The sequence below is a fragment of the Pseudomonas glycinis genome, from assembly GCF_054871425.1.
Window position 1 is genome coordinate 57,672 of sequence record NZ_JBTYHF010000001.1, and the last position, 455,655, is coordinate 513,326.

General features: G+C 59.9%; 409 protein-coding genes, 10 tRNA genes, 4 pseudogenes and 2 riboswitches (2 of these 425 running past the window's edge). Of the genes and pseudogenes, 179 read left to right on the forward strand and 244 right to left on the reverse strand.

Annotated features, from left to right (window positions below):
• The 8 genes from ACYSTU_RS00240 to cobA all read left to right on the forward strand — a co-directional run.
• On the forward strand, positions 1–1,046 hold the 3' portion of the coding sequence (locus tag ACYSTU_RS00240; protein WP_476313416.1) for a CmpA/NrtA family ABC transporter substrate-binding protein. The gene continues 166 nt to the left of window position 1, outside the view; only the last 1,046 of its 1,212 coding nucleotides appear in the window; its start codon lies beyond the left edge, outside the window; the stop codon is at positions 1,044–1,046.
• A gap of 15 nt (positions 1,047–1,061) precedes the next feature.
• Positions 1,062–1,637, forward strand: coding sequence for an ANTAR domain-containing response regulator (locus ACYSTU_RS00245; RefSeq protein ID WP_007916390.1), 576 nt, complete (start codon positions 1,062–1,064; stop codon positions 1,635–1,637).
• 431 nt (positions 1,638–2,068) lie between these two features.
• Complete coding sequence (locus ACYSTU_RS00250; protein ID WP_498994905.1) at positions 2,069–3,280, forward strand: nitrate/nitrite transporter; 1,212 nt, start codon at positions 2,069–2,071, stop codon at positions 3,278–3,280.
• A 7-nt stretch (positions 3,281–3,287) separates the two neighbouring features.
• Entirely contained in the window at positions 3,288–4,958 is a 1,671-nt protein-coding gene (locus ACYSTU_RS00255; protein ID WP_498994907.1) for a bifunctional protein-serine/threonine kinase/phosphatase, read from the forward strand.
• Between the two features lie 416 nt (positions 4,959–5,374).
• A complete protein-coding gene (gene nirB / locus ACYSTU_RS00260) occupies positions 5,375–7,828 on the forward strand; it encodes a nitrite reductase large subunit NirB (protein ID WP_498994909.1) in 2,454 nt (817 codons plus the stop codon).
• Positions 7,825–8,142 carry a nitrite reductase small subunit NirD gene (gene nirD / locus ACYSTU_RS00265; RefSeq protein ID WP_016773836.1) on the forward strand — a complete coding sequence of 106 codons (318 nt, stop codon included), beginning with the start codon at positions 7,825–7,827 and terminating at the stop codon, positions 8,140–8,142. The genes nirB and nirD overlap by 4 nt, the downstream gene beginning before the upstream one ends.
• Positions 8,142–10,853: a nitrate reductase gene (locus ACYSTU_RS00270; RefSeq protein WP_498994912.1), complete on the forward strand. Its 2,712-nt coding sequence runs from the start codon at positions 8,142–8,144 to the stop codon at positions 10,851–10,853. Before nirD ends, ACYSTU_RS00270 begins: the two co-directional genes overlap by 1 nt.
• A gap of 13 nt (positions 10,854–10,866) precedes the next feature.
• Entirely contained in the window at positions 10,867–11,628 is a 762-nt protein-coding gene (cobA, locus tag ACYSTU_RS00275; protein WP_498994915.1) for a uroporphyrinogen-III C-methyltransferase, read from the forward strand.
• A 102-nt stretch (positions 11,629–11,730) separates the two neighbouring features.
• Here cobA and ACYSTU_RS00280 read toward each other — a convergent pair whose 3' ends face one another.
• From ACYSTU_RS00280 to ppsA, 8 genes are all read right to left on the reverse strand, one after another.
• Positions 11,731–12,765: an OmpA family protein gene (locus ACYSTU_RS00280; protein ID WP_016773833.1), complete on the reverse strand. Its 1,035-nt coding sequence runs from the start codon at positions 12,763–12,765 to the stop codon at positions 11,731–11,733.
• Positions 12,766–12,872: 107 nt separating this feature from the next.
• A complete protein-coding gene (gene sigX, locus ACYSTU_RS00285; protein ID WP_016773832.1) occupies positions 12,873–13,463 on the reverse strand; it encodes an RNA polymerase sigma factor SigX in 591 nt (196 codons plus the stop codon).
• A 90-nt stretch (positions 13,464–13,553) separates the two neighbouring features.
• Positions 13,554–14,378: a mechanosensitive ion channel family protein gene (locus ACYSTU_RS00290; RefSeq protein ID WP_016773831.1), complete on the reverse strand. Its 825-nt coding sequence runs from the start codon at positions 14,376–14,378 to the stop codon at positions 13,554–13,556.
• 2 nt (positions 14,379–14,380) lie between these two features.
• On the reverse strand, positions 14,381–14,629 hold the full coding sequence (locus tag ACYSTU_RS00295) for a hypothetical protein (protein WP_003223293.1): 249 nt from the start codon (positions 14,627–14,629) through the stop codon (positions 14,381–14,383).
• Between the two features lie 63 nt (positions 14,630–14,692).
• Positions 14,693–15,688: a divalent cation transporter CmaX gene (gene cmaX / locus ACYSTU_RS00300; protein ID WP_151551273.1), complete on the reverse strand. Its 996-nt coding sequence runs from the start codon at positions 15,686–15,688 to the stop codon at positions 14,693–14,695.
• 21 nt (positions 15,689–15,709) lie between these two features.
• Entirely contained in the window at positions 15,710–16,201 is a 492-nt protein-coding gene (gene rraA / locus ACYSTU_RS00305; RefSeq protein ID WP_039762996.1) for a ribonuclease E activity regulator RraA, read from the reverse strand.
• A 210-nt stretch (positions 16,202–16,411) separates the two neighbouring features.
• Positions 16,412–17,401 (reverse strand): alpha/beta fold hydrolase, encoded by a 990-nt coding sequence (locus tag ACYSTU_RS00310; RefSeq protein WP_498994921.1) that lies wholly within the window; start codon positions 17,399–17,401, stop codon positions 16,412–16,414.
• Between the two features lie 185 nt (positions 17,402–17,586).
• The gene (ppsA, locus tag ACYSTU_RS00315) at positions 17,587–19,956 is read right to left on the reverse strand and encodes a phosphoenolpyruvate synthase (protein ID WP_051600403.1); all 2,370 of its coding nucleotides are present in this window, start codon (positions 19,954–19,956) and stop codon (positions 17,587–17,589) included.
• Between the two features lie 174 nt (positions 19,957–20,130).
• Between ppsA and ppsR the strand changes: the two genes are divergently transcribed.
• Entirely contained in the window at positions 20,131–20,949 is an 819-nt protein-coding gene (gene ppsR / locus ACYSTU_RS00320; RefSeq protein ID WP_016773826.1) for a posphoenolpyruvate synthetase regulatory kinase/phosphorylase PpsR, read from the forward strand.
• A gap of 133 nt (positions 20,950–21,082) precedes the next feature.
• Here ppsR and prpD read toward each other — a convergent pair whose 3' ends face one another.
• The 6 genes from prpD to ACYSTU_RS00350 form a co-directional block, all read right to left on the reverse strand.
• Positions 21,083–22,567 carry a 2-methylcitrate dehydratase gene (prpD, locus tag ACYSTU_RS00325; protein ID WP_498994925.1) on the reverse strand — a complete coding sequence of 495 codons (1,485 nt, stop codon included), beginning with the start codon at positions 22,565–22,567 and terminating at the stop codon, positions 21,083–21,085.
• A 292-nt stretch (positions 22,568–22,859) separates the two neighbouring features.
• Positions 22,860–24,050: a 2-methylaconitate cis-trans isomerase PrpF gene (prpF, locus tag ACYSTU_RS00330; protein ID WP_125927622.1), complete on the reverse strand. Its 1,191-nt coding sequence runs from the start codon at positions 24,048–24,050 to the stop codon at positions 22,860–22,862.
• A gap of 52 nt (positions 24,051–24,102) precedes the next feature.
• Positions 24,103–26,697 (reverse strand): Fe/S-dependent 2-methylisocitrate dehydratase AcnD, encoded by a 2,595-nt coding sequence (gene acnD / locus ACYSTU_RS00335; protein WP_498994929.1) that lies wholly within the window; start codon positions 26,695–26,697, stop codon positions 24,103–24,105.
• 197 nt (positions 26,698–26,894) lie between these two features.
• A complete protein-coding gene (gene prpC, locus ACYSTU_RS00340) occupies positions 26,895–28,022 on the reverse strand; it encodes a bifunctional 2-methylcitrate synthase/citrate synthase (protein WP_264364811.1) in 1,128 nt (375 codons plus the stop codon).
• Positions 28,023–28,159: 137 nt separating this feature from the next.
• Positions 28,160–29,053: a methylisocitrate lyase gene (gene prpB / locus ACYSTU_RS00345; protein WP_016773821.1), complete on the reverse strand. Its 894-nt coding sequence runs from the start codon at positions 29,051–29,053 to the stop codon at positions 28,160–28,162.
• Positions 29,050–29,772: a GntR family transcriptional regulator gene (locus ACYSTU_RS00350; RefSeq protein WP_177180867.1), complete on the reverse strand. Its 723-nt coding sequence runs from the start codon at positions 29,770–29,772 to the stop codon at positions 29,050–29,052. Before ACYSTU_RS00350 ends, prpB begins: the two co-directional genes overlap by 4 nt.
• A gap of 404 nt (positions 29,773–30,176) precedes the next feature.
• Here ACYSTU_RS00350 and rloA point away from each other — a divergent pair, with 404 nt between their 5' ends.
• The 4 genes from rloA to pabB all read left to right on the forward strand — a co-directional run bounded on the left by rloA (position 30,177) and on the right by pabB (position 34,832).
• On the forward strand, positions 30,177–30,713 hold the full coding sequence (gene rloA, locus ACYSTU_RS00355; RefSeq protein WP_016773819.1) for a retropepsin-like aspartic peptidase RloA: 537 nt from the start codon (positions 30,177–30,179) through the stop codon (positions 30,711–30,713).
• 5 nt (positions 30,714–30,718) lie between these two features.
• Entirely contained in the window at positions 30,719–32,254 is a 1,536-nt protein-coding gene (gene rloB / locus ACYSTU_RS00360) for an osmotic stress tolerance membrane protein RloB (protein WP_024012295.1), read from the forward strand.
• A complete protein-coding gene (locus ACYSTU_RS00365; protein ID WP_016773817.1) occupies positions 32,254–33,240 on the forward strand; it encodes an alpha-L-glutamate ligase-like protein in 987 nt (328 codons plus the stop codon). Before rloB ends, ACYSTU_RS00365 begins: the two co-directional genes overlap by 1 nt.
• 248 nt (positions 33,241–33,488) lie before the next feature.
• A complete protein-coding gene (gene pabB / locus ACYSTU_RS00370) occupies positions 33,489–34,832 on the forward strand; it encodes an aminodeoxychorismate synthase component I (protein ID WP_498994942.1) in 1,344 nt (447 codons plus the stop codon).
• Between the two features lie 183 nt (positions 34,833–35,015).
• Here pabB and thrH read toward each other — a convergent pair whose 3' ends face one another.
• On the reverse strand, positions 35,016–35,633 hold the full coding sequence (thrH, locus tag ACYSTU_RS00375; RefSeq protein ID WP_336354207.1) for a bifunctional phosphoserine phosphatase/homoserine phosphotransferase ThrH: 618 nt from the start codon (positions 35,631–35,633) through the stop codon (positions 35,016–35,018).
• Between the two features lie 165 nt (positions 35,634–35,798).
• On the opposite strand from thrH, the gene ACYSTU_RS00380 reads away from it, so the two are divergent.
• The 3 genes from ACYSTU_RS00380 (at position 35,799) to ACYSTU_RS00390 (ending at position 39,435) form a co-directional block, all read left to right on the forward strand.
• A complete protein-coding gene (locus tag ACYSTU_RS00380) occupies positions 35,799–36,539 on the forward strand; it encodes a phosphoadenylyl-sulfate reductase (RefSeq protein WP_122611940.1) in 741 nt (246 codons plus the stop codon).
• A 574-nt stretch (positions 36,540–37,113) separates the two neighbouring features.
• Positions 37,114–38,652 carry an NCS1 family nucleobase:cation symporter-1 gene (locus ACYSTU_RS00385; RefSeq protein ID WP_122881612.1) on the forward strand — a complete coding sequence of 513 codons (1,539 nt, stop codon included), beginning with the start codon at positions 37,114–37,116 and terminating at the stop codon, positions 38,650–38,652.
• Positions 38,653–38,706: 54 nt separating this feature from the next.
• Complete coding sequence (locus tag ACYSTU_RS00390) at positions 38,707–39,435, forward strand: aspartate/glutamate racemase family protein (protein ID WP_212615714.1); 729 nt, start codon at positions 38,707–38,709, stop codon at positions 39,433–39,435.
• 131 nt (positions 39,436–39,566) lie between these two features.
• Here ACYSTU_RS00390 and ACYSTU_RS00395 read toward each other — a convergent pair whose 3' ends face one another.
• Positions 39,567–40,490 (reverse strand): LysR family transcriptional regulator, encoded by a 924-nt coding sequence (locus ACYSTU_RS00395; RefSeq protein ID WP_498994952.1) that lies wholly within the window; start codon positions 40,488–40,490, stop codon positions 39,567–39,569.
• A 125-nt stretch (positions 40,491–40,615) separates the two neighbouring features.
• Here ACYSTU_RS00395 and ACYSTU_RS00400 point away from each other — a divergent pair, with 125 nt between their 5' ends.
• Complete coding sequence (locus ACYSTU_RS00400) at positions 40,616–41,362, forward strand: 3-oxoacyl-ACP reductase family protein (protein ID WP_498994955.1); 747 nt, start codon at positions 40,616–40,618, stop codon at positions 41,360–41,362.
• 60 nt (positions 41,363–41,422) lie between these two features.
• Here ACYSTU_RS00400 and ACYSTU_RS00405 read toward each other — a convergent pair whose 3' ends face one another.
• Positions 41,423–42,118 carry an HAD-IA family hydrolase gene (locus ACYSTU_RS00405; RefSeq protein ID WP_038861408.1) on the reverse strand — a complete coding sequence of 232 codons (696 nt, stop codon included), beginning with the start codon at positions 42,116–42,118 and terminating at the stop codon, positions 41,423–41,425.
• A 239-nt stretch (positions 42,119–42,357) separates the two neighbouring features.
• Here ACYSTU_RS00405 and ACYSTU_RS00410 point away from each other — a divergent pair, with 239 nt between their 5' ends.
• Together ACYSTU_RS00410 and ACYSTU_RS00415 are read left to right on the forward strand one after the other, a co-directional pair.
• The gene (locus ACYSTU_RS00410) at positions 42,358–47,136 is read left to right on the forward strand and encodes an RHS repeat-associated core domain-containing protein (protein ID WP_498994961.1); all 4,779 of its coding nucleotides are present in this window, start codon (positions 42,358–42,360) and stop codon (positions 47,134–47,136) included.
• Complete coding sequence (locus tag ACYSTU_RS00415) at positions 47,133–47,561, forward strand: DUF6896 domain-containing protein (protein WP_498994964.1); 429 nt, start codon at positions 47,133–47,135, stop codon at positions 47,559–47,561. The genes ACYSTU_RS00410 and ACYSTU_RS00415 overlap by 4 nt, the downstream gene beginning before the upstream one ends.
• Before the next feature lie 76 nt (positions 47,562–47,637).
• Here the strand turns inward: ACYSTU_RS00415 and ACYSTU_RS00420 are convergent, their stop codons facing one another.
• From ACYSTU_RS00420 to ACYSTU_RS00435, 4 genes are all read right to left on the reverse strand, one after another.
• Complete coding sequence (locus ACYSTU_RS00420; RefSeq protein ID WP_016773805.1) at positions 47,638–47,805, reverse strand: hypothetical protein; 168 nt, start codon at positions 47,803–47,805, stop codon at positions 47,638–47,640.
• Between the two features lie 118 nt (positions 47,806–47,923).
• Positions 47,924–48,343, reverse strand: a complete 420-nt coding sequence (locus ACYSTU_RS00425; protein WP_024012287.1) for a glycine zipper domain-containing protein — start codon at positions 48,341–48,343, stop codon at positions 47,924–47,926.
• A gap of 135 nt (positions 48,344–48,478) precedes the next feature.
• The gene (locus tag ACYSTU_RS00430; protein WP_016773803.1) at positions 48,479–48,850 is read right to left on the reverse strand and encodes a hypothetical protein; all 372 of its coding nucleotides are present in this window, start codon (positions 48,848–48,850) and stop codon (positions 48,479–48,481) included.
• 300 nt (positions 48,851–49,150) lie between these two features.
• On the reverse strand, positions 49,151–49,339 hold the full coding sequence (locus ACYSTU_RS00435; protein ID WP_137216214.1) for a hypothetical protein: 189 nt from the start codon (positions 49,337–49,339) through the stop codon (positions 49,151–49,153).
• A gap of 221 nt (positions 49,340–49,560) precedes the next feature.
• On the opposite strand from ACYSTU_RS00435, the gene ACYSTU_RS00440 reads away from it, so the two are divergent.
• The gene (locus ACYSTU_RS00440; protein WP_016773802.1) at positions 49,561–49,839 is read left to right on the forward strand and encodes a hypothetical protein; all 279 of its coding nucleotides are present in this window, start codon (positions 49,561–49,563) and stop codon (positions 49,837–49,839) included.
• Between the two features lie 57 nt (positions 49,840–49,896).
• Here the strand turns inward: ACYSTU_RS00440 and ACYSTU_RS00445 are convergent, their stop codons facing one another.
• The 6 genes from ACYSTU_RS00445 to ACYSTU_RS00470 form a co-directional block, all read right to left on the reverse strand.
• On the reverse strand, positions 49,897–50,217 hold the full coding sequence (locus ACYSTU_RS00445) for a YbjQ family protein (RefSeq protein ID WP_498994977.1): 321 nt from the start codon (positions 50,215–50,217) through the stop codon (positions 49,897–49,899).
• 68 nt (positions 50,218–50,285) lie between these two features.
• Positions 50,286–51,566, reverse strand: coding sequence for a Y-family DNA polymerase (locus ACYSTU_RS00450; protein WP_217879594.1), 1,281 nt, complete (start codon positions 51,564–51,566; stop codon positions 50,286–50,288).
• Complete coding sequence (locus ACYSTU_RS00455; RefSeq protein ID WP_130901345.1) at positions 51,553–51,984, reverse strand: LexA family protein; 432 nt, start codon at positions 51,982–51,984, stop codon at positions 51,553–51,555. Before ACYSTU_RS00455 ends, ACYSTU_RS00450 begins: the two co-directional genes overlap by 14 nt.
• A gap of 137 nt (positions 51,985–52,121) precedes the next feature.
• On the reverse strand, positions 52,122–52,454 hold the full coding sequence (locus tag ACYSTU_RS00460; RefSeq protein ID WP_071171560.1) for a type II toxin-antitoxin system HicB family antitoxin: 333 nt from the start codon (positions 52,452–52,454) through the stop codon (positions 52,122–52,124).
• Positions 52,451–52,705: a type II toxin-antitoxin system HicA family toxin gene (locus ACYSTU_RS00465; protein ID WP_071171559.1), complete on the reverse strand. Its 255-nt coding sequence runs from the start codon at positions 52,703–52,705 to the stop codon at positions 52,451–52,453. The genes ACYSTU_RS00460 and ACYSTU_RS00465 overlap by 4 nt, the downstream gene beginning before the upstream one ends.
• Positions 52,706–53,125: 420 nt before the next feature.
• Positions 53,126–53,215: transfer RNA gene (locus tag ACYSTU_RS00470), tRNA-Ser, on the reverse strand.
• Positions 53,216–53,511: 296 nt separating this feature from the next.
• Here ACYSTU_RS00470 and ACYSTU_RS00475 point away from each other — a divergent pair.
• The 3 genes from ACYSTU_RS00475 (at position 53,512) to ACYSTU_RS00485 (ending at position 56,249) form a co-directional block, all read left to right on the forward strand.
• A complete protein-coding gene (locus ACYSTU_RS00475) occupies positions 53,512–54,201 on the forward strand; it encodes a crotonase/enoyl-CoA hydratase family protein (protein ID WP_016773796.1) in 690 nt (229 codons plus the stop codon).
• Positions 54,202–54,422: 221 nt separating this feature from the next.
• Positions 54,423–55,145, forward strand: coding sequence for a lysophospholipid acyltransferase family protein (locus ACYSTU_RS00480; protein WP_122747083.1), 723 nt, complete (start codon positions 54,423–54,425; stop codon positions 55,143–55,145).
• A gap of 132 nt (positions 55,146–55,277) precedes the next feature.
• Positions 55,278–56,249, forward strand: coding sequence for a magnesium and cobalt transport protein CorA (locus ACYSTU_RS00485; protein ID WP_016773794.1), 972 nt, complete (start codon positions 55,278–55,280; stop codon positions 56,247–56,249).
• A gap of 69 nt (positions 56,250–56,318) precedes the next feature.
• Here ACYSTU_RS00485 and ACYSTU_RS00490 read toward each other — a convergent pair whose 3' ends face one another.
• From ACYSTU_RS00490 to ACYSTU_RS00500, 3 genes are all read right to left on the reverse strand, one after another.
• Positions 56,319–57,047: an amidotransferase gene (locus tag ACYSTU_RS00490; RefSeq protein ID WP_130926308.1), complete on the reverse strand. Its 729-nt coding sequence runs from the start codon at positions 57,045–57,047 to the stop codon at positions 56,319–56,321.
• Positions 57,048–57,139: 92 nt separating this feature from the next.
• Entirely contained in the window at positions 57,140–59,284 is a 2,145-nt protein-coding gene (locus ACYSTU_RS00495) for a 3-hydroxyacyl-CoA dehydrogenase NAD-binding domain-containing protein (protein ID WP_498994990.1), read from the reverse strand.
• Between the two features lie 24 nt (positions 59,285–59,308).
• The gene (locus ACYSTU_RS00500) at positions 59,309–60,514 is read right to left on the reverse strand and encodes an acetyl-CoA C-acetyltransferase (protein WP_130926306.1); all 1,206 of its coding nucleotides are present in this window, start codon (positions 60,512–60,514) and stop codon (positions 59,309–59,311) included.
• 577 nt (positions 60,515–61,091) lie between these two features.
• Here ACYSTU_RS00500 and ACYSTU_RS00505 point away from each other — a divergent pair.
• The gene (locus ACYSTU_RS00505; RefSeq protein ID WP_264364826.1) at positions 61,092–61,913 is read left to right on the forward strand and encodes a c-type cytochrome; all 822 of its coding nucleotides are present in this window, start codon (positions 61,092–61,094) and stop codon (positions 61,911–61,913) included.
• Between the two features lie 121 nt (positions 61,914–62,034).
• Here the strand turns inward: ACYSTU_RS00505 and ACYSTU_RS00510 are convergent, their stop codons facing one another.
• From ACYSTU_RS00510 to ACYSTU_RS00555, 10 genes are all read right to left on the reverse strand, one after another.
• Complete coding sequence (locus ACYSTU_RS00510) at positions 62,035–62,838, reverse strand: transglutaminase family protein (protein ID WP_016773789.1); 804 nt, start codon at positions 62,836–62,838, stop codon at positions 62,035–62,037.
• Positions 62,835–63,785 (reverse strand): alpha-E domain-containing protein, encoded by a 951-nt coding sequence (locus ACYSTU_RS00515; RefSeq protein WP_016773788.1) that lies wholly within the window; start codon positions 63,783–63,785, stop codon positions 62,835–62,837. The genes ACYSTU_RS00510 and ACYSTU_RS00515 overlap by 4 nt, the downstream gene beginning before the upstream one ends.
• Positions 63,786–63,797: 12 nt before the next feature.
• Complete coding sequence (locus ACYSTU_RS00520; RefSeq protein ID WP_051600399.1) at positions 63,798–65,207, reverse strand: circularly permuted type 2 ATP-grasp protein; 1,410 nt, start codon at positions 65,205–65,207, stop codon at positions 63,798–63,800.
• A 476-nt stretch (positions 65,208–65,683) separates the two neighbouring features.
• Positions 65,684–66,031 (reverse strand): ribonuclease E inhibitor RraB, encoded by a 348-nt coding sequence (locus ACYSTU_RS00525; RefSeq protein WP_003223226.1) that lies wholly within the window; start codon positions 66,029–66,031, stop codon positions 65,684–65,686.
• A 209-nt stretch (positions 66,032–66,240) separates the two neighbouring features.
• Positions 66,241–66,474, reverse strand: coding sequence for a hypothetical protein (locus ACYSTU_RS00530; RefSeq protein ID WP_024012230.1), 234 nt, complete (start codon positions 66,472–66,474; stop codon positions 66,241–66,243).
• 186 nt (positions 66,475–66,660) lie between these two features.
• Positions 66,661–67,536, reverse strand: coding sequence for a polyamine aminopropyltransferase (gene speE / locus ACYSTU_RS00535; protein ID WP_016773785.1), 876 nt, complete (start codon positions 67,534–67,536; stop codon positions 66,661–66,663).
• A 241-nt stretch (positions 67,537–67,777) separates the two neighbouring features.
• The gene (locus ACYSTU_RS00540) at positions 67,778–67,969 is read right to left on the reverse strand and encodes a PLDc N-terminal domain-containing protein (protein WP_016773784.1); all 192 of its coding nucleotides are present in this window, start codon (positions 67,967–67,969) and stop codon (positions 67,778–67,780) included.
• Positions 67,970–68,040: 71 nt separating this feature from the next.
• The gene (locus ACYSTU_RS00545; protein WP_262137406.1) at positions 68,041–68,571 is read right to left on the reverse strand and encodes a hypothetical protein; all 531 of its coding nucleotides are present in this window, start codon (positions 68,569–68,571) and stop codon (positions 68,041–68,043) included.
• Positions 68,572–68,651: 80 nt separating this feature from the next.
• On the reverse strand, positions 68,652–69,170 hold the full coding sequence (locus ACYSTU_RS00550) for an ankyrin repeat domain-containing protein (protein ID WP_039763836.1): 519 nt from the start codon (positions 69,168–69,170) through the stop codon (positions 68,652–68,654).
• A gap of 95 nt (positions 69,171–69,265) precedes the next feature.
• The gene (locus ACYSTU_RS00555; protein ID WP_024012228.1) at positions 69,266–71,104 is read right to left on the reverse strand and encodes a long-chain-acyl-CoA synthetase; all 1,839 of its coding nucleotides are present in this window, start codon (positions 71,102–71,104) and stop codon (positions 69,266–69,268) included.
• A 385-nt stretch (positions 71,105–71,489) separates the two neighbouring features.
• On the opposite strand from ACYSTU_RS00555, the gene ACYSTU_RS00560 reads away from it, so the two are divergent.
• Positions 71,490–71,768: a DUF3509 domain-containing protein gene (locus ACYSTU_RS00560; protein WP_016773780.1), complete on the forward strand. Its 279-nt coding sequence runs from the start codon at positions 71,490–71,492 to the stop codon at positions 71,766–71,768.
• A 177-nt stretch (positions 71,769–71,945) separates the two neighbouring features.
• Here ACYSTU_RS00560 and mtnC read toward each other — a convergent pair whose 3' ends face one another.
• From mtnC to aroC, 5 genes are all read right to left on the reverse strand, one after another.
• Positions 71,946–72,629, reverse strand: coding sequence for an acireductone synthase (gene mtnC, locus ACYSTU_RS00565; RefSeq protein ID WP_125918578.1), 684 nt, complete (start codon positions 72,627–72,629; stop codon positions 71,946–71,948).
• Positions 72,630–72,633: 4 nt separating this feature from the next.
• The gene (locus tag ACYSTU_RS00570; RefSeq protein ID WP_038861971.1) at positions 72,634–73,179 is read right to left on the reverse strand and encodes a 1,2-dihydroxy-3-keto-5-methylthiopentene dioxygenase; all 546 of its coding nucleotides are present in this window, start codon (positions 73,177–73,179) and stop codon (positions 72,634–72,636) included.
• Positions 73,180–73,271: 92 nt separating this feature from the next.
• Complete coding sequence (locus ACYSTU_RS00575; protein WP_498995012.1) at positions 73,272–73,898, reverse strand: methylthioribulose 1-phosphate dehydratase; 627 nt, start codon at positions 73,896–73,898, stop codon at positions 73,272–73,274.
• A complete protein-coding gene (locus tag ACYSTU_RS00580) occupies positions 73,895–75,040 on the reverse strand; it encodes an MFS transporter (protein ID WP_281878307.1) in 1,146 nt (381 codons plus the stop codon). The genes ACYSTU_RS00575 and ACYSTU_RS00580 overlap by 4 nt, the downstream gene beginning before the upstream one ends.
• Positions 75,041–75,074: 34 nt before the next feature.
• Entirely contained in the window at positions 75,075–76,166 is a 1,092-nt protein-coding gene (gene aroC / locus ACYSTU_RS00585) for a chorismate synthase (RefSeq protein WP_498995017.1), read from the reverse strand.
• Positions 76,167–76,296: 130 nt separating this feature from the next.
• Between aroC and ACYSTU_RS00590 the strand changes: the two genes are divergently transcribed.
• Both ACYSTU_RS00590 and ACYSTU_RS00595 read left to right on the forward strand, forming a co-directional pair.
• Entirely contained in the window at positions 76,297–77,250 is a 954-nt protein-coding gene (locus tag ACYSTU_RS00590) for an alpha/beta hydrolase (RefSeq protein WP_110645197.1), read from the forward strand.
• Between the two features lie 99 nt (positions 77,251–77,349).
• Positions 77,350–78,141: a hypothetical protein gene (locus tag ACYSTU_RS00595; RefSeq protein WP_071171526.1), complete on the forward strand. Its 792-nt coding sequence runs from the start codon at positions 77,350–77,352 to the stop codon at positions 78,139–78,141.
• 58 nt (positions 78,142–78,199) lie between these two features.
• Here the strand turns inward: ACYSTU_RS00595 and prmB are convergent, their stop codons facing one another.
• Positions 78,200–79,108 (reverse strand): 50S ribosomal protein L3 N(5)-glutamine methyltransferase, encoded by a 909-nt coding sequence (gene prmB / locus ACYSTU_RS00600; RefSeq protein WP_016773773.1) that lies wholly within the window; start codon positions 79,106–79,108, stop codon positions 78,200–78,202.
• Positions 79,109–79,347: 239 nt separating this feature from the next.
• Here prmB and ACYSTU_RS00605 point away from each other — a divergent pair, with 239 nt between their 5' ends.
• From ACYSTU_RS00605 to ACYSTU_RS00625, 5 genes are all read left to right on the forward strand, one after another.
• Entirely contained in the window at positions 79,348–79,938 is a 591-nt protein-coding gene (locus tag ACYSTU_RS00605; RefSeq protein WP_016773772.1) for a cysteine hydrolase family protein, read from the forward strand.
• A 131-nt stretch (positions 79,939–80,069) separates the two neighbouring features.
• A complete protein-coding gene (locus tag ACYSTU_RS00610) occupies positions 80,070–80,390 on the forward strand; it encodes a hypothetical protein (protein ID WP_041479344.1) in 321 nt (106 codons plus the stop codon).
• A 74-nt stretch (positions 80,391–80,464) separates the two neighbouring features.
• On the forward strand, positions 80,465–81,022 hold the full coding sequence (locus tag ACYSTU_RS00615; protein WP_016773770.1) for a Smr/MutS family protein: 558 nt from the start codon (positions 80,465–80,467) through the stop codon (positions 81,020–81,022).
• A gap of 77 nt (positions 81,023–81,099) precedes the next feature.
• Positions 81,100–81,645 carry a GTP cyclohydrolase I FolE gene (folE, locus tag ACYSTU_RS00620; RefSeq protein ID WP_016773769.1) on the forward strand — a complete coding sequence of 182 codons (546 nt, stop codon included), beginning with the start codon at positions 81,100–81,102 and terminating at the stop codon, positions 81,643–81,645.
• Between the two features lie 103 nt (positions 81,646–81,748).
• The gene (locus ACYSTU_RS00625; RefSeq protein ID WP_498996158.1) at positions 81,749–82,141 is read left to right on the forward strand and encodes a glutaredoxin family protein; all 393 of its coding nucleotides are present in this window, start codon (positions 81,749–81,751) and stop codon (positions 82,139–82,141) included.
• A 115-nt stretch (positions 82,142–82,256) separates the two neighbouring features.
• Here ACYSTU_RS00625 and ACYSTU_RS00630 read toward each other — a convergent pair whose 3' ends face one another.
• Positions 82,257–83,423, reverse strand: a complete 1,167-nt coding sequence (locus ACYSTU_RS00630; protein ID WP_498995034.1) for an aminotransferase-like domain-containing protein — start codon at positions 83,421–83,423, stop codon at positions 82,257–82,259.
• Positions 83,424–83,504: 81 nt separating this feature from the next.
• Between ACYSTU_RS00630 and ACYSTU_RS00635 the strand changes: the two genes are divergently transcribed.
• The 5 genes from ACYSTU_RS00635 (at position 83,505) to ACYSTU_RS00655 (ending at position 91,973) form a co-directional block, all read left to right on the forward strand.
• The gene (locus ACYSTU_RS00635) at positions 83,505–83,951 is read left to right on the forward strand and encodes a MarR family winged helix-turn-helix transcriptional regulator (RefSeq protein WP_071171571.1); all 447 of its coding nucleotides are present in this window, start codon (positions 83,505–83,507) and stop codon (positions 83,949–83,951) included.
• 291 nt (positions 83,952–84,242) lie between these two features.
• Positions 84,243–85,592, forward strand: a complete 1,350-nt coding sequence (locus ACYSTU_RS00640; RefSeq protein WP_024012217.1) for an NCS2 family permease — start codon at positions 84,243–84,245, stop codon at positions 85,590–85,592.
• 85 nt (positions 85,593–85,677) lie between these two features.
• Positions 85,678–86,307, forward strand: a complete 630-nt coding sequence (locus tag ACYSTU_RS00645) for a LysE family translocator (RefSeq protein ID WP_016773765.1) — start codon at positions 85,678–85,680, stop codon at positions 86,305–86,307.
• A gap of 192 nt (positions 86,308–86,499) precedes the next feature.
• Positions 86,500–90,024 carry a calcium-binding protein gene (locus ACYSTU_RS00650; protein ID WP_136492260.1) on the forward strand — a complete coding sequence of 1,175 codons (3,525 nt, stop codon included), beginning with the start codon at positions 86,500–86,502 and terminating at the stop codon, positions 90,022–90,024.
• A 95-nt stretch (positions 90,025–90,119) separates the two neighbouring features.
• Positions 90,120–91,973 (forward strand): hypothetical protein, encoded by a 1,854-nt coding sequence (locus ACYSTU_RS00655; RefSeq protein WP_498995048.1) that lies wholly within the window; start codon positions 90,120–90,122, stop codon positions 91,971–91,973.
• 127 nt (positions 91,974–92,100) lie between these two features.
• On the opposite strand, the gene uraH is transcribed toward ACYSTU_RS00655, so the two are convergent.
• The gene (gene uraH / locus ACYSTU_RS00660) at positions 92,101–92,454 is read right to left on the reverse strand and encodes a hydroxyisourate hydrolase (protein ID WP_498995052.1); all 354 of its coding nucleotides are present in this window, start codon (positions 92,452–92,454) and stop codon (positions 92,101–92,103) included.
• 420 nt (positions 92,455–92,874) lie between these two features.
• Between uraH and puuE the strand changes: the two genes are divergently transcribed.
• The 8 genes from puuE to ACYSTU_RS00700 all read left to right on the forward strand — a co-directional run bounded on the left by puuE (position 92,875) and on the right by ACYSTU_RS00700 (position 101,010).
• Positions 92,875–93,801 carry an allantoinase PuuE gene (gene puuE, locus ACYSTU_RS00665; protein ID WP_024012213.1) on the forward strand — a complete coding sequence of 309 codons (927 nt, stop codon included), beginning with the start codon at positions 92,875–92,877 and terminating at the stop codon, positions 93,799–93,801.
• On the forward strand, positions 93,798–94,313 hold the full coding sequence (uraD, locus tag ACYSTU_RS00670) for a 2-oxo-4-hydroxy-4-carboxy-5-ureidoimidazoline decarboxylase (RefSeq protein ID WP_264364794.1): 516 nt from the start codon (positions 93,798–93,800) through the stop codon (positions 94,311–94,313). Before puuE ends, uraD begins: the two co-directional genes overlap by 4 nt.
• Before the next feature lie 87 nt (positions 94,314–94,400).
• Positions 94,401–95,402, forward strand: coding sequence for an allantoicase (gene alc / locus ACYSTU_RS00675; protein WP_024012212.1), 1,002 nt, complete (start codon positions 94,401–94,403; stop codon positions 95,400–95,402).
• A 120-nt stretch (positions 95,403–95,522) separates the two neighbouring features.
• On the forward strand, positions 95,523–96,026 hold the full coding sequence (locus ACYSTU_RS00680) for an ureidoglycolate lyase (protein ID WP_024012211.1): 504 nt from the start codon (positions 95,523–95,525) through the stop codon (positions 96,024–96,026).
• A gap of 51 nt (positions 96,027–96,077) precedes the next feature.
• Positions 96,078–97,391 carry a urate hydroxylase PuuD gene (locus tag ACYSTU_RS00685; protein ID WP_016773757.1) on the forward strand — a complete coding sequence of 438 codons (1,314 nt, stop codon included), beginning with the start codon at positions 96,078–96,080 and terminating at the stop codon, positions 97,389–97,391.
• Positions 97,392–97,552: 161 nt separating this feature from the next.
• Positions 97,553–98,905 (forward strand): nucleobase:cation symporter-2 family protein, encoded by a 1,353-nt coding sequence (locus ACYSTU_RS00690; RefSeq protein ID WP_042608508.1) that lies wholly within the window; start codon positions 97,553–97,555, stop codon positions 98,903–98,905.
• Between the two features lie 162 nt (positions 98,906–99,067).
• On the forward strand, positions 99,068–99,853 hold the full coding sequence (locus tag ACYSTU_RS00695) for an outer membrane protein OmpK (RefSeq protein WP_498995071.1): 786 nt from the start codon (positions 99,068–99,070) through the stop codon (positions 99,851–99,853).
• 371 nt (positions 99,854–100,224) lie between these two features.
• Entirely contained in the window at positions 100,225–101,010 is a 786-nt protein-coding gene (locus ACYSTU_RS00700) for an outer membrane protein OmpK (protein WP_056784020.1), read from the forward strand.
• Positions 101,011–101,101: 91 nt separating this feature from the next.
• Here ACYSTU_RS00700 and ACYSTU_RS00705 read toward each other — a convergent pair whose 3' ends face one another.
• Complete coding sequence (locus ACYSTU_RS00705) at positions 101,102–102,274, reverse strand: patatin-like phospholipase family protein (protein ID WP_498995075.1); 1,173 nt, start codon at positions 102,272–102,274, stop codon at positions 101,102–101,104.
• A gap of 34 nt (positions 102,275–102,308) precedes the next feature.
• On the reverse strand, positions 102,309–103,241 hold the full coding sequence (locus ACYSTU_RS00710) for a lipid A biosynthesis lauroyl acyltransferase (protein WP_016773752.1): 933 nt from the start codon (positions 103,239–103,241) through the stop codon (positions 102,309–102,311).
• 117 nt (positions 103,242–103,358) lie between these two features.
• On the opposite strand from ACYSTU_RS00710, the gene minC reads away from it, so the two are divergent.
• The 9 genes from minC (at position 103,359) to ACYSTU_RS00755 (ending at position 112,210) form a co-directional block, all read left to right on the forward strand.
• Complete coding sequence (minC, locus tag ACYSTU_RS00715; RefSeq protein WP_041479318.1) at positions 103,359–104,096, forward strand: septum site-determining protein MinC; 738 nt, start codon at positions 103,359–103,361, stop codon at positions 104,094–104,096.
• Between the two features lie 169 nt (positions 104,097–104,265).
• The gene (minD, locus tag ACYSTU_RS00720; protein WP_007913953.1) at positions 104,266–105,078 is read left to right on the forward strand and encodes a septum site-determining protein MinD; all 813 of its coding nucleotides are present in this window, start codon (positions 104,266–104,268) and stop codon (positions 105,076–105,078) included.
• A complete protein-coding gene (gene minE, locus ACYSTU_RS00725) occupies positions 105,078–105,332 on the forward strand; it encodes a cell division topological specificity factor MinE (RefSeq protein WP_003223146.1) in 255 nt (84 codons plus the stop codon). Before minD ends, minE begins: the two co-directional genes overlap by 1 nt.
• A 90-nt stretch (positions 105,333–105,422) precedes the next feature.
• Positions 105,423–106,058 carry an RluA family pseudouridine synthase gene (locus tag ACYSTU_RS00730; RefSeq protein ID WP_024012204.1) on the forward strand — a complete coding sequence of 212 codons (636 nt, stop codon included), beginning with the start codon at positions 105,423–105,425 and terminating at the stop codon, positions 106,056–106,058.
• Between the two features lie 152 nt (positions 106,059–106,210).
• Complete coding sequence (locus ACYSTU_RS00735) at positions 106,211–107,053, forward strand: protein kinase family protein (protein ID WP_136492255.1); 843 nt, start codon at positions 106,211–106,213, stop codon at positions 107,051–107,053.
• Positions 107,054–107,147: 94 nt separating this feature from the next.
• Entirely contained in the window at positions 107,148–108,242 is a 1,095-nt protein-coding gene (locus ACYSTU_RS00740; protein WP_136492254.1) for a hypothetical protein, read from the forward strand.
• A 78-nt stretch (positions 108,243–108,320) separates the two neighbouring features.
• Positions 108,321–109,610: a M18 family aminopeptidase gene (locus tag ACYSTU_RS00745; protein ID WP_016773748.1), complete on the forward strand. Its 1,290-nt coding sequence runs from the start codon at positions 108,321–108,323 to the stop codon at positions 109,608–109,610.
• 192 nt (positions 109,611–109,802) lie between these two features.
• Positions 109,803–109,979: a hypothetical protein gene (locus ACYSTU_RS00750; protein WP_016773747.1), complete on the forward strand. Its 177-nt coding sequence runs from the start codon at positions 109,803–109,805 to the stop codon at positions 109,977–109,979.
• A gap of 74 nt (positions 109,980–110,053) precedes the next feature.
• The gene (locus ACYSTU_RS00755) at positions 110,054–112,210 is read left to right on the forward strand and encodes a mechanosensitive ion channel family protein (protein ID WP_498995092.1); all 2,157 of its coding nucleotides are present in this window, start codon (positions 110,054–110,056) and stop codon (positions 112,208–112,210) included.
• Between the two features lie 47 nt (positions 112,211–112,257).
• On the opposite strand, the gene ACYSTU_RS00760 is transcribed toward ACYSTU_RS00755, so the two are convergent.
• From ACYSTU_RS00760 to ACYSTU_RS00770, 3 genes are read right to left on the reverse strand one after another with little or no spacing between them, the layout of a single operon-like run.
• Positions 112,258–112,506, reverse strand: coding sequence for a bacteriocin immunity protein (locus ACYSTU_RS00760; RefSeq protein ID WP_123443435.1), 249 nt, complete (start codon positions 112,504–112,506; stop codon positions 112,258–112,260).
• A 1-nt stretch (position 112,507) separates the two neighbouring features.
• A complete protein-coding gene (locus ACYSTU_RS00765; RefSeq protein WP_498995097.1) occupies positions 112,508–113,425 on the reverse strand; it encodes a pyocin-S2/colicin E7-DNase domain-containing protein in 918 nt (305 codons plus the stop codon).
• Complete coding sequence (locus ACYSTU_RS00770; protein ID WP_197047826.1) at positions 113,422–114,411, reverse strand: KIAA2012 family protein; 990 nt, start codon at positions 114,409–114,411, stop codon at positions 113,422–113,424. Before ACYSTU_RS00770 ends, ACYSTU_RS00765 begins: the two co-directional genes overlap by 4 nt.
• A 304-nt stretch (positions 114,412–114,715) precedes the next feature.
• On the opposite strand from ACYSTU_RS00770, the gene ACYSTU_RS00775 reads away from it, so the two are divergent.
• A complete protein-coding gene (locus ACYSTU_RS00775) occupies positions 114,716–116,050 on the forward strand; it encodes an amidohydrolase (protein WP_122691578.1) in 1,335 nt (444 codons plus the stop codon).
• 36 nt (positions 116,051–116,086) lie between these two features.
• On the opposite strand, the gene phnR is transcribed toward ACYSTU_RS00775, so the two are convergent.
• Positions 116,087–116,800: a phosphonate utilization transcriptional regulator PhnR gene (gene phnR / locus ACYSTU_RS00780; RefSeq protein ID WP_264364786.1), complete on the reverse strand. Its 714-nt coding sequence runs from the start codon at positions 116,798–116,800 to the stop codon at positions 116,087–116,089.
• A gap of 351 nt (positions 116,801–117,151) precedes the next feature.
• Here phnR and ACYSTU_RS00785 point away from each other — a divergent pair, with 351 nt between their 5' ends.
• From ACYSTU_RS00785 to ACYSTU_RS00810, 6 genes are all read left to right on the forward strand, one after another.
• Positions 117,152–118,219: an ABC transporter substrate-binding protein gene (locus ACYSTU_RS00785; RefSeq protein ID WP_042608517.1), complete on the forward strand. Its 1,068-nt coding sequence runs from the start codon at positions 117,152–117,154 to the stop codon at positions 118,217–118,219.
• 176 nt (positions 118,220–118,395) lie between these two features.
• A complete protein-coding gene (locus ACYSTU_RS00790) occupies positions 118,396–119,202 on the forward strand; it encodes an alkaline phosphatase family protein (RefSeq protein ID WP_264364785.1) in 807 nt (268 codons plus the stop codon).
• 5 nt (positions 119,203–119,207) lie between these two features.
• A complete protein-coding gene (locus ACYSTU_RS00795; RefSeq protein ID WP_161984092.1) occupies positions 119,208–120,044 on the forward strand; it encodes an ABC transporter permease in 837 nt (278 codons plus the stop codon).
• On the forward strand, positions 120,031–120,831 hold the full coding sequence (locus ACYSTU_RS00800; protein WP_016773742.1) for an ABC transporter permease: 801 nt from the start codon (positions 120,031–120,033) through the stop codon (positions 120,829–120,831). The genes ACYSTU_RS00795 and ACYSTU_RS00800 overlap by 14 nt, the downstream gene beginning before the upstream one ends.
• Entirely contained in the window at positions 120,828–121,817 is a 990-nt protein-coding gene (locus ACYSTU_RS00805) for an ABC transporter ATP-binding protein (protein ID WP_130888606.1), read from the forward strand. Before ACYSTU_RS00800 ends, ACYSTU_RS00805 begins: the two co-directional genes overlap by 4 nt.
• Positions 121,818–121,928: 111 nt before the next feature.
• Entirely contained in the window at positions 121,929–122,582 is a 654-nt protein-coding gene (locus tag ACYSTU_RS00810) for an HAD family hydrolase (protein ID WP_264364784.1), read from the forward strand.
• Between the two features lie 96 nt (positions 122,583–122,678).
• Here the strand turns inward: ACYSTU_RS00810 and ACYSTU_RS00815 are convergent, their stop codons facing one another.
• Entirely contained in the window at positions 122,679–123,641 is a 963-nt protein-coding gene (locus ACYSTU_RS00815) for a zinc-binding dehydrogenase (RefSeq protein ID WP_498995106.1), read from the reverse strand.
• A gap of 138 nt (positions 123,642–123,779) precedes the next feature.
• On the opposite strand from ACYSTU_RS00815, the gene ACYSTU_RS00820 reads away from it, so the two are divergent.
• Together ACYSTU_RS00820 and ACYSTU_RS00825 are read left to right on the forward strand one after the other, a co-directional pair.
• The gene (locus ACYSTU_RS00820; protein WP_163018905.1) at positions 123,780–125,864 is read left to right on the forward strand and encodes a carboxy terminal-processing peptidase; all 2,085 of its coding nucleotides are present in this window, start codon (positions 123,780–123,782) and stop codon (positions 125,862–125,864) included.
• A 118-nt stretch (positions 125,865–125,982) separates the two neighbouring features.
• Entirely contained in the window at positions 125,983–127,770 is a 1,788-nt protein-coding gene (locus tag ACYSTU_RS00825; RefSeq protein WP_264364782.1) for a bifunctional diguanylate cyclase/phosphodiesterase, read from the forward strand.
• 461 nt (positions 127,771–128,231) lie between these two features.
• Here the strand turns inward: ACYSTU_RS00825 and ACYSTU_RS00830 are convergent, their stop codons facing one another.
• The 6 genes from ACYSTU_RS00830 to bamJ form a co-directional block, all read right to left on the reverse strand.
• Complete coding sequence (locus ACYSTU_RS00830) at positions 128,232–132,995, reverse strand: RHS repeat-associated core domain-containing protein (protein WP_498995111.1); 4,764 nt, start codon at positions 132,993–132,995, stop codon at positions 128,232–128,234.
• A gap of 239 nt (positions 132,996–133,234) precedes the next feature.
• Complete coding sequence (locus tag ACYSTU_RS00835) at positions 133,235–133,642, reverse strand: SEL1-like repeat protein (RefSeq protein ID WP_264364780.1); 408 nt, start codon at positions 133,640–133,642, stop codon at positions 133,235–133,237.
• Positions 133,643–134,014 (reverse strand): hypothetical protein, encoded by a 372-nt coding sequence (locus tag ACYSTU_RS00840; protein ID WP_003223109.1) that lies wholly within the window; start codon positions 134,012–134,014, stop codon positions 133,643–133,645.
• Positions 134,011–134,352: a helix-turn-helix domain-containing protein gene (locus ACYSTU_RS00845; RefSeq protein WP_076566752.1), complete on the reverse strand. Its 342-nt coding sequence runs from the start codon at positions 134,350–134,352 to the stop codon at positions 134,011–134,013. The genes ACYSTU_RS00840 and ACYSTU_RS00845 overlap by 4 nt, the downstream gene beginning before the upstream one ends.
• Positions 134,353–134,464: 112 nt before the next feature.
• On the reverse strand, positions 134,465–134,920 hold the full coding sequence (locus ACYSTU_RS00850; protein WP_016773733.1) for a YkvA family protein: 456 nt from the start codon (positions 134,918–134,920) through the stop codon (positions 134,465–134,467).
• Positions 134,921–135,212: 292 nt separating this feature from the next.
• Complete coding sequence (bamJ, locus tag ACYSTU_RS00855; protein WP_016773732.1) at positions 135,213–135,929, reverse strand: BamJ family beta-barrel-assembly machinery protein; 717 nt, start codon at positions 135,927–135,929, stop codon at positions 135,213–135,215.
• A gap of 269 nt (positions 135,930–136,198) precedes the next feature.
• Between bamJ and ACYSTU_RS00860 the strand changes: the two genes are divergently transcribed.
• Positions 136,199–138,010 carry a di-heme-cytochrome C peroxidase gene (locus ACYSTU_RS00860; protein ID WP_498995119.1) on the forward strand — a complete coding sequence of 604 codons (1,812 nt, stop codon included), beginning with the start codon at positions 136,199–136,201 and terminating at the stop codon, positions 138,008–138,010.
• Positions 138,007–139,176, forward strand: a complete 1,170-nt coding sequence (locus tag ACYSTU_RS00865) for a catalase family protein (RefSeq protein WP_498995122.1) — start codon at positions 138,007–138,009, stop codon at positions 139,174–139,176. Before ACYSTU_RS00860 ends, ACYSTU_RS00865 begins: the two co-directional genes overlap by 4 nt.
• 89 nt (positions 139,177–139,265) lie before the next feature.
• On the opposite strand, the gene ACYSTU_RS00870 is transcribed toward ACYSTU_RS00865, so the two are convergent.
• The 4 genes from ACYSTU_RS00870 to ACYSTU_RS00885 form a co-directional block, all read right to left on the reverse strand.
• A tRNA-Asp gene (locus ACYSTU_RS00870) sits at positions 139,266–139,342 on the reverse strand.
• A gap of 19 nt (positions 139,343–139,361) precedes the next feature.
• Positions 139,362–139,437: transfer RNA gene (locus ACYSTU_RS00875), tRNA-Val, on the reverse strand.
• A 190-nt stretch (positions 139,438–139,627) separates the two neighbouring features.
• Positions 139,628–139,704: transfer RNA gene (locus tag ACYSTU_RS00880), tRNA-Asp, on the reverse strand.
• A gap of 19 nt (positions 139,705–139,723) precedes the next feature.
• Positions 139,724–139,799 (reverse strand) — tRNA-Val (locus tag ACYSTU_RS00885).
• A 159-nt stretch (positions 139,800–139,958) separates the two neighbouring features.
• Here ACYSTU_RS00885 and rdgC point away from each other — a divergent pair.
• The 3 genes from rdgC (at position 139,959) to sugE (ending at position 142,431) form a co-directional block, all read left to right on the forward strand.
• Entirely contained in the window at positions 139,959–140,879 is a 921-nt protein-coding gene (gene rdgC, locus ACYSTU_RS00890) for a recombination-associated protein RdgC (RefSeq protein WP_024012190.1), read from the forward strand.
• A 151-nt stretch (positions 140,880–141,030) separates the two neighbouring features.
• Positions 141,031–141,996 carry a bile acid:sodium symporter family protein gene (locus ACYSTU_RS00895; protein WP_041479525.1) on the forward strand — a complete coding sequence of 322 codons (966 nt, stop codon included), beginning with the start codon at positions 141,031–141,033 and terminating at the stop codon, positions 141,994–141,996.
• Between the two features lie 120 nt (positions 141,997–142,116).
• Complete coding sequence (gene sugE / locus ACYSTU_RS00900) at positions 142,117–142,431, forward strand: quaternary ammonium compound efflux SMR transporter SugE (RefSeq protein WP_024012188.1); 315 nt, start codon at positions 142,117–142,119, stop codon at positions 142,429–142,431.
• A 103-nt stretch (positions 142,432–142,534) separates the two neighbouring features.
• Here the strand turns inward: sugE and ACYSTU_RS00905 are convergent, their stop codons facing one another.
• The 3 genes from ACYSTU_RS00905 to ACYSTU_RS00915 form a co-directional block, all read right to left on the reverse strand.
• Positions 142,535–144,406, reverse strand: a complete 1,872-nt coding sequence (locus ACYSTU_RS00905) for an MFS transporter (protein WP_498995130.1) — start codon at positions 144,404–144,406, stop codon at positions 142,535–142,537.
• A 96-nt stretch (positions 144,407–144,502) separates the two neighbouring features.
• Positions 144,503–145,654, reverse strand: coding sequence for a TDT family transporter (locus tag ACYSTU_RS00910; RefSeq protein WP_071171501.1), 1,152 nt, complete (start codon positions 145,652–145,654; stop codon positions 144,503–144,505).
• A gap of 114 nt (positions 145,655–145,768) precedes the next feature.
• Positions 145,769–146,956 carry an MFS transporter gene (locus ACYSTU_RS00915; RefSeq protein ID WP_498996161.1) on the reverse strand — a complete coding sequence of 396 codons (1,188 nt, stop codon included), beginning with the start codon at positions 146,954–146,956 and terminating at the stop codon, positions 145,769–145,771.
• A gap of 103 nt (positions 146,957–147,059) precedes the next feature.
• Between ACYSTU_RS00915 and ACYSTU_RS00920 the strand changes: the two genes are divergently transcribed.
• Together ACYSTU_RS00920 and ACYSTU_RS00925 are read left to right on the forward strand one after the other, a co-directional pair.
• Positions 147,060–147,602 carry a TetR/AcrR family transcriptional regulator gene (locus ACYSTU_RS00920; RefSeq protein WP_498995135.1) on the forward strand — a complete coding sequence of 181 codons (543 nt, stop codon included), beginning with the start codon at positions 147,060–147,062 and terminating at the stop codon, positions 147,600–147,602.
• A gap of 210 nt (positions 147,603–147,812) precedes the next feature.
• Positions 147,813–151,283: a hybrid sensor histidine kinase/response regulator gene (locus ACYSTU_RS00925; RefSeq protein ID WP_498995138.1), complete on the forward strand. Its 3,471-nt coding sequence runs from the start codon at positions 147,813–147,815 to the stop codon at positions 151,281–151,283.
• 443 nt (positions 151,284–151,726) lie between these two features.
• Here ACYSTU_RS00925 and ACYSTU_RS00930 read toward each other — a convergent pair whose 3' ends face one another.
• Both ACYSTU_RS00930 and ACYSTU_RS00935 read right to left on the reverse strand, forming a co-directional pair.
• A complete protein-coding gene (locus ACYSTU_RS00930; RefSeq protein WP_498996164.1) occupies positions 151,727–153,091 on the reverse strand; it encodes a DNA recombination protein RmuC in 1,365 nt (454 codons plus the stop codon).
• Between the two features lie 175 nt (positions 153,092–153,266).
• On the reverse strand, positions 153,267–153,590 hold the full coding sequence (locus ACYSTU_RS00935) for an SEL1-like repeat protein (RefSeq protein ID WP_024012181.1): 324 nt from the start codon (positions 153,588–153,590) through the stop codon (positions 153,267–153,269).
• 911 nt (positions 153,591–154,501) lie between these two features.
• Between ACYSTU_RS00935 and ACYSTU_RS00940 the strand changes: the two genes are divergently transcribed.
• From ACYSTU_RS00940 to ACYSTU_RS00950, 3 genes are all read left to right on the forward strand, one after another.
• Positions 154,502–154,726 carry a hypothetical protein gene (locus tag ACYSTU_RS00940; RefSeq protein ID WP_016773719.1) on the forward strand — a complete coding sequence of 75 codons (225 nt, stop codon included), beginning with the start codon at positions 154,502–154,504 and terminating at the stop codon, positions 154,724–154,726.
• Positions 154,727–154,997: 271 nt separating this feature from the next.
• Positions 154,998–155,480 carry a hypothetical protein gene (locus tag ACYSTU_RS00945; protein WP_024012180.1) on the forward strand — a complete coding sequence of 161 codons (483 nt, stop codon included), beginning with the start codon at positions 154,998–155,000 and terminating at the stop codon, positions 155,478–155,480.
• A 146-nt stretch (positions 155,481–155,626) separates the two neighbouring features.
• Positions 155,627–156,898 (forward strand): OmpP1/FadL family transporter, encoded by a 1,272-nt coding sequence (locus tag ACYSTU_RS00950; RefSeq protein WP_498995142.1) that lies wholly within the window; start codon positions 155,627–155,629, stop codon positions 156,896–156,898.
• A 210-nt stretch (positions 156,899–157,108) separates the two neighbouring features.
• On the opposite strand, the gene ACYSTU_RS00955 is transcribed toward ACYSTU_RS00950, so the two are convergent.
• The 14 genes from ACYSTU_RS00955 to cobO form a co-directional block, all read right to left on the reverse strand.
• Positions 157,109–157,669: a glutathione peroxidase gene (locus tag ACYSTU_RS00955; protein WP_071171497.1), complete on the reverse strand. Its 561-nt coding sequence runs from the start codon at positions 157,667–157,669 to the stop codon at positions 157,109–157,111.
• A 54-nt stretch (positions 157,670–157,723) separates the two neighbouring features.
• The gene (locus ACYSTU_RS00960) at positions 157,724–157,846 is read right to left on the reverse strand and encodes a hypothetical protein (RefSeq protein WP_016773715.1); all 123 of its coding nucleotides are present in this window, start codon (positions 157,844–157,846) and stop codon (positions 157,724–157,726) included.
• Entirely contained in the window at positions 157,843–159,051 is a 1,209-nt protein-coding gene (locus ACYSTU_RS00965) for an MFS transporter (protein WP_498995147.1), read from the reverse strand. The genes ACYSTU_RS00960 and ACYSTU_RS00965 overlap by 4 nt, the downstream gene beginning before the upstream one ends.
• A 52-nt stretch (positions 159,052–159,103) precedes the next feature.
• Positions 159,104–159,508, reverse strand: coding sequence for a MarR family winged helix-turn-helix transcriptional regulator (locus tag ACYSTU_RS00970; RefSeq protein WP_064365418.1), 405 nt, complete (start codon positions 159,506–159,508; stop codon positions 159,104–159,106).
• 175 nt (positions 159,509–159,683) lie between these two features.
• The gene (locus tag ACYSTU_RS00975; RefSeq protein ID WP_264364771.1) at positions 159,684–160,406 is read right to left on the reverse strand and encodes an adenosylcobinamide-GDP ribazoletransferase; all 723 of its coding nucleotides are present in this window, start codon (positions 160,404–160,406) and stop codon (positions 159,684–159,686) included.
• Position 160,407: 1 nt separating this feature from the next.
• Positions 160,408–160,983 carry an alpha-ribazole phosphatase family protein gene (gene cobC / locus ACYSTU_RS00980; protein ID WP_264364770.1) on the reverse strand — a complete coding sequence of 192 codons (576 nt, stop codon included), beginning with the start codon at positions 160,981–160,983 and terminating at the stop codon, positions 160,408–160,410.
• The gene (gene cobT, locus ACYSTU_RS00985) at positions 160,980–162,035 is read right to left on the reverse strand and encodes a nicotinate-nucleotide--dimethylbenzimidazole phosphoribosyltransferase (RefSeq protein WP_498995154.1); all 1,056 of its coding nucleotides are present in this window, start codon (positions 162,033–162,035) and stop codon (positions 160,980–160,982) included. The genes cobC and cobT overlap by 4 nt, the downstream gene beginning before the upstream one ends.
• A complete protein-coding gene (gene cobU, locus ACYSTU_RS00990) occupies positions 162,032–162,553 on the reverse strand; it encodes a bifunctional adenosylcobinamide kinase/adenosylcobinamide-phosphate guanylyltransferase (protein ID WP_122747459.1) in 522 nt (173 codons plus the stop codon). The genes cobT and cobU overlap by 4 nt, the downstream gene beginning before the upstream one ends.
• A gap of 84 nt (positions 162,554–162,637) precedes the next feature.
• A complete protein-coding gene (locus ACYSTU_RS00995) occupies positions 162,638–164,089 on the reverse strand; it encodes a cobyric acid synthase (protein WP_498995159.1) in 1,452 nt (483 codons plus the stop codon).
• A complete protein-coding gene (cobD, locus tag ACYSTU_RS01000) occupies positions 164,086–165,078 on the reverse strand; it encodes a threonine-phosphate decarboxylase CobD (RefSeq protein ID WP_498995164.1) in 993 nt (330 codons plus the stop codon). The genes ACYSTU_RS00995 and cobD overlap by 4 nt, the downstream gene beginning before the upstream one ends.
• Entirely contained in the window at positions 165,071–165,979 is a 909-nt protein-coding gene (gene cbiB / locus ACYSTU_RS01005; RefSeq protein ID WP_498995169.1) for an adenosylcobinamide-phosphate synthase CbiB, read from the reverse strand. Before cbiB ends, cobD begins: the two co-directional genes overlap by 8 nt.
• Positions 165,976–166,626, reverse strand: coding sequence for a 5,6-dimethylbenzimidazole synthase (bluB, locus tag ACYSTU_RS01010; protein WP_125926989.1), 651 nt, complete (start codon positions 166,624–166,626; stop codon positions 165,976–165,978). Before bluB ends, cbiB begins: the two co-directional genes overlap by 4 nt.
• Entirely contained in the window at positions 166,623–168,023 is a 1,401-nt protein-coding gene (locus ACYSTU_RS01015) for a cobyrinic acid a,c-diamide synthase CobB (RefSeq protein ID WP_498995174.1), read from the reverse strand. The genes bluB and ACYSTU_RS01015 overlap by 4 nt, the downstream gene beginning before the upstream one ends.
• Positions 168,020–168,631, reverse strand: coding sequence for a cob(I)yrinic acid a,c-diamide adenosyltransferase (gene cobO, locus ACYSTU_RS01020; RefSeq protein ID WP_498995177.1), 612 nt, complete (start codon positions 168,629–168,631; stop codon positions 168,020–168,022). Before cobO ends, ACYSTU_RS01015 begins: the two co-directional genes overlap by 4 nt.
• A gap of 82 nt (positions 168,632–168,713) precedes the next feature.
• A riboswitch (cobalamin riboswitch) is annotated at positions 168,714–168,943 on the reverse strand.
• 163 nt (positions 168,944–169,106) lie between these two features.
• Between cobO and ACYSTU_RS01025 the strand changes: the two genes are divergently transcribed.
• Positions 169,107–169,691: a hypothetical protein gene (locus ACYSTU_RS01025; protein WP_125926991.1), complete on the forward strand. Its 585-nt coding sequence runs from the start codon at positions 169,107–169,109 to the stop codon at positions 169,689–169,691.
• A 66-nt stretch (positions 169,692–169,757) separates the two neighbouring features.
• Positions 169,758–171,071 carry a PQQ-dependent sugar dehydrogenase gene (locus ACYSTU_RS01030; protein WP_498995182.1) on the forward strand — a complete coding sequence of 438 codons (1,314 nt, stop codon included), beginning with the start codon at positions 169,758–169,760 and terminating at the stop codon, positions 171,069–171,071.
• Between the two features lie 127 nt (positions 171,072–171,198).
• Here the strand turns inward: ACYSTU_RS01030 and ACYSTU_RS01035 are convergent, their stop codons facing one another.
• From ACYSTU_RS01035 to ACYSTU_RS01055, 5 genes are all read right to left on the reverse strand, one after another.
• On the reverse strand, positions 171,199–171,735 hold the full coding sequence (locus ACYSTU_RS01035; RefSeq protein WP_041479547.1) for a C40 family peptidase: 537 nt from the start codon (positions 171,733–171,735) through the stop codon (positions 171,199–171,201).
• A gap of 215 nt (positions 171,736–171,950) precedes the next feature.
• A complete protein-coding gene (locus ACYSTU_RS01040; protein ID WP_016773699.1) occupies positions 171,951–172,568 on the reverse strand; it encodes a C40 family peptidase in 618 nt (205 codons plus the stop codon).
• Between the two features lie 191 nt (positions 172,569–172,759).
• Positions 172,760–173,464, reverse strand: coding sequence for a DnaA regulatory inactivator Hda (gene hda / locus ACYSTU_RS01045; protein ID WP_007919828.1), 705 nt, complete (start codon positions 173,462–173,464; stop codon positions 172,760–172,762).
• Positions 173,465–173,670: 206 nt separating this feature from the next.
• Positions 173,671–174,744, reverse strand: a complete 1,074-nt coding sequence (locus tag ACYSTU_RS01050; protein WP_016773697.1) for an AI-2E family transporter — start codon at positions 174,742–174,744, stop codon at positions 173,671–173,673.
• A gap of 34 nt (positions 174,745–174,778) precedes the next feature.
• Positions 174,779–175,837, reverse strand: a complete 1,059-nt coding sequence (locus tag ACYSTU_RS01055; RefSeq protein ID WP_016773696.1) for a DUF2066 domain-containing protein — start codon at positions 175,835–175,837, stop codon at positions 174,779–174,781.
• A 373-nt stretch (positions 175,838–176,210) separates the two neighbouring features.
• On the opposite strand from ACYSTU_RS01055, the gene purM reads away from it, so the two are divergent.
• The 3 genes from purM to ACYSTU_RS01070 are packed head-to-tail and all read left to right on the forward strand — an operon-like array spanning position 176,211 to position 178,641.
• On the forward strand, positions 176,211–177,269 hold the full coding sequence (gene purM, locus ACYSTU_RS01060) for a phosphoribosylformylglycinamidine cyclo-ligase (protein WP_128613558.1): 1,059 nt from the start codon (positions 176,211–176,213) through the stop codon (positions 177,267–177,269).
• Complete coding sequence (gene purN, locus ACYSTU_RS01065; RefSeq protein ID WP_400503351.1) at positions 177,269–177,919, forward strand: phosphoribosylglycinamide formyltransferase; 651 nt, start codon at positions 177,269–177,271, stop codon at positions 177,917–177,919. Before purM ends, purN begins: the two co-directional genes overlap by 1 nt.
• 8 nt (positions 177,920–177,927) lie before the next feature.
• Positions 177,928–178,641, forward strand: coding sequence for a DUF3108 domain-containing protein (locus tag ACYSTU_RS01070; RefSeq protein WP_056783915.1), 714 nt, complete (start codon positions 177,928–177,930; stop codon positions 178,639–178,641).
• Between the two features lie 240 nt (positions 178,642–178,881).
• On the opposite strand, the gene ACYSTU_RS01075 is transcribed toward ACYSTU_RS01070, so the two are convergent.
• The 3 genes and pseudogenes from ACYSTU_RS01075 to ACYSTU_RS01085 form a co-directional block, all read right to left on the reverse strand.
• Positions 178,882–179,745 (reverse strand): methyl-accepting chemotaxis protein, encoded by an 864-nt coding sequence (locus ACYSTU_RS01075; protein ID WP_371699267.1) that lies wholly within the window; start codon positions 179,743–179,745, stop codon positions 178,882–178,884.
• Positions 179,737–180,507 (reverse strand): annotated as a pseudogene (locus ACYSTU_RS01080) (MCP four helix bundle domain-containing protein); the annotation flags it as partial. The gene ACYSTU_RS01075 and the pseudogene ACYSTU_RS01080, both read right to left, overlap by 9 nt.
• 122 nt (positions 180,508–180,629) lie before the next feature.
• Positions 180,630–181,691, reverse strand: a complete 1,062-nt coding sequence (locus ACYSTU_RS01085; RefSeq protein ID WP_422492687.1) for an amidohydrolase family protein — start codon at positions 181,689–181,691, stop codon at positions 180,630–180,632.
• Between the two features lie 129 nt (positions 181,692–181,820).
• Here ACYSTU_RS01085 and ACYSTU_RS01090 point away from each other — a divergent pair, with 129 nt between their 5' ends.
• On the forward strand, positions 181,821–182,237 hold the full coding sequence (locus ACYSTU_RS01090) for an OsmC family protein (protein ID WP_498995190.1): 417 nt from the start codon (positions 181,821–181,823) through the stop codon (positions 182,235–182,237).
• A gap of 61 nt (positions 182,238–182,298) precedes the next feature.
• Positions 182,299–183,165: a pirin family protein gene (locus ACYSTU_RS01095; RefSeq protein WP_136492225.1), complete on the forward strand. Its 867-nt coding sequence runs from the start codon at positions 182,299–182,301 to the stop codon at positions 183,163–183,165.
• A 193-nt stretch (positions 183,166–183,358) separates the two neighbouring features.
• Here the strand turns inward: ACYSTU_RS01095 and ACYSTU_RS01100 are convergent, their stop codons facing one another.
• The 4 genes from ACYSTU_RS01100 to ACYSTU_RS01115 form a co-directional block, all read right to left on the reverse strand.
• Entirely contained in the window at positions 183,359–184,087 is a 729-nt protein-coding gene (locus ACYSTU_RS01100; RefSeq protein WP_498995196.1) for a dienelactone hydrolase family protein, read from the reverse strand.
• Positions 184,088–184,156: 69 nt separating this feature from the next.
• Positions 184,157–186,061: a molecular chaperone HtpG gene (gene htpG, locus ACYSTU_RS01105; protein WP_498995199.1), complete on the reverse strand. Its 1,905-nt coding sequence runs from the start codon at positions 186,059–186,061 to the stop codon at positions 184,157–184,159.
• 82 nt (positions 186,062–186,143) lie between these two features.
• The gene (locus tag ACYSTU_RS01110) at positions 186,144–186,596 is read right to left on the reverse strand and encodes a PaaI family thioesterase (RefSeq protein WP_016773686.1); all 453 of its coding nucleotides are present in this window, start codon (positions 186,594–186,596) and stop codon (positions 186,144–186,146) included.
• Positions 186,593–187,069 carry a PaaI family thioesterase gene (locus ACYSTU_RS01115; RefSeq protein WP_498995202.1) on the reverse strand — a complete coding sequence of 159 codons (477 nt, stop codon included), beginning with the start codon at positions 187,067–187,069 and terminating at the stop codon, positions 186,593–186,595. Before ACYSTU_RS01115 ends, ACYSTU_RS01110 begins: the two co-directional genes overlap by 4 nt.
• Positions 187,070–187,227: 158 nt before the next feature.
• Between ACYSTU_RS01115 and ACYSTU_RS01120 the strand changes: the two genes are divergently transcribed.
• Positions 187,228–187,464: a hypothetical protein gene (locus ACYSTU_RS01120; RefSeq protein ID WP_007959016.1), complete on the forward strand. Its 237-nt coding sequence runs from the start codon at positions 187,228–187,230 to the stop codon at positions 187,462–187,464.
• A 61-nt stretch (positions 187,465–187,525) separates the two neighbouring features.
• On the opposite strand, the gene ACYSTU_RS01125 is transcribed toward ACYSTU_RS01120, so the two are convergent.
• The 12 genes from ACYSTU_RS01125 to sdhC all read right to left on the reverse strand — a co-directional run bounded on the left by ACYSTU_RS01125 (position 187,526) and on the right by sdhC (position 202,077).
• Entirely contained in the window at positions 187,526–187,927 is a 402-nt protein-coding gene (locus ACYSTU_RS01125; protein ID WP_016773683.1) for an MAPEG family protein, read from the reverse strand.
• A complete protein-coding gene (locus ACYSTU_RS01130) occupies positions 187,927–188,664 on the reverse strand; it encodes a DUF599 domain-containing protein (protein ID WP_016773682.1) in 738 nt (245 codons plus the stop codon). The genes ACYSTU_RS01125 and ACYSTU_RS01130 overlap by 1 nt, the downstream gene beginning before the upstream one ends.
• A 267-nt stretch (positions 188,665–188,931) precedes the next feature.
• Entirely contained in the window at positions 188,932–190,245 is a 1,314-nt protein-coding gene (brnQ, locus tag ACYSTU_RS01135; RefSeq protein WP_498995209.1) for a branched-chain amino acid transport system II carrier protein, read from the reverse strand.
• 471 nt (positions 190,246–190,716) lie between these two features.
• A complete protein-coding gene (sucD, locus tag ACYSTU_RS01140) occupies positions 190,717–191,601 on the reverse strand; it encodes a succinate--CoA ligase subunit alpha (RefSeq protein ID WP_016773680.1) in 885 nt (294 codons plus the stop codon).
• Positions 191,601–192,767: an ADP-forming succinate--CoA ligase subunit beta gene (gene sucC / locus ACYSTU_RS01145; protein WP_016773679.1), complete on the reverse strand. Its 1,167-nt coding sequence runs from the start codon at positions 192,765–192,767 to the stop codon at positions 191,601–191,603. The genes sucD and sucC overlap by 1 nt, the downstream gene beginning before the upstream one ends.
• 182 nt (positions 192,768–192,949) lie before the next feature.
• Entirely contained in the window at positions 192,950–194,386 is a 1,437-nt protein-coding gene (gene lpdA / locus ACYSTU_RS01150; protein ID WP_016773678.1) for a dihydrolipoyl dehydrogenase, read from the reverse strand.
• A 108-nt stretch (positions 194,387–194,494) separates the two neighbouring features.
• On the reverse strand, positions 194,495–195,721 hold the full coding sequence (gene odhB, locus ACYSTU_RS01155) for a 2-oxoglutarate dehydrogenase complex dihydrolipoyllysine-residue succinyltransferase (protein ID WP_024012151.1): 1,227 nt from the start codon (positions 195,719–195,721) through the stop codon (positions 194,495–194,497).
• Between the two features lie 44 nt (positions 195,722–195,765).
• A complete protein-coding gene (locus tag ACYSTU_RS01160; protein WP_076566671.1) occupies positions 195,766–198,597 on the reverse strand; it encodes a 2-oxoglutarate dehydrogenase E1 component in 2,832 nt (943 codons plus the stop codon).
• Positions 198,598–198,848: 251 nt separating this feature from the next.
• The gene (locus tag ACYSTU_RS01165) at positions 198,849–199,553 is read right to left on the reverse strand and encodes a succinate dehydrogenase iron-sulfur subunit (protein WP_016773675.1); all 705 of its coding nucleotides are present in this window, start codon (positions 199,551–199,553) and stop codon (positions 198,849–198,851) included.
• Positions 199,554–199,564: 11 nt separating this feature from the next.
• On the reverse strand, positions 199,565–201,337 hold the full coding sequence (gene sdhA / locus ACYSTU_RS01170) for a succinate dehydrogenase flavoprotein subunit (protein WP_024012149.1): 1,773 nt from the start codon (positions 201,335–201,337) through the stop codon (positions 199,565–199,567).
• A gap of 3 nt (positions 201,338–201,340) precedes the next feature.
• Positions 201,341–201,709 carry a succinate dehydrogenase, hydrophobic membrane anchor protein gene (sdhD, locus tag ACYSTU_RS01175; RefSeq protein ID WP_008049683.1) on the reverse strand — a complete coding sequence of 123 codons (369 nt, stop codon included), beginning with the start codon at positions 201,707–201,709 and terminating at the stop codon, positions 201,341–201,343.
• Positions 201,703–202,077: a succinate dehydrogenase, cytochrome b556 subunit gene (gene sdhC / locus ACYSTU_RS01180; RefSeq protein ID WP_016773673.1), complete on the reverse strand. Its 375-nt coding sequence runs from the start codon at positions 202,075–202,077 to the stop codon at positions 201,703–201,705. The genes sdhD and sdhC overlap by 7 nt, the downstream gene beginning before the upstream one ends.
• A 363-nt stretch (positions 202,078–202,440) precedes the next feature.
• On the opposite strand from sdhC, the gene gltA reads away from it, so the two are divergent.
• Positions 202,441–203,730: a citrate synthase gene (gene gltA / locus ACYSTU_RS01185; RefSeq protein ID WP_003222994.1), complete on the forward strand. Its 1,290-nt coding sequence runs from the start codon at positions 202,441–202,443 to the stop codon at positions 203,728–203,730.
• 926 nt (positions 203,731–204,656) lie between these two features.
• On the opposite strand, the gene ACYSTU_RS01190 is transcribed toward gltA, so the two are convergent.
• From ACYSTU_RS01190 to ACYSTU_RS01205, 4 genes are all read right to left on the reverse strand, one after another.
• Complete coding sequence (locus ACYSTU_RS01190; RefSeq protein ID WP_016773659.1) at positions 204,657–205,697, reverse strand: AI-2E family transporter; 1,041 nt, start codon at positions 205,695–205,697, stop codon at positions 204,657–204,659.
• 69 nt (positions 205,698–205,766) lie between these two features.
• On the reverse strand, positions 205,767–206,573 hold the full coding sequence (locus ACYSTU_RS01195; protein WP_122603212.1) for a DUF4892 domain-containing protein: 807 nt from the start codon (positions 206,571–206,573) through the stop codon (positions 205,767–205,769).
• 115 nt (positions 206,574–206,688) lie between these two features.
• Positions 206,689–207,543: an alpha/beta hydrolase gene (locus ACYSTU_RS01200; protein ID WP_498995224.1), complete on the reverse strand. Its 855-nt coding sequence runs from the start codon at positions 207,541–207,543 to the stop codon at positions 206,689–206,691.
• The gene (locus tag ACYSTU_RS01205; RefSeq protein WP_122700221.1) at positions 207,540–208,346 is read right to left on the reverse strand and encodes an alpha/beta fold hydrolase; all 807 of its coding nucleotides are present in this window, start codon (positions 208,344–208,346) and stop codon (positions 207,540–207,542) included. Before ACYSTU_RS01205 ends, ACYSTU_RS01200 begins: the two co-directional genes overlap by 4 nt.
• A gap of 216 nt (positions 208,347–208,562) precedes the next feature.
• Between ACYSTU_RS01205 and ACYSTU_RS01210 the strand changes: the two genes are divergently transcribed.
• On the forward strand, positions 208,563–211,541 hold the full coding sequence (locus ACYSTU_RS01210) for an RHS repeat domain-containing protein (protein WP_498995227.1): 2,979 nt from the start codon (positions 208,563–208,565) through the stop codon (positions 211,539–211,541).
• 31 nt (positions 211,542–211,572) lie between these two features.
• Here the strand turns inward: ACYSTU_RS01210 and ACYSTU_RS01215 are convergent, their stop codons facing one another.
• The 5 genes from ACYSTU_RS01215 to ACYSTU_RS01235 all read right to left on the reverse strand — a co-directional run bounded on the left by ACYSTU_RS01215 (position 211,573) and on the right by ACYSTU_RS01235 (position 215,759).
• Entirely contained in the window at positions 211,573–212,016 is a 444-nt protein-coding gene (locus ACYSTU_RS01215) for a hotdog fold thioesterase (protein ID WP_016773655.1), read from the reverse strand.
• A gap of 31 nt (positions 212,017–212,047) precedes the next feature.
• On the reverse strand, positions 212,048–213,703 hold the full coding sequence (locus ACYSTU_RS01220) for an AMP-binding protein (RefSeq protein ID WP_263217624.1): 1,656 nt from the start codon (positions 213,701–213,703) through the stop codon (positions 212,048–212,050).
• 203 nt (positions 213,704–213,906) lie between these two features.
• Positions 213,907–214,359, reverse strand: coding sequence for a phosphohistidine phosphatase SixA (sixA, locus tag ACYSTU_RS01225; protein WP_024013956.1), 453 nt, complete (start codon positions 214,357–214,359; stop codon positions 213,907–213,909).
• A complete protein-coding gene (locus ACYSTU_RS01230) occupies positions 214,356–214,703 on the reverse strand; it encodes a DUF4389 domain-containing protein (protein ID WP_498995236.1) in 348 nt (115 codons plus the stop codon). The genes sixA and ACYSTU_RS01230 overlap by 4 nt, the downstream gene beginning before the upstream one ends.
• Positions 214,704–214,733: 30 nt before the next feature.
• Positions 214,734–215,759: an NAD(P)H-dependent glycerol-3-phosphate dehydrogenase gene (locus ACYSTU_RS01235; protein ID WP_024013958.1), complete on the reverse strand. Its 1,026-nt coding sequence runs from the start codon at positions 215,757–215,759 to the stop codon at positions 214,734–214,736.
• Between the two features lie 197 nt (positions 215,760–215,956).
• On the opposite strand from ACYSTU_RS01235, the gene ACYSTU_RS01240 reads away from it, so the two are divergent.
• From ACYSTU_RS01240 to ACYSTU_RS01265, 6 genes are all read left to right on the forward strand, one after another.
• Positions 215,957–218,080: a TonB-dependent receptor plug domain-containing protein gene (locus ACYSTU_RS01240; RefSeq protein ID WP_498995239.1), complete on the forward strand. Its 2,124-nt coding sequence runs from the start codon at positions 215,957–215,959 to the stop codon at positions 218,078–218,080.
• A 1-nt stretch (position 218,081) separates the two neighbouring features.
• Complete coding sequence (locus tag ACYSTU_RS01245) at positions 218,082–219,014, forward strand: ABC transporter substrate-binding protein (RefSeq protein WP_122691439.1); 933 nt, start codon at positions 218,082–218,084, stop codon at positions 219,012–219,014.
• The gene (locus ACYSTU_RS01250; RefSeq protein WP_122603205.1) at positions 219,011–220,915 is read left to right on the forward strand and encodes an ATP-binding protein; all 1,905 of its coding nucleotides are present in this window, start codon (positions 219,011–219,013) and stop codon (positions 220,913–220,915) included. The genes ACYSTU_RS01245 and ACYSTU_RS01250 overlap by 4 nt, the downstream gene beginning before the upstream one ends.
• A gap of 247 nt (positions 220,916–221,162) precedes the next feature.
• Entirely contained in the window at positions 221,163–221,678 is a 516-nt protein-coding gene (gene fabA, locus ACYSTU_RS01255) for a 3-hydroxyacyl-[acyl-carrier-protein] dehydratase FabA (RefSeq protein ID WP_024013962.1), read from the forward strand.
• 11 nt (positions 221,679–221,689) lie between these two features.
• Complete coding sequence (fabB, locus tag ACYSTU_RS01260) at positions 221,690–222,910, forward strand: beta-ketoacyl-ACP synthase I (RefSeq protein WP_016773647.1); 1,221 nt, start codon at positions 221,690–221,692, stop codon at positions 222,908–222,910.
• A 442-nt stretch (positions 222,911–223,352) separates the two neighbouring features.
• Positions 223,353–223,541: a hypothetical protein gene (locus ACYSTU_RS01265; protein ID WP_016773646.1), complete on the forward strand. Its 189-nt coding sequence runs from the start codon at positions 223,353–223,355 to the stop codon at positions 223,539–223,541.
• 68 nt (positions 223,542–223,609) lie between these two features.
• Here ACYSTU_RS01265 and ACYSTU_RS01270 read toward each other — a convergent pair whose 3' ends face one another.
• From ACYSTU_RS01270 to ACYSTU_RS01300, 7 genes are all read right to left on the reverse strand, one after another.
• A complete protein-coding gene (locus ACYSTU_RS01270; RefSeq protein ID WP_016773645.1) occupies positions 223,610–224,152 on the reverse strand; it encodes a DUF2058 domain-containing protein in 543 nt (180 codons plus the stop codon).
• Between the two features lie 26 nt (positions 224,153–224,178).
• Complete coding sequence (mazG, locus tag ACYSTU_RS01275; protein ID WP_136492911.1) at positions 224,179–225,012, reverse strand: nucleoside triphosphate pyrophosphohydrolase; 834 nt, start codon at positions 225,010–225,012, stop codon at positions 224,179–224,181.
• A gap of 133 nt (positions 225,013–225,145) precedes the next feature.
• On the reverse strand, positions 225,146–227,389 hold the full coding sequence (gene relA, locus ACYSTU_RS01280; RefSeq protein ID WP_041479585.1) for a GTP diphosphokinase: 2,244 nt from the start codon (positions 227,387–227,389) through the stop codon (positions 225,146–225,148).
• Positions 227,390–227,490: 101 nt separating this feature from the next.
• Entirely contained in the window at positions 227,491–228,867 is a 1,377-nt protein-coding gene (gene rlmD / locus ACYSTU_RS01285; RefSeq protein ID WP_217878683.1) for a 23S rRNA (uracil(1939)-C(5))-methyltransferase RlmD, read from the reverse strand.
• Complete coding sequence (gene cysM, locus ACYSTU_RS01290) at positions 228,867–229,769, reverse strand: cysteine synthase CysM (RefSeq protein ID WP_498996169.1); 903 nt, start codon at positions 229,767–229,769, stop codon at positions 228,867–228,869. Before cysM ends, rlmD begins: the two co-directional genes overlap by 1 nt.
• A 209-nt stretch (positions 229,770–229,978) precedes the next feature.
• A complete protein-coding gene (locus tag ACYSTU_RS01295; protein ID WP_217878684.1) occupies positions 229,979–231,403 on the reverse strand; it encodes a sensor histidine kinase in 1,425 nt (474 codons plus the stop codon).
• Complete coding sequence (locus tag ACYSTU_RS01300; RefSeq protein WP_016773641.1) at positions 231,390–232,112, reverse strand: response regulator transcription factor; 723 nt, start codon at positions 232,110–232,112, stop codon at positions 231,390–231,392. Before ACYSTU_RS01300 ends, ACYSTU_RS01295 begins: the two co-directional genes overlap by 14 nt.
• 206 nt (positions 232,113–232,318) lie before the next feature.
• Between ACYSTU_RS01300 and ACYSTU_RS01305 the strand changes: the two genes are divergently transcribed.
• Positions 232,319–235,072, forward strand: a complete 2,754-nt coding sequence (locus ACYSTU_RS01305) for a response regulator (RefSeq protein WP_073472548.1) — start codon at positions 232,319–232,321, stop codon at positions 235,070–235,072.
• 81 nt (positions 235,073–235,153) lie between these two features.
• Positions 235,154–236,143 (forward strand): 2-hydroxyacid dehydrogenase, encoded by a 990-nt coding sequence (locus ACYSTU_RS01310; RefSeq protein WP_498995261.1) that lies wholly within the window; start codon positions 235,154–235,156, stop codon positions 236,141–236,143.
• 6 nt (positions 236,144–236,149) lie between these two features.
• On the opposite strand, the gene ACYSTU_RS01315 is transcribed toward ACYSTU_RS01310, so the two are convergent.
• Positions 236,150–236,608 carry a hypothetical protein gene (locus ACYSTU_RS01315; RefSeq protein ID WP_110646685.1) on the reverse strand — a complete coding sequence of 153 codons (459 nt, stop codon included), beginning with the start codon at positions 236,606–236,608 and terminating at the stop codon, positions 236,150–236,152.
• 134 nt (positions 236,609–236,742) lie between these two features.
• Here ACYSTU_RS01315 and ACYSTU_RS01320 point away from each other — a divergent pair, with 134 nt between their 5' ends.
• The gene (locus ACYSTU_RS01320; protein WP_016773638.1) at positions 236,743–237,177 is read left to right on the forward strand and encodes a hypothetical protein; all 435 of its coding nucleotides are present in this window, start codon (positions 236,743–236,745) and stop codon (positions 237,175–237,177) included.
• Positions 237,177–237,581: an META domain-containing protein gene (locus ACYSTU_RS01325; RefSeq protein ID WP_123443634.1), complete on the forward strand. Its 405-nt coding sequence runs from the start codon at positions 237,177–237,179 to the stop codon at positions 237,579–237,581. Before ACYSTU_RS01320 ends, ACYSTU_RS01325 begins: the two co-directional genes overlap by 1 nt.
• 144 nt (positions 237,582–237,725) lie before the next feature.
• Here the strand turns inward: ACYSTU_RS01325 and ACYSTU_RS01330 are convergent, their stop codons facing one another.
• Complete coding sequence (locus ACYSTU_RS01330; protein WP_073472190.1) at positions 237,726–238,190, reverse strand: TlpA disulfide reductase family protein; 465 nt, start codon at positions 238,188–238,190, stop codon at positions 237,726–237,728.
• A 113-nt stretch (positions 238,191–238,303) separates the two neighbouring features.
• On the opposite strand from ACYSTU_RS01330, the gene arsC reads away from it, so the two are divergent.
• The 3 genes from arsC to ACYSTU_RS01345 are packed head-to-tail and all read left to right on the forward strand — an operon-like array spanning position 238,304 to position 239,675.
• Entirely contained in the window at positions 238,304–238,657 is a 354-nt protein-coding gene (arsC, locus tag ACYSTU_RS01335) for an arsenate reductase (glutaredoxin) (protein WP_130911305.1), read from the forward strand.
• Positions 238,654–239,250: an NAD(P)H:quinone oxidoreductase gene (gene wrbA, locus ACYSTU_RS01340; protein ID WP_016773634.1), complete on the forward strand. Its 597-nt coding sequence runs from the start codon at positions 238,654–238,656 to the stop codon at positions 239,248–239,250. Before arsC ends, wrbA begins: the two co-directional genes overlap by 4 nt.
• On the forward strand, positions 239,250–239,675 hold the full coding sequence (locus tag ACYSTU_RS01345) for a DUF2069 domain-containing protein (RefSeq protein WP_498995269.1): 426 nt from the start codon (positions 239,250–239,252) through the stop codon (positions 239,673–239,675). The genes wrbA and ACYSTU_RS01345 overlap by 1 nt, the downstream gene beginning before the upstream one ends.
• Positions 239,676–239,810: 135 nt before the next feature.
• Here ACYSTU_RS01345 and ACYSTU_RS01350 read toward each other — a convergent pair whose 3' ends face one another.
• Entirely contained in the window at positions 239,811–240,485 is a 675-nt protein-coding gene (locus ACYSTU_RS01350) for a DNA-3-methyladenine glycosylase I (RefSeq protein WP_016773632.1), read from the reverse strand.
• Between the two features lie 167 nt (positions 240,486–240,652).
• Positions 240,653–241,477, reverse strand: a complete 825-nt coding sequence (gene ttcA / locus ACYSTU_RS01355; RefSeq protein WP_024013975.1) for a tRNA 2-thiocytidine(32) synthetase TtcA — start codon at positions 241,475–241,477, stop codon at positions 240,653–240,655.
• Positions 241,478–241,902: 425 nt separating this feature from the next.
• On the opposite strand from ttcA, the gene ACYSTU_RS01360 reads away from it, so the two are divergent.
• Positions 241,903–242,505 (forward strand): Yip1 family protein, encoded by a 603-nt coding sequence (locus ACYSTU_RS01360; protein WP_016773629.1) that lies wholly within the window; start codon positions 241,903–241,905, stop codon positions 242,503–242,505.
• 147 nt (positions 242,506–242,652) lie between these two features.
• Entirely contained in the window at positions 242,653–243,147 is a 495-nt protein-coding gene (locus ACYSTU_RS01365; protein ID WP_024013976.1) for a SprT family zinc-dependent metalloprotease, read from the forward strand.
• Positions 243,148–243,256: 109 nt separating this feature from the next.
• Here ACYSTU_RS01365 and ACYSTU_RS01370 read toward each other — a convergent pair whose 3' ends face one another.
• Both ACYSTU_RS01370 and ACYSTU_RS01375 read right to left on the reverse strand, forming a co-directional pair.
• A complete protein-coding gene (locus tag ACYSTU_RS01370) occupies positions 243,257–244,438 on the reverse strand; it encodes a CaiB/BaiF CoA transferase family protein (protein ID WP_498995278.1) in 1,182 nt (393 codons plus the stop codon).
• Between the two features lie 267 nt (positions 244,439–244,705).
• The gene (locus ACYSTU_RS01375) at positions 244,706–246,040 is read right to left on the reverse strand and encodes a dicarboxylate/amino acid:cation symporter (protein ID WP_024013978.1); all 1,335 of its coding nucleotides are present in this window, start codon (positions 246,038–246,040) and stop codon (positions 244,706–244,708) included.
• A 346-nt stretch (positions 246,041–246,386) separates the two neighbouring features.
• On the opposite strand from ACYSTU_RS01375, the gene ACYSTU_RS01380 reads away from it, so the two are divergent.
• Positions 246,387–247,385, forward strand: a complete 999-nt coding sequence (locus ACYSTU_RS01380; protein WP_498995282.1) for an AraC family transcriptional regulator — start codon at positions 246,387–246,389, stop codon at positions 247,383–247,385.
• A gap of 95 nt (positions 247,386–247,480) precedes the next feature.
• On the opposite strand, the gene ACYSTU_RS01385 is transcribed toward ACYSTU_RS01380, so the two are convergent.
• The 3 genes from ACYSTU_RS01385 to ACYSTU_RS01395 form a co-directional block, all read right to left on the reverse strand.
• On the reverse strand, positions 247,481–248,827 hold the full coding sequence (locus ACYSTU_RS01385) for an ATP-binding protein (protein WP_498995285.1): 1,347 nt from the start codon (positions 248,825–248,827) through the stop codon (positions 247,481–247,483).
• Entirely contained in the window at positions 248,824–249,501 is a 678-nt protein-coding gene (locus ACYSTU_RS01390) for a response regulator (protein ID WP_498995290.1), read from the reverse strand. The genes ACYSTU_RS01385 and ACYSTU_RS01390 overlap by 4 nt, the downstream gene beginning before the upstream one ends.
• 146 nt (positions 249,502–249,647) lie before the next feature.
• Positions 249,648–250,253: a hypothetical protein gene (locus ACYSTU_RS01395; protein WP_122707481.1), complete on the reverse strand. Its 606-nt coding sequence runs from the start codon at positions 250,251–250,253 to the stop codon at positions 249,648–249,650.
• Positions 250,254–250,396: 143 nt separating this feature from the next.
• Here ACYSTU_RS01395 and ACYSTU_RS01400 point away from each other — a divergent pair, with 143 nt between their 5' ends.
• Both ACYSTU_RS01400 and ACYSTU_RS01405 read left to right on the forward strand, forming a co-directional pair.
• Positions 250,397–251,188 (forward strand): dienelactone hydrolase family protein, encoded by a 792-nt coding sequence (locus ACYSTU_RS01400; RefSeq protein ID WP_498995297.1) that lies wholly within the window; start codon positions 250,397–250,399, stop codon positions 251,186–251,188.
• A 152-nt stretch (positions 251,189–251,340) separates the two neighbouring features.
• The gene (locus ACYSTU_RS01405) at positions 251,341–252,066 is read left to right on the forward strand and encodes a 4'-phosphopantetheinyl transferase family protein (protein ID WP_136492900.1); all 726 of its coding nucleotides are present in this window, start codon (positions 251,341–251,343) and stop codon (positions 252,064–252,066) included.
• Positions 252,067–252,172: 106 nt separating this feature from the next.
• Here the strand turns inward: ACYSTU_RS01405 and ACYSTU_RS01410 are convergent, their stop codons facing one another.
• Both ACYSTU_RS01410 and ACYSTU_RS01415 read right to left on the reverse strand, forming a co-directional pair.
• On the reverse strand, positions 252,173–253,783 hold the full coding sequence (locus tag ACYSTU_RS01410; protein ID WP_130902445.1) for an ATP-binding protein: 1,611 nt from the start codon (positions 253,781–253,783) through the stop codon (positions 252,173–252,175).
• Positions 253,780–254,502 (reverse strand): response regulator, encoded by a 723-nt coding sequence (locus tag ACYSTU_RS01415; RefSeq protein ID WP_056788095.1) that lies wholly within the window; start codon positions 254,500–254,502, stop codon positions 253,780–253,782. The genes ACYSTU_RS01410 and ACYSTU_RS01415 overlap by 4 nt, the downstream gene beginning before the upstream one ends.
• A gap of 858 nt (positions 254,503–255,360) precedes the next feature.
• On the opposite strand from ACYSTU_RS01415, the gene ACYSTU_RS01420 reads away from it, so the two are divergent.
• Positions 255,361–258,255 (forward strand): ribonucleoside-diphosphate reductase subunit alpha, encoded by a 2,895-nt coding sequence (locus tag ACYSTU_RS01420; protein ID WP_024013986.1) that lies wholly within the window; start codon positions 255,361–255,363, stop codon positions 258,253–258,255.
• Positions 258,256–259,167: 912 nt separating this feature from the next.
• Here the strand turns inward: ACYSTU_RS01420 and flgE are convergent.
• The 6 genes from flgE to ACYSTU_RS01450 all read right to left on the reverse strand — a co-directional run bounded on the left by flgE (position 259,168) and on the right by ACYSTU_RS01450 (position 264,299).
• Positions 259,168–260,496, reverse strand: coding sequence for a flagellar hook protein FlgE (gene flgE / locus ACYSTU_RS01425; RefSeq protein WP_016773616.1), 1,329 nt, complete (start codon positions 260,494–260,496; stop codon positions 259,168–259,170).
• Positions 260,497–260,527: 31 nt separating this feature from the next.
• On the reverse strand, positions 260,528–261,256 hold the full coding sequence (flgD, locus tag ACYSTU_RS01430) for a flagellar hook assembly protein FlgD (protein ID WP_016773615.1): 729 nt from the start codon (positions 261,254–261,256) through the stop codon (positions 260,528–260,530).
• A 15-nt stretch (positions 261,257–261,271) separates the two neighbouring features.
• Positions 261,272–261,715, reverse strand: a complete 444-nt coding sequence (gene flgC / locus ACYSTU_RS01435; RefSeq protein WP_016773614.1) for a flagellar basal body rod protein FlgC — start codon at positions 261,713–261,715, stop codon at positions 261,272–261,274.
• 3 nt (positions 261,716–261,718) lie between these two features.
• A complete protein-coding gene (gene flgB / locus ACYSTU_RS01440) occupies positions 261,719–262,129 on the reverse strand; it encodes a flagellar basal body rod protein FlgB (protein WP_016773613.1) in 411 nt (136 codons plus the stop codon).
• A gap of 363 nt (positions 262,130–262,492) precedes the next feature.
• Positions 262,493–263,320 (reverse strand): protein-glutamate O-methyltransferase CheR, encoded by an 828-nt coding sequence (cheR, locus tag ACYSTU_RS01445; protein WP_016773612.1) that lies wholly within the window; start codon positions 263,318–263,320, stop codon positions 262,493–262,495.
• A gap of 46 nt (positions 263,321–263,366) precedes the next feature.
• Complete coding sequence (locus ACYSTU_RS01450) at positions 263,367–264,299, reverse strand: chemotaxis protein CheV (RefSeq protein WP_016773611.1); 933 nt, start codon at positions 264,297–264,299, stop codon at positions 263,367–263,369.
• Between the two features lie 82 nt (positions 264,300–264,381).
• Between ACYSTU_RS01450 and flgA the strand changes: the two genes are divergently transcribed.
• From flgA to ACYSTU_RS01470, 4 genes are all read left to right on the forward strand, one after another.
• A complete protein-coding gene (gene flgA, locus ACYSTU_RS01455; protein ID WP_073472167.1) occupies positions 264,382–265,143 on the forward strand; it encodes a flagellar basal body P-ring formation chaperone FlgA in 762 nt (253 codons plus the stop codon).
• 162 nt (positions 265,144–265,305) lie between these two features.
• Positions 265,306–265,632 carry a flagellar biosynthesis anti-sigma factor FlgM gene (flgM, locus tag ACYSTU_RS01460; protein WP_016773609.1) on the forward strand — a complete coding sequence of 109 codons (327 nt, stop codon included), beginning with the start codon at positions 265,306–265,308 and terminating at the stop codon, positions 265,630–265,632.
• A 48-nt stretch (positions 265,633–265,680) separates the two neighbouring features.
• Entirely contained in the window at positions 265,681–266,148 is a 468-nt protein-coding gene (locus ACYSTU_RS01465; protein ID WP_016773608.1) for a flagella synthesis protein FlgN, read from the forward strand.
• Positions 266,149–266,240: 92 nt separating this feature from the next.
• Complete coding sequence (locus ACYSTU_RS01470) at positions 266,241–266,987, forward strand: flagellar brake protein (RefSeq protein WP_016773607.1); 747 nt, start codon at positions 266,241–266,243, stop codon at positions 266,985–266,987.
• Between the two features lie 73 nt (positions 266,988–267,060).
• Here ACYSTU_RS01470 and ACYSTU_RS01475 read toward each other — a convergent pair whose 3' ends face one another.
• From ACYSTU_RS01475 to ACYSTU_RS01490, 4 genes are all read right to left on the reverse strand, one after another.
• Positions 267,061–268,449: an MFS transporter gene (locus ACYSTU_RS01475; RefSeq protein WP_095181571.1), complete on the reverse strand. Its 1,389-nt coding sequence runs from the start codon at positions 268,447–268,449 to the stop codon at positions 267,061–267,063.
• A 69-nt stretch (positions 268,450–268,518) separates the two neighbouring features.
• A complete protein-coding gene (locus ACYSTU_RS01480; RefSeq protein ID WP_498996172.1) occupies positions 268,519–269,760 on the reverse strand; it encodes a glutamine synthetase family protein in 1,242 nt (413 codons plus the stop codon).
• A gap of 306 nt (positions 269,761–270,066) precedes the next feature.
• Complete coding sequence (locus ACYSTU_RS01485; RefSeq protein ID WP_016773604.1) at positions 270,067–270,759, reverse strand: sensor histidine kinase; 693 nt, start codon at positions 270,757–270,759, stop codon at positions 270,067–270,069.
• Positions 270,756–272,360 (reverse strand): tetratricopeptide repeat-containing response regulator, encoded by a 1,605-nt coding sequence (locus tag ACYSTU_RS01490; RefSeq protein WP_125926492.1) that lies wholly within the window; start codon positions 272,358–272,360, stop codon positions 270,756–270,758. The genes ACYSTU_RS01485 and ACYSTU_RS01490 overlap by 4 nt, the downstream gene beginning before the upstream one ends.
• Before the next feature lie 253 nt (positions 272,361–272,613).
• On the opposite strand from ACYSTU_RS01490, the gene ACYSTU_RS01495 reads away from it, so the two are divergent.
• Both ACYSTU_RS01495 and ACYSTU_RS01500 read left to right on the forward strand, forming a co-directional pair.
• A complete protein-coding gene (locus tag ACYSTU_RS01495) occupies positions 272,614–273,930 on the forward strand; it encodes a lysozyme inhibitor LprI family protein (RefSeq protein WP_498995322.1) in 1,317 nt (438 codons plus the stop codon).
• 184 nt (positions 273,931–274,114) lie between these two features.
• Positions 274,115–278,251: a CheR family methyltransferase gene (locus ACYSTU_RS01500; RefSeq protein ID WP_498995324.1), complete on the forward strand. Its 4,137-nt coding sequence runs from the start codon at positions 274,115–274,117 to the stop codon at positions 278,249–278,251.
• 74 nt (positions 278,252–278,325) lie between these two features.
• On the opposite strand, the gene ACYSTU_RS01505 is transcribed toward ACYSTU_RS01500, so the two are convergent.
• Positions 278,326–278,402: transfer RNA gene (locus ACYSTU_RS01505), tRNA-Arg, on the reverse strand.
• 297 nt (positions 278,403–278,699) lie between these two features.
• Between ACYSTU_RS01505 and ACYSTU_RS01510 the strand changes: the two genes are divergently transcribed.
• Both ACYSTU_RS01510 and ACYSTU_RS01515 read left to right on the forward strand, forming a co-directional pair.
• Entirely contained in the window at positions 278,700–278,933 is a 234-nt protein-coding gene (locus ACYSTU_RS01510; RefSeq protein ID WP_122612073.1) for a hypothetical protein, read from the forward strand.
• 20 nt (positions 278,934–278,953) lie between these two features.
• The gene (locus ACYSTU_RS01515) at positions 278,954–279,133 is read left to right on the forward strand and encodes a PA3371 family protein (RefSeq protein ID WP_016773599.1); all 180 of its coding nucleotides are present in this window, start codon (positions 278,954–278,956) and stop codon (positions 279,131–279,133) included.
• Here ACYSTU_RS01515 and phnN read toward each other — a convergent pair.
• On the reverse strand, positions 279,108–279,677 hold the full coding sequence (phnN, locus tag ACYSTU_RS01520) for a phosphonate metabolism protein/1,5-bisphosphokinase (PRPP-forming) PhnN (RefSeq protein ID WP_498995330.1): 570 nt from the start codon (positions 279,675–279,677) through the stop codon (positions 279,108–279,110). The genes ACYSTU_RS01515 and phnN overlap by 26 nt on opposite strands.
• A gap of 388 nt (positions 279,678–280,065) precedes the next feature.
• On the opposite strand from phnN, the gene ACYSTU_RS01525 reads away from it, so the two are divergent.
• Positions 280,066–280,392 (forward strand): Arc family DNA-binding protein, encoded by a 327-nt coding sequence (locus ACYSTU_RS01525; protein WP_003178899.1) that lies wholly within the window; start codon positions 280,066–280,068, stop codon positions 280,390–280,392.
• Between the two features lie 254 nt (positions 280,393–280,646).
• Here the strand turns inward: ACYSTU_RS01525 and mgtE are convergent, their stop codons facing one another.
• Positions 280,647–282,089 (reverse strand): magnesium transporter, encoded by a 1,443-nt coding sequence (gene mgtE / locus ACYSTU_RS01530; protein WP_016773597.1) that lies wholly within the window; start codon positions 282,087–282,089, stop codon positions 280,647–280,649.
• A gap of 321 nt (positions 282,090–282,410) precedes the next feature.
• Between mgtE and ACYSTU_RS01535 the strand changes: the two genes are divergently transcribed.
• Complete coding sequence (locus ACYSTU_RS01535; protein WP_264365644.1) at positions 282,411–282,923, forward strand: cell envelope protein SmpA; 513 nt, start codon at positions 282,411–282,413, stop codon at positions 282,921–282,923.
• Between the two features lie 19 nt (positions 282,924–282,942).
• Here the strand turns inward: ACYSTU_RS01535 and ACYSTU_RS01540 are convergent.
• The 7 genes from ACYSTU_RS01540 to ltaE form a co-directional block, all read right to left on the reverse strand.
• Positions 282,943–283,019: transfer RNA gene (locus ACYSTU_RS01540), tRNA-Arg, on the reverse strand.
• Positions 283,020–283,091: 72 nt separating this feature from the next.
• Positions 283,092–283,168 (reverse strand) — tRNA-Arg (locus tag ACYSTU_RS01545).
• A gap of 107 nt (positions 283,169–283,275) precedes the next feature.
• Positions 283,276–283,366 (reverse strand) — tRNA-Ser (locus ACYSTU_RS01550).
• 62 nt (positions 283,367–283,428) lie between these two features.
• Complete coding sequence (gene csrA / locus ACYSTU_RS01555) at positions 283,429–283,617, reverse strand: carbon storage regulator CsrA (RefSeq protein WP_002554426.1); 189 nt, start codon at positions 283,615–283,617, stop codon at positions 283,429–283,431.
• 187 nt (positions 283,618–283,804) lie between these two features.
• Positions 283,805–285,046 carry an aspartate kinase gene (locus ACYSTU_RS01560; protein ID WP_016773595.1) on the reverse strand — a complete coding sequence of 414 codons (1,242 nt, stop codon included), beginning with the start codon at positions 285,044–285,046 and terminating at the stop codon, positions 283,805–283,807.
• Between the two features lie 90 nt (positions 285,047–285,136).
• Positions 285,137–287,752, reverse strand: coding sequence for an alanine--tRNA ligase (gene alaS / locus ACYSTU_RS01565; protein WP_498995341.1), 2,616 nt, complete (start codon positions 287,750–287,752; stop codon positions 285,137–285,139).
• A 146-nt stretch (positions 287,753–287,898) separates the two neighbouring features.
• On the reverse strand, positions 287,899–288,903 hold the full coding sequence (ltaE, locus tag ACYSTU_RS01570) for a low-specificity L-threonine aldolase (protein WP_217878692.1): 1,005 nt from the start codon (positions 288,901–288,903) through the stop codon (positions 287,899–287,901).
• A 277-nt stretch (positions 288,904–289,180) separates the two neighbouring features.
• Positions 289,181–289,352: riboswitch (FMN riboswitch) on the forward strand.
• Between the two features lie 103 nt (positions 289,353–289,455).
• On the opposite strand from ltaE, the gene ACYSTU_RS01575 reads away from it, so the two are divergent.
• A complete protein-coding gene (locus ACYSTU_RS01575; RefSeq protein ID WP_122746819.1) occupies positions 289,456–289,965 on the forward strand; it encodes a 6,7-dimethyl-8-ribityllumazine synthase in 510 nt (169 codons plus the stop codon).
• Between the two features lie 161 nt (positions 289,966–290,126).
• On the opposite strand, the gene astE is transcribed toward ACYSTU_RS01575, so the two are convergent.
• From astE to ACYSTU_RS01610, 7 genes are all read right to left on the reverse strand, one after another.
• Positions 290,127–291,134, reverse strand: a complete 1,008-nt coding sequence (gene astE / locus ACYSTU_RS01580; protein WP_016773592.1) for a succinylglutamate desuccinylase — start codon at positions 291,132–291,134, stop codon at positions 290,127–290,129.
• Between the two features lie 12 nt (positions 291,135–291,146).
• Positions 291,147–291,437, reverse strand: coding sequence for a hypothetical protein (locus ACYSTU_RS01585; RefSeq protein ID WP_016773591.1), 291 nt, complete (start codon positions 291,435–291,437; stop codon positions 291,147–291,149).
• Positions 291,438–291,493: 56 nt separating this feature from the next.
• Positions 291,494–292,840: an N-succinylarginine dihydrolase gene (astB, locus tag ACYSTU_RS01590; RefSeq protein WP_498995346.1), complete on the reverse strand. Its 1,347-nt coding sequence runs from the start codon at positions 292,838–292,840 to the stop codon at positions 291,494–291,496.
• A gap of 138 nt (positions 292,841–292,978) precedes the next feature.
• Positions 292,979–294,448 (reverse strand): succinylglutamate-semialdehyde dehydrogenase, encoded by a 1,470-nt coding sequence (astD, locus tag ACYSTU_RS01595; RefSeq protein WP_164558284.1) that lies wholly within the window; start codon positions 294,446–294,448, stop codon positions 292,979–292,981.
• Positions 294,445–295,470: an arginine N-succinyltransferase gene (gene astA, locus ACYSTU_RS01600; RefSeq protein ID WP_024014014.1), complete on the reverse strand. Its 1,026-nt coding sequence runs from the start codon at positions 295,468–295,470 to the stop codon at positions 294,445–294,447. The genes astD and astA overlap by 4 nt, the downstream gene beginning before the upstream one ends.
• Positions 295,471–295,521: 51 nt before the next feature.
• Positions 295,522–296,541 (reverse strand): arginine/ornithine succinyltransferase subunit alpha, encoded by a 1,020-nt coding sequence (gene aruF / locus ACYSTU_RS01605; protein WP_024014015.1) that lies wholly within the window; start codon positions 296,539–296,541, stop codon positions 295,522–295,524.
• Between the two features lie 246 nt (positions 296,542–296,787).
• Positions 296,788–298,008, reverse strand: coding sequence for an aspartate aminotransferase family protein (locus ACYSTU_RS01610; RefSeq protein WP_016773586.1), 1,221 nt, complete (start codon positions 298,006–298,008; stop codon positions 296,788–296,790).
• A gap of 304 nt (positions 298,009–298,312) precedes the next feature.
• On the opposite strand from ACYSTU_RS01610, the gene ACYSTU_RS01615 reads away from it, so the two are divergent.
• A complete protein-coding gene (locus ACYSTU_RS01615) occupies positions 298,313–306,076 on the forward strand; it encodes a dermonecrotic toxin domain-containing protein (protein WP_498995352.1) in 7,764 nt (2,587 codons plus the stop codon).
• A gap of 13 nt (positions 306,077–306,089) precedes the next feature.
• Here ACYSTU_RS01615 and argR read toward each other — a convergent pair whose 3' ends face one another.
• The 7 genes from argR to acs all read right to left on the reverse strand — a co-directional run bounded on the left by argR (position 306,090) and on the right by acs (position 314,171).
• Positions 306,090–307,070, reverse strand: a complete 981-nt coding sequence (gene argR / locus ACYSTU_RS01620) for a transcriptional regulator ArgR (protein WP_024014018.1) — start codon at positions 307,068–307,070, stop codon at positions 306,090–306,092.
• 250 nt (positions 307,071–307,320) lie between these two features.
• Positions 307,321–308,085 (reverse strand): ABC transporter ATP-binding protein, encoded by a 765-nt coding sequence (locus ACYSTU_RS01625; RefSeq protein ID WP_007912705.1) that lies wholly within the window; start codon positions 308,083–308,085, stop codon positions 307,321–307,323.
• A gap of 27 nt (positions 308,086–308,112) precedes the next feature.
• Positions 308,113–309,225, reverse strand: coding sequence for a succinylglutamate desuccinylase/aspartoacylase family protein (locus tag ACYSTU_RS01630; RefSeq protein ID WP_476312931.1), 1,113 nt, complete (start codon positions 309,223–309,225; stop codon positions 308,113–308,115).
• 1 nt (position 309,226) lies between these two features.
• Entirely contained in the window at positions 309,227–309,925 is a 699-nt protein-coding gene (locus tag ACYSTU_RS01635) for an ABC transporter permease (protein WP_024014019.1), read from the reverse strand.
• On the reverse strand, positions 309,922–310,611 hold the full coding sequence (locus ACYSTU_RS01640) for an ABC transporter permease (protein WP_016773583.1): 690 nt from the start codon (positions 310,609–310,611) through the stop codon (positions 309,922–309,924). Before ACYSTU_RS01640 ends, ACYSTU_RS01635 begins: the two co-directional genes overlap by 4 nt.
• Positions 310,612–310,702: 91 nt before the next feature.
• Complete coding sequence (locus ACYSTU_RS01645; protein ID WP_024014020.1) at positions 310,703–311,476, reverse strand: ABC transporter substrate-binding protein; 774 nt, start codon at positions 311,474–311,476, stop codon at positions 310,703–310,705.
• 739 nt (positions 311,477–312,215) lie between these two features.
• Positions 312,216–314,171: an acetate--CoA ligase gene (acs, locus tag ACYSTU_RS01650; RefSeq protein ID WP_016773581.1), complete on the reverse strand. Its 1,956-nt coding sequence runs from the start codon at positions 314,169–314,171 to the stop codon at positions 312,216–312,218.
• Positions 314,172–314,594: 423 nt separating this feature from the next.
• Here acs and ACYSTU_RS01655 point away from each other — a divergent pair, with 423 nt between their 5' ends.
• From ACYSTU_RS01655 to ACYSTU_RS01665, 3 genes are all read left to right on the forward strand, one after another.
• Positions 314,595–314,855 carry a DUF2790 domain-containing protein gene (locus ACYSTU_RS01655; RefSeq protein WP_016773580.1) on the forward strand — a complete coding sequence of 87 codons (261 nt, stop codon included), beginning with the start codon at positions 314,595–314,597 and terminating at the stop codon, positions 314,853–314,855.
• Positions 314,856–315,405: 550 nt separating this feature from the next.
• On the forward strand, positions 315,406–316,656 hold the full coding sequence (locus tag ACYSTU_RS01660; protein WP_016773579.1) for a ribonucleotide-diphosphate reductase subunit beta: 1,251 nt from the start codon (positions 315,406–315,408) through the stop codon (positions 316,654–316,656).
• Between the two features lie 186 nt (positions 316,657–316,842).
• Entirely contained in the window at positions 316,843–317,880 is a 1,038-nt protein-coding gene (locus ACYSTU_RS01665; RefSeq protein ID WP_310405375.1) for a hypothetical protein, read from the forward strand.
• A 55-nt stretch (positions 317,881–317,935) separates the two neighbouring features.
• Here the strand turns inward: ACYSTU_RS01665 and ACYSTU_RS01670 are convergent, their stop codons facing one another.
• Positions 317,936–318,322, reverse strand: a complete 387-nt coding sequence (locus ACYSTU_RS01670) for a hypothetical protein (protein ID WP_498995362.1) — start codon at positions 318,320–318,322, stop codon at positions 317,936–317,938.
• A gap of 573 nt (positions 318,323–318,895) precedes the next feature.
• Between ACYSTU_RS01670 and ACYSTU_RS01675 the strand changes: the two genes are divergently transcribed.
• The 3 genes from ACYSTU_RS01675 to ACYSTU_RS01685 all read left to right on the forward strand — a co-directional run bounded on the left by ACYSTU_RS01675 (position 318,896) and on the right by ACYSTU_RS01685 (position 321,429).
• Entirely contained in the window at positions 318,896–319,429 is a 534-nt protein-coding gene (locus ACYSTU_RS01675; protein ID WP_498995364.1) for a BRO-N domain-containing protein, read from the forward strand.
• A gap of 114 nt (positions 319,430–319,543) precedes the next feature.
• The gene (locus ACYSTU_RS01680; RefSeq protein ID WP_498995367.1) at positions 319,544–320,278 is read left to right on the forward strand and encodes an HNH endonuclease; all 735 of its coding nucleotides are present in this window, start codon (positions 319,544–319,546) and stop codon (positions 320,276–320,278) included.
• A 164-nt stretch (positions 320,279–320,442) separates the two neighbouring features.
• A complete protein-coding gene (locus tag ACYSTU_RS01685; RefSeq protein WP_498995371.1) occupies positions 320,443–321,429 on the forward strand; it encodes a hypothetical protein in 987 nt (328 codons plus the stop codon).
• Positions 321,430–321,432: 3 nt separating this feature from the next.
• On the opposite strand, the gene ACYSTU_RS01690 is transcribed toward ACYSTU_RS01685, so the two are convergent.
• The 4 genes from ACYSTU_RS01690 to ACYSTU_RS01705 form a co-directional block, all read right to left on the reverse strand.
• Positions 321,433–322,572 carry a hypothetical protein gene (locus ACYSTU_RS01690; RefSeq protein ID WP_498995374.1) on the reverse strand — a complete coding sequence of 380 codons (1,140 nt, stop codon included), beginning with the start codon at positions 322,570–322,572 and terminating at the stop codon, positions 321,433–321,435.
• Positions 322,573–322,638: 66 nt separating this feature from the next.
• Positions 322,639–323,358 (reverse strand): DUF6933 domain-containing protein, encoded by a 720-nt coding sequence (locus ACYSTU_RS01695; RefSeq protein ID WP_498995377.1) that lies wholly within the window; start codon positions 323,356–323,358, stop codon positions 322,639–322,641.
• A gap of 33 nt (positions 323,359–323,391) precedes the next feature.
• A complete protein-coding gene (locus tag ACYSTU_RS01700) occupies positions 323,392–323,754 on the reverse strand; it encodes a hypothetical protein (protein ID WP_137213959.1) in 363 nt (120 codons plus the stop codon).
• 60 nt (positions 323,755–323,814) lie between these two features.
• On the reverse strand, positions 323,815–324,630 hold the full coding sequence (locus ACYSTU_RS01705) for a sulfite exporter TauE/SafE family protein (protein ID WP_498995381.1): 816 nt from the start codon (positions 324,628–324,630) through the stop codon (positions 323,815–323,817).
• Between the two features lie 112 nt (positions 324,631–324,742).
• On the opposite strand from ACYSTU_RS01705, the gene ACYSTU_RS01710 reads away from it, so the two are divergent.
• From ACYSTU_RS01710 to ACYSTU_RS01720, 3 genes are all read left to right on the forward strand, one after another.
• Positions 324,743–325,510 carry an AraC family transcriptional regulator gene (locus ACYSTU_RS01710; RefSeq protein WP_498995383.1) on the forward strand — a complete coding sequence of 256 codons (768 nt, stop codon included), beginning with the start codon at positions 324,743–324,745 and terminating at the stop codon, positions 325,508–325,510.
• 92 nt (positions 325,511–325,602) lie between these two features.
• Entirely contained in the window at positions 325,603–325,920 is a 318-nt protein-coding gene (locus ACYSTU_RS01715; protein ID WP_039758012.1) for a helix-turn-helix domain-containing protein, read from the forward strand.
• A 12-nt stretch (positions 325,921–325,932) separates the two neighbouring features.
• Positions 325,933–326,190 (forward strand): helix-turn-helix domain-containing protein, encoded by a 258-nt coding sequence (locus ACYSTU_RS01720; protein ID WP_498995386.1) that lies wholly within the window; start codon positions 325,933–325,935, stop codon positions 326,188–326,190.
• 38 nt (positions 326,191–326,228) lie between these two features.
• On the opposite strand, the gene ACYSTU_RS01725 is transcribed toward ACYSTU_RS01720, so the two are convergent.
• Positions 326,229–327,284, reverse strand: coding sequence for an MBL fold metallo-hydrolase (locus ACYSTU_RS01725; RefSeq protein ID WP_125917208.1), 1,056 nt, complete (start codon positions 327,282–327,284; stop codon positions 326,229–326,231).
• A gap of 211 nt (positions 327,285–327,495) precedes the next feature.
• Here ACYSTU_RS01725 and ACYSTU_RS01730 point away from each other — a divergent pair, with 211 nt between their 5' ends.
• From ACYSTU_RS01730 to ACYSTU_RS01740, 3 genes are all read left to right on the forward strand, one after another.
• Entirely contained in the window at positions 327,496–328,104 is a 609-nt protein-coding gene (locus ACYSTU_RS01730) for a TetR/AcrR family transcriptional regulator (RefSeq protein ID WP_016773570.1), read from the forward strand.
• Between the two features lie 232 nt (positions 328,105–328,336).
• Positions 328,337–329,656: a methyl-accepting chemotaxis protein gene (locus tag ACYSTU_RS01735; protein WP_110602425.1), complete on the forward strand. Its 1,320-nt coding sequence runs from the start codon at positions 328,337–328,339 to the stop codon at positions 329,654–329,656.
• A gap of 99 nt (positions 329,657–329,755) precedes the next feature.
• Complete coding sequence (locus ACYSTU_RS01740) at positions 329,756–330,460, forward strand: CTP synthase C-terminal region-related (seleno)protein (RefSeq protein WP_217878699.1); 705 nt, start codon at positions 329,756–329,758, stop codon at positions 330,458–330,460.
• Between the two features lie 148 nt (positions 330,461–330,608).
• Here the strand turns inward: ACYSTU_RS01740 and ACYSTU_RS01745 are convergent, their stop codons facing one another.
• Positions 330,609–330,935, reverse strand: coding sequence for a DUF2025 family protein (locus tag ACYSTU_RS01745; protein WP_073472085.1), 327 nt, complete (start codon positions 330,933–330,935; stop codon positions 330,609–330,611).
• Positions 330,936–331,155: 220 nt separating this feature from the next.
• Here ACYSTU_RS01745 and ACYSTU_RS01750 point away from each other — a divergent pair, with 220 nt between their 5' ends.
• Both ACYSTU_RS01750 and ACYSTU_RS01755 read left to right on the forward strand, forming a co-directional pair.
• Entirely contained in the window at positions 331,156–332,283 is a 1,128-nt protein-coding gene (locus tag ACYSTU_RS01750; protein WP_498995404.1) for a glycerophosphodiester phosphodiesterase, read from the forward strand.
• Between the two features lie 156 nt (positions 332,284–332,439).
• Positions 332,440–332,745: a PepSY domain-containing protein gene (locus tag ACYSTU_RS01755; RefSeq protein ID WP_016773566.1), complete on the forward strand. Its 306-nt coding sequence runs from the start codon at positions 332,440–332,442 to the stop codon at positions 332,743–332,745.
• 267 nt (positions 332,746–333,012) lie between these two features.
• Here the strand turns inward: ACYSTU_RS01755 and ACYSTU_RS01760 are convergent, their stop codons facing one another.
• Positions 333,013–334,635, reverse strand: a complete 1,623-nt coding sequence (locus ACYSTU_RS01760; RefSeq protein ID WP_498995412.1) for a methyl-accepting chemotaxis protein — start codon at positions 334,633–334,635, stop codon at positions 333,013–333,015.
• A 276-nt stretch (positions 334,636–334,911) separates the two neighbouring features.
• Between ACYSTU_RS01760 and ACYSTU_RS01765 the strand changes: the two genes are divergently transcribed.
• Positions 334,912–335,934: a transporter gene (locus tag ACYSTU_RS01765; protein WP_016773564.1), complete on the forward strand. Its 1,023-nt coding sequence runs from the start codon at positions 334,912–334,914 to the stop codon at positions 335,932–335,934.
• 140 nt (positions 335,935–336,074) lie between these two features.
• Here ACYSTU_RS01765 and ACYSTU_RS01770 read toward each other — a convergent pair whose 3' ends face one another.
• Complete coding sequence (locus tag ACYSTU_RS01770; protein ID WP_498995418.1) at positions 336,075–336,971, reverse strand: LysR family transcriptional regulator; 897 nt, start codon at positions 336,969–336,971, stop codon at positions 336,075–336,077.
• A gap of 120 nt (positions 336,972–337,091) precedes the next feature.
• Between ACYSTU_RS01770 and ACYSTU_RS01775 the strand changes: the two genes are divergently transcribed.
• Positions 337,092–337,850, forward strand: coding sequence for an SDR family NAD(P)-dependent oxidoreductase (locus ACYSTU_RS01775; protein WP_498995422.1), 759 nt, complete (start codon positions 337,092–337,094; stop codon positions 337,848–337,850).
• Between the two features lie 119 nt (positions 337,851–337,969).
• Here ACYSTU_RS01775 and ACYSTU_RS01780 read toward each other — a convergent pair whose 3' ends face one another.
• Complete coding sequence (locus ACYSTU_RS01780) at positions 337,970–338,407, reverse strand: multidrug/biocide efflux PACE transporter (protein ID WP_498995425.1); 438 nt, start codon at positions 338,405–338,407, stop codon at positions 337,970–337,972.
• An 89-nt stretch (positions 338,408–338,496) separates the two neighbouring features.
• Between ACYSTU_RS01780 and ACYSTU_RS01785 the strand changes: the two genes are divergently transcribed.
• Entirely contained in the window at positions 338,497–339,351 is an 855-nt protein-coding gene (locus tag ACYSTU_RS01785) for a LysR family transcriptional regulator (protein WP_217878704.1), read from the forward strand.
• Between the two features lie 362 nt (positions 339,352–339,713).
• On the opposite strand, the gene ACYSTU_RS01790 is transcribed toward ACYSTU_RS01785, so the two are convergent.
• The 3 genes from ACYSTU_RS01790 to ACYSTU_RS01800 are packed head-to-tail and all read right to left on the reverse strand — an operon-like array spanning position 339,714 to position 341,752.
• Complete coding sequence (locus ACYSTU_RS01790) at positions 339,714–340,949, reverse strand: RNA polymerase sigma factor (RefSeq protein ID WP_498995430.1); 1,236 nt, start codon at positions 340,947–340,949, stop codon at positions 339,714–339,716.
• Complete coding sequence (locus ACYSTU_RS01795) at positions 340,942–341,286, reverse strand: YciI family protein (protein ID WP_498995433.1); 345 nt, start codon at positions 341,284–341,286, stop codon at positions 340,942–340,944. Before ACYSTU_RS01795 ends, ACYSTU_RS01790 begins: the two co-directional genes overlap by 8 nt.
• 40 nt (positions 341,287–341,326) lie before the next feature.
• On the reverse strand, positions 341,327–341,752 hold the full coding sequence (locus ACYSTU_RS01800; RefSeq protein ID WP_024014040.1) for a YybH family protein: 426 nt from the start codon (positions 341,750–341,752) through the stop codon (positions 341,327–341,329).
• A 142-nt stretch (positions 341,753–341,894) separates the two neighbouring features.
• On the opposite strand from ACYSTU_RS01800, the gene ACYSTU_RS01805 reads away from it, so the two are divergent.
• On the forward strand, positions 341,895–342,380 hold the full coding sequence (locus tag ACYSTU_RS01805; RefSeq protein ID WP_264365659.1) for a GNAT family N-acetyltransferase: 486 nt from the start codon (positions 341,895–341,897) through the stop codon (positions 342,378–342,380).
• Between the two features lie 18 nt (positions 342,381–342,398).
• Complete coding sequence (locus ACYSTU_RS01810) at positions 342,399–343,004, forward strand: pyridoxamine 5'-phosphate oxidase family protein (protein ID WP_110602454.1); 606 nt, start codon at positions 342,399–342,401, stop codon at positions 343,002–343,004.
• A gap of 131 nt (positions 343,005–343,135) precedes the next feature.
• Here the strand turns inward: ACYSTU_RS01810 and ACYSTU_RS01815 are convergent, their stop codons facing one another.
• The 3 genes from ACYSTU_RS01815 to ACYSTU_RS01825 form a co-directional block, all read right to left on the reverse strand.
• A complete protein-coding gene (locus tag ACYSTU_RS01815) occupies positions 343,136–343,624 on the reverse strand; it encodes a GNAT family N-acetyltransferase (protein ID WP_016773555.1) in 489 nt (162 codons plus the stop codon).
• 88 nt (positions 343,625–343,712) lie between these two features.
• The gene (locus ACYSTU_RS01820) at positions 343,713–344,198 is read right to left on the reverse strand and encodes a GyrI-like domain-containing protein (RefSeq protein ID WP_498995446.1); all 486 of its coding nucleotides are present in this window, start codon (positions 344,196–344,198) and stop codon (positions 343,713–343,715) included.
• Between the two features lie 69 nt (positions 344,199–344,267).
• Positions 344,268–344,930: a LysE family translocator gene (locus ACYSTU_RS01825; protein WP_016773553.1), complete on the reverse strand. Its 663-nt coding sequence runs from the start codon at positions 344,928–344,930 to the stop codon at positions 344,268–344,270.
• A gap of 138 nt (positions 344,931–345,068) precedes the next feature.
• Between ACYSTU_RS01825 and alaC the strand changes: the two genes are divergently transcribed.
• Positions 345,069–346,277, forward strand: a complete 1,209-nt coding sequence (alaC, locus tag ACYSTU_RS01830; RefSeq protein WP_498995452.1) for an alanine transaminase — start codon at positions 345,069–345,071, stop codon at positions 346,275–346,277.
• Positions 346,278–346,463: 186 nt separating this feature from the next.
• On the opposite strand, the gene ACYSTU_RS01835 is transcribed toward alaC, so the two are convergent.
• Both ACYSTU_RS01835 and ACYSTU_RS01840 read right to left on the reverse strand, forming a co-directional pair.
• Positions 346,464–347,816: a GntP family permease gene (locus ACYSTU_RS01835; protein WP_016773551.1), complete on the reverse strand. Its 1,353-nt coding sequence runs from the start codon at positions 347,814–347,816 to the stop codon at positions 346,464–346,466.
• A gap of 82 nt (positions 347,817–347,898) precedes the next feature.
• Complete coding sequence (locus ACYSTU_RS01840; RefSeq protein WP_016773550.1) at positions 347,899–348,432, reverse strand: gluconokinase; 534 nt, start codon at positions 348,430–348,432, stop codon at positions 347,899–347,901.
• Between the two features lie 216 nt (positions 348,433–348,648).
• On the opposite strand from ACYSTU_RS01840, the gene gntR reads away from it, so the two are divergent.
• Positions 348,649–349,680, forward strand: coding sequence for an HTH-type transcriptional regulator GntR (gntR, locus tag ACYSTU_RS01845; RefSeq protein ID WP_498995461.1), 1,032 nt, complete (start codon positions 348,649–348,651; stop codon positions 349,678–349,680).
• A gap of 139 nt (positions 349,681–349,819) precedes the next feature.
• On the opposite strand, the gene ACYSTU_RS01850 is transcribed toward gntR, so the two are convergent.
• Complete coding sequence (locus ACYSTU_RS01850; protein WP_125917186.1) at positions 349,820–350,692, reverse strand: LysR family transcriptional regulator; 873 nt, start codon at positions 350,690–350,692, stop codon at positions 349,820–349,822.
• Between the two features lie 122 nt (positions 350,693–350,814).
• On the opposite strand from ACYSTU_RS01850, the gene ACYSTU_RS01855 reads away from it, so the two are divergent.
• On the forward strand, positions 350,815–351,255 hold the full coding sequence (locus tag ACYSTU_RS01855) for a PACE efflux transporter (RefSeq protein WP_041479195.1): 441 nt from the start codon (positions 350,815–350,817) through the stop codon (positions 351,253–351,255).
• 125 nt (positions 351,256–351,380) lie between these two features.
• The gene (locus ACYSTU_RS01860) at positions 351,381–352,805 is read left to right on the forward strand and encodes an MFS transporter (RefSeq protein ID WP_498995466.1); all 1,425 of its coding nucleotides are present in this window, start codon (positions 351,381–351,383) and stop codon (positions 352,803–352,805) included.
• 134 nt (positions 352,806–352,939) lie between these two features.
• Here the strand turns inward: ACYSTU_RS01860 and ACYSTU_RS01865 are convergent, their stop codons facing one another.
• Both ACYSTU_RS01865 and ACYSTU_RS01870 read right to left on the reverse strand, forming a co-directional pair.
• Positions 352,940–353,479 carry a methyl-accepting chemotaxis protein gene (locus ACYSTU_RS01865; protein ID WP_223259141.1) on the reverse strand — a complete coding sequence of 180 codons (540 nt, stop codon included), beginning with the start codon at positions 353,477–353,479 and terminating at the stop codon, positions 352,940–352,942.
• A gap of 6 nt (positions 353,480–353,485) precedes the next feature.
• Positions 353,486–354,259, reverse strand: a pseudogene (locus ACYSTU_RS01870) (PAS domain-containing protein); the annotation flags it as partial.
• A gap of 721 nt (positions 354,260–354,980) precedes the next feature.
• Between ACYSTU_RS01870 and ACYSTU_RS01875 the strand changes: the two are divergent.
• Positions 354,981–355,403, forward strand: coding sequence for a GNAT family N-acetyltransferase (locus tag ACYSTU_RS01875; protein ID WP_498995470.1), 423 nt, complete (start codon positions 354,981–354,983; stop codon positions 355,401–355,403).
• Between the two features lie 115 nt (positions 355,404–355,518).
• Here the strand turns inward: ACYSTU_RS01875 and def are convergent, their stop codons facing one another.
• The 3 genes from def to ACYSTU_RS01890 all read right to left on the reverse strand — a co-directional run bounded on the left by def (position 355,519) and on the right by ACYSTU_RS01890 (position 357,366).
• Positions 355,519–356,058, reverse strand: a complete 540-nt coding sequence (def, locus tag ACYSTU_RS01880; protein WP_476313446.1) for a peptide deformylase — start codon at positions 356,056–356,058, stop codon at positions 355,519–355,521.
• Positions 356,055–357,011: a YihY/virulence factor BrkB family protein gene (locus ACYSTU_RS01885; RefSeq protein WP_498995473.1), complete on the reverse strand. Its 957-nt coding sequence runs from the start codon at positions 357,009–357,011 to the stop codon at positions 356,055–356,057. Before ACYSTU_RS01885 ends, def begins: the two co-directional genes overlap by 4 nt.
• 163 nt (positions 357,012–357,174) lie before the next feature.
• Positions 357,175–357,366, reverse strand: a complete 192-nt coding sequence (locus ACYSTU_RS01890) for a CsbD family protein (RefSeq protein ID WP_016775518.1) — start codon at positions 357,364–357,366, stop codon at positions 357,175–357,177.
• Positions 357,367–357,560: 194 nt separating this feature from the next.
• Between ACYSTU_RS01890 and ACYSTU_RS01895 the strand changes: the two genes are divergently transcribed.
• A complete protein-coding gene (locus tag ACYSTU_RS01895; protein WP_016775519.1) occupies positions 357,561–357,938 on the forward strand; it encodes a hypothetical protein in 378 nt (125 codons plus the stop codon).
• 238 nt (positions 357,939–358,176) lie between these two features.
• On the opposite strand, the gene fadD1 is transcribed toward ACYSTU_RS01895, so the two are convergent.
• Complete coding sequence (gene fadD1 / locus ACYSTU_RS01900; RefSeq protein WP_024014053.1) at positions 358,177–359,874, reverse strand: long-chain-fatty-acid--CoA ligase FadD1; 1,698 nt, start codon at positions 359,872–359,874, stop codon at positions 358,177–358,179.
• Positions 359,875–360,221: 347 nt separating this feature from the next.
• Complete coding sequence (gene fadD2, locus ACYSTU_RS01905) at positions 360,222–361,910, reverse strand: long-chain-fatty-acid--CoA ligase FadD2 (protein ID WP_024014054.1); 1,689 nt, start codon at positions 361,908–361,910, stop codon at positions 360,222–360,224.
• Between the two features lie 225 nt (positions 361,911–362,135).
• On the opposite strand from fadD2, the gene ACYSTU_RS01910 reads away from it, so the two are divergent.
• On the forward strand, positions 362,136–363,080 hold the full coding sequence (locus tag ACYSTU_RS01910; RefSeq protein ID WP_217878713.1) for an alpha/beta hydrolase: 945 nt from the start codon (positions 362,136–362,138) through the stop codon (positions 363,078–363,080).
• Between the two features lie 43 nt (positions 363,081–363,123).
• A complete protein-coding gene (locus ACYSTU_RS01915) occupies positions 363,124–363,594 on the forward strand; it encodes a MaoC family dehydratase (RefSeq protein ID WP_003227420.1) in 471 nt (156 codons plus the stop codon).
• Between the two features lie 292 nt (positions 363,595–363,886).
• Here the strand turns inward: ACYSTU_RS01915 and ACYSTU_RS01920 are convergent, their stop codons facing one another.
• Positions 363,887–364,354: a ferritin-like domain-containing protein gene (locus ACYSTU_RS01920; RefSeq protein ID WP_016773542.1), complete on the reverse strand. Its 468-nt coding sequence runs from the start codon at positions 364,352–364,354 to the stop codon at positions 363,887–363,889.
• Positions 364,355–364,560: 206 nt separating this feature from the next.
• Here ACYSTU_RS01920 and ACYSTU_RS01925 point away from each other — a divergent pair, with 206 nt between their 5' ends.
• Positions 364,561–364,797, forward strand: coding sequence for a DUF3820 family protein (locus tag ACYSTU_RS01925; protein WP_003227425.1), 237 nt, complete (start codon positions 364,561–364,563; stop codon positions 364,795–364,797).
• Positions 364,798–364,827: 30 nt separating this feature from the next.
• Positions 364,828–366,009, forward strand: a complete 1,182-nt coding sequence (locus ACYSTU_RS01930) for an aminotransferase class V-fold PLP-dependent enzyme (protein ID WP_498995488.1) — start codon at positions 364,828–364,830, stop codon at positions 366,007–366,009.
• Here the strand turns inward: ACYSTU_RS01930 and ACYSTU_RS01935 are convergent.
• The 4 genes from ACYSTU_RS01935 to zwf all read right to left on the reverse strand — a co-directional run bounded on the left by ACYSTU_RS01935 (position 366,006) and on the right by zwf (position 369,600).
• Positions 366,006–366,578 carry a hypothetical protein gene (locus tag ACYSTU_RS01935; RefSeq protein WP_498995491.1) on the reverse strand — a complete coding sequence of 191 codons (573 nt, stop codon included), beginning with the start codon at positions 366,576–366,578 and terminating at the stop codon, positions 366,006–366,008. The two genes, ACYSTU_RS01930 and ACYSTU_RS01935, sit on opposite strands and share 4 nt — an antisense overlap.
• Positions 366,579–366,750: 172 nt before the next feature.
• Positions 366,751–367,416 carry a bifunctional 4-hydroxy-2-oxoglutarate aldolase/2-dehydro-3-deoxy-phosphogluconate aldolase gene (locus ACYSTU_RS01940; protein ID WP_016773539.1) on the reverse strand — a complete coding sequence of 222 codons (666 nt, stop codon included), beginning with the start codon at positions 367,414–367,416 and terminating at the stop codon, positions 366,751–366,753.
• A gap of 17 nt (positions 367,417–367,433) precedes the next feature.
• Positions 367,434–368,147 carry a 6-phosphogluconolactonase gene (gene pgl, locus ACYSTU_RS01945; protein ID WP_498995496.1) on the reverse strand — a complete coding sequence of 238 codons (714 nt, stop codon included), beginning with the start codon at positions 368,145–368,147 and terminating at the stop codon, positions 367,434–367,436.
• Positions 368,134–369,600 (reverse strand): glucose-6-phosphate dehydrogenase, encoded by a 1,467-nt coding sequence (zwf, locus tag ACYSTU_RS01950; protein ID WP_016773537.1) that lies wholly within the window; start codon positions 369,598–369,600, stop codon positions 368,134–368,136. The genes pgl and zwf overlap by 14 nt, the downstream gene beginning before the upstream one ends.
• 226 nt (positions 369,601–369,826) lie before the next feature.
• On the opposite strand from zwf, the gene ACYSTU_RS01955 reads away from it, so the two are divergent.
• Positions 369,827–370,687, forward strand: a complete 861-nt coding sequence (locus ACYSTU_RS01955; protein WP_169842436.1) for a MurR/RpiR family transcriptional regulator — start codon at positions 369,827–369,829, stop codon at positions 370,685–370,687.
• A gap of 207 nt (positions 370,688–370,894) precedes the next feature.
• On the opposite strand, the gene ACYSTU_RS01960 is transcribed toward ACYSTU_RS01955, so the two are convergent.
• The 11 genes from ACYSTU_RS01960 to edd all read right to left on the reverse strand — a co-directional run bounded on the left by ACYSTU_RS01960 (position 370,895) and on the right by edd (position 384,878).
• Positions 370,895–371,749 (reverse strand): D-hexose-6-phosphate mutarotase, encoded by an 855-nt coding sequence (locus tag ACYSTU_RS01960; RefSeq protein ID WP_039758108.1) that lies wholly within the window; start codon positions 371,747–371,749, stop codon positions 370,895–370,897.
• Positions 371,750–372,061: 312 nt separating this feature from the next.
• Positions 372,062–373,411, reverse strand: a complete 1,350-nt coding sequence (locus ACYSTU_RS01965; RefSeq protein ID WP_016773536.1) for a carbohydrate porin — start codon at positions 373,409–373,411, stop codon at positions 372,062–372,064.
• A gap of 194 nt (positions 373,412–373,605) precedes the next feature.
• A complete protein-coding gene (locus ACYSTU_RS01970) occupies positions 373,606–374,766 on the reverse strand; it encodes an ABC transporter ATP-binding protein (protein WP_073472036.1) in 1,161 nt (386 codons plus the stop codon).
• A 2-nt stretch (positions 374,767–374,768) separates the two neighbouring features.
• Positions 374,769–375,614, reverse strand: a complete 846-nt coding sequence (locus ACYSTU_RS01975; RefSeq protein ID WP_039758116.1) for a carbohydrate ABC transporter permease — start codon at positions 375,612–375,614, stop codon at positions 374,769–374,771.
• The gene (locus ACYSTU_RS01980) at positions 375,607–376,515 is read right to left on the reverse strand and encodes a carbohydrate ABC transporter permease (protein ID WP_016773533.1); all 909 of its coding nucleotides are present in this window, start codon (positions 376,513–376,515) and stop codon (positions 375,607–375,609) included. The genes ACYSTU_RS01975 and ACYSTU_RS01980 overlap by 8 nt, the downstream gene beginning before the upstream one ends.
• A gap of 214 nt (positions 376,516–376,729) precedes the next feature.
• Complete coding sequence (locus ACYSTU_RS01985; RefSeq protein WP_024014061.1) at positions 376,730–378,031, reverse strand: ABC transporter substrate-binding protein; 1,302 nt, start codon at positions 378,029–378,031, stop codon at positions 376,730–376,732.
• Positions 378,032–378,149: 118 nt separating this feature from the next.
• Positions 378,150–379,409, reverse strand: a complete 1,260-nt coding sequence (locus ACYSTU_RS01990) for a D-mannose isomerase (RefSeq protein WP_498995515.1) — start codon at positions 379,407–379,409, stop codon at positions 378,150–378,152.
• 321 nt (positions 379,410–379,730) lie between these two features.
• Positions 379,731–381,200, reverse strand: a complete 1,470-nt coding sequence (locus ACYSTU_RS01995; protein ID WP_071173345.1) for an ATP-binding protein — start codon at positions 381,198–381,200, stop codon at positions 379,731–379,733.
• Positions 381,190–381,921: a response regulator gene (locus ACYSTU_RS02000; RefSeq protein ID WP_016773529.1), complete on the reverse strand. Its 732-nt coding sequence runs from the start codon at positions 381,919–381,921 to the stop codon at positions 381,190–381,192. Before ACYSTU_RS02000 ends, ACYSTU_RS01995 begins: the two co-directional genes overlap by 11 nt.
• Positions 381,922–382,095: 174 nt before the next feature.
• A complete protein-coding gene (locus ACYSTU_RS02005; protein ID WP_336342207.1) occupies positions 382,096–383,055 on the reverse strand; it encodes a glucokinase in 960 nt (319 codons plus the stop codon).
• Positions 383,052–384,878, reverse strand: coding sequence for a phosphogluconate dehydratase (gene edd, locus ACYSTU_RS02010; RefSeq protein ID WP_498995525.1), 1,827 nt, complete (start codon positions 384,876–384,878; stop codon positions 383,052–383,054). Before edd ends, ACYSTU_RS02005 begins: the two co-directional genes overlap by 4 nt.
• A gap of 220 nt (positions 384,879–385,098) precedes the next feature.
• Between edd and gap the strand changes: the two genes are divergently transcribed.
• From gap to ACYSTU_RS02055, 9 genes and pseudogenes are all read left to right on the forward strand, one after another.
• Positions 385,099–386,100: a type I glyceraldehyde-3-phosphate dehydrogenase gene (gene gap / locus ACYSTU_RS02015; protein ID WP_016773526.1), complete on the forward strand. Its 1,002-nt coding sequence runs from the start codon at positions 385,099–385,101 to the stop codon at positions 386,098–386,100.
• Between the two features lie 198 nt (positions 386,101–386,298).
• Positions 386,299–386,826, forward strand: coding sequence for an RNA polymerase sigma factor (locus ACYSTU_RS02020; protein WP_016773525.1), 528 nt, complete (start codon positions 386,299–386,301; stop codon positions 386,824–386,826).
• Positions 386,827–386,927: 101 nt separating this feature from the next.
• A complete protein-coding gene (locus ACYSTU_RS02025; RefSeq protein WP_122611770.1) occupies positions 386,928–387,893 on the forward strand; it encodes a FecR family protein in 966 nt (321 codons plus the stop codon).
• Positions 387,894–388,015: 122 nt separating this feature from the next.
• The gene (locus tag ACYSTU_RS02030; RefSeq protein WP_498995532.1) at positions 388,016–390,601 is read left to right on the forward strand and encodes a TonB-dependent receptor; all 2,586 of its coding nucleotides are present in this window, start codon (positions 388,016–388,018) and stop codon (positions 390,599–390,601) included.
• A gap of 109 nt (positions 390,602–390,710) precedes the next feature.
• Positions 390,711–391,307, forward strand: coding sequence for a biliverdin-producing heme oxygenase (locus ACYSTU_RS02035; protein WP_136492860.1), 597 nt, complete (start codon positions 390,711–390,713; stop codon positions 391,305–391,307).
• 161 nt (positions 391,308–391,468) lie between these two features.
• On the forward strand, positions 391,469–391,879 hold the full coding sequence (locus tag ACYSTU_RS02040; protein ID WP_498995536.1) for a YbaN family protein: 411 nt from the start codon (positions 391,469–391,471) through the stop codon (positions 391,877–391,879).
• Positions 391,880–392,320: 441 nt separating this feature from the next.
• A pseudogene (locus ACYSTU_RS02045) lies at positions 392,321–393,328 on the forward strand (methyl-accepting chemotaxis protein); the annotation flags it as partial.
• 102 nt (positions 393,329–393,430) lie between these two features.
• The gene (locus ACYSTU_RS02050) at positions 393,431–394,186 is read left to right on the forward strand and encodes a methyl-accepting chemotaxis protein (protein WP_371699605.1); all 756 of its coding nucleotides are present in this window, start codon (positions 393,431–393,433) and stop codon (positions 394,184–394,186) included.
• 185 nt (positions 394,187–394,371) lie between these two features.
• The gene (locus tag ACYSTU_RS02055; protein WP_498995541.1) at positions 394,372–395,721 is read left to right on the forward strand and encodes a CoA transferase; all 1,350 of its coding nucleotides are present in this window, start codon (positions 394,372–394,374) and stop codon (positions 395,719–395,721) included.
• 194 nt (positions 395,722–395,915) lie between these two features.
• Here ACYSTU_RS02055 and arcD (ACYSTU_RS02060) read toward each other — a convergent pair whose 3' ends face one another.
• Positions 395,916–397,343: an arginine-ornithine antiporter gene (gene arcD, locus ACYSTU_RS02060; RefSeq protein ID WP_366300521.1), complete on the reverse strand. Its 1,428-nt coding sequence runs from the start codon at positions 397,341–397,343 to the stop codon at positions 395,916–395,918.
• A 437-nt stretch (positions 397,344–397,780) separates the two neighbouring features.
• On the opposite strand from arcD (ACYSTU_RS02060), the gene arcD (ACYSTU_RS02065) reads away from it, so the two are divergent.
• The 12 genes from arcD (ACYSTU_RS02065) (at position 397,781) to ACYSTU_RS02120 (ending at position 412,516) form a co-directional block, all read left to right on the forward strand.
• On the forward strand, positions 397,781–399,208 hold the full coding sequence (gene arcD / locus ACYSTU_RS02065) for an arginine-ornithine antiporter (RefSeq protein ID WP_016773517.1): 1,428 nt from the start codon (positions 397,781–397,783) through the stop codon (positions 399,206–399,208).
• A 35-nt stretch (positions 399,209–399,243) separates the two neighbouring features.
• Entirely contained in the window at positions 399,244–400,500 is a 1,257-nt protein-coding gene (gene arcA, locus ACYSTU_RS02070; RefSeq protein ID WP_016773516.1) for an arginine deiminase, read from the forward strand.
• Positions 400,501–400,568: 68 nt separating this feature from the next.
• Positions 400,569–401,579 carry an ornithine carbamoyltransferase gene (locus ACYSTU_RS02075; protein WP_024014074.1) on the forward strand — a complete coding sequence of 337 codons (1,011 nt, stop codon included), beginning with the start codon at positions 400,569–400,571 and terminating at the stop codon, positions 401,577–401,579.
• Between the two features lie 139 nt (positions 401,580–401,718).
• Complete coding sequence (gene arcC / locus ACYSTU_RS02080) at positions 401,719–402,648, forward strand: carbamate kinase (RefSeq protein ID WP_498995553.1); 930 nt, start codon at positions 401,719–401,721, stop codon at positions 402,646–402,648.
• A 62-nt stretch (positions 402,649–402,710) separates the two neighbouring features.
• On the forward strand, positions 402,711–403,073 hold the full coding sequence (locus ACYSTU_RS02085; protein ID WP_498995557.1) for a DUF5064 family protein: 363 nt from the start codon (positions 402,711–402,713) through the stop codon (positions 403,071–403,073).
• A gap of 246 nt (positions 403,074–403,319) precedes the next feature.
• Positions 403,320–404,828 (forward strand): transcriptional regulator GcsR, encoded by a 1,509-nt coding sequence (gene gcsR / locus ACYSTU_RS02090; RefSeq protein WP_110646607.1) that lies wholly within the window; start codon positions 403,320–403,322, stop codon positions 404,826–404,828.
• 450 nt (positions 404,829–405,278) lie between these two features.
• Complete coding sequence (gene gcvH, locus ACYSTU_RS02095) at positions 405,279–405,662, forward strand: glycine cleavage system protein GcvH (protein ID WP_039758162.1); 384 nt, start codon at positions 405,279–405,281, stop codon at positions 405,660–405,662.
• A gap of 11 nt (positions 405,663–405,673) precedes the next feature.
• The gene (gene gcvP / locus ACYSTU_RS02100) at positions 405,674–408,526 is read left to right on the forward strand and encodes an aminomethyl-transferring glycine dehydrogenase (protein ID WP_498995563.1); all 2,853 of its coding nucleotides are present in this window, start codon (positions 405,674–405,676) and stop codon (positions 408,524–408,526) included.
• A 176-nt stretch (positions 408,527–408,702) separates the two neighbouring features.
• Positions 408,703–410,079: an L-serine ammonia-lyase gene (locus ACYSTU_RS02105; protein ID WP_498995566.1), complete on the forward strand. Its 1,377-nt coding sequence runs from the start codon at positions 408,703–408,705 to the stop codon at positions 410,077–410,079.
• A gap of 110 nt (positions 410,080–410,189) precedes the next feature.
• On the forward strand, positions 410,190–411,314 hold the full coding sequence (gene gcvT, locus ACYSTU_RS02110) for a glycine cleavage system aminomethyltransferase GcvT (protein WP_264365676.1): 1,125 nt from the start codon (positions 410,190–410,192) through the stop codon (positions 411,312–411,314).
• 403 nt (positions 411,315–411,717) lie between these two features.
• Positions 411,718–411,930 carry a cold-shock protein gene (locus ACYSTU_RS02115; RefSeq protein WP_003227496.1) on the forward strand — a complete coding sequence of 71 codons (213 nt, stop codon included), beginning with the start codon at positions 411,718–411,720 and terminating at the stop codon, positions 411,928–411,930.
• Positions 411,931–412,027: 97 nt separating this feature from the next.
• Positions 412,028–412,516, forward strand: coding sequence for an RDD family protein (locus ACYSTU_RS02120; RefSeq protein ID WP_016773510.1), 489 nt, complete (start codon positions 412,028–412,030; stop codon positions 412,514–412,516).
• A 177-nt stretch (positions 412,517–412,693) separates the two neighbouring features.
• On the opposite strand, the gene nadA is transcribed toward ACYSTU_RS02120, so the two are convergent.
• The 19 genes from nadA to ACYSTU_RS02215 form a co-directional block, all read right to left on the reverse strand.
• A complete protein-coding gene (gene nadA, locus ACYSTU_RS02125) occupies positions 412,694–413,752 on the reverse strand; it encodes a quinolinate synthase NadA (protein WP_024014083.1) in 1,059 nt (352 codons plus the stop codon).
• A gap of 272 nt (positions 413,753–414,024) precedes the next feature.
• Positions 414,025–414,100, reverse strand: a tRNA-Lys gene (locus tag ACYSTU_RS02130).
• A 63-nt stretch (positions 414,101–414,163) separates the two neighbouring features.
• Positions 414,164–414,856 carry a 7-cyano-7-deazaguanine synthase QueC gene (queC, locus tag ACYSTU_RS02135; protein ID WP_217878729.1) on the reverse strand — a complete coding sequence of 231 codons (693 nt, stop codon included), beginning with the start codon at positions 414,854–414,856 and terminating at the stop codon, positions 414,164–414,166.
• 1 nt (position 414,857) lies between these two features.
• On the reverse strand, positions 414,858–415,505 hold the full coding sequence (gene queE, locus ACYSTU_RS02140; protein ID WP_016770671.1) for a 7-carboxy-7-deazaguanine synthase QueE: 648 nt from the start codon (positions 415,503–415,505) through the stop codon (positions 414,858–414,860).
• A 167-nt stretch (positions 415,506–415,672) separates the two neighbouring features.
• Positions 415,673–416,512 carry a tol-pal system protein YbgF gene (gene ybgF, locus ACYSTU_RS02145; protein ID WP_024014085.1) on the reverse strand — a complete coding sequence of 280 codons (840 nt, stop codon included), beginning with the start codon at positions 416,510–416,512 and terminating at the stop codon, positions 415,673–415,675.
• Positions 416,513–416,518: 6 nt separating this feature from the next.
• On the reverse strand, positions 416,519–417,016 hold the full coding sequence (gene pal, locus ACYSTU_RS02150; protein WP_003178634.1) for a peptidoglycan-associated lipoprotein Pal: 498 nt from the start codon (positions 417,014–417,016) through the stop codon (positions 416,519–416,521).
• A gap of 52 nt (positions 417,017–417,068) precedes the next feature.
• Complete coding sequence (tolB, locus tag ACYSTU_RS02155; protein ID WP_016773506.1) at positions 417,069–418,349, reverse strand: Tol-Pal system beta propeller repeat protein TolB; 1,281 nt, start codon at positions 418,347–418,349, stop codon at positions 417,069–417,071.
• A 17-nt stretch (positions 418,350–418,366) separates the two neighbouring features.
• Positions 418,367–419,443: a cell envelope integrity protein TolA gene (gene tolA, locus ACYSTU_RS02160; protein WP_016773505.1), complete on the reverse strand. Its 1,077-nt coding sequence runs from the start codon at positions 419,441–419,443 to the stop codon at positions 418,367–418,369.
• Positions 419,443–419,895: a protein TolR gene (gene tolR / locus ACYSTU_RS02165; RefSeq protein WP_160767866.1), complete on the reverse strand. Its 453-nt coding sequence runs from the start codon at positions 419,893–419,895 to the stop codon at positions 419,443–419,445. The genes tolA and tolR overlap by 1 nt, the downstream gene beginning before the upstream one ends.
• Before the next feature lie 23 nt (positions 419,896–419,918).
• Positions 419,919–420,614 carry a protein TolQ gene (tolQ, locus tag ACYSTU_RS02170; RefSeq protein WP_008080223.1) on the reverse strand — a complete coding sequence of 232 codons (696 nt, stop codon included), beginning with the start codon at positions 420,612–420,614 and terminating at the stop codon, positions 419,919–419,921.
• Positions 420,604–421,071: a tol-pal system-associated acyl-CoA thioesterase gene (ybgC, locus tag ACYSTU_RS02175; RefSeq protein ID WP_016773503.1), complete on the reverse strand. Its 468-nt coding sequence runs from the start codon at positions 421,069–421,071 to the stop codon at positions 420,604–420,606. The genes tolQ and ybgC overlap by 11 nt, the downstream gene beginning before the upstream one ends.
• A 127-nt stretch (positions 421,072–421,198) precedes the next feature.
• A complete protein-coding gene (gene ruvB, locus ACYSTU_RS02180) occupies positions 421,199–422,260 on the reverse strand; it encodes a Holliday junction branch migration DNA helicase RuvB (protein ID WP_024014087.1) in 1,062 nt (353 codons plus the stop codon).
• Positions 422,261–422,869 carry a Holliday junction branch migration protein RuvA gene (gene ruvA / locus ACYSTU_RS02185; protein WP_024014088.1) on the reverse strand — a complete coding sequence of 203 codons (609 nt, stop codon included), beginning with the start codon at positions 422,867–422,869 and terminating at the stop codon, positions 422,261–422,263. It lies immediately after the preceding gene.
• A gap of 114 nt (positions 422,870–422,983) precedes the next feature.
• On the reverse strand, positions 422,984–423,511 hold the full coding sequence (gene ruvC, locus ACYSTU_RS02190; protein ID WP_016773501.1) for a crossover junction endodeoxyribonuclease RuvC: 528 nt from the start codon (positions 423,509–423,511) through the stop codon (positions 422,984–422,986).
• A gap of 155 nt (positions 423,512–423,666) precedes the next feature.
• A complete protein-coding gene (locus ACYSTU_RS02195; RefSeq protein WP_076563942.1) occupies positions 423,667–424,413 on the reverse strand; it encodes a YebC/PmpR family DNA-binding transcriptional regulator in 747 nt (248 codons plus the stop codon).
• A gap of 119 nt (positions 424,414–424,532) precedes the next feature.
• The gene (gene aspS / locus ACYSTU_RS02200) at positions 424,533–426,308 is read right to left on the reverse strand and encodes an aspartate--tRNA ligase (protein WP_039758189.1); all 1,776 of its coding nucleotides are present in this window, start codon (positions 426,306–426,308) and stop codon (positions 424,533–424,535) included.
• 98 nt (positions 426,309–426,406) lie between these two features.
• Positions 426,407–426,628, reverse strand: coding sequence for an FmdB family zinc ribbon protein (locus ACYSTU_RS02205; protein WP_016773499.1), 222 nt, complete (start codon positions 426,626–426,628; stop codon positions 426,407–426,409).
• 130 nt (positions 426,629–426,758) lie between these two features.
• On the reverse strand, positions 426,759–427,097 hold the full coding sequence (locus ACYSTU_RS02210) for a ribbon-helix-helix domain-containing protein (RefSeq protein WP_038861040.1): 339 nt from the start codon (positions 427,095–427,097) through the stop codon (positions 426,759–426,761).
• Positions 427,098–427,278: 181 nt separating this feature from the next.
• Positions 427,279–427,749, reverse strand: coding sequence for a Dps family protein (locus ACYSTU_RS02215; RefSeq protein ID WP_016773497.1), 471 nt, complete (start codon positions 427,747–427,749; stop codon positions 427,279–427,281).
• Positions 427,750–428,060: 311 nt separating this feature from the next.
• On the opposite strand from ACYSTU_RS02215, the gene ACYSTU_RS02220 reads away from it, so the two are divergent.
• Complete coding sequence (locus tag ACYSTU_RS02220) at positions 428,061–428,663, forward strand: cold-shock protein (RefSeq protein WP_016773496.1); 603 nt, start codon at positions 428,061–428,063, stop codon at positions 428,661–428,663.
• Between the two features lie 64 nt (positions 428,664–428,727).
• Here the strand turns inward: ACYSTU_RS02220 and ACYSTU_RS02225 are convergent, their stop codons facing one another.
• From ACYSTU_RS02225 to ACYSTU_RS02235, 3 genes are all read right to left on the reverse strand, one after another.
• Positions 428,728–428,934, reverse strand: coding sequence for a SlyX family protein (locus ACYSTU_RS02225; protein WP_016773495.1), 207 nt, complete (start codon positions 428,932–428,934; stop codon positions 428,728–428,730).
• A 3-nt stretch (positions 428,935–428,937) separates the two neighbouring features.
• A complete protein-coding gene (locus tag ACYSTU_RS02230) occupies positions 428,938–429,363 on the reverse strand; it encodes an HIT family protein (RefSeq protein WP_498995607.1) in 426 nt (141 codons plus the stop codon).
• Positions 429,364–429,814: 451 nt separating this feature from the next.
• Positions 429,815–430,177: a hypothetical protein gene (locus tag ACYSTU_RS02235; RefSeq protein ID WP_185757830.1), complete on the reverse strand. Its 363-nt coding sequence runs from the start codon at positions 430,175–430,177 to the stop codon at positions 429,815–429,817.
• Between the two features lie 76 nt (positions 430,178–430,253).
• Here ACYSTU_RS02235 and ACYSTU_RS02240 point away from each other — a divergent pair, with 76 nt between their 5' ends.
• On the forward strand, positions 430,254–431,606 hold the full coding sequence (locus ACYSTU_RS02240) for an OprD family porin (RefSeq protein WP_056787902.1): 1,353 nt from the start codon (positions 430,254–430,256) through the stop codon (positions 431,604–431,606).
• A 224-nt stretch (positions 431,607–431,830) separates the two neighbouring features.
• On the opposite strand, the gene ACYSTU_RS02245 is transcribed toward ACYSTU_RS02240, so the two are convergent.
• Complete coding sequence (locus tag ACYSTU_RS02245; protein WP_016773492.1) at positions 431,831–432,673, reverse strand: mechanosensitive ion channel family protein; 843 nt, start codon at positions 432,671–432,673, stop codon at positions 431,831–431,833.
• 152 nt (positions 432,674–432,825) lie between these two features.
• On the reverse strand, positions 432,826–433,311 hold the full coding sequence (locus ACYSTU_RS02250) for a YajQ family cyclic di-GMP-binding protein (protein ID WP_110646614.1): 486 nt from the start codon (positions 433,309–433,311) through the stop codon (positions 432,826–432,828).
• A gap of 140 nt (positions 433,312–433,451) precedes the next feature.
• Here ACYSTU_RS02250 and ACYSTU_RS02255 point away from each other — a divergent pair, with 140 nt between their 5' ends.
• The 3 genes from ACYSTU_RS02255 to ACYSTU_RS02265 are packed head-to-tail and all read left to right on the forward strand — an operon-like array spanning position 433,452 to position 437,039.
• Positions 433,452–434,369, forward strand: coding sequence for a putative 2-dehydropantoate 2-reductase (locus ACYSTU_RS02255; protein WP_125917125.1), 918 nt, complete (start codon positions 433,452–433,454; stop codon positions 434,367–434,369).
• Positions 434,370–434,414: 45 nt separating this feature from the next.
• On the forward strand, positions 434,415–436,451 hold the full coding sequence (locus ACYSTU_RS02260; RefSeq protein WP_016773489.1) for a sensor histidine kinase: 2,037 nt from the start codon (positions 434,415–434,417) through the stop codon (positions 436,449–436,451).
• Between the two features lie 3 nt (positions 436,452–436,454).
• Positions 436,455–437,039: a cob(I)yrinic acid a,c-diamide adenosyltransferase gene (locus ACYSTU_RS02265; RefSeq protein WP_016773488.1), complete on the forward strand. Its 585-nt coding sequence runs from the start codon at positions 436,455–436,457 to the stop codon at positions 437,037–437,039.
• 123 nt (positions 437,040–437,162) lie between these two features.
• Here ACYSTU_RS02265 and ACYSTU_RS02270 read toward each other — a convergent pair whose 3' ends face one another.
• From ACYSTU_RS02270 to secA, 4 genes are all read right to left on the reverse strand, one after another.
• Positions 437,163–438,107 carry a Nudix family hydrolase gene (locus tag ACYSTU_RS02270; protein WP_498995617.1) on the reverse strand — a complete coding sequence of 315 codons (945 nt, stop codon included), beginning with the start codon at positions 438,105–438,107 and terminating at the stop codon, positions 437,163–437,165.
• Entirely contained in the window at positions 438,104–438,736 is a 633-nt protein-coding gene (locus ACYSTU_RS02275) for a glutathione S-transferase family protein (RefSeq protein ID WP_024014096.1), read from the reverse strand. Before ACYSTU_RS02275 ends, ACYSTU_RS02270 begins: the two co-directional genes overlap by 4 nt.
• A gap of 159 nt (positions 438,737–438,895) precedes the next feature.
• Positions 438,896–440,113, reverse strand: a complete 1,218-nt coding sequence (gene argJ / locus ACYSTU_RS02280) for a bifunctional glutamate N-acetyltransferase/amino-acid acetyltransferase ArgJ (protein WP_136492847.1) — start codon at positions 440,111–440,113, stop codon at positions 438,896–438,898.
• Positions 440,114–440,234: 121 nt separating this feature from the next.
• Entirely contained in the window at positions 440,235–442,976 is a 2,742-nt protein-coding gene (gene secA / locus ACYSTU_RS02285) for a preprotein translocase subunit SecA (protein ID WP_038861039.1), read from the reverse strand.
• A 308-nt stretch (positions 442,977–443,284) separates the two neighbouring features.
• Here secA and ACYSTU_RS02290 point away from each other — a divergent pair, with 308 nt between their 5' ends.
• A complete protein-coding gene (locus ACYSTU_RS02290) occupies positions 443,285–443,740 on the forward strand; it encodes a DUF721 domain-containing protein (RefSeq protein WP_041479804.1) in 456 nt (151 codons plus the stop codon).
• 133 nt (positions 443,741–443,873) lie between these two features.
• On the opposite strand, the gene ACYSTU_RS02295 is transcribed toward ACYSTU_RS02290, so the two are convergent.
• Complete coding sequence (locus ACYSTU_RS02295) at positions 443,874–445,361, reverse strand: helicase HerA-like domain-containing protein (RefSeq protein ID WP_041480025.1); 1,488 nt, start codon at positions 445,359–445,361, stop codon at positions 443,874–443,876.
• Positions 445,362–445,547: 186 nt separating this feature from the next.
• On the opposite strand from ACYSTU_RS02295, the pseudogene ACYSTU_RS02300 reads away from it, so the two are divergent.
• The 5 genes and pseudogenes from ACYSTU_RS02300 to gpgF all read left to right on the forward strand — a co-directional run.
• Positions 445,548–446,579, forward strand: a pseudogene (locus tag ACYSTU_RS02300) (HAMP domain-containing protein); the annotation flags it as partial.
• A gap of 93 nt (positions 446,580–446,672) precedes the next feature.
• A complete protein-coding gene (locus tag ACYSTU_RS02305) occupies positions 446,673–447,437 on the forward strand; it encodes a methyl-accepting chemotaxis protein (RefSeq protein WP_425375757.1) in 765 nt (254 codons plus the stop codon).
• A 195-nt stretch (positions 447,438–447,632) separates the two neighbouring features.
• A complete protein-coding gene (gene gpgS, locus ACYSTU_RS02310; RefSeq protein ID WP_130927198.1) occupies positions 447,633–448,745 on the forward strand; it encodes an N-acetylglucosaminyl phosphatidylglycerol synthase in 1,113 nt (370 codons plus the stop codon).
• Positions 448,738–449,508, forward strand: coding sequence for an N-acetylglucosaminyl phosphatidylglycerol deacetylase (gpgD, locus tag ACYSTU_RS02315; protein WP_498995626.1), 771 nt, complete (start codon positions 448,738–448,740; stop codon positions 449,506–449,508). The genes gpgS and gpgD overlap by 8 nt, the downstream gene beginning before the upstream one ends.
• The gene (gene gpgF, locus ACYSTU_RS02320; RefSeq protein ID WP_024014104.1) at positions 449,505–450,503 is read left to right on the forward strand and encodes a glucosaminyl phosphatidylglycerol flippase; all 999 of its coding nucleotides are present in this window, start codon (positions 449,505–449,507) and stop codon (positions 450,501–450,503) included. The genes gpgD and gpgF overlap by 4 nt, the downstream gene beginning before the upstream one ends.
• On the opposite strand, the gene ACYSTU_RS02325 is transcribed toward gpgF, so the two are convergent.
• Both ACYSTU_RS02325 and purU read right to left on the reverse strand, forming a co-directional pair.
• Positions 450,487–450,663 (reverse strand): hypothetical protein, encoded by a 177-nt coding sequence (locus ACYSTU_RS02325; RefSeq protein ID WP_016773478.1) that lies wholly within the window; start codon positions 450,661–450,663, stop codon positions 450,487–450,489. The two genes, gpgF and ACYSTU_RS02325, sit on opposite strands and share 17 nt — an antisense overlap.
• Before the next feature lie 82 nt (positions 450,664–450,745).
• Positions 450,746–451,594 carry a formyltetrahydrofolate deformylase gene (purU, locus tag ACYSTU_RS02330; protein ID WP_041479808.1) on the reverse strand — a complete coding sequence of 283 codons (849 nt, stop codon included), beginning with the start codon at positions 451,592–451,594 and terminating at the stop codon, positions 450,746–450,748.
• A 337-nt stretch (positions 451,595–451,931) separates the two neighbouring features.
• Here purU and mvaT point away from each other — a divergent pair, with 337 nt between their 5' ends.
• Positions 451,932–452,309, forward strand: coding sequence for a histone-like nucleoid-structuring protein MvaT (gene mvaT / locus ACYSTU_RS02335; protein ID WP_016773476.1), 378 nt, complete (start codon positions 451,932–451,934; stop codon positions 452,307–452,309).
• Positions 452,310–452,407: 98 nt separating this feature from the next.
• On the opposite strand, the gene sbcB is transcribed toward mvaT, so the two are convergent.
• Entirely contained in the window at positions 452,408–453,838 is a 1,431-nt protein-coding gene (sbcB, locus tag ACYSTU_RS02340; RefSeq protein WP_498995633.1) for an exodeoxyribonuclease I, read from the reverse strand.
• 333 nt (positions 453,839–454,171) lie between these two features.
• On the opposite strand from sbcB, the gene ACYSTU_RS02345 reads away from it, so the two are divergent.
• Positions 454,172–454,888, forward strand: a complete 717-nt coding sequence (locus ACYSTU_RS02345) for an RDD family protein (RefSeq protein ID WP_498995635.1) — start codon at positions 454,172–454,174, stop codon at positions 454,886–454,888.
• A protein-coding gene (locus ACYSTU_RS02350) for a stage II sporulation protein M (protein ID WP_281895996.1) crosses the window boundary here: on the forward strand, positions 454,885–455,655 show its 5' portion. Its footprint extends 207 nt past the window's final position; only the first 771 of its 978 coding nucleotides appear in the window; it begins with the start codon at positions 454,885–454,887; the stop codon falls past the right edge of the window. Before ACYSTU_RS02345 ends, ACYSTU_RS02350 begins: the two co-directional genes overlap by 4 nt.

Sequence of the window (455,655 nt, forward strand, 5' to 3'; positions counted from 1 at the left end):
GTCAGGCGTCATGGGCCAACCTGCGCGACAAACTGGTCAGCGGCGAACTGGATGCCGCGCACAGCCTGTACGGACTGATTTACGCGGTGCACCTAGGCATCGGCGGCGTCGCCCCGACCGACATGGCAGTGCTGATGGGTCTGAATCAGAATGGCCAGAGCCTGAACCTGTCCCATGGTTTGCAACAGGCTGGCGTGAACAGTCCTGAAGCGCTCGATCGGCATGTGCACCAAAGCCGCGCAAAACTGACCTTCGCCCAGACCTTTCCCACCGGCACCCATGCGATGTGGCTTTATTACTGGCTGGCAAGCCAGGGCATTCATCCGTTGCAGGACGTCGACAGCGTGGTGGTGCCGCCGCCGCAAATGGTCGCGCACCTGCAAGCCGGGCGCATCGACGGCTTTTGCGTCGGCGAACCGTGGGCGGCCAGCGCCGTGCAGCAGAATCTCGGCTTCACCCTGGCGACCAGCCAGAGCATCTGGCCCGACCACCCGGAAAAAGTCCTCGGCTGCACCCGCGAATTCGTCGAGCAATATCCCAACACCGCGCGGGCGCTGGTCATGGCCATTCTTGAGGCCAGCCGCTTCATCGAAGAAAGCCCGGAAAACCGCCGCAGCACCGCGCAATTGCTCAGCGCTGCGGAGTACCTCGACACCCCCGCCGCGTGCATCGAGCCGCGTTTTATGGGTGACTACGCCGATGGCCTCGGTAATCGCTGGCAGGACCCGCATGCGCTGCGTTTTCATGGCGATGGCGAGGTCAATCTGCCCTACCTTTCCGACGGCATGTGGTTCATGACCCAGTTCCGTCGCTGGGGTCTGTTGCGCGAGGATCCGGATTATCTGGCCGTCGCCCGCCAGGTTCAGCGTCTGGATCTGTACCGCGAGGCAGCGAGCGCTGTCGGTATTGCGGCTTCGCACGCCGACCTGCGCAGCAGCCAGTTGCTCGACGGCAAGGTCTGGGACGGCAGCGATCCGGCGGGCTATGCGCGCAGTTTCAAACTGCACGCGTTGAACGACGATGCACCCCTTCTCGCCCGCCGCTGACAGGAGACCGCGAACATGTTGCGCATTCTGCTGATCAACGACACCGCGAAAAAAGTCGGACGCCTGAAAGCGGCGCTGACCGAGGCCGGCTTCGAGGTAATCGACGAGTCAGGCCTGACCATCGACCTGCCGGCGCGCGTCGAAACGGTGCGCCCGGACGTGATCCTGATCGATACCGAGTCACCGAGCCGCGATGTCATGGAGCAAGTGGTGCTGGTCAGCCGCGACCAGCCCCGGCCGATCGTGATGTTTACCGACGAACATGACCCGGGGGTGATGCGTCAGGCGATCAAATCCGGGGTCAGTGCCTACATCGTCGAAGGCATTCACGCACAACGGTTGCAGCCGATTCTCGACGTGGCGATGGCGCGCTTCGAGAGTGACCAGGCCCTGCGCGCGCAGTTGCAGGCCCGTGACCAGCAACTGGCCGAGCGCAAGCGCATTGAACTGGCCAAGGGTTTATTGATGAAGATGAAGGATTGCAACGAGGAAGAGGCCTATACGCTGATGCGCCGCCAGGCCATGAGCCGCCAGCAGAAGCTGATTCAGGTGGCGGAGCAGATCATTGCGATGAGTGAGTTGCTGGGCTGAAATTTTCGCTGCAAATCAAGAGCCCCTCACCCTAGCCCTCTCCCGGAGGGAGAGGGGACCGACCGCGTTGTCTTGCGCTGTCCGCCGATTTGAACGACCGAGTCGATTATGGATTCACTCGAAATCGTTCAGATCGGCAAATGATTCGGCCATCCCCCACTCGGTTCCCTCTCCCTCTGGGAGAGGGCTAGGGTGAGGGGCTTTTGCTTTTCAGCTGTTGGCACAAATCTCGCTAAGTAAACCGCACAGGTAACCAACGGCGGTTGCCCCACCTACGACAAAGACGTCGCTCACCCCGTTCGCCCCTCGGCGAACCAGGTAGCGGCGTTTTTGCGTTTTGGCCCCACAGAGCGGGGCCGGTGGTGCGGCCGTGAGGCGCTCCACCTGCTGTGCATGACTCCTTTCGAGACTCTTTTCAGCCGAGGTGCGCGATGAATTCAAGCTTCTGGAAATCCGGCCATACCCCGACCCTGTTCGCGGCCTTCCTGTATTTCGACCTGAGCTTCATGGTCTGGTACCTGCTCGGCCCGCTGGCGGTGCAGATTGCCGCCGACCTGCACCTGACCACCCAGCAACGCGGCCTTGTGGTCGCCACGCCGATTCTGGCCGGCGCGGTGTTGCGCTTCGCCATGGGCATGCTCGCTGATCGCTTGTCGCCGAAGACCGCCGGGCTGATCGGCCAGGTCATCGTCATCTGCGCGCTGTTCGGCGCCTGGAAACTGGGTATCCACAGTTATGAACAGGCGCTGATCCTCGGCCTGTTCCTCGGCATGGCCGGCGCGTCGTTCGCCGTAGCTCTGCCGCTGGCCTCGCAATGGTATCCACCAGAACATCAGGGCAAAGCCATGGGCATCGCCGGCGCGGGCAACTCCGGCACCGTGTTCGCCGCGCTGCTGGCGCCAGTGATTGCCGCCGCGTTCGGCTGGAGCAATGTCTTCGGTTTCGCCCTGATCCCGCTGGTTTTGACCTTGGTGCTGTTCGCCCTGTTGGCAAAAAACGCCCCGCAGCGGCCAAAACCGAAAGCCATGGCCGACTACTTCAAGGCCCTCGGTGATCGCGACAGTTGGTGGTTCATGTTTTTCTACAGCGTCACCTTCGGCGGTTTCATCGGCCTGGCCAGCGCCCTGCCCGGTTACTTCAACGATCAATACGGTCTGAGCCCGGTAACCGCCGGCTACTACACCGCTGCCTGCGTGTTCGGCGGCAGCCTGATGCGGCCATTGGGTGGCGCGCTGGCCGATCGCTTCGGCGGCATCCGCACCTTGCTGGCGATGTACACCGTCGCTGCCATCTGCATCGCAGCGGTGGGCTTCAATCTGCCAAGTTCCTACGCGGCGCTGGCGCTTTTCGTCTGCACCATGCTCGGCTTGGGCGCCGGCAACGGTGCGGTTTTCCAACTGGTGCCGCAGCGTTTTCGGCTGGAGATCGGCGTGATGACCGGGCTGATCGGCATGGCCGGCGGTATCGGTGGCTTCGCCCTCGCGGCCGGTATGGGCGCGATCAAGCAAAGCACCGGCAGCTATCAACTGGCACTGTGGTTGTTCGCCAGCCTCGGCGTGCTGGCATGGTTTGGCCTGCACAGCGTCAAGCGTCGCTGGAGAACCACCTGGGGTTCGGCGGCGGTGACGGCGGCGCGGGTCTGAGGCTCGAATGGCCCTGCAACTGAGCTTCGCCGAAGCCAGCGCCACCGGCCCGCGTGCGGAGAATCAGGACGCCCTGCGCTCGGTGACACCGGCGCCGGCACTGGCGGTGAGCAAGGGTTATCTGTTCGCCATCGCCGACGGCGTCAGCCAGTGCGCCGATGGCGGCCTCGCCGCGCGTTCGACCTTGCAGGCGCTGGCGCTGGACTACTACGCGACGCCGGAAACCTGGAGCGTGGCCCAAGCGCTGGATCGCCTGCTGCTTGCGCAAAATCGCTGGCTGCAGGCCAACGGCGGCGGGCAACCGCTGCTGACCACGGTCAGCGCGCTGGTGATGCGCGGTCGGCGCTTCACCCTCGCCCACGTCGGCGATTGCCGGGTCTATCGCTGGCACGCCGAGCGCTTGCAGCGCATCAGCGAGGATCACGTCTGGGAGCAACCGGGCATGCAGCATGTGCTCAAACGTGCGCTCGGGCTCGATCAGCATCTGGTCATGGATTTCCTCGACGGCGAACTGCGTGAGGGCGAAAGCTTCGTTTTGCTCAGCGACGGCGTCTGGTCGACCCTGGGCGATACCGCAATCGCGGCGATTCTGCGTGATCAAGCGGATCTGCCCAGCGCGGCGCAAACCTTGGTCAACGCCGCGCATCTGGCCGGCAGTCAGGACAACGCCAGTGCCCTGCTGGTGCGCGTCGATGCGCTGGGCGAAGCGAGCATTGGCGATGCGCTGGTGCAATTGCAGCAATGGCCACTGCCGCCAACGCTGAAACCCGGGCAAGCGTTTGAAGGCTGGCAGGTGCAAGGCGGCATCGGCCAGAGCCAGCAATCATTGCTGTATCGCGTGCTCGATAGTCAGGGCCAGCCTTGGCTGTTGAAGACCTTGCCGACGCGCCTGGCCGACGATCCGCAAGCCGGGCAGGCGCTGCTGTCGGAAGAATGGTTCCTAAAGCGCGTGGCCGGCCGGCATTTTCCGCAAATCCATGCCTGCACTCAGCGTCAGCATTTGTACTACGTGATGCGCGAATACGCCGGGACGACGCTGGCCGACGTGTTTCAACACAGCGGCCCGTTACCTTTGGCGCAGTGGCAGGACATCGCCGAGCGGCTATTGCGCGCGGTCGGGCTGCTGCATCGGCGGCAGATTCTGCACCGCGACATCAAACCGGAAAACCTGTTGCTGGGGGATGATGGCGAGCTGCGCCTGCTGGATTTCGGTCTGGCTTACTGCCACGGGCTGTCGGAGGACGCGCCGGCGACCCTGCCGGGAACGCCTAGTTTCATCGCCCCGGAAGCGTTTCGCGGCGAACCACCGAGTGCACAACAGGATTTGTATTCTGTCGGTGTCACTCTCTATTACCTGCTCACCGGGCATTTCCCCTATGGCGAGATCGAAGCGTTTCAGCGGCCCCGATTCGGCGTGCCGGTGAGTGCCAGTCGCTATCGCCCGGACTTGCCGGAATGGCTGGCGCAAAGTCTGGAACGCGGCGTCGCCGCCGACCCGCAGCAACGCTTTGAAACCGCTGAAGAGTGGCTGCTGGTGCTGGAACAGGGTGAGCGGCAAAGTTTGAGTGTGCGGCCCCGGCCTTTGTTGGAGCGGGAGCCGTTGAAGGTCTGGCGGACCATGGCGTTGCTGGCGTTGCTGGGGAATGTGGTGCTGCTGGTTTTGTTGTTTCACAGTTGAACCGCGCCGCGCCATTCGCGAGCAAGCTCGCTCCCACAGGGCATTTGTGAACACCACAGCCCCCTGTGGGAGCGAGCTTGCTCGCGAAGGCGTCAGCCCAATCACCACAACTCTATGTGCCTGAACGCTCCACGAACGGGCAACCCGCTTCGATTCGGTGCAAAAAATCAACGCTATAACCGCGCCTAACCAATAAAACCGCGCTTCGCGTAGTTGGCACAACCACTGCATTACCCTTTTCACCATACATAAAGCCCAACCTTCAACGACGAAGGCTGCGCTTCCCGAGAGAACGGGACCAGGACAAAGGCGTCCTCGCTAGGCAACTAGCGGGACGCCTTTTTTTGTTTGCGCAAAATTTGTCGAGCAAGGCCCGACGGCCCACCAGAGGCCAGCCGCAGCTCCCGGAGAACCTGATGAAAAAATTCAAACTGGTGATGATCGGCAATGGCATGGCCGGGGTGCGTACCTTGGAAGAACTGCTCAAGCTGAGCGACGAGCTCTACGACATCACCGTCTTCGGCGCCGAACCGCACACCAACTACAACCGCATCCTGCTGTCGCCGGTGCTGGCCGGTGAGCAGACCTTCGAGGAGATCGTCCTCAACGACCTCGACTGGTACCTGGAAAACAACATCAAGTTGCTGCTCAACCGCAAAGTGGTGGAGATCGACCGGGTCAAACGCCGAGTGATTGCCGAGGACGGCACCGAAGCCGAGTACGATCGCCTGCTGATCGCCACCGGCTCGACCCCGTTCATCCTGCCAATCCCCGGCAACACTTTGCAGGGCGTGATCGGCTATCGCGACATCGCCGACACCCAGGCCATGATCGACACCGCCAGGACCCACAAGCACGCCGTAGTCATCGGCGGCGGCCTGCTCGGCCTCGAAGCGGCCAATGGCCTGATGCTGCGCGGCATGCACGTGACCGTGGTGCACCTCGGCGAATGGCTGCTGGAGCGGCAACTGGACAAGACCAGCGGCCAGCTTCTGCAATCGGCGCTGGAATCCCGTGGCCTGCATTTTCGCCTGTGCGAACAGACCCAAGCCTTGCACGATGCCGGCAATGGCCGGGTCGGTTCGGTGCAGTTCAAGAACGGCGACATCATTCCTGCCGATCTGGTGGTGATGGCCGCCGGCATCCGCCCCAACACCGAACTGGCAGAAAAGGCCGGCATCCCGTGCAATCGCGGGATTCTGGTCAACGACACCCTGCAAACCTACGACCCGCGCATCTATGCGATCGGCGAATGCGCCAGCCATCGCGGCATTGCCTACGGCCTCGTTGCGCCGCTGTTCGAACAAGCCAAGGTCTGCGCCAATCACCTCGCGCAACTGGGTTTCGCTCGCTATCAGGGCTCGGTGACTTCGACCAAATTGAAAGTCACCGGCATCGACCTGTTCTCCGCCGGCGATTTCATGGGCGGCGAAGGCACCGAGACCATCACCCTCTCCGACCCGATCGGCGGCGTGTACAAAAAACTGGTGATCAAGGATGACGTGCTGGTCGGCGCCTGTCTGTACGGCGATACGGCAGATGGCGGTTGGTATTTCCGGCAGATTCGTGAGAATCACGCCATCGGCGAGATCCGCGATCACCTCATGTTCGGCGAAAACGCTTTAGGCGACGTAGGACATCAGGGCCAGGACAAAGCCATGGTCATGGCCGACAGCGCCGAAGTGTGTGGCTGCAACGGTGTGTGCAAGGGCACCATCGTCAAGGCGATTCAGGAACACGGCCTGTTCAGCGTCGATGAAGTGAAGAAACACACCAAGGCTGCCAGCTCCTGCGGTTCCTGCGCCGGCCTTGTTGAACAGATCCTGATCAATACGGTGGGTGGCGCGGCCGACGTCAAACCGAAAAGCGAAAAAGCCATCTGCGGTTGCAGCGACCTCAACCACGGGCAGATTCGTCAGGCGATCCGCCAGGAACACCTGCTGACCATCGCCGAGACCATGAGTTACCTGAACTGGCGCACGCCCAATGGCTGCGCGACCTGTCGCCCGGCGCTCAACTACTACCTGATTTCCACCTGGCCGGGCGAGGCCAAGGACGACCCGCAATCGCGTCTGATCAACGAACGCGCCCACGCCAACATTCAGAAGGACGGCACCTATTCGGTGGTGCCGCGCATGTGGGGCGGCGTGACCAATCCGTCGGAACTGCGGCGTATCGCCGATGTGGCCGACAAGTACAACGTGCCGATGGTCAAGGTCACTGGCGGTCAGCGCATCGACTTGCTGGGGATCAAGAAACAGGATCTGCCCGGCGTCTGGAAAGACCTCGACATGCCGTCCGGCCACGCCTACGGCAAATCCATCCGCACGGTGAAAACCTGTGTCGGCAGCGAGTTCTGCCGCTTCGGCACACAGAACTCGACGCAACTGGGCATCGAACTCGAGCACGACCTGTTCAACATGTGGTCGCCGCACAAAGTGAAGCTGGCCGTGTCCGGTTGCCCACGCAACTGCTCGGAAGCGGGCATCAAGGACGTAGGAATTATCGGCGTCGACTCCGGCTGGGAGATGTACATCGGTGGCAACGGCGGGATCAAGACCGAAGTCGCCGAGTTCTTCGTCAAGCTCAAGACTGCCGAAGAAGTCCGTGAATACAACGGCGCGTTTCTGCAGCTCTACCGCGAAGAAGCCTTCTACCTCGAACGCACCGTGCATTACCTGCAACGGGTCGGCATGGAGCACATCAAGAAGAACGTGCTCGAAGACGCCGAGCGGCGCAAGGCCCTGAATGAGCGCCTGCAATTCTCCCTGTCGTTCGAACAGGATCCATGGAAAGAACGCCTGGCGCAGCCGCAACTGAAGAAAGAATTCGACGTGATCCCCGTGAAAAACCTGGAGGTGCCGGCATGAACTGGCTCGATATCTGTGCGCTGGAAGAGATCAACGCCCTCGGTTCGCGGATCATTGCCGGGCCGAAAGGAGACATCGCGATTTTTCGCACAAGCGACGATGAGGTTTTCGCCCTCGATGACCGCTGCCCGCACAAGGGCGGGCCGCTGTCGCAAGGCCTGATCTATGGCAAGCGCGTGGCCTGCCCGCTGCATAACTGGCAGATCGACCTGGAAACCGGCGAAGCTCAGGCGCCAGACATCGGCTGTGCCCATCACCATCCGGCGCGGGTCGAGAATGGCCGGGTGCAACTGGCCCTGCGGGACGCCATCTGATGAACCGCCAGACGACCGCCTCGACCTGCTGTTACTGCGGGGTCGGCTGCGGCGTACTGATCGAGCATGACGGCGAGCGCATCCTCGGCGTCAGCGGCGATCCGGCGCACCCGGCCAACTTCGGCAAACTGTGCAGCAAAGGCTCGACGCTGCACCTGACCGGCGACCTCGCCGCCCGCGCCTTGTACCCGGAACTGCGCCTGGGCAAAGGCCTTGCGCGCAGCCGTACTGACTGGGATACCGCCCTCGACCACGCGACCAACGTGTTTGCCGAAACCATCGCGGAACACGGCCCGGACAGCGTGGCGTTCTACATCTCCGGGCAGTTGCTCACCGAGGACTACTACGCCTTCAACAAACTGGCGCGGGCGCTGGTCGGCACCAACAACATCGACAGCAATTCGCGGCTGTGCATGTCCTCGGCGGTGGTCGGCTACAAACGCAGCCTCGGCGCCGACGCGCCGCCGTGCAGTTACGAAGACCTGGAGCTGAGCGACTGCGTGATGATCGTCGGCAGTAACATGGCCTACGCCCATCCGGTACTTTTCCGTCGACTTGAAGAAGCCAAATCCCGTCGCCCGCAGATGAAAGTCATCGTGATAGACCCGCGTCGTACCGACACCTGCGATTTGGCTGACCTGCACCTGGCGATTCTTCCGGGTACCGATGTCGCCTTGTTCCATGGGATTTTGCATCTGCTGTTGTGGGAAGACTGGATCGATCGCGATTTCATCAAGGCGCACACCGAAGGCCTCGCCGAACTCAAGACGCTGGTCCGCGATTACACCCCGCAAATGGTTTCGCAGCTGTGCGGCATCAGCATCGAGCAACTGCAGCAATGCGCAGAATGGGTCGGCACTGCGCCGAGCTTCCTGTCGCTGTGGTGCATGGGCCTGAATCAGTCCACCGCCGGCAGCGCAAAAAACAGTGCGCTGATCAATCTGCACCTGGCCACCGGGCAAATTGGCCGGCCCGGTGCAGGACCTTTCTCCCTCACCGGCCAGCCAAACGCCATGGGCGGACGGGAAACCGGCAGTCTGTCCAATCTGCTGCCGGGCCATCGCGATGCCTCCAACCCGGAACATCGCGCCGAGGTGGCGGCGTACTGGGGTGTGGAGAGCTTGCCCGAGGCGCCGGGCCTGAGCGCCATCGAACTGTTCGAAAACCTGCGCAGCGGCAAAATCAAAGCACTGTGGATTGCCTGTACCAACCCGGCGCAATCGATGCCTGATCAGAGCGCAGTCCGCGCAGCGCTTGAGGCCTGCCCGTTTGTGGTGTTGCAGGAAGCCTTTCGCACCACCGAAACCGCTGCGTTTGCCGACCTGCTGTTACCCGCCGCCAGTTGGGGCGAGAAAGAAGGTTCGGTGACCAACTCCGAGCGGCGCATTTCCCACGTGCGCAAAGCGGTTGTCGCACCGGGCGAAGCGCGACCGGACTGGGCCATCACGGTGGATTTCGCACAGCGTCTGGAGAAACGTCTGCGCCCCAGGCAGCCGAGCCTGTTCGCTTTCGATCAACCTTCGCAGTTGTTTGATGAATTCAAAGCGCTGACCCGTGGGCGAGACCTGGATCTGTCCGGGATCAGTCATGCCTTGATCGACGAGATCGGTCCGCAGCAATGGCCCTTCCCTGCCGGCGCCCGCCAAGGCACACCACGCTTGTACGGCGACGGCATTTTTCCTACAGCCAATGGTCGCGCGCAGTTGATTGCTGATCCGTATCGCGCCGCCAAGGAGCAACGCGACGCGCGCTTCCCGCTGACCTTGATCACCGGTCGCCTGCGTGACCAGTGGCACGGTATGAGCCGCACCGGCACCGCCGCGCAATTGTTCGGCCACGTCAGCGAAGCCGTGCTGAGCCTGCACCCGGACGAGATGCGCCGGCACCGCTTGCAGCCCGGCGATCTGGTCAGTTTGAAAAGCCGCCGTGGCGCAGTGATTGTTGCGGTCGGCAGCGACGACAGCGTGCGTCCGGGCCAGGCGTTTCTGCCGATGCACTGGGGCGATCGCTATCTCAAGGGCGGTGTTAACCAGCTGACCTTGCCGGCGTTTGATCCGCTGTCCAAACAACCGGAGCTCAAGCACAGCGGCGTGCGTCTGGAGGCAGTCAACCTGCCGTGGCAGCTGTTCGCCTTGATCGAGGGTGATGTTCAACGGCATTTCGAGACGCTACGACCGATGTGCGAGGCGTTTTCCTACGTCAGCCTCAGCCTTGTCGGGCGTGAGCGGCCAGCGCTGCTGATACGCGCTGCACACGGCCAGGCGCCGGATCCACAGCTGCTGGGCGAGATCGACCAGTGCCTGTCCCTGCTGGATGGCCCGGTTCTGGCCTATGACGACCCGCGTCGCGCCATTGGCAAGCGGGTGCGCATCGAAAACGGCCGTATCACCGCCATTCGCCTGGCCGGCGAAACCCTTGCGCAACACTGGTTGCAGAGCCTGTGGCTGGAGGGCCGCGCCGACCAACAACTGCGGCGCTGGCTGCTCGCGCCGATGAGCGCGCCGCCAGGCGCTGTCGGAGCGATCGCCACCGACAAGACCTTGTGCAATTGCGAAAACGTCAGCCTCAACGCAGTCTGCGCCGGCATTCGCCAGGGCCTGGATCTGCAAGGCCTGAAAAACAATCTCCGATGCGGTACGCAATGCGGTTCCTGCGTGCCGGAAATCAAGCGTCTGCTGGCTGCCGAAGCGCAGCCGGTCGCGGTCATTTAACGAGGACAACACCATGAATGCGAAAGTCTGGCTGGTGGGTGCAGGCCCTGGCGATCCGGAGCTGCTGACGCTCAAAGCGGTGCGCGCATTGCGCGAGGCCGATGTGGTGATGATCGATGATCTGGTAAACGACGCGGTGCTGGAGCACTGCCCGGCTGCGCGGGTGATCCCGGTGGGCAAACGCGGCGGCTGCCGTTCGACGCCGCAGGCATTCATTCATCGCCTGATGCTGCGTTACGCACGCCAGGGCAAATGCGTGGTGCGCCTCAAGGGCGGCGATCCGTGCATTTTCGGCCGCGGTGGCGAAGAAGCGCAGTGGTTGCGCGAGCGCGGGGTTGAAGTGGAACTGGTCAATGGCATCACCGCCGGTCTGGCCGGGGCGACCCAGTGCGATATTCCGCTGACGTTGCGGGGCGTGGCGCGCGGAGTAACGTTGGTGACTGCGCACACCCAGGATGACAGCCAGTTGAACTGGCAGGCGCTGGCGCAAGGCGGGACGACGCTGGTGGTTTACATGGGCGTGGCCAAGCTGGGCGAGATTCGTGATCAACTGCTGGCCGGAGGGATGGCGGCGGATACGCCGGTGGCGATGATCGAAAACGCCTCTTTGGCGCATCAGCGTGAATGTCGCAGTGATTTGACTGCGATGGCTGAGGATGCCTCGGCGTTTGAATTGAAAAGCCCGGCGATTCTGGTGATTGGTGCGGTGGCTGCTGTCGTGGAAGAGCAAAAGATCGCAGCCTTCGGCAGCTCCTACAGGACACATATGATCTGAATGTAGGAGCTGCCGCAGGCTGCGATCTTTTAAGATCCAAAGCCAAATCGCAGACAAAGAAAAGCCCGGCCTGAGCCGGGCTTTTCCATCAGCGGCAGCTAATTACTTAGCTTGAGCTTCAACCTGCGCTTCTACGCGACGGTTTACAGCGCGGCCAGCGTCAGTTTTGTTGTCGGCAACTGGGCGGGATTCGCCGTAGCCAACAGACTGAACGCGGGACGATTCAACACCGTACTGGTTGGTCAGAACTTGCTTAACGGCGTTTGCACGACGCTCGGACAGTTTCTGGTTGTAAGCGTCAGGACCGACGGAGTCAGTGTGACCTTCAACAGTAGTGGTGGTGGATGGGTACTGCTTCATGAAGTCAGCCAGGTTCTTGATGTCGCCGTAGCTGTTTGGCTTGACTACCGACTTGTCGAAGTCGAATTTCACGTCCAGCTCAACACGAACAACTTCAGCAACTGCTGGGCAGCCATCAGCGTCAACGGTTACGTTGGCTGGGGTGTCCGGGCACTTGTCAACGTTGTCGCAAACGCCATCGTTGTCGCTGTCGGAGCAGACTTCAGCAGGTGCTGGAACTGGAGCAGCAGCTGGCTTGGAGCCGCCACCGAAGTTCACACCGATACCGACGCTAGGAGCCCACTCGGTGTCGCCCTGGTCGATGTTGTACTGAGCTTCAACGCCGGCACGGGCGTAGAAGTTCTCGGTGAAGTACAGCTTGGCACCGCCGCCAACGTTGGCGAAGGTGGAACGGTTACGACCGTTCGAACCGTTCTGGTCGATGCTCTGGTCAGAGAAACCGGCCGAAACGTATGGACGAATCATGTCGCCTGGGTTGTTGAAGTGGTACAGAGCGTCCAGAGCGGTGTTAGCGCCTTTGACGTTCTTGCCATCGTCGGCACGTACGTTGTGCACTTCGTCGTAGCCCAGACGCAGTTCAACGTCGTCGGTCAGGAAGTAACCGATCGAACCGCCGAACAGGTTGCCGTTGTTCTTGAAGTTACGAGCGCTGTCGAATTGTTCTTTCTTAGCGAAGCCTTCGATTTCAACTGCGCCTTGGCCTTGTGCCAGAGCGCCGAACGAAGTGGCGGCAATCAGAGAACCAATGGCCAAGCCCAAGGTGTTTTTCAGTTTCATCCGTTAAATCCCCATCTGGTGATTGTGAAGCAGTCCCGCAAACCGGGGGACAACTCGGCGGCAAGTCTATCAGAACTTGCCTACACGTAAGAGATATTTGCGCTGAACTAAGTTTCAGCAATGCCTGCAAATTTCTCACGCAATTTATCTAGAGCGCGTTTGTAACGCATTTTTGTCGCACTCAAACCCATGTGCATGATGTCTGCGATCTCCTGAAACTCCAGCTCTGCGACAAATCGTAGCACCAGAATTTCGCGGTCAATCGGATTCACATACACCAGCCAGCGATCAAGCCCACCCTTCTCCTCCGGCTTCGGCGCCTTTTCTTCAGACGCTTCTTCAAGAGGGTCCAGACTGAGAGCGTCCATCAAGCGACGCTTACGCCGTTCCTTCCGATACTGCGTGATGCATTCGTTGTAAGTGATGCTGTAAAGCCAGGTTTTGAACTTCGATTTCCCCTCGAAGTTCTTCAGGCCGTACAGCACCTTCAGCATCACTTCCTGACAGACATCGTCTGCGTCGCGATCGTTCCCAAGATATCTCGCGCAGACGTTAAATAATGTTCGCTGGTAACGCCGCATCAACTCTTCGTAGGCGCGCGTTACGTGAAACAGCTCGGTATGCGAGCGCGCGACCAACTCCTCATCAGAGAGCTCGCGGGGGTCGTAGCGCGTGGATAGCGGTTGGGCTTTATTCAAAACAAGTCGTGCCGACAGTCAGGTCAATGTCCGCCACAACCAGCCTCGGCTGGCATTTTGCGGCGGCATACATTAGCAGGGTTTGCCGGTTTAGCGGCTACTCACATGCTGTTCCAGCAGGATCCGATTGGAGAGAGAGACTAGCTCACCCTCATCGGTCAGCAATGTGGTTTTAACCGTGCCGATCTCTTCGATCTGGCCTTCGACCTCGCCAACACGCACTTGTTGCCCAACCTCGTACAGCTCACGCACATAGATTCCCGCAAGAATCTGACCGGCAATTTCCCGGCTTCCCAAACCCATGGCCAGCGCAACTGCCAGACCAACGGTAATCAATACGATAACAATCACATGGTTCAGCAGGTCAGTCTTGACCTCGAGCTGGCTGATCGCAACCGAGATGCTGATGATGATCACCAGCCCCTGCGCGATCCGCCCCAACCCCGAAGCGTAGTCCAGGCCTACGCCTTCTGCTGCGCCGCGCACCAGCCCGTTGGCCAGTTGCGCCAACAGGACCCCGACCAGCAACACCAGCGCGGCGCCGAATACTTTCGGCAGATACAACGCCAGCATGTCCAGCGTAGCTGAAACTCGCTCGAGGCCAAGGGATTCTGCCGCAGAAACCAGAAAAATCAGCAGAACGAACCAGTAGACGATTTTACCGATCAGCGTCGAGATCGGCACCTGCAGCCCGGCACGCGACATCAGCTTGGTCAGCCCGGTGCCGCCCATCAGGCGATCGAGGCCCAGTTTTGCGAGCAATTTGGAGAGCAAGGTGTCGAGCAGCTTGGCCACGACGAAACCCAACAGCAGCACAACCAGTGCGCCGAACAGGTTCGGAATGAAGTTAGCGACTTTGGTCCACAACGCAGTCATTGCAGTGACGAGGCTCTGAGTCCAGAGATCAAGTTCCATATTCAATCAGCCTTATCAGCAGTGCGAGCGGTAGTTTTACGAAGACGGGAAACCGGCGAGACATGCGCCGAGCCATTGTTCAGGGCGATCATCAGCGCGGGCAGCCAGCGGCCCAGCAGGCTGAACAGATCACCGGCGCCGACCTGGCGGTTGGCGGTTTTGAGTACGCGGCCCAGGCACGCATCGTCGTCGCGGCTGGACGGCGAAGCGTTGAGCATGTCGCGCAAAGACTGTTCAAACGGATCGTGCATACGCACCTCTCGTGATGTCTGTGAAAGACGCGGGCAGATTTGCTCGGGTCACATGCGCCATGTTCACACCCAGCGCAATCGACGGAACAACCACCACTGGCCGCATGCCAGGGCGAGCACCGTCAGACAGGCGATCAGGAAGCCATACGGGCTTTCGGCGAACGGAATACCGCCGACATTTATCCCGAGCAGACCGGTGATGAAACTCATCGGCAAAAAGATGCAGGTAATGATGCCGAAGCGATACATGGTGCGGTTCATGTGCACGCTCAAACGCCGGTCTTCGGCCTCCAGCACAAGCCCCACGCGCTCTCGAGTCAATTCCAGCTCTTCCAGATAACGGGTCAGGCTGTTGTTCAATTCGTTCCAGTAGTCGGCGTCGTCTTCGACGAACCACGGCAGTTTGATCCGCGTCAGCTGTCCGAAAATATCCCGCTGTGGGGCGAGAAAACGCTTCAGCCCAGCGGCTCTGCGGCGGATGTGCAAAATGGCCCCGTGCTCGGGGGTATACCGTTCGTCGGCGTCGAGTTTTTCTTCCTCTTCATCGACCACTTCCGACAGGCACGCAACCAGATCCTGCACTTTATTGGTGAGGAACTGCGCCAGATACAGCATCAATTCAGAGGAAGTTTTCGGCCCTTTGCCCTCAACCAGCAGCGCCAGCAACTCATCCGTAGCCCGCAACGGACGCAAGCGCAGGGAAATCACCCGCTGAGCCGAGGCGAAAATCCGCACCGAGACCATGTCTTCCGGCTCGGCGCCGGGATTGAGATTGACCCCGCGCAGAAACAGCAACAGCTCGGAGTCGGGCAATGGCAACAGACGCGGGCGGGTATTCTCTTCCAGCAACAGATCGCAGGTGAATTCATTGAGCCCGCTGGATTTGCGCAGCCAGGTACGGGTCTGCGGATGGCTGCGATCCCAGTGCAGCCACAGGCTTTCATGGGCCTGCAGCTGCAAATCGTCGAGCTCAGTCCGGGCTATCGAACGCGCACCGCCCTTGCCGTCCAGCACCAGGGCATGCACCAGCCCCCATTGCGCGTTTTCTTCCTCGAACATCCGCATCCCTTGTCGAAAATCTTATTCAGGCATTTTCAGCGGAGTCGGCGAAACGATCACGCCGTTGTTGTCCGCATAAATGTACTGGCCTGGGTGGAACGTCACGCCGGCGAAAGTCACCGGGACGTTGAGGTCGCCAATGCCGCGCTTGTCGGTTTTCATCGGATGGCTGGCCAGCGCCTGCACGCCGAGATCGGTCTGCGCAATGACGTCGACGTCACGGATGCAACCGTAGATCACCAGCCCTTCCCAACCGTTCTGCGCGGCCTTGGCGGCGATCATGTCGCCCAGCAGGGCGCGGCGCAGCGAACCGCCGCCATCGACCACCAGCACTTTGCCTTTGCCATTGAGTTCGGCCTGCTCCTTGACCAGCGAATTGTCTTCGAAGCATTTGATGGTCACGATTTCGCCGCCGAAGGAATCCCGGCCGCCGAAATTGCTGAACATCGGTTCCAGCACCTGCACCAGCTCCGGGTAGGCGTCGCACAGGTCAGGCGTAAGGTAATGTTCCATCGAAAAACTCCTGTAACAAGGAAGACGATCAAGGATGCCGCATTCTGATGAGACGAGTTCCGGCGGTCGCTGTTTACCTTAGTCCATGCCATGGTCGCTGAGCGAACCTGAACCGCGGCTGAAACGTTATCGCTAAACAGTCACGAAATATGACCGGAACCGCACAATGCGTCATATCTTAGCCGCAAGCCAGGCTGAACGGAACGCCCCTCACACTGCAGCGGCCAGATCCGTCGTCTGCGCCAGCAACGGCGTCTGCTGATCGTTCAACCAGCGCGCCACCAGCGGCCATACCTCAGCCTGCGCTGCTTTGCTCACCAGCATTTCGACATGACCGAAATTGTCCGAAAAGCCCTGCTCGCGGCCCAGATTGATGAACTGCTTGCGTTCAGAGCCGATCTGCTCGAACAGCTTGCGGCAGGCCCAAGCCGGATCCTGATGATCGCCCGCCGCCGTCACAGCCAACACCGGCACCTGCACCTCGGCAAGCCCGGCCCACCAATCCTTGTCCTTGTCGCCGAAGCGGCCGAACAAGCCGTACCAGCGCATGCTTTCGATGGCCAGGCCGATCGGCTCGTCTTCCGGGCCGCGTTTGAGACGTGAGCCGGACAACTGCGCGAAACGCTTGAGAATAAAGCGCCCGCCCCACTCCACCGGTGGGATTTTCAACGGCCAGTAGGTGCGGCTGACCTGCGTGCCGAAAAACGCCGCCGAGGCCACGGCCGGTTCGCCGAGATATTCGCCACCGAGCGCCGCCGCCAGGGTGATGCCGCCCAGCGAATGGCCGATCCAGTGCGGGATCTGTCCGCTCTGCTCACGCACGAACGCGGCAATCGCCGGCAGATCGTAGCGGGCGTAGTCGGCCACGCGGTTGCGCCGATAGTCTTCGTTGCGCTGAGACAGGCCGTGACCGCGCATTTCCGGCATCCACACGTCGAAGCCCAGCCGCGTCAGATACGCGCCGAGCCCGAGGCCTTTGGGGGAAAACCAGAAGCGCCGATTGGAAAAGCTGCCGTGCAACAGAATCACCGGCACGCCGCGTGGCGCCGTGTCATCGGCCATGCCCAGGCGGGTGACGGCGATCTCCACGGACCAGTCCGGGCTGTTGCCGGGTTTCAATCGATAGACGTCTTCGCTCAGATCGCCGCGCCGCTCGGCGCTGATCAGCGCGACAGGAAACAGGTTGCTGCTGCTTTGCATAATGCTCTTGCACAAAAAAGGGCGGCATCCGATGGAGCCCGCCCTACTTCAATCTCAAGGCCCGGCCCCTGTGGGAGCGAGCCTGCTCGCGAAAGCGGTATGTCAATCAACATCCATGGTGAATGTTGCTGCGTCTTCGCTAGCAGGCTCGCTCCCACATGGGGCGCGGGCCAATTACATACTGATCAAGCCTGGCCTTCGGCGAGGAAGAACCAGGTTTCCAGCACGGTGTCCGGGTTCAGCGACACGCTTTCGATGCCCTGTTCCATCAGCCACTTGGCCAGATCCGGGTGGTCAGAAGGACCCTGACCGCAGATGCCGATGTACTTGCCGGCCTTGTTGCAGGCCTGAATGGCATTGGCCAACAGCTTCTTCACCGCCGGATTACGCTCGTCGAACAGGTGCGCGATGATCCCCGAATCGCGGTCCAGACCCAAAGTCAGTTGGGTCAGGTCGTTGGAGCCGATCGAGAAACCGTCGAAGAATTCGAGGAATTCCTCGGCCAGAATCGCGTTCGATGGCAGTTCGCACATCATGATCACGCGCAGACCGTTCTCGCCGCGCTTCAAGCCGTTCTCGGCGAGCAGATCGACCACCTGGCTGGCTTCGCCGAGCGTACGGACGAACGGCACCATGATTTCAACGTTGGTCAGGCCCATCTCGTTGCGCACGCGTTTCAATGCGCGGCATTCGAGCTCGAAGCAATCGCGGAACGATTCGCTGATGTAACGCGAAGCACCACGGAAACCCAGCATCGGGTTCTCTTCTTCCGGCTCGTAGAGCTTGCCGCCGATCAGGTTGGCGTATTCGTTGGACTTGAAGTCCGACAGACGCACGATGACTTTTTTCGGCGTGAACGCTGCAGCCAGGGTGCTGATGCCTTCCACCAGTTTGTCGACGTAGAAGTCGACCGGGTCGCTGTAACCGGCAATACGCTTGTCGACGCTGTCCTTGATTTCCTGGGGCAGGCCGTCGTAGTTCAACAGCGCTTTCGGGTGCACGCCGATCATGCGGTTGATGATGAATTCCAGACGCGCCAGACCGACGCCGGCGTTCGGCAATTGGGCGAAGTCGAAGGCGCGATCCGGATTGCCGACGTTCATCATGATCTTGAACGGCAGCTCCGGCATGGCGTCTACGGAGTTCTTCTTGATGTCGAAGCCCAGTTCGCCTTCGAAAATGTAGCCGGTGTCGCCTTCGGCGCAGGATACGGTCACGCCCTGGCCATCCTTCAGCAGCTGGGTGGCGTTGCCGCAACCTACCACTGCCGGGATGCCCAGCTCACGGGCGATGATCGCCGCGTGGCAGGTACGCCCGCCACGGTTGGTGACGATGGCGCTGGCGCGCTTCATCACTGGTTCCCAGTCCGGGTCGGTCATGTCGGATACCAGAACGTCGCCCGGCTGGACTTTGTCCATCTCCGAGACGTCTTTGATGATGCGTACTTTGCCGGCGCCGATGCGCTGGCCGATCGCCCGACCTTCCACCAGCACGGTGCCGGTTTCCTTGAGCAGGTAACGTTCCATGACGTTGGCCTGGGTGCGGCTTTTCACGGTTTCCGGACGCGCTTGCACGATGTACAGCTTGCCGTCGTCACCGTCCTTGGCCCACTCGATGTCCATCGGGCAGCCGTAGTGCTTCTCGATGATCATCGCCTGCTTGGCCAGCTCACTGACTTCGGCGTCGGTCAGGCAGAAACGCGCGCGCTCGGCCTTGTCGACATCGACGGTCTTGACCGAACGACCGGCCTTGGCCTCGTCGCCGTAGATCATCTTGATGGCTTTGCTGCCCAGGTTGCGGCGCAGGATCGCCGGACGACCAGCCTCCAGCGTGCCTTTGTGTACGTAGAACTCATCCGGGTTGACCGCGCCTTGCACGACGGTTTCGCCCAGGCCGTAAGCGCCGGTGATGAAAACCACGTCACGGAAACCGGATTCGGTATCGAGGGTGAACATCACGCCGGCGGTGCCGGTTTCCGAACGCACCATGCGCTGCACGCCAGCCGACAGGGCGACCAGTTTGTGGTCGAAGCCCTGGTGCACGCGGTAGGAAATCGCACGGTCGTTGAACAGCGAAGCGAACACCTCTTTGGCGGCGCGGATAACGTTTTCCACACCACGGATGTTCAGGAAGGTTTCCTGCTGACCGGCGAAGGACGCGTCCGGCAGGTCTTCGGCGGTGGCGGAAGAACGCACGGCCACGGCCACATCAGGATTGCCGGCCGACAGCGCGGCGAACGCGGTGCGGATCTCGGTGTTGAGCTTTTCCGGGAATTCGGCGTCCATGATCCATTGGCGGATCTGCGCGCCGGTCTTGGCCAGGGCATTGACGTCGTCGACGTCGAGCGCGTCGAGGGCCTTGTGGATCTGATCGTTCAGGCCGCTCAGTTCGAGGAAGTCACGATAGGCCTGAGCCGTCGTGGCGAAGCCGCCGGGGACCGAAACACCGGCGCCTGCCAGGTTACTGATCATCTCGCCCAGGGATGCGTTCTTGCCCCCCACATGCTCAACATCGTGTTTGCCGAGCTTATCGAGGGAAACTACGTACTCTACCAAGGTGATCTCTCCACTAACTGTGTTGGAAAAGCTCAGAAACCGGCGGCCCGGGGGAGCCTTGGCCGGTTGTATGGCCTGGACCTGGAAAATAAGTGAGAATGCGGGCCAATGGCGGCCGGCAAATCGCGCCTATCATATCCAAGATTCGTTACTAGCTTAAGGCCCAAGGTGCAAATGAAACGATCTGCTTTCTTCATCTCCGATGGCACCGGCATTACCGCCGAAACCCTGGGTCAAAGCCTGTTGGCGCAGTTCGAAAACATTACCTTCAGCAAATTCACGCGGCCCTACATCGACAGCGTGGAAAAAGCGCGGGCCATGGTACAACAAATCAACAAAGCCGCTGAAACCGACGGCTTTCGCCCGATCATCTTCGACACCATCGTCAATCAGGACATTCGTGAGATTCTCGCAACGTCCAATGGTTTCATGATCGACATTTTCTCGACCTTCCTCGCGCCGCTCGAACAGGAGCTCACCGAGCATTCTTCCTACACCGTCGGCAAATCCCATTCGATCGGACACAACTCCAATTACATGGAGCGCATCGAGGCGGTGAACTTCGCCCTCGACAACGATGACGGCGCGCGCACCCACTATTACGACAAAGCCGATCTGATACTAGTGGGCGTGTCGCGATGCGGCAAAACGCCGACGTGTCTGTACATGGCCATGCAGTTCGGTATCCGCGCGGCCAACTACCCGCTGACCGAAGACGACATGGAACGCCTGACCCTGCCCACCGCCCTGCGCGCCCATCAGCACAAGCTGTTCGGCCTGACCATCGACCCCGACCGCCTCACTGCGATCCGCAATGAGCGCAAGCCCAACAGCCGTTATTCGAGCTACGCCCAGTGCGAATTCGAAGTGCGCGAAGTGGAGAACCTGTTCCGCCGCGAGAACATTCCGCACATCAATTCCACGCATTTCTCGGTGGAAGAGATTTCGGCGAAGATTCTCGTGGAAAAAGGCGTTGAGCGGCGGTTCAAGTAGGTTTGCGGTGCCTGATCTGACGCTATCGCGGGCAAGCCCGCTCCCACAGGTTCTGAAGGCGTTCACAATTTCTGTGTTCATCACAAATCCCTGTGGGAGCGGGCTTGCCCGCGAAGAACGATAACGCGGTCTGTCAGATCACAAACAGGTCGATGAATCGATTCACCGCTGTGGCTTCCAGCCGCGCCTGATCCTCACAGAGCGCAAATATCTCAGCGCAACGCTGCCCGGCAAACCGCGTGGCCAGGTTGGCCTTGAACTTGTCCTCCAGCAACGGAATGCCCTCGGCGCGGCGGCGGCGATGGCCGATCGGGTACTCCACCACGACGTTGTCGGTGCTGCTGCCGTCCTTGAAAAACACCTGCACGGCGTTGGCAATCGAGCGTTTGTCGGGCTCAAGGTATTCGCGGGTAAAGCGCGGTTCTTCAACGATGAGCATTTTTTCGCGCAGCACATCGATGATCGGATGCGCCTTGTGGAAGTCGTCTTCGTAGTGCTCAGCCACCAGATTGCCGAATGCCAGCGGCACGGCGGTCATGTATTGCAGGCAATGATCGCGGTCGGCGGCGTTGGCGAGCGGGCCGACCTTGGAAATGATGCGGATCGCCGATTCATGGGTGGTGATGACGATGCGGTCGATCTCATGCAGGCGGTTGCGAACCAGCGGATGCAAGGTCACCGCCGCCTCGCACGCCGTCTGCGCATGGAATTCGGCGGGGAAACTGATCTTGAACAGCACGTTTTCCATCACGTAACTGCCGAACGGCCGGGAGAAGCTGAAAGCGCGCTTGTCCTCGGGCTTCAGCGCCAGATCGTTGTTGGTGTGGCTGAACGATACGTCATAGAAGCCCCACTGCTTCGCGCTCAACACACCGGGAATGCCCATCTCACCGCGCATGGCGATGTCGGCCAGACGCACGCCGCGACTCGCCGCATCCCCCGCCGCCCAGGATTTGCGTGAGCCGGCGTTTGGCGCATGGCGATAGGTGCGCAGCGCCTGACCGTCGGCGAAGGCGTGGGACAGCGCCGACAGCAGCTGCTCGCGATTGGCGCCCATCAGTCGGGCGCTGACGGCGGTCGAGGCGACTTTCACCAGAATGACGTGATCCAGTCCTACCCGGTTAAAGGAGTTTTCCAGAGCGATCACGCCTTGAATCTCGTGGGCAATGATCATCGCTTCCAGCAGATCGCGGACCGTCAGCGGCGCCTCACCGTTGGCGATGCGTTTCTGTGACAGGTGATCAGCAACGGCGAGGATGGCACCGAGGTTGTCCGATGGATGGCCCCATTCGGCGGCAAGCCAGGTGTCGTTGTAGTCCAGCCAGCGGACTATGCAGCCGATGTCCCAGGCGGCTTTGACCGGGTCGAGACGATAACTGGTGCCGGGCACGCGCGCACCGAACGGTACAACCGTGCCTTCGACGATCGGGCCGAGGTGTTTCGTGCATTCGGGGAAACGCAGGGCCAGCAGACCGCAGCCAAGCGTGTCGATCAGGCAATTGCGCGCGGTGTTCAGCGCCTCGGCGGATTCGGGCTTGAAGGTGAGGACGTAGTCGGCGATGTCCTGCAGGACTGCGTCGTAATCGGGGCGGTTGTTCAGGTCGACGTTGGCGCTCACGGTGGTTCTCCTGTTCGGGGAAATGAGTGGTTGGGTCTTCCTCAGGGGCTTGGCTGGTTTATGGTTCGTGGTGTCTGGTTTCTTTGTGTTGTGTCAGAGGGTAGCCCCTCACCCTAGCCCTCTCCCGAGGGAGAGGGGACCGATTGGGGGATGCCGTGGAGGTTCACCGACCTGGAAGTCCATCGCTGAATCCATAATCGTCTCGATCTCTCAGGTCGATGTACCTCGCAAGACACCTCGGTCAGCCCCCTCTCCCTCAGGGAGAGGGCTGGGGTGAGGGTAAAATGTCGAGTCAGAACGAGTCAGCAGGCACGCGGACGTAACCTTCCATGAGCACCCGCGCACTGCGGCTCATGATGGCTTTCTTCACCACCCATTCGCCGTTCTCCAGCGTCGCCTCAGCGCCCACGCGCAAAGTCCCGGACGGATGGCCGAAACGCACGGCATTGCGTTCAACGCCACCAGCAGCAAGATTGACCAACGTGCCGGAAATCGCCGCCGCCGTGCCGATCGCCACTGCCGCCGTGCCCATCATGGCGTGGTGCAGCTTGCCCATCGACAACGCGCGCACCAGCAGATCGACGTCACCCGCGGCAATCGCTTTACCACTCGACGCTACGTAATCCGCAGGCTTGGCGACGAACGCAACTTTCGGCGTGTGTTGCCGCTTGGCGGCTTCTTCCAGATTGGCGATCAGCCCCATGCGCAACGCACCGTAGGCACGAATCGTCTCGAACATCAGCAGCGCTTTTGGATCGCCGTTGATCGCGCCCTGCAGTTCGGTGCCGGTGTAACCGATGTCTTCGGCGTTGACGAAAATCGTCGGGATCCCGGCGTTGATCATGGTCGCCTTGAACGTGCCGACACCCGGAACCTCAAGCTCATCGACCAGATTGCCGGTGGGGAACATCGAGCCACCGCCGCCCTCTTCTTCCGCCGCCGGATCCATGAATTCGACCTGCACTTCGGCCGCCGGAAAGGTCACGCCGTCGAGTTCGAAATCACCGGTTTCCTGCACTTCGCCGTTGGTGATCGGCACGTGGGCGATGATGGTCTTACCGATGTTGGCCTGCCACACGCGCACCACCGCTACGCCGTTGTGCGGAATGCGGCTGGCGTCGACCAGACCGTTGCTGATGGCGAACGAACCGACCGCCGCCGAGAGGTTGCCGCAGTTGCCGCTCCAGTCGACGAACGGCTTGTCGATCGACACCTGGCCGAACAGGTAATCGACGTCGTGATCGGCGCGGGTACTTTTCGACAGGATCACGGTTTTGCTGGTGCTCGACGTCGCGCCGCCCATGCCGTCGATCTGCTTGTCGTAGGGATCGGGGCTGCCGATCACCCGCAGCAACAAAGCGTCGCGCGCCGGGCCTGGAACCTGCGCTGCTTCGGGCAGATCCTTGAGGCTGAAAAACACGCCTTTGCTGGTGCCGCCGCGCATGTAGGTGGCAGCGATTCTGATTTGTGGTGCGTGAGCCATGGTGCTCCTTACCGAAGGCATGGGACTTGAAATCCCATGCCCACACGTTGATTTAAACGGCTACCGCCGATCCTTCGAGGAAATCCTGTGCGAAGCGCTGCAACACGCCGCCGGCCTCGTAGATCGACACTTCTTCAGCGGTATCGAGACGGCAGGTCATCGGCACTTCGACGCGCTCGCCGTTCTTGCGATTGATCACCAGCGTCAGATCCGCACGCGGCTTGCGCTCGCCGATCACGTCGTAGGTTTCGCTGCCATCGATGGCCAGGGTGTGGCGGTTGGTGCCGGGTTTGAATTCCAGCGGCAACACGCCCATGCCCACCAGGTTGGTGCGGTGAATGCGCTCGAAACCTTCAGCGGCAATCGCCTCGACACCGGCCAGGCGCACGCCTTTCGCCGCCCAGTCACGGGACGAACCCTGACCGTAGTCAGCGCCAGCGATGATGATCAGCGGCTGCTTGCGCTGCATGTAGGTTTCGATGGCTTCCCACATACGCATGACCTGGCCTTCCGGCTCGACGCGCGCCAGCGAACCCTGTTTGACCTTGCCGTTTTCCACGACCATTTCGTTGAACAGTTTCGGGTTGGCGAACGTCGCGCGCTGGGCCGTCAGGTGGTCGCCACGGTGGGTGGCGTAGGAGTTGAAGTCCTCTTCCGGCAGGCCCATTTTCGCCAGGTATTCGCCGGCGGCGCTGTCGAGCATGATCGCGTTCGATGGCGACAGGTGATCAGTGGTGATGTTGTCCGGCAGCACCGCCAGCGGGCGCATGCCCTTCAGCGGACGGGCGCCGGCCAGCGCGCCTTCCCAGTACGGCGGACGGCGGATGTAGGTGCTCATCTCGCGCCAGTCGTACAGCGGCGCGACTTTCGGCCCGGTGTCTTCATGCACGGCAAACATCGGAATGTAGACCTGACGGAACTGCTCAGGCTTGACCGAAGACTTCACCACCGCATCGATTTCTTCATCGCTCGGCCAGATGTCTTTCAGGCGGATGTCCCGGCCATCGACCACGCCCAGCACGTCTTTCTCGATATCGAAACGGATGGTCCCGGCGATCGCGTAGGCAACCACCAGCGGCGGCGAGGCGAGGAATGCCTGTTTGGCGTACGGGTGAATGCGGCCGTCGAAGTTGCGGTTGCCGGAAAGCACCGCGGTCGCGTACAGATCGCGGTCGATGATCTCTTGCTGGATCAGCGGATCGAGGGCGCCGGACATGCCGTTGCAAGTGGTGCAGGCAAACGCCACGACGCCGAAACCGAGCTGTTCCAGCTCAGTGGTCAGCCCCGCTTCATCGAGGTACAGCGCCACGGTTTTCGAACCGGGCGCCAGCGAGGATTTGACCCACGGCTTGCGCGTCAGGCCGAGCTTGTTGGCATTGCGCGCCAACAGGCCGGCGGCAATGACGTTGCGCGGGTTGCTGGTGTTGGTGCAACTGGTGATGGCGGCGATGATCACCGCGCCGTCGGGCATTTGCCCCGGCACGTCATCCCACTGGCCGGAGATGCCTTTGGCCGCCAGATCCGATACCGCAACGCGGGCGTGCGGGTTGCTCGGGCCGGCCATGTTGCGCACCACCGAGGACAAATCGAAGGTCAGGCCACGCTCGTATTGCGCACCTTTGAGGCTGTCAGCCCACAGGCCGGTGAGCTTGGCGTATTGCTCGACCAATTGAACCTGCTGGTCTTCACGACCGGTCAGTTTCAGGTAATCGATGGTCTGCTGGTCGATGTAGAACATCGCCGCCGTGGCGCCGTATTCCGGGGCCATGTTGGAGATGGTCGCGCGGTCACCGAGGGTCAGCGCTGCCGCGCCTTCGCCGAAGAACTCGAGCCAGGCGCCAACGACTTTCTGCTTGCGCAGGTATTCGGTCAGGGCCAGGACCATGTCGGTAGCGGTGATGCCCGGTTGCAGCTTGCCGGTCAGTTCGACGCCAACGCTTTCCGGCAGACGCATCCACGACGCACGGCCGAGCATCACGCTCTCGGCTTCAAGGCCGCCGACGCCGATGGCAATCACACCCAGCGCATCGACGTGCGGGGTGTGGCTGTCGGTGCCGACGCAAGTGTCGGGAAACGCCACGCCTTCGCGCACCTGAATCACCGGCGACATTTTCTCCAGGTTGATCTGGTGCATGATGCCGTTGCCCGGCGGGATCACATCGACGTTCTTGAAGGCCTTTTTGGTCCAGTTGATGAAGTGGAAACGGTCTTCGTTGCGGCGATCTTCGATGGCGCGGTTCTTCTCGAAGGCCTGGGCATCGAAACCGCCCGCCTCGACGGCCAGCGAGTGGTCGACGATCAATTGCGTCGGCACCACCGGGTTGACCTGCGCCGGGTCGCCGCCCTGCAAAGCGATGGCATCGCGCAGGCCAGCGAGGTCGACCAGCGCGGTCTGGCCGAGGATGTCATGGCAGACCACCCGCGCCGGGAACCACGGGAAATCGAGATCGCGTTTGCGTTCGATCAGTTGCTTGAGGGAATCGGTGAGCGTGGCCGGGTCGCAGCGACGCACGAGGTTTTCCGCGAGCACGCGGGAGGTGTACGGCAAGGTGTCGTAGCTGCCAGGCGCAATCGCCTCGACCGCCGCGCGGGTGTCGAAGTAATCCAGCGGCGTGCCGGGCAGGTTCTTGCGGAATTCTGTGTTCATCGGGTCAGGACTCGGGTCACGGTGGTTGCAAAGGGTGGGCCAGAAACCTGAGTTACACACCGTCCACTGTGGGAGCGAGCCTGCTCGCGAAAGCGGTAGATCAGTCGACATCCTTGTTGGATGCCAGTCCGTCTTCGCGAGCAGGCTCGCTCCCACAGGGTCTAGCGGGGTTCTCTGGTTCCGGGTCAGCTCACCATTCAGCGACGTTCGATTGGCACGAACTTGCGCTGTTCGACGCCGGTGTATTCGGCGCTTGGGCGGATGATGCGGTTGTTGGCGCGTTGTTCGAACACGTGCGCGGCCCAGCCGGTCAGGCGCGAGCAGACGAAGATCGGCGTGAACAGCTTGGTCGGGATGCCCATGAAGTGGTAAGCCGAGGCGTGATAGAAGTCGGCATTCGGAAACAGTTTCTTCTGCTCCCACATGGTCTTGTCGATGGCCTCGGAAACCGGGAACAACACCTTGTCGCCGACCTCGTCCGCGAGTTTTTTCGACCAGCCCTTGATCACCTCGTTGCGCGGGTCGCTGTCCTTATAGATCGCGTGGCCGAAACCCATGATCTTGTCCTTGCGCTCGAGCATGCCGAGGGTGCCTTTGATCGCCTCTTCCGGCGAACCGAAGCGCTCGATCATTTCCATCGCCGCTTCGTTGGCGCCACCGTGCAACGGGCCACGCAGCGAACCGATGGCCGCCGTCACGCACGAGTACAGATCCGACAAGGTCGAAGCGCATACGCGCGCGGTGAAGGTTGAGGCATTGAATTCGTGTTCGGCGTAGAGGATCAGCGACACGTTCATGACTTTGACGTGCAGTTCGCTTGGCTTCTTGCCGTGCAGCAAGTGCAGGAAGTGGCCGCCGATGGTCGGTTCGTCGCTGACGCAGTCGATGCGCTTGCCGTCGTGGCTGAAGCGATACCAGTAGCACATGATCGCCGGGAACGCGGCGAGCAGACGGTCGGTCTTGTCGCGCTGTTCGGAGAAGTCTTTCTCCGGTTCGATGTTGCCGAGGAACGAGCAACCGGTACGCATGACGTCCATCGGGTGGGCGTCGGCGGGAATTCGTTCAAGCACTTCCTTGAGTGCCTGCGGCAGGTCGCGCAGCTTGCTCAGTTTGCTTTGATAGTCGGCCAGTTGCGCTGTTGTCGGCAGTTCGCTGTACAGCAGCAGATAGGCGACTTCTTCAAATTGCGCGTCGGCGGCCAGTTCACGCACGTCGTAGCCGCGATAGGTCAGCCCGGCACCGGCCTGGCCCACGGTGGACAGTGCGGTTTGCCCGGCTACCTGGCCACGGAGCCCGGCGCCACTGAGTACTTTTGCTTCGGCCATTGTGTTCTCCAATCTTCTTGAATTTGTATGGGGAAACTTGTGGGAGCGAGCCTGCTCGCGAAAGCGCTGGATCAGTCGACATCAATCTTGGATGTCAGTCCGTCTTCGCGAGCAGGCTCGCTCCCACAGGGTTTTGTTCAGCCTTTCTTCTGTGCAAACAACGCATCGAGCTTCTGCTCGAACGTGTGGTAATCGATACGATCGTAGAGCTCCATGCGAGTCTGCATGGTGTCGATGACATTCTGTTGCGTGCCATCGCGGCGGATCGCGGTGTAGACGTTTTCCGCTGCCTTGTTCATCGCACGGAACGCCGACAGCGGGTAAAGCACCAGCGAGACGTCAGCGCCGGCCAGTTGTTCGGTGGTGTACAGCGGCGTTGCGCCGAACTCGGTGATGTTGGCCAGGATCGGTGCTTTCACACGGTTGGCGAACAGCTTGTACATGTCCAGTTCGGTAATCGCTTCCGGGAAGATCATGTCGGCGCCCGCCTCGATGCACGCTGCCGCGCGATCAAGCGCCGATTCCAGACCTTCCACTGCCAGTGCGTCGGTACGCGCCATGATCACGAAGCTGCCATCGGTACGGGCATCGACGGCGGCTTTGATGCGATCGACCATTTCCTGCTGGCTGACGATTTCTTTATTGGGGCGATGGCCGCAGCGCTTGGCGCCAACCTGGTCCTCGATGTGAATCGCCGCCGCGCCGAACTTGATCATCGACTTGACCGTGCGCGCGACATTGAAGGCCGACGAGCCAAAACCGGTGTCAACATCCACCAGCAGCGGCAGGTCGCAAACGTCGGTGATACGGCGCACGTCGGTCAGCACATCATCCAGCCCGGTGATGCCCAGGTCCGGCACGCCCAGCGAGCCTGCGGCCACGCCGCCGCCGGACAGGTAGATCGCCTTGAAACCGGCGCGCTTGGCCAGCAGCGCGTGGTTGGCGTTGATCGCGCCGACCACTTGCAAAGGATGCTCGCTGGCGACCGCATCGCGGAAGCGCTGGCCCGGCGTGTTCAGGTTGGAAGTCATGCATCACCTCGTTCAGTGGCTGTCTTGTTGTGGGCGCCGTCCTCGTAGTGACGGGCGATGTTGCGTTTCGAGGCGCCGATGTGGCGGCGCATCAACAATTCCGCGAGTTCGCCGTCACGGTCGGCGATGGCATCGAGAATGCGGTGGTGTTCGGCGAAGGCCTGGTGCGGGCGGTTCGGCGTGGTGGAAAACTGGATGCGGTACATGCGCACCAGTTGATACAGCTCGCCGCAGAGCATCTGCGTCAGCGTGCGATTGCCGCTGCCCTGGATGATCCGGTAATGAAAGTCGAAATCGCCTTCCTGCTGGTAGTAACCGACGCCGGCCTGAAACGCCGCATCGCGCTCGTGGGTTTCCAGCACCCGGCGCAGTTCGTCGATTTCCTCGACGCTCATGCGCTCGGCGGCGAGGCGGCAGGCCATGCCTTCGAGGGATTCACGGATTTCGTAGAGTTCGATCAATTCGGCATGGCTGAGCGAAACCACCCGCGCACCGACGTGCGGCACACGCACCAGCAGGCGCTGGCCTTCCAGACGATGGATCGCCTCACGCAGCGGCCCCCGACTGATGCCATAAGTACGCGCCAGTTCCGGCTCGGAGATCTTGCTGCCCGGGGCGATCTCGCCTTTGACGATGGCGGCCTGAATGCGCCGGAAGACGTTTTCCGACAGCGTCTCGGAATCGTCACCGCTGATGACCGGGGGATCAAGTTGATCCAGCATGATTGTCGACACCTTTAAATCCAATGCGGCAAAAACTAGCCAATAAGACCGCATCAGTCAAAGGATAAATAGGTATTGTCGACAATCGTCTAATAACCGCAGCCAATCGATCGTCTATTAATGTGGGAGCGAGCCTGCTCGCGAAGGCGGCGGGTCAGTCGGCTTCTGCATCGAATGACACAGCGCATTCGCGAGCAGGCTCGCTCCCACAAGGGTGGCACCCTTTGCAGCTCATGGGTCGGCGCAAGCGCTGGCGCCATAAAACCACCGTGCTAGAATGCCGCCCGCATTTGCGGGTCTTTAGTACGGCTTGCCATAAAAAGCTGCCAGGCACACGCGGGGGCTTGCGCACGGTTGCGCGGGCACCTGAACCGATAACGGAACGCTGCGCACCAGGATTTATGAGACTCAAGCCTTTCCCCACCTTTTTTGCTCTGTTTTGCCTGCCGGGCCTCGCCGCCGCGGGGGAAAAAACCGTGTACGGCCTCAACGAATACGCTTCGCTTGACGGCATCAATCTCGAAGTTGCGGCCAAACTCGACACCGGGGCGAAAACCGCCTCGCTGAGCGCCCGCGACATCAAACGTTTCAAACGCAACGGTGAATCCTGGGTACGTTTCTACCTGGCCATCGACACCGCGCATTCACACCCCATCGAACGGCCGCTGGCGCGGGTCAGCAAGATCAAGCGCCGCGCCGGCGACTACGATCCGGAAGAAGGCAAGCAGTACACCGCCCGTCCGGTGATCGAGCTGGATATCTGCATGGGTTCGGCAATGCGCAGCATCGAAGTGAACCTCACCGACCGAAGTGCGTTCCAATACCCGCTTTTGATCGGCTCCGAGGCGCTGAAACGCTTCGACGCGCTGGTCGACCCCAGTCTTAAATACGCTGCCGGCAAACCTGCCTGCACCATCGCCGCTCACACCGCCGAGTAATTTCCATGCGTTCTCTAACCTTCCACCTGAAAATCCTGATCGCCGTGCTGGTGCTGCTGGGCGTTTCGGTTACGGCCTATCAGATTTTCGTGCTCGGCATCCCGGTGACCGAAGACGCCACCGACGACCTGTGGAACATCGACGCCAAGGTCGAGTTCGTCGCCAGCACCAAGGATCCGGTGAAGATCCAGATGTTCGTGCCGCCGTTGAGCCGCGATTACGTGAGCCTCAACGAAAGCTTCATCTCCAATAACTACGGCGTCGCGGTCAACCGCATCGACGGCAACCGCAAGGTGACCTGGTCGGCCCGTCGCGCCAAGGGCAACCAGACGCTGTATTACCGTCTGGTGCTGACCAAGCGCTACACCGCGGAAAAATCCAAGGTCAAAGGCCCGACCTTCCGTGACAGCATGGTCATCGAAGGCCCGGAAAAAATCGCCGCCGAAGCCCTGCTCGCGCCGATCCGCCAACATTCGGCCGACGTCGAAACCTTTATTGGCGAGGCGATCAAGCGCGTTAACAATGTCAACGACGACAACGTCAAATTGCTGCTGGCTGGCGATCCGTCGACTTCGCACAAAGCCAAGATCGTCGAACTGCTGCTGTCGATTGCCCACGTTCCGGTAGAAAAAGTCCACACCATCCGCCTCGTCGCCGATCAGCCACAGACACCCGAACTGTGGCTGCGCAGCTTCAACGGCAACGACTGGCTGTACTTCAACCCGGAAACCGGTGAGCAAGGCCTGCCAACCGACCGCCTGCTGTGGTGGACCGGTGACGAAAACCTGATCACCGTCGACGGCGGCAAGAAAGCCAACGTGACCTTCAGCCTGAACAACAGCGAGATGAACGCGATTCGTCTGGCCAAACTGACCGACGAAAACACTGACGCCAACTTCCTCGATTACTCGCTGTACGGCCTGCCGCTGCAGACTCAGCAGACTTTCATGATCATGGTGATGATCCCGATCGGCGTACTGGTAATCCTGATCCTGCGCAACCTCGTCGGCCTGCAGACCCTGGGCACATTCACCCCGGTGCTGATCGCGCTGGCCTTCCGCGAAACGCAGCTGGGCTTCGGCATTCTGCTGTTCACGGTGATCACCGCGCTGGGCCTGTCGCTGCGCTCGTATCTCGAACATCTGAAACTGCAAATGCTGCCGCGCCTGTCGGTGGTGCTGACGTTCGTGGTGGTGTTGATCGCGGCGATCAGTCTGTTCAGCCACAAGCTGGGGCTTGAGCGTGGCTTGTCGGTGGCGCTGTTCCCGATGGTGATTCTGACCATGACCATCGAACGTCTGTCGATCACCTGGGAAGAACGCGGCGCCAACCATGCGCTGAAAGTGGCGATCGGCACGCTGTTCGCCGCCTCCCTGGCGCACCTGATCATGACCGTGCCGGAGCTGGTGTACTTCGTGTTTACCTTCCCGGCGATCCTGCTGATTCTGGTCGGTTTCATGCTGGCGATGGGTCGCTATCGCGGCTACCGCCTGACCGAACTGGTGCGTTTCAAGGCCTTCCTGAAGAAGGCTGACGCCTGATGTTCGGTTTCTGGAAGACCTGGAAGGCCCTCGAGGCGCGCGGCATCATGGGCATCAACCGCCGCAACGCGGACTACGTGCTCAAGTACAACAAGCGCAGCCTGTACCCGATCGTCGATGACAAGATCCTCACCAAGGAACGCGCCATCGCCGCCGGCATTCACGTGCCGGAGCTGTACGGGGTGATCTCCACCGAGAAGGAAATCGACAAGCTCGACGAGATCATCGGCGGGCGCAGCGACTTCGTGATCAAACCGGCGCAGGGCGCGGGTGGCGACGGCATCATCGTCATCGCCGACCGCTTCGAAGGCCGTTATCGCACGGTGTCGGGCAAGATCCTCGCCCACGAAGAGCTCGAACATCACATCTCCAGCATCCTCACCGGCCTGTACTCGCTGGGCGGCCACCGCGACCGCGCACTGATCGAATACCGTGTGACCCCGGACCAGATCTTCAAGAGCATCAGCTACGAAGGCGTGCCGGACATCCGCATCATCGTGCTGATGGGTTACCCGGTGATGGCGATGTTGCGTCTGCCGACCCGCCAGTCCGGCGGCAAGGCCAACCTGCACCAGGGCGCCATTGGCGTTGGTGTGGATCTGGCCACCGGTTTGACCCTGCGCGGCACCTGGCTGAACAACATCATCACCAAACACCCCGACACCACCAACGCGGTGGACGGCGTGCAACTGCCCTACTGGGACGGTTTCATGAAACTCGCCGCCGGCTGCTATGAGCTGTGCGGGCTGGGCTATATCGGTGTGGACATGGTGCTCGATCAGGAAAAGGGTCCGTTGATTCTCGAACTGAATGCGCGGCCGGGGCTGAACATTCAGATCGCCAACGATTGCGGCCTGACCTTGCGCACTCACGCGGTTGAAGCGCGGCTGGAAGAGCTGAAGGCGCGGGGCGTTAAGGAATCGGTAGAAGAGCGGGTGGCGTTTACCCAGGAGATGTTTGGGCATATTCCTGCGGTCGAGGGCTAAAAGCTGAAAAGCCCCTCACCCTAGCCCTCTCCCGGAGGGAGAGGGGACTGACCGTGGTGGATGCGAGAGCTGCGCCGACCTGAAATACCCGGTCGAACTCCGGCCTTGAAAAGCATGAAGATCGGCTCCCTTTCCCCCTCGCCCCCTTGGGGGAGAGGGCTGGGGTGAGGGGGAGGCTTTTGACTTTGATCTGGCAGCGCAGAGGACTACAATCCCTACCCCGCCTCAACGGCCGATCTGCCCCGCCCATGTTGACCTGCTCCGTACACCCACTGCCCTACCGCGCCAACCCCGCCGACTATTTCGCGGCCATTCGCAACGCACCCGGCGCCGTGCTGCTCGACAGCGGCCGGCCGAGCGCTGAACGCGGCCGTTATGACTTGCTCAGCGCCTGGCCGCTGGAACAATTGGCAGTATTGCCGGACGAGAACGGTGCGCACTTTGTGCAGCGCCTGCGCGACAACCTCAGCCGCTTGGGCGAAGCTCAGTTGCCTGCCGGGTATGAATTACCGTTCGCCGGCGGGCTGATCGGCTATCTGAGCTACGACTTCGGCCGCCATCTGGAAAACCTGCCGAGTCAGGCGCTGGATGACCTGCAACTGCCCGATGCGCGTTTTGGCCTGTACGACTGGGCGCTGATCAGCGATCACCACGGGCAAACCAGCCAATTGGTCTTTCATCCAACGCTTGTCGACAGTGAACGGCAGCGATTGGTCGCGCTGTTCACGCAGCCTCAAGTTGACGCGCTGGCGCCCTTCAAACTGAACGCCCCGATGGCCGCTGATCTCTCGGCCGACGATTACCGTCAGGCCTTCGATCGCATTCAGGACTACATCCAGGCCGGCGACTGCTATCAGGTCAACTTCGCGCAACGCTTTCGTGCTGAATGCCAGGGCGATCCGTGGCTGGCTTACTGCGCTTTGCGTCAGGCCTGCCCGACGCCGTTCTCCGGCTTCCAGAGCCTGCCCGACGGTGGCGCAGTGCTGAGCCTGTCACCGGAACGTTTCGTCAGAGTCAGCCAGCGCCAAGTCGAAACCCGTCCGATCAAGGGCACCCGCCCCCGTGGCGTCACCCCAGCCGAGGACGCCGCCAACGCCGCCGAACTGCTGGCCAGCCCCAAGGATCGCGCGGAAAACCTGATGATCGTCGACCTGCTGCGCAACGACCTCGGGCGCACCTGCCGCATCGGCTCGGTGCGGGTGCCGGAGTTGTTCAGTCTGGAGAGCTATCCGAACGTGCATCACCTGGTCAGCAGCGTGACCGGTGAACTGGCGACGGATCGTGATGCGCTGGACCTGATCGCCGGCAGTTTCCCCGGCGGCTCGATCACCGGCGCACCGAAGATTCGGGCGATGCAGATCATCGACGAGCTGGAGCCGACCCGACGCGGTCTGTATTGCGGCTCGTTGCTGTATCTGGACGTGCGCGGCGAGATGGACAGCTCCATCGCCATCCGCAGTCTGCTGGTCAAGGATGGCCAGGTGTGCTGCTGGGGCGGCGGCGGGATCGTCGCCGATTCGGACTGGCAGGCGGAGTATCAGGAGTCGATGACCAAAGTGCGGATCCTGCTCGATACCCTGCAGAACCTCTGAAGCATCGCGAGCAGCCTCCCACACCGATCGTTCCCACGCTCCTGCGTGGGAATGCAGCCCGGGACGCTCGGCGTCCCTTTCAGAAGCCGAACGCGGAGCGTCCGATGAGGCATTCCCACGCAGAGCGTGGGAGCGATCATCGTGTGGGAGCGAGCCTGCTCGCGAAGACGCCCTTCCAGACGTCTACAAACTCAACTCTCTATTAGAGGCCTTGAGAAATTCCTGCTTGAGCTCTTCAAACGTATGCACCGCCGGGAACTGCGGAAACTCGCGAATTACGTTGTCCGGCGCATGGAACAGAATCCCCGCATCCGCCTCGCCGAGCATGGTCGTGTCGTTGTACGAATCACCCGCCGCGATCACCTGGTAGTACAGACTCTTGAACGCCAGCACCGACTGACGCTTGGGATCTTTCTGGCGCAGTTGATAGCCCGTCACCCGACCGCTTTCGTCAGTGATCAAGCGGTGGCAGAGCAAGGTCGGGAAGCCCAGCTGGCGCATCAGCGGCTGCGAGAATTCATAAAAAGTGTCCGAGAGAATCACCACTTGGAAACGCTCGCGCAGCCAGTTGACGAACTCCACCGCACCGTCCAGCGGTTTCAGCGTGGCGATGACTTCCTGAATATCCGAGAGTTTGAGGCCGTGCTCATCGAGGATGCGCAAACGCTGCTTCATCAATACGTCGTAATCGGGAATGTCCCGGGTGGTGGCCTTGAGGGAGTCGATTCCGGTTTTTTCGGCGAAGGCGATCCAGATTTCCGGTACCAGTACCCCTTCAAGATCCAGGCAAGCAATTTCCACAAGACACTCCCGTTTGTAGTGATTATTTGAGTCAAGCGAGGCCGAACTCTAGCGTTTGCACCCGAGGCGCGCAACGCAGAGGACGCCCCGGGCGCGGCAGCTTTTTGTTACCATCGGCCCCCTATAGAGCGCCCGAGCGCCATTGACCTGTAGGAAGCCGCCCTGATGAGCCCATCGTTCGACGTCGTGGAACTCGCCACGACCTATGCCAACAAATCCGCCCAGGACATCCTCAAGCTCGCCTTCGCCGAGTTCGGCGATGACTTGTGGATATCCTTCAGCGGCGCCGAGGACGTGGTGCTGGTGGACATGGCGTGGAAGCTGAACAAGAACGTCAAAGTGTTCAGCCTCGACACCGGCCGCCTGCACCCGGAGACCTACCGTTTCATCGAGCAGGTGCGCGAGCATTACCAGATCGATATTGAAATTGTCTCGCCGGACTACACGAAACTCGAACCGTTCGTGAAGGAAAAAGGCCTGTTCAGTTTCTACAAGGACGGCCACGGCGAATGCTGCGGCATCCGCAAGATCGAACCGCTGCGGCGTAAGCTGTCCGACGTCAAAGCTTGGGCCACCGGCCAGCGCCGCGATCAGAGCCCGGGCACCCGCAGCGCTGTGGCGGTGCTGGAAATCGACACAGCTTTCTCGACACCGGAACGCACCCTGTACAAGTTCAACCCGCTGGCGCAGATGACCAGCGAGGAGATCTGGGGTTACATCCGCATGCTCGAACTGCCCTATAACAGCTTGCACGAGCGCGGTTTCATTAGTATCGGCTGCGAACCCTGCACCCGCCCAGTGCTGCCGAACCAGCACGAGCGCGAAGGCCGCTGGTGGTGGGAAGAAGCCACGCAGAAAGAATGCGGGCTGCATGCCGGGAATATCATCAGCAAGAGCAAGGTTTGATCCCCCATTTTTAGAAGGACCTGTGGGAGCGAGCCTGCTCGCGAAAGCGCCGTTCCAGTCAACGTTTCAGTTGCCTGATCCACCGCATTCGCGAGCAGGCTCGCTCCCACATTGATATGTGCCAGGCATATAAAAGGTGTACACAAGGTTGTCACCATCGGTGCCATTTATGTGTGCACTTTCAGTTCTGACGCCCTGAAAAGTTACACTCCCCGGCAGAATCCCCGTCTGCTTGCCTCTCTGCAAACTCCCTCCCCTGAAAAAAATTCCTGCCCGATCGATCAATTTATATCGCCTGTTTTTCAGCCACTTATGCCGCATTGATAACTATTCGAAATGAGCCCTGCCGCTTATAGATTCGCAACTGGCACAAATCTGGCTTTATCGCATACATGTTTTGTATACAAAACTGCAAAACATGCACACTTTCGATCCGCAAGCCTGAAGCGCCCTATCCCGTACAGGCTGCAGATGCCCCGTAACCAGTGATGTTTTCACCGCCGCGACGAAGATTTGTCGAGCCTGAGCGCTCATGCACAGTCATCGCGGTGGCGAACGTCAGGAGCCTGCCGGAATGCGTACAAGTCTTTCGAATAACATCGCGCTGAATCTGCCCTCCGCCACGCTCGATCAACCGTTGCCCGATGACGGACTGAGCGAGCCGCTGCAACTGAGCCCGCGTCTGCACAACAGCGATCTGGCGCCGACCAAAGCCGAAGGCCGGCGCTGGGGCCAGTACAGCATCTTCGCCCTGTGGACGAATGATGTGCACAACATCGCCAACTACTCGTTCGCCATCGGCCTGTATGCGTTGGGCCTGGGCGGCTGGCAGATTCTGTTGTCGCTGGGGATTGGCGCGGCGCTGGTGTACTTCTTCATGAACCTGTCCGGGTACATGGGGCAGAAAACCGGGGTGCCGTTTCCGGTGATCAGCCGGATCAGTTTCGGCATCCACGGTGCGCAAATCCCTGCATTGATCAGGGCGGTGATCGCCATCGCCTGGTTCGGTATTCAGACGTACCTCGCCTCAGTGGTATTCCGCGTCTTGCTGACTGCCGTGCATCCGGGCTTTGCCGAATACGATCACAACTCGATTCTCGGCCTGTCGACTCTTGGCTGGGTGTGCTTCGTTGCCATCTGGCTGGTGCAACTGGCGATCCTTGCCTACGGCATGGAGATGGTGCGCCGTTACGAGGCATTTGCCGGGCCGGTGATTCTGCTGACCGTTGCTGCACTCGCCGGGTGGATGTACTTCCAGGCCAACGCGACCATTGCCTGGTCGATCCGCGAGCCGCTGACCGGTGGCGAGATGTGGCGCAACATCTTCGCCGGCGGCGCGTTGTGGCTGGCAATCTACGGCACGCTGATCCTCAACTTCTGCGATTTCGCCCGTTCTTCGCCGTGCCGCAAAACCATCAAGGTGGGAAATTTCTGGGGTTTGCCGGTGAACATTCTGGTATTCGCCGCGATTACCGTGCTGCTGTGTGGCGCGCAGTTCCAGATCAACGGGCGAATCATCGAAAGCCCGACCGAGATCATCGCCTCGATCCCCAACACATTCTTTCTGGTGCTCGGCTGCCTGGCTTTTCTGATCGTCACCGTCGCGGTGAACATCATGGCCAACTTCGTCGCCCCGGCGTTCGTCCTCAGCAACCTGGCGCCGAAGTACCTGACCTTCCGCCGCGCCGGGCTGATCAGCGCGACCATTGCCGTGCTGATCCTGCCGTGGAACCTCTACAACAGCCCGCTGGTGATCGTGTATTTCCTGTCGGGCCTAGGCGCCCTGCTCGGCCCGCTGTACGGGGTGATCATGGTCGACTACTGGCTGATCCGCAAAGGCCGGATCAATGTGCCGCAGCTCTACAGCGAAGACCCCAACGGCGCTTATTACTACAGCCGTGGCATCAATTTCCGCGCGGTGGCGGCGTTTATTCCTGCAGCGCTGATCGCCATCGTCCTGGCCCTGGTACCTGGTTTCCACAGCGTTTCGCCGTTCTCCTGGCTGATCGGTGCCGGTATCGCCGGCATGCTTTACCTGATCATCGCCAAACGCCAGACGCATTACGCCGAAGTCAGCGGCGAATGCATCGCTGTGGATAACGTCAGCCACTGATCCCTTCGCGGCCCGGTTTTCGGGCCGCACCACTGCCCGCAATAAGGATTTTCCATGCGTATTCTCGTGGTCAACGTCAACACCACCGAATCCATCACCGACGCCATCGCCCGCTCGGCGCAGGCCGTCGCTTCACCCGGCACCGAAATCGTCGGCCTGACCCCGTACTTCGGCGCCGAATCGATTGAAGGCAATTTCGAAAGTTACCTGGCCGCCATCGCCGTGATGGACCGAGTGATGGCCTATGACCAACCCTTCGATGCGGTGATCCAGGCCGGCTACGGCGAACATGGCCGCGAAGGCTTGCAGGAATTGCTCAACGTGCCAGTGGTAGATATCACTGATGCGGCGGCCAGCACCGCGATGTTCCTCGGCCATGCCTACTCGGTGGTGACCACGCTGGATCGCACCGTGCCGCTGATCGAGGATCGACTGAAATTGTCCGGCCTGTGGGATCGCTGTGCCTCGGTGCGCGCCAGTGGTCTGGCGGTTCTGGAGCTGGAACATGAACCGCAGCGCGCACTGGAAGCGATTGTGCAGCAGGCCGAACTGGCGGTGACCCAGGACAAGGCCGAGGTGATTTGCCTGGGCTGCGGCGGCATGGCCGGACTGGACGAGCAGATCCGCCGGCGCACCGGCGTGCCGGTGGTGGATGGCGTGACAGCGGCGGTGACGATTGCCGAGTCGCTGGTGCGTTTGAAGTTGTCGACGTCGAAGGTGCGGACTTATGCGACGCCACGGCCGAAGAATATTGTTGGCTGGGCGCAGCGCTTTGCTCGATAGACCGAGTTATCGTTCATCGCGGGCAAGCCCGCTCCCACAGGGTTTTGTGTTCTTTGCAAGATGTGTGAGCAACTCAAAACTTGTGGGAGCGGGCTTGCCCGCGATAGCCGCAACTCGGTTTGGTGCCTGGCTCAGATAGCACTAAACCGCCGCCCCAGTCCCTGCTCAGCAAACTGTTCAATCACGAAATCCACAAACGCCCGGGTCTTGCCCGGCAACAATTTGTGCTCGGCGTAATAGATCGAAATGTTGCCGTCATCGACAAACCATTCCGGCAGCACTCGCCGTAACGTCCCTGCCTGAAGATACGCGACCGCAAACGGCATGCTCACCAGCGCAATGCCCAAACCTTGCATCGCCGTTGCACAGGCAGCCTCGGAATCACTCATGGTCATCCGCGCCCGCAACGTCAGCGGGCTGTGTTGCTGATCGCGGTGAGTCAGTTGCCAGGAACGCAGGCGCCCGGTCTGCGGTGAGCGAATCAGAATGCCGTCGTGTTGCCTGAGGTCATCGGGATGGCTGATCGGCGCATGTTTTTGCAGATAGTCCTCAGATGCCACCAACACCCGATGCGCCGGTGTCAGCCTGCGCGCAACCACGCCTTGCGGCAGTTCAAAGCCGCCACCAATCGCCGCGTCGAAGCCCTGCCCGATCAGGTCGACTTGGCGGTTATCGAAATGCCAGTCCGGGTTGATCGCGGGATAGCGCCGCAGAAACTCACCGAGCAGCGGCACGATATACAGACGGCCGAACACCGTGCCCATGCTGACTTTCAGCGTGCCGGCCGGTTGCCCGCCGGCACTGGCCAGATTGGCCACGGCATTCTGGATGGTGGTCAGGCTGGCGCTGACTTCACTCAAAAACAGCTGCCCCGCTTCGGTCAGGGTCAGGCTGCGTGTACTACGCTGGAACAGCCGCACGCCAAGCCGCGCCTCCAATTTCGCCACGCTCTTGCCGACCGCCGCCGGGGTCAGGCTCAAGCGTCGCGCGGCTTCGGCGAAGCTGCCGACTTCGGCGCTGCGCACAAAGCATTCGATACTGCTGAACGTTTCCATGATCGCCACTATAAACTTTTGGTTTACACAGACTATAGCAATCATGGTCTACCCGGTTGTCGATGCCACGCCGATACTCGGCACCAACACCAAGGCATTCCGCCTTGAACACTTGGAGATCGAACATGACCACTCAACACCTCAGCGGCAAAGTCGCTCTGATTCAAGGCGGTTCGCGCGGCATCGGCGCAGCCATCGTCAAACGCCTGGCCGCTGAAGGCGCCGCCGTCGCTTTCACTTACGTCAGCTCCGCCGCCAAAGCCGAAGAACTGCAGAACAGCATCACCGGCAACGGCGGCAAAGCCTTGGCGATCAAGGCTGACAGCGCCGATGCCGGCGCGATTCGCCACGCCGTCAGCGCCACCGTCGAAGCGTTTGGGCGCCTGGACATTCTGATCAACAACGCCGGCGTGCTGGCCATCGCGCCGCTGGAAGATTTCAAACTCGAAGATTTCGATCAGACTTTGGCCATCAACGTGCGCAGCGTGTTCATTGCTTCGCAGGAAGCGGCGAAACACATGGGCGAAGGCTCGCGGATCATCAACATCGGCAGCACCAACGCCGACCGCATGCCCTTCGGCGGTGGCGGCGTGTACGCGATGAGCAAATCGGCACTGGTCGGCCTGACCAAAGGCCTGGCCCGCGATCTCGGCCCACGGGGCATCACCATCAACAACGTGCAACCTGGCCCGGTCGACACCGACATGAACCCGGCCCACGGCGAATTCGCCGACAGCCTGATCCCGCTGATGGCCGTCGGTCGTTACGGCACCGCCGATGAAATCGCCAGCTTCGTCGCCTACCTGGCCGGACCGGAAGCCGGTTACATCACCGGTGCCAGCCTGACCATCGACGGTGGTTTCGGCGCCTGACAGACCGGCAAAAAAAACGCCGCCCTTCTTTATAGAAGGGCGGCGTTTATGTTTAAGCGGTCAAGCCAGTTCCAGCATCGGCAGGCCAAATACGCTGGGCGTGAAATCTTTCAGCGAGCGGATAATGCCGTCAGCGTGAGCATATTTCTCGTCTGCCATTGCTGCGTCGGGGATGGCGATTGCGGTCATGCCTGCCGCTTTCGCTGCGGTGACGCCAAACGGCGAATCCTCGAACACCAGACAATCCTTGGGCGCAACGCCCAAACGCCGGGCGGCGGTGAGGAAAATATCCGGCGCCGGTTTGGCCGCGCCTACTTCCGGATCGTCCGCCGTGACGATGAAATCGAACAGCGCAAACCACTCACGGTGCAAGGTGGTTTTCTGCCCGAACGACTGGCGCGACGAACTGGTGCCGACTGCGATCGGGATGTTGTGCGCCTTGAGGTGACGCACCAGCGCTTCGGCCCCCGGCATCGCTTGCGCCTTGGGGAAACGCTCGCGCATCAGCGGCTCGCGGATCTGCAGAAATTCTTCCGGAGTGATCGGTAGTTCCAGCGCCTGCACCACGTAATTGGCCAGGTCATTGGCACCGCGACCAATGATGTTTTGTTTGACGCTCCAGTCGAAGGTTTTCCCGTAGCGCCCGGCAATCAGCGAGGTGACCTCGGTGTAAATGCCCTCGGTGTCGAGCAGCAAACCGTCCATATCGAAAATCACGGCCTTGATCGGGCCGAACGTCTTCAGCGGTGCATTCATCATCGGATCCGTTAACAAAGACATCCCGGGCGACAGGCAACGTGCCGCAACGCGGATCTGATTAATGGGTTCAGCAGCATAGCGAGGCCGATGGACATTGAGCAACGGGCAATGCCATCGACGCCTTTTCGCATTTAGCGAAAACTCCTACAGACACTGCCTACTTCCCCGACTTCTTTCCTTTTTGATCCCCCGCAAAGTCCGCGCCCCCGTTTCTTCATATGCGCGAGCGACTGCGAATGTTTCAACCCGATCAGCTCCTGGCCCTGAACAACAGCATCGGACTGCTGGTGGTGGCCGCCCTGAATCCGAAGCAGCCAGATTTCGAAGCGCTGATCGATGAGTTCCGCCTGTGCCTGAACAACTACGATGCCTGGGCCGAGCAGTTCTGGACCGGGACGGCGCTGGACATCGAGCAGGTGTTCAAGGTTGGCAATGACGTACAACTGAGCGCGCCGATCACCTCGCGCGCACCTGTCAGCTCATCGGTAGTCATGTGCCCGGCCAACGGGCCACTGACCCTGGTGCATTTGTTCGAAACCGCGCGCTTCGTGCCGATCGGCGAAACCCCGGTGACCCTCGAACCGCTGCTCAGCGACGTCGACGGTGTGCTGACCTTCGGCGAACCACTGCGCTACACCATCGGCCCGAGCGGGATCCTCGAGGTGACCGATTGCGTGCGGAGCCAGCGCTACCGCGTCACCTTCTTTCCCGATGTTTCTACCGACCATGTCCGCGCCCTGTATGCCTCATATGAAGGCGTGATTGCCGGTCTTGAAGGTTGGCTGCGCGGCGAGTGGACAGGCTTTCAGCCGCAATGGACGGAGTTTTCCAGCGCCGGTTTTCTTGATCGTTACGGGCAGTTGCAACGGGCCGATTGGCGCGGTCTGGAAAAAGCTTTGAATGGCGTCTGGGATGACATTCAACAACTGTTCGCCCTACTTGCCGATCTGCAGGAGCACAGCGCAAAGCTTCTGGAATACCTCAGCGAGGTCGAACTTGAGGCGCTGCTGGCGGCGTCCAGCGAGGCGATTGCCAACGCCTTGTTGATGCTCAGCGACGAGCCGTTGCTGTTCATTCATCTGGCTGCGTTTACCAGTTGGCTGAAGATGCTGCCGCCGCAATACCTCGCCGAGGTGGTGGCCGAAGTTCGCACCGAGTTGCTCATCAGTTTCCTGTTGATGCGCGTGGCGGGCGGTGCCGGCGTATCGCTGCGTTTGAGCAGCAAGGTCCTGGCGAAAGTCAAGTCGCCACGGGCGCGAGAGTGGCTGGCCGCCTCAGCCTTGCGTCTGGCTGAGCTGACTTCTACGCCGGAGCTCAAGCAGCACGCGAGCACGCTGAAGCCGCTGATGTTTCATGCGCGCGAGGTGGAGCTGAAGCCGACACCGTCGATTCCGCTGAACATTCGTCAGGCCGACGCGGTGGTGCTCCGCGTGCCGAATCCGGCGCCACTCGCGCGGGAAAAATCCCAAGGCATGGCGCGTCTTGAGCGCCACGAGCCCCACGACGACGTCCCCGTCCAGGCGAAAAACCCCAACGGCGATGCCGCCGACTGCGTCCCCAATACCTGCAAAAACGGCTGCCCGGTGTCGATGGTCACCGGCGAAGAACTGCTGACCCTGACCGACGCCGTGCTCGACGGCGTGTTGCCCTTCGAGTTCACCCGTTTGTACCGCAGCAGCGCGGTCGAGATCGACATCGGCCTGGGTTTCGGCTGGAGCCATACGCTCGCGCATCGCCTGTCCTTCGACGGCGATGGCGTGATCTGGATCGACCACGAGAACCGCCGCACTCGGTTTCCCCTGCCCAATGTCGCGCGCCCGGCGATTCACAACAGCCTGTCGCGGGCGGCGATCTTTCTCGGCGATGAGCCGGAAGAACTGATCCTCGCCCTGGCCGGGGAAACCGCGCGGTTCTATCACTTTCGCGCCGGCCGGCTGACCGCAATCAGCGATGTCTACGGCAATCGTCTGACCCTGCAACGCGATCGCTCCGACCGCATTCAGCGTCTGGACAACGGCGCCGGGCGCGCGCTGCTGTTGCGGTATGACCGCGCGCAACTGGTGGCGGTCGATTATCAGGTGTTCGTCCAGTGCGAGTGGACCACCGAACAAAACCTTGCCACCTACAGCTTCGATGCGCGGCAACGCCTGCTGGTCGCGACCAACGCGGTCGGCGACAGCGAGCGCTACGACTACGACGATCACCACGTCATCCTCCAGCGCCAGCTGACCGGCGGCGCGAGCTTCTTCTGGGAGTGGCAGCGTGAGGGCAAAGCCGCCCGCTGCGTGAGGCACTGGGCTTCGTTCTCGCAGATGAACACCCGTTACGTCTGGAACGATGACGACGCCAGCGTGACCGTGCATTACGTCGACGGCACCGAAGAAGTCTACGTCCACGACGAGCGCGCGCGGCTGGTGCGCCAGGTTGCGGCCGATGGTGGTGAACAGCTCAAGGCCTATGACCAGCAGGGGCGTTTGATCGCCGAGCAGGATGCGTTGGGCGCGGTTACCGAATACCGCTACGACGAAGTCGGACGGCTGATCGCGCTGATTCCACCGGACGATGCACCAACGTCCTACGAGTACCGCAACGGTTTTCTCTACAAGCGTTGTCGTGGTGATGCGGTGTGGATTTACCGGCGCAACGCTGAAGGTGCCGTTACCGAAGCGGTCGATCCCGACGGCCAGGTCACGCATTACTACTACAACCTGCGCGGGCAATTGCTGTCGCTGCGTTATCCGGACAGCAGCCGCCATCGCTGGGTGTGGAACGAGCTGGGTCAGCTCATCGAAGAAACCCTGCCCGATGGCGGCGTGCGGCGCTTTTCCTACGATGCGCTGGGCCGGCGGATTACCACTCAGGACGAATTTGGTGTCGTCAGCCGTCAGGAGTGGGACGCCGCCGGCCGACTGATCCTGACGACTTCTCCTACGGGCAGCACGCGCGCCTACAGCTACGGCGCCTACGGCCAGATCACCGCCGAACGCGATGAACTCGGGCGCATCACCCGCTATGAATATGACGATGATTTGCACCTGGTCTCGCGGCGGGTCAATCCTGACGGCACCCGCGTGCAGTACCGCTATGACCATGCGCGGCTGTTGCTGACCGAGATTGAAAACGAATCGGGCGAAAAGTACCGACTGGATTACACGCCGACCGGATTGATCCGACAGGAAATCGGGTTTGATGGGCGGCGTACGGCTTACGTCTACGACCTCAACGGGCACCTGCTGGAGAAGACCGAGTTTGGCGAGCAGGGTTTATCGCTGGTCACCCGGTACGAGCGCGACGCGGCTGGAAGGTTGCGAGTCAAAACCCTGCCCGATGGGATCAAGGTCCACTACGACTACGACCGCCTCGGCCGATTGATCGGTGTCGATGACGGCCAGAACCATCCGCTGGCCTTCGAGTATGACCGTCAGGACCGGCTGATCACCGAGCATCAGGGCTGGGGCACCTTGCGCTACGCCTATGACGCCTGCGGCCAGCTCAAACGCCTGCGTCTGCCGGATAACAGCAAGCTCGATTATCACTACGCCAAGGGCGGTGCGCTGTCAGCCATCGACCTCAATGGCACGCCGCTCACGCGCCACGTCTACCAGTCCGGTCGCGAACAGCAACGCCAGCAAGGCTTGCTGCTCAGCGAATACTCCTACGACGATCAGGGCCGTTTGCTCGCCCACGCTGTAGGTCATCGCCACGCTTCGCTGTACCGCCGGGATTATGCCTACAGCGCCAACGGCAATCTCGAGCACATCGCCGACAGCCGCCACGGCCAGCGCACCTATGGCTACGACGCCCTCGACCGGTTGATCCGCGTACGCCACTCGCGCGACGAACTGCCCGAATCCTTCGCCCACGACCCGGCCGGCAACCTGCTGATGCAGGACCGCCCCGGCCCTGCGCAGATCAAGGGCAATCGCCTGTTGATGCAGGGCGATCGTCATTACGACTACGACGCCTTCGGCAACCTGGTCCGCGAACGCCGTGGCCACGGCCAGACCCTGGTCACCGAATACCGCTACGACTGCCAGCACCGCCTGATCGGCCTGACCCGCCCCGACGGCCAGACCGCCACTTATCACTACGACGCCTTCGGCCGGCGCATCCGCAAAACCGTCGACAGCGCCGTCACCGAATTCTTCTGGCAAGGCGAACACCTCGTCGCCGAAAGCAGCGGCACGCAATACCGCAGCTTCCTCTACGAACCCGGCACCTTCCGCCCACTCGCGATGCTCGACGGCAAAGGCCCGAAAAAGGCCTGCCCGTTCTACTACCAACTCGACCACCTCGGCACCCCGCAGGAACTCACCGACTACAGCGGCGAAATCGTCTGGTCCGCGCAATACGACGCCTACGGCAAAGTTGCCGCCGTCACCTTGGCCGGCGAAGACTATCTGGATCAACCGCTGCGCTTTCAGGGGCAGTATTTCGATGTTGAAAGTGGGCTGCACTACAACCGCCATCGGTATTACGACCCGAGATTGGGACGGTACCTGACGCCGGATCCGGTGAAGCTCGCGGGTGGGTTGAATCAGTACCAGTACGTGCCGAATCCGACGGGGTGGGTGGATCCGTTGGGGTTGACGTCCAACTGCCCGCCGCCGAAGAAGCCTGGGTGTGAGGTTCCGGGTGGGATTGGCGCGGCTAAAGTTGATGAGGGGGAGCCGGATGTACCGGCCATCGCTCACGATATAGATCCAAACACTCTGAAACGAGTACATGCAATCGCGGGTAAGACCTCAACTAGGACAGTAGATGGGTATAAGGACAAAATGCGTGACGGATTCAATTCAGTACGCCCCATTGACGTTCTAGAACATAACGGCAGTTTATATATTCTGGATGGACACCACCGCGCAGCAGCTGCACGACAAACTTCGACCAATGTGACGATTAAACTCATAACAAATCTGAAAGCGTACGAAGGATCTCTAAGAAGCATTGAAGATATATTAGAGTCAGCAAATAATGTAGGCTTCGACAGATTGGAGCACCGGAGAAGAAGATGAGCGATCAAAGTGAAACTTTGGAAACCCTGATAAATGATTTTATCTCCATGGTAGATTCCAGTACGTCGATACTTGAAAGAAAATTTGGCACTCGAGATATTCGAAAGCTCTGGTATACCAAGGCGATCAAGCGATGCGGGAGAGTCACTCGAGGCGTTAAATATGAATTGCACGGCATTGGCTGCCGCATCAATCTATCGACAGGAACCGTAGATTTTGACTATGGACCTAATGGTGAAATCAATGGATTCGACACTTGGCGCTTATACAACTTTGCTCGTGAACGACCATCTAAGCATAAAAAGTATTGCAACGAAGAAACTATCGAAAAAGAATTCGCCGAATACATCAATCTAAAAAAGATCAAAAAAATTTCAGCCATAAGTAATCTATATATCTGGGCCGACTCGAAAGAAACGACCTAAACACGACCACAAAGAGGGCCTGTTGACTCAGGCCCTTTAAACCAATATTCAAAATCTCCATTCACCACGAACACTCTCACTGCTCATCCCCATCCTCCTCATACTCCATATCCGCCTCATCCGCATCATTCAACGGCACCGTCGCATCATCCATCAGCGAGCCGGGATCTTCATTCCCCGGATCATTGATAAACGGCAATCCACTCGGGCCCTTCTCTTCTTTGCCTTCGGTTTCAGGAGTCATGGCGCACCTCTTGAGCGTGTGGGATGTATCACTTTCGAAAAGCCCTATCGCCAATCGTTCCTCTGCCTGACGGCCACACACGAAAAACCCGGCGCCAGGCCGGGTTTTCGTTGATCAATCAGCGATGTTTATTTTTGTGTTTGTTCTTGTGCTTGTGGCCGCCGGAATGAGATCCGCCGTCGTCGTCGCCAAGATTGTTACCTACCGCGCCGCCTGCTGCGCCGCCCAGGCCCGCGCCGATGGCGGAGCCGGTGGAGCCGCCGAGGCTGTTGCCGACGACCGAGCCGCCTGCTGCGCCAAGACCGCCGCCGATCGCGGCTTCGGTGCGGTTGCGTTTGTTCGCGCCGACGGCACTGCCCGCCGCGCCGCCAACACCAGCGCCGACCGCTGCGCCCGTGCTGCCGCCGAGTTGTCCGCCAACCACATTACCCAGCGCACCGCCGAGACCACCGCCTACGGCAGCGGTGCCGTCTCCGGCCGCCATCGCGCCCTGCGCCACGACCAAGCCAAAAAACAGTGCAGATAATGACAATCGCATATGAACCTCGCAGTTCCCGAATCGGGACAGTCCGCCCAAGCGGGGCGTATGCAGATTGGAGATGATTTCGCACGAAACGTTCAGCCATGAAAAAGCCCGACATCGAGTCGGGCTTCTTCTGACAGGCCATCAGTCTCAGTGGCGCTTGTGACCTTTGCCCAGGTTGCTGCCGACGGCACCGCCGGCCGCGCCGCCCAGACCTGCACCGATGGTGGCGCCGTTGCGGCCGCCCAGGCTGTTGCCGATCACCGAACCACCGGCTGCACCGACACCGCCGCCGATCGCCGCTTTGGTGCGGCTGCCCTTGCGTGCGGCGACTGCGCTGCCCGCTGCGCCCGCGACGCCAGCACCAATGGCGGCACCGGTGCTGCCGCCCATTTTCTGACCGACCACGTTACCCAGCGCGCCACCCAGGCCACCGCCCAGCGCTGCGGTGCCGTCACCGGCAGCCATTGCACCTTGAGCAACCAGAAGGCCAAGAACCAGAGCAGGCAGTGTTAAACGCATGACGAAAACCTCAAATAAACGGGATGACGAGAAGGAGCGGGATTTAATGCGCTCGGCGCAGGAAAGTCCAGACGCCGGCGACAGCGTCGATTGGACCGCGATCAGGGAAAAGGTTTTATGCCGGGCAAAAAAAAGCCCGCTGGGGAGACGGGCTGGAGACTTGCTTTCTAACGGATGGCTTCACACTACGTTGGCCAACGTGAAAAGTTTGTGAAAAAAAACCGACATTAATGTCAACGCCCGCCCCCTCATTCTTGCGCACATAAAAAACCCCGTTCAGTGACGGGGTACGGGATGAAATCACTTTCTGGTCCTTGCCGTGACCTTCGGCAGGAATTTCGCTTTCGGCCCTTTGGGGGCCGTGGATTTGATTTTGCCGATGCTGACCGGATCCTCGCCAAACCCCGACTGATAATCCGACTGACCGCAGCGCACACAGTTGTTGAATGAAAACTCAGCGCCATCATCTTCGATAAATGGACCTGACATAGACTCTCCCCTACGCAACCGGGCCGACACCGGCAAAACAGTTTTGCCTGGAAAATATCGTCCCTCAGCGCTTTTGAGACTAGCCGGTCACTACTGGACTTGCTGTTCAGAAAGGCTGATCACCGACGAATGGAAAAAAGCGTCGCGAGCGATCACTCGCTAAAGATTTCCATCGAACGGCCGCTGCCCTTATTCCTACCAATGAATCTCAAGGAGAGATCATGCAGATCAATGGATTCCCGAACATGCCAGTCGTAAAACTCACGGACGAGCAGATCGCTGCCGGCAAGGCCGGTGCGGAAAAACTCAAGGAAAAGATCGCCTCGGGTGAAATCACCATCAAATACCCGGACAAACCGCTTCTGCAGCCGGGCGTCGTCTACCATCCCAGCGAGCCCGCACCATCGGCGCAGCCTGACGGGACACCGCCCCTCGTTGCCATCGATACACCGCTGACCTATGACGCAAGAGGCGCTGTGTTGCTCAAGCCTCAGGGCTGATTGACGCGGAAAAAAGCCCATTCCTCGTGCGAGTGGGCTTTGTCTTCATAGCAATGATCAGCGCAGCTTCACCGCCGTTCCGTTGACAAACACCACGACCATGCCACCCTTGCCTACCGGCATGCTGATCTCAAAATCCACGCCAACCACAGCATCAGCCTGCAATGCCCGCGCCCGATCCTTCAGTTCGTCGGTGGCCTGAATGCGTGCTTCTTTAAGAGCCCGCTCCAATGTCTGCGACCGCCCGCCAAAGAAGTCGCGCATGCCGGCGAACATATCGCGGATCACGTTGACGCCCTGCACAGACTCGGCGCTGACAATGTCCAGATAGGCCGTGATCTGCCGCCCCTCGACGGAATGAGTGGTGGAAATGATCATGAAAGTCGTCCCTTTACTGCATAAGTGAAGGCAGCGATTGTAACGCGGCACCAGATCTGGCCCGTGCCTCAATTGGATTTAACGACCCACAATTGATCCAGCTTCGTCGTAAAACTCGAACTCATCATCTCCCGCCGCATGCCCCAGGCCGGATCCGCCGGCACACTTCCCGCTCGCAACGTTCCATGCCCCCAGCGCTGATTGATCTGGTCGAGCACCCCCATCACCTTCTCCGCCGTCTGCGGTTGCGACTGGGCAAACAAGTCTTCGGTAAAATCTCCGGGCTGCCGAAGATCCATCAATAACACTTCAGCCTTACTGTACTTGAAGCCCGGCCGGAACAATCGATCAACCGCCTCGCTCGCCACCTTGCTCAGCAATCGCACATCATTGGTCGGATAAGGCAACTCGATCAGCGCGCCATTGGCGTACTTCGCCTCTTCCGGATTGAACATGCCGGTGCGGATACTCACGCGGATCTTCTTGCACAGCGAATTCTGCGCACGCAGCTTTTCCGCCGCTCGATGCACATAAGTCGCCACGGCTTCCTTGATCGGTTCGATGGTAGTCAAACGGTTGCCAAACATGCGGCTGCTGCAAATTTCCTGCTTCGGCGGTTCTGTTTCCGACAGTTCCAGACAGGATGTGCCACCCAGTTCGCGCGCGGTCTTCTCGATCACCACGCTGAACTTGCGCCGCAGCGTCCACGGATCGGCCTTCGCCAGCTCCATCGCACTTCTGATCTGCATGCTTTCCAGATGAGCTTTCATCCGCCGCCCGACGCCCCACACTTCACCGACATCGGTATTGCGCAGCACCCAGTCGCGTTTGGACGGATCGCAGATGTCGACCACGCCGCCGGTATGCGCTTGCAAGCGTTTGGCAGTGTGGTTGGCGAGCTTGGCCAGCGTTTTCGTGGGGGCGATGCCGACGCCGACCGGGATGCCGGTGCGCTTATAAACAGCAGAGCGGATGGTGCGGCCAAACGCGGTCAGGTCCCCAGGGATGCCGCTGAGATCGGCGAACGCCTCATCAATGCTGTACACCTCGACCGCCGGCACCATGGATTCGATGATCGTCATCACCCGCTCGCTCATGTCGCCGTACAAGGCGTAATTACTGCTGAACACCTGAATGCCATGGCGGCGCAAATCATCGCGAATCTGGAAATACGGCGCGCCCATTTTCACAAAGGGCTTGGCGTCATAACTGCGCGCAATCACGCAGCCATCGTTATTGCTCAGCACGACAATCGGCGTCTTCGCCAGATCGGGCCGGAACACTCGCTCGCAGCTGGCATAGAAGCTGTTGCAATCGATCAGCGCGAAGACCTGCTCACGATTTGCCATGGTCGCGCACGCTGTAAGTCACCACACCCCAGATCACCAGCTCATCCCCTTCCATCACATAGCGAGGCGGGTATTTGCTGTTGGCCGAAAGAAGGATGACGGTGTTGTCGCGCATATGCAGACGCTTGCAGACAGGTTCGGAGTTGAGACCGGCGATGACGATATCGCCGTGCTCGGCATTCAGGCTGCGATCGACGATCACCAGATCACCGCAAAATATCCCGGCGTCCTGCATGCTCTCGCCTTCGATCTTCGCCAGATAAACGTGCGGCGCACGAATATCAAAAACCTCGTCCAGAGAGATGTGCTTTTCAATGTGATCAGCCGCAGGCGAAGGAAAACCGGCGGGAATCCGAAACGAATACAGCGCAAGCTTTTCGCCCGCGCCTGACAAAGGGCCGAGGATGGTGACGCTCATGATACGAACCTGATAGTGAATTTACTGTATGCGTATACAGTAAACTCGGGACGGTTCGGGGGGTCAATGAGGCGTGTAGGAGATTTCGACGGGTGACAGGGTTTTGTACAACTTCTACTGAGAGTCAGATTTCGCCACTACGCGTGGACCTCACGATCGAGCACGTCTGCAACCCACTGATTGATGCTCTTATGGGCTAGCTGAGCCTTTACAGCGACCGTCGCATGCAGCGCTGGCGCCAAGCGCAGGCTGAGATTCCCCGAATAGGGTTTCTGCGGTGCGCGACCGAGCCTGGCGCAGGTATCGAGATAATCAGTCACGGCCTCCTGGAACGCGTTCCGCAGCTCTGCGACCGACTCACCATGGAATCCGACGACGTCCTTGATACCGGCAATATGGCCGACGAAGAGGCCGTCTTCGTCACTGTATTCAATACGGGCGGCATAGCCGTTGTAGTTCATTACGTTCACGGGATGACTCCTGCTTGCTCAAGAAAAGCCCGAGCGTCGCGCACCTGATAGGGCTTTGCTTCTTTGTCTGGGTGGGGCCGGTGAAAAGTCACCACCACACCGTTCAATTCAAAGCGCACTCTTGAACCATTGCCTTCAATGGTCTGGGCGCCCACTGCGCCGAAGAGCGATTCCATACGCACCCACTCCAAGTTATTCGGGACCGGCCTTGAAAAAATAGCTTTGAGCGTGCCGCGCTGTTTGTTGTTCATGGTATTAGATCATGATACCGCGCTGGTAGGGCAACTGGGGCAAACCACAATTACGAGGAGAAAGTCTGCTTTCTGCGGGAAACGTATTTCCTGATGAAGTCGCTGCAGACTGGTACGGCATCAGGATAACGAGAGACTCAATGCGCGGTTGTAGGCAAATTCTCGGAGTTGTGTGAGGAAGAGCGACTTTTCCGTTTCCGACAGGCAGAGTTCTTTTCCGAGTACCAGAATTGGGGAACCGCGATATAGCACAGATATTTTGGCGAGAAAAAGGTGAGGGAGCTGTGCTCTTGGCGCACCATCCAAGACACAAAAAAACCGACACTGAGTCGGGTTCGTTTTATTAGTCGTTTTTTGGCTTCCAGAAACACAAAACCCCTGAAAACTTTAACGTTTTCAGGGGTTTTGTCGTTTCAAATTTGGCGGTGAAGGAGAGATTCGAACTCTCGATACAGTTTCCTGTATACACACTTTCCAGGCGTGCTCCTTAAGCCACTCGGACACTTCACCGTATCTCTGCAGACATGTTCTGTCTGTCGAGGCGCGCTAATGTAGTCGAAAGCTTTTCCGATGGCAAACTTTTTTTCAGAATTTTCATGCGCTTAAGAGAGCGCGATGCTTTCATCCGAGAGGAGCGATGGCAAACCCGCCAATCTCAGGTTATCGACGCGCTTCCTTTATAGGGGGCAACACGCGTGGCGCGCTGGCCGAAGCGCAAAACGGTGACTGGCAGGTCAGTCACGGCGCTTTACCTGGCCTGCGGCGGTGGGTAACGTCTGCCCATCTTTCTAATAAGGAATAGCGTCATGAGCGAGTTGATTGCCTACCACCTCGAAGACGGTATCGCGACCCTGACCCTGAACAATGGCAAGGTCAACGCGATTTCTCCGGATGTGATTGCAGCGTTTAACGCGGCGCTGGATCAGGCGGTGGCGGATCGCGCCGTGGTGATCATTACCGGGCAGCCGGGGATTCTCTCCGGTGGTTATGACCTGAAGGTGATGACCGCCGGCCCGAAGGAGGCCGTTGCGCTGGTGACAGCCGGTTCGACATTGGCGCGCCGCCTACTCTCTCACCCGTTCCCGGTGATCGTTGCTTGCCCGGGGCACGCTGTGGCCAAGGGCGCTTTCCTGCTGTTGTCCGCCGATTACCGCATCGGTGTCGACGGCCCGTTCAGCATCGGCCTGAACGAAGTGCAGATCGGCATGACCATGCACCACGCCGGTATCGAGCTGGCGCGTGATCGCTTGCGGCGTTCGGCTTTCCATCGCTCCGTGATCAATGGCGAGATGTTCGATCCGCAAAGCGCGGTGGACGCGGGCTTCCTCGACAAAGTCGTTGCTGCCGAAGAATTGCAGGGCGCCGCGCTGGCTGCCGCGCGGCAGTTGAAGAAGATCAACATGCTCGCGCACAAGAACACCAAGCTGAAAGTGCGCAAGCAACTGCTGGAAACTCTTGACGACGCCATCCTGCAGGATCAGCAACATCTGGGCTGACTCGTCCAGGATCTGCCGGTAAGTGAATAGCCCGACCCTCGTGTCGGGCTTTTTCTTACGTCACACGTCGAAGATTCGCGGAAAGCTCTAGGACGCGCCTGACAGGCAAGACTGAAACATGCGCTTAAACATCGGCCATCTCCGGACTCTATAGCGGCAATTGCCGAAAACAGTGCACATCCGTACACTGCGCCACCTTTTGTCCCGATGGGCCTGCAAAAATGCTGTTTGCGTTTCGTATGTTGTTGATGGGCCTGCACTTTATTCTAGCCGGCGTGCTCGGCGTGATCCTTGGACTGTGCCGCCCGTTCAACCCGGACAACAGCCGACTCTGCGCCCGCCTCTACGCTTTGCCGGCGATGTGTATCTTGCGTTTGCGGGTCAGGTCCGAGGTCAACGGCTTGATGAACAAGCCCGACAGTTGCGTGATCATCGCCAACCATCAGTCCAACTACGATCTGTTCGTGTTCGGCAATGTCGTCCCCCGCCGTACCGTGTGTATCGGCAAGAAAAGCCTGAAGTGGGTGCCGTTGTTCGGCCAGTTGTTCTGGCTGGCCGGCAATGTGTTGATCGACCGTGGCAATGCGCACAAGGCGCGGCAGTCGATGCTGACGACCACCCACACCTTGCAGAATGAAGACACCTCGATCTGGGTGTTTCCGGAAGGCACCCGCAACCTCGGTGAAGATTTGTTGCCGTTCAAGAAAGGCGCGTTCCAGATGGCAATTGCCGCCGGCGTGCCGATCGTTCCGGTGTGCGTGAGCAGCTATATAAAGCACATGCGCCTGAATCGCTGGCGCAGCGGCAACGTTCTCATACGTTCCTTGCCGGCGATTCCTACAGTCGGATTGACCATGGACGACATGCCCATGCTGATCGAGCGATGCCGCGAGCAGATGCGCGAGTGCATCGAATCGATGGATCGGCAACTGCAAGCCGCGTGAAACAAGACCCGCCCTGTGCGGGTTTTCTTTTGCCGGCTGAACTGTAGAAGTTTCACTGACTCTCAAGCAGCGACACGGCTAAGCTGAAGCCTTGTTCCCCTGCCATCTGCCAAGAAGAAGTGAATCACCACCATGGGTCGAGTTGTTGCTGCTGCGGTGTACAGCGAGGGTAAGAAAGTCACCAATATTGCGCTGGACGAAGGTGCTGCCTGGGCGGCAAAACCCGGCCACTTCGTGTGGATCGGCCTGGAAGAACCGGACGCACAGGAGTTATCCAACCTGCAACGCCAATTTAATCTGCATGAATTGGCCATCGAAGATGCGCTGGAAAAACACAGCCGACCGAAACTGGAAACCTTTGGTGACGCTCTGTTTATCGTCACCTACTCACCGGTTCGCGAAAACGGCGTCTTGCAATTTATCGAAACGCACATCTTCGCCGGCAGGGGTTACATCATCACTGCACGAAACGGCCATTCCGCGTCGTACGCCTATGTGCGGCAACGCTGTGAAGCGCGCCCTTTGTTGCTCGAGCACGGGGAGGATTTCGTCCTGTATGCGCTGCTCGATTTCGTTATCGAGAACTATCAGCCGGTGGGCGAAGCGATCCACGCCGAGATCGATGAGCTGGAGCGCAACGTCTTGTGTAGCGCCCTCAACGAGCGTGACATCCAGAAGCTGCACGGTTTGCGCCGTGATGTGGTGCGCTTGCGTCGATATGCGGCGCCGATGGTGGAAATCGGCGAAGAGCTGCAAAAGCTCAGTTTCCCGTTCATCGACAAGAACATGCGTCCGTACTTTCGCGATGTGCAGATTCACGTGACGCGGCAAATGGAAGATCTGAGCACGCTGGCCGACATTGCCAGCCAGACCATCGAGATTGGCGTGTTGCTCGAGGCATCACGGCAGAGCGTGGTGCAGCGCAAGTTTGCAGCGTGGGCGGCGATTCTGGCGTTCCCGACAGCGGTGGCGGGAATTTACGGGATGAATTTCCAGAACATGCCGGAATTGACCTGGCATTACGGTTATTTTGCAGTGCTGGGGTTTATTGCGGTGGGGTGTGTGAGTTTGTGGGCGAGTTTCAAGCGGTCCGGGTGGCTGTAGCCGGGACCGCGTTGCCCCGGATATTCGCGAGCAGGCTCGCTCCCACAGGGATTGTGGAAGCAGACCCTTTTAGCGTTGAGCCGCTTCCGGTTTGTGCGCCACGAAGCGCATCATCCACTCCGCAACCGTAGCGCCATGATGCTCCTGCTCTAGGCTCGCCATGCCTTTGCTGTAAATCTGCGAGCCCAGCGCTTCCTGGCGCAGATCGAGCAGCGCGCGGGAGTAATCGTGAATGAATTCCGGATGGCCTTGGAAGCACAGCACTTGATCGTTGATGTGATAAGCCGCGAACGGGCAGAAATCGCTGGAGGCGATCACAGTCGCGTTTTCCGGTAGTTCGGTGACCTGATCCTGGTGGCTGATCAGCAGTGTCAGCTCTTCGCGCACCGGGCTCATCCACGGCGCCTTGGCTGCCAGCTGATAGCTGTGAGTGCCGACTCCCCAACCCTGGGAGGCCCGCTCGCTCTTGCCACCAAGCAGCAGCGCCAGCAATTGATGGCCAAAGCACACGCCGAGCAATTTGTCGCCGCGTTCGTAGCGATTCAGAAGATAGGTCTTGAGGGTCTGGATCCACGGATCCGTACCGAACGAATCGGCTTTGCTGCCGGTGACCAGGTACGCATCGAAAATCTCGTCGTCGCTTGGATACTCACCCTTCACCACGTTATAGACAGTGAACTCAGCGGCGATCGGTTGCTGCGAGAACAGGCGCTGGAACATCTGCCCATAGCCCTGATATTGGTCAATCAATTCGGGCCGCAGGATGTCGGTTTCGAGAATGCAGATGCGCAGCGACATAAAAAATACCTGACACGTGATGGGAATAATGAACACCCCAGAGCCTGCCTTGAAACACGTGGCCAAGGCAAGCCCCGAAATGCTCGCTGGCCCTAGAACATTTCACCTTTCGCCGCTTTGTCCAGCAGCAGCGCTGGCGGGGTAAAGCGCTCGCCGTATTGTTCCGCCAGATACTGCGCGCGGGCGATGAAGTCCTTCAGGCCATACTGGTTGATGAACTGCAGCGCCCCGCCGGTCCATGCGGCGAAACCGATGCCGAAGATCGAGCCGACGTTGGCATCCGCCGTCGAGGTCAGCACGCCCTCCTCCACACAGCGCACGGTTTCGATGGCCTGCACAAACAACAGCCGATCACGCACATCCTTCGCAGAGATCTGTCCGTCGGCCTTCTCGAAGCGCGTTTTCAGCTCCGGCCATAAATGCTTCTGGGCACCGGCTGGATACTCATAAAAACCGCCTCCGGCAGCTTTGCCCGGTCGCTTGAATTCATTGAGCATCAAGTCAATCACGGCAAAGGCCGGGTGCTCAATCAGCGGTTTCCCTTCAGCCTGTAGGTCCTTGGCCGTCTGTTGACGGATATGGCTCATCAGGCTGAGGGAAACTTCGTCGGAGATTGCCAGAGGCCCGACCGGCATCCCGGCCTTGCGCGCTTCGGTCTCGATCATCGGCGCACTGACGCCCTCGCCAAGCATGGCAATGCCCTCGTTGGTGAACGTGCCGAACACCCGCGAGGTAAAGAAGCCGCGACTGTCGTTGACCACGATCGGGGTTTTCTTGATTTGCAGCACGAAATCGAAACCGCGAGCGAGAGTTTCGGCGCTGGTCTGCGCACCTTTGATGATTTCCACCAGCGGCATTTTTTCTACCGGACTGAAGAAATGCAGGCCGATGAATTTGCTTTGATCGGCCACCGCCGTCGCCAGACCGGTGATCGGCAGCGTCGACGTATTGGAAGCAATCACCGCTTCGCCGCCCACCACCTGTTGCGCGGCGGCGGACACCCTGGCTTTGAGTTGGCGATCCTCGAACACCGCTTCGATGATCAGATCGCAACCGGCCAGATCGGCATCACTTTCGCTCGCAACGATTCGCGCCAGCACCGCTTCACGCTGTTCGGCAGTCATTTGGCCACGGGCAACTTTCTTGTCCAGTAGCGCTGCGGAATGCGCTTTGCCCTTCTCGGCAGCGGCAAGGTTGATGTCCTTGAGGACGACCTCGATACCGGCCGAGGCGCTGACGAACGCGATGCCTGCGCCCATCATTCCGGCGCCGAGCACACCGACTTTGCGGGTTTTATAGGGCGCAAAACCTTGCGGTCTTGAACCGCCGGCGTTGATCTCGTTCAACTGGAACCAGAACGTACCGATCAGGTTTTTCGAGATTTGCCCGGTCGTCAGCTCGGTGAAGTAGCGGGTTTCGATCAGGTGCGCGGTGTCGAAATCGACCTGAGCGCCCTCCACCGCCGCGCACAGAATCTTCTCCGGCGCCGGCAGAGTGCCTTGGGTTTTCGCGCGCAGGATCGACGGCGCAATCGCCAGCATCTGCGCCACTTTCGGGTTCGATGGCGTACCGCCGGGAATCTGGTAACCCTTGACGTCCCAGCGCTGCACTGCCGCCGGATTGGCGAGAATCCAGGCGCGCGCCTTGGCCAGCAGCTCATCGCGATCCGCTGCCAATTCATCAATCAGCCCGGCCTGCAACGCCTGTTGCGGGCGCACTTTTTTGCCTTCAAGCAAGTACGGCAGGGCTTTTTCGATGCCGAGCATGCGCACCATGCGCACCACCCCGCCGCCGCCCGGCAAAAGACCCAAGGTCACTTCCGGTAGACCGAGTTGCACCGAGGCGTCATCAACACCAATGCGGTGGTGACAGGCCAGACAGATCTCCCAGCCGCCGCCCAGCGCAGCGCCGTTGATCGCCGCGACCACCGGTTTGCCGAGGGTTTCCAGGCTGCGCAATTGCGCCTTGAGGGTCAGCACCATGTCGTAGAAAGCTTTGGCTTCGGGCTTGCCGACCTTGATCAGTTCATTGAGGTCGCCGCCGGCAAAAAAGGTTTTCTTCGCCGAGGTGATGATCACTCCGGCAATGCTGTCTTTCTCGGCCAGCAAGCGGGCAACGCAAGCGGCCATGGCCTCGCGGTACACGGCGTTCATGGTGTTGGCGCTCTGGCCCGGCATATCCATGGTCAGCACGACGATACCGTCCTGGCCTTTTTCGTAACGAATGGCTTCGCTCATAACAGGGTTCCTTGAAGTCGGGGCTCAGAGGCGTTCGATGATGGTGGCAATGCCCATGCCGCCGCCGACACACAGCGTCGCCAGGCCGTAGCGCAGATGCCGCGCTTCCAGTTCATCAAGCAGGGTGCCGAGGATCGCGCAACCGGTGGCGCCCAGCGGGTGGCCCATGGCGATCGAGCCGCCGTTGACGTTGACCTTGCCGGGATCGACGGCCATGTCCTTGATGAATTTCAACACCACCGAAGCAAACGCTTCGTTGACCTCGAACAGATCGATGTCCTGCACGCGCAGTCCGGCCTTGGCCAGCGCTTTGCGAGTCGCCGGCGCCGGGCCGGTGAGCATGATGGTCGGATCTGTGCTGGTGACGGCCGTGGCGACGATACGCGCGCGTGGCTGCAGCCCCAGCGCGCGGCCCTTGGCTTCGGAGCCGATGAGCATCAGCGCCGCACCGTCGACAATGCCGGAACTGTTGCCCGGCGTGTGCACATGGTTGATCCGCTCGACATGGCTGTAGACCCGCAGCGCCGTGGCGTCAAAGCCCATCTGCCCGATCATTTCGAAACTTGGCTTGAGCTTGCCCAGGCCTTCGAGGGTCGATTCGGCGCGGATGAACTCATCGTGATCAAGCAGGATGATGCCGTTCTGATCCTGCACTGGCACCAGCGACTTGTTGAAGGAGCCGTCGGCCCGCGCTCGTGCGGCTTTTTGCTGCGAGTGCAGCGCGTAGGCATCGACGTCCTGCCGGCTGAAGCCTTCGAGGGTAGCGATGAGATCGGCGCCAACACCTTGCGGGGTGAAATGGCTGTGCAGGTTGGTCTGCGGGTCTAGCGCCCAGGCGCCGCCATCGCTGCCCATTGGCACCCGCGACATCGACTCGACGCCGCCAACCACCACCAGATCCTCGAAGCCCGAGCGCACTTTCATCGCGCCAAGATTGACGGCTTCCAGACCGGAAGCGCAGAAACGGTTGATCTGCACACCGGCGACGCAGACGTCCCAGTCGGCCACTTGCACCGCCGTCTTGGCGATGTCCGAGCCTTGATCGCCGATCGGCGTGACGCAGCCGAGGACGACATCATCGACCTGACTGGTGTCCAGCGCGGTGCGCGCCTGCAAGGCGCTCAGCAAACCGGCCACCAGGTTGACCGGCTTCACGCTGTGCAGCGCGCCATCGGCCTTGCCTTTGCCACGCGGGGTGCGCAACGCATCGAAAATCAAAGCTTCAGTCATGACGTCCTCGAACCTGATTTATTGTCACTTCACTTTCGCCCTGCGCCGACTGGCAAGCAATGACCACATTGCTCAAAGCGCTTGACGCACACGCTCAGACGGACGGTCATCCGACATCAGGTGAACCGGTTCAGGTCACCGAGTTGTCTAGCCAGCGGGCGGCAAAGAAGCTGGCAATACGCCTCATGCCGTTTTAAGAGCTTTTGCAAAGAACTCCATATGAAATGGATCTAAGCGAAGGCAGACGCGGGCTCTAAGGTGAAGATGTACGCCATCGTCGTCGGGTTTTGCCGAGACGGGCGTCCTCCAACAGGAAGTGCAACGCGTGCCGTCAGGGATATGCAGTCAGGCATGCATCAGGAAATAACAATAAAGGCGGTCAAGCCATGTTCAAACAACCGAAAGTACGTCAAGCAGGACTCATTCTTTTCGCCACGACGCTGTTGTTGATCTTGCCGAATCTGACCAAGGTCATCGGCTGATTCAAACGTCGCGTGCTGTATATCGCCACTGAAAATGTGACTGGCCCGCTACCCGGGCCAGCGCGGTTGTGCCAACCTTTGCGCACTCCCACGACATGGACGGCGATCATTTGAAAACGCTCATTGCGCTCGGTGCCTTGCTGCTGAGCTTGCCCTTGTCTGCCGCACAACTGGATCTGCAGTTGGGCGCAAACAGCCGCACCTGGCAGACCGAAGAGCTGCTCAAGCATCCTCAGCTGCAAACGCTCGCGATCAACAATGATGTTTCCTACAAGAAGGACATGACCTATCAGGCGGTGCCGCTGGCCGCATTGCTGACGGGGGTCAAGCCGGAGGATCACTTGCAAGCGGTGGCGCTGGATGGCTTTGCCGCAGAGTTGGCCGCCGCGCCCTTGCTGAACAAGGACGGCGCACGCGCATGGCTGGCAATCGAGGACCCGGCGCGGCCGTGGCCACCGCTGTCTGCCGGCAAGCACAGCGCCGGGCCGTTCTATCTGGTCTGGACCGATCCGCAGGCAGGTAATATCAGCCCCGAACAGTGGCCGTTCGAAGTCGCCAGCATCAAGCTGATGGCTCCGGTGGCCCAACGCTTTCCTGCCCTGCTGCCCGATCCTGCCTTGAAGGCCGATGATCCGGTGAACAAGGGTTTTGCCCTGTTTCAGAAAAACTGTCTGGCCTGTCACCGGTTGAATGGTGCCGGAGACGCGCAGTTCGGTCCGGATCTGAATATTCCGTATAGCCCGACCGAGTATTTTGGGGCGGATTTCTTGAAGCGCTACATCCGCGATCCGCAGAGTTTGCGTCAGTGGCCGCAGGCGAAGATGCCGGGGTTTTCCGCGCAGGTGTTGCCGGATGGAGACCTGGAAATGCTGGTGGGCTATCTCAAGCACATGGCCGGGCGCAAAGCCAAGCCGTAAGCCTTAGGGTGTTATTACTGGCCTCTTCGCTGGCAAGCCAGCTCCCACAGGGTATGCGCAGAGTTCGAATCACCGGTCATCCTGTGGGAGCTGGCTTGCCAGCGATAGCGGTATCCCGAATCTATTGTTGCTGGACGGATATAACCGGCGTCGGCGAGACGAACACCTTCGCATGCATCTGCTCACAGCCGCCGCCCCGGCGCATGCCACGGACCGGGCAGGCATCGAGATAATCCAGGCCGACCGCCAGCTTCAGGTGTCGCTCCGGGCGCGCCAGTTGGTTGGTCACGTCGAAGCTGTACCACGCGTCGTCCAGCCACGCTTCTGCCCAGGCATGACTGGCCAGATGCTCGCAATCTTCGCTGTACAGATAACCCGACACGTAACGCGACGGCACGCCGAGGCTGCGGGCGCAGGCGAGAAACGCATGGGTATGATCCTGACAAACACCGGCGCGACCGGCGAAAGCTTCGGCGGCGCTGGTGTCGACTTCGGTTGAGCCCGGCGTGTAGGTCATGTGCTGATTCAAACCATGCATCAAGTCGATCAGCGCGGTGCGATCACGCCGTTGCTTGCAGTTCTTCGCGGCAAATTCGCGCAAGGCTTCATCGGCTTCGGTCAGGCGCGTGAAGCGCAGGAACGGCAGCGCCGACTGGCTCTCATGTTCGGCCTCGCGCAATTCATCGATATCGACCTGACCACGGGCGCCGATGATGATCGCTTCGTGCGGCTCGTCCATGGTCAGCACATGCAGGATGTTGCCGAACGGATCGAGCTGCGCACGCACCGGACGCGGCAGGTCGAGTTGCCAACTGAGGACATGCTGGCGCTCGCTGTCGTGGGGCGTAAGGCGCAGGTACTGGATGCTCGCGCGCACCTGATCTTCGTAGTGATAGGTGGTCTCGTGGCTTATGGAAAGTCTCATGCAGCCTCCAGGTAGGAACTGTGAATGGCGTTGCCCAACTGGCGCACCAGCGGGATGAATTCGGTCAGCCAGGCGTGCAGGCCTTCTTCGAGGATTTCGTTGATGCCGGTGTAGCGCAGGCGCGCGTCCATTTCCGCCGCCAGGCGTTGTGCCGGTCGGCCGTTGGCGCCTGGCAGTTGCGCGAGGATCTGGTCGATTTCTTCGGTACAGGCACGCAGCGAACGCGGCACGTCGGCGCGCAACAGCAGCAGTTCGGCGACATGCCGGGCGCCGGGCGCGTCGCGGTAGATTTCGGTGTAGGCCTCGAATGAGGACAAGGCGCGCAGCAGCGCACTCCATTGGTAATAGGCGTGCGCCGTGCCGTCGCTGACTGCTTCGGCCTGATCGCCGGCCATTTCGTAACGGGCATCGAGCAGGCGCAGCGTGTTGTCCGCGCGCTCGATAAACGTGCCCAGACGAATAAAGCGAAACGCGTCGTTGCGCATGATCGTGCCGTATGAGGCGCCACGAAACAGGTGCGAACGTTCCTTGATCCATTCGCAAAACCGGCTCATGCCATAACGACTCAGTCCCTGTTCGGCGATGCCGCGAATTTCCAGCCAGGTCGCGTTGATGTTTTCCCACATGTCCGCAGTGATTCGCCCGCGTACCGCATGAGCACTGGCTCGCGCTGCACCAAGGCAGCTGTAGATACTGGCCGGGTTGGCCGCATCCAGTGCGAAGAAATGCAGCAGGCGCTCTGCGTGCAGGTCGCCGTGGCGTTCAAGGTAATCGTCCAGGGTGCCGGTGATCAGCAACGGCATGGCGAGTTCGTGCAGACCGTCGCCGCGCCCGTCCTGCGGCATCAGCGACAGCGAATAACTGATGTCGAGCATGCGCGCGAGATTCTCCGCACGCTCCAGGTAACGCGACATCCAGTACAGATCCGAGGCAGTTCTACTTAACATGGCAAGCTTCCTTCAATCCTCGACTACCCAGGTGTCCTTGGTGCCGCCGCCCTGGGAGGAATTCACCACCAGGGAGCCTTCACGCAACGCGACACGGGTCAAACCGCCAGGCACCACACGGGTTTCGCGACCGGACAAGACAAACGGACGCAAATCGATATGGCGCGGTGCAATGCCGTTTTCGACAAAGGTCGGACAGGTCGACAGCGATAGCGTCGGCTGCGCGATGTAGGCATGGGGTTTGGCTTTGATGCGCTCACGAAAGGCATCGATTTCCGCCGTCGTCGCGGCCGGCCCGACCAGCATCCCGTAACCGCCGGAGCCTTGGGTTTCCTTGACCACCAGTTCCGGAAGATTGGCCAGCACGTGGGACAGCTCGGACGGGTTGCGGCACTGCCAGGTCGGCACGTTTTTCAGAATCGGTTCTTCGTCAAGGTAGAAGCGGATCATGTCGGTGACAAACGGATACACCGATTTATCGTCCGCCACGCCGGTGCCGATGGCGTTGGCCAGCACCACGTTGCCGGAACGATAGGACGACAGCAGCCCCGGCACGCCGAGCATCGAGTCCGGGTTGAATGCCAGCGGATCGAGGAAGGCATCGTCGAGGCGGCGATAGATCACGTCGACCGCTTTCGGGCCGTCAGTGGTGCGCATGAAGACTTTGTCGTCACGCACGAACAGATCTGCACCTTCGACCAGTTCCACGCCCATTTCCCGCGCCAGAAAGGCATGTTCGAAGAACGCACTGTTGAAGCGTCCCGGCGTCAGCACCACCACGCTGGGATTGTCGATCGGGCTTGAGCTCTTGAGAGTGTCGAGCAGCAGATTGGGGTAGTGATCGATCGGGGCGATGCGCTGGGCGGCGAACAGTTCGGGAAACAGGCGCATCATCATTTTGCGGTCTTCGAGCATGTAGCTGACGCCGCTGGGTGTGCGCAGGTTGTCTTCGAGAACGTAATAAGTGCCATCGCCATCGCGCACCAAATCGACGCCGGAGATATGCGAATAGATGTCGCGGTGCAGATCCAGGCCCTGCATTGCCAACTGGTATTGCTCGTTGGCCAGCACCTGTTCGGCGGGAATGATCCCGGCCTTGATGATGCGCTGCTCGTGGTAGAGGTCGGCGAGAAACATGTTCAACGCCTTGACCCGCTGAATGCAGCCGCGCTCGACAATCCGCCATTCACTGGCCGGAATGCTGCGAGGAATGGTGTCGAACGGAATCAGGCGCTCGGTGCCCTGCTCGTCGCCATAGAGCGTGAAGGTGATCCCGGCACGGTGGAACAGCAGATCGGCCTCGCGGCGGCGCTGCGCGAGCAGCTCGTCGGGCGTCTCGGCCAGCCAGCGGGCAAATTCCCGGTAATGCGGGCGAACCAGGCCGCCGGCATCGTACATCTCGTCAAAATAGGTGCGGATCATGCCGTACTCCTTGTCACTCCGGACATACAGGCCTTCGCAAGGCCCGTGCCATCGGCATAAACGCTTTGATTTCAATCGGTTGTAGATCCACGCCGAAGGCTGCGCACCATTCCTGTGCGGCAAATGCCCCGGCCCGATTGCCCCCGCTTCATTGCGACGCACTGCATCGCCTATCACCAGCATAGTCAGAGTTGATTTCACTGCCCGGCCACGACTACGGATAATCCGCGCATTCGCTGCAAAACTTCCCCGGCACGCCGCCGCGAAGTAGACAGCTCAACTGATCTGAACTGCCTTGGCAGCCCCGTCCCGACAGGACTTTATTGCATACCCGTCTTCCCTTTTAGCCACCCTCTCCGGTGGCTTTTTTTTGTCCTGGATTCTTGTTTCAGGGTTTTGCCACTGCGATGTGCAGAGCCAGAAACGACAACGGCCGACCCGAAGGTCAGCCGTTGCCCGACAGACAATGCGCAATATCAATTCAACCGGTAACGATTGCGCACCTCCTGCTTCACGCCCCAACCCTCGATAATGCCGCCCAGCGGTTCGACCACGGCTGAAAAGCCTTGCTCGAAATCGCCGATGTCGTCATAGGTTGCGTACATCACTTTGCTCAATTCCAGCGACCAGGCGCCGTCGTCGCGCGCACTGACCTGGGCATTGATGGACTCACCGCGAAATTTGCCTGCTGCCCTGCGCGCCCGCTCCTCGTCCGGGAAAATCGCGTAGAACTCGATGGGATGGAACCGGGAAAAATCGAAACCGCCTTCTTTCATGCGGCGCAGAACGTTGCTGCTGATGTCTTCTTGATAGGCTGTGCTCATGAATCGTCCCCCTCGATTGATGGATAGACTTTCCGTATTCCCGCCCCGGGCCTTTTGGCCTAAGTACTACGGCAACGTGGTTGCGCGCGGGAAACAAGCATGAAGCTGACAAGACCAGACCTTAGCGATCCATTCGCTGATCTCGCTTGCAGAGTAGCCCCAAGAGAGCGCCGCTGCCAAGGCCTGGTTTACGAGATGACAGGAAGTGTTCAGACAGGGGTGATGCTGCGGATTTCGATGCCGTTCTGGGTCTTGAGGTTTTTCACTCCGGCATCGGCGGTGCGCCCTTCCAGATCGTTGAGATCCAGCTTGGCGGCGACCGGAAGAAGCCGCTCTTTGACGAGCCGTGCGGCTTCATCATCGGACGGGCATTCCTCACGTTCGAAGACTTCATCGACAATTTCACCGTGATCATCCACGAAAGTGACTTTCCACTTTTGCATCAGTGCCTCCTCGATCAACCCGTAAATGGGCTTACCTCTATCTCGACTTTTTTCCGCGATAGTTGGTTCAAAAGGATTACAGCCGACAACGGTGAAAATAACCATCCGATCGATAGGGCGGACTCTGTGGCGAGGGGATTTATCCCCTCACCACAAAAGCTCCCTTGCAGAGCGACGTCAGCGTGATCAGTCGTTGCTCGGCTTGTTGACCGCTTGCAGCACGTATTGCGGCAAGGCGAACGCGCCGATGTGGATTTCCGGGTTGTAGTAGCGGGTGACGATGCCGCTGCCGATGAAGCGCTGTTGCAGGGTTTCACGGCTGAGCTTGCGGTAGGCCGGGTTGGTCGAGCCCCAGGCGAAGGTCATCGAACCGCCGATGTAGGTCGGCACGGCGGCCTGATAGAAATGCCAGTCCGGGAACAGGCTGCGCAGGCGACCGGCGGTGGTTTTGACTTCGTCGATCTGCATGAACGGCGTGCCGTTCTGAGTGACGAGAATGCCGCCTTCGTTCAGGCAGCGGTGGCATGCCTGGTAGAAGTTCTCGGAGAACAGCACTTCGCCCGGGCCGATCGGGTCGGTGGAGTCGGAGATGATCACGTCGAATTTTTCAGTAGTGGTGGCGACGAAACGCATGCCGTCATCGATCACCAGGTTCAGGCGCGGATCGTCGTAGGCTCCGGCGGAATGGTTCGGCAGGAATTCCTTGCACATGTCGACCACGGTGCCGTCGATTTCAACCATGGTGATGTGCTCGACGCCGGCGTGTTTGGTCACTTCGCGCAGCATGCCGCCGTCACCACCGCCGATGATCAGCACGCGCTTGGCAGTGCCATGGGCGAGGATTGGCACGTGAGTGAGCATCTCGTGGTAGATGAATTCGTCGGCTTCGGTGGTCTGGATCACGCCGTCCAGCGCCATGACCCGGCCCATGCGCGGGTTCTGGAAGATCACCAGGTGCTGGTGTTCGGTGCGCACTTCGTGCAGCAGTTTTTCCATGCGAAAACGCTGGCCGTAGCCTTCGTAGAGGGTTTCCAGGTACTCGCTGGTCTTGGTGACGGTCATGGTCAAGTGCTCCGATAAATGCGCGGGCGCCATCGTGGGGACGATTGCCCGGGAAAGGCGCGCATTCTACGTTGCCGAAGATGACAGGTCGAACCTCCGGTTGTTTTTTACCAGCGCAAACCACTGTGGGAGCGAGCCTGCTCGCGAAAGCGCAGCATCAGTTGCCGGTGATGGCGACTGACCCAACGTCTTCGCGAGCAGGCTCGCTCCCACAGGGATGACCGTGTGATCGAAAATCAGATCAGATCCGGACGTTGCCCCGTGGCCCGGCAATCGCCCAGATGATCAGGCCCAGCACCGGCAGGAGGATGATCAGCAACACCCAGACGATTTTCATTCCGGTGGAGGCGCCGCTTTTCAGTACGTTGATGATGGCCCAGATGTCGAGGGCAAGGATGATCAGGCCAATCAGACCGTTGAACGTGGAACCCATGGTGTCGCTCCAGAATAGTGGCATGCACTTTTAGGATAGACGGTCGCGCGCAGGGTTCCCTTTTATTGCGTTCAGACGTGAACGGCGACCTTCAAGGCTTCCAGCGCTGGCGCAGCGGCGATGCCAACCTCGGTGCATAACTCGAGCACGCGGGGCACATCGTTGCCGTAGACCAGGACCATTTGCAGCTCATCGTCGAGCAACTGGCTGAAGTTCATCAACGTGTAACCGCCGTTTTCCTTGTTCAGGCTGCTCATCTGCACCTGGATGCGGTTGAGTGCGGTCAGTGCTTCGGTCTTGGCCAGTTGCTTGGGCTTGAGATTGAAATCCACGCCCGGACCAAACGAGGCAACGATTTGTGCGAACAGATCGACGTAGGTATCGGCCTGAAACAGCACGGTTTCCGGCAGGCTGCCGACCACTACCCACTCACCCAGCGGGATCGGGAAAGTATCGTCGTAGTTGATGTCCGGATTGGCGGCCAGAAAAGCCTCGGCATCGGCGTAGGCCTGAGCGGCTTCGTCGGCCACTTTCAGAATCTCATCCTCGCCCATGCAGCCGGAGCTGATTTTGCTGATGAGTTCGACGAGTGCGGCTTTCATGAGGGCGGATCCTGTGGCGGAGGTGAATTTTCAGGGCGCGAAGGATAGCGCATTCTGCCCTTCGCCACAGTCCGTGGACTTTACGCCAGCAACTTTTCCAGCTGCGCGGTGGTGTCGACCGCGCCCATGGTCCGCGCCGCATCCAGCGCGGTCACGCCATTGGCGTCCTTGGCTTTCGGGTCTGCGCCCTGGCCGATCAGGTAGTCGACGATTTCAACGCGGTTGAACATTGCCGCCATCATCAGCGCGGTACGGCCGTCGAAGGAAGAACCTTCAATCTCGGCGCCCGCCTCGACCAGCGCCTTGACCACCGCCAGATCGCCCTTGAACGCAGCGCCGGCAATCGGGCTCTGGCCGTTGCCATTGCGCATTTCCGGATCGGCCTTGTGTTTAAGCAGGACCTTCACCGCATCGACATGGCCGTAGTAGCTGGCGAGCATCAACAAGGTGTCGCCCTTGCTGTTTTTCAGGTTCACCGGCAGCCCGGCGGTGACCAGGCGATCAAGCATCTCGGCATCACCGTCGCGCGCCTTGTTGAAAACCTGCTCGGTGAATTCGGCAGCTTCTTCAGGGGTCATCTGGCGGCTTTGGTCGGACATGGGGCACTCCATTTCGGTCTATCGGAAAGCCGACAGTTTCCCGAGCGCGACGGTGGCTGTCACTCGGTTTTTTCCGAGCGTCCCGATAGCCACACTCAATATCGATGTTTGCCCTGTTGAATTTCAGCGAGGATTTGCTCACTGACATGCACGTAAGTTTCGCTGCCGGGCAACCAGGCGAAGATCGGGTCATCGCCCGTAAGCCCGGGGTCAAAGCCTTCTGTTTTCAAGCGTGTCTTCTGATATTTGAAGGTCCCGGTGGTTTCCATTTTCACTTTCACCCGCAAGAACAACGGCACGGCATAAGCCGGCATGCGTTGCCGGACGAAGCTCAGCAGTTCAGCGAAATCCAGCGTGGCCAAGGATTCGGCGGGAGTAATTGCAGCCATCCCCGCACGCCCGTTGGTGTTGGGGATTTCCACACCGTAGGCCACGGCTTCAGCGATCAGCGGATGTTGCAGCAACAAATTCTCGACTTCGGTGGTCGACACGTTTTCACCCTTCCAGCGATAGGTATCGCCGAGGCGATCAACGAACTGCGCATGGCCGAAACCGATATTGCGCAGCAGGTCGCCGGTGTTGAAAAAGCGATCGCCCTTGTTGAACACATCGTGGAGGACGACGCGGGCGGTTTTCTGCGGGTCGGTGTAACCGTCCAGCGGTGCCTTGTCGTCGATCCGCGCCAGCAGCAGGCCCTGCTCGCCCTTGCCGACCTTGCGCATGAAACCATCATCGCCGCGCAATGGCTCGCCACTGTCATGGTCGTAAGCGACCAGTTCCCACGCCATCAGCGAAAACCCGACGGTGTTGTCGAAATTGAGGATGTTGGTGAAACCGATGTTGCCGTCGCTCGCTGCGTACAGCTCACAAATGTGCTCGACGGCAAAACGCGTCTTGAACTCGGCCCAGGCACCAGGACGCAAACCATTGCCGATCATCTTGCGCACGTCGTGCCGGCTGTCATCGGCGCTGAGCGGTTGCTCGACCAGGTAGCGACACAGCTCACCGACATAGCCGATGGTGGTTGCGCGATAGCGGCGCACGTCACCCCAGAACTGGCTGGCGCTGAACTTGCGGCGGATGGCGAAACCCGAGGCGCCATTGATCGCCGATCCCCAGCACACGCACAGACCCGTGGCGTGATACAGCGGCAAGGTGCAGTAGACGACGTCATCCGGGCGCATATCGAGGGCGATCATGCCGAAGCTCGCCGAACTGCGCATCCAGCGTCCATGCTTGAACACCCCGGCCTTGGGCAGGCCGGTGGTACCGGAGGTGTAGATGTAGAAACACGGATCGTCGAAGAAAATCTGCGCGCTGCTCGGCGGGTTATCGCTACTGGCGTCAGCACTGGCGCTGATCAGATTGACGTAGCCCTCAGGCGCGATGCCCGGATGGCTGTGGGTGTCCTGATCGGCGACGAACCAGGTGCGCGGCGCTGCGATCGCAACCTGATCACGCACGCCGGCATAGGCAGCGGTCAGTTCTTCGCCAACCACAATAGCCACCGGCGCAACCAGATTGATGCTGTGAACAAGCGTGTCGCGCATCAACGAGGTATTGAGCAGCGCACTCACCGCGCCGAGCTTGGCCAGCGCCAGGATGGTCACCAGCAATTCCGCACGGTTCTCGATGAACACCGCGACCACGTCGCCCTTGCCGATGCCTTGCTCGCTCAGGTAATGCGCAATGCGATTGGCCCACTGATTGACCTGTGTATAGGTCAACGCCACGTCGCCCTGCAACAACGCCACACCATCGGGATTGCGCAGCGTCGCCTGCTCGAACGTCCAGCCCAGGCCGCACGTTTGGGTCGGATCCGTGACGTTGGCCACCTTCATGCCTTTGACCACCCGGGGGATGGCCTTGGCGATCATCGGCAGTTTGCGGAGCATCATGCCCCAGGTAATCGTGTCGCTTGGTGCGTGACGCATGAAAGCTCCCCGTTCGATCTTGACGTGCAGACCGCTGTTCTTGTTATCGGGTAATGACTGCGACCGACGCGTTTACGCCGTGGGTCGAGAAGGAAAGTACGTCAGTGCTCGCGGGGCTGTACACGCGGTTTTTGCAATGATTTGTATCCCGTCGCGCCTTCGGGGAAGAGCGGATTCTGGTACGGACGTTTGGTTCCGTTGTACGGAGAAAAATCACGCAAAATGCAGGATGCACGATGGCCATTCATGCAGATTGCACGACGCCTGCAAAATGCAATGCCTTCAACTTATTGATTTTAAAGGGATTTTATTCGAATCAATACTGGCACAAACGCTGCAACTACCTCCGCATGCTTGCCATTCAAGTACATACGGAGCTGATGACATGAGCCTGATTCAAGAAAAATTTACATCGCTGTTCTCCAACTACGAAGTCAGCACTGCCCCACGTCCTGACGGTGGCATCCTGCTCACTCTGCGTAGCAGCGACGGCAAAGTCTTCAAACGCGCCCTCTCGTATCAGCAACTGCATGCCGGTGACCAACTGTCGTGGGCGATCAGCGCGATCCGCCGCGACCTGGCCGAACAAGCCAGCGAGCTGCCGCAAATTGCAATGCTGCAGAGCCAGCAGCGTTTTGCTCTGCCGACGTATCACTCGCTGTAATTTGCTTTAAACAAAAACAGGCCGTGGAGCATGCGCTTCACGGCCTGTTTTTTTATGTCTGCCACATATTTACTGTGGGAGCGAGCCTGCTCGCGAATACGGTGTTGTCCGATACAAATTGTTTTACTGACACACCGCTTTCGCGAGCAGGCGCGCTCCCACATTTTCACTCTAGGGTCAGAACGCTTCCGGTTCGATTCCAGTAAAGCTGTCAACCGTCACGTGCCCTGCCAACTCCCCGCCTTCACGCGCCAGGCCACAAGTCTTCATGCCGGCCGACTGGGCAGCGTCGAGCTCTTCGACGATGTCCGACAGGAACAGGATTTCATCGGCTTCAACACCCACCGCCTGCTGAATGTTGCGGTAGGACTGCGCCTCACGCTTCGGCCCCGATGTGGTGTCGAAATAGCCGCTGAACAGCGGTGTCAGATCCCCCGCTTCCGAGCAACCGAAGATCAGCTTCTGCGCCTGGATCGAGCCGGACGAGTAAACAAACAGTTGATAACCGGCCGCATGCCAACGTTGCAGCGCTTCAACAGCATCAGGATAGACATGCCCCTTCAACTGCCCGGCCTGATAGCCCTGCGCCCAGACCATGCCCTGCAATGCCTTGAGCGGCGTGGCTTTGCGGTCTTCGGCGATCCAGCTCAAAAGAATTTCAACAACCCGTTCAACATCGGCCTGCGCCTCGTTGCTGTCGCGACGCACGGCGTCGAGCTGTTCGGCGACATCAGCACGCGAAGCGTTCTGCCGCACAAAGTCGGGCAAATGTTTGGCGGCGTAGGGAAACAGCACGTCGAAGACGAAACTCACCGCGCTGGTGGTGCCTTCGATGTCGGTGAGGATGGCTTTGATCGACACGGTTTCAGTCCTCCAGACGCGGGAAGCGGCCGGCGATGTCTTCGCCGGTGAAATTGGCAACCCAGCCTTCCGGGTTGTTGAACAGACGGATCGCCACGAAGTGCGGATGTTCGCCCATGTCGAACCAGTGCTTGGTGCCGGCCGGAACCGAGATCAGGTCGTTCTTCTCACAGAGAACGGCATAGACGTAATCGTCGATGTGCAGGGTAAACAAGCCACGACCGGCAACGAAAAATCGCACTTCGTCTTCGCCATGGCGGTGCTCTTCGAGGAACTTGGCGCGCAGTTCGGCTTTTTGCGGATGGTCGCTGTTGAGGCTGATCACGTCGACGGTGATGTAGCCGCGCTCGGTCATCAGCTTGTCGATCTGCTCTTTATAAGCACTGATGACCTCTTCCTGACTGGCGCCAGGCTGAATCTTCGCGGCGGCCTGCCAGCGGTCGAAACGCACGCCCTGCTCGGCCAGCGTCGAGGCGATGTCTTCGAAATGGGTCAGCACCTTGTTGGGAATCTCAGGGCTGGAAACGTGGTAAACGGACAGGCTGCTCATGGGCAATTCCTCGGTGGCGGCGGCGCCGTCCGGCTCTTGCAGACCGGTCGGGCGCCGCGTGGCATCAGGCAAACGGGCTGTTTCTGGTGAACTCAGCCTTGGCGGTTCATGACGCTGCGGGTTTTCAACTCGCATTCAAACAGGAATTCAAAGGCCTCGATCTGCCGCAGCGCGTCGCTCATCTGCGCGCCCCAGGTGTAGAGACCATGGCCGCGAATCAGATAACCGACGCAATCGGGATGGGCGTCGAGCCAAGGCTGCACCTTGGCGGCGAGGCGCGCAATGTCCTGATCGTTGTCAAAAATCGGCACACGCACTCGCGATTCATGAGTCGAGATGCCGCTGAAGGCTTTCTGCAATTCGTAGTCTTCGAACTCGATGAAGTCTTGCGGAGTCAGACGCGACAGCACCGTGGCATTCACCGAATGGGTGTGCAGCACCGCACCGATCTCCGCGCGCCAGCTATAGAGCTGGGTGTGCAGCAAGGTTTCGGCGGAGGGTTTCTTGCCTGGTTCCAGGCTATTGCCGGACAGATCGGTAGCGAGTACGTCATCCACACCCAACTGGCCCTTGTGCTTGCCCGATAAGGTCAACAGCGCTTCGCTCGGCGACAGGCGCGTCGAATAGTTGCTGCTGGTGGCTGGCGACCAGCCACGGCCATATAGAAAACGCCCGGCGTCAACGATCTGCTGGGCGAGCTGTTCACGACTAAGGCTCATGGCCTGTCCTCTTGCATACATGTGGCAATGATAACGGCAGCGGCAAGCGCTGCGAGACTGGCAATACTAAAGGTCAATGTCGCGCCAAGGGCGTTCCAGCTGTAACCGGAATACAGCGCACCGAGCGCCCCGCCGGTGCCGGCCAGTGCCGCATACAGCGCCTGGCCCTGGCCTTGCTGGCGGGCGCCGAAACTACGTTGCACGAAAGCGATGGCAGCCGCATGAAAGCTGCCGAAAGTCGCTGCGTGCAGCACTTGGGCGAACAACAGCACCCAGAGAAACTCCGCAAACGAACCGAGCAGCACCCAACGCAACGCCGCCAGCAGGAAACTCGCCAGCAGCACCCGGCGCAGGGAAAAGCGCACCAGAATGCGGCTCATGGCCATGAACATCAGCACTTCCGCCACCACACCCACGGCCCAGAGCATGCCGATGACGCCACGGCTGTAACCGAGGCGTTCAAGGTGCAGAGTCAGAAAGGTGTAATACGGCCCGTGGCTCACCTGCATCAGCGCGACGCAGGCATAAAACGCCAACACGCCGGGATGGCGCAATTGCTTGAGAAAGCCCTCGCCCGCCGGCCGATTGCCTTGCGCCGGCTGCGCATTCGGCACCCACAAACTGCTGAGGACGATACCCGCCATGATCAGCACCAGCGCCGCCGGATAAATGTCCAGACTGAGCCATTCGAACAGCCGACCCAGCACTACCACAGTGATGATGAAACCGATCGAGCCCCACAGGCGAATCTGGCTGTAGCGCGATGTTTGCCCCTGCAGATGCGCGAGGGTGATGACTTCGAACTGCGGCAGCACCGCGTGCCAGAAGAACGCATGCAGGGCCATGACCATCGCCAGCCAGGCGTAGGTCTGGCTGACGAAAATCAGCGAAAAGGTCAGCAACGTGCACACAGCACCGAAGCGCACGATGGCCAGACGCCTGCCGGTGTAATCGCCGAGCCAGCCCCAGATGTTCGGCGCCACGCAGCGCATCAGCATCGGAATCGCCACCAGCTCGCCGATGCGTGCGGCGCTGAAGCCGAGGTGATCGAAGTACAGCGCCAGAAACGGCGCTGTCGAACCGAGCAAGGCGAAATAGAACAGATAGAAACTGGACAGCCGCCAGTAAGGAAGCGCCGCCACGCCGGTTATGCCGCGACGGCTTTGAGCGCAGCCATCAGAGCTGGCCCAGCACCGGCGTGCTCACGCGCACATCGGCGTTCTGCCCACGGTGGCGCAGCAGGTGATCCATCAGCACGATGGCCATCATCGCTTCGGCGATCGGCGTCGCGCGGATGCCGACGCAGGGGTCGTGACGACCCTTGGTGATCACGTCGACCGGATTGCCATCCACGTCGATCGAGCGGCCCGGGGTGGTGATGCTCGAGGTCGGTTTCAACGCCAGGTGCGCAACGATCGGCTGGCCGGACGAGATGCCGCCGAGGATGCCGCCGGCGTTGTTGCTGAGGAAACCCTCCGGCGTCAGTTCATCGCGGTGTTCGGTACCACGCTGGGCGACACAGGCGAAACCGGCGCCGATCTCCACGCCTTTGACCGCGTTGATGCTCATCAGCGCGTGGGCCAGTTCGGCGTCGAGGCGATCGAAAATCGGCTCGCCAAGACCCGGCACCACGCCTTCGGCGACCACGGTGATCTTCGCCCCGACCGAGTCCTGATCGCGGCGCAACTGGTCCATGTACGCTTCCAGCTCCGGGACCTTGTCCGGGTCAGGGCTGAAAAAGGCGTTTTCTTCGACCGAATCCCAGGTCTTGAACGGAATTTCGATCGGGCCGAGCTGGCTCATGTAACCGCGAATGACGATGCCCTGACTGGCCAGATACTTCTTGGCGATCGCACCGGCCGCTACGCGCATGGCGGTTTCCCGCGCGGAACTGCGGCCACCGCCGCGATAATCGCGCTCGCCGTATTTGTGGTGATAGGTGTAGTCGGCGTGAGCCGGGCGGAACAGGTCCTTGATCGCCGAGTAGTCCTTGGACTTCTGGTCGGTGTTGCGAATCAGCAGGCCGATCGAGCAACCGGTGGTGCGGCCCTCGAACACGCCGGAGAGGATTTCGACTTCATCGGCTTCCTGGCGCTGGGTGGTGTGGCGGCTGGTGCCAGGCTTGCGGCGATCGAGGTCGCGCTGCAGATCTTCCAGGGAAATCTCCAGACCCGGCGGGCAGCCGTCGACAATGGCGACCAACGCCGGACCATGGCTTTCGCCAGCGGTGGTGACAGTGAACAACTTGCCGTAGGTATTGCCGGACATGCAGGACGCTCCGTGAAATCAAACCCGAATTCTTGATGCGCGCCAGTATACGCAGGCTAACCGAGTAGTTCATCCTCGAACCTTAGTGGTGCTGGCGAGTCCAACCGGCACCTTGACCAATGATGGCGTGATGATGCTGCGAGTTCTGATCTTGAGTCTTACCCTCTTTACCGGCTTTGCCCAAGCGACAGTCCTACAGCGCCCGGTCACTCTGGACACCGGCAGCGGCGAACTTTTCGGCTCGCTGTTGCTGCCCAAGTCCGACAGCCCGGTGCCGATTGTTCTGATGATTTCTGGCTCGGGTCCTACAGATCGCGACGGAAATAACCCCGATGGCGGGCGCAATGACAGCCTCAAGCGCTTGGCCTGGGTGCTGGCCAAACACAACATCGCCAGCGTGCGCTACGACAAGCGTGGCGTTGCGGCAAGCCTGGCGGCCGCTCCCGATGAACGTGATTTGTCTGTAGAAGGCTATGCGGCGGACGCGGTGGCGTGGGGGCAGAAGCTCAAGGCCGATCCGCGTTTCGGCAAACTGATTCTGCTCGGCCACAGCGAAGGCGCTTTGATTGCCAGTCTGGCTGCGCCGAAGCTGGACGCAGCGGCGGTGATCTCGCTGTCCGGCAGCGCGCGGCCGGTCGATCAGGTAATCCGCGAACAGTTGGCGCGAAGCCTGCCGCCGCCACTGATGCTGCGCAGCAACGAACTGCTCGACAGCCTCAAGGCCGGCCACACCGATGACAACGTGCCGCAGCCGTTGCAGGTGATCTTTCGCCCGAGCGTGCAGCCGTACCTGATTTCGCTGTTCCGTCAGGACCCGGCGCAAGCCTTTGCCCAGCTGAAAATGCCGGCACTGATCGTTCAAGGCAGCAACGACATTCAGGTTGGCACCGAGGACGCGAAGCTGCTCAAGGCGGCGAAACCGGACGCGCAACTGACGGTGATCGAAGGCATGAATCATGTGCTGCGCATCGTCCACAACGACATGAAGCGGCAATTGGCCTCCTACAAGGACCCGAATTTGCCCCTGGCCGCCGAACTGGGCGCCGCCGTCATCGAATTTATTGACGGAATTCGTGCAAGTTAACTGCGTTTTACCCTCCAGCCTCACAGAAAACGGCCGATAAGCCTTTGTCGCCAGCGCAACGTCTGGCGGCAAGCAGGGCTTGGACAGGATCTCGCCGTTATGACTGAAACCCAGACTTCAACTGACACCAGCGCTGAAAAAGACGCACCGCCAGCGGTCGAACTGCCGTGGGCGGACGTTCAGGCCGAGCACCACAAGATGCTCCGCCTGGCGCCGCTACAGACCGACCGCAACACCGGCGGCCGGCCGTTGCGCTTTGTCGAATTCGGTTACGCCGAGCGCAACAGCAAAGAACGCAGCCTGATGCGCATGGCGATCAAACTGCCCAACCAGCGCGTGCGCAAAGAACAAAATCATCTCGATGTGTGGGTCGACCACGCGAGCAAACGTGTGAGTTTCGGTCCCGACAGTGGCTTGCAGGTCGAACCGCTGAATCGCGGTATCGGCCGCTTCATGGCCGCGCAAGGCATCAACTGGGCAAAAAAGCGCTGGCCCGGCTACACCGTCGACGGCATCGACCTGAACAACAAGGATGCGCTCAACGAAGACACTCGCTTGCGCCGCGACCATTTCCTGCGCGTGCACGGTTTCGATGTGGCTTACGCCGATGCCCAGCATTTGAAAGGCAGCATCAAGGCTGTGCAGGTCGGTGACCTGCTGGGTGACTGGAACAGCGAAAAACTGCAGATCGTCGAGATTCTTGAAGCCGCGCAGATGCTGCAGCAGGCCGAACAGAATCTCGCCGAGCAGGAAGTGAAACTGAAGAAGCAGGAAGAGAAAGTCAGCAAGTTCAAGCGTGAAGACGCCGGGTTGCGCTTCACCATTACGTGTCTGGTGGCGTTTGCGGTGTTTCAGGCGGGGTTGTTGATCTGGATTGCTACGCACCGCTGAGGGCTTGAGCGCGTACTGATCGTTCCCATGCTCTGCATGGGAACGATCTGTCACAACCTTAGACGCGGGACGCGAACAGGGCCTGATGCGCGCGACACTGCTCGGCTGTCAGCATGAACACGCCATGCCCACCGCGCTGGAACTCCAGCCAAGCGAAATCGACTTCCGGGTACAACGCCTCGACGTGCACCTGGCTGTTGCCCACCTCGACAATCAACAAACCTTTCTCGGTCAGGTGATCCGCCGCTTCGGCGAGCATGCGCCGGACCAGATTCAGACCATCATCACCGCAGGCCAGGCCCAGTTCCGGCTCGTGCTGATATTCGTCCGGCATGTCGGCGAAATCTTCGGCGTCGACGTAGGGCGGGTTCGACACGATCAGATCGAAACGCTGACCCGGCAAGCCATCGAAACCATCACCCTGCACGGTATAGACGCGCTCATCGACGCCATGGCGCTCGATGTTCTGGTTGGCCACTTCCAGCGCTTCGAACGACAGATCCGCGAGCACCACTTCGGCATTCTGGAATTCGTAAGCGCAAGCAATGCCGATGCAGCCGGAGCCAGTGCACAGGTCGAGAATCCGCGCCGGTTCGTTGCCGATCCACGGCGCAAAGCGGTTTTCGATCAGCTCACCAATCGGCGAACGCGGGATCAGCACGCGCGGGTCGACGATGAACGACATGCCGCAGAACCACGCCTCGCCGAGCAGATAGGCGGTGGGAACGCGATCTTCGATGCGGCGCTTGAGCAAGCGCTGCAGATTGACCAGTTCGTCATCTTCCAGCGCGCAATCAAGATAGCTGTCGGCGATTTCCCAAGGCAGGTGCAAAGCGCCCAGCACCAACTGGCGCGCCTCGTCCCAGGCGTTGTCGGTGCCATGACCGAAAAACAGATCCTCCCCATGGAAGCGGCTGACGGCCCAACGGATGTGGTCGCGCAGGGTACGAAGTCGGGAAGTGATCACGGCGTAGAACTCCAGAAAAAACGACTGGCGATTCTAGCAGCCAAAACGCGCGACGACGACGCAGGAAAAACCACGCGGTTCCGGTAGGAGTTTTCTTTTTTTTGCATCAGGCATTGAACGGAACGTGTAACTTGACAAGGCTGCAGGCCAAGAACGACGGCGCCTACGATGGTAGCGATTCACAGAACCGCTCAGCCAGAGGACAATGTCGCAAAAGCCCCACCCCGAGGAGCCCCAGAATGTCCGTTCCAAAAACGATGTTTCAACTCAGCGGTCGCGGTTACGCAGCGGCCACCCTGAGCCATGCCACCGTGGTCATCATCGATGCCCAGAAGGAATACCTCAGTGGCCCGCTGGCCCTGAGCGGCATGGACGCGGCCGTCGCGAACATCAAACAAGTGGTTGCCGCAGCCCGTGCCGCCGGTCGGCCGATCGTGCACGTGCGTCATCTCGGCACCGTTGGTGGCCTGTTCGACCCGCAGGGCGAACGTGGCGAATTCATCCCCGGTCTCGAACCGCAAGGCGATGAAACCATTATCGGCAAACTGCTGCCGAGCGCGTTCCATGGCACCGAACTGCTCGAGCGTCTGCAGAACCTCGGCTCGCTGGACCTGATCGTTTGCGGTTTCATGAGTCACTCCAGCGTCAGCACCACCGTGCGCGCGGCGAAGAACCTCGGTTTCCGCTGCACCCTGGTCGAAGACGCCTGCGCGACCCGCGATCTGCCATTCAAGGGCGGCGTGCTCAGCGCCGAACGCGTGCAGGAAGCGGAAATGGCGATCATGGCTGACAACTTCGCCACGCTGGCCAAGACTCAGGACCTGATCTGATCCTGCCCTTGTGAGCGGTGCATTGGCGCCGCTCATCCGCTATATCCGCTGATTTGCCGCAAATGCCATAGCCTCAGGAACAACCCGGTCAACTCCCGGTCGAAGGGCCGATACCATTGAGGAAGGTCGGAATGAAGTTATCCGATGGATTTGACGCACGCCGTTTGCGGCCCAAAGGCCAAAGCAACTGGCGTTTTCGATTTGGCGCGGCGATCTCGGCCATTCTGGCGACGTTCGGCGTGCTGCTGGCGATGGCTGGGGCAGCCAGCCTGCTCGGCCGTCCGCCGGCGCTGGGTGACCTGAACGCATCACCGCTGGGCTCGGCAATCATGCTTGCCGTCGGCTTGCTGTTTCTGTATTTCGGCGTTGCCCTGTGGCGCCGCTGCCGCCGTCGCGCACGGCAATCGCGGGAACTGAACATGGCTCCGCATCTGATGAAAAAACACGACTGACCCAACGGCCTGGCTTTTTGCCGGGCCGTTTTCTGTCGACTTGGGTAAACTGGCCGCCCTTCGCGGAGGCTGACATGCAAGACGACGATTTTTCTCTGTTCAAAAGTGCGATCCAGGGCGTCAAGCCGATCAAGCACGACCGCGCCGACACCGGCAAACCCAAGGCTGACCGCGCGCAGATCGCCAAGCTGCGTCAGTCCGCCACCGTGCGCAGCGACACCACCATCATTGACGGCCTCTCCGACCAGTTCGTGATCGACGTCGGCCCGGAAGACGAGCTGATGTGGTCCCGCGACGGCGTGCAGGAAAGCCAGATGCGCAAGCTCAAGGTCGGGCAGATCCCGTTCGAAGGCAGCCTCGACCTGCACGGCATGAGCGTGGAAAAGGCCCGGGAGACGCTTTGGGCCTTTCTCGCCGAAGCAACCAAATTCGAAATCCGCTGCGTGCGCGTGACGCACGGCAAGGCTGTGCGCCTGGATGGCAAGCGGCCGATGATCAAAAGCCACGTCAACACCTGGCTGCGCCAGCATGCGCAAGTGCTCGGTTTCTGCTCCTGCCAGGCCCGCCACGGCGGCGCCGGCGCGGTTTATGTGATGCTGAAACGGACGATGATGGAAGGCCGCGACGAATAAAGCCGTCACACCGAACTTGCAGGGTTGTGTCCGCCACCGTACCCTTGCCCTTTGCGAAAATCCCCACAGGTAGTTTCATGTCCCTGGAACAGAATTACACCGCGATTCTCGGCCAATTGGGCGAGGACGTGTCCCGCGAGGGCCTGCTCGACACGCCAAAGCGTGCCGCCAAAGCCATGCAGTACCTCTGCCGCGGTTATGCACAGACGCTCGAAGAGGTCACCAACGGTGCCCTGTTCAGCTCCGACAACAGCGAGATGGTGCTGGTCAAGGACATCGAGCTGTATTCGTTGTGCGAACACCACCTGCTGCCGTTCATCGGCAAGGCGCATGTCGCCTATATCCCGAGCGGCAAAGTGCTGGGCCTGTCGAAGGTTGCGCGGATCGTCGATATGTACGCCCGCCGCCTGCAGATTCAGGAAAACCTCAGCCGCCAGATCGCCGACGCGGTAATGCAAGTCACCGGCGCGCTGGGCGTGGCCGTGGTGATCGAAGCCAAGCACATGTGCATGATGATGCGCGGCGTCGAAAAGCAGAATTCGTCGATGATCACTTCGGTGATGCTCGGTGAATTCCGTGAAAACGCGGCAACCCGTAGCGAATTCCTCAGCCTCATCAAGTAATTCGCAACAGAAAAGAACCGGCGTTGATCGCCGGTTTTTTTTCGCCTGTGAAAAATCGGGTAAGCTGCGCGCCTTTCTTCATTTGCACCGTGAGGCTTTCAACGTGTTCGTCAAAGCGCTTCGTGTCGGCCTCGGCCAACTGGTTATCTTCATCGACTTCATCACCCGTCCAGGCAAGAAAAAGCGCCCCGCTGCTGCTCAGGCGCAAGTCGACGCTGCCGCGAAAGATCTGACGCTGTATCAGTTTCACGCCTGCCCGTTCTGCGTGAAAACCCGCCGCGCCCTGCATCGTCTGAATGTGCCGGTGGCACTGAAAGACGCGAAGAACAACGAGCAGGATCGCCAGACTCTGCTGGAACAGGGTGGCCGAATCAAAGTGCCTTGTCTGCGTATCGAAGAGAATGGGCAAACCATCTGGATGTATGAATCCAAGGTGATTATCGATTATCTGGATAAGCGGTTTGCGCGGTCTGATGTTAATGGGTTGGAGCGTTAGCCGCCTTCGCGAGCAGGCTCGCTCCCACCCTTGAAACGCATCCCGCCCTGTGGGAGCGAGCCTGCTCGCGATGAGGCCCACACTGACAACGCCGGCCCTTGAGCCGGCGTTTTTGCTAGGCCGCCCTTTCCATCTGCGCCCGCCGCACCACCGCCGCCAACCGCTTCAACCCCTCATCCAGCCGCGCCGGATCAATGTGGCTGAAGTTCAAGCGCAAATGCCCATGATGCTTGTCCGGCTCAGGAAAGAACGGCTCACCGGGCATGAATGCCACATCATTGGCCAACGCCTCATTGAGCAATGACCGGGTATCCAGCGGTTGCTTCAGCGTCAGCCAGAAAAACAGCCCGCCCTGGGGCATGTTCCACTCAGCCAGATCGGTAAAATGCAGTTCCAGCGCCAACTGAAACGCGTCGCGCCGCTGCCGATAGAAATCCCGCAACTCGCTCAAATGCTGTTGATACTTCTGCGAGCCGATCCATTGCAGCGCCTGCCACTGGCCGATGCGATTGGTGTGCAGGTCCGCCGATTGCTTGAGTTTGAGCAGGTGCAGGAACAGATCCGGACTGGCGATCAAGTAACCGACACGCAAACCCGGGAGCAAGGTTTTCGAGACGGTGCCGGTGTAGATCCAGCTGGCTTTTCTCAGACGCGCGGCAATCGGCTTCGCGCTGCCACCATCGAAAGTCAGTTCGCGGTATGGCTCATCTTCAATCAGCGTGACGCCAAATTCATCGAGCAATGCCGCGACCGCTGCGCGCTTGGCCTCGCTGTAGCGCACGGCGGAAGGATTCTGGAAAGTCGGGATCAGGTAGATAAACGCCGGGCGATGCTGCTCTAAACGATTACGCAATTGCGCCAGATTTGGGCCGTCGGCTTCCTGCGCCACAGTCAGGCAGTCGGCGCCGAACAGCTGGAAGATTTGCAGCGCGGCCAGATAAGTCGGCGCCTCCAACAGAATTTCCGTGCCCTTGTCGATGTACAGCTTGGCCGCCAGATCCAGGGTTTGCTGCGAGCCGCTGACCACCAGCACCTGACTCGCCTCGCATTCAAGGCCCAGCGCCCTCGCCTCTGCCGCCAGCGCCTCGCGCAAGGCCGGCTCGCCTTCGCTCATGCCGTACTGACCAAGGGATATCGGCATCTCGTCCCAATTCACCTTCGGCAACATCGCTTCAGCAGGCAGGCCGCCGGCGAATGACATCACCTCTGGACGCTGGGCGGCGGCGAGGATTTCTCGGATCAAAGAACTTTTCAGGCGCGAGACACGTTCGGAAAAAGCCATGGTGGTCACCGTAGCGAGGCAGGTAAAAAATGAGTCAAACTGGTTGACTGAAACTACGACAGCTTGAGCGAGTACGTCAACATGCTTGACCTTAAAAACCCCGCAAGTCAGCAACAGGCCATGGAAGCGTTTTTCTTCGGCTATCAGGCGTTCACGGCCAAGGCTGATGAAATGCTCGAGCGCCGCGGCCTCTCGCGAGTGCATCAACGCATCGTGTTTTTCATCGCGCGCTATCCGAACCTGAGTGTGAAAGAGTTGCTGGCCCTGCTGGGCGTGAGCAAACAGGCGCTAAACATGCCCCTGCGCCAGTTGCAGGAAATGCATCTGGTCGACAGCGTCGCTTCACAGACGGACAAGCGTAAGCGCCTGCTTGAGCTGACCGCGGAAGGCGCGAAGTTCGAGCAGGCGTTGCGCCGTGAGCAGGTGAAATTGCTTGAGCGGGTGTTTGCCGAGGCTGGGGAAGCGGCGGTAAATGGGTGGTTGGCGGTGAATCTGGCGCTTGGAGGCAGTCAGACGCATCTCGAGTGACAGGACCGTCCTCTCCGCGAGCAGGCTCGCTCCCACATGGGAACGCTTTTCAAAGGTGGGAGCGAGCCTGCTCGCGAAGCCAGCCTGGATGGCCATATATCCCTATCAGCAAAAAAATCGGCGACAAAAACCAAAACAATATTTGCTTTATTTGTACACAAAAGCATAATCCACTGCGTGCGAGTTCCTGACTACACGGTCAACAAATTCGCGTATGCCTCAAAGGGCCGCTGCCACCCCTCATGGGTCCGGCCCTGGAAATAACAATAAAACTCTTGAGGAGTACTCGCTGTGGAAAGCCGCAAATCCGAAGCACCGCCGCTCGAGCTCACGCCGCCATTACGCAATGGCCTGCTGGAGCGTCTGTTCAAACTCAGCTTGCATGGCACCACGGTGAAGACCGAGCTGATTGCCGGTCTGACAACCTTCATCACCATGGCTTACATCATTTTCGTCAACCCGAACATCATGGCCGATGCCGGGATCGATCACGGTGCAGCCTTCGTCGCCACCTGCATCGCCGCCGCGCTCGGCTGCCTGTTGATGGGGCTCTACGCCAACTGGCCGGTCGGCCTGGCGCCGGGCATGGGCCTCAATGCTTTCTTCACTTACACCGTGGTCGGCACCATGGGCTACAACTGGGAAACCGCGCTCGGCGCAGTGTTCGTCTCGGGCGTGCTGTTCATGTTCCTGACCTTTTCGCGGATTCGCGAGTGGCTGCTCAACAGCATCCCGGTCAGCCTGCGGTTTGCCATGGGCGCCGGTGTCGGTCTGTTCCTGGGCCTGATCGGGCTGAAGACTGCCGGTATCGTCGTCGACAGCCCGGCCACACTGATCAAACTTGGCTCGCTGCGCGAACCCGGCCCACTGCTCGCCGCGATCTGCTTCCTCATGATCGCGATCCTCAGTTACCACCGCGTGTTCGGTGCGATTCTGATCAGCATCATCACCGTCACCCTCGCCGGTTGGGGCCTGGGTCTGGTCCACTACGAGGGCATCATGTCCGCGCCGCCGAGCCTGGCGCCGACCTGGATGGCAATGAACGTCGCCGGCGTGTTCAACGTCAGCATGATCAGCGTAGTGCTGGCGTTCCTCTTCGTGCACATGTTCGACACCGCCGGCACGCTGATGGGCGTGGCCCAGCGCGCCAACCTTGTCGCCGCTGACGGTCGCATCGAGAACCTTTCCCGAGCCATGAAGGCCGACAGCGCATCCAGCGTATTCGGCGCCGTGGTTGGCGTGCCCCCAGTGACAAGTTACGTGGAAAGTGCCGCCGGCGTAGCCGCTGGTGGTCGGACTGGTCTTACCGCCGTCACCGTGGGTGTGCTATTTATAGCGGCCATGTTTTTCGCACCGCTGGCTGGCATGATTCCCGCTTATGCCACGGCAGGTGCACTGATTTACGTGGCGATGCTGATGATGGGCGGCATGGCCCACATCGAATGGGACGAGGCGACCGACGCCATTCCGGCGATTGTCACGGCGATCATGATGCCGCTGACCTTCTCCGTCGCCGACGGCATCGCGCTGGGCTTTATTACCTACGTCGCGTTGAAGGCCGGCACCGGCAAGTACAAGGAAATTTCCGTCAGCCTGTGGGTGCTCTGCGCGATCTTCATCGCCAAGTTCATTTTCCTGTAAACGCTGCGCGGTTCAGGCTTCAAACCAGCCTCACCCTCACCGGTGGGGCTTTTGTACATCTCGATAACAACAAAGGAGCAAAACGATGAGTCTGGAAACCTGGCTGCTGTTCAGTGGCGCTGCACTGGTGGTGATCCTGATCCCGGGGCCACTGTCATTGCTGATGATCAGCAACAGTCTGAATTACGGTTTACGCAGGTCGTACCCCGCGTTCCTGGGTGGCGTGATCGCCTCGATCTGCCTGCTCAGCGCTTCGGCACTGGGGCTTGGCGCTCTGTTGCTGGCCTCGGAACAGTTGTTCAGCGCGCTGAAAATCATCGGTGCGCTGTACCTTTTTTATCTCGCCTGGCAGAGCTGGCAGCAGTCGCGTCAGCCATCGACGGGGGCCGAAGTACCCGAAGCCGCACCGGTGCCGCGTTTTCGCACATTGTTCGGACGCGCTTTTGTCCTGGGTGCGAGCAACCCTAAGGACATCCTGTTTTTCGCCGCGTTTCTGCCACAGTTCCTCCGCGCAGACCAACCGTTTCTGCCGCAATTACTGATCATGATTGCGACCTGGGTAGTGCTCGATCTGTGCTGCAAACTGGCTTACGGTCTGGGTGCCAATGGTGCCGCACGTTATTTGCGCAGCGGCAAAGGCCAGAGTTGGTTCAATCGGGTGAGTGCCGGACTGTTTGGTGGTGCTGGCGCGGCGTCGTTGCTTGGCAGCCACTGACTGAAAAGCGCCACTATTGATTATCCTGCCGGAATGGATCTCGGGCAGGATCATGTTGTTCATGAATCAATTAAGTGCAACATCCAATCCCTGATATGCAATAGATAGCAACAACCCATCGATATACAGGTCTCGAAAGGCCAACGTAATATCCTTGGCCTTAACAACAATTGCCGGAACAAGGAAGTTCTAATGGCCACACTTATACGCGAAGCAACAGCACAAACCGACCCTGCAATACTTGCGGACACGCAACCTGTTTCCGATACCGTCATAATTATGGATTTGGGCTATGAATCCAACGAATACAAGCCTTCAACCATCGACCATGGCCAAACCAATGGAAAATCGAGTCAATTGCAAATGGTGGACGAAGTGTTCGGCCCTTTGGAAATTGGCGATATTTCGATTACCCGTACCGCACTCGACGGACTAGGCGCAACGATTGACGGTCAGCCATTGAATGGCCAGAACAGCTTCTTTCGCCGCCCCAAACTTTCTTTTATCAATAGCCTGCAGTTCGACGCCAATAAAGTTGAACACTTTCTGAAAACTTCAACGGGCAGCGATAGCTACTTGTTACCCACGCTCCTGTTTGAAATGGCCAGCCAGCGCCCGCTTGGCGCCCCTCAGCTCTTGAGGGAAAACAATGCCAATGAAAAGGTAGCCGGCAATTACCGCGACAAACTGGTAAAACTTCTGAGCGCAGCACAGTCGCTCGATCTACAACATGTGCACGTCCCCAGACATCATCCCCGCTGGGCGGCATTGACCAAAAGCTACGCGACGCTGGGCTCCAGCCTGGGCATCCAGGGTTTCGGCATTTTCATGGGGATTCGTGGCGTAATCGATGCGATCAAAGCTGATAACCGTGCTGAAGTAGCGATAAACAGCGCGGGCATTGCATCGGAGCTGGCCTCCATCGCGGCCGATGTCACGGTCAGTAAAATAGCCACGCAGATGCTCACAGCCGGACAGAATGCTTACCGGGACTTCGCCAGAACACGTTTCGCACTCAGACTGGGTCGATCAGGCGGACTGGTCGGCGGCATGCTGACGCTGCCCTTCGACATCTTTACCGCCGTGAGATCCATGAACGCCGCTGAGAATGCCACCGGCAAAGAGGCTATGGATCATTACGTCAGCGCTGGCCTGAGCATTACCAGTGCAGCCATGACCGTCATTCTCGGCACTGCCGCGATGGCCGGTTTCTCGTTTGCCGGCCCCGTCGGGCTTGCAGCCGGCGCGATTCTCGCCATTGGCTCGCAGGTCTACGGTGCGGTACGTATCGTTGACGACATAGATGACTACATCGAATTAACCGTTGACGAGCGGTGGCGTAGCGGATGGTTTTCGTTCTGCATGATGGACGTCGACGAAAGCGTTCAAAACCGCTATATCAAGGCCAAAACACTACTTCAACACTCATTGCAGTTAAAAAAGACCGCGAGAACGCTACTCGATGGCCCCTTGAAAGAGAGCACCGAAGCCATCGTCAATGGCAAGTTTGATGTACGCCTGAAACCGACGCGGGTCTGGAAACGAAACTGGTGGACCAAACAGGATGCGTGGGAGTCGGTCAATGTCCCTGAAGTGGTAGGCACCGATGACATCATTGATGCAAGCGCAGGGGTTACAAAAGATACACCCGGCGCGGAACTGGGAGTTGCGGCAGAGGGCAAAAACATTCTGTGGTTTCTCAGCGAGGGTAACGACTCGATCAAAGGTGTAGAAAAAAAACCCAACACGTTCTATTACAAGTCAGGAAAAAAACAACTGTCGGGCGGTGAAGGCAATGACCAGTTCCTGTTTGAGAACGCAGCCGCTTTCCTCGAAAAGGACAGTCATGTCGCAGAATATTCAACGCTCAGCGGCGGCGCAGGAAATGACACACTGGTACTTGGCGGCAATTACTCCTCTCGTGATACGAACAGAACTGGCTATGACATAGATTTGCTGGCCGGAACATTGCAGATCATCACCAGCGATGTCGATACCGAGAATAACAAGATATCCATCCTGCACAGTTTGCTGGACAGTATCGAAAATATTGAAACAGTCCATCGCGCAGCAAGCGTAGTAACCGGCACTGCGCAAAACAACGTCATCAAATCACGGGGCAGCGACATCATTGAAGCTGGCGCCGGAGACGATCAGATATTCCTCTCCCACGAAAAAGCAAAAGCGTCGGGAGGCGCCGGTGCGGATCAATATTACATTGCGCATGTGGCTGGTCGTTTTTCCATTATCGATGATGGTGAACAGACCAGTTATACCGTCATGAATTGGCGCAAGGACCTGATTGAGTCCTGGGCTATCGAGGGCAATGACCTGGTCATCCGCTCAGGCTTCGAAATTCAAGACAATCCCAAAAACGTATTGACCATTCATGACGTTTACAAGAAATACGAAGGCACGAGAAAGCTGAGCAACAAAAATCTGATTTTCATAACCAGTGATGATTGGCATTTCAGGCTTGACCTGCCTGAAACAATCCCGGATGCCCACACCGCTGATATACCGGAAATTTTCGTCAAACGTGGCAAACCGGTAACACCGATCATTATTTATGCGCCGGAATGCTGGATCCGACACCGCAAGGAAGCGAGCTATTACGTACCGAGAACCGGCAAGGCCAACACTTTCTACGCGGTTTTACGCCCGGATGTCATAACCCGGATATATCTGGACTTCACCAGTGATGAGCTGACAAAAGCCGAGGCGCATTTTTTCTCCGAGAAACCCAAGTCATACCGACTGACTGTCGGTTGCCATCTCGTCTATCACTTCGGCGCGAAGACCATCAAGCTGAATTATTACTCGGCGGCGCGTAGCGAAGACGATCACGACAATATCACGAAGATTTTGCGAACCATGGCCGTTCGACCGTTCGGCCGTTATGTGTTGATTTTCAAGGACGGTGTCGTTGCAAACGCTGGTCTTACAGCGGAAACCGACATCCCGCCAGCCTTTACTGACTTCTCGGTCTCGAGGCATTGGGTAACCCAGATGAAAGTGCCACTCACGGGTCGTTCTCGACAGTGCTTTTATGCGCTGCCTGAGAAAGCGGGTTACTCGCTTGGCACTACAAGGAGTTGCGCAATGCCGATACCACTGGCCGTGCAAACCAGCATGGACGCCTATGAAGGAGTGGGTGCGAGTTATCTCATTCACGTACTGCCTGACATGACTATCAGACTCTCGACTCCTGGCGCGCTCGCCAATGCCAAAGAGCGGCTTCCCTACTCATCCACTTGGGAACTTGATGCAACGCAGCTCGGCGAGGTCGATATAAAACTCGAAGAAAACCGGCTTTCCATCGGCACTACCACTTTTTATCTGCCTGTCTATGAAAGCGAGGACTTGATAGACCAGATCCGCGTTATTACCACCGGTGGAGTTGTACATACGGTCGATCTGGTCTTTGACCGTGTCTATCTGGATGGTCTCGATGCTCGTTTTTTCGAAGAGCCCGACGCCTCAAAAGCACTCCCGCAAGCTCTTGCCGCATTGGCCAATGACGAAGTCAAAGTCTGGAACATTATCTGCCTTAACGACCAGACCGCGCGCGTGGGCTACAACTTTGCCGCGCATGGCTGGGTATTGCGTGCCGACAAATCCCGCATCGAAAAGTCTGCTTTAAGGGTGGTGAATCGCTGCAACCACCAAACCAACATTTTCGGCCCCGTTTCTGTGATGAAAGTGCCTCCCGCGTAATTCGCCGGTCGTTCGTCAATAAACCCATTTTTTCGAGCGTTGCTGTCTACGCGGCACTTGCACGCGTCTGCGCGCTCTTTTACCGAGCATTCCCCATGGCCAAGTCACCCAAGAAAGTCCCTGCAGTAAAACCACCCAATGCCCCCGATGCTGGACATTCCGGCTCACCGCCTCTCGTCAGCCGTATGGGCCTGGACATGCCTGACGCCCTGCTTCTGGGCATCGATTCACCGGCCGTCAGTCAAGCGGCAAGCACATCTGCCGCAGCCAGCACACTGCCCACGGTTACTGTTCACGCCTTGCCGGATGCAACGGAGAACTTCAGCGCCACTCGTAACGCAATCGCCTGGCCGCAAGAGCGTTTCCACGAACTGGTACCCGTAGCGCAGAACGAAGGTTTGTTCACCGGACCGGATCAGCGCACGTACGCTCAGATCGCTAATGAAGGCCAGTTCGTCGTCGAGCAGGACGGGCAAGGCAATTATCATGTGCCTCTGACCTTCGCACCCGGTGTGCCCGGCCTGCCCCTGACGCGCCTCGAGGGTCAGACGACTTGGCAGATCCGGCGGCCCGAGAGGCTATCCAACCGGCCTGCATCCGCCACCCCCAACCTGCCCTCATACATCTCGCCTGCCGACGCCATGACGCTGAGCAAGCCTGAGCTGGCAACGGAGGGCCTTCGATACAACAGACTCAGGCAGACCTTCGTAACGACGGTGGACGGCACGGTCATGGTGCGCAAAAACAAGGATGGCGAATACCAACAAGCGTTTGCCTCGACGAGCAATGCACCCGACGTTTTCTTCGAGCAAATCCCCGGCACTGTTTTCTGGCGACAAAAACCGCCAGGGGCGAAGCCATCGCAAACGCCAGCCCAATCCAGCCAGTCAGGCGAACAGACCGACCAGGCAACACCTGGCCCGAGCAAGCGTCCCCGACTTGCCGAAGCCGCAGAAACGCTAACCGCGGCGACAGCCAAGCCGTCCTCTGACAACGACCAGACGCCGTATTTCTGGCTTCCCTGGGGGCATCTGAACAAACCTGCGCACACCGAATCGGTACAGCTTGGCTGGCTGCATTATCCAATCGTTCCGGTTGGCTCGAATACGGCGCCCACAGTGTATTTCGTATGTCATCCCGAGTTTTTCCCGAGCGGTTTCGACGCTTTCGAGAACATGCTGAAAAACGCCCCCGAGCAACAGCCGGTGGCGACGTTTCGAATCGGCAGCGATCCAGGTGAAGTCCATCCGGGCAAACGCTTTTTCGAAGAGCCGATAACAACGTCCGTCGCTCGCGCGTTCCCTGATTTTTCGCAAGCGACAACGACAGCCGTTGCCCGCAGGTTATTCGAACTCGCCGATCATTCCCCGACGATTACCGGCACCGGCCTGATCAACGTTCAGGCCGTCTTGCATCAATGGAAGCAACTGCCGTTTTCCACAGCACCTGACTTTGCCGACCCGCTGAATATGCTCGCCATAGCGCCAGACATCGACCTGGGAGCCAAGCGGCTTATCCCGATGCCTTCCCAGACCGACAGCGAATTGCAACGCCTGACCTTTGATCCACAGCACTTCTCCTCCGCCTGGAATCATTACAAGACCTATCCATCAGATCTGAATCTGCGGCGATTGCTCGGCGCGTTGCTGGTCGGCTGTGGTTACGAGCTGTTTCCACTGACCTATGAACACAGAATGCCGACGCTGGTATTCAAACGCGCCGGTCACGATCAAATCTTCTTTTTGAAACTGGGAGCAATCAGTCAAGCCGGCCTGACTCACGTTCCTGGCAACGAACTGACAGAACCGAGCTTGCCCGCCAGAATCGGTCAGGACGCCTTCACCGCACTGACCGATGCAGCGACGCGGAACCAAGTGGTATGGCTGATAGGAGGCGTATTGAAGGTCGCGTCCACGCCAGACTCGGTGTTCATTATTCGCGAGCGCTGACCCGAGACTCGACTGCGCCGGCAGTTGCGCCGTAAACACGCATAAAAAAAGCCCGCAGTGTGAGCGGGCGAAAGACCAAAGAAGCTATATGCGCAGTCGCTTCCCGGTGGGGGCAGCTGCTTGGGGGTCAGCTGCCCCGATACGTGGAATAGCTGTAAGGCGAAATCAGCAGGGGCACGTGGTAGTGCTCCTGCTCGGCGGAAATGCCGAAACGCAGTACGACGACATCGAGAAACGCCGGCTCGGGCAGTTGTACGCCACGGGCCCGGTAGTAATCGCCGGCATGGAACTGCACCTGATAAACCCCGGTGCGATAATTGTCGCCTTGCAGCAACGGCGCATCGACCCGGCCATCACTGTTGGTTGTCGCACTGGCGACCAATTCCAGCTGCGATCCTTCAACGCGGTACAGCTCGACCTTGATCGAGCTGCCCGGGCAACCGTGTGCAGCGTCCAAAACGTGTGTTGTCAAACGTCCCATTGATTCTGCGCGCCTGGCCGCAACAAGCGGTCAGACTTCGCGCCTCCCGAAGCCAGTTGAAAAGGAGACCGCACCGTTTCAGAGCACGAAACGCTGCGGCGAGTGAATGATTAAGACACTTTTCAAAAAAATTGTACACAATAAAAACGACATTTTTCGCTTCACCCCCGCCATGCGGGTTTTTATCACCAATTCGCAGGCAAAGCGCCTGATCATTGAACCTTCTATTCATTAGCTGACTGGTCAGGCAGGTTTCTTGCAGGCTGGAACCATTAACAGCAAAAGATGACGGCCGGTGAAAAATGCGAAAATTCAGGCTTACAAAATGTAAATAAAGTTGTATACAATCAGCCCATCGCTGTGACGCCAGCCTGCCAGGCCGCCACACCAATCTGTCAACGTACAAGAAGGAAGACTGCAGTGAGCGCTGACTACCCACGCGACCTGATCGGTTACGGCAGTAACCCTCCTCACCCACACTGGCCGGGCAATGCCCGGATCGCCCTGTCCTTCGTACTCAATTACGAAGAAGGTGGCGAGCGCAACATTCTGCACGGCGACAAGGAATCCGAAGCCTTCCTCTCCGAAATGGTCGCCGCTCAGCCGCTGCAGGGCGCGCGCAACATGAGCATGGAATCGCTTTACGAGTATGGCAGCCGCGCCGGCGTCTGGCGGATTCTGAAGCTGTTCAAGGAATTCGACATTCCGTTGACCATCTTCGCCGTGGCCATGGCCGCCCAGCGTCACCCGGACGTGATCCGTGCGATGGTCGAGGCCGGTCACGAAATCTGCAGCCATGGCTACCGCTGGATCGACTACCAGTACATGGATGAAGCGCAGGAACGTGAGCACATGCTCGAAGCGATCCGCATCCTCACCGAACTGACAGGCGAACGTCCGCTGGGCTGGTACACCGGCCGCACCGGGCCGAACACCCGTCGCCTGGTCATGGAAGAAGGCGGTTTCCTCTACGACTGCGACACCTACGACGACGACCTGCCCTACTGGGAGCCGAACAACCCGACCGGCAAGCCGCATCTGGTGATCCCCTACACCCTCGACACCAACGACATGCGCTTCACGCAAGTGCAGGGTTTCAACAAGGGTGACGATTTCTTCGAATACCTCAAAGACGCCTTCGACGTGCTTTACGCCGAAGGTGCCGAAGCGCCGAAAATGCTTTCGATCGGTCTGCACTGTCGCCTGATCGGCCGTCCTGGTCGCCTCGCTTCGCTCAAGCGCTTTATCGAATACGCCAAAAGTCATGAACAGGTGTGGTTCAGCCGTCGCGTCGACATCGCGCGCCACTGGCAAGAAACCCACCCGTACCAAGGGACTGCAAAATGAGCCGCTTTCAAACCCTGCAACCGTCGACCCTGAGCCGCGACGCTTTCGTCAAAGCCTTCGCCGACATCTACGAACATTCGCCATGGGTGGCCGAAAAGGCCTACGACCTCGGTGCGGACGCTTCGATCGACGAGATCGAAACCCTGCACCAGCGCATGAGCGATATCCTGTTGAGCGCCGATCATGCCAGCCAGCTGGCCCTGATCAACGCTCACCCGGACCTGGCCGGCAAAGCTGCCGTCCAGGGCCAACTGACCGAAGCCAGCACCAATGAACAGGCTGGCGCCGGTATTCACCAATGCACGGCCGAAGAGTTCCAGCGCTTCACCGAGCTGAACGAAGCCTACAAAGCCAAGTTCAAGTTTCCCTTCATCATGGCGGTAAAAGGCAGCAACCGGCATCAGATCCTCGCGGCGTTCGAAACGCGCATCAACAATTCGGTGGAAGCCGAGTTCAAATGCGCGCTGGCGGAGATCAACAAGATTGCCCTGTTCCGTTTACTGACTCTTTAGCAAGCCTGGCCCGAGTGCATCAAACGCGGAGAGCACCCAGGGCCCTGCGAGCATCCCCAGCCAACTTATCAAAGGCAGACAAGAAGAATGAAAGCTTACGCCGTACCTTTCGAAAAATACGTCAACCTGGCCGACGCCCGTCTGGGCACCAAGATCATTTCGGTCACCGATGACTGGTTCGCAGACGCCAATCGTCTGTTCCAACCGACCCCGGCCGTATGGAAGGAGGGCGTGTTCGACGACAACGGCAAGTGGATGGACGGCTGGGAGTCGCGCCGCAAGCGCTTCGAAGGTTTCGACAGCGCGGTGATCCGTCTGGGCGTACCGGGCTCGATCAAAGGCGTGGACATCGACACTTCATTCTTCACCGGCAACTACCCGCCATCGGCCTCGCTGGAAGCGTGCTTCCTGGCCTCGGGCGAGCCGGATGAAAACACCCAGTGGACCGAAGTGCTGTCGGCCGTCGAGCTGCAGGGCAACAGCCACCACTACCACGAAATCAGCAACGACAAAGCGTTCAGCCACCTGCGCTTCAACATCTACCCGGACGGTGGTGTTGCCCGTCTGCGCGTATACGGCATTCCGTTCCGCGACTGGTCCGCTGTGGGCGACAACGAGCAAGTGGACCTGGCAGCAGCCCTCAACGGTGGCCGCGCCCTCGCCTGCTCCGACGAACACTTCGGCCGCATGAGCAATATCCTCAACCCGGGCCGTGGCATCAACATGGGCGACGGCTGGGAAACCGCGCGTCGTCGCACGCCGGGCAATGACTGGGTAATCGTCGCGCTGGGTCATCCGGGCGAGATCGAGAAGATCGTCGTCGACACCCTGCACTTCAAAGGTAACTACCCGGACACTTGCTCGATCCAGGGCGCGTTCGTGAAAGGCGGCACCGACAGCCAGATCGAAACCCAGTCACTGTTCTGGCGCGAACTGCTGCCAAGCCAGAAGCTGGAAATGCACGCCGAACACACCTTCGTCGAGCAGATCAAGGCACTCGGCCCGATCACCCACATCCGCCTGAACGTGTTCCCGGATGGTGGTGTGAGTCGTCTGCGTGTATTGGGCAAGGTCGCTAAACAAGGTTGAACCCAATCGCTGGCAAGCCAGCTCCCACAGGTTTTGTGAACGCCACAGTCCACTGTGGGAGCGGGCTTGCCCGCGATGGCGATAGATCTAACAACACAGAATCCGGATAAGAAGAACAGCATGCGCACACTGACGATTGAACCGCTGACCAAAGAAGCCTTCGCCCCTTTCGGTGACGTGATCGAAACCGACGGCAGCGATCACTTCATGATCAACAACGGTTCGACCATGCGCTTCCACAAACTGGCGACGGTCGAAACCGCTCAGCCTGAGGACAACGCAATCATCAGCATTTTCCGCGCCGACGCGCAGGACATGCCGCTGACCGTTTGCATGCTGGAACGCCATCCGCTGGGCAGCCAGGCTTTCATTCCGCTGCTCGGCAACCCCTTTCTGATCGTGGTCGCGCCAGTTGGCGATGAACCTGTATCAGGCTTGGTCCGCGCCTTCGTCACCAACGGCAGGCAGGGCATCAATTACCATCGCGGCGTCTGGCACCACCCGGTGCTGACGATCGAAAAGCGGGATGACTTCCTGGTGGTTGATCGCAGTGGCACAGGCAATAACTGCGATGAGCATTTTTTCAAAGAGGATGAGCGGTTGATCCTCGCCCCCCACCAATAAGAGAAGGTCTGATCACTCGACAATAAGAGTGACAGGCGAGAGGTAAAGACTGTGGAAGCACATCTGTTGGAATGGCTGAACCTGAGCGTGCGCTGGGTTCACATGATCACTGGCGTGGCCTGGATCGGCGCGTCGTTCTACTTCGTCTGGCTGGAGAACAACCTCAACCGCGTCAACCCGAAAACCGGTCTGGCCGGTGATCTGTGGGCGATCCACGGCGGCGGCATCTACCACCTGGAAAAATACAAACTGGCCCCACCGTCCATGCCGGACAACCTGCACTGGTTCAAGTGGGAAGCCTACTTCACCTGGATGTCGGGGATCGCGCTGCTGTGCGTGGTGTTCTACTCCAATCCGGTGCTCTACCTCGTGGCACCCGGCAGCGGCCTCAGCGGTCCTGAAGGCGTGGCCATCGGTATCGGCTCGCTGATCGTCGGCTGGTTCGTCTACGACTTCCTCTGCGATTCGGCCCTGGGCAAGAAACCCGCCCTGCTCGGCTTCATCCTGTTCGTGCTGATCATTGCCGCGGCCTATGGCTTCAGCAAAGTGTTCAGCGGGCGTGGTGCCTACCTGCACGTCGGCGCGATCATCGGCACCATCATGGTCGGCAACGTGTTCCGCATCATCATGCCGGCGCAACGCGCACTGGTCGCGGCGATCGCCGAGAACCGTACGCCGGATCCGGCCCTGCCGGCCAAGGGTCTGCTGCGTTCGCGACACAACAACTACTTCACCCTGCCAGTGCTGTTCATCATGATCAGCAACCACTTCCCGAGCACTTACGGCAGCCAGTACAACTGGTTGATCCTGGCCGGGATCGCGGTATTGGCGGTATTGGTGCGTCACTACTTCAACACCCGTCACGACAGCCACAAGTTTGCCTGGACCCTGCCGGTGGCAGCGGTGGGCATGATCTGCCTGGCCTACGTCACCGGCCCGACGCCGATGTCGACTGCACCTGAAGTGGCCAAGGCACCGGCGAAAATCGAGTACCAACCGCTGCCGGAGACGGCACTGGGCGGTGGCGCGAAACCGGCCGAAGCGGCGCAACCTGCGGCACCCGCAGCCCCTGCGGCGGCACCCGCGCAAGCCTCGAATGCCGGCCCCGGTTTCGACAAAGTACACAACGTGATTCAAGAGCGTTGCACGGTGTGCCACTCGTCCAAGCCGACCAGCCCGTTGTTCAGCGCAGCCCCGGCCGGTGTGATGTTCGACACTCCCGAGCAGATCCGCCAGAACGCCGCGCGCATTCAGGCGCAAGCCATCACTACGCAGATCATGCCACTGGGCAACATCACCCAGATGACCCAGCAGGAACGTGACCTGATCGGTGCCTGGATTGCCCAGGGAGCGCAGACCAATTAATCGTTGAAAGCATCGCGAGCAGGCTCACGCCTACAGAGATCCTGTGGGAGCGAGCCTGCTCGCGAATAGCCGCCGCAACGCGGTCCCCCTGATGCAAAGAAACAGCTGCAAGCAACCCGGCAGCTGTTAATCACAAGAATAAAAAAGATCCGAGGTGTTGCATGTCCGAGCTGTCCAAAGCGCGCATCCCCGACGCACCCGCCATTCAGCGTTTGCCCCTTTTGCAACTGATCCTGGTCGGTCTGCAACATGTTCTGCTGATGTACGGCGGTGCCATCGCGGTGCCGCTGATCATTGGACAGGCCGCTGGCCTGAGTCGTGAAGAAATCGCCTTCCTGATCAACGCCGACCTGCTGGTCGCCGGCATCGCCACCATCGTGCAGTCGCTCGGCATCGGTCCGATGGGCATTCGCATGCCGGTGATGATGGGCGCCAGTTTCGCTGCGGTCGGCAGCATGGTGGCCATGGCCGGCATGCCCGGCATCGGTCTGCAAGGCATCTTCGGTGCGACGATAGCTGCCGGTTTCTTCGGCATGCTGATCGCGCCGTTCATGTCCAAGGTCGTGCGTTTCTTCCCGCCACTGGTGACCGGCACGGTCATCACCTCGATCGGTTTATCGCTGTTCCCCGTGGCCGTGAACTGGGCCGGTGGCGGTGTCGACGCCGCGCAATTCGGTTCGCCGATTTACCTGGCCATCGCTGCGCTGGTGCTGGCCACCATCCTGTTGGTTCATCGCTTCATGCGCGGATTCTGGGTCAATATTTCGGTACTGATCGGCATGTGCCTGGGCTACGTACTGTGCGGCGTGATCGGCATGGTCGACCTCAGCGGCATGGCCAGCGCACCGTGGATTCAGTTCGTCACCCCGCTGCATTTCGGCATGCCGAAATTCGAGCTGGCGCCGATTCTGTCGATGTGTCTGGTGGTGGTGATCATCTTCGTCGAGTCCACCGGGATGTTCCTCGCGCTGGGCAAAATCACCGGCCAGGAAGTCTGCCCGCGCATGCTCCGTCGTGGCTTGTTGTGCGATGCCGGCGCATCGTTCTTCGCCGGTTTCTTCAACACCTTCACCCACTCCTCGTTCGCGCAGAACATCGGCCTGGTGCAGATGACCGGCGTGCGCTGCCGTTCGGTGACCATCGTTGCCGGTGGTCTGCTGATCGTCCTCAGCCTGTTGCCGAAAGCGGCGTTTCTGGTGGCATCGATTCCACCGGCGGTGCTGGGCGGCGCGGCGATTGCGATGTTCGGCATGGTCGCCGCCACTGGCATCAAGATCCTGCAAGAGGCCGACATCGGTGACCGCCGCAATCAGCTGCTGGTCGCGGTGAGCATCGGCATGGGCCTGATCCCGGTGGTGCGTCCGGAATTCTTCGCCCACCTGCCGATGTGGATGAGCCCGATCACCCACAGCGGCATCGCCATGGCCACCCTCAGCGCGCTGACGCTGAACCTGCTGTTCAACATCCTCGGCGGCAAGGAGCGTGCGGCGATCAATGATTGCCATGCGCACTGATTTAAACCACCACGCCACCTGTGGGAGCGAGCCTGTTCGCGAAAGCGCTGTGTCATTCAACATTGATGGCGACTGACACAACCGCTTCGCGAGCAGGCTCGCTCCCACAGGGACTACGCAACTGCTTGTGCCTCAAACAATAAAAACAAGAGGGAGCAACAGATGATCCGCACGCAAAGCAACGTTCTGTTGAGTGGCGGCCTGCTGGCCGCGAGTCAGGCCATGGCCGGCGACCTGCTGCTGTGGCAGAGCAACAGCCTCAGCTATCTGTACGGCAAGAATTTCGCGATCAACCCGTCCTATCAGCAGACGGTCACCTTCGAGCACGCCGACAAGTGGAAGTACGGCGACAACTTTCTGTTCGTCGACAAGATCTTCTACAACGGCAAGGAGGACCCGAACAAAGGTCCGCACACCTTCTACGGCGAGTTCACCCCGCGCTTTTCCTTCGGCAAGATCCTCGACCGCAAGATCGAGTTCGGCCCGATCAAGGATGTGCTGCTGGCAATGACCTACGAGTACGGCGAAGGCGAAAGCGAGGCCTACCTGATCGGTCCCGGCTTCGACCTGAAAGTACCTGGCTTCAACTACGTCACCCTGAACATTTTCCGCCGCCAGACCGAAGGCCCGCGCCCCGGCGATGGTGTCTGGCAGATCACCCCCGCGTGGTCCTACAGCTTTGCACTGGGCAATTCCGATGTGCTGATCGACGGCTACCTCGACTGGGTCGTCGACAATGACGAAAACTCGCGCGGCACCTACCACGCCAACCTGCACATCAATCCGCAGATCAAATACGACCTCGGCAAAGCCTTGGGCTGGAGCCAGAAACAGGTATACGTCGGCACCGAGTACAGCTACTGGAAGAACAAATACGGCATCGAAAACAGCCACTCGTTCGATACCAACCAGAACACTGCCAGCCTGCTGCTGAAGGTGCACTTCTGAAATGGCCCGCAACCGTGCGCCATGCCTGTCGTCGGTGCTCTGTTGCGGGGCACTTGAGCCTTGGCCGAGGAGTCAGTATTCTCCGCGGCCTTCCGAATTCGCTCTAAAAAAAAGCCCGAATTCAATTTCTGACCGAAAAGCCAACTTATCCCGGCTGCGGTCAGTCCTGAGGTATCCCGAAAACACGCTCGTCGACTGTTTTTCAACAGCCGAACGGGCGTTTTTTGGTTTTTCGAAAGCCTTGGCGCAGCTTTTGCTACCAGCATTCAAAGCTGACCGATCGGATGAAATTTGCGGTACGAAAAAAGGCGCCACATCAGAGCGCCGAACTTAAAAAAATAACGTGGAACACCTACTTTGGGAGCAACCGAATGAAACGTATGTGCACCAGCCTGATGCTGGCCGGATCGATGTTCGCCGGCGGCCAGGCCATGGCCGAGGGCCTGCTGCAGTGGCAGAACAACAGCCTGACCTATCTGTATGGCAAGGACTTCCAGGTCAACCCGCGCATCCAGCAGACCGTCACCTTCGAGCACGCCGATGCCTGGAAGTATGGGGACAACTTCCTGTTCATCGACAAGATCTTCTACAACGGCAAGGATGATGGCGGCGTCGGCTCCAACACCTACTACGGCGAGCTCAGCCCGCGCCTGTCGTTCGGCAAGATCTTCGATCAGAAACTGGCCTTCGGCCCGGTGACTGACGTGTTGCTGGCCATGACCTACGAGTTCGGTGAAGGCGATACCGAGTCGTACCTGATCGGTCCGGGCTTCGACCTGGCGATTCCAGGCTTCGACTACTTCCAGCTGAACTTCTACCAGCGTCACACCCAGGGCGCACGCGCCGGTGACAATGTCTGGCAGATCACCCCGGTCTGGTCCTACACCATCCCGGTGGGCAAATCGAACATCCTCATCGACGGCTTCATGGACTGGGTGGTCGACAACGACTCCAACTCCAAAGGCGATTACCACGCCAACCTGCACTTCAACCCGCAGGTTAAATACGACTTGGGCAAGGCGCTGAATTTCGGCGAGAAGCAGTTGTATGTCGGTGTTGAGTACGACTATTGGTCGGACAAGTATGGGATCAAGGACAGCCAGTACTTCAAGACCGATCAGAGCACCACGAGCTTCCTGGTCAAGTTCCACTTCTGACCCTAAAAGCTTCGCGAGCAGGCTCGCTCCCACATTCAGACCGAGTTCCAATGTGGGAGCGAGCTTGCTCGCGAACAGGCTCACCGCAATTTCAGGCCGGAGCCACCGCTTCAGATATCCGCAAAAACCGGCAAAGCTCTTCACGCTTGGCCAACGCATCCCGCCGCCCCAACTCGATCAACTCGCTGCAATACCCCGCCTCGAACAGCAGATAACTGAGCACCCCCGCCCCGCTCGTCTTCGTCGCGCCCGGCCCGCGCAGAAACAGGCGCAACGCCGCTGGCAGCTCCTGGCGATGCCGCGCGGCGATTTCGTCGATTGGCTGACTCGGCGCAATCACCAGCACCTCCACCGGCGCCACACCCAGCGCACGGGTCGGCGTGCCGGCCGGGAGCAAATGACTGAACTGATTCAGACGCTGCAGCAGCTCGATATCGCTCTCCAGACTGTCGATGAACGTGCTGTTGAGCATGTGCCCGCCAATCTGCGCCAGCGTCGGTTGCTGGCCGCTGTAGGCGCGCTCCAGCGGCTGCTGCGGATCAACGCCGCGCGGGTTGCCGCTAACGCCCACCACCAACACGCGACTGGCACCCAGATGCAGCGCCGGGCTGATCGGCGCCGACTGGCGCACTGCGCCGTCACCGAAATATTCCTCGCCGATTTTCACCGGCGCGAACAACAGCGGAATCGCTGAACTGGCCAACAGATGATCAACCGACAATTGCGTCGGCACGCCAATGCGGCGGTGCCGCAGCCAGGCGTCGATGGTACCGCCGCCCTGATAGAACGTCACCGCTTGCCCCGATTCGTAGCCGAACGCGGTCACCGCCACCGCATGCAATTGCTTGCGCGCGATGGATTCGGCGATGCCGGGCAGGTGCAGTTTTTCCTCGAGCAGTTCGCGCAGCGGCGAACTGTTGAGCAGCGCCACCGGCATCTGCCGACCGAGGCCGAGCAGGCTGTGGCTGACGAAGCGGCTGGCTTGATGGATCACGCCCGGCCAGTCGCTGCGCAGCACGCGGTGGCTGCGAAAGCCCTGCCAGAACTGGGTCAGGCGTTCGATGGCGGCGCGAAAGTCCGTAGCGCCACTGGCCAGGCTGACCGCATTGATCGCCCCGGCCGAGGTGCCGACGATAACCGGAAACGGATTGTCCGCGCCGACCGGCAGCAACTCGGCAATCGCCGCCAGCACCCCGACCTGATAAGCCGCCCGAGCCCCGCCGCCGAAAAGAATCAAACCTGTAACCGGTTCAGCAGGACTCATCGCAACACTCCACGGTGCTTGTCAGATCGGCTAATCAACGACGCTTGGGATAAAGCTTCGGCTCACCCGGCGGGCGACTCTTGAAGCGCCGATGCGCCCACAGGTATTGCTCGGGGCAGGCACGCAAAGCGCTCTCGACCCACTGATTGATGCGGATGCAATCGGCCTCCTCGCTTTCGCCGGGGAAGTCTTCCAGCGGCGGATGGATCACCAGGCGATAACCACTGCCGTCGGCCAGACGTTCCTGCGTGAACGGCACCACCAGCGCTTTGCCCAGCCGTGCAAACTTGGTCGTCGCAGTGACGGTGGCGGCCTGAATGCCGAACAGCGGCACGAAGACGCTCTGCTTGGCGCCGTAATCCTGATCCGGCGCATACCAGATCGCCCGTCCCGAGCGCAGCAGTTTGAGCATGCCGCGCACGTCATCGCGCTCCACCGCCAGCGAATCGAGATTGTGCCGCTCGCGGCCACGGCGCTGGACGAAGTCGAACAAGGGGTTTTTGTGTTCGCGGTACATGCCGTCGATGGTGTGCTGCTGGCCGAGCAGCGCCGCGCCGATTTCCAGCGTGGTGAAATGCGCGGCCATGAGGATCACGCCTTTGCCTTCGCGCTGGGCCTTCTGCAGATGTTCAAGGCCTTCGACGTGGGCCAGTTTCGCCAGACGCTCGCGCGACCACCACCAGCTCATCGCCATTTCGAAGAAGGCGATGCCGGTGGAGGCGAAGTTTTCCTTGAGCAGGCGTTTGCGCTCGGCGGCGGATTTTTCCGGGAAGCACAATTCCAGATTGCGCCGGGCGATGGTTCGCCGGTCGCTGGCGACGCGATACATCAACGCGCCCAAAACTCGACCGATGGTCAGCAGCGCCGGATACGGCAGCTGCACGATCAGCCACAAAAGCCCCAGGCCGCACCAGAGCGGCCAGAAGCGCGGAGCAAGATATGCTTTTCGAAAACGCGGGCGATCCATTAAAGCTTCCGTAAATACAGTGGCCGCGCATTCTACATCGTTCGACCCGGCTTGCGGCTCGCGGGCGTTCTCGTTATAAGTCTCGGCACTTTTAGTGACAAGCCGTTGTATGCCGACATGAGCCAAACCGACCCGTTAGACCAAGATCCCGTATTCCAGCTCAAGGGCAGCATGCTGGCCATCACTGTGCTGGAACTGGCCCGTAACGACCTCGAAAGCCTCGATCGGCAATTGGCCGCCAAAGTCGCCCAGGCGCCGAATTTTTTCAGCAATGCACCGCTGGTCCTGGCGCTGGACAAACTGCCGCCGAACCAAGGCGCGGTTGACCTGCCGGGGCTGATGCGCGTCTGCCGTCAGCACGGTCTGCGTACCCTGGCCATTCGCGCCAGCCGCATCGAAGACATCGCCGCCGCCATCGCCATCGACATCCCCGTGCTACCGCCCTCCGGCGCCCGCGAGCGCCCGCTGGAGACGCCGGAAGCCGAAGTCAAAAAGAAGCCGGAAAAGCCACCTGAGCCGACGGTCAAACCGACCCGCGTAATCACCACGCCAGTACGTGGTGGCCAACAGATATATGCCCAGGGTGGCGATCTGGTCGTGGTCTCTTCGGTCAGTCCGGGGGCGGAACTTCTTGCCGATGGCAACATCCATGTATACGGCCCGATGCGCGGCCGTGCGCTGGCCGGCGTCAAAGGTGACACCAAGGCACGGATTTTCTGTCAGCAATTGAGCGCTGAACTGATCTCCATCGCCGGTCATTACAAGGTCTCCGAGGATTTGCGTCGCGATCCGATGTGGGGCTCGGGCGTCCAGGTCAGCCTGTCAGGCGACGTGTTGAACATCATTCGGCTTTAACGGATACTGCCGCATTTTCCAAGCATCTCTAAAACGTAGCGAAAACGGCTCAAACGAAGTAGGAAAAAGGCCTAAAGCCAAATTCCAGCCAAGGCTGTCCGACTGCAGTAGTTTTCAAGAGATGTTTTTCAGGGGCTGAACAGTCCTTCTTCCTTAGGGGTGAAACACCTTGGCCAAGATTCTCGTGGTTACATCCGGCAAGGGTGGTGTGGGTAAGACCACCACCAGCGCCGCTATCGGTACCGGTCTCGCTCTGCGCGGCCACAAAACAGTGATCGTCGACTTCGACGTGGGCTTGCGTAACCTCGACCTGATCATGGGTTGCGAGCGCCGCGTGGTGTATGACTTCGTCAACGTGGTAAACGGCGAAGCCAACCTGCAACAGGCACTGATCAAAGACAAGCGCCTGGAAAACCTCTACGTACTGGCGGCCAGCCAGACCCGCGACAAAGACGCGCTGACCGTCGAAGGCGTGGAAAAAGTCCTGATGGAGCTCAAGGAACAATTCGAGTTCGTCGTCTGCGACTCCCCGGCGGGCATCGAGAAAGGTGCGCACCTGGCCATGTATTTCGCCGATGAAGCGATCGTCGTGACCAACCCGGAAGTCTCCTCGGTACGTGACTCGGACCGCATGCTCGGCCTGCTGGCGAGCAAATCGCGCCGCGCCGAACGTGGCGAAGACCCGATCAAGGAACACCTGCTGATCACCCGCTACCACCCGGAGCGTGTCGAGAAGGGCGAGATGCTCGGCGTTGAAGACGTCAAGGAAATCCTCTCGGTGACCCTGCTCGGCGTCATCCCGGAATCCCAGGCAGTGCTCAAGGCTTCCAACCAGGGCGTGCCGGTGATTCTCGACGACCAGAGCGATGCCGGTCAGGCTTACAGCGATACCGTCGACCGCCTGCTGGGCAAAGAAAAAGCCCACCGATTCCTCGATGTCGAGAAGAAGGGATTCTTCGAGCGCCTGTTTGGAGGTAGGTAATGAACCTTTTTGACTTCTTTCGTGCCAACAAAAAGCCAAGTACCGCCTCGGTAGCGAAAGAGCGTCTACAGATCATCGTGGCGCATGAGCGCGGCCAGCGCAGCACGCCGGATTACCTGCCAGCCTTGCAGAAGGAACTGGTCGACGTGATCCGCAAGTACGTCAACATCGGCAACGACGACGTACATGTTGCACTGGAAAGCCAGGGCAGTTGCTCGATTCTGGAACTCAACATCACCCTGCCCGATCGCTGAGTCGATCCGGCAGGTATGACGGCGGTTCAGGGCCATTCCCCAGTGGAATGGTCCTGAACCGCCGTTGGCATTTGTTACGAGGCTGTTTTAATGCCGCTGTCCAACATCCGCATCATCCATGAGGACGCCGCCGTACTGGTGGTCGACAAACCGACCCTGCTGCTCTCGGTGCCCGGGCGCGCTGACGACAACAAGGACTGCCTGATTACCCGCTTGCAGGAAAACGGCTACCCGGAAGCGCGCATCGTCCATCGTCTGGACTGGGAAACCTCCGGTATCATCCTGCTGGCCCGGGATGCCGACACCCATCGCGAGCTGTCGCGGCAGTTTCATGATCGCGAAACCGAAAAGGCCTACACCGCTTTGGCCTGGGGTCAGCCGGAGCTGGACAGCGGCAGCATCGACCTGCCCCTGCGCTACGACCCACCGACCAAACCACGGCATGTGGTCGATCACGAATTCGGCAAACATGCGCTGACGTTCTGGAAGGTGCTGGAGCGTTGCGGCGATTGGTGCCGGGTCGAATTGACACCGATCACCGGGCGCTCGCATCAACTGCGCGTGCACATGTTGTCGATCGGCCATCCGCTGCTCGGTGACGGGCTCTACGCCCACGAGCAAGCGCTGGCGGCCTGGCCACGTCTGTGCCTGCACGCGAGCATGCTCAGCTTCACTCATCCGCAAACCGGCGAACGCCTGCGTTTCGAGTGCCCGGCGCCATTCTGAAATGCGTAAATACTTTGAAAGCCCTTCCTTGCGAAGGGCTTTTTTTGTCCTGCCAGAATTCCACCGGCAATAGATTGACGTAAAGAACTGTCATAAAATTGTAATCAAATATAAAATCATGGCACTTCGATATCAGGCAGGAGGCCTCTTCCGTGTTCTGCAGCAAAACACTTCAATCCGAATACCCCATCGTGTGCGCATTCGGTAACACGACCCTGCACCTGAGCGAAGCACCCAGCATCCAGGCACGCCAAGCCCTGGAGCAGCTGATAAAAAAACGTCGCGCGCGCAAACTGACCCGGGCCAGCGCACCGTTGTCGTCCTGTGAAACACCACTTTTTGCCAAGGTCCAGCCATTGGACACGTTCAAGGCAAAGGTGCGGGTGAGCCTGAACAAACCGCAACGCAACGGGCGCTTCGACTGGCCTCTCGAAGAGCTGATGAATTCCCTCGAAGCTCAGCGCCGGGGCGTGGAGATGCCTCCACTGAAGGGCTATGGCTATACGCGCAGCAGACTCGGCCTGACCGAGGAGTTCTTCCTGCTGACTCATCTGCTTGAAGGCCATATTGATGGGGCCGAGTGCATCAGACGCAATCCCGAAAACATCGAAGCCTTTATCCTCGACGCGTTTCAACTGCTCAACTCGCTCGCCAGCAAGAACATCACTCACATGGATTTCTGGGTGGGCAACATCATGGTGCCCGAGCAAACGCAAAGGCCACTCAAAGCCATCGACTTTGAAAACTGCTTCGCCGGCCCGACCGCGCACGCAAGTGAAACACTCGGTTTTCAACTCGGCTTCTTCTATCGTCGGGATATCTACAAGTTCATTACCGAAGCCGCCTACGATCGCCTGGTCGATCAATATCTCAGCGCGCTGTCCGGTCTATCGAGAGACAGGTTCGAGGCGGTCTATCAGTTGAGCAAACATGAATACGTCGGTCGCAAGCAGCGCCGAGAAGTCTTCCTCAGTGGCAGACTGATCACCGGTTGACGCCCACCCCGGCAACACTTTGAAGCAAGTGCCCGGCCTGCAAATCAGCGGAGCAATACGGTAAACTCGCGCCCCCCGCCGTATGGAGCCGCTTATGCGCGAAGCCTTCCCCCCCATGGAAAAAGTACCGCACCAGTTGCTCTACCTGATCTATGGTGACAAAGACGTTTATCGGCGCGAGGCGAAATTCAGCATCCTCACCGCCCTGGCACAGCTGCAGCCAAGTGAATCATTGTGCATCCGAGTGCTGACCGATCGTCCGCAGGACTATGCCGGCTGGCCGGTCGATACCGTCACTTTGAGCGAGCAGACCCTGATCCAGTGGCAGGGCGACAACGGCTACCACCACCGCCGCAAGGCGTGCGCCATTGCGCTGGGCCTGACACTCGCCGAAAAAACCCTGTTCGTCGATACCGACACGCTGTTTCTTGATTCGCCGCACCGGCTGTTCAGCATGATCAGGCCCGGGCGTTACGTGATGGACCGCTTCGAATACGACTGGAGTTACGTCTGTAACCGGGCGGACTACGAAAAACTCGCGCGCTGCCTGCAAGTCCACGGGATTTCGTCGGCGAACAGCTTCAAGCTCTACAACAGTGGCTTGTGCGGCGTCACCGATGGCGATGCAGCGCTGCTGGACAAGTCGATCCGGCTGATCGATGAGTGGACGCAGGACCCGTTCGACATCCATACGATCGAACAGATTGCACTGTCTTTCGCCATGCGCGACCAACCGATCCAGGAAGCGAAGAAATTCGTCTATCACTACTTCGCCGACAAAAACTTCTTCCACGCCATGCAGAGACACTTTTTCGCCCGCCATGGCGAGGCCTTCCACCCCGAACTGCCAGCGCTGTGCACCGAGGTTCCGCGCAGCAAGCCCGTGCCCTCGACCTGGGAGCGCCTGCGCATCAAGTGGAAGCTTCGCAAAAAGCGCGGCGGCATGAAGAAAGTCGGCCGGGCATTGCTGTTCGGCAGTGCTGCACCTGCCCACCCGTATTACGAGATCTGCCGTCACGAATGGTGGGAGTCGGCGTCGCGGGAAATCCTGCGTTGGGACAGCGTTGCGCAGAAGGCCTTCTTCGGCAGCGGCAAGGGCTGGCCGAAGCACCTGCCGAAACCCGCCAGAAAGGATGATCAACAAGCCATCATCGCCTACCTGCGCAAGCGCATCGATCAGCACTCCTGAGCGTGCTTGCGCAAACCACTTGCCCAATGGCGCCGAGTGATGCGTTAAACTGCCGCCCATTGCTGTCTGGAGTTTCTTATGCGCGCAGAGTTGAACCAGGGCCTGATCGACTTTCTCAAGGCCTCCCCTACCCCGTTCCACGCCACCGCCAGCCTCGTTCAGCGTCTGGAGGCCGCCGGTTATGTGCGCCTCGACGAGCGCGAGCCATGGTCCACCGAGGCCAACGGCCGCTATTACGTCACCCGTAACGACTCCTCGATCGTCGCGATCAAAATGGGCCGCAACTCGCCATTGCACGACGGTATCCGTCTGGTCGGCGCCCATACCGACAGCCCGTGCCTGCGGGTCAAGCCGCAACCGGAACTGCAGCGTCAGGGTTTCTGGCAGCTGGGCGTCGAAGTCTACGGCGGTGCGCTGCTGGCGCCGTGGTTTGACCGCGATCTGTCGCTCGCCGGCCGCGTGACCTTCCGCCGTGACGGCAAGGTCGAGAGCCAGTTGATCGACTTCAAGGCACCGATCGCGATCATTCCCAACCTGGCCATTCACCTCAACCGTGAAGCCAACCAGGGCTGGGCGATCAACGCGCAGACCGAACTGCCGCCGATCCTGGCGCAATTCGCCGGTGACGAGCGCGTCGATTTCCGCGCCGTGCTCACTGATCAATTGGCCCGCGAACACGGCCTGAACGCCGACGTGGTGCTGGATTACGAGCTGAGTTTCTACGACACGCAAAGCGCGGCGGTGATCGGCCTGAACGGCGATTTCATTGCCGGTGCGCGTCTGGACAACCTGCTGTCGTGCTACGCCGGCCTGCAAGCGTTGCTCACCGCCGAGACCGACGAAACCTGCGTGCTCGTCTGTAATGACCACGAAGAAGTCGGCTCGTGCTCGGCGTGCGGCGCCGACGGCCCGATGCTCGAACAGACCCTGCGCCGCCTGTTGCCGGAAGGTGACGAGTTCGTCCGCACCATTCAGAAATCCCTGCTGGTGTCGGCCGACAACGCCCACGGCGTGCATCCCAACTACGCGGACAAGCACGATGCCAACCACGGTCCAAAACTCAACGCTGGCCCGGTAATCAAGGTCAACAGCAACCAGCGCTACGCCACCAATAGCGAAACCGCCGGCTTCTTCCGCCATCTGTGCATGGCCGAAGAAGTCCCGGTGCAAAGCTTCGTGGTGCGCAGCGACATGGGCTGCGGTTCGACCATTGGCCCGATCACCGCCAGCCATCTGGGTGTGCGCACCGTCGACATTGGCCTGCCGACCTTTGCCATGCACTCGATTCGCGAACTGTGCGGCAGCCATGACCTGGCGCATCTGGTCAAAGTGCTCAGCGCGTTTTATGCCAGCCGTGAATTGCCGTAACGGCTGACAAGCTTCGCAAGCAGGCTCGCTCCCACAATGGAATGCCATTCACCTGTGGGAGCGAGCCTGCTCGCGAAAGCGCCTGTGCAGACAGCAGAATCCTCTCGGCCTGATGCATTCCTGAGCCACATCACACCCTGCCTCGAAAACCCGCCTAGACTGCAAGAATCCTCTACAGACAAGGCAGTCTCCATGATCTCGATGTCCTCCTTCCACGCCATGCTCATTCCCATCCTCAGCGGAATGATCCTGCTGGCCATCGGCTTCAACTTCCGCGACAAGAATGCCGGGGTGTTCGCCATGTGGATCGGCATGCTGATGATCCTCGCCACGGTGGTCTACAAGATCCTCGCCAAGCTCAACGAATGACCGCGCCCGGCTCGCATTGCGCCAAGGGGCCTCGTACACTCCAGCGCATCCGCCTATCGCGAGGTTGTCTTCTGGTGTTTGCTCGTCTTTTTGCTTTGCCCGGTCTGCTGCTTGTCTGCCTGATGACGCTGCTGCCGCTGGCGCCCGCCCAGGCAGTCGGTCTGCCCGGCCTGCTCAACACTTCCAAACCGCAGCCTGAAGCCGTGGAACCCCTCGGCCAGTCGCTGGACGAAGTGATCAAGTCGCTGGAAAACGACAAGCAACGCGCGCAGCTGCTCAGTGATCTGAAGAAGCTGCGCGACGCCACGAAGAAAGCTCAGACCACCCCCGAAGAAGGCGTGCTGGGCCTGATCGGCGGCACCCTCGCCAGCTTCGAAAAACAGTTTTCCGGCGCCGACAGCCCGATTACCCGCTGGTCCAACGAATTCGATCTGGCCAAGGACGAACTGACCAGCAAGCTGCTGCCGGCCAATGAATGGCTGCCGATCATCTTCGGTTTCGCGGTGATCCTGATGGTCTGGAGCCTGCTCGCCGCCGCGCTGATCTGGCTTGGCCACCGCGTGCGTCTGCGCTTCGGCCTCACCGAAGAACTGCCGCAACATCCCAAGGCCCTCGACATGCTGCGTTTTGCCCTGCGCAAGCTCGGGCCGTGGCTGATCGCGTTGGTGATCACGGTGTACATGAGCTACGTGCTGCCGTCTTCGCTGGGCAAAAGCCTGGCGATGGTGCTGGCCTATGCCTTGGTGGTCGGCACCTGTTTCTCGGCGATCTGCGTGATCGCCTTCTCCCTGCTGGACGGCCCGCACCGTCATCGCGCGCTGTACATCCTGCGCCATCAGGCGTTTCGGCCGCTGTGGCTGATCGGCAGCTTCGCCGCGTTCGGCGAAGCGTTGAGCGATCCGCGCTTGGTCGAAAGTCTCGGCGTGCATCTGGCGCACACCGCCGCGACCACGGCCAATGTGCTGGCGGCACTGTCGACCGGCCTGTTTATCCTGCGTTTCCGTCGGCCGATCGCGCACCTGATCCGCAACCAACCACTGTCACGCCGCCTGACACGCCGCGCCCTCAGCGACACCATCGAAATTCTCGGCACCTTCTGGTACGTGCCGGCACTGGTGCTGGTCGGCATCTCGCTGTTCGCCACCTTTGTCTCCGCCGGCGACACCAGCACTGCGCTGCGGCAGTCGCTGATCTGCACGGTGCTGCTGGTGTTGTGCATGGTCATCAACGGCCTGGTGCGCCGCCATTCGCTGAAACCGCAACGCGGGCCGAAACGCCATGCGTTGTACTCGGAGCGCCTGAAAAACTTCTTCTATACCCTGACGCATTTGCTGGTGTGGCTGATCTTCATCGAACTGGGCCTGCGCGTCTGGGGCCATTCGCTGATCGCGTTCGCCGAAGGCGATGGCCATGACATCAGCGTCAAACTGTTCAGCCTGATCGGCACGCTGATTTTCTCCTGGCTGATCTGGATCCTCGCCGACACCGCCGTGCATCACGCCCTCACCCGCTCGCGCAAAGGCCTGGCGAATGCGCGGGCGCAGACGATGATGCCGCTGATCCGCAACGTGCTGTTCGTGGCGATATTTATCATTGCGCTGATCGTCGCCCTGGCGAACATGGGCATGAACGTCACGCCGCTGCTGGCCGGTGCCGGCGTGATCGGTCTGGCCATCGGCTTCGGTGCGCAGTCGCTCGTCGCTGACCTGATCACCGGCCTGTTCATCATCATCGAAGACTCCCTGGCCATCGACGACTACGTCGACGTCGGTGGCCACCTCGGCACCGTCGAAGGCCTGACCATCCGCACCGTGCGCCTGCGCGACATCGACGGCATCGTCCACACGATCCCGTTCAGCGAAATCAAAAGCATCAAGAACTACTCGCGGGAATTCGGCTACGCCATCTTCCGCGTCGCCGTGCCGTACAACATGGAAATCGACGACGCGATCAAACTGATGCGCGACGTCGGCCAGAAGATGCGCAGCGATCCGCTGCAACGCCGCAACATCTGGTCGCCGCTGGAGATTCAGGGTGTGGAAAGTTTCGAGTCCGGCAGCGCGATTTTGCGCGCACGGTTCAAGACTGCGCCGATCAAGCAGTGGGAGGTTTCCCGGGCGTTCAATTTATCGCTAAAAAGGCAACTGGATGAGGCGGGGCTGGATCTGGCGACACCGCGGATGAGTGTGCAGGTGATTACGCCTGGGGGGGAAATCAAAAAGGAAAGCTGAACAGAGATGGCCCCCTATTGGCAGGTAATACCAATAGGGGGCTAGCTTTATCTGGCTTTGAAACCAGGTTTGCCATTAGCGGAACGCCAGTTTTTTACCTCCAAGACAACATTTTCAGGCCCATCCTTACCTTCCTCTGGGTAGTAAATCAAATCGTAACCAGATGGATGTTCAACTAGCCGGGAGAACTCAAGAATGGCAGCAATTTGCTGCTTTTCTGTAGTAAACCCGGAATCATGTATTTTCCTGACAAACTCGAGAAAATCTTCCTCTCTCATATCCTGTATCGATCTCATATCAAAGTCCTTTATGAATTTCAACATGCGCCTTCGGGGTAACGATATTTATGTTGTCAGCATTATATAAATCCCCTCCCTCGGCCAAGCCGACCTTATGATGCAGTTCGTATTTCACTCTTGCTCCTGCTGAATCGTTCATTCTAACTATTGGGGCTTTGCCCTTTTTCATTTCGTTCAAACTTGTTTCATTAAATAAGTCAGCCAGTTTTTCGTCGTTGAAAACAGCTTTCCAGAATGTTTCTCTGAATGCTCTGAAACTGTTGAACTGACGACCCCGTAACTGATCAGCAATGTGCGATGGGATTGGCGCCCCATCACCCTGCGCAGCAGCCCCCAGCCATCCACCCGCAACCGGCGCTCCATGACCACTCGCCACCCCTGGATCATTGCGCGGATCCCGGAACATGACGTACTGCGGTGGCACACCCGACTCCGACGGGAAGACCAGAATGAAGTCGTCGAAACGAATGTTGCCCCGCCCTGGGTAAGCGTCGATCCGTCCTTCAATCGGCACGAGGTTGCCGCCGATATATCGCGGTGGGGACGGATTCTCGATTGGGAATAGCGTTGAACTGTCTGCCGGCGTTACTGAGGGCGTCCAGACCGCGGTTGTCGGCGGGATGTCAGTGAGCGTCGCGCTGTAAGTGTTGTTCCCTGCGTTAAAACCAGCTGCAACCACGCGAACGCCGGAAGGCCGTTTTGTCCCCGCGACCGGAACGACAAGCAGTTCGGCGAGAGATCCCGTCAGCGGCCGGGCGCTCAAACGTACCGGCAGATTCAGTCGTGCTCTTTCGCTTGCCAGCCTGTCCAGATCAGGCAGTTGACCGGGCAGCAGATCTGCCAGTGGGAGGCTGAGCAAAAAGCGTTCAGGCAACTCTCCATTGCCCAACACCGGGGAATAGACAAACGCACTCACCCCACCATCAGCCCGGACGCCGCGCCGGTAGCCACCTCCGATAAACCGGCCATCGCCGCGCGAATCGAAGCGGCAAAACCCGCCATCAGGTTGTCGGCAATCGCGACCGCACCAGCGGACGTCGCAAATACCAGTTGGGCGTGGCTGGTATTGCCCTGCAAGCGCAGCAGGCTACTGTGCCCACCGGAGGTGTCCTGCCGGCGCTTTTCCTCAGCAACCCTGCGTGCTTCGGCCTCAGCCTCAAGCGCTGCCTGTTCCTCGGCACGCTTGCGCTCTAGTGCCTCAGCCAAACGGGCCTGTTCCTCTTCGAGCCGCCTGATTTCATCGGCCGCGGCCTGCCGCGCCAGCTCCTCCGCCTGCCGCCGCGCCTGCTCCTGAGCGACGCGGGCCTGTTCCTGTGCAACCTGCCTGGCGTATTCCGCCGCCAACCGCGCCTGCCCCTGAGCGATCCGCTCGGCTTCCTGCGCTTGCACCACGGCAATCATGCCCTTGACCGTGGCCGATTGGCTGTTCAACACGCCAATGCCTTCAACCAGTAACTTGGCGTTGAACAGAGCGCTATAAGCCTGCCGTACGCTGACGCTGGCGCTTCGCCGATTGACTTGCGGTAAGCGGCCTACGTTGAAAAAGGTTTCAACCTGGGCGTGGCCGAAACGTTCGATGGCCACGTCCTTGGCCACCAAAAGCGCACCAAACTTCCTGGCGATCAGGGAATCCCTGAATTGCATCTCCCGCGCCAGCGCATCCAAAGGAGGCAAGACACTTTTATCACCTGCTGCCCGCGCTTCTGCCAGTTCATTTTCAATGACCTGAGCAATATTCCTGGAAGTATCCTTGTAGATACTTTCCATATCGAGTATTTCACCCAACGGCGCAAAATTAATGCCTGGCCCCGAGCCGTCCCCTGCACCTAAATAATGTAAATATTCATCTTGTTTATCCGGACGCACAACAATCGGCGGAAGCGTTATTCCATTACGCTGCATTTATAAGTCCTCCATGGACAATAGTTTTGTCGAACTGACCCGTCACCCTCAAACAGCCAATAACGTGACCGGTACCTGGAGAAATTTATGGAAATAGATGTTGTGCGGTGCGGTACATGGTTATCGCCCGCGTTTTATCTGTCACGCCGGACGGAACTGATAAAGCGGTAGGAGTTTTCGCTGATAACTTATGCTCAAACGTAAATCTGTCGGAGCGCATAGCGTTTTCCGGACCCGATCGCACTTGCGTGCAAAGCCTTTGTCACAGGCAAGGAAGCCAACAACAATAATCAAGGAGAAGCCCATGCAACTGACGCGCATTGCCCAGACCCTATTGCTCACCCTGGTCGCCAGCCACGCCAGTGCCGCGACGATGGACAGCGCCCGCACGCGCATCGCCGAGCAGGCGCAGAAGCTCGAGCCGGAGCTGCTGGAAACCCGCCGCGACCTTCACGCTCATCCAGAACTTGGCAACACCGAAAAACGCACCGCTGAACTGGTCGCCAGACAGCTGCAAGCCATGGGCCTGGAAGTGAAAACCGGCGTCGCCCGCACCGGCGTTGTCGCCATTCTCAAAGGCGCCCTGCCCGGCCCGACTGTGGCGCTGCGCGCCGACATGGATGCACTGCCAGTCAAGGAAGTCTCCGACTTGCCGTTCGCTTCGAAAGCCAAAGGCACGTATCTCGACAAGGAAGTCGACGTCATGCACGCCTGCGGCCACGACGCCCACACCGCGATCCTGCTCAGCGCAGCGAAAATTCTGACGGGCATGCGCGACACCCTGCCCGGCACCGTGGTGTTCTACTTCCAGCCCGCCGAGGAAGGTCCGAGCGATTTTATTCCCGACGGCAAAAATACCTGGGGCGCGAAGATGATGGTCGAGGAAGGCGTGATGAAATCGCCGAAACCCGACGCGGTGTTCGGCCTGCACGTCTGGGCGGGCGTCCCCGCCGGCCAGATCGCCTACCGCCCCGGCCCGACCCTGGCCAGCTCCGACGACCTGCGCATCAAGATCCACGGCAAACAAACCCACGCCGGCCGCCCCTGGGATGGCATCGACCCAATCACCGTCGGCGCACAAACCATCGTCGGCCTGCAAACCGTGGTCAGCCGCCGCACCGACATTTCCTCTTACCCGTCAGTGGTCAGCATCGGCACCATCAACGGCGGCACCCGCTACAACATCATCCCCGAATCACTCGACATGACCGGCACCATCCGCTCTTACGACTACGGCATCCGCCAGAAACTGCACAGCGACGTACGCCAGACAGTCGAGAAAATCGCCGAAAGCGGCGGCGCCAAAGCCGACGTCACCATCATCGAAAAATACGACCCGACCATCAACAACCCGGCACTGACCGAGAAAATGCTGCCGACATTGAAGTGGGCGACCAAGGATGACGTGGTGCAGGGACCGCTGGTGGGCGGCGCGGAAGATTTCTCGTTCTTCGCCAAAGAAGCGCCGGGGTTGTTTGTGTTTCTTGGCGTGACGCCACGGGATCAGGACATGAGCAAGGCCGCGCCGAATCACAATCCGGGGTTCTTTGTCGATGAATCGGCGTTGGTGGTTGGAGTGAGGACATTGGCGTCGTTGGCGACGGATTATTTGTATGGGAATGCGGCGGTGGGCAAGTAGAGAGGGGGTGACTGTGGGAGCGCAGCGACCAGAAGATCAAACCACATCAACCCCTACGTGAATCGCATCATGCCGCCAAAACTCCAGATCACAATCGATCAACCGCCCATGCTGATCATAATTGACCCGAGCAATCCTCAGTCCCGGACTACCCACCGACACCCGTAGAGCCGCCGCCGCATCGACAGATAAAGACGTAGGCACGATCTCAAACCGCACCCGCCCATAGTGCAAATCGAAATGCCGCGCATACAACTCGGTGATCGACTGATTCAAATCGAAATCAAGAATCCCCGGAAAAAACTGCGGATTCAGATAGTGCTCCACATACAACACCAGTCGCCCATCAATGCGCCGCGAGCGGCAAATCTGAATCACGCTCGACAACGCCGGCAACTGCAACCACGCACACACCGCCGCCGAAGCCGGTTGCAACCGCGCCGAAATCACCTCGGTCGAAGGTTCGCGCCCCTGCGCACTGACCATGGCGTGAAAGTGACTGCGCTGCATCAGGTTGTACGCCAGACGCGGCGGCGACACGAACCAGCCGCGCCGCTCCTCACGGTAAATCTGCCCCTGCGCCTCAAGCTGCAACAGCGCTTCACGCACAGTGATCCGCGTCGTCCCGAACAACTCGCTCAGCTTGCGTTCAGCGGGCAACTTGCTCCCGGCCGCCAGCAAACCGTGACCGATCTGCTCCTGCAGCACCTGGCCAATCGCTGTCACCGCTTTCGTTGCCTCATCGCGCATCAACGTTACCTATCTGGACTAGACCAGCACTGTTTCGGGGCAGATCCGAACGCCGATCAAAGCGCCTTCGTATGTTGCAAGCCTAGGCAGTGCAGATGACCGCCAGATGACAAAACTACCGAACGGTCGCTTTCACGGCTTGCAATACATCGGCCAAGTTCCCTGCTCCACGGGCTTTTGAGCATGGTCTACGCTGATCTGGCACCTTCCTGATAATGGCTGATGGAAGATCAGCCACGAGGCCATCGACATCAAAATGTCATCCAGCCGGCCTAAATTGGCTCAGGTATTGCTGACCTAGACCAACACCAACCGCAATCGCAGCGTTGAACACGACCAAGGAGCTTCGGAATGAAACAGCTTTTCCTGGCAACACTGTTAGGCTCGACCATCGCTATGTGCACCGCCGCCATGGCGGCCGACACCGATCTGAAAACCCTCGAAGCCGCTGCGAAGGCGGAAGGCGCCGTGAACAGCGTCGGCATGCCCGATGACTGGGCCAACTGGAAAGGCACCTGGGAAGATCTGGCCAAGAAATACGGCCTGAAACACATCGACACCGACATGAGCTCGGCCCAGGAAATCGCCAAGTTCGCTGCTGAAAAAGACAACGCCACCGCTGATATCGGCGACGTCGGTGCCGCCTTCGGCCCGATCGCGGTCAAGCAAGGCGTGGTGCAACCCTACAAGCCAAGCACCTGGGATCAAGTTCCGGACTGGGCCAAGGACAAGGACGGCAACTGGGCACTGGCATACACCGGCACCATCGCCTTCATCGTCAACAAGAAGCTGCTGCACGGCTCCGACGTACCGACCAAATGGGCTGACCTGAAAACCGGTAAATACAAAGTCTCCATCGGCGATGTAAGCACCGCCGCCCAGGCCGCCAACGGTGTCCTCGCTGCGGCACTGGCCAATGGCGGTGACGAGAAAAACATCAAGCCTGCCCTGCTGCTGTTCGCCGACCTTGCCAAACAGGGTCGTCTGTCGATGGCCAACCCGACCATCGCCACCATGGAAAAAGGCGAGATCGAAGTCGGCGTGGTATGGGACTTCAATGGTCTGAGCTACAAGGCCAAGATGGCCAACCCGGATGATTACGTAGTGCTGATTCCATCCGACGGCTCGGTGATTTCCGGCTACACCACGATCATCAACAAGTACGCGAAAAACCCCAACGCCGCCAAGCTGACCCGCGAATACATCTTCAGCGACGCCGGCCAGACCAACCTCGCCCGCGGCAACGCCCGGCCGATCCGCGCCGAACACCTGCAACTGCCGGAAGACGTGAAAGCCAAACTGCTGCCAAACGAGCAGTACAAGAAGGTCACGCCGGTCAAGGACGCCGACGCGTGGGAAAAGACCTCCAAAGCCCTGCCACAGCAGTGGAACGAAGAAGTCATCGTAGAAATGAAGTGATGGCTTGACCCATTGCTTGATCCGACAAAGATCCCTGTGGGAGCGAGCTTGCTCGCGAATGCGGTTATTCATTCAACATTGATGTTGGCTGATCTGACGCCTTCGCGAGCAAGCTCGCTCCCACAAGGGATTGAGTTGATTTCGGAATATCTGAATTTCGCGGAGTTCTCGCCCCTATGAAGCACAACGTCATCCTTGTCGTGCTCGACGGCCTCAACTACGAGGTTGCGTGTCACGCCATGGGGCATCTGCAGGCTTATGTTGGCGCAGGACGCGCGGCGCTCTATCAACTGGAGTGCGAACTGCCGGCCCTGTCCCGACCGCTTTACGAATGTATTCTCACCGGCGTGCCGCCGATCGACAGCGGCATCGTCCACAACAATGTCTCGCGCTTGTCCAACCAGCGCAGCATCTATCACTACGCCCGCGATGCCGGGCTGAAAACCGCCGCTGCGGCGTATCACTGGGTCAGCGAGTTGTATAACCGCTCACCGTTCGTGGCCGCGCGCGACCGCCACACCAACGATCCGACGCTGCCGATCCAGTACGGTCACTTCTACTGGAACGATCATTATCCGGATTCGCACCTGTTCGCCGACGCCGAGAACCTGCGCCTGCGTCACGCGCCGGATTTCCTCCTGATCCACCCGATGAACATCGACGACGCCGGGCACAAGCACGGCCTCGACAGCTCGCAATACCGCAACAGCGCGCGCTCGGCTGACGTCATCCTCGCCGACTATCTGCAGAGCTGGCTCGACGCTGGTTATCAGGTATTGGTAACCGCCGACCACGGCATGAACAACGATCGTTCGCACAACGGCCTGCTGGCGGAAGAACGTCAGGTGCCGCTGTTCGTTCTCGGCAATGCGTTCAGCCTCAACCCTGACGCCACGCCGACGCAGACCGAGCTCTGCGGCACAATTTGCGAACTGCTCAGCGTACCCCACGACAAACCTGTGTGCCGGGAGCTGCTCAAGTGAATGCCATGAATCGCGGCAAATGGCTCGCGGCGCTGTGTCTGGTGCCCTTCGCGCTGTTCTTTATCGTCTTCGAAATCGCCCCGCTGGTCTGGGTGATGATCAACAGCCTGCAATCGGAAGAGTCCGGCTGGGGCCTGGCCAACTTCAGCAAGATCTTCGGTTCGAAGTTCTATCGGCAGGCGATCCAGTACAGCCTGGAGATCAGTTTCTGGTCGAGCGTATTCGGCATCATCATCGCCGTGCTGGGTGCGTATTCACTACGCCGCGTCGATTCGAAGCTGCGCAACTTCGTGAATGCCTTCGCCAACATGACCAGCAATTTTGCCGGCGTGCCGCTGGCGTTCGCCTTCATCATCCTCCTCGGTTTCAACGGCAGCATCACCATCATGCTCAAGCAGTCGGGGATCATTCAGGACTTCAACCTGTATTCGAAAACCGGCCTGATCATCCTCTACACCTACTTCCAGATCCCGCTCGGCGTGTTGCTGCTCTACCCGGCTTTCGACGCCCTGCGTGAAGACTGGCGCGAGTCCGCCGCACTGCTCGGCGCCAACGGCTGGCAGTTCTGGCGGCACATCGGCCTGCCGGTGTTGACGCCGGCGTTGCTTGGCACGTTCGTGATCCTGCTGGCCAACGCCCTCGGCGCCTACGCCACGGTTTATGCGCTGACCACCGGCAACTTCAACGTTCTGCCGATCCGTATTGCGGCGATGGTCTCCGGCGACATTTCCCTTGATCCGAACCTGGCCAGCGCCCTGGCCGTGGTGCTCGTGGCGCTGATGACCATCGTCACCGTCGTGCATCAACTGCTGTTGAAGAGGAGCTACCATGTCTCGCGCTGAATCCGGCCCGGCCGGCCTCTACCACCGCGTCGTGGTCTATCTGCTGTTCGCCATTCTGCTGTTGCCGCTGCTGGGCACGCTGGTCTATTCGATCGCCAGCAGTTGGTCGGCAACGATTCTGCCCAGCGGTTTCACCTTCAAGTGGTACATCCAGCTGTGGAGCGATCCGCGCTTTCTGCATGCATTCGGTCAGTCGCTGATTGTCTGTGTCGGCGCGCTGGTGCTGTCGGTGGTGCTGATCCTGCCGTTGCTGTTCGTCGTGCATTACTACTTCCCGAAACTCGATGCGCTGATGAACATCCTCATCCTGCTGCCCTTCGCGGTACCGCCGGTGGTGTCCTCGGTGGGGCTGTTGCAGCTCTACGGTTCCGGGCCGATGGCGATGGTCGGCACACCGTGGATTCTGATCGGCTGCTACTTCACCGTGGCGCTGCCGTTCATGTACCGCGCGATCACCAACAACCTGCAAGCGATCAACCTGCGCGACCTGATGGACGCCGCGCAACTGCTTGGCGCCAGCACTTTTCAAGCGGCGTTTCTGGTGGTGCTGCCGAATCTGCGCAAAGGCCTGATGGTGGCGCTGCTACTGTCGTTCTCGTTCCTCTTCGGTGAATTCGTGTTCGCCAACATCCTCGTCGGCACCCGCTACGAAACCCTGCAGGTGTACCTGAACAACATGCGCAACAGCAGCGGCCACTTCACCAGTGCGCTGGTCATTTCGTATTTCTTTTTCGTGCTGGTCCTGACCTGGATCGCCAACATCTTGAACAAGGACAAAAGCGAATGAGCTACGTCAGCGTCCAACACCTGCAGAAAAGTTACGCCGGCACCACGGTGTTCAGCGACATCGATTGCGAAATCAACAAAGGCGAGTTCGTCACCCTGCTCGGCCCGTCCGGGTGCGGCAAGTCGACTTTGCTGCGTTGCATCGCCGGGCTGACCCCGGTGGATGGCGGCAAGATTTTGCTCGATGGCGTCGACATCGTGCCGTTGAGCCCACAGAAACGTGGCATCGGTATGGTCTTTCAAAGCTATGCGCTATTCCCCAACATGACCGTCGAACAGAACGTCGCCTTCGGCCTGCGCATGCAAAAGGTCAACGCCGATGACAGCCACAAGCGCGTGGCAGAAGTGTTGAAACTGGTTGAACTGCACGACTTCGCCAGCCGCTATCCGCATCAACTGTCCGGTGGTCAGTGCCAGCGCGTCGCCCTCGCCCGCTCACTGGTAACCCGCCCGCGCTTGTTGCTGCTGGATGAGCCGCTGTCGGCGCTCGACGCACGGATTCGCAAACACCTGCGCGAACAGATTCGTCAGATCCAGCGCGAACTCGGCCTGACCACGATCTTCGTCACCCACGATCAGGAAGAAGCGCTGACCATGTCGGACCGGATTTTCCTGATGAATCAGGGAAAGATCGTCCAGAGCGGCGACGCCGAAACCCTCTACACCGCGCCGGTCGATGTATTCGCCGCCGGCTTCATCGGCAACTACAACCTGCTCGATGCCGATGCCGCCTCGAAGCTGTTGCAACGGCCGGTCAACCACCGCATCGCCATCCGCCCGGAAGCCATCGAACTGAGCCTCGACGGCGAACTCGACGCGCAGATCCGCAGTCACAGCCTGCTCGGCAACGTCATTCGCTATCGCGTCGAAGCGCGCGGCGTGGAACTGGTGGTCGATGTGCTCAACCGCTCCGCCGCCGATCTGCATCCCGACGGACAGCGCCTGGCACTTTCCATCGATCCAACGGCCTTGTGCGAAGTAGCATAAAAGCAGCTGCAAGCTTCGAGCTACCAGCTTCAAGTTGTAGACTGCGGTGCACCTGATTTTAATTCTTGCAGCTATTAGCTCGTAGCTTGCAGCTGTTCTCGGAGAGAACCGATGGCTTTGGCAATTTTTGATCTGGACGAAACGTTGATCCACGGCGACTGCTCCTCGCTATGGAGTGAGCAGATGGTCCGCCTCGGCTGGGTCGATGGCGAGTCGTTCATGCAGCGCGACAAGGAACTGATGGATGCCTACGGCCGCGGACATCTGGCGATGGAAGACTATATGGCCTTCAGTCTCGAACCATTGATTGGCCGTACCCCTGAGGAAATCGAGCACTTGGTTGGCCCGTGGGTGGAAGATTTCATTGAACCGATCATCTTCAGCGACGCGACCAAAACCATCGCCGCCCACCGCAAGGCCGGCGACCGGATTCTGGTGATCTCGGCGTCGGGTATCCATCTGGTCAAGCCGATCGCCGAACGATTAGGTATTGATGAGGTTCTCGCCATCGAACTGGAAGTAGCCCACGGCGCATACAGCGGTAAAACCGTCGGCACCCTGACTTACCGCGAAGGCAAAATCACCCGTTTGCTGGAATGGCTGGACGCCGAAGAAGAAAACCTCGAAGGCGCGAGTTTCTATTCCGACTCACGCAATGATCTGCCGCTGCTGCTGAAAGTGGATTTTCCGCACGTGGTCAATCCGGATCCGGTGCTGCTTGAGCACGCCGAAAAGGCCGGCTGGCCGATCCATCTCTGGAAATAAAAGCAAAAGATCGCAGCCTTCGGCAGCTCCTACTTTTGGAATGCGTGCCTCTGTAGGAGCTGCCGAAGGCTGCGATCTTTTGACCTTGTTTTGCTGTCAGCTCAAACCTTCATTGATTACCAACACCAACTTGCCCGCCACCGTATTGCTCGCCAGTTCGGCAAACGCTGCTTCGGCATCCTTCACCGCAAACGCTTTGGCCAATTGCGGACGCAAGCGGCCCTCGGCAAACAGCGGCCAGACATGCTGGCCCAGGTCACTGAGCAGATCCGCCTTGAACTGATCGCCACGACTGCGCAACGTTGAACCGAGCAGTTGCACACGCTTGGCCAACACCTGCGCCAGATCCAGTTTCGCCTCGCGCCCGCCCATCAAACCGATCAGCACCCAACGCCCGTCCAGCGCCATCAGCTTGAGGTTCAATGCTGAATAATTGCCGCCCACCGGATCGAGAATCACGTCGAACGGCCCGAAGTCGCGCAGGCTCTCCAGATCATCGGTGCGCACCACGCCGCCCTGCGCACCCAGCGCTTCACAGTAAGCCAGGCGCTCGGCGGAACCGACGCTGACCCAGCACGGGTTGCCGAAGGCTTTGCACAGCTGAATGGCGGCTGAACCGATTCCACTTGCGCCGGCGTGCAGGAGAATTTTCTCACCGGGCTTCAACGCTGCAAGTTGAAACACATTCAGCCAGACGGTGGCGTACACCTCGGGCAATACCGCCGCCTCGATCAGCGAAACACCTTCGGGCACCGGCAGCACGTGCCGTCCGTCGACGACCACCTCTTCGGCCATGCCGCCCCCGGCCAGCAAGGCGCAAACCCGATCGCCGACCTGCCAGGACGAGCCCGCACCGACTTCGCTGATCACCCCGGAGCACTCAAGACCGAGCACGTGGCTGGCTCCCGGCGGGGGCGGATAAAGGCCTGCTTTCTGTAATAAATCGGCGCGATTGAGGCCGGCTGCCGCCACCCGGATGCGGACTTGTCCTACATCGCAGGTAGGACTCGGCTCTTCAACCCATGCCACTTGACCTTCAACGCCTTGCAATGCCTTCACACTGCCTCCATAGTGAGTCTGGACTGAGCCCGAAGCTGTAGCGCCGGGCTTTTTGCATTATGCGACCGGCTCTCAAAGAACCGGCGACTTCAAAGACGGCCTAATATGCGTTATCAATTGTCCCCGCGTCGAATCAGCATGAAGCATCTGCTCCCCAGCACCGCCCTCGCTCTTTTCATCGGTATCGGCCTGTTGCCGGTGTCGGGCACCACATTCGCAGCCAACAGCTGGGACAAGTTGCAGCCTGATCGCGATGAAGTCATCGCCAGTCTGAACGTCGTCGAGTTGCTCAAGCGTCACCACTACAGCAAGCCGCCGCTCGACGATGCGCGCTCGGTGATCATCTACGACAGTTACATCAAGCTGCTCGACCCGTCGCGCAGCTATTTCATGGCCAGCGATATCGCCGAATTCGACAAGTGGAAGACGCAGTTCGACGACTTCCTCAAAAGCGGCGACCTCAACGCCGGGTTCACCATCTACAAGCGCTATCTGGACCGCGTCAAGGCGCGTCTGGACTTCGCCCTTGCCGAGCTGAACAAAGGCGTCGACAAGATGGACTTCAACACCAAGGAGACCTTGCTGATCGATCGCAAGGACGCGCCTTGGCTCAAGTCCACCGCAGAACTCGACGACCTGTGGCGCAAACGCGTCAAGGACGAAGTGCTGCGCCAGAAGATCGCCGGCAAAGACCCGAAGCAGATCCAGGAAACCCTGACCAAGCGCTACAAGAATCAACTGGCGCGTCTCGATCAGACCCGTGCCGAGGACATCTTCCAGGCGTACATCAACACCTTCGCCATGTCCTACGACCCCCATACCAACTATCTGTCGCCGGATAACGCGGAAAACTTCGACATCAACATGAGCCTGTCCCTCGAGGGCATCGGTGCCGTGTTGCAGAGCGACAACGATCAAGTGAAGGTCGTGCGTCTGGTGCCGGCAGGCCCGGCGGACAAGACCAAGCAGGTCGCTCCCGCCGACAAGATCATCGGCGTTGCCCAGGGCAACAAGGAAATGGTCGACGTGGTCGGCTGGCGTCTGGACGAAGTGGTCAAACTGATTCGCGGTCCGAAAGGCACCGTGGTGCGCCTGGAAGTGATCCCGGCGAGCAATGCGCCGAACGACCAGACCACCAAGATCGTGCCGATCACCCGTGAAGCGGTGAAGCTCGAAGACCAGGCCGTGAAGAAGTCGATTCTCAGCCTGAAACAGGACGGCAAGGACTACAAACTTGGCGTGATCGAGATCCCGGCCTTCTACCTCGACTTCAAGGCGTTCCGTGCCGGCGATCCGGACTACAAGAGCACCACTCGCGACGTCAAGAAGCTGCTGACCGAGCTGCAAAAGGAAAAAGTCGACGGCGTGGTCATCGACCTGCGCAACAACGGCGGCGGCTCCCTTCAGGAAGCCACCGAACTGACCAGCCTGTTTATCGACAAAGGTCCGACCGTGCTGGTGCGTAATGCCGATGGCCGTGTCGACGTCCTCGAGGACGAAAACCCGGGCGCGTTCTACAAAGGCCCGATGGCGCTGCTGGTGAACCGCCTGTCCGCCTCGGCTTCGGAGATCTTCGCCGGCGCCATGCAGGACTACCACCGCGCGCTTATCATCGGTGGTCAGACCTTCGGCAAAGGCACCGTGCAGACCATTCAGCCGCTGAACCATGGCGAACTGAAACTGACCCTGGCCAAGTTCTACCGTGTCTCCGGGCAGAGCACCCAGCATCAGGGCGTGCTGCCGGACATCGACTACCCGTCGCTGATCGACACCAAGGAAATCGGCGAAAGCGCCCTGCCGGAAGCCATGCCGTGGGACACCATCCGCGCGGCGATCAAACCAGCGGCCGATCCGTTCAAGCCGTTCCTCGCCCAGCTGAAGTCCGAACATGACGCGCGCACCAACAAGGATGCCGAGTTCGTGTTCATCCGCGACAAGCTGGCCCTGGCGCAGAAACTGATGGAAGAAAAAACCGTCAGCCTCAACGAAGCCGATCGTCGCGCCCAGCACGCCGACATCGACGCCAAGCAGCTGGCGATGGAGAACATCCGTCGCAAGGCCAAAGGCGAAGAACCGCTCAAAGAGCTGAAGAAAGAAGACGAAGATGCACTGGCCGCTGCCGAGCCGGACAAGGTCAAACCGGAAGACGATGCCTACCTGAGCGAAACCGGGCGCGTGCTGCTGGATTACCTGAAACTGAGCAATCAGGTGGCCAAGAAGTAAGTGATGGCAATTTAGTGCTGACGATCCCCGGATCGTCATCAAACAGTCATCATTCTGTCGTGCAATAAAGGACCGGGAGCAAGCGCTCCCGGTCCTTTTTTTATCGCCAGAGACTGCCATGACCACGACCGAACAGCTGAGCGCGTTGAGCTCGATCCTGACTCAAAGCGGTTTACACAGCCTGTTCCAGCCGATCATCTGTCTTTCCGAACGCCGCATTCTCGGTTACGAAGCCCTCACCCGTGGCCCGTCCAACAGCCCTCTTCACTCGCCGATTGCCCTGTTCGCCGTGGCGCGACAGGCTGGCCGATTGAGCGAACTGGAGATCGCCTGCCGGCAAAGCGCCTGTCGCCGGTTCAATGAGCAGCAACTGCCGGGCAAGCTGTTCCTTAACGTGTCTCCAGAATCCTTGCTCGAAGCCGCGCACCAACCCGGGCGTACGTTGCAACTGCTGCAGGACTTGGGCATTGCGCCGAGCCAAGTGGTCATCGAGCTCACCGAGCAGACGCCAATCGATGACTTTCAGTTGCTGCAAACCGCTCTGCATCATTATCGGGCGATGGGTTTTTCCATTGCGCTGGACGACTTGGGCGCAGGCTATTCGAGCCTGCGCCTGTGGTCGGAATTGCGTCCGGATTACGTGAAGATCGACCGGCACTTCATCGACGGTATTCATCAGGATGCATTGAAAAGAGAGTTTGTCGGTTCGATTCTGCAAATCGCCAAAGCGTCCCGCGCGCAGGTGATTGCCGAGGGCATCGAGTTGCCGGAAGAACTCGCGGTGCTGACTGAAATGGGAGTCGACCTGGTGCAGGGCTACCTGCTCGGCCGCCCTCAGGAACATCCATCCCGGGACGCTCGCGCGATGATGCCCAAACACGACAGCAGCGCCGTCGCGCTGAATGACGAAGGCAGCGACCTCAGCGCCCTGCTCAACGACCAGCCCGCCGTGCAACGCGATACGCCCACCGCGACGGTACTGGAAGCCTTCCGCCGCCAGGCCAATCTCAATTCACTCGCTGTGCTCGACGAACAAGGCCAGCCCTGCGGCATCGTCCATCGCCACTCGCTGTCGGACGCACTGCTCAAACCGTTTGCCACCGATCTGTTCGCGCGCAAACCGATCAGCCGCCTGATGAACGATGACTTCCTCGCCGTGGAAATCAGCCAGTCGCTGCAGCAAGTCAGCCGACTGATCACCAGCCGCGCCCGCCAGCGCATCGAAGAAGACTTCATCATCACCCTCAACGGCAGTTACCTCGGCCTCGGCCGGGTGATCGACGTGCTCAAACTGATCACCGAACTGAAAATCCAGCAGGCGCGCTACGCCAATCCCCTCACCCTGCTACCCGGCAACGTACCGATCCAGCAATGCCTCACGCGCCTGCTGCAACAGGCCCGCGAGTCGATCATCTGCTACGTCGACATCGACAGCTTCAAACCCTTCAACGACATCTACGGCTACGGCCGTGGCGACGAAGTCCTGCTCTGTCTCGCACAATGCCTCAACGAACGCATCGACCCCACCCGCGACTTCGTCGGTCACATCGGCGGCGACGACTTCCTCCTCGTCCTCGGCCCCGAAGACTGGCGCAAACGCCTCAACCAACTGCTCGACGACTTCCAAAGCCAATGCCGCCGGTTCTATCGGCCCGAGCACCTTGAGGCAGGATGTTTTATTGCGCCAAATCGTCAGGGTGTGCGGCAGGAATTTGCATTGTTGTCGTTATCGATTGGGGTGGTGCATCTGCGGCCTGAGGCTTGTGCAGCGCTTGATGCCAGCCAGCTTGCGGAGATGGCTTCGCAGGCTAAGCATCATGCGAAGGGGGTTGTGGGGTTTAGTGTGCACCTGATTGATAGTTTCGCCTTGGGCGATCAAGAACTGCAGTTAGTGGAGCAATGTTAATCTGTTCAAATTTACGAAACGACGAGACAACTCAACGTCACCATTGACTCTGATCCTCAAGGCTCGCCCGAACCAGATCATCCTTCCACGACTCACTCGCGATCTCGAATACATGTTCAAAAAAACCACGAGCATCCATTATTTCCGTCTCATCCCATGCCAGTGTTCTGGGATCTTCATAGTCGCTCTCAAATTCTTTAGAAAAATCAAAATCAGCATCATGCAAATGGCTTTCAAGAAGTTTAAAAATCACAAACCTATGGCGATAGGTTAAATAATCAAAATCGGGAATAATGAAGTCATTAATTATTTTTTTTGGTCTTCATAACTATTAGGATTGTAAATCCACAACGCCTCACCAAGCGTTTCTTCTCGATCGTAGATCGATATTCCACCCAAAACATGAGAGAGTTTTGGCTCATATGGAAAGTTTGTGAATGGCTGCATCAACATAATTCCACCTATCTCGGAAAGCCAGTAAACGGCCGCTTAACATCTCGTTTATCAAATTTTACTTCCGCTCCATCCAAGCTTTCTACGTAACGAGGATTACTTGGATTTCTTTCATTGGGCTTGTACCCACGACCCGCTCCTGGCAGTTTCATCCTAACAATAGGGTTTCCGTCTGCATCATATCCTGTCGGCTCAGGTATTTTTTTATGCATTCTGGATAAAGCGAAATGCAACGCTCTAAATTGCATCATCCAACTACTGAATTGCGAACTCGGGCCCACTGGGCCTCTAACGCCTTTTTTTGTTGGATGTGAGCCGTCTATTGATCTTTGCTTTAAAGCTGAATCATCGATCTCTGGGCCATGTTTTTCTACTGAGTGCATTCTGTATTGTCTGTTCCAAGCTAATACCCGGCGCTTAGCTTCAGCTTCATTTTGCGGTCCATCTTTGCCAACATCCGGAACGGTCGGTAACCCTTGATTTACATTCGGCCTGTTAGCTAGAGTCGGTGCTTGGCACCTCTCGGGCCTATTAGTTTTCGGCGGCGGGCAGTTGGACGTCAACCCCAACGGATCCACCCACCCCGTCGGATTCGGCACGTACTGGTACTGATTCAACCCGCCCGCGAGCTTCACCGGGTCCGGGGTCAGATACCGCCCTAGCCTCGGGTCGTAATACCGATGCCGGTTGTAATGCAGCCCACTTTCAACATCGAAATACTGCCCCTGAAAACGCAGCGGTTGATCCAGATAATCTTCGCCGGCCAAGGTCACAGCGGCGACTTTGCCGTAGGCGTCGTATTGCGCGGACCAGACGATTTCGCCGCTGTAGTCGGTGAGTTCCTGCGGGGTGCCGAGGTGGTCGAGTTGGTAGTAGAAGGGGCAGGCCTTTTTCGGGCCTTTGCCGTCGAGCATCGCGAGTGGGCGGAAGGTGCCGGGTTCGTAAAGGAAGCTGCGGTATTGCGTGGCGCTGCTTTCGGCGACGAGGTGCTCGCCTTGCCAGAAAAATTCGGTGACGGCGCCGTCGACGGTTTTGCGGATACGGCGGTCGAAGGCGTCGTATTGATAAGTGGCGGTCTGGCCGTCGGGGCGGGTCAGGCCGATGAGGCGGTGCTGGCAGTCGTAGCGGTATTCAGTGACCAGGGTCTGGCCGTGGCCACGGCGTTCGCGGATCAGGTTGCCGAAGGCGTCGTAGTCGTAATGACGATCGCCCTGCATCAACAGGCGATTGCCCTTCATCTGCGCAGGGCCGGGGCGGTCCTGCATCAGCAGGTTGCCGGCCGGGTCATGGGCGAAGGATTCGGGCAGTTCGTCGCGCGAATGACGTACGCGGATCAACCGGTCGAGGGCGTCGTAGCCGTAGGTGCGCTGGCCGTGGCGGCTGTCGGCGATGTGCTCGAGATTGCCGTTGGCGCTGTAGGCATAATCGCGGCGGTACAGCGAGGCGTGGCGATGACCTACAGCGTGGGCAAGCAAGCGGCCCTGATCGTCGTAGGAGTATTCGCTGAGCAGCAGACCTTGCTGGCGTTGCTGTTCGCGACCGGACTGATACACATGCCGGGTCAGCGGCGTGCCGTTGAGGTCGATGGCTGACAGCGCACCGCCCTTGGCATATTGATAGTCGAGCTTGCTGTTGTCCGGCAGGCGCATCCGCTTGAGCTGGCCGCAGGCGTCATAGGCGTAGCGCAAGGTGCCCCAGCCCTGATGCTCGGTGATCAAGCGATCCTGACGGTCATACTCGAAGGCCAGCGGATGGTTCTGGTCGTCATCGACGGCAACCAAGCGCCCGAGGCGGTCGTAGTCGTAGCGGATCTTGGCGCCATCGGGCAGGGTTTTGACCAGCAAGCGCCCGGCCTTGTCGCGCTCGTAGTGGGTGACCAGACTTGGACCGAAATCACCAAACTCGGTCTTTTCCAGCAGATGCCCATTGAGATCGTAGGCATACGCCGTACGCCGCCCATCAAACCCGGTTTCCTGTCGGATCAATCCGGTCGGCGTGTAATCCAGTCGGTATTTTTCCCCGGACTCGTTTTCGATCTCTGTCAGCAGCAACCGCGCATGGTCATAGCGATACTGCACGCGGGTGCCGTCGGGGTTGATGCGCCGCGAGACCAGGTGCAAATCATCGTCATATTCATAGCGGGTGATGCGCCCCAGTTCATCGCGCTCAGCGGTGATCTGCCCGTAGGCGCCATAGCTGTAGGCGTGCGTGCTGCCCGTAGGAGAAGTCGTCAGGATCAGTCGGCCGGCCGCGTCCCACTGCTGACGGCTGACAACACCAAATTCGTCCTGGGTGGTAATCCGCCGTCCCAGCGCGTCGTAGGAAAAGCGCCGCACGCCGCCATCGGGCAGGGTTTCTTCGATGAGCTGGCCAAGCTCGTTCCACACCCAGCGATGGCGGCTGCTGTCCGGATAACGCAGCGACAGCAATTGCCCGCGCAAGTTGTAGTAGTAATGGGTGACCTGGCCGTCGGGATCGACCGCTTCGGTAACGGCACCTTCAGCGTTGCGCCGGTAAATCCACACCGCATCACCACGGCAACGCTTGTAGAGAAAACCGTTGCGGTACTCGTAGGACGTTGGTGCATCGTCCGGCGGAATCAGCGCGATCAGCCGTCCGATTTCGTCATAGCGGTATTCGGTGACCGCGCCCAACGCATCCTGCTCGGCGATCAAGCGCCCCTGCTGGTCATAGGCCTTGAGCTGTTCACCACCATCGGCGGCAACCTGGCGCACCAGCCGTGCGCGCTCGTCGTGGACGTAGACTTCTTCGGTGCCGTCGACGTAATGCACGGTCACGCTGGCGTCGTCATCGTTCCAGACGTAACGGGTGTTCATCTGCGAGAACGACGCCCAGTGGCGCACGCAGCGGGCGGCTTTGCCCTCGCGCTGCCACTCCCAGAAGAAGCTCGCGCCGCCGGTCAACTGGCGCTGGAGGATGACGTGGTGGTCGTCGTAGTCGTAGCGTTCGCTGTCGCCCACCGCGTTGGTCGCAACCAGCAGGCGTTGCCGGGCATCGAAGCTGTAGGTGGCGAGGTTTTGCTCGGTGATCCACTCGCCCTGAACGAACACCTGATACTCGACCGCCACCAGTTGCGCGCGGTCATAACGCAACAGCAATGAGCGGCCGGCGCCGTTGTCCAGACGCTGTATGCGATCGGAGCGATCGCGTTGCAGGGTCAGACGATTGCCGTAGACATCGCTGATTGCGGTCAGTCGTCCGGCGCGAAAGTGATAGAACCGCGCGCTGTCGCCGGCCAGAGCCAGAATCAGTTCTTCGGGTTCCTCGCCGAGAAAGATCGCCGCCCGCGACAGGCTGTTGTGGATCGCCGGGCGCGCGACGTTGGGCAGGGGAAAACGAGTGCGGCGGTTTTCGTGGTCGATCCAGATCACGCCATCGCCGTCGAAGGCCAGCCGATGCGCGAGCGTATGGCTCCAGCCGAAACCCAGGCCGATGTCGATCTCGACCGCGCTGCTGCGGTACAAGCGGGTGAACTCGAAGGGCAGCACGCCATCGAGCACCGCGTCGGTCAGGGTCAGCAGTTCTTCGCCGGTGACCATCGACACCGGGCAGCCGTTTTTGCAGGTATTGGGGACGCAGTCGGCGGCATCGCCGTTGGGGTTTTTCGCCTGGTCGGGCGCGTCGTCGTGTGGCTCGTCCTTCTTCAACATGGCGTTGCGCTTGGCATCCCAGCGCAATTGCATCCGGCCCTTTTTCACCCCGGCGGCGATGCCCCGCGCGGCAACGGCTTTGTAGCGGTCGACGTATTCAATAAAGGCGTTGACGATGCTGAACAGCGCCTTGACCAGACGCTTGGCGACGTTGAACAGCTGCGTTGCGCGGTCAGCCAGACGCAGCGTCAGATAAGCGATCCCCGCCCCCGCTCCGACAAACGTCAGCACCACGCTGATCAAGACATCGATGATCAGTTGCACGATCATCATCGACGCCACTTCAGCAGACTTGCCGGCAACCTCGCTGGGCGGCAGCATGTCCAGCCACAGACTCGCCGACCGTAGCAGCAAGCACATCGCCGCTTCGTCACTGACCAGCAACTGCAGCTTTTCCATGAGATCCGGAGCGGTCTGTGCCAGCTCGATCAGATCAGCCGCGCCGCTGCCTAGACGCTCGGCAAACTTGCCGGGGTCCTGGAGGATTTCCGAGAGCAGACCGAGGCTGTCCCATACCCCCTCGATGGCCGCCCAACTGCCGGCGAGCATGCCGTTGCTGGCTGCGGTCGCCACCGAGTATGACCACTGCGGCTTGAAACCTTGCCACTCGCTACGCAGCCAGCGCTCAAGTTCGCCGGTCAAACCGTCGTAGGATTTGAACAGCTCGTCGACTTGACTGGAGGTGACAGCGCTGTGGACCAGAACGCGGTAGAACTTGCCCTCGTCGCCTCTGAACTCGCCCTTGCCCTGCTGATCAAGGGTGACCGGCGCGGTTTTGCCGCTATCCACGTCGACCACATCGACGGAAATGTTGCCCAGCGGGATGTCGTAGACCGATTCGAACTTGCTCTCGATTTGCATCAGCCCGCCGTGCGGGCACTGGACGACGCTGGAGGAAAATTCGTCGTCGCTGCTGCTGACCGCCGTACTGCTATCGCCGAAGCGGATGATCCGCTCCATACCCACCAGCGATGGCAGGTCTGCTGCCTCGCTGATCTGGTCTGCCCTGCGACTGAGCCAGTGATCAAGCTGTTTGCGGTAGAGGCTGAGCGTTTGCGGAAAGCTGTCGAGTTCCTGCTCGATGCGCGCGATGGCTTCCATCAACACACGCGAGCAAACAAGGTGGACTGAAAAACGGGCTGAAGCATGAGCGGTCCCTCGCGCAAGAAATTAGTCGCGGGAACTGTGCGGGGGATCAAAGAGGAAAGAAGTCAGGCGAGTAGGCAAAGGATGTAGGACTAATCTGCAATCCAACATCAAGCGAAAAACGTGCAGGCAGAAACGTAAACGCGGCGTGAGGAAAACCTCACGCCGCGTTTACTTAGAAGACATACATGGAATTACTGCGTTGAATCACCAGCCTTCAGCTGTTGCAGCTTCAGCTCGGCCAACGGGTGGCCGGCCTTGGCGGCCATGCTCCACCAACGAGCGGCCTCAACGGGATCCGGCGCCTTGCTCGGCGTACCGGCGAGGCTGATCACGCCGACTTGATAAGCGGCTTTACCGTCGCCGGCCAACGCCGCCAGACGCAGCAGACGCACGCCTTCTTCACGCGCGCCTAGCCCGACGCCGCGAAAAGTCAGAATGTACCCATAAAAGCTTTGAGCATCGACATTGCCGAGGTTGGCCATGCGCGCAAACTGGCCTTCGAGCCAGCGCCAGCCACGCGGCTGGCGAACGAACCACGACCAATGAAACAGCCGGCGGGCCAGCCAATAACCGGCCCGCGCCTTGAGCCGCAGAAACACTCAGGCCTCCGCCGATTCCGGGTATTCGTATTCGAAGACCCGCACCACTTCCGAAGCATGCCAGGACGCCGCTGCAACGCCATCTGACGGCCCGGAAAAGCGCCCCAGACGCTCGACACATTCAAAGAACCCGGTACGCGGCAAACGACTCGCGCCCTGACTGATGACCAGCGAACTGCGCAACGGCTGCTCGGCTTTGGCATCCAGTGCGGCCAGATGCTCCAGCGCAGCCGTCAGCGTCTGCATCGCCGGCGTCGGCAGCTGCAAACGCTCAAGCAAGGCTCGATAGGTCAGAAGATGGCGCTGACGGCGCGCCTGGTCCAGTTCCCCCAGCAATCCGTCCCAATGTTGACGGCTGATGCGTACGCTCACGATTCGTCCCTCCAACCCGGCACCGTCAGTTCCCAGGCCAGGCTGCGGCGAATCGCGGCGTCGGGCTGACGCTCACCACTTTCGATCATGGCCAGGTAAGACGGGCTGATGCCTACCGTGCGGGCCAGCGCCTCGATGGCGATGCCCTTCCCTTCGCGCAAACTGCGTAATTGATCCAGACCCGGAAGAATCGGCTCCGGCGAGGTGGCGAGCGGCGCTGCTGGCTGCTGCGCCGGTGTTGCGTTGATCCCTGCTGCTTTCAGTAAAGCCTGATATTGAGCCCACGGCAGAACCGCGTATTCGGGTTCGCCATCGCGTGCAATTATCTGAATATCCATGACTACCCCGTAGGACAACACCACTTAGCGAGTCGGCACTTTTCCCTAGAAGTGTAATCCTAACAGCGGCTAAGGTCGCGAGTGGTATCTATCTGTAGGCAGACTTGGTCAGTCAGGGTTTTTTCGGGCCTTGCAGCTGCAATTGTTCAGGGGTATCAGGGAGGCGTTCAACCACCGCCAGCTTTTCGGGCTGCTGGCGTTTGCGCCACAGGCGAAAGGCGTTGAGCTCGTCATCGAGGGTTTTCATCAGCCAGGCGAGGACAGCGATGTCATCGAGCATGCCGAACATGGGAATGAAATCCGGAATGGCATCGACCGGGCTGAGGAAATACATCAGGCCCGCCACCACCGAAATCAGCGACTTGGCACTGATCGCGCGATACTCGCCACGCCAGTAGGCCAGGCACAGCGACTGCAGCAAGCGCAGATCATCCTTGAGTTTGCCCAAGCGATTGCCTTGCGCGGCGCCTTTGCTGGCCACGGCAAACAATAGGGTCGGCAGGCGTCCACGGGCCAGCAGGCGACCGGCCAACGGCAGGAATCGAGCGAAATTCCACGGAGCTTTCATCTATTCTTCCCGTTGAAATGTTATCCACACAAATTGTGGATAACCTTGTGAACAGAGCTGCATTTCAGCGCTGAGAGCCCCGTTTCATAAGGGCTGCGCTCAGATCGGGCGTTTTTTACTCACATAAAAAAGCCCAATATTTCATTGACTTGGCAGCTCAGGGCGTCTAGCGCGGGCAGCCTCAAAGCTATGACTGTGCTGATCGCCGTCAGTTCGCTCTGTTTACCTTCCCTGACCTGCAGATGCAACAACGCCCCGCATAAGCGAGGCGTTGTTTTCGAGCCGTTGCGTGTTACTTGGCAGCGGCGTCTTCTTTGGCTGGATCCTTGATGGCCAGCAGTTCCAGGTCGAAAACCAGAACCGAGTTGGCCGGGATTGCCGGGCTTGGCGACTGAGCGCCGTAAGCCAGATCGCTAGGGATGTACAGTTTGTACTTCTCGCCAACGTGCATCAGTTGCAGACCTTCAACCCAACCCGGGATCACGCCACTGACTGGCAGATCGATCGGGCTGCCGCGCTCGACGGAGCTGTCGAACACGGTACCGTTGGTCAGCTTGCCGGTGTAGTGAACAGTGACGACGTCGGTCGGCTTAGGCTGTGGGCCATCGGCTTTCTTCACTACTTCGTACTGCAGGCCCGAAGCGGTGGTGGTGACACCGGCCTTCTTGCCGTTTTCTTCGAGGAATTTCTTGCCGGCGGCTGCCGACTCTTCGCTCATCTTGGCCATGCGCTCTTCAGCACGCTTTTGCAGCGAGGCGAAGGCTTCGACCAGTTCTTCATCTTTCAGCTTCTGTTCTTTCTTGCCAACGGCATCTTCGATGCCCTGGGCTACCGCTTTGGAGTCCAGATCATCCATGCCTTCCTGGGCAAGGCTTTTGCCCATGTTCAGGCCGATGCCGTAGGAAGCTTTTTGCGCCGGGGTTTTCAGCTCTACGCTGGTCTGCGAGTCACAACCCGCGAGTACCAGGCTAACCAGGGCTACCGCCGCCGCCAACCGATGCTGTTTCATGCTATTTCCTTGTTCATGCGCCGAATGGGCAATCGAGTAAAGCCGCGAGCTTATCAGGCCGCCACGACCAATGGCTACCGGCATGAGAGCAGGAATCTTCCGATAAGTTCAGGGATTAAAACGCATTTGGACGATGGCTGGATGAAGCTTCTGTCATCCGTGAACGACAAGGCTTGTCGGCTCACGGCTCAACATCTGGCGTAATGGCCACTTGCCCAGCCAGCGCCGCTCAGGCATAACAGCGCAACAATTCGACAAGGATGTTCAACTTGCGCCTCTTATTCCGCGTTATCAGTCTGGTGATCGTGCTGGCGTTAATCGCCGTGGCGGTGATTACCTATTACGTCGCCAATCCGAAATTGCCCTTCCACACCCCGCCGCAACAGGTACGTTACCTGGATCAATGGAGCGAAGAGCAACGGCAGACCTACTACTTCACGCCCCAAGGTACGCAAGTCAAAGGCCTGCGTTACGAGTGGTTCCAGGCATTGGAATTGCCCTTCTCCGAGCAGCGCTTCGCCTCCCCTGAATATCTCGCCCGTTTCGGCTTCCTGGTCGACCCGCAGCAGAAAGCTAGCGCGAACAACCCCGGCAACCTCCCCGTCGGTTTTGCCCGGCACCAGAATCCCGGCAACGCCTCCGAGCATTATCTGGACATCACCTGCGCCGCTTGCCACACCGGCGAGTTGCGCTTCAAAGACCAGGCCGTGCGCATCGATGGTGGCACCGCACAGCACGTGTTGCCTTCCAGCGTTCCTACTTTGCGCGGTGGCAGTTTCGGACAGGCCCTGGTCGCCAGTCTCGCCTCGACTTACTACAACCCATGGAAGTTTGAGCGCTTCGCCCGCCAGGTGCTCGGAGATGATTACGAAGCGCGCCGCGAACAATTGCGCAGCGAGTTCAAGACATCGCTGAACACCTTCGTCAAAGTGGCCTGGAACGACACTCATCGCGGCCTGTACCCGACCGAGGAAGGCCCGGGGCGCACCGATGCGTTCGGCCGGATTGCCAACGCGACGTTTGGCGATGCGATTTCCCCTGCCAACTACCGCGTGGCCGATGCCCCGGTGGATTATCCGCAGCTGTGGGACATGTGGACGTTCGATTGGGTGCAGTGGAATGGCTCGGCCCAGCAGCCGATGGCGCGCAATATCGGCGAAGCGCTCGGCGTCGGTGCCACGCTGAATTTCTTCGACGCCAACGGTCAGCCGCTGCAAGGCGCTGAGCGCTATCCCTCCAGCGTGCGCGTGCGCGATCTGCACGCCATCGAAGAAACCTTGCAGCAGTTGAAGCCGCCAACCTGGCCGGAAGATCTGTTCGGTGCGATCGACAAGCCGCTGGCCGCCAGAGGCCGCGCGCTGTTCGCGGAAAACTGCGCCGGCTGCCATGTCCCGCGCCAATCCCAAGAAGGCGAACGCTGGGTGCAGCACTTGCACATGATTCCCGTGGAGGTGATCGGCACCGATCCGAATGCGGCCAACAACATTGCCAGTCACCGTTTCGACCTGAGCGCACTGCAATGGGATGTCAATGAGCTGGAAAAGATGGACGTCAAACTGCACCCCGAACCCAAGGAGCCGCTTGATCTGAGCCAATTGTCGGTGGCCAAGGGCCTGGCTTACGTCACCGCGTTCGTGGAAAACCGTGCCTATCGCGACGCGCAGATCACGCCGGAAGAAAAGCCGCGCATGGATGGTTTCGGCCTGCCGATCGGCGTGCGCGAGAAAGTGGCTTACAAGGCCCGACCGCTGGCTGGCGTGTGGGCGACTGCGCCGTTTCTGCACAACGGTTCGGTGCCGAGCATCTATCAGTTGCTGTCACCGCAGGATGAGCGCGCCACTACTTTCTATAAAGGCACGCTCGAATACGATCCGCGCCACCTCGGCTATCGCACCGAGCCTTTCACCAACGGTTTTCTGTTCGACACGCGCATCAGCGGCAACCGCAACAGCGGCCACGAATTCCGCGCCGGCGCTCGCGGCAACGGAGTGATCGGCCGACTCCTGCAACCCGAGGAGCGCTGGGCGCTGCTCGAATACCTGAAAGTACTGGGCGGACCATTGGAGGCGCAGTTGCCATGATCATGCCGACATTCAAAAAAGAACTGCCGCCACTCGCGCGTTTCTGGCTGTGGTTGGGGCGTTTGCTTGGCAAGACGCTGCTGATCCTGCTGGTCATCGCCCTGCTCGGCTGGGCCATCGCCGCCGCGTGGTTCGCTTGGCAGCATCGTGGGCCGGTGTCGGCGCAGGAACAGATTCCAGCAGGCGAAGCGGCGATGACCCAGGACGTCATCCAAACCGCAGTGCGCATCGTCGACCAGCACCGCGAACCCACGCGTTATCTGCGCGATGCTCACGCCAAGGCGCATGGCTGCGTGAAGGCGCAAGTGCAGGTGTTACCAAAACTGGAGCAGTCGCTGCGACAGGGGGTGTTCAGCGAGCCGGGCAAGACCTGGCAGGCGCTGATCCGGTTGTCCAACGGCAATGCCTATCCGCTATTCGACAGCATTCGCGACGCGCGCGGGATGGCAATCAAGCTGTTCGAGGTTCCTGGCACGCAACTGCTCGGCAATCGCCAGGACCAGCATGAACAGGATTTCGTGATGTTCAGCCATCCGAATTTCTTTGTCAGCAATGTCGCAGAGTATCGTCAGAATGTGGCGGCGCAGGCTGACGGCAAGAAGGTCATGGCGTTTTTTCCGACATGGGATCCGCGCACCTGGCAGGTCCGCCATCTGTTTATCGCCTTGGCCACTCTGTCAGCGCCGCCGGACAGTCCGACCGAGACCACATATTTCTCGGTATCGCCCTACAAGTTCGGTGAGGCCAATGCGAAATTCCGCGTCGTGCCGGATCCGGAGCGTTGCCCCGCGTATACGCTGCCCAAACAGAATCACGACCTGCCGAATTTTCTGCGCAGCGCACTGAATCAGCAGTTGTCGACGGATCGGGTGCCGGCGTGCTTCGCCTTGCAGATCCAGCGCCAGGACGCGAATAAGTACATGCCGATCGAGGACACGAGCATTGAGTGGCGTGAGCAGGATGCGCCTTTTGCAACGGTGGCGCGGATCACCCTGCCCGCGCAGGACTTCGACACGCCGGCGCTGAATCTGCAATGCGACAACCTGTCGTTCAATCCGTGGTTCGGCATCGAGGCGCATCGGCCGATTGGCGGGATCAATCGCTTGCGCAAGGCAGTGTACGAGGCGGTGAGCGATTATCGGCATGCCCGCAATGCGGCGCAGTAGCGCGGCGATTTTATAAATCGCAGACAGCAAAAAGCCCGCACAAGGCGGGCTTTTTGTGGTGTCTGGCGTTCAGTTCCAGATACCGAATATGGCGCAGCGGACGGGACTCGAACCCGCGACCCCCGGCGTGACAGGCCGGTATTCTAACCGACTGAACTACCGCTGCGCGAAACGCTTGAAACGAATGGTGGGTGATGACGGGATCGAACCGCCGACATTCTGCTTGTAAGGCAGACGCTCTCCCAGCTGAGCTAATCACCCTTCGCTTCGTTACGGGGCGCATTATGCCACAGGTTTTCGTAAAGTGTTGATTTAATTGAATATTTTTCAAAAAAATCTGAAAACCGGTGAAACGATACATCCCGCGGGTACAACCTTGAGACAGAAAAAAACCCGCTTCAGCGGGTTTTTCCGTGGCGACCTGGCGTTCAGTGGTCCAGGTTACCGAATATGGCGCAGCGGACGGGACTCGAACCCGCGACCCCCGGCGTGACAGGCCGGTATTCTAACCGACTGAACTACCGCTGCGCTAAACACTTGAAACGAATGGTGGGTGATGACGGGATCGAACCGCCGACATTCTGCTTGTAAGGCAGACGCTCTCCCAGCTGAGCTAATCACCCTTCGCTTCGGTGTGGCGCGCATTCTACGGAGCACCCCAACCTCTGGCAAGCACTTTTTTAAATAATTTTCCGAGGCCTTCCAAAGGCTTAGAGAAGGGTTGGCCTATGCCCCGGCGAAGACAATAATGCCCCCCTTTGTATAAAGGAGTGACTCGCCCCATGTGGTTCAAGAACCTGCTGATCTATCGCCTGACCCAAGACCTGCCTGTCGACGCCGAGGCGCTGGAAACTGCACTGGCGACCAAACTGGCGCGGCCGTGTGCAAGCCAGGAGCTGACCACTTACGGTTTCGTTGCGCCGTTCGGCAAGGGCGAAGATGCGCCGCTGGTACACGTCAGCGGCGATTTCCTGCTGATCTCTGCGCGCAAGGAAGAACGTATTCTGCCGGGCAGCGTCGTGCGTGACGCGGTCAAGGAAAAGGTCGAGGAGATCGAAGCCGAGCAGATGCGCAAGGTCTATAAGAAGGAACGCGATCAGATCAAGGATGAAATCATCCAGGCGTTTCTGCCGCGCGCGTTCATTCGTCGTTCGTCGACCTTTGCCGCGATCGCGCCGAAACAGGGCCTGATCCTGGTCAACTCGGCCAGCCCGAAACGCGCCGAAGACCTGCTTTCGACCCTGCGCGAAGTGATCGGCACCCTGCCCGTGCGTCCGCTCACCGTGAAAATGGCACCGACTGCGGTGATGACCGAGTGGGTCACCACGCAGAAAGCCGCCGACGATTTCTATGTGCTGGACGAGTGCGAACTGCGCGACACCCACGAAGACGGCGGCATCGTCCGTTGCAAACGCCAAGACCTGACCAGCGAAGAAATCCAGCTGCACCTGAGCACCGGCAAAGTCGTCACTCAGCTGTCGCTGGCCTGGCAGGACAAACTGTCGTTCATGCTCGACGACAAGATGACCGTCAAACGCCTGAAATTCGAGGATCTGTTGCAGGATCAGGCGGAACAGGACGGTGGCGACGAAGCCCTGGGCCAACTGGATGCCAGCTTCACTCTGATGATGCTGACCTTCGGCGACTTCCTGCCGGCACTGGTTGAAGCGTTGGGTGGGGAAGAGATGCCGCAGGGGATCTGACCCGTTATTCGTGTGAAAGCTTAAAAGATCGCAGCCTTCGGCAGCTCCTACATGAGACGAGTTTTCCTGTAGGAGCTGCCGAAGGCTGCGATCTTTTTGTTGGCGACGTATGCTTAGCTTCCTAACGCTTTCACATAACAAGGATCAAGCCATGCGCGCACTGGCTGCACTCAGCCGCTTTGTCGGCAATACCTTCGCTTACTGGGTTCTGATTTTTGCCGTCGTGGCCTTCCTGCAACCGGCGTGGTTCATCGGCCTGAAAAGCGCGATCGTACCGCTGCTGGGTCTGGTGATGTTCGGCATGGGCCTGACCCTCAAACTCGACGACTTCGCCGCCGTCGCTCGCCATCCGTGGCGGGTGGCGCTGGGCGTGGTTGCGCATTTCGTGATCATGCCCGGTGTGGCGTGGTTGCTCTGCCAGGTGTTTCACCTGCCGCCAGAAATCGCCGTCGGGGTGATTCTGGTCGGTTGCTGCCCGAGCGGCACCTCTTCGAACGTGATGACCTGGCTGGCGCGCGGTGATCTGGCGCTTTCCGTGGCGATTGCCGCGGTCACTACCCTGCTCGCCCCACTGTTGACCCCGGCGCTGATCTGGCTGCTGGCCTCGGCGTGGCTGCCGGTATCGTTCATGGAGCTGTTCTGGTCGATCCTGCAAGTGGTGCTGTTGCCGATCGTTCTCGGCGTGGTCGCGCAGCGGCTGCTCGGCGACAAGGTGCGGCATGCGGTGGATGTGTTGCCGCTGGTGTCGGTGGTCAGCATCGTGATTATTGTCACCGCCGTGGTCGCGGCGAGTCAGGCGAAAATCGCCGAGTCCGGCCTGCTGATCATGGCCGTGGTCATGCTGCACAACAGCTTCGGTTATCTGCTCGGCTACTTCACCGGGCGCCTGTTCGGCCTGCCGCTGGCTCAGCGCAAGTCGCTGGCACTGGAAGTCGGCATGCAGAATTCGGGACTGGGCGCGGCATTGGCCAGTGCGCACTTCTCGCCACTGGCGGCGGTGCCGAGCGCGCTGTTCAGCGTTTGGCACAATATTTCCGGAGCACTGCTGTCGACGTACTTCCGGCGCATGAGCGAGAAGGAAGACCGCGACAACCTCGCGCAACGGGCTGCCGATTGAGGCTGAAAACTTGATCCCCGGGTTAATGCTCGTCACTATATTGCGCAACGCGGGGACGACCCTGCGGCTCGATCGAGTCATTCATCTGGGGACGACCCCGTCAATCGATGGAGGTCCTGCATGTCCTGGATCATTCTGTTTTGCGCCGGCCTGTTCGAAGTCGGCTGGGCCGTCGGCCTGAAATACACCGACGGCTTCACCCGCCCGCTCCCCACCGCCCTCACCGTTGCCGCCATGGCCATCAGCCTTGGTTTGCTCGGTCTGGCGATGAAGGAATTGCCGTTGGGTACGGCCTATGCGATCTGGACCGGCGTAGGTGCGGTGGGCACGGTGATCGCCGGGATCATTCTGTTTGGTGAATCGATGGCATTGATTCGGCTGGTCAGTGTGGCGTTGATCGTTACCGGGTTGATCGGACTCAAGGTCAGCGCTTAGGCCACCGGCCCCATCGCTGGCAAGCCAGCTCCAACAAGATTGGTGTACACCATCGAACCTGTGGGAGCTGGCTTGCCAGCGATGAGGGCCGTCCAGTCAACGACTATCTGACAGATCCGCGCAACTCCCCCACCAACACCTGCAACTTCGCCGGCTCCGTCCCTTCGGTAATTGCCGGCCCCGCCACCAGCGTCACCCGCGACCACAAGCGATGGAACAAGCCCTTGCTCGGATCGCGACTGAAGAAACTCCCCCACAATCCTTGCAACGCCAGCGGAATCACCGGCACCGGGGTCTCTTCCAGAATGCGCGTCACGCCGCCGCGAAACTCGTTGATCTCGCCATCGGCGGTCAATTTGCCTTCCGGGAAAATGCACACCAGCTCACCGTCCTTCAAATACTGGGCAATACGCGTGAAGGCTTTTTCGTAGATCTGGATATCTTCCTGGCGTCCGGCGATAGGAATCGCGCCCGCCGTGCGAAAGATGAAGTTCAGCACCGGCAGGTTGTAGATCTTGTAGTACATGACAAAGCGAATCGGCCTACGCACGGCACCGCCGATGAGCAAGGCGTCAACGAACGACACGTGGTTGCACACCAACAGCGCCGCGCCCTCGTCCGGGATCGCTTCAAGGTTGCGGTGCTCGACGCGGTACATGGAATGGCTGAGCAGCCAGATCATGAAGCGCATGCTGAATTCCGGAACGATCTTGAAGATGTAGGCATTGACGCCGATGTTCAGCAGCGACACCACCAGGAACAGTTGCGGGATCGACAGTTTGGCGACGCTCAACAACACGATCGAAACAATCGCCGACACCACCATAAACAGCGCGTTGAGAATGTTGTTGGCGGCAATCACCCGCGCCCGTTCGTTTTCAGCCGTGCGCGACTGGATCAGCGCGTACAGCGGCACAATATAGAAACCACCGAAAATGCCCAGGCCAAGGATGTCGATCAACACCGCCCAGGTGTGCACGAAGCCCAGCACGGCAATCCAGCTATGGCCGGTGACGCTGTCCGGGATCCCACCGGAATGCCACCACAGCAACAGGCCGAACACGGTCAGGCCAAACGAGCCAAAGGGCACCAGTCCGATCTCGACTTTGCGCCCCGAGAGCTTCTCGCAGAGCATCGAACCCAGCGCGATGCCCACCGAGAACACGGTCAGGATCAGCGTGACCACGGTTTCGTCACCGTGCATCCATTCCTTGGCGTAGGCCGGGATCTGCGTCAGGTAAATCGCCCCGACAAACCAGAACCACGAGTTACCGACAATCGAGCGCGACACCGCAGGTGTCTGGCCCAGACCGAGTTTCAGCGTCGCCCAGGACTGGCTGAAGATATTCCAGTTCAGGCGCATTTCCGGCGACGAGGCCGCCGCGCGCGGAATGCTGCGGCTGGCCACATAACCCAGCACGGCAATGCCGACGATCGCTGCGGAGACTACCGGCGCGTAGTGCTCGGACGACATCATGATCCCGGCGCCGATGGTGCCGGCGAGAATCGCCAGAAACGTGCCCATCTCCACCAGACCGTTGCCGCCGACCAGTTCATCGTCGCGCAAGGCCTGCGGCAGGATCGAATACTTCACCGGGCCGAACAACGCCGAGTGAGTGCCCATGGCGAACAGTGCCACCAGCATCAGCGACAGATGATCGAAGAGGAAGCCGATCGATCCTACGGCCATGATGGCGATTTCCGCGAGTTTGATCAGACGGATCAGCGCGTCCTTGGCGAATTTTTCCCCGAACTGCCCGGCCAGCGCCGAGAACAGGAAAAACGGCAGGATAAACAGCAGCGCGCAGAGGTTGACCCAGATCGAGCGATCGCCCTCGATGGTCAGCCGATAGAGGATGGCGAGGATCAACGACTGCTTGAAGACGTTGTCGTTGAACGCGCCGAGCGACTGGGTAATAAAGAAGGGCAAAAAGCGCCGGGTGCGCAACAGGTTGAACTGTGAGGGGTGACTCATCTTCCGTGTTTCCTGATGTTAGGTAGTGAGGCCTGGGTGCTTGTTATTGGAATCCCGCACCACGATCCAGGCCACACCTTACCTAAACTTTTCGGATTATTTCTTCAAACCTGCAATACACGGCGAGACAAACAGCTCGCCTCGCCACGCGCCCTGCACGGTGCGCTTGCCGACGATCAGCCACATTGCCGCCAACAAAATCACCAGCGCGGTACCGAATACACTGAAAAACGTCAGGTTGAGGATGCTTGCCAGTTTCAGCGTCGCCAGCGAATACACGCCCAACGGGAACGTAAAACCCCACCAGCCGAGGTTGAACGGAATGCCGTCACGCAGATAACGCACGGTGATCAGCAGCGCCATCAACATCCACCACAGACCAAAACCCCACAGCGTGATCCCAGCGACCAGACCCAGGCCTGAAGCAATTTCACCGACGCCGGGCAGACCATTCGCGGCAAAAATCGCTGGTGCCTCACCGCCCAACAGCAACATGCCCAGCGCACCGGTACCGATCGGACCCAGCGCCAGCCAGCTCGACGCGGCCATGTTTTCGTGGGGCAGTTTGTGCAAGGCCATGCGCAGCAACAGAATGGTGAGAATGCTGAACGCCACTGGCAGGGAGAATGCCCAAAGCACATAGCTGGTAGTCAGTACGATCAGTTGCCCATGGGCGTCGGTCAGATGCGGGGCGAGCAAGCCGCCGCTGGCCGCTGCCACTTCCGCCGCCACTACCGGCAGCAACCAGACCGCGGTCATCTGATCGATGCTGTGTTCCTGGCGGGTAAACATCATGTACGGAATCAGCACACCGCAGGCCAGCGACATCGCCACATCGATCCACCACAACACTTCAACAAGTTGAATAACACCGTCGCCCCAGCGCGGCAGGCCGAACAACAGAAAGCCGTTAATGATCGTCGCCAGGCCCATGGGAATGGTGCCGAAGAACATCGACACGGTGGAATGACCGAAAATCCGCCGGGCCTCGTCAAAGAACAAAATCCAGCGCGCGGCGTAGGCAGCGGTAAACAGGCTGAACAAGAGAATGTTGAACAGCCACAGCCCCTCGGCCACGGCGCGCAATCCGGGAATGGCCAGCGGCAACTGAGCAAGTGCCAATGCCAGCACACCGGTGCCCATGGTTGCAGCGAACCAGTTCGGCGTGAATTGGCGAATCACTTCACGAGGATGTTGAAGCTGACTGAAAGGTTTGTAGCCGGGGGTGACGCTGTTGCGGCAAATCATCATGAACTCCTGTCCTCTGGTGAGGTTGAATCCATGGTAGATCCGAATCGAATATCGATATAACGGGTAATATCTCTAACTGTTATCTGTTTTACAGATAAGCGTCTACACGCGCTAAGGAGCGCTGCAAACTCTGCCCGTCTGCGGACGCAGACTGAGCAGCAGCGCAGCAACGGCCAGCACGATCAACACAACGCCGTAACCGTCGGTGGTCGCCAGCAGTCCAAAGTTGCGCGCCAGATACCCGGCCAGCAGCGCCGGCAGACAGAACGCCAGATAACTGAGCACGTAATACGCTGACATCAAGCCGGCTCGTTCATGCGGCAAAGCCAGCGGCACCAGGCTGCGCACCGCTCCGAGAAAGCCCGAACCAAAGCCGCAACCGGCGACCAGTGTGCCAAAGAAAAACAGCGGCAGACTGGCGCCATGCACGCCGAGCAAAATCAGAATCAGCCCGACCGGCAGCAGGCTCGCGCCCAGCCGCAGCGCCTGAGCGGCCGGCCGATTGCGCATCGTAAAAATCATCAACGCACCGGTCGCGGTGAGCGCCGCGACCGTCGCACCGCCGATCAGATTGGAGGTAGAGCCAGTGGCCGTGCGCACCAACGACGGTGCCAGCGAGGCATAAAAACCTCCGAGCGCCCAGGTCGCGGTGTTCAGTGGCAGCACGCGCCACAACGTTGAACGCGCTTGCACCGGCACGTGCAGGGTCGGTCGCAACGACGCCAGCGCCCCACCTTGCCGCGAGACACTTTCCGGCAGGCGCCAGACATACATGCCTTGCAACACGAACAACGCCAACAGCAACCAATAGGTCAGCTGCAACGGCGCCGGTGCAAATTCTGCCAGCAAGCCACAGCCCAAACCGCCCAGAGCCATCCCGAGTAACGGTGCGACACTGTTGATCAGCGGCCCCTGCTGCCGGTCGGTGTCGAGCAGCGTTGCGCTCAATACGGCAGTGGCCATGCCGGTGGCGAAACCTTGCAACACCCGTGCGCTGATCAACCAAGCCACGCTATCGGCATAGATGAACAGCAACATTGCCAGCGCATTGAGCAACACGGCGGTGAAGATCACCGGTTTGCGTCCGAGATGGTCGGAAAGCGAACCGACCGTCAGCAACGCTGCCAACAGACTGAAAGCGTAAACGGCGAAGATCAGCGTCAATATCGCTGCCGAGAAATGCAGTTGATCCTGATACAAGTGATACAACGGCGTCGGCGCGGTGGAAGCGGCGAGAAAACTGAGTAAGGTGATCGCCAGAAACCACAAGCTGGACCGGTGGGAAGCGACACTATTCAAGGGGCTGGTCATGGGCACACTCCGCAAAAGCTAATTGTTTGCTTTTGCGCAGTGTGCTACCGCCCAGCGCTTAAAGCAAATTCTTTGTGTTAAGGTCTGCCGCATGGCTATTAAAGAAGGTTTACGCCCCGGTGGCCGCAGTGCCCGGGTGCAGGAGTCGATTCATTCGGCGGTCAATGCGCTGCTGCAAGAGCAGGAACGTTCCACCGTGACCGTCCCGCAAATCGCCGCCCGCGCGGGGGTAACGCCGTCGACGATTTATCGACGCTGGGGTGATCTGGCGGCGTTGCTGGCGGACGTCGCCCTCGCCCGCATGCGCCCGGACAGCGAGCCGGCGAACACTGGCAGCCTGCGCGGCGATATCCGTGCGTGGGCCGAGCAGTATCTTGACGAGATGAGTTCAGAGGTCGGGCGCAACATGATGCGCGACGTGCAGGCCAGCGCTACGCCGGGCTATTGCGTGGCGATCATTGGTGCGCAGTTGCAGACCATTGTCGATCGCTATCGGCATGAGAAGGCGCCGAGTGTCGATCGCTTGATCAATCTGGTGGTGGCGCCGGTGGTGTTCCGGATCCTGTTTTCGGCGGCGGCGCTGGAGGTGGATGAGTTGCATCGGTTGGTCGATATTGCGCTGCGTCTTGACTGACGCGCTCACTCCCACAAGGAAATGCATTCCAATTGTGGGAACGAGCCTGCTCGCGAAGAGGTCCGCCCGGTCACCACAAAAACCACCCGGTACCCCGCCTGCGACACCCCGCCACGCCACGACCTTGGTCGACACTGACTAACCGCCGCGCGCGTGCGAGACTGTCCGCCCGGGCAGGAGTGCCGGGGAGTCTTTTGTCGGGAGTGCTGCATGTCGTTGTCCACCGGGCTGATCGCCGTCGTTGCCCTGGCCTACATGGCCATCATGTTCGCCATCGCCTTCTACGGCGACCGTCGCAGCACGCCGTTGCCGCCACGGGTGCGCGCCTGGGTGTACAGCCTGTCACTGGCGGTTTACTGCACCAGTTGGACGTTCTTTGGCGCGGTCGGTCAGGCGGCGGAACAACTGTGGTCATTCCTGCCGATCTACCTCGGGCCGATCCTGCTGCTGGTCGGCGCGCCGTGGGTCCTGCAGAAAATGGTGATGATCAGCAAACAGGAGAACATCACCTCCATCGCCGACTTCATCGCCGCGCGCTACGGCAAGTCACAATCGCTGGCGGTGGTGGTGGCACTGATCTGTCTGGTCGGCGTGCTGCCCTATATTGCCCTGCAACTCAAAGGCATCGTCCTTGGCGTGAACCTGTTGATCGGCGCCGGCGCCGATGCCATGGGCACCCGCGCTCAAGACACGGCGCTGATCGTGTCGCTGGTGCTGGCGTTGTTCACCATCGTTTTCGGTACGCGCAACCTCGACGCCACCGAACACCACCGTGGCATGGTGCTGGCGATCGCGTTCGAGTCGCTGGTCAAGCTGTTCGCCTTTCTCGCCGTCGGCGCCTTCGTCACGTACGGCCTGTATGACGGTTTCGACGACCTGTTCAATCAGGCGATGCTCGCCCCGCGCCTTGAGGCGTACTGGAAGGAAACCATCAACTGGCCATCGATGGTGGTGCAGACCGGCGTGGCGATGATGGCGATCATTTGCCTGCCCCGGCAATTTCACGTCACCGTGGTGGAGAACATCGACCCGCAGGATCTGCGTCTGGCGAAGTGGGTCTTCCCCGCCTATCTGGCTTTGGCCGCATTGTTTGTAGTACCGATCGCCCTTGCCGGTCAGATGATGCTGCCCAGCCACGTGCTGCCCGACTCGTTTGTGATCAGCCTGCCGCTGGCCCAGGCCCATCCGGCGCTGGCGATGCTGGCGTTTATCGGTGGTGCATCGGCAGCGACCGGCATGGTGATTGTCGCCAGCGTCGCACTGTCGACCATGGTCTCCAACGACATGCTGTTGCCGTGGCTGTTGCGCCGCAACAACGCCGAGCGCCCGTTCGAAGTGTTCCGCCAGTGGATGCTCTCGGTGCGCCGAGTGAGCATCGTGGTGATTCTGCTGCTGGCCTATGTCAGTTATCGCTTGCTTGGCTCGACCGCGAGCCTGGCGACCATCGGCCAGATCGCCTTCGCCGCGGTGACGCAACTGGCGCCGGCGATGCTCGGCGCGCTGTATTGGAAACAGGCCAACCGTCGCGGCGTGTTCGCCGGCCTCGCCACCGGCACCTTTCTGTGGTTCTACACGCTAGTACTGCCGATTGCCGCGCACAGTCTCGGCTGGTCGCTGGCGAGTTTCCCCGGGTTGGCGTGGCTGCACAGCAATCCACTGAACCTGCCGATCACCCCGCTGACTCAAGGCGTAGTGCTGTCGCTGGCCGGTAATTTCACCCTGTTCGCCTGGGTCTCGGTGCTCTCGCGCACGCGGGTTTCCGAGCACTGGCAGGCTGGGCGTTTCATCGGCCAGGAAATCAGCGCACGACCTAATGCTCGTTCGATGCTGGCGGTACAGATCGACGATCTGCTGCAACTGGCGGCGCGTTTTGTCGGCGAAGAACGCGCGCGGCAGAGCTTCATTCGCTTCGCCTACCGCCAGGGCAAGGGCTTCAACCCCAACCAGAACGCCGACAGCGAATGGATTGCCCACACCGAACGCTTGCTGGCTGGTGTCCTCGGCGCTTCTTCGACGCGCGCCGTAGTAAAGGCCGCCATCGAAGGTCGGGAAATGCAGTTGGAGGACGTAGTCCGAATCGCTGACGAAGCCTCGGAAGTGCTGCAATTCAACCGCGCGCTGCTGCAAGGCGCGATCGAGAACATCACCCAGGGCATCAGCGTGGTCGACCAGTCGCTGAAACTGGTGGCGTGGAACCGGCGTTATCTGAAGCTGTTCAACTACCCCGACGGCCTGATCAGCGTCGGCCGGCCGATTGCCGACATCATTCGCTACAACGCCGAACGCGGTTTGTGCGGCCCCGGCGAAGCGGAAGTGCACGTTGCGAGGCGTCTGCACTGGATGCGCCAGGGCCGCGCGCACACTTCCGAACGGCTGTTCCCCAATGGCCGGGTGATCGAGCTGATCGGCAACCCGATGCCCGGCGGCGGATTTGTCATGAGCTTCACCGACATTACCGCGTTCCGTGAAGCCGAACAGGCGCTGACCGAGGCCAACGAAGGGCTGGAACAACGGGTCAGCGAGCGTACCCAGGAACTGTCGCAACTCAATGTCGCGCTCACCGAAGCCAAGGGCAACGCCGAGGCGGCCAACCAGTCGAAAACCCGCTTCCTCGCCGCCGTCAGCCACGACTTGATGCAACCGCTGAACGCCGCGCGACTGTTCTCCGCCGCCCTCTCCCACCAGAACGAAGGCTTGAGCGCAGAGGCGCAGCAGCTGGTGCAACACCTCGACAGCTCTCTGCGTTCGGCGGAAGACCTGATCAGCGATCTGCTCGACATCTCGCGCCTGGAAAACGGCAAGATCAACCCGGACCGCAAAGCGTTCGTCGTCAATGAACTGTTCGACACCCTCGGCGCGGAGTTCAAGGCGCTGGCCCAAGAGCAAAAGCTCACGTTCCGGGTGCGCGGCAGTCAATTGCGCATCGACAGCGACATCAAACTGCTGCGGCGAATCCTGCAAAACTTCCTCACCAACGCTTTCCGCTATGCCAAAGGCCCGGTGCTGCTGGGCGTGCGTCGGCGCGGTGGTGAGTTATGCCTGGAAGTCTGGGATCGCGGCCCGGGCATTCCGGAAGACAAGCAGCAAGTGATTTTCGAAGAATTCAAACGCCTCGACAGCCACCAGACCCGCGCCGAAAAAGGCCTGGGCCTGGGACTGGCGATCGCCGATGGCTTATGCCGCGTGCTCGGGCACACCCTGCGCGTTCGCTCTTGGCCGGGGCGCGGCAGTGTGTTCAGCGTGACGGTGCCGATCGCCCGCACGCAAACGCCTCCAGTCAGCGCCACGGTGGAACTGAACGGGAAGCTGCTCAGCGGCGCGCAGGTACTGTGCATCGATAACGAAGACAGCATCCTGATCGGCATGAACAGCCTGCTGAGCCGCTGGGGCTGCCAAGTGTGGACGGCGCGCAACCGCGAAGAATGCGCAGCGATATTGAATGAAGGTGTGCGGCCGCAACTGGCGCTGGTCGACTATCACCTCGACCACGGCGACACCGGCACAGAGCTGATGGCCTGGTTGCGCACGCGCCTGGGCGAGCCCGTGCCCGGCGTGGTCATCAGCGCGGATGGACGCCCGGAGACCGTGGCGCAAGTGCATGCGGCGGGCCTGGATTATCTGGCCAAACCGGTGAAGCCGGCGGCGTTGCGGGCACTGCTGAGTCGGTATTTGCCGTTGTAAAAGGTGACCTTGCAGACGCCTTCGCGAGCAGGCTCGCTCCCACAGAAAAGCAAAGCAGCGAAGCTGCCCGCGGCGCAGCCGCCCCACTCAACAATGAGCGCAAGCTCGAGTGCTCTTGATCTTGCTTTTGATCCACCGGCGACGTCGGAAGGCTGAGCGGAGGGATTGATCCGGGCGTGGGAGCGCAGCGACCGTCTGGCGCAGCCAGACACAGCGCAAGGAGGTGCAGCGAAGCAAACCGGAGCCGCTGCGCCCGGATCGATCCCGGAGCGAAGGGACCCGAGCTTGCGAGGGCCGAACGCAGGAGCAAGCCTTTTGGGTTACCTTTTTGCTGGGCCGGCACTCCGGCGTTTGAAAAAGGTGACTCGCCGTAAGGGCGAAACCGCCAGCCGCCACGACCGCAGCAACGGATATGCCCCCAAAATCAGCCCAATAAACGACGCCTACTCAGGCAACTCAACCAACCCATCAACATCCGTCATCGCCCGCTCGAGCAAATCCGCCGGCAAGCTCTTGCTCGCCCGCGCACCGAGCAACTTCAACTGCTCACTGCGGCTGACCAGATTACCGCGCCCCTCTGTCAGCTTGTTGCGCGCCGAGCTGTAAGCCTTGTCCAGCTGCTGCAGACGATTGCCCACTTCGTCCAGATCCTGAATAAACAACACGAACTTGTCGTACAGCCAACCCGCGCGCTCGGCGATTTCCCGGGCGTTCTGGCTCTGCCGCTCCTGCTTCCACAGACTGTCAATCACCCGCAGCGTGGCCAGCAGCGTAGTCGGGCTGACGATCACGATATTGCGGTCGAAAGCGTCCTGAAACAGCGACGGCTCAGCCTGCAATGCCGCAGAAAATGCCGCTTCAATCGGTACGAACAGCAAAACGAAATCGAGGCTGTGCAAGCCTTCCAGACGCTTGTAATCCTTGCCGGCCAGACCTTTCACATGATTGCGCAGCGACAACACGTGCTGCTTGATCGCGACCTGCCCCAACGTGTCGTTATCAGCCGCAACATATTGTTGATAGGCCGTGAGGCTGACTTTCGAGTCGACCACCACCTGCTTGTCGCCGGGCAGATAAATGATCACATCGGGCTGGAAGCGCTCACCGTCCGGGCCTTTGAGATTGACCTGAGTCTGATACTCGCGGCCCTTCTCCAGACCCGCGTGCTCAAGAACCCGCTCGAGGATCAGTTCGCCCCAATTGCCCTGGGTTTTCTGGCCCTTGAGCGCGCGAGTCAGATTGGTCGCTTCGTCGCTCAGACGCAGGTTCAACGCCTGCAAACGCTCCAGCTCCTTGGCCAGCGAGAAGCGCTCGCGGGCTTCGGCCTGATAGCTTTCTTCAACGCGTTTTTCAAAGGACTGGATGCGCTCTTTCAACGGATCAAGCAACTGCCCGAGCCGCTGCTGGCTGGTTTCGGCAAAGCGCTGCTCACGCTCATCGAAGATCTTGCCGGCCAGCTCGGCGAATTGCGCGCGCAGTTCATCGCGTGAGCCTTGCAGGTCGTTGAGACGTTGTTGATGGCTTTCCTGTTGCTCTCGCAGTTCGGCGCTCAGCGAGGCAGCGTGGGCGTCCAGGCGGCGTAACTCAGCATCCTTGTTGGCGCGTTCGAGGTTCCAGGCGTGGGAGGCATCGCGGGCGTCGTCGCGCTCGATCTGCAGCAATTCGACTTCGCGGCGCAGGGCGGCGAGGTCTGCCTGTTTGGCGGCGTTGGCCTGGCCGAGGTCGGCGATTTCATCGCGGCTCGCTTCAAGCTGCGCGGTGAGGCCGTCCTGGGCCAGTTGCGCCATGGCCAGGCGCTCTTCGAGCAAGGCCAGATCGGCCTGGGCATTGCTGGCCCGGCGTTGCAGTTGCCAGGCCAGCGCCAGCAGCGGCACCCCTGCTGCCGCAAGACCAAGCAATATGCTGGTCAAGTCCATAGCCATAGCGACTCCTGCCAATCGGATAAAGCCTGAAGGTTAACCAAGGTGTCTGGGCTTGGACAGCTCAGTCTTCGATCAGACCGAGTTCCTGCTGCGCGCGACGGTCACCGGCACGGGCGGCCTGACGCAGCAACTCCTGACCGATACGCCGGTCACGGGCATTGCCGCACTCCCGGCAAATCAATTGGCCGAGACGGCTCTGTGCAGCGACCACGCCTTCTCGGGCCGGTTGCTTGAGCAGACGGCCGGCCAGGTGCTTGGCGCTGGGACTGTCGCTCAGGCGCGGCGCATCGAGCAGCCATTCGGCAACACGCACGGAAAAACGCTTGGGAGCGGTAACAGAGGTCGGATTGGAGGTAACAGAGTCTGATACTGAGCGAAACTTCATAAAGCACTGCGGGACAGATCGGAAGGCGCGCCACTTTACTCTCTTTTTCTTACAGGTAAAGTCGAAAAAAACCCGGCACGCCCGTGCTAGAGCAAGCGCTAGGGACAATCCACAGAAGCTGTGGATAAGTCAGTGGACAACCGCTCTACGATCCCCGCAAAGCCTTATGGAATGGGGCTCGCAGTCAAACTGACGATTTTTTCACCAACAAAAAAAGACGATATTTTTCATTGACTTAAACTTTTGATACAGGCAGCGACTGGCGTCAGGATCGATGTGACAGTTGCGTTACGCTCTGCGCAACTAATGTGCACAAGTACCTGTGAGCCGGTTATATGCGTGCGCTTTTTCGGGTCATTTTGCGCAGCTGCGAGCGACCGAAAGGCTCTGCGAAAAGCACGCACGCCGACGGACGGTGCGACACGACCTTTCCCGGTGATCCTTTTTTTGGTCATGGGGTTTGCTTCGCCCGAACGGATCCGTTACTATCCGCGGCGTTAGTACCAAGCTGAAAGTCAATTCCGGTCGAACATCTCCCCACGGTCAACTTCCAACAGGAAGACATTGCCGAAAAAAGCGGGAACGACCCCTCGATGGTTTCCAGGTAAATCTTGCGACGACGCTGCCTTTGAACGAAAACAAAGGGCGTTGCGAAGAACACTTACTCTGACCGAACCAACCTGCAAATTGATCAGGATCTTCACCCCGGGCCCAGAACCTTTGCCCTCGCTGTGATGCCTGTCCTCCTAAGTACCTACCTGCCAGCCCAAGCGCGCACATTTATCAGCGCTTCAAACTGGCTGCTTTGTTCCAGTCGGGTTCTTCGTTCGATCAATGGTGATCAACGTTACTGGAACGTTTTAACGTTGCACGGTTCTTATCCGTGTCATTTGTAGGAACACCTAATAACTATGTCTACTCAAATCCAGACTCAGGATGCCATTCGCACCCTAACCAACGCTTTTGCTCCAATGAACTGCCTGATCATGGCCGCTCGCAAAGGCTGCTTCAGCTTCACCGTGGTCAATGAACACGGCATCGCTCGTCACAGCGAGCGTTTGTACCCCGATCAATACTCCAGCGCCGAACCGCTGCAGGCCGTGATCGAGCGTACCCGTCAGGCACTGGTTGCCTGAAAGCCGGACAGGCTGCAAAAGCAAAGCCCTGCTGAAAAGCGGGGCTTTTTATTGCCTGATATTTCACTTTTAGCGCTGCGCTTCTAAGCATGTTCCGATCTAACGCCCGGGATGCGATGGCGGAAATATTTTAAAAACAGGCCTTTACACGCTGAATATGACACTACACTTCAACTCAAGCGGCTTGACCCGCTTGCGGCGAGCCTGAGTCGATCCACTGCTGCCAAGGCCCCTTCAGGACTCGCCCTCAACAACAAGAACCGAGGGTGTTATGGGTATCGCTGCCAGCGAACTGTGCCGCTATGTGATCCGTCCCACACTGATTTATCTGGGACGCCACTGCGCAACTGCCGAATCCCTGCTGCTGGGTATCGCCGCCAGCCAGTCCGCCCTCGGGTCTGCCCTGCATGACCGCCGTGGCCACGGCCTCTACCGGATTGCCGAGCATCGCCATCAGGCCCTCTGGGATGATTATCTGGCGCTCGATCCGGAGCGCGCCAGCCTGGTACGCGGCCTGGCCAGTCAGCATGCGTTCCTCAGCGGCCCGCATCTGGAACTGACCGTCAACCTGCGTTACGCCACGGCCATCGCCTGGCTGCTGGTAGAAGAACAAAACCCCACCCTCCCCGCTCCGACCGACCTGCTCGGCATGGCGCGTATCTGGCGCCAGACCTTTCAACCGCAAGGCCGTTTGCGCGACTTCACCTATGCCTGGCAAACCTGTGTTTCACCGCTGAATCAGGTCGCTTGCTGACCGGGCGGTTTCACAAGTTCTCCCATCAGGTCGCCATTTTGGTCGGATTGTCCTACAAAACCGCTCTAACTCAAGGCATACAGGCTATAGCGCTGGGACGAAAATGTTGGTAATTTTCGCCCCGGTGATCACCAGGAGTTCTAATAATGAAAAAAGTCATGCTCAAAACCACCCTTAGCCTCGCCGTTACCCTTGCCTCCACACAAATCTTCGCGGCAGGTTTTGCCCTCAACGAACAAAGCATCAGTGGGATGGGGACTGGTTTTGCCGGGCGATCTTCTTCTGCCGACGACGCAAGCACTGTTTATGGCAACCCGGCCGGCATGGCGCGCATCAAGCGCGAACAAGTCACCGGTGGTGTCGCCGTTGTCGATGCACACACCGATATCAGCAACGCCAGCTCCAGCCCTAACGGCGGCAGCAACAAAGGCGACATGGTGCCCTTCACCGCTGTACCTATGGGCTTCTATGTAAAACCGATCGATGACCACTGGGCATTCGGTCTCGGTGTGTACGTACCGTTCGGTCTGATCACGGATTACGAAAACGGCTTCGCCGGTCGTTACTTCGGCAGCAAGTCCGAAGTACAAGTCATCACTTTCCAGCCAACCGTCAGCTACGCCTTCAACGACAAGGTGTCGATCGGTTTCGGCCCGACCATCAACCGCATCGACGGCTCGCTGGAATCCAACCTGTCGATCACCCAGGCACTGCCGGACGGCAAGGTCAAGATCAAGGGTGACGACACCGCGCTGGGTTACAACGTCGGCTTGCTGGTCCAGGCCACCGACACCACCCGTGTCGGCCTGACCTACCACTCCAAGGTCGACTACAAGCTCGAAGGCGACACCAAGGTCAACTACAACGCTCTGGCGCTGGTGGGCGTTGGCGCCAACCAGAAGTACGACGCTTCGTTGAAGATCACCACGCCGGAATCCGTGGACCTGTCGGTCACCCAGGCGATCAACGAACGCTGGAACGTCTACGCCGGCACCACCTGGACCCGCTGGAGCCAGCTGGACAAGATCACCGTGAAGAACTCCGGCGTGCAGCCTCTGCTGGCCGGTCAGTTCGGTTCGATCAACGAAGACCAGAACTGGCATGACTCCTGGGCGTACGCCGTGGGTACCTCGTACCAGTTGAACAAGGAATGGGTACTGCGTACCGGTCTGACCTTCGACCAGTCGCCAACCAATAACGAAGACCGCTCGCCGCGTATCCCGACTGGCGACCGCACCATCTTCAGTATCGGTGCCGGCTGGAGCCCGACGGACGACCTGACCATCGACGTCGCGTACTCGTACCTCAAAGAAGAGTCGGTCAACATCCGCAACGAAAACGCGCGTGGCCAGACCTACGATGCCAAGTATGAAAACTCGGCAAACGGCTTCGGTGTCGGCGCGACTTACCGCTTCTGATGCACCGTGGCGAGGCTAACCCCTCGCCCACCAAAAAGCCCCGCTCTCTTTACAGAGGCGGGGCTTTTTCTTGCCTGCAACTTTTCACTGGAACGACAAAATCACCCTTGTGGGAGCGAGCCTGCTCGCGAAGGCGGTATGTTAGATGTTGATGTGCTAACTGACACATCGCTTCGCGAGCAGGCCCGCTCCCACAGAGAACAGCATTAATCAGGGCTTCAGCGGTTTGGAGGCAATGGCCTTTTCGATCGCCGCAATAAATTCCGGATCATCCGGTTTGGTCAAACTGGAAAAACTCGCCACCACCTTGCCCTGCCGGTCGACCACATACTTGTAGAAATTCCACTTCGGCGCATTGCTCTGCGCGGCCAATACCTGAAACAGGTGTGTGGCGTCATCGCCGCGAACCTTCTGCGGCTCGGTCATGTTGAACGTCACGCCATAGTTGGCGTAGCAGACCTTGGCGGTTTCCGCGCTGTCCTTGGACTCCTGCTTGAAGTCATTCGACGGCACGCCAAGCATCTCCAGCCCTTGCGCCTTGTAGCGCTTGTTCAGCGCCTCGAGGCCTTCGAACTGCGGGGCGAAACCGCAGAAGCTGGCGGTATTGACCACCACCAGCGGCTTGTCGGCGTACTGCTTGCACAGATCGATGGATTCCTTGGCGCGCAGCTTGGGCAGCGAGCCTTGCAGCAGCTCAGGACAATCGGCGGCCTGGGCCAGGCCAGTCAACGCCATCAGCAACGCGGGAACAGCACACCAGCGCATCAACATGTCGAATTTCCTTGGGCAGTCATCAGGCTTCGACGTTACTCGCCACGCTGCCATCTAGCAAATACTCATGCCCAACTGCATCAGCGCCAGACCACCGCGCTGCCAGCCCCACCACACCAGCGCCAACAGCGCCGCAGCCAGTGCGGCAACAACGACCCGCGCGCAGATCCGGCTCATGCTGCACTCGCCGCAGCTTGCAGGCGCGCCACCGGACGCTCGCGCACCGGCCAGTTCAGGGCCGCTGCCAGCAGGCTCAAGAGAACCGCCACTTGCCAGATCAAGTCATAACTCCCGGTACGGTCGTACACCACCCCGCCCAGCCAGCCACCAAGGAACGAGCCGAGCTGATGGAACAGAAAGACAATGCCACCGAGCATGGACAAATTGCGCACGCCGAACAAGGTCGCGACCGTACCGTTGGTCAACGGCACCGTCGACAGCCACAGGAAGCCCATGGCCATGCCGAACAGATATGCCGACGTGGTCGTCACCGGCAACCACAGGAACAGCACGATCACCACTGCGCGCAACAGATACAGCGCAGTCAACAGCCGCGGTTTGGACATACGGCCACCGAGCCAACCAGCGGTGTAAGTGCCGAAGATATTAAACAGCCCGATCAATGCCAGCACCGTGGTGCCGACACTGGCGGGCAGATGCTGATCGACCAGATAGGCTGGCAAGTGCACACCGATGAACACCACTTGAAAACCGCAGACAAAAAAGCCGAACGCCAGCAGCCAGAAACCGGAGTGCGAGCAGGCCTCACGCAGCGCTTCGCAAAGAGTCTGTTCATGGCCAAGCACCGGCAGCGGTTTGTCCTTGAGCATGCTCACCAGCGGCACAATCATCGCCACCAGCAGGCCCAGCACTAACAGCGCGGCCGACCAGCCGAGCCAGCCGATCAACCCGAGCGTGCCCGGCAACATGGCGAACTGGCCGAACGAACCGGCAGCACTGGCAATACCCATGCCCATGCTGCGTTTCTCTGGCGGCACAGCACGACCCACAACACCAAGAATGACTGAAAACGAAGTGCCCGAAAGACCGATACCGATCAGCAGACCGGCACTGAGTGACAGAGTCACTGCCGAATCAGACAGGCCCATGCACACCAGGCCGGCCGCGTAGAGGATCCCACCGACCAGCACCACTTTCGCCGCGCCGAAGCGGTCAGCCAGCGCGCCGGTGAACGGCTGCGCCAGGCCCCAGATCAGGTTCTGCAGGGCGATGGCGAAGGCAAACACCTCGCGCCCCCAGCCGAATTGCGCGCTCATCGGCGACAGGAACAGACCAAAACCGTGGCGCACGCCCAATGACAACGCCAGGATCAGCGCACTCCCCAGCAACACCCAACCGCACGTACGCCACATCGATGTCATTGTTATTCTCCAGTCGCGGGTATATACCCGCTTGAGCGCGAAAAAACCGGCGTCAGGCCAGTTCGTCGAGCAGTTTGAGCAAGGTTTCGCGCTTCTCGGCACCGAGACGGTCGATCAGCCGCTGTTGCGCCGCTTCCCACGCCGGCAATGCTGCTGCCAGGCGCTGCACGCCGGTTTCGGTGAGGCGCACGATACGGTTGCGCATGTCCTCGCCTTCGGCCAGCGTCACCAGACCTTCGCCCTCGAGCACGCGCAAGTTGCGCCCCAAGGTGCTGCGATCCAGGCCCATGGCCTCTGCCAGTTCGGAAATGCTCGGTTGCTCCAGCCGCTGCAGATTGCACAGCAGAGAATACTGGGCAACGTTGATCCCGAAGCCGTCGAGAGCGCCGTCGTAATGCCTGCTGACGCCACGCGCGGCGCGACGCAGGTTGGTGCACAAACACTGAGAAGGAAGCATGATGCGTGTATATACCCGCGAGTGTGTTAAATCAAGTTACAGATGAGTTTACTCTGCACATCATTGTTGCCGGTGAGGCCGCCATCGCGAGCAGGCTCGCTCCCTCAGGGGATTGCATTTCGAAGGTGGGAGCGAGCCTGCTCGCGAAGGGGCCGGCATCATCTACGCAAATCCTTCAGACCAAAGCGAGCCCCACCAACACCCCCATCTCCAGCAATTCCAGCAACGCCCCCGCCGTGTCCCCGGTAGTCCCACCCAACCGCCGCATCATCAATCGCCGCAGCCAGACAAACCCAACCAGCGAAATCAGCACCGCGCCGATACCCGCGATCAACACGCAGCCCAGCGCACTCCCCCCCAGCACCCACCACCCCGCTCTGCGCGGCAGATGGTCGGCCAGTGCCTGACCCAAGCCACCCGCACGCACATACGGCGTAGTCAGAAACAACCCCAACAGCGCCGCTCGCCCAAGCAACGGCACGATGATCAGCGCCAGGGTATGCCCTTGTTCGATCAGTGCCAGCAGCGCGGCAAATTTGAGCAACAACACCAGCACCAGCGTGACCACCGCAATCGGCCCGCTGCGCGGATCTTTCATGATCGTCAGCGTGCGCTCGCGATCACCAAAACCGCCGAGCCAGGCATCGGCGCTGTCGGCCAGGCCATCGAGATGCAGCGCGCCGCTGAGCAATACCCACACGGTCAGCAACAGCGCCGCATGCAGCAACATCGGCGCGCTGGCCAACAACAGATTCAACGCGAAGAGGATCAGCCCGAACAGAAATCCCACCAGCGGATAAAACAGCAGCGAACGGCCGAGCTGTTGCGGCTCGGGCATGCCCGGGAGGCGAATCGGCAGGCTGCTGAGAAACTGCAAGGCGATCCACAGCGGCAACATCTCAGTGACCTTCCTTGAGCGCGCCGTCCGCAGCGACCGTTAGCGCAAACAGCGCGCCGTGGCCGACCTCGACATTGAGCAGTTGATCGCGGGGCAAACTTCGGGCCTGCGCCAACAACAAACGCATCACGCCGCCGTGGCTGACCAGCAGAATCCGTTCACCGGCGTAAGCCGCATGCAACCGCGCAACTGCCGCCAAAACCCGTGCGGAAAACGCGCTGACCGGCTCCCCCTGCGGTGGCGTGAAGCCATAGGGATCAGCCCAGAACAGCCCCAGCGCTTCGGCATCCGTCTCCATCAATGCCGCCGCGCTCTGCCCTTCCCAAGCGCCGAAATGCAGTTCCTGCAGATCCTTGTCCAGATGCACGGACAGATTCAGTTGCTCGCCGAGTTCAGCTGCGAAGCGCGCGCAGCGCTGCAATGGCGAACTGACGATACGATCCCACGGCCCGCCGTCGACCACCGCTGCACGCATCTGCGTCCAGCCGTTTGCGGTCAGCGCATCGTCGAGGCTGCCGCGCAAGCCGCCGCCGAGTTCCGTTTCGCCATGGCGCAGCAGATCCAGGCGCAGGCTCATGCCGGGCGATCCGCCACGGCTGCTTCGGCGAACGTCGCCATTTGCCCGTGCAGGTCACAGGCCAGACGCAACAACGGCACTGCCAACGCCGCGCCACTGCCCTCGCCCAGGCGGAGGCCGAGCTCGAGCAGCGGCTCGGCGCTCAAGGTTTCCAGCACATGGCGATGGCCCGGCTCGGCACCGCGATGGCCGAACAACAGCCACTGGCGACAGGCGGGATTCAAGCGCACCGCGACCAGTGCCGCGACCGTGCAGATGAAGCCGTCGACCAGCACCGCGATGCCTTCCTGCGCGCAGGCCAGATAGGCACCAACCAACGCGGCAATCTCGAACCCGCCGAGATTGAACAGCGTCTGCAAGGCATCGCCACGCTGCGCGGCATGCAGCGCCAGCGCGCGTTCAATCACCTGTGCCTTGTGGCTGACGCCAGCGGCATTCAGCCCGGTGCCGGGACCGGTCAGGTGCGCCACCGGGCAATCGAGCAAGGCACAGGCCAGCGCACTGGCAGCCGTGGTATTGCCAATGCCCATCTCGCCGCCGATGTACAACTGGGTGCCGGCGGCTTTCGCGCGCAAGACGCTGTCGCGACCGGCCTGTAAAGCCGATTCGCCCTGCGCCTGAGTCATCGCTGCGCCCTGTGCGAAGTTCGCCGTTCCCGCGCCGATGTTCAGATGGCGCACGCCGGGCAGATTCAGCGCCGGATTCACCGTGCCCAGATCGAGCACTTCCAGTTGCGCACCGAGCTGACGCGCCAGCACGCTGATCGCCGCGCCGCCGCTGACAAAGTTGAGCAGCATCTGCCCGGTAACTTCCTGCGGATAAGCCGATACGCCTTCGGCTACCACGCCATGGTCGCCAGCGAAAATCGCGATCCAGACTTGCTCCAGCGTTGGCTTGAGCTGACCTTGCAGACCGGCCAGTTGCACGGCCACCGATTCAAGGCGCCCCAGCGAACCGGCCGGTTTGGTCAGTTGCTGCTGGCGCTCGGTCGCTTGCGCGATGATGTCCGGGTTCACGGTTTTGCACGGGTTCAGCCACCAGGTCGGGCTCATAACGCAGGTCCTTTCAAAGTCAGGGGCAGGCCGGCAACGGTCAGGACAACTCGCTGACAGCGCTCGGCCAGAGCTTGATGCAGCCAACCGGCTTCATCGACATAGCGGCGAGTCAATTCGCCCAGCGGCACGACACCCATTCCGGTCTCGTTGCTGACAAAAATGATTTCACCCGGCAACGACGCCAGGCAGTCGAGCAAGGCTTCACGCTCGGCGGTGAGACGTTTGGCGTCGTCGAGCATCAGCAGATTGGTCAGCCACAGGGTCAGGCAATCGACCAGCAGGCAGCGCTCGGCGCCGGCGGATTCGCGCAGTACGCGGGCCAGTTCCAGCGGTTCTTCGATCAACGCCCATTCAGCCGGGCGGCGTGCGCGGTGATGGGCGACGCGCTGGTTCATTTCGCCGTCCAGCGGTTGGCTGGTGGCGATGTAGGTGACCGCCAGATGGCTGTCGCTGGCGAGTTTTTCCGCCAGACGACTCTTGCCGGAGCGGGCGCCGCCGAGGATCAGTTGGAGCATGGGTTCATCCAAAAATGTGTGGTGAGACAACCGGCCCCTTCGCGAGCAGGCGAGCCTGCTCGCGAAGGGGCCAGCCCGGACAACTCAAATCCCGCAGAGCTGACGCAACAGCCCGGTATCCAGATGCTTCTCCACCAGATCCGCCAGCCGCTCGATGTCGCGTTCGCGCAAGCCGTGGTAATCAACCTCTTGCACATCACTCAAGCCCGCCCAGCGCAGCAACGCCGCGCTCGCCTCGGGGGATTCGAACAAGCCGTGCAGATAGGTGCCGTACACCTGGCCATCGGCACTCTGCGCACCATCGCAACGACCGTCGTCCAGATGCACCGCCGGACTTTCCAGCGCCGGCCCGGTGGTTACGCCAGCATGAATTTCGTAACCGCTGACTGCGGCGTTTTCCAACGCCAGCCGCCCGCGCACGTTGCGCAATTGCTTGTCGGCTTCGAGCTGCGTATCGAACGCCAGCAGCCCCAACCCCGCGCTGGAGCCGGCAGCGCCTTCCAGCCCGAGGGGGTCGTGCACCTGCTCGCCGAGCATCTGCAGACCGCCGCAAATCCCCAGCACCTTGCCGCCGTAGCGCAGATGCCGATTGATCGCCGCGTCCCAACCGTTGGCGCGCAGATAAGCCAGATCACTGCGCACGCTTTTCGAGCCCGGCAGGATGATCAGGTCGGCGGCGGGAATCGCCTGGCCCGGGCCGACAAATTGCAGATCCACCTGCGGATGCAGACGCAGCGGGTCGAAGTCGGTGTGATTGCTGATGCGCGGCAGAACCGGCACCACCACTTTCAACACCTGCTCGGCCTTGTCGGTCTGGCGTTGGTCGATGCCGTCCTCGGCCTCGAGGTGCAGGTCCATCACGTAGGGCAACACGCCGACCACCGGTTTGCCGGTGCGTTGTTCCAGCCAGTCGAGGCCCGGTTGCAACAAGGCGATATCGCCGCGAAAGCGGTTGATGATGAAGCCTTTGACCCGCGCCTGTTCACTCGGCGAAAGCAATTCCAGGGTACCGACCAGATGCGCAAACACGCCGCCGCGATTGATGTCGGCGATCAGCAGCACCGGGCAATCCACCGCTTCGGCAAAGCCCATGTTGGCAATGTCGCCGGCGCGCAGATTGATCTCCGCCGGCGAACCGGCGCCTTCGACCATTACCAGCGGATACGCAGCGCTGAGTCGCTCGTGCGAGGCGAGCACCGCTTGCATCGCGATGGCCTTGTAATCGTGATAGGCGACGGCGTTCATCGTCGTCACCGCGCGGCCATGAATGATCACCTGGGCGCCGGTGTCGCTGTTGGGCTTGAGCAGCACCGGGTTCATGTCGGTGTGGGGTTCGAGAAAGGCCGCTTGCGCCTGCACTGCCTGCGCGCGGCCGATCTCGCCGCCGTCAGCGGTGACTGCGCTGTTGAGCGCCATGTTCTGCGGTTTGAACGGCACCACCGCCACGCCCTGGCGAGTGGCCCAGCGGCACAACGCGGTCACCAATGTGCTTTTGCCGGCATCGGACGTGGTGCCTTGCACCATCAGAGTGGTCATGGATGGTCCTTGGTGAAAGCTTGCAAAGCCTGTTCGAGGCGCAACTCTTGCGCGGCATCGGCCGGCAGGCCGAAACGCACACTGCTGTTGTGGCTGAACAGGCGCAGGAGGATGCCGCGCCGGGCGAGGAATTCGTGCAGCGCTTCGGCGTGCTCGGTGATCAGCCACTGAAACAGCGCGCAGCCGCCCTGCGGTGCAAAACCGCAACGGGTCAGCAACGCCGCCAGCCGTTCGCTCGCTTCATCGCTGCGAATCCGCTGACGGGTATGGCCCTCGGTGTCTTGCAGGCACGCCGTACCGAGCACACGCGTCGGCCCGCTCACCGCCCACGGCCCGACCTGTTCGGCGAGCAGTTTGAGCAACTTGCGCTCGCCCAGAACGAAACCGAGGCGCACCCCGGCCAGACCGAAAAACTTGCCGAACGAACGCAACACCACCAGCCCGACCTGATGCGCATAAGGCGCCAGGCTCAGTTGCGGCGTGTTGTCCATGAACGCTTCGTCGACCACCAGCCAGCCGCCGCGTTGCGCCAGCCGCGCATGCCAGTCGAGCAGGCGTGCCGGGGTCAGGCTGAGGCCGGTCGGATTATTCGGATTGACCACCACCAGCACATCAAGACTGTCGAGAAAGAATTCGACTTCCTGCTCGAGCACTTCACGGACAATGTAACCGCTGCGCCGCCACGCTTCGGCATGCTCGGCATAGCACGGCGACAACACGCCGACCTTGCCGGCCCGGCGCAGACGCGGCAGCAACTGGATGGCCATTTGCGAGCCGGCGACCGGTAGCACCTGCGCGGCGCCGTAATAATCGCAGGCGGCCTGTTCCAGACCGTCATCGGTTTCCGGCAAGCGCGCCCAGGCGCGTAGCGGGATTTCCGGGATCGGGAACGGCCATGGCGCGAGGCCGCTGGACAGGTCAAGCCAGTCGGCCTCGGCAATCCCGTGATCGAGTGCAGCCTTGCGCAACCGGCCACCGTGCTCAAGCATAAAATTCCGCCCCCAGGCAAAGCATCAGCAGCCATAACCATACGCCGCGCTGGACCAATTGCCAGCCACGGTCAATGGAATCGGCATCGGCCGGCGCACCTTCGCCCAGTTGCGGGCGCTCATGCAGTTCGCCGTGATAGATCGCCGGGCCACCCAACTCGACGCCCAGCGCACCGGCACCGGCCGCCATCACCGGGCCGGCGTTGGGGCTGTCCCACTGCGGCGCCTGGGTGCGCCAGCATTTGAGCGCGAGGCGGGTTTTGCCGAGCAGCGCATAGGTCAATGCCACCAGACGCGCAGGAATGTAGTTCAACACGTCGTCGATTTTCGCCGCCGCCCAGCCGAAACGCTCGAAGCGTTCGTTGCGATAACCCCACATCGCATCGAGGGTATTGCTCAAGCGATACAGGACCACGCCCGGAGCGCCGGCGACGACAAACCAGAACAGCGCAGCGAACACTGCATCGCTGCCGTTCTCCAGCACCGACTCGGTGGCGGCACGGGCCACGGCGTTGCTGTCCAGTTCATCGGTCTGGCGGCTGACCAGATAACCGACACGCTTGCGCGCCTCGTCCAGATCATCGGCGCGCAACGCCGCCGCAACCGGCGCAATATGTTCGCCGAGGCTGCGCATGCCGAGGGCGCAATACAACGCGAGAATCTCGACAATCCAGCCGACATAAGGCGCCCAGGAAAATGCCGTGGCGAGCAAGGTCAGCGGCAGTACCGCGATAACCCACGCGGTCACGCCATGGCTGCGCCAGCCACGGCCGCCGGCGTTGAAGCGTTGCTCAATGCGCCCGGCAAAATTGCCGAACGCCACCAGCGGATGCCAGCGTTTCGGTTCACCGAGCAGCGCATCCAGCGCTACCGCAGCGACACTCAGCAACGCCACACTCATTGACTCACTCCCCAATAATTTTCGTACAGCAGCTCGTTGAGCGGCCGCGCCTGCGCCCAGCCTTCAAGTACCAGCATCGGCGCCGGATAGAATTCCCTGACCGGGCCCAGACACAACACCGCCAGCGGCTTGGCACCGACCGGCAACTTGAGCAAATCCGCCAAGGCTTGCGGTTCGAACAGCGAGACCCAGCCCATGCCCAGGCCTTCAGCGCGGGAGGCCAGCCACAGATTCTGGATCGCGCAGGACAGCGAAGCCATGTCCATTTCCGGCAACGTGCGCCGACCGAAAATGTGTTTTTCGCGATCGTCCATCAGCGCCGCGACCAGCACCTCAGCGCAGTCGTTGATGCCTTCGACCTTGAGCTGCATGAACTCATCGCTGCGCTCGCCAAGGGCTTCGGCGGTGCGGATGCGCTCTTCTTCCACCAGATCGCGGATCTGCCCGCGCAGAGCGCGATCGCTGATGCGGATGAAGCGCCACGGCTGCATAAGGCCAACGCTCGGCGCTTGATGAGCGGCCTCGAGCAGACGGCGCAGCAGCTGCGGCTCGACGCTGCCGCCGGTGAAGTGGCGCATGTCGCGGCGTTCGGCGATGGCCTTGTAGACCGCTGCGCGTTCGGCTTCGGAGAATGTGTTGTCGGTCATGGCCCCATCGCTGGCAAGCCAGCTCCCACAGTGGGCGGTGCAATACCTGACGAAACGCAATCCCCTGTGGGAGCTGGCTTGCCAGCGATGGCGGTCTCAAGGCCGGGCGCAAACAGCGCAGCGACAGCCACAGGATTCGACGGGAAATAAAAGTGCACATAGGAAGCCGTCATCCGCCCCTCGCGATAAACCGCCTCAGCGCCGCGCCCGCCATTGGGACTCAGCCCACGGGCAATCGGCGTCAGCTCGGTGGTGGTCAGCGAATGGTGATAGGTATGCCCCCGCAAGGAACCTTCCGGCAGCTCAACCGCCTGCAACGCCAACGCCGCGAGACGCTTCTGCATCACCGCCTCGCCCTTGAGCAAACCGACCAGCTCAGCACGGGTGCCTTCCACGTCGGTCAGCGAATCCAGTAGATAAAGCATGCCGCCACATTCGGCGAGCAACGGCTTGCCCGCCGCATGGTGCGCGCGGATCGCCGCCAGCATTGAGGCGTTTTGCGCCAGCGCGACGTGATGCAGTTCCGGATAACCGCCCGGCAGATACAGGCTGTCCGCCTCGGGCAATCGGGTGTCGCGAATCGGCGAGAAAAACTGCAGTTCGGCGCCCATCGCCCGCAGCAGATCGAGACTGGCGCCATAGGTGAAGGCAAAGGCTTCATCGCGGGCAACGGCGATGCGCACACCTTTTAATAGAGGCTCTGCGGCGATGAGGTCAGGCGCGGCGAATTCAACGGCGGGGGGCAGCGCAACTTGGCAACTGCTGGCCAGCGCATCGGCAGCCGCGTCGAGACGCAGATCCAGATCATTCAATTCGCTGGCCTGGACCAGACCGAGGTGGCGGCTCGGCAATTCGATGCCGGTCTCGCGGGACAGCGCACCGTACCAGCGCAAACCTTCGGTGAGGCTGCCTTCGAGCAATTGCGCATGGCGCAAGGTGCCGACGCGGTTGGCCAGCACGCCAGCGAATGGCAAGTCCGGCTGATACTTCGCCAGGCCCAGCGCCAAGGCGCCAAAGGTCTGCGCCATGGCGGTGCCGTCGATCACGCCGAGCACCGGCACACCGAAGTGGCGCGCCAGATCAGCGCTGGATGGCGTGCCGTCGAACAGGCCCATCACGCCCTCGATCAGAATCAGGTCGGCTTCGGCGGCGGCTTCCCACAACAGGCGGCGACTTTCCTGCTCGCCGACCATCCACATGTCCAGTTGATACACCGGCGCACCGCTGGCGCGCTCGAGGATCATCGGGTCGAGAAAGTCCGGCCCGCATTTGAATACGCGCACCTTGCGCCCCTGATTGCGATGCAAACGGGCGAGTGCAGCGGTGACGGTGGTCTTGCCCTGACCGGAGGCCGGCGCGGCGATCAACACCGCCGGGCAGTGACGTGGTTGCTTCAAAGTTCGACGCCTTTCTGCGCTTTGATCCCGGCCTGGAAGGCGTGCTTGAGCATGCCCATCTCGGTGACCGTGTCGCCCATCTCGATCAATTCCGGCTTGGCGCCGCGACCGGTGACCACCACGTGTTGCATCGGCGGACGCGCCTGCAAATCGCTGAGCACCTGATCGAGATCGAGGTAGCCGTGCTTGAGGGCGATGTTCAATTCATCGAGCACCACCAGACCGATCGAAGGGTCGCGCAACAATTCGCGCGAGACTTCCCAAGCGGCGGTCGCCGCAGCGATGTCGCGCTGACGATCCTGGGTTTCCCAAGTGAAGCCTTCGCCCATGACGTGGAAACGCACCTGCTCGGGAAAGCGGCGGAAAAACAATTCTTCGCCAGTGCTGTTGCGGCCCTTGATGAACTGCACCACGCCGCACTGCATGCCGTGGCCCATCGCGCGGGCGAGCATGCCGAACGCCGAGCTGCTCTTGCCTTTGCCGTTGCCGGTCAGCACCAGCACCAGGCCACATTCGTCGGGCGAGTTGGCAATGCGTTCGTCGATCACGGCTTTCTTGCGCTGCATGCGCGCCAGATGGCGTTCGTCACGCTCGGGGGAATCAGTCATGGGGGAGCTCTCCGTTGAGGCTGGATAACGGCGGGCAGGCACAAGAATAGACGGCAAAAAGCCTGGCATCGCCCACCGTGATGCCGCTGAGATGGATCAGGCCGGTCTCCGGGCTCATGAGCGGCGTTTCGCCAGACTGCGCGCCTTCCCGCTTCTTTCGAGGCAGTGGCTCAAGGCGCAGTTTTCACTCATTTACCGTTGCGGGGGCAGCGCCGGGATCGTCGTGGCTTCGCTTGAAGACCACACTCACCGGCTTCCCTGTTTCACTCTGTCGACGCGGGGCCACAGAGCACCTGAAACAAGCGGCGAAGGTTAGAGGGTTGGGGGTGGAGCGTCAATTGAAGAGGCGCTTTGCGCGCGAATAACTGCCGCTGATCAAATGTGCAGCGGCAATCTTGTGCCAGACTGTGACAAGTGATATCAAAGAGCCATGCTTTTTCCAAAAAAGCCCACTACAACAATAAGGATGACGACGATGCAAGGCATGATCATCAGCAACCCGCGCCTGGAATTCCTGCGCCCGGTGCTGGAACGCTGGTTTGACTGTATCGATCGCTACAACACCGCTCGCGGCGACAACGACACGCCGTACTGGCACGACGAAAAAGCCAATCTGGGCCTGCTCGCAGCAGCCGCGTGGATGGCGGAAATGGTCACGCTGAACGACACGGCCACGCGCAAACAGAACGAAGAAGGCGAACGCAATGCCCGCGCCGACCTGCTGATTGCCGGCGCCGAAGACCGCGCGTTCATTCAAGCCACGCAACGCTGGCCACGGGTCAACAACCTCAACCTGACCCAGGCCCTGCTCGACATCACCGCTGACGCCAAGCGCATCAGCTACGCCAGCGATCTCAAGCTCGGCTGCCTCTTCGTCGCCCCGCAAAAGGTCCAGCACAGCGCCAGCCCCGAGGAACTGCAGGACATGGTCGACGACCTGCAAAAGGAACACACCTGCGCAGTGGCCTGGTATTTCCCCTACGCCTATCGCAAATTGCACAGCGACGCTGGCAACTATCATCCGGGCATCGCCGTGCTGTTCAAGGAAGCCCGCGGTTGAGCAGTTGAACCATCGGGCCTGCGCCCTCCTCTATGTTTAGGAATGCATTCATAGGGAAGATCAGCAATGCGCAAGGCCCCACTCGCTCTCATCATCGCCGTCGCTGGCGGGCTCGCTGCCTGCGGTGAAACCTCCAGCCTGCAAGTCTCCGACGGCACCGGCCCGTCGCCGAAACTGCCCGAACCGAACAAGACGCTGATCCCGACAGTCAACATCGCCCCGGCGGTGGGCTGGCCGGACGGTGCGAAACCGACCGCTGCGGCCGGCACCCAGGTCGCAGCGTTTGCCGAAGGCCTCGATCACCCGCGCTGGCTCTATGTGCTGCCCAACGGCGATGTGCTGGTGGCGGAAACCAACGCGCCGCCCAAGCCCGATGACAGCAAAGGCATTCGTGGCTGGGTGATGAAGAAAGTCATGGGCAAGGCCGGCGCCGGCGTGCCCAGCCCGAACCGCATCACCCTGCTGCGTGACGCCGACCACGATGGCGTCGCGGAAACTCGCACGGTGTTCCTGCAGAACCTCAACTCGCCGTTTGGCATGACGCTCGTCGGCAATGATTTGTACGTTGCCGACACCGACCGCCTGCTGCGCTTCAACTACGAGCCGGGCGCCACCGAGATCAAGACCCAACCGATCAAAGTCGTCGACTTGCCCGGCGGCACGCTGAATCACCACTGGACCAAGAACGTCATCGCCAGCAAGGACGGCAACAAGCTCTACGTCACCGTCGGCTCGAACAGTAACGTCGGCGAAAACGGTCTGGATCAGGAAGAAGGCCGCGCGGCGATCTGGGAAGTCGATCGCGCGACCGGCAATCACCGGATCTTCGCCTCGGGCATCCGCAACCCCAACGGCCTCGCCTGGGAACCTACCAGCGGCGCATTGTGGACAGCGGTCAACGAGCGTGACGAAATCGGCAGCGATCTGGTGCCGGACTACATCACCTCGGTCAAGGACGGCGGCTTCTATGGCTGGCCGTTCAGCTACTACGGGCAACACGTCGATGTGCGGGTCAAACCGCAGAATCCTGATCTGGTGGCCAAGGCCATCGCGCCGGATTACGCTGTCGGCCCACACACCGCATCCTTGGGTCTGACTTTCGCCGAGGGCAACAGCCTGCCGGCGCAATTCAAGGAAGGCGCGTTCATTGGCCAGCACGGCTCGTGGAACCGCAAACCGCACAGCGGCTACAAGGTGATTTTCGTGCCGTTCACTGGCGGCAAACCGACCGGGCAACCGGTAGATGTGCTGACCGGTTTCCTCGACAAGGACGAGAACGCGCTGGGCCGCCCAGTGGGCGTGGTCATCGATCAGCAAGGTGGCTTGCTGGTGGCGGATGATGTCGGGAATAAGGTGTGGCGCGTGTCGGCCAGCAAATAAGCTAAGCGCAACGCAAAAAAAATGGGAGCGAGCCTGCTCGCGAGAGCGGTGTATCAGTCAAATCATTGTCGACTGACACTCCGCCTTCGCGAGCAGGCTCGCTCCCACAATTAGTTATGCATACGCGCTAGGGGTTATGCGCCAACTGCCCCGGCTGCAACACCCGCTTGGCGCTCAGATACGCCTTCTGCCAATACGCTTTCGACAGACTGTCGAGCTTGACCGTGCCGCCAGTGGCCGGTGCATGCACGAAGCGCCCCTCACCGACGTAAATCCCCGCATGACTGACCTGCGAGCCGCCATTGGTGGCGAAGAAAATCAGGTCGCCGGTCTGCAAGCCTTCCTTGCCGACATTCGGCGCCTGCATGACGATCATTTCGCGGGTCGAGCGTGGCAGCGAAATTCCCGCCGCGTCGCGGTAGACGAAACCGATCAGACCACTGCAATCGAAACCGGAATCTGGCGTGTTGCCGCCCCAGCGATACGGCGTGCCGACCAGGCCGAGGGCGCGGAACAGCACGTCTTCAGCAACGGGGGAAAAAGCCTGGGAAGGAGCGAACACGATCGGCGCGCGAACCACGGGGGCTGGCGGCGGTGTGCGGCTGGCGCAGGCGCTGAGCAGCGCGGCGCAAAGGATCAAGGTGAGGCGGGCCGACATCGTCATAAGCAGAACATCCTGATCTGGCTGCGGCTTTCTCTGCCGAATGGACAGAAACAAAACCGCCTGCGTCATCACGCAGGCGGTTTGCCATCAATATAGATTCAGGATTCTAGCGGCTACGCGGCAAACTTCAAGTAAGACTTTAACTTCACCTTGTAAAGTTTAGGTCTACTCCATTGCCGTGCCGTTTTGTCGCCGCGAACGCAGCGACATGCAGTTTACTTGCGAGCGGTGACCACGGTCGGCGCCATGGCGAGTGCGCGCTTGGCTTCGATGAAAGTCTTGCTCCAGTAGCTGTCACCCAGGCTGTCGATGCGAACACCGCCGCTGCGACGACTGCTGGAGTGGATGAACTGATTGTCACCCAGGTAGATCCCGGCGTGACTGACACGACCGCGACGACCATTGGTGGCGAAGAACAGCAGATCACCCGGCTCAAGGTTGCTGCGCGAAACCAGCGGCGCATCAACGTTGATCATTTCGCGAGTGGAGCGTGGCAGGTTCATGCCCGCCTCTTCGCGGAACAGGTAACCGATGAAACCGCTGCAATCGAAGCCGGCTTCAGAGGTACCGCCGAAACGGTAACGGGTACCGATCAGGGACATGCCGCGTTCGAGGATGCTGTCAGCCAGAACAGGAAGCTGATAAGGCTTGCTGCCGTTGAACTGATTGAGTTCTTTTTCAGTGTCCAGCTCTTCCTGGTAAATAACGGAAGACTGGGCAGTAGCAGAATTCTTGACCTGTTGCGGCGGCTCTTGAACCGGAGAATGAGCAGCACAACCGAATAACAGGGTAACGAGTGCGAGAGGCACGAGGGGTGCGAAGCGCTTTAGCATGGGCACGACCGTGGCTGATAGTTGTAAAGAAGCCGAGACTATGCCCGCTATCGTCCTCATTTGCAAATTCAATCGAACTTTATGTGACTTCCCGGTTTCGCGTTTACATCTAAGCGCGTAACTCGTCTGGCCGGGGAATCGGCGCAGGGACGCGGGTTTTCTGGCGCCTGAAAGCTGGCAAAAGCCCACTACTACCAGCCCAGAGTTTCCTTGAGGAAGGGAATGGTCAGCTTGCGTTGCGCTTGCAGGGACGCCTGATCAAGCTGCTCGAGGAGATCGAACAGCGCGCTCATGCTCCGCGTGCCGCGAGTGAGAATAAAGTGCCCAACCTCATCGGTCAGGTGCAGACCGCGACGGGATGCGCGCAATTGCAACGCACGCAGTTTGTCTTCATCGGAGAGCGGGCGCATCTGGAAGATCAGCGCCAGGGTCAGACGGGATTTCAGGTCAGCCAGCTTCACAGGCAGTTCGCGCGGTGAAGTGGACGCGGCGATCAGCAGGCGCCGACCGCTGTCACGCAGACGATTGAACAGATGAAACATCGCCTCTTCCCAGTCCGCCTTGCCGGCAATCACCTGCAAGTCATCCAGGCAGACCAGTTCGTACTGTTCAAGGTTGTCGAGGATTTCCACGCCGCGGTCCATCAACTCGGCCAGCGGCAGATACACCGCCGGTTCGCCCATCTGCTCGAAGCGCAGGCACGCGGCCTGCAACAGATGCGTGCGCCCGACGCCGTGCTTGCCCCACAGGTAGATCAGGCTCTCCGTCCACCCGGCGTCGGCTTCGCAGAGACGCTCGACATAGCCGAGTGCAGCGGCATTGGCGCCTGGGTAGTAGTTGATGAAGGTGGCGTCGTCACGCAGACGCACACCTAGGGGCAGCTGAATCGGTTTCATGCTGACTGAACAGTTCTCAAAGGAACCGTTAGTGGCCTCTGTGTAAAGTTGGCGAAGTTTATACCCGTGAGGCTGAGCGCACAATGCGACAGACCCCAAGCAAAATCAAAGGTTTGCGTTGACGCAGCGGTTTGATGGCAGATTCTCTGGCGCCCTCGCTCGAACGAAACGGGGCAGCCCGGCCAAGCGCCGGGCCGCCCGCGCCATCACAGCTCAGGTTCGTCAACGCCGCTGTAGATCCCGGAATCCTTATACAAGTCGTGGACATGACGCACCAGCACCATGATCACCGCCGCCACCGGCAACGCCAGCAGAACGCCGGTGAAACCGAACAGCTCGCCGCCAGCAAGGATCGCGAAGATCACCGCCACCGGGTGCAGGCCGATGCGGTCCCCGACCAGTAGAGGCGTCAGCACCATGCCTTCCAGTGCCTGACCGACCATGAACACCGCGACAATCCCGACCATCGGGTACAGATCGCCACCGAACTGGAACAACCCGGCGATCAATGCCGCGCCGATGCCGATGACAAAACCCATGTACGGCACGATCGCCGCGAGACCGGCAATCAGGCCGATCAACAGCCCCAGCTCCAGACCGACGATCATCAGGCCAGCCGCGTAGATCACCCCCAACGCAACCATCACCAGCAACTGCCCGCGCACAAACGCGCCGAGCACTTCGTGGCACTCACCCGCCAGCGCAACCACGCGCTCTTCGCGATCACGGGGCAGCAGGCTGCGGATCTTGCCCATCATCACGTCCCAGTCGCGCAACAGATAGAAGCTCACCACCGGAATCAGCACCAGGTTTGCCAGCCAGCCGATCAGCGCCAGGCTCGAGGCCGTCGCCTGACTCAGCACCACGCCGACGATGTCGGTGGTCTGGCCCATGTGCTCGCTGATCGCAGCTTTGACCTTATCGAATTTCCAGAAGCCGTCCGACAGCCCCAGTTTCGCTTGCGCCCACGGCACAGCGGTGTGCTGCAACCAGTCGAGCATCTGCGGCGCCAGCTCGTACAGACGCAGCAACTGCTTGGCGAGCATTGGTACCAGCACCAGCAGCAACGCGGTGACGATCAAGGTGAACAAGGCAAACACGGCAATCACGCCCCAGGTTCGCGACAGCCCGAGCCGCTCCAGACGATCCACCAGCGGATCGAACAGATAAGCCAGTAACAACGCGACCAGAAACGGCGTGAGGATCGGGTGCAGCAACCATACAAACGCGCAAAGCAGGACTACCCCACCGAGCCAGAACCAACGCCGCGTATCGGCCATTTACCACTCCTGATGCTTCTATATAAGGAAAGACTTACCAGCGAAACCGCAACGACGGTGCCGCCGCTGCCGGGGTTGGCGCTGCCACCGCAGGCGTACCATCCGCCGCTGGCTGGGCAGGCGCCACCGGGGCCGGCGCTTCGGCCGGCAGTTCCTGCAACTTCGCCAGCGACAATTGCGCGCGCAATTGATCGACGCTGCCATTGACCCGGTAGACGATCCGATCGCCCTGCACGCTTTGCAGACGCACGCCGAACGGTTCGAGTAACCGCAGCAGCGCCGCATAATGCTCCAGATTCATACCCTGCACTTCCAGGGTCTGCTGACCCGACGCGCCGGGCTTGGCGACAAATCGCGGCGCCAGACGCTCGGCTACCGCCAGCATCACCGCATCGGCAACAGCTGCCTGATCGGCGCCCTGAACGCTGCCTGCTTCTTTCTGATCACCGAGCCACAAGCGCCATTTTGCCTGCCACTGCCCGCCCTCTTCGCGCGCGTGCACCGCCAGCAAGGCGTCAGCGTTGTAGCGTTCCGAAGCACTGCGCAGGGGCGCGGGATCAGCGCTTTCCAGCGCCGGTGCGGTGGCAACCAATTGCTCACTGAGATCAGCCAGTGGCAAACGCAGGGGCAAACCGCGATGTTGTGCGGCCGTGCGCAACGTTGCGGCTGCGGCCTGACCATCACCGACCAGGCTCGCACCTTCAGTTGAATCGTTCAGCCACCAGCCGAGGATCGACGGTCGACTGGCGCCCCACACCGGCAACCCGGCCCGGCGCAAGGCCTGCTCGGTGGTTGCCGGATCGAAATCGACTTTCAGCACTTCCGGTGGCCCGGCGTCGAAACCGAACTGGCTGATGATCTGCTGCGGATCCTTGCGAATCGGTGCCAGCCCCGGGTTCTGCGCGGCTTTCGGGTCGCCGGTCAGGCGCAGCACCAGGGTATCGAGCGCCGCCTGCGTGGCGCGATCGCGCTCTTCCGGCGCCTGGCCGTTGACCGGTTGACGCACCTGATACAGGCCTTTGAGGTTTTCGGCATGGCTCGCCAGGCTGACCAGCGTCAGGCAGCCTACAAACAATAATTTACAAAAACGCATGGAAAATTCCCGTCGACAGGAGCGGCTGGAACACGCCGCGTGAACCGTTTGAGCAAGGCTGTGACCCCCTCCCCTGGCAAAACATTCACACGGTGGCGGTAAGTTTTTGCACAGTCCTAACGATAGACGGTTAATCGCCACACCTTATACAGGCAGTCATACCCTGCGATTGCAAAAAATTTCCGCCGATATGGCCCTGCCCGTCGGTGCGAGGATGGCCGCTGCCCCTCAAGCCTGATAAAATCGCGCGCCTTCGCAGACCGGCAACAGCCGGGCCCCTCGAAACTCGCGTGAGGCGATCGCCCATCGAGTTCGATGTTCCCGCTGAACTCGGTCGTTACCCCCTGAATCCCCTCCCCTAAAGGCCTGGATCATGAGCAAGCAACCCTCCCTGAGCTACAAGGACGCCGGTGTAGACATCGACGCCGGTGAAGCATTGGTCGAACGCATCAAGAGCGTCGCCAAGCGCACTGCGCGCCCGGAAGTCATGGGCGGCCTGGGCGGTTTCGGCGCCCTCTGCGAAATCCCGGCCGGCTACAAGCAGCCAGTGCTGGTGTCCGGCACCGACGGCGTCGGCACCAAGCTGCGCCTGGCGCTGAACCTGAACAAGCACGACAGCATCGGCATCGACCTGGTCGCCATGTGCGTCAACGATCTGGTGGTGTGCGGCGCCGAGCCGCTGTTCTTCCTCGACTACTACGCCACCGGCAAACTGAATGTCGACACCGCTGCCCAAGTGGTTACCGGCATCGGCGCTGGCTGCGAACTGTCGGGTTGCTCGCTGGTTGGCGGCGAAACCGCTGAAATGCCAGGCATGTACGAAGGCGAAGACTATGACCTGGCCGGTTTCTGCGTCGGCGTCGTGGAAAAGTCGGAAATCATCGACGGCTCGAAAGTCGCCACCGGTGACGCCCTGATCGCCCTGCCATCGTCCGGCCCGCACTCCAACGGCTATTCGCTGATCCGCAAGATCATCGAAGTCTCCGGCGCCGATATCGAAAACATTCAGCTCGACGGCAAACCGCTGACCGACCTGCTGATGGCCCCGACCCGCATCTACGTCAAGCCACTGCTCAAGCTTATCAAGGACACTGGCGCTGTGAAGGCCATGGCCCACATCACCGGTGGCGGCCTGCTCGACAACATCCCACGCGTATTGCCAAAAGGCGCGCAAGCAGTGGTTGACGTGGCCAGCTGGACTCGCCCGGCCGTGTTCGACTGGCTGCAAGAGAAAGGCAACGTTGATGAAACCGAGATGCACCGCGTATTGAACTGCGGCGTCGGCATGGTCATCTGTGTAGCTCAGGAGCACGTTGAAGTTGCCCTGAACACCCTGCGTGACGCTGGCGAGCAGCCTTGGGTCATCGGTCAGATCGCCGTGGCCGCCGAGGGCGCTGCGCAGGTCGAGCTGAAGAACCTCAAGGCTCACTGATGCCAAAGTCCTGTGATGTCGTGGTGCTGTTGTCCGGCACCGGCAGTAACTTGCAGGCTCTGATCGACAGCACGCGGACCGGCGACAGCCCGGTCCGCATCGCTGCGGTGATTTCCAACCGCGCCGACGCCTACGGCCTGCAACGCGCCCGCGACGCGGGTATCGCCACCCGCTCGCTGGATCACAAAGCATTCGATGGCCGCGAGGCCTTCGATGCCGCGTTGATCGAACTGATCGACCAATTCAACCCCAAACTCGTGGTACTGGCCGGCTTCATGCGCATTCTCAGCGCTGATTTCGTGCGCCACTACCAGGGTCGCCTGCTCAACATCCACCCGTCGCTGCTGCCCAAATACAAAGGGTTACACACTCATCAGCGCGCGCTGGAGGCCGGCGACACGGAACATGGCTGCTCCGTGCACTTCGTCACCGAGGAACTCGATGGCGGACCACTGGTCGTACAAGCAGTATTACCGGTAGAGTTGCACGACACGCCGCAGAGTCTGGCGCAACGAGTCCACGCTCAGGAACACCTGATCTACCCGATGGCAGTACGCTGGTTTGCCGAAGGCAGGCTGACACTCGGTGACCAGGGTGCTTTACTCGACGGCCAGTTACTCGCCGCCAGCGGCCACTTGATTCGACACTAGGAGATATTATGCGTCGCGCCCTGCTCTTCGCTTGCGCTCTGCTCGCCCTGCCCTTCGCGCAGGCAGCGGACCTTCAACCGTTCTCCGCCAGCTACACCGCCGACTGGAAGCAGCTGCCCATGAGCGGCACCGCCGAACGCAGCCTGACCAAGGAAGCCGACGGCGTCTGGAAGCTCAGCTTCAAGGCCTCGATGATGATCGCCAGCCTGACTGAAGAAAGCACCCTGAAGCTGGACAAGGACACGCTGCTGCCGCAGTCCTACCACTTTGAACGTGGTGGTCTGGGCAAAGCGAAAAAAGCTGATCTGGACTTCGACTGGGCCAATAAACTGGTGACCGGCACCGACCGTGGCGACGCGGTGAAAATCCCGCTGAACCGTGGCATGGTCGACAAGTCGACCTACCAACTGGCGCTGCAGCACGACGTTGCCGCCGGCAAGAAAAGCATGAGCTATCAGGTGGTTGATGATGGCGAAGTCGATACCTACGACTTCCGCGTGCTGGGTTCGGAAAAGGTCGACACCAAGGCCGGGCAGATCGACGCGATCAAGGTCGAACGCGTGCGCGATCCGACACAAAGCAAGCGCATCACCGTGCTGTGGTTCGCCAAGGACTGGGATTACCTGCTGGTGCGTCTGCAACAGGTCGAGACTGACGGCAAGGAGTACAACATCATGCTCCAGGACGGTACGGTCAACGGTAAGACTGTCAAAGGCAGCTGATCGACCGCAACAACAAAGAGCCCCGCGAATGCGGGGCTTTTGTTTATCTGTTCGATGATACTGCGCGGCGGCCCTACCCCTCACCCCAGCCCTCTCCCAAGGGAGAGGGAGCCGACCGAGGTGTCTGCCGCTAACCATCGAGCTGAGAAACCGAGTCGAATATGGATTCCAAAGCATCGCAGGATTAGTCCCCTCTCCCTCCGGGAGAGGGTTAGGGTGAGGGGCTTTTGAAGGTCAAACTCACACCGAAAACCGCGCCACCATCCCGTTCAGATCCACCGCCAACTTCGACAATTCCTGACTGGCCGCACTGGTCTGATTGGCCCCTGCCGATGTCTGCATTGCCAGATCACGAATATTCATCAGATTGCGATCCACCTCGCGCGCCACCGCTGCCTGCTCTTCCGAGGCACTGGCGATGACCAGGTTGCGCTCATTGATCAAGGTAAACGCCGAGGCGATTTCCTCCAGGGCCGAGCCTGCGCTCTTCGCCAGCTCGAGGGTCGAGCGCGCCCTTGAGTTGCTCTGCTGCATCGAACTAACCGCCGAATCGGTGCCCTGCTGGATCCCGCCGATCATCTGCTCGATTTCCTGGGTCGACTGCTGGGTGCGATGCGCCAGCGCGCGCACTTCATCCGCCACCACTGCAAAGCCACGCCCGGCATCGCCGGCGCGCGCGGCTTCGATCGCGGCGTTGAGGGCGAGCAGATTGGTCTGTTCGGCGATCGAGCGAATCACGTCCAGCACTTTGCTGATGCCATGAACCTTTTGCGCCAGCGCCTCGACCTGCGCGGCATTGTTGGTGACGTCGCCGGCGAGAAACTCGATCGACGTCACCGTCTGCTGCACTTGCTCGCGCCCTTGCCGGGCGATGCGGTCGGATTCGCGGGAAGCTTCGGACGTGGCCACGGCGTTGTTCGCCACCTCTTCCACCGCTGCTGTCATCTGGTTGACCGCAGTGGCGGCCTGTTCGATTTCCTGACTTTGCTGATGCAAGCCGCGAGTGGCATCTTCGGTGACGCTGCTGAGTTCTTCGGCGGCCGAGGCCAACTGGGTCGACGACTCGGAAATGCGCCGGATCGTGTCGCGCAGATTGTGCTGCATGCTTTTCAGCGCTTGCAGCAGGCGCGCCGGCTCGTCTTTGCCAACGATGTGAATGTCGCCGGTCAAATCCCCACCGGCCACCACTTCGGCGACGCTGAGCGATTGCGACAACGGCACGACAATGCTGCGCGTCAGCAGCAACGCCAGGCCGACGGTAATCAGCGCAGCCATGGCGATCATTACTGCGACCCACACCCGCGATTGTTTGAAGACCAAGCGCGCTGCCTCAGTGGCGAGACCGGCATTTTGCTTGTTCAACTCGACCAGATCGCGCAGAGTCAAAGCAATCTCATCGGCCAGCGGACTCATCTGATCATTGAGAATCGCCGAAGCGTCTGCCACCCGATTCTGCGCTGACAGCTGCAGGACTTGCGCCTGCAGTTCCAGGTATTTGTGCTCGGCAACCTTGAAGCGATCAAACAGCGCGCGCTCTTCCGGCAAAACGATCAACGCGTCATAACGCTGCTGCGCTTCGCTCAAGCCACTGCGCAGCTCGTCGAGCTTGGCGACATTCTGCTCCAGTGCCTTGGGGTCACGGTTGAGCAACAGGCGCATGGTCAGTGCGCGCAGGCGCAGCATGTCCTGACTCATCTCACCGACCGCCATCACGCTTGGCAGCCAGTTGTTGTCGACTTCATCGGACTGCGCACGCATGTTCGACATTTGCAGCAAGGCGAACGCCCCGAGGGCGAACACCATCAGGGCCAGCAGGCCGAAACCGAGACCGGCGCGCGGGGCAATATTGAGACTACGGATATTCATCACTCTGGCTCCTTCCAAAAGCGCTGCATCAGCCTGCAGCGGGTTGCTTTAGAAGGTATCGGCATTGCCCTGAAATTGCGTAAGACGAAAAAGCGATAGGCAGACGAGTGGCTAGTCCGAACTCATGGCTTTGACGTTTCAGCGCGGACCGGCGGGTTTACAGTGTTGCGCGGCAATATCGCCAGGAAGTTATCCCGCGCGACTTTGCGCGCCACCGCCTCCGGCAGCGCATCGAGAAACGGCTTGTAGCTGTGCATTTCCTGACCGAGCTTGTTGAACCGTCCTACCACGTCAGAGCCGAGCATGAAGCGCTCGGGATACTTTTCCACCAACGCCAGCCATTCGGCGCGCGGCTTGCCCTGCTCGTCCAGCAAGTACGGCGTGAGCATGCTCCACGACAGGTCGATAAACAGATTCGGATAAGCCTCGAGCATGCGCGTCAGGGTTGGCAGGAGAAACGGCAACTGGGTCTGATGCCGATGGATCTCGGCGCTGGTGCCGGCATGCGCCCAGATGAATCGCGTGTGCGGATGATTGCGCAGCGGCTCTTCGACCTCCTTCAGGTACAGCGGATTTTTCTCACGCTTGGAAGTGATGTTGGAATGCAGCATCACCGGCAGATCATTTTCCGCGGCGAGGTGATAGATCTTGGTCATCGCCTCGTTGTTGGCCCGGGGTGTGTCGCCGGAGGTCAGCGCGGTCAGGTCATCGTGCCGGGTGAACACTTCGCCAATGCCCTGCCAAAGTCCCGGGTACAGGTCGAGCATGCGCTGAATGTGCGCGGCGGAATTCTTGTCATTGGGATTGAAGCCGGACAGGAATGGATGAAAGTACTGGCGCTGCTCCGGCGCCAGTTTCTGCACCGCATCGGCAATGATCACATCGGTGGCGCTGTACCAATAGGCATCGGCGTCATCGCCGGCGTAATAACGCGGGCGCTTGGGTTCGTCTTCATGCCATTTCTTCGCCACGGGAATACCGGAAATCATGACGTGCTCGATGGAATTGTCCTTCATGGCCGTGAGCAGTTTCTGCATGCCGGCGCTTTCCTGGAAAAAATCCACGTAATGCAGGTGCGCATCGCTGTAGGTGTATTCGCGGGCACTGGCGCTGCCAGCAAACAGCAGCAGACAGGCAAGACTCAGACGAGACAAGGACACAAGTAATCTCCGGCAGATGGGCATAGCCTAGACCGCGCCCGAACGACAAGGGTTCATCCCTGCCGAAAAGCGGAACGCCCACTGCCGGGAATGCTCTATAACTGCAAGGTCTGCTTTGATCGAACGATTTTTCCTGCCGCCTGTGAGGTTTCCATGACTGTTACCGTCAATACCGTCTCTGCCGAAGGTTTTCGTCACACCGTCCAGATCGACGACCACGAATTGTTTGCCGATGTACCGAAAACCGCCGGAGGTGAAGGCACCGCGCCAGAGCCACACGATTACTTCGACGCTGCGCTGGGCGCCTGCAAAGCGCTGACCGTGAAGATGTATGCGAAGAAAAAAGACATCCCGCTGACCGGCGTGGGAGTCGAGGTAAAGCGCGAAAACAGTCAGGAGCAGAAAGGCAAATACGCCCTGCATGTCACCCTTACGCTCAAAGGCGTACTCACCGACGCCCAGCGCGAGGAGCTGCTGCGCGTGGCCGATCGCTGCCCGATTCACAAATTGATGACCACCAGCGAAGTCAGCATCGAAACGCACGCACCACAAGGCTTCGACAGCCAATAATCCTCCTGATGCCAGCGGCGGGTTATGCTTCTGGCATCACCCGCTCAGCCTGGAATGCACCATGGACACGCCACTCCTGATCATCCGCCCGCGCGCCGAAGACGTCGAAGGCCAGCCGATTCTGCGCCCGCTGCCGTCAGCCAAATGCCGCAACGTCGGGCCTTTCGTGTTTTTCGACCACATGCTCGAAACGATTTATCCGACGGGCAAAGGTATGGACATCCGACAGCATCCGCACATTGGCCTGTCGACACTTACCTATCTGTTCGAAGGGCAATTGCAGCACAAGGACAGTCTGGGCTCCGATCAAGTGGTCGGCGCCGGCGATGTCAGCTGGATGACCGCTGGCAGCGCCATCGCCCACGTCGAGCGCACGCCTGCGCCACTGCTCGCCGAGACCTTCACCCTGCACGGCCTGCAAGTCTGGCTGGCCTCGCCCAAGGCGCACGAACAGGGCCCGGGGCATTACAGCCATCACCCGGCAGCGACGTTGCCGCTCAGCGATAACCTTGGCGTGCAGATTCGCATGATTGCCGGGTCAGGCTTTTGCCTGGAATCGCCGGTGCCGGTGCTTTCTCCTACGTTGTATGCGGAAGTGAAGATGCAGACCGCGACCACATTGCTGATTCCGACCGAGCATGAAGAACGCGCGGTGTATGTGTTGAGCGGTGATGCGCAGTTGAATGGCGAGGCGATCGAGCCGCATGCGCTGGTGGTGTTGCCAGCCGGCGAAGAGATGAGCCTGTTTGCCGAAAGCGATGTGCACGCAGTGGTGTTCGGCGGCGCAGCGCTGGACGGTCCGAGGCGGATCAACTGGAATTTTGTTGCAAGCGATCCGGCGGCGATTGATGAGGCACGGCGCAAGTGGGCGGCCAAGGATTGGCCGACGGTGCCGGGGGAAGTCGAGCGGATAGAACTACCGCGCTAGGCCGCTTACCCTCACCCCAGCCCTCTCCCAGAGGGAGAGGGCTGGGGTGAGGTGTCTTGCGTTATACATCGACCTGAAAAATCTCGGCGATTATGGATTCGCCTATTCACGTTCAGGTCGACGCCACTCCCGAGCCCCCCCAATCAGTCCCCTCTCCCTCCGGGAGAGGGCTAGGGTGAGGGGCTTTTCGCTTTTAATCGTTGAACACTTCATCCAACAGATCATGCATCGACTTGAACGCGCGCTTGGCGGTCTTTTCGTCGTACATCATCTTGCCCGGTACGTTGGCATGCGGATCGGTAAACGAGTGCACCGCACCGCCGTAGCTGAGCAGTTGCCAGTCGACCTTAGCCGCGTTCATTTCCTCTTCGAACGCTGGCAGTTGCTCCTTCGGCACCAACGGATCGGATGCGCCATGCAGCACCAGCACCGAGCCCTTGATGTTCTGCGCATCCGCCGGGTTCGGCGAATCCAGCGTGCCGTGGAACGACACCGCCGCTTTTACCGGCGCGCCGGTGCGGGCCAGGTCCAGCGCACAGCAACCACCGAAGCAGAAACCGAACACCGCCAGTTTCGAAGTATCCACCGTGGCTTCGCCCTGGCTCTGCAATTGCTCGAAAGCCACTTGCAGACGTTTGCGCAACAGCGCGCGGTCGTCCTTGAGCGGCATCATTGCTGCCAGCGCCTCATCAGCGTTCTGCGGACGCACGCTCTGGCCGTAGACATCCGCGATCAGCAGCACGTAACCCTTGGCCGCTACCGCTTTGGCGATGTCTTCGGCACCGGCGCTGACGCCCATCCAGTTCGGCGCCATCAGCAAACCCGGGCGCGCAGCCTTGTGCTCGGCGTCGAACGCCAGGCGACCTTCATAGGCCTGGCCGTCAATCTGATAGACCACGGAACGTACAGTGACTTGGCTCATTTCTGACTCCTGATTGAGTAAACACCAGAACGAAAAAACCCGCCGAAGCGGGTTTTTCCTACAACATGATCAAACCGACAGTTCAACCAGCAGCTTGTTCAGCCGGCGCACGTAAGCGGCCGGGTCCTTCAAGCTGTCGCCAGCCGCCAGGGCGGCCTGATCGAAGAGGATGTGCGACAGGTCGCCAAAACGCTCTTCGCTCTGCTCGCCATCGAGTTTCTCGATCAGCGGGTGGCTCGGGTTGAATTCGAAAATCGGCTTCGAATCCGGGACTTTCTGCCCGCTGGCTTCGAGGATCTGGCGCATTTGCAGGCCCAGGTCCTGTTCGCCGATGGCCAGAATGGCCGGCGAATCGGTCAGACGATGGGATACGCGGACTTCAGCCACGGAATCACCCAGAGCAGTTTTCAGACGCTCGACCAGGCCTTCTTTGGACTTGGCGACTTCTTCTGCGGCTTTCTTGTCCTCTTCCGAGTCCAGGTTGCCCAGATCGAGGTCACCGCGCGCCACGTCGACAAACGTCTTGCCGTCGAATTCGCTGAGGTAGCTCATCAGCCACTCGTCGATGCGATCGGTCAGCAGCAGCACTTCGATGCCTTTCTTGCGGAAGACTTCCAGGTGCGGGCTGTTCTTGACCTGCGCGTAGGTTTCACCTGTGAGGTAGTAGATCTTGTCCTGACCTTCCTTGGCGCGGGCCAGGTAGTCAGCCAGACCGACAACCTGCTCGCCGTCGTCGCCCTGGGTCGATGCGAAACGCAGCAGACCGGCAATTTTCTCTTTGTTGGCGAAGTCTTCTGCCGGGCCTTCTTTCATGACCTGTCCGAAGTTTTTCCAGAAGCCTTTGTATTGCTCAGGCTCGTTCTTCGCCAGTTTTTCCAGCATGTCGAGCACACGCTTGGTCAGCGCGGTTTTCATCGAATCAATGATCGGGTCTTTCTGCAGGATCTCACGCGACACGTTCAGCGACAGGTCGTTGGAATCGACCACGCCTTTGATGAAGCGCAGGTACAGCGGCAGGAACGACTCGGCCTGATCCATCACAAACACACGCTGCACGTACAGCTTCAGGCCTTTCGGCGCTTCACGCTGGTACAGGTCGAACGGCGCGCGGGCCGGCACGTACAGCAGCGAGCTGTACTCAAGCTTGCCTTCAACCTTGTTGTGGCTCCACGACAGCGGATTTTCGAAGTCGTGAGCGATGTGTTTGTAGAACTCCTGGTATTCCTCGTCTTTGACTTCAGTGCGCGGACGGGTCCACAGGGCGCTGGCACGGTTGACGGTTTCCCATTCAACGGCTGGAGCCTCTTCGCCCTCGGCCGGAGTGACTTCCTTCGGCAGTTCGATCGGCAAAGCGATGTGGTCGGAGTACTTCTTGATAATGTTGCGCAGACGCCAGCCATCCGCGAATTCGTCTTCGCCGGATTTCAGGTACAGGACGATGCGGGTGCCGCGCTCTGGCTTGTCGATGGTGGCGACTTCGAACTCGCCCTCGCCTTTCGACGACCAGTGCACGCCTTCGCTGGCATCGGTGCCGGCGCGACGGCTGTAAACATCAACCTTGTCGGCAACGATGAAGGCCGAATAGAAGCCGACACCGAACTGGCCGATCAAGTGCGAATCTTTCTTCTGATCGCCGGACAGGTTTTTCATGAAATCGGCGGTGCCGGATTTGGCGATGGTCCCCAGGTGGGTGATCACATCGTCACGGTTCATGCCGATACCGTTGTCTTCGAGGGTGACGGTCTTGGCGTCCTTGTCGAAGCTCACACGGATTTTCAGGTCAGCGCCACCTTCGAGCAACTCAGGCTTGGCCAGGGCTTCGAAGCGCAGCTTGTCGACAGCGTCAGAGGCGTTCGAGATCAATTCGCGAAGGAAAATTTCCTTATTCGAATACAGCGAATGGATCATGAGGTGCAGCAGCTGCTTTACCTCGGTCTGGAAGCCCAGGGTTTCCTTTTGAGTTTCCACACTCATGGTCATCAAACTCCAATCAGATGGCAGTGGCCGCGACCCGAAATGGTCTGCGGCGGGTTGTCATCTGAGTTGGGGGCGCTGTTCAGGATTTCAAGGGCTCATCAATTTTGAAGTGCGCGCGGGCGGTGGCGATCGGTTCGGCCTCGGTACTCTGCCAGGCAGTGACCGCTACGTTAGCGACGCGACGGCCTTGACGGCAGACCTGACACCTGGCCCAAGTGTCGCGAAACTGCCCGGCGCGCAGGTAATCGAGGGAAAAATCGATGATCTTCGGCACACCCGGCGTGCCGGTGAAAATCAGCAGATGCAGGGCTGCGGCCAGCTCCATGAAGCCGGCAATCACTCCGCCATGGATCGCCGGCAATAAAGGGTTACCAATGTTGTCCTTGTTCGCCGGCAGCTTGAACAAGAGCTCATCGCCGACCCGCGAACATTCGATACCGATCAGCCCGGCATAAGGAATCAACGCCAGCAGCGGCGCGTAATCGCCCTGCGCGTGAGCCTGTTGCAGCTGCTCCCTGAGATCGTTGCTCATTGGCTCGCTCCCTTGATCGCGCCCGCGAAACCCTTGCTGCCCTTCAGACCGATGCCCATGCGCATGAATGTGCCGACGACGTGGGCAATCGGTTGCTCGGGATCGTCCTGGTAAGCAAAACCACGGGCAAAGATCACGTCGGTGGTGACGCGATAGCACTGGGCAAAGCCGTAAACCGCTTTGTTCGGTTCAGCGGCGTGCATGTAGTCGATGCGCAGATCGAGGGTCGGACAGACTTCGAACTCTGGCAGCACGCACAGGGTCGACATGCCGCATACAGTGTCCATCAATGAAGTGATGGCACCGCCGTGGATGACTCCGGTTTCGGGATTGCCGACGATTTTTTCGCTGTACGGCAGGATCACCGTCAGCCCTTCGCTGGAAGCACTGTGCACTTGCAGACCCAAGACCTGACAGTGTCGCAATGCCGATAAAAAGCGCGTCGCGCGCTCAAAAACGGGGTTTTCGGCCATGTGATAATTACTCGCGTTTGGGCCTTGTGCCAGTAGTGAGAAAAGCGGCAAAAGTTCCGTGATAAAACAAACTTCTATATCTGAAACAATTGAGGAACTTAACCCGTAGCGCCGAGTTCTTAAGGCCAGTAGTTATTTTCCATAAGGAGATACACCCCATGCGTAAGACTTTAGCTATTGCCTTGATGTTGACCGCTTCCCTCGGTCTCGCTGCCTGCGATAAAAAATCCGAGGACAAAGCTCAAGATGCCAACCAACATGCTGAGCAAGCTCAGCAAGACATGAACAAAGCTCAGGATAAAGTGAACGACGCAGCAAAAGAAAACGCCGAAGCTGCCAAAGCTCAGGCTGAATCGAACGCCGCTGCTCAAGAAGAAGCCGCCAAAAAGCAATAAGCTTTCTGGTGTGAAAGAAAACCCGCCAAGTGCGGGTTTTCTTTTGCCTGCGATTTACCGATTAGAGCAACACGGTTCTAAAAGTCGGACTAATCATCAGCAACAGCGAACAGATGAAGCCAACTAGCCACATCAGGCTGCGCAACTTCGCCAGATCGGCCAGATAGAACCACAGATAGAACACTCGCGAGATCACGAAGATGATCGCCAGCGCATCGATCAGCCAACCCGCGGTTTGCGTGGTGTGCGCCATCAGCACACCGACCGCGAACAGAATGAAGGCTTCGATGCTGTTCTGATGGGCCGCCAGCGCCCTCGCACCGAAGCCGGTCAACTGCGCCTGCTGCTGGCGCGGCAAGTGATTGTCATACCCGCCCTGCTCTTTCATGGCCTTGGCCACCGGCATGCGCGCCACGTAGATCAATAAAGCACTGATAAACACACACCAGAACGGAATACTCATCAAACAGCCTCTTTGTTCGCCTCAGGGACGGGCGCCTCTGTAGGGGTATAGACCATGACATCGAGAACGTCGGAATGAAACTCGCGGCGATACAACACCACCACCACACCCGCGCTCATGATCATGAACAGCCACGGGCTGACGAACCACGCCAGCATGCTCATGCCGAAGTAATAAGAGCGCAGGCCGAAGTTGAACTGGTTGGCCGCCATCGAAATCACCCGAGCCGCCCGCGAAGCGAAGGCCTTGCGTTCCTGCTCGGTCACTTGGCGCTCGCCGATCATCGGCGCTGAACCGACCAGAATCGCCGCGAAGTTGTATTGGCGCATGCACCAGCTGAAAGTAAAGAACGCATAGACGAACACCAGTGCCAGGCACAGCAACTTGATCTCCGACATGCCTTGCGAGGCCTGTTGCACCATCGGAATATCCGCCAACAACGACACAGCTCGGTCGGACGCACCGAGCACGGTTAGAATACCGGCGAGGATGATCAGCGTGCTGGACGCGAAGAACGAGGCGTTGCGCTCCAGATTGCCGATCACGCTGGCATCGGCGATGCGGTTGTCACGCAGCAGCATGCGGCGCATCCAGTCTTCGCGGTAAAGGTGCAACACGCTGGCCAGACACGCCGTATCACGGGCCTTCCAGGTGGCATAACGGGTGTAACCGCCCCAGCAGACGACAAACCAGACGGCGGCGAGCAGGTGGATCAGATTGGCTTGGATGAACGACATGCAATTCCTTGTGAAATGTGATCACGGTATGAATGACCTTTGGGAGCGAGCCTGCTCGCGAAAGCGACGTACCACCCAACACTCATGGCGGCTGACACAACGCTTTCGCGAGCGGGCTCGCTCCCACATAACGATTTCGGCAACCCTTCGACGTTAGCTCAGCAAAAAAGACACTGCCTCCCGCGCATAAAAAATGCCCCGTATCGATTGATACGGGGCATTTCCGTTTAACCGTGCTCGACCCGCTTGTGGCGGGTCCAAACTACGTCAGGCAGTGACTTCGCTGCGTTTGCCCAGCAGGCGATCACAGACCACGGCGACTACCAGGGTCATCACGCACGGGACCAGCCACGCCAGACCCTGCTCGCTCAGCGGCAGATGGGTCAGCTGAGTTGGCATCCAGTCGGCCAGACCAGCGCCTTTCAGGGCGTCGATGGTGCCGAAAACGAAGGAAACCAGCATCACCGGGCCAAGAATGCGCCCGTGCTCATGCCAGAAATCCTTGCAGAAGCTCAGCGCGACCAGAACGATGCACGGCGGGTAGATCGCGGTGAGTACTGGAATCGAGAAAGCAATCAGCTTGGTCAGACCAAGGTTGGAGACCAGCAGCGAGAACGCCGCGAGGATAATCACCAGCGTCTTGTAGGACAGTGGCAGCACACGGCTGAAGTATTCAGCGCAGGCACAGGTCAGACCAACCGCCGTGACCAGACACGCCAGCGAGATCAGCACCGCAAGGAAACCGCTGCCCAGCGAACCGAAGGTGTGCTGCACGTAAGCATGCAACACCGCCGCGCCGTTGGTGGCGCCGACCGCGACTTCATGGCTGCCGGACCCGAGGCGGAACAGGCTGACGTAGACCAGTGCCAGACCCACGCCGGCAATCAGCCCGGCAATGATCGCGTAACGGGTGATCAGCGCTGGCGACTCGACGCCACGAGAGCGGATCGCGTTGACGATAACGATGCCGAATACCAGTGCGCCAAGGGTATCCATGGTCAGGTAACCATTGATGAAGCCTTGGGAAAACGGTGCCGCCACATACTCTGGAGTGCCTTGACCGATGTCACCCGCCGGCAAGGCGAATGCGGCAATGCCCAGTACTGCCAGTGCAATGATTTTCAGCGGTGCGAGGAAGCGGCCCACGGTATCCAGCAAACGCCCAGGGTAGAGCGAAATGAAGAACACCAAGAGGAAGTACACCGAGCTGTAGAGGAACAGCGCCAGCGGGCTCTCGCCGGTCAATGGCGCCAGACCCACTTCGAAGGAAACGGTCGCGGTACGCGGAGTGGCGAACAGCGGACCCACAGCCAGATAGCATGCCGCCGCGAGGATACCGCCGGCGATCTTGCCGATCGGGCTGCTCAGCGCATCCATCGCGCCGCCGACCTTGGCCAGCGCCACGACGGTGACCACCGGCAAACCGACGGCGGTAATCAGAAAGCCCAGCGCGGCCATCCAGACATGAGGCCCGGCCTGCAAGCCGACGATCGGCGGGAAAATGATGTTACCGGCCCCGACAAACAGGGCAAACGTCATAAAACCAAGTGCCAGGATGTCCTGACCTTTCAAAACTTTCATTAAGGAAATACCACACTACTGAAATCGGAATTTAGAGGGGGATTGCCCTGTTGGATTAGGGAAATGCTGTCGATCCGTATGGGACTGACCCTTAAAGCGCGCGGCTGCCTTGTGGGCGGCGGACGCAAAAATGGCGGCCAGCCTAACGAATTTGGCGGACAAACGCACTGTTGGAGGGCGAACTATCCGATACGCGACGTTTCCGTGTCGCGTTTACATATCTATTTTTCATACAGAGAACACAGCAAACCTGTGGCGAGGGGATTTATCCCCGTTGGACTGCGCAGCAGTCCCAAAGAATCCGAGCTGGAACTGCCTGACTGATCATGGACGCTTGCATGGGGGCCGCTTCGCAGCCCAGCGGGGATAAATCCCCTCGCCACAACAGCTCTCAAAATTCTCATACGCAAGAAACGACAAAGGCCACCCGAAGGTGGCCTTTGCTGCTGGAGCTAAAAAGTCAGCCGAAGCTTACTTCTTCACTTCCCAGCCAGTCAGCTCGGCCAGGGCCTTGCCGATGTCTGCCAGCGAACGCACGGTTTTAACACCTGCGTCTTGCAGCGCAGCGAATTTCTCGTCTGCAGTGCCTTTGCCGCCAGAGATGATTGCGCCAGCATGGCCCATGCGCTTGCCCGGAGGAGCAGTCACACCAGCGATGTAGGAAACAACCGGCTTGGTCACGTTAGCCTTGATGTAGGCAGCCGCTTCTTCTTCAGCCGAACCGCCGATCTCGCCGATCATCACGATCGCCTCGGTCTTCGGGTCTTCCTGGAACAGCTTCAGGATGTCGATGAAGTTCGAACCCGGGATCGGGTCACCGCCGATGCCGACGCAAGTCGACTGACCGAAACCGGCGTCAGTGGTCTGCTTCACAGCTTCGTAGGTCAGGGTGCCGGAACGCGAAACGATACCGACCTTGCCTGGCAAGTGAATGTGACCTGGCATGATGCCGATCTTGCATTCGCCTGGGGTGATCACGCCTGGGCAGTTAGGGCCGATCAGGACTACGCCCAGCTCGTCGCACTTAACTTTAGCGTCCAGCATGTCCAGGGTAGGAATGCCTTCGGTGATGCAGACGATCAGCTTGATGCCGCCGAATGCCGCTTCCAGGATCGAGTCCTTGCAGAACGGAGCCGGAACGTAGATCACGCTGGCGGTAGCGCCAGTGGCAGCTACTGCGTCTTTAACGGTGTTGAACACTGGCAGACCCAGGTGCTCGGTGCCGCCCTTGCCTGGAGTTACGCCACCAACCATCTTGGTGCCGTATTCGATGGCTTGCTGGGTGTGGAAACTACCTTGCGAACCGGTAATACCCTGGCAGATAACTTTGGTGTCTTTATTGATCAGGACGCTCATTATTTGCCCTCCGCAGCTTTGACAACTTGTTGAGCAGCGTCGGTCAGGCTGGTAGCAGCGATGATGTTCAAACCGCTTTCTGCCAGTACTTTAGCGCCCAGCTCAGCGTTGTTGCCTTCAAGGCGAACAACAACCGGGATTTTCACGCCGACTTCTTTCACAGCGCCGATGATGCCTTCGGCAATCATGTCGCAGCGAACGATGCCGCCGAAGATGTTGACCAGTACTGCCGCGACGTTCTGGTCGGACAGGATGATCTTGAACGCTTCAGTAACGCGTTCCTTGGTAGCGCCACCACCTACGTCGAGGAAGTTGGCTGGCTTGCCGCCATGCAGGTTGACGATGTCCATGGTACCCATGGCCAGACCGGCACCGTTGACCATGCAGCCGATGTTGCCTTCCAGGGCTACGTAGTTCAGTTCGAACTTGGCAGCGTGCGCTTCGCGCGGATCGTCCTGCGACGGATCGTGGAAAGCCTTCAGCTTAGGCTGACGGTACATGGCGTTGGCGTCGATGTTGATCTTCGCGTCGAGGCAGTGCAGATCGCCGTCAGCCTTGATCACCAGCGGGTTCACTTCCAGCAGAGCCAGGTCGTGATCTTTGAACAGCTTGGCCAGACCTACGAAGATCTTGGCGAACTGAGTGACCTGCTTGCCTTCCAGACCCAGCTGGAATGCCAGCTCGCGACCCTGGGATGGCTGAGCGCCAACCAGTGGATCGATAGTGGCCTTGAGAATTTTTTCTGGAGTGTCGTGAGCGATTTTCTCGATGTCCACGCCACCTTCGGTGGAAGCCATGAACACGATGCGACGGCTCGAACGGTCAACGACAGCGCCCAGGTACAGCTCTTTAGCGATATCAGTGCACGATTCAACCAGGATCTTGGTGACTGGCTGGCCATTGGCGTCAGTCTGGTAAGTCACCAGACGCTTGCCCAGCCACTGCTGTGCGAAGGCTTTGGCGTCTTCTTTGCTGCGAACCAGCTTTACGCCGCCCGCTTTACCGCGACCACCGGCGTGAACCTGGGCTTTGACGACCCACTCGTTGCCGCCGATCTTGTCGCAAGCTTCTGCTGCTGCTTCCGGGGTGTCTACTGCGTAACCAGTGGAAACTGGCAGGCCGTATTCAGCGAACAGCTGCTTACCCTGATACTCGTGAAGATTCATGCTTTTTACCGTCTTCGTTAGGTACTGCGCATTCGGCGCTGCGCTCGTTTGAGTGCCGCGCCACCTGTGACTGCTGCTTGCGTAGCTGGGCTACGCAAGACTGCGTCCGGCGGACATTCCGCGGTGAGTCTTGCTCGCAAGGCTCACGACGGGCCGTTGCCGCCGTGGTTTCTTATTATGTCTTAACGCTTCTTGCGGTTGGCAATGTGAATGGCGCCGCCATTCACTGCCAGAGCAGCTTCGTGCAAGGCTTCGGACAGGGTCGGATGGGAGAAAACCATCATGCCCAGGTCTTCAGCGCTGGTGCCGAACTCCATACCGATCGCGCCCTGCTGAACCAGTTCTGCAGCGCTCGGGCCAATCACGTGCACGCCCAATACGCGGTCGGTCTTGGCATCGGCGATGACCTTGACGAAACCACCGGTATCGTTGGCAGCCATGGCACGGCCGGAAGCGGCGAACGGGAAGGTGCCGACGTTGACCTCAACGCCTTCGGCCTTCAGCGCCTGCTCGGTTTTGCCAACCCACGCGATTTCCGGGTGAGTATAAATAACCGAAGGGATCAAATCATAGTTCATCTGAGCCTTGTGGCCCTTGATGCGCTCGACAACCATGATGCCTTCTTCGGACGCCTTGTGGGCCAGCATCATGCCGCGAACCACGTCACCGATGGCGAAGACGCCCGGTACAGCTGTGACGCAATGGTCATCGACCGCGATGAAACCGCGCTCGTCGATTTCCACGCCGCAGTCGGCAGACAGCAGATCAGTGGTCACCGGACGGCGACCAACGGCTACGATCAGCTTGTCGAAAGTGATGGTCTGTTCGCCGTTGGCATCGGTGTAGTTGACGACGACTTCTTCGCCGTTGACTTTCGAACCGGTAACGCGAGCGCCCAGCTTGATGTCCAGACCCTGTTTGGTCAGGGTTTTCAGCGCTTCCTTGGAAACAGCGGTGTCCGCTGCCATCAGGAAAGTGTCCAGCGCTTCGAGAACAGTCACTTCTGCACCCAGACGCGACCATACCGAACCCAGCTCCAGACCGATCACGCCAGCGCCGATCACGCCCAGACGTTTAGGTACGGACTGGAACTCCAGAGCGCCAGTCGAATCGACGATGACTTTCTGGTCAACCGGAGCCGGTGGAATGTCGATCGGACGCGAACCTGGCGCGAGGATGACGTTTTCCGCTTCGATGACTTCAACCGAACCGTCCGGCTTGGTGACTTCGACTTTCTTGCCGGCCAGCAGCTTGCCGTGGCCCTGGATCGAAGTAACGCCGTTGGCCTTGAACAGGGTGGCAACGCCGCCGGTCAGGTTCTTGACGATGCCAGCCTTGCGGCCAACCATCGCAGCGACGTCCATTTTGACTTCGCCGGTCGAGATACCGTGAACGTTGAAGCTCTCTTTGGCTTCCTTGTATTTCCACGAGCTGTCGAGCAGCGCCTTGGAAGGAATGCAACCCACGTTCAGGCAGGTACCGCCCAGGGCTTGCTTGCCCTCTGCGTCGGTGTACTTCTCGATGCAGGCAGTGGTCAGGCCCAACTGAGCAGCCTTGATGGCCGCTACATAGCCACCAGGGCCGGCACCGATCACTACTACGTCAAATTTCTGCGACATTCAAAAAATCCTCTTTAGCAATAAAGCTACAAGCCGCAAGCTTCAAGCTGCAAGCCCACCCGCTCGCCTTGAGCTTGAGGCTTGTAGCTGAAAGCTTGCAGCTGCTTTTTAGATATCCAGCAACAGACGAGCCGGATCTTCCAGCAGGTTCTTGATGGTCACCAGGAAGGTCACAGCTTCTTTGCCATCGATCAGGCGGTGATCGTAGGACAGAGCCAGGTACATCATCGGACGGATCACGACCTGACCGTTGATGGCCATCGGACGCTGGATGATGTTGTGCATGCCCAGAATCGCTGCCTGCGGCGGGTTGACGATCGGTGTCGACATCATCGAACCGAAGGTACCACCGTTGGTGATGGTGAAGGTACCACCGGTCATCTCGTCCATCGACAGTTTGCCGTCACGGGCTTTCTTGCCAAATGTTGCGATGCCGCCTTCGATTTCAGCCAGGCTCATCAGCTCGGCGTTACGCAGAACCGGTACCACCAGGCCACGGTCGCTGGAAACGGCAACGCCGATGTCCGCATAGCCGTGGTAAACGATGTCGCCGCCGTCGATCGACGCGTTGACGGCCGGGAAGCGTTTCAGCGCTTCGGTGGCCGCTTTCACGAAGAACGACATGAAGCCCAGGCGTACGCCGTTGTGGGACTTCTCGAACAGGTCCTTGTACTTCGAACGCAGGGCCATGACTTCGGTCATGTCGACTTCGTTGAACGTGGTCAGCATCGCCATGTTCGACTGGGCTTCAACCAGACGCTTGGCCACGGTGGCACGTACGCGAGTCATCGGTACGCGCTTCTCGATGCGGTCGCCAGCAGCGAACACAGGCGCAGCAGCCGAAGGAGCAGCAGCCTTGGCAGGCGCGGCAGCCGGAGCGGCTTTCTTCGCAGCAACTGCTGCTACCACGTCTTCCTTGGTCACACGACCGCCCTTGCCGGTGCCGGCAACGGAAGCGATGTTGATGCCGTTCTCTTCAGCCAGCTTGCGAGCGGCAGGAGCTGCGATCGGGTCATCTTCGCCATCGGCAGCAGCTGGTGCGGCAGCGGCAGTAGCAGCCGGAGCAGCAGCGGCGGCAGGAGCGGCAGCAGCAGCGCCGCCCTCTTCGATCGAGCCCAGGACCTGGTTCGACAGAACGGTAGCGCCCTCTTCGGCAACGATTGCGCCCAGCACGCCGTCAGCTTCAGCCAACACTTCGAGCACGACTTTGTCGGTTTCGATGTCGACGATCAGGTCGTCACGCTTGACGGCCTCACCTGGTTTCTTGTGCCAGGTGGCAACGGTGCCATCGGCAACCGATTCCGGGAATGACGGGGCTTTGATTTCGATAGCCATTATCTGTGGGTCCTTAAAATTCGGTTTCAGTCAGCGCAAAGGCGTTAAACAGTGAAAGCATCTTGCAGCAGTTTTTCCTGCTGCTCGGCGTGCATCGATGCGTAACCACAAGCTGGCGCAGCCGAAGCCTCACGGCCCGCGTACTCAAGTACGAGAGTCTTGTCGAGGTTGGCGATGCTGCGACGCAAGTGATGCTGGCTGCAGTACCAGGCACCCTGGTTCATCGGCTCTTCCTGACACCAAACGGCGTGTTTGACGTTGGTGTACGGAGCCAGGACTTCTTTCAAGTCGTCCTCAGGGAACGGATACAGCTGCTCGATACGCACGATGGCGATATCTTCGCGGCCTTCGGCACGGCGTTTTTCCAGCAGGTCGTAGTAGACCTTGCCGCTGCACAGAACCACGCGCTCGACCTTTTTCGGGTCCAGTGCGTCGATTTCCGGGATCACGGTCTGGAACGAACCTTCGGCCAGATCTTCCAGTGTCGAGATGGCCAGCTTGTGGCGCAGCAGCGACTTCGGCGTCAGCACGACCAGCGGCTTGCGCAGCGGACGGATCACCTGACGACGCAGCAAGTGGTAGATCTGCGCTGGCGTGGTCGGCATGCACACCTGAATGTTGTGCTCGGCGCACAGCTGCAGGTATCGCTCAAGACGAGCCGAGCTGTGCTCAGGGCCCTGACCTTCGTAACCGTGTGGCAACAGCATGGTCAGACCGCAGAGACGGCCCCACTTGTGCTCGCCGCTGGTGATGAACTGGTCGATCACGACCTGAGCACCGTTGGCGAAGTCGCCGAACTGGGCTTCCCAGATCACCAGCGCGTTTGGCGTGGTGGTCGAGTAACCGTATTCGAATGCCAGTACCGCTTCTTCCGAGAGGAACGAGTCGTACAGGTCGAAACGTGGCTGACCTTCGTACAGGTTCTGCAGCGGGATGTAGGTGCCCGCGTCTTTCTGGTTGTGCAACACAGCGTGACGGTGCGAGAACGTACCGCGGCCGATGTCCTGACCGGTCATGCGTATCGGGTGACCTTCGAACGCCAGGGTCGCGTACGCCATGGTTTCGGCGTAACCCCAGTTGATCGGCAGGCCGCCGGCTTGCATCTTCTGACGGTCTTCGTAGATCTTCGCGACCTGACGCTGAACGACGAAGCCTTCCGGAATTTCCAGCAGCTTGGCGGACAGTTCTTGCAGGGTCTTGAGATCGAAACGCGTGTCGTGACGCGCGGTCCAGGCGTGGCCCAGGTACGGACGCCAGTCGACGAACAGCTCTTTGTTCGGCTCTTTGACCAGCGATTTCACCACGTGCAGACCGTTGTCCAGCGCGTTGCGGTATTCGTCGACCTTGGCCTGAACACGTTCAGCGTCGAGCACACCGGCCTGGGTCAGGCGATCGGCGTACAGCTCACGGGTGGTGCGCTGCTTGGTGATCTGCTGATACATCAGTGGCTGGGTGCCGCTTGGCTCGTCGGCCTCGTTGTGGCCGCGACGACGGTAGCAGACCAGATCGATCACCACGTCACGCTTGAACTGCATGCGGTAGTCGATGGCCAGTTGGGTCACGAACAGCACGGCTTCCGGATCATCACCATTCACATGGAGGATCGGCGCCTGGATCATCTTGGCAACGTCGGTGGCGTACTCGGTGGAACGCGAGTCCAGCGGGTTGCTGATGGTGAAACCAACCTGGTTGTTGATCACGATGTGCACGGTACCGCCGGTCTTGAAACCGCGGGTCTGCGACATCTGGAAGGTTTCCATGACCACGCCCTGACCGGCGAATGCCGCGTCACCGTGGATGGAGATCGGCAGTACCTTCTCACCGGTCAGGTCGTTGCGACGGTCCTGACGGGCGCGCACCGAACCTTCAACCACCGGGGAAACGATTTCCAGGTGGGACGGGTTGAACGCCATGGCCAGGTGAACTTCACCGCCGGTGGTCATCACGTTGGACGAGAAGCCCTGGTGGTATTTGACGTCACCGGAACCGAGCTCGACCTTCTTCTTGCCTTCGAACTCGTCGAACAGCTCGCGCGGGTTCTTGCCGAAGGTATTGACCAGCACGTTCAGACGGCCACGGTGGGCCATGCCGATGACGACTTCCTTGGTGCCGTACGAGCCGGAACGCTGGATCAGTTCGTCGAGCATCGGAATCAGGCTTTCGCCGCCTTCCAGACCGAAACGCTTGGTGCCCGGGTATTTGGTGCCCAGGTATTTTTCCAGGCCTTCACCGGCAGTCACGCGCTCAAGCAGGTGGCTCTTGATGTCGGCGGAGTACGTCGGACGACCACGCACGCTTTCCAGACGCTGCTGGAACCACTGGCGCTGCTCGGAATCGGTGATGTGCGTGAATTCAGCGCCGATGGTGCGGCAATATGTCTGCTGCAACGCTTCGTGAATTTCGCGTAGGCTCGCTTCCTCTTTGCCGATGAACAGGTCGCCGGCACGGAAGGTCGTATCAAGATCGGCATTGGTCAAGCCGTAATGATTGATCGACAGGTCTGCAGGTGCAGGACGCTGCCACAGCCCCAGCGGGTCAAGCTGGGCTGCCTGGTGGCCACGCATACGGTAGGCCTGGATCAATCGCAGCACTTCAACTTGCTTCTTCTCGTGCTCACTGCTCACGCTGCCGGCGGAAACCGGTTGGGCGCGGCGCTGGTTCTTTGCCAGCAGCACGAAATGATCGCGAATCGTCGAGTGCGAAACATCAGTGGCAGAGTTGCCGTCGGCTGGCAACTTCTGAAAGTAGGTGCGCCACTCTTCTGGCACAGCGTTAGGGTCGTGCAGGTAGAGCTCATAAAGCTCTTCCACATAGGCAGCGTTTCCACCTGAAAGGTAGGCGCTGTTCCACATGCGCTGCATCACGCTTTCTTGCATGCTTGGTCACCCTCGGTTAGGGGAACACCATCGGTGTCGACACCGAGCAAACTTGCAGAAGTCCGAATGCAGCGACTAAAACAAGCCACCTAGGATCACACTGATAGTCCGGGTACCAGCCCGGATGCCCCTGCTTGTCTCATTTCTTCAAAAGAAGAGCTGCAGCTTATGGCTACGGCTCTGGTTATAGCCATGACGCGGGTTGAAGCCCGCGCCACAGCCTCTACGGTGCAACGGTTACAGCAGCTGAATCACACGCCGCTCGAAAGCAGCATGTTACGGATGTGACCGATGGCCTTAGTCGGGTTCAGGCCTTTCGGACATACGTTGACGCAGTTCATGATGCCCCGGCAGCGGAAAACGCTGAACGGGTCGTCAAGTGAAGCCAGACGCTCGCTGGTCTTGGTGTCGCGGCTGTCTGCCAGGAAGCGGTAGGCTTGCAGCAGCGCAGCAGGACCCAGGAACTTGTCCGGGTTCCACCAGAAGGACGGGCAAGAGGTCGAGCAGCAGGCGCACAGGATGCACTCGTACAGACCGTCGAGCTTTTCGCGCTCTTCTGGCGACTGCAGACGCTCGATGGCCGGAGCCGGCGTGTCGTTCTGCAGGTAAGGCTTCACCTTCTCGTATTGCTTGTAGAAGATGCTCATATCGACGACCAGGTCACGGATAACCGGCAAACCTGGCAGCGGACGAACGATCAGTTTGTTGCCTTTTACAACGGCAGACAGCGGCGTGATGCAGGCCAGACCGTTCTTGCCGTTGATGTTCATGCCGTCGGAGCCGCAGACGCCTTCACGGCAGGAGCGACGATAGGAGAAACCTTCGTCCTGCTCTTTGATCAGGGCCAGCACGTCCAGCACCATCAGGTCTTTACCACCGGTATCGACCTGGAAATCCTGCATGAACGGCGCGGCGTCCTGATCAGGGTTGTAGCGATAAACACTGACTTGCAACATGGCGGTCACCCTTAATAAGTCCGGACTTTAGGTTCGAAAGTCGGAACAGTCTTCGGCGAGAAGTTCACGGCACGCTTGGTGACGCGCTTGTCACCCGGGAAGTACAGGGTGTGGCACAGCCAGTTTTCGTCATCACGGTCTTCGAAGTCTTCACGGGCGTGAGCGCCGCGGGACTCTTTACGTACTTCGGCCGCGATGGCGGTAGCTTCAGCCACTTCCAGCAGGTTCTGCAGTTCCAGCGCTTCGATACGTGCAGTGTTGAACGCTTGCGACTTGTCGTTGATCTTCACGTTGGCGATACGCTTGCGCAGATCGGCCAGCTGAGCGATGCCCTTCTGCATGTATTCGCCGGTACGGAATACACCGAAGTAGTTCTGCATGCAGCTTTGCAGCTCGCGACGCAGGGTGGCAACGTCTTCACCGTCGGTACGGTTGTTCAGCGCGTTCAGACGCGACAGTGCAGCTTCGATGTCGGACTCGGTAGCGTCGTCGTATTCGATGCCATCGGTCAACGCCTTTTCCAGGTGCAGACCGGCAGCGCGACCGAAGACCACCAGGTCGAGCAGCGAGTTGCCGCCCAGACGGTTCGCACCGTGTACCGATACGCAAGCCACTTCGCCTACCGCGAACAGGCCAGGAATGATCTGGTCCTGACCTTCGGCGTTCTGGGTGATCGCCTGGCCATGAATGTTGGTGGCAACGCCGCCCATCATGTAGTGGCAGGTCGGCACAACCGGAACCGGAGCAACGACCGGGTCAACGTGGGCGAAAGTCTTCGACAGTTCGCAAATGCCTGGCAGACGGCTGTGCAGCACTTCCTCGCCCAGGTGGTCGAGTTTGAGCATCACGTGGTCGCCATTCGGACCGCAACCGTTGCCGGCGATGATTTCCTTGACCATCGAACGGGCAACCACGTCACGACCTGCAAGGTCTTTCGCGTTCGGAGCATAACGCTCCATGAAACGCTCGCCGTGCTTGTTGATCAGGTAACCACCTTCACCACGGCAACCTTCGGTAACCAGTACACCGGCGCCGGCGATGCCGGTCGGGTGGAACTGCCACATTTCGATGTCTTGTACCGGCACGCCAGCACGCAGAGCCATGCCGACGCCGTCACCGGTGTTGATCAGGGCGTTGGTGGTGGACGCGTAGATACGGCCTGCACCGCCAGTCGCCAGAACGGTGGCCTTGGCACGGATGTAGGAGGTTTCGCCGGTTTCGATGCAGATCGCGATCACACCAACGAATTCGCCTTCCTGGTTTTTCACCAGATCAACAGCGTAGTACTCGTTGAGGAAAGTGGTGCCGGCTTTCAGGTTGCCCTGATAAAGCGTGTGCAGCAGAGCGTGACCGGTACGGTCGGACGCAGCGCAAGTACGTGCAGCCTGACCGCCCTTGCCGTAGTCCTTGGACTGGCCACCGAACGGACGCTGATAGATGCGGCCTTGCTCGGTACGCGAGAACGGCAGACCCATGTGGTCCAGCTCGAACACAGCGGCCGGGCCTTCCTGACACATGTATTCGATAGCGTCCTGGTCACCGATGTAGTCGGAACCCTTGACGGTATCGTACATGTGCCAGCGCCAGTCATCGTTCGGGTCGGCCGAAGCGATGGCGCACGTGATGCCGCCCTGCGCAGATACAGTGTGCGAACGGGTCGGGAAAACCTTGGTGATCACCGCAGTCTTGTGGCCGCCCTGTGCCAGCTGCAGCGCAGCGCGCATGCCGGCACCGCCACCACCAATAATGATGGCGTCGAAAGAAATCGTTGGAATGTTAGCCATGAATCAGATACCCCAGAGAATCTGCACACCCCAGACGAAGTAAGCGAACATCGCAACGCCGCATACTGCCTGGAAAAGGAAACGTATCGCCGTTGCGGACTTGCCGAACGCCATTGGCGTCAGGTAGTCGGTCGCGATGGTCCACATGCCGACCCAGGCGTGAGCGCCCAGAGCAACAAGGGCCAGCAGGCTGAAAATACGCATTCCGTTGTGAGCGAACAGTTCATGCCACTGGGCATACTCGAGGCCAGGGTTGGCGACGATGTATCCGATCAGAAAGATGAAGTAAGCCGCGAGAACGACCGCAGACACACGCTGTGCCATCCAGTCATAGAGGCCCGAACGCGACAGGTTAGTGACGTTAGTTACCATATCCAGACTCCTGCCAGAACGATTACCACCACGGAAACGGCGATAACGATTTTCGAGCCCAGTTTGCCGCCTTCCAGCGTCTCACCGATGCCCATGTCCATGATCAAGTGGCGCACACCGGCTACCAGGTGATACAGCAGAGCGGACAGGATGCCCCAAATCACTAGCTTGGCTAGCGGACTGGTCAGACACGCTTTCACCTGACCGAAGCCTTCCTCGGAGCTCAGCGACTTGTCCAATGCGTAAAGCATGATGGCAAGGCACACGAAGAGGATGACACCGGAGATACGGTGAAGAATGGACGTGTAAGCAGTGACTGGGAGTTTGATGGTCCTTAGGTCTAGGTTTACAGGTCGTTGGCTTTTCACGGCTTTTTTTTCACACTGAAGAGCCCCTAACAATCAGGGCAAAGTTGTTGGGGAGTGCACTGGTCAGGTAACCACCACCCAGGGATGCGACCCCCAATGAAAGCAAGCCCAAAAGCCCTTGGCGGTCGGTGGCCGAGTATAGACAGTTAGGCTACTAATGACAACGCGTTCACCTACCCCCAATAGCGGATTGCACAAGTTGCATAAAAGGCGTAAATGGCAGGCAATTTCGAGGAAAAAGTCGGCTTAAAGCCTTCTGGAGCAAGACTTTAGGCAAATTGACATTCGAATTTATCTCACTATAGTGGTGCGGGCCCTGCGTGGGGGGTCTGTCTGATGGTTCAAGCATAAATAGGAGGCCACATGGCTGACAAAAAAGCGCAGTTGATCATCGAGGGCGCAGCCCCCGTCGAGCTGCCCATTTTAACCGGCACCGTTGGTCCCGATGTAATCGATGTTCGGGGCCTGACGGCCACGGGCCGCTTCACTTTCGACCCGGGTTTCATGTCGACCGCTTCGTGCGAATCGAAAATTACCTATATCGACGGCGACAACGGCATTTTGTTGCACCGCGGCTACCCGATCGAACAGCTGGCTGAAAAGTCGGACTACCTGGAAACCTGCTATCTGCTGCTCAACGGCGAACTGCCGACCGCAGAACAGAAGGCCCAGTTCGTCAGCACCGTGAAGAACCACACCATGGTTCACGAGCAGCTGAAAACCTTCTTCAACGGTTTCCGTCGCGACGCCCACCCGATGGCCGTCATGTGCGGTGTAGTCGGCGCCCTCTCGGCCTTCTACCACGACTCCCTGGACATCAATAACCCGCAGCATCGCGAAATCTCCGCGATCCGTCTGGTTGCGAAGATGCCGACCCTGGCAGCGATGGTTTACAAGTACTCCATGGGCCAACCCATGATGTACCCGCGCAACGACCTGACGTACGCGGAAAACTTCCTGCACATGATGTTCAACACCCCGTGCGAGATCAAACCGATCAGCCCGGTACTCGCCAAGGCCATGGACCGGATCTTCATCCTCCACGCCGACCACGAGCAGAACGCTTCGACCTCCACCGTGCGTCTGGCCGGCTCTTCGGGTGCCAACCCGTTCGCCTGTATCGCCGCCGGTATCGCCGCACTGTGGGGCCCTGCCCACGGCGGTGCGAACGAAGCCGTGCTGACCATGCTCGACGAGATTGGCGATGTGTCGAACATCGACAAGTTCATCGCCAAGGCCAAGGACAAGAACGATCCGTTCAAGTTGATGGGCTTCGGTCACCGCGTCTACAAGAACCGCGACCCTCGCGCGACTGTCATGAAGCAGACCTGCGACGAAGTGTTGAAGGAACTGGGCATCAACAACGATCCGCAACTCGAACTGGCCATGCGCCTGGAAGAGATCGCGTTGACCGACCCGTACTTCATCGAGCGCTCGCTGTACCCGAACGTCGACTTCTACTCGGGGATCATCCTCAAGGCGATCGGCATTCCAACCAGCATGTTCACGGTGATTTTCGCCCTGGCACGTACTGTCGGCTGGATTTCGCACTGGAAGGAAATGCTCTCGAGCCCGTACAAGATTGGCCGTCCGCGCCAGCTGTACACCGGTTACGAGTCGCGTGACATCACCAAGCTGGAAGATCGCAAATAAGGGTTTTTCTTTTTTTGTGATGGTTTAGTGGTGTGTCAGGAACGGCCTCTTATATAGAGGCCGTTTTTGTTTCTGTTGGTGTTCATCGGATTGGGAGCATATCCGTTGCTGCGGTAACGGCTTCTTATGGTTTCGCTCTTACAGCGAGTCCCTTTTTCAAACGCCAAAAAGGAACCAAAAGGCTTTGCCCCGGCGTACGGCCCGCTCGCTAAAGCTCGGGGTTCCTTCGTTACGGGACCGATCCGGGCGCAGCGGCTACGGTTTGCTTCGCTGCACCTCCTTCCGCTGTGTACGACTGCGTCGTACGGTCGCTGCGCTCCCACACCCGGATCGATCCCGTAACGAAGCCTGCCGAAGGGGCAAAAGATCAAGAGCCAGAGCCAGAGCCAGAGCAAAAGCAAAAGCAAAAGCAAAAGCAAAAGCAGATCAAAAGATCGCAGCCTTCGGCAGCTCCTACAGGTGGATTGGATACACCCTCAAAAAACAGGTCGGCTGTCAGGCCGCCTTCGCGAGCAGGCTCGCTCCCACAGAAAGCAGAGCAGCGCAGCTGCCCGCGGCGAAGCCGCCCCACTCAACAATGAGCGCAAGCTCGAGTGCTCTTGATCTTGATCCACCGGCGACGTCGGAAGGCTGAGTGGAGGGATTGATCCGGGCGTGGGAGCGCAGCGACCGTCTGGCGCAGCCAGACACAGCGGAAGGAGGTGCAGCGAAGCAAACCGTAGCCGCTGCGCCCGGATCGATCCCGCAGCGAAGGAACCCGAGCCTGCGAGGGCCGAACGCAGGAGCAAGCCTTTTGGGTTACCTTTTTGGCGTTTGAAAAAGGTGACCCGCCGTAAGGGCGGAACCGTAATCAGCAACACCCGCAGAAACGGATATTCACCCAAAACCCCAAGAGCCTGGTCGGCCCAAAGGCCGCCAAGCCCCCCCTAGACCCGAGCCTGACTCTTACTCCAATCCGTCAAAAGACTATAAGCCACCGCCAACAAAGTAGGCCCAATAAACAACCCGATAAACCCAAACGCAATCAACCCGCCAAACACCCCGAGCAACACAATCACCAACGGCAGATTACCGCCACGGCTGATCAGATACGGCTTGAGCACATTGTCCACGCCACTGATGATGAACGTCCCCCAGATCCCGAGAAAGATCGCCATCCCGTACTCACCCTTCCACACCAGCCAAGCCGTGGCCGGCACCCACACCAGCGGTGGCCCCATCGGAATCAGACTCAGCATAAACGTGACGATCCCCAGCACCAGCGCCCCCGGCACCCCGGCAATGAAAAAGCCGATCAACGCCAGCACCGCCTGCGCCGCCGCCGTACCAATCACGCCGTTGACCACCCGCTGCACCGTGCCCGCCACCAATTCGATGTAATAACCGGCACGATCGCCAATCAAGCGCTGCAGCAGACTGTGCACAAACGCCGCCAGTCGTGGCCCGTCACGGTAGAAAAAGAACACGAACACCAGGCTCAGCGTCAGCTCGAGAATCCCGCCGCCGATCTGCGCACTGCGCGCCAGCAGCCAGTTACCGACCTGGCCCAGATACGGCTTGATCGAGACCATCAACGCCGCGCCCTGCTGATCGATGCTGTCCCACATCGCCACCAGTCGCTCACCAACCAAAGGCACGCTGCCAAGCCAGGTGGGCGCTTCCGGCAAGCCGTCGACCTGCACATCCTTGATGAATGCCGTGGCATCGCGCACATGATCGGCAAGATTGAAACCCAGCCACACCAGCGGCGCCGCCACCAGCAACATCCAGCCCAGTGTCAGGATCAACGCAGCCAGCGATTCGCGGCCATTGAGCGCGCGGGTCAACAAACGCATCAGCGGCCAACTGGCGAACGCCAGCACCGCGCCCCAGAACAGCGCCGACCAAAACGGCGCCATCACCCACAGGCTGGCACCGAATAACACCAGCAGCAGAATCTGCACCAGCAGGCGATCGTTATTGAGCATGGGAAGTCTCGGCAAAGTCAGTCAGCGAAAGAGTAGGCGAACACCGCGTGCGTGCTCGCCCGGCACAGCTTATCGCAACAGGTCGATGCGTAGGCCAGAGCCTTCGAGATTGCCGGTTTCCATCCGGGCCGCCCGCACACCCTGAGTGATCAACGCCTGCCGCCAGGCTTCGGCCTTGGGCCCGGAAACCGTGACCCGCAAGGTCGTGTCGAGATTCAGGCCACGGGAAATCAGGCGCAGCCAGGTGGCATCCGGCTCATCAGCGAGTTTCGGGAAATCCAGCTCGCCGGTGCTTTTCAACTGGCGCAGCAGGGTTGCCGAGGTCGGCAGCAGTTCGCCCAACGGCGCAGTCGCCTCGAACTGTTCGACATGCAGATAGGCTTTGCGATTGCCGCGAGTGATGCTGTAGAGCGCCACCAGCGTGTTGTCCTTTGGCGCCGCCAGCCGGAGCAACAGATAAGCCTGTTGCTCGTCAGAGCCATACAGCTTGGCGTTGCCGAACACTTCGTTGGCCCACAGGCTGCTTTCGCCGCAATCGCGGGCCTGGCACCAGAACAGCAATTCGGCGTCCTGCTGTTGCAGGGCTTCGCGGGCGGCGGTAAAGGCTTCGGTGGCGGAATGTTCCGGCGGCAACTCGTAAGTCACCGAGGTGGTCTGGCCACGGGCGGTGACCTGACCGTCGAAGCGCAACTGGCCGCTGATCTTGCGGATCGAACCCAGCGGGTAGATGCGCTCCAGCTCGGCCGCCGGGCGATAGTCGACAATCTGAGCATCGGCCAGACGCGGCACGATTTGCAGATCCTGGCTGCCCGGCACATCGGCAGCGAAGGACAAGGAGCTGAAGCAGCACAGCGCGAAAAGACTGAGTGGCCGCATAGTCAGGCTCACCGGACGGTCATGGCTGGGCGGGTCGGGGTCGCAGCGGTATAGAAATCCATCAAGTTTGTCTCCTGTTTCAACCCGCCCAGCCTCGGCAGTTGCCGGTAGCAAGTCAAGGCATGGCGAAAAAGCGATTGAAACAGTCTGCTACAAGACCTGCGCCAGCCTCGTCATTCAGGTGCAGATGATGCCCGCCCGGCAACTGTTCGTGACTGAAGGGTAGACGCTGCAGCAACTCAGGATGCCTGGCCAGCATGCCATCCGCCGCGACCACCAGATGCGCCGGGCAACTGACGCGCGAGGCAAACGCCATTGCCTGTTCTTCCGTCAGGCGCAGCGGCGATGGCAGGGTCAGGCGATTGTCGGTGCGCCAGGTGTAACCGCCGGGCACCGGCATCAAACCGCGCTGGGCCAACAGTTCGGCGGCCTCGCGACTGACTGCCACCAGGCCTTTCATCCGCGCCTCGATGGCACGCTCGAGGGTGGTATAGACCGGTTTGCGTTTTTCGCGCAGATCAAGTTGCGCCTGCAGGGCCATGCCCATGCGCTCGGCGGCGTTTTCGCCTTTGTCTGTCGGAGGAATCACGCCATCAATGAGCGCCAGATGGCTGATGCGTTCAGGCAGCGAACCGGCCAGCACCATCGAGACAATCGCGCCCATGGAATGTCCGAGCAGGCCGAAACGCTTCCAGCCCAGTTGCTCGGCGACTTGCAGCACATCATGGGCGTAGTCCCACAGGGCATAACCGGCGCCGTTCGGCCGATGCGCGGAATGACCATGGCCGGCCATGTCCAGCGCGACGATGCGCAAGCCGTCAAGCTTGGGCGCCAGCCGCGCGAAGCTGTTGGCGTTGTCGAGCCAGCCGTGCAACGCGATCACCGGCAGGCCGTCCTCGGGGCCGAACATATGCGCGGCCAATTCGATGTGCGGCAGGTTCAGGCGCACTTCTTCGCAGGTGGGGCTCATGCGCAATCCTTGTTCTGCCGCTGTTCCCAGCGCATGAACAGATTCTTGAGCAGCCGAGCCGTGTCCTGCGGACGCTCCAGCGGGAACATGTGCCCGCCAGGCATGCTCAGCGCCTCGCCCTGGGGCAGGCGCGAGACGAAACGTGTGTGATGGCGCATGACCACGCGGCTCTTGTGCCCGCGCACGATGGCCAGCGGCACCTGCAACTGGCGGGTGCGCCCCGGACTGGTGTGCGGCACGCCGCGATAAATGCTGATTTCCGTGGCTGGGTCAAAACGCAGACGCAGCTTGTCGTCGACCTGATGCAAACCATGTTGCAGGTAGGCATCGAAGCATTCCGGGTCGAAGCCGCGAAACAGGGTTTTGCCGGAAAAGTAACTGCGTGCACTGTCGAGATCGGCGAACTCTTCACGGCGCCCGAGGGTGCGTCCGGCCGGGGTCAGCCGGTCGATGAAACCAAAGCGCTTGGCCGCGCGAATCACCCACTGATCGGTGCGGGTCAGCACCGGTGAGTCGAGCATCACCACGCCGCGATACAGCTCGGGACAGCGCAACGCCGCGTGCAAGTGCAGCAGACCGCCAAAGGAGTGGCCGACGCCCCATACCGGCTGTTCCTGCTGCTCCAGGTGATGGATCAGTTCATCGACCAGGTTGTACCAGTTGTCGTCCGCCGGAAAACGCGGGTCATGGGCGTGCTGCTCCAGATGCACGACCCGATACTCCGGCGCCAGCGCCGCGAACAACTTGCCATAGGTCCCCGAAGGGAAGCCGTTGGCGTGGGCGAAAAAGATCGGTTGCGACATGCGGGCAAATCCATGAGCGGGAATCGTGGCGTTGATTGTCCGCAAGAGCCGCGTCGACAGCAATGACCGTAACGGCCACGAATAGTGGCGATGACGTTTTATCCATACAGACGTTGAACCGGTCGTCGCAATCTACGCTCACCTGTAATTTCTGACAGTTGACCGCTGGCCGCTCTTGTCCGATAAACGAATCAGGTCCAACACTCGGGATGCGTCATGCACACTCATACGCCGACACTCGCCGTGATGGATTCACGAGGACTGAACGTTGCCACGGTGTCCTATTGTCGTGAAACGGCCGGTGGGCCGATCGACCCGCGCATTTATCGCCAGCGCTACAACGTTGCAGGTCAATTGACCGAAGCCTGCGATCCACGCCTGGGTGCGCTGCATCAGCGCGAACCCGACGCCCGCCCCAACCTGACCGTGATTTCCAGCCTCACAGGGGTATCCCTCTCCAGCGACAGCGTCGATGGCGCGCTTCGCCTGACATTGCCGGGCGCAGCAGGACAACGCCTCATCGCCTGGGACGGGCTGATGACGCAGACGTTGACCGACTATGATTTGCTGCTGCGCCCGGTCAGTATCGTCGAACACGTACAGGGCATGAGCGCCAGAAACAGTGGCTTTTTCAGTTACGGCGGCAGCTCGTCATCGTGCGCAGCGCACAACCAATGCGGCCGAATTGTTCGCCATGACGATAGTGCCGGCAGCGAATTTTTTCCTGAATATTCCCTCACGGGTGAACAGCTCAGGTGTGTACGGCATTTCCTCAGCGACCTCGACGAGCCAGACTGGCCGCAAGCCGTGGCAGAGAGAGACCTGCTGCATGAATGCGAGAGCGGTGCCGCAACCCATATCGGCTACAACGCGTTGAACGAAACGATCAGCCAGCAAGACGTTATGGGCAATCAGAAACAGCTCCATCTGGATGTCGGCGGGCAACTGAACCAGATCAGTCTCAAAGTCGCGCAGGATTCGCAGCCCAGACTGTTATTGCACGATATCCAGTACAACGCGGGCAATCAGGTTTTGCGTCAGGCAGCCGCTAACGGCGTTATCAGCCAGAATCTCTACGATCCACAGAGCGGCCGACTCCTGAAGATCATTGCCGAAAAGGACGGGCGCCCCGCCCTGCAACATCTGGTCTATTGCTACGATCCGGTCGGCAACATCCTCAGTGTCGAGGACATGGCGCAGCCCACGCGGTTTTTTCGCAACCAGACCATCAATCCTGTTTCCTCGTTTATCTATGACAGCCTCTACCAATTGATTGGTGCCACGGGTTGGCAACGAAGCAGCACGGTCAATGGGCCCCAGGAGCCGGTCTTCAGCTCTCCACCAGATTCGGCGCAGCTCGAAAACTACCGCCAGGCCTACACCTATGATGCAGCCGGCAACCTCATCGCCCTGGTTCACAGCGCCGCAAGCAAGAGCTGGACGCAGCGCACGGCGATTTCCAGATACAGCAATCGTGGCCTGGAACAGACTGTCAGCGGCACGTTGCCCGACGAGCTGGAGATTTCCGCCGGGTTCGATAGCAACGGCAACCGGAAAATGCTCCAGCCCGGCCAGCTTTTGCGCTGGAGTGCTGGCGGACGATTGCTTCAGGTCGATCAGGTCATGCGCAAGGACGCTACAAACGACTGCGAACGCTATGTGTATGACGGTGCGGGCCAGCGCCAGCGCAAAATACGCCTCATCCAATCGCCAGCACTCGCGCAATCGCATGAAACGCGCTACCTGCCAGGGCTGGAAGTACGCCATCGGGCCGATGAAACCTTGCACGTCATTTCCGTACAGGCCGGACGTTGTGCTGTTGAAATCCTGCACTGGGACAAGAAAGACAAGGTTGCCGATCAATATCGCTACCAGTTCAGCAACCATCTTGGCTCGAACATGCTGGTCCTCGACGATCAGGGCAACACCATCTGCGAGGAGAACTATTTCCCCTATGGCGGCACCTCGTGGTGGGCAGGCCCGGATCAGGTACAGGCCCGCTACAAGACCTGTCGCTACGCAGGCCAGGAGCTCGATGCCACCGGCCTTTACTACTATGGCCAACGCTTCTATGCGCCTTGGTTGATGCGCTGGATCAGCCCGGATCCGGTGGGTATCACCGATGGTATGAATCAGTACTTGATGGTGCGCGGCAATCCCGTCAGGTTTGTCGACCGCCAGGGACTGACTGGATGGGACACCACCAAGGCAGCGGGCGCGACAGCCACGCGCGAGTTTGTTAGCGCAGCTTTTGCCGCCGCCGCGCAAGCGGCCTTCGTCGGTGTCCTGCCTCCGGCCAACGTTGCGGTGGGCATTGGAGGTGCGTTGGCGGGCGCCGTAACGGGTGGCATAAGTGGCTATGCCGGTGCCAACTGGGCGCAAAGTTCCATGCACATCAGTTCCCCGGCCGATTGGGGACCTCTGGCTGCAAAAATCGGTGGTGCCGTAATAGGTGCAGCCTTGGGCGCCGCGCCTTCACTGCTCGGCATGCTCGATCCACGCGGCAATCCCGCAGCGGCGGGCCAGATCGGCAGCGCCTTCGGTACGCTGTTTCGTGAGATATCGGCGCAGTATCTCGCCAATGCCGGTCCGAGCAACCCGGCTGTGGGCCGTGTCGATCCGCTCACGGGAGCGGCCAGCGTGGTTGGGGCAGGATTGGCAGCAGGCGCCACCGGATTCGGTGGCTCAGTGCTGTTTGGCAACGACGCAACCGGTAATGTGTTGCAGTCGGTTCTTTCCGTCTCGGCAGTCACGGCTGCCAGTGCTGCCGCTGCCTCAGCGGTAAGAGGGGCGCGGGGAACACCAGCCAGGCCTTCGAGCGACAGTGAACCGAGCTTCAATCAGGAGAACGCGGTGGTCGGCTACAGCAGCCGTCATTTCTTTTTATCTCTGGGGCAGATCGCCAATCTGGCCGTGTCACAGATCCCTGGCTACGACGCGCTGGACGTACATACCCGAACGGCGGTTAGCCGTGCGGTCGTGAGCGCAGTCGGGGACATACGCTCGACCTTCGTCACGATCGCCAAGCCCGGCCTGAGCGCAGAGCTGGGCACAACCTTCTGGGACCTTGAAAAAAACGAGGTCGGCGCCGGCATCGTTCGCGAAAGCCCACCGACCGATGTCGACCAATACTACGTCGTTAGCGAGACCAGTCCGGGCCAGCGACGATACTCCCGAGCACAACTCAACTTTTAAGTGAGGTGATGCCACCGTCCGACCGCTACCATCAGCGCAGCGGCGGCTGCTCCCCCAGCGGCACCACCGCCATGGTCAGGCGCGATACGCAACTGGCCTTGCCTTCATCGCTGGTCAAACGGATGTCCCAGACATGCGTGGTGCGCCCGATATGGATCGGCGTGGCCACCGCCGTCACCCGCCCACTGCGCAAACCGCGCAAGTGATTGGCGTTGATCTCCAGGCCGACGCAATAGAACTTGCTGGCATCGATGCACAGATAACTGGCCATCGAACCCACGGTTTCCGCCAGCACCACCGATGCGCCGCCATGCAGCAGGCCGTAAGGCTGGTGGGTGCGATGGTCGATGACCATGCTCGCGGTCAGCGACTGTTCGTCGAAGGCTTCGAAGCGAATATCCAGCACTTCGCCAATGGTGTTCTTCTGGATTGCGTTCAACTGTTCGATGTCGGGAGTAGTACGCCACAAGCTCATCGCAGACTTCCTTTGTTGTTGTAATCGATGCTCAATCCTGCCACAGCACCGCCTCGCTGCGCGCGCTCCATTCTTCGAAGCGTGCGCCGTAGCGGTCTTCGATGACGTTGCGTTTGATTTTCAGGGTCGGCGTGAGGAAGCCGTTATCCACCGCCCAGTTGTCCTTGACCACCACCAGCCGGCGCAGGCGTTCGTGCTTGTCGAGGGCGGCGTTGACCTCTTCCAGCAGCTTTTCCAGGCTCGCGTGCAGACTGGCACGAGGCTCTTGCTGATTGACGGTGGACAGCACGCACAACCCCAGCGGTGCACTCAGGCCATCGCCGACCACGCACACTTGTTCTATGCGCGAATGCACCGCCAGGCGGTTTTCGATCGGCGCGGGTGCGACGTATTTGCCCTTGCTGGTCTTGAAGATTTCCTTGAGCCGCCCGGTCAGGCGCAGACGCCCTTCGCTGTCCTGCTCGCCCTTGTCGCCGGTGCGCAGAAAGCCGTCTGCGGTGAGCGTCTCAGCAGTTTTCTGCGGTTCCTTGAAATAGCCGAGCATGTTGGCCTGGCTGCGCACCTGCACTTCGCCGGCCTCATCGATGCGCACCTCGACTTCCGGGCACGGCTGGCCAATCCAGCCTTGCTTGTATCGCCCCGGCAGGCAGATATGCGAATAACCGCAGCCCTCGGTCATGCCGTACACCTCCAGCACATCGAGGCCAAGTTTCTGATACCAGGCGAGCAAGGTCTGCGGTACCGGCGCGGCGCCCGACAACGCTACGCGCAAGGCATCCAGGCCAAGCCCGGCCAGCACTTTGTGGCCGACCCGCTTGCCGATGAAGGGCAGCCCGAGGAGAAAATCCAGGCGCTGCGCCGGAATCTTGCTGTAAACACCCATCTGGAATTTGGTCCAGATACGCGGCACGCCGAACATTGCCGTAGGCCGCGCGCGCTGCAGATCGGTGATGAAAGTCTCGAGGCTTTCGGCGAAGAACACGGTCTGCCCGGTATAGATCGAAGCCAACTCGACAAACATGCGCTCGGCAACGTGGCACAGCGGTAGATACGACAGCAGCCGATCGTTCTCGTTGAGCCCGAACAGCTGCGTGCCGCGACTGGTGGCGAAACCGAGATTGGCGAAACTGTGCATCACGCCTTTGGGCAGGCCGGTGGTGCCGGAGGTGTAGATGATCGTCGCCAACTGTTCGGCGGCGGGGCGTGGATCGTCCTGGATTGGCGAACAGCTCTGCAGGTCCGCCCAGCTGTAATCGAACTCGCCGGGCGGATGCAGCGGCAGGCTGATGGTCGGCAAACCCGTCGGCACGCCTTGCGCCATGCCTGCCCAATCATCGAGCTTACCGATGAACGCCAGCGCACTTTCCGAGTGAGTCAGCACTTGCGCAACGGATTCAGCGGTGAGATTGGGGTACAGCGGCACCGACACATGTCCGGCCATCCAGATCGCCAGGTCGGCGATGATCCAGTGCGCGCAATTTTTTGAGATCAGGGCGATATGGCTGCCGGGCGGCAACTCCCGCGCGCGTAGCCAGTGCGCGGCGCAGCGGGCCTGATGGCCGACATCGGCCCACGTCAGCGTCTCGACCTGACCGCCGCCGATGGGCTGCACCAGAAAGCGCTGGCGCGGGTGCCGGGCTTCCCGTTCGTAGAACACGTCCAGCGGCAAACGGAAGGCGGCAGACATGCGACTCGCTCCTGTTTTTTTGGTCTGGAGCAAGCGTAGTCAACCAAGCAAGTGCTTGGTTGGAATTTTCAAACAAATAATTTCACGGATTGGCAGAAATCAATGTGGGAGCGAGCCTGCTCGCGAATGCAGTATGTCAGCCCCAAAAAGGGTGAATGACACGCCGCCTTCGCGAGCAGGCTCGCTCCCACAGGGATATGGCGTTAAGGGTGCTTGAGACTGTTGAGCTTCATCGAGCCAATCAGCAGCTCGCTGTGCTCAAGCTCCGCCAGCCCCGCTGTACTGACCTTCTCCGACGGATGCCCGGCGCCGTGTTGCAGATAGCTGAGCAGATTGCCCACCAACGGGTTGTGGCTGACCAGCAGCACATTGCTCACCGACACCAATTGCTCGGCCACCTTGTCCGGATCGCTCTCCGGCGTCAGCCACTCGACCGTACGGATCTCCGGCTCGAACCCCAGCGCCTCGCGCACGATTTGCGCGGTCTGCTGCGCGCGCAGATAAGGGCTGGCATAGATCGCCGTCAGCGGCTGCCCGATCAGATGCCCCGCGCTGCGCAGGACTTCTTTACGACCATGCTCGGTCAGCTCGCGCTCGGAATCGATTTTCGAGCCGTGAGGCACCGCCTCACCATGACGCAATACCCACAGTTTCATAGCTTGGGCTCCTCATCGCGCACCGGATGCGCGGCCGGGGCGACGGTGTGCGGCGCTTCCCCTTCCGGGGTGCACGGCGCTGGCCAGTCGGCGAACGGCCAGGGCTTCTGGTCACTGTGGAACGTGCCGAAGCGGCCGATCTGCGCGAGGAACTGGCTGAGGCTGTCGCCGAAATTCATCAGGCTGGCGCTCGGTGCGCCGTAGATCAGGCGGTAGATCAGTTGCACCAATACCACCGCGCCGAGGATGAACTGCGCGACTTGCCAGACCAGCAGATAAACGATCATCCACAACACCCGCAGGAGGATGGATTCGTACTGGGTTTCGCTTTTCGAATCGTTCATGGCTTGCTTCCTGTCCGTGTAACAGCTGAATCAGTTGAAACCGCTGGTGGAAATAAAGTCGACGTCGGTTTTCGGCTCGGCACGCATCAGTAGACCGATCACCTGCTCCAGCGTGCGTCCTTCGAACAGGATCGCGTGCAGCCCGGCGACCAGCGGCATGTACACGCCGACTTCCTGGGACTTGGCCTTGAGCACCTTGAGGGTGTTGACCCCTTCGGCGACCTCGCCAAGACGCGACACCGCTTCGTCGAGGCTCAAGCCTTGACCGAGGGCGAAGCCGACCTGGTAGTTGCGGCTCTTGGGTGACGAACAGGTGACGATCAGATCGCCGACCCCGGCCAGACCAAGGAAGGTCATCGGGTTGGCGCCCTGATTCACCGCAAAGCGGGTCATCTCGGCCAAGGCGCGAGTGATCAGCATGCTCTTGGTGTTCTCGCCCATCTCCAGCGCCACCGCCATGCCGGCGATGATCGCGTAAACGTTTTTCAACGCCCCGCCCAGCTCGACACCGAAACGGTCGGCGCTGGCGTAAACGCGGAAGGTACGACCGTGCAGGGCGGCTTGCACCGCTTTGCACAGCTCTTCGTCTTCGCTGGCGACCACCGTGGCGGTCAGTGCGTGCTCGGCGATTTCCCGCGCCAGGTTCGGCCCGGACAACACGCCGATGCGCGCCTGCGGGGCGATCTCTTCGAGAATCTGGCTCATCAGCTTGAAGGTCTGCGCTTCGATGCCTTTGGTCAGGCTGACCAGCATCTTGCCGCTCAAGCGCTCGGCGTGGGCGGCGAGTACCGTGCGCAAGGCGCTGGATGGCAGCGCGACAAAGCACAGATCGCAGGCATCGAGAGTGGCTTGCAGGTCGGTGACAGCAGTCACGCCCGGGAGAATCTTGATGCCTTTGAGATAACGCGGGTTTTCGCGATTGACCCGGATGGCCTCGGCCTGCTCGGGGTCACGCATCCACTGAAGGACTTGATGGCCGTTCTCGGCCAGCAGATTGGCCACGGCGGTACCAAAACTTCCGCCTCCCAGGACCGCAATCGGGCGCTGTTCAGTCATATGCAATCCGTTAATCCATACCAGTGGCGATGCCGGGCATTATACGGGGCGACCCGATGGCGGCCAGCCCCAGCAACAATTACCGACATTTGTAGGAAGAAGACCAATAAAACCTAGGAAAATGCCTGCAACGTCACTGGAAAAGTCGCCGCCCTCGGTTAACATGCGCGCCAATTCTTCTCTCTGCAGGCTGTGTCGTGTTTTCTGGCCCTCCTCCCCCGCGCTCGCCGCTGCTCCTGGCGCTGCTGTTCAGCCCGCTGGTGCTGGCGGACGATCTGTTCGTCGACAGCCAGACGCTGCCGCAGGTGCTCACGGCCACGCGGCTGAAGCAGACCCCGGCCGAAGTACCGGGGAGCATGACCGTTCTCGACAGCGAACTGATCAGCGCCAGCGGTGCCCGCGACATCAGCGAGCTACTGCGACTGGTGCCGGGGATGATGGTTGGCAGCATCAACGGCAATCAGCCGGCGGTGAATTACCACGGCACCAACGCCAGCGAAGCACGGCGCATGCAGGTGTTGATCGATGGCCGCTCGGTGTACCGCGCCGGCCTCGCGACGGTGGACTGGAGCGATATCCCGGTAGCGATGGAAGACATCGAGCGGATCGAGGTGTTTCGCGGCCCGAACACGGTCAGCTACGGTGCCAACGCGCTGATGGCGGTGATCAACATCATCACCCGCCACCCGGCCGACAGCCATGGCACGCGCCTGAAAATCACCCGTGGCCAGCGTGGCATCAACGACTTTTATGCCAGTCAAGGCACCGGTTGGGATGGCGGTGATCTGCGCCTGTCGCTGTCCGGCCAGGAAGACGACGGTTTCGACAGCGACCGTAACGGCGCCGATTATCGCGACAGTCGGCGCTTGAATCGTCTCAGCTTGGCGGTCAGCCATGATCTCAATGAAGATCAAAGCCTCGACTGGCAGCTCAACGCCAAGGACGGCAGCAATCAGCGACCTTATACCTACCGCCCGGTGTTCTCGGGGATTACCGACGCCGGGAACAATTCCGACGTGGTGGCCAAGGATTATGCCGGTTCGGTGCGCTGGAACCTCGATATCAATCCCGAACACAGCCTTTATGTGCAAGGTTCGGCGCAGCACTGGGATCGCCAGCAAGTCTGGCGCGCCTGCGATGCCGAGGTGTCGTTCAGCCCCGAGCTGGCGCAGTTGTGGCAGCTCAACCCGAATTACACCGAACGGCTGGCGCGCAACATCAATCAGTTCACCGGCCCCGGCGCGGCACCCGGCACGCCGCAGGAAATGGCGCTGGCCAATCAAGTGCTCGAGCAATGGCGCAACGGCGCCAGCCAGACCTTGTGCGGCGATATCGACCAGAGCGCCCGCGAATCGCGATACGACCTTGAGCTGCAGGACACCCTCAGCCTGTCCGACAGCCTGCGCCTGGTCAGCGGCCTGAATTACCGCTACGACCGCGCCGATTCCGAAACCTACTTCAACGGCACCCTCGACGACACCACCTGGCGCGCCTTCGGCCAACTGGAATGGCGCGCTACCGAGCACTGGCTGGTGCAGGGCGGGGCGATGTTCGAAGACACGCAACTGATCGGCAGTTCGCTGACCCCGCGCTTCGCGGTCAACTACCTGATCAACCCGCGTCATGGCCTGCGCGCGGTGTACTCGGAAGCGATCCGCTCGCCGGACATGTTCGAGAACAACGTCAATTGGAGCTATCAGGTCAGCAACCTGCGACCCTCGGCTTACGGCCAGTCGTCGGCGCGCTATTTCGTCAAGACCCGTGGCCCCGGTGATCTCGATCAGGAACACATGCGCTCGCGGGAATTGGGCTACAACGGCTACTTCGCCGAACTCGGACTGGCCGTGGACGTGAAGCTGTTCTACGACGAAATCACCGGGATGATCAGCGAGCCGCTGCGCAACAACCAGTACATCGCCAGCAATGCCAACAGCTCGCGCTTTCGTGGCACCGAAACGCAACTCGACTGGCGCCTCAGCAGCGCCGACCGCTTGCGTTTGACCTACGCCTTCGTCGACGCCGAGGCGAGCAATCCGCTGGACCAACAGTTCACCTCGCGCAACAGCGGTTCCGCCGGTTGGCTGCGCAATTGGGGCCATGGCTGGAACAGCGCCCTCTTCTATTACGGCGACAACGCGCTCAACGGCTATCGCTTCGAACGCGTCGACACGCGCATCGCCAAACGCATCGCCATTGGCAAAGCTCAGCTGCAATTGGCCGGCGTGCTGCAGCAGCGCCTCGACCATCAGCCGAATACTTTCGTCGACAACAATTACGACGAACGCCGGGTGATGTATTTCAGTGCCGAGCTGGAGTTCTAGGATGCGCACCGGCCCGTCACGGAAGACGCCCACCCTGGGCCACTGGCTGGCCGGGCTCTGCCTGTTCATGACCGCGTGGCTGCACGGCGTCGCGGTGCAAGCGGCGGATATTCTGTTGACCGGCGCCGAGGAAAGCCCCGGCGTGCAGGCCTTCGTACAAGCGCTGAGTGAACTGCGCCCGACCGACAATGTGCGGTTCCAGCCGCTGGCCAGTTTGCCGGCACCGGGCAAACTGCCGGCCAGTCTGCGCTTGATCCTCCTAGACCTGCCCAGCCTCGACTGGCGTCTGCAAGACTCACAAGGCCCGTCGACGCTGGTGTTGCGCATCAGCCGCTTGCAGGCGCGCCAGCGTTTCGCCGATACCCAACCGGCGCGCCTGAGCCTGCTCTGGAGCGACCCACCGTTGAGCCGGCAACTGCAACTGATCCGGCGGATTCTGCCGCAGGCCCGGCGGGTCGGTGTGCTGTTCGATGAACACGGCGAGTTTCTTCTCGACGAACTGCGCGTGGCGGCGCGGCCGTTGAATCTGGAGATTGTCAGCCAGCGCTGGGACAACATTCATGACAGCCGTCCGCTGCAAGCGGTGCTGAAAAGCAGCGACGTCTTGCTCGGCCTCGACGATCCCGATCTGTACAACTCGCAGACGGCAAAAAACCTCCTGCTCAGCAGCTACTCACGGCAGGTCGCGCTGATCGGCCCCAACATTGCATTCGTTCGCGCGGGCAGCCTCGCCAGCACCTACAGCGACCAGAGCGACTGGCTGGCGATTCTCGACCATTTGCTCGATCAGCCGACCAGCGCATGGCCGCGAACGCTTTACCCCGCTCGTTTCAAAGTCTCAAGTAATGCGCAGGTGGCTCGTTCCTTAGGCATCGAACCGCTGAATGAAGCATCTGTCGCCAGTGCCTTGGCCGAAGGAGAGCGCCGCCCATGAGTTTTCGTCGCCGTTGGGACATCAACACCCGCACGCAGCTGATCAGCCTCGGCCCGGCGCTGCTGCTGACGTTGCTGTTGATCAGCTTCTTTACCTTCGTGCGCATCCAGGACTTGCGTCAGGAGCTGAACCACACCGGCCAGTTGATCGCCAACCAACTCGCCCCGGCCACGGAATACGGGGTGATCTCCGGCAACAACGAAGTGCTGGAAAGCCTGCTCAAGGCGACACTGGCCACGCCCAACGTGCGCTTTCTCGAAGTGCAGGACAGCGCCAACCGGATTCTGGTGTATGTCGAACAACCGGCTGATAGCCACAGCCGCCCGCATCAGGTCGAAGTGTTCCAGGCGCCGGTGCGTTTGCAGCGGATCGCCTTGCACAACGACTTCTTCCAGGACGGCAAGGTCAGCAACAGCGCCGCCGGCGAGGATTATCTGGGGCGAGTGATCGTCGGCCTGTCCAACGATGCTTTCAGTCAGCGCCAGCAGGAGATCCTGTTCAAAGCCGGGGTTCTCGCGCTGTTCGCCCTGCTCTTCACCTTTGTCGTCGCCCGTCGTCTGGCCGGCAGTCTGTCGCAGCCGATCCGCGACATCGGCGATGCGGTCAAAGCGATTCAGGAAGGCGACTACAAAACCCCGCTGCCGATTGTCGATGACACTGAATTGGGTGCGCTGTCGCAGCACATCAATAACCTCGCCCAGGCGCTGGAGCAGGCCAGTCGCGAACAGCAGCAGGCGATGGCGCAACTGATCCAGACCCGCGAGGAAGCAGAAAAGGCCAACAACGCTAAATCGGATTTCCTGGCGATGATGAGCCATGAACTGCGCACGCCCATGAACGGTGTGCTGGGCATGTTGCAATTGCTCGAAACCACCGAGATGACCGAGGAGCAGGTCGAATACGCCGCGCTCGCTTCGGAGTCCACCGAGCATTTGCTCAAGGTCATCAACGACATTCTCGACTTCTCGCGAATCGAACGTTCGGAGCTGGAGCTTGAGCATATCCCGTTCAATCTCGCCGAGCTGATCGGCGCCTGCGCGCAGTCGTTCCAGCACAGCGCGGTGCAGCGAGGCCTGGCGCTGAATCTGCGTATTCCCGACGACATGCGCGGGTTGCAGGTGCAGGGCGATCCGACACGGATCCGGCAGATTCTGGTCAATCTGGTCGGCAACGCCTTGAAGTTCACCGAGCAGGGCCGGGTCAGCATCGAAGCGCAGTGGCAATCGCTGGATCATGAACTGCTCTGGTTCACCTGCTCGGTGCGCGACAGCGGCATCGGCATTTCTTCTGAGAGTCTGGAGCTGATGTTCAATGCCTTCCAGCAGGCCGACAGTTCGATCTCCCGTCGCTACGGTGGCACCGGTCTTGGTCTGCCGATCGCACGAACCCTGGCCGAACGCATGGGCGGCACCTTGCGCGCGCAGAGTGAGGAAGGACGCGGTTCGGTATTCACTTTGGAAATTCCATTGGCGCTCTATAAGCAGGCAATGCCAGCGCTGGCCGCGCCGCGCACCCTGAACGGTAGTGGTCAGGGCGAAGGACGCCATGTGTTGCTGGTCGAAGACAATCCGGTCAACCAGACCGTGATCGAAGCGATGCTGCGCAGCCTCGGGTTTGCCGTCAGCGTGGCGACCGATGGCGCGCAGGCGGTCCGCAGTGCCGAGGGCAGCGAGTTCGAAGTGATTTTGATGGACTGCCGGCTGCCGATCATCGACGGCTACGAGGCCACGCGACAGATCCGCGACCTGCCCGGACGCCGCGATGTGCCGATCATCGCGCTGACCGCCAACGCATTGCAGGGCGATCGCGAAACCTGTCTGGCAGCGGGGATGAACGATTACCTGGCCAAGCCGTTCAAACGCAATGACCTGCAGCAGATTTTGCAGCGCTGGGTGTCGTAGTGTGGGCCTTTCGACCATCTGCGACTGGCGTGAAAAGCGAAAGTGCGGCAGTCTTAGGCACCCGAACGAGCCCCAAAAGGGGCTTGATTAAAAATTTCAGTGCACAAGTGTACATTCATGTCCTTGGTGCTGTGACTTTCACCACAACGCAATAGTCTATGAGTAGGCTGCCGGTTCGAGGCATGAATGCCTTGAACGGTCGGGAAGATCTGCCCCACCTGCCGCATGGGATTATTGAGGAGCTCGCATGACCAAACAAAACGCCTTTACTCGGGAAGACCTGCTGCGCTGCAGTCGCGGTGAGCTGTTCGGCCCAGGTAACGCGCAACTGCCCGCCCCGAACATGCTGATGGTGGATCGCATCACCCATATCAGCGAAGAAGGCGGCAAGTACGGCAAAGGTGAATTGGTCGCCGAGCTGGATATCAACCCTGACCTGTGGTTCTTCGCCTGCCATTTCGAAGGCGATCCGGTGATGCCGGGCTGCCTGGGTCTGGATGCCATGTGGCAACTGGTCGGTTTCTTCCTGGGCTGGCAAGGCCTGCCGGGCCGCGGCCGTGCGCTGGGTTCGGGCGAGGTGAAATTCTTCGGTCAGGTGCTGCCGACCGCCAAGAAAGTCACTTACAACATTCATATCAAACGCGTCCTCAAGGGCAAGCTGAACATGGCCATCGCCGATGGTTCGGTCAGTGTCGACGGACGCGAAATCTACACCGCCGAAGGCCTGCGCGTCGGCGTGTTCACCTCCACTGACAACTTCTAAGGGTTATTCGCATGCGCCGCGTCGTTATCACTGGTCTGGGCATCGTTTCGTGCCTGGGCAATGACAAAGAGACCGTCTCCGCTAACCTGCGTGCAAGCCGCCCTGGCATCCGGTTCAACCCGGAATATGCTGAAATGGGTCTGCGTAGCCAGGTTTCCGGCTCCATCGACCTCAACCTTGAAGAGCTGATCGATCGCAAGATCTATCGCTTCGTCGGCCATGCAGCGGCTTACGCCTACCTGGCCATGAAAGACGCCATCACTGACTCCGGCCTGACCGAAGAGCAGGTGTCCAACCCGCGTACCGGCCTGATCGCCGGCTCCGGCGGTGCTTCCACGCTGAACCAGATGGAAGCGCTGGACATCCTCCGCGAGAAAGGCGTGAAGCGCGTCGGCCCGTACCGCGTCACGCGGACCATGAGCAGCACCGTTTCCGCTTGCCTGGCCACGCCGTTCAAGATCAAGGGCCTGAACTACTCCATCGCTTCTGCCTGCGCCACCAGTGCTCACTGCATCGGTACTGCCATGGAACAGATCCAGATGGGCAAGCAGGACATCGTCTTCGCCGGTGGCGGTGAGGAAGAGCACTGGAGCCAGTCGTTCCTGTTCGACGCGATGGGCGCCCTGTCCAGCAAGCGCAACGACACCCCGGAACAAGCTTCCCGCGCGTACGACAAGGATCGCGACGGTTTCGTCATCGCTGGCGGCGGCGGCATGGTTGTCGTCGAAGAGCTGGAACACGCTCTGGCCCGTGGCGCGAAGATCTACGCCGAGATCGTTGGCTACGGCGCAACGTCCGATGGCTACGACATGGTCGCCCCGAGCGGCGAAGGCGCGATCCGCTGCATGCAGCAGGCGCTGTCCACCGTCGACACCCCGATCGACTACCTGAACACCCACGGCACTTCGACTCCGGTCGGCGACGTCGCGGAAATGAAAGGTGTGCGTGAAGTATTCGGCGACAAGGCTCCAGCGATCAGCTCGACCAAGAGCCTGTCCGGTCACTCCCTGGGCGCCGCCGGCGTGCACGAAGCGATCTACTGCATGCTGATGATGGAAGGCAACTTCATCGCCGGCTCCGCCAACATCGACGAGCTCGACCCGGAAGTGGCCGATCTGCCGGTGCTGACCAAGACCCGCGAGAACGCCACCATCAACACCGTGATGAGCAACAGCTTCGGCTTTGGCGGCACCAACGCCACGCTGGTGCTGAAGCGCTGGGAAGGCAAGTAATTCCCCACCGCTGAGCCGCACATGAAAACGCCCCGACTGGTTCGGGGCTTTTTTTTTGGCCTGCAGAAAATAGCAGGTACACCGCAAAACCCTGTGGGAGCGAGCCTGCTCGCGAATGCGATATTGATCGTTCCCACGCTCTGCGTGGGAATGCAGCCCGTGACGCTCCGCGTCACTGGACGCGGAGCGTCCCCAGAGGCATTCCCACGCGGAGCGTGGGAACGATCAAAGACAGGGTTTCAGGGTGTTCTGGAGATGAAACTTCTGTCATGAAACTTACCACCCTGCGACCGAATGTCGCGGTTTACGCGGCCTCCAGCACTGTTGCGAAATCCGCAACAACACCTTGCGCCAATTGGCGGTTTACTTAGCTGACTAACAAATCCTATAACAGAGTCCTGCACACGCCTTGGTGCAGTAACTTGAGATTTGGAGCTAGCAGATGACTGTAAAAGTAACTGAACGCGACGATTCACACATGTCCCACGAAGGCCTGGCCGCCGGCATCCGTATCTGGGATGTGCATCAACAAGACTTGCTGGTCGGCATGTTCCACAACGAAATAGATGCCCATAACTACAAGGCCGAACTGGAAGTGCAGGAACAGCAACGAGAACTGAAGTCCGCCTGAAACAACACAGCATTTGAAAACGACAAACCCCGCCATGAGCGGGGTTCGTCGTTGTTACAGCCGTGGATTTACCACATCAGATCGTCAGGGATCTGGTACGCCGCGTACGGATCGTCCTCAGCGTTGACCTCTTCGGTCTGCACGTTGAGCTGAACGATGCGCTGCGGGTCGCGCTCCTGGATCTTCAGCGCCGCTTCACGGGGAATCACTTCATAGCCGCCGTTGTGATGCACGATCGCCAGCGAACCGCTACTGAGCTTGTTGCGCATCAGCGTGTTGACCGAGATGCGCTTGACCTTCTTGTCGTCGACGAAGTTGTAGTAGTCCTCGGTGGTCAGCTTGGGCAGACGCGAGACTTCGATCAACTGCTTGACCTGCGCGGCGCGGGCCTTGGCCTCGGCCTTCTCCTGCTGCTGACGGTTCAGCTCCTGGTCGCGCTTGACCTTCTCGGCCATGGCTTCCTGGGCGGCGCGCTGCTGCGAATCGTCCAGCTCGGCCTGGCCTTTGTGGGCCAGGCGCTGTTGCTTCTGCTTGTCTTTGCTGACCTGCTTGGCCTGCTTTTGGTTGACCAGGCCTGCTTTGAGCAACTGGTCGCGAAGGGAAAGGCTCATCAATGCTTACTCACTTGGGCAACGGCTCAGCCGCAGCTGGGCTCATTCTTTTCCTGGCGTTTGGCTTCGCCCCACAGGGCGTCCAACTCTTCGAGGGTGCAATCTTCCATGGGACGGTGGGTGTCGCGCAATGCCTGTTCGATAAAACGGAAACGTCTTTCAAACTTGCCATTGGCGCCGCGCAGGGCGGTTTCCGGATCGACCTTCAGATGCCGGGCCAGATTGACCACGGAAAACAGCAGATCGCCGATCTCGTCGGCCACCGCTACCGGATCGTTTTCCGACATGGCTTCGAGCACTTCATCGAGCTCTTCGCGTACCTTGTCGAGCACCGGCAAAGCGTCCGGCCAGTCGAAACCGACCTGCCCGGCGCGTTTTTGCAACTTGGCTGAGCGCGACAGTGCCGGCAACGTGGCCGGCACGTCGTCGAGCAAGGACAACTGCTCGGGCGCCGAGGCATTCTCGGCGCGCTCTTCGGCCTTGATCTCTTCCCAGCGCTGCTTGACCTGTTCTTCGCTCAAGCGCGGCACGTCGAGCGGCGCGTACAGATCGCCCGTTGGGAACACATGCGGATGACGGCGGATCAGTTTGCGCGTGATGCTGTCGATCACCCCGGCAAATTCGAACCGCCCCTCTTCCTTGGCCAACTGGCTGTAATACACCACCTGAAACAACAGATCGCCCAACTCGCCCTGCAAATGGTCGAGATCGCCACGCTCGATGGCATCCGCCACTTCATAGGCTTCTTCGAGGGTGTGCGGGACGATCGTCGCGTAGGTTTGCTTGATGTCCCACGGGCAACCGAACTGCGGATCGCGCAGACGGGACATCAGGTGGAGCAGGTCTTCGAGGCTGTACATCATTTTTCTGTCTCACCACAAAACCATTGTGGGAGCGAGCCTGCTCGCGAAGGCGCTGTGTCTGCAACAAAGATGTCGACTGACACGCCCTCTTCGCGAGCAGGCTCGCTCCCACAGGGAACAATCAATTGCATCACGGAGTACGGTTACGCCGCGTTTCGATGATGTTCGGCAGTTGCGAAATCCGCCCCAGCAGCCGCCCCAGCGCATCCAGACCGGGGATCTCGATGGTCAGCGACATCAGCGCGGTGTTGTCTTCCTTGTTCGAGCGGGTGTTGACCGCCAGCACGTTGATGCGCTCGTTGAGCAGCACCTGCGAGACGTCACGCAGCAGCCCGGAACGGTCGTAGGCGCGGATGATGATGTCCACCGGATAGGTGAGCACGGGCACCGGCCCCCAACTGACCTGAATGATCCGCTCCGGCTCGCGCCCGCCCAGTTGCAGCACCGAGGCGCAGTCCTGACGGTGAATACTCACGCCACGGCCCTGAGTGATGTAACCGACAATCGCATCGCCCGGCAGCGGCTGGCAGCAGCCGGCCATCTGCGTCATCAGGTTGCCGACGCCCTGGATCTGGATATCGCCGCGCTTGCCCGGTTTGTAACCGGTGGCCTTGCGCGGGATCAGCTCCAACTGTTCGTTGCCGCGCTCCGGTTCGACCAATTGCTGCGCAAGGTTGACCAGATGCGCCTGACGCAGGTCGCCGGCACCGAGGGCGGCGAACATGTCTTCGGCGGTTTTCATGTTGGCCTTTTCGGCCAACTTGTCGAAATCCACCGCCGGCAAGCCGAGGCGATTGAGTTCGCGCTCGATCAGGGTTTTACCGGCCGCAACGTTCTGATCGCGAGCCTGCAACTTGAACCAGTGAACGATCTTCGCCCGCGCGCGCGAGGTGGTGACGTAACCGAGGTTCGGGTTCAGCCAGTCGCGGCTCGGCGTGCCGTGCTTGCTGGTGATGATCTCGACCTGCTCGCCGGTCTGCAGGCTGTAGTTCAGCGGCACGATACGGCCGTTGATCTTCGCGCCCCGGCAGTTGTGGCCGATTTCGGTGTGCACCCGATAGGCGAAATCCAGCGGCGTCGCGCCTTTTGGCAAATCGATGGCGTGACCGTCGGGAGTGAAGATGTAAACCCGATCAGGCTCGATATCGACGCGCAGCTGCTCGGCCAGACCGCCGATGTCACCCAGCTCTTCGTGCCATTCGAGCACCTGACGCAGCCAGGAAATTTTCTCTTCGTAATGGTTCGAGCCGGATTTGACGTCGGTGCCCTTATAGCGCCAGTGCGCGCAGACGCCGAGTTCGGCTTCTTCGTGCATGGAATGGGTGCGGATCTGCACCTCGAGGACCTTGCCTTCCGGACCGATCACCGCCGTGTGCAGCGAGCGGTAGCCGTTCTCTTTCGGGTTGGCGATGTAGTCGTCGAATTCTTTCGGGATGTGCCGCCACAGGGTGTGGACGATGCCGAGCGCGGTGTAGCAGTCGCGCATTTCCGGCACCAGCACGCGCACCGCGCGAACGTCATAGATCTGGCTGAATTCCAGACCCTTGCGCTGCATTTTGCGCCAGATCGAGTAGATGTGTTTCGCCCGGCCGCTGATGTCGGCGTCGACGCCGGTAGCCTGCAGTTCGTCCTTGAGCTGGGTCATCACGTCGCTGATGAAACGCTCGCGATCCAGCCGCCGCTCGTGGAGCAACTTGGCGATCTGCTTGTATTGATCGGGTTCGAGATAGCGGAAGGACAAGTCCTCCAGTTCCCATTTGATATGACCGATGCCGAGGCGATGCGCCAGCGGCGCATAGATGTCGAAGACTTCGCGAGCGACGCGGTTGCGCTTTTCATCGTCGGCGGTTTTCACCGCACGGATCGCGCAGGTGCGTTCGGCCAGTTTGATCAGCGCAACGCGCACATCATCGACCATGGCCACGAGCATCTTGCGCAGGTTCTCGACCTGCCCTTGGGTGCCCATGACCATCGATTGCCGTGGGCTGAGACTGGCGCTGATGGCCGCCATGCGCTGCACGCCGTCGATCAGCTTGGCCACTACCGGACCGAAGCGCTGGCCGATGGCCGCCAGCTCGATCTGGCCTTCGCGCACGCCGCGATACAACACGGCGGCGACCAGCGAATCCTGATCGAGCTTGAGGTCGGCGAGGATCTCGGCGATCTCAAGGCCCGTGCTGAAACTGCCGGAGCCTTCGGCCCACAGGTTCTTCTTCGCATTGGACTGCTGTTCGGCCTCGCGAGCGAACTCGCAGGCTTCTTTCAAGGCCTCGCGATCCAGTGCCAGATCGACACTGACCGCGTGATCGAGCCAGGCCTCGAGATTGATACTGCCGTCGGTGTTGATCGGCTGGTGTGCTCTCACCTGTACCATGCTGCTTTACCTTCCCTACGACGCAGATTCAATGCGTCAAATCGCTGATCCTCAGTGTCCGTTCGCGCTCGCGGGGCTCAGGCGAGCGCTGCGCGGACAGATCAGACGGATTCAGACGAGCCGTCCTGGCTCGCTTCAAATAACGCCATGGCCTCGACATGTGCCGTCTGAGGAAACATATCGAGAATCCCGGCACGTTTTAACCGGTAGCCCTGCTTGATCAATTCCTGCGTGTCGCGCGCCAGCGTGGCCGGGTTGCACGATACGTATACCAACCGCTTGGCACCCAGGGTCGCGAGCTTGCGCACCACCTCGAAAGCACCGTCACGCGGTGGGTCCAAGAGTACCGCAGAAAAGCCGTTTCCGATCCACTGGGCATCGCTCAAAGGCTGGGATAAATCGGCTTGAAAAAACTTTGTGTTATGCAAATTGTTACTGACGGCGTTGGCAGCGGCACGCTCGACCATGGTCTGCACACCCTCCACCGCCACCACTTCACGCACGCCTTTGGCCAGCGGTAGCGCAAAATTTCCCAACCCGCAAAACAGGTCGAGCACGCGTTCTTCAGCCGCTGGTTTCAGCCAGTCCAGCGCTTGGGCGATCATCGCTTCGTTGACCCCGGCGTTGACCTGAACGAAGTCACCCGGCCGATAAGCCAGCTCGAGATTCCACTGTTCCAGGCGATAGCCGAGGCTCTGACCGGCTTCGACCGGTTGCGGTTCACCTTCGCCATGCAGCCACAACTGCGCTTCATGGAACTGGCAGAAATCCTTGAGAATGGTCAGATCCGCTTCGGACAACGGCGCCATGTGCCGCAGCAATACCGCCAGAGATGAGCCGCTGAACAACTCGACATGGCCCAGCGCCTGCGGTTTGCTCAAGCGCCGCAGCATCTCCGGCAAGCGTGTCATGATTGGCTGCAAGGGCTGTACCAGCACCGGGCATTCGCTGATCGCGACGATGTCCTGACTGCCGGCAGCGCGGAAACCCACTTCGAGTTTTTTTGCCTTCATGTCCCAGCGCACGGCGATGCGCGCGCGCCGACGGTAACCGAATTCCGGGCCGGTCAGCGGCGCTGCCCACTCCTCAGGTTCGACACCGGCGACCCGCGACAATTGCTCGGCGAGCATGCGCTGTTTCAGGGCGAGTTGTTCGTCGTGGGGCAAGTGCTGAACGCTGCAACCGCCACAGCGACCAAAGTGCGCGCACGCTGCCGGACGACGCAATTCGCTGGCAGTGAATACCCGTTCGGTGCGCGCCTCGACCACTTTGCCGTGGGCGCCGAGCACCCGCGCTTCGACCTCTTCACCGGCAAGGGCGCCGAGGACGAACCAGGTTTTGCCTTCGAAAAACGCGATACCGCGACCGTCATTGGCCAGGCGCTCGATGTTCAAGCGCTGCTTTTTGCCGGTCGGGATCTGTGGCGCCTTGCTGCCGCCGGTGGGCTGGAAGCGCAGGCCTCTCTCGTGTTTGGCCATCAGTTCGGCGCGTCGAAAATGCCGGTCGACAGGTAACGGTCGCCACGGTCGCAGATGATCGCGACGATCACCGCGTTTTCAACTTCTTTGGACAAGCGCAGCATCGCTGCCACCGCACCGCCGGAGGACACGCCGCAGAAGATGCCTTCTTCGCGGGCCAGGCGCCGGGTAACGTCTTCGGCTTCGCTTTGCGCCATGTCGACGATGCGGTCGACGCGGTCAGCCTGATAGATCTTCGGCAGGTATTCCCGCGGCCAGCGGCGGATGCCGGGAATGGCCGAGCCTTCCATCGGTTGCAGGCCGACGATCTGTACGCTGTCGCTCTGTTCTTTGAGGTAGCGCGACACGCCCATGATGGTGCCGGTGGTGCCCATCGAACTGACGAAATGGGTGATGCTGCCCTGGGTCTGACGCCAGATTTCCGGGCCGGTGGTGGTGTAGTGCGCTTCCGGGTTGTCGCCATTGGCGAACTGGTCGAGCACCTTGCCACGGCCTTCGGCTTCCATACGCTGGGCCAGATCGCGGGCGCCTTCCATGCCCTCTTCCTGAGTCACCAGGATCAGCTCGGCGCCATAAGCGGTCATCGCCGCTTTACGCTCGGCGCTGGAGTTGTCCGGCATGATCAGGATCATCTTGTAACCCTTGATCGCAGCGGCCATCGCCAGCGCGATGCCGGTGTTGCCGGAGGTCGCCTCGATCAGCGTATCGCCGGGATTGATCTGCCCGCGCAACTCGGCGCGAGTGATCATCGACAACGCCGGGCGGTCCTTGACCGAACCCGCCGGGTTGTTCCCTTCGAGCTTGAGCAAAAGGGTGTTGCTGGTGGCGCCGGGCAGGCGCTGCAAACGCACCAGCGGCGTGTTGCCGACGCAATCGGCGATGGTTGGGTACTGCAAGGTCATGGCGTATTCGCAATCCAGACGTGCGGGGGCGCCTATCATACCGGCAAACCCGCGCAGGCCATATCACGCAAAGTGCGGTGCTTATGGTTTATGGGAATAAGGCACAAAAGTCTCACCAGTGGTGAGACTTCTACGTGAGCAACACTCAGTTCTGGTGGTGATGCTTGGAATTCGCGAGCAGGCTCGCTCCCACAGGGGATGAATGTTGCTTATGCGATCTGCGGTGAATGCACAGCCATTGTGGGAGCGAGCCTGCTCGCGAAGGCGTCCGCATGGGCGACATCATCATCCGCCAGCAAGCGCAAATTCAACCGCAGCCCCGCCCCGGTATTTTCCGCCCAGAGCAACCCGCCCTGGCGCTGCACCGCATTGCGCGCAATGCTCAATCCCAAGCCAAAGCCACCATCTCCGGGTCTCGATCCGTCCAATCGAATGAACGGCGAAAAGATTCGCTGCAGATCTTCGTCAGCCACGCCGCCGCCCTGATCCTCCAGCCACAAATGCCAATACTCGCCATCACGCCGTGCATCGAGACGCACAATCCCGCCCTCGGGCGAGTGACGAATGGCGTTGCGCAGGATGTTTTCCAGCGCTTGCGCCAGGGTATTGAGGTTGCCGCGCACCCAGCACGATGCCTCGACCGAGCATTGCAGTTGCAGACTCGGCCAGCCGCTTTCATAGCAGGCGTTGTCGGTGAGCATTTCCCACAGCGCCTGAATCTGGATCGCTTCATCCGGCAATGGTGAGCGGTCGGTGTCGAGCCAGGCCAGTTGCAGGGTGTCTTCGACCAAACGTTGCATGCCGTCGACCTCGCGGCCGATGCGCTCGCGTAGCTGCGGCAGACCCTGTTCGCTTTCGCTGGCCACACGCAGACGGCTCAGCGGCGTGCGCATTTCGTGGGACAAGTCACGCAATAACTGCTGCTGCAAGGCGACTGTGCTTTGCAGGCGCTCGGACATGGAATCGAAGGCCCGCGCCAGCTCACCGAGTTCATCCGGGCGCTGGGTGATGCCGCTCGACAGGCGCACATTCAACTGGTCGGCGCGCCAGGCGTTGGCCTGTTCGCGCAGGTTGTTCAGCGGCACCACCAACAGGCGATACAGGCCGACGCAGAGCAACAGGGTGAACAGCCCGGGAATCACACCGTTGGTGATCACCCGCCAGAACACCCGGTACTTGCCCGGGACAAAACGCTCGGGCAATTCAATGACGAGAATGCCGACGGTCGGATCCTGGGGGAACGGTACCCGCAGCCAAGGTCGGCCCTTCTTGTGGATCGGCCAGTCGAGCCCGCGCAAAAAGGTCAGGTGCTGCACCTCTGCCGCGTTCAACGGCTGGCTGCTCAGCGACTGCAAATCAGCGCCGATCACGCCGACCCAACTGGCCTCGCGCAATTCCATGCTCTGCAACCAGTCATCGACGCCATTGCGCCCGCCGCGCTGCCACGCCTGTTCGGCTTGCGCGGCATAACGGCTGAGGGTGCTGCGCGCGTCACTGGAGAGAAACTGATTGCGCTCCTCCATGTAGCGGCCCCACGACCAGCTCAGCCAGATCATCAGCAGACAGAACGCCACCAGCAGGCACGCCAGTTTCCAGAACAGCGAATGCCGCCCCGGCAGTTCAGACAGTTTCATCGGCGCCGCTCAAGACGTAGCCCTTGCCCCACACCGTGCGCACTTCGCGCTCGGTGTAACCGATGGCTTTGAGTTTGCGACGGATCTGGCTGATGTGCATGTCGAGGCTGCGGTCGTGCGCCGCAAAGCCGCGTTGCAGGACGTGCTGATAAAGGAAGGCCTTGCTCAGCACTTCCTCGTTGTTGCGGTGCAGGGTTTCCAGCAGACGGAATTCGCTGCGGGTCAGCCCGGCCGCTTGCTCGCGGAAAAACACATCGCACTGTTCGTCATCGAAACGCAGGGCGCCGCTGACCACCGCAGCGGTAACCGCAGGCGGGCGCCGATCCAAGGCCACGCGGCGCAGGATCGCTTCGATGCGCACATGCAACTCGGCCATGCTGAACGGCTTGGGCAGATAGTCATCGGCACCGAGGCGGAAACCGCTGATGCGATCGGCCTCGGCACCCAGCGCCGACATCAGCAACACCGGCGTCGAATGGCTCTGCCGCAATTGCGTCAACAACTGCAGACCATCGAGCCCCGGCAGCAGAATATCCATCAGCACCACGTCGAAAGGCTGGCACTGGGCGATGTTCAGACCTTCCTGGCCGTTCTGGCACCAGGTCACCTGAAAACCGCTGCGGCCCAGATGCTCGTGCACATACGCGCCGAGGACCGGATCGTCTTCAATGGAAAGGATGCGTGGCTGGCCAACGGAAACAGGAGTCATGAGTATCTGCAAGTAATTCTCAGTTGGCGGATTATTCAAGATTGTCCGACAGCGGGCAACACAAGCTTGGCCTGTCGGACGAACGAGTGCGTGGACGGCGCTGCATTTTCCGCAAGATTGCCCGCCTGCAAATCGCTACACTGCGCCCATGTCGCGTGCCGGATGCACGCATGTGTCAACAGATCAGCGGGATGCGGGAGATAGGCGTGCTCAAGAAACTGGGAATCAAAGGTCGCGTGCTGTTGCTGACCTTGTTGCCGACCAGCCTGATGGCGCTGGTGCTGGGTGGCTATTTCACCTGGACGCAGCAGACCGACCTGCACAGCCAATTGATGCAGCGCGGCGAAATGATCGCCGAGCAACTGGCGCCGCTGGTGGCGCCGGCGATGGGCCACGGCGATGCCGATCTGCTCGAGCGCATCGCCACCCAGTCCCTTGAACAACCTGACGTGCGCGCGGTGACTTTCCTCGCGGCGGACCGCTCGCCACTGGCCCACGCCGGACCGACCATGCTCAATCAGGCCCCGAGCGGCGACAGCGCGCTGCTGCAACGGCGCAGCGGCAATGACGCGACGCGCTACCTGATGCCGGTGTTCGGCAAGCACCGCAACCTCGCCGGTGAAATCATTCCCGAAGAATCCGAACGCCTGCTCGGCTGGGTCGAGCTGGAGCTGTCGCACAACGGCATGTTGCTGCGCGGCTATCGCAGCCTGTTCGCCAGCCTGCTGCTGATCGCCGCCGGACTTGCCGGCGCCGCCCTCCTCGCGTTGCGCATGGGCCGCACCATCAACCGTCCGCTGAGCCAGATCAAACAGGCTGTCGCGCAGCTCAAGGACGGTCATCTGGAAACCCGCTTGCCGCCCCTCGGCAGCCAGGAGCTGGACGAACTGGCCTCGGGCATCAACCGCATGGCCGGCACCCTGCAGAATGCTCGCGAAGAATTGCAGCACAGCGTCGATCAGGCCACCGAAGACGTGCGGCAGAACCTGGAAACCATCGAGATCCAGAACATCGAACTGGACCTGGCGCGCAAAGAAGCGCTGGAAGCCAGCCGGATCAAATCCGAATTCCTCGCCAACATGAGCCATGAGATCCGCACGCCGCTCAACGGCATTCTCGGCTTCACTCACCTGTTGCAGAAAAGCGAACTGACCCCGCGCCAGCTCGACTACCTAGGCACCATCGAAAAGTCTGCCGACAGCCTGTTGGGAATCATCAACGAGATTCTCGACTTCTCGAAGATCGAGGCCGGCAAACTGGTACTCGATCACATTCCGTTCAACCTGCGTGATCTGTTGCAGGACACCCTGACCATCCTCGCCCCGGCCGCGCACGCCAAGCAGCTTGAGCTGGTCAGTCTGGTCTATCGCGATACGCCGCTGTCGCTGGTCGGCGATCCGCTGCGCCTGAAGCAGATCCTCACCAATTTGGTCAGCAACGCGATCAAGTTCACCCGCGAAGGCACCATCGTCGCCCGGGCGATGCTCGAAGACGAACACGAAGACAGCGTGCAACTGCGCATCAGCATTCAGGACACCGGCATCGGTCTGTCGAGTCAGGATGTCCGCGCGCTGTTCCAGGCTTTCAGTCAGGCCGACAATTCGCTGTCGCGCCAACCCGGCGGCACCGGCCTGGGGCTGGTGATTTCCAAGCGCCTGATCGAACAGATGGGCGGCGAGATCGGCGTCGACAGCACGCCGGGCGAAGGTTCGGAATTCTGGATCAGCCTGAGCCTGCCCAAGACCCGCGACGATGCCGAGGACCTGCCCGCCGCGCCGCTGCTCGGGCGCCGTGTGGCGGTGCTGGAAAACCACGAACTGGCGCGTCAGGCCTTGCAACATCAGCTGGAAGACTGCGGACTGCAAGTTACGCCGTTCAATACTCTGGAGAGCCTGAGCAATGGCGTCACCGGCGCGCATCAGACCGATCAGGCGATCGATCTGGCGGTGATCGGCATCACCAGCAACGACATGCTCCCGGAACGCTTGAACCAGCACATCTGGGATCTCGAACATCTGGGCTGCAAAGTGCTGGTGCTGTGCCCGACCACCGAGCAGACGCTGTTTCACCTGTCGGTGCCCAACCCGCACAGCCAGCTTCAGGCCAAACCGGCGTGTACGCGCAAATTGCGCCGGGCGCTGTCCGATCTGGTCAATCCGCGCCAGACCCGCAGCGAACCGGGCGAGCCGCTGTCCAGCCGTGCGCCGCGCGTGCTGTGTGTCGACGACAACCCGGCGAATCTGTTGCTGGTGCAGACCCTGCTCGAAGACATGGGCGCCCGAGTGCTCGCGGTGGAAAGCGGTTACGCGGCCGTCAAAGCCGTGCAGAGCGAATCTTTCGATCTGGTGCTGATGGACGTGCAGATGCCGGGCATGGACGGTCGCCAGACCACCGAAACCATTCGCCAGTGGGAAAGCGAGCGGCATTGCACGCCGCTGCCGATCGTCGCCCTCACGGCCCACGCCATGGCCAATGAAAAACGCGCGCTGCTGCAAAGCGGCATGGACGACTACCTGACCAAACCGATCAGCGAGCGGCAACTGGCGCAGGTGGTGTTGAAGTGGACCGGACTGGCCCTGCGCAATCAGGCCCCGGAGCGCAGCGGCGACAGCGCGGCGAGTCAGCAGGAACTGCCGGTGCTTGATCACGAAGAAGGCTTGCGTCTGGCGGCGGGCAAGGCGGATCTGGCGGCGGACATGCTCGCCATGCTGCTGGCCTCGCTGGAAGCCGACCGCGAAGCGATACGCGCCGCGCGTGACAGCCACGACCAGAATGCCCTGCTCGAACGCGTGCACCGTTTGCATGGCGCCACCCGTTATTGCGGCGTGCCACAACTGCGCGCCGCCTGCCAGCGCAGCGAAACCCTGCTCAAGCAGGACGATCCGAAAGCCGCCGCCGCACTGGATGAACTGGAGCGCTCGATCAATCGACTCGCGGCGCAGGCGCGCATCAGCGCCTGATCCACGGCAAGGCACGGCGCGCGCAAAGCGCTACAGTTGTCGCGGGCCGTTGCGGCCCGCGTCGATGTTCCAGGAGGATTCATGCGCACGATCATTTTCAGCAGCCAGACCTATGACCGCGACAGCTTTCTCGGCGCCGACTGCCCGGCCGGGCTTGAATTGCATTTTCAAGCGGCGCGGCTCAGCCTCGATACGGCGGCATTGGCCGAGCAGCACGAAGTGGTCTGTGCGTTCATCAATGACGACCTCAGCGCCCCGGTGCTCGAACGCCTCGCCGCCGGCGGCACGCGGCTGATTGCCCTGCGTTCGGCGGGTTACAACCATGTCGACCTGCCAGCGGCGAAACGCCTTGGCCTGGCCGTGGTTCGTGTGCCGGCCTACTCGCCGCACGCCGTGGCCGAACATGCGGTGGCGCTGATCCTCGCCCTCAATCGTCGCTTGCACCGTGCCTACAACCGCACCCGCGAAGGCGATTTCAGCCTGCATGGCCTGACCGGTTTCGATCTGGTCGGCAAAACCGTCGGCATCGTCGGCACGGGGCAGATCGGCGCAACCTTCGCAAAAATCATGCACGGCTTCGGCTGTGAATTGCTGGCTTACGATCCGTATCCCAATCCCGAGGTGCTGGCGTTGGGCGCACGTTATCTGAGCCTGCCGGAATTGCTCACGCAGTCGCGGATCATCAGCCTGCATTGCCCGCTCAACGAACAGAGCAAGCACCTGATCAATCGCGACTCACTGGCGCACATGCAGGCCGGGGCGATGCTGATCAACACCGGGCGTGGCGGGCTGGTGGACACGCCAGCGCTGATTGACGCGCTGAAGGACGGCCAACTCGGTTATCTGGGGCTGGATGTTTACGAGGAAGAGGCGCAGCTGTTTTTCGAGGATCGCTCCGACCTGCCGTTGCAGGATGATGTGTTGGCGCGTCTGCTGACGTTTCCCAACGTGATCATCACCGCGCATCAGGCGTTTCTGACCCGCGAGGCGCTGGGCGCGATTGCCGCGACCACCCTGCACAACATCGCGACCTGGGCGGCAGGTGCGCCGCAGAACCAGGTCGAGGGTTGAACGGTTTTACTTGGACAGCGAAGACGCCAGGATCAGCAATCCCAGCCAGCCAAAACCGAGCAGGCGCTGCTTGCTCGAATGGCCGTTGCGCAGCAGGAACCAGACGAAAAACGCCGGTAGCAGAAACACCATGATTTTCAGCCAGCCTTCCACCGGGCGACTGCCATCGGCGTTGAGCGGTTGCTGCTCCTCGCGGGCCTGTTCTGCGGCCTGCTGACGACGGCGACGCCCTGCTGCTGCCGGCATCACTTTGGGTAAAGGCTCGGACACTGGCGGCGCAACCGCCTCGGGCACTGCGTTGTTGCGTGGCAGGCTGCCGAAGGAAATCGTCGAGGCTTGCACCGGTGCCGCCGTCGATTGCGCCTGCATGGCGGCGTGTTCGGCCATCGGCGCGCCGCAGTGAATGCACACCAGCGCTTCGGAACTGATGCTCCGCTTGCATTCATAACATTCGATCAGCGCCATGTTCCGTTCCTTCAGATTCGGGGGCCGGCAGTTTGCCATGACTGTCGCTGCATTTGAACCGGATCGAAGGTCGCACGCGTGCATCATTCTGCAATCGAGCCCGTGCTAGCATGTCGCGCATATTTGGAGGACCCATGGTCGAACACGATTTCCGCTACACCCTGATGAACCCGCAACACACCCTCACCGAATGCCGCGCCCTGGTTCCGGGCCGCTATCAGGTGACCGGTAACGGTGGCTCGATCCGCATCGGCGATGCCCTGTTGGTCACGCTCAAAGGCAGCAAGGATTTGTCCATGCGCCTGACCGTCGACACTGTGCGCCACCTTATCAATCCGCCAGGCCAATGGACCGCGATGACCACAGGCCCGGTGTTCGGCGAACTGGCCATTCACACCTGGCAGGTCAACTGCGACAGCTGCGCGAAAGAGCTGAGCTTCGAATTCGCCGTGGATGCCAAACTCGGCAAGTCCGCCGAGAAACCTGCCGCCACCGCACGCATCGCCGAGCTGGGCTGGAAAGCCGTCGGCGACAAGCACCTGTGCCCGAAATGCCAGGAGCCTGCGTGATGAAACGCCTCGCCCTGACCGCACTGATCGGTGTCGGCCTGGTCGGTTGCGCCGCAGAGCCGGTGCAACTGCAGCACAACCGCAGCTACATTCTGGAATGGATCGGCGAGCGGCCACTGATGGATTACAGCCATCTGACCGTGACCCTTGGCGATGACGGCCGCGCCTACGGCAACGGCGGCTGCAACCATTGGTTCGCGCCTTACACGCAGGACGGCGACAAGCTGAGCTTCGGCAAGATCGGCAAGACCCGCAAGCTCTGCGCCCCGGCGTTGATGGAGCAGGAACAACGCTTTTTGCAGGCGCTGGAAAAAGTCGAGCGCTGGGACATTTCGCCCATCGAGCAGGTGCGCTTCTGGCCGGCTCAAGGCAAACCGTTGCGCTGGTGGCTGGAAGAGGGCTGAGCCCCTTCTACGCCCACAGGGGTTACCTGTGGCGAGGGGATTCATCCCCGTTGGGCTGCGTAGCAGCCCTGAGTTTGCAGTTCGCCCGGAACTGCGCATGGGGCCGCTTCGCGACCCAACGGGGATGAATCCCCTCGCCACAGGTTACTTGTTCCGCAACGCCTCCAGCTTCGCCATTACCCCCGCCGCCGTCTGCTCACCGAGCAACTGTTCACGCACCTTGCCCTTGTCATCGATGATGAACGTCACCGGCAGCGCCTCACTGCGCGGCAGGTCGAACAGCTCGGCCGGATCCTGCGCGAGCACGGTGAACTTGATGCCGAGCTTTTCACTCGCCTCTTTCAATTCCGCGCCCTGCACATTGTCGAAGTTGACCCCGAACACCCCGACATTCTTGCTCTTGAGCTCATCAGCCAAATGATTCAGCTCGGGAATTTCCGTGCGGCACGGGCCACACCATTCGGCCCAGTAATTGAGCACCACCCACTGCTTGTCCAGACGTTCGGACGCTACCTTCTGGCCGTTCTGATCGATGCCGTAGTCATTGCCGCAGCCCCCCAGCATCAACGCCCCGATTATCGTCAATGCCGCTGCCAATCGCCGTGTCATGTCGTGTTCCTTGTGAAAATTCGAAAGCGCCTGCGACCCATCGCCTCTGACGGTTCTGGATTGCGCGCCGCACAGTTAGAATAGCCGCCACTTTACGCCAGAAGCGACCCGCCATGACCGATCTGACGCTTTATCACAATCCGCGCTGCTCGAAATCCCGCGGCGCGCTGGAACTGCTTGAAGCCCGCGGCTTGACTCCGACTGTCGTGCGCTACCTGGAAACGCCGCTCAGCGCCGCGCAGATCAAGGCCCTGCTCGGCAAGCTCGGGATCAGCGCGCGGCAGCTGCTGCGCAGCGGTGAAGAGGAATACAAAACCCTGAACCTGGCCGACGCCAGCCTCAGCGAGCAGCAGCTGATCGACGCCATCGCCGCGCACCCGAAACTCATGGAGCGGCCGATTCTGGAAGTCGGCGACAAAGCCGTCATCGGTCGCCCACCGGAAAACGTGCTGGAGTTGTTGCCATGAGCACGCCGTACATTCTGGTTCTCTATTACAGCCGCAACGGTTCGACCAACGAGATGGCCCGGCAAATCGCCCGTGGCGTCGAGCAGGCCGGAATGGAAGCGCGTCTGCGCACAGTGCCGGCGATTTCCACCGAATGCGAAGCGGTGGCGGCGGAGATTCCCGCTGAGGGCGCGCTCTACGCAAGCCTCGATGATCTGAAGAACTGCGCCGGCCTCGCCTTGGGCAGTCCGACGCGTTTCGGCAACATGGCCGCGCCGCTCAAGTACTTCCTCGACGGCACCAGCAACCTCTGGCTGACTGGCGCGCTGGTCGGCAAACCGGCCGGTGTGTTCACCTCCACCGCCAGCCTGCACGGCGGTCAGGAAACCACGCTGTTGTCGATGATGTTGCCGCTGTTGCATCACGGAATGTTGATCACCGGCCTGCCCTACAGTGAATCGGCCCTGCTCGAAACCGAGGGTGGCGGCACGCCGTATGGCGCCAGCCATCACGCCGGTGCCGACGGCAAGAACGGTCTCGACCAGCACGAAGTGGCGCTGTGTCGCGCACTCGGTCTGCGTCTGGCGAAAACCGCGCAGAAGCTGGTGGGCTGATGGCGAAGAAGACGAAAGTCCTGCCCTCGATAGAGTGGCTTGAGCCACGGGTCAAGGCGATGCGCGTGCTCAGCCTGCTGAGCTTTTTCGCCCTCGCCGGTTTGCTCGCTGTTTATTACCTGGTGTTCGCCGACCTGCATGGCGCGCGGCCTTGGGTGATTCTGCTGGTCGAGCTGATCCCGTGGCTGGTGCTCGCCCCGGCGATGATCATGGGCAGCGCCCGTGGCCATTCGTGGATGTGTTTTGTGGTGAACCTGTATTTCATCAAAGGCGCCCTGGCGGCGTACGACCCCAACCGGCAGCTGTTCGGCCTGCTGGAAATGGCTGCGAGCCTGGCGGTGTTCTGCTCGGCGCTGTTGTATGTGCGCTGGCGCTATCAGTTGAATCGCAAATTGGCGGGTGAAGGCGAGATCAGCGTCGCCTGACCGATCGCCATCAGTTGCTACACCGATCGTTCCCACGCTCTGCGTGGGAATGCATCCAGAGACGCTCTGCGTCTCAGGGACGCGGAGCGTCCCGGGCGGCATTCCCACGCGGAGCATGGGAACGATCGGATGGACTCAATGGTTGACGGTATAGGCGAGCATCATCGAAATCTGGCTCATCGGCCGTCCGCCGCTCTGTTCGTGCCATTGGTTGAACGCGTTCTGCACCGTCGCCAGATCACGCTGGCTGGTCGGCACTTTGTCGACGATCTTCTGCGCATTCAGCGCCGCGACCACGTCGTAACTCGGCACGAACGTGTCCTTGCCGACCATGCGCAAAAAGCGCGGCGCCGACAGCCCGCCGAGTTGGTGGCCGTGCTTTTTCAGGTAGGTCCACAGGCCGACGATATCGGTCACCGGCCAGTCGGCGATCAGCGCGCCGAAGCTGCCCTTGTCCTTTTCCACATCGAGAATGAACTGCGCATTGCGCGGCACGCTTTTCAGTTTGCCCAGATGGCGGATGATCCGCGCGTCCTGCATCAGGCGCTCAAGGTGTTCGGCGCTCATCAGCACGACTTTTTCCGGGTCGAACTTGAAGAACACTTCTTCGAACGCCGGCCACTTGGCGTCGACCAGGCTGTGCTTGAGCCCGGCGCGAAAAACCCGCAGGGCCATGGTCGAGAGGTAGCGGTCGTCGCGGATTTTGCGCAGTTGTGCGGGGGTCTTGGGAACGGGCAGATGGGCTTCCAGTTCAGCCGCCGAACCGAAACGGTTCAGACAGTATTCGTGCAGCCACTTGTAATCGCGCATGCCCTCTCCTGAGGTTTGGAAATGAATAACACCTGCAGAAGCACGCCCCTGTGGCGAGGGGATTCATCCCCGCTGGGCTGCGCAGCAGACCCCGAGATTTTGGGGCCGCTTCGCGCCCCAGCGGGGATGAATCCCCTCGCCACAGGGCTCGCTTCTACAGGTTGTGTTTACAGATTGACGACATTGACGAAACGCGAAGCCGCGGTCTCGTCGATCTTCAGGCTGGTGAAGTCGAACAGGTTGCGGTCGGCCAGTTGCGACGGCACCACGTTCTGCAGGCTGCGGAAAATCGATTCGGTGCGGCCCGGGGTCTTGCGGTCCCAGTCCTGGAGCATTTCCTTGACCACCTGGCGCTGCAGGTTTTCCTGCGAGCCGCAGAGGTTGCACGGGATGATCGGAAATTGCTTGAGGTCCGAGTAGGCCTGAATGTCCTTCTCGTTGCAGTACGCCAGCGGGCGAATCACCACGTTGCGGCCATCGTCGGCGCGCAGTTTCGGCGGCATCGCTTTCAGAGTGCCGTTGAAGAACATGTTGAGGAAGAACGTTTCGACGATGTCGTCGCGGTGATGACCGAGGGCCATTTTCGTCGCGCCGATTTCGTCAGCAAAGGTGTACAGGGTGCCGCGACGCAGGCGCGAGCACAGCGAACAGGTGGTCTTGCCTTCCGGCACCAGTTCCTTGACCACCGAGTAAGTGTCCTTCTCAACGATGTGGTACTCGATGCCCAGTTCTTTCAGGTAGGCCGGCAGCACGTGCTCGGGAAAGCCCGGCTGTTTCTGGTCCATGTTCACCGCGACGATGTCGAACTTGATCGGTGCAACCTTCTGCAGGTGCATCAGCACGTCAAGCATGGTGTAGCTGTCCTTGCCCCCGGACAGGCAGACCATGACCTTGTCGCCGTCTTCGATCATATTGAAATCGGCGACCGCTTCGCCGGCCAGGCGGCGCAGGCGCTTTTGCAGTTTGTTCTGGTTGACCGTAAGAGTGCCCATGACGCGAAATCCGTGAGGTGTGACGAAAGGCCGGCATTTTACGCAAAAACCCCAGTAGCGCGAAGCATCTGTGGCGAGGGGATTTATCCCCGCTGGGTTGCGAAGCAGCCCTGAAACCCGAGAACTCGTATCGCCTGACACTGCTCGGTGAATGGCTTGGCGACTGTTGTGCAGCCGAACGGGGATAAATCCCCTCGCCACAAAAGTGTTTCAACCCCAAAAATGCCTTCCGCGCAAGACCCCGAGGCGATTATCCATCCCGTTTACAGCGCGATTTGCTCTAAGCCCGGCATACCGGTGCGTTGGAGTCCTTTCTATACTGCGACATAAGGTCGCACACATCTGAAGACCTGTATTTGCTCGGCCATCTTGGCCCGTAGGCGCTCCGTTGGGGGGCGATGGCAATGACAAGAGGAGTGAATGGCATGATCCATCACGTAGTGGGACTGTTTACCCACCCCGATCAGGAATGGAAGGAGATCCGTGGCGACCAAGAGGAAAGCATCAGCCACATGTACCTGACGCATACGCTGATTCTGGCGGCGATCCCCGCTGTCTCGGCGTTCATCGGCACGACCCAGGTCGGTTGGGTGATCGGCAATCGCGCGCCGGTGATGCTCACGTTTGAAAGCGCCTTGTGGATGACCATCATGTCGTACCTGGCGATGCTCGGCGGGGTCGCGGTGATGGGCGCTTTCGTACACTGGATGGCGCGCACCTATGACGCCAATCCAAGCCTGGCCCGTTGCGTGGCCTTTGCCACATACACCGCGACACCGTTGTTTGTCGGCGGTCTGGCGGCGCTGTATCCGCACATGTGGCTGGGGATGATCGTCGGCACAGCGGCCATCTGCTATACGGTGTATCTGTTGTATGTCGGCCTGCCGACCTTCATGAACATCCCTTCGGATGAAGGTTTCCTGTTTTCCAGCTCGGTGCTCGCGGTTGGGCTGGTGGTGCTGGTGGCGATCATGGCGTTCACCGTGATTGTCTGGGGCTTGGGTGTCGGCCCGGTCTATACCAACTGACCTGTTTCCTCCCTGAGAAAAACAACATCTGCCAATACAGGCCGCCGCAAGGCGGCCTTCTCGTTGGGCGACGACCATTCGGCAGGTCGGCGATTCGCAAGTCGCCGGGGTTGCGGCATACTCGGCGTCTCTGGAGATCCATCAAGCATGCCCGAGCAACTCAATACCCGCGTCGAAGACTGTTACCAACTCGCTGAATCCTTTTTCAAACGTTCCTTCAAACGCCCCGTCGTCAGCCTCAAGCTGCGCGGGCAGAAAGCCGGTGTCGCGCATCTGCACGAGAACCTGCTGCGCTTCAATCCGCAGCTGTACCGGGAGAACACCGAACACTTCCTCAAGCAGACCGTGGCCCACGAAGTCGCCCACCTGATCGCGCATCAACTGTTCGGCGACCGCATCCAGCCCCATGGCGAGGAGTGGCAACTGATCATGCGCGGCGTCTACGAATTGCCGCCGGACCGCTGCCACACCTATGAAATCAAGCGGCGCAGCGTGACCCGCTATATCTACAAATGCCCGTGCCCCGACAGTGATTTCCCGTTTACTGCCCAGCGCCATGGTCTGGTGCGGCAAGGGCGGCGGTATCTGTGCCGGCGCTGCCGCAGTACGCTGGTGTTCAGTGGTGAGATGCGGGTGGAATAGTTGGTTCCTGGGTTGTATTGACTGACCCCTTCGCGAGCAGGCTCGCTCCCACAGGGGAATGCATTTCAATGTGGGAGCGAGCCTGCTCGCGAAGGCGGCGGCATGAGCGCTACAGAATCACCTTGGCGGAACGCAACTCGGCGATCCGCTCAGCACTCAAGCCCAACTCCCCCAACACCTCCTCCGTATGCTGCCCCAACCCCGCGCCAACATGCCTTGGCGCCGGCAACGCCTCAGAAAATTTCAACGGACAGGCCATCTGCGCCTGCGTCGTGCCATCGCCGCGCGGTACCTGGGTCACCAGCTCCCGCGCCTGCATTTGCGGGTGGCGCAACGCCTCGCCCAGACTCAGTACCGGCTCGACACAGGCATCGACCCCGGCGAACAACTCACACAGTTCTGCAAAATCATGCCGCTCGAATTCAATGCGCAACGCCTCTTTCAGGGCCTGTTGTTGCTCAGGCCTGGGCGACAACCCTTGCGCGGCCAGTTCCGGCCGGCCCAGCGCCGTGCACAATTGCTGCATGAAGGCCGGCTCCAGACTGCCCACCGACATCCAGCGCCCATCCCGGGTACGGTAATAATCGTAAAAGCTGCCGCCATTGAGCATCTGGTCTTCCCGGCCCGGTTCCGCGCCGCAGGCCAGATAGCCAGCGCCGGCCATGGCGTTCAGGCTGAACGCGCAGTCGGTCATGCTCACATCCAGATGGGTGCCCTGCCCGGTTTGCTGACGGGCAATCACCGCTGCCAGCAAGCCGATCACGCCGTGTAGCGAGCCGCCCGCCACGTCCGCCACCTGCATGCCCAGCGGCAACGGCCCGCTGTCGGCGCGCCCGGTATAGCTGGCAAGCCCGGCCAGCGCCAGATAGTTGATGTCATGCCCGGCGCGTTCCTTGTACGGCCCGGTCTGGCCGTAACCGCTGATCGACACATAAATCAGCTTTGGATTGATCGCTTTCAACGCTTCATAACCCAGGCCCAGACGCTCCATCACCCCGGGGCGAAACTGCTCGAGCACGATGTCGTATTCGCCCAGCAGTTGCTTGATGATCTCCAACGCTTCGGGCTGTTTCAGATCCAGCGCCAGACTGCGCTTGTTGCGGTTGAGGTAGGCGTGACTGGCCGAGACACCGCCATCATGCGGCGGCAGCACCCGCAGCAGATCCATACGCGTCGGCGATTCGATGCGCAGCACCTCGGCGCCCATGTCCGCCAGCAGCAACGAGGCGAACGGCCCCGGCAGCAAGGTCGAGAAATCGAGAATCTTCAGTGAGGCCAGCGGTGCAGACATGGGCGAACTCCTTGGGCGATGCACTCAGCCTAGGCAGCCATCGTCGATGCGGCAATCACCGCAAATGTCAGCAGGTGTGACCGTTGCGCTCAAATTCCGGGCAAGAAAAAACCCCTGTGGCGAGGGGATTTATCCCCGTTGGGTCGCGAAGCGGCCCCTTCTCTGGAATTGGAAGAAGAGGCCCGCTGTGCTGTCCATCGGGGGTAAATCCCTCACCACAAGGGATTTTTTACAACCTCACATCGTACTGATGCGCAGTTCTTGTATTTACTTCACATTGCTCGGGGTTGGGCCTTCAGCCACACCCAGGTCGTCTTCTTCACGCTCATCGGAGATACCGCGACCGCCGGAAGCCAGCTCGGTCTGCAGTTGATCGGTGTCCAGTTCCTTGACCCACTTGGCGACGACGATGGTCGCTACAGCGTTACCGACCAGGTTGGTCAGTGCGCGGGCTTCAGACATGAAACGGTCGATACCGAGGATCAGCGCCAGACCGGCAACCGGCAGGTGACCTACCGCCGACAGTGTCGCGGCCAGGACGATGAAGCCCGAACCGGTCACACCCGCCGCGCCTTTGGAGGACAGCAGCAGTACCAGCAGCAGGGTGATCTGGTGGGTGATGTCCATGTGCGTGTCAGTCGCCTGGGCGATGAACACGGCGGCCATGGTCAGGTAGATCGAAGTACCGTCGAGGTTGAACGAGTAACCAGTCGGGATCACCAGACCCACGACGGATTTCTTCGCGCCCAGACGCTCCATCTTGATCAGCATGCGTGGCAGTGCCGATTCCGACGAGGACGTGCCCAGTACGATCAACAGTTCTTCACGGATGTAGCGCACCAGCTTGAACACGCTGAAACCGTGAGCCCGGCAGATCGCACCCAGCACCAGCACGACGAACAGAACGCAGGTGATGTAGAAGCAGATCATCAACTGGCCCAGTTGCACCAGCGAGCCGACACCGTAGGCACCGATGGTGAACGCCATGGCGCCGAACGCACCCAGCGGCGCCAGTTTCATGATCATGTTGATGATGTTGAACATCACGTGGGCGAAGCGATCGATCATGTCCAGCAGCGGACGACCGTACGAGCCGAGGCGATGCAGGGCGTAGCCGAAGATCACCGAGAACATCAGCACTTGCAGGATGTCACCGGTGGCGAACGCGCCAACGATGGTGTTCGGGATCACATTGAGGAGGAAACCGACAATGCTCTGGTCTTTACTGGCCGTCACGTAGGTGGCGATTTTCGAGGCGTCGAGGGTGGTGACGTCGATGTGCATGCCGGCGCCCGGTTGCACAACGTTGACCACGACCAGACCGATCAGCAGGGCAATGGTGGAAACGATTTCGAAGTACAGCAGCGCGTAGCCGCCGGTCTTGCCCACCGACTTCATGTTCTGCATGCCGGCGATGCCGCTGACAACAGTACAGAAGATGATCGGGGCGATGACCATTTTGATCAGCTTGATGAAGCCGTCACCCAGTGGCTTGAGGGCCACACCGGTCTGCGGATAGAAGTGACCAAGCAGGATGCCGATGGCGATGGCAACGATCACCTGGAAATACAGGGATTTGTACAGTGGCTGACGAGTCGTCATTGCAGGTTTCCTCAAGCGTCCAGCGGCAACATCCATCTGTCGAGCGCTGAACCTTAATTGCGAACCCTCCTGCACTGGAGGGATTTGTTGTTGGAACGGCATTTTTCCGGGCGGAGGAATGCACGCTTCTGTGGCTTGTATCGCAAACGTCGTGCCAGATTGGTGCGAATGGCAGCAAGCCTTTTGATATCAGGGCCTGCGGGATTTTCCTGTCACCAATCAGTGACTTGAGGCATGGCGGATTTCCGCCAACTGAGCGTTCAGTGTCCTGCAATTTGGCGGAAATCCGCCTTGTTGCGTTGCCGGCCCGCCGTTACGATCGGTGCCTGAACAAGGATTGCCGCTTATGCGCGAACGCACCATCGCCAGCCATTTCGCCCGTGCCGCTCTTGGCGGCGCACGCCGGCGCGGCCTGGATTATTCAGGCCTGTTGCAGCAACTGGGGATCAGCCCGGAGTTGCTCGACGAGCCCCGCGCGCGGATTGCCCCGGAGCAGTTCACCCGGCTGATTCAAGGGCTGTGGCTGGCGCTGGACGACGAATACCTGGGTTTCGGTAACGCCCCGAGCAAGCCCGGCAGCTTCGCCATGATGTGCCACGCCTCGATTCACTGCCGCAACCTGGAGAAGGCTCTGCAACGTGGCTTGTTGTTTTACAGCCTGTTCCCCGACGCCCCACGCCTGACCCTGCGTCGCGAAGACGACTGGGTGCGTCTGAGCCTGGACGACGCGCAGTGGTGGGACCCGGATCATTTTCTCAGCGAGAGTCTGTTGGTGATCTGGCACCGCCTCGGCAGTTGGCTGATCGGCCAGCGGATACGCCTTGAGCAGGCAACCTTCAGCTATCCGCGCCCCGAGCACGGCAGCGAATACGACCTGCTGTTCCCCTGCCCGCTGACCTTTGATGCCGAGCAGAGCACTCTGCTGTTTCACAGTCGCTATCTGGCCATGCCGCTGTTGCAGGACGAACGCACGCTAAAACACTTCCTCGAACGCTCCCCCGCCGACCTGCTCTCGCGCCCGGACGACGGCGACAGCCTGAGCAGCCGTCTGCGCCGCTTGCTCAGTCGCGACGCTGCGCACTGGCCTGATCTGGAAGCGGTTGCGGCGCATCTGCATATCAGCCCGCAGACCTTGCGCCGGCACTTGCGCGAGGAAGGCACCAGTTTTCAGGAGCTGAAAGATCAGCTGCGGCGGGATATCGCCATCTACCATCTGGGCCGGGCGGATCTGTCGTTGCAACAAATTGCCGAGCAGCTCGGGTTCTCTGAGCCTTCGGCGTTTCACCGGGCATTCAAGAAATGGACGGGGCTGACACCGGGGGCTTATCGGGCACAGGAGTTGTGAAGTCAGACGCCTTCGCGAGCAGGCTCGCTCCCACAGGAGAATGCGTTTCAAGGCGGGATCGAGCCTGCTCGCGAAGAGGCTGGCACTGCCAACCTTCACACCGCCGGAAAATGAATCCTGAACGCCGCCCCGCCCATCGGTGAATCGCCCAAAGCCAAACGCGCGTTGTAGCTTTCGATGATGTCCTTGACCACCGCCAGCCCGATGCCCTGCCCGGGATACTGGGCGTCCAGGCGTTCGCCGCGTTCCAGAATCCGCGCACGCTGATCGAGGGGCACGCCCGGGCCATCATCCTCGACGCACAATTCGATCCCGGCCAAGGACTCGCGCACGCTGACCCGCACTTCGCCGAGGCACAGGCGATAGGCGTTTTCCAGCAGGTTGCCGAGCATTTCCAGCAAGGCGCCCTGCTCGATCGGCACGTAGCAATGCTCGGGCAGATCAAAGGTCACGCGCACATGTTTGTCGCGGTAGACCTTGTCCAGCGTATCGCAGAGGCTTTTGAGCACCGGTTGCAGGCGCACCTGATGGCGCACCAGACCGCTTTTGCGCAGGCTGGCCCGTTGCAGCTGGTAGCTGATCTGCTGGCTCATGCGTTCGATCTGACTTTGCAGCACCCAGGCCTGATCGCGGTCTGCGGGGCGCTGGGCCATGTCTTCGCTGACGCCTTGCAGCACCGCCAACGGGGTTTTCAGGCTGTGGGCGAGGTCGTCGAGGGAGTCGCGGTAGCGGCTGCGTTGCTGGCGTTCGCTGAGCAGCAAGCGGTTGAGCGAGCCGGTCAGGCGCAGCAGTTCACGCGGGTGTTTTTCCGTCAGGCTTTCGCGGGTGCCGCCTTCGATTTCGTCGAGTTCCTGGCTCAAGCGGCGCAAGGCCTTGAGGCCCCAGGTCAGGCCGATCCACAGCAATGCCAGCAAAACCAGCAATGCCGCGCCGAAGCCCAGAGAGAGGTTTTCCCGCAGGCCTTCGAGGGTGGTTTCGTATTCACGCACCGGTTGCAGAGCGACGATGCTGAACGCTGCGCTTTTGCCGCCGAGCAATTTGACTTCGACGTCGTAGACGAAGAACTCCTGACCGCTGGCTTCACGAATCCGCGCGAACTCGTTGCCGAGGCCGTCGTAGCGCGGTTTGTAGTTGATCTGTTCTTCCTGGGTGGCTTTCGAGCGCCACACCAGTTTGCCGTCGCGGTCGTAGATATAGCCGAGCAAGCGGAAATCGGTGAGGTTGAAACGCTCGTCGGGCAATTGCGACGGCATCACCAGCCGACCGTTTTCCACCCGCGCGGCGGAGATCAATGTGGTGACGTCGGAGGCCAGGCGTTGTTCGATCGAGTCCTGCAAGGCAAGGCTGAACGCGCCCTGCATCGCCGGCAACAAAGCGAGCATGAACAACACCGCCAACGTGGTGGCGGCGAGCATCAAGCGAACGCGAAGGGAACGGATCAAGTGCAGCGCTCATTGAACAGGTAGCCAAGGCCGCGCACGGTGTCGATCGGTTTGAACCCGGCCGGGCCTTCGAGCTTGCGGCGCAGACGGCCGACCAGCACTTCGATGACATTCGGATCGCGCTCGTCGTCATCCGGATACAGCTGCTCCATCAAGCGATCCTTGGGCACCACCTGCTGATGGTGGCGCATGAGGTATTCGAGGATGCGGTATTCGTAAGCGGTCAGCGCCAGCGTTTGTTCATCGAGGCTGGCCTGTTTGCGATTGAGGTCGAGCAGCAACGGCCCGGCAACGATGGTCGACTGGGTGAAGCCGCTGGAGCGGCGCAGCAATGCGTTCAGGCGTGCGTCGAGTTCTTCGAACTGGAACGGCTTCACTACGTAATCGTCGGCACCGGCGGCGAGTCCTTCAACCTTGTCCTGCCAGTTGCCGCGCGCAGTGAGTATGAGGATCGGGAAGGTCTTGCCGCCCGAGCGCAACTGGCGGATCAGGTCGAGGCCGCCCATGCCCGGCAGGCCGAGATCGATCACCGCCAGATCGAAGTTGTACTGGCCGGTCTGGTACAGCGCCTCCTCGGCATTGGCCACGGACTCGACCACATGACCGCTTTCCGTCAGGCGGGTTTGCAGGTGATGACGCAACAGCGCCTCGTCTTCGACGACCAACAGTTTCATGCCTTTCTCCCTATCACTTGAACTCTCCAGGCAACTACCTGTGGGAGCGAGCCTGCTCGCGAATCCGGTGGATCAGCCAAGCAAGTGTCGGCTGATACACCCCTTTCGAGCAGGCTCGCTCCCACACTTCAATCGGCGGCAACCGCTTAGAAATAGTAGTTGGCCGACAGGTAGGTCTGCGCGCTGCTGGTCAAGTCCAGCGAGCCCTGTTTGCTGCCGCCGCTCTCTTTCATTTCGGTGCTGGCGTTGCTGCGCAGGTAACGGTAACCGAGTTCTATCGAGGTGTTCTGCGAAACTTGCTGCAACACACCCACCTGGCCACCGATGGCGTAACCGATATCGCTGTCACGGCTGAAACCTGGCGAATCCTGCGTCAGCTTGGTCAGACCGGCCGTGGCGCCACCGAACAACTTGGTGCTGCCGCCCACCGGGTAGAACAGGTCATAGCTGCCGAGCAGATTTTCCTGGCGCAGTTTAACGCCATTGTGCGAGCCGGAGACGTTGTCGTAAGTGGCGTAGTAGCGGCCCTGGCTGTTTTGCTGACCGAGGCGCATGCCGTAGGTGTTGTTGCCGTCGATGGCCCCGGTGACGTTGGGGTTGCCGAGATTGTTGTTGAGCGCGTGGGACTTGTCGATCTTGTCGCTGGTCTGGCCGAACGTCAGGCCGGCGAAGTTGCTGGTGTCGTCGGCGTTGGCCGCGATGCTGGAGCCTAACAGGGTAAAAGCCAGCAGCAATTTGTTTAAACGAGTCATGGGTATTTCCTCTTTCACAGTGCTGTTTGGGTATGGCGCAAGGTTACTGAGCCGCCCCTGTACGGCCCCTGAACCGTCTCTGAACCTGACCTGAACCGGATCGACTAGGCTGTTCTGACCACTTTCAATAAGGAGACCCGACCATGCGCCTGTTCCTCGCCCTCACTTTGCTGGCAGTCAGCAGCTTCACCCAGGCTGCGATCAAGACTGAAGAAATCCCCTACCAAAGCGCCGACGGCAGCCAACTGATCGGCTACTACGCCTACGACGACGCGATCAAAGGCCCACGCCCCGGCGTTGTCGTGGTCCACGAATGGTGGGGGCTGAACGATTACGCCAAGCGCCGCGCGCGGGATCTTGCCGGACTTGGCTACAGCGCGCTGGCCATCGATATGTACGGCGAAGGCAAGAACACCGAGCACCCGAAAGACGCCATGGCCTTCATGCAGGCAGCGACCAAGGACGCCGATGCGGCGAGCAAGCGCTTCGCCGCCGGGCTCGATCTGTTGAAGAAACAAAAGCAGACCGACCCGAACAAAATCGCCGCCATCGGCTATTGCTTCGGTGGCGCCGTGGTGCTGAATGCGGCGCGTCAGGGTGTGCCGCTGGCCGGTGTGGTGAGTTTCCATGGCGCGCTGGCAACCAAGACCCCGGCGACTCCGGGCAGTGTGAAGGCGAAAATCCTCGTCGAGCACGGTGCGCTGGACAGCATGGTCACTCAGGACCACGTCACCGCGTTCAAGTCAGAGATGGACAAGGCTGGGGCGGACTACCAGTTCGTAAGTCTGGATGGCGCCAAGCATGGTTTCAGCAATCCGGATGCCGATCGCCTGAGCCATGGCGAGCATGGTGGGCCGGACATTGGTTACAACAAGGCGGCGGATGAAAAGTCGTGGGCGGATATGCAGGCGTTCTTCAAGAAGATTTTCGGTTGAGTCAGTAAAGACCGAGGCGCGGCTTTCGCGAGCAGGCTCGCTCCCACACCGGATATCTGTCGCCCAGAAGATCCCTTGTGGGAGCGAGCCTGCTCGCGAAGGCTTCACCGCCGATCTCGACCTCGCCCCGACTAACCGGCAAAATGCCCGCCATGCATACCACCCCCGCCCTGCCCGCCTGCTGCACTGCGCTCGACAGCCATTGGCCGTTGCCGACGGTCCTGGCCGATACCGTGCTGCTCAGTACGCACTTCGACCCGGCACGCCTGCTTGGCGATGACTTCCAGCGCAGCGCTGTGCTGGCGCCACCGAGCATTCAGCGCTCGGTGGCCAAGCGCCAGGCCGAGTTTCTCGCTGGACGCATTTGCGCGCGGGCCGCGCTGCAACAACTCGAAGGCCTGAATATCGTCCCGCCGATTGGCGAAGACCGCGCGCCGGTGTGGCCGGCGCACATCTGTGGTTCGATCACTCACAGCACTGGCCGTGCGGCGGCGATTGTCGCCAACAAGCAACACTGGCGCGGCTTGGGCATGGATCTGGAAAACCTGTTGAGCCACGAGCGCGCTGAACGCCTGGCCGGGGAAATTCTCACCCCGGCGGAAATGCAGCGCATGGCGGCAGGCTCGCAGGAGCAACTGGCGCTGCGGGTGACCCTGACGTTTTCGGTGAAAGAGAGTTTATTCAAAGCGCTGTACCCGATCGTGCAGCAGCGCTTTTATTTCGAGCATGCCGAAGTGCTGGAATGGACTGCGGCGGGTCAGGTCAGGCTGCGGTTGCTGACTGATTTGTCCAGCGAATGGCGCAACGGATCGGAGCTGGAGGCGCAGTTTGCAGTGCAAGATGGGCAGTTGTTGAGTCTGGTCAGCATTCCTGCCTGACGTTTTGCATGCATGTTATGGCGCCTTCGCGAGCAGGCTCGCTCCCACAGGGGATTGCATTTCAAATGTGGGAGCGAGCCTGCTCGCGAAGGCGGTATCCCGAATCTCAGCGGCGCTCCTGATTCCTCGGCCAGCTCAGACTGAAACAGGCCCCACCCAGACTCTTGCTCTTGCCAATAATCGCGCGCCCGTCGTGCCAGTGAATGATCCGCCGCACGATCGACAAGCCCAGACCATGCCCGCCCGAGGCCCGCGTGCGGCTATCGTCCAAGCGCAGAAACGGCGTGAAGATCCGCTCCCACGCCACTTCCGGCACGCCCGGTCCGTCGTCCTCGACGTCGATCCGGCAACGCAACTGGCCGACCTGATAACTTACCGTCACTTGTGAATGCGCATGGCGCATCGCGTTGCCCACCAGATTCTGCAGCGCCCGATGCAAATAGCGCGGCTCGGCCTCTACCCACGCGCCGTCGTTGTCGGCCGATGACAGACACAAACCGCGCTGCACCGTGACCTCGGCGCGCAGCGGCGCCAATTCTTCGATCACCTGATTGACCAGCGCATCCAGATCGATGCGCTGGAAGGTCAGCGCCGGCGACCCCTGCTCCAGTCGTGCGTAGGTGAGCATTTCGTCGACCAGCTTATCGAGGTCCTCGATGTCGTGATCCATGCCTTCGCGGTATTTTTCCAGCGCTTGGGGAGTGGTGGCCGTGCCGATCATTTCCAGACCGAAACGCAGCCGCGCCACCGGCGTGCGCAGCTCGTGAGACACCGCGCGCACCAGTTCACGCTGGATCGCCAGCAACTGTTGCAAGTGCTCGGCCATGCCATTGAACGCAGACGCCAGCCGTCCAACCGAGTCGGCACCGCGCGCCGGCACGCGGGTTTCCAGGCTGCCCTTGGCGATGCGCGTGGCCGCTGCTTCGAGGCCGCGCAAACGTCGCTCGAGCTGACGCACCAACAGATAAACGATAAGGCCGATCAGGGTCAGGCCCAGCGCGGCAATCAATACCAGCCATTCCGGCGGATACGGATTCATCTGATACAGCGGGCCGATTTCCAGCACCCACGGCGTGCCGACCATACCGGCGAAGACGCGGATCGAATCGCCGCCCTTGCCCAGCGCCATCACCGTATCGCCCTCGGCCACGCGGCGGCTCTGGTCTTCGTCGATGTCGGCGTCATTTACCGTGACCAGACGCAGATCGAAGCCAAAGCCCTTTTCCTGTTTTATCTGCGCCAGACGCTTGGGCTGTTCGCCGACCGGTACCCGCACCAGTTCATCGGCCAGCAGGTAAATGGTCGCCCGGGCCAGTTGCTCGCTGATCTGCTGTACCTCGCCCACCAGCATCATTTGCTCTTTTTCGCTGATCAGCCGATAGACCTTGGCCGCATGAGGCCCGGTCTGCTCGACCAGCGCCTGACCGCGCAGCACACGGGTGCGCTGGGCCAGATCAAGGTCGGTTTCGGCGAATTTCTTCAGTGTCAGCGGTATACCAAGCAGCCGCTCCCACACCAGCAACGCGCGATGGCGTTCGGTCTGGTTCATCGGTTGCAGGTTGTCGGCCATCAGCGAGAAGGTGCCGTGGGCCAGGCGCTCGCGGTATTGCTCGCTGCGCACCTGATTGAGCAGGTTCAGCGCCAGCACGCCGAGCACCGCCACCAGAATCAGCGCGGCGCACATGCCGCCGTAGATGCGCAGGAAGATCGAATTCACAGCGCCAGGTCTGCGCAGGCTTCCGGGACGAACAGATAGCCTTTGCTGCGGATGGTCTTGATCAGGCGCGGATGGTCGGGGTCGTCGCCGATTTTCGGGCGGATACGCGAGATGCGCACGTCGATCGAGCGGTCCTGGCCGTCGTAGCCGATGCCGCGCAATGCAGTGAAGATTTCTTCCCGGGAAAGAATCCGCCCGGCGTTGGACACCAGCAGCCACAGCAGGTCGAACTCGGCGCTGGTCAGCTCGATGCCGTTGTCGCTCAGCCAGGCTTCGCGTAACGCGTTGTCGACCACCAGTGGACCGAATTGCAACCGCCGGGATTTTTCCGCGACCGGCTCCGGTGTGTCACTGCGCCGCAGCAACGCCTGGATCCGCGCCAGCAACAAGCGCGGACGCACGGGTTTGCATACGTAGTCGTCGGCACCGAGGTCGAGGCCGTGGATCTGATCAGCGTCATCGGTGCGCGCGGTGAGCATCAGGATCGGCCCGTCGTACTGGCTGCGCACCTTGCGGCAGATGCTCAGGCCATCTTCGCCGGGCAGCATCAGATCGAGGATCACCAGATCCGGCTGCTCCTTGATGATCCGCGCCGCCGCCAGCGCACCGTTGCCTTCGATCTCCACGCGCAGGCCATTGGCTTGCAGGTAATCGCGGGTGAGCTCGGCCAGTCGCTGGTCATCCTCGACGATCAATACCTGCCAGGTTTGTTGCTCCACCGGTGACCTCTGCTTGCTGTTTTTATTAAAAGAAGAAAGACAATCGCCTGACACGGACAAAACCTGTGGGAGCGAGCCTGCTCGCGAAAGCGTCTGTGCTCCAACCTGAATGCTCAGCGGTCAACCGATTCGCGAGCAGGCTCGCTCCCACAATCCTGCGTGTACCTCCCGATCATCTGTCATGTTTCAGGAGGATAAAAATGCCCATGCACCCAGCGATTGTATAAACGCCGCTCACCCGGAAAACAAGTCGGTAAATGCGTTCGGACAAGGCGGAATTCTGTGATAGGGTTCGCGCCCTTAAAAAACCGCTGAAGCGTTTTTCCAGGCAAAAAAACAGTGACAAACGGTCTGGCTCAGCAGGTTCGCGGCCTACACGCGTTTTCCCTGTTTCTTACACAAATTACGCACAGGCTTATCCACAGGTAGTACGTTGCAATCCCCCCCTGAAACGCATTATCTTGTAGCACGGCGAAAACAGAGACCCTACATATAGGGTTTTCACCTAAAACGCCCAACCACATTTCAGACCTGAAACTCAAGTGCTTTATGGCCAGTTTCCGGTAGAACAAGCGAGTTTTTTCAAGCCCAAACCGCACTGGCGGATGGCACCGTTTTATTTGGTCCGAAACGGACAAAACGGTATGGGTGTTGCAGTCATGACTGCCACCCGCGAAGGAATCCGGTGGCGAGCTTCGGCTCGTAACCAAAACTTCGGCAAGGATGCGGCGTTGCAGCCTTTTTCCTACTGTTCCGAAGTTTGTAATGCCGACGCCCGTCGGTTGCAGTGCTTCGGTACAGAACGGTGAGCACCATGACGGTGCCAAACAAACATAGAGAATGTGGAGACCACCCCCCATGCAAACCGACACAACTCGCGAGAACCCGCAGGGCACCTTGCCGCAGGCCGCCGATTCGACTTCGGATCTGGCAGCCACCGCGCCTGGCCAGCTGCGCGTGATCAAGCGTAATGGCACTGTCGTTCCTTACACCGATGACAAGATCACCGTCGCTATCACCAAAGCGTTCCTCGCAGTTGAAGGCGGCACCGCTGCCGCCTCGTCGCGAATCCACGACACCGTTGCGCGCCTGACCGAACAGGTCACCGCGACCTTCAAGCGTCGCATGCCATCGGGCGGCACCATCCACATCGAAGAAATCCAGGACCAGGTCGAACTGGCCCTGATGCGTGCCGGTGAGCAGAAAGTTGCACGCGACTACGTGATCTACCGTGACGGCCGTTCGAAAGAGCGCGCAGCGCACGCTCCGGCCGAAGCAGCAGTCAACGCGCACCCGTCGATCCGCATCACCCGCGCCGACGGCAGCCTCGCGCCGCTGGACATGGGCCGCCTGAACACCATCGTCACCGAAGCCTGCGAAGGCTTGGAAGAAGTCGACGGCGACCTGATCCAGCGCGAAACCCTGAAGAACCTGTACGACGGCGTGGCCCTGACCGACGTCAACACCGCCCTGGTGATGACCGCCCGTACCCTGGTCGAGCGCGAGCCGAACTACTCGTTCGTCACCGCCCGCCTGCTGATGGACACCCTGCGTGCCGAAGGCCTGAACTTCCTCGAAGTCGCCGAAAGTGCCACCCATCACGAAATGGCCGACCTGTACGCCAAGGCCCTGCCGGCGTACATCGCCAAAGGTATCGAGTTCGAACTGCTGAACCCTGTGCTGGCTACCTTCGACCTGGAAAAACTGGGCAAGGCGATCAACCACGAGCGCGATCAGCAATTCACCTACCTGGGCCTGCAGACCCTGTACGACCGCTACTTCATCCACAAGGATGGCGTGCGTTTCGAACTGCCGCAGATCTTCTTCATGCGCGTGGCCATGGGCCTTGCGATCGAAGAGAAGCAGAAAGAAGATCGTGCGATCGAGTTCTACAACCTGCTGTCCTCGTTCGACTACATGGCTTCGACCCCGACCCTGTTCAACGCCGGTACCCTGCGTCCACAGCTGTCGAGCTGCTACCTGACCACCGTGCCGGATGACCTGTCGGGCATCTATCACGCGATCCACGACAACGCCATGCTGTCGAAATTTGCCGGCGGCCTGGGCAACGACTGGACGCCGGTGCGTGCGCTGGGTTCGTACATCAAGGGCACCAACGGCAAGTCGCAAGGCGTGGTGCCGTTCCTCAAAGTAGTGAACGACACCGCTGTGGCCGTGAACCAGGGTGGCAAGCGCAAAGGCGCTGTGTGTGCCTACCTGGAAACCTGGCACATGGACATCGAAGAGTTCATCGAGCTGCGCAAGAACACCGGTGACGATCGTCGTCGTACCCACGACATGAACACCGCCAACTGGATCCCTGACCTGTTCATGAAGCGTGTCTTCGATGACGGCAAGTGGACCCTGTTCTCGCCATCCGAAGTACCGGACCTGCACGACCTGACCGGTAAGGCCTTCGAAGAGCGCTACGAGTACTACGAAGCGCTGACCGAGTACCCGGGCAAGGTCAAGCTGTTCAAGACCATCCAGGCCAAAGACCTGTGGCGCAAGATGCTCTCCATGCTCTTCGAAACCGGCCACCCATGGCTGACTTTCAAAGACCCGTGCAACCTGCGCAGCCCGCAGCAGCACGTCGGCGTGGTCCACAGCTCGAACCTGTGCACCGAGATCACCTTGAACACCAACAAGGACGAAATCGCCGTTTGCAACCTGGGCTCGATCAACCTGCCGAACCACATCGTCGACGGCAAGCTCGATACCGCCAAGCTGCAACGCACCGTGAACACCGCCGTGCGCATGCTCGATAACGTGATCGACATCAACTACTACTCGGTGCCGCAAGCGAAGAACTCCAACTTCCGCCACCGTCCGGTCGGTCTGGGCATCATGGGCTTCCAGGACGCTCTGTACCTGCAGCACATCGCCTACGGCTCCGACGCTGCCGTCGAGTTCGCCGACAAGTCGATGGAAGCGGTCAGCTACTACGCGATCCAGGCTTCCTGCGACCTGGCCGACGAGCGCGGCGCCTACGAGACGTTCAACGGTTCGCTGTGGTCCAAGGGCATCCTGCCGCTGGATTCGCAACAGATCCTGATCGAACAGCGTGGCGAGAAGTACATCGACGTCGACCTGAAGGAAACCCTCGACTGGGCACCGGTTCGCGCCCGTGTACAGAAAGGTATCCGTAACTCGAACATCATGGCCATCGCACCGACCGCGACCATCGCCAACATCACTGGCGTCTCGCAGTCGATCGAGCCGACCTACCAGAACCTGTACGTGAAATCGAACCTGTCGGGCGAATTCACCGTGATCAACCCGTACCTGGTTCGCGACCTGAAGGCTCGCGGTCTGTGGGACTCGGTCATGATCAACGACCTGAAGTACTACGACGGTTCGGTGCAGCAGATCGAGCGCATCCCGCAAGAACTCAAAGAGCTCTACGCGACCGCGTTCGAAGTGGACACCAAGTGGATCGTTGACGCCGCCAGCCGTCGTCAGAAGTGGATCGACCAGGCCCAGTCGCTGAACCTTTACATCGCCGGCGCATCGGGCAAGAAGCTCGACGTGACCTACCGCATGGCCTGGTACCGTGGTCTGAAAACCACCTACTACCTCCGTGCCCTGGCCGCGACCAGCACCGAGAAGTCGACCATCAACACCGGTAAGCTGAACGCTGTTTCCAGCGGCGGCAACCACGGCGACGATTCGGTTCTGGCCGCTCCGGCAGGTCCGGCGCCGGTGCCAAAGGCCTGCGCGATTGACGAGCCGGATTGCGAAGCTTGCCAATAAGCTGAGCTGATTTCAGGCGTTGCGAGACGCCTGGAATCTCAAGGCAAACAAAACCCCCGACAGACTTCTGGTTTGTTGGGGGTTTTGTTTTTTGGCGGCCTTGGCGGCCTTGGCGGCCTTTGGGCCGACCGGACTCTTGAGGTTTTGGGTGTATATCCGTTGCTGCGGGTGTTGCCGCTGGCGGTTTCGCTCTTACAGCGAGTCACCTTTTTCAGACGCCAAAAAGGTAACCCAAAAGGCTTTGCCCCGGCGTACGGCCCGCTCGCTGAGGCTCGGGGTACCTTCGTTACGGGACCGATCCGGGCGCAGCCTGCCGAAGGGGCAAAAGATCAAAAGCCGAAGCAAAGCAAAAGCCAGATCAAGAGCCAGATCAAAAGATCGCAGCCTTCGGCGGCTCCTACAGTTGGATCGCGTGCTACAAGACCAGGTCGGCTGTCGGGCCGCCTTCGCGAGCAGGCTCGCTCCCACAGAAAAGCAAAGCAGCGCAGCTGCCCGCGGCGAAGCCGCACCACTCAACAATGAGCGCAAGCTCGAGTGCTTTTGATCTACGGGCGACGTCGGAAGGCTGAGTGGAGGGATTGATCCGGGCGTGGGAGCGCAGCGACCGTCTGGCGCAGCCAGACACAGCGGAAGGAGGTGCAGCGAAGCAAACCGTAGCCGCTGCGCCCGGATCGATCCCGCAGCGAAGGAACCCGAGCCTGCGAGGGCCGAACGCAGGAGCAAGCCTTTTGGGTTACCTTTTTGGCGTTTGAAAAAGGTGACCCGCCGTAAGGGCGGAACCCTAAGTCGCCGTTACCGCAGAAACGGATATTCACCCAAAACCCCAAGAGCATGGCCGGCCCAAAGGCCGCCACGGCCAAAAAAAAGCCCCTCAAAACCGAGGGGCCCAAAAAACCAGCTCAGAAACCCGAATCAGGTCATCTGAATAATGGTCTGCATGATCGTGCTCTGCGTCGAAATGGTCTTGGCGTTCGCCTGATAGTTGCTCTGGCCTTTGATCAGATCAACCAGCTCATTGGTCAGGTTAACGTTCGACTCTTCCAGCGAGTTGGACACCACCGAACCCAGCGTACCGGTCTCAGGCGCATCGTAGCCCGGAATACCCGAAGCAAACGTCTCTTTCCAGCTGGTGCCACCGATCGCCTGCAGGCCCTGTTCGTTGGTGAAGCTCGCCAGTGCAACCTGTCCGATGGCCTTGCTCTGGTTGTTGCTGAAGTTGGCGAACAGGGTACCGGTACCGTCGATGGTCAGGTTGGTGATCTGGCCAGTCGCGTAACCATCCTGAGTAGGAATCGTGCGCGAGGTGTCGGCGTTGTACTGAGTGGTCTTGGCCATCGAGATGGTCACACCCGCCGGGTTTGCCGCCGCGCCGTTAGCCTTCCAGACACCATCGGTCACAGTGCCTGGCACCCAGCCCTTGAGTGTCAGGTCGCTGCTGATGATGGCCGGGCCACCCAGCGGATCTGGCGTGCTGACCTGGGTCAGCTTGCCGGTCGCATCAAAGGACAGCGTCGAGGCCACAGGCGCGGTGGTCTTCGGATCGCTGCCGGTCGCATCCGGGTTACGACCGTCCACCAGTGTGTAGACCTTCCAGGTGTTGGCGCCGGTTTTCACCATGTATTGATCCATGGTGTGCTGGTTGCCCTGGCTGTCATAGATCGGGGTGCTGAACGACTTGGTGTAGGTCGCAGTGTTGGTAGGGTCGAATTTGCCTGCCGCGACCGTATCGTCGATCACCGCAGCGGTCGAGTTCAGGTTGATGGTCGAAGCCACCGCCGAAGTCGACTTCGGGGCCAGGTTCGAGGTATCGATCTTGAGGTCGGTCAAGACGCCGTTAATAATTTTGCCGTTGGCATCCACACCATAGCCCTGCAAACGCGAGGTGTAGTCGGTGTTGGTGATGTAGCCGGCGTTATCGACCTTGAACGTACCGGCACGGGTGTAAGACACCGAGCCGTTGTTGTTCATGGTGAAGAAGCCAGAGCCGTTGATGCCCATGTCCAGCACGTTGCCAGTGTTGTTGATGTCACCCTGGGTGAACTGCTGGGAAACGTTGGCCAGGCGTACGCCGTTACCGATCACCTTGCTGCCGCTGCCCAGACGAGTCGCCGAATAGACGTCTTCGAATTCTGCGCGCGAGGATTTGAAACCGGCGGTGGCGACGTTGGCGATGTTGTTGCCGGTTACGTCGAGTTGTTTGTTGGCGGCATAGAGACCGCTAAGGCCGATGTTAAAAGACATGTTCCACTCCTTCGTGCCGGGTTAGTCGGCTCTATATACCAATGGTTTGTACTTTGGACAGGGCGACGGTGCCCTTGCCAGCCAGGTTGAGCATCAGCTCGCCACCGGTCTGGCTGATCGTCACGCTGTTGACGGTCGCTGGCAGATAAGTCGCCAAGTCGGTCGCGGTGCCGTTGATCGGTGCGTTGGCCTTGAACGTGTAAGTGCCGACCGGCACCACGGTGCCAGCAGTGTCCTTGCCGTCCCAAGTGAAGCTGGCATCGCCGGCAGCGCGGCTGCCCAGGTCGATGGTGCGCACGGTTTTGCCGTCCTTGTCGGTGATGGTCACGGTGCCGCCGGCAATCGACGAAGGCACGGTGACCGAACCGGTCAGACCTTTGCTCGGGTCATCGAGCTGGGCGGTGTTGGTCTGCACGATCACGTTGCGACCGACCAGCGACGACGCTTGCAATGCCTGCGACGAGTTGTAGTTGCCGGCAAGGCCGCTGACGGTGGAGTTCAGCGTGGTAATGCCTTCAAGGCTGCTGAACTGCGCCAGTTGCGCAACGAACGCGCTGTTGTCCTGCGGGTCGAGCGGATTCTGGTTTTTCAGCTGGGTGACCAGCAATTGCAGGAAAGCATCCTTGCCCAGCGCCTGGCCGCCGGTGGCACTGTTGGTCGCCGAAGCGATGCCGCCCGACGTCGTGCTGCTGGCCTTCTTCGACGAGTTGGCCAGGATGTCGTTCATGCTCAGGCTGCTGGTGGTATCCGTAACGCTCATGGCAGTCGCCCCTTATTACTGACCCAGGGTCAGTACCTTCTGCATCATGGTTTTGGCGGTGTTCATCATTTCCGCGTTGGTCTGGAACGAGCGGCTCGCAGAAATCATGTCAGCCATTTCTTCCACCACGTTGACGTTCGGGTAGTAGACGTAGCCCTTGGCGTCGGCAGCCGGATGGTTCGGCTCGTAGCGCGCTTCAAGATTGCTCTGGTCTTCGACGACGCCGAGCACCTGCACGCCCTGCCCGGCCGCGTCCTGGTTCTGGAACAGCGAATTGCTGCCGCCGGCCTGGCCGCCCTGAAACATGGTAGCGAACACCGGATGGCGCGCGCGGTAGGTCTGGTCGATGCTCGACGAAACGGTTTCGGCGTTGGCGATGTTCGACGCCACGGTGTTCAGGCGTGTGGTCTGCGCGCTCATGCCGCTGCCGGCAATGTTGAAAACGCTGGACAGGGACATGGATTATTCTCCGCGCAGGGCTGACACCAGCCCTTTGAATTTGCTGTTGAGCAAGGTGAAGCTGGCCTGGAAGCCGACGGCGTTCTCCGCGTAGTTCGACTGTTCCAGTTGAGCGTCGACGGTGTTCTGGTCGATCGAAGGCTGCATCGGCGTGCGATACATCAGCGACTCGTCGCCATTGCCCAGACCTTCAGCCTCGATGTGCCGGCTGTTGGTCATGTTCAGGGCAAAGTGGCCGCCGGTCTTGGTCTTCTCGGTCTGTGCTTCGAGCACTTTGGAGAAATCCAGATCCCGCGCCTTGTAGTTCGGGGTGTCGGCGTTGGCGATGTTGTTGGCCAGCACTTCGGCACGCTGGGCGCGGAAGCCCAATGCCTTTTCGTGAATGCCCAGCGCTTTGTCGAAGCTGATGCTCATGTCGGGAACCTTCAGGTGACCGGTTTTTCGTATCTGAGCTTTAGCAAGCGCCGTGCCAAATGAACAAAGCCCCGTATTCCGGGGCTTTGCGCCGAACAGGCTAAGCGGCAATGCCAGAAAAGCGGCAACCGGTTACCGCCGGATGCCGCTTTTCTGCCGCTTGCCGTCCTTGCCTAGGTCAACGCAGATCCCAGTGGGAGCGAGCCTGCTCGCGAAGGGGGCGTGTCAGGCGTCAACTGTCTTACGGACAGACCGCTTTCGCGAGCAGGCTCGCTCCCACAGGGGGCTCGTGGAAAATAATTCGGGCATAAAAAAACGGCAGGCCTTTGCGGGCCTCCCGTTTTTTGTATCAGCGCAAACCGCTTATTTCGCCTTGTAAATAATCCCCGGGCTGCACTGAACCATCTGGTAATGATCCGGCAATCCGTTCAGCGCTTCCGAAGCGCCAAGGAACAGGTACCCGCCCGGCTTCAACGTGCTGTGAATGCGCAACAGGATGTCCTTCTTCACTTCGGCAGAGAAGTAGATCAGCACGTTGCGGCAGAACACGATGTCGAACTTGCCCAGCGCCGCGTAGCTGTCGAGCAGGTTGAACGACCGGAATTCCACCCGGCTCTTGATCGGCGCCTTGACCACCCAGCGCCCCGGCCCTTTCGGGTCGAAGTAGCGTTGCAGGCGTTCCGGCGACAGACCGCGACCGATCGCCAGGCTGTCATACTCGCCGGTCTTGCAGTTATTGAGCATCAGGCCCGACAGATCGGTGGCAACGATCTGCACACCCATCTTCAACTGACCCAGGTTGCTGCGCTCGAACTCGTCGATCGACATCGACAGCGAGTACGGTTCCTGTCCCGACGAGCAGGCCGCCGACCAGATCCGCAGACGCTGGTTGGGGCTGGCCTTGATCGCTTCCGGCAGTACCTTGTTCTTCAAGACTTCAAACGGATAGGTGTCGCGAAACCACAGGGTTTCGTTAGTCGTCATGGCATCGACCACCTGCTCGCGCAAACCGCTGCGCGGCTGGGTCTGGATGCGCTGTACCAGCTCACCCAGGGACTTGATGCCTTGCTGCTCCATCAGTTTGTTGAGACGGCTCGAGACCAGATACTGCTTGTTTTCACCGAGCAGAATGCCACAGGCTTTTTCCAGGAAGACCCGGAACTGTTCGAAATCCAAATTACCCGTAGACAATGATGCCGCCTCTTAAATCGTGTTGACCGCCAGGGGCAGAAGGCCCCTAGCTGATATCTGCTGCTTTGATCCGGTCGACTACCCGGGATGCGAGGTCATCAGGACGGAATTTGGCGAGGAAGTCATCAGCACCGACTTTCTTGACCATCGCCTGATTGAATACCCCCGACAACGAAGTATGCAGGATGATATGGAGCTTTTGCATGCGTGCGTCGCCGCGTATTTCCGCCGTCAGGGTGTACCCGTCCATCTCCGGCATCTCGATGTCGGAAATCATCATCAGGAACTCTTCTTCCGGCTTCTTGCCCTCGTCGACCAGCTTGCGCAGGTAATCCAGCGCCTGCTTGCCGTCGTTCAGCGCCACCACTTCGACACCGATGGTCTGCAGACAACGCGTGACCTGCTTGCGCGCCACCGACGAGTCATCGACCGTCAGCACCCGCAGCGACAACGCCTTGGTCTGCGTCTCGACATCGACCACGCCCACCGAAATCGCTTCCGGCGTCGGCGCCACTTCGGCCAGCACCTTCTCGACGTCGATGATTTCGACCAACTGGTTGTCGACCCGGGTCACAGCCGTCAGGTAGTGATCGCGGCCGGTACCCTTGGGTGGCGGATGGATCTCTTCCCAGTTCATGTTGACGATGCGCTCCACCGAGCGGACCAGGAAACCCTGGGTCTTGGTGTTGTACTCCGTGATGATCACGAACGGACTGTTCTTGTCTTTCAACGCACCGGAGCCCGTTGCCATTGCCAGATCCAGGATCGGAATGGTCGCTCCCCGTATATTCGCTACCCCGCACACGACAGGACTGGATTTGGGCATCAACGTCAGGGACGGGCATTGCAACACTTCCCGTACCTTGAACACGTTGATCCCGTAGAGCTGCGGCCCGTCGAGACGGAACAACAGCAGCTCGAGGCGATTCTGCCCTACCAGTTGCGTGCGCTGGTTCACCGAATCCATTACACCAGCCATGCCCAGACTCCTACACCAACGCCAAGTGTTGTTGCGACGCACATTCATTGCTAAACGGCACGGCGCTTGCTTTTTAACTCGTATGAACGCTCAAACGACATTTTCCCGACGCCTGACATCCTCCCTTCGCAAAGGGCTTTGCGCGGTGTCCGCCGTTTGCTGCTTGCTTGCTGGCAGTCCTGCCCATGCAGATGCGGTTACCTTGCCTGATATGCTTATCGGCGTGACTCAGGGCTTTCTTGAATTCACCGTAGAAGACTATTTGGCTTCCAGTCAAACCGAAGGCCGCTACGAAATCGAAGTCAACCAGCTCGACCCGCGCATGCGCATGCCCATGTGCGACAAGGAATTGACAGCCACGCTGGAGAGCCCGGCACGCCCGCTGGGCCGCGTCACGGTGAAGGTTCGCTGCGAAGGCAGTTCGCCCTGGACGGTGTTCGTACCCGCTCAAGTCCGCCTGTTTCGCGAGATCGTGACGACCACTCGTCCGCTGAAACGCGCCGGCATTATCGAGCCGCAGGATGTGACCTTGCGCGAGCGCGACGTCAGCACGATCAACCAGGGTTTCCTGACTTCCGTCGACGAAGCGATCGGGCAGAAACTTACCCGACCAACGGTCGCCGATCAGGTCATCACCCTGGTGCATCTGGAACAGGCCGAAGTGGTGCGCAAGGGTGACCAGGTGGTGATCACTGCGCGCAGCGGCACCCTTGCCGTACGCATGCCGGGGGAAGCGCTTTCCAATGGCGGCATGAAAGAACAGATTCGAGTAAAAAACCTTAATTCTCAAAGAGTTATCAAGGCGCAGGTGATTGCGCCGGGACAGGTCGAAGTGGCCATGTAAAAGCCTCGTGGAGAAAACTGGCGCCGATCCCGTCGCTTCCCTAAACTGTGCCGCAGCAGGTCTCGCAACGGCGCATGCAAGCTTATGGTTGATTGGGCCTAAAGTTTTTCAGGGGATAGCCGAAAACATGGCAAGCGTCCAAATTCCCAGAGGTTTTTTATCATGGTTATCGATTTCAACCGATTGAACAGTTCCTCGTCACTAACCGGCAGCACACGTACCAGCAACGCCAAGGAAAGCGCTGAAAACAGCCCCTCCGCGCCGCTGAATACCCAGGCCGAACAGGCCAATGTCGCCAAAAGCGGGGAGTCGGTACACCTCAGCAATGAGGCTCAACAGTTGCAGAAGGTCACTGACAAGCTGCGCGATCAGCCTGCTGTCGACAAAGCCCGTGTGGCCGAGTTGAAAGCCGCGATTGCCGATGGCAGCTATAAAGTCGACAGCAACCGTGTAGCCAGCAAACTGCTCAACTTCGAAGCCCAGCGCTAGGCTTTTGCCGGCGCCAGGCTTTTGGACGCTTAAACCCCAAGGCCAGCCATGCACGACACTAACTTATTGCAACTGATCAACGACGACTTTGCTCCAGCGCAACAATTGCTGGAGTTATTGCAAACCGAATCCCTCGCTTTGCATGGTCGCGACATGCCGTTGCTGGAAGAAATTCTGGCGACCAAGCAAGCGTTGATCATTCTGCTCGAGCAGCATGGCCGCAAGCGCAGCGAAATCCTCGCCAGCCTCAACCTGCCGACTGATCGCACAGGTCTTGAGCAACTGGCCAGCCAGTCCAGCATTGGCGACCAGTTGCTGACCCAGGGCGACGCCCTGACCGCGCTGATCGCCCAATGCCAGGCGGCCAACATCAAGAACGGCCAGTCGATCCAGATCCAGCAGGCGACTACGGCCAACCAGCTGAAGATTCTCACCGGCGGTGAGCCGCCAGCGCTGTACGACGCCAGCGGGACCTTTGCCAAACCGGTCAAGCCGCGAACGCTCAGCCAGGCATGAGCCATTCGCTGGCCCTGCACTATCCACTTGCGCAACATGCTGGCAAAATACTGGCCAGTCGTAGTCTTATTTTGTCTGGAGATTGAAGAACCGTGTCCAACACCCTAAGCGCGGATGATGCTCCGCAGCCTCCGAAGGTGCTCACCACGCCACTGGAAATCTCCAGCAACCTGCGCCAGCTGCAAGACAGCCACGATCCGCTGATCATCACCTTCCATGAACGCAGCCAGCGTTTTCAGAGTTACCTGATCAAGGTCGACCGCGAAACCGCAACGATTGCGCTGGATGAAATGATTCCACGCGATGGCGAGCGCTTCCTCCAGGCTGGCGAACCGTTCAAGGTCGAAGGCTTTCATGACGGCGTGCGCATCGCCTGGGAATGCAACGGCACGCTGAACATCGAAGAATCCGACGGCGACCGTTTCTACACCGGCGACCTGCCGAGCGAAGTGGTCTATCACCAGCGCCGTAACGCCTTCCGCGCTGCGTTGAAGCTCACCGATCTGGTCAGCGTTGAACTGGGCGGCGAAAAGCTCAAGGTTCCTCTGCAGGGCAAGCTGCTGGATATTTCTGCGACCGGTTGCAAGTTCCGCTTCGAAGGCGACATCACTGATCGCCTGCAACTGGGCCAGGTCTACGATCGCCTGATCGCCCCGCCGCTGTTCGGCAACCAGCCAACATCGGTCGAACTGCGCTATCTGCATTTCGAAGAAAAACTCAACATCACCTTCGCCGGTCTGCGCTTCCACAACATCAGTGGCCAGGCTGCGCGCAACGTCGAGCGTTTCGTTTACCAGTTGCAGCGTGAAGCACGGCGTTTCGACAAAGACGATCTCTGAGTCGCAGTGACCAATAAAAAGGGCAGTCCCGCACAGGACTGCCCTTTTTTATGCGCCGATGTTTACCTTCGATTCAGGGCCTGCCACCACTGATATCCGGCGCAGGCTTATCGTCATTGCCGCTGTCCAGTTCGGTTTCAACGACTGCTTCCGGCTGCGCTTCGGGCTCAGGCTCAGGCTCAGGAGTGACCGGCGCCGGGTCTTGGACCATCTGCTCCTGCACCACCTGCTCATCGACACGCGGGTCAAGCGCCGCCACCAGCGGCGAGCTCGACATGCTGTCCGGCATTGCCACGTGATGCAGCGGTGCGTCGTCGACCTGGTGCAGGTTGGTGACCGCTTTCGGACGAATCCGCCAGACCAGCACCAACGCGAAGAAACTGAAGAACGCATACAGGCTCTGACTGCCGAGAAACTTCATCAGCACGCCCGCGAGCAGCGGCCCGATGCTCGCGCCAACACCATAAGTCACCAGCAGCATGGCGGTCAGCGACACGCGGCGATCGCCTTCGACGTGGTCATTGGAGAACGCCACCGCCAGCGGATACAGGCAGAACTGCACCAGCGAACAGAAGAAACCAACGACGAACAACACCTCCAGCGGCACCTGCGGCATGATCGCCAACGGCAACGCCGCCACCGCCAGAAACCCGGCAAAGCAGCGTATCAGCAGCGCGCGGTCATAACGGTCGGACAACCAGCCCAACGGCCACTGCACCAGCAGACCGGCAAAAATGCAGCTACCCATGAACAGACCGACCTGCTCGGTCGTCAGCCCCTGTTGCGATGCATACAGCGGCGCCAGACCGTAGAACGAACCGATGATCAGACCGGCGCCGAGCACCGTGCTCAGCGATTGCGGCACGCGCTTGATAAAGAAGCGCGGCTCCATCGGCGCGGGGTGCAGAGGCGCCGGGTGAATCCGTCGGGTCAACGTCACCGGCACCAGACACAGGGCAAAGCACAGCGCGACCAGCATCAGCAGCTCCAGGCCGAGGCCGGGGTGCATGACCAGAATCAGCTGGCCCAGCACCAGGCCCAGGTACGAGGCGATCATGTAACCGCTGAACACCAGGCCGCGTTGATTGGCATCTGCCTGCTCGTTGAGCCAGCTCTCGATGACCATGTACTGACACATCATGCCCAGACCGACGATCGTCCGCAGCACCAGCCACGCCGGCAGCCAGTCCACCAGTCCATGGCCGAGCACCGCCGCGCCGACGATCCCGGCACACGCCGAGTAGGCACGGATATGCCCGACCCGGGCAATCAGGCGATGGCCGATCTTGCCGCCCAGCACCAGACCGAAATAGTTGGCCGCCATCAGCGCACCGACCCACAGCCCGTCGACATTGTCGGCAGCCAGACGCAAAGCCAGATAAGTAGAAAGAAGGCCTGAGCCGATCAACATCATCAGCGAGGCGAAATACAGCGCTCGAAAGGATTTCCAGATTTGGCGCATCGGCGTTCCGAGCGGCTCCTTGCAGTAAATACCGGGCGGTCAGAACGACAGCCCGGCAGCAGCGATACGTCAGGCCTGGGCGGCCAGCACACGGCGCTCCCAGGGAGTGATTTCATCAAAGAAGCTGGTCAACTCCATGGTCTTCGAAGCGATGTAGCCTTCGATGAACTCCGACCCGAACAGTTCCCTCGCCAACTGGCTACGTTTCAGACGCTCCAGCGCGGCGTGCAAGGTACACGACAAGGCCAGATTATCCGGCACGGCGAACTCACCCTGGATTGCCGCGCTCGGCTCCAGTTCCTGTTCGATGCCATGCAAACCCGCAGCCAGACTGGCGGCGATGGCCAGATAAGGGTTGGCGTCGGCGCCCGGCAGACGATTTTCGACCCGACGTGCGACCGGCGAGCTGGCGGGAATACGCAAGCCGGCGGCGCGATTATCATGGGACCAACAGGCATTGTTCGGCGACGCGTACGGATGACACAGGCGCTGATAGGAATTCACGTTAGGCGCAAACAGTGCGGTGAAATCGGCGAGGCCTGCCTGTTGCCCGCCGATGAAGTGGCGGAACATCGACGTCGGCTCGCCGTTCGAGTCAGTGAAGACATTCTTGCCACTGCCGATTTCAACGATACTCTGGTGAATATGCATCGAGCTGCCCGGCGTATGCGCCAGCGGTTTGGCCATGCACACCACGCTCAGGCCATGCTTGAGCGCGACCTCCTTGAGCAGGTGCTTGAACAGGAACGTCTGATCGGCCAGCAGCAGCGGGTCGCCGTGCAGCAGATTGATCTCGAACTGGCTGACGCCCATTTCATGCATGAAGGTGTCGCGCGGCAGGCCGAGGGCGGCCATGCATTTATACACTTCGCTGAAGAACGGCCGCAGACCGTTGTTGGAACTGACGCTGAACGCCGACTGGCCGTCCTCGCGACGGCCGTCGAGGCCGACCGGCGGACGGAACGGCTGAGTCGGATCGGTGTTCGGTGCGAAGACAAAAAATTCCAGTTCGGTCGCCACCACCGGCGCCAGACCGTGCGCGGCGTAACGGGCGATGACCGCTTTGAGCTGGCCACGGGTCGAGAGACTGGAGCTCTCCCCGCTCAGTTCGTCGGCGTCGCAAATCGCCATGGCGCGCGGCTCGTCGCTCCAGGGCAAACGGTGAATCTGCGCAGGATCGGCAACCAGCGCCAGATCGCCGTCATCGCTGCCGTAGAACCGCGCCGGCGGATAGCCGCCCATGATGCATTGCAGCAGCACACCCCGCGCCAACTGCAAACGCCGCCCTTCGAGAAAACCCTCGGCGGTCATCACCTTGCCCCGTGGCACACCGTTCAGATCCGGGGTGACACATTCAATCTCATCAATGCCGGTCAATCGCTGCGCGAGTGAACCCTGGCCATCGGTTGTCATGACGCAATCCTTGTTGTTGTGCGAGCCGCGAACGGCGACCCGGACAAAATAGGCTGCGGCTGTTCGGAATATCAAGCAGCGCCCACAAAAATCCCCATCTTGTGCAGGAGCCGTAGGAGCTGACGAGTGCAACGAGGCTGCGATCTTTTGATCTTGCTTTTTAAAATCAAAAGATCGCAGCCTTCGGCAGCTCCTACACCAGACCTAGGGCAGGTAGAGGCTGAATACCCCACCACCCAACGGCCCGCCATTGCTGATTTCGGTGCGCCCTTCCACGCCGTTGCGCTGATGCAGCGCGGCGATGCGATTGGCGAAATACAGACCGAGGCCGGTGCTGCCGCTGCTGTGATTGATGCCCTGGACATAATCGGCCTGACGCTCAAGCATCTCTGCTGGATAGCCGTCGCCGTCGTCGTTGATGCTCAGCACCAGTTGCCCGGCTTCGTCGCTGACGGTAATCAGCAGCGACTCGCGGGCGTAACGGATCGCATTGTTGATGCAGTTACCGAGCACCGAGGCGATCAGCTCGCGATCGAAGAAACCCAGCGGGCTCAACGGATCGACTTCATAGGTGGCGATGATGCCGCGACTGGCAAACACTTCCTGATGCGCGGCCAGTTGCGCCTCGATGAAATCGTCGAGTTCGTGATAGGCCGGCTGGAGCGGCAACTGATTCACGCCGAGTTTGTACAGCCCGAGCAACTGCACCAGCATGCCGTTGAGGTGGGCGAACTCGAAGTCGATCACGCCCTGCTCCGAGCCGTCGCGCAGCTCTTTCGGCAGACGCGCCAGCCATTGGCTGTGCGCCTGCATCAGCATGGCCAGGGAGTTCTTCATGTCGTGGACGGTGGAGGCAATCACCGTGGAAAAATCCAGCGCCGGATCAATTGGGTTCATTCGCCAAACGCCTTGCTTTTCAGCTTCTGATAACGCGCAAACCGCGCGTCGGTGTCGGGCATCAGGCCCACCAGTTTCAGGCAGGCCCGACATTCTTCCAGCTCCGCCGACGGCATACTGGTGTCGGTGCCGTGCAGCAGCGACTGGGCCAGGTTCAGCGCAATACTGATGTTTTTCGGTTGCAGCTTGAGCGCCTTGCGGAACACCTCGCGGGCCTCGACCAGATTGCCGGTCTTGTACACGCGCACGCCCTGGCGGTTGAGATCGGCCGCAGCGTTGCTCGAGCTGAGAATGGTCGGATCGTCGGTGAGCTTGGCAATGTCTTTCATCACCGCCGGGTCATCCCCGTAGATCTCCGCGCAGCTCTTGAGCATCGAAGTGCCCGCCTCGGCCTGACCGAGCATCTGCAACTGCTTGGCCACCAGCAACGCCGCCTCGGGGCTCATGAATTGCTCCATGCCATCGAGGCGCATCAGCGCTTGTTCGGTGAGCTTGTCGGCGGTTTCAGCGTCGTTGAGCAACAGGCTGGTGGCTTTCATCAGCCGCGCGCGAATTTGCAGGCCGGGATCGCTCGGGTTCTCCTTGGCCACGGCGCTGAGGGTGGTGTTGATCTCCAGCCGCGTGCGCGTGTCGAGGCCGCGATCGCTGCCCTTGCTGATCAGCGCATGAGCCAGGCCGAGATTGCTTTCCGGGTCCTTGAAACGCGACTGCGCGCCCTGCGCCACGGCCTGACGATAAGCGCGCGAGGCGGTTTCGAAATCTTCGTTGGCCATGGCCAATTTGCCGAGCAAAGCCTGGCGGCGCACCGCCAGCGGCGACAGACGAATCGCTTCTTCCAGCACCCGCTGCGCGCCTTTGCTGTCGCCTTCGGCCACCAGCACATCGGCCATGCCGTCATACAGCGCCGGCATCATCGGAAAGACTTTCAAGGCTTTTTCATAAACTTCCTTGGCCTGCGTTACCTGCCCGCGCTTGAACAGCAACTTGCCCAATCCAGCGAAGGCCCACGGCAACGGCCGGTCGGCAATGATGCCGTCGTAGAGCCGCTCCAGCGCTTCGTTCTGGTTCATGTCGCGCAGCGCATCGGCGCGGTAACGCAGGCACAGCGGCGAATAGCGGATGTCCTGTTTGCACAGGGCAATACAGGCATTGAGCACCTCGACCGGCTTACCGCGATCAAGGGCTTGCAGAATCGGTTTGAGCAACGTCTTGCGTTGCTCCAGACGCTCAAGGCGCTGGGCCAGCCCGGAACGGTTGAACGGCTTGGTCAGGTACGCATCCGGCTCATGCTCCAGCGCACTGAGCACCATCGCCTGACTGGTTTCGGCGGTGACCATGACGAAAACGGCTTCGTGGCTGATGAGCTTTTCCGACATCAGGTCTTCGAGCACCTGCTGGCCGTTCTTCTTGCCGTCGCCGAGGTGGAAGTCCTGAAGAATGAAATCGTAGGACTTCTGCGAGCACATCTTCAGCGCCTGCTCGCCAGTGTCGGCAGTATCGACATCCTTGACGCCGAGCTCACGCAACATCGAACGCACGGAACTGCGGAAATCGGAAAAATCATCGACGATCAGAAAGCTTTTTTGGTGATACGACGACATCGAAGATTTCCAGGCAATTGAAGAAAACGAACCGAGGCGATTTCAGGCGCGCAGATGATAGCTGGAGGCCATGCGCCATCAAGCGATTTCGCTGGAGTCTGAACTCACCGTTCGGGTTATCGGCCAAAAATGCCCGGGCCTGAGGGTGGTGCTTCAAGAATGTTGCCTGGAGTATTACTCTGCGCGCCTGCTCAAGGATTTTCATAGGGACTGAATCGTGTACATCAAGGGACGCTACATCCTGTCGGCCTTTTTGCTGCTGTTTATCCAGCCAATGAGTGCGGCGGCAATGGACTGCACCAAAGCGGCGAACGACGTGGAAAACACGATTTGCGCGAATAAACCGCTTTATGAGCTCGACGCGCAGATGGGCACGCTGTATCGCCAACTGATGACATCTGCCACAGCGACGCAACCTGAGCTCAAGCGCACCCAGCGCGCCTGGCTAAAAACCCGCAATGCCTGCGCAGTCGATGTCGCTTGCCTGGATGGCAGCTACCGCCAGCGCCTGCAAGCATTGCAGGCACAGTGGACGCAAGCCGCAATGTGGCAGCCGGACGCCGTGGATCTTCAGGCGATGAACGATCTGCAGGAAAGCATTCGTGCCGAGAGCAAAAACCACCCGGAATTTGCGCTGGAACATGCCTTGGCCGCACGGGCTTTGGAGTCTTCGCAAACATCGTTCGCGGGCGATCCAGTCGACAGTTACGGCGAGCAAACCAACTTCCCCAAGTCGCGTCCCAAAGGCGTGAGCGAGGATGAGTGGCAAGCATTGAAAGCCTCAAGCATCGGAGGCGCCGCCGAGACCGGACGGACTTCTTACGCACTGCTGGATCTGGACAATGATGGCCAGCGCGACCTTATCGTCGACACATACGCAGGCGGCACCGGCTTGTTCACCTACGTGGAAACCTGGCGCCGCACGGGCGAGCGGTTCGTCAAAAGATCGGTCGAGCCGGAAAGCTCGCTGTTCTACACCAACGACCGTGGCGCTAATCAGGCAATCAGCTGGATCAGGCTTCACGACAGAATTTATGCCGCTTACCGAAACGGCGCCTATGGTGTCGATAATCTGTACCTGCTCAATCCGCTGAAGATCAACCATCAGGTACCGACGGTGTCCGTGCGTTACGCTTACTCCCTGCAAGTGTCAACCACGCAACATACGGAAGACGGCACCAGCACCTATGCGCTCGAAGCGGATTTGCGCGCGGCACTCGACCACGCCATCACTCAGGCAATGAAAGTCGCATCGGGCTCAAACCCTGACGCGCCCCTTTGCCCCATTCCTCCGACGGGCGCCGGCGAAGACGATTACTACAGCTACGGTCCAGGGCACTACACCATCGAAAAGATCACCGATTTGCCGGTAATGATCGGCGGCGACTGCTACATCGGGGCGCTGATTGACTGGTTCGGCAGTTACAGCGAAAAGACTGGGTTATTCGCCCAACTGGCCGTGCGCAAGCCGGGCGTAGAGGCCAGCGGGACTACCTACGAAGTCTTCGGCCGTCGGCATGTAACCGAGGTCAGTGGGAGCCTTGGCAAAGTCGAAATCAACGACGACTGACCACCGATCATCACGCCGGAAAATTAATCGGCACGGTTGCCAATCACCGGATGTCAAAAACACAGACAGCACATTTGTCCTTCAAAAGTGCAGGCAGATTCGCAAATGAGGTTTATTCTGCTCAATTACCTGCGCCCCCGGACGTCCGCGATACGCTTGTAACGCCACAAAAAAGGCCGAAGTGATGACCTCGAAAACCCCTGCCTCGCCCTCTGCGCCCGAACGCAAGGACCTGACACCCAGCCACCTGAATTTCCCCGTGGTGGGCATCGGCGCCTCGGCGGGCGGCCTGCAAGCGACCAAGCTGTTTTTCGAGCATATGCCGAAGGACAGTGGCATGGCGTTCGTGATCATTTTGCACCTGTCGCCCGATCACCAGAGCATCGCCGACCAGATCATTCAGGAATCGACGCGCATGCCGGTGCTGCAAGTGACGCAGCCGGTGCCGATCGAAAAGAACTGCGTGTACGTGATTTCTCCGGCGCACTCGCTGACGATGAATGACGGCTACCTGCGCGTCAGCCCCGCTGGCTCACCGCAAGCGCGCCACACTGCCATCGACCTGTTCTTCCGCGATCTGGCCGATGTGCATCGCGAGCGGGCTTTTTGCCTGGTGCTTTCAGGCACCGGTTCCGATGGTGCGGTGGGCTTGTCGCGAATCAAGGAACAGGGTGGCGTGACGCTGGTGCAAGTGCCGGAAGACGCCGAGTTCGACGGCATGCCGCGTGCCGCCATCGAGACGCGCATGGTCGATCTGATACTGCCAGTGGTCGAGATGCCGCAGAAACTGATGGAGCTGTGGCGCAACTCTCAGAACATCAAATTACCCAGCGCCAATGATCCCGACTTGAAAGCCTTGAAGCCTGCAAACGAACACGAAGCGTCGATCGCCGAACAACGCCTGCATGAAATCCTGTTGTACCTGCGCAGCAGCACCGGTCACGATTTCAAACACTACAAGCGCGCCACCGTGCTGCGCCGCATCGAGCGGCGCATGCAGGTCACCAGCCAGTCTGACCTCGGCGCCTATTACGACTACCTGCAAAATACCCCGGAAGAATCCAAGGCCCTGCTCGGCGATATGCTGATCGGCGTGACCAACTTCTTCCGTGACCGCGAAGCCTTCGAAGCCCTTGAGCGCGATGTGCTGCCGCAACTGGTGCAATCGGTTGCCGACTCGTCGGAAAAAGAAGAACTGCGCATCTGGTCTGCCGGCTGCTCGACCGGCGAAGAAGCCTACAGCCTGGCGATCCTGCTCGATGATCAGATGCAGGTACAAAGCAGCAAGGCCAACCTGCAAGTGTTCGCCACCGATATCGACGAACGCGCGATCACCACTGGCCGCGCCGGCACCTATCCGCAAGCCATCGTCACCGACGTACCGCCAACACGCCTTCGGCATTATTTCGTCAAGGACAATGAGCATTACCGGATTCGCAAGGAAATCCGCGAGAAAGTGCTGTTCGCCAAGCACAGCCTGTTGTCCGATCCGCCGTTCTCGCAGATCGACCTGATCGTTTGCCGCAATCTGCTGATTTACCTGGATCGCGAGGTGCAGCGGGAAATCCTGCAGATGTTCCACTTCGCCCTGCGACCGGGTGGTTTCCTGTTTCTCGGCACTTCGGAAAGCGCCGATGCCTGCCACGAACTGTTCGCGCCCGTGGACAAGCGCAACCGCATCTTCCGCGCCAAGACCGGTACCGCGAACAGCCGCCGCACCCCGACCATGCCGCGTGGCGGTTACATGCGCACCAGCGTTTCCCGACCGCCATCGAAAGCCATCGAGCCCGTCAAGCTGTCGTTTGCCGATATCCACCGCCGCGCCATAGAACGCTTCGCCCCGCCGAGCATCATCGTCGACACCAACGCCGATATCCTTCACATGAGCGAAGCCGCCGGGCGCTTCCTGCGGCATGTCGGCGGCGAGCTGTCACGCAACTTGCTGACGCTGATCCTGCCGGAACTGCGCCTGGAAATCCGCACGACGCTGTTCCAGGTGCAGCAAAGCAACCTCACCGTGCGCTCGCGTGAAGTGCTGCTCAAGCGCGAGGAGCGTCAGTACCGCATCACGCTGATTGCGCAGCCGTACAAGGACGACGACTTCGACAGCGAGTGCGTGCTGGTGACCTTCGATGAAACGGAGATCGACGCGCACGAGCAGGCGCTGACCACGGTGCTGCAGACTGAAAGCCAAGTGCTCTCGAATCTGGAACGTGAGCTGCAACGCACCAAATTGCATTTGCAGGACACCATCGAACAGTCGGAAATCTCCAGCGAAGAGCTCAAGGCTTCCAACGAGGAGATGCAGGCGATCAACGAAGAACTGCGCTCGGCCACCGAAGAGCTCGAGACCAGCAAGGAAGAGTTGCAGTCAATCAATGAGGAGCTGTTGACGGTCAATTACGAACTGAAGACCAAAGTCGAAGAAACCGACAAGATCAACGATTATCTGACCAATCTGATCGCTTCTACTGACATTGCTACGGTGTTCGTCGATCGCAGCATGCGCATCAAATGGTTCACGCCGCGCGCTACCGACATCTTCAGCATGCTGCCGGTAGACACTGGCCGTTCACTGCTGGATATCACCCATCGTCTGAATTACCCGGCGATGACCGAGGACGCGGCGCAGGTGTTCGAGTCGCTGAACATGATCGAACGCGAGGTCAGCAGTACCGATAACCGCTGGTACATCGCCCGCTTGCTGCCTTATCGCTCCAGCGAAGACCACATCGACGGCACCGTGTTGACCTTCATCGACATCAGCAAACGCCGCGAAGCCGAGGAAGAGCTGCGCCTGGGCGAAGAACGCATGCGACTGGTCGCTGAGAGTACGCGTGATTACGCGATTATCATCCTCGATGAAATGGGTGCGATCACCAGTTGGAACACAGGCGCTGAACTGATCTTTGGCCACAGCAAAAACGAGGCCGAAGGTCAGTACTACGATTTCATCTTCACAGCCGAAGACCGTGCTGCCGGCATGGCTGAAAGTGAACTGTCCACCGCCCGCCAGCACGGGCGCTCGGAGGATGAGCGCTGGCATGTGCGCAAGGATGGCAGCCGTTTCTTCTGCAGCGGCGAGGTCACGTTGCTCAGCGGCGACTACTTGCAGGGTTATGTGAAGATTGCCCGCGACCTGACCGGGCATAAACGCGCGCAGGACGAGCAAAGCAAGGAACTGGCCCAGACACGCAACACGGTGTCGTTGCGCGACGAGTTCTTTGCGGTCATGTCCCACGAACTCAAGCATCCGTTGAATCTGATTCAGCTCAACGCCGAACTGCTGCGGCGCCTGCCGATGATCCGTACTGCCGGCCCGGCGACCAAAGCGGTCAATACCATCTGCGATGCCGTCAACAGCCAGGCGCGGATCATCGACGACTTGCTCGACGTGGCTCGCGTACGCACCGGCAAGCTCAAGCTGCAACTGGCCCGCGTCGACCTGAGCGCCGTGCTGCGTGACATCCACACGGTCGTGCTGAATGAACAGCATGCAACCCACATCGACCTGCAACTGCCCGAAGAGTCGCTGTTCATCCATGCCGATCCGACCCGCGTCGAACAGATCATCTGGAATCTGGTGAACAACGCGCTGAAATTCACCCCGCCGACCGGACGCATCGAATTGATTGCCAGCAGAAGCGGGCAAATGGCTCAACTCAACGTCAGGGACAATGGCGTCGGTATCGCAGCGGAAAATCTCGAACACGTGTTCGACCTGTTCGGCCAGGCGGAAAAGCAGCACACCAATCATCAACGCGAAGGACTGGGCATTGGCTTGTCGCTGGTACGGCAACTGACCGAGGCGCAACACGGCACAGTACGGGTCGCCTCACCGGGCCTGGGCGCCGGGTGCACGTTCACCGTATGCCTGCCGCTGGCGACCGAAACCGTAGAAACCGCGGAGCAGCCCTCGGCAGAACCGGAGTCGGGCAAGCTGGCGGGCTTGAGCATTCTGCTGGTCGACGACTCGCCGGAAGTGCTGGAGACCTTGAAAATGCTCCTGGAAATGGAAGATGCCGAAGTGACGGCCTTCGACCATCCCGTGGCAGCGCTGAAAGCCGCTGAGAGCACGCGCTACGATCTGATCATCTCCGACCTCGGCATGCCGGTCATGACCGGCTATGAACTGATGACTGCCCTGCGCAAACTGCCGCTGGTGAAAAACGTACCAGCGATCGCCCTCACCGGTTATGGCACTCAGAGCGACATGCAGAAGTCCCGTGAAGCCGGGTTCGATCAGCATCTGGGCAAACCGGTGGCGTACGACGACCTGATTGAAACCATCGAGGCGTTGCGCCGTTCGGAGTTGCTGTAAAGCTCGCCAGCGCTCCAACGCAAAAAGCCCCGCCGCACGAGTAAGTGCGACGGGGCTTTTGGTTTTTGAAGAGGTGGTGTCCCAGGCGGGGTTCGAACCTGCAACCTTCCCCTTAGGAGGGGGATGCTCTATCCAATTGAGCTACTGAGACACTGATTGACGCGGGCCGATGCGGCGCGACAGACGGCGTGCATGTTAACGGCCGGCCCCTGTTTTGTCATGTCGTCCGTAGGGCTTTTTAAGTGTAGGCAAGCGCCCTGGAAGATTGCGGGAACTTTTACCGGGCAATTTGCACTGCGCGGAAATGCGGTCATTGCAGATTGCAATCAGCGTCGCCGGAAAAAACATACCAACCCCTTGTTTTTAAAGGACTTATCAGCCGTTACACTGTTGGCACGGCGACTGCTATGCCTGTTCTATCAAAAAGAACAATTTGGAGCGTCGTGCCATGAACAGCACCCTCTTGCTTGCAAACGCAGCGGCTCTGGCTGTCTTGCTCGGATCACATTTTTTTCCCAAGGCTGACGTTGAGCAGCCAGTGGCGCAGCGCATGCCGCATTACTTGCAAGTGCAGAAAGCGCCGCAGTGGGCCGTGTTGAGTGATCGCAGCGACGCTTCTACACAAATGGTCAGCGAGCCTGAGCTAGCCTCGGCGCCAACCACCGAACGTCTGGTTTTTTGAAATATCTTCAGGAGTACAACATGTCCAAATCAGCGACGGGATTTCTGATCCTCGCTTTACTGAGTGGCGTTACCCATCTGGCGCTGTTCGAGGAGACGGAAGTCACCTTGCCTCTGGTTGGCTGTGGCGTGTTTGCGGTGCTGTTTGTGCTGGCGCTGATTGCAGGGCGCAAGATCAAGTTCGATCCGGTTCTGCGTTGAGCCGAACTAACTCCAATAACGAAGAGACCGCGATAGCAAGGTCAACAGAGTTGTCGATCTGATGAACGGGGCTGTCGCTGGATCTTCGGTCTTTGAACAACGCATTGCGAGCCAGCCTCGCATCGATTTGCTCAGGGTTCTCCCGACCACGGCTGAGCAAGCGCTTGCGCAGGACCTCATCGTTGACTGTCAGCAGAATCGGCACCAGGGTTGGATACTTCTCCATTGCTTGACGCAGGTTCGCTCTTGACCCGTTAACCAGTACGTGCCGGCCCGCTTGCAACCATTCATCCATTTCCCTTGGAATGCCGTAGGAGAGGCCGTTGGCTTGCCAGGCCAAGGAGAAAGCCCCGGCGTGCTGTCGCCGTTCGAATTCTTCAGGGGTCACGCCAATTGCATCTTCGCCGACGGACTCCGCCGAGCGGGTAATCACCCGACGCATTACTTCACAGTTCAACACCCGCAGTGGCTCACGCGATGCATCGATCAGGCTGTCCTTGCCCGAACCGGACGGCCCCATCAGGTAAAAAAGCTTGCCATCCATCCCGAAAACGCCCTCCGACGGGTCCTGCCTCTAGTAAATCGGCAAATTGCCACTATCCTGTACACATAGGGATCAAGAATAGCGAGCCGCATAGCATGCACGTTCTGAGGTCTTCGGACATCAACAGATGTGCATGCGAAAGCGGGCAGCGATACGGAAGGATGGAAAGTTTTCCAACCAGTCCGCATTTCTGACAACCGGTGCTGGCATTACGCCTTTACCCGGCTCAATATTTGTCACAGAATTGACGCCAATGATCTGGCAATTTTGAGGCATGATGCCGGCCTCTTAACAATTCAGGTTGAACCAATTGGTCCGGATGCTTGTCCTACCACACATCCTGCGGCCAATCCCGAGAACCGCTCCCCTGAACTAACCGGTTAAATATATGCGCCCATTGAAACAGGCAATTTATTCCAGCCGTACGGCTGACAAGTTTGTCGTACGTCTGCCAGACGGAATGCGTGAACGCATTGCCGAGGTGGCTCGCAATCATCATCGCAGCATGAACTCCGAGATCATTGCGCGCCTTGAGCAGAGTCTTATTCAGGAAGGCGCACTGGGCGAAGAGCTGAGCATGCGCCTGGACAGCCCGGAGCTGTCGCTGCACGAGCGCGAGCTGTTGCAACGCTTCCGTCAGCTGTCGCACCGTCAGCAGAACGCCCTGGTGTCGCTGATCGCACACGACGCAGAAATGGCCGCTGACGCGTCCTGAGTTATACCGAGCATATTGAAGCCAGCATGATTGCTGGCTTTTTTTTGCCCGCAATATGACAGATGGCCGCTTGGCAATTGAGTGGCGAGGGGATTTATCCCCGCTGGGCTGCATGACAGCCCCAAAAACAATGGGACTGCTGCGCAGTCCAGCGGGGATAAATCCCCTCGCCACGGTTACTTGTACTTGCGCTCATATCTGTTTGGCAGGCACAAAAAAGCCCGTCGATTTGACGGGCTTTTCATTGCACAAGGTCAGAGCAGGAAAATGGTCGCCAATCCGAGGAAGATGAAGAAGCCACCGCTGTCGGTCATTGCGGTGATCATCACACTGGCGCCCATCGCCGGATCGCGACCCATTTTCGCCAGCGTCATCGGGATCAACACGCCCATCAACGCCGCCAGCAACAGATTGAGCGTCATCGCCGCCGTCATGACTACGCCGAGTGACCAACTGCCGTAGAGCATGTACGCGACCACACCGATCACCCCGCCCCAGACCAGACCGTTGATCAAACCGACCGCCAGCTCTTTGCGCATCAAGCGCGAGGTGTTGCCGGTGCTGACCTGATCCAGCGCCATGGCGCGCACGATCATGGTGATGGTCTGGTTACCGGAGTTGCCACCGATACCCGCGACGATCGGCATCAGCGCCGCCAGTGCCACGAGCTTCTCGATCGAACCTTCGAACAGACCGATCACCCGCGATGCGACAAATGCAGTGATCAGGTTCACCGCCAGCCACGCCCAACGGTTACGCAGGGATTTCCACACCGAGGCGAAGATATCTTCCTCTTCGCGCAGACCGGCCATGTTGAGGACTTCGCTTTCGCTTTCCTCACGGATCAGGTCGACCATTTCATCGATGGTCAGACGGCCGATCAGCTTGCCGTTCTTGTCGACCACCGGCGCCGAGATCAAGTCGTAACGCTCGAATGCCTGAGCGGCGTCGTAAGCGTCTTCGTCCGGATGGAAACTGACCGGATCGCTGGCCATGACTTCGGCGACCTGCTTCTCCGGATCGTTGACCAGCAGACGCTTGATCGGCAGCACGCCTTTGAGCACGCCGTCGTAATCGACCACGAACAGTTTGTCGGTATGGCCGGGAAGCTCTTTGAGGCGACGCAGATAACGCAGAACCACTTCAAGGCTGACGTCCTCACGGATCGTCACCATCTCGAAGTCCATCAGCGCACCGACCTGATCCTCATCATAGGACAGGGCCGAGCGCACGCGTTCGCGCTGCTGGTTATCCAGACTTTCCATCAGCTCATGGACAACGTCGCGCGGCAGCTCGGAGGCCAGGTCAGCGAGTTCGTCGGCGTCCATGTCCTTGGCCGCAGCCAGGAGCTCGTGATCGTCCATGTCGGCGATCAGCGTCTCACGGACGGAATCGGATACTTCAAGAAGAATGTCGCCGTCGCGATCGGCCTTGACCAGTTGCCAGAGCGTCAGACGATCGTCCAGCGGCAAGGCTTCAAGAATGTAGGCAACGTCGGCGGAGTGCAGATCATCGAGCTTGCGTTGCAGCTCGACGAGGTTCTGCCGGTGAACCAGGTTTTCCACACGGTCGTGGTGCGGACCTTCCTGGCGATGAGTCAGGTCTTCAACGACACGTTGGCGCTGCAGCAACTCGACGACCTGAGCCAGGCGGTCCTGCAGGCTTTCCTGTGTTTTCTTTACTTCGATTTCGGACATAGGCGAACTCCACTCCCAGCAGCGGGGCACGCCGGAAGGATCAATCAGTCAATTCATGATTGGTGAAACGGTTTACTGAACAACTACTGGGTAAGTCCATGGAGGTTTTCCATAAGCCCCGGCGGGGCTGACGGGCGCAATGATACACGCCTGACGGTTTAAAACGTTGAAAAAATCACGGCTGAAACAAGCGCTTGCGAAACAAACCTGAGCACCTGCCTGACCCGTGCAAATGCGACGACTCATCTTGAAAAGAAAACACACCGGCAACGCAAAAAGCAGCGACTACCCTTGAGCGTAGATCGTCACGGAGGACATCGAATGCCAGCAAAACCAGCGCTTCTTCTACTGACCGCCCTGCTCCACATCACGCCTGCCCACGCCACCACACTTCATCGTTGCCAGGCCGCTGACGGCAGCGTCACGTTTACGTCGATGAGCTGCGCAACTGGCGAGCAACTCACAATTCAGGAGGTCCACCCGTATTCACCCGGCTGGGTCGCAATCATGCCGGAGTTCAATCACGAAGCCGTTTCCGGCATGAAAGACAGCGGGCGCGAACCGGGCATCGTCGGTGGCACCGAACACAAATGTGGAAACCTGATCGATAACAGGCAGCGGCGCGAAGCGATCATCAATCGGCGAGTGATTGCCGGCATGAGCCAGCGGGACGTCGAAAGTGCACTGGGCAAGCCCGACAAGATCAACACGCGCACGTCGACCACGAGCTATCGTTACGACCTCAAGCGAGGCCGCAGTGCTCAAATTGATTTTGATGAAAGAGGCTGTGTGAAGGGAAAAGCCAAACCCCGGACAGCAAAAAGCCCGCGTTAAACGCGGGCTTTTTGGTATATGGTGCACTCGACAGGATTCGAACCTGTGACCGCTCGGTTCGTAGCCGAGTACTCTATCCAGCTGAGCTACGAGTGCATTTTGTGTTTTTAAACCAGACCACAACTGGCTGAAGCCGAGTTACTCACCTTACAGCAAATAACTCTTAAATGGTGCACTCGACAGGATTCGAACCTGTGACCGCTCGGTTCGTAGCCGAGTACTCTATCCAGCTGAGCTACGAGTGCATTTGTTGCCGCGCATTATAGGCCGTCTAATCTCTATGTCAAACACTTTTTCTAGTAATTTCAACAACTTACAGAAGAAGCCAGATTACGACGTACTAAGCAAATAATGGCGGAGAACGGGGGATTCGAACCCCCGACACCCTTTTGAGGTGTACTCCCTTAGCAGGGGAGCGCCTTCGGCCACTCGGCCAGCTCTCCGCAACACGGGGCGTATATTAACCAGCTTCTTCCCCGTTTGCAAACATAAAAATCGATAAAAATTAATGGCTTGGTTCTTCGTCCTTCTCTTTCTTTATACGCAGGTAAATTTCCTCACGGTGCACCGCAACCTCTTTCGGAGCGTTGACGCCGATACGCACCTGGTTTCCTTTGACGCCGAGCACGGTCACGGTGATTTCGCCGTCACCGATAATCAGGCTTTCCGCGCACCGACGAGTCAGAATCAGCATACCTTTCTCCTTACGCCATTCATTTCAGGGACAACAGTCTGCAAAAAAAAGGCACCCGACCTACAACCGCAGCGATCGTAGCCCTACATGCCTGAGTATTGACCAGCGCGAGCAAAAGAACAGTTCCGGGGCTCGCGCCATTCAAAAATAAAGGGCGCGGTCAGACCGCGCCCTTCACAGAAGCGGATTACTCGCCCTGACGGGCCGGAGCATCCAGTTCGAAAGCCGTGTGCAGCGCGCGCACGGCCAGTTCCAGGTACTTCTCTTCGATCACTACGGACACCTTGATTTCCGAAGTCGAGATCATCTGGATGTTGATGCTTTCTTTCGCCAGGGATTCGAACATGCGGCTGGCCACGCCTGCGTGGGAACGCATGCCGACGCCGACGATCGAGACCTTGGCAATCTTGGTGTCGCCGACCACTTCACGGGCACCGATCTCGCGAGCGGTGTTTTCCAGCACGGTCTGTGCAGCCTGGTAATCGTTGCGGTGCACGGTGAAGGTGAAGTCGGTGGTGTTATCGTGCGCGACGTTCTGCACGATCATGTCGACTTCGATGTTCGCGGCACTGATCGGGCCGAGAATCTTGAACGCCACGCCCGGGGTGTCTGGCACGCCACGGATGGTCAGCTTGGCTTCATCGCGGTTGAAAGCGATGCCGGAAATGATCGGCTGTTCCATGGTTTCCTCTTCATCAATAGTAATGAGGGTACCCGGACCCTCCTTGAAGCTGTGCAGTACGCGCAGCGGAACGTTGTACTTGCCGGCGAATTCCACCGCACGGATCTGCAGCACCTTGGAACCGAGGCTGGCCATTTCCAGCATCTCTTCGAAGGTGATCTTGTCCAGACGCTGAGCGACCGGCACCACACGCGGGTCGGTGGTGTAGACACCGTCGACGTCGGTGTAGATCTGGCATTCATCCGCCTTCAAGGCCGCCGCCAGTGCAACACCGGTGGTATCGGAACCGCCGCGACCGAGGGTGGTGATGTTGCCGTGCTCATCGACGCCCTGGAAACCGGCGACAACCACCACACGGCCAGCCTTCAGATCACCGCGAATCTTCTGGTCATCAATCTGCAAGATACGCGCTTTATTGTGCGCACTGTCAGTCAGGATCCGTACCTGATTACCGGTGTACGACACCGCCGGCACACCGCGCTTGATCAGCGCCATGGCCAACAGGGCAATCGTCACCTGCTCACCGGTGGACACGATCACGTCCAGCTCGCGCGGAACCGGTTGTGCCTCGCCACTGATTTGCTTGGCCAGATCGATCAGACGGTTGGTTTCGCCGCTCATTGCAGACAGCACAACCACCAGGTCATCGCCGGCATCGCGGAATTTCTTAACCTTGTCGGCGACCTGCTCGATTCTCTCGACAGTGCCGACCGAGGTGCCTCCAAATTTCTGTACGATCAAAGCCATTTCAAAGCCGCCTCTGCCCATGAAGGGCGCCCAATAATCTTTCGAACAGTCGCCGGGCCAGCCACTAGACTGCGGGCCCGGCGAGCCGTCTTATAAAGCCTGCTCGACGAATGGAACGGTCAGCGCCAGCGCGCCATCCAGCGCAGCGGCATCGACACCGCCGCCCTGCGCCATGTCCGGACGACCACCGCCCTTCCCGCCCACTGCCGCAGCAGCCTGTTTCATCAAATCACCGGCTTTGAGTTGGCCAGTCAGGTCCTTGGTTACGCCTGCAACCAGTACGACCTTTTCCTCATGGACACCGCCGAGCAGGATCACTGCGCGGCCGAGTTTGTTTTTCAGCTGATCGACCAGCGCCAGCAGCGCTTTGCCATCCTGACCGTCCAGACGGGCGGCCAGCACCTTCACATCCTTGACGTCCACCGCCGAGGCCGACAGATCGTCGCCCGCAGCGCTGGCTGCCTTGGCCTGCAACTGCTCGAGTTGTTTCTCCAGCAGACGGTTGCGCTCCAGTACCGCCGAGAGCTTGTCGATCAGGTTGTCGCGGCTGCCCTTGACCAGGCTGGCCGCTTCCTTGAGTTGTTCTTCCGCCGCGTTCAAGTAGGCCAGCGCCGCAGCACCGGTGACTGCCTCGATACGACGCACGCCCGATGCCACGCCGCCTTCGCTGATGACTTTCAGCAGGCCGATGTCGCCGGTACGGTTGGCGTGGATACCGCCGCACAGCTCGACCGAGAAGTCTCCCATGCTCAGCACGCGCACGCTGTCGCCGTACTTCTCGCCGAACAGCGCCATGGCGCCTTTGTTCTTCGCGGTTTCGATGTCGGTTTCTTCGGTTTCAACGGCGAAGTTCTTGCGAATCTCGGCGTTGACGATGTCTTCCAGCTGCTTGATCTGTTCTGGCTTGATCGCTTCGAAGTGGCTGAAGTCGAAACGCAGACGCTGACTGTCGACCAGCGAACCTTTCTGCTGCACATGCTCACCGAGCACCTGACGCAGCGCGGCGTGCAGCAAGTGAGTGGCCGAGTGGTTCAGCGCGGTGGCGTGACGCACTTCGGCGTCGACGTGAGTTTCCACCGGTGCGCCAATGGTCAGGCTGCCCGAGGCCAGCACGCCGTGGTGCAGGAATGCGCCGCCGGTCTTGGTGGTGTCGCGCACGTCGAAGCGGCTGCTGCCGGCCTGAATGAAACCGCAGTCGCCGATCTGGCCACCGGATTCGGCGTAGAACGGCGTCTGGTTGAGCACGATCACGCCTTCCTGACCTTCGCTCAGCACGTCGACCGACTGGCCATCCTTATAGATGGCAACGATTTTCGCCGAGCCGCTGGTGGCGGCGTAACCGGTGAACTCGGTGGCCACGTCGACCTTGACCAGGGTGTTGTAGTCCAGACCGAACGAGCTGGCCGAACGCGCGCGAACACGCTGCGCTTCCATCTCGCGCTCGAAACCGGCTTCGTCGACGGTCAGGCCGCGTTCGCGGGCGATGTCGGCGGTCAGGTCCATCGGGAAACCGTAGGTGTCGTAGAGTTTGAACACCACGTCACCTGGCACCACGGTGCCTTTGAGCTCGGCCAGATCCTGCTCGAGGATTTTCAGGCCGTGCTCCAGGGTCTTGGAGAACTGCTCTTCTTCAGCCTTGAGCACGCGTTCGATGTTGCTTTGCTGCTTCTGCAGTTCCGGGAAGGCTTCGCCCATCTCGGCAACCAGCGCCGCGACGATCTTGTAGAAAAAGCTGCCGGTGGCGCCGAGCTTGTTGCCGTGACGGCAGGCGCGACGGATGATCCGGCGCAGCACGTAACCGCGACCTTCGTTGGACGGCAGCACGCCATCGGCAATCAGGAAACCGCAGGAACGGATGTGGTCGGAAACGACTTTGAGCGACGACTGATCGCCGTTTTCGCAGCCGATCGCTTCAGCCGAAGCCTTGAGCAGATTCTTGAACAGGTCGATGTCGTAGTTGGAGTTGACGTGCTGCATCACCGCACTGATCCGCTCCAGGCCCATGCCGGTGTCCACCGACGGCGCTGGCAACGGATGCAACACGCCATCGGCGGTGCGGTTGAACTGCATGAACACGTTGTTCCAGATTTCGATGTAGCGGTCGCCATCTTCTTCCGGCGAGCCCGGCGGGCCGCCCCAGATGTGCTCGCCGTGATCGTAGAAAATTTCGGTGCACGGGCCGCACGGGCCGGTATCGCCCATGGTCCAGAAGTTGTCGGAAGCGTACGGCGCACCCTTGTTGTCGCCGATGCGGATCATGCGCTCGGCGGGCACACCGATTTTCTGTGTCCAGATGTCATACGCTTCGTCGTCGGTGGCGTAGACAGTGACCCAGAGCTTTTCCTTCGGCAGCTTGAGCACGCCAGTCAGGAAGGTCCAGGCAAAGGTGATCGCGTCGTGCTTGAAGTAGTCGCCGAAGCTGAAGTTACCGAGCATCTCGAAGAACGTGTGGTGACGTGCGGTATAACCGACGTTTTCCAGGTCACTGTTCTTGCCGCCGGCGCGCACGCATTTCTGGCTGCTGGTGGCACGGGTGTACGCACGTTTTTCCTGGCCCAGGAAGCAGTCCTTGAACTGGTTCATCCCCGCGTTGGTGAACAGCAGGGTTGGGTCGTTGCCCGGAATCAAAGAGCTTGAGGCTACACGGGTGTGGCCTTGCTCTTCGAAGAAGCGAAGGAAGGCTTCACGGATTTCTGCGCTTTTCATTAGGTTCTTCCACGGAGGCTGCGGCCAAAGGCCTGTTCGAAACGTCGTGAGACGAAGCGACGGCAAAGGGCCGCATTATATCGGCCCTGCGCGCGGGGTACAGCGTGTTTATACGATAGAAACGGTCAATTGGACGGCTGACGCTGTCACTTGCGTGAAAACTCGACGAATGTCGCGATCACTTGTTCGATTTGCGCGCGGCTGACGTCCATGTGCGTGACCATGCGCAAGCGCGCAGCGGCGCTGAGCCTGATCCCGCGTTCGCCGGCAAAGTCTTTGAGTGCTGCGGCCTTGTCACCCATTTGCACATAGACCATGTTGGTTTGCACGGGCTCGACGACGAAACCGGCCTCACGCAGACCCTCGGCGAGCAACTGCGCATTGGCATGGTCATCCGCCAGCCGTTCGACGTGATGATCCAGCGCGTACAGGCCAGCCGCCGCGAGCAACCCGGCCTGACGCATGCCGCCACCGACCATTTTGCGCAAACGCCGCGCCTTGCCGATCAGTTGCTCGGAGCCGCACAGCACCGAACCGACCGGCGCGCCGAGGCCCTTGGACAGGCACACCGACACCGAATCGAAGTGCTGAGTGATCTCACGGGCATCGACGCCGAGCTTGACCGCCGCGTTGTACAACCGCGCCCCGTCGAGGTGCAATTGCAGGCCATGCTCCTGCGTAAAGCGTCGGGCGCGCGCCAGATATTCCAGCGGCAGCACTTTACCCTGCATGGTGTTTTCCAGCGCCAGCAAACGCGTGCGGGCGAAATGGAAATCGTCCGGTTTGATCGCGGCGGCGACCTGATCCAGATCCAGCGAACCGTCGGCCTGCACCTCCAGCGGCTGCGGCTGAATCGAACCGAGCACCGCCGCCCCGCCGCCTTCGTACTTATAGGTGTGCGCCTGCTGACCGACAATGTATTCGTCGCCACGCTCGCAGTGCGCCATCAGGCCGAGCAGGTTGCTCATGGTCCCGGTCGGCACGAATAGCGCGGCGGCAAAGCCCAGGCGTTTGGCCAGTTCGGCCTCAAGGCGATTGACCGTCGGATCTTCGCCGTACACATCGTCACCGGTATCGGCTGCGGTCATCGCCTCGAGCATGGCGGGAGTCGGTTGGGTGACGGTGTCGCTGCGAAGATCGATAACGCTCATGAACCTGGCCTCTGGTCAGATGGGGAAATCCATTTGTGAAGTGGGATTACTGCGGTCATCGCGCAGATTAATCAACCCTTGAACGCGGAAAAAACCCATTCTTCCTCGAGAAAACAAAGCCCATGTGGGAGCGAGCCTGCTCGCGAAAGCGGAGTAACAGTCAGCATATTCATTGAATGTGAAGCCGCTTTCGCGAGCAGGCTCGCTCCCACAGTGTCATGTGCATGGCCGGGAAATATGTGTTACAAACTTGCCGCCGCCCGCCTATGGGCGGCAAAAACGTTCTCAGGGCGGGGTGCAATTCCCCACCGGCGGTAATTGCGCGCAACGCGCATAGCCCGCGAGCGCTTGGCGTTGCACACGACTTGAGTCGGGTGCGTCGGCAAGGTCAGCAGACCCGGTGTGATCCCGGGGCCGACGGTCATAGTCCGGATGAAGAGAGAACGGGATCGACGCCAAAGGGCCGTCCGCGTGCATCCGTGCCTGCGTTCGCACCCTTGCATCCCTTTCGATTCATAACGCCCTGTTTTTCACACAAACAGGAGTCAGAACATGCAACCCACCGCAATCGACAGCAAAAGCAAACACCCACAGGGCGAGCGCGTCGCGTTCATCCAGGCCTGCTGGCACAAGGAAATCGTCGACCAGAGCCGCAAAGGCTTCGTCGCTGAAATGCTGGTGCAGGGTTATCAGGAAGCGGACATCGATTTCTTCGAGGTCGGCGGCGCCTTTGAGATGCCGCTGCACGCCAAGCTGCTGGCCAAGTCCGGCCGTTACGCCGGCATCGTCGCCGCCGCCCTGGTGGTGGACGGCGGCATTTACCGTCACGAGTTCGTTGCGCAATCGGTGGTCAGCGGCCTGATGCAGGTGCAGTTGGAAACCGAAGTGCCGGTGTTCTCGGTGTCGCTGACCCCGCATCACTTCCATTCGGGCGAAGAGCATCAGAAGTTCTTCTTCGAGCACTTTGTGCACAAGGGTCAGGAAGCAGCGCGGACTTGCGCGGACACGCTGCAGAAAGTTCGTGCGCTGCGTCGTACAGAGCCGCGTGCGGTAGCGGTCTGACTGCACCAGGCCGGGTGGGGACTCAAGCCCCACCCGGATTCAAATGTGGGAGCGAGCCTGCTCGCGAATGCGGTGTGTCAGCCACCATCATTTTTGGCTGGCAGTCAGCATTCGCGAGCAGGCTCGCTCCCACAGGGATTTGCTCCAGCCGCCAGATTGCGTCAGGCGAGGTTTTCGTCGGTGCTCGGGACGATGAGGATGCCGGCGCGCAGGCCGTTCTTGACCTTGGGGTTGGGGAAGATGATCCGCGCGCCCTGCTCTTCGATCACCCAGCGGGTATTGGCCAGGTCTTCGGCCAGCACATAACCCGGTTCCAGCTCGGAAAAGTTCTCGATGTCCGCTGGCAGATTCAAGCGGAACGCATCGCTGTGCTTGATGATTTCCCGCGCCACGCTGAACAGCTGCAAGCCGTCCAGCCCTTCTTCTGTCTCCGGCTCAGTGCCTTCGATGATTTGCTTCAGACGGGTTTCCAGCAGTGAGACGTTAACGCCGTCGTTCTGCCCGAACGGCCGCGCCTTGCCCAGTTCCAGGGTGAAAGCCTCGGCGTCGAGTTTGTCGTAGGTGTACGAACTGAAGACGATGGATGGCTTGTTCTGCAACAGCACTGCTTCCATGCCGGCGGCGCGCAGGCGCGCCAGTTCGCGCCGGGAATGCTGGCGCCCTTCCTTCCACGGGTACAAGGCGAACTGTTCGATCTTCGACCCACGAATCGCCGTGTGCAGGTCGTAGTGCAGACGCTGGCGCTCGGGCTTGCTGAAGAAACTCGCCGCCAGCCGTTCCAGCTCGCAGGCGCGCAACGCTTCTGAGCCGCTGCTTTGTTCGTGGCGACCGTTGAACAGTCGATTGACGTCCTGCTCGACGAAACGCTCACCTTTGCGGATGGCTTCCGGGTTGCCGAACAGGAACAGAATGCGTGCGCGCGGCTTCAGATCGCCGCGTGCGATGTCGTGCAGCAGCCGATCAAGCAACTCGATCGGTGCCGTTTCGTTGCCATGGATGCCTGCCGACAGCAGCAGGTCCAGGCCATTGTCGCGCGCTTCCGGGGGCCGCACTTCCAGTGCCCCTTCGCTCAACCAGCGCATGCGCACGCCTTCGACAGTCAGTTGAGTCTTCTCCGCCGGTTCACGGCCGGCGAGGGTCAGTTCAAGCAGTTTGCCGAGGGCGAGCATAGAGCGGTTTCCTTAGTGGTCGTGGTTGCAATCCGGGCCGTGTACGTGATCCTCGTCAGCGCCGAGGTCAGCCGGTTCCATTTCCAGTTGCAGACTTACCAGATTAGTCGCCAATGGGCGCAGCAGCAGGTTGGCGTACTCTTCGTCACCTTCCTCGACGTCCACGCCGATGAGCAGCTGGCCACGGCCGTCCTGCTGGATCCACAGCTCTTTGCCTTGCCACATGACCGCAACGCGGGTGCACGAGGTTTGCAATTGCGTGCCGTCGGTGTCTTCAAGGATCAGCTGCAGGGAATCGCTCATGTTTTTACTCTCTTGGGTGACACGCCGCGCGCCGCGTTCAGGCAGCGCGCTGGCGATCAATTGATCTGGAAGGGATAAACCGCGCCCAGTTTAAGGATTTGCGTCAGTTCATCCAGTGCCGTCCGGCATTCAAGCAGCAACTGCGGGTCCGCCAGGTCGGTTTCGCTCAGGCGGTCGCGGTAGTGCTTTTCAACCCATGCGGTCAACGAACCGTACAACGGGCCCGTCATGATAACCCCTGGGTTGACCGCCGCCAGTTCGGTTTCATTCAGCGCCACGCGCAGACGCAGGCACGCCGGGCCACCGCCGTTCTGCATGCTTTGCTTGAGATCGAAGACCTTCACTTCGCGGATCAGCCCGCCGGAACTGGTCAGGCTTTGCAGATAAGCCCAGACGCGTTCGTTGGCCTGGCATTCCTGCGGCACGATCAACAGCATCGAACCGTCAGGACGCGAGAGCAATTGGCTGTTGAACAGGTAGGAACGCACCGCGTCATCCACGGTGACCGCCGAACGCGGCACGCAAACGGACTGGAAGTTACCGCCGACCTTGGCCAGTTTGCCTTGCAGTTCGGCGAGCATCTTGTCGGTCTCGAGAAACGCGTCCTCGTGATAGAACAGCACTTCACCATTGCCCACGGCGATCACGTCGTTGTGGAACACGCCCTGATCGATGACGTTGGGGTTCTGCTGCGCGTAGACCACGCCTTCGTCACGCAGACCGTGCAGACGCGCGACGGCTTGCGAGGCTTCGAGGGTCTGGCGTGCAGGGTATTTCTGCGGCGCCGGGAAACGGTTGTCGAACGCACTGCGGCCGAACACGAAAAACTCGACGCCCGCTTCGCCGTACTCACGGCAGAAACGCGTGTGGTTGGCCGCGCCTTCGTCGCCGAACTGCGCCACTGCCGGCAAAGCGGCGTGATGGGCAAAGTGCTGTTGATTGGCGAACATCGCGCCGAGCACGCGGCTGGTGGTCGGGTGTTCGATGCTGCGGTGATATTTGCAATTGAGGTTGGCGGCGGTGAAGTGCACGCGGCCGTCAGCGGTGTCGGCACTTGGGCTGACCGTGGCGGCGTTGGCCACCCACATGCTCGACGCCGAGCAACTGGCGACCAGCAGCGGCATCGCTTCTTTGGCGGCGCGCTCGATCACCTGCGCGTCAGTGCCACTGAAGCCCAGACGACGCAGCGCCGCCACATCAGGACGTTCCTGCGGAGCCAGCACGCCTTGCTGAAAGCCCATGTCCATCAGCGCTTTCATTTTTGCCAGACCTTGCAGCGCCGCTTCCTTCGGATTCGAGGATTGCTGACTATTGCTCTGCGAGGCGACGTTGCCGTAGGACAGACCACCGTAGTTATGGGTCGGCCCCACTAGACCGTCAAAATTGACTTCATAGGATTTCATCAGCGAGGCTCCACGAGAATCTGTTGTTATAGGCTTCAGTAACTATTCTTTAAGACCGAGGCGCGGCCTTCGCGAGCAGGCTCGCTCCCACACTGGAATGCATTTCCCTGTGGGAGCGAGCCTGCTCGCGAATGGGCGCTACGCCATTTTCACGCCGGGTGTCAGCGAGGCAGGCAACACCAGGCTCGGGGTTTCCAGCGACGCCACCGGGTATGCGCAGTAATCCGCTGCGTAATAGGCGCTGGCGCGGTGGTTGCCCGAGGCGCCGACGCCGCCGAATGGCGCGCTGCTCGCGGCGCCGGTCAGCTGTTTGTTCCAGTTGACGATGCCGGCGCGGCTTTCCAGCCAGAACTGCTGGTAACGCGCTTCGGAATCGGAGAGCAAACCGGCGGCCAGTCCATAAGCGGTGTTGTTGGCTTCAGTGATCGCCGCGCCGAAATCGGCATAGCGGATCACTTGCAGCAACGGCCCGAACAGTTCTTCGTCCGGACGCTCGGCCACGGCCGTCACATCGACGATGCCCGGAGTCAGCAAGGCCGATTGCGCCTGTGGCTGCGTCATTTCCAGCAACGCCACCGCGCCGTTGGCCAGCAGTTGTTCCTGCGCATCCATCAGCGCTTTCGCCGCGCCGAGGGAAATCACCGAGCCCATGAACGGTGCCGGTTGCTGATCGAAGGCACCGACTTCAATGGTCGAACTGACTTCAACCAGACGCTTCAGCAGGCTGTCGCCCCACGCGCCTTGCGGCACCAGCAGACGGCGGGCGCAGGTGCAGCGCTGGCCGGCGGAAATGAATGCCGACTGAATGATGGTGTACACCGCCGCGTCCAGATCAGCGACCTGATCGACCACCAGCGGGTTGTTGCCGCCCATCTCCAGCGCAAGGATCTTGTCCGGACGCCCGGCAAACTGCTGATGCAGGTGATTGCCGGTGCGGCTCGAACCGGTGAAGAACAGACCGTCGATACCCGGATTCGCCGCCAGAGCGATACCGGTTTCCCGCGCGCCTTGCAGCAGGTTCAACACGCCTGCCGGCAGACCGGCTTCGATCCAGCACTTGACCGTCAGCTCGGCGACTTTCGGCGTCAGTTCGCTGGGCTTGAACAGCACACTGTTACCGGCCAGCAGCGCCGGGACGATATGACCGTTAGGCAGGTGACCGGGGAAGTTGTAAGGGCCGAACACCGCGACCACGCCGTGGGGCTTGTGGCGCAACACGGCGGTGGCGTCGCCCAATGGGCCACTCTTCTCGCCGGTGCGCTCGCGGTAGCTCTGCACCGAAATCGCGATCTTGTTGACCATGCTGGTCACTTCAGTCGCGGCTTCCCACAGCGGTTTGCCGGTTTCTTCGCCGATGGTGCGAGCCAGTTCGTCAGCGTGGTTTTTCAACGCAGCGGCGAAAGCTTCGAGGACGCTGATGCGCTCCTCGAGGGTGCGACGTGCCCACTGAGGAAACGCCTGGCGAGCAGCCTGAACCGCCGATTCGACCTGCGCGGCAGTGGCGCCCTCGCCCGCCCACAGCACTTGCTGGGTCACCGGGTTCAAAGATTGAAAGGCTTCGCCCTGACCGGCCAGCCACTCACCTGCGATGTATAGCGAATTCATTATTTCGACTCCCGTGCAGCGGACAGCGCCACGGCGCGAACCTGATCGCCGGCGCTGAGTTGAAGACGTTTCGCGGTCTGCGGATCGACCACCAGGGTGCCCGCAGCCAGACGCGCTGGGGCAGCCGTGATGCGGCAATCCTCGCGCTTGCGGTTGTGGATGATGAACGGCGTGGCGTCATCGCCCGGCGTGCCGACGGCCAGCACCAGCGCTTCGCTGTCACGCACCGCGCGGATCTTGCTGGTTTCGCATTCGATGGCCGGGCCGGCGTCGAAGATGTCGACGTAACCCTGATAGCTGAAGCCTTCGCTCTTGAGCATCGCCAGTGCCGGTTCAGTGTCCGGGTGCACCTGGCCGATGACGTTGCGCGCGTCCGGCGAGAGGAAGCAGGTGTACAGCGGGAATTTCGGCATCAGTTCGGCGATGAATGCCTTGTTGCCGACGCCGGTCAGGTAATCGGCCTGGCTGAATTCCATCTTGAAGAAATGGCGGCCGAGGCTTTCCCAGAACGGCGAGCGCCCGGCGTCATCGGACACGCCACGCATTTCGGCGATGATCTTGTTGCCGAACAGCTCCGGGAACTCAGCGATGAACAGCATGCGCGCCTTGGACAGCATCCGGCCGTTGAGACCGTTGCGGTAATCGGCGTGCAGGAACAGCGAGCACAGCTCGGAATTGCCGGTCAGGTCGTTGGCCAGAAACAGCGTCGGGATTTCGCGGTAGATGTTCAGCTCTTGCGAAGCGCTGACCGTCAGACCGACGCGGAAGTTGTACCAGGGCTCACGCAGGCCAACCGCGCCGGCGATGGCGGAAATCCCCACCACGCGGCCGTCATCGTCTTCGAGCACGAACAGATAGTCGGCATCGCCACGCCCGGCTTCGCCGCGAAAGGTCTTCTCGGCCCAGCCGACCCGGTGGGTCAGGCGCTCTTCGTTGGCCGGCAAGGTAGTCAGGCCGGTGCCGGTGCTGCGGGCCAGGTCGATCAGCGCGGATAAATCGCTGCTGCGTACGGGACGAACAATCATGCTATCTCCTCAAACGGGCCGCTCGCGCCACCCGTGAAACTCGCTAAGGCGTTAAACCGCCACCAGGCGCACGCTGGCACCTTCACCGACGCCCAGGGCTTCGGCTGCTTCCATATCCAGCGTCACCGGTTTGCCCGGCGCGTAATCCAGCTCCAGCAACACCGCGCGGTAATCCTGCAACTGCGCGTTGGCCACCAGGTACTGACGCCCGGCGCCTTTGACCGGCTCGCCGATTTTCACCGGCACCACGCGACTCTGGGCGATCGAACGGATCCCCGACACGCGTGCATGCAGGGTCGGGCCGCCGTCGAAGATGTCGATGTAATGATCAGTCTCGAAGCCTTCGCGCATCAGGATGTCGAAGGTGATCTGCGCCCGTGGGTGCACCTGGCCCATCGCCTCTTGGGCGGAATCCGGCAGCAGCGGCACGTAGATCGGGTAATGCGGCATCAGCTCGGCGAGGAAGGTGCGGCTTTTCAGCCCGCACAGGCGCTCGGCCTCGGCGTAGTTGAGGTCGAAGAAGTTACGCCCGATCGCATCCCAGAACGGCGAGTCGCCATTCTCGTCGCTGTAACCGACGATCTCGGTCACCACCGAATCGGCAAAACGCTCCGGGTGGCTGGCGACGAACAGCAGACGGCCACGGGAATTGAGCTCGGCCCATGGCGATCCGACCAGCTCGCGCTGCACATAGAAACTGGTCAGCAGGCTGTTGCCGGTCAGGTCGTGGCACTGCGAGAGCACGTGGATCTTGTTGTGGATCTTCAGCTCGCGGGAGGCGTGGACGAAAGTCTCGTTGCGGAAGCTGTAGAACGGCTCCGAATAACCGGCGGAAGCGACGATGGCCGAGCAGCCGACCAGTTTGCCGGTGCTCGAGTCTTCGAGGACAAAGAAGTAACTCTCTTCACCGTTGAAGCTCACTTCGGCGGCGAACGAGGCTTCGCTCGCGGCGATCTTGTCGCTCAGACGTTCCACGTCATCCGGCAAGGAAGTGACACCAATCGGGCTGTCCGCAGCCAGACGCTGTACCTCGCCCAGATCAGCCATTTGCGCGGGGCGCATCACCAGCATGGTGTCACTCCTTTCTCTTCAATATTCACAGAAAAAACCGGGCCCACATAAAGATCGATGCAGGAATGGGACTTGTGGCGAGGGGATTTATCCCCGCTGGGGGGCGAAGCACCCCCAAAAATCCAGGGCCGCTGCGCAGCCCATCGGGGATAAATCCCCTCACCACTGGTTCAATCCAACAGGTGAATGTGCCCGGTATCAAAAATTGGTTCGGCGCCGGAAAAACTCCAGGCGCCGAAAGGTCCATCAGGCTTGCGTCAACTTCGCCGCAGCACGTTCGAAGCGGTCGAGACCGGCGTCGATATCGGCGTCTTCCACCACCAGGCTCGGGGCGAAACGGATCACGTCCGGGCCTGCCTGGAGAATCATCAGGCCTTCCTGTTCGGCGGCGTTGAAGATGTCCTTGGCCTTGCCTTTCCACGCTTCGCTCAGCACGCAACCGATCAGCAGACCGAGACCGCGTACCTGAGTGAACAGGCCGTATTTCTCGCCGATCTGTTGCAGGCGGGTCTTGAACTTGTCGTGCTTGGCGTTCACGCCATTCAACACTTCAGGGGTGTTGACCACGTCGATCACCGCTTCGGCAACGGCGCAGGCCAGCGGGTTGCCGCCGTAAGTGGTGCCGTGGGTGCCGACGACCAGATGTTTGGCCAGCGCTTCGGTGGTCATCATTGCCGCGATCGGGAAACCGCCGCCCAGGCTCTTGGCGCTGGTGAGGATGTCCGGGGTCACGCCGTAATGCTGGTAGGCGAACAGCTTGCCGCTGCGGCCCATGCCGGTCTGCACTTCATCGAACACCAGCAGCGCGTTGTTCGCGTCGCACAGTTCGCGGGCACCTTGCAGATAAGCCAGCTCGGCCGGCAGCACGCCGCCTTCGCCCTGGATCGGCTCGAGCACGACCGCGCAGGTCTTCTCGGACACCGCGGCTTTCAGCGCGGCCAGATCGTTGTAGGGAACGTGGGTGATGCCAGTGATTTTCGGGCCGAAACCGTCGGAGTACTTCGACTGGCCACCGACGTTGACGGTGAACAGGGTACGGCCGTGGAAGCTGTTCAGCGCGGCGATGATTTCGTATTTCTCGGTGCCGAAACGGTCGAATGCGACGCGACGGGCCAGCTTGAATGCGGCCTCGTTGGCTTCGGCGCCGGAGTTGCAGAAGAACACGCGCTCGGCAAACGTGGCGTCGATCAGCTTGTGCGCCAGACGCAGGGCCGGTTCGTTGGTGAACACGTTGGACACGTGCCACAGCTTGTTCGCCTGTTCGGTCAAGGCACCGACCAGCGCCGGATGCGCGTGGCCCAGGACGTTGACGGCAATCCCGCCGGCGAAGTCGATCAGCTCGCGGCCGGCCTGATCCCAGACCCGGGAACCGGCGCCACGCACCGGAATGAAAGCGGCAGGCGCGTAGTTGGGAACCATTACCTGGTCGAAATCGGCGCGTTGTACCGCAGCGTGCTCAACGGACATCGGAGTCTCCTGAAGAGGAACACCCGCCTGGAACTGGCGAGCGATGAGGGGATTGTAAGGACAGTTGGGTGCCCGGCCTTGTCGCCAAGCGACAACTTCTTATAGCGCAAACCCCGGATTTTCCCGGGTTTACGGCAATGCGACATATAGCGTCGCAAAGGCGCAGTTTACCGGGCGCGGCCGATTTGCGGCAGGCCGCGCAGGATACCAAGTCAGCCCCCACGGCAGAGACATAAATATCTACCGCACGGGGGGCGCTTGCTGCTGATTTGCTGAGGGTTCTTCCCAACGCCAAGGAATGGCCATGCATTTGTCTGAAGCACCCCCATCGGCAATCCCGGATGACGCAACTGACGCGCACCATGCGGACGAGCATTATCAACCACTGAAAAACGCGATTCCCGCCTGGCTGGGCGACACCTCAGCCACTCGGCGAGAAGCACTGAAAAGCAGCCTCCCGCAGCAGTCGGCCGCGCTCAAGAACGCGCCAGCCGAACAGCATGCGCTGATGAAAAGCCTTGGGGCGGCGCATATCAGCGCCCAGAGCCGGGTCGATAAAAGCCTGGAGCACTTGCAGGACGCTGCGGCCTTCGCCGAGCCCCTGCTCAAGGCCGAGCTGAAAAGCTGCTTCGATCTGGAACTGGATGTCAGAAACACCTACGTGCGCCTGTACATTCCCGCCACCACCCCGTGGTTTCCGATCCGCACCGGCGCCCGCGCCTGGTCCGTGTCACTGCTTGAGGCTGCGCTGCATAACTTCGAAGACAGGGAAACCGAAGACAACGCCTTCGAAGCCGAGTCGACATTCACCAGCGCCCCCTCGGCCACAGGGCAGTTTGAAACCCTGCCCGAGATCAAGGCGAAACTGAGCATTTCCGCTTTCACAAAACTATGCCGTCGACTGGATATCGGCGCGAAATACAAAGCCAGTCTGGAAGACAATCTGGGCTATTCCGATCCGATGGTCGCGTCGGTCTTGCGCGGCAAAATCGACGCCAGCCAGAAGGCCGCGATGAAGTCTGCCCTGCAATGGGCGCGGATGAACCGCGATGTCTCGGAAAACGCGTTACGCACGATCGAGGCCATGCTCGACGGCGTGAAAGGCCTGCATGTGCATGGCGCCCCGCTGCTGTGTCATGACATGACGATGCTTTGCGCACCGCTGACCGGCATCGTGGTATTCGCCCCGGACCTGTACATGACACGCAATGCAGCGCGCGTCGTCGCCTACGTCCCGGATGACCCCGAACATCCGTTCAAGGAGTACGCCTCGCCATTGGAAATGGTCGTGGAACTGACGCGCCAGTTGCGCTCCAGGGACTATCAGCAGTTCTTCAGCCGCTTCGTCAATCACGACCAGCGCGGTTTCTTCTTCAGCACGCTCAACAGCCGGCTGAGTGAAATCCGCTGGCATCCGCACAAACCCGGCGACCCGCTGCCGGCGTGGCGCGAAGCCCCGGTGGAGCGGCCCGATCTGCAGACTGCGCTGACGCCGTTTTACGACGATGTCTGGCAACACCTGTACCAGGCAAAGCTGAACAAGATTTTCAATGACGCCCGTACCATTGCCGTACCGACTGCCCTGGTTGATCAAAGGGCGCGCTGGGCATTCTGGGATTCGCTGGTCAACATCCTCTCTTCCATCGCCCAGACCGCCGCGATGATCGTCGCGCCCTTCGTGCCGGTGCTCGGTGAAGCGATGATGGCGTACATGGCCTATCAGATGCTCGATGAAGTATTCGAAGGCATTGTCGAGTGGGCGCAGGGACGCACGACCGAAGCGGTCGAACACTTGATGGGCACCGTGGAATCGATGATCCAGTTGGGCATGTTCGCCGTCGGCGGTGCGATTGGCGCGGCCGAGTTTCGCAAGGTATTGCCCAAGGAAATCGTGGCGTTCATCGACCGCTTCAAACCGGTACAACTGGCCAATGGTGACACCCGCTATTGGCAACCGGATCTCGAACGCTACAAACATCCGCAGCGCCCGACTGCCGATTCGCAACCCGATGCGCTGGGTCTGCATACCCATGAAGACAAGCGCCTGCTGCCCCTGGAGGACGCGCACTTTGCAGTCACGGAAAGTCAGGTGCCGGGGCAGTACCGCATCAAACATCCGAGTCGCCCCGACGCATACCAACCGGTGCTGCGCCACAATGGCGAAGGTGCCTGGCACACTGAACTCGAGCAACCGCTGGAATGGGATGGCGCAACCGCGCTGCGCCGTATCGGCCCTGCGGTCGAGAGCTTGTCCGCGAGCGAGCGCGAAACCGTCCTGCAGATCAGCGGAACCAGCGAAGACGCGTTGCGCAAAATGCATGTCGAGCAGGAAAAGGTCCCGCCGCTGCTGGCCGACAGCATTCAGCGCTTCAAGCTTGATCAGCAGTTGCAACGCTTCATCGACCAGCTCGACAGCGATGACGCCGAAGTTTTTTTGCGCGCCGATCCGGTCACGCAGCTGCAGGTGCTCAGCGAATACGGCCGCTGGCCAGGCGACAAATGCCTGCGTCTGCTCGATCGCCAAGGCCAGCAACTGTGGCAATCGTCCGCCGACACAACCCTGCCCGTGACCGAACTGCGCCAGGGCGAACTGATCGGTGGCGACGTGCTCAAAACCCTGCTCCAAACCCTCGACGAGACGCAGATCAAAGCCTTGCTGGACGAGCCCTTCGCCGGACCGACGCCGTCCATCGAGGTCCGCAGCCAGAACCTGCGCAAGCAAGTGGCGGACCTCGCCAGACGCAACACAAGCGCACTGTTCGAGTCGCGTTATCAAGCCCTTCAGCACCTCGACGACCCGCTGGCGGAAAGACTCAAGACCCACCCTCCAAAATTGCCGGCCAGCATTACCCGCGAACTGCTCGATACCGCGACCGGCAGCGAACTGCTGCAGATCAGCGAAGGACAATTGCCGGCGCGCCAACAGACGCTCATGCAGATGGCCAGTGACGAGGTGCGCGTCACCCGCGCGTATGAAGGCCTTGAGCTGGCCTCGGTGAGCAACCCCGACTCTGACTCTCTGGCGCTGCACAGCCTCAAACTGCTGCCGGGCTGGAGTGGTGATGTGCGCATCGAAATCCGTGACGGGCGCTACGAGGGCGCATTACTGGACACCATCGGCCGTGACGATGCGCCCGAATACAAGGTGCTGGTTCGCCGCGACGATGGCCAATATCAACCTTATGACGATCGTGGGCAGCAGCTGCACTCATTCACTGATTTCTATTCCAGCCTGTTGTACGCATTGCCCGACAGCGAGCGCCAGAGCCTGGACCTGCGCATCGGTCAGAGTCAGGCGCTGAAGGCGGCCATTCGCGAACGTACGCTCGAGCGCCACGAGTGGCGTGAAATGATTGCCGATACGCCGTCCCGAGCGCCGGCTGTCGATACCCTGCGCCTGCTGGGTACCGACGGTTACGCCCATGCTCCGCGTCCGCCGCGTCCCGCGTACCAGCCACACACCCTCGAAGAAGACATCCGCGTGCTCTATCCACGCATGTCGAATCATGAGATGCGCTTTCTCGCCGAAAGCATGCGCAGGAGTCCCGCAGGCCCGCGCGCAGAGATGCTTCGCTTGCAAAATGACTACTTGCAATTGCAGAACGAGCTGCATGTCTGGGCCAACAATCCGCCCGCCTTGCATCCCGAAACCGGCACGGCGCTGACGCCGCTGGAGAAGCGCGCCGAACTCCAGAATCGCAGGCTGCTCAGGGAGCAATTGCTCAAAGCCTGGAGGCGGGAGCACGTCACGGGTATCAATCAACAGGGCTTCGCCGCCGGATACGCCTTGCGCCTTACACCGGCGGTGATGGGCGACTTGCCGGTGTTGTCAGCGGACTTCAGCCATATCACCTCGCTCGCCATTGATGGCAGCCCGATGACCACATCTGTCGACAGCTTTCTGCAGTCCTTCAGTCAGTTGCAGAATATTGATGCGCGCAACCTCAATCTGCCCAGCCTGCCGCAAGCACTGACTTCAATGCCCTCGCTGCGCGAACTGCGTTTACGCGATTGCCTAGTGAGCCTGACAACGGTCACAGAGTCGGTGCTGGCTTCCTTGCCACAACTTACCCTGCTCGATCTGCAAGGCAATGCGCTGGGCTTGCCGCCGGACCTGCACGCGATGCCTTCGTTGCGCTACGTCAATCTGTCGGACACCGGCATTCATACGGTGCCCGACGATCTGCTGGATCATCCGCGTTTGATCTCGGCGCAATTCGATCGCAACCGCATCACGCGGATACCGGAAAAGTTCTTCAACCTGGCCAGCTCCCTCAGCGACGGTTACACCTTTGCAGACAACCCGTTGACCGCGGCCTCTCGCGAACGGGTCAAAGTGTTTTACGAGCACACCGGCAAGCACTTCGGGGTCCGGCCTGTGCAGGAGGATCTGCAGCGCACCATCGCCTTGTTCCCTTCCCTTGACACCGAAGGCGCGACACGGGTTTTGTACCGATTGCCCGGGCCATTGGCCGAGTGCGGAGCACAGTTGTCACGCTGGGAAAATGAGCTCGGCGTTCTGAATCTCGAACTCAGCCAATGGATCAACCAGGCCGCCGTGACTGCCGCCGAATCGGGAGAACGTCTGCCGCTCGAGACGCAGACCCGCGAACTGGATGCCAGGCGAGACTTTGCGCAACAGATCGAACAATTCTGGCGCAGCCCGCCCACGTACCCGCGCCTTGAAGAACTCAGGGCAACGGCGGCCTTCAGTGGCGATATGCCGATACTCAGCACCGGTCTGGAGCGCGTTACCCGGTTGAACCTCGTTGGCAACGCCAATATCACCGCCGTCCTGCGCTTCGTGGAGTGCTTGCCCAACCTTGCCAAGCTGAAAATGAGCGGCTTCGAACTGGAACCGCTGGCGCTGGGCGAAGCAAAACTGCCTCGGCTGACCGATCTGGAGCTGAAGAATTGTGGCGTGGTCATGACCCCGGAAAACCAGGCTGCGCTGCTGTCACTCACCGCCCTGGATACGCTGGACCTGAGCAACAATCCGCTGGGAACGTTCCCCGACCTGAACCTGTTGCCGGAATTGTTCCATCTCGACCTGTCCAACTGCGGGTTGACCGTCGTTCCCGAAGGACTGAGCAGCCATCCGGGGTTACGAATCGCAGCCCTCTCGGGCAACCGCATCACGCAATTGCCGGAGGCGCTGTTCGACCTCCCCGCCGAGCGCAGTGACGGCATTGACCTTGCCGACAATCCGCTATCGGCAGCAACGCGCGATCAGATCAAAAACTACTTCCGCATCCATCGAAACGACTTTGACGTCCTGGCGCCCGAGCAGGATGTCAGCCTCGCCCGGCAGCTGTTTCCCGGTTTGAACAAGCAGGAGGCCAGCGAGATGATCTACGACTTGCCCGGCAATCTGGGCGACAGCCGCAAACAGCTCCTTCGCTGGAAAGCGGAGCAGCAACAGATGCGCGATGACCTGACCCGCTGGGCCTCGGCAATTCTGTCCGCGCACCCGGTCACAGGCCAGGCCTTGAGCGTAAGCGAGCATCTGGCGCAACGATCCGCACGCTCGGACTTCAAGCTATTGCTGGAGGATTTCTGGAGCGAAAGATCGATGGGAAGCGGCAAGCGCAGCGCATTGTTTGCGGCAGACCTGAAGTTTCTCGGCGAAATGCCGCGCCTGAGTGTCAACTTCGATCACGTGACCAGCCTCAAGCTCACCGGCAACGTGACGACCGCCGGACTGGAGCCGTTCGCTGCCTTGTTCCCGAATCTTCAGACGCTGAAATTGAAAGCCTTCACGCTCTATGACATACCCTCATTCGTCGGCCGCCTGCAGTATCTCAAAGAGCTCAAACTGAATGACTGCGCGCTGACACTGTCACCTGCCGGGCAGCAACTACTCGGCACCCTGCCCGAGTTGCGGCTGCTCGATCTGAGCCACAACCCACTGTCAAACGCGCCCGATCTGACCACCCTGCCCAAGGTAACCCACTTTTTACTTGGCCATACCGATCTGACCAGCGTGCCGAAGGGCATCGCCGAGCATCCGCTGCTGCGAGAGCTCTCGCTTGCCAACAACCAGATTACCGAGCTGCCGGACGCTATCTTCAGCCTCAAGCCCGATAAGGCCGACGGCATCTATCTGAACGACAACCCTCTGTCGATAAATGCCCGCGAGCGCGTCAAGTTCTACTACGCGGCACACGGGCGCAACTTCCGGATCAAGCCGCCATCGGCTGACATTGCCATGGCGCAGAGACTGTTCCCGCGACTTGGGGAAAACGCTGCGATCAACATGATTTATCGCCTGCCCGGGACATTACAGACCGGCACGGCGCAACTGATCAGGTGGGAGAGCGAAATCGCCCGCATGATTGGCGATCTCAACGCATGGCGTGAGCGTCTGCCAGTCAACAATCCATCGACAGAACGGCCATGGACTGCGCAGGAAAAAGCCGCAGAACTCGCCGAGAGACAAAAATTCAGCGAAAGCCTCGAACAACTGTGGCGCGGCAGGCGCACCGACAATTCAGCACTACGGTTCAACACCTTCAATGCCAATGCGGCATTTACCGGTGAGTTACCGCAATTGGCCACCGACTTCAGTCACATCACCCATCTCAGTCTGCAGGGCAATCCGGCACTGAAGGTTTCCGACGGTTTTCTCACCAGCTTCAGCGGATTGCAGGGCCTGGAACTGCAGGATTTTTCCCTGGGCCAGATGCCTCAAGCGCTGCAAAGCCTGCCGTCGCTGGAAACGTTGATGCTGAGCAAGTGCCAGATCACACTGGATCCTGCCGGACAAGCGGTCTTGTCCACGCTGACCCGCTTGAAATCTCTGGACTTGTATAGCAATCCGCTGCAGGTCACGCCCGATGTGTCGGCACTGCAGAACCTGACGTTCATCGATCTGACCAGCACCGGAATCGATAGCGTTCCTGCCGGGCTGGAACAGCTGCCGCAGCTGGAAGTTGCATTGCTGAGCGACAACAACATCATCGAAGTGCCGACGGAGCTGACGCGTTATTCCGGTCGCGGCATGGAACTGGGCGCCAACCCGTTGTCGGTTGCTTCCAGAGAACGTGTCAAAGCCGCTTTCCAGGCCAAAGCCGACAATTTCGGTGTCTGGGTCCAACAGGACGACATCGATCTGGCGCAAAGCCTTTACCCGTCGCTGTCCGGCTTCGATGCCAACGATCTGGTCTACAAGCTGGCGGGTACGCTGGCCGATGGACGTCTTGAGCTGATGCGCCGCAAAACCGGCCTCACCAGTCTGCTCGAACGCCTGGATAGCTGGGCAAACGAGATCCCCAACGATCCTGACACGCAAATGCCACTGGCGAACGACGCGGCAGCCAGGGAAACACGCAATCGCCAACATTTCAGGCGAGATCTGGAAACCGACCTGCGCCGGGCGCCCACGTTCATCATGGACCCAAGAGTTACCTGCGACATTTCGTTCACCGGCGAGCTGCCGGCGCTGGCCGCAAGCTTCGACCATATCGAAGAGTTGCGACTGACAAGCGGAGCGTCCGCGCCGCCCAGGGTCGATCAATTGTTGGCGCTTTTTCCCAAACTCAAAAGCATCACCATCCGCAAATATCCGTTGCGCGAGGTTCCCCCCAGAATCTTCGGAATGGACAGATTGCACAGTCTGTATCTGCCTGGCTGTGAAATCACGCTGACTGCGCAGACCGCAGAAGCCTTCAGAACGCTGAGAAACCTGAGATCCGTGGACCTGAGCGACAATCCACTCAACATGGCTCCGGATCTGAATCATTTCCCGCAGATGACCGATGTGCGTCTGGGCAATTGCGCCTTGAGCAAGGTGCCTGATGGCCTGTTCGAACTGCCTCGATTGATGTACGCGGACTTGTCCGGGAACGCGATTACCGAGTTGCCGGGCGAGTTTCCTTCACAGCCCGGCGAGGTGTTGACCGAATATGCCTTCGGCGACAACCCGCTGACCGCAGAAAGCCAGCAGCGCCTGCAGCGTTATGAGGCGGCGTATCAACTGCGCCTGGCGGAGCGACAGGCGAGCAACGACACCGTGTATCAGTCGTTTGAGGACTTCCATGATTTTTCCAGCAGCATCGACACCGATTGAACTCGGCCCGCGCTCAGCCACGCTCCGGCGGCACTGACGACAATTCGAACGGGCTGCTGCTGCGTCGCTGGTTGCGATCTTCCCGCGGCGTGGCACCGAAGAAATTGCGATAGGCGCTGGAGAAGTGCGGCCCCGAGGAGAAGCCACAGGACAAGCCGATCTGGATGATCGACTTGCTGGTCTGCATCAACATCTGCCGGGCCTTGTTCAGGCGCAGTTCCAGGTAGTACTGGCTCGGCACGCGGTTGAGGTATTGCTTGAAGATCCGCTCCAACTGCCGACGGGATACGCACACATGCTGGGCGATTTCGTCGGTGGTCAGCGGCTCTTCGATGTTGGCTTCCATCAGCAACACCGCCTGGGTGAGCTTCGGATGGCTGGAGCCGAGGCGATTCTGCAACGGAATGCGCTGACGCTCACCGCCCTCGCGGATGCGCTCGACCACCAGTTCTTCCGACACCGCACCGGCCAGCTCCGCACCGTGATCGCGGGCCAGCACCGCCAGCAACAGGTCGAGCACCGACATGCCACCACAAGCGGTCAGACGATCGCGATCCCAGTCGAACAGATGACTGGTGGCGATGACTTTCGGGAAGCGCTCAGCGAAATCGTCCTGCCAGCGCCAGTGCACGGCGGCGCGATAACCGTCGAGCAAACCGAGCTGGGCCAGCGGATAGACACCGGCCGACAGACCACCGATCACGCAACCGGCACGCACCAGTTGCTTGAGCGCACTGCTCAGCGCCGGTGCCAGGGTGGTCGGCGGCTCGTCGGCGAGCAGGAACAGTTTCTGGAAATTCTCGAGCTTGCCGGCCCAGGGTTCGCCGGGCAATTGCCAGGCCCCTTCGCTCTGCGGCTCGGCCTGCAAGAACGACAGTTCGTAAACCACGTCCGGGTGCACCCGCTGCGCAACACGCAAGGCCTCCTCCGCCAGCGCCAGCGTCAACGCTTTAGTGCTGGGCCAAATCAGGAAACCAATTCGATGGGCAGTCATGGGCGGGCAATCCGAAACGAACAACGGTGATGAAGGCATGGGCCAATGCTAGCCCGGAAATGAATACAAATCCTGAAACCGGTGAAGATCAGAATGTGGGAGCGAGCCTGCTCGCGAAGGCGGTGTACCAGTCAACATAATTGCTGGCTGTTCTACCGCTTTCGCGAGCAGGCTCGCTCCCACAGGGGATCTGAGCCAGCCAGAAGATCGCGAAGCATGACCTAATCTGGTGCACAACGGCAGCCCTGATTTATTTCAGGCTACCCGACAGGAATTGCTGCAAGCGCTCCGATTGCGGGTTGACCAGCACTTCGCGCGGGTTGCCGCTTTCTTCGACGACGCCTTTGTGCAAGAACACCAACTGGTTCGACACTTCACGGGCGAAGCCCATTTCGTGGGTCACCACGACCATGGTGCGGCCTTCCTGCGCCAGCGCCTGCATGACTTTCAACACGTCGCCGACCAGTTCCGGGTCGAGGGCCGAGGTCGGTTCGTCGAACAGCATCACTTCCGGCTCCATCGCCAGCGCCCGAGCGATCGCCACGCGCTGCTGCTCGCCGCCGGACATGTGCCCCGGGAACGCGTCTTTGCGATGGGCCACGCCAACCTTGTTCAGGTAGTACTCGGCTTTTTCCCGCGCTTCGTACTTGGGTACGCCAAGCACGTGCACCGGCGCTTCCATGATGTTTTCAATCGCGGTCATGTGCGACCACAGATTGAAGTGCTGAAACACCATCGACAGGCGCGAACGCATGCGTTGCAGCTGCTTCGGATCAGCGGCTTTCAGCGCGCCGTCCTTGTTCGCCACCAGCTTCAGCTCTTCGTTGTTGAGCAGGATCTTGCCGGCGTGCGGCTGCTCGAGCAGGTTGATGCAGCGCAGGAAAGTACTTTTGCCGGAGCCACTGGAGCCGATGATGCTGATCACATCGCCGGCGGCGGCTTTCAGGGACACGCCCTTGAGCACTTCGTGACTGCCATAGCGTTTATGCAGGTCTTGGACTTCAAGTTTGTACATGCGGTCGGTTCTCACAAAAACAGTCAGTCAGTCGTTGAGCAAGCGCCCGTGACGCAGCGCTTCGCGCCCCGCCACCTTGGCCAGCCAGAAACCGGGTTGGGCATAGCGCAGCCGTTCAATGGCAAACAGCACCCCGGACGTACCAGCACATACCGTGCTGACCCGATCGGACACAGGGTCGATCACTTGAAAAATCTCGTCGCCCGCCTCGACCCATTCGCCGGGCTTGCGGGAAAAACTCACCACACCGGGGTGCGGTGCGAACAACAATTCGGTGCCTTCGAACGGCATGCCTTCGCACGGTTCGAAGGCCGGGTCCGGCCACTCGCCGGTGATCAGACCTTGCTCGGCAAGGAACGCCAGAATGCCTTCAGCATAAGCCTCGGCTTCGACGCGGCCGGTGTCGGCCTGCCCGCCCAGCTCGATGGTCGTCGCCAGACACGCCAGCGGAATCTGCGCATCGGGAAACTGCCGCGACAGGCGCAGCCATGGCAACGAGCAAGCTTCATCGAACGAGCTGCCGCCGGAATCTTCCGCGAGCAAACCAACCTTGACGTGCAGGTGCGCCGACAGCGAACGCCACTGCGGCCAGTGCTGCGGCAGCGCGTACATGTGCAGCGCGGCTTCGGCATCGCAGTGCAGATCCAGCACCACATCGGCGGTGCAGGCGTGGCTGAGCAGCACACGCTGCATGCCCTGCAACTGGCTGCTCGCTTCAGGCAAGCCGGCCAAGTGGTCGGCCATTGCCTGGCGGATCAGGCGCACGTTGGCATGGGGATCATCGCCGAGCTTGTCGCCCAGTGCCGCCGCCACCGGCGCGCTGAGTTCGACGAAATCACGGTTGAAATTCTTGCCGCTGCCCGCCTCGAAACGGCCCTGGAAATTGCCTTGCAGCAATTGCCCGAGACCGATCGGATTGGCCACCGGCACCAGCTCGATCACGCCGTTGAGCAAGCCTTGGGCTTCGAGTTCGCCGAGGCGCTTTTTCAGCTCCCAGGCGGTGCGCATGCCCGGCAGTTCATCGGCGTGCAGGCTGGCCTGGATGTAGGCCTTGCGCTCGCCGCTGCCGAAACGGAAAACCGAAACCTTGCGCTCGCTGCCCAAGTGGCTCCACGGCAATACGTGGTCGATGCGTTGCATATCAGTGCTTCCGTGGCGCGAGGTAGCTCAACCAGCGACGCTCGGCCAGTTTGAACAGCTTGACCAGAATGAAGGTCAGGCACAGGTAGAACACGCCAGCGGTGATGTACGCCTCGAACGGCAGGTAGAACTGCGCATTGACGGTACGTGCCGCGCCAGTGATGTCGATCAGGGTCACGATCGACGCCAGACTGGTGGTCTGCAGCATCATGATCACTTCGTTGCTGTACTGCGGCAGCGCCCGGCGCAGGGCCGACGGCAGCAGGATGCGCTTGTACAGTTTGAAGCGCGACATGCCCATGGCCTTGGCCGCTTCGATCTCACCGTTCGGCGTGGCCTTCAGGCTGCCGGCGATGATTTCTGCGGTGTAGGCGCTGGTGTTCACGGCGAAAGCCAGGCATGCGCAGAACGTTGCGCTGGACAGCCACGGCCACAGGAAGCTTTCGCGTACCGCTTCGAACTGGGCCAGACCGTAGTAGATCAGGAACAGCTGCACCAGCATCGGCGTGCCGCGAATCACGTAGGTGTACAGCCACGCGGCGCCGTTGACGAACGGGTTTTTCGAGACGCGCATCAGCCCCAGCGGCAACGCCGCGAGCAAACCGAAGAACAGCGACAGCGCGAGCAGTTTGAGGGTGGTCAGCAGGCCGCTGAAGTACAGCGGCAGTGCCTCCCAGATGACGTTGTAGTCGAAGATCATAGATCAGCCGCCCTTACGCCTACCGAGTAGCGCTTCTCAAGGTGACGCAATGCCAGCAACGAAACACTGGTGATCACCAGGTACATCGCCGCCACTGCGAGGAAGAAGGTGAAAGGCTCGCGCGTGGCATCCGCCGCCTGCTTGGCCTTGAACATCATGTCTTGCAGACCGACCACGGAAATCAGCGCGGTGGCCTTGGTCAGTACCAGCCAGTTGTTGGTGAAGCCGGGAATCGCCAGACGAATCATCTGCGGCACCATCACCCGGAAGAACACCTGAAAACTGCTCATGCCGTACGCCATGCCCGCTTCGGCCTGGCCCTTGGGGATCGCCATGAACGCACCGCGGAAGGTCTCCGAGAGGTACGCACCGAAGATGAAACCGAGGGTGCCGATACCGGCGGCCAGCGGGTTCAGGTCGATGTAGTCGTCATAGCCGAGCATCGGCGCGACGCGGTTGAGCAAGTCCTGACCGCCGTAGAAGATCAGCAGGATCAGCACCAGATCGGGAATGCCGCGGATCACCGTCGAATACAGGTCGCCCAGCCACGCCAGCCAGCGCACCGGCGACAGGCGCAACGCGACACCGATCAGCCCGAGAACGATGGCCAGAGCCATGGACGACAAGGCGAGCTGAAGCGTCAGCCATGCGCCATCGAGGATGACAGCCCCGTAGCCTTTCAACATGATTCAGGTCCTCGAAAGTTGGGATGAAAAAATGGCGCAAACCGCAGAGATTCTGTTGCTTGCGCCATTTCGGACTTGTCGCAGAGACGTCTTACTTGCCGTAGATGTCGAAGGCGAAGTACTTGTCCTGGATTGCTTTGTATTTGCCGTTTTCGCGGATGGCCGCGATGGCAGTGTTGATCTTGTCTTTCAGGGCGTCGCCCTTGCGCACTGCGATACCTACGCCGTCGCCGAAGTATTTGACGTCGGTGAAGGCCGGGCCAACGAATGCGAAGCCTTTGCCGGCGTCGGTTTTCAGGAAACCATCGTCCAGCAGGGTGGCGTCAGCCACGGTACCGTCGAGGCGACCGGCAGCCACGTCGAGGTAGATTTCGTTCTGCGAGCCGTACGGCTTGATCTCGGCGCCCAATGGAGCCAGAACTTCGCGGGCGAAACGCTCGTGGATCGAGCCACGCTGTACGCCGATGTTCTTGCCTTTCAGCTCAGCCAGACCTTCGCTGACCTGAGTGCCGGCCTTCATGACCAGACGCGCCGGGGTGTTGTAGTACTTGTTGGTGAAGTCGACCGACTTCTTGCGATCTTCGGTGATCGACATCGACGACAGGATGGCGTCGATCTTGCGCACTTTGAGAGCCGGGATCAGACCGTCGAACTCTTGCTCGACCCACACGCACTTGACCTTCATCTCTTCGCACAGCGCGTTGCCGATGTCGTAGTCGAAACCGACGATGCTGCCGTCCGGTGCTTTCGAAGCGAATGGAGGGTAAGCCGCTTCGATGCCGATCTTCACAGGTTTTTCGTCAGCGACGGCATTCAGCGACAGCACGGACAGTGCCAGGGCGCCAAGCAGCACAAGTTTCTTCATCTTGGGACTCCATCGGTAAAGGGCAAAAACGGCAGAGTGAGCGACAGCCCAATATGCGAATGGGTGAATCGGAAATCGGTTGCGCATCGGCGGAAATTTCCCATTGAAACCGCAAGCGATTTCAACGTCAGCCACGATGAGCGAGTGATCGGCATTCTAACGACAGGCCCGAAGCCGATATTTCTTCAATGCGACAACTAATTACAGATGCACCGAGAAAGCGGTTTGAGCTCATTGACAGCCCAGCAAATTCATGCAAGAGCGAAAGACAGTGAACCGATACATATTGCAAGTTGCGGGCCTATTATTCGTAAACCCTTCTAATCCGGCAAGCGCAGCGTTATGTCTTATTTTTCCGCGGGGCTTTGGAGGCTCTAAAACGGCGCACCGCGTTTCCCTTCGCCCCGGTTTGGCGCGGGCGGTTACACATTGGGTTGTGGCGGGTAACAGCGAGAAAGGCCTGACGGTGCAGATCGATAATTATTGGTTGAGTCGCTGATCGTTCCCACGCTCAGCGTGGGAACGCCTCCCTCGACGCTCTGCGTCGGCTTCTGGGACGCAGAGCGTCCCTTGCTGCATTCCCACGCAGAGCGTGGGAACGATCAAAACATTTGAAATGCGCCCGTTTCCTTGTGGGAGCGAGCCTGCTCGCGAAGAGGCCAGCCCGATCGACACAAATCCACCAGACACAAAAAGCCCCGCCCGGCATCACCGGACAGGGCTCCTATGTTTCTAACGCTTAAGCAACATTCATGGTCTTGTGCGTATCAATCAAATGCTGCACCACACCCGGATCCGCCAGGGTCGAGATATCGCCCAAGCCGTCATATTCCGCCGTGGCAATCTTGCGCAGGATGCGGCGCATGATCTTGCCCGAACGGGTCTTCGGCAGCCCCGGTGCCCACTGGATCACGTCCGGCGAAGCAATCGGGCCGATCTCCTTGCGCACCCAGTTCTTCAGCTCCAGACGCAGTTGCTCGGTCGGCTCCTCGCCGTTCTTCAAGGTCACATAGACATAGATGCCCTGCCCCTTGATGTCATGCGGCACGCCCACCACCGCAGCTTCGGCCACCTTCGGATGCGCGACCATCGCGCTCTCGATCTCGGCGGTGCCCATGCGGTGGCCGGAGACGTTGAGCACGTCGTCCACGCGCCCGGTGATCCAGTAGTAACCATCGGCATCGCGACGCGCGCCGTCACCGGTGAAGTACATGCCACGGAAGGTCTTGAAGTAGGTGTCGACGAAACGATCGTGATCGCCGTACAGCGTACGCGCCTGGCCAGGCCACGAATCGAGAATCACCAGGTTGCCTTCAGCCTCGCCCTCGATGATGTTGCCGAGGTTGTCGACCAGCGCCGGCACCACACCGAAGAACGGACGCGCCGCCGAACCCGGCTTCAGCGCGTGAGCACCCGGCAGCGGGCTCATCATGTTGCCGCCAGTCTCGGTCTGCCACCAGGTATCGACGATCGGGCAACGCGACTTGCCGACATTCTTGTAGTACCAGTCCCAGGCTTCCGGGTTGATCGGCTCACCGACCGAACCGAGCAGGCGCAGGCTGCTGCCATCGGCGCCTTCCACGGCAGCCTGACCCGAGGCCATCATCGCGCGGATCGCGGTCGGCGCGGTGTAGAGGATGTTGACCTTGTGCTTGTCGATGATCTTCGCCACCCGGGTGATGTCCGGGTAGTTCGGCACACCTTCGAACAGCACGGTGGTCGCGCCGTTGGCCAGCGGGCCGTAGACGATGTAACTGTGGCCGGTGACCCAGCCGACGTCGGCGGTGCACCAGTAGATTTCGCCCGGACGGTAGTCGAACACGCGTTCGTGGGTCATCGCCGCATACAGCAGATAACCGCCGGTGGTGTGCTGCACGCCCTTCGGCTTGCCAGTGGAGCCGGAGGTATAAAGGATGAACAACGCTTCTTCGGCGCCCATCTCTTTCGGCGCGCAAACGGTGCCCGCGACCTTCATCAGGTCTTCGTACCAGATGTCGCGATGCTGGTTCCACTTGATGTCGCCACCGGTGCGCTTGCAGACGATGACTTTCTGGATGCTGCTGGTTTCCGGGTTGGTCAGGGCGTCGTCGACGTTGGCCTTGAGGGAAATCTTCTTGCCGGCACGGATGCCTTCGTCAGCGGTGATCACCACTTTCGAGCGGCAGTCGATGATGCGACCGGCCAAGGCTTCCGGCGAGAAACCGCCGAACACCACCGAGTGAATCGCGCCGATCCGGGTGCAAGCCAACATGGCGACCACGGCTTCGGGGATCATCGGCATGTAAATGGTCACCACGTCGCCACGGTGCACGTCCTGACCACGCAGGGCGTTGGCCAGTTTGCACACTTGCTCGTGCAGTTCGCGGTAGGTGATGTTGCGGCTTTCGGAAGGATCGTCGCCTTCCCAGATGATTGCGACTTGGTCGCCGCGCTCGGCCAGATGACGGTCGAGGCAGTTATAGGAAACGTTCAAGGTGCCGTCGGCAAACCACTTGATGTCGACATGGTGATCGTCGAACGACGTCTGCTTCACCGTGGTGAAAGGCTTGATCCAGTCCAGACGCTTGGCTTGCTCGCGCCAGAAGCCGTCAGGGTTGACGACCGACTGCTGGTACATGGCTTTGTAGGTCGCCTCGTCAGTCAGCGTGTTTGCCAGAACCTCGGGACGAACGGGATACAGAGAAGCCGCACTCATCTTTCCTACCTCGGTGTAATAGTTGTTTTTGTATGACCCCGTTGTAGCCGGGTGGGGGCCATAGAACCATTCGACGATGGTAGTAACAAGCCCCTACAAAATGTCCGCATTCCATGTGGGAGCTGGCTTGCCAGCGATGCAGTCAACGCGATCCGTCAGGCAAACCCCATCCGGCCAGACACCAAGACCTCAATCGATTGTTACCAAATCTATCAAAAGTGTTTATCAAAACCGCCCCTGTTTACCGACACCCCACCGCCCTAAAATTCACCTCGCCAACAAGGCAACCGCGATTAACAACGTTACAGCCCCCACGAAGGCCGTTAATCCAGCTCTCCAAGTAACGCATCAAATACTCAAGCTCCACACGCAACCCTAAAAAGGTTGCGTGACCCCACTCGACCTCAAAAAGGTGAATTAGAAATGAAAGCTTTATTGGTTCTGGCCCTCAGCAGTCTGTGCGCAACCGCCATGGCAGACGAGGTCCCGACTGATGTCGCACAGCAACAACCGGTCATCGAGGAATACACTTACTCCACACACCTGGACATCGCCAAAGTTGTATCGATGAGCGAAATTCCAAATGTCTGCGAAGTTGTACCGGCAAAAATGGAATACGACGACTCCAAAGGCCAACGCCACATCCTGCGCTACAGCATCATGGGCAACGGCTGCACGAACTGAATCAGACTGCACCGAATCGGATCGCTCAGCGCTACATTGAGGGTCGATTCCAGCCCGACTTCGGTCGGGCTCAGTTGTGTCTGAAGCCGTGAAAAACGCTTGCAAAACACTAGATATAGTGAAAAACCCACTTTTCTGGCTATTTTTTAAACAAAAAAACACCTGCCAAAAAATTAACGAAAAAAAATCTGCCGGGGTCGACTCCGCGCAAAGCCCTGTAATCCCTCGGTCGGATCGAAATCCACCCCCTCCTCGGCCTCGCCATGAGCCGATTCGCCGCACCACGCCGGTAAAAATTTCCCTATAATGCCGCCCTATACGGGTCAGCAATATTCCCTTACAGGGAGCAAAAGCCATTCTGAAGCCCCGCAACAGTGCCAGACGCTGATTGCGCCCATCAGAGGCTCTCGGAACCCGTCAAAATTTCTGTTTATTTGCCTGCGTGCAACGCTGCAAAAAACGACATCCAACGCGGCTTGTTTGGCCGTGTGAAAAGCCAACCCATCAGGTTTCACACGGGCACAAGCCCTCACGCAGGAGACGACACGTCATGCTGAGCTGGGACGAATTCGATAAAGAAGACAGTGAAGTCGCAACCGTGAAAGGCGCCAACGCCGGCCACGCAAGCGAAGCCAACATGGACCGCCTCGACAACGCCGGCGGCGCCGCAGCGCTGGAAGCCCGCGCCGTCACCGCCGACGACTCGGCCGCCGTGGCCCGCGCCAAGGCTGCACTGAACTCCCTCGACGTCGCCGAAGGCCTCGCCGAACTCGAAGGCGCCTCCGCCCGTGTCGCCGTTGACGAAAAGCGTATGATCAACTGCCGCGCCGACCTCAACCAACTCGTGCCATTCAAGTACGACTGGGCCTGGCAGAAGTATCTGGACGGTTGCGCAAACCACTGGATGCCGCAAGAAGTCAACATGACCGCCGACATCGCCCTCTGGAAAAACCCGGAAGGCCTGACCGACGACGAGCGCCGCATCGTCATGCGCAACCTCGGCTTCTTCTCCACCGCCGACTCCCTGGTTGCCAACAACTTGGTGCTGGCCGTGTACCGTTTGATCACCAACCCGGAATGCCGCCAGTACATCCTGCGCCAGGCTTTCGAAGAAGCGATCCACACCCACGCCTACCAGTACTGCATCGAATCGCTGGCCATGGATGAAGGCGAAATCTTCAACATGTACCACGAGATCCCATCGGTCGCGAAGAAAGCAGCCTGGGGCCTGAAGTACACCCGTTCGATCTCCGATCCGAAGTTCGAAACCGGCACCCCGGAAACCGACAAAGAGTTGCTGCGCAACCTGATCGCCTACTACTGCGTTCTGGAAGGCATCTTCTTCTACTGCGGCTTCACCCAAATCCTCTCCATGGGCCGCCGCAACAAAATGACCGGCGTCGCCGAGCAGTTCCAGTACATCCTGCGCGACGAATCCATGCACCTGAACTTCGGCATCGACGTGATCAACCAGATCAAAATCGAAAACCCACACCTGTGGGACGCCGAAATGAAGGAAGAAGCGACCCAGATGATCCTGCAGGGCACGCAGCTGGAGATCGAATACGCCCGCGACACCATGCCTCGCGGGGTGTTGGGTATGAATGCGGCGATGATGGAGGACTACCTGAAGTTCATCGCTAACCGTCGTTTGAGCCAGATTGGTTTGAAGGAAGAGTACCCAGGGACGACTAACCCGTTCCCTTGGATGAGCGAGATTATGGACTTGAAGAAAGAGAAGAATTTCTTTGAGACTCGCGTGATCGAATACCAAACTGGTGGGGCGTTGAGCTGGGATTAATCTCTACAGCCTACCGATTCCTTCGAGGCTCGGTAATTTAAGATAAAAAATAAGAGCCCTGAATATCAGGGCTTTTTTTTAAGTTCTAGTCAGCCCCACCCGTAAAACTAGCAAAAACTCAAGATTGATGATGGCGCAGCGCCATGCTATAACAAACAATCTTTCCAATGTCTAAAACGAGTTAATATGCGCGCATACCAGATCCCTTCAAATAGACGCTATTGGGTAGTGCGCGCCGAAGGAGGTGCGTACTACCAGAATTTCGTACAAAATTCGATTGTAGCGATAGGGCACTTTGACGAGCTTGAAATTCAAGTAGAAGATACTAAAAATTTTCTGCCAGACTACGAAGAACTTCGTACTACAACGATAACAAAAGCAAAGCTTAAAGAGTTAAACAGAAGGCAAGCCGCCAGTCAGTTCAGTCAGATCAAGCATTTTATATTCGATATTGGCGTAGGTGACTGGGTGATAACAGTTAGTAGCGCTAGCATTCGAGTTGGGTTAGTAACATCCACTCCATACATAGAAAACACCCCAAATATCACATATCACGACACCTACCAAAACAACTCAACAACAATGAGTTTCAAGCTGCGTCGAAATATTGATTGGGGACCTTCAATTTCTCGGGCAAATATCCCTTATGGGTTACAGTCAACTTTAAAAGCCAATCAGACAGTATTCAACGTAGACAAACACGTAGAAGCAATTGCCCACACACTTTATCCATCCTTTATACTTGACGGAGCACTACACTTATCTATAAGAATTCGCACCAAGGATGAGATTAAAAACCAAAGCATGGTATCACTGCTGAACTTTTTAAACGAAATCGAAATCTTCGCAAAAGAATCAGAACATCTAACAGTTGAAAACTTCAATGAAGCCTTGCTACATTATTTACGGCAGCATTTATTAACGCTCACCACCAAAGCCCAGTATCACTCCCCTGGAGACATATGGGCAAAAATAAAAAACATAAAAGAGCCTAAGAACATTGCAACAGCTTTAATGCTTTACGGGATGATTTTTGGAAACTCGACTGCCGGCATGGATGGAATACTGGATTTGCAAACCCGACAAAAAATCTGGGACCTAGTTATTCATCGCATTGACTCAACCAACATAATTGATGCCTCCAAAGATTTGAAGTTAGAACCACCAAAATACGACACTCAAAAGCTTGAAAGCCTTGATAAAACACGATTCCACGAACTATGAAGCTTATGTATAGAAGGGTATTCCAAGCAACACCTAATAGGTCTACCCCTTTCCTTCAGTGCCGCGCAAACCATTCCAATCTGAAAGTGATAGGCGGCTGCATTTCGTTGTATATACTCCTATAAACCAACAACAAAACAGTTGTGGCAAGCGCGGATCTAATTAAAGCTCTTAGGTCTCTCTGGCTAGAATCAAAACCAACCTTAACCAGCACAAACTCATCACCAGGAGCAAGCACCCTTCCGTCGATATTATCTGCAAAACCGTCCCACACTACCTCAACAGCCAAGCAACCGAAAGAATCGATGAGTCTTTTAAACACGCCTTCTCTGTTTACAACGGAAAACTCATCAACAATCAATGGGCCGACCCCATTATTCTTTAGAGATATAAAAATAAGATCATCATAATCCCCTTTTGAGAAGTGAGCGATAGACCTCAAGGACAACTTATTGTGCCTCCCTCTGAGTACTCAAAGTACTTACGCCAACGAATAAAGATATTACCGAAACAAGCACAGCACTCAGTGCTATCACCAATTCAGCATTCAAATCAACCCACCCCATCTAACACCCCAATTCCTAATAGTGACAACGATATATCCTACAAGCCTGTGCGAATTATAGACTCTTTTCTCACTACTTTATTATGCAAAAAAAATCCATACGCAGACTTGCTTGATTATATAATTTCGACACCTTATGCTTCTGTTCGGTGCCTAAGAAACACCCCACACAGCGGATCAACCGCACCCGACAGTAGCGCCTTTTTTGTGCCTACGGTTTCCCCGTGCGCATAGAAAACTCTGTTATGCCGGGAGTGGGCGAATACAAGACCCGAAAGGGGAATATGTCCGGCCCTCTGTGTGGGGTTTCTTAGCTCCCGGCACCCAGCCTTAAGAAAGCTGAGATCACACAGAGGTAAATGGATATGCCTAAAAATGTCTCCTTCGGCACGAAGGAAATCTGCTTCAACCTCAACATCATCTGCATGCTTCCAGCAGTGGAGGCCTGCCATGTCTGAACCTCAAAGTTCGACTGTTTTTACTCTGCACAAACTCTCTCTCCACGCCCTCCTCCTTGAAGGCCAGCCATGGTTTTGCGCACGCGATATTGGTCGCTTGATGGGCGTCCATCTCAGTGATCGAATGGTCAGCAAACTGGACAAGGATCAGCATCGTTTTCTGTGGATTGAGCATCATCGGCAACCTGAAAAGCAATTGATGCTCAGTGAGTCAGGCGTGTATGCGCTGTTGGTGTATCACTACGTCCCAGGGAATCGGCCGTTGCGCGAATGGCTGACCCATCAGGTGGTTCCAGCCTTACGCGATGCTGCGTCCTCAGAAAATCCAGATCTACCTATGCTGAGTTTTTTGAAATGGCCTGAGATGTCTGTGAGTCTGTTGCATTGGCAGGATGAAAGCTGGATTCGGCTACGAGATATGCCGTATCTGTTGCAGGGTCAGACACAGCAGCGAGCGACTGCCCCGAAGTCTTGGTGGCGGAAGGCTGCAGAGGTATTTCAGTCTTCGAAGCATCTGATGAGTTAGGTGCTGCTTGTGAGATCACTTGCGAGAACTGTCGCAAATCTCTGTAGGAATTTTCCTAGACAGCCGTAATGGCCACTCAGTATCGTCCGAGGGTTTACAACCCTCGGCGATTTTATGAGCGACAAGAAAAAAGACACTGACTGGACTGTTGCTGAGATTGAGGCAGCGGTTGATGCCTATCTGAAGATGTTTGAGCTTGAGCGAATCGGCCAAAAATTTAACAAAGCACATGAGAATCGCGTGCTGCGTACAGCTGCGTTGCACAACCGCACTGAAGGCTCAGTTGAATTCCGCATGCAGAACATCTCTGCCGTTTTATTGAGAATGCATAGGGAATACATCAAAGGGTACAAGCCTGCCAGAAACGTTGGGACTAACGTTGAGCCAGCCATCCGAGCAGTGTTGATTGCAAAAGGGGTCACGCTTGGGGATCCAACGGTTGCGACTGCGGATGAAGAAGCTCTAGAGCAGAGAGCTCTGGCGCTAGAGAAACTGCCTCTTGAAGATGAACCTGCTGGGATTTTGAAGCCGAAGCGCGCTCCCGCCCAAAGCACTGCATTTATACGTGACCCGAAGGTTAGAGCATGGGTCCGTCAGAAAGCCAAAGGGATATGTGAAGGTTGCGGTGAACCGGCGCCGTTCACTAAAAATGACTCGCCTTACCTCGAAGTTCATCACGTGAAGCATTTGGCGAATAAGGGCTCTGATCGAATCAGCAACGCTGTAGCGCTTTGTCCGAACTGCCATCGGCGCTGCCATCACTCGAATGACAGCAAGGAGTTCACCGAGTCGCTCTATGACAGGGTTAAACGGTTAAAGCGTGAGTACCCGAACCGCAAAACGATGTGACGAGAGAGCTTGCCCTCGCTCGGCCGTGAAATCTGGTTGATGCCACCAATCGCCAGCAAGCTGGCTCCCACAGGTTTGCATCACTTCTTGAAAACAATCAGTGCAACCCACCCCACCTCCCGCTATTAATACCCCCTCCCCCACTCAAGGATCCGAGCCCCACCATGAAATTCGATCTCGCCTACTGCCTCAGCCTCGACGACAAGTTGTCGATCTATGACGTTCGCGATCTCAATTTCGATGAGACGGTGGCGTTTGACTCTGCGAAGGAACATTTCCAGTGCCCCAACGATGCCTGTCGTTCGGCGTTCGCGGCGGCCAACGAGTTGGGTACGTTCAACGCCAAGAACGTGAATTACGTGCGCACGCCGCACTTCAAGAATCTGCCCACGACGCAGCATGTGGCGGGTTGTCCGTATGTGAGTTTGAAGGCGTCGGCGTCTGGGGTTGAGGCGTTGGATGGCGAGGCGGATGACGGGCGGGAGGAACACTTCCCATCAGAGTTGTTGCTGACGCGGCGCGAATATGTGCGCAAGCCTGTCGCACCAGCGGGAGCGGCGGATGTGTTGCGGGATGATCCGCTGCGGGCGGCGACGGACAGTGGCAAGGAGTCGGCGGGTCGTGAGTCGGCGCCGGACAAGACCAGTGTGTTTGCGCATCCGGTGGAGTGTTTTGTTTCCAACTTCGCCGACAAGGAGTTGCTCAAGCGCATGCCGTTGAAGATTGGCGAGCATACGGCGCCGTACAGTTCGTTTTTCAAGAAGATCGAGTATCTGACGGACAACAAGGGGCTGATTTACTGGGGGCGGATCAAGAAGATCGAGGACTTCCACAGCGCCAGTTTTCGGATCGACTTCGAGGACAAGGTCTGGTTCAAGAAGCCCGAGGACAGTAAGAAGAAGCCGTATCCGGTCAGCGTTTATCTGAACAAGAAGCTGATCGACAACTACCGCAAGCGCAAGGCGTTCCTGGAAGAGATCAAGCATGCGGTGGATAGCGACAAGGCGTTGTTCTGTTTCTTCTATGGGGTGACGCCGGAGTTGAAGCAGGTGCCCGGCAAGAAGAACCCCGAAAAACCTTTCGAGGTCTTCAATGCCAATATCGAGAACCTGGATCACTTCATTATTCGTGAAGCGCCGGGGTTGGAATGAAAGTTAGCTTTCGGGCAGTTGCAGTTTCACGGCACCCGGATGCTGCTTGAGCAGACCATAGGGTAGAACGCCCCATTCGACGTATCCGCAAACTGCCATGACATGCGGATAGGACGGAAAAAAGGTGACGCCTTTTTCTCCAAACTGCCACATAGGAAATTGCCAGGGTTCTGGCTCGTCATAGCCGCAATCATTTTCGCCCTCAGCGACAACGGTCATTTCGGTAGGGTAACGCTTCGACAATTGTTCGACGAGCCAAGGGGCGAGTTTTTTGGCGCGGTAATTGGAGATTTCCTCCGAAGATGCGTCTGGTAATTCTTCACGATGCAGCGGCTCGCCCTGGCCCACCCACAGCACATCTTCAAGGCTCAACAGTTGCCCAGTCCGCGTATCGAAGTTCAGCGATTCATTATTTTGATCAGGATACGCACCGCCGCAATAATACTCGGTGGAAACTCGCACGCTCATGACTGAAGAGGACATCCACAGCGGCTGCGCGGATTGCGCGTAACTCCCCGAACAACCGTAATGTTGCGACACTTCGCTCCATAACCGCGCCCTCAAATATTGATTGATGCGTTCCTGCGCTGCCGGGGCGTAACCCGATACCACTTCAAACAGCGAAGCCCCCGACTTCGGCTCGCTCCACCATTGCAGGGTGTAGCCCATGAAGGTGTCAGTCTTGCCTTTTTTCAACAGCAAACCCTCAAGCCGCAGGTATTCGTAGGGCTGTGTGTCATGCAGTTGCGCCAGATATGGCGCGGCATCTGCAGGAACATCAGGAAGCCTGGCGGGTTGTAGGTCCACTTTTAGCGTTTTTCCGGATTGGGCCTTCCACTCGCCGCTCCAACCGCTGAGTGTGGGCAGCAAGCGCAAGGTCGGGCGCGAGTCACCGTCCATCGCAGCGCCTTCCAGCATCACCAACGCGTCGCCCTCTTTACTAGTTTCCAGCGCAAGGTCGGTTCGGTATTTTCGGTAAAAATAACGTCCTTCGTTGTAGCGCGCGTCGAGCTCGACAACAATCGCGGCTTTACCCAAGGTGCCGGTAAAGACTTGCCTGTTGTCTTCGGCCCAGGTGCGCGGTGAGAGACATAAAGCTACAAGTGCTAAAGCCAAGTTGATACGCAACAGTCCAAGATGCATCGTTTCATCCTTGAATGAGCGGGCCGTTGCCCGTAAAAAAGCGTCGCAAATGGTGACGGGCCAGACTCAATTCCTCGAATCCTGCCTCTCATACTCTTCCATAAAAGCCTTGCGCTCCATCTCCGCTATCTCCCGCGCGACTTGATGCCGGCGCTCTTTCGCAGCATGCAGCTGGACATCATCGAGGAAGCAATAATGGCGCAGCCAGTGAAGCGTCATTTCCTCGTCCGGGAAGTTATAGGACTTGGCTCCCTTGCTGTTTCTTGGCGTGTCGTTCATTTGTTCGTCGAAAACCATCGCCGTGACTTCATTGGGTGGTAAGCAACCCGTTCCAGCGACCTTGTCTCGAAAACACCAGGCAATTTCATCAATGTGTTTTTGCGCGCTGCGATGGCCGCGCCGATAGAATCGCTGGTGCTCACAAGTCTGTTGCATCCGCGCCAACATCACCTCGGGGTCTAGCCATTGTCCGAGGCCATGGTTTTGGGCATTGATCATCAGGCCATTCACCCAACGCTCGGTGAAGCGCAAAACGAACTCGTGATCGTCGGCTTTTTTCGCGTCAGCCAGGATCACGCAATAGCGGGTTTTGATGTGCAGGACCAACAACACATGTTTGCGCTGCACAGTGATCGCATGAACCAACCACTGTTCGTCCGCGCCGTTCAGCTCATCATCCTCAATAACTGATGACGGCGGTTTGGTGTCCACCGGCGTGATCGTTTTGCCTTTATGAACACGGCTGAAGAACTTGCTGGCGGCTTCGGTGCAATTGAAGATCAACATTCAGATTCTCTTGGGAACGCGGGTGACATTGGTTCAGTCATCTCGAACGATCTCTTCGACCCACTCAATTTCATATCGCTGACGTTCGATATCAGAGATCCGCGTCTGTACTTCATCGCTCAGAATCGACAATTCCGCATCGGTCAATAAATCATGCGAAATCATGAGGGTCAGCTTCCACATTGCGGAGGAACGAGACAGTCCATCGAACATGCGAGCCATGTCGTGGTTTCGATCGTTGATCAAGCCATAGATCATGCCGTAACGGGCATGGGCGGACAGCGCACCGTGCTGAGTGATTGTCTTGGTATCGGCGAGCACGCCTTGGCAAAAACGGTCGAGCGCGACTTTGCGCAGTTGCTTAAATTTCTTCCAGTCACTTTCACTGATCGACATCACGTTCCCCGTATTTTCCGTTTGACCTCAGGAAGGGTTCACCCAGTTAACCGCAATAGTTCATCTTGTCCACATAACCAGCGTCACTAGCATAAGTAAGCCGATATAGATTCGGGCATGCATTCTATCTGGTATCCGCCCAATCCACCGCGCAGCCAATCTGATCCCCAGCAACGAACCAACCGTCAGCAGCGCAAACGCCAGCACATCGACATATCCGATATACCAAACGCCCAAATCAACCCCGGTTATACCGGCCAGCGCCATGTACGTCAGCGTCCCCGCCAACGCTACCGGCACGCTGAGCGGATTGGCCATGGACGTCGCTTGCGACATGCTCAGCCCGCAACGGCGCAGCAGCGGCACGGTCATGACGCTTCCTCCTACACCGAGAAACGTCGCGATGGCGCCGATGCCTACGCCGCCGGCGGATATTTCTGTTGAGGTCAGTTGCCTTGGGAATATGGTTTGGGACTGCGTGAGAAATCCGCGGCGCAGCAGGCAATCGACGATGGTCACGCCCAGGTAGGCGATGAAGGCGTAGCGGATCATTTGACCGCTGACCCACATCGCAGCGATTGCACCGACGACAGCGCCCCCGCCGATAAACCCGCCCAATGGCCAGAGGTAGTCCCGGAGCAGATTGCCAGCGCGTTGGTGTTTGCGTGTGGCGATCAGGGCGTTGACGATCATCACGCAGGTCGAGGTGGCCACGGCGATGTGCATGGCCGACTGGGCGATGGGGTCGTCGGCTGCGTGGCTGGCGGTGAGCATGCGATAGAGCAGCGGCACGATGACGAAGCCGCCGCCGAAGCCGAAGAGCACGGCGCTGATGCCGGTGAGGCAACCGAACAGTGTAAGCAGGAGGTAGAACATGGTGGGCGTCCAGGATCGGGGGAGCCCAGGACATTAGAGCGTGATGCACTGGCCGGCTTCAGTAGTTGGGCCAATAATGTTCGCGTTTACGCCAATCGCTGGAACACGCCTGATGCGCAATATTTCGATCAATCAGCTCGATGACACGCCTCGCCCGGTCGTGGCCATCGGTACCGATTATTCCCACGGCCACCTACTCCCGTTTCATACGCATCGACGTGGGCAATTGCTCTACGGCGCAACAGGCGTGATGCAAGTCAGCACTCGGAACGGTAATTGGGTGGTGCCGCCGCAACGCGCGGTGTGGATTCCGCCGGGCGTGGCCCACGAGGTGTTTATGCTCGGGGTGAGCACGCGCAGCCTTTACATCGAACCGGGCAACGTGGAATTGGGGTCGGACTGCCAAGTGCTCAATGTGTCGCCGCTGCTGCGGCATTTGCTGATGGAAGCGGTGGACGTGCCACTGATGTACGACCAGGCCGGACGCGACGGTGTGCTGATCAACTTGCTGTTGCATGAACTGGCACGCAGCGCGCCCCTTGCCCTACACATTCCCATGCCAGCCGAAGGAAAACTCCTCAGTCTGTGTCAGACCTTTCTGAACATGCCCAATGCCCACCAATCGCCGCAGGATTGGGCCGATCAGTTACACATAAGCTTGCGTACCTTTAACAGATTGTTTCGGCAGCAGACCGGGCTCAGCTTTCGTCAGTGGCGCCAGCAGGCGTGCGTCGTGCAGGCGTTGGCACGGTTGGCAGCGGGGGAAGCGGTGACGCGGATTGCCCTGGACTTCGGCTACGAGAGCCCGGCGGCGTTTTCGACGATGTTTCGGCGTGTGCTGGGACAGGCACCGTCCGTCTGGTTAGAGCCGACGAACTAGGCAAATTCGAAAAATGCGTTTGATCCCGGCCGAAAACAACTGTACAAAAACACAGTACATTTTCAATCAGCACTTTTGAGCCGGAGCACACCATGGCCTCTCTTGCGATGAACCACGTCCTCGAACGCATTGCCCTTTTCCAGTTCACCCCGACCCACTGCGTCCAGGCCCGCGCCATGCTGGGCTGGAGCGTTGAACAACTGTCGCGCGAGGCCGAGGTGGCGGTGGCAGATATCCAGCGGTTCGAAGCGCAGCAGGACGTGGCGGACGCCGCGAGACTGGCACTGGCTTATCGGTTTGAAGCGCAGGGGTTGGTGTTCTTCCCGGGGTTTGCACCGGGGCGCAGTGTCAGGGCACAGGGTATGGCGGGGGAATCGGTGGGGCGTGGGGATTTTGCGATGGCCGAATAAGGAGCGCTAAGGATGGACATCGAAAGAAGCATGGGCAACGTCTACGCAGATTTGGAACTGCAGGGTGCAGATGAAATGCTGATCAAATCGGGATATGCGACAAAAATGGCCGCGTTGATCAAGACTGCCAACCTGAACGAATCTGAAGCGGCGCAAATTACTGGCATCACCTTGGAAACACTAAGTCAGATACTTCGTGGAAAATTCAGGGATTTGTCAGTCGCTACGATGGAGGATTACCACCGGCGAATGAAGGAAATAGGAATCTGATTCATCCGGTTCGCACCGAGGCGAACCGGATGAAATCGTCAGGCGTTCTGCACTAGCGCCTCCCCCTCCTCTTCAACCGCCATCCACCACGCACTCCCCCGTTGTGGATGCGCAAGGTTGAACGCCTCCCCCATCCGCGGTGTGGTAATCGCAATACTGCGTTCCCATGCAAGCGCAAGGATGCGGTCAAAAGGTTCGTGCCAGGCGTGCATGGCCAGGTCGAAGGTGCCGTTGTGGATCGGGAAGAGCCAGCGGCCCTTGAGGTCGATGTGGGCTTGCAGGGTTTCTTCCGGTTGCATGTGCACGTGGGGCCATTCGACGTTGTAGGCGCCGGTTTCCATCAGGGTCAGGTCGAACGGGCCGTATTGTTCGCCGATGCGTTTGAAGCCGTCGAAGTAACCGCTGTCGCCGCTGAAGAAGATCCGTGTGTCGGCATCGATCATCACCCATGACGCCCACAGCGTGCTGTTGCCGTCGAACAGGCCACGGCCGGAGAAGTGCTGCGATGGGGTGGCGATGAAGCGGATACCGGCGATTTCGGTGCCCTGCCACCAGTCGTACTGGCGCACCTTGCTGGCGTCGATGCCCCATTTGATCAGGGTGTCGCCCACGCCCAGCGGAGTCAGGAAGTAAGTGGTTTTGGCGGCGAGTTTGAGTACCGCTTCGTAGTCGAGATGGTCGTAATGATTGTGCGAGAGGATCACCGCTTCGATCGGCGGCAGTTCGTCGATGCTGATCGGTGGTTGGTGGAAGCGTTTCGGGCCAGCCCATTGCACCGGCGAGGCGCGCTCGGCGAAGACGGGGTCGGTGATCCAGAATTTGTCGCGCATCTTCAGCAACAGCGTCGAGTGCCCCAAGCGGTAAACGCTGTGATTGGGCGCTGCGAGCAGATCTTCGCGAGTAAGCGGCTGCACAGGAATGGCGGCGCTCGGACGGGTGTCGCGCGGTTTGTGGAAAATCATGTTCCACATGATCCGCAGCATTTTGCGCAGGCCTTCGCGCTGAACCGGCGCATGATTGCGAAACAGCCCTTGATCCTGGCGCGAGGCTTCAGGCGTGGGTGTGTTGTCCGGGAGAGAGACTGGATTGGCCATGACTGAACGACTCCGAAAAACCGTGTGCTGCACGGTATTCCACGGGAAATGAAAATGGCCAAGCTGCACGCAAAGGCCAAACGCTCTGGTTTGTAAGGTGCGAGGATTAACGCAACATTACACTGAGCGGTGTAGTTTCTAGGTTGCATCAAAGCCGACGCCAAGTAAACTGCCGAGTGTAATTTCCCCCCTTCTCTGCCGAAGTCCGCTCATGACCGCTCCACAACGCCTCACCGACCGCAAACGCGAAGCCATCATCCAGGCGGCGATCGCCGAATTCCGTGCCCACGGGTTCGAAATCACCAGCATGGACAAGATCGCCGCCACGGCCGGCGTGTCGAAGCGGACGGTGTACAACCACTTCCCAAGCAAGGAAGAGCTGTTCGCCGAGATCCTTAATCAGTTGTGGGCGCGGATCATTGCCGAGCCATCGGTGAGCTACGACCGCGAGCAACCGCTGCATGAGCAGCTGCGCCTGATGCTGCGAGAAAAAGTGCAGATGATGGCTGACGAGAATTTTCTCACCCTCGCCCGGGTGGCGATTGCCGCAACCATTCATTCCCCCGAACGTGCGCAGAACATGATCGAGCGCATGGGCGAGCGCGAGGAAGGCCTGACCGTCTGGATACGCGCAGCACAAGCCGACGGACGGCTCAAGCCGGTGGATCCAGAATTTGCCGCGCATCAAGTACAAGGTTTGCTCAAGGCATTCGCGTTCTGGCCGCAGATCTCGCTGGGTCGCGCGGCCCTTGATCCAGACGCGCAGAATGCAGTTGCCGAGTCGGCGCTGGAGATGTTCCTGGCACTGTATCAGCGGTGAATCACTGGCGCGGCGAGCCGCGTACAACTAATTTCGCAAAAAGTTATACAAACTCGTGAAAAATTCCTTTCTTGTACAACTTTATTAAGTTTTGTATAAGTAGCCATCTGCCAGTAACGGAACGCTGGCATTGAGCAGTCACCACCGAATGCCGTCTGTGCATTTCGGTCTGCCGGCGCAGGAATAGGGACTGAATCCTTTTGATTTTCCCCACTTCCCGAGTATCGCAAGCATGTTCTTCAATCGCCAGAAAGCCGCCCTCGCTGAACTGCAACACACCGTTTTTGACCAGGCTGCAATGCTCGAAGCGATCAACCGTTCGATGGCGGTGATCGAGTTCGATCTTGATGGCGTGGTGTTGCGTGCCAATGACAACTTCCTCAAGACCATGGGTTACACGGCTGCCCAAGCGATCGGCCAGCCGCACCGGCATTTCTGCACACCAGAGTTCGGGCGCAGTGCCCAATACACCGAGCTGTGGTCACGCCTGAAAAACGGTCAGTTCCAGTCCGGCACCTTTGAACGGGTCGACAGCAAAGGCCAGCCGATCTGGCTCGAGGCCAGTTACAACCCGATCAAGGATGCGTCGGGACGGGTGATCAAAGTGGTCAAGTACGCGATGGATGTCACCGCCAAGGTGCAGCAGGAGAACGAGGCCAACGCCAAACTGCAGGCGATTGATCGCGCGATGGCGGTGATCGAGTTCGATCTCGACGGCAATATTCTTACCGCCAACCAGAATTTTCTCACGCGCATGGGTTACAGCCTCGCAGAGCTCAAGGGCCAGCATCACCGCTTGTTCTGCACCCCGGCGCTGGTCAACAGCGGCGCCTATCAGGATTTCTGGCGGCGCCTGAATCAGGGCGAGTTCTTCCACGGGCAGTTCGAGCGCGTGGATAAACGCGGTCAAATCGTCTGGCTGGAGGCCAACTACAACCCGGTCTACGACGCTTCGGGGCGTTTGTACAAAGTCGTGAAGTTCGCGTCTGACGTTACCGCCCGTGTCGAGCAACACGAGCAGGACGCGCGCAGTGCCAGCACCGCTTACCACATCTCGGTAGCAACTCGAAAAGTCGCCGAGCAAGGTACGCAGGTGATTCAACAGGCTGCCAGCGAAATGCGCGAAATCGCCGAAGACATCAGCCAGTCCTCAACGCTGATCGCACAACTGGGCGACCGCTCCGAGCAGATCACCGCCATCGTCAACACCATCCGCGCGATCGCCGATCAGACCAACCTGCTCGCCCTCAACGCCGCCATCGAAGCCGCGCGCGCCGGTGAACAGGGCCGCGGCTTTGCCGTGGTGGCCGATGAAGTACGGCAACTGGCGGCGCGCACCAGCGGTTCCACCGCGGAGATTTCCACCATGATCAGTCTGATCCAAAGCGAAACACGGCAGGCGATCAAGAGCATGCAAGGCACCCGCGACCGCGCCGCAGAAGGCGTGGAACTGGCCAATCAGGCCGGCACGGTGATTCTGCAGATTCGCGATGGCGCCAGTGAGGCGGTGGATGCGGTGAGCATGTTTGCCAATGAGCGGGTGCCGGGGTAATGGCGGTAGTCCCAGTCACCAGGTGAAACTCGGGATAGTGGGATGGCAATCACGCGATCTATAGTGACTGCCATCCATCAGCAAGCGCAGGGAAATCCCATGGAAAATCGCGCCGTCCGCATCGCCCTGGTTGGCGATTACGACCCCCAAGTTACCGCTCATCAAGCAATCCCGGTTGCACTCGGCCTGGTCGCCGAACACCTGCAACGCACCGTGCAGTTCGAGTGGTTGGCCACTGAAGAGATCGGCACCGACACTGCGCTGACTCAATTCGATGGATTCTGGTGTGTACCCGCCAGCCCTTATAAAAGTGAAGACGGTGCGCTACGCGCCATCCGCTTTGCCCGCGAGCAAGGGCGACCTTTCCTCGGCACCTGTGGCGGTTTTCAGCACGCGGTTCTGGAATATTCGCGCAATGTGCTGGGCTGGGCCGACGCCGAGCATGGGGAAATCTCGCCAGAATCCGAACGCGCTGTGCTCACGCCGCTGAGCTGCTCGCTGGTTGAGGCCATCGACGTCATTCACCTCCAGCCCGGCTCGTTGATCGCCAAGGCGTACGAAAAGTCTGAAATTGAAGAAGGCTATCGCTGCCGCTACGGCGTGAATCCGCAGTTCGAACAGCATTTGATGAGCGATCAGCTACAAGCGGTAGGCCGTGATTCAGCGGGGGATCTGCGCGCTATCGAACTGAAAAAACATCCGTTTTTCGTCGCCACGCTGTTCCAGCCGGAACGCGCCGCACTAAAAGGAAAAATGCCACCGCTGGTTCGCGCATTTATCGAAGCCTGCGGATTGCGGGATTGAGCGTTATGCATTCGGCCATTGAGGTTGGCGGCGCCCACAACGCCGCCTTCGCGAGCAGGCTCGCTCCCACATTGGATCTGTGGCGTTCACAAAATCCTTGTGGGAGCGAGCCTGCTCGCGAAGAGGCCCGCAACCACACTGCAAAACCTCAACCGCGCACCAGACTCCGCACCGCCACAATCTCCGGCACTTCAACCTTGCTCATGTAAACCCGTAACGGTTCGGTGATGTTGATCCGGTCGTCGATGTGTTGATCGAGCAGCAGCTGAATCAATTCGCGCTTGAGGGTCATGGTGGTGTCCGACGCCGTCGCCCAGACGAATTCACTGGCCGGGATGATGCCGTCGTCGGCCACGTCCATGCCGAACGAATCTTCGCTGAAGCGCACGATGTACTGGCCGGTCTTGCGGTTGAGGCCGACGAAGCCTTTGAGATCGTCGGCGGCCTGGCAGATGAGTTGGGAGGTGATGCGCATGGTAAACCTCACGAAAGATGATCGATGGTTTACACGCAGGGCAATGTAGCGGCGCGCCCTCTGCCGGGGCATATGCCGTGGGCAAGCGTACTGCAAACAGCGCCACAAAAGTGCAGGAAATTTCCGTTTTGCTCGGTTTATGTCGGTCTGGCGATAGCCCTGCGGCGCGTCAATTGTTAAAAGGTACGTCTCGAAAAAAACCTGCGAAAGGAACTCGACCATGCCTGCCACTTTTACCCGAAGCGCTCTGGTGCTGAGTCTGTTGTTCGGCCTCGGTCAGGCGCATGCCGCCAGCCACCCGGAGCCCAAGGCAATCGCTGCCGCCCATGGCATTCCGCATCCTGCGGTGATCGCCCACCGTGGCGCGTCGTTCGATGCCCCGGAATCTACCGCTGCGGCCTACAAACTGGCCCGTGACCTCGGCGCCGATTACCTGGAAATGGATTTGCAGCGCAGCAAGGACGGCGTGCTCTTCGCCCTGCACGACGACAACCTGCAACGCACCACCGACGTCGCCAGCAAATTCCCCGAGCGCAAGGACAGCCCGGCCACCGCGTTCACCATGGCCGAGCTGAAAACCCTCGATGCCGGCAGCTGGTTCAACAGCAAATATCCTGACCGCGCACGCCCCTCCTACGCCGGGCTGAAGATTCTTACCCTCGATGAAATCATCGACATCGCCCGCGCCAACCCGCAGCACAAGCCGGGCCTGTACATCGAAACCAAAGAGCCGCAGCTGTTTCCCGGCATCGAACATGACCTCAAGGAAAAACTCCAGGATCGCGGCTGGCTGAGTCCGGCCGGTTCGAAGCTGGCGAAAAGCGCGCTGGGCGTCGGTCAGGGCAAAGGCAAGGTGATCCTGCAGACCTTCGATAAGAACAGCCTGCAATTGCTGGAAAAGGAAATGCCGCAAGTGCCGAAGATCCTGCTGTTGTGGGTCGGCGAAGGCAGCATCGAGCCTAAATCTGCGGTGACGTTTGCCACGTCCGGCGAGAAAGACAAAAACGTTTTCTACGGCAAGCAGGAACCCAAGTCAGAAGCGGAATTCAAGCAATGGGTCGACTACGCCAAGGCTCAGGGCGCGATCGGCACCGGCCCTTCGGCGAAGCTGACTCAGGGTGGTGATCAGAGTTACTCCGACCTGGTGCAATCGTGGATGAATAAGTACACCCACGACCAAGGCATGCTGGTGCATGTTTATACGGTCGACGAGGCGGTGGACTACGAGAAAGTCATGGCAGCGGGTGTCGACGGCATCTTTACCAACCGCGCCAGTGAACTGTTGAAGTTTTACAAGCGTCCGGCTGTTGGCAGTGTTGATGAGGTTCTGAAGAAGAACGGTTTCTAAGTTGTTATCGAGTCGCCTGCTTCGCGAGCAGGCTCGCTCCGACAAAGAGCAGTTTTATCGCGAAGCAGAGATTTAAGGGTGAGTTAAGTTGCGCTGGTTAATCTGAACCCACTTACACAGATCAACCACTTCAACGCACTGCCAAGGAATGAACCGATGAAAACTTTGACTGCCCTGTTTACCGCCGCTGCCCTGACCCTCACCGCTGGCCTGGCTCAGGCTGATGTTCGCATCGACCAGATCCCGCAACTGGTCAAGGACGGCAAGATCAAGTCGCTGGAATCGATGAACGCCGAAGCACTGAAACTGCACCCGGGCGCAACGATTACCGACACCGATCTGGATAACCACTTCAATGGTTACGAGTATGAAGTTGAACTTAAAACTGCTGACGGCAAAGAGTTCGACGTGGACTTTGATGCCACCACCGGTAAAGTGCTGAGCGACAAGCAAGACACTTGATAGACCGCTGTTAAAGAGCCGCACGATTTAACGATCGTGCGGCTTTTTTGTGGCTGCGGATTGGGGCGCAAACTTTGTGTGGTCTGTGAAATCGATCCCCCTCACCCCAGCCCTCTCGCCCAGGAGAGGGAGCCGATTTGCGGGCCGCTCAAACCCGAGTTCGACTCGGTATTGCAAGTTCGGTGCAATTCACCCATTCCCTGCGGCCAGTCCCCTCTCCCTCCGGGAGAGGGTTAGGATGAGGGGCTGACAAACCACCACCCAAAATCAAGCACTCAACCGCGCCGTCACCTCATTCAACTGCCCCGACAATCCGTGCAGGTTCTGACTGGCACTTTCGGTGCGCTGCACGTTGTCCAGGTTGGTGCTGGCAATCGCGGTGATTTCAGTCAGATTGCGCGAGATATCCTCGGCCACTGAAGTCTGCTCCTCAGCGGCCGTGGCGATCTGCCGGTTCATGTCGCGAATCGCTTCCACGGCCAAGGTGATGCGCTCCAGCATCGCGCCGGCCTGGGTCACTTGCTCGACACTTTCATCACTGCGCGCCTGACCGCTCTCGATAGCCTGCGCGGCATCGAGAGCGCCGGTCTGCACGTTCTGAATGATCTGGTTGATCTCGATGATCGACTCCGCCGTGCGCTGAGCGAGATTGCGCACCTCATCGGCGACGACGGCAAAACCACGCCCGGCCTCGCCCGCCCGCGCCGCTTCGATGGCCGCGTTGAGCGCCAGCAGGTTGGTCTGTTCGGCGATGCCACGAATCACTTCCAGCACCTTGCCGATACGACCGCTGTCGGTTTCCAGGCGACGGATCACCGTGGCGGTGTTGGCGATCTCGCCGCGCATCTGCGTGATCGAATGGATGGTGGTCTGCATGACCTTTTCACCCTGCTGCGCCGACTGATCGGCATCGTCGGCAGCACGTGCGGCATCGGCGGCGTGACGGGCGACTTCCTGGGCTGTGGCGGACATTTCATTCATCGCCGTGGCCACTTGATCCGTGCGGTTGAATTGCTCGCTGGTGCCGCCGGCCATGGTCGTGGCAATGGCGTTCAACTCGCCGCTGGCGCTGTCCAGATCACCGGCGCTGCGTTGCAAACGAGTGAAGGTGTCCGCCAGAAAATCGCGCAGAGTGTTCGCTGCGGCGGCGAGGTTGCCCAGTTCATCGCGACGCTCGCTGACAACACGTTCAGCCAACTGGCCACGGCTCAAGCGGGTGACGTAATCGATGAGGTTGCGGATCGGTTCGATCAGGTTGCGGCTGACCAGCCACAGGCTCAGCAGACCGATCAGCAAGCCTGATGCGAGCATCACCAACAGGCCCAGCCACACGGTACGGTCAGCGCTGGCGCTGATCAATGCCGACTGCGCGGTGCCCTGCTCGCGCAGCTCGGCGACCAGTGCGCTCATCTGCTCGCTGGCGGCGCGATCAACGCCTTTGACCGCTGCGTCGCCGGCGCTCGGATCACCACCGGCAGCCACGTAGGCATCGCGGCCTTTCTGGTAGGCCGCGCCCAACTGGCGATGCTCTTCGCGCAAGCGGTCGATGCGGGATTTGAGATTGGCCTCGATGCCTTTCTGGCCGGCCAGTTCGCCGAGAATATTCTGCACGTCGCGCTGACGCTCTTCGAACTGGCTCCAGTATTTCGCCAGATCCGCCGGTTGCTTGCCGCGCAGCAGAACGTTTTTCCATTCCTGCACCTGCACTTTGAATTGCAGGTTGGCTTCATCGATCAGTTGCGACGTGTGCAACGGGCCGGCGATCAACTGGCTATAGCTTTGCACACCGTTGGAGAGGAAATGAAAGCAGGCCAGCGCGATCAACAATATCGCCAGCAGACTGCCGCTCAGCAGGGCGAGAATTTGCGTTCTCAGGGATTTTTGCAGCATTGCAAGGTACTCGAAGCAGGGATGAGGCACGCCCGAGCGGACGTGAAAAATGGCCGGACTTCCCTGTCGACGTACCATGGCCAAGGGCCGATGGCGCGCAACCTAACTCACCTGAGATCGGCGCGCCAGAGCGCTTCTTGAGAATCTTCCGACAGTCGGTAACGCGTTGATTTGCAGTCACTTTACTGTCACAAAACGGTCATGTTGGCTTGCGATCATGCCGCTCAGGTGAACCTGAAAATCCCCCACCAGACACCCTCCTCCCAGCGAGCCGCCATGAACCACAGCCTCGATATCAGCCATCGCGCCCCGGACCTGTTTGGCTTGCTCTACGGCTTTCGCTTCCTGCCCGGAGAGCGCGGGCGCGAGATCGATTCGGCGACGGCTTTGCGCTGTTTGCAGGACGACGGCGACAGCGAAGAGTTTCTCTGGCTGCACCTGAACCTGGCCCACGCCGCGTGCGAGCGCTGGATGAAAAGTCATCTGCAATTACCCGAGGAGTTTTTCGAAGCGCTGCACGAAGGTTCGCGTTCGACGCGCATCGAGCATGTCGATTCGGCGCTGCTGGCGGTGGTCAACGATGTGGTGTTCAACCTCAGCAGCATGGTCTCCTCCGACGTGTCGACGCTGTGGGTCTGCGTGCGCAGCAAACTGATCGTCAGCGCGCGCCTGCAACCGCTGCATTCGGTAGATAAATTGCGCTCGTCGGTAAAGGCCGGCGAGTGCTTTCGCTCGCCCTCGGAATTGCTCGTGCATCTACTGCGCGATCAAGGTGAGGTGCTAACGCAGATCGTGCGCAAGACCAGCCTGAGTGTTGATCAGGTCGAAGACGAACTGCTCTCCTCGCGCCTGTCGACCAATCGCGCCGAACTTGGTGCCAACCGTCGCGTGCTGGTGCGTCTGCAACGGCTGTTGGCGCTGGAGCCGGGTTCGCTGCTGCGCCTGCTCAATCGTCCGCCGCCGTGGTTGCAGAAGGAGGACGTCAAGGAACTGCGCAAATCCACTGAGGAGTTTGCGCTGATCATCAACGACCTCACCGCCCTCGGCGAACGCATCAAACTGTTGCAGGAAGAAATCGCCGCCAACCTCAACGAACAGAGCAACCGCACGCTGTTCACCCTGACGGTGGTGACAGTGCTGGCCTTGCCGATCAACATCATTGCCGGTTTTTTCGGGATGAATGTCGGCGGTGTGCCGCTGTCCCAGGATCCGCACGGATTTTGGGTACTGGTTGCGCTGGTGGCGACGTTCACCGTGATTGCCGGGCGCTGGGCGTTTCGCAAGCGTGGCGATTACTGAGCGCAAATCCCACACACAAGACAGTCCTCTCTGTGGGAGCGAGCCTGCTCGCGAAGTCGGTGTGTCAGATAAATCAATGTTGAATGACATGGCGCTTTCGCGAGCAGGCTCGCTCCCACAGTTCGGGCCAAGGTGAGCAGTCAAAGCGTTGAACGAACAACATCGCCGAGCCAATCCATAAACACCCGCACCCGCAGCGGCAAATGCCGTTGCCGCGCGAACAGCAACGAAATCGCCATCGGCGGTGCGGTGTGTTGTGGCAGTACGGTCACCAGTTCGCCATTCTCCAGATGCGGTTGCATGCCGGTGCGCGGTACCTGCGTCAGGCCGAAGCCGCCCAGGCACGCCGCTTCATAGGCATCGGTGCTGTTGACCGTGACACTGCCGGCCATCGCCACGCGCCGCACCTCGCCGTTTTCCTCATAGACGAACCCTTCCGAACGCGAGCCCAGTACGCCGACGTAATGCACCAGCCGATGCTGCGCCAGATCCTCGATGGTCTGCGGCACGCCGTAACGTTGCAGGTAAGCCGGGCTGGCGCAATTGACCATCGGGAAGTCGCCGAGATGCCGGGCGACCACCGACTGATCCGGCTGCGCGCCGATGCGCAATACGCAGTCGAAACCTTCGCTGAGCAGATCGACACGGCGATCGGTGCTGCTGATTTCCATCTGCAGATTCGGGTGGCGATCCATGAATTCCGGCAGGCGCGGCATGATCAAGCGTCGCGCGAGGATGTTCGGCATATCGACGCGGATGCACCCGGTCAGCGAAGCCTCGTCCTGACGGAACAACCCTTCGATTTCATTCATGTGCGAGAGCAGATCTTTGCTGCGTTCATACAGCACCAGTCCATCCTGAGTGGCCTGCACCTTGCGCGTGGTGCGCTGCAACAGCCGCGTGCCGAGCAAGGCTTCGAGCGCCTGTACCTGCTCGGACACCGTGGAGCGCGGCAGGCCGAGGCTTTCCCCCGCGAGGGTGAAACTCGACAGTTCGCTGACCCGGACGAAGGTGCGCAGCAGTTCCAGTTTGTTCATGACAAGCCCCGGTGATTGTTCGGCCGAGCCGATCAGTGATTCCGCTTTTGCCGTGTTTATCACCTCAGGGCGGATAAATAAACTACTTCCATCCCATTCAACGCAATCGAGGAAGTCAGCATGAACCGCAAAATCGCACTGATCACTGGCGCCAGTCGTGGCCTGGGCCGCAGCGCCGCCCTGCACCTCGCCGCGCAAGGCATTGACATTATCGGCACCTACAACAGCCGCGCCGACGAGGCCCAAGCGCTGGTCACTGAATTGCAGGCGCTCGGCGCGAAAGCGGCGATGCTGCAACTGGACGTCGGCCGCAGCGAGAATTTCGCCGCGTTTGCCGCGCAGGTTGAACAGGTATTGGGGCAAACCTTTGAGCGTCAGTGCTTCGATTTCCTGATCAACAACGCCGGGGTCGGCGTGCATGCGCTGTTCAGCGAAACCACCCCGGAGCAGTTCGATCTGCTGATGAACGTGCAGTTGAAAGGGCCGTTTTTCCTGACCCAGCAACTGCTGCCGCTGATCAACGACGGTGGGCGCATCGTCAATGTCTCCAGCGGCCTGACCCGCTTCAGCCTGCCCGGTTACGGCGCTTATGCGGCAATGAAAGGTGCGATGGAAGTGCTGACGCGTTATCAGGCGAAAGAGCTGGGTGCGCGGCAGATTGGCGTGAACGTTCTGGCGCCGGGTGCGATTGAAACCGATTTTGGCGGCGGCACGGTGCGCGACAACAGCGCGGTCAACGCGATGGTTGCCAGCAACACCGCGCTGGGTCGTGTCGGGCTGCCGGATGATATTGGCGGTACACTGGCGCTGCTGCTGTCAGAGGGTGGGCAGTGGATCAACGGTCAGCGGGTCGAGGCGTCTGGCGGCATGTTTCTCTGACCTCAACCAACAGACTGTTTGTGGCGAGGGGATTCATCCCCGCTGGGCTGCGGAGCGGCCCCAAAATCGGGTCTGCTACGCAGCCCAACGGGGATAAATCCCCTCGCCACAGGGCTACCTCAGCTTTCATATGCGCGGCGGGCCATGAAGCGCTCGCGCAGTACGTCATAACCCCAGTGGTAGACGTAGGTGTACGGCAGGAAGAACAGCAGCACGCCAATGTCGAGCAACAACGCCTGCCACAGGCTGACCGACAGCCACCAGGCTATCAGCGGCACGCCCATCACGATCAGTCCACCTTCGAACAACAGCGCATGCACTACACGGACCCGGGCGTTGTGCGCCAGATTCATCCGCGCCAATGCACGGTCGAAAAAACGGTTGAACACCACGTTCCACGCCAGCGCCAACAGCGCGATCAACATGGTCACCGCGCCCATGTCGAGCAACGGCTTTTGCATGATCCAGGCGAGCAGCGGCGTACAGATCAGGATCGCGAGAAACTCGAAACCAACCGCTTGGAAAACACGTTCGGTAATGGACTTGTGGGCAGTCATGGCCTGACTCCTTGTTTGACGATGGTTGCCATGATCCAACTTAATACCGATACTTCATAACCAATAACCATCGATCAAGGCGATAGTTCATGGCTTCGCAGGAAGTGCTGTTGGCATTTGTGCAGGCAGCGACGCAGGGCTCATTTTCCGCAGCGGCGCGCAAACTGGGGCGCAGTCAGTCAACCATCAGCGCCGCGGTCGCCAGTCTCGAGATTGATCTGGATTTGCAGCTGTTCGACCGCAGCAGCCGCAAGCCCACGCTCACCCCCGCCGGCCACGTGATGTTGCAAAAAGCCGAGGCGATTCTGGCCGCCACCAGCCGTCTGGAGATGAGCGCACGGCAGTTGGCACAAGGTGTGGAACCGAAGCTGACCGTGGCGATTTCCGACACTTATCAGTCCTATCGTTTCGAGGCGGCGCTGGTGGGTTTCGAGCAGCGTTATCCGGAGCTTGAGCTGGAATGCCTGATTGCCGAGTGTGACGACCTGATCGAACTGGTCCAGCGCGGCCGAGCGCATTTGGCCTTCGCGGAAATGCAGGACAACTACCCGCCGGATCTGGTGACCTCCACTGTGGCCGAGCGCACGGAGATTGCATTGTTCGTCAGCCGTGAGCATGCGTTGGCCAAGCTTGAGCATGTCGATCAGCAGATTCTCGAGCAACATCGCGAATTGCGGCTGGCGACCATCGTCAATCCGTATGACAGCCGTGGCAAAGGCCGGGTGTGGTCGGCGCCGAGTTACCTGATGCTGCTGGAAATGGCTGAAAAGGGTTTTGGCTGGGCACCGTTGCCGAGGTGGCTGGTGCAGCGTTATGCCAATGATTTGCTGATAGAGCTCGACGTGCGCGGCTGGCCGAAACCGGTGTTTGTCGACGCCTTGTGGTCGCGCTTGTATCCGCCGGGGCCGGCAGGGAGCTGGTTGCTCAGCAAGATGCTTGAATAAGCGCTTGAAATCAAAAGCCCCTCACCCCAGCCCTCTCCCGGAGGGAGAGGGGGCCGACCGAGGTGTCTGGCGTTATGCATCGACCTGAAAACCTTATCGATTATGGATTCAAGACAATTCGTTCAAGTCGGTGAATCCCTCCAATATCCCCCAATCAGTCCCCTCTCCCTTTGGGAGAGGGGGCCGACCGAAGTGTCTGGCGTTATGCATCGACCTGAAAAACCTTATCGATTATGGATTCAAGACAATTCGTTCAAGTCGGTGAATCCCTCCAATATCCCCCAATCAGTCCCCTCTCCCTTTGGGAGAGGGTTAGGGTGAGGGCAATCCACAGGCTGCCCACACTAGCCAGAGCGCCAAGGTCAGAGCATTTCGAGCGCCATGATACGTGCTCGAATAAACCGCCGCTCCGGCTCCTGCCGCGTCAGCTCCAGCGCCCGCTGATACGCCGCGCGCGCCTGCTCCACCCGGCCCAACTGCCGGCAAAACTCCGCCCGCGCCGAATGCGCCAAGTGGTAATCCTGCAACTCGCCACGCGCCAGAATCCCTTCGATCACCAGCAACCCGGCCAACGCTCCATCCCGTTTGGCCACCGCCACCGCCCGGTTCAACTCGATCACCGGCGACGGCACCGCGCGCAGCAGCACGTCATACAGACCGACAATCTGCTGCCAGTCCGTTTGCGCCGCCGACGGCGCTTCCGCATGCACCGCTGCAATCGCCGCTTGCAGGCAATACGGCCCGAACCGCCGCGTACTCAGCGCGCGCTCGACCAGCGTGCAACCCTCAGCCATCAACCGGGCATCCCACAACGAGCGATCCTGATCGTCGAGCAATACCAGTTCACCGCTCGGCGAGGTGCGCGCCGGCCGGCGTGATTCATGCAACAGCATCAGCGCCAGCAGACCCATGACTTCCGGCTCCGGCAGCAACTCCATCAACAAGCGCCCCAGCCGAATCGCTTCGCGCGTCAGATCCTCGCGTGTCAGCTCAGCGCCGACCGAGGCCGAATAGCCTTCGTTGAACACCAGATAAATCACCCGCAATACGCTGTCGAGGCGCTCGGGCAATTCGTTCAGCGTGGGCACTTGATAGGGGATTTTCGCGTCGCGGATCTTGGCCTTGGCGCGCACGATGCGCTGGGCAATCGCCGCCGGCGCCGAGAGAAAAGCGCGGGCGATTTCCTCGGTGGTGAGGTCGCAGACTTCGCGCAAGGTCAGCGGAACTTGCGCATCTGCCGCCAGTGCCGGGTGGCAACAGGTGAAGATCAGCCGCAAGCGATCGTCTTCCACGTCTTCGCCACTCCAGTCAGCCTGTTCGAGCTCATCGAGTTGTGCCAGCAGCAACGGTTGCGACGCCTTGAACCGCGCGCGCCGGCGTAGCACATCGATGGCTTTGAAACGTCCGGTGGAGACCAGCCAGGTACGCGGGTTGTCTGGCACGCCGTCGCGTTGCCAGCGCTCGACCGCGACGAAGAACGCCTCGTGCAAGGCTTCTTCGGCGAGGTCGAAATCACCGAGCAGGCGGATCAGCGTGGCCAGAATCCGCCGCGAATCCTCGCGGTAGACCTGCTCCACCCGCGCCCTGACGTCAGACATTCAACTGCCGCACCGGACGCACTTCAACGCTGCCGACCCGCGCTGCCGGAATGTTGCCGGCCACCTGAATCGCTTCGTTGAGATCCTTGGCATCGATCAGGTAAAAACCGGCCAGTTGCTCCTTGGTTTCAGCGAAAGGCCCGTCGGTGATCGACACCTTGCCGTTGCGCATGCGTACCGTGGTGGCGGTCTCTACCGATCCCAGCGCTTCAGCGGCGATCATCCGCCCGCTGCCATGAATCGACTCAGCGTAGGCCCAGCATTCGGCGTCCTCCGGGCTGTCCGGCGAGGTGTGCAGCAGGCGTTCATCGCTGTAGACCAGGCATAGGTATTTCATGGCGATCTCCTGATTCGAACGGATCAACTATGGCTGAAGTTCAGGGGGTTACATCGAACAGCGTCGCGCCGCTCATCGGATCGAACGGTGCCGACCAGTGTTCGTGGGCAATCTTCCACGCCCCGCCGACCTGCCGATAACAGGCTGTGACACGCATCCAGCAACTCTGGGTTTCGCCCTTGTCGTTGGTGCCGCCGCAATTGGCCACCCAGTGGGCGAAAGCGATGTTGTCGGCGCTTTCGATGGCGATTTCGTGGAACTCGAAGATGTGCGGGCCGGGGCACATTTCCATGCACTCGACCCAATGCGCGCGGTACGCCGCTTTGCCTTTGAATTGCAGGGCCTTGATCGCATCGAACGAGACGATGTCGTCGGCGTACAGGGCCATGACTTTTTCGACGTCCTTGGCCATTACCGCTTCGCGATAGGTATTGATCAGAGTCTGGATTTCGCTTTGTGCGCTCATGGTGTTCTCCGTGGTTTTTGTTGTGAAGACACCCTTAGTCGTTTGCCCTTTGCGCAGATCGACAGGGCAAACAAAAAAATTTCGCCGACAACAATGTCGCTAGAATCCGAGCTTCAATCCTTGTAGGAAAAAGGAAATTCCCGTGTCAGCCCAACTCGTGCCTTACGACAGCCTCAGCCCTTTGCAGCGTGAGCAAGTCGAGTCGATTGAAATTCACCCCGAGCAGATCAAATTCTCCGGCGACATCCACGGTGCCTTGCACACCCTGCTGTCGAAGCCCGGCCCTGGCGTAAAGGGTTTTGCCCTGCTGGCGGACGACGTACCGGTAGCGTTTCTGCTGCTCAAGCGCCCACCGGTATTGCCCGACTGGGCCGACGAACACAGCGCCACGTTGCATGCTCTGCAGGTCGATCGGCGCGCGCAGGGCAAGGGTTACGGCAAGGCGTGCCTGCAAGAGCTGCCCGCTGTCGCCCGCGAGGCGTGGCCGGAGATCAAGGGGCTGGAATTATCGGTGGACGCTGATAACGAGGCGGCGATTGCGCTGTACGCCAGGCATGGCTACGTCGACAGCGGCGAAGCGTACAAGGGCCGGATTGGGTACGAGCGGCGGATGGGCCTGTTTTTTTAAATCGTAGAGGGATAAACGATGATCGATTCGATAGAAGCATTGGAAGCCATTTACGGCCGGCCCCACGAGCGCGCCGTGCGCAAGCAGATCGGCTTTCTCAACGAGGATTATCAGGCGATGGTGCGCCTGTCGCCGCTAGTGATCGTCAGCTCGGTGGGGACCGATGGCCTCGATAACTCGCCGCGCGGTGATGCGCCGGGGTTTGTTCGGATCATTGATCAAAACACGTTGGCCCTGCCGGATCGCCCGGGCAACAACCGCATCGATACCTTGCGCAATGTGCTGCACGATTCGCGGGTGTCGCTGCTGTTCATCATTCCCGGGATCGGCGAAACATTGCGGGTCAATGGCACGGCCCTGATCAGCGATGAACCGGCGTTGCTGGAGAGTTTCGCGGTGAATGGCAAACCGGCGAAAACTGTGTTGCTGGTGACGGTGGACGCGGCGTTTTTTCACTGCTCGAAAGCCTTTGTCCGCTCGGATGCGTGGAATCCAGAAACGCACCTGCCGCGCTCGGCCTTGCCATCTGCTGGCGCATTTCACAAGCGCCTGAATGACGGCCAGTTCGACGCCGACACCTACGATCGGGAAGCGCCGAAACGGGTGCGTGAAAGCCTTTACTAACCGCGCAACTACAGACACCTCAAAACCCTGTGGGAGCGAGCCTGCTCGCGAAGGCGTCGTGTCAGTCGACACTTGCTTCGCTGAAATACCGCTTTCGCGAGCAGGCTCGCTCCCACAGTTTTGATTGAAGTTCAGAGGGTCAGGATCATCTCGTGCCACGCCATTCCGCCGTGGTCGGACTCGGACGGCTTGATGTAGGCAAAGCCAAAGCCGGCATACAGCGCAATGTGCTGCTCTTTGCACATCAGGTGAATTGTCGCTTTGTCCATGGCGCGCATGCGTTCGATGAATTCGCCGAGCAGGCGCTTGGCCAGGCCCTGCCCTTGGTAATCCGGGTGCACCACCACCGACATGATCACCACGTTCGGGCCTTTCGGGTCGTGGCCGATCAGTTCCTTGAACGCCTCGTCGGACATCTGCACGTCGAACGCCGCGCCGGAATTGATGAAACCGGCGACCACGCCGTCCACCTCGGCGACGATGAAGCCGTCCGGCCAGGTGGCGATGCGCGTGGCGATCTTTTCACGGGTGGCGGCTTCGTCGCCTTCGTAGGCGACGGTTTCGATGGCGTAGCAGCGGTCGAGGTCGGCGGCGCTGACGTTGCGGATCACGGTGTTCATGGCAGCTCAAAAATCTGTGGAAACAAGGCCCGCCAGCATAAAGCACAACCACCGGGGCGGACATGCTCCGCCTCGATTAGTACGCCGCTCAGGCCTTGATCGGCAGCCAGATTTCCAGGGTGCCTTTGTTGAGTTTCGGGTTGTAATCCTCGCTGTAGCGCTCGAATTCCGGGGCGTCCGCCGCTTCGTGGCCGGACTGCGGCAGCCAGGTGTTCCAGATGTACTGGAAGGTGTCAGGGAGTTGCGCCAGTGACCCCTTGTGCTCGAACACGGCATATTTCTGCGGCTGGATTTCAACCCAGCGGTACTTTTCCGGCAGGTCGTCGAGCTTGTCGATCTGCACCCCGGCGATGTATTCGAAACCGCCCTCGCCGTCCGCGTTGCAGCAAACGCCGTAGGTCACTTCGTTGACTTGCGCGGGGATTTTTCCCAAGTGCGGGATCAGTTTTTCCCATAACGCGGGAATGTCTTCGGTGGTCTCCTGAGTGAATCGCCCGCCGAAACCGGCAATCAGCAGAAATTGCCCCTGTTCGAAGCGAGGCTCGGTTATCTCGACGCGTTGTTGTTCATCCATGACGCGACTCCTCAGAACGGAAAAGTGGATTCGGCTGGGAGTATAGAAAGCCCGACCCGTTTCGCACGTTTACAGCGAGTGCAACTGCTCGACGGCGCCCGAGCCGACAAACTCGTTGTAGCCAGAAACGATCACGTACACCGCGAAATAACAGAAGATCGCCGCCGATGCCAGATAGGAGTAGCGCAGAAGCTTGTCGCCCAGCAGCTTGCCGCCGTGGCTTGCCGCGAAGCACAGACCGGCCGACCAGAGCAGCCCGGCGCAGAGAAAACCACCGAGAAACAGCGCCGAACTCAACGGACCACCGCCACCGGACCGGGCGATCAACGTGCCGCCGACCGCAGCAAACCAGAGAATCGCACTCGGCGACGACATCGCGAGAAAGATGCCGCGAAAGAATTCCTTGCGATGGGAGTTCTGCCCCACTTCCGCCGTTTCCGCCAGCAGCGCTTCGTGGTGGATCGCCGAATAAATCATCTTCGCCGCGAAGTAGATCAGCAGCGCCGAACCGCCAATCCACAGCACCCAGCGCACGGTTTCGTATTGCAGCAAAACGGTCATGCCGGCCAAGGCCAGCACCGCATAGATCAGGTCGCCGACGCAGGTGCCCAGGCCCAGGGCGAAGCCCTGAAAGTAGCCGCGCTGCATGGCCAGGGTGATCATCGCGATGTTGGCTACGCCGATATCCAGGCACAGCGAAAGGCTCAGCAAGAAGCCGCTGGTGAATTCCATTGACCGATTTTCCTTGAAAAAAATATTTACAACCGCGCTGGACAGTATGCCATCACTGCCCTTATCTTCCGCCACAGGTCACCGCAGTGACCAGCGTCGCTCGGACGGTTCCGGGCGCTTACGTTATCCGAGGCAACAATGGCCGAACAAGGTTCGCCGCGCCGCTTTGCGCGCATAGATCGACTCCCCCCTTACGTTTTCAACATCACCGCCGAGCTGAAAATGGCCGCTCGTCGCCGTGGTGAAGACATCATCGACCTGAGCATGGGCAATCCCGACGGCGCCACGCCGCCGCACATTGTCGAAAAACTGGTGCAGGTCGCCCAGCGTGAAGACACCCACGGTTACTCGACGTCCAAGGGCATTCCGCGCCTGCGCCGGGCGATTTCCAACTGGTACAAGCAGCGCTACGAAGTCGATATCGACCCGGAAAGCGAAGCCATTGTCACCATCGGCTCCAAGGAAGGCCTGGCGCATTTGATGCTGGCGACCCTGGACCAGGGCGACACCGTACTGGTGCCGAACCCGAGCTATCCGATTCACATCTACGGCGCGGTGATTGCCGGCGCTCAGGTGCGTTCGGTGCCGCTGGTGCCGGGGGTGGATTTCTTCGATGAGCTGGAGCGGGCCATTCGCGGCTCGATCCCCAAGCCGAAAATGATGATCCTCGGTTTCCCGTCCAATCCGACCGCGCAGTGCGTGGAGCTGGATTTCTTCGAACGGGTGATCGCCCTCGCCAAGCAATACGACGTGTTGGTCATCCACGACCTGGCGTACGCCGACATCGTCTACGACGGCTGGAAAGCCCCGTCGATCATGCAGGTGCCGGGGGCCAAGGACATTGCGGTGGAGTTTTTCACCCTGTCCAAGAGCTACAACATGGCCGGCTGGCGCATTGGTTTCATGGTCGGCAACCCGGAACTGGTCAGCGCCCTGGCGCGGATCAAGAGCTACCACGACTACGGCACCTTCACCCCGCTGCAAGTGGCGGCGATTGCTGCGCTGGAAGGTGATCAGCAATGCGTGCGCGACATCGCCGAGCAGTATCGTCAGCGTCGCAACGTGCTGGTCAAAGGCCTGCATGAGCTGGGCTGGATGGTCGAGAATCCTAAGGCGTCGATGTATGTGTGGGCGAAGATTCCCGAGGCGTATGCGCATCTGGGTTCGCTGGAGTTCGCCAAGAAACTGCTGGCCGAGGCCAAGGTCTGCGTCTCGCCGGGGGTGGGCTTTGGCGAGTACGGTGATGACCACGTGCGCTTCGCCCTGATCGAAAATCAGGACCGCATTCGTCAGGCCGTGCGCGGGATTCGCGGGATGTTCCGCGCGGATAGCCTGGCCTCGAAATAAGTGGCACATCTCTGATCGTTCCCACGCTCTGCGTGGGAATGCCTCAATGGACGCTCTGCGTCCGCTTTGGGACGCGGAGCGTCCCAGGCTACATTCCCACGCGGAGCGTGGGAACGATCAAGCAGGAAGTCCACGCCCACAAAAAAACCGCATCACTGCGGTTTTTTTGTGCCTGCAAACTGCCGCTTATACGAACAGCGACAGCAGCAGGATAAAGCCCAGGCCGACCACCGAGAGGATGGTTTCCATCGCGGTCCAGGTCTTGAAGGTTTCGGCCACGGTCATGTTGAAGTACTGCTTGACCAGCCAGAAACCGGCGTCGTTGACGTGGGACAGGATCAGCGAACCGGCACCGGTGGCCAGCACCAGCAGCTCACGGTTGACGCCCGGAATCATGCCGACAACCGGCACCACAATGCCGGCGCCAGTGATGGTCGCCACGGTCGCCGAACCGGTTGCAATACGGATCACCGCCGCCACCAGCCAGGCCAGCAGGATCGGCGAGATCTGCGCGCTGACCGCCATGTGGCCGATCACGTCACCCACGCCGCTGGTCACCAGCATCTGCTTGAAGCCACCGCCGGCACCGATAATCAGAATGATCGCAGCGGTAGGCGCCAGGCTTGCGTCGAGCCATTTGAGCATCTGGTTGGAACCGATGCCCTGCTTGTAGCCGAAGGTGTACAGCGAAAGCAGCAACGCCAGCAGCAGTGCGGAGATCGGGTGGCCGATCATGTCCATCCAGATGCGGAAGAAGTTGCCGTCCGGCAGCGCTACGTCAGCGAAGGTTTTCAGCAGCATCAGGAACACCGGCAGCAGCACGGTGACCAGAGTAATGCTGAAGCTTGGCAGGTTGGCCGAATCGTTTTCACGGGCCAGTTGATCGACCAGTTCCTGATTCGGGTGACCCGGGATGTGCTTGGCGATGAAAGTACCGAAGATCGGACCGGCAATGATTGCCGTCGGCAGCGCGACGATCAGACCGTAGAGAATGGTCTTGCCGATGTCAGCGCCGAATACGCCGATGGCCAGCAGCGGACCCGGGTGCGGCGGTACCAGACCGTGCACCGCAGAGAGGCCGGCGAGCAGCGGGATACCGATTTTGATGATCGATACGCCAGTGCGACGCGCAACGATGAACACCAGCGGAATCAGCAGCACGAAGCCGATTTCGAAGAACAGCGGGATGCCCACCAGGAACGCGGCGAACATCATTGCCCATTGGACTTTGTCCTTGCCGAAGGCGCGGATCAGGGTCTGGGCGATCTGATCGGCGCCGCCGGATTCGGCCATCATTTTGCCGAGCATGGTGCCCAGGGCGAGGATGATGCCGACAAAACCGAGCACGCCACCAAAGCCGTCCTGGAACGCCTTGATGATGGTGTTGATCGGCATGCCGGAAGTCAGGCCGAGGAACGCGGCGGCGATGGTCAGGGCGATAAAGGGATGAATCTTGAATTTGGTGATCAGGATAATCAGGCCGATTACCGTGACCACCGCATCGAGCAGCAGGAACGTCTCGTGGGACATGCCAAACATGGGGGGTGTCTCCTGGATTGTTGTTGTTATTAAAGCGGGTTGAACAGAAGTCGGAAGGACAGCGCTGTCTTTTTCAACATACTCATACCGCCTGTTTCAGACCGTTGGCCTGCCACCAGACGTGAGCCTGCAGGGCCAGCTCTTCGACGCTGTGAATCGAGGCATTGAGCGGCAGAGTCAGCGGCTCGCCCTTGGGCGATTCGAGGGTGGCGAACTGGCTTTCGATCAACGTTGCCGGCATGAAGTGGCCCGGGCGGTGCGATACACGCTCGGCGGCGACTTCCGGAGTCAATTCAAGAAACACGAAACCCAGGCCCGGCAAGGCACTGCGCAGACGTTCGCGATAGCTGTGTTTAAGGGCGGAGCAGGTCAACACCGGGCGTTGGCCTTGGGCATCGACGCGACGCAGTTCATCGCACAGGCTGTCGAGCCAGCCAGCGCGGTCTTCGTCGTTCAGGGGGATCCCCGCGCTCATCTTTTCGATGTTCGCGGCCGGATGAAAAGTATCGCCTTCAATGGCAGTGGCGCCGCTCAATTGGCACAGGGCCTGGCTGACGCACGTCTTGCCGCAACCGGCAACGCCCATGATGACCAGGGCGGTGATGGGATGACTCATATAACACCTCAGCGCGCAGACAGCGCTACCTTTGCTAGCTATGACTCTAGTGCACAGGCAGAAGTTGCCGACGCCTTCTTGTCGTTTTTTTGGGTTGCAGCAGGTTTGTTCCTAACGCCAAAGAGCACTGATCAGGCAGGACCGCGCTCACGCATTTGCAGCTGCATCAGGACAGCGCTACCTTAGTGCCTTGATTTTTGTTTGGCAAGCCGCCCGATGACCTCCCCCAAGAACGATAAAAATACCCGCACCACCGGCCGTCCGACCCTCAACGAAGTAGCCCGCCTGGCCGGCGTCAGCCCGATCACTGCCTCGCGCGCCTTGCGCGGGGTGAGCACGGTAGCCACCGAACTGGTGGAAAAAGTGCAGAAAGCCGCGCTCGAACTCAACTACGTGGTCAACCCCGCCGCCCGCGCTTTGGCCTCGGCGCAGAGCCATTCAGTGGTGGTGCTGGTGCCGTCGCTGTCCAACCTGCTGTTCATCGACACGCTGGAAGCCATTCATCGGGTGCTGACGCCCAAGGGCTTCGAAGTGCTGATCGGCAACTTCCACTACTCGCGCGATGAAGAAGAAAACCTGCTGCGCAACTACATGGCCTATCAGCCGCGCGGGTTTCTGCTGACCGGTTTTGATCGCACGGAAAGTTCGCGGCGGATGATCGAGGCCAGCAACATTCCTTGCGTGTACATGATGGAGCTGGACAGTGCTGCCGGAGTCAATTGCGTGGGTTTCTCGCAGTTGAGCGCCGGGGAAACTGCCGCCGAACACCTCCTGTTCCGTGGGCGTAAACGTCTGGCCTACATTGGTGCGCAGCTGGACCAGCGCACGTTGTTGCGCGGTGAAGGCTTCCGCAAGGCGTTGCAGAAGGCGGGCCGTTACGACCCGGATCTGGAAGTGCTGACACCGCGTGCTTCGTCGGTGGGTCTGGGTGGCGAGTTGTTTTTGCAATTGCTGGCGGCGCATCCGGATGTTGATGCGATTTTCTTTGGCAACGATGACCTGGCCCAAGGCGCGCTGCTGGAAGCGTTGCGCAATGGCATCAAAATTCCCGAGCAAGTGGCGATTCTCGGTTTCAACGACTTGCCGATGTCCGAACACATGGTGCCGCGCCTGAGCAGCATCAACACCCCGCGCGAGGCGATCGGCCGGCGCGCGGCGGAGCAGATGCTAACGTTGATGGCGGGCAACAAAGTGGCGCGGCCGGTGGAGGATATGGGGTTTGAGCTGAAGGTTCGCGAGAGTACCTGACCCTTCACAAATGCTGAGTTGAAACACAACCCGTGTGGGAGCGAGCCTGCTCGCGAAAGCGGTGGGTCAGTCAGCATTGATGCAGCTGACACGACGCCTTCGCGAGCAGGCTCGCTCCCACAGGGGATCTCTATCAAATTCAATGGCTGAGCAGGTCCACTAAAGCCTGCGCGCCCTTCTGCAATGGCTGGCTCTTGAGCCACACCGCGTGCACCGGCAGCACCAGGCCATTTTCGATGTTGCGAAAATTCAGCCTTTTCAAACGTCCCGCGTCCAGCCACGGCTGCACCACGGACAGCGGAAAATTACCCCAGCCCAACCCCGCTTCGACCATTTCCATTGCCGTCTCGAGATTGTCCGTACGCCAGTAAGACTCAGCCACCAACGGCCGCGTTTCGCTGATCGGCAAGTCGCGGCTGGCGACGATGATCTGCCGCACCTGCACCAGATCTTCGAGAAACACATCACGCCCCTGCAACAAAGGGCTGTCCGCCGCCAGCGTGGCGATCATGCGTTCGCTGCCGACGAACTGAAACCGCTCCAGCGCATTCACGCTCAAACCGGCGAACGCCAGGCACACGCTGACCCGGCCACTGTGCAACATCGCCAGCACATCATCCTGTGGCGCGGTCAGCACTTCGATGTCGAGCAACGGATGCCGCTCGGCAATCACCTTGATCGCTGCCAGCAAGCGCCGCCGATCAACGTCCGCAACCACGCCGATCGACAACCTGCTTTCCAGTCCCAGCGACAGCTCCACCGCGTGCACTTGCAGCTGCTTGAGCTGCTCGGCGATCAGTCGCGCGTGCGGCACCAACGACTGCGCCATCGCCGTGGGTTGCGGCTCGCGGTGGCTGCGGTCGAACAACGGGTAACCAAGTTCCGCTTCAAGATTGGCGATGCCCATGCTCACCGCCGACGGCACCTTCCCCAACTGCCGCGCGGCAGCGGAGAACGAGCCGCGTTCGATCACCGCGAGAAACAACTCAATGCTGTCGCTACTGAAATTCAAATGCCTCACCTATCAATAAAACTGAAATCTACCAACTTTTTCTGTCAGGTCTATTGAAGCTATCTTTCGCCGCCTTCGCCAGCCCTGCTGGCCAACATTCGGCAAGAAAGAGGCAAATCTGTATGCAAGGCGTGAAACGCAAACTGGTCTACGTGTCGCTCTACGAAGTGATTGGGATGACCTTCTCGGCCCTCGGTCTGGCGTTGTTGTCGGGTACATCGCCGGGCAGCACCGGGCCGCTGGCGGTGATCATCACCAGCATCGCCGTGACCTGGAATTTCATCTACACCTCATTGTTCGAGCGCTGGGAAAGTCGCCAGATCTCGCGCACCCGTACGGTCAAACGGCGCATCGCCCACGCCGTCGGCTTTCAACTGACGCTGATCGTGTTTCTGATTCCGCTGATTGCGTGGTGGATGAACATCAGTCTGGTGCAGGCGTTCCTGCTTGATCTGGCGCTGATCATTTTCATCCCGTGCTACACCTTCGTATTCAACTGGCTGTTCGACCGCATCTTCGGCCTGCCGAACTCGGCGCTGCCGGATTCTGCCGCTGCGGCATAAATCGCTAATTCGTAAGCAGATATTGCGAGAAATCAGCGGTTTGACCGGGTAAACCGCTGGTATTCACAATCCGCCAACACCGATAGCAGGCTAAGCTTTTCCATCAATAAAAAATGGATCAGCTTATGACTGCTCACACTCCCGCCGCCGCGCCCAGTGATGGCATCGACCCGGTACGCGCCGCCGAAATTTCCGCCCGCATCGATCGGCTGCCCGCTGTCGCCACCATCTGGCGCCTGGTGGCGCTGCTGTCGATCGGCGGATTTTTCGAACTCTACGATCTGTTCCAGACCGCCTACATCAGTCCCGGGCTGATTCGCGACGGCCTGTTCGCCACTGGCAGTCAGGGGGTGTTCGGCTTCTCCGATCAGGCGGCGTTCGCCTCGGCGACGTTCCTCGGCCTGTTCCTCGGCGCCAGCCTGCTCAGTCCGTTGGCGGATCGTTTCGGTCGCCGGGCAATCTTCACCTTCGCGCTGATCTGGTACACGGTGGCGACAGTCCTGATGGGGATCCAGACCTCAGCGCTGGGCATCATCGGCATGCGCTTTCTGGTCGGCATCGGCCTCGGAATCGAGCTGGTGACCATCGACGCGTACCTCTCGGAACTGGTGCCCAAGCGCATGCGCAGCTCGGCGTTCGCCTTTGCGTTTTTCGTGCAGTTCCTCTCGGTGCCGGCGGTGGCCTTGATGTCGTGGTGGCTGGTGCCGCAAGCGCCGTTCGGGGTGTCCGGCTGGCGTTGGGTGGTGCTGGCCAGCGCGGTGTTTGCGCTGTTTATCTGGTGGCTGCGCAAGCGTCTGCCGGAATCGCCGCGCTGGCTGGCGCAACACGGTCGCTTCGATGAGGCCAACCGGATCCTCGACCTTCTCGAAGCGCGCTGCGCCAAGGATTACGGCAAAGCGCTGGATGAGCCGGAACCGGTGTCAGTCGATGTCGAAGGCAAGGGCCGTTTCGCCGATATCTGGCAGCCGCCGTACCGCCGCCGCGCGTTGATGCTGATCGTCTTCCACACCTTTCAGGCGATCGGTTTCTTCGGTTTCGGCAACTGGTTGCCGGCGCTGCTTTCGGGGCAAGGCGTGAGTGTCACCCACAGTCTGATGTACGCCTTCATCATCACCCTCGCCTACCCGCTCGGGCCGTTGCTGTTCGTGAAGTTCGCCAACCGCTTCGAAAACAAATGGCAGATCGTCGGCTCTGCCCTCGGCGCGATGACCTTCGGCACCCTGTTCGCCCTGCAGAGCAGCGCATTCGGGCTGATCTTCTGCGGGGTAATGATCACCTTCTGCAACGCCTGGCTGAGCTTCAGTTATCACTCCTACCAGAGCGAACTGTTCCCGACCAACATCCGCGCCCGCGCGGTCGGTTTCTGCTATTCGTTCAGTCGCTTGTCGACGGTGTTCAGCAGTCTGCTGATCGGCATGTTTCTGGATAATTTCGGCACGCCGGGGGTACTGGCATTTATCGTCAGCAGCATGCTGATCGTGATGCTGACCATCGGCTGGTTCGGCCCGCGCACGCGTAATCTGGCACTGGAGAATATTGCTCATCGTTGACGGCCAACGCACGACTCACCTGTGGGAGCGAGCCTGCTCGCGAAGGCGTTGTGTCAGTGGCTATAGGCTTGACTGACACAACGCTTTCGCGAGCTGGCTCGCTCCCACATTGGCTATTGGTGACGTTGAACAGCTCAGTTCAATTGCAGGGTTTCATTGAACTGACTGATCGCATCCACCACATGCCGCGAGCCCTGCTGAATCTCGAGGATCACCTCGCCCGCCTCGTTCGCCAGCTCCACGCCCAACCCGGTGCGGCTCAGGCTCGACTGCATGCTCGATACCGCGCTCAGCGACAGGTCGTGGTTCTTGCGCACCACGTCGACAATTTCCAGAGTGGCCTGACTGGTCCGCGCGGCGAGGCTGCGCACCTCATCGGCGACGACGGCAAAACCGCGTCCATGCTCACCGGCACGCGCCGCTTCGATCGCGGCATTGAGTGCCAGCAGGTTGGTCTGATCGGCAATGCCGCGAATGGTCTGGACGATGGTGCCGATGATGTCCGACTGTTTGCTGACCGCATCGATGCTCACCGCCGCTTCGTTCAGATCGCGGGAAATGTCCTGGATGATCTGCACGGTCTGCTGCACGACTTGTGAGCCTTTTTGCGCGCAGGCGTCGTTTTGTACCGAGGTGCTGTGGGCCGATTCCGCAGCGTTTTGCAGGGTGGTCATCTGCCGGGTGATGTCGCTGGCGAACTTGACCACTTTGTACAAGCGGCCCTTGGCATCGAACAGCGGGTTGTACGAGGCTTCCAGGTAAACCATCTGCCCGGACTTGTTCTTGCGCTCGAAACGGTGCGAGTGATATTCGCCGCGATTGAGCGAAGCCCAGAACGCCTTGTACTGCGCGGATTCGGCTTCGGCGCGGTGACAGAACAGGCTGTGGTGCTGGCCGACAATTTCAGGGTGCGCGTACTGCATGGTCTGCAGAAAGTTGTCGTTGGCGCGTATGACATGGCCTTCGGGAGTGAACTCGATCACCGCCATGGAACGACCGATCGCCGCCAGCATGGCTTCTTCTTCATGTTCTTTGTTGATGCGCGCGGTGATGTCCGCCGCGACCTTGATCACACTTCTGACCTGTTTGTCGGGCCCGAACACCGGCATGTAACTGGCTTCAAGCCAGATTTCCCGGCCGCTCTTGTTCAGGCGCAGAAAAGTGCCGCTGAGCGGTTCACCACGGGCCAGGTCACGCCACAACTTCGCGTAGTCCTCGCTGCGGTAGAAGCTTTCTTCACAAAAGATCCGATGGTGTTTGCCGCGCACTTCTTCGGCGCTGTAGCCCATGGTCTTGCAGAAGTTCTCATTGGCGTCGAGGACGATGCCGTCCGGGGTGAACTCGATCATCGCCATCGAACGGCTGATCGCCTCTATTTTCGCGTTGGCCTCGGTCAGCGCACAGCTGAAGCGTTCGATTTCCCGCAGGTCAGCCTTGTGATGTAGGTTGAACATGGTTGTATCACCTTCCGCGCGTTCTTTTGATTTGATGAAAGTTCAGGTCTTGCAAGATCCATCACTACGTTCCACAGAACAGGCACACGCCTTCCTCCACGGGAGGAAGTTGTCAGGTGATAAATGATGATCAATCGGAGGGTCCCAGCAGCGACGCTCTGATCAAGACATCCTTTTCTTGATAGCCCGCAAGCGGGCCAGCCCTAACGTGTAGAAGAACTTCCATTTAGATGACGCTCCTTGTTGGTTCAGTGTCGGTGCCTTGGATTGCGCACTCTGGCAGCATGAATCACGGACCAACCTGGTACCGCCGCCCTGTTGGCATGACGGTCGACATGGTTAGTTACCTGCAAAGCATAGCCATCCCGACGCCGGGCGCAAGGCCACTAGTCGGCCAGTATCTGGCATTTTTTGCACAAGAAACGGTTCAGCGCGGGAGACAGTGTGGTGAAAACGGGCGTTTTCGCCAGCGAAGCGGAAGCCCGCGAAACGGGCTCCCGTAGAGATTGCTTAATGGCCGAAGATGTCGACCTTCTTGGCTTTCTTCTCGGCACGTTTTTCAATCGCAGTCTTGGCCGGCTTCTTCTTCGCGGCTTTCTTTGAATCCATACCTTTGGACATGATCGGTACTCCACTCACATGGGTGTGAGTTCAGGTATACACCTATCCCGAGGCGCGCGTTCTTTTATAATCGGCGCTTTTCGCAGCGACAGCCCGAACCATGTCCGATATCCACTACAGCCAGCTCGACGAATCGTTGTGGCCGCTGATGAACAAGTTCTACCGCAGCCACCAGTCGTCGATGAAAGCCGTGCGCGAGGCACAGTTGTGGGTAGCGCGGCGCGGCGAGATCGTTGCGGCGCTGTGCCTGCGGCCGGTATCGGGCGGGCATTGGCTGACGGGGTTGTTTGTTGATCCGGGGTGTCGCGAGCAGGGAATTGCTGCGCAACTGATCGCAGCGGCGGTTGCTAAGGTGGACGAGCCGGTGTGGCTGTTCTGCCATCCGGATCTGCGCGGGTTTTATGAGCGGCGTGGCTTCAGTTTCAATCCGCCGCTGCCGCAGGCGATGGCCGAGCGGTTGAGCCGGTATGCGCGGAGCAAACCGATGATTGCGATGGGGCTCAATCCCGCAGATTTACGCTGAACTCTTGTGGGAGCGAGCCTGCTCGCGAATGCGGTGTGTCAGCGCCGAAGTTGGTTCTGATACTCCGCGTTCGCGAGCAGGCTCGCTCCCACAGGGGTTGATGGTGTTCTGACAATCAGTCGTCAGCCATGGGATCAAGGTCCGGAAACAGCACTTCGGTAAAACCGAATTTGCTGAAATCGGTAATCCGCGACGGATACAGCCGGCCGATCAGGTGATCGCATTCATGCTGCACCACCCGTGCATGAAACCCCGAGGCCACGCGCACGATCGGCTCGCCCTTGGGATCAAAGCCTTCGTAGCGGATCTGCTGAAAGCGATCCACCGCACCGCGCAGGCCCGGCACTGACAAACAACCTTCAAAGCCCTCTTCTATCAACGGATTCAACGGCGTGATCAGCGGATTGATCAGGATCGTCTGCGGCACTGCTTCAGCATCCGGGTAACGCTCGCTGTGTTCGAAGCCGAAGATCACCAGTTGCAGGTCGACGCCGATCTGCGGCGCCGCGAGGCCAACGCCGCCGACGCTTTCCATGGTCTGGAACATGTCGTCGATCAATTGCCAGAGCTCGGCGCTGTTGAACATTTCCGGTGGTACCGGCGCGGCGATGCGCAGCAGGCGCTCATCACCCATTTTCAGAATTTCACGAATCATGGTCGCGCTTCGTCAGTGTCCGGCTTGAGCGAATGATCGCGGCCCAGGCCCAAGACGTGTTGTTTGGTGGATTCGTCGGGCTCGCCAGGGGCCTTTTCGCCCTTGTCCTTGCCTTCGGCGGACATGTGCTCGATCACTGCATTCATTTCTGCGCCGAGCAACAGCACCGCCGCGGAAATATAGAAATACAGCAAGAGCACGATGATCGCCCCGATGCTGCCATACATCGCGTTGTAGTTGGCGAAGGTTTTCACGTAGAAGGCAAACCCCAACGAGGCTAGGATCCACACCACTACAGCCAGCACCGAACCTGGGGTGATGAAGCGGAAGTCCTGTTTGACGTCGGGCATCACGTAATAGATCAACGCCACCGCGACCATCATCAGAATCACGATCACCGGCCAGCGCGCAATCGTCCACACCGTGACGATGAAGTCTTCCAGCCCCACTTGTGCGGCAATCCAGCCCATCACCTGCGGCCCGAGCACCATCAGCGCGGCGGCGATCAGCAGCATGCCGGCGATGCCGACGGTGTAGACGATCGACAAAGGGAAACGCTTCCAGATCGGCCGGCCTTCGACCACGTCGTAAGCGGCGTTCATCGCGCTCATCATCAAGCGCACGCCGGCGGACGCGGTGTACAGGGCGATGACGATACCGATGGAGAGCAGGCCACCCTTGGATTGCTGCAACTGATCGATCACCGGATTGACCTGCTCCAGCGCCTGCGGCGGCAGCACCAGTTCGGATTGCAGACGCAGCCAGGAGAAGAAATCCGGCAGGTGCAGGAAACCGATCAGGGCGATCAGGAAAAGAATGAACGGGAAGAGCGAGAACAGCATCTGGTAGGCCAGCGCCGAGGCGTAGGTCGACATTTCGTCATCGACGAATTCAGTGACCGTGCGCACCATCACCCGGTGCAGGGGCAGACCTTTCATGTCCGGGAATATCATTCGCGTCTCCTTGCGCCGCAAAAGGTTGAAGTCGTGGCGACTCAGGGGCCGTTTTTTACCTCAAGGTAGCCTACTTGGCGATCCTTTGGCGGATGACCGCAGGGTTCTGATACAAAAACGGCCATCCTTGGATGGCCGCTCGTGTGATTCGTTCAAGGCTCGCTTACGCCTTGTCGACGCCCTTTTTCACAGCGTCCTTGGCGTTGCCGACCGCTTGCTGGGCTTCACCTTTTTTCTCTTGAACCTTGCCTTCCGCGCGCATCTTGTCGTTGTCAGTAGCTTTGCCGACGCCTTGCTTGATATTGCCGACGGCTTCATTGGCCATGCCTTTTACTTTATCGCCTGTGCTACTCATGGTGTTTCTCCGTGAAGCATAAAGGGAAGAAAAGTCATTACGTAACGATTGACCGGTGCGCTTTGCGCCGAGTTTCATTTATTTTGCTGGCATTTCGTCGTGGCATGCAGGTTGCGCTTTATGTTTGCCGGCGTTGCCCCGAGAATGCTCAGCCTACGGGCGCTGAGCCCGGCACACCGATTCGCAGGAATGTCATGAAGCTCAATAAAACCCAGGCCATCGCCCGTCGCAACCAGGAACTGGGCGGCGCCGTGCTCGGCACCAACAACTGCCACTTCGCCGAACTGAACCGTAACCGCAATATCTGGTGGTTCGACCTGCCGGTGTCGCGCTTGGCCATCGGTCAGTACGAGTGGATTCACTTGCTGCTGCACACCCCGGCCACCGATGAGTTGCTGCACCTGAAAGTGCCGACGGTGTTCCTGCGCGAAAAGCTCGAAGGCCTGGTGATTCGCAACGAAGGCAAGCGCAAGGCAGCGCTGAGCCTGGAATTGAGTGCGGACAAGGATTCGTACCTGCAGGACATGCGACCGGCGGGGACCAATGTGAATTTTGCGCCGTTTCGTCAGTAATATTGGCGGCGCGGCCCGTTCCCCTCACCCTAGCCCTCTCCCAGAGGGAGAGGGGACTGACCGAGTTGCTCTCGCGGAATATGCCAACCTGAAATATCCAGCCGAACTCAAGATCCGAATTATCCCTGATCGGCTCCCTCTCCCTCTGGGAGAGGGCTGGGGTGAGGGGCAGTCTCGAAGCATGACTCAAGCCCTACTCGGCACCAACAAAAAGCCCCGCATCTGCGGGGCTTTTTATTTACGCGGCAGACTTGGCCTTGATCTTCTTCAGCTCTTCATCCCGCAATTCGCGGCGCAGGATCTTGCCGACGTTGGTGGTCGGCAGCGCATCGCGGAATTCCACCGAACGCGGCACTTTGTAGCCGGTAACGTTGGCGCGCATGTGGTCCATGACCTGTTCTTTGGTCAGGGTCACTCCCGGTTTGGCGACGATGAAAATCTTGATCGCCTCACCCGACTTCTCGTCCGGCACGCCGATCGCCGCGCACTGCAACACGCCCGGCAAAGTCGCCAGCACGTCTTCCAGTTCATTCGGATAGACGTTGAAGCCAGACACCAGAATCATGTCCTTCTTGCGATCAACGATGCGCATGTAGCCGTCCGGCTGGATCAGCGCGATGTCACCGGTTTTCAGCCAGCCGTCGCTGTCGAGCATTTCATCGGTGGCTTCCTGACGCTGCCAGTAACCCTTCATCACTTGCGGGCCCTTGACGCACAGCTCGCCGATTTCACCCAGCGGCTGCTCGACACCGGCATCGTCGATGACTTTGCACAGGGTCGACGGCACCGGAATGCCGATGGTGCCGATCTGGATGTGCTGGATCGGGTTGACCGTGGCCACCGGGCTGGTTTCGGTCATGCCATAGCCTTCGCAGATGGCGCAACCGGTCACGGCTTTCCAGCGCTCGGCCGCCGCCAGTTGCAGGGCCATGCCGCCGGACAGGGTGACTTTCAGCGCGGAGAAATCCAGTTTGCGGAAACCTTCGTTGTTGCACAGCGCCACGAACAGCGTGTTCAGACCGACAAAACCGCTGAACTTCCACTTCGACAGTTCCTTAACCATCGCCGGCAGGTCGCGCGGGTTGCTGATCAGAATGTTGTGGTTGCCGATCAGCATCATCGCCATGCAATGAAAGGTGAACGCGTAGATGTGATACAGCGGCAGCGGCGTGATCAGGATCTCGCAGCCTTCGTTGAGGTTGGAGCCCATCAGCGCCTTGCATTGCAGCATGTTGGCGACCAGGTTGCGGTGCGTCAGCATCGCGCCCTTGGCTACGCCGGTGGTGCCGCCGGTGTATTGCAGCACCGCGACATCGCCGCTGTCCGGGTTGGCTTCGGCCACTGGCTGGCCGTGGCCCTTGCTCAGGACGTCGTTGAATTTGATGGCTTTGGGCAAGTGATAGGCCGGGACCATTTTCTTCACGTACTTGATGACGCTGTTGATCAGCAGGCGCTTGATCGGCGGCAGCAAGTCGGCGACTTCGGTGACGATGACGTGCTTGACGCCGGTCTTCGGCACCACGGCTTCGGCCAGGTGCGCCATGTTCGCCAGGCACACCAGGGCTTTGGCGCCGGAGTCGTTGAATTGGTGTTCCATTTCCCGCGCGGTGTACAGCGGGTTGGTGTTGACCACGATCAGCCCGGCGCGAATGGCACCGAAGACCGCGACCGGGTACTGGAGGACGTTGGGCAGTTGCACGGCGATTCGATCACCGGGCTGCAAGTCGGTATGCTGTTGCAGATACGCGGCAAAGGCCCCGGACAGCTCGTACAGCTCACCGTAGGTGATTGTCTTGCCGAGGTTGCTGAAAGCCGGTTTGTTGGCGAAGCGTTGGCAGGATTGCTTCAACACTGCCTGAATGTTCGGATACTCGTCTGGATTGATCTCGGCTGCGATTCCAGCCGGGTACTTATCCTTCCAAAAGTCTTCGATCATGGAAGCCCACTCCTCAGCAACGCGAATTCTTCACCGCATTTGATGCGATTATTATTGGTGTGTGTTTTGTATTGGTGAATCCGGCGTTTTACAGGCCGAGAAGTCACAAAGCGCGCCGAGAGTAGCAGCTTTGCCAAGGGTCGACCAGAGCCAAAAGAGGCCCCTACAGTCATATTGATGACTCAAGACTTGCCAGCGGTCATTTTAGAGCAAAAATCCTATAACTCCCCAAAACCCCCGAATTCAGCGGGCACAAAAGATTCGCGAGCAGGCTCGCTCCCACAGAAACCATCGATACCTGTGGGAGCGAGCCTGCTCGCGAATGTCACAAGCGCTGCGGTTCAGACCTAGGCGATATCCCGCAACTCGCGCCGCAGAATTTTCCCTACAGGCGTCATCGGCAACGACTCACGCAGCACGATGTGTTTCGGCACCTTGTAGGCCGTGAAATTCTCTTTGCAGTACGCCTTCAGCTCTTCCAGGCTGACCCCGCTCTCCCGCGCCACCACAAACAGCTTCACCGCCTCTCCCGAACGTTCGTCCGGCACGCCGATGACCGCGCAGTTGGCGACTTTCGGGTGGGCCATGACTACGTCTTCGATTTCGTTGGGGTACACGTTGAAACCGGAGACGATGATCATGTCCTTCTTGCGATCGACGATGCGCACAAAACCGTCCGGGTCGATCACGGCGATATCGCCGGACTTGAACCAGCCCTCGGCATCCAGCACTTCGGCGGTGGCTTCGGGTTTGTTCCAGTAACCCTTCATGATCTGCGGGCCTTTGATGCACAGCTCGCCGCGCTCGCCCAGCGGCTGTTCGACGCCGTCATCGTTGATGATTTTCACCAGCGTGCCCGGCACCGGCAAGCCGACAGTGCCCAGGCGCGACTGATCGCCGTAAGGGTTGGTGCACGCCACCGGCGAGGTTTCGGTCAGGCCGTAGCCTTCGGTGATACGGCAACCGGTCATCTGCTCCCAGCGCTCGGCGGTGGCTTTGACCAGCGCGGTACCGCCGGAGTTGGTGAGCTTGAGGCTGGAGAAATCCAGGGTCTTGAAATCAGGGTGATCCATCAGCGCAACGAACAAGGTGTTCAAACCGAGCAGCGCCGAGAAGCGCCAGTTTTTCAGTTCCTTGATGAAGCCGGCGATGTCGCGCGGATTGGAGATCAGCACGTTGTGGTTGCCCGAGACCATCATGCACATGCAATTCGCGGTGAAGGCATAGATGTGGTACAGCGGCAGCGGCGCAATCATCACTTCCTGGCCTTCGCGCAACAGCGGCTGACCGTCCGGGCCGAGCTGAGCCAGACAGGCGCGCACCTGCTGCATGTTCGCCACCAGATTGCCGTGGGTGAGCATCGCGCCCTTCGCCAGGCCGGTGGTGCCGCCGGTGTATTGCAGCACGGCGATGTCATCGAGGCCGACGTTCAGCGGCTTGATGCCCAGACCACGCCCCATGCGCAGCGCGCTTTTGAACGAAGTGGCTTGTGGCAGCGAATACTCGGGAACCAGTTTCTTCACTTTGCTGACCACGGTGTTGACCAGCCAGCCTTTGGCGGTGGGCATCAGGTCGCCCATCTTCGCTTCGATCAAATATTGGATGTCGGTGTCGGGCAGCACTTCCTGGACTTTCTGCCCGAACAGATTCAGGTAGACCAACGCGCGTGCGCCGGAATCCTTGAACTGGTGGCGCATTTCCCGTGGCGTATACAACGGGTTGGTATTGACCACGATCAGCCCGGCGCGCAGCGCGCCGAACACGGCAATCGGATAATGCAGAACGTTGGGCATCTGCACCGCAATGCGATCCCCCGGCACCAGATCGGTATGGGCCTGCAGATAACCGGCGAACGCCGCGCTCTGGCGCTCGAGTTCGGCGTAGGTCAGGGTGATGCCCATGCTGCTGAACGCCGGGCGGTCAGCGAACTTCTTGCAGGAACGCTCAAACACTTCGATGACCGACTTGAACTCGCCCATGTCGATGTCCAGCGGTACGCCGGCCGGGCGTTTGTCATTCCAGAAATCAGGTTGCATTGTTCTTGTCCTCGTTACCTGAGCCGATCCGGGAGCCGCTTTCTGTCGTTTCTGCTTCGTCCATGGAAGGCGAAAAGCACAAAGCGGAGCTTCACGGACACTAGCAGCTATGGCCATTGAGGCAAATATGACGCAAGCCCTCATTGATCCCGTGAATCTTCCTGCCGTGGCGTGAGCTGATCAGACGCGCTATACACTGTGGCGATGCTGAGCAAAGGAATCGCCATGACCCACGACACCTTCTGGCTGGACGCGAGTGACCGCAGCCGCCTGTACGTCAACCGCTGGCTGCCAGCCACGCCATTGAAAGCGGTGATTCTGCTGGCCCATGGCATGGCCGAACACAGCGCTCGGTACACGCGGCTCGCTGACACGTTTTGCGACAAAGACTATGGCGTCTACGCCCCGGATCTGCGCGGCCATGGTCGTACCGCCGACAACGGCACCCTTGGCCATTTCGCCGATGACGATGGCTGGTGCAAGGTGGTTGGCGATCTGGCCAGCCTCAATCAGCACATCGGCCAGCAACATCCCGGCGTGCCGATCATCCTGCTCGGCCACAGCATGGGCAGCTACATCGCCCAGGCCTATCTGCTGCACCACAGCGCCAGTCTGCACGGGGCGATTCTCAGCGGCTCGAATTTCCAGCCGGTGGCCCTCTATCGCGCCGCCCGGCAGATTGCCCGGCTGGAAAAACTGCGTCAGGGCGGCAAGGGCCGCAGTGCGTTGATCGAGTGGCTGTCGTTCGGCTCGTTCAACAATAAATTCAAACCGGTGCGCACCCGTTTCGACTGGCTGAGCCGCGACTCGGCCGAGGTCGACAAGTACGCCGCCGACCCGTTGTGCGGCTTTCGCTGCACCAATCAGCTGTGGATCGACCTGCTCGGTGGGTTGCAGCAAATCAGCAAAGCGTCCAATCTCGCGCAGATCGATCCGGGCCTGCCGCTGCTGGTGATTGGCGGTGAATGTGATCCGGTGAGCGAGGGCAAGCGTCTGACAGATCTGGCCAATGCCTTGCGCAGGGCCGGCAGCCAGCACCTGCAACTGAAGATCTACCCGCAGGCCCGGCACGAATTGTTCAATGAAAGCAATCGCGACGAAGTGACTACCGATGTGCTCGCCTGGATCGACCAGGCCCTGAGCCACCGGCGCCCACAGCGCAGCGAATAATTTTTTGTGGATTGACTGAAATCCGTCACAGGAATCGAAACCGATGACCCAGGTTACCAACATCCCTTACGAAGCCCTTGAAGTCGGCCAGACCGCCAGCTACAGCAAGACTGTCGAAGAGCGCGACATTCAGCTGTTCGCCGCGATGTCGGGCGACCACAACCCGGTGCACCTGGACGCCGAATTTGCCGCCGCCAGCATGTTCAAGGAACGCATCGCCCACGGCATGTTCAGCGGTGCGCTGATCAGCGCAGCGGTGGCCTGTGAATTGCCTGGGCCGGGCACTATCTATATCGGTCAGCAGATGAGCTTTCAGAAGCCGGTGAAGATCGGCGACACGTTGACGGTGCGCCTGGAGATTCTGGAGAAACTGCCGAAATTCCGCGTGCGCATTGCTACTCGGGTATTCAATCAGCGTGATGAATTGGTGGTGGATGGCGAGGCCGAAATTCTCGCACCGCGCAAACAGCAGACGGTGACGTTGCCGACATTGCCGGCGATCAGTATTGGCTGATGATTGGGAAGTGTCAGGTAGATTGCTACCCCCTCACCCCAGCCCTCTCCCCCAAGGGGGCGAGGGGAAAAGGGAGCTGATCTGCATCGGATTCAAATCCTGCGCTCGGCGCGGGCGATCTTCAAGACCTTCCAGAACCAGAGTTCAACTCAGATCGCTCAAGTCGGCGTAACTCCGGCATTCACCTCGGTCAGTCCCCTCTCCCTCCGGGAGAGGGCTAGGGTGAGGGGCTTTTCCTGCGGGCACAAAAAAACGCCAGACAAGCTGGCGTTTTTTTTCAGCCGACTAACTCTTACGAGTTCGCACGAGCCTGGTTACGCAGGGCTTTCACCTGGTCGTGGTTGCGTTGTACGCCGTGGTACTGACGCTCAACCAGATCCTTGATGCCAACCAGATTGTGCTTGTTGATCTTCTCGATCGCTTCACGATAAGCCTTCAGTGCATGGTCTTCACCGCGCTCGGCTTCGTTCAGCACAGCCTCTTCGTCTTTACCGGTGAACATGGATTTGACGTCGACCCAGCGACGGTGCAGATCACCGGCAACGCTGGTCGAAGTTTCCGGATCACCGCCCAGCGAACGTACCTGAGCCTGCAGCTCGGCTGCTGCGGTGGCGCAATCGGCGGAGCGCTGCACGAACAGGGTTTTCAGTTCTGGGTGCTTGATGTCTTCAGCGCAAGTCTTGAACCCTTCCTGACCGTCCTTGCAGGTTTCAATCAGGTCGTTGAGTACAGAAATGGCTTCTTTATTCATGTCGGTCATTTTTCAATTCCTTGCGATGGGTTGAAGATGCAAGGGATATTGCAGTGTGCGTGCCAGCTTCGCTTCAGGTAAAAATATCTTTGTTTTCAGCGACTTAAGAAAGATTGAACCATCTGTAAGCTGGTTTTTTGCATGATCTGTCATTTGGCCTGCATGCAGAATGCCTGTATTTTCCAGGCTGTCATGTGAATCGATGAAGCGTGCTGATGAATCCGGAAAAACTCGAACTGCTGATCACCCGCGAGATGCCCTTCGGCAAGTACAAAGGGCGGATCATTGCCGACTTGCCTGGCCCCTATCTGAACTGGTTCGCCCGTGAAGGCTTTCCCCACGGTGAACTCGGTGGCCTGTTGGCGTTGATGCAGGAGATCGACCACAACGGCCTGTCCGACCTGCTCGAACCGCTGCGCGCCAAACACGGCAAACCCGCCCCGCGCCACTGACGCGCCCTTCCCTCTTGAGCCTTGCCGACCATGCCTGACAACACCCGCCGCGCCCGTGACGAAGCCTTCTGGCAGACATTCGCCGACCGATACGATGTGCAGCCCGGCCCGGTCAATCTGGAAAACGGTTACTTCGGGCGCATGTCGCGCACGGTGATCGAGGAGTACCAGCGCAATATCGAGCTGATCAACACCAGCAACTCGATTTATGTGCGCCAGCGCTTTGAACAGCACGACAACCTTGAGATCCGCGCGCAACTGGCCGAACTGATCGGCGTGCGCGCGCAAAGCGTGGCGCTGACGCGCAATGCCACCGAAGGCCTGCAATCGCTGATCCGCAATTACAATCGCCTGCAACCGGGCGATCAGGTGCTGATCTGCGACCTTGAGTACGACACGGTCAAAGGCGCCATGCGCTGGCTGGCGAAACAGCGTGGCGTTGAGGTCATCGAGATTACCCACCACCATCCCGCCAGTTTCGACAGCCTGCTGGAAAGCTACCGTGAAGCTTTCACCCGCCACCCGAAACTCAAACTGATGGCGCTGACCCATGTCACCCATCGCACCGGTCTGGTCATGCCGGTGCAGGCCATCGCCGCATTGGCCAAAGAGCATGGCGTCGACATCATCCTCGACGGTGCCCACGCCCTCGGCCAGATTGAATTTGACCTGCAAGCGTTGGGCATCGCTTTCGCCGGTTACAACCTGCACAAATGGATCGGCGCACCGCTGACCCTTGGCTTCATCTATATCGCCCCGCAGCGTCTGGCTGATATCGATCCGGACATGGGCGAGATGCATTACCCGATTACCGATATCCGCGCGCGCACCTCGTACAGCACGCCGAACATCCCGGCGCTGATGACTTTGCCGCTGGTGTTCGAAGAGCACGACGCGCTCGGCGGCGCCGCAGCCAAAAGCCCTCGCCTGAATTACCTGCGCAACCTGTGGGTCAGCGCCGTGCGACACCTGCCGGGCATCGAAGTGCTGACACCGGACGACCCGCAACTGTATTGCGGGATCACCGCGCTGCGCTTCACCCGGCATACCGATCAACAGGCCATGGCCGAGCGTCTGCTCAACGAATTCAACCTGTTCACCGTGGTGCGCACCGGCGCCGCGTGCGGGCCGTGCATTCGCATCACCCCGGGGCTGACCACCACGGCTGGCGAGATGGAGCAGTTGGTCCACGCATTGAACCAGCTGCGCTAGAACGGCACACCGGAGTTTTTTTCGTAGCCTTCAAGACCCAACTGCGCCGACACGGCGAAGGTATCGATGCCGAGGGTCAGGCTGGCGAAGGCGCCGTATTCAAGATCGGCGCCGGCGATCGGCCGCAATACCAACTGCAAGGCGTCCTCGGCGGCACCTTCACAGCCGCAGCGGCCTGGGAGCTGCAAGGTCCCGGCCCAGGCCTCGTGGTGAGCTTGGGCTCCTGCTTCGTCGCCGGGAATGAATACGTTCAGCTTCAGGCAAGCAGCGTCGTGCGCCGGCCGATCCGGATAGACACTGGTGAAACGGACGATGCCATGGCTGTCGGTCGATTGACTGCCGCCAAGGCTGGTGTCGCCATCGACACGCTGTTGAATGCGCACCAGCGCGCCGATGACCGGCTCGCTGGTCATCGCATCGACCAGCGACAGACGCAGGATCAGCGGCAGGCCTTGGACACCCTGGCTGATATTGCGCACTTGGGAATCGGCTGCGGGGCGGCCGAGGGGAAGTTGCTGCGGTTGATAACGGGATTGTGGTGTAAGGGTCAGAGACTGACGGTCGTCCATGAGGCGTTCTCTCTTCCATAAGATGGACGCAGATTAACCCCGTGAAAAAGACAACGTGCAGTAACTATGTATCGCCGCATGTATCGGCAGTTTTTTTCAGCGCAAAAAAAAGGTGCGCCGACCAAGCGCACCATAAAGCCGTAAAGCACACAACGAGATGTAGGGGTAAAGATCAGTCCAGCAGCGCCAAGGCTTCGGCTGTGCATTCCTGAATGCGCGCCCAGTCGCCGTTCTTGATCCACTCCGGATCAAGCATCCAGCTACCGCCCACGCACATGACGTTTTTCAGCGCCATGTAGCTCTTGATATTGGCCGGACCGACGCCGCCCGTCGGGCAGAATTTCACTTCGCCGAACGGGCCGCCGAGCGCCTTGATTGCCGCCACGCCACCGCTGACTTCCGCCGGGAACAGCTTGAAGCGGCGATAGCCCAGACCGTAGCCTTCCATGATCCCCGAAGCGTTGCTGATGCCCGGCAACAGCGGAATCGGGCTGTCGACGCTGGCCTCGAGCAGGTCACGGGTGATGCCCGGGGTGACGATGAATTGCGAGCCGGCCGCTTCCGCCGCTGCGAGCATGTTGCGGTCGAGCACGGTGCCGGCACCGGTCATCAGTTCCGGGCGCTGTTCGCGCAGGATCTGAATGGCCTTGAGGCCGAACTGCGAACGCAGGGTCACTTCCAGCGCGGTCAGGCCACCGGCGGCGAGGGCGTCGGCCAGTGGCAGCACGTCCTGTTCGCGGGCGATGGTGATCACTGGCAGGATCCGCGCCTTGGCGCAGAGACTGTCGATCAGGGCAACTTTGTCCGCCATGGAAACGGTCGGGGATGGGGTTGTCATAGCGGCTGTTCCTTGGCTCATGGGCACCAGTAAATCTCTAACGTAGGTTGCAGAAACGCGCGCACCGGCATGGCCGCAACGTCATCGGATGCCAGCGCGGCATTCAGGGTGGTCAGTTTCGATTGACCGGAAATCGACAAAATCTTGTGCCGGGCCGAGGCCAGCAGCGCGCGGCTCATGGTCAGGCGCTGACGTGGCACGCTGGGCGCCAGCATCGGCCAGCAACGGCGTGTGCCATCGGCTTGCAGGGCTTCGGCGAGGTTCGGGCTGTCGGGGAACAGCGACGCGGTGTGACCGTCATCGCCCATGCCCAATACCAGCACGTCGATCGGCGGCAGTTCGCCGAGCAGACGATCGGCCTGTTCCGCAGCCTGCTCGACGTCGGCCGCCGCGCTGTAGAGGCTGAGGTACTGCGCCTTGGCTGCCGGGCCTTTGAGCAGATACTGCTTGAGCAGGCCGGCATTGCTGTCGGCATGTTCCACCGGTACCCAGCGTTCGTCGGCCAGGGTCACGACGACCTTCGACCAGTCCAGCTCCTGCTTGGCCAGGTGCTGGAAGAATGCTACCGGGCTGCGCCCGCCGGACACCACCAGCACCGCGTTGCCGCGTGCAGCAATGGCGTCGCTCAGTTGCTTGGCAACGTTCAGCGCCAGGCCTTCGGCGAGCAGCACCGGGCTGTTGAATTCGCGGGCAGTCACGCCCGTCGGCAGTTGCACATCAGATATCGCCATACCACGACCTCCCGTCCCGCGTGATCAAAGCAATGGAGCTCATCGGCCCCCACGACCCGGCCGCATACGGCTTGGGCGCGTCACCGGATTTCTTCCACCCGGCGATCAGCTGGTCACACCACTTCCACGCGGCTTCGATTTCATCTTTACGGACAAACAGGTTCTGATTGCCGTTCATCACTTCCAGCAACAACCGCTCGTAGGCATCGGGGATCCGCGCGCTACGCCAGGTGTCGGAGAAATTCAGTTGCAGCGGCCCGCTGCGCAGTTGCATGCCCTTGTCCAGGCCCTGCTCCTTGGTCATCACGCGCAAGGAAATGCCTTCGTCCGGTTGCAGGCGGATGATCAGTTTGTTGCTGATCTGCAGACGCTGCTCCGGGGCGAAGATGTAATGCGACGGTTCCTTGAAGTGGATGACGATCTGCGACAGCTTCTGCGGCATGCGCTTGCCGGTACGCAGGTAGAACGGCACGCCGGCCCAGCGCCAGTTGCGGATGTCGGCACGCAGGGCGACGAAGGTTTCGGTGTCGCTCTGGGTGTTGGAATTCGGTTCTTCGAGGTAACCCGGAACGGATTTGCCCTCGCTGTGGCCGGCGATGTACTGGCCGCGCACCACTTGTGTGGTCAGGCCTTCCGGGCTGATCGGCGCGAGCGCCTTGAGCACTTTCACTTTCTCGTCACGGATGCTGTCGGCGGACAGGTCGGCCGGCGGATCCATGGCAATCAGGCAGAGCAGCTGCAACAGGTGATTCTGGATCATGTCGCGCAGCTGGCCGGCCTTGTCGAAATAGCCCCAACGGCCTTCGATGCCGACCTTCTCGGCCACGGTGATTTCCACGTGGGAGATGTAATTCTGGTTCCACTGGGTTTCGAACAGGCTGTTGGCGAAACGCAGGGCGATCAGGTTTTGAACGGTCTCTTTGCCCAGATAGTGGTCGATGCGGTAGGTGCGGTCTTCCGGGAAAAACTGCGCGACGGCGTCGTTGACCTTGCGCGACGACTCCAGGTCAGAGCCGATCGGTTTTTCCAGCACCACGCGAGTATTTTCGGCCAGGCCGACTTTCTCGAGGTTTTCGCAGATCGCGCCGTACACCGCCGCCGGAGTAGCGAAGTAGGCAATCATGCGCTGGCTGCTGCCGGCCAGTTCCGCCAGCGCCACGTAATCCTCAGCCTTGAGGAAGTCGACGTGCAGATAGGTCAGGCGCGCGAGAAAGCGCTCGGCTACGGTTTCGTTCAGCTCTTTACCGACGTAACGGCGCAATTCGGCGGCGATGAACGCCATGTGCTGCTGCTCGCTGCCGGGCTCACGGGCCAGCGCGATGATTCGCGTGTCCTCGTGCAGCAGGTCGGCACCGTCAAGGTGATACAGGGCAGGAAACAGCTTGCGCAGGGCCAGATCGCCAAGCGCGCCGAACAAGGCAAAGGTGCACGGTTCAACCGTAATGGAAGGCATGATGTTTGTTCTTTTATCAAGTTAAGCTACAAATACCTTTTTTCAAGGCATCACTCAAGGGAAAATGTAGTAATAACCACAACATTTTCGCAGAATACTCAATCCGAGTGGTGGTCGCCCGGACGCATCAGTAGGATAGGCCACCGTCACGGGCCATATCAAAGGCCCAATTTGCATAGCCCGACGCAACTCTGCGTCGGTGAATCAGGAATTCCATATGGACCGCGTGCGAAATTTACTGGAACAGATCCAGAGTCGCCTTGAAGAGCTGAACAAGGCCGAACGTAAGGTCGCCGAGGTGATCCTGCTCAACCCGCAGCAGGCCACCCGCTTCAGCATCGCCGCCCTCGCCCAGGCCGCCTCGGTGAGCGAACCGACGGTCAACCGTTTCTGCCGCTCGTTCGGTGTCAGCGGCTACCCCGAACTCAAGCTGCAGTTGGCGCAGAGCCTGGCCAGTGGCGCGGCGTATGTCAGCCGCGCGGTCGAGGCCGATGACAATCCCGAGGCGTACACGCAGAAGATTTTCGGCAGCGCCATCGCCTCGCTGGACAGCGCTTGTCAGGCGCTGGACCCGAACCTGATCAGCCGCGCCGTCGACCTGTTGATCCAGGCGCGGCAGATCCACTTCTTCGGCCTCGGTGCTTCGGCCCCGGTGGCGCTGGATGCGCAGCACAAGTTCTTCCGCTTCAACCTTGCGGTCACCGCGCATGCCGATGTGTTGATGCAGCGAATGATTGCTTCGGTGGCGCATACCGGTGAGCTGTTTGTGATCATTTCCTACACCGGGCGGACCCGTGAGTTGGTGGAAGTGGCGCGGATTGCCCGGGAGAACGGTGCTTCGGTTTTGGGTTTGACGGCGGAGAATTCGCCGCTGGCCAAGGCCAGTACCTTGAGCCTGAACATTCCGTTGCCGGAAGACACCGACATTTACATGCCGATGACGTCGCGGATCATTCAGTTGACCGTGCTGGATGTGCTGGCGACGGGGATGACCTTGCGCCGTGGCGTGGATTTCCAGCCGCATCTGCGCAAGATCAAAGAGAGCTTGAATGCCAGCCGGTATCCGGTTGGGGACGAATTCAACTAAAGATCAAAAGCCCCCTCACCCCAGCCCTCTCCCGGAGGGAGAGGGAGCCGACCGAGGTGTCTTGCGCGGTACATCGACCTGAAATATCCAGTCGATTATGGATTCAGAACTGCACTTTCACGTCGGCGTAATTCTTGAGCATCCCCCATTCGGTCCCCTCTCCCTCTGGGAGAGGGCTAGGGTGAGGGTATCGGTGTACTTGACGCACTAAGCCGCTGCCCACGCCTGCAAACTCAAATGCGCCTTCTCCCCCGGCGCCAGGTGCAGGCTGTCGGTGCCGCCCGCCGCTGCTTCCACGCAGACGAATTCGGAAATCTCGTCCCAACTCACCCCCAGCAACGGCCGCGCGCCGGGATGCCAGACGACGGTGTCGCCGCTGTCACCGGTATCGATGCACAACTCGCGCTGCCAGGCGTGATCCTTGAGCTGCAATTCGCCGTCGTGCTGGAACACCCGCTGACAGCCGCCATCGACTCGCAACTCGCCTTCCTGCTGGCAAACCTGACGATTCAACTGATCATAACCCTGCGCGCCTTCGAGCCCAGACAGCGCTATCTCACCAACATCGCCTATACGCCAGTAAGCGTGCAAAGCCTGGCTCAACTGGCACGGCATGTCGTCCTGATGCTCGGTGCTCAGGCGTAATTCCATGCGTTCGCCAAGGTGCGCGTGCAGGTCGACCTGCCAATCGCACAGCTGCAATTGCCAGTGCAGGCGCACGCCATCCTCGGCGCTGCTGCTGTCGAGCAGTTTCCAATCGAGCAGTCGCGCCCAACCATGGGACGGCCACGCGTTTTCGCTCGGATGACGGCCATACCACGGCCAGCACACCGGCACGCCACCGCGAATCGCGCCGACATGCGGCCACTTCGCCGCGCACCACAACCACGGCTTCTGCCCGCGCGGCTGAAAATGCAGCAACTGCGCGCCCTGACGACTGAACACCGCCTGACACAGCGGATGATCGATCACCAACACGTCGCGCATCTGATAGCGCTCCCAGGCGAACACCGGTCGCTCGCGCAGGGATTTGAAGAAGCGTTGCAGCGGATGCTCATGCATTGGCTACGGTCCTGAAAATCATGGGGTACTTATCAATCCAAAAGCCTTGCATAGCACTTTGTGGCGAGGGGATTTATCCCCGATTGGCTGCGCAGCAGTCATGAAACCAGCGGATGCAGTCTGTCAGTGATATCGCGATTGCAGTGTTTGGGGCCGCTTCGCAGCCCAGCGGGGATGAATCCCCTCGCCACAAAAAGCTCTCCAGCCACAAAAAATCATCAAGCAACACATCTGACCTGTGTCACAAAAAAAAGCGGACAGCCTTGGCTGTCCGCAAAATGCGCACATAGAGAGGAGCTTATCGCAGACGCGTCAGAACGTTGACTGAATTTTCAGGCCAGCGACCAAAGCGTTATCGACTTCATCCACACCGCCCGGATGGGTGATGTATTGCAGGTTGGGACGCACGGTCAGCCAGTTGGTGACATGGATGCCGTAGTTGAGTTCGTAGTTGTATTCGGTTTCACGAATCGGCGAGAACGCGGCGTTGTCGTAATCGGACACACCGTTGGCAGCGTTCAGCAGTTCAGCATTGCGCTTGACGTCCTTGTTGACGTGGATACGCGCAGCGCCGATACCGATGTCATCTTTCGGACGCGCATCGAACGGGCCTTTGTAGACAAACATCACCGACTGGTAGTTGTCGATGAAGTTGGTGTCCTTGTCGTGGAAAGTCGCGTTGGCGGCGATGTTCAGACCGCGAGTGGCATCACCGTTGTGGCTGGTGAGTTGCTGTTGCGCGACGAACCAGTAACCGCTTTTGCTGTTGTGCGATTTGTAGTCATCACCGGTGGTTGCCGCATCGAGACCGTTGACGTCTTCGCGAACGTCGTCGGCATCGGCCGTGCTCTTGTAGTAACCGACGCGGTATTCGCCCGGCAGGCTGTTGACCTTCGGCGACCAGACCAATTCAACCGGCAGCACGGTACCCTTGGTGCCGCTGCCGCTGAGCTTGAAGCCGTTGCCGTGTTCCAGTTGCGACGGGTTCTGGTTGTACGCACCAATTTGCGCGTAGAGCTCGTCGTTGATGTTGTACTTCACACGGATCGCGGCCTGGCTGACGGGCCAGTTGTACCAGATGTTGGTCGCCCAGTTACCCACTTGCGAACCGCAGAACGCCAGGTTCTGGAAGTCGCACGGGAAGGTGTTGAAGTCTTCGCCTTCGCCGAAGTAACCGGCCTTGACGTCGAGCTTGTTGTCGAAGAACTGGTGCTGGATCCACAGTTGGGTCAGACGCACCATGTGGCCACGACCGTAGACTTCCTGCGAGGAGCTGAGGGTGCCGGCACGCGGATCGCCAACGCGGTCGTTGGAGATGTTGTAGCCGTTACGGTTGGTCAGCTGGATCTTCGCTTGGGTGTTATCCCAGCCCCACAGTTTCTGCAGGTCGAGGGCCACGCCCAGACCGAACTGGTCGGCGTAACGCGCAGTCTTGTCGTCGTTGTAGCCGCCGTTCAGGTTGGCGCCCATCTCGCCAACGTAGTCGGCCTTGATGTCGATACCCTGCTCGATCAGCTTGGTGCGCTCGCCGCCCCAGTCGCCGGTCATCCACTTGGAGTCGGAGCTGAACGCATCCGCCGCCATTGCATTACCGGCCAGCACCAGTGCAGCTGCCGCAGAAACCTGGCAGATCAACCGGGCATTGACGTGTTTCTTTTTCATCCCTACATCCTCGTCTTTATTGTTATTAACTGTTTTTATCTAACGCGGTTTACATAAAGTGCGGTGCTCGACAGGCCGGACACCGCGTGCTCCTTTGTGGGAGCGAGCCTGCTCGCGAATGCGGTGTATCAGGCGACATCAATGCTGGATGTCAGACCGCTTTCGCGAGCAGGCTCGCTCCCACATTTTGTACTTCAGCGCCCTTTGAACTGCGCCACATTCGCCGACCGGGTCTCTGTCTGCACCTGGCCCGCAACGCCCAGACGCTCACCGGTATTGGCGTCGAACAACAACACTTTCGATGGATCGAACTGCAGCGTCAGGCTTTCGCCTACCTGCGGTGCCACATCCGGCGCCAGTCGGCAGCAGACCTTGGTGTCGTTCAGATTGACGAACACCAGCGTGTCCGGACCGGTCGGTTCGGTGACCTGCACTTCGGCGCGAATACTCGGCAGACCATTGCCCTCGCCGTTCGCCAGCACGATCTGCTCCGGGCGCAGGCCGAGGATCACTTCGCGATCTTCAAGCCCGGCGTCCTGCATGCTCATCGGCAATTCGCAGCGCGCCTGGCCGCTGTCGAGCAGCGCCAGCAGACGACCGTCCTTGCGCTGCAAACGCAGGGGAATGAAGTTCATCGGCGGCGAACCGATGAAACTCGCCACGAACAGGTTGGCCGGGTTGTTGTAGATGTCTTTCGGCGTACCGAACTGCTGAATGATGCCGTCCTTCATCACCGCGACCTTGTCGCCCAGGGTCATCGCCTCGATCTGGTCGTGGGTCACGTAGACCGTGGTGGTTTTCAGACGCTGGTGCATCAGTTTCATTTCGGTGCGCATCTCGACGCGCAGCTTGGCGTCGAGGTTCGACAGCGGTTCGTCGAACAGGTAGATCTTCGGCCGCCGCGCCAGAGCACGACCCATCGCCACGCGCTGTTGCTGACCACCGGAGAGCTGGCCCGGCTTGCGATTGAGCAGGTGTTCGATCTGCAACAGCTTGGCCACGCGGGCGACTTCTTCGTCGATCGCTGCTTGGGGCATCTTGCGAATCTTCAGGCCGAACTCGATGTTCTCGCGCACGCTCATGGTCGGGTACAGCGCGTAGGACTGGAACACCATGGCGATGTCGCGATCCTTGGGGCTCATGCCGCTGACATCCTGATCACCGATCATGATCGCGCCGCCGGTGATGGTTTCCAGGCCGGCGATGCAGTTCATCAAGGTCGATTTGCCGCAGCCCGACGGGCCGACGAGGATCAGGAATTCACCGTCCTTGATCGACAGTTCGATGTTCTTCAGGGTGTCCGGCAGGCCGGCCCCGTAGGTCTTGTTTACGTTGCGAAGTTCAAGCGTAGCCATGATTACCCCTTGACCGCGCCGGCCGTCAGCCCGCGCACGAAATACTTGCCTGCGACCACATAGACCAGCAGGGTCGGCAGGCCGGCGATCATCGCCGCTGCCATATCCACGTTGTATTCCTTGGCGCCGGTGCTGGTGTTGACCAGGTTATTGAGCGCCACGGTGATCGGTTGCGAATCACCGCTGGAGAACACCACACCGAACAGGAAATCGTTCCAGATCTGGGTGAACTGCCAGATCAGGCAGACCATGATGATCGGCGTCGACATCGGCAGAATGATGCGGCGGAAAATCGTGAAGAAACCCGCGCCATCCAGACGCGCAGCCTTGACCAGCGCATCGGGAATGCTCACGTAGTAGTTGCGGAAGAACAGCGTGGTGAACGCCAGACCGTAGACCACGTGCACGAAGACCAGGCCGGTGGTGGTGCTCGCCAGGCCCATCTTGCCAAGGGTGAACGAGGCCGGCAGCAGCACGGTCTGGAACGGCAGGAAGCAGCCGAACAGCAGCAGACCGAAGAACAACTGCGAACCACGGAAGCGCCACATCGACAGCACGTAACCGTTCAACGCACCGATGGCGGTGGAGATGATTACCGCCGGTACGGTGATCTTGATCGAGTTCCAGAAGTAGCCGTCAACCGTGGCCCAGGCCTTGACCCAGCCGATGCCGCTGACCACGGTCGGCCAGCTCAACAGGTTGCCGGTGCTGATATCTTCCGGGGTCTTGAAGCTGGTCAGCAACATGACTACCAGCGGCACCAGATAGAGGAACACTGCGAGGATCAGCACCGCGTAGATCGCGATGCGGCTCAAGCTGATAGCGGGTTTGGCAGCAAGACTAGTCATGACGCTTGGTCCTCAGCTCGGAATACAGGTAAGGCACGATGATCGCGAGGATCGCACCGAGCATCAGAATCGCACTGGCCGAGCCCATGCCCATCTGGCCGCGACTGAAGGTGAAGGAATACATGAACATCGCTGGCAGGTCGGAGGAATAACCCGGACCGCCGGCGGTCATTGCCGCAACGAGGTCGAAGCTCTTGATCGCGATGTGCGCGAGGATCATCACCGCACTGAAAAACACCGGGCGCAGGCTTGGCAGCACGACTTTCCAGTAGATGCGCGGCATGCTCGCGCCGTCGATCTGTGCAGCACGGATGATCGATTGATCGACGCCACGCAGGCCGGCGAGGAACATCGCCATGATGAAGCCCGAGGCTTGCCACACAGCGGCGATCACCAGGCAGTAGACCACGCGATCAGGGTCGATCAGCCAGTCCAGACGGAAACCTTCCCAGCCCCAGTCACGCAACAATTTGTCCAGGCCCATGCCCGGGTTGAGCAGCCATTTCCATGCGGTACCGGTAACGATCATCGAGAGCGCCATCGGGTACAGGTAAATGGTGCGGATAAAGCCTTCGCGACGGATGCGCTGGTCGAGGAACACCGCCAGCAACACGCCGATCACCAGAGTGATGCCGATGAACATGCCGCCGAACACGGCGAGGTTCTTGCTCGCCACCCACCAGCGATCGTTGTCGAACAACCGCGCGTATTGCGCCAGACCGGCCCACTTGTAGTTGGGCAGGAAGGTCGAGGTGGTGAACGACAGAATGAACGTCCACAGGATGTAGCCATAGAAGCCCACCAGCACGATGAACATGCTCGGCGCCAGCACCAGTTTCGGTAGCCAGCGCTGCAACGCATCGAACGGCGAGGCCTTGCTGAACACAGCAACAGAACTCATGGGGAAATCCACAATAAGGGTTTACGAAAGCATTCCCTTGCAGGAGTGAGCCCTGTGGCGAGGGGATTTATCCCCGATCGACTGCGCAGCAGTCGCGAAATCATTACATGCGGTATTTCAGACACTGCGCCGCTGCAACTTTCCGGGGTCGCTTCGCAACCCATCGGGAATGAATCCCCTCACCACAAACGCTCACTCCCACAGGGGCCAAGCATTACTTGGCCGACTGAACCGCCGCGCCGAGTTTCTTCGCCGCATCGGCCGGGTCGGCTTTCGGGTCGTTGATGTAGTTGGTGACTACGTCAAAGAACGCGCCCTGCACGGCCAGCGTGGTCGCCATGTTGTGCGCCATGCTTGGTTGCAGGCCGCCGGACTTGGCGTCCGCGAGGAAGTCCTTGGCAGCGGTCTGCGCGCAGGAATCGAAGCCGAGCTTGTCCATGTTGTTCAACATGTCGTTGCGCACCGGGATCGAGCCTTTGTTGATGCTGAAGACTTTCTGGAAGTTCTCACCCAGCACGACTTTGGCGATGTCCTGCTGACCGGCCGCAGTGCCTGCGTCCTTCTGCTTGAACACGGCCAGCGAGTCGATGTTGTAGGTGAATGCCTTGTCGGTGCCCGGGAACGCTACGCACTCGTAGTCCTTGCCGGCGACTTTCTTGGCGGCGGTCCATTCGGACTTGGCCCAGTCACCCATGATCTGCATGCCGGCCTTGCCGTTGATGACCTTGGCCGCTTCGAGGTTCCAGTCCTGGCCTTTGCCGTCCGCGTCCATGTAGGTCGCGACTTTCTTCAGCTCGGTGAGCGCCTTGACCATTTCCGGGCCGGTCAGCGCCTTGTTGTCGAGATCGACCAGGGCTTTCTTGTAGCCATCCACGCCCATGACCGAGAGCACCACGGCTTCGAACACGGTGCTGTCCTGCCAAGGCTGACCGCCGTGGGCCAGCGGAATGAAGCCCGCCGCTTTCAGCTTGTCGCCAGCCGCGTAGAATTCTTCGAGGGTGGTTGGATTCTTGGTGATGCCGGCTTTTTTGAAGACTTCCGGGTTGATCCACAGCCAGTTCACGCGGTGAATGTTCACCGGCACGGCCACGTAATCACCGTCGTACTTCACGGTATCGGAGACTTTCTTGTCGAGCAGGCTGTCCCACTTTTCCGACTTGGCGACGTCTTTCAAAACGTCGGTGTCGAGCAGGCCGGTCGACGCCCATTCCTGAATGTCCGGGCCTTTGATCTGCGCTACGCCTGGCGGGTTGCCGGCAACGGCACGGCTTTTCAGCACGGTCATGGCAGTCGCACCGCCACCACCGGCGACAGCGCCGTCCTTCCAGGTGAAACCGTCTTTTTCGACTTGGGCCTTGAGCACATCGACAGCGGCTTTTTCGCCACCGGAAGTCCACCAGTGCACGACTTCCACCGAACCTTTGGAATCGGCAGCGGAGACACTGAGCGGCAGGATTGCGAGCGGGAACAGGGAGGCGACAGAAATGACAGTAGCGAGGCGAGAAATCGCATTCATTCGAGATGTACCTTTCTTGTTGTTATGCATTGCAAGTCTGGTGCTTGCGCTGCACGGAGTTTAAACAGAGTGTTTCGCTTCGCAGGTAACGAAGGGACGCGTAAATGTCACGACATGGTTACACAGGCACAGGCCTGGACGACTGCGCCAAAGCCGTGGCCATGCTCGGCGCCAGCGGCAATCGCGGAATCAGCACAGCCTGCCAGGCGTGATACAGATCGGGCTTGCCCGGCCAGATATCGGCACTTGGCACATTCTGCGGATTGAGTTCGTGATGCCAGCTGCCGTGGCAACGGTCGATGAAATTCGTCTCGCAGAACTCCCAGAACAGCCGGTACCAACTTTCGTATTGCCCGTCGCCGGTGCGTTTGAGCAAGGCACTGGCGGCGGCGCTGGCTTCGGCATGCGTCCAGTGCAGGCGATGGCGGACCACGGCCCGGTTATCCCAGTCGAGGGTGTAGACAATGCCCGGCGCGCCATCGACATCCCAGCCGTGCCGGCAATTGTTTTCGAAGAGTTTTTGCGCATCAGTCGCCAGCCAGCCCGGCGTAAGCATGCCGGCCTGCACCCGCGCGGCTTCAAGATGCAGGAGCAAGCGCGCCCACTCGAAACCGTGGCCCGGCGTGGTGCCGTAAGGACGAAAACCGTCAGCCGGATTGTCGTGGTTGTATTCGCGCAGCGGTTGCCAATCGCGATCGAAGTGTTCGATGACCATGTAGTCGTTGGCTGCAGCGTGACCATGGATCACCCGCTCGACGATGCGCTGGGCGCGCACCAGCCAGCGCGGATCTTCGGTGACATCGGCCAGCGCGAGGAATGCTTCGGTCGTGTGCATGTTGCTGTTGGCGCCGCGATAGGCTTCTTCTTCGCTCCAGTCGCGATTGAAGAATTCGCGCATGGCGCCCTCTTCTTCGCTCCAGAAATAAGTGTCGATGATGTCGATGGCGTCATCGAGCAAGGCCTGGGCGCCGGGCCGTTGCGCGACCACGGCGGAGCTGGCGGCGAGCGCGACAAAGGCATGCAGATAGGCGTTCTTGCCGGTATTGTCGTCGCGGTGTTCGGCCACCGCAAACCAGCCGCCGTGCAGCGCATCACGCAGAGGCCCGCGCAACGCGGCGATACCGTGGTCGACCAGCTCGGCAAACCCCGGCAGGCCCTGAATGTGCGCCATGGCGAAGCTGTGGGTCATGCGCGCGGTGTTCATGGTCTCGGCTTGCGCGTGCGCCGGCAAACGGCCGCGCTCGTCGAGGTTGCCGAAGCCTTCGGGCAGTCGTGATGCCTTGGCGAAATCCAGCAGACGCAGGCCTTCGGCAGCGAGCCATTGCTGGTGGGCAGGGGCATTCAGCCAACTGCTGAAGTCTGGGTGAAAGGTGTCCATGGCGTGACCCTTTTTTGTTGTTAGGACTGCGGGCAGTCTAAACAACGGGCCGGGGCGGGCTTGTAACGAAGGGGACGGTATTTGTCACTAGCTCGTGACAAAAGAGAAGAGCAAAAGCACCCTCCCCCCAACCCTCTCCCGGAGGGAGAGGGGGCCGACCGAGGTGTCTTGCGTCCTCTGTCGACCTGAAAAATATTGGCGATTATGGATTCACCACCGCATTTACAGGTCAGCGCAGCTCAGCAGCATCCCCCAATCGGTCCCCTCTCCCTCTGGGCGGTCCGACGTTTCGGGAGGGCTAGGGTGAGGGGCTTTTCGGGGCTAATCCACAGACCGAGGCAACTGCAACGTCACCCGCAACCCGCCCTCACGCAGGTTCTGCAACGTCACCTCGCCGCCGTGGCTGTGGGCAATGTTGCGTGCAATGCCCAGACCGAGTCCGTAGCCCTGCTGCTGTCCCGCCAGACGGAAGTGCGGCTCGAACACTTGCTCCAGCCGCTGCTGCGGCACACCCGGCCCTTCATCGTCGACGTGCAAAACGAACGCGCTGTCATCGTCATCGATGTGCAGATGCGCGTTCTGCCCGTACTTCAAGGCGTTGTCGATCAGGTTGCCGATGCAGCGCTTGAGCGCCAGCGGCTTGCCTGGATACGCCGACAGCGCGCGGCCATGCTGGGTGACGCGGCCATTGCCGTTCGGCGCCAGATACGGCTCGACCAGGCAATCGAGCACATGATTGAGATCCACCGGCTCGATGTTCTCGTGGATGTCGGTGTCTTTCACGCATTGGAGTGCGCCTTTGACCAGCAGCTCCAGCTCATCCAGATCGCGGCCGAATTTGGCTTGCAGCTGTTCGTCTTCGAGCAGTTCGACGCGCAAGCGCAGACGCGTGATCGGCGTGCGCAGGTCATGGGAAATCGCGCTGAACAACTGGCTGCGTTCGGTCAGGTAGCGGCTGATGCGTTCGCGCATGGTGTTGAACGCGCGACCGACTTCGACCACTTCACTGCCACCGCCCTCCGCCACCGGCTCGACGTCGGCACCCAGCGAGAGATCCCGCGCTGCCCGCGCCAGACGCTTGAGCGGCCGGCTCTGCCAGTGCACCAGCAGGCCGATGAACAACAGCAAAAAGCCGCTGGTGAGGACGATAAACCACACCTGCTGCGCCGGCAGGCCTTGCTCTTCGAGACTGGTGTACGGCTCCGGCAGCAACGAGGCGATGTACAGCCACTCCCCCGGAGCCATTTGAATCTGCGTGACCAGCACCGGTGGATTCACCGGCTCCAGGGTCAGCGCGTAATGCGCCCAGGAGCGCGGCAATTCATCAAGTTTCAGCCCGGCGTTGAAGATCCGCAGGTCTTCGGGGCTGACGAAGGTCACGGAAATATCCGTGTCATGGCCCAGAGACTGGCGCAACACTTCGTCCACCGCCTGCATCACCGCAGCCTTGCGCGGCGTCACCGGCAGCACGTCCATGCCCAGCGGCTTGTCATTGAGCGTCACGACAAATCGGGTGCCGCCCATGCTGCGCAACTGATCGAGCACCAGCGGCCGATAGGCGACCGGCAAGGAACGGAAATAGCTGACGCTGGCAGTCATCGAATGCGCCAGGCTGCGGGCGCTGGTGACCAGGCCTTCGAGCTGGGTGGCGCGCAACTGCGATACCCAGATCACGCTCGACAGCGTCTGCGCGAACAGCACCGCCAGCAGAGTCAGCAGCAGCATCCGCCCGAGCAGTGAGCGCGGCACCGGTATGCGACTGGCGAATTTGCCCAGCGCCTCAGTGAGCATTGCCGGCAACCACATTGGCTGCCAACTGATAACCGCTGCCACGTACGGTGCGGATCAGCCGTGGTGGTTTTTCGGTGTCGCGCAGGCGTTGGCGCAAACGGCTGACGGCCATGTCGACGATGCGATCGAGCGGCATCAGATCGCGGCCACGGGTGGCGTTGCCGATGGTGTCGCGGTCGAGGATTTGCTGCGGATGATCGAGGAACAGTTTCAGCAGGGCGAAATCGGCGCCGGAAAGAATCACTTCCTCGCCGTCGGTGTGGAACAGCCGATGACTGACCGTGTCCAGGCGCCAGTCGTCGAATACCAGCACTTCGCTGCCGCTGCGTTCGTGGGCGAATTGCGCGCGACGCAGCAGGGCCTTGATCCGCGCTTGCAGTTCGCGCGGGCTGAACGGTTTGCCGAGGTAGTCATCAGCGCCAAGTTCCAGACCGATCACGCGGTCGGCTTCGTCGGAACTGGCGGTCAGCATGATGATCGGCACCTGCGCCTGACGCGGATGCTGGCGCACCCAGCGGCACAGGCTGAAACCGTCTTCGTCGGGCAGCATGACATCGAGGATCACCAGATCGCTGGGCGCCTCGTTGAGCGCCTGACGAAAACCGGCACCATCGGCGGTGGCCCTCACCTGGAACCCGGCGCGGGTCAGGTAGGTTTCCAGCAACTCGCGTATTTCCTGGTCGTCATCGACCAACAATATCGACTTGTTGACTGAGCTCACTTCGAAGGCATCCTTGTTGTTGGAGTTGGGGCGGATTATGCCTGATGAACCTGGAAAATTTGTCGCCTGTTGATCGTTCCCACGCTCTGCGTGGGAATGCAGCCCGTGACGCTCCGCGTCACTGGACGCGAAGCGTCCCTTGAGGCATTCCCACGCGGAGCGTGGGAACGATCTCTATACAGGTGTTGCTTGATCCAGCGCTACACCGGCGCCGACCAGGCCGGAATACGGCGCGGTCACCAGCCACACCGGGATGCCTTTGAAGTAATCGCTCATGCAGCCCTTGTCGGCGAAGCAGCGGGCGAAGCCGCTGGCGAGGAAGAAATCGGCGAAGCGTGGAATCACCCCGCCAACGATGAACACCCCGCCGCGCGCGCCAGTGGTAAGCACGTTGTTACCAGCCACGCGGCCGAGCCAGCAGCAGAACTGCTCGAGCACTTCCAAAGCGATCGGATCACCGGCAAGGCCGGCGGCGGTGATCGCTTCCGGCGTCTCAAGCTTCGGCTCATGGCCATCGACCGCGCAGATCGCCCGGTACAGTCGAGGCAGGCCGCCGCCGCTCAACGCGGTTTCCGCGCTGACATGGCCGATCTCGTTGTAGATGTGTTGCCAGAGTTGCGTTTCGCGCGGACTGCTCAGCGGCAGGTCGACGTGGCCGCCCTCGCCCGGCAACGCGGCAAAGCGCCCTTCGCCGAGATCGAGCAAGGTGCCGACACCCAGGCCAGTGCCCGGGCCGATGACTACTGCCGGGCGCAGAGGCTCCGGCGTGCCTTCGCAAACCACGCGGAATTCGCCGGGCTGCAAGCGGGTCATGCCCAGCGCCATCGCCGAGAAATCGTTGGTCAGCAACAACTGCTCGACCTGCAAGGTCTTGCAGAACGCGCTGCGGCTGAGCCGCCAGTGATTGTTGGTGAATTTGAATTCATCGCCGCTCACCGGACCTGCCACCGACAGACACACCGAGCCGATCGAGCCCGGCGCCAGACCGAGCCCACTCAGGTAAAGAGCGATTGCCTCTTCCGGGCTGGCAAAGTCGGCCGTGGCCAGCACCTGAACCGATTGCAGTTGCTGGTTTTGCCACAACGCGAACCGCGCGTTGGTGCCTCCGATGTCACCGACCAAAGCCAGTTTCAATTAAGCGTCTCCAGGGCAGAAGTGAAGGCGCTGGCGCCCTGCTCCGCCGAGCTGAAGGCCATGCGCATGAAGCCAAACAGCTCGCGGCCGCTGCCAATGTTGTTGCCCAACAGGCCCTTGGCAGGTTCGCGCGCTGCAAATTCGGCGGCGTCGACCTTCAGTTCCAAGGTGCCTTTGACGCCATCGACGCGGATGATATCGCCCTCTTGCACGCGCGCCAAAGCGCCACCGACATAAGCTTCCGGGCTGACGTGAATCGCTGCGGGGATTTTCCCCGACGCGCCGGACATGCGCCCGTCAGTCACCAACGCCACTTTGAAGCCGCGATCCTGCAGCACGCCGAGGAACGGCGTCATCTTGTGCAGCTCGGGCATGCCGTTGGAACGCGGGCCCTGGAAACGCATCACCGCGACAAAATCCTTCTCCAGCAGACCGGCCTTGAATGCGTCCGCCAGGTCCTGCTGATCCTGGAACACCATCGCCGGTGCTTCGACGATCTGGTTCTCCAGCGCAACGGCAGAAACCTTCATCACCCCGCGACCGAGATTGCCTTCCATCACCCGCAAGCCGCCCTCTTGCGAGAACGCACGGGACACCGGACGCAAGATGTTTTCGTCGAGGCTGTCGGTCGGGCCTTCGCGCCAGACCAGCTCTCCGTTATCGAGGAACGGCTCTTTGGTGTACTGGCTCAGGCCATGGCCGAGCACAGTGTTGACGTCCTCATGCAGCAGGCCGGCGCCGAGCAGTTCGCGGATCAGGAACGACATGCCGCCCGCTGCCTGGAAGTGGTTGATGTCGTCTTTGCCGTTCGGGTAGACGTGGCTCAGGGTCGGGACGACTTCGGAAAGGTCGGCCATGTCCTGCCAGGTCAGCTGAATGCCCGCAGCCATGGCGATGGCCGGCATGTGCAGGGTGTGGTTGGTCGAGCCGCCGGTGGCGTGCAGGGCAACGATGGAGTTGACCAGCGCTTTCTCGTCGACGATTTCGCCGATCGGCATGAAGTTGCCGTTCTGCTTGGTCAGGCGCGTGACCTGATGCGCGGCTTCGCGGGTCAGGGCGTCGCGCAGTGGTGTGTTCGGGTTGACGAAAGACGCGCCCGGCAGGTGCAGGCCCATGACTTCCATCAGCAACTGGTTAGTGTTGGCGGTGCCGTAGAAGGTGCAGGTGCCCGGGCTGTGGTAGGACTTCATCTCCGATTCCAGCAGCTCTTCGCGGGTGGCCTTGCCTTCGGCGTACTTCTGGCGGACGTCGGCTTTTTCCTTGTTGGAAATCCCCGAAACCATCGGCCCGCCCGGGACGAAGATCGTTGGCAGATGACCGAAACGCAGCGAACCCATCATCAGGCCCGGGACGATCTTGTCGCAGATGCCGAGCATCAGCGCGCCGTCAAACATGTTGTGCGACAGCGCCACGGCGGTGGACATGGCGATGACTTCGCGGCTCGGCAGGCTCAGTTCCATGCCCGGCTCGCCCTGGGTCACGCCATCGCACATGGCCGGAGTGCCGCCGGCGAACTGGCCGACCGAGCCGATCTCGCGCAGGGCGTTCTTGATCTGTTGTGGAAAGACTTCGTACGGCTGGTGCGCCGAAAGCATGTCGTTATACGAAGACACAATGGCGATGTTCGCCGAGTTCATCATCCGCAGGCTGTGCTTGTCTTCAGTGCCGCAACCGGCCACGCCGTGGGCGAAGTTGGCGCATTGCAGCTTGCCGCGCATCGGGCCGTCGGTGGCGGCGCCGCGAATCAATGCAAGGTAAGCCTGACGCGTGGCGCGGCTGCGGGCGATAAGCCGTTCGGTGACCTCAAGAACGCGGGGATGCATGTGTAGAACTCCAGGCTAACGGATGTGGCGACCTGATTGTCTATGCTGATCAAACGCCGTTGTTGTTGGAATGACAGACGGCTTTTTTGACCATTCGGACCAGTTGATTCAGGCCACTCGTTGTAGATAAAACAAAATATTGCCACTAAAAAGGCTTGTTTTCTATTTTTATGCGAATAATCTTGTAATTCCAACAACAAAACGACGGCGGCGCTGTTCCATGACTCTTCGAATTGCAATCAATGGTTTCGGCCGCATCGGCCGTAATGTCCTGCGCGCACTGTATACCCAAGGCTATCGTCAAGACCTGCAGATCGTCGCGATCAACGATCTGGGTGACAGTTCGATCAATGCCCATCTGCTCAAATACGACACCGTCCACGGCACTTTCGACGCCGAAGTGGCGCACGATAACGAAAGCCTGACGGTCAATGGCGACCGCATCGCGGTCAGCGCCATTCGCAACCCGGCCGACCTGCCGTGGGCCGCTGAAAAAATCGACGTAGTGTTCGAATGCACCGGTCTGTTCACCGACCGTGCCAAAGCCGCCGCGCATATCAGCGCCGGCGCCCGCAAGGTGATCATCTCGGCCCCGGCCAAAGGCGCCGACGCCACCGTCGTTTATGGCGTCAACCACGACATTCTGCGTCAGTCGCACCAGATCATTTCCAACGCTTCGTGCACCACCAACTGCCTCGCGCCAGTGGCGCAGGTGCTGCATCGCGAGTTGGGCATCGAAAGCGGCCTGATGACCACCATCCACGCCTACACCAACGACCAGAACCTCACCGACGTTTATCACAGCGACCCGTACCGTGCCCGCTCGGCCACGCAGAACATGATCCCGAGCAAGACCGGCGCAGCCGAAGCGGTAGGCCTGGTGCTGCCGGAACTGGCGGGCAAACTGACCGGCATGGCTGTGCGCGTACCGGTGATCAACGTGTCGCTGGTCGACCTCACCGTGCAACTGAAGAAAGAAGCCAGTGCCGACGAAGTCAACGCCCTGCTGAAAGCGGCGAGCCAGCATTCGAAGATTCTCGGTTACAACACCTTGCCGCTGGTTTCCAGCGACTTCAACCACAACCCGCTGTCGTCGATCTTCGACGCCAACCACACCAAGGTCAGCGGCAAGTTGCTGAAAGTGCTGGCCTGGTACGACAACGAATGGGGCTTCTCCAACCGCATGCTGGATAACTGCCTGGCGTTGTGTAACGCCGAATAATCCCAGCCGGCCCCAAACCCTGTGGGAGCGAGCCTGCTCGCGAAAGCTTTCTGCCAGTCGATATGGAATTGACTGACACGACGCCTTCGCGAGCAGGCTCGCTCCCACAGGAGATCCGATTTCAATTCGAAATCAGCACTTGACCATTCAGCTGGATGATAAGCATTATCATTCGCTCGAAATGGATCAGGTCCTCCCGTGAGTCAATCGCGCTTCAACCACGTCTTCCTCGCCCAGCGCACTTCCCTGCTGCGCACGCTGGAACGGATGGTCAACAATCACAGCACCGCTGAAGACCTGTTGCAGGAGACCTACCTGCGCGTGACCCGGGCGTTGAGCGAACGGGCCATCGATCACCTTGAACCCTTTGTCTTCCAGACCGCGCGCAATCTGGCGCTGGACCATTTGCGTGCGCGCAAGATTCATGCGCGGACCATGGTCGACGACGTGCCGCAAGATGTCGTGCAGAGCATCGCCGCGCCCGCCAGCAGCGCCGAAGACGCCGCCCACGCCGAACAACTGCTGGAGCGTTTGAACGTGAGCCTCAGCCAACTCAGCCCGCGCCAGCAACAGATCTTCATCCTCAGCCGTTTGCACGGGCACAGCTATCAGGAAATCGCTGATGAACTTGATGTTTCGCTGAGCACCGTGCAGAAGGAACTGAAACTGATCATGTCGATCTGCATCGGCGTTGCCGAACGACATAACGGCAGCGGCAAGTTTTGAGCTGCAAGCTACAAGTAAAAACAAAAAGCAGTAACGCATCCGGCTTGCAGCTTGCAGCTCGAAGCTAGAAACTGCTTCGCCAGAAGCCCTGAGGAACCACCGTGACGGATACCCACCGCCCGCCTTCGCCCGATTCGGCGCGGGACGCTGCAGCTGCAATGGACCAGGCGCTGGACTGGCTCATCGTGCTCGGCAGCCCGGATGAGGAACAGACCCGGCAATTTCATGCCTGGCTGGCGGCTGATCCGTTGAATGCCGAGGCGTTCGCCAAGGCCCAGGCGATCTGGGATGGCCCGCAAGTCGCGCTGTGCGCCGAGGCTCTGGCAGCAAAACCTGTAAAAATCACTTTTCTCAAACGCTTGCGCCCGCACTGGAAACCGCTGGCCACCGCTGCGGTGCTGATCCTCGGGCTGTTCAGTTTCAGCAACCTGCCGATGCGCATTCAAGCGGATCACCTGACCGTGGTTGGCGAGCGTCAGCGGCTGCAACTGGAGGACGGCTCGAAGGTCCTGCTCAATACCAACTCGGCGTTTTCCAGCACCATCAACGATCAACAGCGCGTGGCCCGGCTGTTTCAGGGCGAGGCGTTTTTCGAGATCGCCAGCGGGCGCAATCAGCCGCTGGAGATCGACGCAGGCCCGGTGCAGGCAAGCGTGCACGACACCGCATTTGCCGTGCGCTACCTCGACGGGGTCGCACAAGTGAACGTGCAGCGTGGCGATGTCGATCTGCGCGCCACCCACAATGATGCCCGGGTGCGCCTGCGTGCCGGGGAAAGCATTCGCATCGGCCCCAACGGTTTTGATCGCCCGGCCAAGCTCGACGCCAATGCCGATCTGGCCTGGGTTGAAGGCCGTCTGGTGTTCGAGAACTGCCCGCTGAATCAGGTGCTGGCCGAGCTGCGCCGCTACTATCCGGGCTGGATCATCAACAACAACGAGCAACTGGCCGACGTCGCCGTCACCGGCAATTACCGTCTCGACCAGCCGCTCGATGTGGTCCGCTCCCTCGCCCACATCACCTCGGCGCGCCTGCAGGAATTCCCTGCGCTGGTGATTCTGAACTGAATGAGAATTATTTTTACTCGATAGCCAATGGCAGTACGTCTCGTTATAGCCAATGCAATTGATTCGCATCTAACCATGCCGATCAGCACCTATAAAGATTCGTGCGACACGGAGCGCTATCGATGTCCTCACGCCTTACCCGCCAGACTTCCTCCCCTTCCCGCGTACTGTCGCTGCTGACTGCGGCGATTCTCATGGCCGGCACCGCGCCGCTGCTCGCCGCCGCCGAGCAACCGGCGCGCAACATGGGCGATTACGCCTTCGCCATCGGCCAGCAACCACTGGTTTCGGCATTGAATGCCTTTACCGCCGTGACCGGTTGGCAGGTCGGTTTGCCGGCCGAGTTGGGGCAGAACGTCTCGTCGCCGGGCGTGCGCGGTTCGCTGCCGCCGGAAAAAGCCCTCGAGCGCCTGTTGGTGGGGACCAACCTGAGCTTCCGCAAACTGAGCAACAACAATGTCGTGCTGGAAAAACGCAACAGCAGCGGCACGCTCAATCTCGATCAGGTGACCATCAGCGCCACTCGCCAGGAACAGTCGGTCAACAGCGTGCCCTCGACGGTCAGCGTGCAGGATCGCCAAGCGCTTGACCGCAACAACGTCAATACCATCAAGGATCTGGTGCGCTACGAACCAGGCGTTTCCGTTGGCGGTGCCGGTCAGCGCGGCGGCATCAGTGGCTACAACATTCGCGGTATCGACGGCGACCGCATCTTGACTCAAGTCGATGGCGTGGAGATCCCTAACGGTTTCTTCAACGGCCCGTATGCCAAGAGCCAGCGCAACTACGTCGACCCGGAAATCGTCAAACGCGTGGAGATTCTCCGTGGCCCGGCCTCGGTGCTGTACGGCAGCAACGCCATCGGCGGCGCGGTCAGTTACTACACGCTGGACGCCGACGACATCATCAAACCGGGCAAGGACGTCGGCGCGCGTCTGAAAAGCGGTTACAGCTCCGCCGATGACAGCTGGCTGAAGTCCGCCACCGTCGCCGGCCGCAGCGGTGAGTTCGACGGCTTGCTGCATTACAGCCAGCGCGACGGACACGAAACCGAGTCCTTCGGCGGCAACAACGGCACCGGCCTTGCGCGCACCGCCGCCAACCCGGAAGACGTGCGCGCGACCAACGTCCTGGCCAAGCTCGGCTGGAACTACAACGACGATTCGCGCCTGGGCCTGACCTATGAAAAGTACAAGGACGATCGCGACACCGACCAGAAAAGTGCCTACGGCGGCCCGTATTTCAACGGCGCGCCGACCATTCCGAGCAGCGTCCTGCCCGGCGGCATGTACCAGTGGCGCACCGGCAACGACACCATCACCCGCGAGCGTTTCGGTATCGAACACTCGTTCGCCCTCGACAGCCTGCTGGTCGATAACGTCAAGTGGAGCCTCAATCACCAGATCGCCAAGACCGACCAGAGCACCGAAGAGTTGTACTACCCGATCACTCGTAAAGTGCTGCGTACCCGCGACACGATCTACGAAGAAAAACAGTGGGTGTTCGACGCGCAACTGGACAAGGCTTTCGCCATCGGTGACACCGATCACCTGCTGACTTACGGCACCACGATCAAACAGCAGAAAGTCACCGGTTCACGCAGCGGCGACGGCACCTGCGTGGCCGTCGGTCGCGGCTGCACGGCGATTGGCGCGACCAGTGCGGCGGACGTGCTGGCCAAGGCCTCTGATTTCCCCGATCCGACCATCAACACCTACAGCCTGTTCGCCCAGGATCAGATCAGCTGGAACGACTGGACCTTCCTGCCGGGCCTGCGCTACGACTACACCCAGCTCAAGCCGCACATCACTGAGGAATTCCTCAACACCGTGAATGCCGACGGCCAGGGCACGGTCAGCGACAAGAACAAGACCTGGCACAAAGTCTCGCCAAAATTCGGCCTGACCTATGCACTGACGGACAACTACACCTGGTACGGCCAGTACGCCGAAGGCTTCCGCACGCCCACGGCAAAATCGCTGTACGGGCGTTTCGAGAACAACACCACCGGCTACACCGTGGCGCCCAACTCCGACCTTGAGCCGGAAAAAAGCAAAGGTTTCGAAACCGGCCTGCGCGGGAATTTCGAGCAGGGCTCGTTCGACGTCGCGGTGTTCTATAACAAGTACCGCGACTTCATCAACGAGGACGCGGTCAAGCCGGGCGACGATCAGTTGACCTTCCAGAGCAACAACATCAAGCGCGCCACCATCAAGGGTGCGGAAGTCAAAGGTCGCTTGAACCTGGATGCGTTCGGCGCGCCGCAAGGCCTGTATACCCAAGGCTCGATCGCCTACGCCTACGGTCGCAACAACGATAGCGGCGAGCCGATCAACAGCGTCAACCCGCTCACCGGCGTGTTCGGTCTCGGTTACGACCAGGACAACTATGGCGGCCTGCTGAGCTGGACCGTGGTGAAGAAAAAAGACCGCGTCGACGACAGCAACTTCAAGTCGCCGGACGGCGTCAGCAGTCAGTTCAAGACCCCGGGCTTCGGCATTCTCGATCTGGCCGGCTATTACAAAGTCACCAACGATGTCACCGTCAGCGGCGGCGTCTACAACCTGACCGACAAGAAATATTGGCTGTGGGATGACGTGCGCGGTTACGACAGCGTTGGCGAAGCCTCGGTGACGCAACCGGCCAACCTCGATCGCCTGACCCAACCGGGACGCAACTTCGCGATCAACCTGATCTGGGACATCTGACCCGCCCGGCCTCACTGCGCGTGTTATCGCTGCGCAGTGAGGTTTTTTTACTGTCCGCCGCCCGCCCGTACGTCTTGTTATCAAGCGCCTCATTTATCAAGGACACCCCATGACTGCCTCGGAAAAAACCCTGCGTTCGCAACGCCTGAACCAGATCACCCATGAGCCGCACAGCAAACTCGATGCCCTGGTCAAAGCCCACGCACCATTCGAAACCCGCGCCAGCTTCGCCCGTTTCGTCGTCGCGCAATACCTGTTCCAGGCGGAACTGGTCGAGCTGTACAACGATGCCGAACTGACCGCGATCGTCCCGGATCTGCCAGCCCGTTGCCGCGCCGAAGCGGCCAGGGCTGACCTCGCCGACCTCGACACCGAAGTCCCGGCGCCGGTGGCCGGCGCGCTGAAAAACCCGAGCAAGGCGCGGGCGCTGGGCTGGATCTTTGTTTCCGAGGGTTCCAAGCTCGGCGCAGCGTTTCTGATCAAGCGCGCGGTGGCACTGGAGCTGAGCGAAACCTTCGGTGCCCGGCATCTGGCGGAACCGCAAGGTGGCCGCGCCGAGGGCTGGAAAAGCTTTGTGCGCACCCTCGATGCGTTGCCGTTCACGGCGGAGGAAGAGGCGGAAGTTGATCAAGGTGCACTGGATGCGTTCAACCGCTTTACCGTGCTGCTGGAACGGGCTTATGCCATAGAAGCCGAAGTGGCCTGAAGCAACTCTTATCCCTTGTGGGAGCGAGCCTGCTCGCGAAGACGGCAGCACTTCAACATCAATGTGCCTGATCAACCGCTTTCGCGAGCAGGCTCGCTCCCACAGGGCTCACCACAAATCTGTAAGATCTCCGTTCCGCTTCAGAAGCCGCCGCTGAGCCCATGCCCACACCCGCCCCATCAAAACTCGCCCGTCTGCTGTTCGGCCTGCTGGCCTATGTCAGCCTCGGCATTGGCCTGATCGCCATCGTCGTGCCCGGCCTGCCGACCACCGAGTTCATCCTCCTTGCCGCGTGGGCCGCGACCCGCAGTTCGCCGCGCTTGAGTGCCTGGCTGGAAAATCACCGCCTGTTCGGGCCGATCCTGAGTAACTGGCGCAACGGCAGGATCATCGCGCGCAAGGCCAAGCTCAGTGCCACCGTCAGCATGCTGCTGTGTGCGACGTTGATGCTGGTGATGCTCGATCACGGCTGGCCGATCTATCTAGCGATTGCCGGCATGGGCCTGGGCAACCTGTGGATCTGGTCGCGCCCGGAGACGCCCGTCGCGGTAGTGAAACATCCCTGTAATTAAAGCCTTTTCAGCACTTTCCCCTGCGCAAACGTTTAGCAGCGACCGTCCGTCGGCAAGCGCCTCATGCCGTTTCGCTTAACGCCGATGAGGATTGAATGGCGCTGAATGGATTTGGCAAACCGGGCTCCCGGCCCAGCCACCTGTTTATTCCATTCGCGAGATCGCCCCATGTTCGACTCTCTTTCCATTCGCCTGAAAATCGTCCTGCTCTCCGGCCTGTGCCTGCTCGGAGTGGTGGCACTGATTGTCAGCATGAACATCTACCAGACCAACCAGAACGACGCGCTGGTCAGTCAATCCAGCAACCAGTTGCTCACCGCCAGCGTGCAGAACCTGTTGCAGGCCAAGGCCGCCGAGCAAGCGGTGCGGGTGCAGAAAACCTTTGGTGAAAGCCTGTTGGTGGTCACCGCCCTCGCCGATCAGATCAAGGATCTGCGGACGATGGCCACCAAGCGCTCACTCGAAGCCGGCGCCGTTCGGGAAGAGTTGAACCAGAGTCTGAAAACCGCTTTCGAGCGCAACGATAAAGTCCTTGGCATCTGGCTGGCCTTCGAACCCAACGGTCTCGACGGCAAGGACAGCGAATTCGCCAACGACGCCGCGCGGCAGTCCAACGAAGCCGGGCGCTTCGCCTCGTACTGGAGCCGTGCCGCCGGCGCCGCGCTGAATACAATCATGGTCGAAGACGACCTGACCAAAACCACCCTCAGCGTCAGCGGCACGCCGTACAACAGTTGGTACACCTGCCCTCGCGACAACAAACGCACCTGCCTGCTCGACCCGTATGCCGACACCGTCGGTGGCAAGGAAATGCTCATGACGACCATTTCCGTGCCGCTGCTGGTCGACGGCAAAGCGATCGGCGTGGTCGGTGTCGACATCGCGCTCGACGCCCTGCAAGCCGCCGCCGTCGACTCGCAGCGCAGCCTGTTCAACAACGCCGGGCACATGCTTATCGTCTCCGGCAGCGGTGTGCTGGCGGCCGACAGTGCTGACGCGACGCGGGTCGGCAAAAAAATCGGCGACACCCTCGGCGCCGATGGCAAGGATGTATTGCAACTGGTCGGCAGCGGTACGGCGAAAATCCTCGAACAGGGCGAGCTGATTCGCGCGGTTTACCCGGTCGACCCGATCGGCAATTCGCGCGCCTGGGGCGTGGTCATCGACCTGCCCGAGCACGTGCTGCTGGCCGATTCGGTAAAGCTGCAAGCGGTACTGGATGACGCACAACAAACCGGCGTGATCACTGCCCTGCTGGTGGCGGGCGTGGCCGGTCTGGTCGGCCTGCTGCTGATCTGGCTCACCGCCTCCGGCGTCACCCGTCCGATCAACAGCGTCGCCGAGATGCTGAAAAACATCGCCAGCGGCGAAGGCGATCTGACCCAGCGCCTGAACTACAGCAAGAAAGATGAACTGGGCGAACTGGTGAACTGGTTCAACCGCTTCCTCGACAAGCTTCAGCCGACCATCGCGCAGATCAAACAGAGCATCACCGAAGCACGTGGCACGGCTGATCAGTCATCGGAAATTGCCCGCCAGACCAGCGAAGGCATGCAGGTGCAGTTCCGCGAAATCGATCAGGTTGCCACCGCCTCCAACGAAATGAGCGCCACTGCCCACGACGTCGCCAACAGTGCCTCGAACGCAGCCAACGCGGCCAAGGGTGCCGATCAGTCGGCGAAGGACGGCATGGCGATCATCGAGCGCAGCACCCGCGACATCAATCAACTGGCCGATGAGGTCAGCAAAGCAGTGACCGAGGTCGAAGCGCTGGCAGTGAACAGCGAGCAGATCGGTTCGGTGCTGGAAGTAATCCGCAGCATCGCCGAACAAACCAACCTGCTGGCCCTCAACGCCGCCATCGAAGCCGCCCGCGCCGGCGAAAGCGGTCGCGGTTTTGCCGTGGTCGCCGACGAGGTGCGCAACCTCGCCAAGCGCACGCAGGATTCGGTGGAAGAAATCCGCATCGTCATCGAGCGCATCCAGACCGGCACCCGTGGCGTGGTCGCGACCATGCACTCGAGCCAGACCCAGGCGCACAACAACGCCGGGCAGATTCGTCAGGCGGTCGATGCACTGGGCAAGATCAGCGACGCGGTGACGGTGATCAGCGACATGAACCTGCAGATCGCCAGTGCCGCCGAAGAACAAAGCGCAGTGGCCGAAGAGGTCAACCGCAACGTCTCGGCGATCCGCACCGTCACCGAAACCTTGACCGAGCAGGCTACCGAATCGGCAGCGATCAGCAGCCAGCTCAACAGCCTGGCGAGCCAGCAGATGAAGTTGATGGATCAGTTTCGCGTGTAACAATCCAGCATCGATTGTTCCCACGCTCCGCGTGGGAATGCATCAAGGGACGCTCCGCGTTCCAGCTTTCGATTGGGACTCAGAGCGTCCCGGGCGGCATTCCCACGCGGAGCGTGGGAACGATCCTCAATCCAGCCCGGTTATGTTTTGCACTATCATCGCCCTCTCGTTCCGGAGGGCCTTCGATGACTGATCTGCTCACGTCCATCCAAACCGCACTCGGTCTGCCCCACACGCCGATCCCATTCACCGGTGACGGCGCCCTGCCCTCGGCGTTCGCCGTGACCGAGCTGGCCTGCGCCAGCATCGCCGCTGCCGGGCAAGCGCTCAGCGAATTGCTTCACCAGCAAGCCGGGCACTTGCCTGCGGTTGCAGTCGACCGCCGTCTGGCCTCGTTGTGGTTCTCCACCTCGCTGCGCCCGATCAGCTGGCAGGTGCCGCCGCTGTGGGATCCCGTCGCCGGCGACTATGCGACCCGGGACGGCTGGATCCGTCTGCACACCAACGCCCCGCATCACCGCGCCGCCGCTGAACGCGTGCTCGGCGCCTGCGCCGATCGTGCCGCAATGGCGGCGAAAGTCGCGCAATGGGACAGTGCGGATCTGGAACAAGCAGTGGTCGACGCCAACGGCTGCGCCGCCGAGATGCGCAGTTGGACGCAGTGGCAGCAACACCCGCAAGGGCTGGCGGTGAATGCCGAAGCGCTGGTGCAATTCATCGAGCAGACGGACGAGAACCGCAGCCCATGGCAAGGCTCGATCGCACGACCGCTGGCCGGGATCAAGGTGCTCGACCTGACCCGCGTGCTCGCCGGCCCCACCGCCAGCCGCTTCCTCGCAGGGCTGGGCGCCAACGTCTTGCGCATCGATCCACCGAGCTGGAACGAACCCGGCGTCGTTCCGGAGATGACCGTGGGCAAACGCTGCGCGCGGCTGGATCTGCTGGCTCCTACGGATCGCGCGGTGTTTGAAGGCCTGTTGAAAGACGCCGACATTCTGCTGCACGGCTACCGCGCCGATGCGCTGGAACATCTGGGGTTTGGTATTGAACGTCGAAGGCAACTGGCACCGGGGCTGATCGACGTCTGCCTCAACGCCTACGGCTGGAGCGGCCCCTGGCAGAACCGCCGGGGCTTCGACAGCCTGGTGCAGATGAGCAGCGGCATCGCCGAGGCCGGACAGCATTGGAAGCACAGCGATAAACCGACGCCGCTGCCGGTGCAGGCGCTGGATCATGCAACCGGGTATCTGCTGGCGGCGAGCGCGATAAGGCTGCTGACTGAACGACTGGCCAACGGTTGCGGAGGTTCGGCGCGGTTGTCGCTGGCGCGTACGGCGAAGCTGTTGGTCGAGCATGGCCCGGGGACGCATGACCTGCTGCGGGCCGAAGATGCACTGGATCAGGATCCGGCGATTGAACACACCGCGTGGGGGCCGGCGCGAAGGTTGCGCGTGCCGGTGCAGATCAGCGGGACGGCGGTGCAGTGGAATTGGCCGGCGACGGAGTTGGGCTCGCATCCTCCCTGTTGGCCATGAGAAGCCCCTCACCCTAGCCCTCTCCCAGAGGGAGAGGGGACTGATTGGGGGATACTGGAGAGTTACGCCGACGTGAAAGATTTTCGTCGAATCCATAATCGACTCGATCGCTCAGGTCGATGTATAGCGCCAGACACCTCGGTCGGTCCCCTCTCCCTCTGGGAGAGGGCTAGGGTGAGGGGCTGCTTTTCAGATCACAACGACAACACTCCGCTATACAACCCATACGCCGCCAGCCCCGCCCCGATCACCACGCAGGCAAAAATCCCTTTCTCCACCGTGGTAAAAACCGGCTGCCCCTGTTCATGCTTGGCCTTGGCAAACAGAATCACCCCCGGCGCATACAGCAGCGCCGACAGCAGCAGATACTTCACTCCGCCGGCATACAACAGCCACACCGCGTAAACCAGGGCGATGCCGCCGATCAGCAGATCCTTGGTGCGCTCGGCCGAGGCGTGTTCGTAGGTTTCGCCGCGCCCGCTGAGTAGCACCGCGTAGGCGGCCGACCATAAATAGGGCACCAGAATCATCGACGAGGCCAGATAGATCAGGCTGGTGTAAGTACCCGCCGAGAACAGTGTGATCAGCAGGAAAATCTGGATCATCACATTGGTCAGCCACAGCGCGTTGACCGGCACGTGATTGTTGTTTTCCTTCTTCAGGAACGCCGGCATGGTTTTGTCTTTGGCCGTGGCGAAGAGGATTTCCGCGCACAGCAAGGCCCATGACAACAACGCGCCCAACAGCGAAATCGCCAGCCCGACGCTGATCAGCAACGCACCCCACGGCCCGACGATGTGCTCGAGCACCGCTGCCAGTGAAGGGTTCTGCAGATTGGCCAGTTCCGGCTGGCTCATGATCCCCAGCGACAGCACGTTGACCAGTACCAGCAGCGCCAGCACGCCAAGAAACCCGATCACCGTGGCGCGGCCGACGTCGCTGCGTTTCTCCGCGCGGGCCGAATAGACGCTGGCGCCTTCGATGCCGATGAAGACGAACACGGTGACCAGCATCATGTTGCGCACCTGATCCATCACCCCGCCGAAGTTCGGGTTGCTGCGGCCCCAGATGTCGCGGGTGAAGATGTCAGCCTTGAATGCCACCGCAGCGATGACGATGAACATGATCAGCGGCACGACCTTGGCCACGGTGGTCAGCTGGTTGATCAGCGCTGCCTCCTTGATCCCGCGCATCACCAGAAAATGCACCGCCCACAACAGCACCGAAGCGCAGCCGATGGCGATCGGCGTGTTGCCCTGACCGAACACCGGGAAGAAATAGCCAAGGGTGCTGAACAGCAAGACAAAATAGCCGACGTTGCCCAGCCAGGCACTGATCCAGTAACCCCACGCTGATGAAAATCCCATGTAGTCGCCAAACCCGGCCTTGGCGTAGGCGTAGACGCCCGAGTCCAGCTCCGGCTTGCGATTGGCCAGGGTCTGAAAGACGAACGCCAGCGTCAGCATGCCTATCGCAGTAATGCCCCAACCGATCAGGATCGCCCCTGCATCGGCGCGTGCCGCCATGTTTTGCGGTAATGAGAAAATCCCCCCGCCGATCATCGACCCCACCACCAGCGCGATCAACGCACCAAGGCGCAGCTTTTGCGTCGGTTGCGACATGCAGATCTCCTTGAAAGAGTCGTTGTTGTTTATTTGTAACAACACCCGACTAAAAGCCTAAGGGTAGATGACGTTTATCAGGTAATGCCGAATCTCGCAGCGTTATATATAGCCGACCACGATAAGGCGTAGCACATTAAGTCAGTTTTGTGCGCCGATCTTGATTATTCGATTCTGTGCTGAAAACAGATGACCGACATTTGCCAATCGCTGAAAAGCAACTAGCGTCATAGTTCGAAAGCATTAATAGCTATTCTCGACTGCCTCAGCGAAACGGCTCTGGAATGGGCATTTGAGGCTACAGCGTTATGCCCGCAACGGGCGCACAAGTCATTCATTAACAATGGAATGTGACCATGCACTGATCCATGTCAGCTGTTCGAACAGACAACAGTACTAGGCTGTGAGCTCTCCTTTCCTGCAATGGAGTCATGCAAATGTCTGAAGCGCCCGGAAAACTAAGACTCGGTGCACTGGTTGCACTGGTAGTCGGTTCAATGATTGGCGGCGGGATATTTTCGTTGCCTCAAAACATGGCCGCCAGCGCCGACGTCGGTGCAGTGCTGATCGGCTGGGCCATCACCGCAGTCGGCATGCTCACCCTCGCTTTCGTCTTTCAGACCCTCGCCAATCGCAAGCCTGACCTGGACGGCGGTGTCTACGCCTACGCCAAGGCCGGATTCGGCGACTACATGGGTTTCTCATCAGCCTGGGGCTACTGGATCAGCGCCTGGCTGGGCAACGTCGGCTACTTCGTTCTGCTGTTCAGCACCCTTGGCTATTTCTTTCCGATCTTCGGCGAAGGCAATACCCCGGCGGCGGTGATCGGCGCGTCCTTGCTGCTGTGGGGCGTGCATTTCCTGGTGTTGCGCGGGATCAAGGAAGCGGCGTTCATCAACCTGGTGACCACCGTCGCCAAAGTCGTGCCGCTGCTGCTGTTCGTGTTGATCGCAGTCTTCGCGTTCAGACTGGACATCTTCACCGCCGACATCTGGGGCGTGAAAAACCCCGATCTGGGCAGTGTGATGAACCAGGTGCGCAACATGATGCTGGTCACCGTCTGGGTGTTCATCGGCATCGAAGGCGCGAGCATCTTTTCCGCCCGCGCCGAGAAGCGCTCGGATGTCGGCAAGGCCACCGTGATCGGCTTCATCACCGTGCTGCTGTTTCTGGTGCTGGTGAACGTGCTGTCGCTGGGCATCATGACCCAGCCGGAACTGGCGAAACTGCAGAACCCGTCGATGGCCGCCGTGCTTGAGCATGTGGTCGGTCACTGGGGGGCGGTGCTGATCAGCGTCGGCCTGATCATCTCGTTGCTCGGCGCCCTGCTGTCGTGGGTGCTGCTGTGTGCGGAGATCATGTTCGCCGCCGCCAAAGACCACACCATGCCGGAGTTTCTGCGCAAGGAAAACGCCAACCATGTGCCGGTCAACGCCCTGTGGCTGACCAACGCGATGGTGCAGGTGTTCCTGATCATCACCCTGTTCTCGGCCAGCACTTACCTGTCACTGATCTACCTCGCCACTTCGATGATTCTGGTGCCGTACCTGTGGTCGGCGGCCTATGCCCTGCTGCTGGCGGTGCGCGGCGAGAGCTACGAAGGCTTTGCCGCCGAGCGGCGCAAGGATCTGATCATCGGCGGTATCGCCCTGATCTATGCGGTGTGGTTGTTGTACGCCGGCGGGGTCAAGTACCTGCTGCTGTCGGCCCTGCTCTATGCGCCCGGCGCGATCCTGTTCGCCAAGGCCAAGCTGGAACTCAAACAACCGGTTTTCACCAACGTCGAGAAGCTGATTTTCGCCGCAGTGGTCGTGGGCGCCGTGGTGGCGGCCTACGGTCTCTACGATGGCTTCCTGACGCTGTAACCCCTGATTGAATTGTCATCTGGAGGAACACAGAAATGACCACGGAAAAAGTGAAGTACGGCGTCCACTCCGAAGCCGGGAAACTGCGTAAAGTCATGGTTTGCTCCCCAGGTCTGGCCCATCAGCGGCTGACCCCGAACAACTGCGATGAACTGCTGTTCGATGACGTGTTGTGGGTAGCGCAGGCCAAGCGCGATCATTTCGACTTCGTCACCAAGATGCGCGAGCGCGGCATCGACGTGGTGGAAATGCACAACCTGCTGACCGACATCGTCGCCATCCCCGAAGCGCTGGACTGGATTCTTGAGCGCAAGGTGACCGCCGACTCGGTGGGCCTGGGCCTGATCAGCGAAGTGAAATCCTGGCTGAAAAGCCTCGAGCCCCGCCACATCGCCGAATTCCTGATAGGCGGCGTGTCGGCCGATGATCTGCCGGACAGCTTCGGCGGCAAGACCATCCAGATGTTCCGCGACTTCCTCGGCCACTCCAGCTTCATCCTGCCGCCGCTGCCCAACACCCAGTTCACACGCGATACCACCTGCTGGATCTACGGTGGTGTGACGCTGAACCCGATGTACTGGCCGGCGCGCCGTCAGGAAACCCTGCTGACCACCGCCATCTACAAATTCCATCCGCAGTTCACCAACGCCGAATTCGAGATCTGGTACGGCGACCCGGACAAGGACCACGGCAACTCCACCCTTGAGGGCGGCGACGTCATGCCGATCGGCAACGGTGTGGTGCTGATCGGCATGGGCGAGCGTTCATCACGTCAGGCCATCGGCCAACTGGCGCTGAACCTGTTCAACAACAAAGCGGTGGAAAAAGTCATCGTCGCCGGCCTGCCGAAATCCCGCGCGGCAATGCACCTGGACACCGTGTTCAGCTTCTGCGACCGCGATCTGGTGACGATCTTCCCGGAAGTGGTCAACCAGATCGTCGCCTTCACCCTGCGCCCTGACGAAAGCAAACAGGGCGGCATCGACATCCGCCGCGAAGAAGGCAGCTTCCTCGACACCGTCGCTGCGGCGCTCAACCTGCCGAAACTGCGCGTGGTGGAAACCGGCGGCAACAGCTTCGCCGCCGAACGCGAGCAATGGGACGACGGCAACAACGTGGTGGCGATGGAGCCGGGCGTGGTCATCGGCTACGACCGCAACACCTACACCAACACCCTGCTGCGCAAGGCTGGCGTGGAGGTCATCACCATCAGCGCCGGCGAGCTCGGCCGCGGCCGTGGCGGCGGCCACTGCATGACCTGCCCGATCATCCGCGACCCGATCGATTACTAATCTTTGAGCCTTCGCCGCGACTTATCGAGCGCGGCCAAGGGGATAACCGAAACCCAAGGAGATCCATCATGGCTTTTAACATTCACAACCGTAACCTGCTCAGCCTGGAACACCACACCCCACGTGAGCTGCGTTACCTGCTCGACCTGTCCCGCGATCTGAAACGCGCGAAATACACCGGTACCGAACAACAGCATCTGAAGGGCAACAACATCGCCCTGATTTTCGAGAAAACTTCGACCCGTACCCGTTGCGCCTTCGAAGTGGCGGCCTATGACCAAGGCGCCAACGTCACTTACATCGACCCGAACTCCTCGCAAATCGGCCACAAGGAAAGCATGAAGGACACCGCCCGCGTGCTCGGGCGCATGTACGACGCCATCGAGTACCGTGGCTTCAAGCAGGAAATCGTCGAAGAGCTGGCCAAGTTCGCCGGCGTGCCGGTGTTCAACGGCCTGACCGATGAATATCACCCGACCCAGATGATCGCCGACGTGCTGACCATGCGTGAACACGCCGACAAGCCGATCCACGAAATCAGCTACGCCTACTTGGGTGACGCGCGCAACAACATGGGCAACTCGCTGCTGCTGATCGGCGCCAAGCTCGGCATGGACGTGCGCATCTGCGCACCGAAAGCGCTGTGGCCGCTGGACGATCTGGTGGCGCGCTGCAAAAAATACGGTGAGGAAAGCGGCGCACGCATCACCCTCACCGAAGATCCGAAAGAAGCGGTCAAAGGCGTCGACTTCATTCACACCGATGTCTGGGTATCGATGGGCGAACCAGTGGAAGCCTGGGCCGAGCGTATCCAGCAACTGCTGCCGTATCAGGTCAACGCCGACCTGATGAAAGCCACCGGCAACCCGCGCACCAAGTTCATGCACTGCCTGCCGGCCTTCCACAACAGCGACACCAAGGTCGGCAAACAGATCGCCGAACAATATCCGCACCTGAAAAACGGCATCGAAGTGACCGACGACGTGTTCGAGTCGCCAGCCTGCATCGCCTTCGAGCAAGCGGAAAACCGCATGCACACGATCAAGGCGATTCTGGTCTCGACCCTGGCTGATCTCTAACTGGTTGAAGATGATCGTTCCCACGCTCCCGCGTGGGAATGCATCCCGTGACGCTCTGCGTCACAGCGGACGCAGAGCGTCCGTGGCGGCATTCCCACGCAGAGCGTGGGAACGATCAACACGAAAAAGGACATGCACCATGCGTATCGTCGTAGCCCTGGGCGGTAACGCCCTGCTCCGCCGTGGTGAGCCGATGACCGCTGACAACCAGCGCGCCAACATCCGCATCGCCACCGAGCAAATCGCCAAGATCCATCCCGGCAACCAACTGGTCATCGCTCACGGCAATGGCCCGCAAGTCGGTCTGCTGTCGCTGCAAGCGGCGGCCTACACCTCTGTCACTCCCTACCCGCTGGACGTGCTCGGCGCTGAAACCGAAGGCATGATCGGCTACATCATCGAACAGGAACTGGGCAATCTGCTCGACTTCGAAGTGCCGTTCGCCACCCTCCTGACCCAGGTGGAAGTCGACGCCAACGACCCGGCATTCAAGAACCCGACCAAGCCGATCGGCCCGGTCTACGAGAAAGCCGAAGCGGAAAAACTCGCCGCCGAGAAAGGCTGGGCGATTGCTGCCGATGGCGACAAATTCCGCCGCGTCGTCGCCAGTCCACGGCCGAAACGCATCTTCGAAATCCGCCCGATCAAGTGGCTGCTGGACAAGGGCAGCATCGTGATCTGCGCTGGTGGTGGCGGGATTCCGACCATGTATGACGAGCAGCGCAACCTCAAGGGCATCGAGGCGGTGATCGACAAGGATCTGTGTTCGTCGTTGCTTGCCGAGCAACTGGAAGCCGACCTGCTGGTGATTGCCACCGACGTCAATGCAGCGTTCATCGATTACGGCAAGCCGACGCAGAAAGCCATCGCCGAAGCCCACCCGGACGAACTCGAACGCCTTGGTTTCGCCGCCGGCTCCATGGGACCGAAGGTGCAGGCAGCCTGCGAATTCGCGCGCCATACTGGCAAGGTCGCGGTGATCGGTTCGCTGGCCGATATCGAAGCCATCGTCCAGGGCACCGCCGGTACGCGGGTCAGCACGGCGAAGCAGGGGATCAGCTACCGATAACAATAAACGCCGGGGCAGGCTCAAGGCCTGCCCCGCTTCCATGCCTTGAAAGGAGTAGCTCAATGGCCCAGTTCGAACCCGGTCACCTGCACATCGAGCGGCACGCGTTGACCGCCGATGACGTTAATTACAACGTGCATCTGGACTATGAAGTGTTCACCGATCCGCAGAAAGGCAAAGGGATTCAGTTCACCCTGCACGGCAGCATGCAGGGCAAGGACATGAAGGAGACGTTTTTCCTGCCCAAGGAAGAGGCCTACAACTTCGCCCGCGACGTGACCCGGATCGCCGAGAAGTACGGCATCCCCAAGGCCCACAGCCAGATCGGTTCGGTGCACACGCATTACGATCTGATGTTTGAAGACATTCGGCAGAAGTTGAATATGCAGTCGGGGGATCCGGTGAACCTCGAGCATTTCGAATAAAAATCAAAAGCCCCTCACCCTAGCCCTCTCCCGGAGGGAGAGGGAACCGATTGGGGGATGCTGCAGCATTGCGTCGAACTGATCCTGCATCACTGAATCCATAATCGCCCGGTACTTTCAGGTCGATGCATAACCTCAGACACCTCGGTCGGCTCCCTCTCCCTCCGGGAGAGGGCTGGGGTGAGGGGGCTTTTGATTTAAGGCATACTTGCCCCCCTCCGCTCTGCAGATCACTGAACCGCCCCCATGCGTATCCACGTCAGCTTCATCGACCGCGTCGGCATCACCCAGGAAGTCCTAGCTATTCTCGGTGGGCGCAATCTCAATCTGGATGCGGTGGAGATGATCCCGCCGAACGTCTACATCGACGCGCCGACCCTCAGTCCGCAAGTGCTCGAAGAACTGAAAGATGCGCTGTTTCGCGTGCTCGGCGTGGAAGCGGTGACCGTGGTCGATATCCTGCCCGGCCAGCGTCGGCATCTGCAGCTAGATGCCCTGCTCGCGGCGATGACCGACCCGGTGCTGGCCCTCGACAGCGCCGGCAAGGTGCTACTGGCCAACCCGGCGTTGATTGCCCTGTACGGTCGCGAACCGGCCGGTGAAAGCGTCTCGGCGCTGTTCAACGATCCCGGTCTGCTCGACACCCTGCTGGAAAACGGCTTTCGCCTGCCGCTGCGCGAAATTACCGTCAACGGCCAGACCCTGCTGCTCGACGCCACGCCGATCACCGACGCCGGCGCCCTGCTGACCCTGTATCAACCGAACCGCATTGGCGAACAACTCTCGGCACTGCACCACGACCATGCCGAAGGCTTCGACGCGCTGCTCGGCGAATCCCCGGCGATCCGCACACTCAAGGCGCGTGCGCAACGGGTCGCCGCCCTTGATGCACCGCTATTGATTCAGGGCGAAACCGGTACCGGTAAAGAACTCGTCGCCCGCGCTTGCCATGCCATCAGTGCACGGCACAGCGCTCCGTTTCTCGCCCTCAACTGCGCGGCGCTGCCGGAAAATCTCGCCGAAAGCGAACTGTTCGGCTACGCCCCCGGCGCCTTCACTGGCGCGGCGCGTGGCGGTAAGCCGGGGCTGATGGAGCTGGCCAACCAGGGCACGGTGTTCCTCGATGAAATCGGCGAGATGTCGCCGTACTTGCAGGCCAAACTCCTGCGTTTTCTCAACGACGGCAGCTTCCGCCGCGTCGGTGGTGATCGGGAAGTAAAGGTCAACGTTCGCATCCTCAGCGCGACCCACCGCGACCTGGAAAAAATGGTCAGCGAAGGCCTGTTCCGCGAGGACCTGTTCTATCGCCTCAACGTGCTCAACGTCGAAGTGCCGCCGCTGCGTGAACGCGGTCAGGACATCCTGCTGCTGGCGCGCTACTTCATGCAGCAGGCCTGCGCGCAGATCCAGCGCCCGGTCTGCCGCCTGGCGCCGGGGACTTATCCGGCGCTGCTCGGCAATCGCTGGCCGGGCAACGTGCGGCAATTGCAGAACGTGATTTTTCGCGCAGCAGCGATCTGCGAGAGCAGCCTGGTCGATATCGGTGACCTCGACATCGCCGGCACTTCGGTGGCGCGCCAAGCCGATACCGATGTCGACAGCCTCGAGCAAGCGGTCGAATCGTTCGAAAGAGAGCTGCTGGAAAAGCTCTACGTCAGCTATCCCTCGACCCGACAACTGGCGAGCCGCTTGCAGACCTCGCACACCGCTATCGCCCATCGCCTGCGCAAATACGGCATTCCCAATAAACCCTGACTCACCGCGCATCCCTATTGCAGGAAATTCCCCATGTGGGAGCGAGCCTGCTCGCGAAAGCGGTCTATCAGCAAAATAGCTGGCGCCTGACACACCGTCTTCGCGAGCAGGCTCGCTCCCACAGGATTTATGGCGGATTCGAAATCCGTCCAAAAACGACCTCCATCTGTACCGAAAGCGCTACAGCGGAACGATATCGCTACACCCGCCTGTGACCAGCGCTGCGCAACGCTTTGATCCGATTAAGCTTTTCTCCCCGCCCCAAGCTGTAGCGATTTCGCTACAACAGCAACATCCCAACAAACACCAAAACAACTCAAGCCATTGATTTATATAGATAAATCAACCTTGGCCGCATTCTTGCTACCTGCCTCCTCATCTATTAAGGGCTTCCCCGCCCCAAGCTTTCCACCGCGTCCACCAGACGAGTCTGGCCCCTGAGGAGTTTCCATGAGCGAGTTGCGTTTTACTGAAGATCACGAATGGCTGCGCACCGAAGCCGACGGCAGCGTTACTGTCGGCATCACCGCATTCGCGCAGAACGCCTTGGGCGACGTGGTGTTCGTGCAACTGCCTGAGCTGCAGGCTTACGAAAAAGGCGCTGAAGCCGCCACCGTGGAATCGGTGAAAGCCGCCAGCGGCGTGTACATGCCGCTCGATGGCGACGTGCTGGAAGTCAACCCGGCGCTGCAAGACGCTCCTGAGCTGGTCAACGAAGATCCGCTGGGCGAAGGCTGGTTCTTCCGCTTTCAGCCAAGCGACGCCGCCGCTGTCGGCAAATTGCTCGATCAGGACGCTTACGACCGCCTGATCAAAGCCCAAGCCGAAGCCTGAGGAATTACCCCATGACCGCCATCAATCTCGGTACCGCCAACGAATTCATCGCCCGTCACATCGGCCCGCGCGCCGGTGACGAGCAAGCCATGCTCAACAGCCTCGGCTTCGATTCCCTCGAAGCCCTGAGCGCCAGCGTCATCCCGGAAAGCATCAAGGGCACCAGCGTGCTGGGCATGGACGACGGCCTCAGCGAGGCCGACGCCCTGGCGATGATCAAATCCATCGCTGGCAAAAACCAACTCTTCAAAACCTACATCGGCCAGGGCTACTACAACTGCCACACGCCGTCGCCGATCCTGCGCAACCTGCTGGAAAATCCGGCCTGGTACACCGCTTACACCCCGTACCAACCAGAAATTTCCCAGGGCCGTCTCGAAGCGCTGCTGAACTTCCAGACCATGATCAGCGACCTTACCGGCCTGCCGATCGCCAACGCCTCGCTGCTCGACGAAGCCACCGCCGCTGCCGAAGCCATGACCTTCTGCAAACGCCTGAGCAAGAACAAGGGCAGCCACCAGTTCTTCGCCTCGATCCACAGCCATCCGCAAACCCTCGACGTGCTGCGCACCCGTGCCGAGCCGCTGGGTATTGACGTGGTCGTGGGTGATGAGCGCGAACTGACTGACGTCACGCCGTTCTTCGGCGCGCTGCTGCAATACCCGGCGAGCAACGGTGATGTGTTCGACTACCGCGAGCTGACCGAGCGCTTCCACGCCGCCAACGCTCTGGTGGCCGTGGCCGCCGATCTGCTGGCCCTGACGCTGCTGACCGCACCGGGCGAATTCGGTGCCGACGTCGCCATCGGTTCGGCGCAACGCTTCGGCGTGCCGCTGGGCTTCGGTGGCCCGCACGCCGCTTACTTCTCCACCAAAGATGCGTTCAAGCGCGACATGCCGGGCCGTCTGGTCGGTGTCTCGGTTGACCGTTTCGGCAAGCCAGCGCTGCGTCTGGCGATGCAGACCCGCGAGCAACACATCCGCCGCGAAAAGGCCACGTCGAACATCTGCACCGCCCAAGTGCTGCTGGCCAACATCGCCAGCATGTACGCCGTCTACCACGGCCCGAAAGGCCTGACCCAGATCGCCAACCGCGTGCATCACCTGACCGCGATTCTGGCCAAGGGCCTGACCGCGCTGGGCGCTCAAGTCGAGCAGGCAAACTTCTTCGACACCCTGACCGTTGCCACCGGCGCGCACACCGCCGCGCTGCACGACAAGGCGCACGCTCAGCAGATCAACCTGCGTGTGATCGACGCTGAACGTCTGGGTCTGTCGGTCGACGAAACCACCACTCAGGCTGATATCGAAACCCTGTGGGGCTTGTTCGCCGACCGCAAGACCCTGCCGGACTTCGCTGCGCTGGCCGCCTCGGTGCAGAGCACCATTCCTGCTGAGCTGGTGCGCCAGTCGCCGATCCTCAGCCACCCAGTGTTCAACCGTTATCACTCGGAAACCGAGCTGATGCGCTACCTGCGCAAACTGGCGGACAAGGACCTGGCACTCGATCGCACGATGATCCCGCTGGGCTCGTGCACCATGAAACTCAACGCCGCCAGCGAAATGATCCCGGTGACCTGGGCCGAATTCGGTGCGCTGCACCCATTCGCCCCGGCCGCACAAAGCGCCGGTTATCAGCAACTGACCGATGAGCTGGAAGCGATGCTCTGCGCCGCCACCGGTTACGACTCGATTTCGCTGCAGCCGAACGCCGGTTCGCAAGGTGAATACGCAGGTCTCCTGGCGATCCGCGCCTACCACCAGAGCCGAGGCGATGAGCGCCGCGACATCTGTCTGATCCCGTCGTCGGCCCACGGCACCAACCCGGCCACCGCGCAAATGGCCGGTATGCGCGTGGTCGTTACCGCGTGCGATGCACGTGGCAACGTCGACATTGAAGACCTGCGCGCCAAAGCCATCGAGCACCGCGAACACCTCGCCGCGCTGATGATCACCTACCCGTCGACCCACGGCGTGTTCGAAGAAGGCATTCGCGAAATCTGCGCGATCATTCACGACAACGGCGGCCAGGTGTACATCGACGGCGCCAACATGAACGCGATGGTCGGCCTCTGCGCACCGGGCAAGTTCGGCGGCGACGTCTCGCACCTGAACCTGCACAAAACCTTCTGCATCCCGCACGGCGGTGGCGGCCCGGGCGTTGGCCCGATCGGCGTCAAATCGCACCTGACCCCGTTCCTGCCCGGCCACGGCCAGATGGAACGCAAGGAAGGCGCGGTCTGCGCGGCGCCGTTCGGCAGCGCAAGCATTCTGCCGATCACCTGGATGTACATCCGCATGATGGGTGGCGCCGGTCTGAAGCGCGCTTCGCAACTGGCGATCCTCAACGCCAACTACATTTCCCGTCGCCTCGAAGAGCATTACCCAGTGCTCTACACCGGCAGCAACGGCCTGGTGGCGCACGAGTGCATTCTCGATCTGCGTCCATTGAAAGACAGCAGCGGCATCAGCGTCGATGACGTCGCCAAACGCCTGATCGACTTCGGCTTCCACGCGCCGACCATGTCGTTCCCGGTCGCCGGCACGCTGATGATCGAGCCGACCGAAAGCGAATCCAAGGAAGAACTGGACCGCTTCTGCGACGCGATGATCCGCATCCGCGAAGAAATTCGCGCAGTGGAAAACGGCACCCTGGACAAGGAAGACAACCCACTGAAAAACGCCCCGCACACCGCAGCGGAACTGGTTGGCGAATGGACCCACCCGTACAGCCGCGAGCAAGCGGTGTACCCGGTCGCGTCGCTGATCGAAGGCAAATACTGGCCGCCGGTCGGCCGTGTCGACAACGTCTTCGGCGATCGCAACCTGGTGTGCGCCTGCCCGTCGATCGAAAGCTACGCTTAAGAGCGGCAGCTGCAAGTTTCTAGCTGCAAGCTGCAAGTAAGGGCTGATCTGCTTTTAACTTGCGGCTTGTGTCTTGCTGCATGCACTGAGGCCTTATAGAGGCCGCAAGGAAAACCCGATCCGCTTTTACTTGCAGCTTGCAGCTTGAAGCTCACAACTGCTCCGCAGGAGCCCCCATGTCGTTAAGCGTGTTCGACCTGTTCAAGATTGGCATCGGTCCCTCCAGTTCCCACACCGTCGGCCCGATGCGCGCCGCTGCGCGTTTCGCCGAAGGGCTGCGCCGGGAAAACCTGCTGACCAGCACCGCCAGCGTGCGTGTCGAGCTCTACGGTTCGCTCGGCGCTACCGGTAAAGGACACGGCAGCGACAAAGCCGTGCTGCTCGGCCTCGAAGGCGAACATCCGGACACTGTCGACACCGAAACCGTCGCCGCGCGCCTGCAAGAAATTCGCGGCAATGGCCGACTGAATCTGCTCGGTGAACACAGCATCGCGTTCAACGAGAAAGAACATCTGGCGATGATCCGCAAACCGTTGGCCTATCACCCCAACGGCATGATCTTTCGCGCCTTCGACGCAGCGGGGATTCAGATCCGCAGTCGCGAGTACTACTCGGTCGGCGGTGGTTTTGTTGTCGATGAAGATGCCGCCGGTGCCGATCGCATCGTCGAAGACGCCACGCCACTGACCTTTCCGTTCAAAAGTGCCAAGGATTTGCTCGGTCATTGCGCCACCTATGGCCTGTCGATCAGCCAGGTGATGCTGACCAATGAAAGCGCCTGGCGCCCGGAAGCGGAAACCAGTGCCGGCCTGCTGAAAATCTGGCAGGTGATGCAGGACTGCGTTGCCGCTGGTTGCCGTAACGAAGGCATTTTGCCGGGCGGCTTGAAGGTCAAGCGCCGTGCGGCAGCGCTGCACCGGCAACTGTGCAAGAACCCGGAATCGGCGCTGCGCGATCCGCTGTCGGTGCTCGACTGGGTCAATCTTTATGCACTGGCGGTCAACGAAGAAAACGCCAACGGCGGGCGCGTGGTCACTGCGCCCACCAATGGCGCGGCGGGGATCATTCCGGCGGTGCTGCATTACTACATGCGTTTTATCCCCGGCGCGAATGACGACGGCGTCGTGCGTTTTCTGCTGACCGCTGCCGCGATCGGCATTCTTTACAAGGAAAACGCTTCGATCTCCGGCGCCGAAGTCGGTTGTCAGGGTGAAGTCGGCGTGGCCTGCTCAATGGCGGCCGGCGCTCTGTGCGAAGTGCTCGGCGGCAGCGTGCAACAAGTCGAGAACGCCGCGGAAATCGGCATGGAACACAACCTCGGCCTGACCTGCGACCCGATCGGCGGCCTGGTACAAGTCCCGTGCATCGAGCGCAATGCGATGGGTTCGGTGAAAGCCATCAATGCCGTGCGCATGGCCATGCGTGGTGACGGTCAGCATTTCGTCTCCCTCGACAAAGTCATCCGCACCATGCGCCAGACCGGCGCCGACATGAAAAGCAAATACAAGGAAACCGCCCGCGGCGGCCTGGCGGTCAACATTATCGAATGCTGATTACGAACTCAGCCAAACGTAACTAGCTCCCTCTCCCTCCGGGAGAGGGCTGGGGTGAGGGGCTCTTGATCTTGCCTCTCACCCGCAACCCAAATTCAAAGGAGCCATGCATGTCCACCGAACAACTCTCGAAAACCCCGCTACACGCACTGCACCTCGAACTCGGCGCGCGGATGGTGCCGTTCGCCGGCTACGACATGCCCGTGCAATACCCGCTCGGCGTGATGAAAGAACACCAGCACACCCGTGAGCAAGCCGGGTTGTTCGACGTCTCGCACATGGGCCAGATTCGCCTGACCGGCGCCAATGCGGCCAAAGCCCTGGAAACCCTGGTGCCGGTGGACATCATCGACCTGCCGGTGGGCATGCAGCGTTATGCGATGTTCACCAACGAAAGCGGCGGCATCCTCGATGACCTGATGGTTGCCAACCTCGGTAACGACGAGTTGTTCCTGGTGGTCAACGCCGCGTGCAAGGATCAGGATCTCGCGCATCTGCAAAAACACATCGGCGATCAGTGCACCATTACGGCGCTGTTCGAAGAGCGCGCCCTGCTCGCCCTGCAAGGTCCGGCAGCCGTCACAGTGCTGGCGCGTCTTGCGCCGGACGTGGCGAAGATGACGTTCATGCAGTTCAACCGTGTGTCGTTGCTGGGCGTGGACTGCTTTGTCAGCCGTTCGGGCTACACCGGTGAAGACGGTTTCGAAATCTCGGTACCGGCCGCTGAAGCGGAGAAACTAGCCCGCGCCCTGCTCGCCGAGCCAGAGGTCCAGGCCATCGGCCTTGGCGCCCGCGACTCGCTGCGTCTGGAAGCCGGCCTGTGCCTGTACGGCCATGATATGAACACCGAGACCACACCGATCGAAGCCAGCCTCCTGTGGGCGATCTCCAAGCCCCGCCGCGCCGATGGCGCACGGGCCGGGGGCTTCCCGGGCGCCGAGCAAATTTTCGCGCAGCAACAAAATGGCGTGGCACGCAAACGCGTCGGCCTGCTGCCGCAGGAGCGCACCCCGGTGCGTGAAGGCGCAGAAATCGTCAACGAGGCCGGCGAGATCATCGGCAGCGTCTGCAGCGGTGGCTTTGGTCCGACTTTGGGCGGGCCATTGGCGATGGGTTACCTCGACAACGCTTACGTCGCACTCGATACACCCGTGTGGGCCATCGTCCGTGGGAAAAAGGTGCAAATGCTTGTAAGCAAAATGCCATTTGTTCCACAACGCTACTATCGCGGTTGATCGACTGTTTCTATAAGTAACGCGATTGCGTTAAACGTGCACTAATGTGTAACGCAATCGCCATAAAACAGTGCGTTTTCTAACATCCGTTTCGAATATGAACGTTGCTTATAACGCTTGCTGAAAAAAGAACCAGACAATCGTCTAAGACTGAACTAGTTTGCTGACGAACTGCCATGAAGAGCAGTAAAACCGGGGCCTTCCCAGGGCTTGTTTTTTCTCCCGTAGTTGGCGTAGAGTTTGTCCACTGTGTTTGCATGGGTCAGCTTGGAATCGTGACCTGGGCAGTAGCCTACAAGTTAGCTACATCCCGCTCGACGTCTTCTTACTCCTTGCAACCAGCTCCAGTACTCTTTCATGTGAAAGGGGCTGTCATCAATTTATGCGTCAAAGGAAATAAGAAATGTCCACACGTCAGAGCGGTACCGTCAAGTGGTTTAACGACGAGAAAGGTTTTGGTTTTATCACTCCAGAAAGCGGTCCGGATCTGTTCGTACATTTCCGCGCCATTCAGGGCAACGGCTTCAAGAGCCTGAAAGAAGGCCAGAAAGTGACTTTCGTCGCTGTGCAAGGCCAGAAAGGCATGCAGGCTGACGAAGTACAAGCAGAAGCCTGATCTTCTGGTACGAAAAAGCCCCTGATATTGATATCAGGGGCTTTTTTGTGCGCGCTAATCCGTAAAATGGCGCTTCCATTCACGCCTTGAGGCTGCCATGTCGAAACACCTGCTCACGCCGCAAGGGGACTTTCCTCCCGTTGCTCTCGGTCGTCGTCTGGCGGCGATGTTCTACGACTTCCTGCTGTGCACCGCTCTGCTGATCGTCACCGGATTCATCTACAAGTTGATCCAGGCCGCGATCATTGGCGAAGAACGGCTGCGGGTGATGACCGACGCCGGCCAGCTCGATGGTGATCCGCTGTATTCCACGGTGCTGCTGTTGGTATTGTTCGGCTTCTTCGCCAAGTTCTGGACCCATGGCGGGCAGACACTGGGCATGCAGGTGTGGGGCATCCGCGTGCAGAACGCCAACGGCACGGCCATCAGCCTTTGGCAGGCGCTGTTGCGCTTTATGGTGTCGATCGCGTCGTGGTTGTGTATCGGGTTGGGTTTCTTCTGGTCGCTGTTCGACAAGCAGAAGCGCACCTGGCATGACATCTATTCGGATACCCGTGTGGTGCGAATCCCTAAGAAGAGCAAATAATTTCCATACTCAAGAGTCGGCCTGTGGTGAGGGGATTTATCCCCGTTGGGTGGCGAAGCCGCCCCAAAATCAACCACCGCGGCGTATCAGACACACCGCGTGCGTTGCTTAACGACTGCTACGCAGCCGAACGGGGATAAATCCCCTCACCACAGGACTCACTTCTACAAAGGGTACTCAGGCGTTACCGGCCAGCTTCATCCGCGCTGCCTGGGTGAAGTCGAGCATGCGCTTCAACGGGCGAATCGCCTGGGGAATCAGCGCCGGATCGACAAAGATCTCGTTGGTGCCTTCCTTCAAACTCTTGAGCGTGCGCTCAAGGGTGTTCATGGCCATCCACGGGCAATGTGCGCAACTGCGGCACGCCGCGCCGTTACCGGCGGTAGGCGCTTCGATGAAGACCTTGTCCGGGCACAGCTGCTGCATCTTGTAGAAGATGCCACGGTCGGTGGCGACGATCAGGGTCTTGTTCGGCAGGCTTTGCGCGGCGGCGATCAACTGACTGGTAGAACCGACCGCGTCCGCCAGCTCGATCACCGAAGTCGGCGACTCGGGATGTACCAGAATCGCTGCGTCCGGGTACAGCGCCTTCATGTCTTCGAGCTGCTTGGACTTGAACTCTTCGTGGACGATGCAGGCACCGTCCCAAAGCAGCATGTCGGCACCGGTCTTGCGCTGAATGTAAGTGCCCAGGTGCTTGTCCGGGCCCCAGATGATCGTCTCGCCGTTGTCCATCAGGCTTTCGACGATCTCCAGTGCGCAGCTCGAAGTCACCACCCAGTCAGCCCGAGCCTTCACGGCGGCGGAAGTGTTGGCATACACCACCACGGTACGTTCCGGGTGCTGGTCGCAGAACGCCGAGAACTCATCGACCGGGCATCCCAGGTCCAGCGAGCAGGTCGCCTCCAGAGTTGGCATCAGCACGCGTTTTTCCGGATTGAGAATTTTTGCCGTCTCGCCCATGAACTTGACGCCGGCGACCACCACGGTCTTGGCCGGATGGGCGTTGCCGAAGCGGGCCATTTCCAGGGAGTCGGAAACACAGCCGCCGGTTTCTTCGGCCAGGGCCTGAATCACCGGATCGCAATAGAAGTGGGCGACCAGCACCGCGTCCTGAGCCCTGAGCTCGGCGGCGATGGCGGAACGGTAATAAGCCTCCTCTTCTGCCGTCAGCGGTTTCGGCTGTTTGGCGTCGAGGTGGGCTTGAACCAGAAGGCGTTCGGAAATCTGCGTCATGTTCGCAAGACCTGCAGGCGCATTCGCGCGAAAGTCGAGTATACACCCGGCTCCGGACCACTAGAGGGTACCGCCGGGAGAGTGAGTATCATCAGGCACGGGACAGCGTTGAAGCTGCGCAAGGCTACAGAATATCCCGTTGATACAAAAGATGATTCTGACCTGCGTCAGGTGTGGCCGCGCTGAAACATCGAACGCCCGAATCGCAGGCAAAAAAAAACCCGGAAATCCTCACTTTCGTGGGCCTTCCGGATTTTCTAAACCGCCAAATATGGTGGGTCGTGTGGGATTCGAACCTACGACCAATTGGTTAAAAGCCAACTGCTCTACCAACTGAGCTAACGACCCGCTGTGTGGTGGCGCGTATAATACTGATTTTTAAGGACTATTCAACACCTTTTTTGAAAAAGATCAAAAATAAGGGGTTGGATCGCTTACACCCGCCGCAGCAAAGCCTTCAGCGCGCAGGCGGCAGCTGTCGCATTTGCCGCAAGCGCGGCCTTCATCGTCTGCCTGATAGCAGGAAACCGTCAGACCGTAATCAACGCCGAGCTTAACGCCGGCCTGAACGATCTGCGCTTTGCTCAGGTTCTGCAGCGGCGCCTGGATGCGGAAGCCATTGCCTTCCACGCCAGCCTTGGTCGCCAGATTGGCCATGCGCTCGAACGATTCGATGAACTCGGGACGGCAATCCGGGTAGCCGGAATAATCCACTGCATTGACGCCGATGAAGATGTCGCGGGCGCCGAGCACTTCGGCCCAACCCAATGCCAACGACAGGAACACCGTGTTGCGCGCCGGCACGTAAGTCACCGGAATGCCTTCGCCCAGCTCTTCCGGAATGTCGATGCTGGTGTCGGTCAGCGCCGAGCCGCCCATGCCATTGAGGTTCAGCCCGATGACCTTGTGCTCGACCACACCCAGATCGCGAGCCACCCGGGCGGCGGCATGCAATTCGGCATGGGACCGCTGGCCGTAATCGAAGCTCATGGTGTAGCAGGCGTAGCCTTCGGCGCGTGCCATCGCCACGACGGTGGCCGAGTCGAGGCCGCCGGACAGCAAAATGACTGCACGTTTTTCAGTGGTGTTCAGTTGTTCAGTCATCTCAGCGCCCCGGCTCGTCGTTCCAAAGATATTTATGCAGCTGCAATTGCAGGCGTACCGGCAGGTTATCCGCCACTACCCAGTCCGCCAGTTCCCGAGCATTCAGGTCGTGGTGACTCGGCGAAAACAGTACTTCGCCGGCGCGCTGGTCGAGACCGTACTGGATCAGCTTGGAGACCGCCCAGTCGTAGTCTTCCCGCGAGCAGATGACAAACTTCACCTGATCGTTGCGGGTCAGCAGTTCGATGTTCTCGTAACGGTTTCGGTGGGCTTCTTTCGAGCCCGGCGTTTTCAGATCGACGACGCGACTGACACGCGGATCGACAGCGGATACGTCTAGGGCGCCGCTGGTTTCCAGCGACACCTCGTAGCCGGCATCACACAACCGCTCAAGCAAAGGAATGGCATTCGGCTGAGCCAACGGCTCACCGCCGGTGACACAAACGTAGCGCGGACGATATCCGGCCACTTGCTCAAGGATGTCGTCGAGGGTGCGGACGGTGCCGCCGCTGAACGCGTAAGCGCTATCGCAGTACTGGCAACGCAACGGGCAACCGGTCAGGCGCACGAAAACCGTGGGCAGCCCGGCAGTCCGAGTTTCACCCTGCAAGGAGTAGAAAACTTCGGTAATTCTCAATGTGTCTTGCATAGTCGCCACGGGCGTAACAGCTAAACAGGCTGTCCGCCTCCGTCAGGCACTTCAGGCAATCCCGCCAACGCGTAGACCACAAGAAGCGTGTTTCAGAAAAAGGGCGTGAATTCTAACGAAAAAACCCGCGACAAGCGCGGGTTTCTTCAAAACACGGATGAACAGGCTTACATGCGCTGTAAATCACGCTGGGCCAGCTGCGCGGCGGAAGTGCCCGGATATTGGGACACCACCTGCTGCAGAATGCCTTTGACCTTGTCGGTGTGACCGAGGCGGCGCTCTACGTCAGCCAGCTTGTACAGCGAGTCCGGCACTTTGTTGTGCTTGGGATACAGCTGCGAAACCTTGGCAAAGGCCTGACCTGCACCTTGCAGATCACCCTTGGCCAGGTTCACTTCGCCCAACCAGTACTGGGCGTTGCCCGCGTATTGGCTGTTGGGGTATTTGCGCAGGAAAGCGGCGAAGGCCTGGCTGGCCTTGTCGAAATCCTTGGCTTTGATCAGGTCGAAAGCGGCATCGTAATACAGCTTTTCCTTGGCCGGATCAGCCGGTTCGCTACCCGCGGCAGGTGCCTGGGCTGCCGCAGCAGCACCCGCGCCTGCGGCAGCACCGGCAGCAGCACTTGCATCGCCACCGGCAGAAGAATTCTCGGGAGTCGCGGCTGGTGCAACGCCGGATCCTATGCGCCGATCAAGATCCTGGTATCGCTCCAGGGATTCCTGCTTCATGCGCGAAACCTGATTCTGCAGTTCTTCGATCACGCCCTGTTGGCGCGAGATCTGATCCTGCATCTGTTGCAATTGGTTGAACAGCATGCCTTGTGCCGAGGCAGGGGCCGAAGCCGCTCCCCCGGCATAGGCGCCGTTCGTACCGTAACCCGCAGGCGGATAACTGCTCCCGCTATTGTTATAACCGGAGTTGTCATCGACCACAGGAACCGCAGCCCACGCCGCAAGCGGCGCGAGGCTGAGAGCCAGAACAGTTACAGCACGACGGCACGTTCGCATATCGAATTACTTACGCAGTTCGACGCGACGGTTCTGGGCCCAGGACTGCTCGTCGTTGCCGGTAGCAACTGGACGCTCTTCGCCGTAGGAAACCAGTTCCAGCTGAGCTGGGGAAACACCTTGCAGTACCAGGTAGCGCTGAACGGCTTTCGCACGACGCTCGCCCAGTGCCATGTTGTACTCACGAGTACCACGTTCGTCGGTGTTGCCTTCCAGAACAACGCGAGCGCCGTTTGCTTTCAGGTCTTTGGCGTGAACGTCCAGAGCGCGCATGGCTTCTGGCTTCAGGTCCGAGCTGTCGTATTCGAAGTAGAAGGTGGTGATTGCGCGCAGAGCAGCTTCTTCGCTCAGGGAACCGTCAACGGCACCAGTGTTTGCGCCGTAACCAGCGTTTGGATCAACAGCGCCTTCACCGGCGTTGTCGCCGCCTTTGGACGAGCAACCTACAGCTACAGCCATGGCCAGAGCCAGCGCAGCAAATTTACCAAACTTCAGCATTTCCATCGTGAAACTCCTAATGAACCCCAGTGTGTTAAGTAAAACGTGTAGCGCCCGCTCACTTCAGGTAAGGGGACCAGGACGGTTCTCTGACTTCGCCTTGAGCGGTAGGAAGCGGGAGCCTCACGCGCCCATTAATGGACACGAGCATCAAGACTCCCCGGCCCTGTTGGCGGGTGGCGTAGATTACCATGGTGCCGTTGGGCGCAACAGTAGGTGACTCGTCCAGAGTGCTATCAGTGAGGATCTTTACACTACCCCGCTGCAGATCCTGAGCTGCCACCTTGAAATTGGTGAAGCCATCCTGACGATGGATCATCACCAAAGTCTTTTCATCAGCCGAAAGTTTCGGGTTGGCGTTGTAGTTGCCCACGAACGTCACACGCTCGGCACCACCGCCACCGACGCTGGTTTTATAGATTTGCGGCTTGCCGCCACGGTCCGAGGTGAAATAGATGGTCGAGCCATCCTTGCCCCAGAACGGTTCGGTATTGATGCCCTGGCCATTGGTTACGCGGCTGATCTGACGCGAACCGAGGTTCATTACGTAGATGTCCGGGTTACCGTCTTTCGACAGCACGAACGCCAGGCGATTGCCGTCCGGCGACCAGGCTGGCGCGCCGTTGAGGCCTTCGAAGTTGGTGATCTGCTCACGGCGACCGGTGTCGATGTTCTGCATGAAGATGCGCGGACGCTTCTGCTCGAACGACACGTAGGCGATACGCTTGCCGTCTGGTGCAAAACGCGGCGACAGGATCGGCTCGCGCGATTGCAGCAGAGTCACTGCGCGGGCACCGTCATAGTCGGAGCGCTGGAGGGTGTAACGGGTGTTCTTCTCGGAGAAACGCTCGGCCGTCACGTACAGCAGGCGCGTCGAGAAGGCACCTTCAATGCCGGTCAGCTTCTGGAACGACTGATCGGAGATGAAGTGCGCCATGTCACGGATCTGGTCGGTCGTACCGGAAACACTGCCGTCCGCCACTTTCTGCTCGGTGGCGACGTTGAACAGTGCCCACTGCACCTGCAGGCGACCGCCCGCTGGAGCGATGCTGCCGACCATCATGTACTGAGCACCCACCGCCTTCCAGTCACGGAAGATGATTTCGCTCGGCTGGCTTGGCTGGCTGATCATGTTGGCTTTCGGAATCGGCGAGTAATAGCCCGAGTTGCGCAAATCGTTGCCAATGATTTCAGCCATGTCATCCGGCAGCACGGCACCGCCCTGCATGCCGAACGGTACGACGGCGATCGGAGTGGCCCGGTCGCTGCCGCTGGTGACCAGAATGTTCTTTTCATCTGCCGCCGCGATCCCTGCCATGCAGCAGATCACGACCAGCATTCCTCGAAGAAGGTTTCTCACAAGGCTAGATCCTCAGGTGTGAATGTCATCTTGAATGAACGATACGGAGCGAAATCGCTCGGCTTCATTCCCTGCATTTCTGTCAAACGTCCAATATTCTTCACTGCCGCGACTGCCGAAGCATCGAACGGACCGTCACCGCTGGACTTGGCCACGCTGACCGAAGTCACCGTGCCGTCCGGCAACATGCCGATTTGCAGCACGACCGTCATGCCTTTGCGCGCCGAAGGAGGACGAGCCCAGCCTTCCGCTGCGCGAGCGCGAATCAGGTCATCGAAACTGCCGGCAACCTCGTCACCCTGCTCATCGGCCAGGGCCTGCTGACGCTGCGGCGTGTCGGAAAGCAGATCTGCCAGGGCCTGGGCCTTTTTGTCTTCGGCAGATTTGCGTGCCGCTTCCTGCGCTTTCTTCTTCGCAGCATCGGCAGCAGCTTTCTTCTTCGCGTCTTCGGCGACTTTCTTCTTCGCCTCTTCAGCTTCAGCTTTCTTCTTGGCGTCTTCGGCGGCTTTCTTCTTCGCGTCTTCGACGATCTTCTTCTTGGCTTCTTCGGCAGCGGCTTTCTTCGCCTCTTCCTCAGCAGCCTTCTTCGCTTCGTCTTCGGCCTTCTTCTTGGCTATATCAGCCAATTGTTTCTCTTCGGCCTTTTTCGCTTCGGCTTTCTTCGCGTCGTCGGCTTTCTTGGCTTCATCAGCCTTTTTCGCTTCGTCCGCTTTCTTCGCCTCGTCGGCCTTCTTGGCTTCCTCGGCCTTTTGAGCCGCTTCCTCTTTCTTTTGTTCCGCCGCCTTCACCGCTTCCTGCTCGATCTTTTTCTGTTCCATCTGTTCGACTTCGGTCTGGCGCGCGGCGGATTTCTTCGCCTCACCCGCAATCTTCTGATTGGTCTGGGTGGTCGCCTGACTTTTCGATTTCAGCTGGTATAGAGTCGCCTGGACAATCGGCTTGGCCGGCGGCAGTTCGGGCGTGAAGGCAAAACTGACGAACAGCATGCCGAACACCAGCACGTGCAGGACGATTGCCAGAACACTAGGCCAGAAGTAGCTTTCCGAGGCGGACGGCTCTCGCTGTTGCTGCATCAGGGGGCCTCGGTAATCAGACCAACGTTACCGACCCCGGCTTTCTGCAACCCGCCCATGGCACCCATGACGGCGCCGTAGTCGACAGTCTTGTCACCACGAATGAACACCTGGGTGCGTTTGCCGCCCTCGGTGCCGGCGCGGATGATCTTGGTCACCGCGTCAGTCATCTGTGGCAGGGTCATGGCCCTGTCCTGTTGCTTCTCGGTGTCGACTTCGCTGCCAAGGTTCCAGTAGTAGGTCTTGTCAGCCTTGATCGAAATGGTCAGGACCTGGGTGTTGTTGTCCTGCGGCAAGGCTTCGCTGGAAACCTTGGGCAGATCAACTTTCACGCCCTGATTGAGCATCGGCGCGGTCACCATGAAGATGACCAGCAGCACCAACATCACGTCGATGTAGGGCACCACGTTCATCTCGGCGACCGGCTTGCGCTTTTTGCGAGCTCGAGCGATTAAAGCCATCGGGAAATACCTGCTTATTCTTCGCTGGTGTGCACTTTGCGGTGCAGGATCGCCTGGAATTCATCGGCGAAGGTGTAGTAGCGGCCCAGCAAGGTTTCGCTGCGCGCAGCAAAACGGTTGTAAGCGATGACCGCCGGGATCGCAGCGAACAGGCCGATCGCGGTGGCGATCAGGGCTTCGGCGATACCCGGAGCAACGGTGGCGAGGGTCGCTTGCTGAGCGCTGGCCAGACCGCGGAAGGAGTTCATGATCCCCCACACGGTACCGAACAGACCGATGTACGGGCTGACCGAACCGACGGTGGCGAGGAACGGCAGGCTCTGCTCGAGCTTCTCTTCTTCGCGCGAGATGGCCACGCGCATGGCACGGGCGACACCTTCCATCACGGCTTCAGGATCGACACCTGGCTGCTGCCGCAGACGGGAGAATTCCTTGAAACCGGCACGAAAGATCTGCTCCACGCCCGAATCCGGATCAGGGTTGCTGCCAGCCTGACGGTACAGTTTGGACAGGTCGATACCGGACCAGAAGCGCTCTTCGAAGCTCTCCAGGGCGCGTCGACCGGCACGCAGCAAGTTGCTGCGCTGAAAGATCATGATCCATGAGGTCACCGATGCGGCCACCAGGGTCAACATTACCAACTGCACCACGATGCTGGCATTGCTGACCAGGCTCCACATGGAGGAATGGTCGACGACGTTAGCTTCCACGCTTTATCTCCTGCTTTGAGTGTGTACCCGGGCCGACCGCGTCGGCGAAGGCCGCACGCAGGTCTTCGGGAAGGGCCCGGGGTTTCAAACTGTCGGTGCGCACGCAGGCCACCAAAAACTGCCCTTCGCAGAGCAGCACATTATCCGTGGCCCGCCTGACCTGCTGTTTGAAGCGCAGGCTGGCACGGTTCAATTCGATTACATCAGCGCTTACCAGCAATTCGTCGTCCAGTCGCGCCGGCGCGTGGTAGCGCGCTTCGCTGGAATGCACGACGAACAACAGGTCCTCTCCGGCAAGCACAGATTGGGCAAAGCCCAGTTTCCGTAGCCGCTCGGTTCGAGCCCGTTCCATAAACTTGAGGTAATTAACGTAATACACGATGCCGCCCGCATCGGTGTCCTCGTAATAAACGCGACAACGATGTGCGAACGGCTCAAGCCCGTTTTGCGCGCGCATACTCTAGTGCTTACTCCTCAGGTTGCCAATCCGGCCAGACAACTGTTTTTCGTGGTTTCAAAGCTTTAACGCAAAAGTACCGTCGTCTGACAGTACAAACCCTGAATAAATCACCAACAAATGTGTATCAATCGTCGACGGCGTCGAGAAACTCGTCTGCCACGGGCATCTCGCCCATGCGTGACGGAACATTCAAACCGAAATGCAAATAGGCATGCCGCGTCACCACCCTGCCCCGTGGCGTGCGCATGATATAGCCCTGCTGGATCAGATACGGTTCGAGCACGTCTTCAATGGTGTGGCGTTCTTCACTGATCGCCGCCGCCAGACTGTCGATACCGACCGGGCCGCCGTCGAACTTCTCGATCATGGTCAGCAGCAGGCGTCGATCCTGATGATCGAAACCGTGCTCGTCGACATCCAGCAGGTTCAGCGCCAGATCCGCCACCGCTTTGGTGATGTGACCCTTGGCGCGGACTTCGGCAAAGTCGCGCACCCGTCGCAGCAGACGGTTGGCAATTCGCGGCGTGCCACGGGCGCGACGGGCGATCTCGAACGAACCTTCCGGGTCCAGCGGCAGACCGAGAATCGCCGCCGAACGACTGACGATGGTTGCCAGATCCGCTGTGCTGTAGAACTCCAGGCGCTGGACGATACCGAAGCGATCACGCAGCGGATTGGTCAGCATGCCGGCGCGGGTGGTGGCGCCGACCAGAGTGAACGGCGGCAGATCGAGTTTGATCGAACGCGCCGCCGGCCCCTCGCCAATCATGATGTCGAGCTGGAAATCTTCCATCGCCGGGTACAGCACTTCTTCAACGATCGGCGACAGACGATGGATTTCGTCGATGAACAACACGTCGTGCGGCTCAAGATTGGTCAGCAACGCGGCCAGATCACCCGGGCGTTCCAGCACTGGCCCGGAGGTGCTCTTGATCGACACACCCATTTCCTGGGCAATGATGTTGGCCAGCGTGGTCTTGCCCAGCCCCGGTGGGCCAAAGATCAGGGTGTGATCGAGGGATTCACTGCGGCCACGGGCAGCCTGGATGAACAGCTCCATCTGCTCGCGCACGGTCGGCTGGCCAATGTAGTCGGCCAGGCTGACCGGGCGGATGGCCCGGTCCTGGACTTCTTCGCGCTCGCGCGGGCTGTGCGCGGCGGCGATCAGACGATCAGCTTCAATCACTTAAATCATTCCCTTCAGAGCGCGGCGGATCAGGTCTTCGCTGCTCAGGTTCTTGTCTTTGATCGCGGAAATCGCCTTGCTCGCTTCCTGCGGCTTGTAGCCCAACGAGATCAACGCGCTGACCGCATCGGTCTCGGCGCTGTTGACCGGCGCCGGGCCGTCCGGCTGATTCGGCACCAGCGCGAACATCGCCGGCGAGGTTTCCCAGGCCTTGAAGCGATCTTTCAATTCCACCAGCAGACGCTCGGCGGTCTTCTTGCCAACCCCCGGCACCTTGGTCAACGCCGAAGTGTCCTGAGACTGCACGCAGCGCACCAGCTCATCGACTTCCAGGCTCGACATCAACGCCAGCGCCAGTTTCGGTCCGACGCCGTTGAGCCGGATCAGCTCGCGAAAGAAGTCTCGCTCACGCTTGCCGGCAAAACCATAGAGCAATTGCGCATCTTCGCGTACGACCAAATGGGTGTGCAGGGTCAGCGGTTCACCGACCGACGGCAACCGATAAAGCGTGGTCATCGGCACTTCCACCTCATAGCCGAGGCCATTGACATCGAGAATCAGGTGCGGCGGCTGTTTCTCAGCCAGGGTGCCGCGCAAGCGTCCAATCACGTTTTGAATCCTTGAGCGCTGGCCAGCCGTGGGCTGGCGACGATTGAAGGTGGCTTGCGCGCCGGCAACACAGGCACCGCAAAGCCACTTTCAGGAAAATTGATGCTGATGCTATCAGAGACGCAGGCGCCCGCCACGACTGCGTGCGGTTCCCAGCCCGTGCGGCAGCAGGCTTGAGCGCGTGTGCGCATGGCAAATGGCGATCGCGAGGGCGTCGGAGGCGTCGATCTGCGGCTTGCTGGTCAACTTGAGCATGTGCATGACCATCATCTGCACCTGCTCCTTATTGGCCGCACCGGTGCCGACGACGGCCTGTTTGACTTGCGTGGCGGTGTACTCGGCGATTTCCAGACACTCTTCGGCGCCGGCGACAATCGCAGCGCCCCGCGCCTGTCCGAGCTTCAGCGCCGAGTCGGCGTTTTTCGCCATGAACACCTTTTCGATGCCCATGGTCACCGGGCCGTAGGTCTTGATGATTTCGCGCACGCCGCGATAGACGATCTGCAGACGTTCATGCAGCTCGCCGGAGCCGGTGCGAATGCAGCCCGAGGCCACATAGATGCAGCCGCCGCGCCCGGTATCGCGAACGATCCCGTAACCGGTGATGCGTGAACCGGGGTCGATACCAAGAATTAGAGTCATAACGCCTGCAGATTCATAAAACGATTTACCTGACAGCCAATAGCAAATGTGGGAGCGAGCCTGCTCGCGAAGGCGGTATGTCAGCAGATACAGGTGCTGAATGACACACCGCTTTCGCGAGCAGGCTCGCTCCCACAGGGAAGACTAGTCGCTTATCAGCCAAGCTGAGCGGCGACGTCTTCCGGGATGTCCGCATTGGAGTAGACGTTCTGCACGTCATCCAGATCCTCAAGCATGTCGATCAGCTTGAGCACCTTCTCCGCCCCTTCCAGATCCAGCTCGGCGCTGGTGGTCGGCTGCATGACGATTTCCGCATCATCGCCCTTGAACCCGGCCGCTTCCAGCGCGTTGCGCACCGCATAGAAACCGGTGAACGAGGTGAACACATCGATCGAACCGTCGTCGTGGGTGACCACGTCATCAGCATCGGCTTCCAGCGCCGCTTCGGTCAGTGCGTCTTCATCGACACCCGGGGCGAAACTGATCTGGCCCTTGCGCTCGAACAGATAGGCCACCGAACCGTCGGTGCCGAGGTTGCCGCCACACTTGCTGAACGCGTGACGCACCGCTGCGGCGGTACGGTTGCGGTTGTCAGTCATGCACTCGACCATCACCGCCACACCGCCCGGGCCGTAGCCTTCATAGGTCAGCTCTTCAACGTTGTCCGCTTCAGTGGCGCCGGCACCGCGCGCGACGGCACGGTCAATGATGTCGCGACTCATGTTGGCGCTCAACGCCTTGTCCAGAGCCAGACGCAGACGCGGGTTGGAACCCGGATCACCGCCACCCTGACGGGCCGCAACGGTCAGTTCACGGATCCACTTGGTGAAGATCTTGCCCCTCTTGGCATCCTGACGTTCTTTGCGGTGCTTGATGTTTGCCCACTTGGAATGACCTGCCATAACTTGCTCCGAATGCTCTTTGAAACCTTGCCCGCCCCGCCGAGGCAGCGGCCGGCAATTGAAAAATTCGACCTGAGAAAGAAAAAAGGCGCATCCGAAGATGCGCCTTCAGGCCCGTCTTACTCAGCCTTTGGCGTTTCGCGCAGGCGAATATGCAGCTCGCGCAATGCCTTGGCATCCACTACGCCCGGGGCCTGCGTCATCACGTCGGCAGCACTCTGGGTTTTCGGGAAGGCGATCACTTCACGGATCGACTGGGCGCCGGTCATCAGCATCACCAGACGGTCCAGACCGAAGGCCAGACCACCGTGCGGCGGTGCACCGTACTTCAGCGCGTCGAGCAGGAAGCCGAACTTCTCTTCCTGTTCCGCTTCGTTGATGCCCAGCAGGCGGAATACCGCTTGCTGCATTTCCTTGCGGTGGATACGGATCGAACCGCCGCCCAGCTCGGTGCCGTTCAACACCATGTCGTACGCACGGGACAGTGCGCCGGCCGGGTTGGCTTCGAGTTCCTGCGGGGTGCACTTCGGTGCAGTGAACGGGTGGTGCAACGCCGAGAAGCTGCCGTCGTCGTTCTCTTCGAACATCGGGAAGTCGACGACCCACATTGGCGCCCACTCGCAGGTCAGCAGCTTCAGGTCGTGACCGAGTTTGATACGCAGCGCGCCCAGGGCTTCGCTGACGATCTTGGCCTTGTCGGCACCGAAGAACACGATGTCGCCATCGACTGCGCCAACGCGATCAAGGATCACGTTGAGCTTGTCTTCAGGGATGTTTTTCACGATCGGCGATTGCAGGCCTTCAACACCGGCAGCACGCTCGTTGACCTTGATGTACGCCAGGCCCTTGGCACCGTAGATGCCGACGAACTTGGTGTAGTCGTCGATCTGTTTGCGCGGCATGCTCGCCCCGCCTGGAACGCGCAGTGCGGCGATGCGGCACTTCGGATCGTTGGCCGGGCCGCTGAAGACCTTGAATTCGACTTCCTTGAGCTGGTCGGCAACGTCGACCAGTTCCAGCGGAATACGCAGGTCCGGCTTGTCCGAACCGTAGCGGCGCATGGCTTCTTCGAAGGTCATGTGCGGGAATTCGCCGAATTCCAGGTTCAGCACTTCCTTGAACAGGTTGCGGATCATCTGCTCGGTCAGGCCCATGATCTCTTTTTCATCGAGGAAGCTGGTCTCGATGTCGATCTGGGTGAATTCCGGCTGGCGGTCGGCACGCAGGTCTTCGTCACGGAAGCATTTGGCGATCTGGTAGTAACGGTCGAAGCCGGCCACCATCAGCAGTTGCTTGAACAGCTGCGGCGATTGCGGCAGGGCGAAGAACGAACCGGCGTGGGTACGGCTCGGCACCAGATAGTCACGCGCACCTTCCGGAGTGGCCCGGGTCAGGATTGGCGTTTCGACGTCGAGGAAGCCGTTCTCGTCGAGGAAGCGACGGATGCTGGTGGTCATGCGTGAACGCAGACGCAGCTTCTCGGCCATTTCCGGACGACGCAGATCGAGGAAGCGATAGCGCAGGCGGGTTTCTTCGCCGACGTCGGAGAACTCGTTGAGCGGGAACGGCGGGGTTTCCGACTCGTTCAGCACTTCCAGTTCATAACCGAGCACTTCGATCATGCCCGAAGCCATGTTGGCGTTGGTCGCGCCGGCCGGACGCAGACGCACCTTGCCGGTGATCTTCACGACGTATTCGCTGCGCACGCGATCGGCAGCGGCGAAGCTCTCGGCGCGATCCGGGTCGAACACCACCTGGGCCAGACCATCACGATCACGGATGTCGAGGAAAATCACCCCGCCGTGGTCGCGGCGACGGTGAACCCATCCGCAAAGGGTAATTTCCTGGCCTTCCAGGCTTTCGTTCAGTTGGCCGCAATAGTGGCTGCGCATCATGGTGTGGTTCGCTTCTCGTAATTCGAAATTCGGTGGAGATCCCGCCGCCATCAAGCAAGGCGGCAACTCACGCGTGTCGTTCGTTCAGGGTTTGAACCCTAGTCAGCTTTGTCGCCACCGGCCAGATTCTTCTTGGCTCCGGTCTTGAAGTCGGTCTCGTACCAACCGTTGCCGCTGAGGCGAAAACCCGGCATGGACAGCTGCTTCTTCAGTTCGGGCGCCTGGCAGGCAGGGCAATCGACCAACGGTGCGTCGCTGATCTTCTGAATGGCTTCCAACTGATGACCACAGGAAGCACATTGGTAATCGTACATTGGCATGGAGGTGTCTCGGCGATCAGATTGCTGCCGCGCGCAGGGCTTTGCGGCGAAAGCGCGGGATTATATCGATTAAATGCAGGCTGTGCAGCCGTAACGCTGCACAGCCTGCAACCTCGTTGCAACCGCCGTTTCAGCGCGAAACGGCGGGTGCGAGATCTTTGATCCCGTTCATGACACAAACCACCCGTACCAGCGCACTGAAATTCTTCACCCCGCCATAACGCAGATGCACCTCGCGATCGACGTGGGATAACAGTGTGCTGACCGAACAATGATTGTCCTCGGCCATGCCGCCGAGAATATTCCAGTAGACCTGCTCCAGGCGCAGGCAGGTCGCAAAACCGTTGAGGCGAATCGACCGCGACAGCGGCCGGATCAGATTCATGTCGAACTCGCTGACAAACGGGTCGACTTTAATTACGTGCCGCGAAGCCGACATCCTGTCGCTTCGCCTGTCTCCTTCTACCATAGCGTTGACACTCCTTTGCCATGACTGCTGATTTATAAGGCAACATCCTGCGCCCTCATAAAAACCCAGTGACAAAGTTAGCGCCATACGACTTGTTGACCAGCCTCGTAGGATAAGCCAACGACAACGGTAAGAGTCTGGAGAGCATGCGGACGACCTCACGTCGTCCGCAGCGGCCGGGTCATTCCTCGAGCAGCGCGCGCAGCATCCACGCAGTTTTCTCGTGCACTTGCATGCGCTGGGTCAGCAGGTCAGCGGTCGGCTCGTCGCTGACCTTGTCCAGCAGCGGGAAAATGCCGCGCGCGGTACGCGTCACCGCTTCCTGGCCTTCGACCAATTGCTTGATCATGTCTTCGGCGCTCGGCACACCGACTTCTTCTTTAATAGAAGAAAGACGCGCGTAGGTCGCGTAGGCACCCGGCGCCGGGAAGCCCAACGCACGGATACGCTCGGCGATCGAATCGACGGCCAGCGCCAGCTCGTTGTATTGCTCTTCGAACATCAGGTGCAGCGTGCGGAACATCGGGCCGGTGACGTTCCAGTGAAAGTTATGGGTTTTCAGATACAGCACATAGGTGTCCGACAGCAGTCGCGACAGCCCTTCGACGATGGATTTGCGGTCTTCTTCACTGATACCGATATCAATTGCCATGCTTACCCCCTAACAGTGATTGAATTCATCCAGCAGGTTCAGCCCCACTTTAGCAAGGCAAGCGCCCGCTCGCAGCTATCAATCCGTGATCTGACTGCGACAAATCGACCGTTTCTCTGCCGCTGGCCGGGCTGATTTGAGTAGCCGCAGGCTTTGCTGTTAAATAGGCAGTGTGTCGCCATGCCCTATTTTCCGGGGCGTTGCGCATAGGCTGATGCCGTGTACGTGTCCACCGCCTCTTATTTTGTCCTGAAGCGAACCGTGCGCCTTCAGCTCTTCCTTGTGAGCCGTCATAACGTGAGCCAATCAAAATGTTGAAAATCGTCCACCTGCTAATGGGCGCAGCAGCCTTGCTGCTGTCGTTCATACCCAGCCTGAAAGCCGAAGCCGTTCCTTACCTGCAACAGCCCGATGCACTTTACCTGGCCTTTTTCGGCCTGCTGAACCTGGTCATCGCTCCAGTGATTCCCTACTGGAACAAAGGCCCGCGCCAGCATCTGCAAAATCTGGTCAGCGCCCTTCTGGTACTGACTGTCGTCCTGCAAACTTTGACCCTGATCGCGCCGATGCCGGTCATCGCTGGCCAGCCGGCGGTGTTGTTCAGCCTGGTGATCGCTCTGGTTGCCGTGCTTCTGCATTTGGCCGTGAGCTTCTACAAATCGTCACCGGCCGCTGCGCCGACCACCTATGACATGAGCAATCGCGATACCGGCACCGTGAAGTGGTTCAACACTTCCAAGGGTTTCGGGTTTATCTCCCGGGATTCCGGTGATGATATTTTCGTGCACTTTCGCGCCATTCGTGGCGAAGGCCACCGTGTTCTGGTCGAAGGCCAGCGCGTCGAGTTCTCGGTGATGAACCGCGACAAGGGCCTGCAAGCCGAGGACGTGATCGCCGCTCTGCCGCGTCGCTGATCCAAAGCAAAAAAAACCGCGAACAGCTTGGCTGTTCGCGGTTTTTTTATGCCTGCCGAATGACTCAATAATGCGGCGGTGGCGCATCTTCTTCAAAAGCACCGAACTGCCCGACCATTTCTTCGTGACGCTTGATCAGCGCCTCCATCTGCAATTGCAGGCGCTCGATGACTCTCTGCTGGGCCACCAGCACATCGTTCAAAGCCTGAATGGTGTCATCCTGAAAGGCCAGACGGCTTTCCAGATCGGTTACGCGCTCTTCAAGGCTCATGACTCAGCCCTCCACAAAGGTAAATTCTTCGGTCAGCACCAGACGCAAGCGCTCGCGAATGGCTGCTACCTGTTCCGCGCTGTACGGCTTGGCCGGGTGCCTGCCCCAGACCGGCGCCGGCCAGGCGGCGTCATCGCGTTTACGCACAATGACATGCATGTGCAACTGACTGACAACGTTACCCAGGGTTGCCACGTTCAGCTTGTCGGCGTCGAACGAATCCTTGAGTAACTCGGCAAGGGTGGTGGTTTCCCGCCATAGCTGTTGCTGATCGGCGACATCCAACTGACACAACTCGCTGATATCCTCGCGACGAGGTACCAGGATGAACCAAGGGTAATTGCTGTCGTTGGACAGCAACAGCCGGCACAACGGAAAGTCGCCGATGACCAGGGCGTCCTGTTGAAGTTGTGAATCCAAAGCAAACACTGTGAGCACTCCCGCTGATCCTATGACTCAGCTTAGCGGCGGCGCCGTAAAAGCAGCGCGCCAAGCGACAGAACGGCAGCATACCTGCGAATGCAGCGGGCTTCACGCTTCCCTCCGACAGTAATTCAGTAAGCGCGCCGACATAAGACATTTATCTCGCCGACGCACCAATACAGCCCCGGACATGAGCCTTGACGTGAAGATCCGCATGAAAACCCCTGATCTGTCGACCCTCGAATCGGGCGGCGCCAGTTTTACTCGGGCCCGATTGTGATTTTTTTGCACCAAAACTGCACAACACGTCTACGCTCAGTGGGTCGGGCATCCGCCAAATACTCAATGCGGGGTGAACCGGTAACGTTTTTGGTTGTCCTGCGCGGCTTTGGTGCGTTGCAACACCATTGGGGGATCGTCGTCAAGCCCGTAACAAAACAGCCCCGAGACCCCGTTTTCACAAGGTTTTCACATCTGAGAGCTGCACACAGAAAAATAACCGCAGCGTTTTTGCGGTTTGTGCACGCTTGTTGCATTCGTAACGGTATGGACTATAAGCGCACCACTGGAAGTGGTCGCCTGAAGCCAATAAAAACAGTGGCAGGGTTGCCCGATGGAGATTCAAGTGTTTTGCCAGGGACTCTTTTTTAGCGATGCAAAAAGGCCCGGAAACAGCGATAAAGTTGTCAGCCCGGTTGCATCGGTACTGTGGATTTGCGACATCCAGCGCTCCTTCTGCGACAACGCCGTAAAGAAGCTGAAAGGTTGATTTCGCAAGTATCGCCAACAATGTCGGCGTGATATAAGTTTGCGCCGACACAAAAAGAAAGAGCCGCCCAGATAATAAAACAGGTGGGACGGCAGTACTCTTCTAAAAACCAAAGGAGCAAATCACGATGCGCGTGATGAAGTGGAGCATGATCGCCCTGGCTGTTGCAGCAGGCACCTCGCAGTTCGCAATGGCGTCTTCTCAGGATGAAGCCAAAGGTTTCCTGGAAGATCAGAGCCTGAAACTGAAGACTCGTTTCGAATACATGAACCGCGACTACAAAAATGGCGCGGGCAACGTTTCCAACGGTGACGGCACTTTCAAAAGTGGCTATCGCCAGGATAGCGGTCTCAGCCAACTGCTGACTTACGAGTCGGGCTTCACTCAAGGCACCGTAGGCTTCGGTCTCGACGCCATGGCCATGGGTTCGGTAAAACTGGACGGCGGTTCGGGTCGTCGTGGTAACGGCTTGTTCGCCAACGACAGCGATGGCAACCCTGAGAAATCCCAGGGCAAGGTCGGCGGCGCAGTCAAATTCCGTGTATCCGACACCGTTCTGAAATACGGTCAGCAATTCGTTGCCAGCCCGGTTTTCGCCACTGACGACAGCCGTCTGCTGCCAGAAGTCGCCACCGGTACCCTGATCACTTCCAAAGAGATCAAAGGCCTGGAACTGAGCGCAGGTCGCTTCACAGCGCTGAGCAAGCAGACCGGCATGGGCCGCGACAGCATCGCCGGTCTGCCGGATGAAGATGGCAATGGCGGCAAAGGCCTGACCAGCATCAACATCTTCGGTGCCAGCTACGCCTTCACAGACAATTTCACCGGTGCATTGGCTGCTTCCGACGCTGAAGACTACTTCAAGAAGTACTACGTCAACCTCAACTACACCTTGCCGATCAACGACGAGCAGTCGCTGAACTTCGACTTCAACGGTTACCACACCAAAGGCGACAAACGCGGCGACTTGGTCAGTGCAATTGGCGACGAGACCGACGACAACGATACCCGTGGCGTAGACAACAACCTGTGGTCCTTGGCAGCAGCTTACAGCTTGGGCGCCCACAAGTTCACCGTTGCTTACCAGCAGTCGAGCGGCGACAACGCTTACTACTATGGTGTTGACGGCAACAGTACAATTTTCGTGGCCAACTCCATCCAGATTTCCGACTTCGTGGGCCGCGAAGAAAAATCGTGGCAGGCTCGCTATGACCTGAACATGAAGACTTACGGCGTACCTGGCCTGAGCTTCATGACCCGTTATGTGATGGGTGACAACATCAAGACCAACGGTCTGGGTGAAGGTAAAGAGAACGAGTGGAACGCCGAGTCCAAGTACGTGGTTCAGGAAGGTCCGGCCAAAGACCTGTCGTTCCGTCTGCGTTACGCCATGTACCGCTCCAACGGTGCCTACAGCGGTTACTCGTCTGATAACAACGACACCCGTCTGATCATCGAGTACCCACTGAACATCCTCTAATAAGGATGCGAAGCTGACGTACTGTAGAGCTCTGCTCTAACAAAACCGCCCTCCTGAATCAGGAGGGCGGTTTTTTTATGGATGAATAACTGATCAAACAGAAAAAACATTAGCCAACTACTTATTAGCCAGCATAGTTTTATCGCGCCAAAAAAAACCCGAGAGTGTGCACACTGCTCTGGCTCTATATTAGTTGCTGACTGCCAAGCCAACTTCAAAGACGATTACTGCGTGGCAGATTCCTGCACTACGCGTATAACTCGCTGCGGAAATGGAATATCAATGCCCGCAGCCTTCAAACGATCTCGCGCCTGTTCATTGAACATGAACATCACATCCCAATAGTCCGCAGTTTTAACCCATACGCGCAGGGAAACAGTGATCGAACTGTCGCCCAATGTCGAAATCACTGCCTGTGGCTCCGGGTCCTGCATGACGCGGGGATCCTTGGCCAGATCCAGCAATACCTGACGGGCCTTCTGCAGATCCGCTTCGTAATCCACGCCGACATCAAACACGACTTTGCGCGTTGGCTGACGATTGGTGTTGGTGATGATGCCGTTCGACAGGTTGCCGTTGGGCAGGATGATGGTCTTGTTGTCGCCGGTACGCAGCACGGTGTGGAAAATCTGGATGCTGTCGACGGTGCCCGCCACGCCTTGGGCTTCGATCCAGTCACCGATGCGGAACGGGCGGAACAACAGAATCAGCACGCCGCCAGCGAAATTCGCCAGGCTGCCCTGCAAGGCCAAGCCAATCGCCAGACCCGCAGCACCGATAGCCGCGACGAACGAGGTGGTTTCGACGCCGATCATCGACGCGACGCTGACAATCAGCAACACCTTGAGAATGATGTTGGCCAGGCTGCTGATAAAGCCTTGCAGCGCCAGATCGGCATTGCGCAGAGCGAGCAGACCGCCGAGTTTTTGCGTGACCTTGTTGATCAGCCACCAGCCGATGGCCAAGGTAATCACTGCCAGCAGTACGCGGCTGCCGTATTCCATGATCATCGGGATCCACGCCTGGGACGCCTTGACCAGGTGGTCCACTTCCGCATTCAAATCCATGTTCTATCTCCTGATTTCCGGCTTCCCGGGGTGTATTCAAAACAACTGTGGGAGCGAGCCTGCTCGCGAATGCGGCGAGTCAGTCAACTTTTCGCTGAATGAAACACCGCATTCGCGAGCAGGCTCGCTCCCACATAGCCTTCAGACAAAGCTTAGTCGCGGAAGTTGTTGAACTGCAGCGGCATGCCGAATTCCTTGGCACGCAGGGCCGCGATGGCTTCCTGCAGGTCGTCGCGCTTCTTGCCGGTGACACGCACCTGCTCGCCCTGAATGGCAGCCTGGACCTTGAGCTTGGCTTCCTTGATGTGGCCGACGATCTTCTTCGCCAGCTCTTTGTCGATGCCCTCCTTGAGGACGGCGTCCTGCTTCATCAGCTTGCCGGAAGCGTAAGCGTCCTTGACCTCGAGGCACTGCACGTCGATCTTGCGCTTGGTCAGCGCCAGCTTGAGGATTTCGATCATCGCTTCGAGCTGGAAAGCGGCTTCGGCGGTGAGGCTGACGGTCAGGTCTTTTTCCTTGAACTCGAAGCTACCTTTGCCTTTCAGGTCATAACGACGATCGAGTTCCTTCACGGCGTTCTCGACCGCGTTGGTGAGTTCGTGTTTGTCCAGTTCGGATACCACGTCGAACGACGGCATGTAATCTCTCCAATAAAAAGGCGCGCTCGATGTGCATGGAGCGCGCTTGGCTTGCGGTTAAAATCGGGCTCATTATAACGGGTCTTTTCCTACCGATACGGCGAGCCGCACATGCCTGCAAGCAATCGAGCAAAAAACTGATGTCGACCACCTGGCACGTACTCGGCGCCGGCAGCCTCGGCACACTCTGGGCGACACGTCTGGCCCGCGCTGGCTTGCCGGTGCGGCTGATCCTGCGCGATGCGGCGCGCTTGCACAGCTACGAGGCAGTGGGCGGCTTGACCCTGGTAGAAAACGGACAAGCTCATACCTACGCAGTTCCCGGCGAAACCCCGGACAGCCCCGAGCCAATTCGCCGTTTGCTGGTCGCGTGCAAGGCCTATGACGCCGAAGAGGCCGTCGCCCGCCTCGCTTCCCGCCTCGCGCCGGACGCCGAACTGATCCTCCTGCAAAACGGCCTCGGCAGTCAGGACGCCGTCGCCGCGCGGGTGCCACAGGCGCGCTGCATCAGCGCCTCCAGCACCGAGGGCGCGTTCCGTGATGGCGATTGGCGCGTGGTGTTCGCCGGTCACGGGTTCAACTGGCTGGGCGATGGCGCAAATCCGCTGGCGCCGGTCTGGCTGGACGATCTGCAAGCGGCGAACATTCCCCATGAATGGAGCGCCGACATCCTTACTCGCCTGTGGCGCAAACTGGCGCTGAACTGCGCGATCAACCCGCTGACCGTGTTGCACAACTGCCGTAACGGCGGGCTGAGCGAGCATCACTGCGAAGTCGCCACACTCTGCGCCGAATTGACCGAACTGCTCGAACGCTGCGGCCAACCCGCTGCGGCGGACAATCTGCAAGCGGAAGTCGAACGAGTGATCCGCGCCACCGCCGCCAATTACTCTTCGATGTATCAGGACGTCGCCAACCAGCGCCGCACCGAGATCAGCTATCTGTTGGGCCACGCCTGCAAAGTTGCCGAGCGCCATCAGTTGCATCTGCCGCATCTACACCAGTTGCAGCAACGCCTGATCGCTCATCTGCACAAGCGTGGATTGCCCAGCGACTGAGCAGCCGCTAGGCTGACGACTTGTTCCTCTGCTGCGATAAACCTGATGCCATTGCGCCAGCGCCTTGAAAACCTGCCGGTCGGCCAGAAACTGCTGGCTGCCCTGCTGGTGTTGTTGACCACGGTTCTGCTGGTCGCCAACCTGACCTTTATCAGCGCCGCCTACTACATTTCTCAGGAAAGCATGGCGCCTCAGGCCCTGCAGACCATCGGCCGGCTGATCGCCAATCCGAGTCTGGTCAGCGATGCGCTGGAGTCACCGCGCAGCGCCGAGCGCCTGCTCAAGGAGCTCGACAGTTATTCACCGCTGCGTGCCGCCGCCCTGTACGACGGCAAGGGCGAACGCCTGGCGCAAGTGCAGCGCGGCGAAAAACTCAGCCTCCCCGAGCGCTACCGCCACGTCGAAGCCTGGCAACTCACCGAGTTCCGCAGCAACCAACTGATCACCCTGCCACGCCCCGGTGCCGCGCCGGGGCATCTGTTGCTGGTCGCCAGCAGCGAACTGCCGATGGCGTTCTACACCGGCACCCTGACCGCCAGCCTCGGCATCCTGATCTTCAGCGTACTGCTGTGGCTGGTCATCGCCCGGCAGATCAAGCGCCTGATTACCCGGCCGATTCACCAGCTGGAGGAATTGTCCCGGCAGGTCACCCGCGAAGAGAACTACGCCTTGCGCGCTGCACGCGGCAACCATGACGAAATCGGCAGTCTGGCCGAGGCGTTCAACACCATGCTTTCGCGCATCGAAGCCCGCGAGCAGCAGCTCAAACGCGCACGCGACGACTCACAGGCCGCCTACGATCAGGCGCAGGGGCTGGCCGAGGAAACCCGCCACACCAACCGCAAACTGGAGCTGGAAGTCCAGGTGCGCAGCAAGATCGAGAAGAAACTCACCGGCTTCCAGAATTACCTCAACAGCATCATCGACTCGATGCCCTCGGCGCTCATCGCTCTCGACGAGCAGCTTTACGTCACTCAATGGAATCAGGAAGCCAGCGCCCTCTCCGGCACACGCCTGGATGAGGCGCTGAACCAGCCGATCTTCCTCGCCTTCGAACCGCTCAAGCCGTTTTTGCCGCAGCTCAAGGCCACCGTCGAACAGCACACCGTGGCCAAAGTCGACCGGGTGACCTGGTTCAAGGACGATGAACCCAAGCATTATGCGCTGACGTTTTATCCGCTGATGGGCGGTGCCGGGCGTGGCGTGGTGATCCGTATCGACGACATCACTCAGCGTCTGTCGCTGGAAGAAATGATGGTGCAGTCGGAGAAAATGCTCTCGGTCGGTGGCCTTGCGGCCGGCATGGCCCACGAAATCAACAACCCGCTCGGCGCGATCCTGCACAACGTGCAGAACATTCGTCGGCGTCTGTCGGCGGATCTGCCGAAGAACATCGAGACCGCCGAACAATTGGGCATCGAACTGGACACGGTGAACCGCTACCTGCAAGGCCGCGAAGTCCCGCAACTGCTCGACGGCATTCAACAGGCCGGCGCCCGCGCGGCGAAAATCGTCACGCACATGCTCAGCTTCAGCCGCCGCAGCACTCGGCAAATGGCGCCGTGCGATCTGCCGGCATTGATTGATCAAGCCGTGGAAATCGCCGGTAACGACTTCGATCTGGCCATCGGCTTCGACTTCAAGGGCCAGGCGATCATTCGTCAGTTCGACCCGGCCCTCGGTCCGGTGCCGGGCACCGCCAACGAGCTGGAACAGGTGCTGCTCAATCTGCTGAAAAACGCCGCGCAGGCGATTCATCAGCGCGAAGACGACAGCGAGCCGGGCCGGATCATTCTGCGCACCAGGCTCAATCCGCCGTGGGCCGAGATCCAGGTCGAAGACAACGGCATCGGCATGAGCGAGAACGTGCGCAAGCGTACCTTCGAGCCGTTCTTCACCACCAAAGAAATCGGCCAAGGCACCGGCCTGGGCCTGTCGGTGTCGTACTTCATCATCACCAACAATCACAAGGGCCAGATGGAAGTGCAGTCGGCGCCCGGCCAGGGCACTTGCTTCACCCTGCGTCTGCCGCTGGCGCAACCTGCGCCGTTGACCACCGAAACCAATCCACTACCGAGGTAACCCATGGGCTTTCGCTTGTCGAAGATCTACACCCGCACCGGCGACAAAGGCGAAACCGGCCTCGGTGACGGCCGTCGCGTTCCAAAAGATCATCCGCGTATCGAGGCGATCGGCGAGGTCGATACGCTGAACAGTCAGGTCGGCGTGCTGCTCGCCGGTTTGCTCGCCGAGCGCGCAGTGCATCCGGGGCTGAATGAAATCATCGAAGTGCTGGCGCCGTGTCAGCATCGCCTGTTCGACCTCGGCGGTGAACTGGCGATGCCGGAATATCAGGCTCTCAACGAGGCCGAAATCGAGCGGCTGGAAGCGGCGATCGATGTGTGGAATGAAGAGCTGGGGCCGCTGGAAAACTTCATCTTGCCGGGTGGTTCAATGCTGATTGCGCAGGCGCATGTCTGCCGCAGTCTGGCGCGCGGTGCCGAGCGCCGCTGTCAGCATTTGAACTCGGTTGAGCCATTGGCCGGGGTTGGCCTGGCGTATATCAATCGGTTGTCGGATTTGCTGTTTGTTGTGGCGCGGTTGATTGCGCGGCGGCAGGGGGTCGCGGAGATTTTGTGGCAGCCGGCTGCGAAACCTGAAGGAAAGTAGCGCCTTACAGGACGCCATCGCGAGCAGGCTCGCTCCCACATTTGCCTGCATTCTGACTGGAGAAATGCAATCCACTGTGGGAGCGAGCCTGCTCGCGAAGAGGCCGCTAGCCTCAATCGAGAATCAAGCTTCTGGCCAGAACGCCCGAATCCCCGCCACACCCTGAGCCCCAACACCCCAGGCTTTCTCGCGCTCCGCCGGGCCTACTCCACCGAGCAGAAACACCGGTTTACTGAAACCGTCGATCAACGCCTGCGCCTGCTCCCACCCCAACGGCTGTGCATCCGGGTGCGTCAGCGTCGGCTGCACCGGGGACAGGGTGACAAAGTCGACGCCCATCTGCTCGGCCAGCGCCAGCTCTTCAGCGTTATGGCACGACGCCGCGAGCCAGCGCTCCGCCGGCAACGGACGTCCTGCCGCTGCGTATTTACGCAGTTGCGCAGCGGTGATGTGCCAACCGGCAGACGGGAAATCGCCGAGCCATTCGAAGGGCCCTTTGATCATCAACTGTGCCTTGCCCGCACACAGGCCCACCGCGTCGACCGCCAGATCACGGTATTTCGGGTCGTAGCCGTTGGGTGCGCGCAGCTGGATCAATTTGATCCCGCCGGCAATCGCTTTCTGGATGCCGCGCAACAAGGCCGGACCTTCCAGATCTTCCGGAGTGATCAGGTATTCGGCAGGCAAGCGCGCCGCCGCGACGATTGGCTGGTTGGCCGCCGGGAACTCATAGTTGATCAATTCCCTGGCAGTGACCCAAGCCAGTGGCTGACCTTCCGCGCCGTGAGGTTCACCACTGAACGCTGATACTTCCCAGACATCCAGCAACACCTGTTTGTCCGGGTAATCGTGGCGAACCTTGATCAGCGGGCGAGCAGCATCAACGACGATGCCCAGCTCTTCGTGCAGCTCGCGAGCCAGTGCCGATTGGACTGATTCGTCAGCCTCGACCTTGCCACCGGGAAATTCCCACAAGCCGCCCTGATGCTGGGTGTCGGCACGGCGGGCGATAAGAATTTCGCCGCCACCGTCACGGATGACAGCAGCGGCGACGTGGACGCGTTTCACGGATTCAATTCCTCCAGTCCAGCCTTTTGCCACGCTTTGAAGGCGGGCCATTGGTAGATGGTTTCAACATAAGCTTCGTCAACCGCTGGCAGCTTCACCTGATAGGTGCGCAAGCGCACGGCGATCGGCGCGAAAAACGCGTCGGCAAGACTGACACGACCGAACAGGTAAGGCCCCTCTTCCGTGGCTGCCGCGCGGCATTCGGCCCATAGCGCGAGCATGCGTTCGATATCGACCTTTACTTCCGGCGGCACCGGGTTCAGCGGTGCGTCCTGGCTGAGGTTGAACGGCATGTGGTTACGCATGGCGAAGAAGCCGCTGTGCATTTGTGCGCAGGCCGAGCGGGCCTGGGCGCGAGCGAAGGTATCGCTCGGCCAGAGTTGTTCGGACGGAAACTGTTCGGCGAGATATTCAGCGATGGCAAGCGAATCGGCGATGGTGCCACGGGTGGTTTGCAGCAGCGGCACCTTGCCGGTCGGCGAATGCTTGAGCAGGCGCTCGCGGGTGTCGGGCTTGCCGAGCTTGATCAGCTCTTCGCTGTAGGGTGCGCCGGTCAGGTCCAGCGCCAGTGCCGCACGCAGGGACCAGGAGGAAAGCAGTTTGTCGCCGATGATCAGGTGCAGGGACATGGTGTGGCGCCTTTTCGTCAGAGGAATGCTTCTGAATGGGTTGTGTCTGGACCGCCGCTTTCGCGAGCAGGCTCGCTCCCACAGAGAACCGAGCTGCAGCGAGAATACCCTGTGGGAGCGAGCCTGCTCGCGAATGGAGCGGCTCGGTCCCGGATCAGGTCAAGTACGGTATTCAGCGTTGATCTTCACGTACTCATGCGACAGGTCGGTGGTCCAGATGGTTTCGCTGCAATCGCCGCGCCCCAGTTCGATGCGAATGGTGATTTCTTCCTGCTGCATCACCGCCGAGCCCTGGGCTTCAGTGTAGGTCGCGGCGCGAGCGCCACGGCTGGCGATGCACACGTCGCCGAGGAACACGTCGATCTTGCTCACGTCCAGATCCGGCACGCCGGCACGACCCACGGCAGCGAGGATACGGCCCCAGTTCGGGTCAGAGGCGAACAGCGCGGTCTTGATCAGCGGCGAGTGGGCCACGGTGTAACCGACGTCCAGGCATTCCTGGTGGTTGCCGCCGCCGTTCACTTCAACGGTGACGAACTTGGTCGCGCCTTCGCCGTCACGCACGATGGCCTGGGCGACGTCCATGCACACTTCGAATACCGCCTGTTTCAACTTGGCGAACAGCTCGCCTTCAGCGCGGGTGATCTCAGGCAGCGCGGCCTTGCCAGTGGCGATCAGCATGCAGCAATCGTTGGTCGAGGTGTCGCCGTCGATGGTGATGCGGTTGAACGACTTGTTCGCGCCATCGAGCATCAGGTTGTGCAGCACCTCGCGGGAGACTTTGGCGTCGGTGGCGATGTAACCCAGCATGGTCGCCATGTTCGGGCGAATCATGCCGGCACCTTTGCTGATGCCGGTGACAGTGATGGTCACGCCGTCATGCTCGAACTGGCGGCTGGCGCCCTTGGGCAGCGTGTCAGTGGTCATGATGCCGGTGGCGGCGGCTTCCCAGTTGTTCTCCGACAGATCATCCAGCGCAGCTTGCAGCGCGCCTTCGATCTTCTCGACCGGCAGCGGCTCGCCGATCACGCCAGTGGAGTACGGCAGAATCTGGCTGGCATCGACGCCGGCCAGCTCGGCCAATTTAGCGGTGGTGCGCTCGGCAGCCGCCAAGCCAGGCTCGCCGGTGCCGGCGTTGGCATTGCCGGTGTTGGTCAGCAAGTACCGCACGGCATTGTGCACGCGCTTTTTCGCCAGGATCACCGGCGCGGCGCAAAACGCGTTCAGGGTGAACACGCCAGCCACGGTCGAACCTTCAGCACAGCGCATCACCACTACATCCTTGCGCCCCGGGCGCTTGATGCCGGCCGAGGCGATACCGAGTTCAAAACCGGCAACCGGGTGCAACGTTGGCAAAGGACCAAGACCAACAGCCATGAATGCGCTCCTTACTCAATGATGTCAGCACCGCCACGGGAAAGGACGGTGGGATAAATGGCAAAACGCCGCGACGGCAGGAGCCGGTCGCGGCGCGGGTGTACAGCGATTGAAACGGGTTTTACTGGATCTGCCCGTGGCAATGCTTGTATTTCTTGCCCGAACCGCAGTAGCACAGTTCGTTGCGGCCCAGCTTCTGCTCGTTGCGAACCGGGGCAGCGGCGGTGGCCAGTGCCACATCGACCTCTTCACCCAGCGCTTCCGGCTGATCCAGCCCAGGCGCTTCGGCATGTTCGAACTGCATGCGCGCCGCCAGTGCTTCGGCTTCCTGACGCAGGCGTTGCTCTTCGGCTTCCGGATCTTCGCGGCGAACCTGAACGTGCGAGAGCACGCGGATCGAGTCGCGCTTGATCGAATCGAGCAGCTCGGAGAACAGCGTGAACGACTCGCGCTTGTATTCCTGCTTCGGGTTCTTCTGCGCATAGCCACGCAGGTGAATGCCGTGACGCAGGTGATCCATGGTCGACAGGTGGTCTTTCCACAGGTCGTCGAGTACGCGCAGGACGATCTGCTTCTCGAACGAGCGCAGCGCCTCGGCACCGGCCTGATCTTCTTTCTCGTTGTACGCCGCCATCAGCTCGGTCATGAGCTTCTCGCGCAGGGTTTCTTCGTACAGGTGATCGTCTTCGTCGAGCCATTGCTGGATCGGCAGTTTCACGCCGAAATCGCTTTCGATCGACGCTTCCAGACCGGCCACGTCCCACTGCTCTGGCAGCGATTGCGGCGGAATGTGCGCGCTGACGGTAGCGTTGAGCACGTCCTGACGGAAGTCGGCGATGGTTTCGCCGATGTTGTCAGCGGCCAGCAACGTGTTACGCATGTGATAGATCACTTTACGCTGCTCGTTGTTGACGTCGTCGAACTCGAGCAGTTGCTTGCGGATGTCGAAGTTGCGGCCTTCAACCTTGCGCTGCGCCTTCTCGATCGCGTTGGTCACCATGCGGTGCTCGATCGCTTCACCCGGCTGCATGCCCAGGGCTTTCATGAAGTTCTTCACCCGGTCAGAGGCGAAGATGCGCATCAGGCTGTCTTCCAGCGACAGGTAGAAGCGGCTCGAACCGGCATCGCCCTGACGGCCGGCACGGCCACGCAGCTGGTTGTCGATACGGCGCGATTCATGACGCTCGGAAGCGATCACCTGCAAACCGCCGGACTCCAGCACTTGCTGGTGACGCTTCTGCCAGTCGGCCTTGATCTGGGCGATCTGCTCAGGAGTCGGATTTTCCAGCGAAGCGACTTCCACTTCCCAATTGCCGCCCAACAGGATGTCGGTACCACGACCGGCCATGTTGGTGGCGATGGTCAGCGCACCCGGACGACCGGCCTGAGCAATGATTTCAGCTTCTTTTTCGTGGAACTTGGCGTTGAGAACCTTGTGTTCGATGCCTTCTTTGACGAGCAACTCGGACATGTGCTCGGAGGTCTCGATGGTCGCGGTACCCACCAGCACCGGACGACCGGCGGCCATGCTTTCCTTGATGTCCGCGACGATCGCCGCATATTTCTCTTCGGCGGTGAGGAACACCAGGTCGTTGTAGTCTTTACGCGCCAACGGTTTGTTCGGCGGGATGACCATGACTTCCAGACCATAGATCTGGTGGAATTCGAACGCTTCGGTGTCGGCGGTACCGGTCATGCCGGACAGCTTGGTGTACAGACGGAAGTAGTTCTGGAAGGTGGTCGAGGCCAGGGTCTGGCTCTCGGCCTGAATGTTCAGACCTTCCTTGGCTTCGATAGCCTGGTGCAGGCCTTCGGACAGACGACGACCCGGCATGGTACGACCGGTGTGTTCGTCGACCAGCACGACCTGACCGTCCTGGACGATGTATTCGATGTTGCGGTTGAACAGCTTGTGCGCACGCAGACCGGCGTAGACGTGGGTCAGCAGGCCAAGGTTGTGCGCCGAGTACAGGCTCTCGCCTTCGGCCAGCAGGCCGACGCGGGTGAGCATTTCTTCGATGAACTGGTGACCGGCTTCGTTGAGTTCGACCTGACGGGTCTTTTCGTCAACGGTGTAGTGACCGGCCTTGGTGACCTGGCCTTCGACTTCCTCGACGTGCAGTTCCAGCTGCGGGATCAGTTTGTTGATCTCCATGTACAGCTTGGAGCTGTCCTCGGCCTGACCGGAAATGATCAGCGGAGTACGCGCTTCGTCGATGAGGATGGAGTCGACTTCGTCGATCACGGCAAAGTTGAGTTCGCGCTGGAATTTTTCATCCATGCTGAACGCCATGTTGTCGCGCAGGTAGTCGAAACCGAATTCGTTGTTGGTGCCGTAGGTGATGTCGGCGGCGTAGGCGGCGCGCTTCTCTTCCGGCGGCTGGAACGGCGTTACGACGCCGACGGTCAGGCCGAGGAATTCATACAGCGGGCGCATCCAGTTGGCGTCACGGCGGGCCAGGTAGTCGTTCACGGTCACAACGTGCACGCCCTTGCCGGACAGTGCGTTGAGGTAAACACCCAGGGTGGCCACGAGGGTCTTGCCCTCACCGGTGCGCATTTCGGCAATCTTGCCTTCGTGCAGAGTCATGCCGCCGACGAGTTGCACGTCGAAGTGGCGCATGCCCATCACACGCTTGCCGGCCTCGCGGGCGACGGCAAAGGCTTCCGGCAACAGCTTGTCGAGGGTTTCCCCCTTCGCGATACGGGCCTTGAACTCGGCGGTCTTGGCGCGCAATTGATCGTCCGAAAGGGCCACCATTTGCTCTTCGAAGGCATTGACGAGCTGCACCGTCTTGAGCATGCGTTTGACTTCACGCTCGTTCTTGCTTCCAAAAAGTTTCTTTAACAAAGGCGCAAACATATCGGCAGGATCTTCCACACTAAAGGGATGGAGGGCGGCCCCGTGAGTCGCCCGTGCAGCCCTCATGGCCGCATGCGAACGAGCATTCTACCCGGAAACGGTGGTGAGGAAAGTGGCGATGTTCCACGATGCTGGCACTGCGCTTTGACGGGGCTCACTTAAAATAGGGGCGTTTTGCTCAACTTCAACCCGTCGGGGGAAAGAAGTCAGGCGTTGATTTAATGAGCAAATCAGGGACAAAAGCAATGGTCCAGAGGTTCCGCAGCTTTCTGCTACCATGGCGCCTCTGTTCCTTCAGGTGTTCGATCATGGCGTTTCGCCCTCTCACGGCCAGAGCACCCGCCGTTCTGTTACGTGAAGCCAAACCGCTGAAGGCCATCCTCGGCCATGCCCAGCGTCTGGAGCATTTGCAGCGCCTGCTCGAAAGCCAGCTGCAACCGGCCGCCCGCGAGCATTGCCGGGTAGCCAAGTGGCGCGAAGGCGAGCTGTCGCTGGTGGTCACTGACGGCCATTGGGCAACGCGCCTGCGCTATCAGCAGAAACGTCTGCAACGACAGCTGCAATTGTTCGAAGAGTTCGCCAACCTGACGCGGATCAAATTCAGCGTGCGCCCGCCGATCGTCCAGCATCGGGCGGTTGGACACACCATGGATTTGTCCAGCAGTGCGGCGGAGACGATTCAGTCGACGGCCGACGGGATCAGCGATCCGGGATTGCGCGCGGCGCTGGAGCGGTTGGCGGCGCATGCCAAAAGCAAAACCTGACCGTGCACACCATTGCCATGTGGGAGCGAGCCTGCTCGCGAAGAGGCCATGTCAGACGACATTGATGTTGAACGACACAGCGCTTTCGCGAGCAGGCTCGCTCCCACAGTTTTGATCTCCGATTCTCCTCAGTTCAGCGGCGCTTGCTGCCGCCCAATAAAGACCCCATCAACCCCCGCACCAACTGCTTGCCAAGGTTATTAGCCGCCTGGCGCATGGCCGATTTCAACGCCTGGCCTGCCGCCGTGCCGAGGAATTCGCCCGCACGATCAGCCAGGCTCGGCTCTTCGGCCGCCGCTTTGCCCGCTGGTGTTTCAGCCTCGGGCGCCAGCCCTTTGCGGCCCATCAAAATCTCGTAGGCCGACTCGCGATCGATCGGCTTGTCATAACGGCCCTTGAACGGTGAGCCGGCGATAAGCACGGTGCGCTCGGTTTCAGTCAGCGGACCGATCCGCGATTGCGGCGGTGCCACCAACACACGCTGGACCATTTCCGGCGTGCCCTTCTCGGTCAGCGTGCCGACCAACGCCTCACCAATACCTAACTCAGTCAGCACCGACAGACTGTCGAACGCCGGATTCGGCCGAAAGCCATCCGCCACCGCACGCAGGGATTTCTGCTCTTTGGCGGTGAACGCACGCAGGCCGTGTTGAATGCGCAAGCCCAACTGCGCCAGCACGTCATCCGGCAGGTCCGCTGGCGACTGGGTGACGAAGTACACGCCCACGCCTTTGGAACGAATCAAACGCACCACTTGCTCAAGCCGCTCCTGCAAGGCCTTGGGCGTGTCGCCGAACAACAAGTGCGCCTCATCGAAGAACAGCGCCAGCAGCGGCTTGTCAGCATCGCCGCGCTCGGGCAGTTGCTCGAACAACTCGGCCAGCAGCCACAGCAGGAACGTTGCGTAAACCTTCGGCGCCTCGTGCACCAGACGGCTGGCGTCGAGCAGATGGATACGTCCCCGGCCATCGGCGCCCGGTTGCAGGATGTCTTCAAGTTGCAGCGCCGGCTCGCCGAACAAGGCTTCGGCGCCCTGCTGTTCCAGCGTCGCCAAACGGCGCAGCAGCGCCTGGCTGGAACCGGTGGTCATCAGCGCCGCGTCTTCGCCGAGCAACTGCGGGTTGTCCTTGAGGTGGTTGAGCAGCGCTTTCAGATCCTTGAGATCCAGCAGCAACAACCCTTCGCGATCCGCCACCTTGAAGGCAGCGTACAGCGCCGACTGCTGACTGTCGGTCAGCTCGAGCAGGCTGCCGATCAGTAGCGGACCCATTTCGCTCAGGGTGGTGCGCAGCGGGTGTCCGGATTCGCCGTGGATGTCCCACAGCGTGACGGGATAAGCCTGCGGCGTGTGACCGAGCCAGGGCATGCCGGCGATGCGCTCGGCCACTTTGCCCTGCGGGTTGCCAGCGGCGCCGAGCCCGCAGAGGTCGCCCTTGATGTCGGCGGCGAACACCGCCACACCGGCGTCGCTGAACGCTTCGGCCAGACGCTGCAATGTCACGGTTTTACCGGTGCCGGTGGCGCCAGCGATCAGCCCGTGGCGGTTGGCCAGGCGCATGGCCTGAGCGATGGGTTGCGCGGCCGGATCAGCGCCGATAACGAGTTGCGAAGAGTCAGGCATTTTCTCACCCAATGGTTAATCTTTGATGACACATGGCCGATACATAAATTGGATAGACCCATCAGAAAATCGGGTCGGACATTTCCCTAAGGAGAGCCGGAAATATCAATTTTTCAACCTTGCCCATAGTGCGCGTCTCTATCAAAGCACGCCCAGGACATTAAGACCTTAGCGGAACCCCAAGCCGTGAACAAAAACCTGCGCTTCAGCCATAAGATTTTGCTTGCCGCCGCTCTCATCGTCATTGCCGCTTTCGCCTCGTTCACGTTGTACAACGACTGGCTGCAACGCAATGCGATCCGCGATGATCTGAACAACTACCTCAACGAAATGGGCGAGGTCACCGCCGGCAACATCCAGACCTGGCTCAGCGGGCGCATCCTGCTGATCGAGAACGCCGCGCAGAACATCGCCATCAACCCGGAACCTGCCACGGTCGCCAGCCTGCTGGAACAGAAAAGCCTGACCTCGACGTTCATGGCCACCTATCTGGGCGATGCCACCGGGCATTTCACCATCCGCCCGGACGTGAAGATGCCGGACGGTTTCGATCCGCGCGTACGCCCTTGGTATAAAGGTGCCGAAAGCAGCAGCACCTCGACCCTGACCGAACCCTACATCGATGCGGCCACCGGCCAGTTGATCATCTCCATCGCCACCGCGTCGAAAAAGGCCGGGCAGAGCGTCGGCGTGGTCGGCGGCGATCTGAGCCTGCAATCGCTGGTCGACACCCTCGCCGCACGGGATTTCGACGGCATGGGCTACGTATTCCTGGTCAGCGCTGACGGCAAGATCCTCGTCCACCCGGACAAGGCCTTGGTGATGAAGTCACTGAAAGAAGCCTACCCGCAGGACACGCCGCGCATCAGCAGCGATTTCAGCGAAGTGAGCGTCGACGGCAAAACCCGCATCGTCACCTTCGCCCCGATCAAAGGCCTGCCGTCGGTGAACTGGTACATCGGCCTGTCGATCGACAAGGATCAGGCCTACTCGATGCTCAGCGAATTCCGTACCTCAGCGGTAATCGCAACCATTATTGCGGTAGCAATCATCATCGCCCTGCTCGGCATGCTGATCCGCCTGCTGATCCAGCCGCTGCACGTGATGACCCGCGCCATGGAAGACATCGCCGACGGCGAAGGCGACCTGACCAAACGCCTGAACATCGTCAATAACGATGAATTCGGCATCCTCGGCACCGCGTTCAACCGCTTCGTCGAGCGTATTCACGGTTCGATCCGCGAAGTGTCCTCGGCCACCGGCCAGGTCAACGAGGTCGCCTTGCGCGTGGTCGCAGCGTCAAACTCGTCGATGTACAACTCTGACCAGCAAGCTTCGCGCACCAGCAGTGTTGCCGCCGCGATCAATCAACTCGGCGCCGCCGCCCAGGAAATTGCCCGCAACGCCGCCCAAGCGTCGAATCAGGCCAGCGACGCCCGGGGTCTGGCCGAAGATGGCCAGCAGGTGGTCGAGCGCAGCATCAAAGCGATGAACCAACTGTCGAGCATGCTCAGCGCGTCCAGCACCAACATCGAGTCGCTGAACAGCAAGACCGTCAACATCGGCCAGATTCTCGAAGTGATCACCAGCATTTCCCAACAGACCAACCTGTTGGCGCTGAACGCGGCGATCGAAGCGGCGCGCGCCGGTGAGGCCGGTCGTGGTTTCGCCGTGGTGGCCGACGAAGTGCGCAACCTCGCGCACCGCACTCAGGAATCGGCACAGCAGGTGCAGACCATGATCGAGGAGCTGCAAGTCGGCGCCCGGGAATCGGTGAGCACCATGAGCGACAGCCAGCGCCACAGCCAGGACAGCGTCGAGATCGCCAACCTCGCCGGCGAACGCCTGAACAGCGTGACCCTGCGCATTGGCGAGATCGACGGGATGAACCAGTCGGTGGCGACGGCGACCGAGGAGCAGACTGCGGTGGTTGAGTCGATCAACGTCGATATCACCGAGATCAACACGCTGAACCAGGAGGGTGTAGAGAACCTGCAAGCGACCTTGCGCGCGTGCTCGGATCTGGAGCAGCAGGCTTCGCGTCTCAAGCAACTGGTGGGCAGCTTCAGGATTTAAGCTGCGGCGACTGGCCACTTCGCGAGCAGGCTCGCTCCCACAGGGAAAATGCATTCCATTGTGGGAGCGAGCCTGCTCGCGAATATCTACCTTTCAACGAAACCCGACTGACACCCCACCGCGCAATCCCGACCGAACATCTATTCTGGATAAAGGTCAATCAAGGGAGAACGACACAGCGGAGGGTTGCTCACCGTGCATATCGCCGACATCACCATGTTCTACGCCCCGGCCAGCGGAGGCGTGCGGACTTATCTGGATGCCAAACACCGTCGCCTTGGCGAGCGCAACGCCATTCGCCACAGCCTGCTGATCCCCGGCGCGAGACTGGGTGAACATGACGGCATTTACACGGTTCCAGCGCCTGCCCTGCCCTTCGGCAAAGGTTATCGCTTCCCCCTGCGCCTGGCGCCATGGCGAAACGTCCTGCAGGAATTGCAGCCGGATCTGATCGAAGTCGGCGATCCCTACCTCACCGCATGGGCGGCGCTGGATGCGCGGCGGCAGCTGGATGTGCCGGTGATCGGCTTTTATCACTCGGATCTGCCGCTGCTGGCGGGCAATCGCATGGGCCATTGGGTCACACCGAATGTCGAGGCTTATGTCACGCGTCTCTACGGCAATTTCGACCGCGTTCTCGCGCCGAGCCAGGTCATGGCCGACAAGCTCATCGGGCTTGGCGTGCGCAATGTCCATGTGCAACCGCTGGGCGTGGATCTGCACACTTTCCATCCCGACGCCCGCGACCCCGGCCTGCGTGCCGAGCTGGGAATCGCTGAAGACACCCGCCTGCTGATCTTTGCCGGGCGCGGTTCCAAGGAAAAAAACCTGCCGGTGCTGCTCAAGTGCATGCAACGCCTCGGTCCGCGCTACCACTTGTTGTTGGTAGGCTCGTCGATGCCCGCAGCGGTGCCGGACAACGTCAGCGTCATCGACGAATTCTGCCCGGCGCCGAAAGTTGCGCGGCTGATGGCCAGCGCCGATGCGCTGCTGCATGCCGGCGACCAGGAAACCTTCGGACTGGTCATCCTTGAGGCCATGGCCTGCGGCATTCCCGTGGTGGCGGTGGCGGCCGGGGCGTTTGAAGAGATCGTCAACGATTCCTGCGGTCTGCTCTGCGCGCCGAACAATCCCCAGGCCATGGCCAACGCCGTGCGTGAGCTCTTCAGTCGCGGCTGCGATCGACTCGGCCGCCAGGCGCGCCAACATGTTGAACGGTATTACGCTTGGGACACCGTGGTCGACAGTCTGCTCAGCCACTATCACGCCGTGCTCGGCCATACGCTGCCACGGGTGGCCAATGGTTGAAGAAATGAAAGCTGTTTGCCTGGTGTTGCATGATGTGGCGCCCTCGACGTGGGCGGATTACCAGCCCTTCGTCGAGGCCGTCGATGCCTTGGGTGATGTGCCGATGACGTGGCTGGTGGTGCCGGACTTCCATCGCCACGATGCGCTAGACGCCAACCCTGCGTTTCGCCAAGAGCTCGATGCCAGGGTCGCCCGAGGCGATGAACTGGCGCTGCATGGGTACTACCACGACGATCAGGAACCCATGCCGAACAACCCGCGCGACTGGTTCATGCGCCGGGTCTACACCCACGAAGGCGAGTTCTATCGCCTGTCCCGCGAAGCAGCCCTTGACCGCCTGCACGCAGGTCTGGACATGTTTCAGCGCTACGACTGGCCGGTGCAGGGTTTCGTCGCCCCGGCCTGGCTGATGAGCGACGGCACGCGCCAGGCCTTGCGCGAATTGCCGCTCAGCTACACCAGCGATCCGCAGCACCTTTATCGCTTGCCCGACTTCAGCTCCATCGATGCACCGGGGCTGGTGTGGAGTGCGCGCAGTGCTTGGCGGCGCGGCTTGTCGAAAATCCTCAGCGAGCAGCGTGAACAGCGCTGGCGCGAGGCACCGGTGATTCGCCTGGGGCTGCATCCGGTGGACATGCGTCACCGCTTTTCTCGCGATTACTGGTTGCACACGTTGCAGCGGCTGCTGGCGGAAGGACGCATGCCGCTGACCAAAATCGACTGGCTGGCCCGACAGCGCGGACAACTGGAACGCGCAGCATGAAGCGCAGTCTGTTGTTGCTGATCGGCCTGCTGGCGGCGGTACTGATTCCGGTACTGCTCGGCGGCGGCGAGACCTGGTCGCGCCTGCGCAGTTTTCCGCTGCACTGGCTGTTGATCATGTTCGGCATGATTCTGCTCTGCTGGGGCATCAATACGTTGCGCCTGCGTTTGTTGCTCGGCGACCAGCGTGAAAAGGTCGCGCCATTGAAAAGCCTCGGCGTGGTGATGGCGGCCGAGTTCGCGTACTGCGCCACGCCGGGTGGCAGCGGCGGGCCGCTGACGATCATGGCTCTGCTCGCCCGTTGCGGCGTGCGTCCGGCGCGGGGCAGCGCGGTGTTTGCCATGGATCAGCTCAGCGATCTGCTGTTCTTTCTCTGCGCCCTGAGCGGGATTCTGATTTACGCGCTGTTCCAGCACCTGAGCGATCGTCTCGAGTGGCTGCTGACCGTCAGCGCCGTTTCGCTGTTTGGCGGTTTGTTCAGTTGCGTGTTGATCGCGCGTTATCACCGAGCGTTGATTCGCCTGAGCGGGCGGCTGTTGGCGGGGATGAACATTACGGCACGCACTCGCCGTCGCTGGGCGCGCAAGTTGCTGCACTTTCTCGCGGCATTTACCGATACCTTGAAACTGCCCTGGCAAACGCTGGTTCAGGTTTTTGCTCTGACCTGCGTGCACTGGCTGCTGCGCTACAGCGTGCTGTATCTGGCCTTGCGCGGGCTCGGCGCGGATTTGCAGTGGGCATGGAGTTTTCTGGTGCAGATGCTCTCGCTCGGCGCCGGCCAGTTCAGCCTGCTACCCGGCGGCGCGGGAGCCGCAGAATTGACCTCGGCCGCGCTGCTCGCACCCATGGTGGGCAAGTCCACCGCAGCGGCGGCGATCCTGATCTGGCGCGTGGTGACGTATTACTTCTATCTGCTGGTGGGCGGGCCGGTGTTCGTGTTGATGCTGGGCAAGCCGTTGCTGAAGAAGTTGATGAACGTCAGGCAGGCTTCTTAGGTTCGTCCTGCTCTTGTTGGAGCTGCTCCCAAAGCTCGGCGGCACCGGGGAATTCGGTGCCGTCGTCCGGGCTCATGTCATCCGGGTCGTAACGACTCAGGCAACCTTCACCAAGGGTGGCGGGCGCTTTTGAAGTGGCTTTGTCCAGTGGATCGCTCATGGCTTTTCCTCGGGCTCAAATGACAAGGGCCTGAGCGATTCAACGCCCAGGCCCCTGGTTTTTTCAAGCGTGTCGTGCTCGATCAGAACACAACCGTCTTGTTGCCGTGCACCAGCACGCGGTCTTCCAGGTGATAACGCAGACCACGGGCCAGCACCATCTTCTCGACGTCACGGCCGAAACGCACCATGTCTTCGATGCTGTCGCTGTGGCTGACACGCACCACGTCCTGCTCGATGATCGGGCCGGCGTCCAGCTCTTCAGTGACATAGTGGCAGGTCGCGCCGATCAGTTTCACACCACGCAGGGACGCCTGGTGATACGGCTTGGCGCCGACGAACGAAGGCAGGAAGCTGTGGTGGATGTTGATGACTTTGTGCGCGTATTCGCGGCACATGTCCGGCGGCAGGATCTGCATGTAGCGCGCCAGCACCACCACTTCGGCATCGTGTTGCTTGACCAGGCGCGACACTTCGTCGAACGCCGGCTGCTTGTCCTGTGGATTGACCGGTACATGGTAGTACGGGATGCCGTGCCACTCGACCATGCTGCGCAGGTCGTCGTGGTTGGAGATCACGCAGGCGATTTCGCAATCCAGTTCATCGCTGTGCCAGCGGTGCAGCAGGTCGGCCAGGCAGTGGGATTCGCGGCTGGCCATCAGCACCACGCGTTTTTTCTGCTCGGTGTCGGTGATGCGCCAGTCCATCGAGAACTCTTCGGCGATCGGCGCGAACTTCTCGCGCAACTCTTCAATACCGAACGGCAGGGAATCGGCACGGATTTCGTGACGCATGAAGAACCAGCCCACTTGATTGTCAGAGTGGTGGCTCGCTTCGGTGATCCAGCCGTTATGAGAGGCCAGAAAATTACTGACTTTGGCAACGATGCCAACGCGGTCCGGGCAAGAGATCACCAGCCGAAAAGTGCGCATGAGGGGGAAACTCCAGAACTTCACAAAGGCCGCCATTCTAGCGACTGCGCAGGAAAACTGCAGTACGCATACGCGCCGGGTGGGACAAAGCATGGCGAAACGGCTTTCTGACGCAGGTCTTACGTCAAGACCGTGACGCTTTAGTGGGGCTTTTGTCAGACAACTGTAAATATCTGTGCTGACTGCATCACATTATTTAACTGAACATTCAAAGCGCGGCTAATTCCTGTAACTCATTTAAATAAAAAGCCGATCTAAATGTTTACTTGATGAAACAGCCTGACTATTATTGCGGCACTGTCCCCTGTCATTCAGCATTCTACAAAAGGTAGTACTCATGTCCTTGATCAACGAATATCGCGCCACCGAAGAAGCCATCAAAGAGCTGCAAGCCCGTCTGAAGAACCTGTCCGAAGACGACAAACTGCAAGCCGAACTGGAATTCGAAGGCAAACTGCGCACGCTGATGGGTGAATACTCCAAGTCGCTGCGTGACATCATCGCGCTGCTGGATCCAGAAGCCAAATCCAAGGCGCCACGTGGCGGCGCAGTAAAAACTACCGGCACCAAGCGTGCACGCAAAGTTAAGCAATACAAAAACCCGCACAACGGTGAAGTCATCGAAACCAAAGGTGGCAACCACAAGACTCTGAAAGAGTGGAAAGCCAAGTGGGGCGGCGACGTGGTTGAAGGCTGGGCGACCCTGCTGGGCTAAGCCGCAACGCCTTCGCAGAGCGATCCGCGAACAAAAGAACGCCAGCCAGCGCTGGCGTTTTTTTATGCCCGTAATTTATTGTCCGGGCATGTTCGATTTCACAGATTCAAACGTTTGCGTAATGCCTGGACATAATTCTGCCAGTCATTGAGCACCTCTCGCTGCATCGGTGACGCACTAAGCGACCATTGCTCGGCGGCCTCGATAAATGACTGCACGGTATTCGGCGCACCTGCCTCGGGTTGCGTCAGGCGCTGCTGACAGAATAATTTCCAGCGCTCTTGCTCGGCCACATCCAGGGTGCCCGGAAAGTTGCGTGCTCGATATCGAAAAAGTAATTCTGGCAAACGTTCATCATCGAAAGGCCACTGCTCTTGCGCCAATTGCGCAGGGTCGGCCGTTCGAACTTGTTCGCATAAACGACGATCACGATCACCGATAAATCCATCGTACAACTGCTGCTCGGGATCTTCGCTGGGAGTGAAATCTTCGCTGGCATAAATCGCCGCGACTTTATCTTTCCAGACTTGTTGTGCGTCAGTTAGTCGCACTGTCCGCTCCTGATAAAGCGCCATGTCCAGCCCAAGGCGCTGCTGGTCTTGTGCGCGCAATACCGCCAGCGGCGCTACAACCGGGCAACGATTGATATGAATAAGCTTGAGCGGTACCGGTAACTCACCTTCGGCCAACTCATCGCGACGGGTATAAAGACGCTGACGCAAGGCTTGCGCATCGAGGTCCAGCAACCCCTGCGGATCAAGATGCAGATCACAGACGATCAGGGCGTTGCGATTCTTCGGGTGCCAGGCCAGCGGCAGCACCACGCCGACATAACTGCGCGCCGCCGAGAAACGCCCGGACACATGCACCAGTGGCTGCAACAGGCGGATCTGATCCGTCACCTTCTGTTTGCTGCGCAACTGGAACAGCCACTCGTAGAGCTTGGGTTGTTTCTCGCGAATCAGCCGCGCCAGTGCGATGGTGGCGCGCACATCCGACAGCGCCTCGTGGGCATGACCGTGATCGATATTGTTGGCCGCCGTGAGGCGTTCGAGCTTGAGGGTCACGCGGCCTTCATCATCGGTCGGCCAGACCAGACCGTCCGGGCGCAATGCGTAAGCGGCGCGCACCACATCAATCAGATCCCAGCGACTGTTGCCACCCTGCCATTCACGGGCGTAGGGGTCGAAGAAATTGCGATACAGGCTGTAGCGGGTCATCTCATCGTCGAAACGCAAGGTGTTGTAACCGGCGCCACAGGTGCCCGGTGCGGCCAGTTGCGCATGCACGCGAGTCATGAAATCGGCTTCGCTCAAGCCTTTTTCAGCGAGCTGACCGGGGGTGATGCCGGTGATCGCGCACGCCGCCGGGTGCGGCAGGATGTCTTCGCTGGGCTGGCAATAGAGGTTGACTGGCTCGTCGATCTCGTTGAGCGCATGGTCGGTGCGAATCCCGGCCACCTGCAGCGGTCGGTCGTTGCGCGGATTGATGCCAGTGGTTTCGTAGTCGTACCAGAAGATTGAAGTCACGGGCGAATCCTGAACAGAAGATCGGCGAAGTCTAGGCGCTCAGCCGACTCCGGAGCCAGTCTCCTGTCCTCCGAACAGCATTTTTTCCAATTTCCTACAGCTTAAAGGTACTCGAACTGTGGGAACGAGCTTGCTCGCGAAGGGTCCAGCACATTCAACATTGAGGCTGCCTGTCACTGCGCCTTCGCGAGCAAGCTCGCTCCCACAAGGGCCAGTATTGTCCGCCTACGGAGTGGTTACACGCTGTGCAATACATAGTGATGTCGTTTCCCCCCGAGAGGCTGCTAGCATCAGGCGCACTTGCACCCCGAACAGGCGAACATCAGGTAGCCCATGCTCGAGCCCACAGCACCGCGAAGGAAAGCACCGCTGGATACGCGCCATCAGGTCGAAACGCCGGAAGGCATCGATCTGCCGTTGCGTCCCGCTGGGCTGATGGTGCGCGCCGTGGCGTTTGCCATCGATCTGGGCATTCGCGGCTTGATCCTCGGCGTGCTGTTCATCGCGCTGGCATTTCTCGGCAAGCTCGGCATGGGCCTCGGTTCCTTGCTGCTGTTTGCCATCAGCTGGTGGTACATGGTGTTGTTCGAGGTGCTGCGTCAGGGCCGCTCGCCGGGTAAGCAATGGCTGGGTTTGCGCGTGGTACACGATGACGGCACGCCGATCGGCTGGTCGGCCTCGCTATTGCGCAACCTGCTGCGCTTTGTCGATCTACTGCCCTTCGGCTATTTCCTCGGTGCGCTCAGTTGCCTGCAACACCCGACCTTCAAACGCCTCGGCGACATTACCGCCGGCACGTTGGTGGTTTACAGCGAACGGCCGCTGAGCCGCCCGCAATTGCCTGATGCCGAACCTCGTCGCTGCCCCGTTCCGCTGACCTTGAGCGAACAACGCGCGGTACTCGGTTTCGCCGAGCGTCAGGCCGAACTCTCTCCCGCACGGGTCAACGAGCTGGCGGCATTGCTGGCGCAGCCGCTGCACATCTCTGCGCCCAAGGCCGTGTCTGAACTCAACGGCATCGCGCGCGGTTTGTTGGGGCCGACCCCATGAAGCAGAGCCTGTTCGAAAGTCGCCACAAGGCCGAATGGGAGCGCTTCGCCGTGGCGCTCGAACGCCTCGAACACGGCAAGGAGACAGCGCAAGTCAGCGATTTTCCCAAGGCCTATCGGCGTCTCTGCCAACATCTGGCTCTGGCCCAGGCGCGTGGCTACAGCAGTTTTCTGATCGATTCATTACAGCAGCAAGTGCTGCGCGGCCATCAACAGCTCTATCGGCATCGCAGTCGCCTCGGGGCGCTCATCATCAGCTTTATCCTCGCCGACTTCCCAAGACTGGTGCGCGAACAGTGGCGCTTTGTTGCGGCCGCCAGCCTGTTGTTCTTCGGCAGCCTGATCGGTTTCGGCGTGCTGGTTTATCTGAACCCGGAACTGATCTACAACCTGATCCCGGCCGAACAGGTGCGCGAGATGCAGGGCATGTACGACCCCGTTGCCGGCCACCTCGGACGCTCGGCCGAACGGGCGGCCAGCGAAGACTGGGTGATGTTCGGCTATTACGTCATGCACAACACGGGCATCGCCTTTCAGACATTCGCCAGCGGTTTGTTGATGGGTGTGGGCAGCGGATTCTTTCTGCTATACAACGGCATGATCATCGGCGCGGTGGCCGGGCATCTCAGCGAGATCGGTTTCGGCCAGACCTTCTGGTCGTTCGTGATCGGCCACGGTGCGTTCGAACTGAGCGCCATCGCCCTCGCCGGAGCGGCGGGCCTGAAGCTGGGCTGGGCGCTGATCGCCCCCGGACGCCTGACATGTGGC

Excerpts from the sequence above, each read along its gene's own strand:
- arcD (WP_016773517.1), top strand. The coding sequence starts at position 397,781 with ATGTCTGAAGCGCCCGGAAAACTAAGACTCGGTGCACTGGTTGCACTG.
- ACYSTU_RS01985 (WP_024014061.1), bottom strand. The coding sequence starts at position 378,031 with ATGAATGCGATTTCTCGCCTCGCTACTGTCATTTCTGTCGCCTCCCTG.
- ACYSTU_RS00560 (WP_016773780.1), top strand. The coding sequence starts at position 71,490 with ATGAGCCTGATTCAAGAAAAATTTACATCGCTGTTCTCCAACTACGAA.
- aroC (WP_498995017.1), bottom strand. The coding sequence starts at position 76,166 with ATGTCCGGCAATACCTACGGCAAGTTGTTCACTGTCACCACCGCTGGC.
- ACYSTU_RS00845 (WP_076566752.1), bottom strand. The coding sequence starts at position 134,352 with ATGGATATTCAGATAATTGCACGCGATGGCGAACCCGAATACGCGGTT.
- astE (WP_016773592.1), bottom strand. The coding sequence starts at position 291,134 with ATGCTCGCCCTCGGCAAACTGCTTGAACTGACCCTCGCCGGCCGTGAA.
- flgC (WP_016773614.1), bottom strand. The coding sequence starts at position 261,715 with ATGTCCCTGTCCAGCGTTTTCAACATTGCCGGCAGCGGCATGAGCGCG.
- ACYSTU_RS01780 (WP_498995425.1), bottom strand. The coding sequence starts at position 338,407 with ATGACTGCCCACAAGTCCATTACCGAACGTGTTTTCCAAGCGGTTGGT.
- ybgC (WP_016773503.1), bottom strand. The coding sequence starts at position 421,071 with ATGCGCGCGCAAAACGGGCTTGAGCCGTTCGCACATCGTTGTCGCGTT.
- ACYSTU_RS01740 (WP_217878699.1), top strand. The coding sequence starts at position 329,756 with ATGGAAAATCGCGCCGTCCGCATCGCCCTGGTTGGCGATTACGACCCC.
- ACYSTU_RS01765 (WP_016773564.1), top strand. The coding sequence starts at position 334,912 with ATGAACCACAGCCTCGATATCAGCCATCGCGCCCCGGACCTGTTTGGC.
- tolA (WP_016773505.1), bottom strand. The coding sequence starts at position 419,443 with ATGCAGCAACAGCGAGAGCCGTCCGCCTCGGAAAGCTACTTCTGGCCT.
- arcA (WP_016773516.1), top strand. The coding sequence starts at position 399,244 with ATGACCACGGAAAAAGTGAAGTACGGCGTCCACTCCGAAGCCGGGAAA.
- alc (WP_024012212.1), top strand. The coding sequence starts at position 94,401 with ATGAAAGCTTACGCCGTACCTTTCGAAAAATACGTCAACCTGGCCGAC.
- ACYSTU_RS01200 (WP_498995224.1), bottom strand. The coding sequence starts at position 207,543 with ATGAGCCCCACCTGCGAAGAAGTGCGCCTGAACCTGCCGCACATCGAA.
- gntR (WP_498995461.1), top strand. The coding sequence starts at position 348,649 with ATGACCTCCCCCAAGAACGATAAAAATACCCGCACCACCGGCCGTCCG.
- ACYSTU_RS00975 (WP_264364771.1), bottom strand. The coding sequence starts at position 160,406 with ATGTTGCCGCTGTGGATCGCCTTGCAGTTTCTCAGCAGCCTGCCGATT.
- mazG (WP_136492911.1), bottom strand. The coding sequence starts at position 225,012 with ATGTACAGCCTCGAAGACCTGCTCCACCTGATGTCCCGTCTGCGCGAT.
- ACYSTU_RS02295 (WP_041480025.1), bottom strand. The coding sequence starts at position 445,361 with ATGCCTGACTCTTCGCAACTCGTTATCGGCGCTGATCCGGCCGCGCAA.
- ACYSTU_RS02115 (WP_003227496.1), top strand. The coding sequence starts at position 411,718 with ATGTCCACACGTCAGAGCGGTACCGTCAAGTGGTTTAACGACGAGAAA.
- ACYSTU_RS00450 (WP_217879594.1), bottom strand. The coding sequence starts at position 51,566 with ATGGCAAATCGTGAGCAGGTCTTCGCGCTGATCGATTGCAACAGCTTC.
- ACYSTU_RS01730 (WP_016773570.1), top strand. The coding sequence starts at position 327,496 with ATGACCGCTCCACAACGCCTCACCGACCGCAAACGCGAAGCCATCATC.
- odhB (WP_024012151.1), bottom strand. The coding sequence starts at position 195,721 with ATGGCTATCGAAATCAAAGCCCCGTCATTCCCGGAATCGGTTGCCGAT.
- ACYSTU_RS01610 (WP_016773586.1), bottom strand. The coding sequence starts at position 298,008 with ATGTCCGTTGAGCACGCTGCGGTACAACGCGCCGATTTCGACCAGGTA.
- ACYSTU_RS01220 (WP_263217624.1), bottom strand. The coding sequence starts at position 213,703 with ATGTCTGCCGCCTTCCGTTTGCCGCTGGACGTGTTCTACGAACGGGAA.
- gcvT (WP_264365676.1), top strand. The coding sequence starts at position 410,190 with ATGTCCACCGAACAACTCTCGAAAACCCCGCTACACGCACTGCACCTC.
- sdhD (WP_008049683.1), bottom strand. The coding sequence starts at position 201,709 with ATGGTAACTAACGTCACTAACCTGTCGCGTTCGGGCCTCTATGACTGG.
- ACYSTU_RS00520 (WP_051600399.1), bottom strand. The coding sequence starts at position 65,207 with ATGATCCGCACCTATTTTGACGAGATGTACGATGCCGGCGGCCTGGTT.
- ACYSTU_RS01330 (WP_073472190.1), bottom strand. The coding sequence starts at position 238,190 with ATGACACGGCGATTGGCAGCGGCATTGACGATAATCGGGGCGTTGATG.
- ACYSTU_RS00950 (WP_498995142.1), top strand. The coding sequence starts at position 155,627 with ATGAAAAAAGTCATGCTCAAAACCACCCTTAGCCTCGCCGTTACCCTT.
- ACYSTU_RS01770 (WP_498995418.1), bottom strand. The coding sequence starts at position 336,971 with ATGAACAAACTGGAACTGCTGCGCACCTTCGTCCGGGTCAGCGAACTG.
- ACYSTU_RS01160 (WP_076566671.1), bottom strand. The coding sequence starts at position 198,597 with ATGCAAGAAAGCGTGATGCAGCGCATGTGGAACAGCGCCTACCTTTCA.
- hda (WP_007919828.1), bottom strand. The coding sequence starts at position 173,464 with ATGAAACCGATTCAGCTGCCCCTAGGTGTGCGTCTGCGTGACGACGCC.
- ACYSTU_RS00655 (WP_498995048.1), top strand. The coding sequence starts at position 90,120 with ATGGCCAAGTCACCCAAGAAAGTCCCTGCAGTAAAACCACCCAATGCC.
- ACYSTU_RS00490 (WP_130926308.1), bottom strand. The coding sequence starts at position 57,047 with ATGTCGCTGCGCATCTGCATTCTCGAAACCGACATCCTGCGGCCCGAA.
- ACYSTU_RS01965 (WP_016773536.1), bottom strand. The coding sequence starts at position 373,411 with ATGAAAAAGAAACACGTCAATGCCCGGTTGATCTGCCAGGTTTCTGCG.
- ACYSTU_RS01320 (WP_016773638.1), top strand. The coding sequence starts at position 236,743 with ATGGTCGAACACGATTTCCGCTACACCCTGATGAACCCGCAACACACC.
- cbiB (WP_498995169.1), bottom strand. The coding sequence starts at position 165,979 with ATGAGTGTGGCGTTGCTGAGTGTCGCTGCGGTAGCGCTGGATGCGCTG.
- ACYSTU_RS01675 (WP_498995364.1), top strand. The coding sequence starts at position 318,896 with ATGTCTGAACCTCAAAGTTCGACTGTTTTTACTCTGCACAAACTCTCT.
- ACYSTU_RS00245 (WP_007916390.1), top strand. The coding sequence starts at position 1,062 with ATGTTGCGCATTCTGCTGATCAACGACACCGCGAAAAAAGTCGGACGC.
- ACYSTU_RS00310 (WP_498994921.1), bottom strand. The coding sequence starts at position 17,401 with ATGCAAAGCAGCAGCAACCTGTTTCCTGTCGCGCTGATCAGCGCCGAG.
- ACYSTU_RS00635 (WP_071171571.1), top strand. The coding sequence starts at position 83,505 with ATGCTTGACCTTAAAAACCCCGCAAGTCAGCAACAGGCCATGGAAGCG.
- gpgD (WP_498995626.1), top strand. The coding sequence starts at position 448,738 with ATGGTTGAAGAAATGAAAGCTGTTTGCCTGGTGTTGCATGATGTGGCG.
- ACYSTU_RS00740 (WP_136492254.1), top strand. The coding sequence starts at position 107,148 with ATGCGCGAAGCCTTCCCCCCCATGGAAAAAGTACCGCACCAGTTGCTC.
- ACYSTU_RS01390 (WP_498995290.1), bottom strand. The coding sequence starts at position 249,501 with ATGAAACTGTTGGTCGTCGAAGACGAGGCGCTGTTGCGTCATCACCTG.
- ACYSTU_RS01835 (WP_016773551.1), bottom strand. The coding sequence starts at position 347,816 with ATGTTTGGCATGTCCCACGAGACGTTCCTGCTGCTCGATGCGGTGGTC.
- argJ (WP_136492847.1), bottom strand. The coding sequence starts at position 440,113 with ATGGCTGTTGGTCTTGGTCCTTTGCCAACGTTGCACCCGGTTGCCGGT.
- ACYSTU_RS01325 (WP_123443634.1), top strand. The coding sequence starts at position 237,177 with ATGAAACGCCTCGCCCTGACCGCACTGATCGGTGTCGGCCTGGTCGGT.
- uraH (WP_498995052.1), bottom strand. The coding sequence starts at position 92,454 with ATGGGACGTTTGACAACACACGTTTTGGACGCTGCACACGGTTGCCCG.
- flgE (WP_016773616.1), bottom strand. The coding sequence starts at position 260,496 with ATGTCTTTTAACATCGGCCTTAGCGGTCTCTATGCCGCCAACAAACAA.
- ACYSTU_RS02085 (WP_498995557.1), top strand. The coding sequence starts at position 402,711 with ATGGCCCAGTTCGAACCCGGTCACCTGCACATCGAGCGGCACGCGTTG.
- ACYSTU_RS02265 (WP_016773488.1), top strand. The coding sequence starts at position 436,455 with ATGGGCTTTCGCTTGTCGAAGATCTACACCCGCACCGGCGACAAAGGC.
- ACYSTU_RS00475 (WP_016773796.1), top strand. The coding sequence starts at position 53,512 with ATGAGCGAGTTGATTGCCTACCACCTCGAAGACGGTATCGCGACCCTG.
- ACYSTU_RS01030 (WP_498995182.1), top strand. The coding sequence starts at position 169,758 with ATGCGCAAGGCCCCACTCGCTCTCATCATCGCCGTCGCTGGCGGGCTC.
- ACYSTU_RS00750 (WP_016773747.1), top strand. The coding sequence starts at position 109,803 with ATGATCTCGATGTCCTCCTTCCACGCCATGCTCATTCCCATCCTCAGC.
- ACYSTU_RS01040 (WP_016773699.1), bottom strand. The coding sequence starts at position 172,568 with ATGCTAAAGCGCTTCGCACCCCTCGTGCCTCTCGCACTCGTTACCCTG.
- cmaX (WP_151551273.1), bottom strand. The coding sequence starts at position 15,688 with ATGTTCGAGGAAGAAAACGCGCAATGGGGGCTGGTGCATGCCCTGGTG.
- ACYSTU_RS01755 (WP_016773566.1), top strand. The coding sequence starts at position 332,440 with ATGAAAACTTTGACTGCCCTGTTTACCGCCGCTGCCCTGACCCTCACC.
- ACYSTU_RS00760 (WP_123443435.1), bottom strand. The coding sequence starts at position 112,506 with ATGAGATCGATACAGGATATGAGAGAGGAAGATTTTCTCGAGTTTGTC.
- ACYSTU_RS01190 (WP_016773659.1), bottom strand. The coding sequence starts at position 205,697 with ATGCTCAATAACGATCGCCTGCTGGTGCAGATTCTGCTGCTGGTGTTA.
- ACYSTU_RS00495 (WP_498994990.1), bottom strand. The coding sequence starts at position 59,284 with ATGAGCGAAGCCATTCGTTACGAAAAAGGCCAGGACGGTATCGTCGTG.
- ACYSTU_RS00440 (WP_016773802.1), top strand. The coding sequence starts at position 49,561 with ATGCAGATCAATGGATTCCCGAACATGCCAGTCGTAAAACTCACGGAC.
- ACYSTU_RS01895 (WP_016775519.1), top strand. The coding sequence starts at position 357,561 with ATGAAGCTCAATAAAACCCAGGCCATCGCCCGTCGCAACCAGGAACTG.
- ACYSTU_RS00995 (WP_498995159.1), bottom strand. The coding sequence starts at position 164,089 with ATGACCACTCTGATGGTGCAAGGCACCACGTCCGATGCCGGCAAAAGC.
- ACYSTU_RS00940 (WP_016773719.1), top strand. The coding sequence starts at position 154,502 with ATGTCTACTCAAATCCAGACTCAGGATGCCATTCGCACCCTAACCAAC.
- ACYSTU_RS01480 (WP_498996172.1), bottom strand. The coding sequence starts at position 269,760 with ATGACCGCCGAGGGTTTTCTCGAAGGGCGGCGTTTGCAGTTGGCGCGG.
- ACYSTU_RS00380 (WP_122611940.1), top strand. The coding sequence starts at position 35,799 with ATGAGCCCATCGTTCGACGTCGTGGAACTCGCCACGACCTATGCCAAC.
- ACYSTU_RS00555 (WP_024012228.1), bottom strand. The coding sequence starts at position 71,104 with ATGCGTCACGCACCAAGCGACACGATTACCTGGGGCATGATGCTCCGC.
- ACYSTU_RS00290 (WP_016773831.1), bottom strand. The coding sequence starts at position 14,378 with ATGGAACTTGATCTCTGGACTCAGAGCCTCGTCACTGCAATGACTGCG.
- acs (WP_016773581.1), bottom strand. The coding sequence starts at position 314,171 with ATGAGTGCGGCTTCTCTGTATCCCGTTCGTCCCGAGGTTCTGGCAAAC.
- ACYSTU_RS01890 (WP_016775518.1), bottom strand. The coding sequence starts at position 357,366 with ATGAGTAGCACAGGCGATAAAGTAAAAGGCATGGCCAATGAAGCCGTC.
- ACYSTU_RS00430 (WP_016773803.1), bottom strand. The coding sequence starts at position 48,850 with ATGCGTTTAACACTGCCTGCTCTGGTTCTTGGCCTTCTGGTTGCTCAA.
- sdhA (WP_024012149.1), bottom strand. The coding sequence starts at position 201,337 with ATGGCTAACATTCCAACGATTTCTTTCGACGCCATCATTATTGGTGGT.
- gcvP (WP_498995563.1), top strand. The coding sequence starts at position 405,674 with ATGACCGCCATCAATCTCGGTACCGCCAACGAATTCATCGCCCGTCAC.
- ACYSTU_RS01640 (WP_016773583.1), bottom strand. The coding sequence starts at position 310,611 with ATGTTGAAAGGCTACGGGGCTGTCATCCTCGATGGCGCATGGCTGACG.
- ACYSTU_RS01365 (WP_024013976.1), top strand. The coding sequence starts at position 242,653 with ATGCCCGAGCAACTCAATACCCGCGTCGAAGACTGTTACCAACTCGCT.
- rloB (WP_024012295.1), top strand. The coding sequence starts at position 30,719 with ATGCGTTCTCTAACCTTCCACCTGAAAATCCTGATCGCCGTGCTGGTG.
- wrbA (WP_016773634.1), top strand. The coding sequence starts at position 238,654 with ATGAGCACGCCGTACATTCTGGTTCTCTATTACAGCCGCAACGGTTCG.
- ltaE (WP_217878692.1), bottom strand. The coding sequence starts at position 288,903 with ATGAGCGTTATCGATCTTCGCAGCGACACCGTCACCCAACCGACTCCC.
- ACYSTU_RS01655 (WP_016773580.1), top strand. The coding sequence starts at position 314,595 with ATGAAAGCTTTATTGGTTCTGGCCCTCAGCAGTCTGTGCGCAACCGCC.
- ACYSTU_RS00545 (WP_262137406.1), bottom strand. The coding sequence starts at position 68,571 with ATGAAAGCCGCACTCGTCGAACTCATCAGCAAAATCAGCTCCGGCTGC.
- ACYSTU_RS01475 (WP_095181571.1), bottom strand. The coding sequence starts at position 268,449 with ATGCGCCAAATCTGGAAATCCTTTCGAGCGCTGTATTTCGCCTCGCTG.
- ACYSTU_RS01920 (WP_016773542.1), bottom strand. The coding sequence starts at position 364,354 with ATGACCGACATGAATAAAGAAGCCATTTCTGTACTCAACGACCTGATT.
- secA (WP_038861039.1), bottom strand. The coding sequence starts at position 442,976 with ATGTTTGCGCCTTTGTTAAAGAAACTTTTTGGAAGCAAGAACGAGCGT.
- ACYSTU_RS00700 (WP_056784020.1), top strand. The coding sequence starts at position 100,225 with ATGAAACGTATGTGCACCAGCCTGATGCTGGCCGGATCGATGTTCGCC.
- ACYSTU_RS00295 (WP_003223293.1), bottom strand. The coding sequence starts at position 14,629 with ATGCACGATCCGTTTGAACAGTCTTTGCGCGACATGCTCAACGCTTCG.
- folE (WP_016773769.1), top strand. The coding sequence starts at position 81,100 with ATGTCCCTGGAACAGAATTACACCGCGATTCTCGGCCAATTGGGCGAG.
- ACYSTU_RS01235 (WP_024013958.1), bottom strand. The coding sequence starts at position 215,759 with ATGACTGAACAGCGCCCGATTGCGGTCCTGGGAGGCGGAAGTTTTGGT.
- ACYSTU_RS00945 (WP_024012180.1), top strand. The coding sequence starts at position 154,998 with ATGGGTATCGCTGCCAGCGAACTGTGCCGCTATGTGATCCGTCCCACA.
- zwf (WP_016773537.1), bottom strand. The coding sequence starts at position 369,600 with ATGCCTTCCATTACGGTTGAACCGTGCACCTTTGCCTTGTTCGGCGCG.
- ACYSTU_RS00280 (WP_016773833.1), bottom strand. The coding sequence starts at position 12,765 with ATGAAACTGAAAAACACCTTGGGCTTGGCCATTGGTTCTCTGATTGCC.
- ACYSTU_RS01085 (WP_422492687.1), bottom strand. The coding sequence starts at position 181,691 with ATGCCCATCTGCCGGAGATTACTTGTGTCCTTGTCTCGTCTGAGTCTT.
- ACYSTU_RS00775 (WP_122691578.1), top strand. The coding sequence starts at position 114,716 with ATGCAACTGACGCGCATTGCCCAGACCCTATTGCTCACCCTGGTCGCC.
- speE (WP_016773785.1), bottom strand. The coding sequence starts at position 67,536 with ATGACCGTCACCAAGACCAGCGAGTACCTGGAAACCCTCTACGAAGGC.
- ACYSTU_RS02075 (WP_024014074.1), top strand. The coding sequence starts at position 400,569 with ATGGCTTTTAACATTCACAACCGTAACCTGCTCAGCCTGGAACACCAC.
- purU (WP_041479808.1), bottom strand. The coding sequence starts at position 451,594 with ATGCGCACTTTTCGGCTGGTGATCTCTTGCCCGGACCGCGTTGGCATC.
- ACYSTU_RS01710 (WP_498995383.1), top strand. The coding sequence starts at position 324,743 with ATGCGCAATATTTCGATCAATCAGCTCGATGACACGCCTCGCCCGGTC.
- ACYSTU_RS02325 (WP_016773478.1), bottom strand. The coding sequence starts at position 450,663 with ATGAGCGATCCACTGGACAAAGCCACTTCAAAAGCGCCCGCCACCCTT.
- relA (WP_041479585.1), bottom strand. The coding sequence starts at position 227,389 with ATGGTACAGGTGAGAGCACACCAGCCGATCAACACCGACGGCAGTATC.
- ACYSTU_RS00920 (WP_498995135.1), top strand. The coding sequence starts at position 147,060 with ATGGCTATTAAAGAAGGTTTACGCCCCGGTGGCCGCAGTGCCCGGGTG.
- def (WP_476313446.1), bottom strand. The coding sequence starts at position 356,058 with ATGATTCGTGAAATTCTGAAAATGGGTGATGAGCGCCTGCTGCGCATC.
- ACYSTU_RS01090 (WP_498995190.1), top strand. The coding sequence starts at position 181,821 with ATGACTGTTACCGTCAATACCGTCTCTGCCGAAGGTTTTCGTCACACC.
- ACYSTU_RS00435 (WP_137216214.1), bottom strand. The coding sequence starts at position 49,339 with ATGTCAGGTCCATTTATCGAAGATGATGGCGCTGAGTTTTCATTCAAC.
- ACYSTU_RS00745 (WP_016773748.1), top strand. The coding sequence starts at position 108,321 with ATGCGCGCAGAGTTGAACCAGGGCCTGATCGACTTTCTCAAGGCCTCC.
- ACYSTU_RS00825 (WP_264364782.1), top strand. The coding sequence starts at position 125,983 with ATGACCACGACCGAACAGCTGAGCGCGTTGAGCTCGATCCTGACTCAA.
- ACYSTU_RS01195 (WP_122603212.1), bottom strand. The coding sequence starts at position 206,573 with ATGCGGCCACTCAGTCTTTTCGCGCTGTGCTGCTTCAGCTCCTTGTCC.
- ACYSTU_RS00510 (WP_016773789.1), bottom strand. The coding sequence starts at position 62,838 with ATGAGACTTTCCATAAGCCACGAGACCACCTATCACTACGAAGATCAG.
- ACYSTU_RS00650 (WP_136492260.1), top strand. The coding sequence starts at position 86,500 with ATGGCCACACTTATACGCGAAGCAACAGCACAAACCGACCCTGCAATA.
- ACYSTU_RS01485 (WP_016773604.1), bottom strand. The coding sequence starts at position 270,759 with ATGAACCCAATTGATCCGGCGCTGGATTTTTCCACGGTGATTGCCTCC.
- mgtE (WP_016773597.1), bottom strand. The coding sequence starts at position 282,089 with ATGTCCGAAATCGAAGTAAAGAAAACACAGGAAAGCCTGCAGGACCGC.
- ACYSTU_RS01800 (WP_024014040.1), bottom strand. The coding sequence starts at position 341,752 with ATGAGCGCACAAAGCGAAATCCAGACTCTGATCAATACCTATCGCGAA.
- ACYSTU_RS01270 (WP_016773645.1), bottom strand. The coding sequence starts at position 224,152 with ATGAGCCTTTCCCTTCGCGACCAGTTGCTCAAAGCAGGCCTGGTCAAC.
- ACYSTU_RS01815 (WP_016773555.1), bottom strand. The coding sequence starts at position 343,624 with ATGAACACCGTGATCCGCAACGTCAGCGCCGCCGACCTCGACCGCTGC.
- ACYSTU_RS00895 (WP_041479525.1), top strand. The coding sequence starts at position 141,031 with ATGCGCGCACTGGCTGCACTCAGCCGCTTTGTCGGCAATACCTTCGCT.
- nirB (WP_498994909.1), top strand. The coding sequence starts at position 5,375 with ATGAAAAAATTCAAACTGGTGATGATCGGCAATGGCATGGCCGGGGTG.
- ACYSTU_RS01245 (WP_122691439.1), top strand. The coding sequence starts at position 218,082 with ATGCGCACCGGCCCGTCACGGAAGACGCCCACCCTGGGCCACTGGCTG.
- ACYSTU_RS01165 (WP_016773675.1), bottom strand. The coding sequence starts at position 199,553 with ATGTTGCAAGTCAGTGTTTATCGCTACAACCCTGATCAGGACGCCGCG.
- alaS (WP_498995341.1), bottom strand. The coding sequence starts at position 287,752 with ATGAAAAGCGCAGAAATCCGTGAAGCCTTCCTTCGCTTCTTCGAAGAG.
- purM (WP_128613558.1), top strand. The coding sequence starts at position 176,211 with ATGAGCAAGCAACCCTCCCTGAGCTACAAGGACGCCGGTGTAGACATC.
- minE (WP_003223146.1), top strand. The coding sequence starts at position 105,078 with ATGAACCTTTTTGACTTCTTTCGTGCCAACAAAAAGCCAAGTACCGCC.
- ACYSTU_RS00410 (WP_498994961.1), top strand. The coding sequence starts at position 42,358 with ATGTTTCAACCCGATCAGCTCCTGGCCCTGAACAACAGCATCGGACTG.
- htpG (WP_498995199.1), bottom strand. The coding sequence starts at position 186,061 with ATGAGTGTGGAAACTCAAAAGGAAACCCTGGGCTTCCAGACCGAGGTA.
- ACYSTU_RS02195 (WP_076563942.1), bottom strand. The coding sequence starts at position 424,413 with ATGGCAGGTCATTCCAAGTGGGCAAACATCAAGCACCGCAAAGAACGT.
- ACYSTU_RS00935 (WP_024012181.1), bottom strand. The coding sequence starts at position 153,590 with ATGAAGTTTCGCTCAGTATCAGACTCTGTTACCTCCAATCCGACCTCT.
- ACYSTU_RS02225 (WP_016773495.1), bottom strand. The coding sequence starts at position 428,934 with ATGAGCCTTGAAGAGCGCGTAACCGATCTGGAAAGCCGTCTGGCCTTT.
- ACYSTU_RS01070 (WP_056783915.1), top strand. The coding sequence starts at position 177,928 with ATGCGTCGCGCCCTGCTCTTCGCTTGCGCTCTGCTCGCCCTGCCCTTC.
- ACYSTU_RS00770 (WP_197047826.1), bottom strand. The coding sequence starts at position 114,411 with ATGCAGCGTAATGGAATAACGCTTCCGCCGATTGTTGTGCGTCCGGAT.
- ACYSTU_RS01215 (WP_016773655.1), bottom strand. The coding sequence starts at position 212,016 with ATGAGCTTGTGGCGTACTACTCCCGACATCGAACAGTTGAACGCAATC.
- ACYSTU_RS00420 (WP_016773805.1), bottom strand. The coding sequence starts at position 47,805 with ATGACTCCTGAAACCGAAGGCAAAGAAGAGAAGGGCCCGAGTGGATTG.
- ACYSTU_RS01840 (WP_016773550.1), bottom strand. The coding sequence starts at position 348,432 with ATGAGTCATCCCATCACCGCCCTGGTCATCATGGGCGTTGCCGGTTGC.
- ACYSTU_RS00695 (WP_498995071.1), top strand. The coding sequence starts at position 99,068 with ATGATCCGCACGCAAAGCAACGTTCTGTTGAGTGGCGGCCTGCTGGCC.
- ACYSTU_RS00485 (WP_016773794.1), top strand. The coding sequence starts at position 55,278 with ATGGGTCGAGTTGTTGCTGCTGCGGTGTACAGCGAGGGTAAGAAAGTC.
- ACYSTU_RS01250 (WP_122603205.1), top strand. The coding sequence starts at position 219,011 with ATGAGTTTTCGTCGCCGTTGGGACATCAACACCCGCACGCAGCTGATC.
- ACYSTU_RS02240 (WP_056787902.1), top strand. The coding sequence starts at position 430,254 with ATGCGCGTGATGAAGTGGAGCATGATCGCCCTGGCTGTTGCAGCAGGC.
- cobO (WP_498995177.1), bottom strand. The coding sequence starts at position 168,631 with ATGACTGATTCCCCCGAGCGTGACGAACGCCATCTGGCGCGCATGCAG.
- ACYSTU_RS02250 (WP_110646614.1), bottom strand. The coding sequence starts at position 433,311 with ATGCCGTCGTTCGACGTGGTATCCGAACTGGACAAACACGAACTCACC.
- arcD (WP_366300521.1), bottom strand. The coding sequence starts at position 397,343 with ATGTCGCAACCGACGCAAAAGCTGCGCCTTGGTGCGTTGATCGCGCTG.
- ACYSTU_RS01720 (WP_498995386.1), top strand. The coding sequence starts at position 325,933 with ATGGACATCGAAAGAAGCATGGGCAACGTCTACGCAGATTTGGAACTG.
- ACYSTU_RS00785 (WP_042608517.1), top strand. The coding sequence starts at position 117,152 with ATGAAACAGCTTTTCCTGGCAACACTGTTAGGCTCGACCATCGCTATG.
- cobC (WP_264364770.1), bottom strand. The coding sequence starts at position 160,983 with ATGAGCCTGCGCCTGGATCTGCTGCGCCATGGCGAAACGGAACTCGGC.
- ACYSTU_RS00910 (WP_071171501.1), bottom strand. The coding sequence starts at position 145,654 with ATGATTTGCCGCAACAGCGTCACCCCCGGCTACAAACCTTTCAGTCAG.
- ACYSTU_RS00425 (WP_024012287.1), bottom strand. The coding sequence starts at position 48,343 with ATGCGATTGTCATTATCTGCACTGTTTTTTGGCTTGGTCGTGGCGCAG.
- flgB (WP_016773613.1), bottom strand. The coding sequence starts at position 262,129 with ATGAGCATCAGCTTCGACAAAGCGCTGGGCATTCACGAAAAGGCATTG.
- ACYSTU_RS02120 (WP_016773510.1), top strand. The coding sequence starts at position 412,028 with ATGTCGAAACACCTGCTCACGCCGCAAGGGGACTTTCCTCCCGTTGCT.
- ACYSTU_RS01725 (WP_125917208.1), bottom strand. The coding sequence starts at position 327,284 with ATGGCCAATCCAGTCTCTCTCCCGGACAACACACCCACGCCTGAAGCC.
- ACYSTU_RS02305 (WP_425375757.1), top strand. The coding sequence starts at position 446,673 with ATGTACAACTCTGACCAGCAAGCTTCGCGCACCAGCAGTGTTGCCGCC.
- ACYSTU_RS01970 (WP_073472036.1), bottom strand. The coding sequence starts at position 374,766 with ATGGCTACGCTTGAACTTCGCAACGTAAACAAGACCTACGGGGCCGGC.
- csrA (WP_002554426.1), bottom strand. The coding sequence starts at position 283,617 with ATGCTGATTCTGACTCGTCGGTGCGCGGAAAGCCTGATTATCGGTGAC.
- ACYSTU_RS02290 (WP_041479804.1), top strand. The coding sequence starts at position 443,285 with ATGGCGTTTCGCCCTCTCACGGCCAGAGCACCCGCCGTTCTGTTACGT.
- ACYSTU_RS01795 (WP_498995433.1), bottom strand. The coding sequence starts at position 341,286 with ATGAAATACCTATGCCTGGTCTACAGCGATGAACGCCTGCTGCACACC.
- ACYSTU_RS01380 (WP_498995282.1), top strand. The coding sequence starts at position 246,387 with ATGCGCGAACGCACCATCGCCAGCCATTTCGCCCGTGCCGCTCTTGGC.
- rlmD (WP_217878683.1), bottom strand. The coding sequence starts at position 228,867 with ATGGCCAAACACGAGAGAGGCCTGCGCTTCCAGCCCACCGGCGGCAGC.
- ACYSTU_RS01560 (WP_016773595.1), bottom strand. The coding sequence starts at position 285,046 with ATGGCTTTGATCGTACAGAAATTTGGAGGCACCTCGGTCGGCACTGTC.
- bluB (WP_125926989.1), bottom strand. The coding sequence starts at position 166,626 with ATGACCGACAACACATTCTCCGAAGCCGAACGCGCAGCGGTCTACAAG.
- ACYSTU_RS01315 (WP_110646685.1), bottom strand. The coding sequence starts at position 236,608 with ATGGCGCTGATCGAATGTTATGAATGCAAGCGGAGCATCAGTTCCGAA.
- ACYSTU_RS01680 (WP_498995367.1), top strand. The coding sequence starts at position 319,544 with ATGAGCGACAAGAAAAAAGACACTGACTGGACTGTTGCTGAGATTGAG.
- ACYSTU_RS01735 (WP_110602425.1), top strand. The coding sequence starts at position 328,337 with ATGTTCTTCAATCGCCAGAAAGCCGCCCTCGCTGAACTGCAACACACC.
- ACYSTU_RS01125 (WP_016773683.1), bottom strand. The coding sequence starts at position 187,927 with ATGAGTATTCCGTTCTGGTGTGTGTTTATCAGTGCTTTATTGATCTAC.
- arsC (WP_130911305.1), top strand. The coding sequence starts at position 238,304 with ATGACCGATCTGACGCTTTATCACAATCCGCGCTGCTCGAAATCCCGC.
- ACYSTU_RS01525 (WP_003178899.1), top strand. The coding sequence starts at position 280,066 with ATGCGCCCATTGAAACAGGCAATTTATTCCAGCCGTACGGCTGACAAG.
- ACYSTU_RS00690 (WP_042608508.1), top strand. The coding sequence starts at position 97,553 with ATGTCCGAGCTGTCCAAAGCGCGCATCCCCGACGCACCCGCCATTCAG.
- ACYSTU_RS00795 (WP_161984092.1), top strand. The coding sequence starts at position 119,208 with ATGAATCGCGGCAAATGGCTCGCGGCGCTGTGTCTGGTGCCCTTCGCG.
- ACYSTU_RS01265 (WP_016773646.1), top strand. The coding sequence starts at position 223,353 with ATGACTGTAAAAGTAACTGAACGCGACGATTCACACATGTCCCACGAA.
- ppsR (WP_016773826.1), top strand. The coding sequence starts at position 20,131 with ATGAAACGATCTGCTTTCTTCATCTCCGATGGCACCGGCATTACCGCC.
- ACYSTU_RS01420 (WP_024013986.1), top strand. The coding sequence starts at position 255,361 with ATGCAAACCGACACAACTCGCGAGAACCCGCAGGGCACCTTGCCGCAG.
- ACYSTU_RS00710 (WP_016773752.1), bottom strand. The coding sequence starts at position 103,241 with ATGGATCGCCCGCGTTTTCGAAAAGCATATCTTGCTCCGCGCTTCTGG.
- ACYSTU_RS02260 (WP_016773489.1), top strand. The coding sequence starts at position 434,415 with ATGCCATTGCGCCAGCGCCTTGAAAACCTGCCGGTCGGCCAGAAACTG.
- gcvH (WP_039758162.1), top strand. The coding sequence starts at position 405,279 with ATGAGCGAGTTGCGTTTTACTGAAGATCACGAATGGCTGCGCACCGAA.
- queE (WP_016770671.1), bottom strand. The coding sequence starts at position 415,505 with ATGCAAGACACATTGAGAATTACCGAAGTTTTCTACTCCTTGCAGGGT.
- ACYSTU_RS02030 (WP_498995532.1), top strand. The coding sequence starts at position 388,016 with ATGTCCTCACGCCTTACCCGCCAGACTTCCTCCCCTTCCCGCGTACTG.
- ACYSTU_RS00570 (WP_038861971.1), bottom strand. The coding sequence starts at position 73,179 with ATGAGCAGCCTGTCCGTTTACCACGTTTCCAGCCCTGAGATTCCCAAC.
- ACYSTU_RS01205 (WP_122700221.1), bottom strand. The coding sequence starts at position 208,346 with ATGTCGCAACCGATCTTTTTCGCCCACGCCAACGGCTTCCCTTCGGGG.
- ACYSTU_RS01885 (WP_498995473.1), bottom strand. The coding sequence starts at position 357,011 with ATGATATTCCCGGACATGAAAGGTCTGCCCCTGCACCGGGTGATGGTG.
- ACYSTU_RS01925 (WP_003227425.1), top strand. The coding sequence starts at position 364,561 with ATGAATCCGGAAAAACTCGAACTGCTGATCACCCGCGAGATGCCCTTC.
- ACYSTU_RS00820 (WP_163018905.1), top strand. The coding sequence starts at position 123,780 with ATGAAGCATCTGCTCCCCAGCACCGCCCTCGCTCTTTTCATCGGTATC.
- ACYSTU_RS01700 (WP_137213959.1), bottom strand. The coding sequence starts at position 323,754 with ATGTCGATCAGTGAAAGTGACTGGAAGAAATTTAAGCAACTGCGCAAA.
- ACYSTU_RS00645 (WP_016773765.1), top strand. The coding sequence starts at position 85,678 with ATGAGTCTGGAAACCTGGCTGCTGTTCAGTGGCGCTGCACTGGTGGTG.
- ACYSTU_RS02275 (WP_024014096.1), bottom strand. The coding sequence starts at position 438,736 with ATGTCCCTGCACCTGATCATCGGCGACAAACTGCTTTCCTCCTGGTCC.
- ACYSTU_RS00590 (WP_110645197.1), top strand. The coding sequence starts at position 76,297 with ATGATGCTGCGAGTTCTGATCTTGAGTCTTACCCTCTTTACCGGCTTT.
- ACYSTU_RS01095 (WP_136492225.1), top strand. The coding sequence starts at position 182,299 with ATGGACACGCCACTCCTGATCATCCGCCCGCGCGCCGAAGACGTCGAA.
- cobA (WP_498994915.1), top strand. The coding sequence starts at position 10,867 with ATGAATGCGAAAGTCTGGCTGGTGGGTGCAGGCCCTGGCGATCCGGAG.
- ACYSTU_RS00970 (WP_064365418.1), bottom strand. The coding sequence starts at position 159,508 with ATGCTTCCTTCTCAGTGTTTGTGCACCAACCTGCGTCGCGCCGCGCGT.
- ACYSTU_RS01575 (WP_122746819.1), top strand. The coding sequence starts at position 289,456 with ATGCAACCCACCGCAATCGACAGCAAAAGCAAACACCCACAGGGCGAG.
- flgA (WP_073472167.1), top strand. The coding sequence starts at position 264,382 with ATGAACGCTCAAACGACATTTTCCCGACGCCTGACATCCTCCCTTCGC.
- ACYSTU_RS01860 (WP_498995466.1), top strand. The coding sequence starts at position 351,381 with ATGACTGCTCACACTCCCGCCGCCGCGCCCAGTGATGGCATCGACCCG.
- flgM (WP_016773609.1), top strand. The coding sequence starts at position 265,306 with ATGGTTATCGATTTCAACCGATTGAACAGTTCCTCGTCACTAACCGGC.
- arcC (WP_498995553.1), top strand. The coding sequence starts at position 401,719 with ATGCGTATCGTCGTAGCCCTGGGCGGTAACGCCCTGCTCCGCCGTGGT.
- ACYSTU_RS00255 (WP_498994907.1), top strand. The coding sequence starts at position 3,288 with ATGGCCCTGCAACTGAGCTTCGCCGAAGCCAGCGCCACCGGCCCGCGT.
- astB (WP_498995346.1), bottom strand. The coding sequence starts at position 292,840 with ATGAAATCCTATGAAGTCAATTTTGACGGTCTAGTGGGGCCGACCCAT.
- ACYSTU_RS01715 (WP_039758012.1), top strand. The coding sequence starts at position 325,603 with ATGGCCTCTCTTGCGATGAACCACGTCCTCGAACGCATTGCCCTTTTC.
- ACYSTU_RS00705 (WP_498995075.1), bottom strand. The coding sequence starts at position 102,274 with ATGAGTCCTGCTGAACCGGTTACAGGTTTGATTCTTTTCGGCGGCGGG.
- queC (WP_217878729.1), bottom strand. The coding sequence starts at position 414,856 with ATGACTGAACAACTGAACACCACTGAAAAACGTGCAGTCATTTTGCTG.
- ACYSTU_RS01310 (WP_498995261.1), top strand. The coding sequence starts at position 235,154 with ATGCGCACGATCATTTTCAGCAGCCAGACCTATGACCGCGACAGCTTT.
- ACYSTU_RS00680 (WP_024012211.1), top strand. The coding sequence starts at position 95,523 with ATGCGCACACTGACGATTGAACCGCTGACCAAAGAAGCCTTCGCCCCT.
- sucD (WP_016773680.1), bottom strand. The coding sequence starts at position 191,601 with ATGAGCGTCCTGATCAATAAAGACACCAAAGTTATCTGCCAGGGTATT.
- ACYSTU_RS01350 (WP_016773632.1), bottom strand. The coding sequence starts at position 240,485 with ATGCGCGATTACAAGTGGCTGCACGAATACTGTCTGAACCGTTTCGGT.
- fadD2 (WP_024014054.1), bottom strand. The coding sequence starts at position 361,910 with ATGCAACCTGATTTCTGGAATGACAAACGCCCGGCCGGCGTACCGCTG.
- ACYSTU_RS01745 (WP_073472085.1), bottom strand. The coding sequence starts at position 330,935 with ATGCGCATCACCTCCCAACTCATCTGCCAGGCCGCCGACGATCTCAAA.
- cobU (WP_122747459.1), bottom strand. The coding sequence starts at position 162,553 with ATGCTCCAACTGATCCTCGGCGGCGCCCGCTCCGGCAAGAGTCGTCTG.
- ACYSTU_RS01915 (WP_003227420.1), top strand. The coding sequence starts at position 363,124 with ATGACCCAGGTTACCAACATCCCTTACGAAGCCCTTGAAGTCGGCCAG.
- ACYSTU_RS01690 (WP_498995374.1), bottom strand. The coding sequence starts at position 322,572 with ATGCATCTTGGACTGTTGCGTATCAACTTGGCTTTAGCACTTGTAGCT.
- ACYSTU_RS01055 (WP_016773696.1), bottom strand. The coding sequence starts at position 175,837 with ATGCGTTTTTGTAAATTATTGTTTGTAGGCTGCCTGACGCTGGTCAGC.
- ACYSTU_RS01995 (WP_071173345.1), bottom strand. The coding sequence starts at position 381,200 with ATGCTCACTGAGGCGCTGGGCAAATTCGCCAGTCGCATACCGGTGCCG.
- ACYSTU_RS01825 (WP_016773553.1), bottom strand. The coding sequence starts at position 344,930 with ATGGAATTCACCAGCGGCTTCTTGCTGAGCCTTTCGCTGTGCCTGGAT.
- ACYSTU_RS01450 (WP_016773611.1), bottom strand. The coding sequence starts at position 264,299 with ATGGCTGGTGTAATGGATTCGGTGAACCAGCGCACGCAACTGGTAGGG.
- purN (WP_400503351.1), top strand. The coding sequence starts at position 177,269 with ATGCCAAAGTCCTGTGATGTCGTGGTGCTGTTGTCCGGCACCGGCAGT.
- ACYSTU_RS01810 (WP_110602454.1), top strand. The coding sequence starts at position 342,399 with ATGATCGATTCGATAGAAGCATTGGAAGCCATTTACGGCCGGCCCCAC.
- ACYSTU_RS00445 (WP_498994977.1), bottom strand. The coding sequence starts at position 50,217 with ATGATCATTTCCACCACTCATTCCGTCGAGGGGCGGCAGATCACGGCC.
- ACYSTU_RS00505 (WP_264364826.1), top strand. The coding sequence starts at position 61,092 with ATGGACGGCGATCATTTGAAAACGCTCATTGCGCTCGGTGCCTTGCTG.
- ACYSTU_RS02215 (WP_016773497.1), bottom strand. The coding sequence starts at position 427,749 with ATGGCAATTGATATCGGTATCAGTGAAGAAGACCGCAAATCCATCGTC.
- ACYSTU_RS01910 (WP_217878713.1), top strand. The coding sequence starts at position 362,136 with ATGACCCACGACACCTTCTGGCTGGACGCGAGTGACCGCAGCCGCCTG.
- ACYSTU_RS01405 (WP_136492900.1), top strand. The coding sequence starts at position 251,341 with ATGCATACCACCCCCGCCCTGCCCGCCTGCTGCACTGCGCTCGACAGC.
- ACYSTU_RS01930 (WP_498995488.1), top strand. The coding sequence starts at position 364,828 with ATGCCTGACAACACCCGCCGCGCCCGTGACGAAGCCTTCTGGCAGACA.
- ACYSTU_RS00800 (WP_016773742.1), top strand. The coding sequence starts at position 120,031 with ATGTCTCGCGCTGAATCCGGCCCGGCCGGCCTCTACCACCGCGTCGTG.
- ACYSTU_RS00500 (WP_130926306.1), bottom strand. The coding sequence starts at position 60,514 with ATGACTGAAGCTTTGATTTTCGATGCGTTGCGCACCCCGCGTGGCAAA.
- pgl (WP_498995496.1), bottom strand. The coding sequence starts at position 368,147 with ATGGCGATATCTGATGTGCAACTGCCGACGGGCGTGACTGCCCGCGAA.
- ACYSTU_RS00540 (WP_016773784.1), bottom strand. The coding sequence starts at position 67,969 with ATGGGTTCCACGTTCAACGGTCTGATTGGCCTGATCATCCTTGCCCTC.
- ttcA (WP_024013975.1), bottom strand. The coding sequence starts at position 241,477 with ATGGGCACTCTTACGGTCAACCAGAACAAACTGCAAAAGCGCCTGCGC.
- phnN (WP_498995330.1), bottom strand. The coding sequence starts at position 279,677 with ATGGATGGCAAGCTTTTTTACCTGATGGGGCCGTCCGGTTCGGGCAAG.
- ACYSTU_RS01695 (WP_498995377.1), bottom strand. The coding sequence starts at position 323,358 with ATGTTGATCTTCAATTGCACCGAAGCCGCCAGCAAGTTCTTCAGCCGT.
- ACYSTU_RS00865 (WP_498995122.1), top strand. The coding sequence starts at position 138,007 with ATGATCATGCCGACATTCAAAAAAGAACTGCCGCCACTCGCGCGTTTC.
- nirD (WP_016773836.1), top strand. The coding sequence starts at position 7,825 with ATGAACTGGCTCGATATCTGTGCGCTGGAAGAGATCAACGCCCTCGGT.
- ACYSTU_RS01370 (WP_498995278.1), bottom strand. The coding sequence starts at position 244,438 with ATGTCTGCACCGCTGGCCTCACTGAAGATTCTCGATTTCTCGACCTTG.
- ACYSTU_RS00515 (WP_016773788.1), bottom strand. The coding sequence starts at position 63,785 with ATGTTAAGTAGAACTGCCTCGGATCTGTACTGGATGTCGCGTTACCTG.
- minC (WP_041479318.1), top strand. The coding sequence starts at position 103,359 with ATGAGCCAAACCGACCCGTTAGACCAAGATCCCGTATTCCAGCTCAAG.
- ACYSTU_RS01230 (WP_498995236.1), bottom strand. The coding sequence starts at position 214,703 with ATGAACGATTCGAAAAGCGAAACCCAGTACGAATCCATCCTCCTGCGG.
- ACYSTU_RS01875 (WP_498995470.1), top strand. The coding sequence starts at position 354,981 with ATGTCCGATATCCACTACAGCCAGCTCGACGAATCGTTGTGGCCGCTG.
- ACYSTU_RS02055 (WP_498995541.1), top strand. The coding sequence starts at position 394,372 with ATGACTGATCTGCTCACGTCCATCCAAACCGCACTCGGTCTGCCCCAC.
- argR (WP_024014018.1), bottom strand. The coding sequence starts at position 307,070 with ATGACTGCCCATCGAATTGGTTTCCTGATTTGGCCCAGCACTAAAGCG.
- ACYSTU_RS01975 (WP_039758116.1), bottom strand. The coding sequence starts at position 375,614 with ATGACTAGTCTTGCTGCCAAACCCGCTATCAGCTTGAGCCGCATCGCG.
- ACYSTU_RS01665 (WP_310405375.1), top strand. The coding sequence starts at position 316,843 with ATGCGCGCATACCAGATCCCTTCAAATAGACGCTATTGGGTAGTGCGC.
- ACYSTU_RS01790 (WP_498995430.1), bottom strand. The coding sequence starts at position 340,949 with ATGTCTGACGTCAGGGCGCGGGTGGAGCAGGTCTACCGCGAGGATTCG.
- ACYSTU_RS00630 (WP_498995034.1), bottom strand. The coding sequence starts at position 83,423 with ATGGCTTTTTCCGAACGTGTCTCGCGCCTGAAAAGTTCTTTGATCCGA.
- ACYSTU_RS00810 (WP_264364784.1), top strand. The coding sequence starts at position 121,929 with ATGGCTTTGGCAATTTTTGATCTGGACGAAACGTTGATCCACGGCGAC.
- ACYSTU_RS01115 (WP_498995202.1), bottom strand. The coding sequence starts at position 187,069 with ATGGCCGAAAACCCCGTTTTTGAGCGCGCGACGCGCTTTTTATCGGCA.
- ACYSTU_RS00455 (WP_130901345.1), bottom strand. The coding sequence starts at position 51,984 with ATGAGCGTCACCATCCTCGGCCCTTTGTCAGGCGCGGGCGAAAAGCTT.
- ruvC (WP_016773501.1), bottom strand. The coding sequence starts at position 423,511 with ATGACTCTAATTCTTGGTATCGACCCCGGTTCACGCATCACCGGTTAC.
- ACYSTU_RS02205 (WP_016773499.1), bottom strand. The coding sequence starts at position 426,628 with ATGCCAATGTACGATTACCAATGTGCTTCCTGTGGTCATCAGTTGGAA.
- ACYSTU_RS01940 (WP_016773539.1), bottom strand. The coding sequence starts at position 367,416 with ATGACAACCCCATCCCCGACCGTTTCCATGGCGGACAAAGTTGCCCTG.
- rloA (WP_016773819.1), top strand. The coding sequence starts at position 30,177 with ATGAGACTCAAGCCTTTCCCCACCTTTTTTGCTCTGTTTTGCCTGCCG.
- ACYSTU_RS01510 (WP_122612073.1), top strand. The coding sequence starts at position 278,700 with ATGAACAGCACCCTCTTGCTTGCAAACGCAGCGGCTCTGGCTGTCTTG.
- ACYSTU_RS01360 (WP_016773629.1), top strand. The coding sequence starts at position 241,903 with ATGATCCATCACGTAGTGGGACTGTTTACCCACCCCGATCAGGAATGG.
- brnQ (WP_498995209.1), bottom strand. The coding sequence starts at position 190,245 with ATGAAAGTTTTGAAAGGTCAGGACATCCTGGCACTTGGTTTTATGACG.
- ACYSTU_RS01535 (WP_264365644.1), top strand. The coding sequence starts at position 282,411 with ATGCCAGCAAAACCAGCGCTTCTTCTACTGACCGCCCTGCTCCACATC.
- cobD (WP_498995164.1), bottom strand. The coding sequence starts at position 165,078 with ATGCTTGAGCACGGTGGCCGGTTGCGCAAGGCTGCACTCGATCACGGG.
- ACYSTU_RS01750 (WP_498995404.1), top strand. The coding sequence starts at position 331,156 with ATGCCTGCCACTTTTACCCGAAGCGCTCTGGTGCTGAGTCTGTTGTTC.
- ACYSTU_RS00730 (WP_024012204.1), top strand. The coding sequence starts at position 105,423 with ATGCCGCTGTCCAACATCCGCATCATCCATGAGGACGCCGCCGTACTG.
- ACYSTU_RS00465 (WP_071171559.1), bottom strand. The coding sequence starts at position 52,705 with ATGAACAACAAACAGCGCGGCACGCTCAAAGCTATTTTTTCAAGGCCG.
- ACYSTU_RS01210 (WP_498995227.1), top strand. The coding sequence starts at position 208,563 with ATGCACACTCATACGCCGACACTCGCCGTGATGGATTCACGAGGACTG.
- gpgF (WP_024014104.1), top strand. The coding sequence starts at position 449,505 with ATGAAGCGCAGTCTGTTGTTGCTGATCGGCCTGCTGGCGGCGGTACTG.
- ACYSTU_RS00790 (WP_264364785.1), top strand. The coding sequence starts at position 118,396 with ATGAAGCACAACGTCATCCTTGTCGTGCTCGACGGCCTCAACTACGAG.
- ACYSTU_RS00830 (WP_498995111.1), bottom strand. The coding sequence starts at position 132,995 with ATGGAAGCCATCGCGCGCATCGAGCAGGAACTCGACAGCTTTCCGCAA.
- fabB (WP_016773647.1), top strand. The coding sequence starts at position 221,690 with ATGCGCCGCGTCGTTATCACTGGTCTGGGCATCGTTTCGTGCCTGGGC.
- prpF (WP_125927622.1), bottom strand. The coding sequence starts at position 24,050 with ATGGCTCACGCACCACAAATCAGAATCGCTGCCACCTACATGCGCGGC.
- ACYSTU_RS00480 (WP_122747083.1), top strand. The coding sequence starts at position 54,423 with ATGCTGTTTGCGTTTCGTATGTTGTTGATGGGCCTGCACTTTATTCTA.
- ACYSTU_RS00385 (WP_122881612.1), top strand. The coding sequence starts at position 37,114 with ATGCGTACAAGTCTTTCGAATAACATCGCGCTGAATCTGCCCTCCGCC.
- rraA (WP_039762996.1), bottom strand. The coding sequence starts at position 16,201 with ATGGAACATTACCTTACGCCTGACCTGTGCGACGCCTACCCGGAGCTG.
- cobT (WP_498995154.1), bottom strand. The coding sequence starts at position 162,035 with ATGAGCCCGACCTGGTGGCTGAACCCGTGCAAAACCGTGAACCCGGAC.
- ACYSTU_RS00415 (WP_498994964.1), top strand. The coding sequence starts at position 47,133 with ATGAGCGATCAAAGTGAAACTTTGGAAACCCTGATAAATGATTTTATC.
- sugE (WP_024012188.1), top strand. The coding sequence starts at position 142,117 with ATGTCCTGGATCATTCTGTTTTGCGCCGGCCTGTTCGAAGTCGGCTGG.
- ACYSTU_RS01490 (WP_125926492.1), bottom strand. The coding sequence starts at position 272,360 with ATGTCGTCGTATCACCAAAAAAGCTTTCTGATCGTCGATGATTTTTCC.
- ACYSTU_RS01820 (WP_498995446.1), bottom strand. The coding sequence starts at position 344,198 with ATGGATGAACAACAACGCGTCGAGATAACCGAGCCTCGCTTCGAACAG.
- ACYSTU_RS00960 (WP_016773715.1), bottom strand. The coding sequence starts at position 157,846 with ATGAGCCGGATCTGCGCGCGGGTCGTTGTTGCCGCACTGGCTGCGGCG.
- ACYSTU_RS00605 (WP_016773772.1), top strand. The coding sequence starts at position 79,348 with ATGTCCGTTCCAAAAACGATGTTTCAACTCAGCGGTCGCGGTTACGCA.
- ACYSTU_RS01400 (WP_498995297.1), top strand. The coding sequence starts at position 250,397 with ATGCGCCTGTTCCTCGCCCTCACTTTGCTGGCAGTCAGCAGCTTCACC.
- ACYSTU_RS01960 (WP_039758108.1), bottom strand. The coding sequence starts at position 371,749 with ATGCATGAGCATCCGCTGCAACGCTTCTTCAAATCCCTGCGCGAGCGA.
- ACYSTU_RS02345 (WP_498995635.1), top strand. The coding sequence starts at position 454,172 with ATGCTCGAGCCCACAGCACCGCGAAGGAAAGCACCGCTGGATACGCGC.
- ACYSTU_RS01035 (WP_041479547.1), bottom strand. The coding sequence starts at position 171,735 with ATGACGATGTCGGCCCGCCTCACCTTGATCCTTTGCGCCGCGCTGCTC.
- ACYSTU_RS01300 (WP_016773641.1), bottom strand. The coding sequence starts at position 232,112 with ATGACTCCTGTTTCCGTTGGCCAGCCACGCATCCTTTCCATTGAAGAC.
- ACYSTU_RS00400 (WP_498994955.1), top strand. The coding sequence starts at position 40,616 with ATGACCACTCAACACCTCAGCGGCAAAGTCGCTCTGATTCAAGGCGGT.
- acnD (WP_498994929.1), bottom strand. The coding sequence starts at position 26,697 with ATGAACACAGAATTCCGCAAGAACCTGCCCGGCACGCCGCTGGATTAC.
- ACYSTU_RS00395 (WP_498994952.1), bottom strand. The coding sequence starts at position 40,490 with ATGGAAACGTTCAGCAGTATCGAATGCTTTGTGCGCAGCGCCGAAGTC.
- flgD (WP_016773615.1), bottom strand. The coding sequence starts at position 261,256 with ATGAGCGTTACGGATACCACCAGCAGCCTGAGCATGAACGACATCCTG.
- tolB (WP_016773506.1), bottom strand. The coding sequence starts at position 418,349 with ATGCTGGTCGTGATCTGCTGCATGGCAGGGATCGCGGCGGCAGATGAA.
- pal (WP_003178634.1), bottom strand. The coding sequence starts at position 417,016 with ATGGAAATGCTGAAGTTTGGTAAATTTGCTGCGCTGGCTCTGGCCATG.
- ACYSTU_RS01615 (WP_498995352.1), top strand. The coding sequence starts at position 298,313 with ATGCATTTGTCTGAAGCACCCCCATCGGCAATCCCGGATGACGCAACT.
- ACYSTU_RS00615 (WP_016773770.1), top strand. The coding sequence starts at position 80,465 with ATGCAAGACGACGATTTTTCTCTGTTCAAAAGTGCGATCCAGGGCGTC.
- ACYSTU_RS00530 (WP_024012230.1), bottom strand. The coding sequence starts at position 66,474 with ATGCAAAAGTGGAAAGTCACTTTCGTGGATGATCACGGTGAAATTGTC.
- prpB (WP_016773821.1), bottom strand. The coding sequence starts at position 29,053 with ATGACTTCCAACCTGAACACGCCGGGCCAGCGCTTCCGCGATGCGGTC.
- ACYSTU_RS01935 (WP_498995491.1), bottom strand. The coding sequence starts at position 366,578 with ATGGACGACCGTCAGTCTCTGACCCTTACACCACAATCCCGTTATCAA.
- ACYSTU_RS00405 (WP_038861408.1), bottom strand. The coding sequence starts at position 42,118 with ATGAATGCACCGCTGAAGACGTTCGGCCCGATCAAGGCCGTGATTTTC.
- ACYSTU_RS01980 (WP_016773533.1), bottom strand. The coding sequence starts at position 376,515 with ATGAGTTCTGTTGCTGTGTTCAGCAAGGCCTCGCCGTTCGATGCGTTG.
- ACYSTU_RS01075 (WP_371699267.1), bottom strand. The coding sequence starts at position 179,745 with ATGCAGCACAATCTGCGCGACACGATCCGGCGCATTTCCGAGTCGTCG.
- rdgC (WP_024012190.1), top strand. The coding sequence starts at position 139,959 with ATGTGGTTCAAGAACCTGCTGATCTATCGCCTGACCCAAGACCTGCCT.
- ACYSTU_RS01515 (WP_016773599.1), top strand. The coding sequence starts at position 278,954 with ATGTCCAAATCAGCGACGGGATTTCTGATCCTCGCTTTACTGAGTGGC.
- ACYSTU_RS01785 (WP_217878704.1), top strand. The coding sequence starts at position 338,497 with ATGGCTTCGCAGGAAGTGCTGTTGGCATTTGTGCAGGCAGCGACGCAG.
- ACYSTU_RS01865 (WP_223259141.1), bottom strand. The coding sequence starts at position 353,479 with ATGACCACCCTGCAAAACGCTGCGGAATCGGCCCACAGCACCTCGGTA.
- edd (WP_498995525.1), bottom strand. The coding sequence starts at position 384,878 with ATGCATCCCCGCGTTCTTGAGGTCACCGAACGGCTTATCGCCCGCAGC.
- alaC (WP_498995452.1), top strand. The coding sequence starts at position 345,069 with ATGGCCGAACAAGGTTCGCCGCGCCGCTTTGCGCGCATAGATCGACTC.
- ACYSTU_RS02050 (WP_371699605.1), top strand. The coding sequence starts at position 393,431 with ATGCAGGTGCAGTTCCGCGAAATCGATCAGGTTGCCACCGCCTCCAAC.
- mvaT (WP_016773476.1), top strand. The coding sequence starts at position 451,932 with ATGTCCTTGATCAACGAATATCGCGCCACCGAAGAAGCCATCAAAGAG.
- ACYSTU_RS01110 (WP_016773686.1), bottom strand. The coding sequence starts at position 186,596 with ATGAGCAACGATCTCAGGGAGCAGCTGCAACAGGCTCACGCGCAGGGC.
- ACYSTU_RS01130 (WP_016773682.1), bottom strand. The coding sequence starts at position 188,664 with ATGTCGTTCATCCAAGCCAATCTGATCCACCTGCTCGCCGCCGTCTGG.
- ACYSTU_RS01990 (WP_498995515.1), bottom strand. The coding sequence starts at position 379,409 with ATGGACACCTTTCACCCAGACTTCAGCAGTTGGCTGAATGCCCCTGCC.
- ACYSTU_RS00965 (WP_498995147.1), bottom strand. The coding sequence starts at position 159,051 with ATGACATCGATGTGGCGTACGTGCGGTTGGGTGTTGCTGGGGAGTGCG.
- ACYSTU_RS01395 (WP_122707481.1), bottom strand. The coding sequence starts at position 250,253 with ATGACTCGTTTAAACAAATTGCTGCTGGCTTTTACCCTGTTAGGCTCC.
- ACYSTU_RS01025 (WP_125926991.1), top strand. The coding sequence starts at position 169,107 with ATGCAAGGCATGATCATCAGCAACCCGCGCCTGGAATTCCTGCGCCCG.
- ACYSTU_RS01345 (WP_498995269.1), top strand. The coding sequence starts at position 239,250 with ATGGCGAAGAAGACGAAAGTCCTGCCCTCGATAGAGTGGCTTGAGCCA.
- ACYSTU_RS02035 (WP_136492860.1), top strand. The coding sequence starts at position 390,711 with ATGACTGCCTCGGAAAAAACCCTGCGTTCGCAACGCCTGAACCAGATC.
- ACYSTU_RS00610 (WP_041479344.1), top strand. The coding sequence starts at position 80,070 with ATGAAGTTATCCGATGGATTTGACGCACGCCGTTTGCGGCCCAAAGGC.
- ACYSTU_RS00955 (WP_071171497.1), bottom strand. The coding sequence starts at position 157,669 with ATGTTGATGCGCTGGTGTGCTGTTCCCGCGTTGCTGATGGCGTTGACT.
- ACYSTU_RS02220 (WP_016773496.1), top strand. The coding sequence starts at position 428,061 with ATGTTGAAAATCGTCCACCTGCTAATGGGCGCAGCAGCCTTGCTGCTG.
- fabA (WP_024013962.1), top strand. The coding sequence starts at position 221,163 with ATGACCAAACAAAACGCCTTTACTCGGGAAGACCTGCTGCGCTGCAGT.
- ybgF (WP_024014085.1), bottom strand. The coding sequence starts at position 416,512 with ATGCGAACGTGCCGTCGTGCTGTAACTGTTCTGGCTCTCAGCCTCGCG.
- ACYSTU_RS01120 (WP_007959016.1), top strand. The coding sequence starts at position 187,228 with ATGCGTAAGACTTTAGCTATTGCCTTGATGTTGACCGCTTCCCTCGGT.
- ACYSTU_RS01775 (WP_498995422.1), top strand. The coding sequence starts at position 337,092 with ATGAACCGCAAAATCGCACTGATCACTGGCGCCAGTCGTGGCCTGGGC.
- ACYSTU_RS01635 (WP_024014019.1), bottom strand. The coding sequence starts at position 309,925 with ATGATCTTCGACTACAACGTCATCTGGGAGGCACTGCCGCTGTACTTC.
- ACYSTU_RS01295 (WP_217878684.1), bottom strand. The coding sequence starts at position 231,403 with ATGAAACTGTCTGAACTGCCGGGGCGGCATTCGCTGTTCTGGAAACTG.
- nadA (WP_024014083.1), bottom strand. The coding sequence starts at position 413,752 with ATGACGCAGATTTCCGAACGCCTTCTGGTTCAAGCCCACCTCGACGCC.
- ACYSTU_RS01465 (WP_016773608.1), top strand. The coding sequence starts at position 265,681 with ATGCACGACACTAACTTATTGCAACTGATCAACGACGACTTTGCTCCA.
- lpdA (WP_016773678.1), bottom strand. The coding sequence starts at position 194,386 with ATGTCGCAGAAATTTGACGTAGTAGTGATCGGTGCCGGCCCTGGTGGC.
- ACYSTU_RS00550 (WP_039763836.1), bottom strand. The coding sequence starts at position 69,170 with ATGTCCGACCAAAGCCGCCAGATGACCCCTGAAGAAGCTGCCGAATTC.
- ACYSTU_RS00925 (WP_498995138.1), top strand. The coding sequence starts at position 147,813 with ATGTCGTTGTCCACCGGGCTGATCGCCGTCGTTGCCCTGGCCTACATG.
- ACYSTU_RS00270 (WP_498994912.1), top strand. The coding sequence starts at position 8,142 with ATGAACCGCCAGACGACCGCCTCGACCTGCTGTTACTGCGGGGTCGGC.
- ACYSTU_RS00850 (WP_016773733.1), bottom strand. The coding sequence starts at position 134,920 with ATGAAAGCTCCGTGGAATTTCGCTCGATTCCTGCCGTTGGCCGGTCGC.
- ACYSTU_RS00525 (WP_003223226.1), bottom strand. The coding sequence starts at position 66,031 with ATGAGCACAGCCTATCAAGAAGACATCAGCAGCAACGTTCTGCGCCGC.
- ACYSTU_RS01050 (WP_016773697.1), bottom strand. The coding sequence starts at position 174,744 with ATGGCCGATACGCGGCGTTGGTTCTGGCTCGGTGGGGTAGTCCTGCTT.
- ACYSTU_RS01645 (WP_024014020.1), bottom strand. The coding sequence starts at position 311,476 with ATGAAGAAACTTGTGCTGCTTGGCGCCCTGGCACTGTCCGTGCTGTCG.
- ACYSTU_RS01705 (WP_498995381.1), bottom strand. The coding sequence starts at position 324,630 with ATGTTCTACCTCCTGCTTACACTGTTCGGTTGCCTCACCGGCATCAGC.
- ACYSTU_RS00575 (WP_498995012.1), bottom strand. The coding sequence starts at position 73,898 with ATGAGCCTTAGTCGTGAACAGCTCGCCCAGCAGATCGTTGACGCCGGG.
- ACYSTU_RS00805 (WP_130888606.1), top strand. The coding sequence starts at position 120,828 with ATGAGCTACGTCAGCGTCCAACACCTGCAGAAAAGTTACGCCGGCACC.
- ACYSTU_RS00250 (WP_498994905.1), top strand. The coding sequence starts at position 2,069 with ATGAATTCAAGCTTCTGGAAATCCGGCCATACCCCGACCCTGTTCGCG.
- ACYSTU_RS00365 (WP_016773817.1), top strand. The coding sequence starts at position 32,254 with ATGTTCGGTTTCTGGAAGACCTGGAAGGCCCTCGAGGCGCGCGGCATC.
- ACYSTU_RS02245 (WP_016773492.1), bottom strand. The coding sequence starts at position 432,673 with ATGGATTTGAATGCGGAAGTGGACCACCTGGTCAAGGCGTCCCAGGCG.
- gcsR (WP_110646607.1), top strand. The coding sequence starts at position 403,320 with ATGCGTATCCACGTCAGCTTCATCGACCGCGTCGGCATCACCCAGGAA.
- ACYSTU_RS02255 (WP_125917125.1), top strand. The coding sequence starts at position 433,452 with ATGTCGACCACCTGGCACGTACTCGGCGCCGGCAGCCTCGGCACACTC.
- ACYSTU_RS00390 (WP_212615714.1), top strand. The coding sequence starts at position 38,707 with ATGCGTATTCTCGTGGTCAACGTCAACACCACCGAATCCATCACCGAC.
- aspS (WP_039758189.1), bottom strand. The coding sequence starts at position 426,308 with ATGATGCGCAGCCACTATTGCGGCCAACTGAACGAAAGCCTGGAAGGC.
- fadD1 (WP_024014053.1), bottom strand. The coding sequence starts at position 359,874 with ATGATCGAAGACTTTTGGAAGGATAAGTACCCGGCTGGAATCGCAGCC.
- sucC (WP_016773679.1), bottom strand. The coding sequence starts at position 192,767 with ATGAATCTTCACGAGTATCAGGGTAAGCAGCTGTTCGCTGAATACGGC.
- aruF (WP_024014015.1), bottom strand. The coding sequence starts at position 296,541 with ATGCTGGTGATGCGCCCCGCGCAAATGGCTGATCTGGGCGAGGTACAG.
- ACYSTU_RS01375 (WP_024013978.1), bottom strand. The coding sequence starts at position 246,040 with ATGACGACTCGTCAGCCACTGTACAAATCCCTGTATTTCCAGGTGATC.
- ACYSTU_RS01630 (WP_476312931.1), bottom strand. The coding sequence starts at position 309,225 with ATGCAACGCATCGACCACGTATTGCCGTGGAGCCACTTGGGCAGCGAG.
- gap (WP_016773526.1), top strand. The coding sequence starts at position 385,099 with ATGACTCTTCGAATTGCAATCAATGGTTTCGGCCGCATCGGCCGTAAT.
- prpC (WP_264364811.1), bottom strand. The coding sequence starts at position 28,022 with ATGGCCGAAGCAAAAGTACTCAGTGGCGCCGGGCTCCGTGGCCAGGTA.
- sixA (WP_024013956.1), bottom strand. The coding sequence starts at position 214,359 with ATGAAACTGTGGGTATTGCGTCATGGTGAGGCGGTGCCTCACGGCTCG.
- ACYSTU_RS02210 (WP_038861040.1), bottom strand. The coding sequence starts at position 427,097 with ATGGTAGAAGGAGACAGGCGAAGCGACAGGATGTCGGCTTCGCGGCAC.
- ACYSTU_RS00595 (WP_071171526.1), top strand. The coding sequence starts at position 77,350 with ATGACTGAAACCCAGACTTCAACTGACACCAGCGCTGAAAAAGACGCA.
- phnR (WP_264364786.1), bottom strand. The coding sequence starts at position 116,800 with ATGCGCGATGAGGCAACGAAAGCGGTGACAGCGATTGGCCAGGTGCTG.
- ACYSTU_RS01500 (WP_498995324.1), top strand. The coding sequence starts at position 274,115 with ATGACCTCGAAAACCCCTGCCTCGCCCTCTGCGCCCGAACGCAAGGAC.
- astA (WP_024014014.1), bottom strand. The coding sequence starts at position 295,470 with ATGATTGTTCGTCCCGTACGCAGCAGCGATTTATCCGCGCTGATCGAC.
- ACYSTU_RS01100 (WP_498995196.1), bottom strand. The coding sequence starts at position 184,087 with ATGAGCCAAGTCACTGTACGTTCCGTGGTCTATCAGATTGACGGCCAG.
- ACYSTU_RS00905 (WP_498995130.1), bottom strand. The coding sequence starts at position 144,406 with ATGAGTCACCCCTCACAGTTCAACCTGTTGCGCACCCGGCGCTTTTTG.
- ACYSTU_RS01760 (WP_498995412.1), bottom strand. The coding sequence starts at position 334,635 with ATGCTGCAAAAATCCCTGAGAACGCAAATTCTCGCCCTGCTGAGCGGC.
- ACYSTU_RS01585 (WP_016773591.1), bottom strand. The coding sequence starts at position 291,437 with ATGAGCGATTCCCTGCAGCTGATCCTTGAAGACACCGACGGCACGCAA.
- ACYSTU_RS01685 (WP_498995371.1), top strand. The coding sequence starts at position 320,443 with ATGAAATTCGATCTCGCCTACTGCCTCAGCCTCGACGACAAGTTGTCG.
- ACYSTU_RS01660 (WP_016773579.1), top strand. The coding sequence starts at position 315,406 with ATGCTGAGCTGGGACGAATTCGATAAAGAAGACAGTGAAGTCGCAACC.
- ACYSTU_RS01855 (WP_041479195.1), top strand. The coding sequence starts at position 350,815 with ATGCAAGGCGTGAAACGCAAACTGGTCTACGTGTCGCTCTACGAAGTG.
- gltA (WP_003222994.1), top strand. The coding sequence starts at position 202,441 with ATGGCTGACAAAAAAGCGCAGTTGATCATCGAGGGCGCAGCCCCCGTC.
- uraD (WP_264364794.1), top strand. The coding sequence starts at position 93,798 with ATGAGCCGCTTTCAAACCCTGCAACCGTCGACCCTGAGCCGCGACGCT.
- bamJ (WP_016773732.1), bottom strand. The coding sequence starts at position 135,929 with ATGAAACAGCATCGGTTGGCGGCGGCGGTAGCCCTGGTTAGCCTGGTA.
- ACYSTU_RS02040 (WP_498995536.1), top strand. The coding sequence starts at position 391,469 with ATGCCCACACCCGCCCCATCAAAACTCGCCCGTCTGCTGTTCGGCCTG.
- ACYSTU_RS01625 (WP_007912705.1), bottom strand. The coding sequence starts at position 308,085 with ATGTACAAACTTGAAGTCCAAGACCTGCATAAACGCTATGGCAGTCAC.
- ACYSTU_RS02105 (WP_498995566.1), top strand. The coding sequence starts at position 408,703 with ATGTCGTTAAGCGTGTTCGACCTGTTCAAGATTGGCATCGGTCCCTCC.
- pabB (WP_498994942.1), top strand. The coding sequence starts at position 33,489 with ATGTTGACCTGCTCCGTACACCCACTGCCCTACCGCGCCAACCCCGCC.
- cysM (WP_498996169.1), bottom strand. The coding sequence starts at position 229,769 with ATGACCTTGCAGTACCCAACCATCGCCGATTGCGTCGGCAACACGCCG.